Here is a 461373-nt window from a genome sequence, read left to right as displayed (position 1 = left end):
ACCAAGACGCTCACCATAAGGTGGGTTAGAAACAATCACACCATCAGTAAACTCGGTAGGACGCTTAAGTTTTGCAGCATCACCTACTTCGAATTCAATCAACTCTTCAACACCAGCACGACGAGCATTGTCACGCGCTGTTTTGATCATGCGTTCGTCATTGTCATAGCCATAGAACTTACATTCTACTTTCTTAACGCCACGACGGCCTTGAACGTTCGCTTCCGCTTTCACTTCAGCCCAAAGCTCTGGTTCGAAATCTTCTAGTGATTCAAAACACCACTTCTGGCGTTTAACACCTGGAGCCATATTTGCAGCCATCATAGCCGCTTCAATCACTAACGTACCTGAACCACACATAGGATCTAGGAAAGGCTTAGTCGCATCCCAACCACTACGAAGAAGAATAGCTGCAGCAAGTGTTTCACGCAGAGGTGCACGACCTGATTCTGGACGGTAACCACGTTGGTGAAGACCGCTGCCCACCATGTCAACACCAAGAATCGCTTTATCACGGTGTAGACGAACGTGAATGCGAATGTCTGGGTTCTCTTTGCTGATAGAGGGACGAGGTAGAGACTTCTTCTCGAAGCAATCAACAACGGCATCTTTTACTTTCATCGCACCGTATTGGCTATTGCGGATTTCGTTGTTCGTACCATTGAAGTCAACAACAAAACGCTTAGAGCTATGGAATTGATTTACCCAGTTAACCGCAGTGGTTGATAGGTACAAATCCATGTCGTCCATACAAGTGAATTCAGAAAGGACACGTACAAATCGAGAAGCCAAACGGCTCCACAAACAACAACGATAAATTTGCTCATTGGTGGCTTTGAATTTAACACCTGCTTGAACAGGTTTTGCGTTTGTAATCCCTAGTTGGGTTAGTTCTTCAACTAATAAATTCTCAAGGCCATTTGAGGTAACCGCTAGATATTGATTCATAGTGTTCTTTTATTGATAAAAATGAGCTCGATTATACCTGAATTTGTTACTAGAGCATCACACTAAACTCGTCTTTTCATTGAATCTTTCTTCTAACTGGCTAGCAAACGCACAGTGTTGAAGCGATCGCTTACCCACATCCCCTTAGAACATAAGACTTATCAAACCAACACGATTCATGAGCAAATCCCTGCCAAAGCGACAATGTGAATTTATATTCACCCCTAAATTGGTATATACCAAACGAAATTTAAGGGTGAAAGTTAGCTACAAAAGGACAAAAACAGGGAATAAAGATGGGCAAATTATACTTCTGAAGATAAAAACAGGCAGAAATTAAGGTGAAAAAATAGTCGTAAGTTCACTATTTAAATGGATAAGCAGTGATGTATTTATCAGGTTGAGGTTTTTTAGGCACAAAAAAATCGGCTAATGAGCCGATTTTGGGGAAGATTTGACAGGTTGATGCGTTGCGATGTGTGTGAGAAATGATGGACTAGATTGAAGGTTAACCGACCATCGCAATGTGCGTTTGATGAAGAATAGCGTTCGCGTCTATCATTCTATCGTGCATGACCTTAATTGAGTCGCCAAAGCGTAACCCTTTTGAAGGTGTAAGCAGAAACTCTTCTAGGTCGACAAATGCACATAGGCTCGCACACTCTCCCACTTCTAATACAATGAAATACCCTAAGCTATGCTCGTTATTCATTTGTACGATATCCCCTTCTTGAGGGTATTCGTGGCCAGCGCCCTGTGAGTCGAAGAACCAACTCTTAGGCTGTACAGGCTTGTGGAAGCGTTTTGCTGCCACGCAATAAAGCGCGAGTTCAGCTTGGCGAGGCTCTGACAGTTCTAAGCCAGAAATTTGTTCTTTGAAGGTTTGGTATGAAGATGCGTCATCAACGGTGAATTCATTATCTCTAAACGCGCAGTCCACCAGCTTATTGCGGACCAGATTCGTTTTGAAAATCATATCCTCTCCGAGGTTTAGCATTAATGAACATTGTTGCTCATCGTAATACCAACTCCATGTATCGCTAGGTTTAAGCATCATTTCGTCTCACACTGTTGAACCATTCCATTAGGTAAAACGCAAAATTACCTTCAATTACAGTAATTTTACTGAGCAATAGGCAAAAAAAAAGAGGAAATGAATTCCTCTTTCTTATCGCTTTTCTCTACAACTCAGTGAGTTACAGTGTCTCTTTTAGTAAGACGATGCCAGATTGTCGCTTTTCAAAAATAAAAGCAATTTCAGCTTATAGATTTTTAACGATGTCGCCAACTAGGCCTGGGCCTTTGTAGATGAAACCAGAGTAAACCTGTACAAGCTTAGCGCCCGCCATCATTTTCTCTTTTGCAGCAACATACGAGTCAACACCACCTACTCCAATGATCGGCAGTTTGTCACCCAGCTCTTCGTGAAGTTTACGAACTACTTCAGTGCTACGAGATTGAACTGGACGTCCACTTAGGCCACCCGCTTCATCGCAATGTTTCATGCCTTCAACGATTGAACGATCCAATGTTGTGTTTGTTGCGATCACACCATCGATCTTATTTTTGATCAATGATTCACAAATTTGGCGAATTTCGTCGTCGCTTAGATCCGGAGCAATCTTAAGAGCAAGAGGAACATATTTACCATGCTTCTCTTCCAGTTCAGATTGTTTCGTTTTAAGTTCAGACAATAGATCGTCTAGAGCTTCGCCGTATTGTAGAGAACGAAGTCCTGGAGTGTTTGGTGAAGAGATGTTCACAGCAATGTAACCAGCGTATTGATATACCTTCTCCATACAGATCAAGTAATCTTCGGCGCCCTTTTCAATTGGTGTGTCTTTATTCTTACCGATGTTAATGCCTAAGATGCCATCGTAGTTCGACTTCTTAACATTCTCAACAAGGTTATCGACACCTAGGTTGTTAAAACCCATGCGGTTGATGATACCTTCAGCTTCAACAAGACGGAATAAACGAGGTTTGTCGTTACCCGCTTGTGGACGTGGAGTCACTGTTCCTACTTCTACGAAACCAAAACCCATTGCGCCAAATGCATCGATACATTCGCCGTTTTTATCTAGGCCGGCAGCTAAGCCAACTGGGTTTTTAAAAGTAAGACCCATGCACTCTACAGGTCGGTGAGGTAATTGTTGGCGATACAAAAGATCAATAGGTGTGCCTGTGAAGCGCTTGAAATTTTGAATTGCAAGATCATGTGCCTTTTCGGCATCAAGTTGGAAAAAGCCAGTTCTGGCTAGACGGTAAAGCATTGTGCCTCCGATAGAAAAAAGCCCCGTGTAAACGGGGCGATATTATTTACTTATTTACCCAACTATTCAATCTATTACTGTCTGTAAGGGTAAGATAATCGAGTTTGCTAACGAATGAGGTTCATTATTAAGCAAACGTTATCGTTTTCTTCAGGTTATTAGCCCATTTCTAATCACAACCTTAGTACAGCCACCAGCTCACTTAACAACAAACAACGTGTGCGTCGAAATTGGTTCTTCAAAAATCGTTAGGCCTATTGTTTCCACTTTACCGAAACGAAAAAGGCAGACCTTGTGGCCTGCCCTTATAGTTTTTCGTCTTAATCTAGTGACTAATCTTTCGACATACAGTTTAGATTCAACAGCATCAATTCACGCAGTGCTACTGAGAACTTAGCAAACTCATGAACAGAACCCACTTTGAATTCGTTAAGGATGCTTTCCCAACGATGTAGAGAAACAGAGTTACTTTCCATCCAGTCATCAAGCGCTTTAATCACATCGATATCTGAAGCACAACCACAGTTAAGTACTTGGCCAGTTAACTGACGTTGCTGCCAATCCAGATCTTCTCTGAATGCTGCACGCGCCAGTGCTTGCCAGTTGTTGTCTACAGCTTGGCCATTGATTTGCTTCAAGAACCAGTGCAGTGACAAACGGTCGCCTAGGTTGAAGTAAAGCTTAGACGCTTGCTGTACTGTTTTACCTGTTTCACGAGCCACTGTGGATATATCCAGTGCAGAGTACAGGCTAGACAAACGAGCCACTGAATTAGCCAGCTCAGCGTTTACACCTTGGTCAATCCATAGTTGAGCCATTGCTTGATGCTCTTCTACTTCTGATGCTACTAGGTTTTCATCAAGCTTCTCAGTAATCGCAACGACATCACCTTGGTAAAGCTCAATCAATGCATTCACTGACTGTTTACCGGTACGGTTTCTTAGCAACCAGCGTGCTAGACGGCGAAGTGTACGACGTACATGGTAAAGCAATTCGTATTGAGCTTCAGAACTTGAGATGTTGTCCAGTTCACGAATGCTCTTCAATACCTTACCCAGACCGTAGATTTCACGTGATGCCGCGTAAGCATTCGCAATATCAACAATGTTAGCGCCCGTCTCTTCTTGCAAGCGAGTCACGAAGTTGCAGCCCATCTCGTTAACCATTTGGTTAGCAAGCGCAGTCGCAATGATCTCTGCACGAAGTGGATGGCTATCCATGTGCTGAGAGTAGTTACGGCGTAACTCTGTTGGGAAGTATTGCATCAGTTGTTGAGCATGGAACTCATCATTCGCAATATCATCACTCACAAGATCTTCTTTTAGAACCATTTTACCGTAAGCGATCAATACTGATAGTTCAGGTCTTGTTAGTGCTTGGCCCTGCTTCTCACGTTCTAGCAGCGTTTCGTCATCTGGGATGTATTCCAAACCGCGGTCTAAGTACCCTGCTTTTTCCATTGTGTGGATAAAGCGGATTTGCTCTTTCACTAAGCCAACACCTTGATGCTCAGTAACAGAGATAGACTCAGCTTGGCAGTAAGCGTCGTCTAGTACGATTTCGCCTACTTCGTCTTCCATAGATTCAAGAACTTGGTTACGTTGTTTAACTGTTAGATCACCATTAGACACCAAGCCATTCAAGAAGATCTTAATGTTAACTTCGTTATCCGAGCAATCTACACCACCAACGTTATCTACAAAGTCAGTATTAACTCTACCGCCCGTTAGAGCGTATTCAATACGACCCAATTGAGTCATACCCAAGTTACCGCCCTCACCAACAACCTTAGCTTTCAGATCACGGCCGTCGATACGTAGCACGTCATTTGCACGGTCACCCACATCGGTATGAGTCTCACTAGAAGACTTAACGTAAGTACCAATACCGCCGTTCCAAAGTAGATCAACCTTCATAGACAAGATCGCTTTGATCAAGTCATTTGGTGCCATTGATGCTTTCTTGGTGCCGAGTATTTTCTGAATTTCAGGTGTTAGAGAGATAGACTTCGCTCGACGAGAGAAGATGCCACCACCCTGAGAAATCAGGTCTTTATTGTAATCTTCCCAGCTTGAACGAGGCAGATTAAACAGACGGTCACGCTCTACCCAGCTTGATGCCGACTCTGGATTCGGGTCAATGAAGATGTGCATGTGGTTAAACGCAGCTTGTAAGCGAATGTGCTTAGATAGCAGCATACCGTTACCAAATACGTCACCCGCCATATCACCCACACCAATGGCAGTGAAGTCTGTGCTTTGACAGTTGATACCCATTTCGCGGAAGTGACGTTTAACCGATTCCCAGCCACCTTTTGCCGTGATACCCATGGCTTTGTGGTCGTAACCGTTAGATCCACCTGATGCAAACGCATCACCTAGCCAGAAGTTGTACTCTTCCGCTACTGAGTTCGCTAGATCTGAGAATGTCGCGGTGCCTTTATCGGCTGCAACAACCAAGTATGGGTCATCTTCATCGTGACGAACAACGCTGTTAGGTGGGATAACCTCACCTTCAATGATGTTGTCTGAAACGTCTAGCAATGCACGGATGAAGCGCTTGTAACAACGTTGGCCTTCAGAAAAGATCTCGTCTCGGCCAGACATCATGTGTTGACGCTTACAAACGAAACCACCTTTAGCACCAACAGGAACAATCACAGTGTTCTTCACTTGTTGTGCTTTAACTAGGCCTAGAATCTCAGTACGGAAATCCTCTTGACGGTCTGACCAACGTAAACCACCACGTGCTACTTTACCGCCACGTAGATGCACACCTTCAATGTCTGGTGCGTAAACGAAGATCTCAAACGCAGGAACCGGCGCTGGGATATCTGGAATCTCGCTTGGTCTCATTTTCAGAGCTAGCCAAGGTTTAGACTGCTTGTTCTCGTCTACTTGGTAGTAGTTAGTACGAAGCGTTGCAGTGATCATTTCCATGTAGCGACGAATGATACGATCGTCATCCAAGCTTTCTACATGATCCAACTGTTCAGTGATCTTCTTAATAAGATCTTGTTGGCCTTTTGCGCTGCCCTTCAGTTTCGGGTCAAAACGCTTGCCGAATAAGCTCACTAACCCTTTTGCTAAATCTGGGTAATGAGACAATGTGTCTTCAATGTATTGTTGGCTGAATGGGAAACCCACTTGACGCATGTAACGAGCATAAGCACGTAAGATTGAGATTTCACGGCCAGAAAGACCAGCGCCCAATACCAAACGGTTGAAACCATCGCTGTCTAACTCACCCGCCCAAATTGCCGCAAAAGCTTGTTGGAAAAGATCACGAGCTTCACGAAGATCAATTGTCTTGTCGCTCTTGTGCAGCATAGAGAAATCAAGGATCCAATATGTCACACCATTGGTTTTGCGCACTTCATATGGAGATTCACCGATAACGCGCAGGCCAAAGTTTTCAAGCATTGGCATTACATCAGAAAGGTGAATTGGCTCATCACTGTGGTAGAACAACTTCAAACGAACTGCTTTAGAGTCTGCCGCTTCTTCTTGCGGACGGTAGAAAAGCATACCCAGTTTGTTGTCTTCGCTTAGTGCTTCTAAACGCTCGATGTCCGCTACGGCTGAACCTGGCATCATGTCTTCTTTGTACGAACGTGGGAATGCACGCATGTACTCTTTCGACAATGGAAGCCCTTTGCTCTCACCGAAGTTTGCAATGATTGATTCAGACAAGCGGTCATCCCAAGTAGACGATACTTCCATTAAATTTTGCTCAATTGTTTTCACGTCCACATCCATGTTGTTGTTATCAACACGAACAATATAGTGCGTTCTCGCCAGTGGGCTTTCAGAGAAGTAAGTTGTGAATTCGACTTCTTCTTCACAACCAAAGTACTGCTTCAAGATGCGTTGTGTTTGGCGGCGAAGTTCAGTGTTGTAACGATCTTTTGTTACGTAAACCATACAGCTGAAGAAACGGCCAAACGGGTCTTTGCGAACGAACAGACGCAGAAGATCACGATCTTGCATTTGAACTACGCCTGTACCCACTTCAAGTAACTCTTCTTCTCGAGCTTGAAGCAGTTCATCACGTGGGTAGTTTTCAAGAATATTGTGCAGAGCTTTGTAAGAGTATGAACCCTCACGGTAACCACTCGCGTCTAAGATACGTTCTACTTTCTCGCGAACTAGAGGAATCGTTTCAACGGTTTGGTTATAAACAGCAGAAGTATAAAGACCAGTGAAGCGATGCTCACCAATTACCTTACCGTTCTTATCGAATTTCTTAATACCGATGTAGTCGTTGTAAGCTGGGCGGTGAATGCGTGAAGCCGTGTTGCCCTTCGTTACGATAAGTACATACGGTTTCTTCGCTTCTAAACGTGCCGAGTCCGAAAACTCAGACAGCTTAACGTTGCGTACACGATCTGAATTCGCGAACAAACCAAGGCCTTGCTCCTTAGTCGGTTGCAGTTCAGTATCACCATTTACAGACACAAGGTCGTATTCCTTGTAACCCATAAACGTAAAGTTGTGCTCGCCTAACCAACGAAGGAAAGCCAGAGTTTCATCGAAGCGTTGGCCGTCTACTGGAATGGTCTCTTTTTGCTGTTCAACTTGATTGGTCACTTCTTTAAGTTTTTCAACCATATTCAACCAATCGTTCACGACTAAGCTCGTGTCGGTAAAAATATCCAGCAGTTCCGTTTTAAGCGCTGTCATTTCAGCTTTGCTGCTAAGACGGTCAACTTCGATATGGAAAAGAGATTGGAATGCACCTTCGTTATTGCTAACACCGACAACACTGCCCTTATCTGAGCGAGAGATTTGTGTTGGGTTATGAAGCATAAGGTGAGAAGAAAGGTCGAGGCGAGTCAATGCCATTTTTACAGAATCAACGAGGAATGGGCTATCTGGTACCACTATCTCAACGATAGTGTGAGTAGACTGCCAACCTTGACGACTTACTGTCGGGTTAAAAACACGAACAGAGATTTCGTCGGCTTTCTTTTCATTGATGTGATGCCATAAGCTAACTACAGCACCATATAAATCGGATTCGTTTCTCTGAGTCAGATCGTCGTGAGAAACGTTACTAAACAAGTGTTGAGCAAGTTGAGTTACGAGAGGTCGATGAGCAAGGTCAAGTTTGTCTTGAATCAGCTTGTAAACTTTTTCAAGTAAAACTGGAACCACAGTTTCACGTGCGGTCATAGTCACACTCCACAATTAGAATTATATTTTATTATTAGGGGGATCACTTAATCTGGTGTTTGAAACGTGCCGTAGAGCGCTTTTCTACTAACGAGTTAAGCAAAGGTAATGCATTCATTTATTGTAAAAGCATTATTGAAAAATAGTTAATTGTTTTAGAGGTGGTAAGAGGTGAAATGTTTGATTATGTGATTAAGATTCCTTTTAACTCACTAGGCACGCCAAGGTTTACAGAGCTTCTAACTTAATAAACTTATTTTTTTGGTCAGTTGTCAGCCTAAACTGCCCTCTAACCCCTATTTGTGTAAGAAATGGTCTGAACCGAGTTGCAGGTAACTGTAAGCGCAAACCTGTTGTTGTTATCACTTGAACTTTACTTGCCGCACCAGAATAGCTGGCCAAAAACTGCTGATATGAGATGTTTAGTTGGAAAATATAGCGATTCATACGATACCTGCATAAATATACAGTGCCGGTATTTTTTGGCACTTAACGATGTCTGACGGTGAAACTGAGCTTAAAAACTTCTCTAGCTTATCGAAAATTCGATGAACCAGAAACAAAAAATCAGTGGCAGATATTCTCTACCACTGATGACCTTTCGTTGTAGCAAACAGCTTATCTTATTGAGCGTTTAACTTAAGCTTCTAGTGCTTTCGTTACTTTCTCAAACAAGTCTTTTGCTAGGTTGTCCATGTTCTTCAATGTCTCAAGTTCCTGTTTAATAAGAGCTTGGCGTTCATCATCGTACTTACGGAATTTAAGTAGTGGGTCAATCAAACGTGAAGCCACTTGCGGGTTGCTGCTGTTCAGTTCACGTAAGATCTCGCCAGCAAATGCATAGCCTTGACCAGACTTGTCGTGGAATTGAACCGGGTTCATGTTTAAGAATGAACCGACCAAGTTACGGGTACGGTTCGGGTTCTTCAAACTGAACGCTTGGTGCGACATCGACGCTTTGATCACTTCAAGTGCGTTTGAACTTGGGTTTGTACCTTGCAATGCAAACCACTTATCCATAACAAGACCATCGTGTTTCCACTTGTCACTGTAATCCGCCATCAAGGTTTCACGACATGGTAGTTGTGCACTATTTGCCGCGCCCATTGCTGCCATGGTGTCTGTCATGTTGTTTGCTTGCTGGTACATCGCAACAACCAAGTCATTACCCTGCTCAGTATGAGCTAAGTAACTTAGGCAAACTTTACGTAGAGTACGCTTACCAATCGAATCGTGATCGATCGTGTATTCCGTTAGCGCGTGGCTGTGATAAACCGCTGCTAACTCGTCTTCAAGTTCTGCAGCTAGTGTTACTTTCATTGAGTTAAGAACCGATGCGACCGCATCAATATCAACACGCTCGTACCAACCCGATACTTCATTGTGGCTTGGTAGAGAAAGCATTTCTGCAATAAACGCAGGCTCTAGTGAATCACTCAGCAGTACACCACGGAATGCATCAACAACAGAATCAGAAAGCTCAAACGCTTGACCCTGTTGAACTTTCTCAACGTTACTGCGGATGTACTTCGCTAATAGCATTTGACCCGCGTCCCAACGAGAGAATTCATTGCGAGCATTCACCATCAAGAAGATCAGTTCTTCATCTGAATAGTCGTATTCCAATTTCACTGGCGCAGAAAATTCACGAAGTAATGATGGGATCGGTTGCTCAGAAACGTTTTCAAACACGAACGTTTGCTCTGCTTCTTTCACATCTAATACATTATGAACTGGCTTACCGTTACATTGTAACTCAACAACTTCACCCGCAGCCGTGTATAACTCGATATCAAGAGGAATATGCAGAGCCTGCTTTTCCGTTTGCTCATGAGTTGGCGCTGTTACTTGGCGAGTTGTTAATGTGTATTGTTTCTTCTCTGCGTCGTACTTACTTTCAACAGACAGCGTCGGCGTGCCAGATTGGCTATACCATAAGCGGAACTGAGATAGGTCGACGCCCGATGCATCTTCCATTGCCGCGACGAAGTCTTCACATGTTGCAGCCGTGCCATCGTGACGTTCAAAGTAAAGCTTCATTCCTTTTTGGAAACCGTCTTCACCCAACAATGTGTGGATCATTCGGATCACTTCACTGCCCTTTTCGTACACAGTCAATGTGTAGAAGTTATTCATTTCTATCACTTTTTCTGGACGAATTGGGTGAGACATTGGACTTGCATCTTCAGCGAATTGTGGCCCGCGAATAATACGAACGTTGTTGATGCGGTTTACTGCGCGAGAGCCAAGATCAGATGAGAACTCTTGGTCGCGGAATACGGTTAAACCTTCTTTCAAGCTCAGCTGAAACCAATCGCGACATGTCACTCGGTTACCGGTCCAGTTATGGAAATATTCGTGACCGATTACCGCTTCGATGCCTAGGTAATCGGTATCCGTAGCAGTTTGGTCGTTCGCGAGAACAAACTTAGAGTTGAATACGTTCAGGCCTTTGTTTTCCATCGCACCCATGTTGAAGAAATCAACGGCTACGATCATGTAGATATCTAAGTCGTACTCTAAGTTGAAACGTTCTTCATCCCACTTCATTGAGTTAATCAAAGAAACCATCGCGTGGTTAGCTCTGTCTAGGTTACCTTTGTCGACAAAGATTTCTAGGTCAACTTTGCGACCCGATTGCGTGGTGTAAGCATCACGAAGTACGTCAAAGTCACCCGCAACCAAAGCAAATAGGTATGCTGGTTTTGGGTGTGGGTCTTGCCACTTCACCCAATGACGACCATTTTCAGCTTCACCTTCATCAACACGGTTACCATTACTTAATAAGAATGGATTTTCTGCTTTGTCCGCGATAACCGTTGTGGTGAATTTTGCCAAGACGTCTGGGCGATCCATGTAGTAAGTGATACGACGGAAACCTTCCGCTTCACATTGCGTACAGAAAGCGCCACCTGATTTGTACAGGCCTTCAAGTGCACTGTTCCCTTCAGGATCGACTTCAGTCACGATCGTTAATGTGAATTCTTGTGGTAAATTATTCAGTGTCAGTTGAGTTTCAGACTGTTCATATTGAGTCCACTCTTTACCTTCTACCAAAACAGAAACCAGCTTCAAGCCTTCACCATCAAGTACTAAGGTCGAGCTATCTTTCTCTTGCTTAACACTAGACACCGCCGTAATGATGGATGCTGAATCGTACAAATCGAAGGTAAGATCGATTTCAGAAATAGTGTGAGATGGTGATTGATAATCTTTACGATACTTGGCTTGAGGTGTATGTGCCATGACGGGTTCCTTTTGATCGTTATACGTAATTATTTGTTAACTGTATATATCTAAAGGTTGAGCGCCAAGAACACAAGGGGAATATTAAAAAAAGGAGGCATTGTAGGAAAATGCCTCCATGTTTTGCTATTTTATCAATCAAATCAGAAAGGAACGGCTAAGAAATGAACTGTGTGCCATATTTTCAACGAGCCGATTCTATGGCTAAACTCGTAGTTAACGTATGCGATTAAGCACCGCGAACATGTCTCCCTCTTCACCTTGAAGCGTCAAAACATCACTGTTCAATGTGTAACGAGTACCGTGTTCGCCGTTCTCATAAAGTAGTACTAATTGGTCGCCCTCGGTGTAATACACACCACGACGAATGACTTCCCCCCCTTCTTCATCGGACACTCGGAACATGAAGATAAAATCAGGTTGAAGCACCAAATCCATTTTTTGAATGTTACTCGCACGCAAATCGCTTCCAGACAATTCAGCGCTTGACCAAATTCCAGCTAGGGCGTTGGGCAAGGCTTTGGTGAACATAACACCGTTAAGATTCAGCATATTATGGTTACTGCTGTACGCGTAAACCTGAGGCTCAGAAGTATTCAAACCTAAAATAATGGTGTCTTCATTGGCGTTATACAAACCTTCCCAGTGATCCACACTGTAGTCTTTCTTTTGGATATCGATAGTGAATGAGTAATTTGAATCGAGAGTAAGCTTGATTGCTCTAAAGTTTTCAGTACCTTGCTCAGGATCTGGATTCATCAAATACCAATCACCAAGCAACAGAGGAAGGTCAAAATGAGATAGATTACTATCACTTTTTGATTGTTGGCTGCTCGAAGCGACCTCGCTCCCAAAAGCAACAAAACTTAAACAAGATAAAATTAGTAGAATCCATTTCATACGCGCCCCCTCATTTTCTTTAAGCTTAGGCACGTAATGATTAGAAAGCGAAAAAATATGATCCAAGTCACTAAATTTTAAGTGCGAAGTAACTTAAGTGTCATTATCCAACGCAAAATGGAACTAAATCACCCTGAATATTGAGTGTTCTTTGCGACAACCTCAATGGTTACAATCAGATATTCCTGTCAAATCATAGACACAAAAAAAGCGAGCCTAGGCTCGCTTTTGAATTGTGTATCTTTAAACAATCACCTTTTAACAGGCGTTTGCTCTATTTCTTGATCATATCCAGCATGATAGCAACAGACTCATCAAGATAAGCATCCGGGGCTTCATAGTCTTTAGGAATATCATCCAACGTCTTAAATGCCTCTAACTTAGCGGCTTTTTGACGTTGATTGATACGATCTAGACGAAGCGCATCCGCATCATCGCTCTCTTGCTGACGTACCTTTTCATTCAAAGAAAGGTCGTTATCGTCTTTATCTGCCTTATATTTTTCAATATCTTGCGCGATAAAGCCAAATTCCATATCTGTCGCAATACGAGCTTGGTGTTGAGCTGTTAAAGCAGCAATTTGCTCATCGTTACGCTGTAACACTGAGTAATTTGCTTTATCAATACTGTCCCAAGGTAGAGCATTGTCTTCAACACTTTCACCAGTATCTGCTGGGTCAATTGGCGTTGGGTAAGCAATATCAGGCACTACACCTTTGTTTTGCGTACTACCACCATTGATTCGGTAGAATTTCTGGATTGTGTATTGAACGTAGCCCAACTCTTTGTCGAACAAATCATAAATATGATTCAAAGAACGATGTTGTTGTACCGTACCTTTACCGAAAGAGTTTTCACCTAGGATGATTGCACGACCATAATCCTGCATCGCTGCTGCAAAGATCTCAGATGCCGAAGCACTGTAGCGATTCACCAATACCGTTAACGGACCTTGGTAACTGATTTCACCATCAGTATCGCTGTTCACTTTGACACGACCGTAGCTATCACGAACCTGAACAACAGGCCCCTCTTTGATAAACAAACCAGAGAGTTCGGTTGCTTCCGTTAGTGCACCACCACCGTTGTTTCGCAAATCAACAATAATACCTTCAACACCTTGCTCTTTAAGCTCAGTGATCAGTTTATCGGTATCTTTAGAAAGACCAACATAGAAACTAGGTACTTCTAGTACACCAATCTTCTTGCCATCTTTTTCAATAACTTCTGATTTAACAGCGCGGTCTTCTAAACGAATCTTATCGCGTACAATTGTGACAACGTGACTTTTTGCATCTTTACCGTCTGGCAAGATCTGTAGCTTAACTTTAGTCCCTTTCGGTCCTTTAATTAATTGCACTACATCGTCTAAACGCCAGCCGATAACATCAACAATCTCTTCGCCATCTTGACCAACGCCAACAATACGGTCGCCATCGCTCAATTGTTTGCTATTTGACGCAGGGCCACCAGCAACTAAAGATCGAATAACGGTGTAGTCGTCTGTCATCTGAAGTACAGCACCAATACCTTCTAGAGATAGATTCATCTCAGATTGGAATTGCTCTGCATTTCTTGGAGAAAGGTAACTGGTGTGAGGATCAACTTCACGCGCAAATGCGTTCATGTAGATTTGGAAAGCATCTTCGTTGTGCGATTGCGTAATACGCTTCATCGCATTGTTGTAACGCTTTTCCAAAACTTCTTGAATCTCTGGCCACTCTTTGCCAGTAAGTTTTAGATTCAACGCATCGTATTTAACGCGTTTTCTCCAAAGCTCATTCACTTCAGCGATATCTTTTGGCCATTCCGCTTCACTACGATTGAGCTCAATACTTTCATCGGTATCAAACTTAATCTCTGTATCTAGCAAAGACAAAGCATATTGAAAACGTTCAAAACGCTTCTGCATAGACAAATTATAAACATCGAATGCAATCTGGTTATTGCCTGCTTTCAGTTGATCATCAATTTGTGTAGATGACGCAGCGAAAGAGTCAATATCAGCTTGAGTGAAGATATTACGATTATAATCCAGCATCTCTAAGTAACGATTAAAGATAGCTTGAGAGAAATCATCGTTGAGATTGAAGTGTTTATAGTGAGAACGAGTAAATCGAGAAGTAACACGTTTACTAGCAGTTTCGTGTTGGACCTCAGGAGCGAGTAGAGGTAAATCGTCCTGATCTAATTTGGCTTCAAGAGCCTGAGCTGAAGCTGCTAGCCAAAAGCTAGCAGCAATCAGTGTCAATTTTGAACGGCATTTCATGCGTAGGAGTATCTCCTTTAAGCGCGCAAGTGCTCCGCTTTAACAACCATTTGTAGGCCGTTTGCTAACTGAACACGCACATCTTCCTTATTGATTTCAACAATGGTCGCAGCCATGTTTCCTTTACCCATGTTCACATTTACTTCTTTGCCAGCGATGAATTCGTCAGCGTTCAAAGCGCGTGTTTCTACAGGCTTTTCTACTTTTGGTGCTTTAGGCGCTTGACGACGAGGCTGTTGAGCTTTCTTCGCCTTAGGTTTCGCTTTGCCTTCTTCACGAGCTTTTTGTGCTTGTTCTTTACGACGAGCCTGAACTTTCGCTTTGCTTTCTGCAAGTGTAGCTTTAGCGTGTTCAACGTGCTCTTCTTCTAGTGTGCCACACGCGTTGCCGTCTAGGTCAACACGTTCTGCGCCAGCTTTTACGCCGTGCAGGTAACGCCATGATGATGTGTACTGTCTTAACGCTGCACGAAGCTGAGTCTTACTTACTTTTTCGTCTTCATTTAGACGTTCAGCAAGATCTTGAAAAATACCAATTTTAAGTGGCTTCGCTTCACCTTCTAGAGTAAAGCATTTAGGGAAACATTCAGCAATATATGCGATAACTTCTTTGCTGTTTTTTAACTTTTCAGTGTTTTCCATGTGGGTTCCTGGTTTTTGCGGTTTTCCGCGAGCATTAAGAAAATATTTTTACGTATTATAGAGAGATGCTTGGGAAAAACCACAGTAAGAGAATAATTTATGCCTTGTTCGCGTGCGAATTAAGCAGCTTTTCCACTTCTGCCATGAAAAATGTTAATCCGTCCTCGTCAATTTGAGAAAAACGACCAACATTTGGGCTATCGATATCAAGAACGCCCGCTATTTTTCCACCAATCGAGAACGGAATAACGATTTCTGAGTTACTTGCAGCGTCACAAGCGATGTGACCTTCGAACTCATGAACATCATGAATGCGCTGAACTGTATTCGTCGCAACCGCAGTTCCACACACACCACGCCCTACTGGAATTCGCACACAAGCAGGTTGACCTTGGAAAGGACCCAGTACAAGTTCGTCTTTTTCCTTAGCTTGGTCCTGCTTCATTAAATAGAAACCCGCCCAATTCAAGTCATCCAATTCCATGAATAATAATGAACTGATATTAGCAAGATTAGCAGTTAGATCGGTTTCTGATTCAATTAATGCAACGGCTTGTTTGGTTAAGCGTTGGTAATGTTCTATTTTCATATTAACTTCCAATTAAATTGAGACTTCCATTATCAAGAGAACGCAGTAGAATGCGGCCATCAAACTAAATAGGACTTATTCTCATTACAATGAACAATTCAGAAGACACTATTAGCCGTTCTTGGTTAATAACTCAAGTAAAAAAACACAAGTCCAAATTACTGTTTGCTAACATTATTGCCATATTTGCAACTCTCATTAGTGTCCCTATCCCGTTGCTCATGCCATTAATGGTTGATGAAGTATTACTTGATAAGCCCGCTTCAGGCTTAGAGATGATGAACCACCTACTTCCATCTTCATTACAGACACCGACTGGCTATATAGCACTAACTTTGTTGTTAGTGATTATCATGCGCTCCGTTAGCCAAGCACTGAACATTCTGCAAGGGCGTCAGTTTACGCTTGTATCCAAAACAATTACCTATCAGATGCGCAGCAAGATGATAGATAAGCTTGGCCGCATCAGTATTCGACAATACGAAACCAAAGGCAGCGGCGGTATTAACGCCCACCTAATAACAGACATAGAGACAATAGATAAGTTCATTGGCTCAACTCTTTCTAAATTTATCATCAGCTTCCTGACCGTGTTCGGGACAGCGATCGTGCTGTTGTGGCTAGAGTGGCGTTTAGGGTTGTTCATTTTACTGGTCAATCCTGTTGTGATTTATTTCTCCCGTAGACTAGGTAGCAGGGTCAAACACCTTAAGAAGTACGAAAACCAATCTTTCGAGCGCTTTCAAAACCGTTTGGTGGAAACCTTAGACGGCATTTACCAACTGCGTGCGGCGAATAAAGAACGCATTTTTCTCGACGAACTTAAGGTTCAAGCTAACCAAGTAAGAATCGATGCCGACAAATACGCTTGGCAATCTGAAGCTGCTGGCCGTGTTTCGTTTCTACTCTTCTTATTAGGTTTCGAGCTTTTCCGTGCCGTCGCTATGCTAATGGTGCTATTCAGTGACTTAACCATTGGTCAGATTTTCGCAGTATTTGGCTACTTGTGGTTCATGTTAGGCCCAGTTCAAGAGCTACTAGGGATTCAATTCTCTTGGTATAGCGCGAAAGCGGCACTGCAACGCATCAACGATCTTCTTCAGTTAGAAGAAGAGAAGCGCCCTATTAGTAAAGTGAACCCATTTACTGAAGATCAAGAAGTGACTGTCGACATCGAAGACGTTACATTCTCTTACACATTGGAAAACACTGTTTTAAATAGGCTATCGCTGCACATCCCTGCAGGTAAGAAAGTCGCTTTGGTCGGCGCAAGTGGCGGGGGTAAATCTACCTTAATCCAGTTGCTGATTGGGGTTTACCAAGCAGACTCGGGGTGCATTCGCTATAACGGTGAAACAACCGATGACATCAGCTTTGATGTAATACGCAATCAAATTGCCGTGGTTTTACAACAACCTATACTCTTTAACGATACATTAAGGCATAATCTGACCCTTGGTGCTGAATACGATGAAATGTCGTTGTGGCGTGCGCTTGAAGTCGCTCAAATGCAAGATGTCATCAAGCAACTGAGCAATGGCTTAGATACACAAATTGGTAGGAATGGCGTTCGACTGTCTGGTGGTCAACGACAACGCTTAGCAATAGCTCGTATGGTGCTGAGCAATCCTAAGTTTGTTATTCTTGATGAAGCGACATCTGCACTCGATACAGCAACAGAGTCAGCCCTGCATAAAGCGTTGAGCGAGTTTTTGAAAGATCGCACAACTTTGATAGTGGCTCATCGATTATCAGCGGTGAAACAAGCCGATCTAATCTATGTTTTAGAAGATGGACAAGTCACACAGACGGGAACACATGGTGAATTGGTTGAACAACAAGGACTCTATCAAACACTCTACGGCAGTGTGCAATCGCACGCCTGATGTTTGTGGCTCTGAGTCTTTAAATCGGGTTGCTAACCTAACTTACGTTTCAACTTGGGAGGTCGCGTGACCTCCCCATCCGTAACCAACCCTTTATCAACAAAACACCAATGCGACAGCAGCTCAGTGCGTCTTTGCCAGGGCTGCGAACTTCCCGTAGATAAAATGGACATCCCTTTAGGGAAATCTGCTTACTGCCCAAGATGCGGAACTCAGCTTTATAGAGGCGGGACTCCTAGCCTCTCTGGAAACCTAGCAATTGCAATTACCTGCTTATTGCTGTTTATCCCATCGCACTTTTTTGAATTCATCAGTATTCGCCTGATTGGTGTCATGATTCCCGCGACGTTACCATCCGGCGTCTTTACCTTAATGGGCGAAGGCTTTCCTCTACTTGGTTTGCTGATCCTGTTCTGCAGTTCGATCGCTCCGTTGCTCGTGTGTACGTCGGTACTCATCACTCATGCCTCATTGCGTTTTAAGATCTTCACACCCTTTCGTTATGCATTAGCCATTATCCAGACTCTCAAACATTGGATGATGTTGGATGTGTTTCTGGTAAGTTTGGCGGTCTCATGTTTCAAACTGCAAGATTACTCAGACATTTTCGTCGGCCCTGGTTTGATTGGCCTGATTCTTCTGCAGCTTTTCAGCGTATTACTAGTAAGCCGTATCAGTGTGCGTCGCTACTGGGAAGCTTGGGCAAAAGAATCTGAATACTCTTTTGCTGAAACTAAGAACGTACACTGTCACAACTGTCACCTATCTCAGCCTGACGGTCATACTTGTGTGCGTTGTCACCATGACTTATATCACCGTAAGCCCTACTCTATTCAGAAGACTTGGGCTCTGCTGTTTGCCGCATCGGTGGCCATTGTTCCCGCTAACGTTATTCCTATTTCTATCCTTATTACCAACGGTCAAAGGCTGGAAGACACCATCATTTCCGGTGTCGCTTCGCTAATTAATAGCGATATGTATGGCATCGCTGCGATCATTTTCATTGCCAGTATCGTCGTGCCCGTTGCGAAAATACTGGGCCTCGCGTACATCTTAATCTGTATCAAGATGAAGCGCGCCGTTTACCACAGGCAACGTATGACCATCTATTTCATCGTAAAATGGGTAGGAAAATGGTCGGTAATGGATCTGTTCGTTATTTCGATCATGATGACCTTGGTCGACCGAGGGCAAATTTTAAACTTTACACCAGGTTATGGTGCAGTCGCTTTTGGCGTCGTAGTTGTTCTCACGATGCTAGCAGCGGAAAGCTTAGATCCTAGGCTAATTTGGGATAACCACACCTCTAAAGATGAGTCAGTGAATGAACAACGATAACCAATCACAAACGTCATATTCACCAGAAGTAAGGAAAAACAAAGGCATCTCACCTTTGTGGATTCTGCCGATATTAACCGTCGCCTTAGCCGGTTGGTTGGTCATGAAATCGATACACGATGCTGGGCAACGTGTGCAGATATACTTCTCAGATGCCGCAGGTTTAGTCGCAGGTCGAACAACGATTCGTTACCAAGGCTTAGAGGTGGGTATGGTGCGTGACATCACTTTATCCAAAGATCTATCGAGTATCTATGTCGATGCTGACATCTACCCAGAAGCGAAGAAGCTACTCTCAAAAGGCACTCGTTTCTGGCTTGTAAAGCCGACAGCAAGTTTGTCGGGTATCTCAGGATTAGACGCACTTGTTTCAGGTAACTATATTGCTATCCACCCGAGCGAAACCAAACAAGACCCAGAAACCGTTTTCCAAGCCTTAGAATCATCCCCTTCTGACTTACTGGCTTCTGAAGGTTTGAATATTTCACTGACGACCAAAGATCTGGGCGGCGTGTCTGTTGGTTCTCAAATCGTTTACCGTAAAATCCCAATTGGTGAGGTTTACAACTACCAGTTAAACGACAACGCGAAATCCGTTACGATTCAAGCGTCAATTAAAGATGAGTACAGCCATATAATCACAGACCAAAGCCGTTTTTGGAATGTCAGCGGTTTAGGTGCAAGTATTGGTTTTTCCGGTGTTGATGTTCGCTTAGAGAGCCTAAGTGCATTGCTTGGCGGTTCAATTGCGGTCGACTCTCCGGGAGAAGGCCAACCGGTTGAGATGAATACTAAGTTCAAACTCTACCCAGATCTGAAAACAGCGGGTCGAGGTATCTCTATCAAGATCGCCGTACCAGATGACAACAAGATCAGTGCAACGGGTGCTCCGATCATGTATCGCGGCATCGAAATCGGTCAAATCACTGATTTATCGCTAAGTGAAGGGCGTGAAAACGTCGTCGCATCTGCCGCTATTCAACCGGCATTCAGTGACTTTTTAAATAGTGGCAGTAAATTCGTTCTAGAAGAAGCTGAACTGTCGCTTACTGGCATGAAAAACATTGCCAATTTAGTGACAGGTAACTTTTTAACCTTGGTACCGGGCGAAGGTGAAAAAGCACGTCGATTTACTGCGATCCGCAAAAATGAATTCAGTCAGGAACAAGAGAAATCCGTTGCGATTCGCTTAACGTCGAACAATTCGTTCGGTTTAGATGTCGGTACACAACTTCTCTACAAAGGCATTGCCGTTGGCTCTATCATCCATGTGGGATTAGTTGATGGTGTTGGTACGGGCTCTGATAAACACGAAGTCTTCATGGATGCACTTATCGACAACGAGTATGCGCACCTTATCAAAAGCCACAACCGTTTCTTTGTGACAGGCAGTGCGACTGCAGAGCTAACCGAATCAGGCTTGAGTGTTACGGTCCCACCAGCAAAACAGCTTCTTACAGGCTCGATTAGCTTTGTGAGTGAAGGCAAGTCTGAAGCTCGAACGGACTACCAACTTTTCCAAAGTAAGTCGTTAGCAGAAATTGCTAAGTTTAATCAGTCGGGTTCAAAGACACTTTCTTTGTTTGCGAGTGAGTTACCTTCAATTTCTAAAGGCAGCCCACTCCTCTACCGTAACCTACAAGTGGGTAGTATTTCTGATTTTCAGCTAGCAGACGGTGGCGTAAGAATCAAAGTCACAATCGAAAATCGTTACACGCACTTACTCAATAAGCACACTGTTTTCTGGAACCGTTCAGGCGTTGAAGTTGATGCATCGCTATCGGGTATCAGCATTAAAGCGGCACCCGTTAAAACCCTTATCCAAGGCGGTATTGCTTTTGACTCTATGCCGGGAATCGACAACAAACTCGGCGATGTATGGAAGCTATATAAAGATTCGAAATCCGCTCGAAAATTTGGCCGCGCGATTACCATCACCTCTTCTGGCGATCAAGAAGTCAGCAAAGGCATGGCGATCAAATATCAAGGTGTCACTGTTGGTGAGGTTACTTTGGTGATTCCGAACTTCAACAAGGGCGGTATTGAAATTACTGCGCGAATTTTACCTGAATACGTCGACAAAATTGCTGTGGCAAACAGCCACTTCTGGTTGGCAGAGCCTGAGATTGGACTTAACGGCATCAAAAACGTCTCTGCGCTGCTCTCTAAGCACATCAACGTAGATCCGGGCAAAGGTGAAAGAAACACGAAATTTGAGCTTAGTAAGGGACCTGTGCAGCCTGAAGGCAAGATATTCCAGCTACAAAGCGAAACGCGAGGCTCGGTATCTGAAGGCACGCCTATCCTATTCCGGGAGCTAGAAATCGGCAGTGTTATCGATGTTCAGCTGGGCGAGTTTGCTGACCGCATCATCTCTACGATTCAAATAGAACCTGATTACGCGTATCTAATCCGCGCAAACACCGTGTTCTGGAACGTGTCGGGCGTCGATGTCTCTATCGGCCTGTCTGGCGCAAACATCAAAGCCGGAACGGTAGACAGCTTGTTGAGAGGTGGTATTACATTCTCAACGCCACCGACAAATGAACTTCAGCCAGTGGCAAACGAAGATCAGTCTTTCTATCTCTACCCTAAAGCCGAAGATGAGTGGAAATCATGGAGAACCGCAATTCCTCGTCCATAGCGTGAACCCACTGACGTTTCCGGAAGATTAATTCTTCATCAAAATGCAGCCATTCGGCTGCATTTTTGTTGTTTGCTATAAATATGGTTTAGGACGGCCTCATTTTGCTTTAAACTCCCCGCATTAATGCAATAAATCGAGACACTCTTTTGCACGCTAACGTATATATTCCTGAAGAATTCCTAACGCACATCGAAGCAATCATGCCTAGTCATCTAGATATGGCTTCTTTTGTTGCGTCATGCCAAAAACCACTTCGTAAAAGCATTCGAGTCAATACATTGAAAATCAGTGTTGCAGACTTCCTAGTACGAGCAAAAGAGAAAGGCTGGGAACTGGAACCTGTACCTTGGTGTGAAACGGGCTTTTGGATTACAGCTGATGAAAGTGAAGCGCCACTAGGTAATACGGCAGAACACATGTCTGGTCTTTTCTACATCCAAGAAGCCAGCTCGATGATGCCACCTTCGGCACTTTTCCAAGGCGAAGCTGATTACCAAGCGGTGTTAGACACTGCGGCTGCACCCGGCTCTAAAACAACGCAAATCGCTGCGCTAATGAATAATCGCGGTGTATTGGTTGCCAATGAGTACGCTGCAAGCCGTGTGAAAGTCCTTCACGCTAACATCGAACGTTGTGGCGTTCGTAATGCCGCTCTAAGTAACTTTGACGGTCGAGTTTTCGGTGGTTGGTTACCAGAACAGTTTGATGCTGTGTTGTTAGACGCGCCCTGCTCTGGCGAAGGTACCATTCGTAAAGACGCCGATGCGATGAAGAACTGGACGTATCAATCTGTGGTCGACATTGCCGATACGCAAAAAGATCTGATTGAAAGTGCATTCCATGCTCTTAAACCTAATGGTGTGTTGGTTTACTCAACGTGTACGCTTAGCACCGAAGAGAACCAACAAGTGTGTCATCACTTAAAAGAGACCTTTGGTGATGCGGTTGAGTTTGAATCTCTTGAATCACTATTCGACAACGCAAAAGCAACCACGACAGAAGAAGGCTTTCTACACATCTTCCCTCAAGTTTATGACTCAGAAGGTTTCTTTGTTGCGCGTATCCGTAAACTAGCGTCTGTGGCTCCACCAGAAGTTAAAAAACGTATGGGTAAATTCCCATTTGAAAAAGCATCAAAGAAAACTCAGCAAGAAGTCGCTGAACAACTGATGAGTACTCTCGATATCGAATTGCCAAGCGATACTCAAGTTTGGATTCGCGACAAAGACGTTTGGCTATTCCCAGAAGCGCTAGAGCCGATGATCGGTGAGTTCCGTTTTTCTCGCATGGGAATCAAGATCGCCGAAACCCATAAAAAAGGTTACCGCTGGCAGCACCAAGTAGCAACAACGCTTGCAACTGGCAATGAAGCTAATGTTGTCGAGCTAAGTATTGAAGATGCTCGTGAATGGTTCATGGGACGTGATGTTCGCCCTGAAGGCTTGTCTGGCAAAGGTGAAGTACTAGTGAAGTACAATGGTGCAATCATCGGCCTTGGTAAGTGGGTTGGCAACCGAGTGAAGAACGGTTTACCACGCGAGCTAGTGCGCGATAAGAACCTATTCTAAAAGCTTTCTCCCTGTATACAGCTAGATAAACAAAAAGCCCAAACAACGTTAATTGTTTGGGCTTTTTCTATTCTATCGGCCATGTAACTCAGTGTGCGAGCGCTTGTAAATCAACAGCTAATTATATAAATATCAATTCAAGTCACTATTTCCAAAAAGAAAAATTGCACTCTAGAGAATCTAAACTAGACTTCAATCTAATAGTCAAAAGATTAAAACGATTAGCGTAGGCTCTTCGGAGCCCTTTCCCCTAAGCCCAAACAGGAAGGTTTGGGCTTTTTTTTTGACCGAGAGAATCGCTTATTTAACTAAGCTGATACCTTCTTTGTCGATAGTGATCTTGCCAGATTTGTACAAACCACCAATTGTCTTCTTGAACGTACCTTTGCTGGTTCTGAATGCAGAGAAAATAGCGTCAGGAGAAGACTTATCATTCAAAGGCAGGTAACCGCCTTTCTTCTCAAGCAGGTCAAGAACCTTAGTGCTTAGGTCATCCATCTTAGCGACACCAACTTTCTGAAGAGACAGATCAATCTTACCGTCTTCTTCACGAACGTTTTTAATGTAGCCTTTTAGTGTTTTACCAATGAACAGCTTACCGATGATGTCAGATGGGAAAATCATACCCCAGTGTTCACCGTTCACGATCGCTTTGTAACCAAGTTGGCTGCGCTCAGCGATAATGAGATCGACTTGCTCATTTTGCTTATAAGTCGCAGGCGTGTTGTCTAACCATTTGTTGAACTTCGTTGTACCAACGATACGGCTCGATGCTTTATCGATATACACATATACTAAGATTGACTGACCTTCGTTTAAACGGCCACGCTGCTCGCTGAAAGGAACAAGAAGGTCTTTACCTTTCACGCCCCAGCTCATGAATGCACCAGTGCTGTTAACACCTTCAACCGTCATCAAACCAAACTGGCCTACTTGAGCGATTGGTTTTTCAGTCGTTGCAGCGATCTGGTTGTCAGAATCAATGTATAAGAAAACATCTAGCTTTTGACCAATTTCAACACCTTCAGGAGTAAATCGTTTCGGCAGCAACACGGTTCCATAGTCGCTCGCGTCAAGGAATACACCGAAGTCTGCTTGTTTTACTACTTCTAAGTTGTTTATTTGACCAATATTAATCATCAAGATTGTCTCTACTTTAAATTTGGCGGAGATTATACGTGATCTCTGATATGCTTTCGCTAGTTTCATTCATATTTTTACATTCTAGGAGACATCGTTGATCACCGTTGATAAACAAGATGCGATAACACTTAAAATTAACCATGCCATGGCTAAGACAAAAAAGCTCGACATGGACGTTTATCTATTCATTCCCGGTGAACTTGGACTGACTCCTGAAGTGCTTTCTGAAAGTGCCTTTTTCTACAGCTCAATCACTCAAAAACGTGCCTACTACAGTGACAAAACACTTTTACCTTTGGTGCACAGTCGCTTAGCTAAGCGTGGACGATTGTCGATTACGCAGTATCGTGTCAGTTTGAGTTTGTTCGCCTATCAATATGTTATCGCGTTAGATAAAGCGGTAAGTAGCCTGAATAAGAATGATAGTGACGACGTAACGGCTGATGAAGTAGATGAAGTCATTGAACTGGCTTTAGATATCCTCAAGAAGCTTCGTCGTAGTATTCCCTATGAAGAAAACCTTAAGCGCTACTACGCCAACATTGATAACTATCTTTCATGGTACACAGAGCAAAAGTTCTTATCGCTGGTATCTCATATGCCACGTGGCAGCGAGTACTCCACAATTAAGGAGCGACTCTTAACGCTTTGTGATAAGGAAACCGCTCACCGCAAGCTCAACCGCTACAACTCAGCTAGGGTACGTGAAGACGTCACCCGTCTGAGTAACAAGATGCGACTGCTGCGACGTTTGATTGAACACCCTATCGTACTTAAAGAAAAGACGACATCAATGGGTAAGAACGTTAAGCGTGCCGTGAAAGGCATTGCGACCGGTTTGGTGATGGTTGTCGTGACTACTACTGTGATCTTGGCTCGTGATTTTCTTGGTGAGATTACCGCCTCCTTCATCGTGGCGATGTCATTCATCTATGCGTTGCGTGAAATCTTTAAAGATGACTTGAGAGACATCCTTTGGCGCTGGCTGCGTAAAGGCAAACCTAAATGGAAGCGTCGTTACTTCGACCCGACGACCAATAAATCTGTCGGTCATAAACTCGAGTGGTTGGACTACGCAAGCTTTTCTAAGCTAGCAGACCGTATTCAATCGATACGTAAGAAGCGTGTAGTCCAACGTGAAGAGCAAATCCTGCACTATCGTTCGCACACTGAGATGTCGACATCGACGTTCATGAGTGGTTATGAAGAGACTCGTGAAACGTTATCCATCAGCTTAAGAGCGCTGACACGATTGATGGATAAGGGTTCAAACAAGGTGTATCGCTTGAATGAAGGGCAAGTTAGCCGTGAATCGGTAGAAAAGCGCCACTTGCTCAACCTGATCATTAAAGAGAACAATCACGATAACGAACCGACTTATTACCGTTGGAAGATTGTAATGAACCGTTCAAAGATCGTCGACATCGAGCAAATCACTCAAGAATCTTAGCTTTGCTATGGTGTGCAGCACGGTATGTGGATAGTCAATTCACATACCGCTCTTACACTTATTCACTTATTCACTTATTCACTTATTCAAGCTTCCATCTACTTCCGAGCTATTTCCTAGACGGGACTTTCTTAATCGAAAGCGTTAGCGTGAACTCGGCCATTGGCTCGTCGCCATGCAAAGATGGGCAAGTCGCGATAATGGTTACAGGTTGGTTCACTCGCTCCCCAGTAGACATAGTTTCTTCCAGCATAGTGTTGATCAACTCTCCATCATTACAGGTGAAATGCACATCGCCTTCTGGACGCTTTAAGAAGTTGCCCGTCACCTCTTTAAATGCCAACGAAATCTTTTCACCTTGCTGCTGAGATTTACTCATCGCAAGAAAGCCACCCGCCACATCAGCACCCACAGCCAAAACGCCAAAATACATGCTATTGAGGTGGTTCTTCGTTCGTCTTTTAAGAGGGATTTTGACCTCAACATGTTGGTTATCCAGTGCGAGCAATTTTGGTCTGCATAACCAAATCAGAGGCACTTTGAAAAAACCAAACATACTCAAGTAGAAATTTGCTTTTTGTAGAGGGGTCAACATTCGGATTACCTAGTCAAATCAGTCATCAGACCAGTTAATCGATTAGCGATAGAGATGTCAAAAAAATGTTACAAAAAAGAGATGTCATCGCATAATGATATCTCTTTCATTCTCAAAGCTTTAGCGCTTCAAATAAACGGATATAGCCAGTTGATTTATTAAGACAACAAGCCGATTTATGCAGTCACGACCGTTTCTACGCCTTCAAGATCAGCTATGTAACCTTGTAGACGTGGGTAATCCACTAAGCCTTGAGTTACTAGCAACACTGGCTTCTTCGCGTTCAGGGTTGCTTTAACAATCATATCCAACAAGGTAATAACCGCTTCGTTTTGTGGATCAAAAGCGTGTTGCTGAGCTTCATTGTGTTTGTCTACGCCTAAAGTGAAAGATGCTAAGCTATCAACGTTTACCACTACACCATCGAAGTAATGCAGCAATCTTTCGCTCAGTAGCACTGCAGACGGCACATCGCATGAGAACAGTACTTTCAAACCGTTAAGGCCACGTGGTAACCCTTGCTCGGCGAGCAGGTCAATAATCTTAGCGGCATCGCTTAATGCTCGTACATACGGCACAACCACTTCGACGTTAATACCCTGCTCTCGCAACGTTTTAATAACCTGACACTCTAAAGCGAAAGCCTTGCTGTATTCTGGTGTCGCGTAACGAGCAACGCCACGAACGCCTAGTGCTGGGTTAATCTCTTCAGCTTCACAGTTCCCGCCAAGTAGCGAACGGAAGCCATAGCTGTCTGCACTACTTAATGCGATACGAACAGAAGTGTGATTTGGCTGAACGGCAGCTTGAATGGCAATCACTAAGGTCGAAACAAAATGCTCATCGACGGTTTTATCGCCAAGGATTGCATCTAAAGACGTTTTTTCAATATCAGTCAAAGTATCTAAGTGACTCTCGATACTTGGATGATAAAAGACACGATCCATCACCAATTCTGATAATGAAACGTATAAGTGGTTGGAATTATTATTATCGTTGTAAGAAGGCAGCACATCACCTAAGACAAGTTCTGGGTGCAAAGTGCTTTGATTTTCTTGAGTCATTGCTGCTCCAGCATTTTTATGTTGTGTTCAAACGAAAATACCGACAGCTGCCTGTTAATACAAGTGAAAATCCCTTATTTGACGCTGGCCTGCTGATAAAAATAAGAATATTAGCAATAACTGAGATAACTTTGACTCAATAGAGTTTATTCCTCTGTTCAATTCCGTTATCTTAACCACTTCGCAATAGAATAAAAAAGCTATCACATGCCATTAAAAACTGATGAGTTGAGAACCCAAGCTCTGGGTCCTATGCCAACTCCTGCCGAACTAGGCAATGCACACCCTATTACTGACGACGTTGCTGAGCGCATTAAAAATTCTCGCCGCCAAATCGAAGATATCCTAACTGGTCGTGATAACCGCCTGTTAGTTATCGTAGGCCCTTGCTCTGTTCACGATACAGATGCGGCACTTGATTATGCTGAGCGCCTAAGCAAAATTCAAGACCAGTACAAAGATGAACTGTTCGTGGTAATGAGAACCTACTTCGAGAAGCCTCGTACTGTTGTAGGTTGGAAGGGTTTGATTACCGATCCTAACCTTGATGGTTCATACGCACTTGAAACAGGCTTGAACAAAGCTCGTAAGCTTCTGCTCGATATCAACAAGCTTGGCCTAGCTACCGCGACTGAATTCCTTGATATGATCACAGGTCAGTACATTGCAGACCTTATCACTTGGGGTGCGATTGGCGCTCGTACAACTGAATCTCAGATTCACCGTGAAATGGCTTCTGCACTGTCTTGCCCAGTTGGCTTCAAGAACGCGACCAACGGCAACATCAAGATTGCTATCGATGCAATTCGTGCAGCACATGCTTCACACTACTTCTACTCTCCAGATAAGAACGGCCGCATGACGGTTTACCGTACTTCTGGCAACCCATACGGTCACGTTATTCTACGTGGTGGTGATAAAGGCCCTAACTTCGACGCTGAATCTGTAGATACTGCATGTAAGCAACTGGCTGAATTCGACCTACCTCAACGTTTGGTTGTAGACTTTAGCCACGCTAACTGTCAGAAACAGCACCGTAAGCAGTTAGAAGTTGCACAAGACATTTGTGAGCAAATTAAATCTAACAAGAACCAAATTGCAGGCATTATGGCAGAGAGCTTCATTATTGAAGGCAACCAGCCAATGACAGATATCAACAACTTAGAATATGGCAAGTCGATTACTGACCCATGCCTAAGCTGGGAAGATACTGCAACAATGCTAGACATGCTTGCAACAGCAATTAAAGATAGAAACTTAGCTTAAGGAAACAACACAATGCCATCATTTGACATTATCTCTGAAGTAGAAGCAGTAGAACTGCGTAACGCAGTAGACAACGCAAACCGTGAACTATCGACTCGTTTCGATTTCCGCGGCGTTGAAGCAAGCTTTGATTACAAAGATGAATCAGTAAAATTGACTGCTCAAGACGATTTTCAACTGAAGCAAATGCGCGATATCCTTCGCAGCAACCTAACGAAGCGTAATGTTGATCCTAACGCGATGGAAGCGAAAGCGGCAGACCAAACAGGTCGCACTTGGCACCAAACGGTTATCTTTAAGCAAGGCATTGAAACTGATGTCGCTAAGAAGATCGTTAAGCTAATCAAAGACAACAAAGTTAAAGTTCAAGCTTCTATCCAAGGTGACAAAGTTCGTGTTACTGGTAAGAAGCGTGATGACCTACAAGCTGTTATGGCCCTAGTTCGCAGCGGTGAACTTGGTCAACCTTTCCAGTTTGACAACTTCCGCGACTAATTATTGAGTTTGAGCGACCGCCTATTTGGGTTGCTCATTCATCTGCACAATGTCGTGTTTGAAATAGCAAAAAGCCACTTCTTTAAGGGAAGTGGCTTTTTATTTATCTGGTCCAGCTTTAGTTTTATTCCGAGCCTCTAGCCGATTTCAAACAACCAGAAAGCTCTCATTTCAACTAGAAGCAACTACCTCAACCGAGTACTTGGGCTGCTGACAATTTTAGATCTTTGCCGACCAACAGATTAAACTCTACGCTCGCTGGTGGAATAAACACACACACTCGTAATTTCTCTGCTCTTGCTTGCTCAAGCTTTGTTGATAGCTCTCCGCTGTTGGCGTAGCTCTCTCTTTCTGCATCTCGGCGGCACAGGTCGATAAATTCAAATGGACAATCGCTCGGTGAAAGTACGAGCTCTGCCTCCTGCATCAAACGTAAAGCCTTCATAGACAACAACTCGACATCTTGCTCGAATTCAATCCAAGTAACCTGCCCTTCGCTATCAATGCCTTCGGTTAGCGCTTGCTGGTAGTAAGACTCTAACTGCTCTCTGTCATTCACCTGCTCGATAAAGCTGGATGACAAGAATCGCTCCCAAAACTTACGACGCTCGTCGACGGTTGGGAATGACTCTTTGATTGAATTGCGTTTTGATGCACCGAAGTCTGCTATCAAACCTATGTTTTGTGGCAATACGGTTTCGAGTTTTTCTCTGATATTTCTCACTAAAACAGGTGATGCACCGCCACTAGAGATGGCAATTTGGATTCTGCCGCGATTTATCATCGAAGGTGTGATGAAGTCGCAGTAAGGAAGATCGTCAACCACATTGACTAAAATGCCCAGTTTTTTCGCATCATTATACACTTGGTGATTCAAACTTGGGTTGTCTGTTGTGGCCCAAACCTGTAAGTAATTTTTCGATATGATCTGTGACGAATAAAAGTTTTGAACCCAGTGAAGTTTGTTCTCGTCCACAAGCTGCTTTAAGTAAGGCGCTACCTTGGGAGACACCAAAGTCACATCCGCCCCAGCTCGTAGTAAGCTATCGACTTTACGGCAAGCAACCTCACCCCCACCAACCACTAAGATTGGCTTATTTTCTACATCCAAAAACATTGGGAAATAACGCATGTTCTTCCTTGAGACTACTTCAATAACTATTCAGCCATGCTACCAAATTTGGAGCATATTCATAACTATCGAAGTGTAATAAAAATATTTATTGACCAAATTTCAACATTTCTTAAGTTTAATATTTCACCATTGTGATGTTGATTCAGAATATTTATCTAGTCGATTATCAATATAAAAACCTAAATCTTGTTGCACCAACAGTGTGAACTGTTGCACTATTTACATTCACTTAACATTTGGTCATTCTAATTGTGTTCGGATTTGTGATTTCATTCAAAATTCTTTTTAAATTATACATTTGTGAAACTACGGATCCTTTCCTAACCTTATAAACAGTTGTTTAAATCGCACACAGTTTCATTTGCAAAATGCAACTCGTTTAATTTGAACAACAAGGTCATAGAAAACGCAACACATAGAGAAACTCAAACGAGCACGAGTATCAGGTGTCACCTGGTTAACAAGGAAGGATACAAATGACAAATAAACTAACACTTCTTGCTTCAGTAGTAGCTGCATCAACTGCGATGATGGCAACATCGGCATCAGCGGCAGAAAGCACTCTGGACAAAGTCACATCTCAAGGTTTTCTAACTTGTGGTGTAAGTACCGGTCTTCCAGGGTTCTCTAACCCTAACTCAAAAGGTGAATGGGAAGGAATTGATGTTGAGTATTGTCAAGCTCTTGCAGCGGCTGTACTCGGTGACAAGACTAAAGTTAAGTATGTACCTCTAACAGCAAAAGAGCGTTTTACTGCGCTTCAATCTGGCGAAATCGACGTACTATCTCGTAACACAACATGGACATTACATCGTGACACTGCTCTAGGTCTGAACTTCGTAGGCGTTAACTACTACGATGGTCAAGGCTTCATGGTTAAGAAAGAACTTGGCCTAACAAGTGCTCAAGAGCTTGATGGCGCTTCTGTATGTGTTCAATCAGGTACAACAACTGAACTTAACCTAGCCGATTACTTCCGTAACAGTGGCATGTCTTACAAGCCAGTGGTATTCGATACGGCAGCACAAACATCTAAAGGTTTCGACGCAGGTCGTTGTGACGTGCTAACGACTGACCAATCTGGTCTATACGCACTTCGTCTAAACCTAGCTGATCCTAAATCTGCAGAAGTACTTCCTGAAATCATCTCTAAAGAGCCTCTAGGCCCTGTTGTTCGTCAAGATGATGATAAATGGTTTAACGTTGCTAAGTGGACACTTTCAGCAATGATTAACGCGGAAGAATACGGCATCTCTTCTAAAAATGCAGACGAAATGCTTAAGTCAAAAGATCCAAACATCAAACGTATTCTTGGTGTAGACGGTCCTAAAGGTAAAGGCCTTGGCATTCGCGACGACTGGGGTTACCAAGTAATTAAGCAAGTTGGTAACTACGGTGAGAGTTTTGAGCGTACTGTTGGTACAGGTTCTCCACTTCAGATCTCTCGTGGTGTAAATGCATTATGGAATGCGGGCGGCTTTATGTACGCTCCACCAATCCGTTAATAAATTTTCAAGCATCAACTAGGGCGGAGTTTTCCGCCCTATTTATTAAATGGATTTGAGGTTATAGTAGTATGAAACCTAATGAAACTATTTCTCCAGCTCAGGCAAAGCCACAGCCCAAAAGTGCCAACTTATTTTACAACCCCACTTTTCGCTCCATCATTTTCCAAATTATCGCCGTCGGGGCGCTTTGTGCTTTCTTTTACACGATTGTAAATAATGCACTCACAAACTTAGATTCCCGTGGTATCACCACTGGTTTTGATTTTCTCTCCCAAGAAGCTGGTTTTGGTATCGGCTTAACACTGATTGAATACGACGAGACCTTCTCATACGGTCGTACATTCTTTATCGGTCTTCTCAATACCGCTTTAGTTTCAGTACTCGGCATTATGCTAGCTACAGTGCTGGGCTTTAGTATGGGTATCGCTAGACTCTCTTCAAACTGGCTAGTTAGCCGATTTGCAGCTGTCTACATTGAGATATTCCGAAATATCCCTCTTCTATTACAAATCTTTTTCTGGTATTTCGCCGTTCTACAAGCCTTGCCTTCTGCTCGTCAAAGTATGAGTCTAGGTGAAGCAATTTTCTTGAACGTACGTGGATTGTACTTCCCTGCTCCAGTCTTTGAGCAAGGCAGTAGCATTGTCATCGCATCATTGATTGTCGGTATTATCGCTACGTTTATTATCAACATCTGGGCGAAGAACAGACAGAAACTGACCGGCCAACAAACACCAATGTTGCGAATTGCCGCTGCGTTGATTTTAGGCTTACCGTTGGTAACTTACTTTGTTATGGGCATGCCTATCTCTGCAGATTACCCTGTGTTGAAAGGGTTTAACTTCAAGGGTGGTGTTACCATAATCCCTGAGCTTGCTGCATTGATGCTCGCTTTAAGTATCTACACAGCAGCGTTCATTGCTGAGATTGTTCGTTCAGGTATTAACGCGGTAAACCATGGGCAAACTGAGGCTGCGATGTCTCTAGGCATCCCACGTTCTAGAACTCTAAAGCTTGTCATTATTCCACAAGCATTAAGAATCATTATCCCACCACTAACCAGTCAGTATCTAAACCTGACCAAAAACTCATCACTTGCGATGGCCATTGGTTATCCTGATCTTGTCTCTGTATTTGCAGGAACAACACTGAACCAAACTGGACAAGCTATCGAAGTAATCGCGATGACAATGGGCGTCTACCTAACCTTGAGCCTATTAACGTCCGCTCTAATGAACATATACAACCGCAAAGTAGCGTTGGTGGAGAGATAAGATGAGTACACATCAATTTCAACCTGATCTTCCGCCTCCAGCGAATACCGTTGGGCCAGTCGGTTGGTTAAGAAAAAATCTATTTAATGGACCTGTTAACAGCGTCGTCACTGTGATTCTTGCTTACTTTGCTTTCACCCTATTATGGGCAATAGCGGATTGGGCATTCATCAGTGCCGACTGGATAGGAACCACACGCGATGCCTGTACTAGCGAAGGCGCTTGTTGGGTTTTTATCAGCGTTCGTTGGGACCAATTCATGTATGGCTTCTACCCAGAAGCTGAACTTTGGCGACCTCGCCTCTTCTACGCAACGTTGGCCATTTTTGTAGCCTTACTGGCTTATGAAAAAACACCTAAACGCACGTGGATTTGGTTGTTCTTCGTCAACATCTACCCATTTATCATTGCCGGCTTGCTATACGGTGGCGTCTTTGGGTTAGAAGTTGTTGATACCCATAAATGGGGCGGCCTATTGGTTACACTGGTCATCGCACTTGTTGGTATTGTAGTGTCACTCCCTATTGGTGTTGCACTTGCTCTTGGGCGTCGCTCAGAGATGCCGATCATTCGCAGTATGTGTACCGTATACATCGAAATTTGGCGTGGCGTACCGCTCATTACAGTTCTATTCATGGCTTCAGTAATGCTGCCACTCTTTTTATCAGAAGGGACAGAAACCGATAAGCTGATTCGAGCACTTGTTGGGGTAGTACTATTCAGTGCAGCCTACATGGCCGAAGTAATTCGTGGTGGTTTACAAGCAATACCAAAAGGCCAATACGAAGCAGCTGATGCTCTGGGGTTAAGCTACTGGAAAAAGACTGGGCTTATCATTCTACCTCAAGCTCTTAAAATCACGATTCCTTCAATTGTGAACACCTTCATTGGTTTGTTTAAAGATACCAGTCTTGTTTTGATCATTGGTATGTTTGATGTACTAGGGATTGGCCAAGCCGCGAATACCGACCCTGAATGGCTTGGGTATTCAACAGAAAGTTATGTATTTGTCGCGTTAGTGTTCTGGGTGTTTTGTTTTGGCATGTCGAGATATTCGATATGGCTAGAAAACAGACTTCACACCGGTCACAAACGATAATTAACAAGATCAAGGACGTATTATGACGCAGCAGACAGAAAACAACTCTCAAGGTCTTATGATCGAGTTGAAAGACATGAACAAGTGGTACGGTGAATTCCACGTACTTAAGAACATCAATCTAGAAGTGAAAAAAGGCGAGAAAATCGTTATCTGTGGCCCTTCAGGCTCTGGTAAATCAACGATGATCCGCTGCATAAACCGATTAGAAGAGCACCAAAAAGGTCATATCTTCGTTTCAGGTAATGAATTAACGGAAGATCTAAAGAACATTGAAGCCGTTCGCCGAGATGTCGGCATGTGTTTCCAGCACTTCAATCTGTTTCCACATCTGACGGTATTAGAGAACTGTACTCTGGCCCCTATTTGGGTCAAAAAGATGCCAAAAGAAGAAGCCGAAGCGATTGCAATGAAGTACCTAGAGCGAGTTAAAATCCCAGAGCAAGCGGACAAGTTCCCAGGTCAGCTTTCAGGTGGTCAACAGCAGCGTGTAGCTATCGCTCGCTCTTTGTGTATGAACCCTCAAGTGATGCTGTTTGATGAGCCAACGTCGGCGCTCGATCCAGAAATGGTTCGTGAGGTGTTAGACGTAATGGTTGAGCTTGCAGAAGAAGGCATGACGATGCTTTGTGTAACGCACGAGATGGGCTTTGCTAAAGAGGTCGCGGATCGCGTTATCTTCATGGATGCCGGTGAAATCATAGAAGAGAACAACCCTGTCGATTTCTTTGAAAACCCACAATCAGACAGAACGCAGAACTTCTTAAGCCAAATCTTACACCACTAATGTGTTATGATGCATAAACTACAGAGGCGGCTTAGGTCGCCTCTTTGTTTTCAGTGTTATAATTAGTTTTTCAAGATTATAAACAGCGATTCAGTGCGATTAAAATTGAACAACGAACCTTAACTGCACTTTAAGAAATACTTTGTTACACCTTCAGAAACACTTAACCGACTATTTTGATTATTATTTTACGTATACAAGAGGAATGAGAGACTTGATTTTTCGAACTTTCACCCCCATAAATGTACTAATAACTATTGAAGTCACCTTACGAGGAAGATTATGAACAGCCCTATGTTTTCACGCACAGCATCTCAAGAAAGTGCTCTGCAAACCAATAAAGTGTTGCGTAACACCTACGCATTACTGTCTATGACACTACTTTGGTCTGCTGTTGTAGCAGGCGTATCCATGGCGATGAACCTTCCTCGCCCGGGTCTTATTATCATGCTAGTTGGCTTCTACGGCCTACTTTTCCTAACAGAAAAGAACCGTGACAACAGCATGGGTCTAGTCTTCACATTCCTATTTACAGGTTTCTTAGGCTACACCATCGGTCCAATCTTAAACATGTACGTTGGCGCAGGCATGGGTGATGTCATCCTAACTGCACTTGGCGGTACAGCACTGGCGTTTATGGGCGCATCAGCTTACGCACTAACAACTAAGCGTGACCTGTCGTTCCTTAATGGCATGCTATTAGCTGGTTTCGTAGTACTACTTGTAGGTATGGTTGCAAACATCTTCCTACAAATGCCTCTACTATCATTGGCAATGAGCGGTATGTTCATCCTGTTCTCGACTGGTGTTATCTTGCTTACAACGCAAAACATCATTCGTGGCGGTGAAACAAACTACATCTCTGCAACGATCAGCTTGTACGTATCGATCTACAACATCTTCATCAGCCTACTAAGCATCCTAGGCATCATGGGCAGCGACGACTAATCGTTCCCATCATTGAAGAATATCTTGCCCAAGAGCTTATCTCTTGGGCTTTTTTTATCTATAAGTGCGATATTTCTTTAGATAGCTACAATTTCAGTTGAGAAAGACAAACTTGGTCATGTACCCTATCCGCATAGTTAATTGGATTCTGGATTAAACATGTTTGAATATAACGGCAAGCAAATCGAAACCGACGCTCAAGGCTACCTATTGGATTACACGCAATGGGAAGAAGGTATGATTGAAATTCTTGCTCAAGACGAGGCGATTGAACTTACAGATGCACACTTAGAAGTCGTACATTTTGTAAGGAGCTTTTACGAAGAGTTCAACACCTCACCAGCGGTTCGCATGCTCGTTAAAGCAATGGAAAAAGCCCACGGCCCAGAAAAAGGCAACAGTAAGTACCTTTTCAAGTTATTCAAAAAAGGCCCTGCAAAACAAGCGACCAAGCTCGCCGGTTTACCTAAACCAGCAAAGTGCTTGTAGAACCTAATCCGCTTTAGGCTATTAAGTTACGTTCGATATAAATACTGTAGTGCCATAACTACAGTATTTTAAACGCCCCTATGCGTACGTCCTGGCGCTCGCTATCTTTCACTTGATGCATCACTACGTTGTCTACTGTTGCGCTCGAAGGGCCAATATTGAGCCAAGCATGTAACTTCTCTATTTGTTGATTCTCTCCGACAGCTAACACTTCAACTCGACCATCATTTAAGTTCTTTGCATAACCTGAGAGCCCCATAGCTTGCGCCTGCCTACTGGTGTGGTAACGGAACCCAACACATTGAACTACGCCTGACACGACAAAAATATATTGTGAACTTTCCATAACGTTGCCTCATAAATTATATGAATGATATAGTCGAGCTTCTATTCATTCACCGCTTATTGGTGGACTTACTTCGAGTATAACGATTATGAAAGAAATCCCATTTCGTTGGATTGACAAATATCTCATTCACCTAAAAATCCAAGAAAAGTTCTATCTACTCTTCTTATTGCCTCTTCTCGCCCTGGTTATATTAACTCTCGTTTTAGATAGTGCCGCGGACTCTTTACTTGCTCATCTTTATCAAGAAGAAATGCTCTTGATGAAAGGGCTTATCGAAGCAGGTCAACTCAATAAAGATCAAGTTGCTCAGCTTGTCAGCAGTTCTGAAACCATCTCTTTGGGCTACGGTGCTGGTTCTGTTTCAGTAATGAATGGTGCATTCAGCCTAGTTGCTAACCATGACCAAAACCTTTGGTCTGCTCTCTCGACGACTCAGGTTTCTATCATCGCTGTAACCCTAACGCTTATCGCACTAGGTGTTTACTACATCATGACCTTTATTGGCGGCGCGATGTTCTCTATGAACAAAGCTCTGAACACGCTTGCGAATGGCGACTTAACTTGCCGCATGAACTACTTCTTAGTTCGTGACGAGTTCAGTGAAATCGCGATTACAATCGATAAAGTCGCGGAGCGTGAACAAAACATGGTTCTATCAATCCAAGAGTCTGTCGCTCTCATGCAGCAGATCAGCTCGGACTTGAACCAGTCAACACAACAAAGTTCAGACATCTCAGGTAACCAACAAGAACACCTGAATAGCTTGGCAAGTGCAACGGAACAAATGGCGGCTACGATTCGCGAAGTCGCTACCCTTGCTCATGAGTCTAGTTCACAAACGATGGACGCTCGCGGCGTTGCTCAGAGCGGTCAAGTCAAGGTTTCAAATACACTGGAGTCTATCTCTAGCCTATCTCAAGAGATCCAGTCCGCTTCACAAGCAGTAGAAGAACTGGATGCCAACGCGGCGCAGATCGATGAAGTAGTCACAACCATCAACGGTATTTCTGAACAGACTAACCTGTTAGCGTTGAACGCCGCTATCGAAGCCGCACGTGCTGGCGAGCAAGGTCGTGGATTTGCTGTTGTTGCCGATGAAGTTCGTGCCCTTGCCGGTCGTACTCAGCAAGCAACGGTTGAAATCCAAAGCATGATTGAATCATTACAACGTAACAGTCAATCACTGACCAAGCTGATGGAAGTCACGGTGAACAATGCTAACGAAGGCCAAACACTGATGTCAGAAGTGAACGTCGAGATCGGTTCATTAGCGGAAAAAAACCAGTCTATTTCAGATAGCAGCACTCAAATTGCTACCGCGGCTGAAGAACAAGGCGTAGTCGCTGACAACATTGCACAGAGTGTTGAAGAGATTCGTCATCAGTCAGACAGTATCTGCGAGATGATCAGTAAGAGTAATTCCAATGTTGACCAACTTCGTAAACAAAGCGATACGATGGAAGGTTTGCTGACCGGTCTTAAAGCTTAATACAGCTCTCCAACCACAATGTGTTGATTAATCATTACTAGGGCTGCTTTGGCAGCCCTTTCTTATTTGCTTTTCACCTGTACTTCCCCGACAATACCCCTCCTTCAAATTCAACAAACAGAGTAAATTATGACTCCTTCAATTCATCTAGCTAAAGGCCGAGATAAATCACTACGCCGCAAACACCCTTGGGTATTTTCACGCGGTATCGATAAGGTCGAAGGCGAACCAAAACAAGGTGAAACTGTAGACGTATATGCTCAAAATGGTCAGTGGCTTGCAAAAGCGGCTTACTCACCAGAATCTCAAATTCGAGCTCGTGTTTGGACATTTGAAAAAGAAGAGATCAACAAGGCGTTCTTCGTAAAACGAATTCAAGACGCACAGTCTTTACGTGAAGATATCATTGAGCGTGATGGCCTAACGGGCTACCGCCTAACGGCCGCAGAGTCTGATGGCTTGCCTGGTATCACAATCGACAAATATCAAGACTTCCTTGTTTGCCAACTGCTAAGTGCTGGCGCTGAATTTAACAAAAGCGTATTGGTAGAAGCGTTAATCGAGTGCTTCCCTGACTGCAACATCTACGAGCGTTCAGACGTGGCAGTTCGTAAAAAAGAGGGCCTAGAACAAGTTGTCGGCGTTCTTTATGGTGAAGAACCACCGAAGTCTATCGTGATTGAAGAAAACGGCGTTAAGATCAGCGTGAACATTATGGAAGGCCACAAAACGGGCTTCTACATGGACCAACGTGATAGCCGCAAAGAATCTATGAAGTACGTCAAAGGAAAAGATGTCCTTAACTGCTTCTCATACACAGGTGGTTTTGGCCTGTACGCGCTTAAAGGCGACGCGAAGCGTGTTATCAACGCTGACGTATCTCAACTAGCTCTTGATACAGCTAAATTCAACGCTGAACTTAACGAGTTTGATATCTCGAAAAAGCGCGCTGTATTCCTAAACGCTGACGTTTTCAAACTGCTTCGTGAATACCGTGACCAAGGCACTAAGTTTGACGTAGTGATCATGGATCCACCAAAGTTTGTTTCAAGCAAGAATAACCTAACTTCAGGCGCTAACGGCTACAAAGACGTTAACATGCTTGCGATGCAAATCCTGAAACCAGGTGGCACTCTACTCACCTACTCTTGCTCTGGCTTAATGGGTACTGATTTGTTCCAAAAAATCATTGCTGATGCAGCATTAGATGCAGGCCGCACTGTTAAGTTCGTAGAACGCTTCGAGCAAGCAGCCGACCACCTAACAGACACAGCCTACCCAGAAGGTTTCTACCTGAAAGGTTTTGCTTGTAAGGTTCTTTAAGCCTTGAGCTTTAGACTCTATTTTATATGACCCGTCCTGATATGGGTTGACACTTGATTGACTAAAACGCTCGATGTACTTCATCGGGCGTTTTGTATTTTAGAGCTGTGTGAGGCCTATATTCATTATAGATTTTTACTGATTCGGCGACCATTTTCTTTGCTTCATCTAAATCATTAGGCTTATTCAACAGATACTCCATCTTCAGTATTCCGTTGATCCTCTCTGCCAACGCATTCTGATAACAGTCATAGCCATCAGTCATTGAGCAAGATACATCATACTGTCGATGCAACTCTTGGTATTCAACAGAGCAGTACTGAACACCTCGATCTGAGTGATGTACAAGCTCACCTGTATTCTTCCGTTCTTTCAACGCGTTTAAAAAGGCCTGCTTGACCCTGCGAGCTTTCATATCATCACCTATGTGATAGCCCACGATTTTTCTTGAGTAAGCGTCCGTCACTAAACTGAGATAAGTACAACCACGCCGCGTTGTTAGATAAGTAATATCGGCAACCCATAATTGCTCTGGTCTTTCAGGTATTAAGCCTTCTTTGACACGATTCGGATGGCAGTAAAAGCGATGATTACTATTTGTGGTTCGATGATAAGCCCTTCGATTCTGCACTAATAATCGATTCATTCTCAGCAGAGAGAATAAGCGGTCTCGCCCGATTTTAATATCGTTCTGAGCAAGTAAATACTTGATCTTACGAGTCCCTATACGAGGGTGCATCATCCTTTGCTCTTTCACAAAACCGAGTACTGATTCATCTTTCTTTGTCTGATGAATTTCTGCAACACAGCGCTTGTAGAAAGCTTGTCGTGTAATACCTATGAAGTGACAAGCTTTAGTGACGGTCAACTTTCTGACCGTTTTTTCCTTAATAACTCGGCCTTGCGCTTCTTTGAGATTCGGACACCGAAATCTCGATCCATGACTTTTACAACCGCTTCAAAGAACTCTGCTTTGATCTGAGTCTCTTCTAATTGCTGCTCGAGTTCTTTGATTCGTTGCTCTGGGGTTTGAGTTGAGGAAGAGTTTGACATAGTCGCTCCTAACGCTCTCGATTGTTCTATTCCTTTAGACCAATCTAGTTGACCATGTTTGCGAAGCCAAACTAAAACGGTAGAGCGACCTTGGATCCCATAACGTTCTTGAGCTTGCTTATAAGTCATTTCGCCTTTTTCAACTTGGCTTACGACTGCCAATTTAAAGGCAAGAGAATAATCTCGTTGAGTACGTCTACTTGTTGTTTTCATGACACTCTCCAATTTCATGTTGGAAATGTGTCAACCATATTTAGGACGGTACAATATAACAAAACAGACACATTAAAAAGGGCCTTTTGGCCCTTTTTTTAGTCTGGTAAGTTGACGAATAACTGATTCACCAAATTACTCAGGTCACTACTTATTACACGACCATCACCTTGAGCGTTCACTGAATCAAACTGGTTCCCCGTGTTATCAAGAATGATAGTTTGTGTTTGACCGCTATTAGTTGCGTCTTCAGAGATAGTGATAACCAAATCTTTATCACCACCGCCGTTATCGACCTTCTCAATAGTGATATGTTCAAGAAGATCAGACATTGAGTTTTCCATTGGCAATAATTGAGAGATATCAAGATGGTCTTCACCTAGATCAAAGTCTGTAATTGTATCAACATCGTCTTGGAACGGTTGGTCAACCCATTGGAACAGGTCGGCACCATCATCTCCAACAAGGATATCGTTACCATGACCACCAATTATCGTGTCATTGCCAGAGCCGCCACGGACAGCGTCGTTACCAGTGCCACCATGTAGAACGTCATTGCCGGTTCCACCGAAGATAATGTCTTGACCTTCTTCACCATAGATCCTGTCGTTACCTCCACCACCATTTGCTACATCAAGGCCTGGAGGTGTGTCCTCAAAACCCTTCATTCCATTGTTTTCGTCACCATAGGTGAACTCTGAAACTTCTAACTTAGAAAACTGTTCTATTCTAGAATCGAAGTCATTTGGTAGCACATTAAGGTCTTGAGTTGGCGAAATACTATCTCCCATAAAGATAGTATCTGACCCCGAACCAAGGTTGACAAAATCAGCCCCAATCCCTACATCAATTTGTGCTCCACCGACGTCGTCATACTCTGATTGATGATAAGTAATGAGTGAATTTATTACTGCAGCTGAGCTTGGCCAGTTTAATGTATTGCCACCTTGGACTGTAACACTATCAATACCGCTCGTTGGGGAGTGGATTGTATTTTTAGCCTCAATGGTAACGGTACCAGGTTCTAAACTTAGCTGATTATCAGAATCTTTTGCAGAGTACGTAAACTCATCTTGTAGATCAGTAACGCCGACGACATCAACGTCAACTTCAGCAACGTTGAAACCCGCTCCTTTGCCTTTGTTCGAAGTATTAACGCCAACTAAACGAATCTCATCAAATACGGTATTGTTAGAGTTAATGACAGAGTAACCGTCATGTTTACTCGAAATGACAATCTGAATCGGTTCAATTACATCTACCTGCTTACCATCCCGGAAAAGGTAAGCGACAATTTGAGCATGTCCATTATTGAACAAGCCATCAAGACTAGCAAAAGACACTTTAGCTGAAGAAATATCCCCTTCGTTTGAGGCGATAGAAACATACTCACCAATCTGAGTTTCTTTACCAGTGCCGCTGTCATGAGTAGTACTAACAAATAGACCTTTCTGGTTATTGTTGTGATCGTACTTAATCGTTGCTCCGTCACCCGCAAATTGACCATTTTCAAATGTGCCGCCGGAGAGGGTTACACCATCAAGCTCTAGCTTATCTACACCATCATCTTTATTTTCGAGATTAAGACCATGCTCTTCAGCAAAGTTGCCAACCGTAAAGTCGCTGTTGAACGTCGTAGTGTTGGTACCGTCAGCAACATAGACAACTTTACCACTATCAAGAACTTCACTTCCAACTTCAAGCGGGCCTTCAACAATCTTTCCGTCATCATCAATTAGATAAAGCTTGCCATACTCTGGCAACTCTTCAATTCGTACTGACGTATTCTTATTGTCTCTATCATCTTCTTTATCAATCGCGTTAGGCGCAAAGTTAACATTCGCAACATTCGTATCCGAAGAAATAGTAAAGTCATTAGCAATTGGACGTTCATTAGTGTCGACAGGGCGTTCAAGGACTGTAATATTAATTGTTGCTTCAGACGCATTAGCCAGTTTACCACCAAGATCACCGTGCTCTCCGTGAACATCATCATCCTTGTTGGTGTCCGCCTCTGTCGCAGTTGCGATGACCTTAATGTCAAAGGTACTAGGGTCTAATACCTTGATCTGAAGTTCTGCTAGATCCCAACCAGTTACATCAATTTTAGCGTTTTTATTCGCTTCAGTGACAATATGCATATTCGCATCCTGCCCTGTACCGTCAATCAACACTGAACCAACAGGAAGACCATCCAACTCTACAGTTAAGGTCTCAGAACCATCTGTCGCATCTACCAGCGAAGCGCTAATCTCACTGAGCTTGATAAATGAATCTTCGTATCCATAGTTGTCGACCGCAGTAAATTGAATATTATCAATTATTGCGCCTGTAGAGTCGGCTTCGTCTGCTTCAAGAACAAGGCGATATTTACCTGAAAGCTCAACGGGCAACGTGAACGTTCCCTCTTGCCAACCACTACCTTGTCGCTCAGCAATAAAGTCATAAAGTGTTACCTTACTGCTCTCAATTGGATTGCCAGCATCATCTAGCTTAAAGAGCGATACCTCCATGTCGGAGTCCGAAGGATCAACATCGTCTCTCGCGGCAATATCGAATTTAAAATTGTAGAAGCGGCCAGCGACAAGATCCATATCGGTATAGAGGACTTTGTCGTCAACTTCACCTTCAATTTCCATAACTTGGTTCATTGACGAGCCTGACAGGTATGTGCCTTCAGTACCCACTTCAACATGTTGACCGGGATTAGAAGTACTCCACTCGCCAATAGTCGATACACCCTCGACGTTATTTATTTCAATATCACTATCCCAAGAGCCTGATGTTATCTGTACATCTTCAAAATCAATCGCAGCAACTTTCTCAAAGTCGCCGATGATTAGTGTAGGCCTGTCCGCATCAGGATGAACATCAACGTAAATACTGCCAGATTCTACAGTCTCTTCATCAGAATCTTTAGCTGTTACTGAAATATCAAAGTTAACATCACTATGCTCTGGTGCTTTCACTTTAACCGAATCAATATCATCGATATCAACCACGACAGTGCCACTGTTATCAACTGCAGATTCAACACCACCGACTAATACAGTTGCACCTTGTGGAATACCTGACAGCTCTATCGTGCTTACCGATGTTGCTGCGTCAACAACACTAATGTTTAGGTCAATAAACTGGTCTTCTAAACCTGCCACATTAATGAGGGATAATTCATCAGTGCCAGTCACAGAGATTGATGTTGTAGCCGTTTCAGACTGATTAACGCCGTCAGACACAGTGACTTCAACTAAGCGCGTTTCTTCATCAGGCGTGTCGCTACTGTTTACAAATCGAATAGATTTCAGGAACGTTTCAAACTCATCGGCAGAAACACTGCCTGATGGATGGGTAATTATCAGTGCGATTGCAGTGCCAACCACTGTTTTAGAGACACTGAATCCACTATTTTCAGCCCAGGTTAAGTTATCGCCATCTTTAGCATTGGTTAGAGTAACGCTCATCGATTTGATTGTATCTTTATCGTCAAAGATATCTGCGTCTATATCGGCGATAGCCGCTTCTCCTTCCTCAACGTATGCTGAGTTAAAGTCAATACCACCTGTATCAATCTTACTGACCTTAACAACAAAATCGTTGAAGTCATTATCATCGTTGCCTTGGCCTTTTTGGTCATCAAAGCTCAATACTAGATTTCCGTCACTATCAACCGTGGTTGAGATCTGATGGTCTTCGTCAGTCGATGTATAAACAGGAATACCAGCTTTAACAACACCATCGACAACTAATTGACCTTGATCATTCACTTTAAGGTCATAGAGTTTATCGCTATCAATCTTATTGAAGCCATTTGGAATTAAGAAAAACTCAAGGTTATCGATCGAAGACAACGGTGAATCTAACAAGGTACTCGGTGATAGACTTGGATCATTGCTATTAGAAACCAAAACGTGAAGCTGCTTCTCGCCTGATTCGTCGTTGATATAGTAACCAAAGACATTGCTGTAGCCAGCACCTTCACTTACAAACTCAATGTCGTATAGAGCACCATTTAGATCCACCATTGGCGCTTCGTTGTCGACAATTGTAGCAACACCAGTAACTGCGTCTTGCTGATAAGGAGCATTGCCAGAAATAGAGAACTTCTCACTATTATCTGCATGCGTATCTTGGTTAGTTACGACTTCAACTGTAAACGATTCATGCCCGTCAGGAACACTAACTACAAACTTGCCATTGATAACTTCAACGGTTTGAATCTGCTTATCAACACCTTGACCAAAAGTAACTACTACGCTAGATCCATTAAAGTCGCCCTCAATTGGTTGTCCATCTACACTCACGGCAGAGCCGTCATTTAGAGACATTTCAATTGTGGTTGTGGATTCGCTGCGATTTGAAAGCTCAACAACAAACGTTCCTGACTGGCCTTCTTCAATTTCAATGTCAGTGATGCTGTCAACAACAGGACGATCATTGTTACCAACTTGTGGTCCATCTGGGCCGTCTGGATCGGTACCATCATCCATAATAGTGGTTTCATCTGAAGCAGAGCCATTCGACACATAACCGGACTCGTCAGTAACAACTAGGTTAAAGTCTTCACCACCTTCAAATACCGGGTCATCTTTTGTCGCTACTTCAACAAAGATCTCAGTTTCACCATTAGGGATAGTAACGGTAGGTTTGCCATCCTTAATTACTACATCAAGTTCAACACGTTTAGGCTCCCCGGATTGTTGTGGCTCCAAGTAGTACGCAGTGTATAGTTCACCAATATCTTTGAAATCAGCCGTTTCCGCTGAAGTAGCGTCTCTATCAAGAGTAATTGCTAGCGATACGTCGATATTCTCTGAGGACGGATTATTTAAACTTACTGCGAAGACTGCATTCGAGCCTTCAGCTACGTCTGCAAAACTCTCAACCATTAGCTCAATTGTATCAACGTTTTCGATGATGCCAGTAGCAGATACACCATCGACTATTAAGCTGTAGTTTTCGACGAGCTCATGAACACCATCAATAAGAGTAGGGATAAGAACTGCAAAATCTTTAACGCCAATTGGGACAATCAGCTTTCCACTTTGCTGATCATATGTGACGCCATTAGTAAAACGAACCAGACTCAGGTCGAGATCTTTTTCGTCACCTGAATCATTCGCAGCATCCGTGTTCTTACCAAAAGTAACGTCCAACGCAGATTCAACAAGTGCACTTGAATCCAAAGTGACTTTAAAGCCAAGTTCATCACCTTCAACTACTGAGTCTGCTAGCAGGTCTACAGACGCAACACTAGAAGGAGTCTGTAGAGGGTTTACGATAACATTAACTTCAGCACTCGCGATTTGGCCATTATCATCAGTAATCTGATATTTAAACGTTGTTTCACCGACGAAGTCATCGCCAGTTAAATCAAAGTATACGATGCCATCTTTAATATACGCATTACCTTCCGTTTCACCGTATACATAGGTAATACGTAGATTGTCGCCATCTGAGTCTATATCGTTATTTAGAAGCTCAGAACCGATAATGCCAGCAAGCTTCGATGTTGGAATCTCAAGAATGCCGCCTTGATTCACTGCATATGCGCCTTCACTAGAGGCTTTAAAACCAGTTAGGAAGTAATCTGACGCATCATTATCATGCGTTGCTTGGTTGGAATACTCAGTTGCTTCAAACACCACAGTATCAAACGCGATTGGAGTACCATCAGGACCAAGCGGTGTTATTTCGTAAGTACCTCTATTGTTACCGTCTTCAGCAATAAACGTATCACCTGCAACCGCTACGCCATTGAGGTACGCTACCCAACTGCCTTGTTCATGGTTATCAGTGAAATCACCGTCATTACCTTCGTTTTTAAACAAGTTAGATACTGAAAATGTAAACTGAGTCGCAGGGCTATCTAAGTTGATTTCAAACTTCTCAGATTGCTGCTCTGCACGATCATATTCAATCTGTGCGCCCAATCCACCTACTTTGCCGGCAACACCAATCTTAATGCCGCTGTGTGCGAAGTCTTTATCTTGGCCATTGAAGCTAGCATTTAGCTCAGCGCCTTCGGCTGACCATGGAGAGTCGTTGTCTTCACTGAACTCACCCAGTTTAACTTCGAAGCCTTGCGGATCGTTATTCGCATTCAGGTCACCAGACTTATCGATAGTAACTGTCTTAACTTCACTTTCGTTACCATCACTGTCTACTGCTTTATATTCGAATGAATCTGACGCCTTAGCTTCAAGAGAAGTCAGCTCCCAGTTACCTGGTCCTTGTGTACTTGCTTCCACCGAAACAATCTCAGCACCTTCAGGAGCGACAATTGTGACATTTTGATTATTGTGGGTATCATCATAAAGGAAGGTTTGTTCTTCTGTGACACCATTACCATAATCAAAGGTGACTGTAATCTCAGCTCTTGATTGAACACTATCATCAGCATTTGGGGCAAACCAGCCACCCAAACCACTTAGACCAACCGTTACTGAGTCAGCTGGACGAGAAGAGAAATCAATGTTGATTGCCTCGTCTTGGTGAATACCGCGATTAGTCGATGCAATACCGAAACCCATATGGCCTTGCTGACTGTTGTTTTGAACTAAAGGCTTAGCGTCAACGTTATTTCGACCTTCCGAGGTAATGGTGACAACATCACCATTATCAAACTTCAGTTCGCGAGTATACGCATCTACTTCATCACCCCAGTTATAAAACTCTGCAGTGCTATGAGGGCCTTTATCTAATGTGGATGTATCATCAACACCTAAGAAGAAGCCTGTTGATTCTTGGTCATCTTCATAAACGATGTTGTTAGGATCTGCATACGTCTGCCCAACTACCACTTCAACCTTGTTATTACCATCGACATAGTAAAGAGTTCCTGAATCAGGCAGCTCTGTGATGATCACGCCGAGATTTGTACCTGCGTCATTATCGTTATCATCTTCGTCATCAGAAATATGGTCTGTACCATCACCTTCGATAGTTCCCATTCCGGTATCGAAAATAACTTGCGAAGAGCCATCTGCATTGAGAGAAATAGAGAAGTCTTCAGCTTTTGGCGGGTTATCATGGCTGTCGTCAATAGCTACATTTTTATCAGCGCTAGACGTATCTAGCTTCTCAAATACATCGGTACCATCTTGAGTTACGGATACAACACTAACGTTAAACTCTTGTCCGACTTCGTATTCGTTGTCTTGTTCAGTTTGAATCTCAAAGGTCGCTGTATTTGTATTTGCGTCTACGTTTACAGTTATAACTTCAACAATATCTTCATTGCTCGCGTTTGTGTAAGAGTACTGAAGAGTAACCACACTATCTTCAGGCACTTGTTCACTTAGCGTAATCGTAAATGGACTTGTCTTATCACCCTCAATAACTGAATCGGGACCAGTCAGGCCAACTGTAACGGTATCTTTGTCGTTTGTGTCTATCTCATCGACAATCTTAGCTGTATCTGAGTCCTGTTTGTCATTTTCAACAAACTCGCTAGTTGAGCTAGCTTTTAGAGTTACAGTCTCTTCACCCTCAAGCAATTTATCATCAAGAACCTTGACGAATACTTCTAAGCTATCCGAGCCGCTAGCAATAATAAGATCGGCAAGCTCCTGCTCTGAAAGCGCTTTATAATCTTGTCCATCTTGAACGTAGATCTTGTCTTCGTAATCCTGACCTTTTGTCGCAGTATCATCTGCATGTCCCAGAGTCAGGTCTAGAGCCACGTTTTCTGAAACTAGTTCATTTAAGTTGATTTCAAAAGATAGGAATGCTTCTTCTGCTTCTGTCACTGGTTGGCCTGCCGTAACTGTTAGCTCAGCAACAGGTAATACATCAACATTCACTACAACAGTATCTGTACCACCGTTACCGTCCGACACGGTAACAACAAATGAATCATCTCCATCAAACTCGTTGTTCGGAGTGTACTTCCACTCGCCGGTTTCAGGGTCGATCTCAACACTACCGTTTGTAGGTTGGCTCACCGTGTAAGTCAGGTCAGTGTCGTCAATATCTTTGGCTGTAACAGTACCTGTTATCACCTCGTCTTCTTTCGTTACGACGTCAATTGTTTCGTTGTCACCAAGAGGTGTGCCGTCCTTCTCTATGACTGGCGCGTCGTTAACTGGCTTAACGTTGATAGTAACTACTGCGGTATCAGTACCACCTTTACCATCTGAAATAGTGTATTCGAATGTAGTCACACCGTTAAAATTATCAGCAGGGTCAAAAACAACTTTTCCATCAACGATCTCAACCGTGCCGTGGCTAGAATCAGTCATAACAACAGAGGTTATTTCCAACTCATCCCCATCCACATCATAGTCGTTTGCAAGCAACTGACTATGAGGGATCTCTAGTGTTGTATCTTCATCAGTCGTTAGATCAACTAACACTTCTTGAAGCTTAATATTATCTAAATAAGTACCACTGTTGTCGCCAGTACCACCCACTTCAACGAAACTAATAGTGTTGTCACCCGCAGCACCAACTACCTCAAAGGTGTGCGTTTCCATTGTGTTACTGTCAGGAGTTATGGTCGCAATAACCACGCCATTCCATACAACTTGAATTTTAGCTGTGTGGTTGTCACCACGCGCTGCAATGTCTAGCGAGATTTGGTATGGTTTACCTTCATCTACGCCACCAACAGTTTGACTCAGTGTGACATTGTCACCTCGACCACCTTCGCCTTCCATATCAATAAAGCGATCACCGTCAGTTGACACTCCTTTATATCCATCTTCAACTACATCAAGTTTCCCTGAGTTTGCAGTGAACTCCCAGTTGTCCAGGCTACTCGCGCGGTCACCCCAACTTGGGCTAGATGCGCTAGTAAACGACTCAAAGCTACCATTTAGGATTAAGTCATCGCCCAAGCTGTGTTTATCATCCGTTGCAACAGGTGGATCATTCACAGGAGTGACATTGAGCGTCACAGTTGCATCATCGAAACCACCATTACCATCGGTGATTTGGTACTTAAATGTCGCTTCACCGTTGTAATCTTTATCTGGCGTGAATGTGATTATGCCGTTGACATAATCAACATCGAGTTTACCGTTAGTCGGAGATGTAATGGAATCAAGAACAATTGATAGATCGTCGCCATCGATGTCTGTATCGTTTGCTAGCAACTCAGCGAACGTAATTTCAATTGCTACTTCTTCTGGGGTGGTAAGAATAGGATCATTCACACCTGTGACAGTAATATTGTCTAAAAGAGCACCGTAGCTATCAGACTTACCCGCACCCGAAAAAGTCAAATCAGTACTGTCACCTTGAACATCAAATTCAGCAGTAACTTTATACCAACCATTTGAATCAGGGCCATCAATATGAACATTAGAAATATCAGAGCCTGAAACTGTTCCGTCAGCATGGACAGTGATAGTTTCACCACCAAAGGTGAACTTCATATCTGATGAAGAGTTACCATCACGACGTGGGTTGTAATCAAATTCAACCCGAGCACTATCTTGGCCAGACGTATTAATAGAAGTGGTAATAGAAGTGTTTTGATGCGCATCTAATTCAGCAATATATTCGCCATCAGACGCTTTATTCACGACGCTTTCATGCTGAATTTCAAGACCTTTTGTAGCATCCCAATCTTCTAATTGGTCACCATTAATGACTGTCCAGCCATTGGTGTTGGTCATGTTTTCAAATGATTCTGTGAACAGAATTGTTTCACTACCCGCTTTGTAAATGTCATCATTCGCTTTAGGGCCATCGTTGGTGCCGTTAATTGTGATAGTCACAGTTTCTGTGTCTGTACCACCGTTGCCATCGTCTACCGTCACGTCATAGCTGAAGGTGACCGTCTCGCCTTTCGCTAGGAAATCAACGTCACTGTTAGCAACTTCGTAGTCCCAGCCCGACTTGTCCGTCGTGAACTGAGCAATCAACGTGGCTTTTTGTGCGTCGGTTAATGTACCACCACTCCAAACAATGTCGTCGTTGTAACTATTCCTAACTGTGTAATCATCAGTTGCATCTTTATCTTCTACAGACAACTCGCCGCTGGTGCTCAATGTTGCAAGCGTGTCATTCTCAGTTACTGAACCGCTATTAACTGTCAACTCAGGCTTGTCGTTAGTGCCGTTAATTGTGATAGTCACAGTTTCTGTGTCTGTACCACCGTTGCCATCGTCTACCGTCACGTCATAGCTGAAGGTGACCGTCTCGCCTTTCGCTAGGAAATCAACGTCACTGTTAGCAACTTCGTAGTCCCAGCCCGACTTGTCCGTCGTGAACTGAGCAATCAACGTGGCTTTTTGTGCGTCGGTTAATGTACCACCACTCCAAACAATGTCGTCGTTGTAACTATTGCTAACTGTGTAATCATCAGTTGCATCTTTATCTTCTACAGACAACTCGCCGCTGGTGCTCAATGTTGCAAGCGTGTCATTCTCAGTTACTGAACCGCTATTAACTGTCAACTCAGGCTTGTCGTTAGTGCCGTTAATTGTGATAGTCACAGTTTCTGTGTCTGTACCACCGTTGCCATCGTCTACCGTCACGTCATAGCTGAAGGTGACCGTCTCGCCTTTCGCTAGGAAATCAACGTCACTGTTAGCAACTTCGTAGTCCCAGCCCGACTTGTCCGTCGTGAACTGAGCAATCAACGTGGCTTTTTGTGCGTCGGTTAATGTACCACCACTCCAAACAATGTCGTCGTTGTAACTATTGCTAACTGTGTAATCATCAGTTGCATCTTTATCTTCTACAGACAACTCGCCGCTGGTGCTCAATGTTGCAAGCGTGTCATTCTCAGTTACTGAACCGCTATTAACTGTCAACTCAGGCTTGTCGTTAGTGCCGTTAATTGTGATAGTCACAGTTTCTGTGTCTGTACCACCGTTGCCATCGTCTACCGTCACGTCATAGCTGAAGGTGACCGTCTCGCCTTTCGCTAGGAAATCAACGTCACTGTTAGCAACTTCGTAGTCCCAGCCCGACTTGTCCGTCGTGAACTGAGCAATCAACGTGGCTTTTTGTGCGTCGGTTAATGTACCACCACTCCAAACAATGTCGTCGTTGTAACTATTGCTAACTGTGTAATCATCAGTTGCATCTTTATCTTCTACAGACAACTCGCCGCTGGTGCTCAATGTTGCAAGCGTGTCATTCTCAGTTACTGAACCGCTATTAACTGTCAACTCAGGCTTGTCGTTAGTGCCGTTAATTGTGATAGTCACAGTTTCTGTGTCTGTACCACCGTTACCATCGTCTACCGTCACGTCATAGCTGAAGGTGACCGTCTCGCCTTTCGCTAGGAAATCAACGTCACTGTTAGCAACTTCGTAGTCCCAGCCCGACTTGTCCGTCGTGAACTGAGCAATCAACGTGGCTTTTTGTGCGTCGGTTAATGTACCACCACTCCAAACAATGTCGTCGTTGTAACTATTGCTAACTGTGTAATCATCAGTTGCATCTTTATCTTCTACAGACAACTCGCCGCTAGTGCTCAATGTTGCAAGCGTGTCATTCTCAGTTACTGAACCGCTATTAACTGTCAACTCAGGCTTGTCGTTAGTGCCGTTAATTGTGATAGTCACAGTTTCTGTGTCTGTACCGCCTTTGCCATCATCAACTGTCACGTCATAGCTAAAGATGACTGTTTCATTCGCATTTAGGAAGTCAACTTCAGAGTTCGCTACAGAATAATCCCAACTATCACCATCCACTTTAAAATGCTTAGTGATAGCATCAGTTTGATCTGCAGTCAGGGGACCTCCACTCCATTGAATATCGCCCTTGTAATTTGAAGTAATAGTATAGCCGCTGTCTGTTGCATCCTTATCGGTGAACGATAGCGAGCCGCTATCAGTCAGCAAACTCTCGGAGTCTTCTGTAACACTACCCTGAGTATCGACTGTCAACTCAGGCTTGTCGTTGGTGCCGTTAATTGTGATAGTCACAGTTTCTGTGTCTGTACCACCGTTACCATCGTCTACCGTCACGTCATAGCTGAAGGTGACCGTCTCGCCTTTCGCTAGGAAATCAACGTCACTGTTAGCAACTTCGTAGTCCCAGCCCGACTTATCCGTCGTGAACTGAGCAATCAACGTGGCTTTTTGTGCGTCTGTTAACGTACCACCACTCCAAACAATGTCGTCGTTGTAACTATTGCTAACTGTGTAATCATCAGTTGCATCTTTATCTTCTACAGACAACTCGCCGCTGGTGCTCAATGTTGCAAGCGTGTCATTCTCAGTTACTGAACCGCTATTAACTGTCAACTCAGGCTTGTCGTTAGTGCCGTTAATTGTGATAGTCACAGTTTCTGTGTCTGTACCACCGTTGCCATCGTCTACCGTCACGTCATAGCTGAAGGTGACCGTCTCGCCTTTCGCTAGGAAATCAACGTCACTGTTAGCAACTTCGTAGTCCCAGCCCGACTTGTCCGTCGTGAACTGAGCAATCAACGTGGCTTTTTGTGCGTCTGTTAACGTACCACCACTCCAAACAATGTCGTCGTTGTAACTATTGCTAACTGTGTAATCATCAGTTGCATCTTTATCTTCTACAGACAACTCGCCGCTAGTGCTCAATGTTGCAAGCGTGTCATTCTCAGTTACTGAACCGCTATTAACTGTCAACTCAGGCTTGTCGTTAGTGCCGTTAATTGTGATAGTCACAGTTTCTGTGTCTGTACCACCGTTGCCATCGTCTACCGTCACGTCATAGCTGAAGGTGACCGTCTCGCCTTTCGCTAGGAAATCAACGTCACTGTTAGCAACTTCGTAGTCCCAGCCCGACTTGTCCGTCGTGAACTGAGCAATCAACGTGGCTTTTTGTGCGTCTGTTAACGTACCACCACTCCAAACAATGTCGTCGTTGTAACTATTGCTAACTGTGTAATCATCAGTTGCATCTTTATCTTCTACAGACAACTCGCCGCTAGTGCTCAATGTTGCAAGCGTGTCATTCTCAGTTACTGAACCGCTATTAACTGTCAACTCAGGCTTGTCGTTAGTGCCGTTAATTGTGATAGTCACAGTTTCTGTATCTATACCGCCTTTACCGTCATCAACAATCACATCATAGCTAAATATCACTTTATCGCCGTCCGGCAAGAAATCGACATCACTGTTCGCAACAACATAGTCCCAGCTATCGCCATCAACGGTGAAGCCTTTTGTTATTGCGAGTATCTGCTCATCAGTTAATGTTCCACCATCCCACTCGATATCACCTTTGTACGTCGCATCAATATCATGGTCAGTATCTGTGATGTCTTTGTCAGTAAATGACAGTGCACCACTGTCTTTCAGCACTGAGTCGGTATCTTCAGTTACACTGCCTACCGTCACTGTCGTAAGTTCTGGCGCATCATTCTTACCGTTAAGCGAAATGGTCACTTTTTCTGTATCAGTGCCACCGCTCCCATCGTCCACAATGACGTCGTAGCTAAAGGTGACTGTTTCACCTTCTGCAAGGAAATCCACTTCACTGTTCGCTACCTCATAGCCCCAGCCTGATTTGTCAACGGAGAACTGAGCAATCAACGTCGCCTTCTGATCTTCCGTGAGAGTCCCTCCGCTCCAAACAATGTCGTTGTTGTAACTCTTGTCAACGGTGTAGTCATCCGTAGTGTCTACATCTTCAACGGAAAGAGTACCGCTATTGCTTAGCGTGGCACTCGCATCTTCAGTTAAGGAACCCGTAGTATCTACTGTCAGTTCAGGCGCATCATTCGTGCCTTTAATCACAACTTTAATGACTGCATTACCGGTAGTATCAACCGACTCTACTGGGAATTTAAGGACAAGTTTCTCACCCTTAGCCATGGACTGTACACTGTCATTATCAAGTTTGAATGACCAGCTACCATCGGGATTTAGGTTGAACACGCCGTAATCGGTCTTAACGTCAGGTTGTGCGACAACCAGTGCTTCGCCTGCATCAGCATCAGAAATATCAAGCTGACCACTCACTTCTGATTTCTTGTCTTCTGTTACGACACCACGTTGATTGTCAACGGTTGCTAAATCGTTCGTACCTTCAACAATAACGTTAACGGTCGCTTTCCCTGTTCCATCTAATGACTCAACAGCAAATGACAGTGGGACTTCTTCGCCCTCTGGCAGACTTTGTACCGCCGGCTTGGTGTTATCAATCGTGAAGCTCCAAGTACCGTCCGCGTTCACTTTGAACGTGCCGTACTCGTTTTCGATCGTCTGAGGTTTAAGCTCTGATTCACCTTCGTCTGCATCGCTGACCGTCAGTTTGCCTTCGGCTACCGTTGTCGGTGCATCCTCTTTAACACGACCGTCATCAACGTCACCCTGGCCTTCACCAACGGTGGCTGTGTCATTGGTGCCTTTCACAACCACTGTCACCGTACCTGTGCCAGTGCCGTCTACAGACGTTACATCAAATGAGAGCGGGATAGATTCACCATCAGATAATGATTGAATGGCTACACTGGTATTATCTATAGTGAATGACCAGTTTCCATCACGATCTACCGAGAACGTACCGTATTCATTTGTAATAGCGAAAGGTTGAACAAACGCTTCACTTTCATCGACATCGGCAATGGTTAAGGTGCCCGTAGCTACATCAGCAGTATCATCATCCTCTACAACATTACCGCTATCATCGCTCACTGTTGCTGGATCATTCACTGGCGTAACATCAATTGTGACAGTTAACGTGTCTGTCAGACCAGTTTCATCCGTCACGATAACTTGGAAGCTATCTGGGCCGTTATAGTTTGCATCTGGAGTGTATTGCCAAGAGCCATCTTCATTTAGGGTAAGGCTACCGTTAGAAGGGCCTGATTCAACTGAGAAGGTAAGAAGGTCATTATTTGCATCGGTCGCAGTTAACTGTCCGTTTAACAAAGTATCTTCTGGAACAGACGCACTTACTGCATCTTCAAGCGCGCTAAAAGAAAGGTCTACAAAAATTGGCTCTTGTTGTGCGAATCGGAATTGCTCTAGCAGGCTTAAGCTTTGAGTACGAGACATGCCCAGCGCTTCAAATCCCGTTGTTATAAATTCGGTTCCTGGGGTCGTTTCTTCACCGTCTCGTTCTACAGTCCCACTAGTTGCTAAGCTAGAACCATTTTGACCAGCAGCGGTAGCGAACTCATCTCCTAACTCTGTAGGGTCTTGGCCTTCTTCTAATGCGGCAAAGATATTTGCGATATCTTGGTCTAGTTCAACTTCACCATCTTCAGGTGAAAAACGCTTAACTGATACCTGAGGTTCATTAGGTGTATTTTGAGATTCAAGAGTTACATCTCCAGCCTGAAGAGGCTCTCCGTCTTCAAGTACTCTAACCGTGCCATCCACTGAAATAACAATGCGCTGACCCAATGCAAGTGCACCAGTCAAATTCAATGCTGTAATGTCCATATCAACCCCTAAAACCAATTTTCGCTTGCCACGTCAATTTTGTGACATCTTATTTATATAATTCTTTAAAATATAACATTTAACGTCACATCATTCCTAGTTATGAATCTAGTATTTAACAAACCGAGTGCCAAGGTAATGACGCTGATCACATCACACAATAATGAAAGTGCTCACACTATCAATATAAGTTATTGTGTTTGCGAAAAATAACACAGCTTAAAACGTAAAATTGACGCTCTTAAAATCATCATAAAGCGCACAGTAAGCTGTTAACAACTTTACAACCATTTACGGTAGCTTCTCGAGCGAACGTTATATTTTTGGCGGTTCATCTAAATTTCGTATCTAGCACATTAAAAAGCGTAGGTTTAGATGCAGTCCAATTTGGAGAGATGGAAATTGAATTACATTCAAACGACAACATTAGGGTTAGCTATAGCGCTAAGTTTGCCGACAACAGCACAAACCTTAGAGCAAGCCGTTGCGTTTACTTTAGAAAGTAACCCTGAAATCAAAAGTGCTTATAACGAATATATCAGTAAGCGTTATCTTAACGACGCTTCTGGTGGTGCTTATCGACCAAGTATAGACTTAGATGGTGGGATTGGTTATGAACATACTGATCTTGCAACCAACCAAAACACTACCGATCTGACTAGAAAAGAAGCAACGATCACCTTGACCCAGTTAATATGGGATGGCGCTAATACATCCAATGGTATCGACCGTACTGCGGCTGATGCAGAGTCCGTGCGCTATCAACTACTATCTAACGCGCAAGACATCGCTTTAGAAGTCACAAAGGTTTATCTTGATGCAGTGAAAGCCTATGAAGTGCTCTCTCTTTCGGAAAGTAACTTAGCGACGCACAAAGAGATATATAACGATATTCGTAAGCGCGTGGAATCAGGTATTGGTTCAACCGCAGATATGTCACAAGTTGAGGCTCGTATTGCGAAAGCGCACGGGAATTTGCTTGCTGCTCAAAACAACCTGTTTGATACACATACACAGTTTAAAAGAATTGTCGGTCAATCTCCGTTAGGGTTGACCTTCCCTCGCGCAGATGTGGGCGCGATTCCTTATACCGTTGATGGTGCGTTGGCAAAAGCGTTTAACCAGCACCCAGTCATCAAGATTGCACAAGCCGATGTTGACTCGGCGAAGTTCCAGTACAAACAATCCAAAAGCACCAACTACCCGACTGTTTCTTTTGAAGCCGCTCAAACTTGGCGTGATGACGCTGGTGGTACAGAAGGCAGCAGCGATGAGTTTTCTGCGATGGTTCGTTTAAGATACAACCTTTACAATGGTGGTTCGGATCAAGACCGCGCAGAAAGTGCAGCCTACCAACTCAACAAAGCCAAAGACCTTCGCGAAAGCACTTATCGCAATGTTGAGGAGAGTCTGCGTCTTTCATGGAGCGCACTTGATTTAACTGTTCAGCAAAAAGAGTTCCTATCTGACCACGTAGACTCGGCATCAGACACGGTAATCTCGTATGAGAAACAATACCGCATCGGTAAGCGTACCCTTCTCGACTTGCTTAACACCGAGAATGAATTATTCGAAGCTCGTAAAGGCTATTTAGATGCTAAGTATGACGAGCAATACGCAAAATATCGCGTAATGAACGCAACAGGTAACCTACTCATCGGTTTACGAGTTGAGATCCCAGAAGAATGGAATGAAAAGGTGGAATATTAATGAAGCTTACCAACACAGTATTATCGCTTTGCTTCGTGGTTGTATCTGCCAATGCTTTAGCTGAAAACAACGAGGAAGAATTTGAATATCGCGCTCTTCCGCCTGTTACTCAAATTTACGATCTTCAAGATGATGACAATGACGGTGTAATCAACGCGCGAGATTTATGTCCCGATACGCAAATTGGTGCCGAGATCGATAACGACGGTTGTGGTTCATATTTCGAGTCATCGGAAAAGAAAGAGCTGCATATACTCTTCGCTAATAATTCCACGGAAATAAACCCTGTCTTTCTAGGGCAGATACGCCAAATGGCTGCGTTTTTGAAGCGCTACGAAAGTACCAGTATTGAATTACAAGGTTATGCCAGCAAAGTAGGCAACGCGGCACACAACCTAAAGCTTTCGAAGGAACGTGCATCGCATGTAAGACGTGCGCTAATCAGCAACGGTATTCAGCCATCTAGAGTCAACATCGTCGGTCATGGTGATTCTGAATTCAGCAGCGATGACACTCAAATCAATCACGCACTGCATCGAAAAGTTGTTGCTTCCGTTGTTGGATTTAAGGGTAATATCAAAGAAGAATGGCACATCTTCACCAAAATTAAAAAGTAGGCTTACCCTGCTTATACCGTACTGAAACGTTATCTTAAGTTAACGTTTCAGTATGGTGATAATTCCTTGAATAGCATATACCTAAGCCGTCTATAATGTTAATCTTGCCACGTTATCAACATAGAGAATTAATCCATGAGCAAACTAACAGCTGATACTCAAGCAAATCTAGAACTTTTCGTTTCTGAAACACAAGAAACTAAACTGGTATGGGGCCTTCGCAACGAAGAAGGTTGGCTAGCATGTGACTCAAGTGAATTCGAAAACAGCGAAGTGATGCCATTCTGGTCTTCAAAAGAAGATGCTCAAACTCACAACGTTGAAGAGTGGGCTGACTTCGAAGTATTAGAAATTCCACTAGATATCTTTGTAGAAGATTGGTTACTGACTCTTGCTGAAGACGGCGTTCTTGTTGGTACTAACTGGAATGCAACATTAGAAGGCAAAGAACTTGAGCCTTCTGACCTAGCGAAATTATACATCTAATTTCCGATATCGGTCGCGCGAATCGTGCGACCGATATACCTCTGATTAGTATCAATAAATTAGAGACCTACCTCGCATAACCTCGTAGCCGCACCATTCAAAATTTGAAGCAACATCAAACTAATAATAGAATATCGTTCTTTATCTGATTGATCGTCTCTTGTGAATCACTTCGTTTTTGTTACCTTTCTACTATTCATTAGCTTTTGTTCTTATAGCCAAGTATCAACATCAGATCGTGACCACAATTCACCAGTCTATACCTCCAATCTAAGTTCTACTCCAAATGCTGATTGGAACGCGCTTTATCTCTCTACTTTAAACCACTCTCCTGAGCGCGCATTAAACATGCTGCAAACACGCTACATCGGCTCAACGGTTTATGGAGATAAGCTTTACCTTGCGTCTCTTCAGTATCAATACATGAGCCACCGAGATCAGCCGTTTTACGGAATTGCTTCAAACGACAGCGACTACCAAGCGATAGAAACAGCGTTTATTTCTGCTCTGATGAAAGACGGCAAAGGCCAATATGAACAAGCACAACAAGGCTTTCTAACACTTTTGGCGAAAATGCAATCTCGCAGTGATTTAACTGGTAAAGCCTTACTAAAGTACCAGCTATGCCGATCGCTTAACGAACAAGCTAAATATCATCAAGCAAACTATTACTGCTCTGCGCTTCAATCAGATTTACATGACATCGCTGACCCTGTATTGCCAAAATTTGGGACTTATCGAGTCATCGCCAACAATCACCATTTCCGCAGTGACTATCAAGCTTCACTAGACACCTACCTATCACTGATAAACGTATTTCCACAAGGACATGATATTTCAGGGGTTTACAACGATGTGGGTAACTTGCTCAAAGAATTAAAGCAATATGAAAAATCGGCGGAGTATCTAGATGAAGCTCTCATTCTCAGAGCAAACGCTTCAGATTTAATGAAAGCACAAGTGCATCACAGCCTTGCGGATCTCTACCTTAACCAAGAGCAAAGTGACCTAGCAATTCACCACTTTCAGACAGCAAGAACACTGTTGAGCGCAACGTCGCATAGCTACGGTATCGCACTAACAAATCTTGGCTTAGGAAAAGCATACACTCAAACGAAAGACTATGATGTGGCGAGAGCCTACCTAATCGAGTCTCTTTCAGCTTCGAGCGAACTGAGCAATGATGTCATTCGCATCAATGCTTACTTGGCGATCAGCGATATGTTCGAAGAACAGAAACTGCCAACTGAAGCGCTCAACTATGCTCAACAAGCGCTAGAAATAGCAGAACGAGTCAAAAGGCATAAATACATCGCGCAGTCACTTCTGCAGCTTTCAGATATTCATCAATCACTCGGCGATTACCAACAAGCTTTCTATTTCTACCAGCGATACTCATCAATACAAATGGAAGCTAGAGACATAGATAATAGACTCGCACTCGAAGCACTCGGCTTAACGCAAGCCAAATATGAGCAGGAACTGGAAAGCTCTTTCCTGACACATCAGGCGAAAATCGACCGCGTTCAAATTGAAAAAATGGAACATCAAAGATGGATGTACAACATCGTTGTTATTTTGTTGCTTTGTGCTGCAAGCTTTACGGTATTGGTAAACAAAACGGTTCGCGCAAAAGCAGCAATTGATGGCTTAACGAAAGCATATAGCCGAACTGAGATAATTCGAAGAATCAAAAGAGTGAAACGCTGTAAAGGGACGGACAAACAGCATGTGCTCGTACTGCTCGATCTCGATAAGTTTAAGAAGATTAACGATGAGCATGGGCACCCTACTGGTGACCGAGCCCTGGTCCATATTAGTGAGAAAATTAGAAAACACTTAGTGAATGGTGAATTGTTTGGTCGCTTAGGGGGAGAAGAATTTGTCATCATGTTAACCGATACCAAACCAGCAGAGGTACGAGAACGCGTTGAAGAGTTGCACTACGCCATTTCAAGTACTGTCTTCTTATCAGAAAGCAAAAAGTCACTTAATGTGACCGCGAGTTTTGCTTATCTAGCAACCTCAAACGCATTAAGTGACTTTGATGACTTGTATTCAGTGCTTGACCAAGCGCTCTATCAAGCCAAAAGCAACGGTCGAAACTGTATTATTGATGCATATAACGAACCGATTGATTTACCTGAGATTATTTATTCTCAGCCTGTTTGCGAACCAACTCAGCCATAATGCTTTCGCGACCACCGAGGTAATCGTTAAGGCCAACTTTACGTAGTTCACATGCCGGACAATCGCCACAGCCATCACCAACAATGCCGTTGTAACAAGTCAGTGTTTTGTTTCTAACAAGCTCAAGTGCTGAGTACTGGTCTGCTAACGCCCATGTCTCAGCCTTGTTTAACCACATTAGCGGTGTTTTGATATCAAGCTGCTTATCCATACCTTGTACAAGTGCAGAGTTCATCGCCTTCACAAAGTCATTACGGCAATCAGGGTAACCAGAAAAGTCTGTTTCACACACACCTGTAATCACGGTTTCAGCACCGATTTGGTAAGCGTAAATACCCGCTAGAGTTAGAAATAGAATATTACGACCAGGAACGAATGAGTTCGGCAGCCCATTCTCTTGCAGCTCATGAGACACAGGAATATCTTCACGAGTCAAAGAGCTGATAGCCAGTTCATTCAACAGAGTCACATCCATCACTTTATGCGCTTTCACACCAAGTTCTTTCGACAATGACTCCGCAACTTCAATCTCGAGTCTATGGCGCTGACCATAATCAAACGTAATCGCATGAACTTCATCATACTCTTTTAATGCCTGAACAAGACACGTTGTTGAGTCTTGACCACCACTGAATACTACCACTGCTTTTTTCATCTTAAATCCTTACGAGAACCTTCTACTAGCGACTTATCTTGCCCAGTAAAAATACAACCTATGCGATGCTCAAATATTTGTGAGTTTGTATTGATAAGCGCCAATTGCGCTCAATGCAGGTATCAATACAAAGCTGAGTAGCGCGGTCTTTTTGGCTGATTGGTTGCAGAGCGATAACAGTGTCGTTAGGAACAGCTGCTCGCTCCAATAAACCGTCAAGCTGTTCGATGTCTTTGCTTGTGCCTACTGGATGCTTAATTTCGTTAGCACGTTGTAAAGCGCTATCTAAAATTTCCAGTTTCGCTTTCATCGCCACCTTCGGTGACACCGTAACCCAAGTGCCCGATGTGGCTTTAACTTCTGATGTTCCGCTAGTCTCAATCTGACAGCGACAACCGTGCTGCTCAAATGCTTCAGTAAGAGGAACAAGATCATAAATGCATGGCTCACCACCAGTAATCACAATGTGCTTAGCAGTGTAACCTTGCTTGATATATTCATTCACGATTCCTTGAGCATCGATTGCTGACCAAGTAGGTGAATCTTCTGTCTTAACCATAATATCGCCAAGGCTGGTTTCATCTTCTGGCAACGCTTCCCAGGTCTGCTTGGTATCACACCAAGAACAGCCCACTGGGCAAATTTGCAGGCGAACAAAAACAGCGGGAACGCCAGTAAACACGCCCTCACCCTGAATGGTTTCAAACATTTCATTAATCTTGTACAACTTTCCCTCAGCTCAATCATTTGATGAAATTAATCAACCGCAGACCTTAAAGCACTTCCCCCTTTTGGTCAAACAAATGAGTACTGATAAATGAGTTGATCAAAGCCCTAGCCTGAACTTTCAAGTTCCCTTATCCTTTCGCCCATAGATTTCGTTAGCTTTTAATTTTTTAGTAAGGAACAACATGTACAAACTGATTGCTCTTGATATGGATGGCACACTACTCAACAGTGAAAAAGTGATTTCTCAAGAGAACAAAGACGCAATCGCCAAAGCACGAGCTGCAGGTGTGAAAGTGGTTCTCGCTTCTGGTCGCCCTTTAGAAGGTATGCAAAGCAAATTAGATGAGCTTTCGATTGACGGCGAAGATGACTTTGTACTCTTCTACAACGGCTCTATGGTTCAGAACGTATCGACAAAAGAGATCATTCACAGTGAGATCAGCAACGGTAAAGCCGCAAAAGAGATTGCTGCCCTCGCTGAACAGCTTGGTGGTTATGTCCATGCTTTCAGCAAGATCCACGGCTTAATCACACCTGAGAACAATGAGTACACTGGTATTGAAGCGCGTATTAATGGCTTAGATATTACCGAGTTCGACTTTTCTCAACTAGAAGACGACCACGAAATCATCAAAACTATGATTGTCGCTGAACCAAGCAAGCTGACTGAAATCATCGGCAAGTTGCCACAAGAGCTTAAGACTCAGTTTACTATCGTACAAAGTGCACCATTCTTCTTAGAGTTCCTAAACCCAAATTCAAATAAGGGTGTCGGTATTGAGGCGATAACTAAGCATTTGGGTATTAAAGCGGAAGAAGTCATCTGCATGGGTGATGCTGAAAACGATCACCATATGCTTGAATACGCAGGCCTTGGCATTGCAATGGAAAACGCAATGGAAGAAACCAAGAAACTGGCGGATCACATCACAGCGAGCAACGACGACCATGGTGTAGCGGTCGCGATTGAGAAGTTTATCTTCAACTCATAAACGCTCAACAGGTTCTAATAAGAATTACTTTTTGCTTGTTTCAGAAATGACAAAGGCTGTGCACTGCACAGCCTTTTTGATTTTGTGTTAGTCGAGTCGATTACTCTCTTTTCCATGGCAGACGAAATGCCACCACACCAAACAGAATCAATATTGGGAAACGTAACGTTTCAACAATAAATGAAGCAATACCACTGAAAGAGACGAAACTTCCAGCCCAGCTAATCAGCAGATTTCCCGCTAACAACATAGCCATCACTCCAAGAACGATCTTGAATGAGAACTGACCGACCAAAGGTTTCGAGTCTGTTAACGTCACTAGGCATGCAATCGTCATCAAAATCGCCACCCAGAATGAGAATGTTGGCAGTGGCCATATCACCGTGAGAACTATCGAAAGTAAGCACAATGCCCACCAAACACCTTTAGAACTCAATAAAGCACTAATATCAACATCCGGTTTCGCGTCTAATCTCACGATATGCCACGTCGTTAAAGCGCCTAATACGCCACCCATTAATACATCGCTAAAAAACGCACTGCCTGAATAAGACTTAAATAGCATGATCCACAGCAAGCCAGCGAGCACTATCAGAATAGCTTTTTGCTCTAAGAGGCGCTTTAGTTTCCAAAAAACTAACAAGGTTAAACTGACCCATAAGGCAGCCAGTAGACTTGGGAAGCTATACCCACTGCTCATCACCAGTTTCAATGTTGGCAAGTAAGCGTGTGGACGTGGAAAACCAAAACCTTGGTGCGCGATTAAAGTAAGTAGTGTCACCGAGATCAAAGTGAAGCCAAACTTCAACGCGAAGTTACGGCCAAAGTACCAAGCAATTAGCGGCAAGATCACAATGAAAACCCATGGCTTCGCCAACAAGTCAGTCAAAAGCACAGTATTCGCAAACATGCTTGGCATCTTATCGAACGTGTTTTGAAGTGACACAATCCAATTTAATTCAACTTGATGAACCTTAGGTGCCGCGCCCACCAGCTCAGTCACATACGTCACCGGTTGATCTGTCGCAGATAAAAACAGCTCGTTAATCTCAGACCACTGTTCTGGGTAGCGGTATTGGTGATCTTGTAATTCAGTAGGAGGAAGTAACATCGCTCGGCTGACTTCCACGCCATAATGAGGAGCAAACCAGATCGGCAGCTCAAAGCCACCTAACTCATTCCGAGCCTTGTAGCTGATCACTTCAGAGTCAGAAATACAATCAAACACGACGGCGCTGTCGGTATAACCCAGTACATCACCGACCGTTACCGACAAACCCGCCTCTTCCCACGTTTCACGTTGCGCCGCGACGGCTGGCGGCTCACCTGAAACAACAGTGCCTCCCGGTAGAGACAATTGACCTGTGATCAACTCATCAACCAACACGATTTGGTTATCAGCACGTACTACACACAAGGCGCCCGCGATATGATCGGGCAAAGTGTCGTTTGCCCAAGCGGAAGTAGTACTCAAAAGAGACAGTATGAAAACTAATAAATATCGAATAACCAACGAGTTTACCTAAAAAATAATAGAAGAATATTGAAGACTGCTGTTGCAGTTGAACTATTGTAATCAAAGCCACACAAAATCGCTGTCTACGTTTTGTGCAAAGCCTTCCTCATCCATTGAATGTGAGGTGTGAACCCCATTTTTTGATAGAAGTCCTTGGCAGGTGAGTTAAAGTCCCAAACTTCTACAAAGACTTGTTCAACCCCATAATCATCAAAAGTACTTTCAACTTTGTTAAACAACTTTTCAGCAATTGATTCTTTTCGATAATCAGGCAACACAAACAGTTCATCGACACTCCCCATCGGCACTGGTTTACTTACCGTTGAGATAAGCTCACAAAAATGCCCAGAGATAAAGCCAACAATGAGCTCACCTTTTAATGCCACATAAACCAAACATTCAGGATCATCCAAGTATCGTGCAATGCTTTTTTCCTGCTCAATCTCTTCTGCCGTTTTAAAGTGCTCTGGGCTAGCAAGGTGGTGATGATGGTGGAGATCGAACATTAACTCGTTAAGTTGTTCCAAATCCGCGTGCTTTGCGGCCCTTAAGGTGACATTCATGACTATTGCGCTTCTCAAACCAAATTAATATCTAAACTGAGTCTAGTTTACTTGGCGTGAGTATCTATACAAGTTATTGAATTAATTCATTGTTTGAAGTGTGTATTTTAGATACAAAAACGGCCACATTACGTGGCCATTCTGTTTGAATGATTTTGAATTAAACGAATATCGAAGCTGTGGCTTTTGCCGTGGCTGTGGCTTTTGCTGTAGTTTCAGCTTTATGCACCGTTATCTTCTTTCTCTTCTTTGAGATCAGCAAGCTGTTGCTCTAGTTCAATAAGCTTAATTTCAGCCTCAACTTCAGCAACTCGTTTTTCTGCATCGGTGCGATTGTCTTGCGCTAGACCATCAGCAGTAACTTGGGTTCGTTGTGCGTTTCTTGCATCATCTGTATCTTTCATTGAACCCGCAACGCCACCGGTCACGCCACCTAATGCAGCACCCTTTACGGCTAAACTCGCATCTCCAGTTAGAGCGCCTGCTGTCGCTCCTAATAAAGCACCACCTACAGCACCACGATTACGTGCGGCATTCTCATTTTCGTTATCCATTGCTGGTGATGCGCAACCAGAAAGAGTCACAATCAGTGTCGCTAAAAGAAAAGGTTTAGTGAATTTCATAGGAGTCTCGCTTAGTTCTTCGTTTGGAGTAGAGCCATCTTAAGCAGAACCGTTAATGAGATAAATAAAGCCACGTTTAGACGATACATCATGTTCAGCTATGTATTATTCAGCCATCGCATAACTGATTAATGATATATAGCTTTGAGCTCGCTTTATCCTCACCAACAAAAAAGGCGACCAATAAGGTCGCCTCAATCGTGCTTTCTCAATAATTCTTGTCTTTCACATATCTCTCTTAGCCTTTAGACCAAAAGTTTTGCATGTTTGCTACGCTAGGTGGTGGCCTAACACCGCAATCTCGATAATGATTTTTATCGCCGATCCCCAGTATCTTGCCATTTTCGTCATCAATCATCGCAGCAACTTTAACACCGTCTCCCACATGACGAGTTAACACGACAATTTCACCGGCTCTTTCAGATCTTACCGCGCCTAGGATTTGATATTCGTAGCGGCCTTTCCTTGAATTAACGATCATCTTCGAGTTAATAGGGTCGGCTTCATATCCCACACCAATATCAAAAACCGCTTGATAGAGATCGACGCCAGTCTTGGACACACATTTAAATACCTTGGGATGACTCAAAGGTTCTAACAACGCTCTACTCGCTTCATCCTTTGAAATACTGGCACTAGCAGCACCACTGACCAATAAAGCAATCAACAAAAAGTAAGCTCGCATAAAAAGACCTCAATATGTGGGATTCATAATGAGGTCATAGTAAACGCAATGGATAAGCGGATGAATAAAGTAGAGTTTAGGTAAACCATCACGCTAGCTTATGTATAAAGCAACAAGCTGAAGGTGAGATTACCTAAACTGCGACGTCTATTTGCCGAGCTTTTCAGCAATTTCAGTTAAGCTGGTAGGGTCGTCAATCGTCGAAGGCACCACATATTGTTCGCCTTCTGCGATCTGTCGGATAGTTCTGCGTAAGATCTTACCTGAACGTGTCTTGGGTAGTCTCTCAACAACCAAGGCTTGCTTAAAACAAGCGACCGCGCCGATCTCATTGCGAACCTTGCCAACCAACTCCGCTTGCAACTCAATGCCATCGACTTTTACGCCATCTTTTAACACAACTAGACCTAAAGGAAGTTGTCCTTTCAAGTCATCGTGAATACCGACTACCGCACATTCTGCAATGGCTGGGTGACCACCCACGATCTCTTCCATTTCTCCTGTCGACAGACGATGCCCCGCTACGTTTATCACGTCATCAATACGCCCCATGATAAACAGATACCCATCTTCATCGAGATAGCCGCCATCACCCGAAACGTAATAACCCGGGAATTGGCTCAGATAGCCAGATTCAAATCGATCATGATTACGCCAAACCGTTGGTAGACAGCCGGGTGGCAACGGGCGTTTAAGAGCCACAAACCCTTGTTGATTAGGTTGAGCGACTTCACCGAGTTCATTGAGAATCTCCACTTGGTAACCCGGAACAGGTTTAGTGGAAGAGCCCGCTTTCACTGGTAAAGATTCTAACCCTGTTGGATTGGCGGAAATGGCCCAACCTGTTTCTGTTTGCCACCAATGATCGATAACTGGTTTATTGGTATGAGACTCAACCCAATCCAATGTTGGAGGGTCCAAACGCTCTCCCGCCATAAAAATCGACTTGAGCGATGATAAGTCATACTTGGTGAGCAACTCGCCTTCAGGATCTTCTTTCTTAATGGCTCTAAATGCCGTTGGAGCAGAAAACAATACATCGACCTTGTACTCTTCACACACACGCCAGAAGGCGCCCGGATCTGGCGTTCGTACTGGCTTACCTTCAAACAAAATGGTTGTGCAACCATGAATCAATGGCGCATACACAATGTAGGAATGCCCCACTACCCAGCCGACATCAGAAGCCGCCCAAAACACACCATCTTGCGGCATATCGTAGATAGTGCTCATCGAGTATTTCATCGCGACCGCATGACCGCCATTGTCACGTACCACACCTTTTGGCTTACCCGTCGTCCCTGATGTATACAATATATATAGTGGGTCAACCGCTAGAACAGGCACACATACGTGAGGCAAAGCATCGTTAACCGCTTGTTGCCAAAGTACATCGCGTTCATTGTTCAATTCGGCTAGAGACTGCTCTCTTTGGAATACCACCACTTTCTCGGGCTTCCAACGACTGTCCATGATCGCTCGATCAACCATCGGCTTATATGGCAGGACTTTATTTATCTCCACACCGCAGGAGGCAGTAATCAACACCTTGGGCTCAGCATCTTCAATTCGAACGGCAAGCTCATGAGGGGCAAAACCACCAAACACCACCGAATGCACCGCGCCTAGTCGAGCACAAGCCAGCATGGCCATTGCCGCTTCAGGAATCATTGGCATATAGATAACCACACGATCGCCTTTGGTCACACCTTGCGTCGCTAACATACCTGCGACTTTAGCCACTTGGTTACGCAATTGATTGTAAGTGTACGAGGATTGAGTTCCAGTAACTGGAGAGTCGTAAATCAGCGCAGTATTATCACCTCGCCCATTTTCACAATGATAATCCAGCGCCAACCAGCAGGTGTTCATCACCCCATCAGGAAACCAACGCTCAATGCCATTATCGTCAGTTTGTAATATCGTTTTAGGTGACTCAAACCAATCAATTGCTTGTGATTGTGTTTCCCAAAACGAATTTGGGTCTTCCCTCGCCCATTGATACTCGGTGATGTAATCTGTTTTTCTAGTCATTCGATTCGTAGCAGACATAGTGCCTCCTCCATGATTTATCCATTTGTCCAAGCAACTAGCTTTTAGCAGTGTCACTTGGGTGCACTCTTTTCTCAGCGTAGTGTTCGTGAACATTTAACCGTTCACGACAATCGCTTTACTTGGGAAAAGGCACACGAATGGCACCTTCCATGATCACTCGGGCACTACGACTCATAATCGCCCTCTCAATTCTCCACCCACTTTCGCCTTGTATCGCTTTAGCACCCACTTTTAAGGTTCCTGACGGGTGGCCAAAGGTCACGAAATCTCGAGCCCCCTCACCAGCTGCCAAGTTAACTAAAGTCCCCGGGACGCTTGCTGCTGAAGCAATAGCAACCGCAGCCGTACCCATCATAGCGTGATGAAGTTGCCCCATAGACAAAGCACGCACAAGAAGGTCAGTATCTTCAACAGCAACCGATTTACCACTTGAGGCTCGGTACGCTTGAGGCTTAGCAACAAACGCAACTTTAGGTGTATGTTGGCGTGATTCTGCTTGCTCTAGGGAATCGATAAGCCCCATCGCGACTGCACCATGTGCTCGAATGGATTCAAACAGAGCCAAGGCTTTGGTATCACTGTTAATATCCGATTGAAGCTCTGTGCCTTGATAGCCCACAGCTTCAGCATCAACAAAAATGGTGGGTATCCCTGCATTAATGTAAGTTGCTTTGATGCAACCCAGATCTGGAACATCTAAAAAATCGACAACATTCCCTGTTGGGAACATAGAGCCACGAGCATCGGCTGGGTCTAGAAAATCGACTTGGATCTCCGCGGCAGGGAAAGTAACACCATCGAGCTCAAAGTCACCTAACTCTTGGACTTCTCCATCAGCGATAGGTACATGAACAATGATAGTTTTCTCTATGTTTACTTGCCATACTCGCACCTCGACCACACCGTTTTCTGGAATACGATTCGAATCGACGAGGCCACTATGAATAGCAAATGGGCCTACTGCAGCAGACAAATTGCCGCAGTTACCACTCCAATCAACGAACGGCTTGTCTATTGCTACTTGACCGAATAGGTAATCAACATCGTGATCGGCTTTACTGCTTTTCGAAACAATAACGGTTTTACTGGTACTGGATGTTGCGCCACCCATGCCGTCGGTTTGTTTGCCATAAGGATCTGGACTACCAATCACGCGCAGAAGTAATGCGTCTCGAGCTTCTCCGGCAAATTGCGCAGCTTCAGGTAAGTCACTTAAGTTGAAGAAAACGCCTTTGCTTGTTCCGCCCCGCATGTAGGTAGCCGGTACTTTTATCTGTTTAGTGTTCATCACAAGCTCCTACTGGGCGAGAAAGTCTTTGGCGAAACGTTGCAACACGCCACCAGCGCTGTACACATTCACTTCGTCTGCAGTGTCTAGTCGACAGGTTACTGGCACATCCAGCTTTTCACCGTTTTTACGTGTGATGACTAGAGCCAAATCAGAACCTGCTTCAATGTCGCCGTACACGTCGTAAAGCTCAGTGCCATCCAGCTCTAAGGTGTTGCGATTGGTCCCCGCTTTGAATTGCAGAGGCAGCACACCCATGCCAACCAAGTTGGTTCTGTGAATTCGTTCAAACCCTTCTGCCACAATCACTTCAACACCCGCTAATCGCACCCCTTTGGCTGCCCAGTCACGTGATGAACCTTGTCCGTAATCCGCGCCAGCAACGACAATCAAGGGTTGCTTGCGAGTCATGTAGGTTTCTATCGCTTCCCACATTCGCGTAACTTGCCCCTCGGGTTCAACTCTTGCTAATGAACCTTGCACGACTTTTCCAGCGTCCTTCACCATTTCGTTAAACAGCTTAGGGTTGGCGAATGTTGCTCGTTGCGCGGTTAAGTGATCACCTCGATGGGTCGCGTAAGAATTAAAGTCCTCTTCCGGCACTTCCATTTTTGTGAGGTATTCCCCCGCCGCACTCGAAGCGAGAATCGCATTTGATGGAGACAAGTGATCCGTAGTGATGTTGTCCCCCAGAATAGCCAAAGGCCTCATACCAGATAGGCTTCGTTTTCCCGCAAGAGCTCCTTCCCAATAAGGTGGTCTACGAATATAGGTACTTTGAGGTCGCCAGTCATAAAGCGGTTCTGTCGTTACCTGATCCTCGTCTGGCTGGAACATTTTCACGTAGATTTGTTGGAATTGCTGAGGCTTAACATGCTCACCGACAACAGCATCGATCTCCGCATCACTCGGCCATAAATCACTTAAGTAGATTGGTTTGCCGTTGCTGTCAGTGCCTAAGCTATCTTTCTCGATATCAAAGCGAATCGTGCCAGCCAACGCGTAAGCAACTACCAATGGCGGTGAGGCTAAAAACGCTTGTTTTGCATAAGGATGGATTCGACCATCAAAGTTTCGATTCCCCGATAACACAGCGGTTGAATACAGGTCGCGGTCGATGATCTCTTGTTGGATTTTAGGATCCAATGCCCCACTCATTCCGTTACAGGTAGTACATGCATAGCCGACGATACCGAAACCTAATTGTTCCAGCTCAGGAAGCAAACCTGCCGACTCGAGATAGAGCTTGGCAACTTTAGAACCCGGAGCAAATGACGTTTTCACCCACGGCTTACGAACTAATCCAAGCTGATTGGCTTTCTTTGCCACCAATGCTGCGGCTACTACGTTTCTTGGATTGCTGGTGTTGGTACAAGAAGTAATTGCCGCAATGATTACGGCACCATCGGGCATCTGCTCGTCGCTGTACTGCTTAGCATGCTGCTCTTTCCAAGATGTTTGACTAATACCTTGTTCAGCCAGCTCTCTGGTTGGCAAACGACGATGTGGGTTAGACGGCCCTGCAAGATTGCGCTCAACCTTCGATAAATCAAACTCTAATACAAGCTCATATTGAGCGGAGTCTAGCTCGTCAGCCCATAACCCGGTTTGCTTGGCGTAGCGTTCGACTAATTCAACCTGCTCAGGCTCACGGCCCGTAAGCTTCAAGTATTGAATGGTCTGTTCATCGATGTAGAACATGCCTGCCGTCGCACCGTACTCTGGCGTCATGTTGGAGATGGTTGCGCGGTCACCAGTTGTCAGTGCACGAGCCCCTTCACCAAAGAATTCCAAGTAACTCGAGACCACTCTCTGATTACGAAGAAACTCAGTAATCGCAAGCACAATATCCGTTGCGGTTATCCCTTCTTGTCGTTGACCCGTCAGTTTAACGCCTACAATATCAGGCAAACGCATCATTGACGGACGACCGAGCATCACTGTCTCAGCTTCCAAGCCGCCCACACCAATCGCAATAACGCCCAGAGCATCAACGTGCGGTGTATGGCTATCGGTACCAACACAGGTATCAGGGAAAGCGATACCTTCTTTAGATTGAATAACCGGAGACATTTTCTCCAAGTTAATCTGGTGCATGATCCCATTACCCGCAGGAATCACACTCACGTTTTTAAACGCGGTTTTACACCATTCGATAAAGTGAAAACGGTCTTCGTTTCTGCGCTCTTCAATCGCTCGGTTTTTATCAAGCGCTTGGCTATCAAAACCTGCGTGTTCCACTGCCAAAGAGTGATCAACAATCAACTGAGTTTCGACAACGGGATTCACCTTGGCAGGATCTCCGCCTTGGTCGGCAATCGCGTCTCTTAATCCAGCCAAATCAACCAGGGCTGTTTGACCAAGAATGTCATGACACACAACGCGCGCAGGATACCAAGGGAAATCTAGGTCGCTCTTACGGTCAATGATCTGTTTTAAGCTGTCTTCAAGGGTTTTAGGATCACAGCGTCTTACTAATTGCTCTGCCAATACTCTCGACGTATAGGGCAAGGTTTTATAACTGCCCGGAGATATCGCTTCTACCGCTTCGCAAGCGTCGAAATATTCTAAGCCCGTTCCCGGTAGAACCTTTCTGTACTTTCTATTTTCAAGGCTTGCATTTTCATCAAGGCTCTGGTTTTTCTCAACTTTCACATCAGACATACATCCACCATTATCTGTTAAATTCTATTCTTTGGTTCTCGAGGCCTTATCACATGAAGAGAAAAGTCACCTCGAGATATAAGTCGGTTCGATATAGAGGACTAACGTAAATGGATTGGTAGCCAGTCTTGATGCTCTGGCCCGGTGTAGTCTGCGCTTGGACGAATAATGCGATTGTTTTCTCTTTGTTCGAACACATGTGCTGTCCAACCCGTAAGGCGGCTCATCACGAAAATCGGAGTAAACAGTTTGGTTGGGATATCCATGAAGTGGTAAGCCGATGCATGGAAGAAGTCCGCATTACAGAACAGCCCTTTCTCGCGCTTCATTACAGCTTCAACACGCTCAGAAACGGCATAAAGCTGTTTATCTCCCACCTCTTGAGCAAGCTCTTTTGACCAACGCTTGATTAGAGCATTTCGAGGGTCGCTTTCACGATAAATGGCATGACCGAAGCCCATGATCTTGTCTTTGTTAGCAAGCATATTCATGATGTTCGTTTCCGCTTCATCAGCGGTTTGCCAATCTTGGATCATTTCCATCGCGGCTTCATTCGCACCGCCATGTAAAGGACCTCTCAATGTACCAATCGCTGCGGTGACACAAGAGTGGATATCTGACAGTGTTGATGCACACACACGAGCGGCAAAAGTAGAAGCATTAAACTCATGTTCCGCATACAAAGTTAGCGAGCAGTGCATGACCTCCTTGTGAAGTTCACTCGGTGCTTTATCCGTTAACATCTTCAAGAAGTAGCCCCCCAGACACGCTTCACTTTGATCTTCAGTGTCAATGCGCACGCCATCATGGCTAAAGCGATACCAGTAACAAATAATCGCAGGGAAAAGTGCGAGCATTCGTTCGGTCGCGGACAGTTGCTCAGAAAAATCAGACTCTTGCTCTAGATTACCTAACATTGAACAACCCGTTCTCATCACATCCATTGGATGAGCGTCTGCAGGGATAAGCTCTAGTGCTGCTTTCAAAGGTTGAGGCAAGCCACGCAAACCAATCAACAATGTTTTGTAATCGTCTAACTCTTTTTCAGTGGGCAAATGACCTCTTAGTAACAGATGCGCCACTTCTTCGAACTGAGCATGATTAGCAAGGTCGGTAATATCATAACCACGGTAGGTTAAACCAGTTCCTGATTTTCCTACCGTACATAGCGCCGTGGTTCCCGCACTCTGGCCACGTAGACCAGCACCACCGATTGCAGGTGTGCTGGCTGTTTTTTCGCTTTGTTGTTGGTTTTCTGTTGAAGCCTTATCGACAGCTGCTTTATCACTCAAAGATACAGACATGGTGAACTCCTTTTCTGTGTTAGTCGCCTGCACTCTTTGGTGCTGCCTGTTTATGTGTCCGATGATCTTTATCATCGGTACTGGATATGGCGACCAACCATTTCACGTTATTGGATTAAGTTGATTTTTGATTAATTGAAACCGGTTTACTCTTCGCTTGAAAACAACTGATCAAGCTTGTTCTCGTAGTCGTGGTAATTCAGGTGTTCGTAAAGCTCTTTACGAGTTTGCATTGAATCCAACAGAGCTTCTTGATTGCCTTCAACTAGCAAGTGCTTGTAAACATTCTCCGCCGCTTTATTCATCGCGCGGAATGCACTCAATGGGTAAAGCACCATGTCGACACTTGATTGGGCTAACTCGTTACAGTTGTAGAGTGGTGTTTGGCCAAATTCAGTGATGTTCGCAAGAATAGGCACGTGCTTACCCGTTGCTGATTTCAGCGCTGCCGAGAACTTCACGTATTGATCGAGTTGATTCATCGCCTCAGGGAAGATCATGTCTGCGCCCGCTTCAACACACGCAATCGCTCGCTCAATCGCGCTATCAATGCCTTCAACCGCCAATGCATCTGTACGCGCCATAATCACAAAGCTGTCATCGGTTCTAGCATCGGTTGCCGCTTTGACTCTATCGACCATCTCTTGTTGGCTCACAATCGCTTTATTTGGTCGATGACCACAGCGTTTTTGCGCGACTTGGTCTTCCATGTGTATCGCAGCTGCACCCGCTTTTTCCATCGCTCGAATGGTACGTGCAATATTGAATGCGCCACCAAATCCCGTATCGATATCCACCAGCAATGGCAGATCACATGCGTTAGTAATACGTTCAACATCGACCAACACATCGTTCAATGTGGTGATGCCTAAATCTGGCAAACCATAAGACGCATTGGCGATGCCTCCACCAGACAAATAGATCGCCTGATGCCCCAAGTTCTTTGCCATCATCGCGCAATACGGATTCACCGTACCGACAATCTGTAATGGGTCGTTGTCTTGCACAGCTTGACGGAATTTAGCTCCTGCTGATAACTTCATAATGACGCTCCCTGTTAATTGTTTATTTCTATCTAACTTTTATAACTACTGATGTTTAGCTCTCGCCAGCGAAGAACCGCTGGCAAATACCAGTCGCCAGTTAATCAAGATCTTTGGATTGAATTTGTTGTTCTATAAGTAATCTACTTCCCGAGATGTGTCTTCGCATTAGCATTTCTGCTAGCTCTTCATCACGGTTGCGAATCGCTTGTAGGATGTATTTATGTTCATCAAGCGCCTTTTTTGGACGAGACTGTGCTCTTGGCGATTGGTAGCGATACATGCGTAATAGGTGATAAAGCTCGTCACACAGCAACGAAATGAGTTTGCTGTTACGACTCGCTTTAATAATGCGGTAATGAAAATCGAAATCCCCATGTTGATGAAAGTAAGAAGAACCTTCGACTTCATCGATGTGTTTTGAGTGTGTCGACAATAACCCTTCAAGCCCGACAAGCTCTTCTTGTGTGATATGTCTCGCTGCGAGTCGAGCCGCCATGCCTTCCAATGCCTCTCGCACTGCGTACAACTCGAGTAGTTTGTCTGCCGAAAAGGTAATAACTCGAGCTCCTACATGAGGAATGCGTTCAATCAAGCCAAGCCCTTCAACACGCATTATCGCTTCACGTAGTGGACCTCGGCTTACCTCAAAGCGTTTAGCCAGTTCAGGTTCCGAGATCTTACTGCCCGGTGGTAATTCACCGTTAACAATCGCTTCAACGAGATACTCAGTGAGGTTTTCTGATTTAGTGTTCTCTTTATCGCTCACACGTGTCTTCGTGTTTGCACTTAAGCTGAGATCTTTTATCGCAGTATTCATATTCACGCTGCTCACTTCTGATTGCTGAACCTTAATTGTCAACAATTTCATAACATGAACATAAAATACACGATTAAATTGTCGACAATCAAGCCAATTGTCGACAATTTAGACTAAGGTAGTATTTTTTATAGACGATAAAAATTCACCAAAAAGGCACCAAAAACAACTTAACCAATTGTTATTTATAACGTTAAATAGATTAACAACCACTAGCCCGATAACTACCCTAAAATCATTTGAAATCGATGTGTCGACAACTTATAGCCGAACTTGTCAAACGCAGATCCCTTTGTGTCTATCCTCCTGCTCACCGATAAACAGATATAAAAAAGGCGCACTCATGTGTAATGCTTGTAAGTTAAGCATCGTTTAGCGTCTTCTTGGAGGCCTTGTCGCATAGCGACAAGGCCTCTTTTTTACTGCTCTTGGGTAACTTCGTTCTCGCCTCTCAGGTAAAACAAAGCTTTCTGACATATCCAGTATGTAGTTTATTACTTCTGGGATTCGTCCCGGTGCGACCGCTGGTAATAATTGAAGCTGTCCAACAAGGAATAATGAAGCCTGTTTAAAGCCGATTTGATAAGGCATCACTGACTTCTGATGATAGGCCATTTGACACATCATGAACCGCAGTAGATTGTAAGCAACCAGCATTCCCCAAAGCTCTTGATTCACTAACTCTGGCTTTTTGCTTCTTAACGTAAGTTGGTTCTGAAGCATGTATTGCTTCATCTCACGATACCCCAACTCTATTTCCCAACGATGGCTATATAGTTCGGCGATATCAGCACCAGGATATTTCATCGTGTCTATCATTGACGTTAATAGTCGGACTTCTTTTCCTTTAATCGTCTTTGTGATTAAACGAGCTTGGAGAGTTTTGGGGGCATCAACCCACTTCTTTTGAGCTTGAGGTGATAGCTTGAGCTCAACGAGCTCTTGTCCTCGGCCTACCTTCGATAACACAGTGTATTGAGCCCCTTTTCTTAATGGGAGCAGCCAATGTTTTTCATCGCCACTGGTTTGCCATTTATGCAGTAAGCCCAAGGCGTAAAATCCGCGGTCAAAAATAGTTAAGCTGTTTGAGGGAGATTGTTCAATAAGCGGGATCGTAAGGTCGACTTCACTTTTAGATACTGAGTCGAATGAAGCGCTGTTGAGTAAATGACTGGTCAGCTCCATATGGCAGACCATTCTCACTTGAGGGTAGTCAGATATCGTTGTTTTATTGCCTGTTCTACTAAAATGCTCATCATTACTTTTAGTGTCTGGTGTTCTCCACACAACACCATCTACAGCATGAAGTGTTAACCCATGCCAATCGGGATGAGGAGTCTTGCGGTGCCAAAGTCGTTGAGTGTGATTGAACACGGCTTCCATAACGTCGGAACCAAGTCGGTGACGTGCCTGTATGACAGCGCTAGGTGCGACGAATGGCTTCTTACCCGGTAGGAGAATATCAAGTTGCGAGACTACTTTATCCATCGATAAATGACGGTAAAGGGACATCCCTAAAACACTCCAAACCATCATTTCCATTGGTAACCTGCGCTTTCGAATAGTCGCAACCCCAGATTCTTGGAGGCACTGTTCGACGAGTTCCGGGGACAGCAGGTCTGATAACCCTGAGAGCTGTTCTGGAGAGAAGTTATGGACTTGATTAAGGGCTTGTCTAAGAAACATAAAAAATCCGAGTGTTAAAGAAACACTCGGATTTTGACATCCTTGGAGGATCGTTCAACCAGTCTTTTTTACTTAACTGATCGGCATTACGCACTCATGTGCGCCTTTCATTCATCGAACCCGTTCTAACAAGCCAACCTTTAATCAAGCTATCTGACGAGTAACTTCTAGGTATTTGTTGATATCAACGAAATCAATTTGTTCCGGTTTGAGATACTCTTCTGCATAACGCAGGTGAGTACCGCTGGTTAAGAACAATCTAAACAGTTCGATATCGAGATGCTCGTCCAACGCCATTTTGTACATGATGTCGACAGCAACACTGATTGGCTTCGCCTTCTTATAAGGCCTATCCGCAGCGGTCAACGCCTCAAAAATATCGGAGATCACCAGAATACGTTCTGGGATTGAAAGGTCATCACCAGTCAGTTTCCTTGGGTATCCCGTACCTTTGAGCGTTTCATGGTGCGTCGAAGCATAGCGTGGAACACGGCTTAGCTCTTTCGGGAATGGCAGATTCTCAAGCATCTTAATCGTGCCAAGCATGTGCTCGTTTATCTTGAATCTATCTTCAGCGGTCAACGTGCCGCGTGCAATACTCAGATTGTAGACTTCGCCTAGGTTGTATAAGTGCTCAGGTACATCCATTTTGATTTGATGTTTCGGGTCAAACTCTAACGGTCTATCTCTTTTCACTATATGCTCTGCTTTATCACTTAACAGTGGCTCTGTCGCAGGTAAGCTCGAACTCGGTTCTCGATTTAACGCCTCTACCGGCGATAAACCAAGTTGATCATCAAAGTTACGTGTCCAAGTCGTCTCAGCTATCGAGCGAATGCGAGCGACTTTGTCATCACTCATGAATTCACCACCAACGTTCGATGTCGCGATAAAAGCAAAGTCATCTTGTAGCTGTTGTTTGGTTGTCGCAAGCTCATCGGAAATTTGCTGCGTTGTTAGCGTACCTTCAAGTTGCTTTCTCAAAGCGGTGATTTCCGCATCACGCCAAAGTACTTCAAATCGAGTTCTCACCTCGTGAATTCGGTTGTAGTTCGCTTCTAGCTTCGTACCTTTATCGACGATGTGTTCAGGTGTCGTGATCTTGCCACAATCATGAAGCCAAGCCGCAATTCTGAATTCACGACGTTCATCATCATTTTTAAACTGAAAATCTTTGAAATGATCGGACTGTGATTTCTCAGCCGCGTCAGCCAACATCAAGCCGAGTTCTGGTACACGATTACAGTGCCCTGCCGTATAAGCGGATTTATCATCGATAGCTTGGGCGATAAGCTTGATAAACGACTCCACAAACGCCTCTTGTGTCTGTTCATGTTGTCTAATCTCTGCAGCCATGCCTTTCACTGCCACAGACAGCTCCCACACCTCTTTGATTCGCGTATTAAGCACAGACACATTGTCGTAATCACGCTGCCTAATTTTTTGCGTTTCAGCTTTGAGTTGACGGATCGGTCGAACAATAGGCGCACCAAAGATCCAAGCTACTGGCAAGGTTAGGCTCATAAGAAGCACCGTCACACCAATAGACGTAGCAACTCGTTTGTTTACCGCGCTGTAGATTTCCGCTTCCGGTATCGCAACGGCAAAATATTCAGAGTAGTGCTCGCCCGTTTCAATCTTTTTCAGATACAGACGCTTAGGTTCTCCATTAAGCACAATCTTAACCATTTCGCCTTCGGTAGTAGCCGTCGCAGTACGTTCATAAAGCTCAGTATAAGGAATGGTTGTGCCTGTATTGAGAGCATGATGATGGAACCATTTTTGTGACAACACTGCTTTCTGTTCGTCAGTGAGTGCGCGAATGGCTTGATTTAGGATTGGTAATAGCTGCTGATGTTTGTTTTGCAACACAATGTGGAATTGGTTTGGGTAATTAGCTTTGAGATCCAACAGCACTTCATTAACTTTCAATCTTGCATGGAAAAACTTATCCAATGAGAATTCCAACACAGGCTTAGCGTCGAGTACTGCAAAGCTCTCGCCACGATCAACAGCGTCAAATGCTAATTCCATGCTAGGAAACTCAACAAGCTCAATATTTGGGAAATCTTTTCTGAGTTGAGGAATCACCGACCACCCAGATAAAATCGCCACCTTTTTGCCACTGAGATCTCCATAATTTGAGACCATCTGTGCGTTTTCTCGCGTGACGACAGAGAAAGGCAACTCATAGATAGCATCCGTATATAAGCCTTTTACTCCGTTACTTGCGTAATTCTGAATAGAGTGCAAACCATCGATGCTACCCTCATGAAACTTACCTGTTAGCTCCGCCCATGAAAAACCATTAACAAACTCGAACTTAACGCCACTCATTTCGCTGATCATTTTCAGAAGATCAATCGCATAACCGTGTGGCTGTCCGGATACTGCAAAATCCATTGGCCCCCAATCGCTTTGGTTAGAGAGTAACAAAGGAGGCGTGTTCTCAATGACGGCTTGTTGCTGAGCAGACCAATCGATTTTACTTGTCTGAGGGAGTGCATGTTTCGTTTCAGTGTCTCGATTAGACGCAATGATATTGCCCGATTTAGAGTACAAAAAGGACTCAATTTGACTGTCTTCATCTAAACCTAACGCGCTCGCAGAAAGCTTGCTCGCTAACGAAGACAACACAATATCAATGCCGATTACATGTTGCGTGTCACCAACGGCCTTTGATTCAAAAGCTAAGGAGTAAGTTTGTCCTGTGATCTGAAGATGCTGGAAAAGATAAGGCTGTGTTTTCTCAACCGTCTCTGTATTCGCGGAAACATACCAAGGCCGTGTCGTTGGAAAGTAATTGCTCGGCTCAGTCTTTGAGTCTCTGAGGTTAAACTCAAGGTCGTAATACTTAGTCGTACGAATCCGCCCTTCTTCCCTGTCGCTTATCTCGATCACCACCCAGCGGTCTGAGCGATCGGCACCAATTTTTTCTCTAACAAAAGGAGAAGATTCCAGATTGATAATTTGGAAGAAGCGTTCGTTAGAAGAACCTATATAAATACTGTAAAAAAGAGGGTTATCTTTTATCGCTTCTGAGAGGATCCCACGCGACTCTTCACGAGAGATTTGATGACTAATAGAGCGATGCACTGAAGAGAGTAAACGAGCGGTATTTATCGCATCTGAATCGACGTTGCCGATATAGTCGCTTAAATCCTGAGATACCATGGTCAACTTCGACAAGGTATGTTCGGTTGCCATTTTCTTACTGAAGTAGTATTGAAGTGAAACCGCCACGATCGCCGTCAGCACCGTCGCAAGTAAAAACATCCCTCCAACGGTAAACCGCAACGAGATTTTTGTGTTTGCCATTATTCTATCCTTGAATAACCACTAGCCCAGAAATGTAACATGCTAGCAATATTTATATTATTACTACGGCATACTATCTCTAGCAACACATTATTCTATATATTATTCAACATCTCCCTATATCCCCCTCTACGTCGCAATATCATTGTATTTAAATGACATTTAACAATATAAATCAGCAGCCAATTACCATAATTAATTTAATGGTATTAGTTTTCATAAAATGGAAACACCTCACGCCTTTGTTGTCAGGCTTATTATATTATTTACTTTATGCTATAAATTTAGATATAAAATTTTAACATTAAGTCAGTTCGTTAGTATCGACATAACCTTATGTCAGAACATCTTCGAGCATTATCAGGCGAGCCTATGACGGATAATTTCTCCCCTTCTGCCAGCACTATTGTGGCAAAAGATTCTAAAAGCAACGAGCATGCAGTCAGCGATTTTGCTATTTCTGAGTACTTATCGAAGCCTTTTAAAATCGAACTAACCATCATCTCAAAAAACTTTGTCATCGATGATCAATTGGGGCAAAAGCTCTCTATTACCCGCTTCGTTAATGACACCGATAATTTGACCGCTACGCGAGTATTCAACGGTATTGTTACCCAGGTTCAATTACTGGGTATGGACGGTAACCTGCAGTACTCCAGTTACCGCGTCACTCTAAGGCCTTGGTTCTGGTTATTGAAGCACACCCACTCTTTCCGCGTTTACCAAAACCAATCAACGAAAGACATCGTTTCAGACGTGTTGACCCAAGCAGGCTTCAGTGGCTCATATAAGACGGGCACAATGCCTTCGTCTAAACGCGAATATTGCGTTCAATACGATGAAAGCGACTTTGATTTCGTAACCCGATTGCTCGCAGAAGAAGGCGTTCACTACTTTTTCCAACACAGCGATTCCGACCATTTAATGATGCTGCAAGATGCGCAGAGCCCCTTTCAAAAGTCGGATGCTAGCAAACTCGACATGATTGAGGTCCCATCAGGCAGCAATCCATTAATCAACAAATGGATGCCACAGGGGCAATTTCATGGTGCTAGCATTGAGCTAACCAGCTACGACTACTCACAAACCAAATTGGTGAGCAGCAAAGAGAAGAAATCTAGCCATAAGATCGCCAACAACACCAAGTTGACCAAGCAGTTTTACCCTAACCTCGGTATCACTGGTGGGATGGAAGATCTCGCTAGCAACCTAGTCAAAAGGCGAATCGAACAGCTCGAACAAAGTTATCAAACCGTTGAAGCCGAAGCTCAACACGATTCATTTGAATTAGGCACTTGGTTCTCATTATCTTCCCATTTAGACAAGTCTCAACTCGGCGATTATCTGGTCACAGAACTTCACATTCGATACAACACAGATAATCACTGTGAGACCCAACTTACCCTTCTCGATACATCAATTCCGAATTATCCGTCACCGAGAGACAAAGCCAAAATCCACGGTCTGCAAAGTGCGATTGTCGCAGGCAGTACGGCAGGTGAAATCAATCAAGACGATCAAGGCCGCGTGCGTATTCAATTTCATTGGGATACCGAAGCCTCTGGCGACAAAACAAGTTGCTATGTGCGTGTCGCTCAGATGATGGCAGGCAGCGGTTACGGTGCTCAGTTTATTCCAAGAGTCGGACAAGAGGTATTAGTCAGCTTCATTGATGGCGACCCTGACCAACCGATTATCACAGGAAGTGTTTATAACAGTAAAAATCCGCCACCTTATAAAGAGGCGAACGCCACAAAAACAGGCATTAGCACTAAATTAAGTGGCTTAGCGAATGAGCTCTATTTCGATGACAAGAAAGATAATGAGCTGTTGTACATGCACGCGACCAAAGACTTCACCAAAGAGGTCGAGAACAACCTGACGGAGACGATCAAAGGTGAGCTGATTCAGAAAACCACCAAGCAAGTGACCGTTTCAACAGAAGATAACTACACGCTTAGCTCGGATAAAGCGATCAGTGAAAAAGGCAAATCCATTTCACTTGAAGCCGATGACAAGATAGAGCTGACCGTTGGTTCAAGTAAGATCACCATGTCTTCATCTTCAATCAGTATCGAAGCCAGCAACATTAATATCAAAGCCAGCAGTGCACTCAACCTCGAAGGGATGAACGTGACCAGCAAGGCTACATCTGCAAACAAGATCTCCGGTGTGACGACAGCTTTAGAAGCAACCAGCTCCAACAGCATTAAGGGGCTCAGTGTCGCGATTAAAGCCGACACTACCCTCTCAGCAGAAGGTTCATTAAGTGCCGAGTTCAAATCCGGCCTAAAAGGCACTTTCGATGGTGGCGTGATGGGTGAGTTAAAAGGTGCGATTGTTAAAGTGAATTAGCGAATTTAAATCGCCAACACTTAAACCACGCCGCAGTACAAATTTAGGTAGAACGAAAACATGTATAAAAAGATTCCGTATCAGACAGGCCGACAGTTACTCGACAGGTTCTCAAGCTCTGATGAAGCTCAAGCGCTGATCGATGAAGAACTCAATATTGATGACTCCATTGAAGCGTTGTTGGAAAACGAGCTCTATTTCGATTTGGTTCAGTTTCTGGCTCACGGACTACCGGTTCGAGAAGCCATTTGGTGGGGCGCGCACACGCTCGATGCGAGAAATGATGTCTGGTCTGCCATGCAAAAACAATGTATTTCCACAGCCAAAGCTTGGGTCAAATCGCCATCAGAAGAGCAAAGGCGCAAGAGTGAACTATTCTCTAATAAGCTCAAATTAAATTGCGGGCCTTCTTGGTTAGCCCAAGCCGTATTTTGGAATGGTTCTGGCAGCATTGTGGCACCTGATTTACCCAATGTACTCCCAGACCCTTTTCTATATTCGAAAGCGGTAGCAGGCGCGATAAACCACTCCGCAGCACTGCCCAATTGGGATAAAACCGACGAGTACTATAAGAAATCTATTGGTATTGCTCTTGAGCTTGCCAAAGGCAGTAAGGCATAGGAGTTACTGATGACGTTAGCCGCACGATTAACTGACATGCACGTTTGCCCAATGCAGACACCCGCTGTTCCGCCGATCCCTCACGTAGGTGGGCCAATCAGTGGGCCCGGAGTACCAACAGTTCTCATTGGCAATATGCCAGCCGCGACGCTTGGGGACATGTGCGTATGTGTCGGGCCTCCAGATAGCATCATCAAAGGCAGTGCCACTGTGCTCATAATGAGTAAACCAGCAGCACGCATGGGAGATACAACCAGCCACGGCGGTACGATTGTTCTAGGTATGCCAACTGTGATGATTGGAGGCTAAATACCTTACTTTTCATAGGGTTTCAAAAAACCGTGACATCGGTCCACTTTCTTAGATGAAGTTCAAAGTTTTGAGTAAATATATATTTTGCATGAGACTTTTCACGAAAAAGCTCTAGAATTAATAAATGTTAACAAGTGTTTACGAAACATAAGGATTATGTATCAAACATGACACTTTGGTGCGATCAGGATAACAATAGATTTTTACAGGACGTATATGACAGAAATCGCTCGCCTACTTGTTCCAATCTCAGATGAAGAGCCTTCAGGCTCTTATTTGAAGTTAGATCGAAGTGCCTATCGCAGTTTGAGAAACGTTTACAATAGCGCTCAATCCTCATTTCGACAGTTGGTTGAAACGCCTGATGCATCGTCTGATCCCGCTATCGTCGATGCCAATACAGACAACTGGGCTGAATTAAGAAAGATTTCAGAGGAAACGCTGACTTCACAGTCTAAAGACTTAGAGATATTAGGTTGGTACATCACGAGCCAACTTTTTACTTCTCAACCATTTCATAACCTTGCTAATGCTATCCCGGCTTTAAACCTTTTCATCGACCAATTTTGGGATACGCTAAACCCTATGCTTCCGGAAGCAAAACTCAAAGCTTCTGACGATGCAGGGAAAGCAAAGGAAATCACTGAATTTAAAACTAAACCCCTACTTCAACTCGTTGGTGAGTCTGTTGATTCAAGCTCCGTTTATATTCCTTTTCAAATGCTTAATTTTTGCGCAGGCGTTACTTTTGGTGATTACCTCACTGCAGAGCGTAAAGGCAATATCGCAGAGCTAAAAGAATCAGCATTAGGCTCATTTGATGGAAGTGTTTCAGAAACACTCTATCTACTAGCGAGTATTTTTAATGAATTAGAGATTGCAGAGAAAAACTTAGCTGAAAAATGCCAAGCTGTTGGTGCGACCGTAATCAGCTTCAACTTCATTAAGACAAACGTACGTGACTTAATTAAAGCGATACATTTCCTTGTTGGAGAAAAATTCGCTCCTTGGCCGTTGGATGACAACTTTCACGTTATCCAAAACTCAACAGACGCACCTCAAGAAGGCGATTCGACACACTCGGCACTACAGCAAGCTAGTGCCCCCCAGAATGACTCGAGCCCAGCCATTGAAACAAGCCAAAATTCTGGGGAAACTAATCCGGTAAACCAAGGTAACGGAAGCGTGGCTAGTCACGGGCAAACCCAAGCACTAAACAGCCTTACCTCCCAAAACCAAACTCAAACGATTGTTCAAAACGTCTCGAGCATCAATGGCATTGTTAATCGCGATCATGCGTTTCAAGAAATTAGAAAAATCGCAGAGTACTTTAAAGAAACCGAACCTCATAGCCCAATTGCATTCTTACTCGAACGTTCAATTCGTTGGGGCTATATGAGCTTCCCTGAGTTACTCCAAGAAATGGTTGGCAATGAAAGTGTCATCGCCCAAATCAATCAAATGACAGGAATGGACAACCTAGACAAAACCGATTTGTCAGGAAAATCCGTTCCAGTAATGACTTCCGCTCCGGAGAGAACTCCGGTAGCAACACCGACTATTGAAGAGCCAGCGGCAGTATCGCCAGTTCCTGATAGTTCAAATAGTACGACAGATACAAACCAAACATCTGAACCGACTTCCAACTCATCATCGAGCAGCCTGCAAGATTTTGAGTGGTAAAGCACATTAATGCGTTGAGCAAGGAGAAAGTAATGGCTTCTATTTTTATGAGAATTGATGGTACGACACCAAAAGGTGCAGCAACGGTAGAAAAGATCGGGGGTAAAGATGGATTCTTTGCACTTGATAGCGTTTCTTGGAGTGCAGTACGTGGTGTTGGTATCGATGTAGGTAATGCAAACAATGCGGACCAAGGTATGGTTGCTCTTGGTGAAGTCAACATGACTCGTGGCTGTGATGGTGCAACACCTCATCTAACCACTTTCTTATATGCGCCGGGTCCAGAAGGTCGCACTGTTGAAATCGTTATGACAAAACCAAACCGTGAAGGTTCCGGTGCTGATCCATATCTGATTCTAACGCTTAAGATGGCTCGTATGTCTAGCTATAACATGTCTGGCACAGACGGTTCACTTCCAAGCGAATCTTTCAGCCTAACCTACACAGAAATTTCTAAGGCTTACTACATTGAAGCAGACGGCGGTAAGATCGAGAAAGGCCCTGAGGTTGGCTTCGATGCTACTACAGCTAAAGTTACTTCAACTGCTAAGTAATTAAACAAGGAGAGTTACCGTGGCACTAAATTCCCAACATAAACGCGTAAGTAAGAACCGCGTAAGTATTACCTATGACGTTGAGACTAATGGCGCTGTAGAAACCAAAGAGCTCCCTTTTGTTGTTGGGGTTATTGGTGACTACTCAGGCCATAAGCAAGACAAAGAAGAAGTGGAAGATCGTACCTTCTATAACGTTGATAAAGACAACTTCGACACTGTAATGAAGCGTGTTGGCCCTGAATTATCCCTAAAAGTAGACAATGTACTTGCCGGTGATGACAGCCAGTTTGAAGCGAGCCTTAAATTTGACTCGATGAAAGATTTCGAACCTGAGGCAATTATCGAACAGGTTGAACCGCTGAAAAAACTCGTCGAAACCCGTAATCAACTGAAGGTACTTCTTTCTAAAGCTGATCGTTCCCGCGATCTAGAAAAGCTGCTTAAAGAAGTTCTACAAAGTGCAGATACGATTAATGCTCTTTCTGATGAGCTTGGCATTAAAGAAGAAGGGGCTGAGTAATGAGTACTGAAACTGAGAATCAAGCGCAACCGGAAGCAGCGGAAGGCTCACTGAGTTTCCTAGACCGTGCGATTGAAGCAACCACTCAAACTCCTGCAGACACGACAAAAGAACTGTTTTCTGTACTTACAGAGCAAGCTCTTTCTGGCACCGTGACGTGGGATAAGAACGTTACAAAAACAATTGAAAACGCTATCTCTGAGATAGATAAAAAGCTATCTCAACAGTTATCTGAAGTCATGCAACAAAAAGACTTACAGAAGCTCGAAGGCTCTTGGCGTGGTCTACAAAAACTCGTTAAAGAGAGCGAACTTGGTCGTGATCTAAAGATCAAAATGGTCGATTACACTCAAGAAGAGCTGCTTGATCAATTTGAAGATGCACCAGCGATTGACCGTAGCCCATTATTCAATGCGGTTTATCAAGGTGAGTTCGGTACTGCGGGTGGTGAACCATACGGCACATTCATCGGTGATTACGAGTTCAGTGCGAAAGATGAAGATGTTGCTCTGCTTCGCTACATGGGTGAAGTTGCTGCAGCGTGTCACGCACCATTCGTTGCTGCAGCCAATGCTGAGATGTTCGAGTTTAATGACTTCCAAACATTCTCTGAAGGCAAGCCTGTTGCTGCGGGTTTCGACTCTCCGGCTTACGCTGCGTGGAATTCATTCCGTGAGAGTGATGATGCTCGCTACGTAACCCTAACACTGCCACGAACTCTTGCTCGCCTACCTTATGGTGACAAAGGTTTGAGTACTGATGTCTTCGCTTATGAAGAGCTTGGTACTGATATGGATGGTAATCCTAAGCCAACCAGCAATGATCAGTTAGTTTGGTCTAATGCAGCGTATGATCTGGGTCTTAAAATGACTCAAGCTTATACGGCTTCAGGTTGGTGTACGTCTATTCGTGGTCTGGATAACGGCGGTAAGGTCGAGAACCTTCCAAACCTAACGTACAAGTCTGAAGCGGGCGACCTACTTCAGCAGTGCCCAACAGAAGTTAACCTAACGGATGAGCGTGAGAAAGAGCTATCTGACCTTGGTTTCCTTCCTTTGGTTCACTACAAAAGCTCTAACTACGCTGTGTTCATCGGTGGTCAAACAACTCAGAAGCCTAAAACCTTCACGGACCCAGATGCAACGGCAAACGCGGCAATTTCAGCTCGCCTGCCTTACATCATGGCAAGTAGCCGTATCGCCCACTACCTGAAAGTAATGGGTCGCGACAAGTTAGGCTCGAATCTTGAAGCTCCGGATATCAAACGAGAGCTGCAACTATGGATCGACCAATACACCAATGCAGGTGCCATTGGTAATGAGCAACGTGCAAAAACCCCTCTTTGTGAATCTCGCATTGAAGTGGTCGAGCAACCTGGTAAGCCAGGCGCATACTCAGCTGTCGCTCATCTAAGACCTTGGTTACAACTTGAAGAACTGACGACCTCAGTTCGAATGGTTGCTAAGATTCCAGGCTAATATGGATTTGGCCGGAGCAATCCGGCCAAAAATTTTGTATGAAGTTAAATACAGAATGGCAAAACAAATTCAATCAATTAGATGACACAGATAATACCTTTATGAAAGAGGCTTTATCTCTGTTATCTGAGCTAGACAAACACTCCTTAAGCTCTAAATCCTCACTAATTTCATTGATATCTACACTTATATCAGCAATCGATTCCAAACTCAGTTTACAGCTTGATGAAGTCCTCCATGAACCAGAGTTTCAAAAACTGGAACGTAACTGGTTAAGCCTTCAGCAGCTTGTTTCCTTACCCGTCAGTTACCAAAGAGCGCATGTAAAACTGCTCGATATGAACTGGGCTGAGATCTCTAGCGACGTCAATCAAGCCTATTCCACCAAATCCAGTGACTTGTATAACAAGATCGGCAATAACGAACTGAATACCTTAGGTGGTCACCCTTTTGGTTGCATCACCTTTAGCCACCCTATCTCAATGGATATCGATTTTGATGCCGACTACGACGATCTGTTTACCGTAGAATTGTTAGGCAAATTAGGCGAAGCAACACTCTGCCCTATGTTGTTTTCTCCCGTAGCAACCTTCTTTGGTGAAAGCGGTGCCGATTGGTTATCTGATATCGAACGTATCAATAAGATCCTTTCCGGCCCCGACTTTAAAGCGTGGCAGGATTTACGCAGTAAGCCGAGCTCTCGCTTTATTGGCATGGCGCTACCACAAATCCGCCTGAGAGACGCATACAAGAATCGACGCGCTGGCTTCATTTACAACGAGCAAGGTCAAGGTGCTTGGGGATTAGCCAATATGGTACTGGCTACCACTATCATGCGAGAATTTCACCGCGTGAACTGGTTTGGCTTCCTAAAATCCCGTTGGAACGACAAGCTGCAAGGTGCCGTCGTTAACCTACCAACCAATCACTATTTCGACAGTCACCTGCAAAAACCAGTGACGGATATCAGCTTGTTCGGCCAACTGTCGAACTTCTACGCTCAAAGCGGCTTTATCCCACTCGCAAAAAGCCCTTTGACCGACAAGTTTTACTTCAATGGTAACAACTCAATTTGGCAGTGCGGACAAAACGACAATGACAAAGTACTCACGCAGATTCAAACCACACTGATGTCTTGCAGAATTGCTCATTACCTAAAAGTTCAAGTAAGAGAGATGATCGGCAGCTTCAACAACGCGACCGAGTGTGAACTGTTTTTGACCCATTGGATTGAAAAGTTCTCGAGTAACGTTTCATTTGCCAATGAGGAAACCTTATCCAAATACCCACTCAGCTTCGCCAAAGTGAGCGTGACGGAATCGAGTTCTCAAGCTGGCAGCTTCGCTTGTACTCTGCGTATTGTTCCTCAATACCAATTTGATTACTTCAGTGGTGAAGTTGTGCTGACCACCGACCTAAATGAGGTGGCGTAATGAGTTTTTGGAAGACCTTTATCAGTGATTCAAAGCCCTATCAGGATGCGGAGATTGAAGACATCAAGTTCCATCTCACCAAGCTCCTTGAAGCTGAAGCATCATTGACAGATATCGATAACCGACTGATAGAAGTCAATCGCTCGAACTTAAAGTTTGGTATCGAAGATATTCAATTGCTGAGTGCCACTCTAGAAAAAACACAGCTGACTCTGCGTATTGAAACGTGGATAAAAAGCTTTGAGCCACGACTCCATGACATCTCGGTAGAGCTTGGAGAGCGCAAAGAGGGTGAAAACTCACTATCGTTCAACATCATCGCCAAGGTTAAGACAAGTCATGGCGAACAAGACCTTATCTTTGACTCCAAAATCGCATTAAGTGACCTAACAACCTCATTAGAAGAAGATAACTATGACTGAACCTATTATGCGTTATTTCGAGCAAGAACTGGCTTTTGTGCGCCGTTCGTTAGGTCAGTTCGGTCAGGAATACCCGACGCACGCTGAGAAGCTCAATATTCATCAAGGTAAGATTGAAGACCCTAGCATGGCTCGTCTATTAGATGGTGTCGCACTATTAAATGCTAAAGTAGAAAAGAAACTATCAGAGCAGTTACCTGAGGTCATCGAAGGTATATTAGGAGTGCTCTATCCGTCTTATATACAAACCGTTCCTAGCGTTGCTTATCTTGAGTTAGTTGCTGAAGAAGGCCCTATTGAATCGAGTACTTTGCCAAAAGGTTCGCTGTTTTCGAGCACCAACACAAAAAACGAATGCCTATTTAGAACCGTCGATGAACTCAAAATAGCACCATTTAGCTTAGGCAACATCAAAGCGCTAAGCGCCCCGTTTAGCTTCAACAGACCCAAATCAGCTAATCAAAGCTCAGCGGTCGTTCAGATTTCACTGAACACTGGCGACCCCGAAGTACATTTCAGCCATTTAGAACTGAATGACCTCGACTTCTTCGTCAAAGGGTTTGAAAACAATGCGGACTCTCTAGTCGAGCTTCTTCTCAATAACACCTTAGCGATTTCTATCTCAGATAGCGAATGCGCTCAACATGTCACCATTGATAGCCACCAGCTTAAAAATCGAATCAGCGATCTCGAGTTTAAGTTTTTACCTGAGCATGGTAATCAATTCACGGGCTACCAACTGATTAACGAGTTTTTCTTTTTCAAAGAGAAGCGACAGTTCTTTAGGCTTAAGAACTTTGCGGATTACGCAGGCCAATTTGATGAGTCAGAAATCATCATTAACTTGTTCATGTCGTCATTGCCATCCGAATTTATCCGTCTATTCAATAAAGATGTTTTCAAGTTAAACGTAATGCCAGCAATTAACTTGTTTGAGCAGACAGGTGAACCTATTGCATACGATCACAGAACCCTTTCAGTTCCTGTGAATGCCGACGCGCACAGCGACAACAATATTGAAATCATCGAAATTCAGAAGGTGTACGAAATCACACCTAACGGTGAAATACCGTTAGTTCCTCTTTTTAAAGAGAAATACACCCACAATCAGCAATATGACTACTGGCAAAGTAAACACAATCACTTTGGTGAAATGAGCATCGCAATCTCGCTATCTAAAGCGCCAGAGGCTGAATTTAGTAAGCTGCTTGGCACTCACTTGTTGTGTACAAATGGCAAGCAAGCGTGTGGCGTAAACGGCACTCTGGAATGCCTAGAGAGTATTGATTTACCCGGTGATTTTTCGCCTATTTATCCGCCTTCGGCACCCATAACAAAGGAACTCGACCAAAATATCCATTGGGAATTCATTAGCTTACTGAACACCAACTTTTCATCACTGGTGCAGTCTAGTAATCCGGTTGCTGACCTCAAGCATATGTTGAGTTTGTGCAGCCGAGAACAAGTATCGAGCGCTGAAATTCAAATGATTCACTCGATCACGTTTAACTCTCAAGTGTCTGCGATTCGCGTTCTGGGCAAAAATGTATTCTCTCCAGGAACCGAGATTGAACTCACACTCGATGCAGCCTCGCCCTACTTGGCGTTTGCCGACGTGTTAAATCGCTTCTTCCAACAGTTTTGTAGTTTTGATCGATATATACAACTCAAGATCCGAATCTACGGACGAGATGGTGTCGTTAAAAAGTACCCTAAGATTCACGGTAGTCAATTGTGCTTATAACTCAGCGAATATCGGCAATGATGCGAGCTGAAAATAACCAGAGCTTAGACTGTAAGGGGGACATATGAAGCCTTTCATCGAAGACCTAGCCGCTCAGCCTGAAAAGTACGATTTCTCTCAGGCAATGAGGCTATTGGAGCAACTTCAGTCCCAAAGTAGCGCGCCGATACAGATCCAATTGAAATCGGAGGCGATGCCGACTGGCAACCCTCAAGAGATCCAATACTTCTCGTTAAAGGGGAACAAAGCCAAACTCAGATTGGCAAAACAAGCGCTCTCGGGCGTTAAAGGCGTGATACCTAATTACATATACGAAGAGTTGTTAGCCGCGATCCACAATGAAGATCATTCGTTGCAAGATTTTCTGGACGTATTTAATCAACGGCACTTTGAAATCACCTATCGAACAAATGCTCGACGTTGGCTGCTCGTTGAAAGTGAGCAAAATCCAAAGAAAACAGCATTATTGAATCACTTTGCTGCGCTTGGAAAAGAGCACAAAGAGTATCTCCAATATTCACTACTGCTAAGCCAGCAAAGCCGAAACCTGACGACTCTGAAAAAGATTTTAAATGACTTTTTCCCATATTCCATCGAGGTGGAATGCAAAGCATTTGAACAGCGTCTATTGCCGACCGACTCGTTAACTCGCATTGGTGTTAATCGAGATTTTAACAGTCGCTTAGGGCAAGGTTTTTTGGTCGGCAAAACTTGTTTAGCCCATTTCAACAACTTGAGTATTTTTGTTACCCCAAAGAACAGAAATGAGTTCCTCGAGATTCAAAAAGATGAACAATTTGCAAAAGCCGTGTTGTCTTTGACTCAGCACTATTTAAAAGACAGTACGCCTGTTGCCATTTATCTGAACGTCAAACGTTCATATTTAACCAAACCCCGTTTATCAAGCAAGGTTTCTATAGCCGCTCGTTTAGGTGAAATTGACTACCTTGCACCTGAGCGTAACCCCAATGAAACCGTAAAGATTTTGCTTTTGTAGTTCATAAATACGGAATGTGTAGATTTTAGAGATACAAGGAATTGACTATGACACAAGTAACTCTCACTAACTTAGTAGGAAAGCTATCTCCCGAACTGAAGCAAGCGTTGGAAGCGTCTGCGGGCGCGGCGATGAACCAAGGTGTTGGAGCGATAGAAACAGAACACTGGATCCTTCAGCTTATTTCCCAAAAAGATCCGAAGCTAATGGCGTTGTGCGAATCTCAAAAGCTGTCATTAGACGCCTTAGTGAATGAGCTTTCCAAGAAAATATCTATGCTTCCAAAAGGCAGCGAAGGTCAGCCGACACTAAGCCATGGCTTAACTGAATTAATCAAAGATGCTTGGATGATTGCATCGGTAAACTATGGTCATGGCGAAATCGTCAGCTTGCATCTAATTCAAGCGTTGATGCAACAGAACGTGTTAGGCGTCAGCACCCTGCAGCTAGAAACTCTGAGCAGTGTTTCACTCGAATCTCTACAAGGTCTGATAAAGAAAACCCCTATTGCCCGTAATTCTGCAACGCCCTCAGCCGGTGGCTCTGTCGATACCACACCCGCAGGTAACGACGCACTGAGCAAGTACACGGTTAATCTGACTCAACAAGCGATTGACGGCAATATCGATCCTATTTCTGGCCGTAATGCCGAAGTAAGAAAAGCGATTGATATCTTGTGTCGTAAACGCCAAAACAACCCAATTATGGTCGGTGAACCCGGCGTAGGTAAAACCGCTGTTGTTGAAGGCTTAGCGTTAAGAATTGCAGCCGACGAAGTTCCTAGTGCTCTACAAGGCGTGCAAATCCACTCTTTAGACCTTGGCTTACTGCAAGCTGGTGCGAGCGTTAAAGGTGAGTTTGAAAACCGCTTAAAAGACGTCATCAACGAAGTGAAAAGCTCAGAAGTACCCATCATCGTATTTATCGATGAAGCCCACACCCTTATTGGTGCAGGCGGCGCTGCCGGACAAAACGACGCGGCCAACCTTCTCAAACCAGCCTTGGCGCGTGGTGAGTTCAAAACCATCGCCGCGACAACTTGGGCGGAATACAAAAAGTACTTCGAAAAAGATCCTGCTCTAACACGCCGATTCCAAGTCGTGACCATTGAAGAGCCTAACGCAGAAGATGCGATGCAAATGCTGCGTGGTGTGGCGGCTTCATTACAAGCTCACCATGGCGCTTTTATTGCTGAATCCGCGATTGAAGCCGCGGTCAACTTATCGATCCGTTACCTGCCAAGTCGCCAACTGCCAGACAAAGCGATTAGCCTGCTTGATACTGCCAGTGCACGAATCGCACTGACACAAGGCGCGAAACCAGAAGTATTGGAAACGTTAGAGCAAACTATTCGTTACCAAGAAAACGAAAAGTCGGCGTTAGAAAAAGAAGATGCGTTGTTCTCAAATAGCGCTGAATTGATCAAAGAACTCACACAATCGATTGAAGAAAACCAACAAGCATTGGCAGCATATTACACACGCTGGGAGAAAGAGATTGAGTTAGTTGACCAAATCAAAGCGGTTCAACAAGAGATAACGGAAGAACAAGAGCAAGACGCTGTTGACGCTAACAAGCAAAAACAGCTCGACACCCTGCGTACTGAATTGGCCGATCTGCAAGGTGAAGAACCTCTTGTTTACGCCATGGTTGACGACAACACCATTGCTCAAGTGATTGCGAATTGGACCGGTATTCCTGTTGGCAACATGATGAGTGATGAAATCGCCAAGCTGCTGACCTTAGAAGACGAGCTTAATACTCGAGTTATTGGTCAAGATGTCGCAAAAAACGAGCTCGCAAAAGCGATTCGCATATCACGCGCTGGGTTAACCGATAATCGTAAACCGATTGGTGTGTTCCTGATGTGTGGCCCTAGTGGTGTGGGTAAAACTGAAACCGCCATGGCACTTGCGGAGCAACTGTACGGAGGTAGCAACGACCTTACCGTGATTAACATGACCGAGTTTAAAGAGGAGCATAAGATTTCGATGCTACTCGGCTCACCTGCTGGCTATGTCGGCTTTGGTGAAGGCGGTGTGTTAACGGAAGCTATCCGACGTAACCCATACTCAGTACTACTGTTGGATGAGATGGAGAAAGCACACCCTGGCGTGCATGACCTGTTCTATCAAATCTTCGATAAAGGCCATATCAAAGACAGTGAAGGCCGAACTGTCGATTTCAAAAACACCATCATCATCATGACGTCGAACGCAGCTGACCAAGCTATCTGTGATGTGTGCGCTAAAACCACAGACCGTATCGACAACGACGAGCTACTTGAATCGATTCGTCCGGACTTACAGCAATACTTCAAACCTGCTTTCTTAGGACGAACAACCATTGTCCCTTACTACCCGCTTAACGATGAAGAGTTAGCGAAAATCACTGAGATCTCGTTAAATCGAATCAAGAAGAAACTCGCAGAACAATATCAAGCTTCCTTTACTTGGGACGCAGACTTCATTCAATTCGTGGTTGACCGTAATACCGATCCAACGACAGGTGGCCGTGCAGTCGAGCAAATCATTAACCGCTCATTGATGCCGAGATTAGCTGAAGAGTGTATTGGTCGACTCAGCCGAAGCGAACCTATTACTCAAGTCACCGTTAGCGCGACCAACAATAGTGCTGACTTCGATTTATCGATTAAGTAGGTTTTAACTATGAACAGCAAAGCCAGCCAAACATTGATCAAACCTTCATTAATTAACCTGTCACTTCGGGTTAAGTTGATGCTTGCTATCATGGCGGTTTTGCTGTTTTCCATCACCTTAAATGCAACGCTGAACTATTTTAATTTCGAGAAAAGGCTCACTGAAACCTCCGACTCCATCTATGAAATAGTATTAGAAGAAACACATAACGATATCAACCAAGCGATCAGTTTAGGCTTGCCTCTCTCTGCAATATCAAACATACAAGGCATGCTGGATCGTCGATTGAAAATCGTTGACGGTATTACCGCCTTGGTTGTCGTCTCAAGCTCTGGCGAACGACTGTTTGGTACCGGAGAACAAAGCAACGAGAATAACCGTCAGCTATCGCTCGATATCACCAACTCTTTTGGATTAGTTGAGGGGCAAGTAAAGCTCTACTACTCCACAACTCTGTTAGAACAACAAAAAACCTTCTTACTCAAGCTCCAGTTCCTCTATTCGGCAATTTGGATACTACTCTCTTGCCTATTTGCCTTTGTCGCCTTGAAGTATCTATTGAAAGGTATTGTCGGCCGAGTAAAAGGCGCAACTGCAATATTTGAGTCCGCGACCGATTCGGATGAATTACTGCCAATGATTACCCAAGCTCACAAGGCGCTGCAATCCCCGAATTCATTGTCTAAGTTTGAGAAGTTGAAAAACAAACACTTTCCTGTGTTTATCATCTCTCTTGCTATCCTGTTGACGATCATTGCTAACCTAGGAGTTTCGTATCAATCTTTAGACAAGTTTTCACAGATTTACGAGGTTAAGCTCGAACAGAAGTCCAACCTGATTGGCGACTCTTTAAATCAAATGATTAAAGAGCTACTCGATAAAGGCGTTCCTGCCGATAAGCTACATGGTCTAGAAGACGAATTTGCGTTCTTCGTTGATCATCATAGCGAGATCCTATCGATTAACTTTGAAGGACAATCGGGTACTTCCTATCGTTATCCTGCGGAACAAATCGATCACCCTTCTATCCGCGAATCGACATTCTCACTCAACAACAGCCACACAATTCAACTGAATGTCACCACCGACAACAACTTGATCATTAACCTGCTTAAAGAAAGCGTCATGGACATGATTACCGTGTTGGTTGCCTCTTGCCTTGTGGTTGCAGAAATCATTCTGTTCATGTGTAACTTCATGATTATTTCGCCTTGGAATCAGGTAAAGAAAGTGTTCATGTTGGTCAACCGCGACATCGTGAATCACTTAGCCAAGATCTCTACGCGCGACGAAATTGGCAAGCTGCTCAACCTGACTAATCAAGCCATTACCAAGCTAAACCCTAATCAACCATCACAAGACATTGACAAGCAAGACTTTCGATTCATTCGCTTGCCCCTATTTTTATTGGTGTTCTCAGAAGCATCTTCACTCGCCTTCTTCCCTAGGTTTGTCTCTTCACTGGAAAACACAACCGGTTGGATCCCTGAAAACCTAGTTACGAGCTTACCCATTTCTCTGTTCATGTTGTGCTGGGCTATCTCACTGCCATTTGCAGGTTACTGGTCAGATAAAGTAGGCAGAAGGCATTCATTGATGACAGGTGGACTCATCACTTGTATTGGCTTAGTTGCTACTGCTTTCATTCAATCTCTCGAACTCTTGTTGGTAGCTAGAGCTTTTACCGCTGTAGGCTACGGTATCGTCTTTATTTCAGCACAAGGTTATGTATCAGATACCACTAACGACTCTAATCGCACCAAAGGAATGGCGACTTTCTTGTCATCATTCTTCTCTGGCTCTTTATGTGGCGCCGCTATTGGCGGGATCCTCGCCGAGAAACTTGGATACTCAGAAACATTTATGCTCGCAGGACTGTTGGCAACATTGAGTGTCTTGCTAGTCTATGTGTTCTTTGAAAAGTCGACTACCAGCAACGCGAGTAAACCCGTTCAGCTGAAAGACTTTAAGCTTCTGTTGAGTAATAAGTATTTTGCGCTAATTACGATATTCAGTGCGATACCGGCGAAGATCGTACTGACAGGCTTCCTCTACTACATCTGCCCTGTCTATCTGCAATTCCTAGGCGAAAGCAGCTCTGTTTCTGGACGGGTGATTATGGCGTATGGCCTCGCGATCATATTAATTTCACCATTAAGCGCGATATTAGTTGATAAGCTTAAAAACAAAATGGCCTTCATTTTTATCGGTGGTTTGCTTTCATCCCTTGCCTTGCTCAACTTCTACTTCTTCCAAGGCACATTAGGGCTGCTACTCATCGTGATCATTATTGGTATTGCACACGGCATCTGTGTTTCTCCACAAATACCTTTGGTCATCGACCTCCTGTCTGGTCAGGGCATCGAGAAGGGAAAAATCATCGGTATATTTAGACTTACAGAGCGTATCGGTAATATCGCGGGGCCAATGCTGGCTGGGGTTTGTTTGAGTATCTTCGGTTACGACCAAACCATTCTTATATTTGGCGCGTCGCTTCTCGCGAGTTCCTTTAGTTTAATTGTGTTTTTCTCGATATTCCTGAAATCTGATAAACAGAAGCTAGGGGTTCAATCATGAGATTTATAGTGTTCGTTCTTAGCTTTATTTTAATGTCGCCCCTCTCATTCGCTAAAAGTGATGAAAAACACGTCATTCTTTTATTATGGCGAGGAGTAACGGATGCTGAACAAGGCTTCATGGATTATTTATCCCAACATATTGATGTGAGATTTACCGTTCTTGATGCAAACCGAGATAAAGCTAAGCTCAAACAACATATAAGAGATCTAGAATATAAAGAAGCTGACCTCATTTATTCATTTGGTACAACTATCACATTGAATTTATTAGGAACTTACACAGAACCTAGTGAATTTAGAGTAAATAATACGACGCCGGTCGTATTCAGTATCGTGACCGACCCGGTGGGCTCTAAGTTAATCACTGATTTATCTTCAACAGACAGAAACTTTACTGGTGTATCGCACATCGTACCCCATGAAATACAGTTTAAAGCGATAGAAAAGCTCAATAACATTTCAAGCCTTGGGGTTATATATAACGCTGACGAAAATAATTCGATTATCACCGCAAATAAAATGATGGAGTTATCGGAAATTTATAACAAGCGTGTTATGTTGTACCCATTAAACATTGATAAAACCAAGTCAAATAGCGACTTAATTAACATCACGATAAACAATATGAAACGTGATGGTATCGATATGGCTTATTTACCCCCGGATTCATACATTATCACCCAAGGTGGGGAAGTCGTATCGGGGCTACATTCCGCAGGTATACCTACTTTTTCGGCGACCGAGAGCCCGATAAGAAAACATAAGGCCCTGTTTGGCATTGTTAGCCGTTACTACAATGTTGGTCAATTCGCTGGATACAAAGCGAAGAACATATTGAAAGGAACTCAAAAAGCTTCAGACATCCCAATAGAATCACTAAGCCAATATTCCTATATTGTTAATATCGAGGCTGCACACAAGCTCGACTATTACCCGCCAGTGTCTATTTTGAAGATTTCTGAAGTGATAGGACACTCTAATGACGTTAACTAGAGCCTCTACCATCAGACTATCGTTAGTCACCCTACTCATCTCGACGTTTTGGTCGATGAGTGTCTCTGCTCAAGTAAAAATTGGGCCATCTCGCCTAATGCTGACTACACAAGATTGGCCGCCTTACCAAAGCTACGAAAACGCGACAATGCAAGGAATTGCTTTGGACAAGGTTAAATGTGCCTTAGGTATCATGGGACAGCCTTACCAACTCACAATGACAACTTGGTCGGACGCACAACTGCGCGTGCATAGCGGTAGCCAACACGGCTTTTTCGTCGCCACTAAAACTTCTGAGCGTGATGAATACGCTACGCTCTCAGCACCCATCGCAAAACAGACGTTGAATTGGTATTTTGGCCCAGGAGTGGAGCCGAAGGTTGATGAATTGTCAAAATTAAACCTTAACTTTTCTGCCAAATTTGGCTCAAACAAATGGTTTTGGCTAAAACGTAATGGATTTAACGTCGTTAAGCAGCCACGAGATGCTAAAGTATTACTAAGACTTTTAAAACAAAGGGAAATTGATGTTGTTTTAGAAGATGAGTTGGTCTTTAAAAGAGAATTGAACAAAGCCTCTTTACCACTCGATTACTTCAATTCGACGAATTTGGATACCAAGGATATGGGGGTCTATTTTTCGAATCGATTCCTTAAAACCTATTCGGGTTTCTTAGACAGTTTTAATTCAGCCATATCCAAGTGCAAGGAGTAGCCATTGTCCATCAGTGTCCACATGATTTCTGTACCTGCTGAAGAGGTTGTTTCCTCTAGAGTGACGTATCTGCCCGAAAGTGGCGGAAGCTTAGGTCGTTCTCCGTCATGTGATATTGCGCTACCCGATCAGTCAAAGTGGATCTCTAGAACTCACTGTCAGCTCTACCCGACAGATCGTGGTTACGTGATTAAAGACATCAGTAACAACGGCGTATCGCTAAACGACAAGTCTTTGGCAAAAGAGAAAGAGTACGTCATTACCGACGGCGACATCATCAAACTTGGTGGCTACACACTGCTGGTTAGCTTATTGAGTGATCCAAAAGTCAACGCGGCCAATAACACCACACAGGATGACACTTTTATAGAACCTTTTAACTTAAAGCTTGATGACAGCGATACTGACTTTTTAGATGACTCACCAGAAGTTGCTACCGTTCAGAAGACCTCGAACTTCTCTTCTAAGAATGTTCTGAGTGACGACCCCTTCTCATCTGACCCATTTGAAGATTTGGACGATGACAAAGTCATACCGAATATTGAAGTAGACGAAATCTCTCACGCCGATAACAACATGCTCTCTTCTGCAGAGTTAGAATATCTGCCCGTCAATGTTGAGAACAATACGCGTATAGAAGAGTCGATCGACAAGCTCATCACGCTGACCGAAAAGAACCAACAATACTTAAAGAATCCTCAGCTTCAACAAAAAGCGCTGTTCGACGCCCTAGAACAAACCGTTGATCAGTTCTTAAATGAGTTCGCACCAAAGCAGCTTGAGAGCCAATTTAGTGAATATGTCAGTAGCGGCATTTTTACCAACAAAGATAAAAAGTATTGGAAAATTTACCGAAAGCATTTTCAACATCGTCAAGACAACGGGGATTTCAGACGTCAATTCAAAGCGTTGTTTATGGAGAACATGCAGAAGCAAAGTGAGGAAAGAGAATGAAACGCCTCATACTCTTATCGCTTTGTTTACTGATCACAGCATGTTCTTCATCGGACCCAGCTCCTGTTGTCACTCAATATTCGTTGACCGTTAAAGCTGATGCGACCGTCAACCAATACAACGACGACCAAGCGAACCCAGTTGTGGTTAGGCTTTACCAATTGACGGATCAACAACTGTTTAAGCAATTACCGTTTATTGATTTATACAACAATGACCTACAGTTATTGGCGGCAAACTTAGTTTCAAAACAGGTGTTACCGATAGTACTGCCTAACTCAGAGCAAAAGCTGACGTTAGACATCAACAAAAACACGCAATACATTGCAGCTCTGGTCGAATTCGCGGATTACCAGAATGGCACAACCAAGTCCGTTTTGATTATGCCTTCCGATCCAGAGCAAACCTTAGAGTTAACGATTACAGGGAAGAAAGCAGAGTTAGCCGTGATACAGCCTGACTCGAGCTGGTGGCAAATCTTTTAATAAAAAAGCCAATATATAAAAATAATAGAAAAGGATTTTACGTGGACGCTTTCAAAAAAGTAGTGTGGCAAGAAGGGATGTTTATTGCCCCTCAGCACTTTCAGCAGCAAGACCGCTATGTGCAAAACTACATTCGTCAGAACATTGAAACACTGGCTGGTTTTGCCCCTTTCTTTGGCATCACCGAGCTAGTGCTTAACCACGATCTCTTAAAGATCGGTAAGCTGTCTATACCGAGCTGTTCAGGTGTGTTCCCCGATGGAACCCAATTCAACCTCAAGCAAGAGATTGTTGTCGATATTCCGCAAGGCACCATTGAAACTATCGTCTACCTTGCTCTGCCAATCTCTTTGCAAGGCAATAATGACTACAGCGAAGATGGCCAAGAACAGAGTCGTTACATCACCCGTTCAATCAATGTATTCGATACTTCTACCTCCGAAAACGCCAGTGTCGAAGTCGACGTAGCTCAGCTCAATATCGGACTCAAATTCGCGGGAGAAGACACCTCTGGCTTTACCCTAATTCCAGTAGCTAAGATTTTAGAAATCAGCGACTCAGACGAAGTGATGCTTGATAGAGCCTTCATCCCTGCTTGCTTGCATTACGGCGCTTCAACCCTACTCAGTGAACGAGTCAAAGAGATCCACGCACTGGTAAGCAACCGAGCTCAAAACCTTTTAAAACGCATTGAAGCTGGCCAAGGTCAAAAAAGCCCTCAGTCTATGATGCAAGATTTTCTATGGCTGCAAACTCTCAACACCTGGCTACCGTGGTTTGAGTTGACCATCAGCAATACCAAGTACCCAACCCATGAACTGTATTCAAAACTAAAACAGTTTGAAGCTCAAGTCATGGCGTTAACACCAGCGATTCCAAGTGAATGTCAGCCTCTAAAATATGACAAGCTCTATGACAACTTTAACCCGTTGTTTTCGAGCCTACGAAACCTACTCACACTGGTTCAGCAAGATTCAGTCATCGAATTCAAATGGGATATTTCTCTGTTTGAGAAACGCCGTCTACTTCGCACCTTAATCAAAGACCCAAGCAGCGTTTATAACCGTCGCTTCGTTCTGAGTGTTAAATCCGACATCAGCAGTACAGAGCTTAATGAGCTGTTCCCTATTTCGGCTAAGTTAAGCAGTAACAATAAGATCGTAGATCTAGTAAGAAGCTCGCTTTCTGGTATCTCATTAACACCGCTTCCGATTGCACCAAGCGAGCTTAAGCCGATGCAAGGCGTCGCTTATTTCGAAGTGGATACTAAGGATCGCAATTGGTTAGACATGCTAGACACACGTGACGCGATTGCCCTACACGTTGATGCGCGCATTCCTGCTCTCGAAGTCGTTCTATACGCGTTGAGATAATGGCTATGGATTATTTAGACGAAGAAACACTGGTCATCGATAAAGCATCAAAAGGCTCTGCTAACACAGAGTCTGATCAGGCATTCTCTAAATTGGTTGCTGTACACTCCACCAGCACTCAAGAAGAGTTTCTGCGTCATTTTGATAAGGCAGAGAATCAACTGATCAACATCAGCAGTGATTTACTGACTAAAACACTCAAGATATCCACACTGTCTGAACCCGAAGATCTCACGGTCTTTCGTGAACAATTTATTCAAGGCATCAACGACATAAAAGCTCAAGCAACCGAGCTCACTTACCCTATCGCGGTGATCGATAAACTGTGCTTTTTATACGCTGTAGTCATTGATGAATTCATCATCTACACCGAATGGGGAGAAAAACGCGGTTGGGAAAATAAGACCCTGCTGAGCGAATTGTTTGGCATGCGTAACGGTGGCGAACTGTTCTTCTCCGTTGCAGAAAAAGCCGCAAGACAGCCCCACAAGCTAATAGACCTTTTAGAGATCATCTACCTATTTATCAATATTGGATTCAAAGGCCAATATCGTGAAGGCGGCGCTGAACAGTTAAAAGCGTTTGTTCATCAGTTAGAACAAACCATCAGCCAATATCGCTCGGCTAGCGGTGTGCATTGTCGTACTAAAGTAAAACTCCCAGAAGTAAGGAAACCAACTAGGCGTAAACGTTACTTCATCACCAGCCTGTTTTTCTTCTGCTTAATCGCCACCAGCATTGGCTTAACTGAATTTTGGTACACCAAGACCCACGAGCAAAGAGCGCGTGATTTCACATTCTTGCCAAGCTTTAGCGAACGTTACGTCTTATCGGGCGAAATCAAAGACATCGTATTCATCAGCGATGATAAAGACTTAGTAAATCCACCTCGTCACGCCAGCAAAGCGGACGCAATAGAAGCATCACAAACCAACGACTTTACGCCAAGTACAGCAAATTGGTTGGTTCAACTCGCTACCTTCTCAAGTAAGAAAAACGCCGAAGCTTTCATCAAGAACCTATCACCTTCAGCTTATGAGCCGATTATCTCTCCTTACAAGAAGTACTACCGAGTGATACTAAGAGCAAACACCTCAGAAGAAGCGAGAAGCACAAAGGCGTGGTATGTCGAAAACGACCAAATAAACGCCATTATCGTTCGCACTTCTGCACACGAGTTAAACAAGGAAGAGTCTAACTGATTATGCCGGATGCCAAATCAAACAAATCAGGCAATGTAAAAAAAACAGTAGGCATTTCTGCCCTAGCCTCTGTCGCCTTTTTTACCGTCGCTTCTAGCGTCATTCTGCTAACACCTCTCAACGCCTATTTGGTGTGGGCGCTGACCACTATCGCCATTATATCCACGCTTATCGGCTTCATTTGTTACTGGGTGCTGATCAAACGCAGCGCAAAATCACAAGAAGAGTCATTAGATAAAGAATTGATTCAAAAGCGACAAAAGCAACTAGCCAGTCATTTCAAGCGAATGATCAGTGGGCAAAAACGTAAAACTCGCTTAACCAGCCGTTACGACCAGCCAATCTATCTATTACTAAGTCAGAACCCGAATAAAGACAAAAGCATCATCACCCAAATGGGCTATGAAGCGTACAAGCTCGATGACTTCGGCAATGATATTGAATTCCCAATCCTGTTTTGGGTCAGTGAGCACTCGATTTTGGTTTCTATCAGTATGGGAGAAGACCAACACCCTGAGTACCTGAAAACACTGTGTCAGTCGTTAACTGCGTGGCGACCAAGACAAGCCGCCAATGGCTTATTGCTTACCTCCGATGTTTCCTCGTTATTAGAAAACAATGAGCAAATTACACAGCAAGCTGATGAGCTTAAATCGACCATTAAGACTTTTAATCAAGCATTTGGGGTCAGCTTACCGATTTATAATGTTGTCTCGAATATGGGTAGCATCAGCGACTTTTGTCAGTTCTTCTCAGCGTTTGATGAATCCAAAAGAGACGAAGTGTTTGGTGCCACCGCGCCTTACTCTAAACACGGTGGGATCGATGCAGACTGGTTTAACGATGAGTATGATCACTTAATCAGCGAGCTGATTGCTAATATGAGCAATGCGCTTGCCGGACAACTCAATCAAGATTATCGCAACTCCATAGCCAGTGCCCCTTTCCAGTTTGGATTATTAAAGCAGAATCTTTGGTTGTTCCTCAATCGTTTATACCGAGGAGAACAGCTTAGTGATGCTCTGCAATTCCGCGGTTTTTACTTCACACATGATGGGCAAAGTTCAGCGCAGTCAGACTTATTAGCGAGTGCTGTCTCTTACTCGGTCGGTCACGAGCATTATCAACAAAACGAGCAAATCCCGGTGAACCAAACCTTATTTGCTCAATACCTTATGACCCACGTGATCCTATCGGAACATGAGCTGGTTGGCGTAAACAAACGCAAAGAGAATACTCTGCTCGTTAACCAAGTCGTTTTCACCCTATCTTGGATTGCCTTGCTCGCCGCCGTGTTGCTGGTGATTAAGTTTGATTTTGATTTCCAGAATCAACGAGAAACCAGAGCAGATATCATGCTTGAGCGCTATAAAGAGGCGATATCAGCATCGCCTTATGACATCGAGAATATGGCTGACAATATCCCCAACCTATTCTCACTGCAGCGCATCTATAACCTCTACAAGCAGCCAGAACCTTGGTACAGCCTGCCGTTTATGCCAAATCCGAGCATCAAAGAGGAAGTCGAAGAGGCCTATTTCACTGAGCTACAACAAGTCCTTATTCCTTCAATGGAGAATACGCTAGAGAAAGACCTCTTTGTGTATGTAAACCTTGAGGATCAATCTCAGACGCTATCTCTGTTAAACAACTATCGTCTGTTGTTTAGCAAAGACAGAACCAATGTCCAAGAGCTCAAGAACTACTACATTCATACGCTCCAAGATCAAGGCGAAGCCGATAGCGTCAACATTGCTCAGCTTGATGTGCTACTCAATGACATCTTTGCTCGTAACCTGACGCCAGTAAAATCGAATCATGATTTAGAAAACCTCGCGAAGAAAGTCATCACGCAAACGGGCATTGAAACCCTGCTGTACGAACACATTCAGAGTTCTACGGCCTATGCTAAGCGCGTCGATATTCGCGGTGAGCTCGGCGACAATTTCGGCTCAGTGCTTCAGTTTTCACCGAGTTACGCTGGCTACTTGGTTCCGTATATCTTTACCCCGACGGGGTTTAACCAACTCGATTTATCGGTGAATTCCCCAACACTTAAATCCGCTTTACAGTCTTACGAAGGCGTTGCAGGAGCTTACCCTAGCGCACTAGAGCTGCATCGAATCAGTCGAGAGTTAAAGCAAACTTACCAGAATGATTACATTAACTATTGGCGTGATTTGGTTCGTAATGTCGAAGTCAAAGAAGTGGCTAATCCTACACAACTGAAAAGTGCATTAACGAGCCTGTCGGAAGCAAGCAATAACCCATTAGTCAGCTTGTACTCGACGATCGCTAAATACACCTATGTTGAGCTTGAAATCCCTGTAGAGGATGACAAGAAACAAGATCCGGCGAGTATGCCGATTCAAGACCCTGATAAAAAAGAATCCGCTCGTCAGATATCACTCAGCTTCCAAGCTTACAAAAAACAGGTATCGCCTAACGACCAAGGTAAGAAGCCAATCGACAACCTGCTTACTGCGTTTATCAACGCTAAAAAGTGGGGAGACAAATTTTACGAAACCAAAGAGCCGCAAAAGGTTGCCTTTGATACGCTGTCCGTCACTTTGCAAGCCGGTAACCCTATTGCGTCCCTATCGAGCCTATCCAACAGCCATTTAGCGGTCGCTGAAGAGCTGGTTAACAAGGTGGTACACCAAAGTAATGAAACGGTGATGTCACTGGCTCACGACTACTTAAACACAGCGTGGTCGAACGAAATTTATCAGCCTTATCAACAGCGCTTGGCCTCTTTTTATCCGTTCAATCGAAAGTCTAAAACGGATGTCAGCGTGGCGGATGTCAAAGCCTTCTTCGTTACGAATGGCATCGTCGATAAGTTCTCTCAAACTCGCCTTAATGGATTCGTTAAAGATAGCGACGAAGCGCCTTATTTACCGGGACTACTGCCGGGTACAGGCTTATCGATTACGCCAGAGGTTTGGACAATGATGGACAAAGCTGGCGATATAAAAAGTGCCCTATTCTTAGCTGACCCATCGAACATCCTGATCAATTTCCAATTAAAGGCAGTCGATATGACGCCAAACATCACGGAGTTTTCGATCATTTCTGATAAGCCAATCTTTACCTATCGTCATGGGCCGACGTTATGGAGCCAGCAATCGTGGCAAGGTGATGCGAAGTTTATCGAAAAGCTAGGTATTCAGCTTAGTGCACAGGACTCTACAATTGGCCAGAACACCGTAAAAGGCACATGGAGTTGGTTCCGCTTATTCGAACCAAACGTGAACTTTACATCTGCACAAGACACTCAGGTGGAGTTTGTTTACGGTGACAGCAAGGTGAAATTAACAATCAAGACTCAAGGTCAATCGAACCCGTTTGTTCCTGGCTTCTTCTCTGGATTCTCTCTGCCAAGTGGGATCTAATAACGCTTCCCCAACGAACTCGTCTTGCCTATCAAGGCGAGCTCAACCTTTTGAGGATAATGTCTCTTCAAACAGAGAAGACGTGAAAGGAGATGTGAAAGATGAAAAGCTTCTACAAGCGTTTAAAGCACATGGCTACACTAAGCTCACTCGCTTAAGTCTACGAGTTTTCAGAGCCCAACACCCTAGTTGGGGACTGGTGACCATTAAATATGCTCAAGAGCTAAAGCACCGCCACTTTTTAAAACAAGAGGCTGAGTTTCTGTATTCAAATACTAATTCCGACTCTAATAAAAAAGATACCTGGCCGAACTATTGTGATTACTTTTCTTGTCATCAGACTGACTGCCTAGTTCTTTCTCACTTGAGTGGTAACACACTGCAGGAAATTCAAAGCAACTCAAATATCAATGCCGGTATGCCCTCTCAATGGCTTAACACTTTAGAATCAGCCATCAACCGAATCCATACTCTTGATTATGTTCATGGAGATATTAAGCCATCCAATATCGTGCTCAGCCCACAAGCCCAACTCATCGACTTTGGCTCCGTCACTAAAATAGGGACTGAACGTACTGCGCTTCGCTTTGAAAGCTACACACCTCGATACGCGGTGCTTGATTCAGTGACAAGAAGGCTGGACGATTGGTTCGCGCTTGCAGTCATGCTGGAAGAACAGTTAGATGAAGCGAATCTACCCAGTCGCTATCAGGTTCTACTGAAGCAGCATAGATAAGCCCGACATTCGGCATCGCATGCTTTCCCCTATAACAAGCCCACGATAGATTTGGGAAGTAACTTGAACGACTAAGTAACTCTGAATGATTCAGTGTTAGCAAACGAGAACCTGATCTATTCAACCTTGATCGCACTACGACACAATCCATTTAGTTATTCTTTGTCAAATAACGGTTAACATATAAAATATCTATCAATAAAAGGGCGTACCATTATTTTCTTAGATTCCAGAATCAACAATTAACCCTCCTGAAATCATGCATTTCCGCCAAATTCCACTACGCTTTATTAATATAAAACATAGCAATCTGATTAAATTTTTTAGGGACGAAAAATGAATCAAATTACGACAGATAAACCGATCATTCTGGTTGTTGATGACATCCCGGACAACATTCATACCCTCTCAGGGATCCTGAACGACGACTTTAAAATTAAGGCTGCAACATCCGGAGAAAAAGCGCTAAAAATTGCTTCTACTCACCCAAAGCCTCATCTCATTCTTCTCGATATCATGATGCCTGTGATGGATGGTTATGAAGTATGCCGTCGACTTAAAAGTAACCCTGTCACTTCTGACATCCCAGTTATCTTTGTGACAGCTAAAACGGATGTGGTCGACGAACAGAAAGGCTTTGAACTCGGCGCTGTTGATTACATCACTAAACCAGTCAGCCCTCCTATCGTGAAAGCTCGCGTTGTCACACATATCTCCTTGTATGACCAAAACTTGGCACTGTCTCGCAAGGTAAGACAGAGAACGGAAGCTCTCGCCATGAGTCGATTGGAGATAATCCGCAAGCTCGGCCGCGCCGCTGAATACAAGGATAATGAAACCGGAATGCACGTTGTAAGAATGAGTTACTACTCAAAGATTCTGGCTCAGCAGTTAGACGTCAGTGAAGAGTGGGTGGAGTTGTTATTCCAAGCAGCTCCGATGCACGATATTGGCAAAATCGGTATTCCTGACTGCATATTAGGTAAACCTGGCAAGCTTGATGCGGATGAATGGGCAATCATGCAAACACACGTAACGATTGGCGGGGATATTATCGGAGACAACGACTCTAAATTGCTAAAACTCGCTCAAGAGATCGCTCTTTATCACCATGAGAAATGGGATGGCAGCGGCTACCCTCATAAGCTATCAGGCGAAGACATCCCTCTAAGTGCACGTATTGTTGCAATAGCAGATGTATTCGATGCCCTCACCAGCGAACGCCCATACAAGAAAGCTTGGCCGATTGAAAAAGCGATTGAGTTAATACAAGAGCAAGCTGGCCATCACTTTGATCCTAACTTGGTTCCTATTTTCATTAGTAAGCTCGATGAAATGCTCACTATCAAAGACTCTTTTACTGATGAACAAGAACACTAAGTTCGCTGGTACTTTATCAATACAGGCACTTTATGAATACTGTTTCAAGATTTGCTACTGATTCGAAATTAATCTTAACCTCCTTTCTGGTCGCAGCCATCGTGGTGTTTTCTGTCGCGGTAGGCGCTTGGATCAATCTCAACGATCGCTTCATCGGCGTTGAACAATACGCTTCCAGTACTCGCTTATTGACCTCACTCGATAAGCTTCGCGTTTATGAGTTGTCTTTTAGTAACGACTACAGCGAACAAGTCATCTCTAGCTTTGATCAAGAAGCAGAACAAACCGAGGTTCTAGCAAATGATTACGCCGACCAGTATGCAACGTCCCTTCCTATCAATTTACTCACGGAATATTTGGTTCAATTCAAGCAATATGTCGACATTGTTGAGTTGAACCAATCAACTCGAACGCTTATGGACGAGCGGTCCAATGCCGCAACAGACTTATTACGAGAGATGAGGGATCTACACAATCAAGCGATCAATCAAAACAATCAGAAAATTCGCGGTCTACGACTAAACAGCGAAGAACTGACCAACGTCGCACTAAAAACCAGTCAACTTGCCACTCTCGCCGTTAACATACAAAATCTTGAAAAAGAGTATTTACTCGACGGCGACCTAAAGACTCACTCGTTAGTCAAACTTGAGATGCAAAAGGCTTCACGGCTCATCTCAGAGTTGCAAGAGCAGATTTTGGATGACAAAGGACAACAACTTTTAGAGGTTGTAGATAAGGCAAAAAATCGCTATTACACCAACTTAGTTCAGCTGCAAGGCATACCAGCGTCTTCGAAAAAGTTAAGAGCATCCCTTATCAATCAAGTCACCCTAAGTGGCTCTGAATTCTCACGCTCAGTTAGCTTACTCTATCAAACCAAACAGAGCCAAGTCGCGGAACTGAGTCATCTCGTTTCTCAATCTCAAGCAGAACTCTCTTCCCAATTGCTCATAGGGCAAGACCTATTGGCGATTCGCACGCTACTAAGTCGTTCAAATCGATTCAACCGAGATTTTCTGCTCGCAAATTCAAAGGAGCAGGAGCTTATCGCCGACAAAGTGTCACATGTGATTAATGAGATGCAATCTAAATCTAGCAACGCGCAACGACTTATTACCCTGTATGCACCAAACGTAAAAATTACTGCCTTTGACGAGCATATCAGTGTCTATGAGTCGCAATTTATGGAGTTAGTCAGTTCACAGATGCGAGGCCACCAACTACTCAACGCGATGGATGAGAGCTTCTTAGAATTTCGAGGTTTCGTCTCTCAACGTCACCTTTCAGAAAGCGTCAATGTCAAAGACTCTTCTAGCGTGACGTTCCATTTAGCCATCGGTGGTGTGATTTTCTTCGTCATTATCTTGTTAATGGGCTTGCTCGCGAGTAAAGCACACTCAGCCTTAGAAGCATTCGCGCAAAGTCTAGCTGCAGCAAGAGATGAAGCCGATGCCGCAAACCAAGCAAAATCGGATTTCTTAGCCAACATGAGCCACGAAATTCGTACACCAATGAATGCCATCATCGGCATGAGTTATCTAGCATTAAAAACTGATTTAACCAAGGCGCAGCGTAACTACATCCATAAAGTGAAGCTCTCTTCCGATACCCTACTCGGTCTAATCAATGACATTCTCGATTTCTCGAAAATTGAAGCAGGAAAACTCGACATTGAGAAAGTGGACTTCCAACTTGAGAATGTACTCGACAATATTACTAACTTGGTTGGCTTACGAGCCTCAGAACGCGACCTAGAGCTGCTCATTCAAGTCGACAGAGACGTGCCGACTAACCTGATTGGGGATCCGTTAAGAATTGGGCAAATATTGATTAATCTAAGTAACAATGCTGTCAAGTTCACAGAGAAAGGCGAAGTGAAGATCGCTATCTCGGTTGCAGAAAGACAAGGCGATGACATCAAGTTGAACTTTGCCGTCTCAGACAGTGGGATTGGCATGACGCAAGAGCAAGCCGCCAAGTTATTCAACAAGTTCACTCAGGCTGATAGCTCAACCACACGAAAATACGGTGGTACGGGCTTGGGCCTCGCCATCAGTAAAGAACTGAGCCAACTGATGGGCGGCGATATTCATGTCTCAACGGAGCTTGGCAAAGGCTCGACCTTTTCATTTACGATTGCCACTCGCGTCAGTCATTCTATCCAGCAGCATCGTGTGGTGGTGCCTGCATCAATTAACGACTTGAAAGTGTTGGTTGTCGATGACAACTCCAGCGCACGCTTGATCATGGGTGACATTCTAGAGTCGTTGAAGCTAACACCAACACTAAGCTCATCGGTTGATGACGCTCTTGTTGAGTTACATACCGCCGACGCTCAGAACAAGCCATTTGATTTGGTTATCTCCGACTGGAAGATGCCTAAGCGAGATGGGGTAGACTTACTCGCAGAGCTCAACAGTGGGCAGCAACTAAACACAACGCCTAAGATCATGATGCTGACCGCTTACGACCGAGAAGAGCTTGCTGAAGCGATTGAACAAAGAGGCTTTGAAGTACCGAGTATTCTAGATAAACCAATCACCTCCTCTCACCTTTATGACTCTATTGTCTCACTCTATGGGCTCGACTCAGACCGTGTCTCACGCAGTGAACTTGAGCAACAAACTCAGTTAGCTAACGTCCAGCAACTAGCCGGAGCTAAGTTACTCTTAGTTGAAGACAATGAGATCAACCAAGAACTCGCGACTGAGCTATTAGAAGGACAGCAAATTCAGGTTTCGGTCGCTGAAAATGGCAAGCTCGCGATCGAGCTCTACCAACAAGCCATTGCAGACGGACAGCCGTTCGATGGTATTTTGATGGATTGCCAAATGCCAGTAATGGACGGCTATGAAGCAACAGAGTACATCCGTCAGCAGATCAACGATCAAGACATACCTATCATCGCGATGACAGCTAATGTCATGGAGCGAGACAAAGAAAAGGCGCTCGGTTGTGGCATGAGTGACATTATTGCTAAACCTATCGATGTCGGTTCAATGTTTGCCACTCTTGCGAATTGGGTATCACCTTCCCGTCCTGCTGCGTTTGTTGATCCAATATCACATCAAGCAGAATCAGTGAGCTCTATCTCTGACGAGTCAGAAAACAGCAGTGCCTTTAATACAGCACTCTCCAAAGTTGAAGGTCTAGACATTACGCTTGGTTTAATCAGAGCCAACAATAATCACCAATTGTATAGCAAGCTATTACATCGATTTGTCGAGGCCTATTCTGACAAAGATAAGCTTGAAAGCGAACTAGCAAGCGGCAGCGCACCACGTTATCTCCACACACTGAAAGGGGTGGCTGGCAATTTGGGGGCGAAACAACTGCACACGTTGTGTGAAAACCTAGAAGCACAACCAGACGACAACGATTTGAAAGACAATGTGATCGACACATCGCTTAAACTAAGCAAATCACTTACGAGAGCCTTGTCTCAAATTGAAGTATCGAAAGATTCAGTAGCGACCAATTCTACCAAGTCGGAAGAGAGCTCTGAACAGCAGCAACCATCGACTACTGATCAGCAACTCTACCGCCAATTATTGGAGGCGACGGCCAATGATGACACCGATGCGCTCACCATAATTCTTAACATTGAAGATGGCGCTAGGATTGGGTTATCCCCTTCAGAATTCAAACGACTCGAAGTTTCGTTGGAAGAGTTTGATTTTGACAAGGCAACTGAGATCTTAAAAGGATCGACCTTGTCTTATTAACCATCTGACAAATAAGGGAATTTGTTACAAACATTCGAGATTTTATAGAGAGCCTGACATGGCTCTCTTTTTTCACCTTCGCACAACACGCCACCGTGAACTTTATGAACAATATTAATCCAATGTTCTTTATTCTCAATATCGCCGCATTACAGACATTTCATTAACACACCGTTAACTTTAGCTTCATCTGCTAAGCAATATCCTACTCATCTGTTTAGTAGCTGGAAATAAAACATAAGTTTCTCTCCATTGAAGAGATCCCCTACATAAGGAACGTGAACCATGTTCAAGGCACTGAAACCTACTCTTGCGGCTTCTATCATCGCAGCAACCTTTTCTTTCAACACTTTTGCTGCTGACGTAGAAAAAATCCACTTCCTAATCCCTGGCGGCGCTGGTGGCGGTTGGGATATGACAGCTCGTGGTACGGGTGATGTATTGGTGAAATCAGACATCGTAGAAAATGTCTCTTTCCAAAACCTGTCTGGTGGCGGTGGCGGTAAAGCGATTGCTCACCTAATCGAAACGGCACAACGCCAAGAAGACACGCTAATGGTGAACTCAACGCCTATCGTTGTTCGTTCACTAACAGGTATCTTCCCTCAATCTTTCCGTGACCTAACTCCGGTAGCAGCAACCATTGCCGATTACGGTGCAATCGTCGCGTCTGCGGATTCTAAATACGACACTTGGGAAGACGTCGTTAAAGAGTTCGAAACCAACCCACGTAAAGTTAAGATTGCTGGCGGTTCAGCTCGTGGCAGCATGGACCACCTTGTGGTAGCTGCAGCGTTCAAAGGCGAAGGTTTTGATGCGAAGAAAGTGCGTTACATTGCCTACGATGCTGGTGGTAAAGCGATGGCGGCACTGCTTTCTGGCGAAACACAGCTGCTTTCAACTGGCCTTGGTGAAGTACTAGAGATGTCTAAGTCTGGCCAAGTAAAAGTGCTTGCTGTAACGGCTCCAAAGCGTCTTGACGCTGCGCCTAACATCCCAACACTGACTGAGTACGGCAACGAGACAGTATTTGCTAATTGGCGTGGGTTCTTCGCGGCACCAGGTACAAGCCAAGCAAAAATCGACGAGTGGAACGAAGCTCTTGGCAAAATGTATAAAACCGATGAGTGGCAAGTGGTTCGTGACCGTAACGGTTGGATCGACAACTACAAAGCTGACAAAGATTTTTACGCCTTCCTAGAAGACCAAGAAAAACAGATGGGCGATCTAATGCGTGAGCTTGGTTTCTTGAAGTAACCAACAACCAGAGAGGGTCTTTGTGCCCTCTTACTCTTTCCTGTTTCGCCGTACATGGGTTAACTAAAACTCCTTTGTTTATTCGTAGTGTATTGCTAAAGCTTGCTGATTCGTTGTAGAGGCAAGTGGCTTAACCAAGTCATGTAATTCGCTCACCTTTGGTTAGTGATCCCAGACATTCTTCATTAACTCGCTCATGTACGGCTTTTTTACTTTTTATACCACCCCAAATGGAGTTGGATATGTCGGACTTACCAACCAAATTTCTGAGTAAGGAATCTTTGCTTTCGAAGGATCGCATCGGAGCCATGATCTTTATGCTGGCGTGCTTGTGCTACGGTTACCAAACCACGCTGATTCCTTTGTTTCCCGGTGACGAGTACGAACCCTTCACAGCAAGAACCTTACCTACCCTGTTGACGTTTATCGGCATTGGCCTTTCGTTAATCCTGCTAATAACAGGACAACCGGATAAGAAAGTCACATGTGACACAACACCGCTGAACTGGAAACTGCTGATTGGCTTCTTGGTGTTAATGGCCCTGTATGGCGTTGGGTTGACTTATCTTGGCTTTGTTTTAGCAACCAGCTTCTTCTTACTTGCAGGCTTTTACCTGTTGGGTGAGCGCCGCAAAGCGGTTTTATTTGGCGCGTCGTTTCCTTTCGTTATCGCGTTCTTTCTTTTATTAACTCAAGGCTTAGATATCTACCTAGAGCCTGGTTTAATCTTCACTCTTTGGTAGGGATAACATTATGTTAGACGGAATTTTACAAGGACTTTCTACCGCTGTGATGCCAATGAACATCATGATGGTAATTGTGGGCTGTTTCGTTGGCACCTTCATCGGTATGCTACCGGGGTTAGGTCCAATTTCAGCAATCGCGTTGATGATCCCTATTACATACGGCCTAGACCCTTCTTCTGGCCTAATCTTGATGGCTGGTGTGTATTACGGCGCTGTATTTGGTGGCTCAACGTCATCCATCTTAATCAATGCTCCGGGTTGTTCTTCAACGGTAGTTACTGCGTTTGACGGCTACCCGATGGCTCAAAAAGGTCAAGCAGGTAAAGCACTTGCTCTCGCAGCTTACTCTTCTTTCACCGGCGGTACGCTTTCAGCAATCATGCTTTTGATTGCCGCTCCGGCTCTAGCAAGCGTGTCACTGAGCTTCCAGTCTTCAGACTACTTTGCATTGATGCTATTAGGTTTGTCCGCTGTAGCGGCGTTTGCAGGCCCAGGTCAGGTAATTAAAGCGTGGATGATGACTATTCTTGGTTTGATGCTATCAACCGTAGGTATCGACAAAGGGGTTGGCGTTGAACGTTTCACTTTTGGCCTAACGGATCTGATGGATGGCTTCAGCTTCCTATTATTAGCGATGGCAACATTCGCACTGGGTGAAACCTTGATGGGTATTCTTAAGCCAGAGCAAGATACCAGCGCAGAAGAAAGCCAAAAGATGTCTGATATTGGTAGCATGAAAGTGACCAAAGAAGAGTTCAAAGAAGTGGCGCCAGTTTCGATCCGCTCTTCTATTCTCGGGTTCTTTACCGGTGTTCTACCGGGCGCAGGTGCCACTATTGCAGCATTCCTAAGTTACGGTATGGAGCGTAGCCTAGCGCCAAAAGACAAGCAGAAAGAGTTCGGTAAAGGCAGTATCCGTGGTCTTGTTGCTCCTGAATCAGCAAATAACGCAGCTTCAAGCGGCTCATTCGTTCCGCTACTAACGCTGGGTATTCCGGGCTCTGGTACAACCGCGATTATGCTTGGTGCATTGATTGCCTACGGTATTCAGCCAGGCCCTCGCTTGTTCGTTGAACACCCAGATGTATTTTGGTCAGTCATCATCTCTATGTACTTTGGCAACATCGTACTGGTTATCTTGAACCTGCCTTTAATCCCTTATATTTCTAAACTGCTAGCGGTACCTAGAACGGTTCTACTGCCAATGATTATCTTCTTCTCAATCACTGGCGTGTACTTGGTGTCATTCAACACGATGGACGTATTTGTGATGCTACTGGTAGCGATGGCAGCGATAGCATTAAGGCTAGCCAACTTCCCATTGGCACCATTACTGTTAGGCTTCATATTGGGCGGCTTGATGGAAGAGAACTTAAGACGTGCATTGATGATCAGCGATGGTGAGCTGAACTTCTTATGGGAACGCCCTATTACGATGACCTTCACTATTCTGGCGGTACTGGTGCTGTCTAGCCCGATTCTAGTGAAACTATTTAAGAGTTTTAGAGCGAAGCCAGTAGAAGTATAAAGCTTTACCGAATCCACTAAACCTCAACGAAAGGAGCCATTGGCTCCTTTTTTCATTTAGAGCCTCAATTCAAACCAGCGGTTAAAGATGGTAGCAAACTCACAAACCTATCTTTACAACACACATCGCGCTGATATTCATAACAAATTCAAGTAAGGTAACCAGTTAGTTAACGTATTGGATTCTAAAACTATGGATTGGTTGATTCTGTTCTTATCAGGGGTGATTGGCGGTGTGCTTAACTCCATTGCGGGTGGCGGTAGCTTCATCACCTTCCCTGCTCTATTGTTTGCTGGGGTTCCACCAATAGCAGCCAACGCGACCAATACCTTTGCTTCGTGTGCTGGGTACATTAGCGGAGCCTACGCTCTGCGCCACGAAATTCAATCTGGTACTAAGCAGCTAAAACTGACTATAGTTTTATGTGTCATCGGCGGTGGTATCGGGGCATTTTTACTGCTGCACACACCAGAAGCTCTGTTTACTCAATCCGTTCCTTGGCTGCTGCTGTTTGCAGCTTTGCTATTCACGTTTGGTGGCACGCTCAATAAATGGCTTAAACAAGCGACAGCAAAACATAAGCACGCCACCAGCGCTGGCGCATTCTTTTCCGCTTTATTGCTTTTAATTGTCTGTATCTACGGTGGGTATTTTAATGCAGGTTTGGGCATTGTGACATTGAGCTATTTGGCGCTGGCTGGTTACACCAACATCAACGTGATGAATGGCATCAAACTGCTCGTGTCCGCGTGTGCTTCCCTCGCAGCGATCGTGTTTTTTATCGTCAATGGTTCGATTGATTGGCCGTCTGGCATGGCTGTATTATTGGGTACATTGGTTGGTGGTTATTATTCAGCAAAAATCTCTCGCCGCATCCCTCAACACTATGTTCGTACCACAGTGATCATCGCGAGCTTTTTGATCACCGCTTACTTTTTCTATGCTAGCTAGGTTTTATACTAAGTAGGTTCTATACCAACTAGATTCTATGTTAAGTGAGTTCTGTGCCAACTCGGTTTTAAGCTAACCAGACATTCGGTCAATAAGACTTGCAACTGGAAAGATAAAGCAAAGAAACTACACCCTTATCATATCGATTTCGCTATTTTATTGCTTATAAAATAGCCAAGCCAAAATGTGTGAGACGAGTCCTTCAATTAGCAAATTTGATAACAATTTAGACTGTTTTTTAGCCTTTATTTTGCCAAAGGTGGGATAATTCTCCTGTCGAAAGTGAGACTTCATTAGGAGGCGTTATGAACACTAAACTCGGTCATGTCATGTCATCAAGTCGACTCATTTGCTTTGTCGCTTTTCTTGCTGCCACATTCGCGTGGATTCTAAAAATGCCCGCTCTGTTTTCTGTGTCAGCGCTATTCTTACTGGTCAGTGCGATCGTTTATGTCACCGATATTTGGAAGAATCAAAGAAAGAACCGCGAAGCTTAGCCATTTACGGTTTAAATCGAACGAACTAAAAAAGGAGCTCATAGGCTCCTTTTGTGTTTTTCGCTTATCTAATTAGGCGTACTAATCGTCGACGCTTTCTTATTAACGACGGAAGTTACGACCGTTACCGCCGCGGCGCTCTTTAAATGCAGACGCAGCTTTAGCTTGAGAAGCGTGGATAGACTCAACCGTTAGTTCCATTGGCTCACGAGGCTCTAGCCCATGGCGGAATGTACGTGAACGCGGAGGCATCTGGTATTCAATGTCAGATGCTTTAGGCATGCGCTTGAAACGGTAAAGGTAGAAGTTTTCAACCTTTTCACGAGCCCATTCGGTTTTCTTCAGGTATTTAACTGCGCTTGCCACTGTAGGCTTAGTGTTAAAGCAGTTCATACGCATTGCCGCATCTAAAATTTCCCAACCATAGTGATCCACTAATTCAGTGATCATGGTTTCAAGCTTTAAGCCGTGTAGCGGGTTATTTTGTTGCAGTTCGATTCTTTCTTCTTCAGTCATAACATTACCTTTTTCAAGGCAACTAAAGGCCTTGAATTTACTCTAGAACACAGTCATCACTGACCATTTCTAGCTCAATCACTTGGGCATTACATCCATTGCCCTTATTTATGCCTTTATGATGGCATAAAGCATACTCGTTATCCTATTTATCTTTGAAATTAATTTCGAATTGGTCACTTAACACCCTACCTTAGCTCGCTATACAGTCTAAGCACATTCTGCAAACAAACCTTCACCCCAAAGGTTATGAAACTGGTTCAACTTAACAAAACCTACGGTAACCGTATGCAAAAACCATATATTTAGTGATGACATTAAAGTTTTTCAGTACGCAGTATTACATTTTAATAACACAGTGCTATGGTTTTATTGAATATCGAAACGGTAAAAAACCCGATTAAACAATGACATAATTATAATTAAAGGTTGGCTTGCCACATGTTTGACTACTCCCATTTCAGTAGAGCAGCGGCCCAAGACAAAGACATCGTCGCCATAGTCGATGATCTCTTCCAGCTAGCTCGTGAACACTACCCCATATTATCTCGGCTATCCGTGGTGCTGTGCAGTGAAAATAAAGCATCGAATTATTTTGTATCGGATTCACTGTGCCAAAACGCCAAGCATCACTACATCGAACAAGAGATCAAACCCAACTCTGCGTTGAGTCGTCTGGCTGAATCATTGGAAACAAGAATTGTTGATGACCTCTCTTTGATGAATCCGACTAAGCAAATCTCTCATCTACTCGAGCTTGGTCACCAAAGTAGCTACACCACTCCAATCCACTACCAAGAGAGTAACCTCGGGTTCGTTTTCATCAACGCATCATGCACTGACTTTTTTGCTAAGCAGACAATACAAAGTGACATCGCCTACCTCACTCAAGCGATTTCGAACCTGTTTGTGCAACTCTTCGAACGCCAGAGACATTTTCAGTCCTCATTAGCAATCGCCCTAAACATGGGACACGCTCGCGACCCTGAAACCAAAGAGCATCTGATTCGTATGGGAAAATACAGCGAGCAGCTCGCACGTACGCTTTCGCACAGTAACAATGAGATTACCCACCAATTCGTTCACCGCATTCGCTTGTATGCCCCGTTTCACGACATAGGTAAGTACCGAATTCCAGACAAAGTGCTCTTCAGTACTGAGCGTTTTTCGAAAGAAGAAAGAAACATCATGAACAATCACACGATATATGGCGAAGAGATGATTGATGACGTGGTTGCCCTTTCCCACCACAGCTCAATGTGCGGCGAAGAAGTTCAGTTCATCAAGAATATTGTACGTCACCATCATGAACGGTTTGATGGCTCGGGATTGCCAGATGCGCTCATTGGAGAAGCGATTCCACTGGAGGCAAGAATTGTCACGCTAGCAGATGTATTCGATGCTTTACTGAGTAAACGAGCTTATAAACACGCATGGTCAGCATCTAAGGTAATGGACTACATTGAAGCGCATACTGGGCTGATGTTTGATCCAGAGTGTGTGTCTGCGCTGAAGCAAAACCTTGATTACTTCATGTCGATACGAGAGCAATACAGTGATGTGCAAAGTCCACAAGCTGCGCTCGCTTAACGGGTTGTATTAAATTTTACTTTACGTGACTCTCTTGCAGAACCAACAAAAAAGGATGCCAATCGGCATCCTTTTGTTTCTAGTCTACAGCTGACAAGAACAACAAGGTTCTTAACTGATTCTAACTAACGATTATACGTCGTAAGTTGTAGAAGCAGTGTCGCCGCCTGTACCAGTCCAGTTTGTGTGGAAGAATTCACCACGTGGACGGTCAGTACGCTCGTAAGTGTGAGCTCCGAAGTAGTCACGTTGAGCTTGAAGCAGGTTCGCTGGTAGACGTGCAGTTGTGTAACCGTCTAGGAAAGATAGCGCAGAAATCGTACATGGCATTGGGATACCAGACTCTAGAGATTTCGCTGCTACTTTACGCCATGCCACTAGGCTGCCTTGTAGGATGTTTTTGAAGTACTCGTCAGAACCTAGGAACGCGATGTCTGGGTTTGCTTCGTACGCATCACGGATGTTGCCTAGGAATGCAGAACGGATGATACAACCACCACGCCACATTAGCGCTACGTTACCGTAGTTTAGGTCCCAGCCGTTTTCGTTCGACGCTTCACGCATTAGCATGAAACCTTGAGCGTAAGAGATGATCTTAGAAGCCAGTAGAGCTTGACGTAATGCATCAACCCACTCTTGCTTGTCACCTTCAACTGGAGTGATTGTCTTCTCAAACAAAGCTTCAGCTTCAACACGTTGGTCTTTAAGAGCAGACAGGCAACGAGAGAATACAGACTCAGAGATTAGAGTCAGTGGGATACCTAGGTCTAGTGCGTTGATACCCGTCCACTTACCCGTGCCTTTTTGGCCTGCAGTGTCTAGGATCTTCTCAACTAGCGCTTCACCGTCTTCATCTTTGTAGCCAAGGATGTCAGCAGTGATTTCAACTAGGTAGCTGTCTAGCTCAGTCTTGTTCCAGTCAGCGAATACTGCTTGCATCTCGTCAGCAGACATACCTAGGCCATCTTTCATGAACTGGTATGCTTCAGTGATAAGCTGCATGTCACCGTATTCGATGCCGTTGTGTACCATCTTAACGAAGTGACCAGCACCGTCGTTACCAACCCAGTCACAACAAGGCTCACCAGCGTCAGTTTTTGCAGAGATACCTTGGAAGATTGGCTTAACCGCTTCCCAAGCTTCAGCCGCGCCGCCTGGCATGATTGAAGGACCGAAACGAGCACCTTCTTCACCACCAGATACACCAGTGCCGATGAAGTGGATGCCTTTCTCACGACAATGCGCTACACGACGGTTAGTGTCTGGGTAGTTAGTGTTACCACCATCAATGATGATGTCGCCTTCGTCTAGAAGTGGGATTAGGTTTTCGATGAACGTGTCTACAACGTCACCAGCACGAACCATAAGCATCACTTTACGTGGCGCTTCTAGTTTCTCAACTAGCTCTTCTAGAGAGTAAGCACCAACAATGTTAGTACCTTTAGCTGGGCCTTCTAGGAACTCGTCTACTTTAGCAGCAGTACGGTTGTGAGCCACAACTTTGAAGCCGTGGTCGTTCATGTTTAGGATAAGGTTCTGACCCATTACTGCTAGGCCAATTACACCGATATCACCTTTCATTATTTTATCTCCTTGCGGCTATTCGCACTTATGCGATAGCACTTGCTGCATTTGAATCTAGGAACCACTCTGTTTCGCCAGTTTTAGACTGGATTTTCGCTGCCGGGTAAGGCAGTTCTGAAGCAGGAGTTGTATGAATTTCTTTAACGATCTCAACTTTACCTGCACCCAGTACTAGGTAGCTGATTCGTTTTGCTGCTTCTAAAACTTTCGCTGTTTTAGAAACACGGATTTGACCAGACTCAGGGTGAGAAGCTAATACAGATAGGTTCTCATCTTGGTAGTTGGTTGCACCCGGGAATAGTGAAGCTGTGTGGCCGTCTGCGCCAACACCAAGCAAAATCCAATCGAATACAGGCGTGCCGTTTTCTGTTGGGATTACGTCTGCCATCTCTTTTGCGAAACGCTCTGCTTCTGCTTTTGGTTCATCTTCACCACGGATGCGGTGGATGTTTTCAGCAGGAAGATTTACTTGAGTAAACAACAATGCGTTTGCTTCACCGAAGTTGCTTTCAGCGTCGTCTGGTGCAACGCAACGTTCGTCGCCCCACCAGAAGTGAAGGTTATTCCATTGAATACCTTCTGCGTATGGCGCCTGTGCTAAAAGCTTGAAAAGCATTTTTGGCGTGCTGCCACCAGACAGTGAAATGTGAACAGGTGTGCCCTGCTCGCTGTATGCTTTCATTTCATTTGCTAGGTTTTCAACAACCAGTTCAGGCGTTGCAAAGATCTTGTGATTGATCATAGTTCGCAGTAATCCGTGTCTGTTAAGTTCTTGCATGGGAAACGCCATGCGCGGCCATCACGTTGCAGAAGTTCATCTGCTTCCTGTGGGCCCCAAGTACCACAAGCATAGCCAAACAGTGCTTGAGGGTCTTGCTTGAAGTCTAAGATTGGTTGAACGTACTTCCAACATGCTTCTACCGCATCGGTACGTGCAAACAAAGTCGCATCACCGTTCAGTGCATCAAGAAGAAGACGCTCATAAGCCGTCAGCATCTGAGTTTCAGGCAAGTCAGAGTAAGAGAAGTTCATTTTCACTTCTTTTGCTTTGAAGCCTGCGCCTGGCTCTTTCAAACCAAAGCTCATCTGAATACCTTCATCCGGTTGGATACGGATAATCAGTTTGTTCTCTGGTGCATCTTGACCAAATACTGGGTGTGGCGTGTTCTTAAAGTGAATCACGATTTCAGTCACACGTGTTGGTAAGCGTTTACCTGTACGTACGTAGAAAGGAACACCATTCCAACGCCAGTTATTGATGTGAGCTTTCAAGCCGATATAAGTCTCGGTACGAGAATCATCCGCTACACCATGCTCTTCACGGTAACCTAGTAGGTGCTGACCACGAACATCTGATGCTGTGTACTGACCTAATACTAAGTCTTTACGCAGATCATCTTCTTCTAATGGTTTCAGACACTGAAGCACTTTAACCACTTCATCACGAATAGAATCAGCGTTAATTTGCGCAGGCGGCTCCATACCTACCATCGCTAGCACTTGCAGCAGGTGGTTTTGGAACATGTCGCGAACTGCGCCAGAACCGTCGTAGTATCCGCCACGCTCTTCAACGCCAAGGAACTCAGCACCTGTGATTTCAACGTAATCAATGAAGTTACGGTTCCACAGTGGTTCAAACATCGCGTTTGAGAAACGAAGCACTAGAAGGTTTTGAACCGTCTCTTTACCAAGGTAATGGTCGATACGGTAAATCTGGTGTTCTTGGAAGTGATGATGGATCTCTTCATCCAACGCTTGAGCTGATGCTAGATCGTAACCAAATGGCTTCTCGATAATCAGACGACGCCAGCCGTTCGATTCATCGTTAAGGCCATGCGCAGCAAGGTTTGCTGGGATAACACCGTATAGGCTTGGCGGGGTTGCCAAGTAGAACAGCGTGTTATGGTTTTCGAATTGGTAGTCTTGCTCAAGCTTGTCTAGACGTTGTGCTAAACGAGCGTAGTCGTCTACATCTGAAGTGTTGATCGCTTGGTAATGCAGATGTTCGATAAATGCATTCAGCGTCTCTGGTTCAGTTTTTTCCATTTCCTGAAGAGACTTCTTCAGCTTCTCACGGTAAGACTCATCGCTGTACTCAGTACGGCTCACTCCAAGAATCGCAAAGGATTCTGGTAGTTGATTGCTAGCATACAGGTGGTATAGAGCAGGAATTAACTTGCGGTAAGTTAGATCTCCCGACGCACCAAAAATAACGATGCTGCTGTTTTCAGGTATTACCATCATCTTTCCTATAAAAACAAGGTTTTTAGTATTCGCCAAAGGTATCAGCGACATACGAAAATAGATAATAGGTCTTAACTATTACATCAATAGTAAGCGCCTATTAAATTTGAGAATGCGTTTGGTAAACGAGGGTGAAAGCTATCACCTCTATTCGGGACAGTATTGTCTATGACTATTTGATTTACATCAACCACTGTGAAAGCAATCGATTAAATATTGACTCATTTCGAACAAATTCTAATCGATAGTTCCGTTCATTTGACCCGAGGGAGAAGCAAATCGGCATTCTCAAACAGTGTAGTCAAGAAAGAACGGTATCTGGTCGGTGGAGTAAGCAATAGGAAAGGGAGAGAAAGGTAAAACCAGCTTATTCAACTGGCTTTATATTTATTTTAATGGCGTCGTGTTTATCTTTGCGCTTTGTTGTAGCAGCGCTCCGGGCGACCTACCGTGCCGTAATTTAAGTCCGCGACTAACTCACCAGTGGTAATCAAAAATTCTAAATAGCGTCTGGCAGTGGTTCGGCTAGCACCAATTCGTTCGCCGGCTTCATCGGCGGTAATATTAACGGCATCAGCTTGTTGAAAAATGGCTCTGATCTTATCCAACGTTACGCCATCAATGCCTTTGGGTAAGGTTGATACTTTTCCAGAGTCCGCTTTGGCATTGGCTTGCAGCATCTTATCAACCAAACCTTGATTCAAATCCGACACACTTTCAAACTCTTGCTGTTGAGATTGATACTTTTTCAGGGCCGCTTCCAAACGAGGGAACATTACTGGTTTCAAGAGATAATCGACCACCCCACCACGCATTGCTTGCTGCAGCGTATCCACATCTCGAGCAGCAGTAATCAAGATAACATCGCAGCCTTGATTGCTCCCTCTTACGTGATTAAGAATATCGAGCCCACACCCGTCCGGCAGATACACATCCAATAACACCAAATCAGGTTTTAAGATGTCCAGTTGCATGAGCGCTTCAGACTGTGTGGTGGCAATGCCGACCACGTCAAAGCCACCCATCTGTTCTAAATAACGATGGTGTAGCTCTGCAATCGCAATATCATCTTCAATGACCATGACTCTCGTGATTGCGTTCATTTATGTTCTTCCTTTAACCATGCTTTTTCCGTCACGATGATCTTCACAAGATCGATTCGTGCTTAATAATTATTGTTCTTCTTTTGGCAGATAAACCGTCATTCGCGTGCCAAAATCGTGGTTGTCGACCATTTCAAGCTGCCCTTGATATCGGTCTGCCAGCTGCTTTATCAGATACAAACCCACACCACGATTTTGCTTCGCTTTGCTCGATACGCCTTTTTCGGTAAGTGCTTTGGTTGCCAACTCTTTCGGCAAACCGCACCCTTTGTCTTCTACTTCTACGATAATTTCATTACCAAAATCACTGATTGAAACTTCAATAACCCGACGCGCGGGTGCAATTTGACCCTCTTGCTTAATCGCCGTCATGGTGGCATCAAAGGCGTTATCAATCAGGTTGCCAAGGATTGTGACAACGTCATCCGCATTTAACCAGCTAGGCAATGCTTCAAGCCTTGAGCCTTCTTCTACTTTGAGCTCTAAACCAATTTCTCGCGCGCGCTCCGTTTTCCCAAGGAGCATACCTGCAATGAGTGGGTCTTTAACGGTTTCACGCAAGAACTCGATCAAGCTTTGATAGTGCGCGGTTTCTTGGCCAATCAACTGCTGTACTGAGTCCAACTCGCCCATCTGGATCAAGCCGCTAATGGTGTTGAGCTTGTTTTGATGCTCATGGGTTTGTGAACGCAGTAGATCTGCATACTCTTTGGTTTGTGAGAGCTGATCGGTTAAATCGTTGATTTCATCGCGTAATCGGAAACTCGATACCGCCCCGACCACTTCACCTGCCACTATAATCGGGCTACGGTTGGCAATAATTCGCTTATTGTTCAAATACAACTCTACATCGTGGTCGGTGTCGCCGGTTGATAGCAGCTGTTCTAAATCACTGCCTGGCAATACATCAGAAAGGCGCTGTTGATTGAGTGCTTTATCCCTGTCTATCGATAAAATATCGCAGGCACTCTTATTAATAGAACGCAAAATGCCGTGCTTATCGATGCTCAGAATGCCCTCTTTCACGGTACTCATGGTTACATCTAGCTCAACATACAACCGGCCTATCTCTTCAGGCTCAAAGCCCAAAATAGCGCGTTGAAAACGGCGAGATACATAACTCGAAATCAAAGCGTTGACCGCAACCACCAGCAACGCCATCACAATCAAAAAGGCTAAGTAAGGTTCGATTCGATCTTGTAAAGAATCCAATAAGTAACCAACTGACACCACCCCAATAATGGTCCCTTGGGTGTCTTTTACCGCGGATTTACCACGAACTGAGAAACCAAGCGACCCTTTGGCCGTCGACACATAAGACTCACCCAATACCAATGCTTTTTGGTTATCGCCACCACGCATGGGTTTACCGAGCCTGTCATCATAAGGGTGAATCAGGCGGATACCTTTATCATCTCCCACAACGATAAACGCCGCGCCAATGAGCTGAGTAAGGTTACGAAATTTAACTTGGGTTTCTTCAGACAGAACGTAGGGAACACCATTAGGGTCCAACGTTCCATTTTCTTGAATAATGCTGGTGACTAGTGGCGATTCAGATAGAAATTCAGCAACACCTAACGCTTTCAAACCCATCTCTTGTTCTTGAGATTGTTTGATGTAATAAAAACCAGCCGCTGCAAGAATCAAAAGTTCAACGAGGCCAGTGACCGTCATGATAATCAGTAACCTTTTACGGAAACTGATACTGCTCCATTTCATATTCCACCGTCCCTAGTGTTAGACGAACAATGTTAACACCAAGTTAATCGCATGACCTTTCTAGGGACGTGAATTTGTGACTGCTACTCAACTAAATAATTGAGCAGATTGTTAATTGATAATCCTTTACGTTGTTCATCTCGATTAATCGTTCATTTTTAGAACGGATTAGCTTAAAAACCAAAATAAACGAATAAATATTGAGCTAGATCACTAAGCTTTTAGGTGTTTTTTAGGTTGTTTAAAATAAATACAATTATAATGGTTGCATATGAAGAAGTTTATTGTTGCTAAGCCATAGGTCATGATTTTCAGACCGCACTTTGAATCGAAACTTCGATTAACAAAATAGCAACAACCCTTCGCTCGCTGGACGTATCTATAACTAAAAGTTGCAAGCTCGCCGTTACGAATGATGAACAAACGGATTAAGTATTCTCCCCTATTCATCCATCGCTAATTCACACTCGGCTAGCCAGACAACGAAGAGGTGACTGATAAAAGCATCACCCAATAATAAAACATTGATGAGCAGGAAGTATCGATCAGTGGCAACGTCCAATAGAAACAGGATAACAAACATAACGTATAAACATTGTTGAAAAGGAAACAAGGCAATGAAACGCGATAACTTTGGAATTTGTCTTACTAAGACTATGCTGTTCAAACACTTACAATCGACTTTTACTCACGTAAGAGCCTATGAGAAAGATGGCACCTCCCCACTCGATCTCAAGGTATTGTTAGCATTCCCGCAAATGTCAGGTAGAGATTTATTACAAACAATGCAAGGTTCAAGACAATTGGTATGGCGCGCCGATCACCATTGTCCTAGCTTTAAATAAGCCACTTCATTTTGTAAAAACACTTCTATACTGAACTTAAAGAGCACGCTTCTGCGTGCTTTTTAAGTTTCATTTATCTTCGATATTCACATCACTCAATCTTATTTACACTTGATTAACGAGTTATGAGAATTTCTATTCATATGAGACAATCTATTCAAGACAAATGACTATCGCCCTGTTAACATTAGAGTTAATACTCTAATTGGTATTTAATGCAGATGACCAAACCAAAATTCCGATACCTTGCGATCGCCAGTATGCTTCTCGGCACTATGGCTTCGCCAGGCTATGCAGCTCCGCTCACTTTTTCTGAAGCGTGGCAAATATTGCAAGAAAACAACAACTCACTTGCGGCTCAACAAGCCAATGTTGAACGTTATCAACACCTTCAGAACTCAACAAGCAGCCTCAATCTTCCTTCTATTACCTTAGGGGCTAACTACACGCACCTTGATAGTGATGTGACGATTAATGGTGAACAGTTTTCAGATAGCTTGAGTGGAGTAAACCCTGCTATATCCGCGATTTTGCGCCCTCTAGTTGGTGGCGTTACCTCAACGATTACCGAACAAGACATCTTTAGCTCTTCCATTCGCGCGGTGTGGCCTATCTTTACAGGTGGTCGAATTACCGCTGCGCAAAATGCCGCTGAAGGTAAAAGCGAAGAAGCGCAAAGCCAACTCTTAATGGAGAAGCAAGCTCGCTACGAAGACTTAAGTAAGTATTACTTCTCGGTGATCTTAGCGGAAGACGTCGTGAGAACGCGTCAAGCCGTTGAAGCAGGCTTAACTCAGCATCGTGATTTCGCCATCAAGCTTGAACAGCAAGGACAAATCGCACGAGTAGAACGCCTACAAGCCGATGCTTCTTTAGATAAAGCGATTGTTGAACGAGCGAAAGCTCAGAACGATCTTAAAATTGCGCAATTGGCGCTGACTCAGATCCTTGGTCAAAGTGAAAGTGTAGAACCCTCTGAACAACTGTTTATCAATAAGAACCTGCCTCATATGGACGTGTTCATTGACCAAACACTCATGACCTACCCCGGCCTTAAGATTCTTGATGCAAAAGAGAAACAAGCAAGCAGCTTAATTAAAGCCGAGAAAGGTAAATACTACCCAGAAGTATACCTGTACGGTGATTACAGCCTGTATGAAGATGACTCTTTAGCCAGTGAAATGAAACCCGATTGGTTGGTTGGCATTGGTGTGAATGTACCACTACTTGACACTTCAGGCCGTTCCGACAAAGTCGCCGCCGCTCACAGTGCCGTATCACAGGTTCAATTCCTTAAGTCACAAGCCAAGCAAGACTTAACCGTATTGGTACAAAAGACTTACCTTGAAGCAAACCAAGCAATTGAAGAGGTTCAAGGCCTCAACTCAAGCTTGTCTTTGGCTCAGGAAAACCTATTGCTTCGTAAAAAAGCCTTCACACAAGGGCTCTCTAACTCATTAGAAGTGGTTGATGCCGAGCTCTATCTTGCGAGTATTAAAACCCAGCAATCTGCTGCGCGATTCAAATACCTAATCTCTCTCAACAAGCTGTTAGCGCTAACCAGCGAAATGAATGCTTACTCAAGTTACTTAACCTCTTCTGTTCCGTCTGATTTCGACTCAAATACAGACACTGATAGCCAGTCAAAAGGATAATTCATGAAACCTATTAAGCCCCTTCTTCTATCTTTAGTTGGTATCGGCGTTATTGGCTGGGTCGGATACAGTTTCTACCAAGCTTATCAACCTCAACCTGTTAAGCTTCAAGGTCAAATCGATGCGCAACAATACAGCATCTCATCGAAAGTACCTGGCAGAATTGATGAAATATTCGTGCGTAAAGGCGATTCAGTTGAAAAAGGCGAATTGATCTTTTCTCTTCTTAGCCCTGAGATTGATGCGAAATTAGAACAAGCAAAGGCCGGTCAGAAAGCCGCTGGTGCGTTAGCACAAGAAGCAGAGAATGGCGCGCGTACTCAACAGATCCAAGCCGCTAAAGACCAGTGGTTAAAAGCCAAAGCAGCTGCCGACCTGATGGACAAAACCTACCAACGTGTAAACAACCTTTACAACGATGGTGTGGTTGCCGAACAAAAACGCGATGAAGCCAAAACACAGTGGCAAGCGGCGAAGTACACCGAAAGCGCTGCGTTCCAAATGTATCAATTAGCGCAAGAAGGTGCTCGTGATGAAACCAAAGTGGCCGCCGCTCAAAAAGCGTTAATGGCAGCGGGTGCGGTAGCAGAAGTTGAAGCTTACGCAAAAGACACACAGATCCACAGCTGGTTTAATGGCGAAGTCTCTCAGGTTCTATTAAGCAGTGGTGAACTCGCACCACAAGGCTTCCCTGTTGTGACTGTTATCGACACCAAGGATGCTTGGGCTGTGCTCAATGTTCGTGAAGACATGCTTAAGCATTTCGAGAAAGGCAGCCAGTTTGAGGCGTACCTGCCGGCTCTGGATAAATCATTAACTTTCCAAGTGACTCACATTGCCGTAATGGGTGATTTCGCAACTTGGCGTTCAACAGACGCAGCGCAAGGCTTCGACTTACGTACTTTTGAAGTAGAAGCGCACCCTGTCGATACGAGCGAAACACTGCGTATGGGCATGAGCCTAGTGGTTGAGCTTTAGGTGACGTATGTCTGCTAACTTTCGATCGATAGGTTCACAATCTAAAAGCTCGCAATCTAGAGGCTCGCAATCAACTGAGCATCATAGAGTGAAGAATACCTTGCTTAGGCAGTGGGCGATTGTCCGCAAAGACAAATGGTTGTTGTCTTGCCTAACTTGGATTCCTTTGCTGCTTGCTGCCAGTATCTGGCTGATTTTTTCACAAGGGATCGCTCGTGACTTACCGGTCGCAGTTGTCGACCTTGAGCACAGTCAAATCTCGCAACAGTTCACACGCCTTGTTGATGCGTCACCAACGCTGCAAGTCACTCAGAAATACAGCTCTGCGAGTGATGCGGCGAAAGCGATGATCGAACGCGATATCTATGGTTATGTTGTGATACCAAGGCACTTCGACCGAGACCTACTGCTCGGCTTGAATCCGCAAGTGTCTGTGTTCTATAACAGCCAATTTATCCTAATCGGTAAGCTGGTGAACTCGGCTCTGTTGCAAGCTCAAGGGACTTTTAACGCGCAACTTGAAGTCGTGAAACAGTTGTCACACGGTAATACCACGGTGCAATCCGCATTAGGCCAAGCAGTAACAGTGCAAAGCCAGATCACGCCACTGTTCAACAAGAACACCAGTTATTCTCAGTTTTTGGTGTCTGCGGTTATTCCTGCACTATGGCAGATCATGATTGTGGTGGGCACGATATTGGTTTTGACGGCAAACGTTAGAGCTCGTGGCCTTCACGCTTGGTTATCCAACGCCCCTATGAAGTCACTCGCATCGACATTAACGCCCTACCTTGTCTTGTTTTTGATGTTTGGTATCGCGTTTAGTTTTTGGTTCTATGTGCTCTTAGACTGGCCATTTAACGGCAGCTTTGTGGCATTAACCATTGCCCAACTGCTAACCGTCATCAGTTGTATCATCATGGGTTGTTTGTTTTTCTTCTTAACACTTGATCCTGCAAGGGCGATAAGTTTCGCTGGCGCATTTACGGCACCAAGTTTTGCGTTCATGGGTATTACCTTTCCAGTAACAGACATGAACACGGCAGCTCAAATTTGGAGAAGCTTATTGCCCGTGAGTCATTACATCGAAGTACAAACAGCACAGTCTAGTTATGGTGTGAGCGCAGCACAGTCTTTGATCAGCCTCTCTTCTATGTTGTGGTACGCGGTTCCTGCTTTGGTGGTGATGTTGTTAATTAAGAAACACTTGGCGCAATCAACTCTAACTGCACAAGCAGATCCATCTACAAAAGCAGGTCTATCAGCAAAAGCAGCTTTATCTGCAAAAACAACGCCGTCAACACAGCCAGAAGCATCAGCACAACAAGGAGTAAAACGATGAGCTTTACTCAACTGCTCAAACAAGAACTCTTAGCGGTATTACGCAATCCTGTCGTGCTTCTTACGGTATTTGGTGGTGTGGTCTTCTATTCATTCTTGTATCCATTGCCTTACGCGAACCAAGTTCCTCAACAACTGAAAGCCTCGGTTGTGAACTTGGATAAGAGTCAAAGCAGCTACCAATTAGAACGAATGGTCGATGCCACCTCTCAAATAGAATTGGTCCGTCGAGACTCCACCATCGCCGATGCAAAACAAGCCGTGCTTAACCAAGAGATTGGCGGATTCCTTGTCATTCCAGAAGACTTCTATAAGGACTTGCTGCTCGGTAAGAGCCCGACGCTTTCTTACGCTGGTGATGCTTCTTACTTCTTGGTCTACGGAACCATTGTTGAAGGGCTTGCCAAGGCCGGTGGCACGTTAGCTGCGCAAGTTAAGGTCAGTCATTTGTTAGTCGAAGGCGTGCCTTTAGAATCAGCAGCCAAAGGTTACAGTGCATTCAGCTTGAACCTGAAACCAACGTTTAATAGTCGCATGGGATACATCGATTACGTGGTTCCAGCCGTCTTTGTTTTGATCCTGCAACAAACTTTAGCCATGGCTTCTGGTTTAGTTGGAGCGACCCAAAATGCTCAATCAACGTTTGGCTACTGGAGCAAAACCTCTCCAGCGAAACTGATGCTTGCCCGCTGTTGTACCTTAGTCGGCATTTATTACTTGTTGTCGATGTACTACTTCGGCGCTAGCTTTTCGATGTATGGGATAAACCAGCTCGCCTCAACAACACAGATCTTAACCTTACTTCTGCCCTTCTTACTGGCCAGCTGTTTGATCGGGATTTTTATTGGTGAGTTAGTGCCACGAAGAGAGCTAGTCACGGTTGTAGTGTTAATCAGTTCAATGCCACTGATCTTCTCTTCAGGTTTTATCTGGCCGGTTGAAATGATGCCTGAATGGTTAGTTTTGTTATCACAGCTGTTCCCAAGCACACCGGCGATCCAAGGTTTCTTAGCACTTAATCAGATGGGTGCATCTTGGCAAGAAGTGGCGTCTCAATGGACATTACTATGGGGACAGGTTTTATTGTGGGGTTCGTTATTGGCACTTAAGCTCTACCACAAATCCAGCAAAGGCACGGTTGGCAATAGCAATAGTCATCGAGCCGTTTAGTTTTACGTTCTAGCGGAAAGTATTCATGCTTTCCGCTCATTAAAAAAGCTCTGATAAAGGGCTTTTTTAATATCCTCAGATCCGAATACACCTTCAGCCTTCGAATGTTTAAACACCGCCAAAACATATCGAATACTCGAACTCTCCTACGTTCCCTCTATGTCCCCCCTATGTCCCTAAAGCCCATCACTCTGAATTCTCCTTCACCCGTCCCTAAAACAACTACTGCATATACTTTTCTCAGCCTAAAAAGCACCGACTTATTCCCAAATGATGACAAAACCCGAACAATTGTAAATTTATTGTAAAAATTTCTTTGTTGGCATTATTTTTATGTATAGGATTATCAGTAGGGCTTGGTAGCCCGAATACCATAGTCTTATTGGTGCACATACCAAAAGGATATCCATATAAAGCAAGATCAGTACTTATATTTATTTCGTTTTTCGACCTAGCTACAGCCGTTTATGTTGCAGTCGAATGAAGTAGATAAACCACTGAAATATACAAATCAAATAGAAAACAAACACAACAGCAACAAACATAATTTATTAAAAAGACAGGGAAAACCATGAAAAACATACGTGAATTATTTTTTGGGTTTATATTATTGTTTAGTTCCAGTGCATTTGCAGAAGAAGGATCATTTAACCAAGCTATCAGCAACTTAAGTCAAAGTGTTGATGGATTTTTCAACGAATACACAGGTTGGTTCGTTGGGCTGATATTTAAAAGTGTACCGATTGGTGAAGCTAACTTCCCAGTGATTGTTGGCTGGCTGTTGCTCGCTGCGATCATATTCACTGTTTATTTTGGCTTTGTTCAATTTAAACGTGTCGGCATGGCGATAGACATTATCAAAGGTAAGTATACCGATCCTAACTCTAAAGAGGACGGCGAGGTTTCTCACTTTCAAGCGTTAACAACGGCGCTTTCTGGTACTGTCGGGCTTGGTAACATTGCCGGTGTCGGAGCTGCACTTGCGATTGGTGGCCCTGGCGCGACATTCTGGATGATCTTGTGTGGCCTTCTGGGTATGGCTTCTAAGTTCTGTGAGTGTACCTTAGGTGTTAAATACCGAACTATCCTACCTTCTGGTGTTGTTTCGGGTGGTCCAATGTACTACCTAAGCCAAGGTCTTGGTGAACGAGGTTTAGGCGGACTCGGCAAAGTGCTCGCTATTGGTTTCGCATTAATGTGTATTTTAGGCGCATTAGGCGGCGGTAACATGTTCCAAGCTAACCAAGCACACGCCATGTTAACTTACGCATTTGATGTACCAAGTGAATACGGTGTGATCACTGGCCTTGTACTTGCCTCTTTAGTTTTCTCTGTGATTGTTGGTGGTATGCCTTCTATCGCATCGGTAACGGAAAAAGTTGTTCCTTGGATGGCTGCTCTGTATATCGGTATGGCTCTGATTGTTATCGGTTCTAACCTTGATCAAGTTGGCCCTGCGTTCAGCGCAATCTTTACAGGTGCATTTACTGGTGAAGGTGTTGTTGGTGGATTCATTGGTGCTTTAATTCAAGGCTTGAAGCGTGCAACGTTCTCGAACGAAGCAGGTGTAGGTTCAGCAGCTATCGCTCACTCAGCGGTTAAAACAAAAGAACCAATCACCGAAGGTCTAGTATCACTATTAGAACCGTTCGTTGATACAGTAATCATTTGTACAATGACAGCATTGGTTATCACTATCGCTGGTTTAAACGTAGGTCCATTCGATGGTTCTGGTTTAACGGGTGTAACGCTGACTGCTGCATCGTTTACTGAAACGGCAGAAGTATTCAAATACACACTCGCTCTCGCAGTAATCATGTTTGCGTTTTCTACCATGATCTCTTGGTCGTACTACGGTCTTAAAGCTTGGACTTACCTATTTGGTGAAGGCAAAACAACGGAGCTGATTTTCAAAGTGATGTTCTGTGTGTTTGTTGTTATTGGTGCCACGATTCAATTTGGTGCGGTAATCGACTTCTCTGATGCGGCTATCTTTGCGATGTCTATCTTCAACATTCTTGGTCTGTACTTCTTGATGCCAGTTGTGAAGAAAGAACTGCAATCGTTCGTTGCTCGTGTGAAATCAGGCGAAATCAAAACATATGAGAAATAACGTTTAGTGGAATGAGGTTTTGCTCTAGTAGCTAAACTGGATTCTAAGAAACGACACAGCTCTAATAAACGAAACTGTTCTAAAAATTTTTGTAAGACCCTTTGCTTGAGAAAGCGAGAACAGGACTGCAACTTATCCAAAATCCCTACCAGCTTGGCTTGTGGGGATTTTTTATGTCTGAATGATTAGATTAATTGCTATCTTCAATGCCCAGCTCACCCTTTTCACTCTGTTCATCATCGTGTTCAACGTCGACACGACGAACTAATTCTTCTATTTCGATCATCTCTTTTTGCGCTATTGGCGAGCGACAATCATCGAAACAATAAGCTATGGTGCAGTTCTCACAAAGATTCTCTGGCATCAGTCCATCCCTTGTCGTCAAAGCAGCCAAATGCGAGCTAGCAATCGACTGCGTGTTCATCCTGAACACCACCATTATGCAGCGACTCTGATCTGAAAATATGTATGCAAAGTCATTTAATAGACAACAAGTAACATATCGTTGTGGATATACGTAACTATTCACAAATATCTAAGCAAACAATGAAAACACGCAAATAATCAATAATGAGAAAGCTCCGGATCTATGCTCTCGACAAACGCAAAACGCCCACATCAAGTGTGTGATGTGGGCGTTTCAATATTTAATGCAAAACTAACGTTAGGTTGGTAAAGCCTGCGGCTTATAGACCCATCTCTTCAGTGAGCGTTTTGATCTGCTTGAGGTCCATGGTGTGGACTTCAATCATTTGTCTGATATCACTCAGTCGAGAGTTAGCGTTATCTTGCTTCTCACACGCGTCAGATTTCGCATCCCATGATGTGCCATCTAAGTAAACATCACACGCTTTCTTAAGAGAGCCAAGGTTCTGCTCGAGTTGGTCTCTTTCTTTCTCAAGTTTTTCAAGTTCTTGAGAAATCTGTAATTCTTTTCGGAAAACTTCACGCGAACGCTCAAACAAAGTCGATTGCATGTCAGCTTGACGATTAAGTTTCTGGTTGTCTTGCTGAGTTTGCTCTAACGTTTGCTTCTGTTCATTTAGCTGTTGCTCTAACGAGTAGTTCGCCTTCTCTAAAACCGAAGACTGTTTCGCTAATTCTTGGAGTTCTTTTTGATGCTCCTCCGTTTGTTTCACTAGAGCAGCTTCTACTTTCGCATCGATTTCGGTATCAACTTTTGCCACTTTAGTTTCAACGGATGTCATCAACTGTGCTCTGCTGTCATGCAGTTCTTGATAACGAGTTTCGAGTACCTGATAAGTGGACTCCCACTTTGAAGCCGTAATTGTAGAACCAATTAAGCCACCCAGTGCTAAACCTATAACCGCAGCAATGCCGATATAGAGCTGACTGCGCTTATCGCGTTCTTCAATAACAACCACTTCATCTTGTTCGCTTTGTCCAGATTGCTGGTTCACTAGCGGGTACTCCCAAAAATTTGTTTAACGTTACGCGGTCACTGACACGAATGCCAATACTGATAGTGCAGGCTCAGTTAAACCTATCGCTCAAGCCAGAAGCACTTAAGCTCTGCTAACACATTCATCCCACCTGTTTACAGGCAGGGTTAACGAGTTAACTCCGAAATCATCAAGCTGGCAGTATACAAAAGGAAGCTGCTAACGATAACTATCACTACCCATTTTTGCAGTTTTTCGTTTGTCCGGTAACGAAATAATACAAATGCCAAAGCCAATAAAAAAACAATCGCTATTAGTCGAGTCATAACTCCTCCTTGTTTCTCTATTTTATACCATTTAAATAAGCAAGTTACGTCAGAGACTCGTTGTTTGATCATTTAGTTGAACAACATTTGTGCAAACAGATATTTTGTAGCTGACATCACATTTTATATGATCTAGGATACGCCTACAGATTACCTAATTACTTAGGTAATTGTTCCGATGAAGACTGCAGGAGAGTGGTTTTTAACTAAATATTAACATTTAGTTAGATTGACCCGCCGAAGAAGTAAATCTTTCAGGTGCTTTATGCTGGAGAAATCCAGAAAAGTGAGGACTGTCGTTGGAGGAACCTCTGGAGAGAACCGTTAGATCGGTCGCCGAAGGAGCAAGCTTAGTGCCCGTTACTTATCTATAAGTGATTCGCTAAGTGAAACTCTCAGGCAAAAGGACAGAGGAGTGGAAAGCAACAGCCTTAATTAACAAAAGAATTCTATCTAGAAATCCGTATGTATTAAGTAGTGCTCTCGATCCCTGTGATCTGCACTGCCTTCCCTCTTCTCCTTAAATTTTTAATTTATTAAGGGGAATCTATGAACCACCTACAAGCTACACTACAAACCATCAACCAATTCGTTTGGGGACCACCACTGCTTATTCTGCTAGTGGGTACAGGTATCTACTTTACTTTTCGCTTAGGCTTACTCCAGTTTAGACACCTCCCAACTGCACTGAAAATGGTGTTCAGCAAAGACAAATCCGGTACGGGTGACGTATCGAGTTTCGCCGCTTTGTGTACTGCACTTTCAGCAACCATTGGTACAGGTAACATCGTTGGTGTAGCGACCGCAATCAAGATTGGTGGCCCTGGCGCCCTTTTCTGGATGTGGCTTGCCGCTGTATTTGGTATGGCGACCAAATACGCAGAATGTTTACTTGCCGTTAAATACCGCAGAACCGATAGCAATGGCGAAATGGTTGGCGGCCCAATGTACTACCTGCAATACGGTGTCGGCTCACGAATCTTGGCGGTCATGTTCGCTGTCTTCGCGCTCGGTGTTGCTTGCTTTGGTATCGGTACCTTCCCACAAGTCAACGCTATCTTAGACGCAACTCAAATCTCATTTGGCGCTTCTCGTGAGATGTCTGCTGTCGTTCTTACGATATTGGTGGCGGTGGTAACCCTTGGTGGTATCCAATCTATCGCTAAAGTGGCAGGGAAAGTTGTTCCTACTATGGCGGTTATGTACGTCGTCGCGTGTTTAAGCGTTCTGATTTCAAATGCCGACCAACTACTGAATGCCATTACTCTTGTTGTTACTTCTGCGTTTACCAACACAGCAGCAACCGGTGGTTTCTTTGGCGCGAGCATCATGCTCGCTATCCAATCAGGTATCGCTCGTGGTGTGTTCTCGAACGAATCTGGCCTAGGTAGCGCACCAATGGCTGCAGCAGCGGCTAAAACAGACTCATGTGTGAAACAAGGACTTGTCTCTATGACAGGTACCTTCTTCGATACAATCATCATCTGTACGATGACAGGCTTGGCGCTTATCTTAACGGGTGCGTGGCAGACGGACCTTTCAGGCGCTGCGATGACCACTCATGCGTTCGCTGTTGGTTTGAATGCAGACACCCTTGGCCCTATGTTGGTTTCTGTTGGCTTAATCTTCTTTGCGTTTACAACAATTTTAGGTTGGAACTACTACGGTGAGCGCTGTGTTGTGTTCTTGCTAGGCACCAAAGCAGTATTGCCTTACAAGATCATCTTCATTGCGTTGGTGGCTTCTGGTGCATTCTTGAAGCTCGACATGATCTGGATAATAGCTGATATCGTGAACGGCCTAATGGCAATTCCGAACCTAATCGGGCTTATCTTACTGCGCCACGTTGTTATCGAAGAAACCAAGCTATTCTTCAAACCGTTAACTTCTTCAAAAGATTGTGAAGCAGTTAAAGCGTAACCTGAATTGATTGAATACCAAGCCCGCACTCAACTGCGGGCTTTTTTATTTTCATCACATAGCGAAACGTCTTAAATTATTATGCAGCACATATGCCCTTATAAATAACAAGAATATTAAATCGACTACTATGCGATTTAATAAAGCGAATAGAAGACTACTAAAAAGGACACTAATAAAACCAACACTTAATTAGATATTACTTATATTTAACAGATTGTGCGTTGGTGTCAGGAGCTTTGTCACAAACATATTAAATTTCTTTTTGTTTCAACGACACAAAAAACCAGAAGAATAAAACATGTGACTTTAATTCATATATTAGTCAGTTTATAGTCATCTACATTGTAGAGAGAATTATAATAAAAATAAAACGTTGGCTATATGATCAGATTCGACCCGATTAAAAACCGTATTTATAACGATGAACGTTCTATTAAAGTAGGATACCGTGAAACTCGAGTTCTGGAGTTATTACATAAAAACTCACCCGATATTGTTAACAAACAAGATATTATAGCTTCGCTTGGGGAAACGAGTTCATAGGGGATACGTCACTAGCGAAAAGTATAAGTTTACTGCGCCAAGGGTTCGTTAGATTAGGCATCAAAGAAACCCCAATCGTCACCGTTCCTAAGGTGGGCTATCGCCTTATCGATGAGTGCGTGGTAATCGACTCCCCCATCAATAATGCAGCCACAACTCCCCTTACTGATGCGAGCAACCTAATACCCGTCGGCAATAACGGTATTGCTATCGGTGCAGCCGTTGCAGTCGAACCTCAGCCTAACCCTAAACAAAGTTCGTCGGCTTACTTTCCTACTGCTGAAAACCGAAACAAGTTGTGCTACTTCACCACTGGTTGCTTACTGTTGGCATCAGCGTTATTGGCTTTTGCTAAGGTTAATGAGAGAAACCTCAGCGATATCAATCCCGTTAACCGGCTCAGTGAGCAATGGATAGGTCAAATACAAGTTTTCCAAGCCCCTGAAATGGCGATGACGCCAGATCTAGAAAGCATTCTCTATCAGTATCAATGTGATTGCGTGGCGTACATTAGCGAAGAAGCGGAATATTCAGAGCTCTCTATTCTCAACAAAGCCACACGCCAGTCCGTCAACATCTTTTACACGCCAACCCAACTAGATCAAGCCAGTACCGAACTGGCGTTATTCCTAGAAAGAGGTCAATTATGATGCCAATCGTTGCGCTCATTTCTGCATTCGTTTTATTGGTTGGCATATGGAGTATCCCTTCTCCCCAACCAAAAGAAGAGCATCGCTACCAACATAGCGTGGTGGACCTAATAGTGAATGACAATGTATTACGTACCGACGGATTAACGAAAATAAGTAACAACAAGGTGCTGCACCTGATGTCCGTTCAAGACGACAACATGCCCGACCCACTTGTTCTGCGATTCAGAGGAACAGCCCGCCCTTCTCAATCACTTTTCTTTTCTATTTCTGGCACCATCGACTTAGTCTCTGTGCAAAAAATAAATAAAACAATGAATGACAGCCGATTGTCGCCTTACCTGTTAATCAACAATGACCCATTAACGGTAAAGATTGATATCTTAAGTTCGAATGATTTATTCGCCATCATTAAAACGTGTAATACAGGCCGAACGCAACTTCTGGCCAAACGATAATTAGAGATAGTTTAACCACTAGCAACAAGTGCCCTATTATCAAGTAGCAAGATTTTCCGATATTACACATAAAAAACGGATGGTTATTTTCATTATTTTATCAGTAATACAATTATTACCGTCTTCCTTACTTTAAGTGTTTGCATTTTAAAACCGATAGAAAATCAAAATATTCAAGTTAGATTTTTACTCCTTATCACTCACTACTTGCCCACCTTAAAACTACGAGCATTGTGAATGGTTATATCTGTTCTTCTAATTAACCATTCATACAAGCGCCAAAAATAACGTCAAATAATTTTGACGTCTAAGCCCGAATAATGGGCCTTCATTTTTCTAAAAACGGTTTGAGCCCCATCAAACAATTTACGTTCAGTTGTATACTCTTTCACCGTAAAAACACTAATGACAATACAAGCCATTGAATTAAAGGGGTAATTTAATTCAACCCTTTTCAGTATCTATCTATTTATCAACATGAAAAAGTGAACTTGTCTTGTTAACTGCACGGCACACAAAACATTATCAAAATAGAAAAATTACAAATGAGGGAATTGTTAATGATCACAGTAAACAGAAGTCTCTTAGCAACCGCAGTGTTGTCTGTTCTATCAACCGGTGTAAACGCGAAGATTTACCCAGACCAAATAGTGTTTGACCAACTTGGTGAAGATGTATGTCGCTCTGGTTATCGTCCTATAGACCGTTATGAAGCCGAAGAGCAGAAGAGTGCTTTGGTCGCTCGTATGGGCACTTGGCAGATCACCGGGTTAAAAGGAAACTGGGTAATCATGGGGCCTGGTTATCATGGCGAAATTAAGCAATCAAGCAGTGGGTCAACGTTCTGTTACCCAAACAACGACCAATCTGAAATCCCTAACTATTCCGCCAAGTCGGTTCAGGAAGGCAGCGAAATCGATGTTCAGTATGAATTAGTAAACAACCGTAACGATTTTGTTCGCCCATTAAGCTATTTAGCTCACAACCTAGGTTACGCATGGGTTGGCGGTAATAACAGTCAGTATGTTGGCGAAGACATGACGATAAAGCGCTCTGGCGACAGCTGGGTAATACAAGGAAATAACAATGGTTCTTGTAGTGGCTATCGCTGTGATGAAAAAACCAAAATCACCGTCGACAATTTTGCCTACACCGTTAACGATGACAACTTTTGGCATGGTGATGTTGTCGAGTCGGATCGTGAATTAGTGAAGACGGTTTACGCGACGGCAAGAAACAACAGCAATATCGCGCAACAAGTGGTGGTCGACCTAAAAGTAGACGAATCAACAAACTGGTCGAAAACGAACAGCTATGGATTCTCACAAAGCGTTCAAACAGAAAATACCTTCAAGTGGCCTTTGGTTGGCGAAACTAAGCTCACCGTTAAGTTCGAGGCTAACCAAAGCTTCGCTGAAACAAATGGCAACTCCACTAGCGAACAAGTAACACTTCAAGCGCGACCTATGGTTCCAGCAAACTCAGAGCTACCGATTCGAGTTGAGCTGTATCGTTCAAGCATTTCTTACCCGTACCGATTCAACGCCGATATTAGCTACGATGTTGAATTCAACGGCTTCCTTCGTTGGGGTGGCAACGCGTGGCACTCCCATCCAGATAACCGCCCATACAAGGCTCATACCTTCACCATGGGTCGTGGCAGCAGTGAATCTGCCGACATTCGCTACCAATGGGATCACCGTTACATCCCAGGTGAAACAAAATGGTGGGATTGGGGCTGGGCGATTAAAGAAGCTGGCTTATCAAGCATGCAATACGCGACTGGCGGAAGCTTGCGCCCATTCCACTCTTACGTGTCTGGTGATTTCTACGCTGAATCTCAATTTGCAGGTACTATCGAAATTGGACAAGCAACACCAATTACTAACAATCTACGCAGCAAAAGAAGTACTGATTCCGTCAACGAATCTACTGAGCGCATTGGCGATATCGAAGTTACCACCAACTTTAACGCCGATGAGTTGAGTGACTTAGGTTTCGAAGGTGCTGAGATGAACATTAGCGTCGTTGAATAACTGCGCTGTTGAATAAGATCGGTACAAAGATCTACCAGTAATAAAGCACAAAGCCCACGACACATGAACTGACCCCCAATAGTTGGACACCAATTATTGGGGGTCTTTTTATGTCCAAATATAGCCGAGAGCTAAAATGTATCATTGCTAAGCAATACTTAGATGGCACGTCATCTCTCTACTTAGCAAAACAATATTCAATTTCTTCAAGGCAGATACGGTATTGGGCTCAAGTCTTTGCCATCCATGGTACTGATTCATTTTTACCAACTAATCATGCCGCGACTGCTCAAACAAAACGAAAAGCATTGAATTTAATGTGGACGAATGAATGGTCTCTCACGCACACTAGCGCTGTATTAAACCTCTCATCCCCTGGAATACTCTCTGTCTGGCTTAAACGATTTAATGAGCTCGGTATCAAGGGGCTCGAAATGCGCCAGAAAGGAAGACCCTCAATGAAACAGCAACCTCAACGTACCACTAAGCCTGATAATGAAATGACACTTGAGGAGCTAAAAGAGGAGTTGGTCTACTTACGAACCGAGAATGCCGTTCTAAAAAAGTTGGAAGAGTTGGAGCAGAAAAAAAACCGTCGAACAAAGAAAAAGCGGTCATAGCTCTAACTCTTAAAGGCAAGTACCCATTAAAGCACTTACTGCACACTCTACAGTTGGCAAAAAGTGTCTTTTATTATCAGGCTCAAACGAGCAAGCGCCAAAATAGCTACGAACGTGAGCTGCGGTTGATAAAGTCAATTTATCATGAACATAAGGGGCGATACGGCTACCGCCGTATTCACTTGGAACTAAAGAATCAGGGGTTCGTGCTTAATCACAAAACGGTTCAAAGGCTTATGGCTCAGCTCAACCTTAAATCGACGGTCAGGATTAAAAAGTATCGTTCATACCGAGGAGAGTCAGGAAAAGCTGCTCCCAACGTTCTTGAAAGAGATTTTAGTGCGACTCAACCCGATGAAAAGTGGGTAACTGATGTCACGGAGTTCAAAGTCAAAGAGCAGAAAGTATACTTATCTCCCGTTGTCGACTTGTTTACTCAGGAGGTGGTTGCTTATAGAGTGGCCAAAAATGCCTGCTTGCCGCTTGTCACAGATATGCTGACGGAAGCTATATCAACGCTTAAACCCAACTCAAAGCCAATTATACATAGCGATCAAGGTTGGCAATATCGCCATCGACAGTATCAGAAAAAGGTAGCGGAGAGTGGGTTAACGCAAAGCATGTCGAGAAAAGGTAACTGCTTGGATAATGCTGTTGCTGAAAACTTTTTTGCTTTACTCAAAACCGAGATGTATCACAACCAAAGCTTTGAAGATGCAGATGCTCTGATAGAGCAGATTAAAGAATACATCGAGTACTACAATACCAAACGTATAAAAGTGAAACTAAAAGGCCTGACTCCGATAGAATATCGAACTCAGGCCTTGAAAGCCGCTTAACAGAAATGTCCAACTTTACGGGGTCACTTCACACATCGTGGGCTTTCATATATTCATGTTCAACTGGAAACGGTGAACTACACAGGCTCTTCCATCAGAAGCTTAACACCTAGCCCAACCAGCACCATGCCCGTCACACCTTCCATCCACTTCATAAAACTCGCGTTCTTGAGCAAGTTTTTAGCGGAATTAAGAGCACCAGCCAAACCACACTGCCACACCATCGCAATCATAAAGTGTACCGAAGCCATCAACATAGATTGCAATAAAGGTGAACCTTCAGGGTTTACAAATTGAGGTAAAAAGGCCAAATAGAAAACTGCCGTTTTTGGGTTAAGAACGTTAGACAGAAAGCCTTCACGCAAAGAACGCTTTGCACTGTAAGCTTGTTGAGCTTGTTCTCCGACCTTCAAACCGCCACCGTTTTTCATCAAAGCTCGTAAACTGCTTAAGCCAAGCCAGATGAGGTAAACCGCACCCACCATCTTAACGGCTTGAAAGAGTTCAGCGGATTGGGCGAGGATTGCAGATATGCCCACAGCAGAGAAAAACGCGTGTACATACAAGCCGCTACAAATACCAAAGCTCGTCATACAACCGTCAGCTAAGCCAGAGCGGCTAGTATTGCGAATCACCAAAGCCGTATCTAAGCCCGGCGTTAGCGTTAAAATAGTGATGGCAATTAGAAATGCCTCAAAGTTCAAAATATCCATATCATTGTCATTCTTGTTCAGCGATCTATCATCAATACCGTGTATCTGAACAATTCGCAAGCAACAATTGCCACCAGCTATACAACTCACTGATTTTGTGCACAATAGAACAGTTTAATTTGTTAAGAAATAGTAAATTCAAGGCATCGTACCGCCTCATGCTTTTCTCGCTATATCTTCGACTGCGAAGGTCGGCGTCATTAAAAAGCAGAGCCATAATCAAAGTACACGAGAGATGAACCTTAACGCTGACACAGCCCTAAGGATCATTTAAAGAAACCAAATTAAGAGTAGTCAAATGAGCGCATTCAAAAAACTAGTCGAACACTCTCAAAAATGTTCACGCTTTCAACACCTAGCCTCTATTTGTGGTTGGGACCAAGCTTCAATGATGCCTGCCGGTGGTAACCAAGCTCGTAGTGAAGCGATGGCCGAGCTTTCGGTTCATATTCACGGGTTAATGACGCAACCACAACTTGGCGACTGGATTGCAGACGCTGAAAACGAAGCGCTAAATAACGAACAACAATCGTCACTTCGTGAAATAAAACGCCAATGGCAACAAGCTAACCTACTTCCAGAAAAGCTGGTTGAAGCAAAATCTCTAGCAGGTTCAAAATGTGAACATGCATGGCGCAGCCAACGTGGTAACAACGACTGGGTTGGATTCGAAAAGAACTGGCGTGAAGTGGTTGAGCTATCTCGTGAAGAAGCTCAGATCCGCGCAGATGCCGCTAACTTAACGCCTTATGATGCAATGCTGGATATCTATGAACCGGGCACCAGCTCTGCTTCACTTGATACCCTATTTGCAGACGTTAAAACTTGGCTTCCAGGTTTAATTGATGAAGTGATCGAGAAACAATCGAGCGAGCAATTTAACGCACCATCAGGCATCTATTCGACCGAGAAGCAAAAAGCACTTGGTTTAGAAGTCATGAAGCTGCTTCAGTTCGATTTCGAACATGGCCGATTGGATGAAAGTGTTCACCCATTCTGTGGTGGCGTCCCTTCAGACGTACGTATCACAACCCGATACGACGAAGCGGAATTCGTTCAAAGCTTAATGGGTATTGTGCATGAAACAGGACACGCACGTTACGAGCAAGGCTTACCAAAACACCTAGCAGGCCAACCGGCGGGCGAAGCGCGCTCTATGGGCATCCATGAATCTCAGTCTCTGTTCTTCGAGATGCAAGTCGGCCGCAGTGACCCGTTCATTGGACACTTAGCAAACTTGGCAGGGCAGCAATTTTCAGGTTCAGAGTTTGAGAAAGAGAACTTCCAGAAGATCTACACTCGCGTGAAGAAAGACTTCATCCGTGTCGATGCTGATGAACTCACCTACCCTGCACACGTTATCCTGCGCTACGAGATTGAGCGTGACTTGATCAACGGCAAGATTAAACACACCGACGTTCCAGAGTTATGGAATACCAAGATGCAGTCATACCTTGGCTTAAGCACTCAAGGCAATTTCACTAACGGTTGTATGCAAGATATCCACTGGACAGACGGCGCATTCGGTTACTTCCCATCTTACACATTAGGCGCGATGTACGCGGCTCAGTTCATGGCTTCAATGAAGAAGACGGTCGATGTGAACTCTGTGATTGAAAGCGGTGACCTGTCGCCTATCTTCACTTGGCTAGAATCGAACATTTGGAGTAAAGGCAGCCTGCTTACTACTGATGATTTGGTGAGAGGTGCAACAGGTGAAACCTTGAATGCGCAATACTTCAAAGATCATTTGAGAAGTCGTTATCTGTAGATAAAACGCCCAACCACATTGAAGTGTTCTACTTGCAGAGCTTGCTGTGTAAGTAGAACCAAGCTGAAAAAGCATAGTACAAGTATTACTCCCCTTAGGAACACAACGGCCTGATGCAAAGGTTCAAAATGCCAAAGGCAAACGTAGTTTATTCCTTGATCACACACCGAAAAGCAGCGCTCTCTAACTCAAAGGTGGACAGAAACAAGTCAGCGACTTTACTAAATTAGCAATTGACGAATAACCACAGGTATAGGCACTCGCTTAACTTAGTATCAAAAAACTGGTAGAAAATCAGAATTAAAAGGAGGATGCCTTTCTACTTCATTTTTTGTTTTACATTCCATAAAAAATGACATGGATTTGCAGTAACCTTTGATTTGTAGTCGTTACGCGATTTCATAGTATTCAATCCCGCTAGCCCAGTAAAAAGTAAACTTGCCCCACCAGTTAAAACACTTAGTGCCACACCAGCAACAGCGATACCAGCTTCGGTCAGGTGAGTGTTTCTTATGTGCTTCACTTGCGGTGCGATCTGGCGCATTTGAACTTCTAACAATTCATGTTGTGTATCTTCAATAATATTCTTAACACGTTGTGGGTCTGACTCATGCCTTGCTTCACGTAACCCTTTTTCCAGCTCAGCACGAAATGATTGGAATGCTTCCCCATCATTGTTTCTAATAGACATTAGATCGGCAGAAGACACTTTTTCCAAGAACGGCACATCCATTCGTAGGGCGCAATTCAAAGTATTGGAGTGGATATCTTTAGTGCCAACATTCATGTTAAGAAGATTGCTTTCAAATAGATGTTCAGTACCAAACATACAACAGAGGTCTTCTGATAAAGCGATGCGTTTTTTGAGTTCTATGAAGTGATTGCGTGCTGTTTGATTGACTGACTGGTTTACCCATGCATTAAATTCTGCTTTGCTAGGTGGAACTGAAGACTTTTTGTGTAAAAATGTATAGACATCATCTTTATCCGTGGATTCAACTTCAGTAGGGGTCAACAGGTATCCCATAGCAAAGCCTTTTTCCATACCTTCGAAGTGAACGCTGATATTCCTACATGGGTATAAGTCACGCATCACGAGCATTCGCCCATTGTCGTTTTGAACACTACGTACATCAGCACTTAATTTGTATTGTTCCAAAATACTTGGGGGTAAGCAGTCTTCAAATCCAACATCCGAGTAAACTAGTGGCAGTTCTGTTGGACGCTCTAACTCAAAGCTAACTGGGTACAACTTAACGTAACCACCCGCAACTAAGGGACGTAATTCAACAAGCTTAACCGCTGCTTTAGCTAGCTTTTGACGATCAATCTTTGAGATTGATGCCATGCCCATAAATGAGGTTAGTGCTTCCGTAGCGCTTGATCTGAAGTCCGTTAGCTCAAAGATAGGATCTTCCACAACGGCTTCTTCTAAGTACAGTGCAGCTTGTTTTAGATGCGAAGTACGTGACATCGTATCGGTTGCCATACAGCTCACAGTGCCATTATTAGCCCTAACGGTTTTCCGTATTTCTGGCAGCACTTTCAGGCAATATTCGCGATAATTTCGCAGTTCTTTCTCTAATTCTGAATCTGATACACCACTGTACATCCGTGTAACCAATGTGCTTTCTAAAAGTAGAGAATCATTCAGGTAATCATATGCGTAGCTTCCCATCAGTTCCTATCCAATTGACTAAAGACAAGCGTTATTTTATCTAGTAACAGCTACTAAGCAATTGATTTGGTAGTAGTAGCTACGGAAACCTAACTGTTCTGAGCTTGTGTGTCGTCTCATTAGTTCAGAAAACACAAAATATCTTTGTGTTGAAGAATCTTAAATCTTACCAAAATCACAATGGGGAAAAAATAAGCATAAAAAAGGGATTTAAATCACCGTTCATATTTATTTTCTACAGTTCCCCTCAATGCTCCCCTAGAAGTGACAACCAAGGCGAAATCCATTACAAAACAATAACTTACAAGGGTAGCGAGAATCCATCTTAAATTGCTTTGATACAGGCTTTCTGACCAAGCAATACTATTGTTGTTCAAGCCAAGAACAAAACTTCTGAAGAGTACCAGCGACATCATTGAATATGGCTTCATCTACGTAAACCCTTACCCAGTCAAACCAGTTATTTGTTACCGCAATGCCCGCAGCATCTACAAACGGCTTTGTTGCGTAATTCAATGGAACTAAATCAAGAACCTACGATCTGATCAGCTACCTCCACTCTATCTCGTAGTCCTATGCCTAAGCCTCGTTATAAAACAACCAACTGGAAGCAATACAACCGATCACTCATTAACCGTGGTTCTCTGACTTTTTGGATTGATGAAGAAGCAATAAGCGGATGGGCGCAAAGCAAACAGAATAAGCGCGGTAGGCCGCGTCGGTTCAGTGATTTAGCTATCACGACAGCACTCATGGTCAAACGAGTTTTTTCTATGCCATTGAGAGCGCTGCAAGGATTTATCGACTCGATATTTAGGTTAGCCCATGTACCGTTAAGTTGTCCGCATTACACCTGCATCAGTCGTAGAGCCAAGCAAGTTGAGGTTTCATTTAAGACTAAAACGAGAGGAGCGATACAGCACCTAGCCATTGATGCTACTGGCCTTAAGGTTTATGGCGAAGGTGAATGGAAAGTCAAAAAACATGGGACGGATGGCAAGCGTAGAGTCTGGCGAAAGCTGCATATTGCAGTCGATACCAACACTCATGAGATCATTGCCGCCGAGCTAAGTTTATCGACGGTTACAGATGGAGAAGTACTCCCGAACTTACTGAAACAAACACGCCGAAGTATCCTTGAGGTGTCTGGTGATGGCGCTTACGACACGAGAGCGTGTCACGCTGCTATTAAGATTAAGGGAGCTATTGCGCTTATTCCCCCAAGAGAAGGGGCTGCCTTCTGGGAGCGTGGTCACCCTCGAAATTTCGCCGTGGGTTGCCAGAAATTATACGACTCAAATAAGTATTGGAAAGAGCGGTATGGATACCACAAACGTTCACTCTCAGAAACAGCGATGTATCGAGTTAAACAGTTGCTAGGAGGGAAACTGAGCTTAAGAAATTACAATGCCCAGGTGGGTGAAACTTACGCGATGATAAAAGCGTTGAACAAGCTTACTGGGTTAGGTATGCCTGAAACTTGTCGTATTGACTAAGAAACAAGCGAAACGGGTTGGCTCTATCTCTAAATTTAATTACGCAACAAAGCCCCATAACGCTGCAAAATATCACCAATTGCAACATAAGTGCGTTTTTCGTGTGTTTTGTTCGAAAACCTTTGGATGTGAGCTTCTGATAATGAATCTTCGATTGAGCTTAGATTTACATCTCCCCTAAGTAACTCAAGGTTGTCATTAATCTTAATAGTTTGAACACTTTCAAGTGCAATTTCAGCAATATCACCATCTAACCTTGGCTTTAATAATTGTAATAGGCTTGTACCTTCTAACTCGTACTCTTCACCTGTTACTCGTTCTCTTTCGTCTAAATCCGCAATTACGGGAGCCAACATCAATTCAGTTAAATTTGATTGAGGATCAGCATCAACAGTTAGAACTTTTTTCCCATTCAAGGAAAGTAAGTGCGCAAGATTGAACGTGGTTGTTGTTTTTGACACTCCACCTTTGTGGTTGTAAAAAGTAATAATTTTTGTCATAAAAAACCTTAATTGTTTGTGGAGATATTGAAATATTTACCTAGTCGTATAACGCTTTGCTAAGCGGATAAATTTGGTTGGCTATAATCGCGAAGCGATGGCCAACTGTTTTTATTCCGTTTAAGCAACTTGTTAGCGCTACGTTATGACCAAATACGTTTTTGCTCATTTCCCCAACCGTCTGGGCTGATCAGTCCTTCATAATCATCGATACGTCTAAAGCGGAAAACAATCCTATCTTTTCCATTACGTTCTACAACTCTAAAGCCAGTTATAACGCCGCCACAAAATGATGGCTCTTTTTGACCAGAATGAAGGTAAATGTCTCCTCCCAATATCCGTTCAATGCTTTCATCAGAAACAACCCAATAACCGCTTTCCCATTCATTTGTACCCGCATCTACTAATTGAAAGTTTTCTAATCGTTCGACGAAATGTATTGATGACATATATATTCCTTAGTTGTAGTGCTAACAGTTATTAGACAAAAATTGCTGTATTTAAATGCATAATTTGATGTCTGATTATTATGCAACATATCTTAATCGACTTACTTGATTCATAACAATGACTTATGTTTACTAATTTGCGATTGAACAAGAAAATGTAGAATTTAGTTCTGTCTAACAAAGCCAAATGAATAAAACTTGATAACTGCTCTGGCTGATATTGTTAAAACAAGTTTACTATTGATAATAAAGACAATATTCAACTTCCAAAAACTCGGTTATTTACTCATTTGTAATTAAGATAAAAACAGAAAAATATCGAGATTAACTTAAAGAAATTTATTCTATCAATTCAAACAAAACGGATTTTAATAAATCACGCCCTATCATACGTTTACGATAAATAACAAACTTATATTTTATAAAAACAATTTGAACAATAAGACTTTTTGTAAACTTTGAATTACATACTGGCTTTGTTGCGTAATTAAATTTAGAGATAGAGCCAACCCGTTTCGCTTGTTTCTTAGTCAATACGACAAGTTTCAGGCATACCTAACCCAGTAAGCTTGTTCAACGCTTTTATCATCGCGTAAGTTTCACCCACCTGGGCATTGTAATTTCTTAAGCTCAGTTTCCCTCCTAGCAACTGTTTAACTCGATACATCGCTGTTTCTGAGAGTGAACGTTTGTGGTATCCATACCGCTCTTTCCAATACTTATTTGAGTCGTATAATTTCTGGCAACCCACGGCGAAATTTCGAGGGTGACCACGCTCCCAGAAGGCAGCCCCTTCTCTTGGGGGAATAAGCGCAATAGCTCCCTTAATCTTAATAGCAGCGTGACACGCTCTCGTGTCGTAAGCGCCATCACCAGACACCTCAAGGATACTTCGGCGTGTTTGTTTCAGTAAGTTCGGGAGTACTTCTCCATCTGTAACCGTCGATAAACTTAGCTCGGCGGCAATGATCTCATGAGTGTTGGTATCGACTGCAATATGCAGCTTTCGCCAGACTCTACGCTTGCCATCCGTCCCATGTTTTTTGACTTTCCATTCACCTTCGCCATAAACCTTAAGGCCAGTAGCATCAATGGCTAGGTGCTGTATCGCTCCTCTCGTTTTAGTCTTAAATGAAACCTCAACTTGCTTGGCTCTACGACTGATGCAGGTGTAATGCGGACAACTTAACGGTACATGGGCTAACCTAAATATCGAGTCGATAAATCCTTGCAGCGCTCTCAATGGCATAGAAAAAACTCGTTTGACCATGAGTGCTGTCGTGATAGCTAAATCACTGAACCGACGCGGCCTACCGCGCTTATTCTGTTTGCTTTGCGCCCATCCGCTTATTGCTTCTTCATCAATCCAAAAAGTCAGAGAACCACGGTTAATGAGTGATCGGTTGTATTGCTTCCAGTTGGTTGTTTTATAACGAGGCTTAGGCATAGGACTACGAGATAGAGTGGAGGTAGCTGATCAGATCGTAGGTTCTTGATTTAGTTCCATTGAATTACGCAACAAAGCCTTACATACTCTAAAATTCAATCTCCCTAAAAAACTTGTCATAAGCCGAAATGCTCTTCCAATCTTGATTCGCAACACATGGCATTACCGTGTTGCATATAGACTTCCTATAAAGCCGTTGGGAAGAAGGAGTTTATATTAAAATCAGGAACGAAAAATGAACCAACAACGTCAACTAAGCTGGAAAATAGCAGCTATTCTAGGTACATCTTTTGGCTTTAATGCACACGCTGCAGAAATGGTCAGGGTCGATGATGATGCATTACTCCAACAGAGCCTCATCGCGCAGTCGAAGAGTGTTGCCCCACTAGAATTAGGTTTTTCTGAAGTAAAACGGGTGGTATTGCCCAATGGAAAAACCAAAGTCCGCTATCAACAAACTCACCTAGGTTTACCCGTCTTTGACACTTCGGTTGTCGCTACCCTTTCCAAGAACCAACCCACTCAGGTGTTTGGCTCGATGGCACAAGGGATCAGTGGTGACTTATCCAGCATCGCGCCAAATCTGAATCAAGAACAAGCGATTGAAGCCGCACTCTCCGCTCACCGCACATTTACTGTCGGCAAAAAGTCGATTGAAAACAAAAAAGCAAAACTCATGGTGAGACTGGACGAGAATCAAACCGCGCAAGTGGTGTATCTGGTCGATTTCTTTATCGCTTCGTCTATGCCAGAGCGCCCTTTTTACTTTATTGATGCCATGACTGGTGATGTGCTCCAAAAATGGAATGGGTTAAACCACGCCAAAGCGTCCGGTACTGGCCCCGGTGGTAATATTAAAACCACTCGATATGAATATGGCAGTGACTTCCCTAGCTTTCCCATCGACAAAACAGGCACAACTTGTACGTTAGAAAACGATTCTGTTAAGACAGTCGATTTGAGGAACGGAACGTCTGGCAGCGCAGCCTACAGTTACAACTGTGCCGACGGCACCAACTACACCGATCATAAGTACATTAACGGTGCTTACTCGCCTCTTAACGATGCGCATTATTTTGGTAATGTCGTGTTTGATATGTACAAAGAGTGGATGAACACGTCGCCTTTAACTTTCCAGCTGACGATGCGCGTTCATTACGGTACCGATTATGAAAATGCCTTTTGGAATGGCTCATCCATGACATTTGGGGATGGCAAAAACACCTTTTATCCATTGGTCGATATTAACGTGAGTGCTCACGAAGTCAGCCACGGGTTCACAGAGCAAAACTCCGGCCTTGTGTACCGAAACAGGCTTTGTTGCGTAATTAAATTTAGAGATAGAGCCAACCCGTTTCGCTTGTTTCTTAGTCAATACGACAAGTTTCAGGCATACCTAACCCAGTAAGCTTGTTCAACGCTTTTATCATCGCGTAAGTTTCACCCACCTGGGCATTGTAATTTCTTAAGCTCAGTTTCCCTCCTAGCAACTGTTTAACTCGATACATCGCTGTTTCTGAGAGTGAACGTTTGTGGTATCCATACCGCTCTTTCCAATACTTATTTGAGTCGTATAATTTCTGGCAACCCACGGCGAAATTTCGAGGGTGACCACGCTCCCAGAAGGCAGCCCCTTCTCTTGGGGGAATAAGCGCAATAGCTCCCTTAATCTTAATAGCAGCGTGACACGCTCTCGTGTCGTAAGCGCCATCACCAGACACCTCAAGGATACTTCGGCGTGTTTGTTTCAGTAAGTTCGGGAGTACTTCTCCATCTGTAACCGTCGATAAACTTAGCTCGGCGGCAATGATCTCATGAGTGTTGGTATCGACTGCAATATGCAGCTTTCGCCAGACTCTACGCTTGCCATCCGTCCCATGTTTTTTGACTTTCCATTCACCTTCGCCATAAACCTTAAGGCCAGTAGCATCAATGGCTAGGTGCTGTATCGCTCCTCTCGTTTTAGTCTTAAATGAAACCTCAACTTGCTTGGCTCTACGACTGATGCAGGTGTAATGCGGACAACTTAACGGTACATGGGCTAACCTAAATATCGAGTCGATAAATCCTTGCAGCGCTCTCAATGGCATAGAAAAAACTCGTTTGACCATGAGTGCTGTCGTGATAGCTAAATCACTGAACCGACGCGGCCTACCGCGCTTATTCTGTTTGCTTTGCGCCCATCCGCTTATTGCTTCTTCATCAATCCAAAAAGTCAGAGAACCACGGTTAATGAGTGATCGGTTGTATTGCTTCCAGTTGGTTGTTTTATAACGAGGCTTAGGCATAGGACTACGAGATAGAGTGGAGGTAGCTGATCAGATCGTAGGTTCTTGATTTAGTTCCATTGAATTACGCAACAAAGCCACCGAAACATGTCGGGCGGTATGAATGAAGCTTTCTCCGATATTGCGGGCGAAGCGGCTGAATACTACCTGCGTGGTAACGTCGATTGGATTGTCGGCAGCGATATATTCAAATCTGAAGGTGGCTTGCGTTACTTTGATCAACCTTCAAAAGATGGCCGCTCGATTGATCACGCCTCTCAATACTACGATGGTTTGAACGTTCACTTATCTAGCGGTGTTTATAACCGCGCCTTTTACCTTTTAGCGAACAAATCGGGTTGGAATGTACGTAAAGGCTTTGAAATATTCACAGTCGCGAACCAACTGTATTGGACGGCAAACAGTACCTTTGATGCCGGTGCTTGTGGCGTAGCGAAAGCCGCAGCCGACATGGGCTATGTGGTTGCCGATGTTGAAGATGCTTTTAACACGGTAGGCGTGAATGCAAGTTGTGGTTCAACGCCTCCAACGGGCAATGTGCTGACGAAAGGCACACCAATTACGAACCTAAGCGGGAATCAATCCTCGGAAAGCTTCTACACGTTCACTGTTGATTCTGCATCAAGCGTGACGGTTTCAATGTCTGGTGGTTCCGGCGATGCCGACCTTTACGTGAAATCGGGTAGCAAGCCAACGACATCGAGTTACGACTGTCGCCCTTATCGCGCTGGAAACAATGAGCAATGCAGTGTCAGCGCGCAACCGGGTGTCACCTATCATGTGTTACTGCGCGGATACTCGAACTACTCTGGCCTAACATTGCGTTTAGATTGATTGTGTATAGATTGGGTTCGCACTTAGAACGAAGCGCGAAAGGTAACAATAAATGCAAAAGCCTACTCACATGAGTAGGCTTCATCGCTTATTAAAAGATTGGATTTTTCTAGAAACTTGGACGACCTATTAAGAAGCCAAATTGATCACGCAGACAATTTTAAGATCTCACTGGTAAACAGTTCTCTTAGCCATCGGTTTACGATGTCGTCATTACGGCTGCTGTGCCAATACACACTCAATGATGGCTTGGTGTATTCGAATGGCAGTTCAAACATCTTAATTTTTTCTTCATCGAAGTAGGCTTTCGCCACGCTTTTGGGGAAGGTAGCAACCCAATTACTGTTATAAATCGTGTCCGAAAAGTCAGCGATGGAATTGAGTTTTCTTGCCACTTTCCTCTCTGAAAATATTGGGCTGTGGAACTCGGAGAGCTGGTTCACTCGGTAGTTATCATGTGTAAGCGTTACATGTTTTTCTGAAAGGTATTGTTCTAAGGTGACTTGTTCTTCGATGTTAGCGTGGTTTTGGCTACACACAATACACAGCTCATCACTCCATACCTCTTGGCTTAATAAGGTTGGATGTGCGCTAGTTAAGTCGATAACAAGGTCGATCTTTTTCTCTCGAATGTCCGTCGCCATGTCTTCTTTAATGTTCACGATTTCAATAACGCAGTCTGGTGCTTCTTTCTGAATCCTATCCAAAACTTGCGGTAGCGTCACACTGCTTGAAATACTCATCGCAGCAATTCTGAAGGTATGATTGCACTCTTTGGGGTCGAAATCGTGAGTTTCAGGGAGTGAGTGTGAAACCAGCTTGTGTGCTTGCTTGAAGATTGGATACAGGTCGTTCGCGACCGGCGTAGGCTCGAGTGTGTATGATTTTCTAACGAAGAGCAGATCTCGGTATTCGTCTCTAAGCTGCTTTAGGTGAGCACTGAGACTGGGTTGAGATATATTGAGCCTTTCTGCTGCGTACGTCAGGTTTCCTTCTTCATATATCGCGATAAAGTAATATATGAGGTTGAGGTTAAATCGTTTCATTCGAGCTCTTCAGGCAGTCATGTAATTAAATAAACGATAAAAATAATATCGTTTAAATGACTGTGAATTATCGCTCCCCATTCCCATATTTTAGTTATGGTTATGACAGAACATTGTTAAAACGCCAAAACAAAATAACACGAACTAGTACGGTAGTATTTAAGGAACAAGATCAAAATATCGGTAACAGTCTGGTTTTTATAAAGATATAGGTTTTCCTGATATCTAGTATAGGCATGGCGTTATATTAGAAGACGCTTGAGTTTGACATAATTATCGGTTCCTAAATATACACATATAGAAATAGAGAATGATGAACCGATTTGTAAAACCGATAATAATCTCAATGAGCCTAGTGACTTTATTTGGCTGCGTAGGTAGTAACGCAGTAACAGGTAAACTAATGGAGTTTAACGTTAAAGCCGTTGATAACCGTTACGCTCGTGGTGGCCTAAACATGTTACTTGCCCCTGCTTACGGTATTACCGTTGCTGCCGATTACATCGTGTTTAACTCACTAGAGTTTTGGACGGGCAAGAACCCAATCAACAAGAAGCCTCACATCTTTGATACCAAAGTAGATACCTACATTGATGTTAATGACCAACTGGATGACAGCCTAACAGAAGCGCCTATCGACCCATTGGCAAAGCATGTGATTGACCACAGTGAAATGAAAGTACTTAACCAAGACGAAATCGCAATTGAGCTAACCTACAACGACGGTACTCGCGCGACTCTAACGGGTCAACGTTTCGGCGATGAAGTTCATTACTCTATTGATAACCAAGTGATTGCAAAAACAAGCTTGGAAGAGATGCAGATGTACATGGCATCGGCTGAGCAGTCGTAAGCAACGTAGAATTAACTGATACACCCCCAATCAATTCAGTTAGTCAGTAACTATAAAAAAGAGAGGTTAGCTTAGTCGCTAACCTCTCTTTTTTGTTTGTCGTTTTTATTTTGGTTTATGGCGAATAACCGCCACTAATAAGCAAAATAAGGAGAGAAACGTTTCACGTTTAGCTGACGAGTCATATTACTCAGCTGCGCTTCTCGTATGTCTTGAAACTGATCCAATCGCTGGTAAATAGTGAAATATCGATTGATGTTGGCGACGTATTTTACAGGCTCTTGGCTAATATTTTGTTTTGCGACCACTTCAACATGATTAAACCATTTATTTGGGTTATAACCTTGCTTGGCGGCAAGTACGCGCATTCGTCTGATCTTAGCTGGACCGGCATTATAAGCGGCTAAGCTAAAATGAATCTTGTCGATATCCGATATTTCCGGCAAATCGAAATATCGGTCATAGATAAAACGCAGATACTTGCTACCCGCATGAATATTGCTTTCTAAGTCGTAAACATTATCAATATCGACATACCAATCTTTTGCGGTTTTAGGCATCACTTGCATAATACCAACCGCACCACGATGCGATACTTTTGAGTTATCCAAGCCTGACTCTTGAAAAGCCATCGCTAGCAAAATGAACCAATCGATCTCGAACTTTTCCCCATAAACCATAAACAGCTTTTCTAGCTTATCCCGCTCCTCGTTTTGCATCGGGTTAGAGGCTCTATTCATCCATGACGTGCTTTCGAGATAACGATTGTCGATGACATTACCCAGCAATGTGCCCTGCTTTGAATCTTGCAAATATTGGTCGATTTTGGCTTTCAGTTGCGGGCTGTTTTTGCGAATCGCCCAAGCAATATCGCCATTGTGCCTAAAGGCAAGATTGCGATGAATTCTGATGTCTTGCTCTAAGTTTCCCCACAGTTCAAGCTTGTGGCTATCCACGATGGTTGCGGTAATTTGTCCGCGTTTAATCAAATCGAGCAATTCGAGATCTTGGAGGTTGTCACTTAACAAGTGGATATAGATGGGTGCTAAACCGTTCTTCTCTAGCTGTTTATTCACTGAGTGAACGCTGCTGATATAACTGGAGTTTTGCTTTAACCAGACCTCTTTACCCTGTAACTGGGTGATGTCGTTAATCAAAGGTGTAGAACGGCTTGTCACTAGTAATTCATCAATGTCGCTACGAATGGGAGTGCTGAAATCGACCAATTGCTCACGCTGTTTAGTCACTGTTAGGTTGGCGATGGCAACATCCCCCAGCCCCTGATTCAAAGCATTGAGTAGCTCACTCCGCTCAACCGGAATCACCTTAACGCGCAGTAAAGGGTCACGCAGTTTTAACTCTTGATCAAAGTAATAAATCTGCTCGGCAAGAATCCCTTTCGGCTTACCATTTTCAATATGATAGAACCCCATATCACCAGAGACTAAAACACGCACAACGCCTTTTTCACGCAACGCAGAGAAGTCACCCACATAGGATTCGAGTGCGTTGTCGGGTATTTCAAAACCAAGAGTCGATTTGGAAATAAGAGAAAGAAAAACCAACACCTTCGATAAACGTGAAGCGCCATTAAAATTCGTCATATTCAGTATTCCTAATACGTTTAAGCCAAAACCCTCAATAGTGCTAGGTGTTGCATTTGAGCTATCGGGCTAGAAGCGATTCAACGTAAAGGAACATTTCTTAACGTTGTTCGATTGCAATCTACGTTGATGGACAGAGTACGTTGATGTGTAAAGTGCGTTTGATGTTCAGAGCAATCTGGTGAGCGTTGTGGATCGTTTAAGCGCTGCTTTGATTCGTTACTTTTTATCAAGGGAGGCGAATTATACCGGAAACCATCAAGTCCGAAATAACGCAGTGGCTATAGTAGATATAGGGTGTTCCTATAGCTCTCCCCCTCTAACAGCGCCATCAGAAGTCACTCTTCGCAGTCTCTAATAAATCCCCAAATAGGCCATACATCACTAGGCTAGTTAATAATTTCGTCATTAAGTTATTGATTAGTTTATAAATTCAGATATATCAAGCCAGCACTATTTTAATGTTTTATAAATTGTTTAAATTGAGATCCTGTGCTGCACAACGAAGTAAAAATGGCTGGCTAACTTTTGAACACATTCACGTTACTGATAGGTTAATCCTTATAGAGCAAATACTCTATTAATGATAAAAATTAAAATAAGGATTATTTATGAGACCATCTATTTCTATCAGTATGGTGCTTGCAACGACAGTGGTTGGCTTCCAGTCTTTTGCGCAAAATATTGAGACAACGGATTCATTAGGTATTGCAGAAAGTAGCGCAGCGCAAAAGCAATCTTTGGCGTTGCAAATCAGTGCCCGCTACTCCGATCTTGAGCTTTCTTTAAAAGACCAAATAACAGAAAAGCAACTGTCTACACCGATAGACAAGCTTAACTCAGCCAAGCCCTACTCCGCGTTTTCAAGTCGGATGCAGAAAGCGGATCTTGGTTATCGCAAGATGAAAGGGATCAATAATTTCAGCGACTCTGTGTTAGAGATTCGCATGGCTGATGAAGCGATGATTGAAGCTTGGAAGAATGGTGAAAACCCGCTGTTTGCATTTGAACCATCGGGCGATGACTCGAATTGGCAATACATTGAAGCGTATGACGTGTACGGACAAGTTCATCAATTAGACGTGTACCAAATGCCAGACGTGCCAGTGTTTGTGGTTGATAGCAATGACGCGGAAGAGCTCAAAGCCGGCTTAATGGCAATGCAGGCTGAGATGCAGAAGCTGGGTACTACAACGCAAATCAATGCTGATATCGATACCAATGCCGACGGGATTAAAAGCAACGTCAGTAAGTCTCAAAAACCGTCTTTGATGAGCAAAACACATCGCTCAATGGCCTTGTCGGAACCTGAGCCGTTGAATACCACACAATTAACCAAAATTCGTTTAGCCGTCGACCAAGAGCCTTGGATTTCTGGGAAAGCGGAAATCTACGCTATCGTGACAGGTGTCGATTCAAGTCGTTTAGAGCCACAAATAGACCTCGTTGAGATGCCTTATCTGGATTACGACAAACAGACTTACTACCCAAATCAGACCGTTATCTTCTGGCCTCGCTACCGCTGGGGCGCTGCTGATATGATCTTAATGGAGCACGATGATGGAACAGATTATAAAGCGCTAGCAAAACTCTTGGTTCAAGCCGCAGAAGAGATACTGAAGATGATTCCTGATCCAGAAGTTCAGGGGTACGCGATCATCCCTCAGATCACTGGCAAGATTATCGATGTGATTCCTGATGGCGTATTAGTGAATGATGACGACTTCGTGGATGTGTACTACACCTTAATGCAAAACACGCCTTATGTAGATCGTCCGGGCGCAGGCGGGAATGCTGTCGCATCGTTTGCACCAGTCACTATTTCGCCAACAGAGTAAGTCGTTTCTTATTGAGTTAGGGCTTAATCGCTAGGCCCTAACTCTTCATTATCGAAGGTAAGTAAAACACAAGAGACCTACTCAGAACCTAATTACAAGGAGTAATCAAACACAATGATGTCTTCTAAAAGCGGACGAAACACATCTTTCAGCGCATCATGCTCAGGGTGCGGAAGGTAATTCTGACGGCTTTGTTCATCGGCGAACGTCATTAACACCGAGTGGGTATAACCTTGATTCTTGTTTTCAGGGCTGTCATTTAGCCCCCACTCGACTGAAGTCACCCCTTCAACTTTGCTTGGCATCGCTTCGAACAACATCTTTAGTTTTTGAACCTCTGAAGCCTCAGCGTTTTCTTTAAACTTAATCAGTAAAATATGACGAATCATTCCCGTTTCTTTTTGAGTCATTCCTTGTCCTTTCGAGTCGTTCGCTTACTGGTTTGTAATGCTTAACCAACACCCAATAGCGATCTAAAGTTAGAGAACAACAAAATGCCACACGTTACACAACATGCCAAGGCTAGATCGCTAGAGTTTATAAAATACTCCACAACCCAATAACGAAAAATGCTGCACCCAAGGGCGCAGCATTTCTTATGACAATGGTAAGTACGTTTTAACGTTAATCACGACGACCTGTAAGCTGGATCGTTTGGTCTTGATCGACGCTCTTGTGGAATTTTATTCCGCCATTAACAGCGTCATTTCTTCCTTCAAGCACAGGCTCAGATTCAACACGCTCAGCCTTTACTTGATTTCCTTCGCTTCTCGTCATATCGAGAGTACTCGCATAAGTACCGTCAGCCGCGAAAGCCGTGTTCATAGATAAAGCCATCAATCCAAGTGCGATTAACTTGTTCATACATCACCTCGTTGTATTTCTAATTCTTTGTTCGTTTGATATCTGTGTTTTTGTTGGGGTAACTCTAACAATCGAACATGAACCATTCGAGGAAAAGCAAGATTTACCAAATGGAAAATCAAGGGATTAGCGAAGTTTTGACGCTGTGCTGTCTTATCCGTTTTGCACTGCCACTATGATATTAGAGTCACATAATTTCTGTACGCCAACCGCACAGAGATTGCTGCCTATAAAAGGAATCATTTGGAGAAAATGTGGACATCAATCTAGATATTCAAAATATCCTCGTCATCAAGCGTATGTATGAACTTCGCAATGTTGGACTGGTGGCGGAGTCGCTAGGAAAAACCTCTGGGGCGATCAGCAAGAACCTCTCGAAGTTAAAGTTGCAGCTCGACGATCCACTGTTCATTCAAACCAAAAACGGGTTTGAACCCACGACTTTTGTTGAAACCAACATCGAAAATTTTGAGCAGATCCTAAGCAGTATCGAAGCGATAAAGCATCAAGTATTTTCGCCAGAGACTTACCAAGGCAATATCAAAATCTACGCGAATACTCTGTTCTGGGAACGCTTTGGTTCGAAGCTCTTATTTGCTCTGACTAAAGCGGCACCGCATGCTCGCTATTCATTTCTTAGATGGGGAAGCAACGCGAGGAACAGGCTCATCGACGGTGAGGAGTCCATTGCAGTTCACTACTTTGATGAAACCTTGCCACAGTCGATATCTCAAAAGGAGTTCGGGGAAGGAAAAGTGGTTTTCTTCGTGAGAAACGATCATCCAGCGCAAGACTTTGAATCACTGGCCAACTATCCAATTGCTCTATTTAAAACACCAGGATGGAATGACAATAAATATCCGGTCCTTGAGCGTCTTAGAAATATCGGTTTTCACGTAAACCCACGAGTGGAAGTCGACCACCCTGCGATGATTCACGATGTTATATTCAAATCCGACTATTTTGGTATCACTCTCAGTGGCAGCGTGCCAGAAGGCTGTCGCAGTATGGACTTGCCAGAACAATTGACCATAGATGTGAGCTATGTGATGAGCTGTCGCCGCTCGCAAAAAGACGCACCTTTGAATCAGTGGTTATTCCAAATGTTGAAATCTACCCTGAAAAACAAACAAGCGTAGTTCAACTTTTAGCGGGTTAACTGCTTAACTCCCCTACCATCCCAAAAAAGAAAAGGCTCCCGAGGGAGCCTTTGATTATGTTTCTAGTGACTATTCGCTTATGTTTTTATTTTAAAATGCTTCTTCGAGCGTTTGTTCATTCTTTTTTTCTGTCTGTTTTTCAACGGTTTCAACCTCTTTTAAGCGCGCGGTAAAGTGTCTCAACACCGGCGGTTCGTAGATAAAATCGAGCCCTTTCACTTGTCCTGCATTCTCTTTCACTTTTTCGAATGCTTCGATGATGAAGTCCATGTGTGTTTGTGTGTAGGTAGCGCGAGGAATAGTAAGGCGCAATAACTCTGCAGGGCATGGGTGTTGTTCGCCCGTGGCAGGATCGCGACCTTGCAATAAGGAGCCAATCTCAACAGCTCTAATACCTGCCACTTTATACAACTCGCACGCCAAAGCATGTGCTGGGAACTGACCCGCTGGAATGTGTGGAAGCAATTTACCCGCATCGACAAACGCAGCATGACCACCCGCTTGTTGGCACACGATACCTATCGCTTCTAAACCATCGACTAAGTACTGAACCTGACCAATACGATATTCCAACCAGTCTTGACGCATGCCGTCATACAGGCCAACCGCAAGGCGTTCCATCGCGCCACCTTCTAAGCCACCATAGGTTGGGAAGCCCTCTTGCACGACACACAAGGTTCGACACTCTGTGTACACATCCATGAAAGCATCGTCTTTAAAGCACAACAAGCCACCCATTTGGACCATGGCATCTTTCTTGGCAGACATAGCTAAGCCATCCGCGTATTTGTAAGACTCACGCGTGATCTGTTCGATTGTCCAATCTTGATAACCTGCTTCACGTTGTTGAATGAAGTAGGCATTTTCCGCGTAGCGCGCAGAGTCCATGATCACAGGAATATCGTATTTCTGTGCTATTTCATAAACAGCTTTTAGGTTGGCGATAGACACTGGCTGTCCACCAGCAGAGTTACAAGTAATGGTGCTCACAATGTAAGGAACATTGGCTGCGCCCGCTTCTAAGATCGCTTCTTCCAGCTTCACCACATCGAAGTTGCCTTTGAAATCCGCGTTCACCGAGGTATCGAACGCTTCTTTGGTATAAACGTTCTTCGCCACGCAGCAATTCACTTGGGTGTGACCTTGTGTTGTATCGAAGAAGTAGTTCGACAACGCGACCATTTTGCTTCGGTCGAGCCCTTTCTCCATTTCACGTTTCTTGATAAGAACCGGAATGTAGATCTGCTCTGCGCCGCGTCCTTGGTGTGTTGGAATCGTCAACTCGTAACCGAAGATATCCTTAACCGCATTCGACAATGCGTAGTAACTGCGGCTACCACTGTAAGCTTCATCACCCATTAACATCGCGGCTTGCATGCGCTGAGTAATAGAGCCGGTTCCGCTGTCTGTCAGTAAGTCGATAAACACATCATCACTGTCGAGCAAAAATGGGTTCATCCCCGCTTCGACAATGGCTTGTTCACGATAGGCGCGAGTTGTTCTTTTTACTGGCTCTACAACACGAATACGAAACGGTTCTGGTAGATGTTTGAAGTTTTCCATAATAATACCTTTCAAGGCTTTGTTGCGTAATTCAATGGAACTAAATCAAGAACCTACGATCTGATCAGCTACCTCCACTCTATCTCGTAGTCCTATGCCTAAGCCTCGTTATAAAACAACCAACTGGAAGCAATACAACCGATCACTCATTAACCGTGGTTCTCTGACTTTTTGGATTGATGAAGAAGCAATAAGCGGATGGGCGCAAAGCAAACAGAATAAGCGCGGTAGGCCGCGTCGGTTCAGTGATTTAGCTATCACGACAGCACTCATGGTCAAACGAGTTTTTTCTATGCCATTGAGAGCGCTGCAAGGATTTATCGACTCGATATTTAGGTTAGCCCATGTACCGTTAAGTTGTCCGCATTACACCTGCATCAGTCGTAGAGCCAAGCAAGTTGAGGTTTCATTTAAGACTAAAACGAGAGGAGCGATACAGCACCTAGCCATTGATGCTACTGGCCTTAAGGTTTATGGCGAAGGTGAATGGAAAGTCAAAAAACATGGGACGGATGGCAAGCGTAGAGTCTGGCGAAAGCTGCATATTGCAGTCGATACCAACACTCATGAGATCATTGCCGCCGAGCTAAGTTTATCGACGGTTACAGATGGAGAAGTACTCCCGAACTTACTGAAACAAACACGCCGAAGTATCCTTGAGGTGTCTGGTGATGGCGCTTACGACACGAGAGCGTGTCACGCTGCTATTAAGATTAAGGGAGCTATTGCGCTTATTCCCCCAAGAGAAGGGGCTGCCTTCTGGGAGCGTGGTCACCCTCGAAATTTCGCCGTGGGTTGCCAGAAATTATACGACTCAAATAAGTATTGGAAAGAGCGGTATGGATACCACAAACGTTCACTCTCAGAAACAGCGATGTATCGAGTTAAACAGTTGCTAGGAGGGAAACTGAGCTTAAGAAATTACAATGCCCAGGTGGGTGAAACTTACGCGATGATAAAAGCGTTGAACAAGCTTACTGGGTTAGGTATGCCTGAAACTTGTCGTATTGACTAAGAAACAAGCGAAACGGGTTGGCTCTATCTCTAAATTTAATTACGCAACAAAGCCACCTTTCAATACATTCCGATCAGGTCGAAATGTATTTTCTTTAGATGTCACGAATCCTCACCACTAAATTAATAGTTCCGTATAAAGACACACGGAAAATTAACAGTGAAAATAAACAAATTAAATAATGACTTATTAATCAAACCTAAACAGAGGCTAAGATTATTAGGGAGAACGACAAAACAACGAACACCTTGCACGAAATAATAAGTGCGACATTCATGCGTTCAAAGGTTATCAAAGCTGCTGATAGGTAAACAAAGCACGCTGCTTTGCTGGCGCGTGACGCCTAGAGGGTACTACTCTGAAGAAAGGTGGAACGAGAGCTGGTGATCTAAGGTATACCAAGCTAACAAGGTTAGCCAAGTTGTTGATTGCCATTTCAGATACATGTTCACAATATATCCCTACGTTGAAATCAAGATGATCCGAAATTTAAATATAGTGCAATTGTTTTATAAATAAAGCTTAGAGAAGTATAAATGTGATCAATATTTAGAATGGTAATTAAATACGATAGCGTGTTATATAAACTGTGAATCACAGCTGTTTATATACTATTAAACTAGTTCAGCGAGAACCTTAATAATATCGAATCTCTTTTAAACTCAATACCTCTCTAATAAGGGGCGAAGATGGCTGTTTTCTAAAAAAGCCATCTTCTAGGAATCCATCTTCTAGAGAGCTAAAAAGCCAAGCTCTAAAACTCGCCGACCTAGAAAAGATAAGTTCTGATGAGGCTCAAACCTCACCAGAACCGTATTCGCAGTGAATGACTTACTTCTTCTTAACAGCTTGCTTGAGGGCCATTTCAGCCAGTTTTGGTGTCGCCGCTTTCAATGCGCTGGGTGCCACCTTCTTACCCACTTTGACTGCTTTATTCAGTTGGCCTTTAACCGACGAGCCTCTTTTCATGGCCTCTAAACGTTGGCGGTTTCTCTGAACGTTATTTGCATCAGCGATACGCTCGATCAACGTCTGCCTTAAAGTATCTAAACCAAACTGTACCTTTTCTGGCGCAATCGCCAACGGCAAAGCAATGTCCGGCTGCAACAGTGTTTGATTGTATTCGAGCGCTTGAGCAATGATCTTCGCTTTGGCCGATGTTGGGTTCTCTAAGTCATACGGCGGCTGCCAGTCGTCTACAAGCTTTAATCGGTCTACCTGATTAACAACCAAGACAACTATCGGCTTCTTACGTGAGATGTTCTTAGGATCGTCATAGAAAGCATCAAATCTATCTTTCAACTGCTTATCCAAATCACGCGCAGACTGATTGGCTTTAAGCACCCATAGCACCACATCGGCTTGGGTCATCTCTTTCAGCATTAAGGCTTCGGTTTTAGGATTGCCATCAAGCCCTTGAAGATCGACCACGCGAACATCATTATCGTCGACAAACGCGTTGTACACCGTTGAAGTGTCCGTTGATGGCAGCACATCCACTTCTGCAACCAACTCTTGCTTAAGCGCATTGATAAGTGACGATTTACCAGAGCTGGTTTGCCCCACCAGCACGATTCGCACGGGTTCTAACTCTGGAGCAAAGCGTTGTTCGTCGAGTTCAGAAACATCAGACGCTTTCAGTGCTTCATCTTCAATGCTGAAACGTCCGCTGTAGAGGTCAATCGCCACCGCAGCGACTTCATCTAACAACGCTTGTTTAGCGGCGTATTGCATGTCATCAACCACACCCCTTGTCATCGATGCGGTCGCTTGTTCTCGTCCTAAATCGGAAATCACTTTTAGCGGGTTCAAATAGAGGTTTTTGAGGTGATTCCCCAAAATAGCGGCCTTAACGATCTTCTGCCCTAGCTCACCATATTTGTCATAGGCTTCGTAGCCCGCTTTGATGTAAGAAACCTTGAGATACTCAATGCCGGGTATATGCTCTCGCACTACCAATTTGTATCGTCGGCTTACCTCTTCGAACAGCTTTAGTCCTTCTGGAATCGAAAAATCGAGCGATTTCTTATCAAACTTTTTCGCAACGAATTCAAGTACCTCTAAACCGGTTTGGTCTAGGTTGCCCCACTCTATGTCGACCATTAATTGTTGGCGTACATGGTGTTTTGAATCATTCCAAATCGACAGTTCTTTTTGAGACCAATCAGTCGAAGCCTTAACCAATGCATCGTTGATATCAGCTTTGTTATGTTGTGATTCAGATTCAGAAACATCCTCACCAAGGTCGTTACTCTCTTTGTTTGAGAAGGGCTCCGTACTTGAAGATCGGCGTGAAGAGCGGCTAGAAATAAACAAAGGAATGGTGAACACCAAGGTACTGACTGCAATGGCAATCGACATTTCGAGTAGGTAACCGTATTTGATCGCCAAGAAGACACCAAAAACCATCATGATAATGCTTGGGAAGATCGCCGAAATCAGGGCAATGCCCCAGCGGCCGCTCGATAGCACCGCCAGTAATCGAAATAGGTTTCTAATTTTCTTCATAGCCCGACGCCGCCTTTCCTTTTTTCAGGGATTCTTTGTAGATCTTCTGCATCTCTTGTTCAGACACTTCTTCACCTTTGTTCTTATGATAGAAGTAAAAACACGCAGCGCGACCTAAACCATAAGAGGTGCCGAAACTCATTGCCGCTGCAGCCACCGCGCCTACCGTTTGACCATAAACTGGAATCAGCTTTATCAACTGTCGAGTGCCCAGCTTCATTCCATATTGCAAAGCAAAGCTACTTCCCAGCGTGCCTATCAATTCACTGAAGACTCGCTTGTTCCACTCGACCCCATATTGATTCGCCAAGCTATGAAGCATTTTGGCTTGAATCGCAGGTACCGATACCAAACCAACACCCGGAATCAAATCGCTCGCTGCCGCACTTCCTGCATACCAAAGCACTTCGTTTTCTACTTGATCAAAGTTGGCTTCTTCTTGCGTGGAATGCTCTTTGTCTTGCACCATCATTCCTATCACCGGAAGAATACTGGTCAGCTTTTCTAACAAGATGTCATAGTTGTAAATTGAACCACTGTTATTGCTCGAGTCATCCGTCTCGAAATCGACCGCGACCGATTCAAACTCTTTACCCCACGCCTTCTCTACTTGGTTAGTGTTGAACTGAATTTGCCTTGCTCGATCTGGTTCACTAGAAGACAACACCGCCGTATGAACCAGCAGCAAGTGTTTAATCTTCTTCTGTTTCTTAATCTGTTTTAGAGCCGTAAGCACAGCGGATTGTTCAGGCTCGTCGGCTTTCATCACAACGACTAACGCATTACCTGCCTGACCAATCTCTTCCAGATCCTCTTTCGCATCGTAATTCGCTTCACTTAAACCTCTGGTATCGAGAAAGCGCATCACAGGTTTGTCTTGCGGAAACTCATACGACATCGCCGTCATGGTACAAGGCGCAAACCCATTGCCCACTTCGACAGAAGAGTCGCCAGTCACCGCTTGAATAAACGATGACTTGCCCGCCCCCGTTTTGCCCAACAGCCACAATGTAGGAAGATGCTTGCGCTGATATTCATGGGCCTGAGTCAAGTCTGGGTTCTTGCTCGGATTAATGAAGTCTTTTATTTGATCAAACATGTTTAGAGTAACGCTCACTTGATGTTGAGATTCGAGTGGATGAAAAAGCAATACTGACTTATATAATCACAAATCATATTAAACTTATGTTTGTTCAGTCGCACCGGTTTACAATGCCTAAACGCTTGTTTTTATTTGCGCGCTCATTTTTATAGACGCTTTTTTATACGTGCGGGTATCATCGTATTAATTCAGGTACCTAACGAACATCAACAAACACAGAGAGCTCAAAGAGAAGTATGGAACAAATTTATTTAGCGGGCGGTTGCTTGTGGGGTGTACAAGAATTTATTAAGTACGTTCCTGGCGTTATCAGTACAGAAGCAGGCCGTGCAAATGGAAGCGCCCAGCCAACAGTGAACGCGACAACACAAGGCGACAGCACACAAAGCGATTACAATGGCTACGCAGAGTGCGTACAAATTGAATTTGATCCAAGCATCACATCAGTAACGATTTTGATGGAACACTTGTTTGAGATTATTGACCCTTACAGCGTGAATAAACAAGGTGTCGATGTCGGAGAGAAATACCGCACAGGCGTTTACAGCACTAATGCAGAACACTTAACCGAAGCTAAGCGCTATATCGCTTCACGAGATGATGCCGACCGTATCGCTGTTGAGGTGTTGCCATTGACCAATTATGTTGCCAGCGATGACATCCACCAGCATCACTTAAGTCACTTCCCTGAAGATCACCACTTATGCCATATCCCTTGGGATCTACTGCATAAGTATAAATCACAATAGTTACGACGTAAGATTGAGATGGTCACGACCTAAGATCGATAAAGCCTCAACAGACATTATCCGTTGAGGCTTTTTAAGTGTAAATGGTCAGGACAACTATCGTGAGTTGATTTGATAGCTCAAACCATTAAGCCATTAATCTTTAGCCATTAGCCATTAGCCATTAACTAATAAATTACTTAGTCGTATTCTCAAGTACGTAGTCCGGACCCGCTGTTTCAGCCGTCACGACCGCAAGTTTAGACACGTCTGCGCCTTCACCTTGGTAAGCGTTAATGCCGTTTTCTACAACGACTTTTGGTAATTCTACCGAGTAGCCTTCGATCAGTTCAGAATCCGTTACTTGACCTACGTAAGTTTCGTCTGTGTAGGTTGCGCCAACTAATGGGAAGTCTTGCGTTGCACGTACACTGACAAACTCAGGTGACTGCGAGTTATCAACCACGTTGTGTTTAAACGCCACATCAACACCAGCATAAATGCCTTCCACTTCTGCGTTGTTGAACAGACTTACACGGTGGCTTTGGTTGCCGTAAACAATGCCCCACTCAGTATCAACGAGAGAGTTGTTCTCGATCGTGATGTTTTTCGGTGTCCACTGCTTGTTAAGCTCTTTGCCTTTCACCGATTGATCTAGCTGCTCACCATTCGCTACGTCGATGATGCCCGTGTTAATAACAATGCCGCCACGTAGGTCTGCGTTGCCTTCAATCACACCATCACGACCACGAGTGTTGGCAATGTAGTTATTGCGAATCACATGATCTTCATCGTAGATACGAATGCCGCCCGTTAGACGCTTCTCGTTACCCAGAATCATGTTGTTCTCAACTGTGTTGCCTTTACCGTGGCGCAGTGAAATAAGAGCTGCACTTTGGAAGATCGTGTTGCCTGAGATCGTGTTGTCGCCCGACTTAATCGAGATAAGCTCACGCTCACCATCCATATCGATCATTAGGTTGTTCACGAACTTAGAACTTGAATCCCACTGTGAAGATTTAGAATCACCAATACGGATCGCTTCCCAGCTGTTGCCGTTGTAACGAATCGCTTCTTTGATGTCGAATTCGTTGAACTGGTTAGGCTTTTGATCCATGAAGATGTTATTTGCGATCAGGTGGTTGTCAGCTGTGTCATCTTTTTGTACACCAATCAAAGTGCCGCGTTTTTGCTTACCTTCGAAACGGTTGTTGATGACTTTGCCGTCTTTACCCCATAGAGAAACCCATAGGTACTTTGGATACTCAGAACGACGCTCGTCTGGCTCGTACGTGTAATCGTGGTTGAAGTAGTAGAATGTTGAGTTTTGTAGCGTATTGCCATTACCCATCATACGAACTGCGCCAAAGCGTTCGTTAGGACCGCCCTCAGTAAATACTAAGCCATCAAGCGTGATGTCATCGCCTTTCAGTTCGAACTGGATCAAGCCAGTGATCCACACAGAACCTGCTTGCTCAGCTTTGATGGTGATGTCATTCGCCGTAATAGTCACTTGACCTAAGTTCGCGTATTTACCGGCAGGGATCACCACTTCGTCGCCATCTTTTAGGTTTTCAAATTGTGCTTTAAGCGCAGCCACTTGATCTTCCGAAGCAACGGCTAAAGTGTCGCCATCGACCTCAGTTAAGCGGTCACTGCTCAATAGGTAACTACGGTCGATTTCGCTAACAGCAGGCGTAGCTTGTTCAGCGACACTGACTACGGGTGCTGTTTTTTCTTGTGTTGTACAGCCTGTTGCAAAAGCGAGTGTGAACGCGCTAATAATGCTTACCGATAATAGTTTTTTGTTCATCGTACATCTCACATTAAAGTTTGGATTATAAAAATGACGGCCACCCATTTAGGTGGCCGTGATGTTATTTAGGATGCGTATTAAATTAGCCTTCGGCTGGAGTTACTTCGTCTTGTTGCTCGACTTTGTCATCGACTGCTTTAACAAGTAACAGACCAACAGAGAACACAATCAAGCCACACAGAACGAATACCATGCGTCCCCACATTGGGTTTGGCAGTACGAACATAGTCATTACGCCCACACCCGCTACCGCGATAAGTGAACCCAACATACGACGTTGCTTGTTATCCAGTTTCTTCTGTTCATTACTTTCAGCAACTAGTGGTGTCGCTAGGTTGTTGAAGAACTTGTCTACGTCTTTCTCACGGTGCTCAGCAAGAGGCTTGTAGAACAGTGTTGAAAGAACAAAGAAGCCAGCAGTAAATATGATGTGACCGATAAGGCCGATAGCCACTTTCAGGTCAGCCCACTCACGGCCAGTTAGTTCATTTAGACCGAACCAGTTTTGGATCATGTCAGCAGTGATAACGAAACCAACGAAGTAAGAAACTACACCACCTACAACTAGCGTACCCCAACCTGCCCAATCCGGTGTTTTACGGATGAAGAAGCCACAGAATGCTGGAATTGTCATTGGGAAGCCGATCAATGCGCCCACGTACATCATGGTGTCGAAAAGGCTCAGACCTTTAAGAGAGTTGATGAACAGAGCAACCAAGATGATCGCGATGCCGAAGAAAGTAGACGTTAGCTTAGAAACAACCATTAGCTCTTTCTCTGTCGCTTTAGGGCGAAGAATCGGCTCGTAGAAGTTCTTAACGAAGATACCTGAGTTACGGTTTAGACCTGAATCCATTGAAGACATAGTCGCAGCAAACATAGCGGCAATCAGAAGACCAACCATACCTGCAGGCATGTATTCTTGAACAAAGTAAAGGTAAGCGAAGTCAGCGGCTTTGCTGCCAGCTTCTGGGTAAGCTGCTGCTAAATCAACACCTTGACCAGCCATGAACCAAGAAGGCATGAACCAGATGATTGGACCAAGCGTCATTAGTACACAAGCAAGCAGTGCTGCTTTACGTGCGTTGTTTGAATCTTTCGCAGCAAGGTAACGGTAAGAGTTAAGCATGTTGTTGGTAATGCTGAACTGCTTTAAGAAGATGAACACAGCCCAGATGCTGAAGATGCTCATGTAGTTAAGATTGTCACCCGTAATGAATGAATCTGTTGGGAAGTCGTTAACGATCTGCGTAACGCCGCCACCGTGGTAAATAGCAACCACAGCACACGTAACCGTTACCGCCATGATGATAACCATCTGCATAAAGTCAGATGCGATTACCGCCCAAGAGCCGCCCGTTACTGACATCACCAGTACAACCAGACCCGTTAGGACAATCGTCGTTGTCATATCAAAGCCGAAGATACCTGATGCGATGATCGCAAGGCCGTTCAACCAGATACCAGCAGAGATAACGCTGTTTGGCATGCCAGACCAAGTAAATACTTGCTCATTCACCTTACCAAAACGCATACGAATCGCTTCAATTACCGTCACAACGCGCAGTTGGCGGAACTTCGGAGCGAAGTAAAGGTAGTTCATTAGGTAACCGAATGCGTTCGCGATGAAGATAATCGCGACGGCAAAACCATCGGTAAAGGCTTTACCTGCTGCACCAGTAAATGTCCAAGCACTGAACTGGGTCATAAATGCGGTTGCACCTACCATCCACCACAGCATATTACCTCCCCCACGGAAGTAATCACTTGTCGTACTTGTAAACGTTCGGAACATCCACCCTATCGCAATTAAGAATAGGAAGTAGATGCCAACTATCAGGGTATTGAGTTCCATCGTTAGACCTTTTATTTATGTTTTTTTGTTGAGGTCACTATAGATAGATGGCAAACACATTTGTACTACAATAATCTAAATGCGTGACAGTGATCTTACAGTCTGACAGTCAATTAATCATACAAGTGATCGAGTTCAAAGTTGCACCACCTAGGAGCGCAATTCATCAAGTCAGTGCAGTTATCCGCACCAAATTTCGATCAAACCCCCGAAAAACATGAACCAAGTCTCTAAAAGTCGAAGAGTCAGCGTTAGAAACTATTATTCGTCACGATCAAAGCTCAAAGAAGATCAGCAAAAATATCGTTAGATATAATTTATAAACATGAATCAAACCAACACATTTGTAGTACAAATAGGATTGAAAATTTGCTTTTAAAAGTTCCCTATATTAGGCAGCCAATAATGAAAACTTGAAAACCACTATTAGATACTGACAGGGATACACGGAAGTGAAATGCTTTTAACACACCCGTTACACTTTCCCCGTCCAATAAAAAGGTGTCATTATGAAGAAATACGTTCCAATCTTAATTGCTCTTAGTACGGTATCTTCTATGAGCTATGCAGCAACACCACGTGAAGATGCTGTTGACTACTTACAGATGCGTAAAGGCGTGGCTTACCAAGTAAACCATTCAAAACCCTTCACTGGTCAATTTGAAGAGAAGTTCGATAACGGCCAAGTCGCGACCCAAGCTCAGTTTGCCGATGGCCTAGAACTTGGGTTAGAAACTAACTGGTATCCGAATGGCCAAGTCGCTTCTAAAGTGAATTACGTAAAAGGTGAACTGCAAGGCAAAGCCGAAACCTGGTATCCAAACGGACAGAAAAAAGCAGAACTCAATTATAAAGACAATGAACTATCAGGCACCGCCTCTCGCTGGTATCCCAATGGGGAACAAAGCCTGACAGCTGAATACAGCGACGGACAAAAAGATGGATTGGTAACGGACTACTACCCGAACGGCAATAAGGCCAGCCAAGCGAAGTTTGATGAAGGTGAAGTCGCGAACGGAAAACTTACTCGCTGGAATACTAACGGTGACAAGGTTGAAGAACTGACCTTTAAAGACCACAAAGTCACCTCTAAACAGGTGTGGATGCCTACAGAAAGCTAAGCATCAAAAACAGCTCTCACAGAGCTCTTTGATATAGTTAAACGCCTGCTGCTAAAGTCTGCAGCTACACGTCTTCAACTAAGCGACAAGAAAAAAGAAGAGAAACGAACATTCATGCGACTAAGCGTGATTGTTCGTGGCTTTTTGACTTGCTCTTTTCACGACCACTACCCCATCACTTTCTTCCAACTTTACCTTTCTCCTTTCACTGTTATTTACAGCACCCCATCTAGTGATAAAACAATCATCAATAGTCATTGAAAATAATAAATATTTAACTTGCGCATAACCTATCCATAAAATACTGTAAGCAAACGTTTCCGTTGCGAGTCAGATCTCAGTTATCCGCTCGTAAGCGACTTATCACGCAAATAAGAGAAACGAGATTCCAAAATACGTTGTTGAGTCATATTGTTTTGCTTTGGTGCCCGCCTATGAAAATTAAAACCTCCCTTTTTAGCCTTGCTTGTTTATCCATTGTCTCTTTATTGGTTGTCGTTTCATTTACTGAAATCGCCAATCTAAAGTTGATCAAACTAGAGAAAACCCTGATCAAGGTGAAGTCGCTTGAAGTTTCTATGCTTCAACTGAATCGAACAGAACTAGAGTTTCTGATCAGTCACGACAAAACCCTCAAGCCTGAATTCGCCAAAGAGTATTCACACTTCCAACAGTTGATGAATAGCTTCTCTGTTTTACTTGAAGAGTCAGACATAGCGGTGCCTGAGCTAGATAAGCTCAATCGAGAAGTGAAGCAATACAACAAAGATTTTTCCTTGATGGTCGATGCGATAGACCGCAACCCAGAAAAGGTCAGTGAACTGAAGTCAGAAATGAAAATGCTGTTTGAAGATATCATCTCTATATTCACTGGCGTTGAAGTCCGTTTAGAACAACAGGTCGAATCGATTCAACAAACCATTACCACGTTTATTGTGAGCTCAGTCATTGCCGTCACGGTATTACTGATGGCCTTATCTTTTGGGATCTCATCGCGTGTCGCAAAGAAGATAGCCTCATTAAACGCAACTATGTTGCTCGTCTCCCAACAACGTGACTTTACCGTCACAGCGGAAGACAGCGGCTCAGATGAAATTGCTGAGATTGCCAAGTCGTTTAACACCGTACTAAAAGACATTCGCCAACTTGTTGGTCAAGTGCAGGGGTCGATTCAGGAACTGGGCAACATTTCTAACCAGTTGCAACACGACGGTATCGAAGTGGAAGGCGCGTTGAATAAGCAGCAACAACAAACAGAGAATATTGCGACCGCGATAAACCAGATGGGCAGCAATATCCAAAATGTGGCTACCAATAGTGAAAACGCATCATCAAATGCACAAACCAGTTTCGCCACCGCGAATGATGGCCTGAACGACGTAGCCTTCACCAGAGACACAATCAATACTCTTTCAACCGATCTGGTGAGCGCAAGTGAAGAAGTGAATCGTCTTTCTGTTCATTCCGAGAAGATCAATACCGTGCTAGAGGTGATTAAAGACATTGCTGAACAAACCAACCTACTCGCTTTGAATGCCGCCATTGAAGCAGCGCGCGCTGGAGAACAAGGTCGTGGTTTTGCGGTCGTCGCGGATGAGGTAAGAACCTTGGCAGGCAGAACACAACTTTCAACCGAAGAGATCTCAACCATTATTCAAGGGGTCCAAGACCAAACCCAAATGGTGGTTAACACGATTCAAAATTGTTGTGAGAAAGGGAATACCAGTGTCGACTCTTGTGAGAAGGCACATTCTAGAATCACATCGGTTATCGCAGATATGGAAACCATTCTAAATAACAGTTTAGAGGTTTCCAATGCCATGAAGGAGCAAAGTGAGGTCACATCAGAGATCATCGAAAACGTAGACGCCATCAAACAGCTTACAATGACCAATGTGAAAAGTGCTTCAAAAAACGCAGTTTCTGCAACTTCAGTCGTAGAGCAAACAGACTCACTTGAACGTGCTGTCATCAACCTAAAAGCCTAGCTATTAAGCCGTGGTTTACACGCTTATTAAGCCTCAAACTACTCTCTACTCAAATTTCAGATAAAAAAACGCTCATGTTGCCTGTATCAACATGAGCGCAAGGGCAGATCTTCGACTACCATCTCCTACCTTTCTAAACGAAAGCAGAAGTTATAATTAGAATAGTTGGGAGCAATAATCAAAATGCTTTCGCAAGCACTTCAACGATTTCTTCTTTGTCGCTGATGAGAACAACGGGTAACTATTCGAACCCTGTTCATTCCTATCAAGTTCGTACTCATATAGCAGGCTATGTCACTGCCTTGCCTACTACATTTCAAACCTTCTCTGATTGAGCTTTAAATCACCTCAAGTAAATGCCTCATGTTCTTAAAGCGGTGGATTTAATCCATTTCGCTTCAAGACCACTCTTACTTATTCGGCTTCACACCGTCAGTTAATGCAATCTACACAGCAAAGTTATGTGTTGCTACAGAAAGTTAGTAAATAATAATGTATTACAAATAAAAATGATATCTAAAGGTTCAATTTTTTGCTGTAGCGCACATTTATTGACGAACAAAACCCTTAAAAATCATTATCAAAAGACGAATAAACCACTAAAAATCATAAACTTAACTACGCACATTGACTTTGTAACCCTTTGTAAATAGTGGTTTTATCCCTACAACACGATCCAATTCACAGATCATACGCCTTCAAATCGTTAGCATATTTGTATTATTTAAATGCAAAACAAATTTGAAATAACCAAGAAATAATTTCAAAAACAAAATGCATTGAAGACAAGAACTACTCTATTTGGCTTGTAATTATGGCCAATACTCAACCTATAAATATGGAACTAATACCATGAATAAAACTAAAATCGTGATTGCTGTGGCATCTGTACTCGCTGCTGGCTCTGTATCTGCTGCGTCTTTCGATATGAGACACGAATACAAGAGTCATACAGATCAACACGCTACTCGTGTAAAACTTGGCGATAGCATTGGCAACTTCCTTGTAGATATCGAAGCGAAATTCAAGGGAGAAGACGGTAAATTCATGGAAGATCTGAAGAACAATGGTTGGGAGCTTGGTCTAAATTACCGTCACGTACTTAACGATAACTGGACCATGACTTACGGTATGCCAATTGAAGGTCGTGAATCTGGCGTTACATACAAGCCTCAAGTTCGTGCAACATACAAAGTGGATAGCGTTGATGGCCTAAGCCTAAGTGCTCGTTACCGTTACGATATGAGACAGAACACTAGCACAACTGAGTACGAACTCGACGGTAATGGTGACATTGTCGGTGTTGAGAAAAACATTGAAAACCAACGTCGTCACCGTCTAACGGCAAACGTTAACTACTCAATGGAAAACTGGCGCTTTGGTCTAGAAGGTAACTACTACAAAGCGGATGGATATGACATCTACGACAACGACGATACCAACTACGAGTTGAACGCAAGTATTCGCCATATCATGGGTCAGTGGGCACCATACGTAGAGTTTGGTGATGTGAGCACTTCATCAACTAAAGCGACTCGTGAACTGCGTAGCCGTGTTGGTCTAACTTACAGCTTCTAATCGATAGCTACATGAATAATCTAAGATAATTACTGTCCTAATTTTCTAAGACCTAAACAAAAGCCAGCTTAATGAACTGACCCCCAATAGTTGGACACCAATTATTGGGGGTCTTTTTATGTCCAAATATAGCCGAGAGCTAAAATGTATCATTGCTAAGCAATACTTAGATGGCACGTCATCTCTCTACTTAGCAAAACAATATTCAATTTCTTCAAGGCAGATACGGTATTGGGCTCAAGTCTTTGCCATCCATGGTACTGATTCATTTTTACCAACTAATCATGCCGCGACTGCTCAAACAAAACGAAAAGCATTGAATTTAATGTGGACGAATGAATGGTCTCTCACGCACACTAGCGCTGTATTAAACCTCTCATCCCCTGGAATACTCTCTGTCTGGCTTAAACGATTTAATGAGCTCGGTATCAAGGGGCTCGAAATGCGCCAGAAAGGAAGACCCTCAATGAAACAGCAACCTCAACGTACCACTAAGCCTGATAATGAAATGACACTTGAGGAGCTAAAAGAGGAGTTGGTCTACTTACGAACCGAGAATGCCGTTCTAAAAAAGTTGGAAGAGTTGGAGCAGAAAAAAAACCGTCGAACAAAGAAAAAGCGGTCATAGCTCTAACTCTTAAAGGCAAGTACCCATTAAAGCACTTACTGCACACTCTACAGTTGGCAAAAAGTGTCTTTTATTATCAGGCTCAAACGAGCAAGCGCCAAAATAGCTACGAACGTGAGCTGCGGTTGATAAAGTCAATTTATCATGAACATAAGGGGCGATACGGCTACCGCCGTATTCACTTGGAACTAAAGAATCAGGGGTTCGTGCTTAATCACAAAACGGTTCAAAGGCTTATGGCTCAGCTCAACCTTAAATCGACGGTCAGGATTAAAAAGTATCGTTCATACCGAGGAGAGTCAGGAAAAGCTGCTCCCAACGTTCTTGAAAGAGATTTTAGTGCGACTCAACCCGATGAAAAGTGGGTAACTGATGTCACGGAGTTCAAAGTCAAAGAGCAGAAAGTATACTTATCTCCCGTTGTCGACTTGTTTACTCAGGAGGTGGTTGCTTATAGAGTGGCCAAAAATGCCTGCTTGCCGCTTGTCACAGATATGCTGACGGAAGCTATATCAACGCTTAAACCCAACTCAAAGCCAATTATACATAGCGATCAAGGTTGGCAATATCGCCATCGACAGTATCAGAAAAAGGTAGCGGAGAGTGGGTTAACGCAAAGCATGTCGAGAAAAGGTAACTGCTTGGATAATGCTGTTGCTGAAAACTTTTTTGCTTTACTCAAAACCGAGATGTATCACAACCAAAGCTTTGAAGATGCAGATGCTCTGATAGAGCAGATTAAAGAATACATCGAGTACTACAATACCAAACGTATAAAAGTGAAACTAAAAGGCCTGACTCCGATAGAATATCGAACTCAGGCCTTGAAAGCCGCTTAACAGAAATGTCCAACTTTACGGGGTCACTTCATAACCGCTGGCTTTTTTTCCTTTTAAATCGGTTCAATAAAATTAGAGCCGCGTACTTGCAGCTCTTTTTCCTAGTGACTGATCCGATAGAGAAAGGCAACGGTCACATCATCGTTAGGCACGACTCGCTTCTGCTGAGCCAAAAACAATTCTGCTGTCGAAACGGCGTCGGCTAATGCATTGTGGCTGTTGTACTCAGGAAGCCCGTACCTTGCTCGCGTCCCTGCCAAGGTTAAATCGACTTCTTCATGATTGCTGATCGCTTTTTCCATGCTTTTCTCAATACACAAGGTATCAAGCCAAAGCAGAGGAATCGCTCGTAAACCGTAGCAGCGAAGAAGGTATTGGCTAATGAACTTCTCTTCGACCACACAAGCGTGCGCGACAATGATCTTGCCTTTTGCTGCTTCGAAAAATGTCAGCATCGCATCATGAATAGACGCGCCCTCTTCCAACATTTGCGGCGTAATATGGTTGATAACAGCGGTTTCAGCGTTGATCTGCGAATCGTTATTCAGATAAATATGTTTGGCTGACGCTAAATCGATTCTCCCTTTAACCACATCGACCCACCCCATAGATAAGATAAGGTCTTGCTCGCTGTCTAAGCCCGTGGTTTCGAGATCTAAAATAATGTATTCGCTGTCTTTGGCCAAGTCCGTCATTTCAGGACAAGGCTGCTCTACGAGATCATGTAACGCCTCTGGCAACTTAACCGTTCCCAAATATTGCTTACGTTTACGTTTAATTCGCTCAAGCGGGTGAAAATAGTTTAACAAGGCTTTCATTAACGTGCTCCGAAACGAATTTTCGCCGCTTCTTGAAGGTCAGCAATGATCCTAAAGGCATCTTTCAAGTGTTTACGCTCAAAGCTACCAAAGCTATCTGGGTTGATGTTGTTGTCAGGCACATCCCCGTTCTTCAGCGCTTCAAGTTGATGACCAAAACGGAAAGAGAGAATGAACTGGTAAGCACCCAGAATGTTCTTGAATGCGTCGTCGCTCAGCATACCTTTTTCATTGGCAGCAGCGAAACGTTCGTCAGTCGCCGACAAATCGCACTCCACAGCAAGGCCATAGATACGCGCTAAGTCGATAATCAAGTTGATCGCGTACTTCTTCACGTTCAACGTTTTCTTATTCTCACCTGACTTCTCTAACACTAAGCTATTGAAAATACCAAGTGGTGGATTGGTATTAACCGCGTCTTTCACTAACGTGCTTAAAAACTCACGGTTACCGCGAATATTGCTATGCAGCTCATCGCGAAGAATGCCTTCGAACTCACTGTTGCCGTAGATAGTACGAATTTCTAGGAACACACTGATGTTAAGTAAGCGTTCATACTCTGGGTTAGCCACCCACTTCTTGTAGTAGTGCTTCCAAACACTGAGTGGCTGACACCATTTCGGCGTCGCGGCCATGAATTTACCTGGACATAATGGGTAGTGGCAGCTTGCTAGCCCATTGGTCACCATCATCGCTAGGTGTTTGAAGTAAATACGGTCACTGTCGGTTGCATCGTCAGCTAGAACAATCGCGCTGTCTTGGTCGGATAGCATGTGCACTTCATTACGCGCGTGCGATCCGGCTACGATCCAAGAGAAATCACACGGTGGTGGGCCTAATTTATCAATCGCTATTTGAATCAATCGACGAGTGTAGGCATCCATAATCATGGTCATTACCTTGCCGACGGTTTCAGGCGCCACTTTACCTTCCACCAGCGCTTCAAAAATAGCTTGTCGCTCTGAGGTGAACGAAGACATGGTTTTTACGCTGCCCGCGTATTTGATTTTCTCGATCAAGAATATCGCTTGCACACGGTGGTTTTGAACCAAATGAGACGTAGTGAGAAGACCAACGACCTTATTCTCTTTCACAACGGGCAAGTTACGGATATTGAATTGCATCATGATAGACGCAGCATGCAGTACTAAATCATCCGGTTTTACCGTAAGTGGAGAGTGCGTCATTACCTCTGAGATCAAGCTATCAGTACTCACGCCGTGGGCAATCACTCGCTTAGTCATGTCTCGGTCGGTGATCAAACCAACAATGGTTTCACCTTCATAGATCACCGCACACGGTGAGCGTTGATGAAGCATTTCAACCGCAACCGACTGGATGGTTTGCTCAGACTTAACAATCGCCACCTGCCCGCTTGCTACTTCTTCGACTTTACGAATGAATAGGCCTTTCTCTTTATTTGACCAAACCACATCCAGTGCCGACTTCAAGCGAACCTGCGCCTGTGAAGCAAAGTGTTCTGCGCAACTTGGAAAGGCTTTGAAGAGCGTTTGAAGTGCCGAGTGTGGAATCACATAAAGTAAGGTATTTTCGATTGCGACAGCTCTATAACCTTTTTCATCGTTGACTTCAGAATCTAAGAACGTAAAGCCGAACAAATCTTCACTGCCTAAACGAGCACGAAGCACACCATCCGATTTTCGTTGCTCCATAGAGCCCGTTCGAATGATATAGAGCGATTTTTCCTTCCCCGACTCACACAAATCGACCACATCTCCCTTACCGAGATAGGTAATTTGCACGTTAGAGGCAAGTTCGCGAAGTGCTTCTTTAGGGATCTTATCGAATGGGTCGATTTGACCTATGAATTGAAGAATATTTGGCAGTAGAGACTGGGGCATAATCACACTCACAATAATTTAATTAGTATTATTATATAACTTAAAATACTGGTTACTAGTGCTTTTAACGAAACAGCAAATAATAGATTAAATATTGGACACCAGTCAGGTTTTCATCAAATTTGGATGCAAAAAAAGCACGTATCAAACGTGCTTTTTAGAGGTCACTGCTGAAGTTAGCTTTTGAACAACCGTAATTTTAACTTTGACTATCCTAGTTTTACGAGAATGACCTATCGTCAATCGTGTAAAATTATCAAAGCTAAAATAACAGTAAAAACAATTAGCTAGCGACGGGTAATCTGTGGTTTGTTTCCAATAAGTGACTTGCTGACGCGTGGCGTGCTTTGTCACTATTACCTGCCATGATTGCTTCATAAATCTGGCGGTGTTCGTTAATACAAGTACTTCCCTCTTCAGAAGAGTGAGAAATAAAGTTAACAAACATAGTCGTTAAGATGTTACCAAATGGAAGGTAGAAGTCGTTACCTGTTGCATTGAAGATCAGGCTATGGAATTTCATATCAATATCTAGCCAACGCTCTTGATCAAGCGTTTCTTCGCTAGAAATTTCGACCATTTGTTGGAAAATACTAGACAGCTCAATACGTTGTTCTGCACTCGCGAACTGAGCAGCTAAAGCACACGCTTCTGGTTCAATTGCACGGCGTAAACCCAAAAACTGATGACAGAATTGATCTGTATCGGCCAAACCGTCCATCCATTCGATCAATTGTGGATCTAAGAAGTTCCAGAACGCGCGGTTAACAACGCGAGTACCAATCTTAGGACGAGATTCTAATAGACCTTTTGAAGTCAGAAGCTTAACCGCTTCTCTTAATGCTGTTCTACTGATACCAAATTGCTCACACAGAGCCATTTCACCAGGGATAATAGAACCTTGAGGCAAATTGCCCGACAAAATACCACGAGCGATTTCACGTGCAACTTGCACATGAAGGCTTCGCTTAGAGCCTGAAATAGAATTGAAAGAGCCAGCCATGTGTCTACTTACTTATTAGATATGTATTATTTAACCCGGACTATAGCACTGATTTATATCTTCACCAACACAGCATCAGAATAACGTGAGGTCACTACCAATAAAGGCTGGAGCAATATTTCACAAACCTGCTCATCTTTAGGTTTATAAAACCAATTCAACCCATTAATTCATACAAATAGTTCTCATTTACAATTTCAATGTATGCGTGAACTCACAAAACCACCGGCTTTGTTGCGTAATTAAATTTAGAGATAGAGCCAACCCGTTTCGCTTGTTTCTTAGTCAATACGACAAGTTTCAGGCATACCTAACCCAGTAAGCTTGTTCAACGCTTTTATCATCGCGTAAGTTTCACCCACCTGGGCATTGTAATTTCTTAAGCTCAGTTTCCCTCCTAGCAACTGTTTAACTCGATACATCGCTGTTTCTGAGAGTGAACGTTTGTGGTATCCATACCGCTCTTTCCAATACTTATTTGAGTCGTATAATTTCTGGCAACCCACGGCGAAATTTCGAGGGTGACCACGCTCCCAGAAGGCAGCCCCTTCTCTTGGGGGAATAAGCGCAATAGCTCCCTTAATCTTAATAGCAGCGTGACACGCTCTCGTGTCGTAAGCGCCATCACCAGACACCTCAAGGATACTTCGGCGTGTTTGTTTCAGTAAGTTCGGGAGTACTTCTCCATCTGTAACCGTCGATAAACTTAGCTCGGCGGCAATGATCTCATGAGTGTTGGTATCGACTGCAATATGCAGCTTTCGCCAGACTCTACGCTTGCCATCCGTCCCATGTTTTTTGACTTTCCATTCACCTTCGCCATAAACCTTAAGGCCAGTAGCATCAATGGCTAGGTGCTGTATCGCTCCTCTCGTTTTAGTCTTAAATGAAACCTCAACTTGCTTGGCTCTACGACTGATGCAGGTGTAATGCGGACAACTTAACGGTACATGGGCTAACCTAAATATCGAGTCGATAAATCCTTGCAGCGCTCTCAATGGCATAGAAAAAACTCGTTTGACCATGAGTGCTGTCGTGATAGCTAAATCACTGAACCGACGCGGCCTACCGCGCTTATTCTGTTTGCTTTGCGCCCATCCGCTTATTGCTTCTTCATCAATCCAAAAAGTCAGAGAACCACGGTTAATGAGTGATCGGTTGTATTGCTTCCAGTTGGTTGTTTTATAACGAGGCTTAGGCATAGGACTACGAGATAGAGTGGAGGTAGCTGATCAGATCGTAGGTTCTTGATTTAGTTCCATTGAATTACGCAACAAAGCCAAAACCACCCTTACTCTCACTATTTATGTCGGTAATAACCCGTTTTTAGATGAACACCCTTGAATATAGCAAGTGTTATTGTATGATTTATTGGTGTAAATAATCTACAATATAGGCGGCTCTGATGTTTAACGATTTAAAAGGCAAACGCATTCTAATTACTGGCTCTACTGCTGGTATGGGTTTAGCTACCGCACGTGTCTTTGCAAAATACGGCGCAAAAATCGGCATCAATAGTCGTGCTTTCAGCCCAAAAGTCGATGACGTTCTATCTGAACTTACCGCACTGGGTGGCGATGTTGCTTTTTTCCCTGCAAACCTAATGGACACATTAGAGTGCGAAAGGTTAGTCAAAGAGTTTACTGATCATTTTGGTGGCATGGACGTGTTGATTAACAACGCCGGTGGCCTTGGTGGTCGCGCCAATCTAGAAAATATCGATGATGAGTTTTATGAGCGCGTAATGGACCTTAATGTTCGCTCTGCACTGATGACAACTAAGTTCTCTATCCCGCACTTACGCGCCTCTGCTGCTGAGTCCGGGCAAACATCTTGTGTGATTAGCACGGGCTCTATTGCCGCTCGCGAAGGCGGTGGTGTTGGTGCAGGCATCTATGCCGCGTCTAAAGCTTGGTTGCACGACATTCACCGTAATTGGGTGAAAGAGTTCGCACAAGACAATATCCGTTTCAACATTGTTTCACCAGGCACTATCGATACCGCATTTCACGATGGCAAGAGCGACGATTTGAAAGCGACCATTGCTAACAACATTCCAATGGGACGCTTTGGCAATATTGATGAAGTTGCTCCTTCATTTGCTTTCTTTGCATCGCACGCTTGCAGCGGTTACATCACAGGTCAAATCCTAGATGTTAATGGCGGACAAATAACGCCTTAGTTAGCTGGTTTTTATAAGCTCACTCAGCGATTTAAGTTCGCCACACTATATAAGGTCAACAGACCCGAGTAGATGAGGGAAAACCTCACACTAAATTCGACGTATACACTGACACTAAACGCCAGATTCGTCTGGTTTTTGGTGTTTTCAAAGTTTCAATTTCAGGTGGTTTAAATGTCAATATTTACATTGGTGGAAGATTCAAGCCGCCGAATTCATGTTCAAGTGGCGAGACAAATTGCTCGCAAAATCTTGTCAGGCGAGTTAGAAGAAAATCAAAAGTTACCCAGCGAAATGGAGCTGTGCGATATCTTTGGAGTAAGCAGAACTGCCCTTCGAGAATCAACCAAGCTACTTTCGGCAAAAGGTTTAATCGAGTCGAAGCCAAAAGTGGGCACTCGTATCAAGCCGAGAACACAATGGCACTTCTTAGACCCGCAATTGCTGTACTGGATCCAAGATTTAGAAGATACCAAACCCTTCTTGTCTCAATTTTTAGGCTTAAGAAAAGCGATTGACCCGGAAGCGTGTGCACTCGCTGCAACCAATGCAACCGTTGAGCAACGCAAAGAGCTTTCGATTCTTTTCCAGAAGATGACTATCGCGGCAAATAACTTCGATTATGAAGAGTGGACGACCAACGATCACCTGTTTCACCAAACGATTTTCTTATCGACAGGTAATCAGTTTTACATTCCATTCGCCAATATTCTGTCGACTATCTTCAAGCAGTTTATCGACCACTCCGCTGAAGGCGGTCGCTTCTGTTTAGAAGAACACAAAGCGATTTACGACGCGATAATGTCAGGCGATGCCAAGCAAGCTCGAATTGCTTCTCAAGTCCTGCTAGACGATGAGAACCAAAAGCTATCTAGGGTTGAATTAGCCATCGCATAACCGAGATTAACCAAACTGACTTGTGTTTCAAAGACACAAGTCAGTCTTGTTTTAACACCCATTTTTTAACCATCAAATACCGTAGTGTTTTCTTCTTTAAACGCTCTACTCCGTCACCTCAGAGAAAGCTTACGGTTATACACATAAGGTGTTGTTTGTGTCTTCGCAATCGTACGTAAGGAAAAATTTCTCTCTCGCCTGGCCCCTAGCTTTAAACGCATTGTTGATGCAGTCGATGTTGATGATCGACACGTTGCTAGTTTCTCCGCTAGGTGAAATTCCTCTCGCCGCAATGGGCATTGCCACTACTATCATCGCGTTTGTGTTAGGTATCCAAATGGCCTTGGCGAACGGTACACAACTGGTTCTTAGTCGAGCTGTAGGTTCTGGTGTCTCTTCATCTCTATCTAAAGCATTTTGGGCGGGGTTATTTATCAACCTTGGCGTTGCGACACTGTTTTGGCTTCTGCTTACTTTTTTCGAACAACCTTTGATTCAAGCCTTAACCGATGACGCTTCTCTTCATTCAGAAATCAGCCACTATCTAGATATCTCGAAATACATTGTTATCTTTACCGCGTTAACGCAGGTGATCATCGCTTTGTTCAACGGCTTAGGAAGAACCAAAGTACCGTTTAAAGGTTACTTAATTGAATTGCCTATCAATGCTGTACTCTCGTATGTGCTGATTCATGGCTTCTCTAGTTTTGAAGGGATTGGAGTACAAGGTGCTGCGCTTGGCAGTGTTATTGCTATCACCGTTCGCCTTGTGTATCTGGTTCTATGTGTGCATTACGATTCATCTGTTTCATTGAAATTGGATACAGAAAAATCGGAGTTTCTTACCAACATTCGCCGCCACTTCATTGAAATATTCCCTGTAGCAGCGAACGTGACCATGCTGTCGATTGGCGCAACGATTTATCAATTGTTGTATTCGCAACTTAACATCAATGCTTACGTAGCAATTACTTTGGTGATGCCTTGGATTCGCGCCGGTACTCAATTCATTACTGCTTGGGCTCACTCTTCCGCGATTACCATCAGCCAAGCCATCGGCTCCAAGAAAATGGATGATCTGACCAAAAACGTTGATACCAGTATTGATGTTGCGGTGGGCATTTCGGTGGTTTGTGCAGTGATGTTTGCAGGTTTAAGTGTGGTAATTGCCGATGTGTACCCAGACTTAGATCCTTCTACGTACCAAGCATTGGCCGTGATTGCCCCACTCTACATCTTCTTGCCTATTGTTCGTGGTTACAACACGGTTCACGGGCATGTATTAAGGGCACTAGGCAAAACAACGGATGTGTTCAAAATTAACTTTACTGGACAATGGGTCGTTTCAATACCGTTATGTGCATTGATCATCTTTGGTTTAGATGGCTCAATCTTTTGGGCTTTTGCCATCCAACCCTTTGAAGAAATTGTCAAAGCGTTCCCTTTCCGTCACTTGGCTCGAAAGTCTCTTAAAGAGTTTGATGCCGACAAAGCTAAAGAGTTGATGTATGACTAAACTCGATATCGAGTTGCCGTCCTAAAATCTTTCTACGCTTTCTGATTACAACCTTGTCTTTTGACAAGGTTGTATTGTTTCGACTGCACCTTTCATTGGTATGCTTCAATACACTCTCGCTGATACCCAGCTCATCTTAAATCTCATAGAAAACAAAAAGACCACTCAACATTTGGTTAAGTGGTCTTCAAAAACATTCCTTAAGCACTGTGTCTAGCTAGCCTACTGGCTATGTACTATTTACCGTTCAACTTAAGCGCGGAGAAAGTCACACTGTTGTAATCGCCATTCTTTTTATCGACAGCGAAATCGCCAGTACCGCCACAACCTGGCCCCCATACAGGGTGAGAATCGCTCACACTACATTGGCCGTATGCGCCCGCTTTGTAATAGAAATCATCTTCAGCATAACCCGTTGGTGAGTCAAGCTCATCAATACCCTTGCTCAGGTCGATTTCATACTTAACCGTATCGTGACGCTCTGTTTCAAACGTTAGGTACATCATGGTGCCTTTCACTTCCACTTTGTAACTAAACTCTTCACCAAGAGCAATGCCCGCTTCACCCGGTTCCGCTGGGTTTTCCCAAGTGTTACCCCAAACAGGGTAAGCGATGTCGGCACGGTTAGGATCTTTTTTCTCTAGGTTACGCTCATAGTTCCAAAATACTGAACCCATTTCTTGGTCAGGAAACTTCTTATAGAAGATCTTTAGTGGTTCATTACCATGCCCGTAACCAGTTCCAGCTTTGATTAGCTCATTATGTTTTTTAGCGTGAATCTGACCAACAACCACCGAGTGAGCTGGGTACTTTTCTGGGTACTTAGCGTTAATCGCAACGTGATTCACTTTTAGTGTCGCTTCTAGTGTTCCGCCAACCGCACTGTACTCGCTTGCTGATGGATGGCTAGACAATGCCCATTGATTACCTTTGTCAGCAGTATCGATAGAGAAGTCAGCACCACGTGGCATCTGGCGTAACTCAGAACGCGCGTTTTTCGAGTTTTTCGTCGTAATCGCTTGGTTCTGCACTTCAAATACAAGGTTGCCGTCTTTATCAAGATGGAAAAAATCACTGTGTGAGTAGCTCATCATAGCTACCCCTTCTATTTCATCAACACGACCATCTTCATTAATATCCGAAGGAATCGTTATTTTCCAATTACGCATATCAAACTTATCCGCAGGTACTGGATAAGACACACCATTATTTGCAAACGACACAATAGGTACTGCTGATAGCAAAGCTATAGCAAGCATATTTTTTTTGAACATCCAAATTATCCTTAATAACAAACGAGTATTTGTAGACCCATTAATATTAAACTAGGCAGTACTACCCTAATCTGTAATAACAGGTTTATTTTTTATTGAATAAGCTAACTTGTAGAAATGGGCTTCGCTTTCACCATTCTTAAATTGGTTATAAACGCCAGCCTTATAATAACTCACCATATCTTTCCAATAGCTAATGTCGTGATTAACTACAGTGCTGTCGTTATGGTTGATGATTAACCTTTGGTTACCTACGTAAATATCAAATTTGTCCGAGCCTTTTTCAGCGATCGGGCCAAGCGGTAACTTTATATAAGCTTTCTTACATTCCGCTGAGCCTTTATTTCCGCTCTTGGAGCTGCAGTTAACCGCATTATTTTTTATGATTGCCCAATACCAATCGGTCTTACCGCTTCTATCTGCATCATAAACCACGCGAACCAACGGGTGAGGTATATATCCTTCTCCATGGGAACCCTGTTTGCCATCGTAATACGTACCCTTGTTATGCACTTGCAAGTACGTCATTTCATCTCGTTTCTTTTCGCTATTCTTAACCGAATCACGAGGGTTAATAGGCATAAACTCAGCGCTTAAATGGTGGTATTTACTGGGTTCATCGATTTTGAAGTTGTCGTTAACGCGGATCTCACTGCGGTTTTTATAGCCCGCCATTTTAAAGACTAACGCTTGAGTCGGTTCATCAAGATAAAAATGTTCAAACACCACCCCATCGAACTCACCTTTACTCGCATAGTCCTTTTTATTCCCGGGCTTCCCCTTGGGATCAGACATTTGCAGCTTAGAAACTTTCAAAATCTCTTTGAATTGAGAGGAATCAGCAGGGACTCCTAAATCGGACGCATACGCCCCTAACGAAAGTGAAGTTGCTGCGGCTAAGCATATTAAGTTTTTCATTTTTCTTACTCGACCAACCATTTGGTAAACGTACAGACCATGGAACCAACAAACTAACCAATGAAATAAAGACAGTTTAATTCCAGTTATCCAGGTCATGTTGTTACGACCACCGATAAAACATTTGTATTATTTTATCACATGCTTTTTGTATTTCTTGGACAAGTGGGGAAATTGAGAGACCAGTCATTATTGAGATTAAACACAGTATTAAAAGTGGGATACTCATAACACTTTGCTATATAACGAGTTCAAAAAGTTAAATTTGTTACCTATAGCGCCATGTTTTAACAACTCAGAGCATTTTTCGTTCGAATTATAGAAATTTTCGTGACTCACAACTGAATTAACAAACTAGTCAATACTCCATTTATTCGCATTGAGTACCAGCTCACGGTTTTTCATAAACTTAACATATAAGATTATTGTATGAGTTATTGGGTGGCTCACTAGGAATACCCTACCTTTACTTAATCTTAAATCTAAAAATACGAGAGTAATGATGAAAAAAATGAATATGGTTGCTATCGCAGTGGCAACAACTTTATTTGCAGGAATGGCATCAGCGACAACACTTGATTACCGCTATGAGTATCGTGCAGCGACTGATTATACAAAAACAGATGGTTCAACAGGCAGTGTTGATGCTCGTCACCAGCACCGTGTAAAACTAGGTCATAGCTTCAAACTGTCAGATAAGTGGAAGCACTCAACGGGCCTTGAAGTTAAATTCCATACTGACGACTCTTACTACGATGAAGATTCGGGTAGCGTAAAAAATGCCAACAGCCAAAGTTTCTACAATGGCAACTGGTACATTTACGGCATGGAAGTGGCTTTGTTGCGTAATTCAATGGAACTAAATCAAGAACCTACGATCTGATCAGCTACCTCCACTCTATCTCGTAGTCCTATGCCTAAGCCTCGTTATAAAACAACCAACTGGAAGCAATACAACCGATCACTCATTAACCGTGGTTCTCTGACTTTTTGGATTGATGAAGAAGCAATAAGCGGATGGGCGCAAAGCAAACAGAATAAGCGCGGTAGGCCGCGTCGGTTCAGTGATTTAGCTATCACGACAGCACTCATGGTCAAACGAGTTTTTTCTATGCCATTGAGAGCGCTGCAAGGATTTATCGACTCGATATTTAGGTTAGCCCATGTACCGTTAAGTTGTCCGCATTACACCTGCATCAGTCGTAGAGCCAAGCAAGTTGAGGTTTCATTTAAGACTAAAACGAGAGGAGCGATACAGCACCTAGCCATTGATGCTACTGGCCTTAAGGTTTATGGCGAAGGTGAATGGAAAGTCAAAAAACATGGGACGGATGGCAAGCGTAGAGTCTGGCGAAAGCTGCATATTGCAGTCGATACCAACACTCATGAGATCATTGCCGCCGAGCTAAGTTTATCGACGGTTACAGATGGAGAAGTACTCCCGAACTTACTGAAACAAACACGCCGAAGTATCCTTGAGGTGTCTGGTGATGGCGCTTACGACACGAGAGCGTGTCACGCTGCTATTAAGATTAAGGGAGCTATTGCGCTTATTCCCCCAAGAGAAGGGGCTGCCTTCTGGGAGCGTGGTCACCCTCGAAATTTCGCCGTGGGTTGCCAGAAATTATACGACTCAAATAAGTATTGGAAAGAGCGGTATGGATACCACAAACGTTCACTCTCAGAAACAGCGATGTATCGAGTTAAACAGTTGCTAGGAGGGAAACTGAGCTTAAGAAATTACAATGCCCAGGTGGGTGAAACTTACGCGATGATAAAAGCGTTGAACAAGCTTACTGGGTTAGGTATGCCTGAAACTTGTCGTATTGACTAAGAAACAAGCGAAACGGGTTGGCTCTATCTCTAAATTTAATTACGCAACAAAGCCCATGGAAGTCGAAAATACAGCAACTTATAAGGTCGACAATAACTGGTACCTACAAGTAGGTATGCCAATCGCTTGGGACTGGGATGAGCCAAATTACAACGATGGCGATTGGAAGATGAAGAAGGTTACGTTCAAGCCTCAGTTCCGTGTTGGCTATAAAGCAGACATGGGCCTAACAACCGCAATTCGTTACCGTCATGAATATGCTGATTTCCGTAACCACACACAATTTGGTGACAAAGACTCTGAAACTGGTGAACGTTTAGAATCAGCTCAAAAGTCTAAAGTCACACTAACGGGTTCTTACAAAGTAGAATCTCTGCCGAAGCTTGGCCTTTCTTACGAAGCAAACTATGTAAAATCTTTAGATAACGTACTTCTTTATAATAGTGATGACTGGGAATGGGATGCTGGCTTAAAGGTAAACTACAAGTTCGGTTCTTGGAAACCTTTTGCTGAGATCTGGTCGTCTGATATCAGTTCATCTTCAAAAGATCGTGAAGCTAAATACCGTGTTGGTATTGCTTACTCATTCTAATAAAAATAGTCAAAATATAGAATAGCCCTCTCCTCTTGTAACTTATTTGGGCATATTTTAATTACTTTATTTTAAATAATAGGATGTTCTAATCAGGATTAGCTTCATCCTAATAAATATTTAACGACTATTCATTATCTATTTCTTATGTGATTTACATATGGATTTAATATCATAAAGAGAATATTTTATGCAGATTTCTAAAGTCGCTACAGCTGTCGCTCTTTCGACAGGTTTATTATTCGGTTGTAACAGTGATGGTTTACCTATCCCGACGGATTCTGGTACTGGCTCAGTAACCGATCCAAACGCACCAACTTCAGCATTATTAAATGGTTATTGGGAGTTTTCTGATACAGCAGCATTCTCAGCTGCCTACTCTTCATCGAGTAGTGGTGATTTACCCAACGTTTATCGCTTTTCTGCAGATGGTGAAACACTTTATTACTACACTGACAATTCAGCTGATACCACACTTGGTGAATACGAACGATTTGAAACCACTTATGAAGAGACAATTGAAGATGAAACTTCAGGTCAAGTTGCGTTCACGCTATTCAATGATGACGGTACGGTAAGTTCTGTATCTGTAGATGGCGATTACTCCGCAGCTGACGGTGGTCTTGCTATTGACGGTAACATCCCTATTTCAGGTACCGACCACAGAGATAATACTGAAGTAACGGGCCCAGCGGACACCGCAGATCAAGCTTCAGGTGTTAACAATGCCGCTCAAATTTTAGATACGTTAACCGATGATACTGGTGAGCTAAGACTTAAGATCTTAAACACTAGCTCTACGGTAGGCAAAACGATTTCTTCAGGTAAGTTAACGATTGATCTAACCTACCAGGTTAATCCAGATAGCACTCAAGTTGATGAAGGTCAGAACAACTCTTATATTTCGCTTTATTCAACCAATGATGAGAACGATAAAGTAAGTAACGCTTATCATCACGGTGACATAGCGATCGGTGACGGTGTTATTCAATTCCGCGATGCTTCTGGTTCACTAACTGCGACTGGCGGTACCTTTGATGCAAACAGCACGTTTGATGCGACTGTCGAGGTAGTTTGGACGCCAACGTCACATACTTTTACCATCAATGGCGAAACCTATACTGGAGCGGTCTCATCAAACAGCTCAGGTGAAGTTCAAGTTATTGCTCTTCGCTTAGGTACAAACAGTGGTGTAACGCCATATGAGCTAATTGCTGACAACCTTAAAGTATACTCACTTGATGAGTCTACTGGAGAGTATGTTGAGGAGTTCAAAGACAACTTTAACGACTACTCTGCTGGGTATAACTTAAATAACAACCCATATAACAGCAGTACTTCTGAAGCTACGGTTATTAATTTAAGTGGTGAAGAGCCAGAAGACCCAGATCCATCTGAGCCTACCGACAACCAAGTTGCCGCAATTACCGACCAAGATACAGGTGACACCGGAGAATTGCGTTACAAGTTCGATTCCGGTATGACGACAGGTACACATAAAGTTTCTATGTACTATGACGCTGCTGAAACCGAGTCTGCGTATGTCTCTTTATTTGATACAGCTAACTCTACCAGCTCGTTGATCGGAGAATTCAAAATTGATGAAGGGAAAATCACACTCCGTGGTGAAAGCGCTCAAGTAACGACATTCACTCCAGGTACATGGATTGACCTTGAGATGTCTTGGGACACATCAAGCTTGAGCGCTGCTGGTACTTACACCGTTAAGGTCAATGGTACAGAGTACGGTCCTTATACATCACAAAACACCACTCCAGGTGTGGAAGTAACTGCGACAACCATTAAATTCTCATCAAACGGTGGAACAGCAGATACAACTTTATACGTCGACGACTACAAGGTTTATTCCGATACAGCAGGCGCGACTGAAATCTTTTCTGATGACTACGAGAACTACAGCATTGGCGCAGATTTAAGTGCATCGCCATACAACTCAAGTACATTCTCTGCGGTTGTTGCTGAAGATCCTCTGAACGACGAGTAGTAAGTTAAGTTAACCCAAAACTCTGTCAAAAGTGCCGTCCTAGTGACGGCATTTTTATTTCCATTCAACTTAACTAAATCGTTCATTTGGCAAATCTAACTCGCAAATGGCCCGCCTCTCTCCTTTAAGAGACTTGTCATTTCATACCAAATTCAACCTCGAAAGATCGCCAATCCCCCGCTTTGACTTCTCATTGTCATCAAGTATTTATGTTGCTTTGACACATATCACTTTTAACTAAGGTTAGAAATGGCCCTGTATAAATCATGTTGCAACTGATAACTCCTCCCTACATCGAGACCAAGAAAACTATCCAGTTTACATAAGGTTAGGATTTAACCACGTTCTAAAAACCAACCTTGAACACCTAGCCATGAGTGGTTGAAAATACTTCATGTGTAAATACAAGCTCGTACGAGCGACCAAGCTTATCGTTCCCAGTAACATTGCATGTAACCGCTATTTACTAAGATAGGCACGTGAGGCGAATGGGAAGCTGTGTTGAAGATTGAGCAAGGGATAGGGAGGCAAATTTAGAACTGAGCACCAAGGCCAACCACTAGCCCTTTACTTGAACTATTTGGCAGCCTGTTATTTACCTTACCCAAACGACAGTAACAAAAAAGCCTCCAAACCCTGAGGCTGGAGGCTATTGCGATAGCTTTAATATTAAGTGTTATTCGACCAGATTACTTTTTGTATTGATCGTGCGATACGTCTAGTTGGTAGAAAGTCGCTTGTGAGTAATCGTCTAGGTCGCCGCTGATGTTTTGGTTGTAAACACCGGCTTTGAAGTACATGTACTTGCCGCCTACGTCGTAGCCGCTGTTGCTCATATCAACCACTTGTACAACGTCGTCTTTGCCTTCACGCATTAGCGTTACTGTCATCGTGTTGCCTTTAACGTCAATGCGGTAGCTGAACACTTCGCCAAGTGCGATACCATCGTCACCCACTTCAGCCGTCATGTCGCCCACTAGAGGGTAGAAATCCTCTTTAGTTGCGTCTTGGCTTTCGTGTGCGAAGTAAACCGCACCCGTTGCTTGGTTTGGCAGTTTACGGTAGTACAAACGAATTGGTTCATCGTTTTGATCGTGAATCTGACCAATGATAAAGCGGCCTACTTCGTTCGCATTACCTGTCGTTGTTGCGTGATCGATTTTCAACGTTGCTTCTAAAACGCCATCAATACCAGCAGCAGCTTCTAGGTCAGACTCAGGTGCGCTTGAGAATACCCAGTTGTTCTTGTTAACACCTTTAGTGCTAATAGACTGGTCACCACGGCGCATCATTTCTCGAAGCTCTGTACGCGCATACTTAGTATTTTTAGAGGTACGAACACCTTTCACGTAAGACTTGAAGACTAGACCACCATCGTCAGCTGTGTAGAAGATCTCTGGGTGTTGGTAACCGTTTGCAAGGTTCCACTCAGAAACGTCATCAGGCTTACCATTTTTGTCATGGTCGAACGGTTGAGATAGGTACCAATGCGTCATGTCAAAGTTTTCGCTTGGCGCGTTACCTGCAACTGGTGTCGCTGGCAGGCCTGTCGGAACTGGCAGTGCACTGCGCGTATCACATTCAACTGTAGTATCACAAGGGTAAACCGCTGCTACACTGAAGTTACCAGAACGAAGATCTTTGCGCGCATCTTTGCGTGCTTTTTCCGCCGCTTTCATTTCAGCGATCATTGCCGCTTCTGCAGCGACCACGTCTGAAGTAATGATATGGCTAGCAGGACAAGCGTTAATGCTACAGTTAACCGCAGCTAACCCCGTTACACTGTTCCAACCGTTTTTGGTGTTACCGTGACCAACGTATCTTACGTAACGTGCTTGCACTGCTGGCTCGAATTGGAAACGCTCTAGGCCAATCGCTTTACCTGAGCTCAGTTGGTTTTCAAGTACCGTTGTCCAGCTTTCGCCATCAACACTTACTTGAATATCAAATTTAGATTGGCGCTCGTTACCTTTGCTGAAAGATGCTTGAACGGCATCAAATTCTTGCACTGAACCATAGTCTAGTGTTGCCCACTCGCCGTCACCCGCAGATGACCAACGTGTTGTAAGGTCTTGGTCAACGAGACGATCAGGGCCATTACCATCATGACTACTAGCGGTAACCGCAACTGGCGTCAGAAGCGCTTCACCAGTTTCTTTGTTATTTGGAAAATCAGCAGTAGGCGTGCTTGTGCTCGCACAACCAACCGCAAGTAGAATAGAAGAAGCGAGTAAGGTTTTTAGAGTGATTTGTTTCATATTTAATCCATTATTATATTACAAAGGCAGCGTTTGTAAGTGAAAACAAAATTGGCAAACACGAGCTATAAGGCGTTTATTCTCTCAGTATTTGCGACAACACAAAAATATTACGTAATCTTATAATACAAATAAAACACTTCGTTGAATAAATGAGACTGGGAACACTTTCCGCATTTTCCATACTTTAACTGGATCACACTTCCTATTGATAAAAGACAATATATAAAAATTTAGAATGCGAAATGGGCTATCAAGGGCGAAAAAACCGAGCGGTAATGGTAAGAATTTGCATCACTCGAGCAGAGTATTTGTCGTTAAGAACACATCATTCAAAAGTGTCGCAGCAGTTAAAAAAAAGACCACATTGTTAGGAATCAATATGGTCTTTAAAGCAGTCATTGTTGTTACTCAAACGTCAGCTAACTCAATAATGTTCGGCTCTAAGAGAACTAAAGCTCACATCAAACACTTCACCCGCATAGTCGCTATCAGGCTTAAATTGTGGGTAGATGCCCGCTTTGAAATAGAAAGCGATGTCTGTCGATGTCCAATCTGATGTTAACGAAACCGTGTCCCCATCTTTATCTGTGTAATCTTGTCCCCAAGGGATTAAATGAGAAACGGTGTTGGTTCCATCTAAATCATGAGTCGCCAAGTAGACACCATTTTGATTGGCACGAATCGTATATCGCCACTCTTCACTCGCCGAATAAGTACCTAACTCGACACTGAACGGGTCACAATGATTACAGTCTTGGTTGTTGCGCTCAAAATCAGAGTTCAGTATCACTCTTACTGGCTTACTCTCGCCTTCCCATAATAGTTTCACCAATGCTTGATTGATCTTCCAACCATGGATTTGTCCAAGTACCACTTTTGGATCTTGATTGTTGATGTTCGGGTAATCTTCAACTCGCAAGGTGGCGGTGAGCTGATGGTTAGTTTTATTGGTTCGTGTGTCGTTCAAATACCAACTTGTATCTTCATCGCCGGTGCTGCAGTCCGGTTGAGTACTGCTTTGATACAACTCCCTTAACTCAGAACGAATATAGTTAGAGTTTTGTGTACTAGTGCCATAACCCATATCTGCTCTAAAGTGCATTCTTCCTTCATCGGTATTGAAATAAGAAAGCCCAATATCGCTGTCGTAGACATCACTGTCGTTGGCGAGAAGGTCTTTGCTCGATTCACAGCGCTCAGGTTCTAGTTCAGCAGCACTGTCACCGCCACTTCCATACCAAGTTTCTTTGCTCGCAGGAATCGTCAACTTCCAATCGTTAATATCCCAATCGTTTGAGCCGTTGACTTGTGTTGTGGTGTATCGCAGTGCCTGAAAGTGAGCAGTGGCTTCACCATTTTCAAATTGATTATAGATACCCGCTTTAAAGTAACTCAGTAGGTGCTGCCAGTAGGTGATGTCTTCGTCGACTTTAACTTCATCGTTCACTTTGATCGAAAGGGTGTTTTCATAAACAGAAAGATCAAACTTGGTGAAGCTATCGAGATCCGCCTCTCCCAAATCGTAGCGATTATATGAAGTGGCATAACAATCTGAAGAGTCAGCGGCACTGCTACAGTCAATGGCATTATTTTTCATGACTGCCCAGTAGTGACCTGTGAGGCCATCTCGTTCTTGCTCCCAAACCACACGCAATAGCGGATGAGGGATATAACCCGTACCACTCTCGTCTGTGCCTTTGTTGTGGATCTGTAGTACGGTCACTTCATCATGATCAGCGGGGGAACTCGCCATTGAATGCTCAATATCAGGCAGACTTATTTCCGCATGTAGACTGCGTCTTACGCCAGCTTCATTGATATCGAAGTTTTCTCCCTCACGAACTTCAGAGCGCATCTTGTAGTTCGCCATTTTGAAGATCAGATTCTCCGTCTCTTCGTCAGCATAAAAATAATCACTGACATAACCATCGAAGTTACCATCTTTGACTTCAGAGGTTTTATTGCCCTCCTCCCCATTAGGATCAGATACCTGAAGATCTGAGCTGGAAAGGATGTTTTGATATTTGGCAATATCATAGGGAGCAACAACACCATAAGACGTTCCTGGGTTATTGCTATCAGAAGGATCACTACTGTCACTTGAGTCACTGGAACTGCTTCCACCGCAGCCATACGTAAGCGAAGCGAGTACTACGACGAAGATTGGCTTATTCACATTTATCTCACTTATCCATAAGAGTAGAGTGATAATGTATATTTGTACTATTTTATGTCAATTATCTATTTATCAGAATGTGAGATGCGGCAAATGAAGTGAAATGAACGGATATTGCGTAGAGTTAGAATCAAGAACAACGCAGAAAGGCCACTCTAAACTCGATAGTTATTGAGTGGCTTTCAAACCAAAAACCAAAATTAAGACATTGATTTTATAACGTATTAGAAAACAATTTAAACTTTAAAGCTGCTCATCAACTCACTAACGCTACCGTTAAGTGTTTTGATTTCTGCTGATTCAGTCAACTGATCTTGGCTTAACTTATTAAGCTCCTCAACAAAGCTTTCAATCTTATGCATGTTCTTAGCGATGCTTTGAATTAAAGCGTTTTGCTCAACAGACGAACCCGAAATGTCATTGTTAAAACGACTCACCGTTTCCATCTGTTCTGTTAGCTTCGCCAACATATTTACCGCTTGAACCACTTGAGCACGAGTCATTTCACAGTTGCTTTTGGTCAACTCAATCGATTTAACCAAACCATCTGATTTAGACTGCAAGCCAGACAGCGCTTCATCAATTTCAGAGGTACTGATTTGAGTTCGGTTGGCTAACGCACGGACTTCATCAGCAACTACCGCGAAACCTCGACCATGCTCACCCGCTCTCGCCGCTTCAATTGACGCATTCAATGCCAACAAATTAGTTTGTTCCGCAATTCCGCCAATCACAGACACAATAGACTGGATGCTCTGCGTTTCATTGGCCATTGAGCGAATGTCATCAGAAGTGGTGCAGACTTGCTTCTCAAGATCACTGATATAGGTTTCCGTAACGGTGTTAATCTGTTTCGTCTCATCACTGAACACAGCGGCCTCTCTTGCAGCTTCTGCCGCCGACTGAGAACTCTTCTCGACTTCGTTTGATGCTTCAGACAAGCCGTTAATTGCAGAGACCACTTGAACCGTTTCATCAGTGTGAACTTTCAGTACATCGCTGGTTTCTTTACAACCTTCACGAATACTCAGTACCTTAGTATCGAGATCCGAGTTCTTAAATTTGACGTCCTTAACCATCTCTTGCAGGCCAATGATGAACAAGTTGATGTCTTTGGCGATATGCCCTAAGTCATCATTCCCCTTCTCAGCAAGCCTTTGAGTAAGGTCTCCGTTACCTTGAGATAGATCGTGGACGATTTTTCTCAGTGACACGATTGGGCGGTAGAAGCGATTCAGAAGTAAAATCATCAATATCACCGAGCCAAGTACACATGCCACGATAAGGATACGCGCACTCGACATCACGCCATTCAACTGATCGAGCGCGAGTTCAGGGTCAATACTGGAGATCATGTACCACTCTTTTTGGCTGCCAATATCCACTTTCTTGGCCATCAAGATTCTCTGGTTACCATCAATAACACCCTCAATGAATTGATCCGGCTGTTCAATGGCACTGTTGAGTTTCATTTGAGTATCTGCAGAAGATATATTGCTTTGCGGAAGTACGTTTTCGATTGTCGAAGCGACCACCATCCCCTTCTCGTCGATGATAATGCCTTTGGCTTCGTAGATGCTGTCCAGCTGTTCAAGCTGAGTTTCCAAATCATCAAAACGTATGTCGGCCATGATGACACGATCTTGGTATGAGTAGGTCACACCGATCATAGGCACTTGAGTACTCTTAGTGAAAAACAGATCACTAAAAGATAAGCCTGATTTCAATTTAGCTTGTTGATACCAAGGTCGAGTGGTTGGATTGTACTTTTCTTTTATCCCAACGCCGTTAGGAAAAGACTCTGAAGGGCGAGAAGTATAAGAACGGCCGTCGTCAAAACCCACCACAATCTTGTCAATGCCACCGAGCTTTGCAGCATAATGCATCAGTGCTTCATTCGGCACTTGGTATGGGGATTTCATGAACTCTTGTGCAACAGAGTTAACGGTATCAATGGTGCGCTGAACGGTACTTTCTATTTGATTAATTTCTATCGTAAGCGAGTGATCAATCTCGTTATAAATCGTTTGGTTTACCTGTTCAGTGGCCAAGTTAAGCGTAAACCAGTTCGTAAATGCCAAAGCACTGGAACTTACGATCGCTACCATTAAAATCAATTTTCCTTTAAACCCTAGAGACAATTTTGAATTCATAAAACTCATCATCCATATCAACCTATGTCTATTATTTTTATCCGAATGAAATGGTTATTTTTTGCATTTTCGAAGATACGGGAAGTGAAACCTGTTCATGCCGAACCATCGTCACAACCATCAATTTAATTAATATTGTATGTTTAATTGACCAACCATTCTGTGAGCGATCTTGATATATTAAAACTGGCTAAAATCGCCCTGTGACATAGGTATCATTTATGAGTTTGGATTTAGTTCGAAGTTAAACATTGACGCATAACGCATTCAAATAGATCGATTTTTAGATAATTAACTCATCATTTCTCCGATAGCACTTTTTCGGAAACTCTTCTTCTTCCTCTCACCCAGCTGAGTAAAAAAGTGAGTCTCAACTCACACTTCTACCAACTAACCATTCACTAAAGGCATTCAATCTTAAAATTTATTTGTAATACAATAAGCCTTAAGTTATGGTGTATTTGAATCATAACTTAAGTTCTTTTTGGATGCTTTTGTTCAGTTCAAAGTGATAATTGAAGCAGCCGCTTTAAGGTCATTGAACGCGTTTAACGTAGAAACTGTCGGGGGATCTCGTTATTCGTTTTTTCACTTGCTATTGATCATTTGTTTTTCCAGACGGCTCGTCCGAACATGCCCATACAGTCACCAGCTGTGTGGGCTTTTTTTTACTTTCTTTTCAGGCCCGATGTTCGAGCGGTGTTAAGCCATCACCAACAATCCTGTAAGTGCGCTGGTTTAAGCTTGCGAGGAAAAGTGAGTGAGTTGGTGATAGAAGGCTTTGAATTTACAAACAGATATAGAAAAAATAGGAATTGAGGCAGTAAAATAGTCAAACAGAGTTTTGAGTAGAAGTAGAAGTAGAAGTAGAAGATTTTAACGAGGGAACAAAGGGTTGGGTATGGCAGATAAAAACGAACCTCGCTGAGGTATCGCCGCCTAAAAAGACAGGCAATACCCTAGCGAGGTCGTACGTCGATTACTTCTCTAGTTTAGCGAAGTAGTCGAAGATTACTGGTACGTCGTTGTTACCCATGCCTGCATCAACAGCAGCTTGTAGGCTTGTTGCAGTACCTTGAGCGATTAGAGACTCAGTACCTAGCTCTTCACAAAGAGCAAGGAAGTAACCAAGGTCTTTGTTTGCGTTAGCAACAGAGAAACCTAGCTTCTCTTCGCCGTCTACTGCGTAGAACTTACAGAATTGCATGAACGGAGAGTTAGATGGACCTGCAGACATGATGTCAAACAGTTGTTGGCCATCAACACCAGCGCGTTGAGCAACAGCGAAAGCTTGAGACATAGTCGCAACAGTCGTCATACCCATGAAGTTGTTTACAAGCTTAGTCACGTGACCAGAACCTAGAGCGCCTAGGTGGAATACGTTTTCGCCTTGCTCTTCAAGAACAGGTTTAACTTTGTTGAAAGTTTCCATGTCGCCAGCAGCCATGATGTTCAGAAGACCATCTTTAGCGTGTGCAGGAGTACGACCTAGAGGTGCGTCGATCATGCCCGCGCCTTTTTCAGCAAGAGCTGCGCCGATTTGCTTAGTAGAAGCAGGGATAGAAGTACCGAAGTCTACTAGTACTGCGCCTTCTTTGATGCCCGCTAGAACGCCATCTTCGCCGTAAACGATTTTTTCAACAACAGCAGAAGTTGTAAGACAAAACTGAACGATATCACTTGCAGCAGCTAGTTCTTTAGCAGAAGTGAATGCAGTTGCGTTGCCGCGATCTGTAACGCGAGCAACAGCTTCAGCGCTTAGATCCATTACGTTTACGTGGTAGCCGCGCTTTTGCAGGTTTTCAACCATGTTGCCGCCCATAAGACCTAGGCCAATGAAACCGATTACAGGTTTAGTCATGTTTAAACTCCAAATATAGTATTGTATGATTATATGCTCATTATAATAACTACGTCTTTCTCGTTACGCAATAGTTTTAGGGCATTGATTTAATGGTTAGACGTAAGTTGTGACGGGGGTTCACTTTACGAGAAAATATGGGTCACGCTTTGTACTTACAGGAACTATTTGCCACTTTAAAAACCGTCTATTGATGAAATAACATACGTTAAATGTCATACGATTAGTAAGCACAAGCTCCGCCATTACCTATGTATAGTTCACTATTCCCGTAATCAGCCAGTGATTAGACTGTTCACGCAGAAGTAAGTCATATCAGTTTTTAGGAAAAAGGGGGTGGCGCCCTATTCTTCTAACAAAGCGATACATGCGAGTCTCGTAAACGACTCATGCACATTTCATTAAGCATAGTGGCTAAATACATGCCCGATCTTTGTGTGTATCAGCTTCCAGGTTCAGCCCTTGAGCTACTGACTTGGCATCGAGAAGCGATTGCTCTCTGGGCCAATTAGTTTCGTTTCAACCTGCCGGGTTTCCAACTTTGCCAACTAATACAACTTATCCAACTTACTAACTAGCCAAACAAAAAAACTCCGAGCTTTCACTCGGAGTTTTTAATATCTAGCTTCTGTTGCTTCAGCGAATTACAGTTCGATTGAAACCGTTTCACCGTCAACATTTAGCATTAGCGTGTTGCCTTCAAGCTTGTGAGACACTTCAACTTGCTCGCCTTCGTTCTTATTAGGAACAAGAAGCGTCAGGATGTTGTGCTCTTTCGATGGCTTGAATTCCACTTCAACGTGACGGTGGATTTCAAGATCTTTGAACTCGTATGGGTCAACTTCGCCAAAACCTTCAACATTCTTAACTGACGTGATGTTGTCAGCAGACTCATTGATGAAGTTTACGTCTAGGTGCGCAACTTCGCCACGGATAGTGAAAGACTTGTCTGCCACTTCGTTTGCGAAAGTTGTGTGCATTAGCCAAGTCATGTCTTTCTCTTCAGAAAGCGTTGCCTTGTCTTGCATTACGAATACTTTACCTTGAACAAACCAGACCTTACGCTTGTAAGATTCAATTTCAGGAACGAAGTACTTGTAAGACGCTGTTGCATCACCTTCAACCATCTTCACATCAGATTCAGTGTCGAAATCAGAGATGTTGCCGCCCGCTTCGATACAGAAGCGATCTTGGTGGTTTTCGTAGCCTGTGTTCTTGTTCTCGCCATACTGACCTTTACCGCCAAATAGTGGAAGGTTTTTAGAGAACGTTTGACGACGCCATTTCGTGTGCATATCAACACCGAAACCACCGTAGTAGCCAGTGATTGACGCTAGCGTTTCACCGAATGCATGCAACGTGAATGCGTTTTGGTCACCGTGAGAGTGGCTGATTGAGCCAAACGGAGAACATTTGAATACCATGTGAATATGGTTATCACGTTCAGTCATCTTGTTGTGGAATGCAGCCCAACCCGTGATTGGGAATACTTTCAACAGTGGATCATTCGATGGTGCTTTCTCTTCAGGAGCATCCCAAAGGAAGTTAAAGCGAAGATCGTCGTAGCCGAAGTCCCACCAACCGAAGTTGTAGAATTTGGTGTGTGCTTCAGTATCACGGCCTTTCAGTTGGTTGTAGTACCAAACATACTCAGGCTTCTGGTTAACACCTGCGTAATGCTTGATGTTGTAAGCCAGTTTTAGACCCGGGAAATCACCGATTGAAGACTGGTCACAGAAGCTCGCGCGCTTAGAGTGAACAGGCATGCAGTAAAGCGGGAAATCACCTGTGTTTTCATAAAATGTTTTGTTGAACATGTCTACGCCACAGTATGCTTTCAATAGGTCGAATGCTTCGCCTAGGAATGCAGTTTGTGTGTTCCAGTAGTCCGGACCTTCAGCCCAACCGCCATCTACACCACCCCATGGTGGGTAGTGTACTGCGTAGTATTCTAGCGCGTATGCAATGTACTCGCCTGCTTTCGGGTGATCGTGGTAAAGCGCGATACACGTTGGGATGATAGCAGAAGAGATAGAACGAACACCGTGGCTGTTCAGTGGGTTGTTCAATAGATCAACCGTCACTTTCAGGTGGTGCATGATTTCGTCTAGACGCTCAATCAAAGCGTCTTGAACTTGCTGACGTTCTTCATCTGTGAAGTAGCCGTGTAGCCAGTCGTAACCCCAAGCCATAGCCGCGATAACACGGAAAGCCGCTTCATCGTTATAGCCTCGAGAAGTCACGCCTTCTGGATCGTACGTAGACAGTTTTAGAGTCCAAGCTTTTGCTTTAGCAATTAGCGCTTCGTCTTCTTTCACAACACCAGCAATTGCTAGGTTACGTGTCGCGTTCAATGCCATTTGGCAATCAACGTACATTTGACGCCAGTAAGGACGCCATAGAGAAGCTTTGCCTACCGTCTCAGCTGGGTACGCTTGAGGCTCTTCGAAAGGAGCGGTCTCAAGGAACTTAACTGTCGAGTTGTTGTAGAAGTCATCAAACATGCAGTGAGCTTCATTAGCTTTCACTTTCGCTTTGAATTCTTCTAACTGATCTGCTTGAACAAGAAGACGTGGACGCGCCTCGCTCAAGTTGTCTAGGAATGATAGGTCGAAGTCACGTTTCTGTACTTCGATAGGGAGTAGGTCTACAAGATTACCTGCTGAAGTATCATTCTCCAGCTTCATCTTCCTGATTGCATCAAGAGATTTTTGGTCGCTCATTCTAACTCACTTATTTTTCAAGTTGATTGAAAGGAATTAAGCAATAATATACATCTTATTGTAGGACAATTGAATCTATTTCGGTTCGATTGAACCATTTTGTACAGTTTTCGTGATTTAGGTCAGATATCTTCCACCTGACGGTTTTTCCGTTTCGCAGAGCAAAAAAAATGCGACGCCCTTTCGAGTCGTCGCATTCTATTATAATCGTTTTCTATGTATTAGCTTTCGGTTACTGCTTTCGCTTGCTTGCCGCCGTCATCGACCGCTTTAACCAATAGCACACCAACACCACCAACAATCACACCACAAAGGATGAAGACTAGGCGCCCCCACATTGGGTTAGTAAGTAGAGCCATTAGCATGATACCGACACCCGCTACCGCAATCAGTTTACCAAGCATTTCACGCTGTTTGTTATCCAGTACTTTCTGTTCTGCTGACTCCGCAACTAATGGAGTAGACAGGTTACCGAAGAACTTATCAACGTCTGCTTGACGCTTCTCAGTTAATGGCTTGTAGAACAGAGTTGATAGGATGAAGAAACCACCAGTCAGCGTAATATGAGCAATCAGACCGATAGCAACCTTAACATCAGACCATTCACGGCTTGTTAGCTCTTCTAGACCAAAGATTGAAGACACCATTTCAGCGTTAACAACGAAACCTACGTAGTAAGAAACAAAACCACCAACTACTAGCGTACCCCAACCAGCCCAGTCCGGTGTCTTCTTAATAAAGAAGCCAAGGAATGCAGGAATTGTCATTGGGAAGCCAATCAGTGCGCCGACATACATCATGGTATCGAACAGGCTCAAACCTTTAAGCGAGTTGATGAACTGTGCAATAAGGATGATTGCAATACCAAACACGGCAGAAGTAATCTTAGAAACCGTTACTAGCTCTTTTTCGCTAGCCGCACCTTTACGAACGATTGGTTCATAGAAATTCTTAACAAAGATACCTGAGTTACGGTTTAGACCAGAATCCATTGAAGACATTGTCGCTGCAAACATCGCCGCAACTAGAAGGCCAACCATACCTGCTGGCATGTACTCTTGTACGAAGTATAGGTAGGCAAAGTCACCCGCTTTCTTACCTGCATCTGGGTAAGCTGCTGCTAGGTCGACACCTTGACCTGCAATGTACCAAGAAGGCATGAACCAGATAAATACACCACAAAGCATTAGCACACACGCTAGTAGCGCCGCTTTCTTCGCGTTCTTTGAGTCTTTAGCCGCTAGGTAACGGCAAGAGTTAAGCATGTTGTTAGTAATAGAGAACTGCTTCACGAAGATGAAGAATGCCCAAATGCTGAAGATGCTTAAGTAGTTAATGTTATTACCAGAAAGGAAAGAACCGCCTTCCGCTACTGGGAAGTTATTCACGATTTCACCAACACCGCCACCTTGAACAACAGCAACAACAGCACATGTCACGGTTACTGCCATGATGATAACCATCTGCATAAAGTCAGATGCGATTACCGCCCATGAGCCACCCGTTACAGACATTGCCAATACAACCAAACCGGTAATCCAGATAGTTGCTGTCATGTCGAAACCGAAGATACCAGAAGCGATGATTGCTAGTGCGTTTAACCATACACCGGCAGAAACAACACTGTTTGGCATTGAAGACCAAGTGAACACTTGTTCGTTAGTCGCACCGAAACGCATACGAATTGCTTCGATTACCGTTACTACACGCAGTTGACGGAACTTTGGAGCAAAGTATGCGAAGTTCATGAAGTAACCAAATGCGTTGGCTACGAAGATGACCGCTACTGCAAAACCATCGTTATACGCTTTACCTGCCGCACCGGTGAATGTCCATGCACTAAACTGGGTCATAAAGGCGGTTGCACCAACCATCCACCACAACATGTTACCGCCCCCGCGGAAGTAGTCACTGGTGGTACTTGTAAATGTTCTAAACATCCAACCTATCGCAATCAAGAATAGGAAATAAATGCCGACAATAATCGTGTTGAGTTCCATCGTGTATCCTTTGTCCGTTGTATTTTGTTACGAGGACTATAGGAAATCTCAAACTTTATTTGTAGTACAATAATCCAAATAAGTGATGGCGATCTTATTTTGATTGATTAAGTTAATTATATATATGACATAGGATGGAATATGGCCAATCCATTAAGGAAATTACTGGCGTTTGAGGTAAAAACTCAAAAAACCAAGACTAAAGAACATCACATCTATTAAAATCAAAGACTTATAAGAAAGTGAGACTTTGCACACTTATTAACAAATACAACCAAACACATATAAATATAAAATTCTCAAAAATAATAAAAGCCAAATCTGAGCTAAATCACCCTCATTTATCACACAATAAACCAGTGTTTTTTATCTATTGAGAGTGGACAATTTCATTAGAATTCTACTTAAATTGATCAATATAGAAGAGGCATATCCAGTTCAAACGATGGTAGATTCAAAATATACAAAAATGAAAAATCATGGATGACGCATAATTATTTGGGGGGAGCTCGAGTGTCTAAAAACGAATATCGAGCGTAATATTATTTTTATTTTGATGGTAAAGAGAACGACCGCTAGGCGTATACAAGAAGGAACTGACTTAAGAAGGAGTTAAGCGAGGATGAACCAAAACAGTGCCACACATGGTGCAACACGCTTTCTAAAAACAAAAAAGGCATGCACTTGGCATACCTTTTTGACTGGTTCAAATGAAGTTGAAAACCGTGTTTAGCTTGCAGTGGCTAAACGGTGGTTAGCATCTTGCAAGTGAGCGGCTGACATTGTACGAGCTTTTTCACTATCGCCAGCCATAATCGCTTCATAGATTCTACGGTGTTCATTGATACATGTGCTGCCCTCTTCAGAAGAGTGCACGATGAAGTTAACGAACATGGTCGTCAGAATATTGCCAAATGGCAGGTAGAAATCGTTACCTGTCGCATTAAAGATCAAGCTATGGAAACGAGTATCGATGTCTGTCCAACGTTCTTGGTCAAACACTTCTGCGTCATCCACTTCAACCATCTTCTGGAAGATCTCTGAAAGCTCGATACGTTGCTCAGCAGTCGCAAATTTTGCAGCTAATGCACACGCTTCAGGTTCAATCGCACGGCGAAGGCCTAAAAACTGAGAACAGAATTGGTCTATGTCGGTTAGACCATCCATCCATTCAATCAGTTGAGGATCAAGAAAGTTCCAGTATGCGCGATCTACTACACGAGTACCGATTTTCGGGCGGGACTCTAACAGACCTTTAGAAGTCAGTAGTTTAACAGCTTCACGAAGTGCCGTACGGCTGATACCAAACTGTTCACACAGCGCCATTTCACCAGGAATAATAGAACCTTGTGGCAGTTCACCAGACAAGATTCCACGAGCGATTTCACGCGCTACTTGCACGTGCAGGCTGCGCTTCGAGCCCGAGATTGAATTAAAAGTGCTAACCATAAGTTCACTTATTTTATATGTTATGTTTATGTATTATTTAAGGATCACTATAACAGGATTTCAACCTAGCGCCAATTGAGTAAATTAGCAACGAGTCGCTCTCTATTAATTTACTCAATGAATCAAACACTTACAAAGCATCCAATTCCGCACAGCTAGAAACATTATGTTACACCATTCATAAATCCGTCATCAAAACGCATCGGTTCTGTCATCCTCGATTTCTATACTCCCTTCCCAAGACATCACTCAATTGGACTGAAATAATGAAACCGACAAAAACAAATCTCACGCTTAAGAGCGCTATTACTGCTGCGCTGATTTTTTCTGGTTCTGCATTAGCAATGGATACACGATACGAAGATCGCTCTGGCAACTTGGTTGCTGATGTTCCTCAAGATGAATCACAATGGGTTGACCCAAACACGCTAATTTTTGCTTATACGCCAGTTGAAGATCCTGCAGTATACGCTGATGTGTGGAGCGAGTTTTTGAGCCACCTTGAAAAAACAACGGAAAAGACGGTTCGTTTCTTCCCTGTTCAAAATAACGCTGCTCAAATTGAAGCAATGCGTTCAGGTCGCCTACATATCGCAGGTTTCAACACAGGTTCTACACCACTAGCGGTTAACTGTGCAGGCTTTGCCCCATTCACAATGATGGCTGCAGAAGATGGCTCTTTCGGTTATGAAATGGAAATCATCACTTACCCTGGTTCTGGCATTGAGAAAGTGGAAGACCTAAAAGATAAGAACCTAGCGTTCACATCACAAACGTCTAACTCTGGCTTCAAAGCACCTTCTGCGATTTTGGACGCTGAATACCAACTTCAACCTGACCGAGATTTCAAACCAGCATTCTCTGGCGCACACGACAACTCTATTTTGGGTGTGGCGCACAAAGATTACGATGCTGCAGCAGTTGCTAACTCAGTATTGAACCGCATGCTTTCACGCGATGTTCTGAAAGAAGACCAAATCAAGAGCATCTACAAATCTCAAACCTTCCCGACTACCGCTTACGGCACAGCGCACAACCTGACGCCAGAGCTGCAAGAGAAGATTCAAAAAGCGTTCTTCACTTTCGATTGGGAAGGCACAAAACTTCAAGAAGAATTTGAACGTAACGGCGAAGCGCAGTTCGTTCCTATTACTTACAAAGAGCACTGGGAAGTGATCCGCACTATCGATACGGCAAACAAAGTCTCTTACACGTGTAGCTAAGTTCAACCGAACTAAAAAGCCAATCACACACTGATAAAACTAACTGCAGGTGTCATCGCCTGCAGTTATTCACCACTCTTTCCGGTTTACTTTCCATGCCTGTCTCAGGCGAACTCTTAGTACACCGCTCTTATAGGAATTCTATGTCTACTCTTACCCTTAAAGGGCTTACCAAGCACTACTCCAGTTCTGATAAAGCCCTTACCAACGTTAGCTTGTCGGTCAATGCCGGTGAAGTGGTTGGTTTAATTGGTCCATCTGGTGCGGGTAAATCAACGCTTATCCGTTGTATTAATCGGCTCACCGAACCCACCAGCGGCGAAGTGATCTTTTCCAATACCAATCTAGAAACGCTGTCTAAGCGACAATTGAGACAATCACGCCGTGAAATCGGGATGATTTTCCAAGAGTACGCGCTGATTGAGCGTTTAACGGTGATGGAAAACGTACTTTCAGGGCGTTTGGGTTACGTGAATTTCTGGCAAAGCTTTACTCGTCGTTTCCCGGAATCGGATATCCAAGCCGCTTATGCCCTACTCGACCGTGTTGGATTGTTAGAACACGCTAATAAAAGGGCCGATGCTCTGTCGGGTGGTCAGCGTCAACGTGTTGGTATTGCACGCGCACTTGCGCAGAAACCGAGATTACTGTTGATTGATGAACCAACGGCCGCACTTGATCCACGTACTGCGCGCCAAATCATGCGACTGATCAGTGAGATTTGTTCAGAGCAACAGCTCCCTGCCATCATCAATATTCACGATGTTCAATTAGCAAAGCAGTTTGTTGACCGTGTTGTCGGCTTGAATGCAGGTTGCGTCGTGTTTGATGACAAACCAAACCTGCTCACTGAAGATGTTTTAACGCAGATCTACGGTGAAGAAGACTGGAGCCAACAAGCAGAAGAAGAGGCCGATGACCTCATCATCACAAGCCCTCGCCTGTCCGAGGCAACAATATGACTCAACCATATCCAAATCAAGTTCAGCAGCATTTAAAGTCAGGAAAACAGAATTCCAAACAATACCCGACACAGTGGACAAAGCCGCCACTGATTTCTAGCCCGTGGCTGCGCTGGAGCTTAATCATCATGGTCGCGGTTTACTTGTACCTTGCGACTCAATCGGTACACGTCAACTGGGCTCGAATTTACGAAGGCAGCGAACGCGGCTGGCAGTTCATTTTGGCTTTCATGAACCCAGATTTTGGTGGCCGTTGGAACAACATCTCACAAGGTTTGATTGAGAGTTTAACCATGACCCTCACATCTACTGTGGCGGGTGTCCTTCTTTCAATCCCATTCGGATTAGGCGCAGCGAAAAACCTTGCCCCTACGCCTGTTTACCTGTTCTGTCGTGCGTTTATTTCGGTTGCTCGTAGCTTACAAGAGATCATCGTTGCGATTCTGTGTGTCGCTCTATTTGGCTTTGGTACGTTTGCGGGCTTTGTCACGCTCACCTTCGCGACCATCGGCTTTCTCGCAAAACTGTTTGCCGATGAAATTGAAGCCATTGACCCAGCACCACTGACCGCAATGCGTGCAACGGGCGCGAGTTGGTTACAACAGGTGAATTACGCAATTCAAGCACAGGTGATGCCGCGCTTCATCGGACTTTCGATGTACCGACTCGACATCAACTTCCGTGAGTCTGCTGTGATTGGCATTGTTGGCGCAGGTGGTATCGGCGCAACGTTAAACACAGCAATGGACCGTTACGAATACAGCGCAGCAGCCGCTATTCTATTGATTATTATCGTGATTGTGATGTTGTGTGAGTACCTATCAACCATAATCCGTAAGCATGTGCAGTAAGGAACGACCAATGAGCACGCTAAATGAAACACCGACAAGCGCCATCAATCGTACCCAATGGCATCGCTACGACAGTAAACAGAGCCTCATGCTTTGGCTAGGCTGGCTTTGCTTTGTTGCTTTGACAGTATTCGCATGGCAAGTCATGAACAAAGATACGATTTGGTACTTTGTGACTGACTCACCGAATCAATTTGCTGATATATCTTCACGTATGTGGCCACCAAGATGGAGCTACTTAGAGTCTCTTTGGAGTCCGTTGTGGGACACCATTAACATCGCGACACTTGGCACACTGTTAGGGATCGTACTCGCGTTTCCAGTTGCGTTCTTAGCTGCACGTAATACAACGCCAAGCATGACGTTTATCAGACCTATCGCGCTGTTCATCATCGCGGCAAGTCGTTCAATTAACTCGCTAATTTGGGCTTTATTGTTGGTAGCAATCATCGGCCCAGGCTTGTTGGCCGGTATCATTGCGATAGCGCTACGTTCGATTGGTTTTGTAGCGAAGTTAATGTATGAAGCGATTGAAGAAGTGAATGCAACACAGATGTCTGCAATCCAATCGACCGGAGCTTCTCCGCTGCAGGTATTGAACTACGGCATTCTTCCGCAAGTGATGCCAAGTTTCATCGGCACGAGCTTGTTCCGCTGGGATATCAATATTCGTGAGTCTACGGTTTTAGGCTTGGTCGGCGCTGGCGGTATCGGCTTGAAATTACAAGAATCGATGGCGATGCTGGCATGGCCTCAAGTGACTGTGATTTTCTGTGCGATTCTAGTGACGGTCATCTTCTCTGAATGGTTGGCTGCCAAAGCAAGAAAAGCCCTTATCTAAATACTAAAAACAACGTCAAATAGACGGTTATTTAGGGCGTGTTGACCTTTCGAGCTGATTTTTGCAGCGAGTTGCTGGGTATTTATACAAGACAGAGGCTTCGATGTGTAGCTAGCCTACATGAGAAGCCGATATGATATGGCCCCTAAAAAGTAGACACAGGGGTTTAGTTGATTAGTTCAAAGTCCATGGGACTCACTCCACCTAGAGTCCCATGTCTTCTTACTGGATTATAATAGGTATCGATATAAATTCGACTCTGCATCGTCATTTCTTGTCGTGAAAGCTGATCTAAGTTGTTCATCCACTCTTTCTTATATTGCGCAAAGAAGCTTTCGGAACAAGCGTTGTCCCAACAGTTTCCTTTTCTCGACATGCTGACTTTAATCTTTCGTTTACGGTGCCAACGGATCGTCTCCAACGCTCGATACTGTATACCTTGATCGGAGTGAAACAAAAGCTCGTGACCTAAGGGCTGCCTTTGTTTCCAAGCCTTATTCAGGCTTCTTAGCACTAACTTTGCGTTATTAATGCGACTTGTCGACCAACCAATCACTTTGCGTGAAAACAAATCTAAGACGACGCACAGGTATTGCCAACCATCAGTACAGCGCACCTGAGTTATATCTGACACCCAAACTCGATCGGGTTTATCCACCTTAAATTGACGGGCAAGAATGTTATAGGCAGGTATAAGCGTATTTTGTCTTGGTGCTCGTCCATATCGCTTCTTGCTCGCGCAAGAGCGATAGCCCATATTCTGCAGAAGCCTCTGTACTCGCTTTTTATTACAAATAAAGCCGTTAGCGACCGCTGCTTCCCAAAGCTTTCGATAGCCTGGAATACAATACTGAGCTTTGCTTTCTCTCCTCAAGTAGTGACTTAAAGACTCATTGTCTGTCTCTCGCTTCGATGGTTTCCTTGTTAGCCACTTGTAATAACCCGCTTTAGAAACACCCAACCATTGGCATAGTCGTATGACAGGAAGCTTCACACTGGCCTTCTTAAGGATATACTCGAACCTTATTCTTTTTGGCTGTCGAAGAAAGCCTTCGCTTCCTTTAAGAAATCATTCTCCAGCTCTGCCATCTCAAGCTTCTTTTTCAATTGACGGATCTCTTTCTCCAGTTGTGCAAAGGATTTTTCGGGGCCGTGGTTAGGTATTGGGAGGGAGTTAGTCTTTTTCGATGTCATTTGGCATCTCCATTTAGAAAGTAGCACCGGCGATATTCCTAAGGATAGTGCTACTGACTTAACGGTATCAGAAGAATCGAGAGATCGCTGAACAGCTTCTCGTTTAAATTCGTCTGTATATTGTCTTTGTGATTTTACTTTCATGACACTCAATGCTCTGTATTAAGTGTCTACTTTTATGGGGTCACATCAATAACGTAGTAGAAATGGCCAGCAAACGCTGCCCGAAGGGTTCGAGCTGGGCGCCCCCGCAAAAAGCGTTTTACTCTTTGTTGAGGGGGATTTGCTTAGAATGACTAGGCGACTTCCCCCTCGCCTCGATTAAAACGCTTTTATCTCGAACAAAATTTAACCGCGAAAAGTCAACACGCCCTAGTCAATAAGATCAAAGCCTACTCAATGAGTAGGCTTTTCGTTTGTTGAAACGTAATAAACATTTTTCACCATCAGAACCGCACTTCGTTGACCACAGTCCCTACCCCTTCAATCGTGACACTCACTTGATCTTTGTCGGACAGAGCATAGGTTCTACCTGGCGTGCCCATGAAAATAAGATCGCCCGGTTTGAGGGTAAAATAGTGGCTCAAATAACTCACGACTTTTCGTGGCTTGTGAATCATAAACGAAGTATTTTCTTGTTGAACCACCTTGCCGTTAACAAGAGTGGTTAATTCAACATTGTTGTAATCAATGCCGCGCACAATTGTGTTGCCAACCGGGCCAAAACCATCGGAAGCTTTCGCTCGGAGCCATTGTAAATCGGCGCCTTGCCAACTTCTTTCCGTAATATCGTTGCCCACGGTGACACCAAAGATCGCTTGCTCGGCTTCTTCTTCAGTGGCTTGACTGAGCTCTTGCCCAATCACAACTACCAGCTCACCTTCAAAATGAACGTTTCTTGCTTTTGGTGGCACTTGAATCACTTCGCCCGTGAGAATCAAAGAAGAAGGAAGTTTAAGAAACATCGGCGGTGGTGCATCAGCAGGTGAAGCTAAGTGGCTAGCAAAGTTCATCCCGACGGCGAAGACTTTCTCTGGTTTTGTCGGCAGTAACACCTCAACCGACTCTAACGGGATCGAATTTTTTGCTACCGAATATTCTCCAAAGATATCGCCGCTGATCGGTAACACAACGTCATTGTCTAGCTTTCCATAGCTGACTTTGTCTTGGTATTGATAACGGACGAAATGCTCACTGCTCACCTCAACATTGTTATTTTCTGCCGCCAATGCGACGCCAGATATCGTAACTATTGCCAATAACCATTTCATCCTTGAATCCCTTCATTTTTAAATCCTAAATTATACTTTAGCCCACTCTGTAAGATTCGAAGGAAAAGGGAAGCTCCGTTGCCCCATCCTCTCTCCCACTTCTAATAAAAGCTGCACGCAAAAAAAACCGAGCAACTCGCAATGAGTTACTCGGTTTGACTTATTCCCGATGTATTCAGTCGTTGTTGGTATCAACGAACGATTTTGCAATCACGACTGAATTCAATGTGATGCTTCGTTCCCGCAAAGCACCACATCAACACAAGCCATCGTTAAACGGCATGTGTATTAATCATTTACAGTTGAGCAAATGATCCTTCCCACGAGTATGTCTCGCCCGCGAACTCAACAGTGTGAGTTGCTTGCTGCGTGTCTTCAGCTTGGTTTGAGATACCGTAGTGGTAAGTGTTACCAGAAGTAGTCTGAGTGCGAACAACAGTCCCGACACTGTTATGGCCCACAACAGATACTGATTTAACTAGACCACGAGCGCCTACAGAGGCTTCGATAGACTCGTTAAAGTAACCATGCGTTTCTAATACAGAAGCAAACACGTGGTTTTGACCAGACTGACGTAAGATGAACGCAGGCTCACTCTTAAGGTTGAAGTCTGGATCGTTAGCACCAGTGCGAGCAAAAATCACTTCGCTGCCCGCATTCGCGCTGGTTACTAGGCTGTAGTAGCTGCTGTCATGTAGCCAGCTTACTAAAGAACCTTCTTCGTTCACTTTGCCTGAAGCAACGTTCCATAAGTGCTGGTAACCGTTGTCTTCACCTAGCGGCTTAAGCGTTTTTTCCATGTTGTAATCAAAGTCAGTACGGATGATCTGGCCAGAGTGGTGAACTGGCAGGTCGTACTGGTGCTCAGCGTCAGCTTCGATGCGGTAAACATCAATCACTAGCGGCTTTTCGAACTCAGGAAGATCAGCAAGAATCACGCTGCGTTGCATGTCTACGCCAGTGTAGTACTCAGAAATCGTGCCGCTCATACCTTGTAGAGACTGGTCGTCTGCTACGAAGAAGTGCTTCTGACCAAACTTAGACTCAGCCAGTGCTGTGTTGAAGTTGTTCTGTGTTTTCTGATCAACCGTTACTGTGTTGTGAGCAACCGTCTGCTTACAATAAGACTTGTTCTCTGGGATGTAACGACCGCCAAACTTAGGCTCAACGTTTACCCAACGACCGAAGCCGTAATCGTGCAGCACTTCGTGGCCACGGTTGAATACGCTTAGGTGCAAGCCATCGTAGTGACCGTGGTCTAGCGCAGAGTGATACTGGTGGTCAGAACCGTGCTGACCAAACCAGATCAATGCCATTGTGTCGTCGTCTTGCTCATCACGGTGACGAAGGATGCTTACGCCGCCTTTTTCGCCTTCAGGGCCGTCCATTACAAACAGGCTACCCCAGTTAAATGCTTTGATGTCGTCTGCTGCATCAACCGCGTCAGACAGTGTTTTACCTGAAGCATGAACCCAAACGTTTTGTTGGTGATCAGCCATGCCAAGCAGAGTTTCTGTCTGCTCGTAACGGTGGTAACACACAGACGTTGCCATGATAACGCCTTCATCGTTGATAGAGATTGTCTTCGATGAATCGTTTAGAGCTGGCAATGTACCGTCTGGGAATGCTGTTTTGAATACAGAGTACGACGTTGTCTTGATCACTGAATCGTTGAATTCATAGATACCAACTTCAGGCTGACGACGTTCAATCGCTTCTGCAAACAGGTAGATTGGACGTAGCGAGAAGCGGTGGTAGTAAGGACCTTCCATGTAGTAGCCGTCTGGCGAGAACAGTTGGTCAAGTTGTGCTAAGAAACCGCCGCTTACTTTGTCTAGTTTCAGGCCGTAAAGCGCTTTGTCTACTGACTCTTGATCGTTGATTGCGTAACCACAGATACCTACCGCTGCCACTGCCCATAAGCCGTGGTTGTGTACGATATCGAAGTCGTGTGCGTAAGTCACAACGAACATTTCGATCATCTGCTTTAGAAGATCGTCTTCGATCAGACGCTTTTGCTCTTCAGAGATGGTGTGGTAAATACAGCTGTACGCACAAGAAGCGTAAAGCATCCACATGTTTTCGTTCAACGTTTGGTGGAACAGCTTACCCGGAGGGTTAGAGTCACGGCTTACGTTGCTTTCAAGTGTTGGATACACCGTCGCGTACGCTGTTAGCATATCAACGATGTAATCACGGTACTTTGTTTCCTCAGTGATAAGGAACAAACGGCCCGCTAGATCCATATGGATGTAGTTTTGTTTGTGACGGTTGTGCTCGTAACCGCCGCCTTCACCGTGACCAGGTACTTCAATGCCAACTTCCGCCATGTAAGCGTCAGTTTGTTTAATGTCGCGAGTCAGTGCGTTACCTAAAAGGCTATCCTTGCCAAGTTCTTTACGAAGCTCTGCTGCTTCATCAAAGTTAAGTAAAAGTGGTTGATAGCTCATTATTATTTCCCCTGCTCTGCTAATTCTGGGTTTAAAGTTGTTTCTACTGAGTAGAAGCCTGTCCAGCTGTATACTTTGCCGTTCAGCTCTACTTTGTGTTCAGTGCTGTCAGTCGCGCCAAGTTGGTTGCTGATCATCACTATCACGTTTGATTTCTCTGTGGTGATCTCAACTACCGAACCGATATTCGTGTGAGCCACTACTTTGATGTCTTTCACAACACCACGTGCATTAACTGATTGCTCGAATTCTTCGTTGAAGTAACCGTGCGTTTCAACAACAGAGGCAAACAATGTTGTTTCACCTTTGCTGCGTAGAATGAACGCAGGCTCTGAACGTAGGTTGAAGCTTGGGTCGTTAGCGCCAGTGCGAGTAAAGATAACTTCAGCATTGTCGTTAGACGTTGCACCTAGCCACGTGTAGTAAGTGTTGTTCTGTAGCCAGCTTACCTGTGCTGTGCCCTTCACTTCACCGCTTGCCACGTTCCATAGGTGTTGGTAACCGAAGTCTTCACCTAGAGTGTTCAGCTCTTTGTTTGCTTGGTATTCAAAGTTAGTGCGAACAATCTGACCTTGATATTGGTGTGAGTAGTCGTATTGATGCTCGCCTTCGCCGCCTTTCTCAGAATCTAAACGGTAAAGATCTAATAGTAGCGGAGATTCTAATTCTTCAAGGTTTAGCATGAACACGCTGCGTTGCATGTCAAAACCTTCGTAATGATCGTTAGCAAATGCGCTCATGCCATTGATTTGCTCGTCTTCTACTTTGAAGAAGTGTGGTAAGCCGTGTACTGCATCTGCGCGCTCAACGTCAAAGTTGTTCTGACATTTTTCATCAATCGTTACTGCGTTGTGTGCAATTGTTTGACGAGCGTAAGATTTGTTTTCGTCTAGGTAACGGCCGCCGAATTTAGGCTCAACGTTCACCCAACGACAGAAGCCGTATTCACGCAGTACTTCTTGACCACGGTTGAAGAAAGAAATACCCAGCGTATCAAAGTTGCCGTGACCCATACCGTGTTGGCCGTAGTTCATAACAAGTTGAGAAACGTCGCCTTTCTTATCCTGCATACGGATAAAGCCTTGCGCGCCGTTATGACCTTGAGGGCCTTCGTTCAACTCAACACTTGGCCAGAAAGGCATGCCGATTTCTTTCTCAGCAGAAGCTGCTTCGTAGGCTTTAGATAGCTCAAGACCACATGGATGCATCCATACTGCGTCTTGAATCTTCGCCATACCAAGAATGTTTTGGTCTACGCCGTTTTCAGAAGAGTAATGCTTGCTGTAAACACTTACTGCAACCTGAACACCCATGTCTGTGATGCCCATAGTACGAGAAGCATCATTCAGAGCTGGGAACTCACCGTTCGGGTAAGCCGTCGCCAGCATCGCTTGTACTGTGTTACCAATCACGCCGCCTTTGTAGTTGTAGATATCCACTTCAGGCATGTGACGGTGGATCACTTCAGCGAACACACACGTTGGGCGAATCGCGTAGCGGTGGTAGTAAGGCCCTTCGATGTAGTAGCCAGAAGGTGCAAACAGCTGAGAAACTTGCGCTAGGAAGCCGCCAGTGTCGTTACGGTCAATGCCGTACACTGACATTTCAAGGTACTCACGCTTACCTAAAGCAAGACCACAAATACCGACAGCTGCTACTGCCCAAATACCGTGATTGTGAATTCGGTCGAAGTCGTGTGCGTATTTAACCGTGAACATTTCTAGCATTGGTTCAAAAATGCGAGACTCAATATTGTCGCGTTGTTCTTGTGTCAGGGTTGAAGCAACACAAGAGTAAGCTAAGCTTGAGAACATTAACCAGCAGTGTTCGTTCAGGATTTGGTGGAACAAACGACCTGTAGGGTTAGTGTTTTTCTGTACGTGATAATCAAACGTTAGGTATTTGTCTGCGTACTCTTCTAGTAATTCTGTAACAAAGTCAGCGTACTTTTGCTCTTTAGTGATCAAGAACATGCGACCAGCTAGATTCATGTACGTGTAATTTTGCTTATGGCGGTTATGTTCGTAACCCCCGGCTTCACCATGACCTGGGACATCAATAGGTAAACGCATGAATGCTTCTAGATCTTTCGCGTTCGCTGCAATGGTTTTGCCCATTAAGCTAGAACGGCCCACTTCAAGATGAAGCTGCTCGATTTCTGCTTCAGTCAACAATACTGGTTTAGTCGTCATATTCTTTGTCACCCTCAATAAAGAGTTTATCTGCTTAAACTTTGATTAAATTTTCAAACCCCATATAAAGTAATACAATATGAGCTTTAATTATACCTATTCGTCGCTAAATGATGAGTAGAGTCACACAATTAGCTATAAGTCATTGATGTAGCTGACTAATGGTAAATATTGGCCATTTATTAAGTTGTTGATTTATTTACGCTATATAAAGTATCGCTTGATCAATATCACACAAATTTAGATATATTGTATTACAATTAGGCTCATTCCCTTATGATGGATGCAAGTTAAGTAACACTTAAAAGATTTAAACAGATTAGGAGATACACAATGAACTCTTTCTTTATCCTAGATGAAAACCCATGGGAAGAACTTGGTGGCGGCATTAAGCGTAAAATCGTTGCTTACACTGACGATCTAATGGCAGTACACCTATGTTTTGACAAGGGCGCGATTGGCCACCCTCATACTCACGAAATCCATGACCAAATCGGTTACGTAGTTCGTGGCAGCTTCGAAGCTGAGATTGAAGGCGAAAAGAGAGTCCTTAAAGAAGGCGATGCTTACTTCGCTCGTAAACACATGATGCACGGTGCTGTTGCACTAGAGCAAGACAGCATCCTTCTTGATATCTTCAACCCTGCGCGTGAAGATTTCCTAAAATAATAACTAGCGCAACCTCAGTTGCTAAGGTAAGCATATGAAATCATTAAACATCGCGGTCATTGGCGAGTGCATGGTTGAGCTACAAAAGAAACAAGACGGGCTTAAGCAAAGTTTCGGTGGCGATACACTAAATACTGCACTTTACTTGTCTCGCTTAACAAAAGAGCAAGATATCAACACGAGCTACGTAACAGCACTAGGCACTGACCCATTCAGTACCGACATGTTAGAAAAGTGGCAAGCGGAAGGTATCGACACTAGCTTAATTGCTCAGCTTGATCACAAACAACCAGGGCTTTACTACATCGAGACCGATGAAACTGGTGAACGCAGTTTCCACTACTGGCGTAATGATGCTGCAGCAAAGTTCATGTTTGACCAGGAAGACACGCCTGCTCTACTTGATAAGTTATTCTCTTTTGATGCGGTTTACCTAAGTGGTATTACGCTTGCTATCTTGACAGAGAATGGACGCACGCAGCTATTCAACTTCTTAGACAAATTTAAAGCGCAAGGCGGCCAAGTATTCTTCGACAATAACTTCCGTCCAAAACTTTGGGAAAGCCAACAAGAAGCGATCTCTTGGTACTTGAAGATGCTTAAGTACACAGACACGGCTCTACTGACGTTCGATGACGAGCAAGAGTTGTATGGCGACGAAAGCATTGAACAGTGTATTGCACGTACGTCTGAATCTGGTGTGAAAGAGATCATCATTAAACGTGGTGCTAAAGACTGCCTAGTGGTTGAGAGCCAAAGCGCTCAGTACGTTGCTCCAAACCCAGTAGACAACATTGTTGATACTACAGCGGCTGGCGACTCGTTCAGCGCGGGCTTCCTAGCTAAGCGCTTAAGCGGTGGCAATGCACGTGATGCAGCGTTAGCTGGTCATATTGTGGCAGGGACTGTGATTCAGCATCCAGGTGCTATCATTCCTCTAGAAGCGACGCCTGATCTGTCTCTATAATTACGCACTTTAACTATTAATCAAGGGTTTGCTTAGTTGAAAGCAAGCCCACATTTAACGTGAGAAAGAATTCATGACTACATTAAATGAACAACTAGCAAACCTAAAAGTAATTCCTGTAATCGCTATCAACCGTGCTGAAGACGCTATCCCTCTAGGTAAAGCACTTGTTGAAAACGGCATGCCATGTGCAGAAATCACGCTACGTACAGAATGTGCAATCGAAGCGATTCGCATCATGCGTAAAGAATTTCCAGACATGCTAATCGGTTCAGGTACTGTACTGACTAACGAGCAAGTTGACGCATCTATCGAAGCTGGCGTTGATTTCATCGTAAGCCCAGGTTTCAACCCGCGCACTGTTCAATACTGTATCGATAAGGGTGTTGCAATCGTACCGGGTGTTAACAACCCAAGCCTAGTTGAGCAAGCAATGGAAATGGGCCTTCGCACGTTGAAGTTCTTCCCTGCTGAGCCTTCTGGCGGTACTGGCATGCTTAAAGCACTAACAGCGGTTTACCCTGTTAAATTTATGCCTACTGGTGGCGTAAGCTTGAAGAATGTTGATGAATACCTATCGATCCCTTCTGTACTTGCGTGTGGCGGTACTTGGATGGTTCCAACTAACCTTATCGACGAAGGTAAGTGGGACGAGCTAGGCAAGCTGGTTCGTGACGCAGTTGATCACGTTAACGCTTAATCTATTTTAGATTTAGTGATGAAGCCTCACCTCGGTGGGGCTTTTTGTTATCTGGCGTTTATTGCGCTGACTAACCGTAAAACACGCTCAATCAACGTTCTGTTTCCCCACACCTTATCGCCTTTCTCTCTATGGATTCGCACAGCTCCGCGACTAAGACAGGCAATAACAAGTAATGTAAGCTTTCAATCGACTTCAGCACGCATCTAACGAAGCGTTACTGGTTCCCCCTGTCGCCTATCCAGCTTCTTATCCAGCAATGTTCCTTTTCGATACGTCATCAAGCATCTCTCATCGCATGCACTGAAGACCACAATAGACAAAGTGAGCCGCAAAATGTGTCTCGTCGCCCAGTTTAACGCCCACTCAGTGACAAAAATTCCAAATACGCACCTCTGTGGCACGAAAAAATGAATAAATAGCATAGAAAGGCTTCATAGCCGCAGATAAACAGAAAATAGCGAAGTGAAAACAATGAGCTACACTTGAAATCTCAATACGAAAATTTTCAGTATAGAGTTCCAAATTAACGTGAATGTCGTCGCACAACACACCAATTTGTAGCACATTTGTTACGGTTATAATTAAAATCTTATAGATACGGCAAAGTAAGCGCTTTTGCTTATATTGTAATACATATAAACATTTAACCCTCAATTTATTTTAGATCTCAAACAAAATGTACGCACATTTAAATTCAATTAAAACAAACACTTATATAGTCGTGCATTAGCACCAGAAAAATCAATGCGACCTAGATCATACTAAAGACATATTGTAGTACAAATAAACCTTGGGACGCGTTAATCTAAGCCCAGTTAATTATGATATTTAAAAGGCTGAAAAGATGACTATTGATACTTTTGTTGTTCTCGCCTACTTCTTCTTTTTAATCGCGATTGGTTGGATGTTCCGTAAGTTCACCACCTCTACAAGTGATTACTTCAGAGGGGGCGGCAAAATGTTGTGGTGGATGGTTGGTGCAACTGCCTTCATGACACAATTTTCAGCATGGACGTTTACAGGTGCCGCAGGACGCGCATTCAATGACGGTTTCGTTATTGTAATCCTATTCTTAGCCAATGCTTTTGGCTACTTCATGAACTATATGTACTTCGCTCCAAAGTTCCGCCAACTTCGTGTGGTAACGGCGATCGAAGCTATTCGTCAGCGCTTTGGTAAAACGTCTGAACAGTTCTTCACATGGGCAGGTATGCCGGACAGCCTTATCTCTGCAGGTATCTGGCTAAACGGTCTAGCGATCTTTGTAGCAGCGGTATTCAACATCCCAATGGAAGCTACCATTGTGGTTACGGGTATGGTTCTAGTATTGATGGCAGTAACGGGCGGCTCTTGGGCGGTTGTTGCTTCTGACTTCATGCAAATGCTTGTAATCATGGCCGTGACAATCACTTGTGCGGTAGCAGCTTACTTCCACGGTGGCGGCTTAACTAACATCGTTGCTAACTTCGACGGCGACTTCATGTTAGGTAACAACCTAAACTACATGAGCATCTTCATCCTTTGGGTTGTATTCATCTTCGTGAAGCAGTTCGGTGTAATGAACAACAGCATCAACGCTTACCGTTACCTATGTGCAAAAGACAGTGAAAACGCACGTAAAGCGGCAGGCCTAGCATGTATCCTTATGGTTGTTGGTCCACTAATTTGGTTCCTACCACCTTGGTACGTAAGTGCATTCATGCCTGAGTTCGCTGAGCAATACACATCAATGGGCGACAAAGCCGGTGATGCTGCTTACCTAGCATTCGTACAAAACTTAATGCCAGCAGGTATGGTTGGTCTTCTTATGTCAGCAATGTTCGCTGCAACGATGTCTTCTATGGATTCAGGTTTGAACCGTAACGCTGGTATCTTTGTAATGAACTTCTACAGCCCAATTCTTCGTCAAAATGCGACTCAGAAAGAGCTGGTTATTGTAAGTAAGCTAACGACTATCATGATGGGTATTATCATCATCGCGATTGGTCTATTCATTAACTCTCTGCGTCACTTAAGCTTGTTCGATATCGTAATGAACGTAGGTGCGTTGATTGGCTTCCCAATGCTTATCCCTGTACTACTAGGTATGTGGATTCGTAAGACACCTGACTGGGCTGGTTGGTCTACTCTAGTGGTTGGTGGTTTCGTTTCTTACATCTTCGGTATCTCTCTGCAAGCAGAAGACATCGAGAACCTATTTGGTCTAGAAACAGCGCTTACAGGCCGTGAATGGAGCGACTTGAAAGTCGGTCTTAGCTTAGCGGCTCACGTAGTGTTCACAGGTGGTTACTTCATCATGACTTCTCGCTTCTACAAAGGCCTATCGCCAGAGCGTGAGAAAGAAGTTGACCAACTATTCACTAACTGGAACACGCCGCTTGTAGCGGAAGGTGAAGAGCAACAAAACCTAGATACTAAACAGCGTTCAATGCTTGGTAAGCTTATCAGCACAGCAGGTTTCGGTATCCTAGCAATGGCTCTGATTCCAAACGAACCAACAGGACGCTTGTTGTTCCTACTATGTGGTTCGATGGTACTAACCGTTGGTATCCTACTGGTTAACGCATCTAAAGCTCCGGCTAAGATGAACAACGAGTCAGTAGCTAAATAACTAAATAGCTAAATAAGCAGCTAACAAGTTAAACCAAAATGAAGCCCATGTTATTCGATAACATGGGCTTTTTGTTTATCTTCGGTTTATCAAAATGGAATATGAAACGCATCTCGATCAATGCTCACATACCGTAGAAATACCTATCTCCTGCCCTCGTTTTATCTTCTTTTCCAACCTTTCCAATGGTTTGATCTCTTTCTCTGATTGTTTCTGTTACTTTGAATGACAACACAAACACAACAGACAATTACAATGAAAAAAACATCACTATTACTTGCTTCCATTGCTCTGGCACTTTCTGGTGTCGCACACGCTGACCAGCTAGAAGACATTCAAAAATCAGGCACGCTTCGTGTGGGTACTACTGGCGACTACAAGCCTTTCTCTTACTTCGATGGTAAAAGCTACTCTGGCTACGATATCGACGTTGCACAGCACATCGCGGAGCAATTAGGCGTCGAATTGAAGATTGTTCGTACCACATGGAAAGATCTACTGGCCGATCTAGACGACGATAAGTACGATATCGCGATGGGCGGCATTACGCGTAAAATGCAGCGTCAGTTAAACGCGGAACAAACTCAAGGTTACATGACCTTTGGTAAGTGCTTCTTGGTTGCGAAAGGCACCGCAGAACAGTACGACAGCATTGAGAAAGTGAACCTCTCTTCTGTTCGTGTGGGCGTGAACATTGGCGGTACTAACGAGATCTTTGCCGACGCAAACTTGCAAAATGCAAGCTTCACACGCTACGAGAACAACCTCGACGTACCGAAAGCAGTAGCAGAAGGCAAAGTTGATGTGATGGTGACAGAAACGCCTGAAGGTCTATTTTATCAAGTAACTGACGAACGTCTTGAAGCGGCACGCTGCGAAACTCCATTCACCAACAGTCAGTTCGGCTATCTGATTCCTAAAGGTGAACAACGTTTGTTGAACACGGTGAACTTCATTATGGATGAGATGAAATTGAAAGGTGTTGAAGAAGAGTTCCTGATCCACAACTCTCTTAAGTAACGTCTTTTTCAATTTATACAGTGACAAAAAAGAGGCCAGCAATGCTGGCCTCTTTCGTTATGGTTTAATGGTTCGCTTAACCGTGAGTTATCACATTTTGCTGTACTAGCGCATCTAGGATGTCTGAAGGCATGGTGCCACTTAAGGTTAGCTGTGGCGCAAGGTCTTCAACCACAATCACCTGTTCCGTAGTACCTAAGCCATCCGGGTTGATCGTAAGCTCAATGTCATCCCCGTCCACTTTCGCGTCTATCTGTTGTAGCAACGCGGTCATGTCTGGAGATGTATTTTTAAGCTCCGGCAACACTTCTCTCAAATCAATACTGTCCCCTTCCGACAAATCAAAGTCGGTAATCGTATCTTCAACACCATCTTCGATGTTAAGCCATACGAACGAGTCCATACCATCGCCACCAGTCAGAATGTCTGAGCCTCCGCCGCCAATCAAGGTGTCGTTACCGTCACCGCCAACAAGCGTATCGTCACCAGCTCCACCTACAAGTCGGTCATTTCCTGATCCGCCAGTGAGGTTAGTATCAAAGTTACTCGCTAAAAGTTGCACATCGTCTGTTTCAGAAGACAGATCGAGATCTATTGGGTTCGCAACTATATTGAGGTTTAGATCAATGTTTTGAGATATCGCAATATCGTTATTGTCCGTTTCTTCAGATACCGCCTCAACCTTCAACGTGTAATTACCCGGAGTTAACGGCTTACCAGCTGATGGTTGCTCGACGAGTCTGAGACTATCAATCGCATCAGCCGTCGCTATCCAAGTATCCCCCACCAGCGAAACCGTACCCGCATCACTGGTTACGTCAACGCCGTCCGGAATATCACTGAGCTTCAACGTCAACTCTTCAGTAATATCCGTCAATGCAGCGACAATTCCGACTAAAGCGACTCCACTATTAGCGACCACAGATGAGCTGGTCGTAATGTTTCTCACATAGTTGAATGCCGGGTCAATAGACAAGGTTGGCGCATTCGCCACCGGTGTCACCGCGATGTTATACACCACTGGCGCAGTTTCAATCGCGATACCTGAAGGGTTTCCGCTGTCTTTAGCGATGACTTCTAATCCAATACTATTGGTTGGAGACAAGCTCGCATCGAGGTAAACGCCATTTGGACTGGTTGGCGTATCAATCAGTGCGTTCAAATCGCTCAGTGTACCGACTAAGATGACCGAACCGGTGTTGTTGCCGTTAACCATCACGGTCGTCCCTGCCGGGAGTGCTACGTTCAATGTACCGTAATCCACCGTCAGTGTGACTGTCATTAGGTCATTCGAAAATGCATCCACATAATCGGGGTCACTGACATTGATACCACTCAATAGCTGACCGGCATCCTCGTCGACAAGACTGGTGACACTGTCACCATTAACAACAGGTATATCGTTGACACCTTGCACCACAGCACTGATTTCAGCACTATCCGTCAAGAAGTCATTGGCACCATTGGTGGTACCATCATCCTCTACGGTATAGGTGAACTTAACATCACCGTTATATTCATCCGCTGCAGTAAATACCCAATATGGTCCATTGATCGAGTTGTCATCCGCACCACCCACGTTTTCAAAGCGTTGTAATGTGCCTTGCCCTTGATCGATCACCAAGTTCGTCACGGTAATCGTGTCGTTCTCTGGATCGCTCGTTGCGCCAATCAAATCTTCCTCTTTGATGATTAGCTGACCTTCTTCAAGGATGGTGCCCAAGTCGATGTCCGTTGCCACTGGCTGATCATTCACTTCCGTTACCACAACGCTTATTTCAGCGGTATCCGTTAGGAAATCATTTACGCCGTTAGTTGTACCATCGTCTTCTACGGTATAAGTGAACTTAACATCACCGCTGTACTCGTTGGCTGCGGTAAACACCCAATATGGGCCTGTAATCGAAGCATCATCCGCTCCACCCACGTTTTCAAAACGTTGCAATGTGCCTTGACCCTGATCGAGTACCAAATTGGTCACCGTGATGTTATCTGCATCAGGATCGGTTGTCGCCGCGATCAAATCTTCCTCTTTGATGATCACTTGACCTTCTTCCACAATCGAGCCCAGATCAATATTTGTCGCGACAGGTTGGTCATTCACTTCTGTCACGACAAGGCTGATTTCAGCGCTATCGGTTTTAAAATCATCCACACCATTGGTTGTACCATCATCGATAATGGAGTAATTAAATTTAACGTCGCCGTTGAAATCACTGTCTGCAACGAACAGCCAGAACGGCCCTGTAATCGCAGCATTGTCTGCTCCACCAGCATTCTCAAAGCGCTGCAGTTGACCTTGCCCTTGAGTTAGAGTGACACCCGTTACGGTCAGATTATGATTCTCGATATCAGAGCTTGCCGCAATTAAGTCACCTTCCACAATCACGATTTGGCCGTCTTCCGCAATCGAGCCTAAATCAACATCTGTCGCGACAGGCGCATCATTCTCTTCCGTCACCTTAATGGTAAAGGTGGTTTGATTGGTTTGAGCCGTACTCGGATCTCCAGCGTCAATCAGACCGTTATTACCGCCGTCATCGAGGGTCGCATTGATCGTGACTAAACCACTCTGGTTGAGGTAGTTCTGGTCTGGATCTGGCTTGAACGTCACAGCTCCATTGGTCAATGCGGTATTGATGTCCGCTTCTTTACCCGTAATCACCAATGAGCCGTCAGGTTGTAGTACAAACGTCACATCAGGAGAACTTGTAAACTCAAATTCACCCTGTGCTCCCGGCAATGTTTGGTCAATTGCTAAGGTGAGTACATACGGCGCATCTGGGTTATCAAAATTAGCGTCGACGTCGTAAATGCTAAAGTTGTCCAATGCAATGCTATCTTCTTCCTTCGTTTCAATGTTGGTGACATTCACAAACGTCGGCTGGTCGTTGATCGGATCTATCACCAAATCAACATCGAAGCTGGTTGGTGTACCCAAATATTCGGTGTTATCAGCGTCAGTATCAACAGAGCGAACGGTAATCAGAAGCGGGCCATTGATGCCTAGTACATTACCCGTATCACTATTGTGTTCACCTGAATTGAATACGATCTTATCAAGTGACTGCGCAGCAACATCCAGTGTCCAGATCTGCGTAACTGGATCGTAACTAGCCAAGGTCGTGCCGTCTGGGTAGTAGATAGAGGCATCTTGAGGCACACCAGCAACTTCTACTCGAAGTGTCTCTGGCGCATTCTCGGTATAAGTACCGCTGCCCGTTGCCGATAGCTCTTTATCCAAAATCGTCGCATTGATTTCGATATCAATGTTTTGACCTTCGTTACCTGTCACAGAATCTGTCGGGTTAGTATCAACATCATCACCCACAGGTACCACATGCAGCTTAAAGCTTGGCAGATTTGATGCTGCGGTAGGCACACCTAATAAGGACTCTTGCGTAAATACGGCAACACCAAATTCAGCCGTACCACTGAAGTCTTTAGGCGGCAAAATCGAAATCTCGCTCAGGTCAAATGACAGTCCTGACGCTTGAGGCAGTTGAACACTCCACTCACCACCACCATTATTCTTCACCGTGTATGCCGAGCCAGCGTCTGCACGCATTTGGAAGCCATCAGGTACGTCTGTGAACTTAATCGACACAAACTGTTCTGATCCATCAAGGTCAGTCAGTGCAATCGATACAGGCCCTGTGCCCGACAAAGAAATGAGCTGGTCTTCAGTACCCGTAATCTCGATAACATCAGGATCGCTACCCGGTCCTGTTACGAGCACATCGTCCACGACTGGAACCACTTCAAAGCTAACATTGGTATTAAACGTATCAGTATCTGTTGCTGTACCTATTGGAGACGAGGCATCATTGTACGTAGCCGTATCGGTAATCGTGCCGCTGACATTCACTTGCACCTGATTAATGTCGTTACCTGTCGGGTAATTAGGTGCAGGGCGGAACAAGACGTTGTCCAGAGCGCCTGCATTAATTTCAGCTTCATTAAAGGTCACCGATGTGCCAAGCGACACACCTGCGCTGGTATAAAAAGCCCCGACACTCGTGTCATTCAAAGTCAGTGTGATAGAGGTGAATTTTTCGTCACCCCCTTCATCTCCGCTTACTTGATCAGTAATGGTCGAACTGAAATCCAGTTGGATATAGGTATCTTCGTAGCCGACTGGATCTTGCCCTGCTTGACCGTCGGTATCGACAGGGCTAAACGAATCGTCAAGCGAACCAACGACAGTCACGTCAATATCTGGGTTACCTTCAACATCAGGAGCAACTTTTATAACCACATCGGTCACCAAAGTTTTCTCATCCCCTGAGAGCATATCTTTAGTCACAATGGTGATTGGTAATCTAAAATCGCCAGAGTAGTCAGCTGGCAAGTTAAGAAGCAAACCAGAGAAGTCGGTAGAAACGCCCTGATCAACGGTAGTCTGGAATACATATTTCCCGTTAACAAAGTCGAGGTCGCTGCTTCCCGATAAACTAATTGGGAAGGTGACTTCGTTCGCCGCTCCTGGATTAATGGTCACACTGTCATCAATAATGATGGTCACTTGATCAGTTGAGTCGTCTTCACCCGAGAACGTAATTAAACCATTCAATGCCGTACCCAGATCTAACTGGGTGTCTTCAATCGCATCAACAACACTGTCTGGTGTCATATCAATATCGGCTGCGACCTTAGTGCTCCCTGCCACCACTTGAGGGAATGACAGAGTGACTTCCCCGTCCCTACGAGCGGCCGTAGATGACTCAACCTCAGCACCATCACCTCGGTCTATCACCGTGCTAAAGATGTCCATCTTGATGTCATTGAACCCTCCAGCCCCGCTGTTTCCTGAAGGAAGAACAAGGCCGTTCGGTGCACTTATGCTAAATATGTCTTCATTCGTTACAACCCAGCGCCCATCGCCTTCATAAGCAGCGCCAATAACGAGCAGTTGATTGAGTACAGCATCTGATAGAGCCGAGTCGTCCACATTTGTTAATTGAATAACTAACTGATCCACTTCTTCGATAGCGGACGAAGCATCTGTTTCTTGATATCGAATGACGAACTCATCCGTAACCGATGTATTATCGCTATTGGTAGTGAACTTAAGCACGCCAGTGTTGGCATCAGCAACTACGGTTGCTAGAGCTCCAGTACCCAGCACATCATCGACGATAAGCTTGTTGCTGGCGTCTTGCGGTTCAACGACTGGCGTTACGACAACATTAATCGTACCTGTAATCGTTGCGGTAGCGATGCCCTGACCAGGATCAGTCGCATCAACATACTCATGATCTCGCTCTTCAATCATGACAACGGTATTAAGCGTAAAGTCGGTGCTCGAATCTTGTTCAGGTGTGATCTGAATAAAATTGTTGTTCAGTGCTATCTGAGTAAACTCTTCTGCCGTTTGTCCACTCTTCGGCGTAATGGTTAAAGTGCCTGCTGAAGCATCGTAAACCCAAGTTACATCGCCATTAACCACAACACTTTCAACATCTGTCGGAATGGCACTGATCACAATAGAAGTGAAATGCTCATCATCATCAATATAGTCAGTACCCTCTGGGTGCCAATCAATACTGATCACCGTATCTTCATCGCCATTAGTGACTGTGCTGTACGTCGCCGAGGTATCGATTCTAGGTTCGACTAGCACTCGCACTTCTTGGTCAAACGTAAGCGTATGACCGTCATTCTCAGTCACGATCACTTTACCCTGAATGTGAATGTTCTCGGTTGAAGAATCGACGGGTCTGATGCGGATTCCTGAGGTTTTACCCGCGTCAGTGATGTTCGCTTCGTAGATAGGTTTAGACAGATCAGGGCTACCACCCGGACCAGTTTCGTAACCGACAAAGTTAAGGTCAATAATGGTACCGTCACCGTCTTCCAGAATAACGCCATCAGGAATACCCGAGAGGATAACGGTTATGGATTCTGAACCGTCGTCAGGTAATGGGGTTTGATCTACAGCTGCAGGATCAGGTCTTCTCTCTCCCGACAACACGGTGAAATCAAGCTCGGCGTAGCTATCTCCATTCTGGCTCTCTTGGATCGTGGTTTGCACACCACTTGCAGGGTCAGGATCGGTATCAGGTATTGCAGTCCATGCCGTTCCGCTAGTACCGCCGTAAGGAATATCTGCGACACCTTTAACTTCAACGTTAACCGTTTTAGTCCCTAGGATTTCTTCATCAACTTGAGCACCACTAGAGAGGTTCGCGGTGTCTTTAACCACACCGGTTACATCAAAAGTAAAATCGACATTACTGTGTTTAGTCGGAACGATCTCTACATTGGCTAAGTCGGAATACGCCACTTCTTGATAATCAATACCGTTAATAGTGATTGTAGGAACTGGGGTCGTAGTTCCAAGGAAATAAAGCACCGCACCTTCAGTGATATTGCTGATACGAACAAATAGCTCTTCGGAACCATCAGTATCCACTGAGCCGTTCATTGTGATGACTTCGTCTAGCGTGAAGTCATCTTTGTTAGCCAGAGGACCTAGGTAGTTAGGGTCATCAATATTGTCTTCGTTAATACGAATCCGGTTAACACTGAACGACCCAGGGTCCGCATCGGCAGTCACATCAATGATAATGTTTTGCTCAACAGAGCGAGCGGTCGTTTTGTCTAACCCGCCGTTAGCTGAATCATCGTATGGGTTAAGCGTCTCTTCAGTAATTGCCGTCGCTTTGAACTCAATTTGTCCAGAGAAGTTATCGATTGGGTTGACGACAGTGCTATTGATATCAGCAGATGCGATGATATAAACACCATTAACGGGCGTTAACACATTGCCATTTTGATCAAGTAACTCAAACTTCCCATCACCCTGAATCGCTTCAAGTTCATAGGTAATCGTCTCAGTATTACTGTTATCTTGCGATTCAGCATTCAGCTGCAACGTAACATTGTCTTCATCTTCATTCACTTGATACTGATAAGTACTGTTGGCGTCATCCCACGTTGCAATATCCGCTACCGCTTCAATCTCGATTCTGAAATTTGAGTTAACGGTGTGATCCGTATTGCCATTTTTCTCAATTTCTAGCTCATAACGAACTCGCCCACCAGTTTCATCCGAACTAGCGTGTTGGTCCGGAACAAAGAACAAGTTGTCTATCGTCGCAATAGTTTGTCTTGGTTCATTAGGATTTGGAGCAAAGCTTTGCTCGAGTTGAGGAGGACCAAATATAATGCTCCCATTTGGTTCAGGCATTAGCTCATGGTAAGAGGTACCGTCAAAGTAATAGAACGTACCTTGGTGACTATCACCTCCATTCGGGCTTTTTATCGTTAACTGACCTATAGATTCATTGTTATCTTGGTCGTATAGGTTAACTTGCAGTGCAACTTGTGCAGGCGCATTAGGCAGACCACTTTGGTTATCTTGAACATTCTCAAGATCTGGTTCATCACCCGTTGCATAAGGTATCGTTGAGTCTCTACCCGCATCCTCGAAGGTCGTCACTTTCAGAGCGATTCTTGTAGAGTCCCTATCAGTAATCGTTATATCTAACGGTGTTTCAGAGGTATCTAAATCGCCATCCGTCGCAATCACATTAATCGAGAAATCGATGGTGTCTAGGCCGTCATGATCGAGATAGCCGTTAGCTCTAAATTCAACCTCGCCATTTGAGTTGATACGCAAGCGCCCTAGCTCACGGGTGTCCACGCCACCACTACCATCATCGGTTTGTTCGTAAACTCGTACCTGTTGGCTACCGCTATTTAAATCGAAACTGCTGCTGTACGGCCCGCTGTTTCCTGTACGGAAAACAATATCTGCACCATTACTGGTAATGCCCTCAATTCGACTCAGTACCGCGCCATCCGCGCCGACATCCGTGGCATTAGCAAACATGTCAACTTTGGAATTACCATAGCCCTGGCCTTCAATTCGTGTGATCGATTGAGTTGTCACCAATGGAACATCATCAGTCACCGTGATTTTCAGATCGATCGCGTTTGATTGGTCTTGATCAAAATCTTCTGCAACAACAGAAAAGTTAAGGTCAATCGCGTTTTCATCCGCACCATCAGGGTGCTTAAGGGGTTTAAACAATTCAAACTGATAGCTGTTATCAGAGGTATCGAAAATAATCTCAAACACCGCTTCATTACTCGTTGTTGTTTGAGCAACGTAAGTAAATGTTGTGCCGCTTTGTGAAACAGCTAGCCACTCTAAACTTTCTCCATCAGAGGTTAAGCCAGCCAGCACCAAATCTTCATCAACCAGTTCATACTTCACAACACCATCAGCACCTTCATCAACCGTAAACAGTCCATTAATAATGGTGTCTTCAGATTGATCGGAACCAACACCAGTAAGATCGTCTTCATCGACAACCGTTTCACCGGTTGGCGCACTCATTACTGGCGCATCGTCTAGCACCTCGATTGGCAATACGTATTGGTTAGAATCATCGCCATCACCGTCAACTGCAACGACATCGAACGGTATTGTGAGTGTATCGAGGTTGCTCGGTGTCGTGGCGTGATTGAGAGGGCCAAGCAACGTAAACGTGTAAGCACCATCATCAGTCAGCACTAATGTAAAAATTGGCGTTCCGCCTGGGTCAGTTGCACCTTGGTAGGTGGTCGTGTTAGCAGCACCTGTGATCTCAGTGATCTTAATACCTTCATTGCCAGACGATAGCGTCGCTTCTAGAGTTGAGATATTGCGTAGTTCGTAAACCTCTACTTGGTCTGCACCTTCAGTGGTAACAAACGAACCTGTCGCCTGAGCAACAACAGAGCCTAAATCGTCTTCATCAACGACAAACGTACTTGCAACCGTCGTATCAGTGATGGTTGGCACATCATCAGTAATGGTCACTGTTAGCGGTTTCACCGCAGAGTCAGTGTTGTCTTTGTCGACAGCGATCACTGGCAAGGTGAATATTTGATCGTTATTACCCTGTACTGGCAGGTGATCTAACTCTTCCAGTAAGGTAAATGTGTACTCTCCTAGAACCAGACTGCTAAAGGTAATGGTGAAAATATCCGTTTGGACACCCCCACTTTCCACGAAACCAATATAGTTCCCACTGTTGGCAGGATCTTCTTTTAGCTGAACCACCAAACCATCTGCCTTCAGGTCGCCAGACGTGTTGAATTGAGTGGTATCAATACGGAAGTGGCTCACATCGTCACTTCCAGCTGTGAAAGTAATGGTTTCAGTTTGGCTAACAGGTAAACCCGGTGAAGAACCATCAATCAGATTTGCTTCTTCCAACGCGACAGTCGGTACGGTGTCGATAGTTGGTGGCGCGCCATCGGCAATAGTTAACGTCACGGTAGACGTCACGATATCGCCATCTTTATCTTCAGATGTCACCGTTATGGTCTTGACGATATCGCCACCAGAGTGGTCTAGATTGCGATTAGGTTCAAAACGCACATCACCTTCAAGCGTGATAAACAAAGAACCTTCTGCAAATACAAACTTTTGCTCTCCTGTATTGCTTTGTACCAGAGAGGATTCTGGCTGGCTGCCATAGGTAAACTTAGTGACTGTGGCACCATCTGCACTTTGTGCTGGCATCACATCAAACGTTGTTGTGGTCGGCGTCCCAGTGCTTGGTTCAGTGATGCTAAGCGCACCAGACTGCATTAACTGGACATCATCGGTGATGGTTACTGAAAGCGGTTTAGACGCTGAAATATCGCCATCAGTATCTTGCGCGTAAACAGAAAGATCAAAACTCAGATCGTTGTTTCCTAAGCCATCAACGTGATCCAAACGCTCAAGCAACGTAAAGGTATACTGGCTAGGATTAGTATCATCAAAGTCTAGGGTGAATATGATTTTCTCACCACCCGAACCATCCGTTGTAAACGCAATGTAGTCGCCAGAACCCGCAGGCTCCTCACGCAAGCTCAATTCAAGGCCATCAGACTTCAACACGCCGTTGGTATTGAACAGCCCAACTTCGACTACTATTTTTCCGATGTCATCACTGCTCGCTAGCGAGGTGATAGTCTGAGTCACACTGACAGGTGTTCCGCTAGGTGTCGAACCATCCGCAAGTAAGCTTTCCGACAAGCTGACACTTGGCACAACGTTGATTGTAGGTCCATCGCCATCAACAATCGTAAGCGTGACTGTTGATGAAAAGGTATCTTTATCAAAGTCAGAAGACGTAAACACAATCGACTTAACAATGTCGCCTGCAGAGTGGTCAAGATTACGATTTGGTTCAAACCTTACATCGCCATCCAAAGTGACAAACAGCGAACCTTCAGTGAAAACAAATTCCTGCTCACCACTGATGTTTTGATTCAAAGTAATCGCAGATCCACCGTCATAGGTGAACTGTGTAATGGTTGCCCCATCAGCACTTGGCGTAGGCAATACGTCAACGGTCAAGGTAGTTGGTGTGCCAGTATTTGGCTCTGTGATGGTTAACGTGCCATCTTGCATCTGTTGAAGGTCATCTTGAATGGTCACAACAACATCACGCTTAACTGAGTCATCACCATCAGTATCAACCGCATAAACAGGCAGGTTGAAGTTGAGGCTGTTATTAAGATCACCATCAAGGTGATCTAACGCCTCAATCAAAGTAAAGGTGAACTGCCCTTTATTAACGCTATCAAAGCTAATCGTGAAGACATCGGTTACATTACCTGCCCCATCATCGGTATAGCCAATGTAGTCACCTGGAGAAGACGGATCTTCTTTTAACTGAACAACAAGACCATTTGATTTCAGCACATCACCTGGGTTGAATTCGTTGGTTGCAATTCTAAAGTGGCTTAAGTCATCACTACCCACGGTGTAGGTAATGGTTTGTGTTGAACTCACCGCAGAACCACTCGGCGTTGAGCCATCTGCTAGGTTCACTTCCGATAAGTTCACGCTAGGAACAACATCGATAACTGGATTGATTCCGTCTTTGATCGTCAAAGTGACATCCGCGGTATCGGTATCGTTATCAAAGTCACTGGTCGTGACGACTATCGTTCTCACGATATCGCCAGATGAATGATCTAGATTTCTGCTTGGTTCAAAGCGCACCTCACCTTCAATCGTGATGTACAGTAAGCCATCGGTTACGGTAAAAACTTGTTCCGTAGACACAGTTGGGTCTAACGTAACAGCCGTGCCACCATCGTAGATAAACTGAGTCACTTTCGCGCCATCAGCACTCTGTGTCGGCATAACGTCGATTGTTGGCGTGGTTGGCGTACCTGCTGCTATATCAGCAAGTGAAGGCTCAGTGATACTTAACGCCCCATCTTGAACGCCTTGTACATCATCGGTGATCACCACGGTCATTGGCGACATTGCAGAATCATCACCATCGGTATCAACCGCTAAAACAGGGACATCAAAACTTAGAGTATTGTTTTGTAATCCATCTGCATGGTCTAACGCTTCAAGCAGTGTGAACGTGTATTGCCCTAGATTGGTTGTCGAGAAACTGATCGTGAAGACGTTGGTTTCTACGTTAGAACCGTCCTTGACGAAGCCAATGTAATTACCAGAATTCGCTGGCTGCTCTTTTATCTCAACCTCTAAGCCATTGGACTTTAAAGCTCCAGACGTGTTGAACTGTGCTGGGTCAATTCTGAAGTGACTCACATCGTCACTACCCTCTGAGTAGGTAATAACTTGAGTCATCGTCACTGGATTACCGGTTGGCGAAGAACCGTCAGCGAGATCCACTTCTGAGAGCGTAATTCCAGGGACTAAATCGATCGTTGGAAGATCACCATCGGTAATCTTCAATGTCACGGTAGATGAAACGATATCGCCATCAAGGTCAGTAGATGTAACAACAATCGTCTTGGTAATATCACCACTCGTGTGATCTTGATTTCGCACAGGCTCGAATCGTATCTCACCTTCTGTGGTAATAAATACAGAACCTTCAGTGAACACAAACTCTTGCTCGCCATTCACATTGAGATCAAGGCTTTCTGCAGTGTTTCCATCAAACACAAATGAAGTGATTTTTGCTCCATCTGCGCTCTGATTTGGCATCACGTCCAGAGTATTCGATGTTTCGACTGCTCCAGCAGGCTCACGACTGGTTATTGTGCCGCCTTGCATCAACTGCACATCATCACCAATAGTCACGCCAAGCTGAGAGACTAACGAATCGTCGCCGTCACTATCCACCGCATACACAGGCAGATCAAAACTCAGGTCGTTGTTGCCACGTGCATCTTGATGATCCAAGGCTTCGATTAAGGTAAAGGTGTATTCACCTAAGGTTGTCCCAGAAAAACTCAACGTAAATACTGTGGTTACCGCATTCGACGAGCTGGTTGTAAATCCGATGTAGTTGCCCGACCCTTGCGGATCTTCACGTAATTCAACAGCTAAACCATTCGATGTAAGTGCATCATTGGTATTGAACTCTGCTGGTTCAAGGCGGAAGCGGACCACATCATCACTTTGATTGGTGAAGGTGATGGTCTCGGTTTGACTAACCGCGCTACCACTCGGGTTCGAACCATCACTCAGATTAGTTTCTGATAAGCTAACTGTTGGAATAACATCAATAGTTGGAATATCACCATCGGTGATCGTTAACGTAACGGTTGACGTGACTGAGTCTTTGTCGAAATCGCTTGATGTCACCACTATCGACTTAACAATATCGCCGGCCGTATGGTCAAGATCTCGATTAGGCTCAAAGCGAACTTCACCTTCGAGGGTAATGTACAGTTTGCCTTCTGCGAAGATAAACTGCTGTTCGCCTGCAATATTTTGATCGAGGGTGTTTACGACGCCATCATAAGTGAACTGAGTGATGGTCGCGCCGTCAGCACTTTGGTCTGGCATAACATCAAAAGTGGCCGTGGTCGGTGTACCAGCCGCTAAATCAGCGACGGTCGGCTCAGTAATATTGAGCGCACCACCTTGCATGATTTGAACATCATCACCAATCGTTACATTAAGCTGCGATACAAGTGAATCATCACCATCACTGTCTACCGCATAAACAGGCAGATCAAAGCTCAAATCGTTCTTATCTAGGCCATCAACATGGTCTAGCGCTTCAAATAGAGTGAAAGTATATTCACCTAACGTGGTTGAAGAGAAACTAATGGTAAACACGGGGACTTCAGCGCTCGAACCGTTGGTAATAAAGCCTATGTAAGTGCCTGGATTAGCAGAATCTTCTTTTATCTCGACCGCAAACCCATTCGATTTCAGTGCACCACCGACATTAAACTCAGTTGGTTCAATGCGGAAACTCGTCACATCATCACTTTGGCTAGTGAAAGTAATCGTCTCGGTTTGACTTACTGCGCTACCGCTCGGGCTAGAGCCATCGCTAAGGTTAGTTTCAGATAGAGTAACGCTTGGCACGGCATCGATGGTTGGGATATCACCATCGGTAATCGTCAGCGTAACCGTTGCTGTCACTGGATCGTTATCGAAGTCACTAGAAGTCACCACAATCGACTTCACGATATCTTCGCTCGTTGTGTGGTCTAAATTACGATTTGGCTCAAAACGCACTTCACCTTGAAGAGTGATGAATAACTCACCTTCCGTGAAGCTAAACTTTTGCTCGCCATTATCAGTTTGATCAAGTGTTCGAAGTTGACCATCGTAGGTGAACTGAGTGATTGTCGCGCCGTCAGCACTTTGTGTTGGCATCACATCAATGGTATTGGTCGTTACAGCACCACCAGCCAAATCAGCAACATTCGGTTCAACGATATCTAATGTGCCGTTTTGCATGATTTGGACATCATCACCGATAGTCACATTGAGTTGAGACACCAGTGAATCATCACCATCTTTATCAACAGCGTAAACCGGCAGGTCAAAGCTTAGGTTGTTATTTCCTAGCCCATCAACGTGATCTAACGCTTCCAACAGTGTGAAGGTGTATTGACCAATATTGGTATCCGAGAAACTAATCGTGAACACGTTCGTTTCAACATTAGGCGCCGTCGTCACAAAGCCGATGTAGCCACCCGGCGTACTTGGGTCGACTTTCAACTCAACCGTCAGTCCATTCGATTTTAGAAGGCCGCCAATATTGAACTCAGTAGGTTCAATACGGAAACTCGTCACATCATCACTTTGATTGGTGAAGGTAATCGTCTCCGTTTGACTGACCGCACTGCCACTTGGAGCAGAACCATCACTCAGGTTGGATTCAGATAACGTAACACTTGGTACATTATCAATGGTTGGAATATCGCCATCGGTAATGGTCAGCGTAACCGTTGAAGAAACAAGATCGTTATCAGAATCACTTGAGGTCACCACTATCGATTTAACAATGTCTCCACTTGTGTGGTCCAGATTGCGATTAGGCTCGAAACGCACGTCGCCTTGTAGGGTGATATACAGCGAACCCTCAGCAACATCAAACTTCTGTTCACCTGTATCGCTTTGGTCAAGTGTTAGTACCACTCCACCATCGTAGGTAAACTGAGTAATGGTCGTTCCATCAGCGCCTTCTTCATCGAGAACATTAACCGTTGTAGTGGTCGGCGTGCCTGCCGCTAAATCCGCAACCGTTGGCTCTTCAATATTGAGTGAGCTATTGACCATCACTTGAACGTCATCGGTGATCGTCACCCCCAACGGAGACATCAGAGAATCGTCACCGTCGCTATCGACGGCGTAAACTGGCAAGTTGAATGTTAGGTCGTTATTGCCTTGAATCGGCGTGTGGTCAATCGCTTCGAGAAGCGTAAAGGTGTATTCACCCAAATTGGTACTGCTGAAATCAAGAGTGAAAACGGTAGTTTCAGTATTCGAAATATCAGTCGTGAAACCGATATAATTACCCGACCCCGCAGGTTCTTCTCTAAGCTCGATAACCAGACCATCGGACGTAAGAGAATCGCCAACGTTAAATTCACTAGGCTCTAAATGGAATTTCTCAACATCGTCACTTTGGTTGGTGAAAGTGATCGTCTCGGTTTGACTAACCGCGCTACCACTCGGGTTCGAACCATCACTCAGATTCGTTTCAGATAAGCTAACCGTTGGAATCACATCAATAGTTGGAATATCACCATCAGTGATCGTCAATGTAACCGTTGAAGTGACTGAATCTTTATCGAAGTCACTTGAGGTCACCACAATCGACTTCACGATATCTTCGCTCGTGGTATGGTCGAGATCGCGGTTAGGCTCGAAACGCATTTCGCCTTCAAGAGTGATATATAGCTCGCCTTCCGTAAAGCTAAATTGCTGTTCGCCTGAAATGCTTTGATCCAGTGTGTTTATGACACCGTCATAAGTGAACTGAGTGATGGTCGCGCCATCTGCACTTTGATCAGGCATCACATCAATGGTGTTGGTTGTTACAGTGCCGTCAGCAAGATTAGGCTCAACGATATCTAACGTACCGTCTTGCATGATTTGAACGTCATCACCGATAGTCACATTGAGTTGCGATACCAATGAATCGTCGCCATCGCTGTCTACCGCATAAACTGGAAGATCAAAGCTTAGATCGTTTTTATCTAGACCATCCACATGGTCTAGCGCTTCAAGTAAGGTAAAGGTGTATTCACCTAACGTAGTAGCAGAGAAACTAATGGTGAATACTGGGATTTCAGAGCCAGAACCGTTGGTAATAAAACCGATGTAAGTGCCCGGATTAGCAGAGTCTTCTTTTATCTCAACCGCAAACCCATTCGATTCCAGTGCCCCGCCCACATTGAATTCAGTTGGTTCAATACGAAATTTAGCTACATCATCACTACCAGCAGTAAAGGTAATCGTCTCGGTAGCGCTGACCGCACTTCCGCTTGGAGAAGATCCATCAGCAAGGTTGGTTTCTGAGAGAGTAACAGGCGGGATCAAATCAATGATTGGATCTTGGCCGTCAGTGATACTTAGCTCAAGCGTTGAGGTGTCAGTGTCTCCATCACCATCTTCAGCTAAAAATGAGAATTGTTTGAGAATGGTTTCACTGTTTGTGTGGTCAATATCGCGCGCAACTTCAAAACTAAAATCGCCATTTAGTGAAATGGTTACAACACCCTCAGTAAAACTGAATGTTTGAGCAGCATCTGGCAGCAAGCTCTGATCTAGTGAGTAATCAACACCATCATAGTTAAACGATTGAATTGTCGAACCATCTGCTCCTTCGAAATTGAACAGATTATACGAAACAATGGTATCGCCCGCTAAAGTCGGTTCCGTGACTGACTCAACCTTATCAACTAGCTCAACAACATCATCTGTGACATTGACGAGAATCTCTGCAGCTTCTGGTGTACTCGAACCGCCAGATAGTGCAGAGCGATCTCCATCCGCATCAACAGCATAAATAGGCAGAGCAAAGGTCAACAACGCGTCTTCAGTGCCTTGGTGAGAAAGCTCTTCATACAAAGTGAATTCGTAGTTACCCAGTGAAGGACTATCAATTTTAACATCAAAGACCGTAATTCTTGATCCATTGACCTCGACATAGCCTTCGTAAGTTCTTACACCATTAGTTTCATCAACCAACTCGAGTAGCACCGCCGCACCATTAGAAATCAAGGTGCCACCAACATTAAATTCCGTCGGCTCCAGTTCATAATGATCGATGATGTCGCTTTCGAAAATATCGGCAGTGATACTTCCACTCCCCGCTACAGGCGCGGTTCCCTCTTGTGAGCCACCAATGATGCCTGCTTCATCGACACTAATACTGTCGACATTGGTAATAACTGGGCTATCCCCATCAGAGATAACAATGTTGATGTTATTGGTTACAACATCTTGGTCGAAATCGGTAATCGTGATCGGTAAATCGAACGTCAGTGAATCGGTACCCACTTGTTCGATTGGATTAAATTGCTCGAATTTATAAGTACCATCAGTATCTAGTGAGATAGTAAGAACAACCTCACCTCGGCCTTGAATGGACAAAGTGATCGTTGTCCCATCATCAGATAGCCTTGCAAGCGTATTTTGATTATCGCTGAGTATTCCATCAAATTGGTCCAACGCACTCGCATCAAAAACGGCTGATTGAAGGTTATCACTGCCAATATTGGAGAATGTCCCTTCGATTGGAACATTGCTTGTTTCTACGTTAGTGATATTCACACTTTCAGCAGACGGATCGACCCCATCAACCACGGCAACTTGTGCATTGATTGGTGTTGCTAATGGGTTTCCCGCGGTGTCTTCACCTTGAATATCAAAAGTGATGTTAATTTGATCGCCTGTATAGGAAACCTGACCACCACCAATAGACGTTACGTGATCAATTGGTTGAGAAATCGTTGTGGTCAGTGAAAGCTCAGCGTTGTTTCCAACACTAACAACATCGATGTCGATGCGTAATACTTCATCGGTGCCTTGAACACCAATGATAGAGTTCGTCGCCGCATCATAAGTAAAGATAACGGGCTGACCACTTGAGGTAATATCACTGTTTAGCTCTGTGAGTAGAGAAGCGAGGGACAGTGCTTCTGGAGCGAAAGAATCAGGGGAGAGCGCTAGACTACCAGCAATAATCGTTTCGGTAGTTGTAATAGATTGGGGATAGGTATTATCAGAAATGGAGCCTTCAGTGAGCACTTCACTGATTGATTGACCGCCCGATGAACGAGTTATTGTTCTGAACTCTTCTCGGTCTTCATCAACCGTTTGTTCTGCTAGACCTGCGGTCTCAAAAAATGTCGATGGATGAGTTTCTGTGTAGTTGTAGTCAATCGTCACAAAGCCAGCGTTTGCTGAGCCTTGCCCGCCACCAGCGGCCGTTGCTTCTAAGATTTGGGTCGGATCGGCACCACCTAAAATGGCTTCTTGGATAGCAGCAAATTCATCATCAAAATCTCCTGCATCGGCTTGCTGTAAGTCAAAATTAACTTCTCCAGCAATCGGAGCATCAGCCCACACTAAATCTTGGTCAACACAGCCAATACAATTGCTGCCTACCTCAGTGACACCGTTTTGGGTGCCTAATACAAGCTCTGCTTGGTTGGCAGTAATAACAATCTCGTTTTCACGAATAATATCACCAGCTGAAATTTTTCGTGCGCTTCCGTCAGACTTAACTACGATGACTTCTCCACTCACTGCCTCAACAACTGCAGCTTGGCGCGAAACTTCAATACCCATATATCCCCCGTGGTCACAAAATGCTGTATTGCTCAACATCGTGAAAATGATAGTAATAACGGTTTCAGGCTTAAATTATATTCAGAACTTATTCTCTGCATTAACAATCAATTACGTAGGCTGATGTATATGATGAGTCTGTTCCGTTTCGCCTGTTTTTTTTATAGTTTACTTAACCTTAAGCCTAGTCTTCCTTATCCGAAATGTCATGTCTGTGCGAAGTGACTTCTTTTCACAAATCTAGGCATTCACTTTAGTTTGTTCATGGACTAAGCAAAAGTTTATAGGGTGTTGATTAATATGCAATAAAACGCACAATCTAATTACACCTCAAATTTTTATAAATATATACAGTAATAAAGTTGATAAATCATTAGGATTTATAGGCAATTAATAAGGTCAAGATATACCTAAACCCCAAAGAAGAACTAAATCCCATATTTGAGACAAGGTTCAGCACAAAGCTGATGACAAACTGTTCAAACACCATATATGGCGTCAATTACATATACAACTGCTAGAGTATTGAATGGGTATGCAGGGACAATGCGTAGAAGTTACAAATGGATATTTCGAGGAATCCAAAAAAAGCCCACTAAGTTAAACCTTAGTGGGCTTTAAAATCAGTATATAGCGTTATGCTGTTAGCAATGACACACTATTATTTAGCAAGGCGATTTGCAGTCCAGACGTAAAGTAGCTCGAGAGCAATCGTCGCACCAGCCAATGCTGTAATCTCGCTTTGGTCATACGCTGGAGAAACTTCTACAACGTCCATACCAACCATGTTGATACCTTGCAAGCCACGGATAATTTTCAGCACTTTGTCTGAATTCAAACCGCCGCATACCGGAGTACCTGTACCCGGAGCAAAGGCAGGATCCAGACAATCGATATCAAACGTTAGGTAAACTGGCTTATCACCGACAATGCCTTTCACTTGAGCAATGATCTCGTCCACGCTCATGTCGTTCGCTTGCATCGCGTTAATAACGTTAAAGCCGTGTCCTTCCTGCTTGTACTCTGTACGAATACCAATTTGCACTGAATGTTCAGGCGAAATTAAGCCTTCATTTGGCGCATGGTAGAACATAGTGCCGTGATCGTAACGACTGCCCTGACTGTAAGTGTCAGTGTGCGCGTCGAAGTGAATCAGAGCCATCTCACCGTACTTCTTACCGTATGCTCTAAGCAAAGGCAGTGTAATGAAGTGATCACCACCTAAACCTAACAGAGTTTTACCACTATTTAGAATCGCATCAGCAGCCGCTTCTAAACGTTGAGTTAAGTCTTCTGCATCACCGCAATCAAACACAAGGTCGCCAGCATCAATCACTGAGGTGTGTTCAAATACATTGAAGTCCCAAGGGAATTTTTTACCTTCCCACGCCAAGTTAACTGACGCACGGCGAATCGCATCCGGTCCCATACGCGCACCCGGACGACCAGACGTCGCCATATCTAGCGGCGCACCTAATACAACCACATCAGCATCGTTGTCGATTGGGTTTTGCACCAAAGGACGACGCATAAATGTCATCGCATTGGAGTACAGCGAGTAATCTGGTTTCGTAAATAGATCGTTCATTAAAAATCCTCAAGATAGGTGTAACCCATCAAGCCTTGCTCTAACTCTTCAAGTACGCTTTGCTGCTCTTGCGCTGGTACTTTCGCCGTTACCAATTCTTTGTAGTTCTGACGAATTAGGTCCATATCAATGTGAACGTAACGCATCATGTCTTCTACTGTGTCGCCTTCGTTGATGTAATCAATGTTCGCTTCTCCGCTCTCATCAACATTCACCACAACACTGTGCGTATCACCAAATAGGTTATGCATATCACCCAAGATCTCTTGGTACGCCCCTACTAGGAAGAAGCCCATCAGGTATGGTTCATCTGGGTTCCACGCGGGTACTGGCAATGTTGTTTCAATGCCTTGGCCGTCAACATACTGGTCAATCGTACCGTCAGAGTCACATGTGATATCCAGTACAACAGCGCGTCGCTCATCCGCATTGTCCAAACCACTTAAAGGCAATACAGGGAACACCTGATCGATACCCCAAGCATCTGGCAACGATTGGAACAACGAGAAGTTCACGAAAAACTTATCAGCCAAACGCTCGCTCAACTCATCCAAAATAGGACGGTGGTAACGGTTCTTAGTGCTCATTCGAGAGCTAAGTTCGTAGTTAATACGCAAAGACATCTGTTCCGCCCAAGCACGGTGCTGAAGGTTCAGCATGCCTGTCGCAAATTGGTTGTGTGCTTCTGCGATATCACTTTGCGTGTCGTTGTAGATCTCAATCAGCGCGCGGTCATCATTACCTGCATCTAACTCTAAGAAGTTCTTCCACATGTTGTTTAGCAACAGTGGTGCATCAGCTTCAGGCGCCGCCATGTCTTCCGGAGAATAGCTTTCTGTACCGATCACGTTAGTAACAAGCACAGCGTGATGCGCAGTCAACGAACGACCAGATTCAGAAATGATCACAGGTTGTGGCTGATTGTAGAGCTTACAGATATCCCCTACTGTCATCACAATATTGCGAGCGTACTCAAGCAAGCCATAATTCATTGAGTTTGAAGACTGGCTACGTGTGCCGTCGTAATCCACAGCCAAACCACCACCAACATCTAAGTACTTCAATTGAGCACCGATATCGCGCAGTTCACAGTAGAAACGAGCCGCTTCGCTCACACCATTTCGTACATCACGAATATTGGCCATTTGTGAACCAAGATGGAAATGCACTAACTCTAGAACATCAAGCTGATCTTCTGCTTTCAAGCGTTCAATAACGGTAAGCACTTGTGATGCAGACAAACCGAACTTCGACTTCTCACCACCACTTGCTTGCCATTTACCTGCGCCTTGAGAAGCAAGACGAATACGCAAACCTAAACGAGGTTTCACGCCAAGCGCTTTCGCTTCAGAAAGAACAAGATCAAGCTCTGACAGCTTCTCTAGAACGATGAATACTTTGTGGCCTAGTTTTTCGCCAATAAGCGCAAGACGGATGTATTCTCTGTCTTTATAACCATTACACACGATCACTGAGCTCGCTTTTTGAGCCAGCGCCAATACCGCTAATAGTTCAGGTTTACTGCCCGCCTCTAGACCTAGTTGCTTCTGCTCTAATTGAGCTTGGCTTGCTAAGATCTCGTCAACCACTTCTTTCTGTTGGTTAACTTTAATCGGGTAAACAAGTAGGTAACGGTTATCGTACTGATATTCGTCGATCGCTTGGTTGAATGCGTTACAGATATTGTGCACACGTTGATGCACTATTTGAGGAAAACGCACAAGAGCAGGCAAACCAATATTTCGCTGCTCTAACTGTTTTACGATCTGACTTAGCGGAACTTGATGATCGGTTTCGCTCGGTGAAACATACACCTCACCGTTATCATCAATTCCATAAAAACCTTGGCTCCAGTGCTTTACATTATACTCAGCACGGATGCGTTCCAAATTAACCGAATTTTCCAATTCTAGAGACCTCACACTATAGGGCCATCGACAGAAGATACCTCTTTGGAATAGCGAGGTATAACCCAACAAAAAGCGTTCAAAAACGATTTGTTGGCTGCATTAACCGATATTATTAAGAGCGAGTCCAACCATTGATATTTGTGGTGACGATTACGTTTTTTTATCGACAGATCGACTTAAAGTGACAGGTAAGGAATTACAAGGTTTTAGGGTAAAAAACAGGCTGAAGCGCATTAAATATAAAGCAATTTCTCACATTAAATTAGGGAGAAAAAATGTGCAGGAACCATAAGATTTTTAGTAAATTGAGTGAGGTTAAGTCAGAGTTGTGACAAATATAAGCACTTCACTATCTGAACTCTCGCTATCACCAACACAGCTTGTATCCTGTTACCTCATACCTATTGATGAGTGTTAAATCATGTCTGAAATGTACACGACCTACGCAAAGCAATACGACTCTGCTGCTCGCGATAATATTTATAATGCCCTATTAGAACGCCCATCAACCATAGCCTTACTAGACGATGTTCAAGGGCTCGACATTGTCGACCTTGGCTGTGGCTCAGGTATTTACGCACAATGGTTTATTGACCAAGGTGCAAACAAAGTCACGTGCACCGATCTATCTCAAGATATGGTCGACCTAGTGAACGGAAAACAGATCCCCAATGTGACCGCATACGCGCAAGATGCTGCGCTTGGTTTACCTAAAGAAGCTGATAACAGCGCTGATGTCATCGTGTGCCCATTAGTACTGCATTATATTGAAGATCTAAAACCTGTCTTTGATGACATTTATCGCGTTCTAAAACCGGGCGGCTACATCGTGTTTTCCACTCACCACCCATTTGCGGATTTCGAGTGCACCCTTTCAGGTAACTACTTTGAGCGCGAATTCATTCAAGAAGAGTGGAACACGGTCGACACACCCGTTCAGGTAAGCTTCTACCGCCGTTCATTAACCGAGCTTTGCCAAGCTGTCAGCCAATCTGGCTTGCTGATTTCACAAATCACTGAAGGGACAATCGACGAGAAGGCCAAGGCCATCTCTGAAGAAACGTACGAGCGCCTATCGAAAAACGTTAACTTCATCTTTATGCGTTGCGAAAAAGTGTCTACCTAGCCCGCAAGTAAATCGCGTGTGTCTTTGATTGCGTCAAAGGCACTTTTTATCTTCCTAACCATCTCAACTCAGCACCCGCTCAACTGAACAAAAAATAAACTTTTCTCGTCCATACCTTGTATTCGATTCGATCTTCTTGTAATTTTAACTGACCAACCAATCGGTCAGCTTTCGAATTTAGGGGATACTATGAGCCATAATCTAGACCTTGAACCAAACACGTCGAGCACCAACGACATGGATCAAATGTTCAACCGACAAAAAGATCACTACCGCAATAATGTTAACCCTACGCTTGAGCAGAGAAGAAAAGATCTCTCAGTACTAAAAGCGTTGTTAATACGCTATCAAGAGCAGTTGATTGAGGCAGTATCTGAAGATTATGGCCATCGAGCAAAGCACGACAGCTTGATTGCTGATATCACCCCTTCTCTTCACCAGATCAATTACAGCGTGAAGAACCTTAAGAAGTGGTTGAAGCCATCACGCCGTAAAGCTGGTTTGATGCTAACGCCAGCAAAGATCACGGTTCATTATCAACCTGTGGGCGTTGTGGGCATCATTGTTCCATGGAACTTCCCAGTCATGCTCTCTTTAGGGCCTCTGATCACAGCGTTAGCAGCGGGCAACACGGCGATGCTCAAGATGTCGGAGTTTACTCCAGCGACCAACCGAGTTTTAAAAGCGATGTTGGCCGAAGGCTTTAGTGAAGATCAGGTTGCGATTATCGAAGGTGAAGCTGACGTTTCCGCTAAATTTAGCCAACTGCCGTTTGACCATATCCTTTTCACAGGCTCAACCGCTGTGGGTAAACACGTTATGAGAGCAGCGGCTAACAACTTAACACCAGTTACCTTGGAATTAGGCGGCAAATCTCCAACCATCATTGCCCCTGACTTTGATGTGGCGGACGCTGTTGAACGTATCCTATTTGCCAAGAGCTTAAACGCTGGCCAAATATGTGTAGCGCCTGATTACATCTTATTGCCGCGAGAAAAAACGGACGAGTTCATCACAGCTTATAAGCGTTATTTCAAGAAGCTTTATAAAGCCGGTATTGAGAGCAAAGACTTAACCTCAGTGATCAACATGCGCCAATACAATCGCTTGAAAGGTGTCATTGAAGACGCACAAGCCAAAGGCGCGGTTATTCACACGGTAACCGAACAAGCACAGGACGATGTAAACCACAGAATGACGCCGCACCTTCTCACCGAAGTGAACGATGAGATGCTCGCGATGCAAGAAGAGCTGTTTGGTCCTGTTCTGCCTATCGTGCCTTATGATTCCATCGAAGAAGCAATCAGCTACATCACAGAGAGAGAACGCCCACTGGCTCTGTACTTAATGAGCCATAATAAAGAAACCCAAGACAAGTTTTTATCAGACACGCACTCTGGCGGCGTATGTATTAATGATTCTTTGGTGCATGTGGTTGCAGAAGACGCGCCGTTCGGTGGCATTGGCCCTTCAGGCATGGGACACTATCACGGCATTGAAGGCGTCAAGACCTTTAGCCATGCCAAAACCGTTCTAAGCAGAGGAAAAATCAACTTCACCAAGTTAATGCATCCTCCTTACAACAACCCAATCAAGAAACTGATGTTCAAAGTACTCAATAGATGATCACCAAAAGACAAAAAATCCTAGATGCTGCACTCCTGCTTTTCTCTCAACAAGGGCTAGAGGGCACATCTACCGGACAAATAGCGAAAACAGCCGGCGTGGCAAAAGCGACGTTGTTTCACCACTTCGAGAACAAATCTCTATTGATTGATGAGCTATTTCGCGAGCTGAAGCTAGAGCTATTCTCGACCCTTCAACCGCACACTGATGTGGCAGTAGAAGATCGCTACCAAGCCTTTAAGTTCATGTGGAGCACAGGGATTGAATGGGCATTAGAAAATCCGGTTGCGATGAAGTTCTTTACCAATGTTCATTTCGACCCAACGACTCAAACTCGTGAAGTCATTGTTTCGCAGATGTTTGCGTCACTCGATGACATCATTTTGAAAGGACAGCAAGCCGAAGAGTTGATGGTGTTAGACATTAATCTCGTGAGACACTTCATCCATAGCCACTTTTTGATCTGTGCGAACTGGCTTATTGATCAACAAGAGCCGCAGCCAGAGCAGTCAGAAAAGTACATCAACGACAGTTTTGATATGTGCTGGCGTGCTATTGGTGGTCAAGCTCAGTCGTCCTGTTAGCTAGATTATCAGCAAGCTATAAGTTAAATAGCCTGCCATTTAGCAGTGTCAGGTTTCATCTGACCCGTCCTGATATGGGTTGACACTTGATTGACTAAAACGCTCGATGTACTTCATCGGGCGTTTTGTATTTTAGAGCTGTGTGAGGCCTATATTCATTATAGATTTTTACTGATTCAGCGACCATTTTCTTTGCTTCATCTAAATCATTAGGCTTATTCAACAGATACTCCATCTTCAGTATTCCGTTGATCCTCTCTGCCAACGCATTCTGATAACAGTCATAGCCATCAGTCATTGAGCAAGATACACCATACTGTCGATGCAACTCTTGGTATTCAACAGAGCAGTACTGAACACCTCTATCTGAGTGATGGACAAGCTCACCTGTATTCTTCCGCCCTTTCAACGCGTTTAAAAAGGCCTGCTTGACCGTGCGAGCTTTCATATCATCACTTATGTGATAGCCCACGATTTTTCTTGAGTAAGCGTCCGTCACTAAACTGAGATAAGTACTACCACGCCGCGTTGCTAGATAAGTAATATCGGCAACCCATAATTGCTCTGGTCTTTCCGGGATTAAGCCTTCCTTAATTCGATTTGGATGGCAGTAAAAGCGATGATTACTGTTTGTAGTTCGATGATAAGCCCTTCGATTCTGTACTAATAATCGATTCATTCTCAGCAGAGAGAATAAGCGGTCTCGCCCGATTTCAATATCGTTCTGAGCAAGTAAATACTTGATCTTACGAGTCCCTATACGAGGGTGCATCATCCTTTGCTCCTTCACAAAACCGAGTACGGATTCATCTTTCTTTGTCTGATGAATTTCTGCAACACAGCGCTTGTAGAAAGCTTGTCGTGTAATACCTATGAAGTGGCAAGCTTTAGTGACGGTCAATCTTCTGACCGTTTTTTCCTTAATAACTCGGCCTTGCGCTTCTTTGAGATTCGGACTCCGAAATCTCGATCCATGACTTTTACAACCGCTTCAAAGAACTCAGCTTTGAGCTGAGTTTCTTCTAATTGCTGCTCGAGTTCTTTGATTCGTTGCTCTGGGGTTTGAGTTGAGGAAGAGTTTGACATAGTCGCTCCTAACGCTCTCGATTGTTCTATTCCTTTAGACCAATCTAGTTGACCATGTTTGCGAAGCCAAACTAAAACGGTAGAGCGACCTTGGATCCCATAACGTTCTTGAGCTTGCTTATAAGTCATTTCGCCTTTTTCAACTTGGCTTACGACTGCCAATTTAAAGGCAAGAGAATAATCTCGTTGAGTACGTCTACTTGTTGTTTTCATGACACTCTCCAATTTCATGTTGGAAATGTGTCAACCATATTTAGGACGGTACAATCGAATCAATAAAAGCGTCTCATCGGCGCTTTTATTATTTGGGTACATTTTAATCACTTCACCCTGTTGACTTTCTAAGCCCGTATTCAGTACCATTCCACCATCATTTCAAAAGAGAATAACGCCATAATGAAGTACTAACATCCTGACATCCGATTTATTTTTTAAAAATCATTTGGACACTCGGGGTTAGTGGGCGTTACTTCGTCATCTATTTTCGCGACAAATCAAGCTCTTAAAGATCCGTTTTTTGACAAGCTACATCTTTAAGATCAGCACCTTAAAGACAGAAATCAGATCAGCACTCTATTTCCTATCTTTGATTGGTACGCTACCTAAGTAACGTCTTTGGCGATCTATACATAGAATTCTGTGTAGGGTTCTATATAGAAAAAGCGCCTCACCCCTTTTACTCGTTTACACGTAAAGGGAGGTATTTCTATGCCTACTATATTAGCCAATAATCTCTCATTCCAACTCGATACTGGTGAGTGGTTATTCAAAGAGATCACCTTTAATTTGAGCACTCGCCTCACCGGCCTAGTCGGAAGAAATGGGGCTGGAAAATCATTGTTGCTTTCATTGCTCGTTGGACAAATACAGCCCACAACAGGCAGTGTTTCGCGCCAAGGTTCAATCGGCTTTTACTCTCAGTTACCATCAAAGCTACTGGATGTCAACATCACCATCGCTGACTTCTTAGGGCTCACCGAAAAGTTGGAAGCATTAAGCGCCATAGAACAAGGTAGCTGTGAATTGCAGCACTTCAATATCATTGGCGATGATTGGGATCTAGAGACACGTACCCAGCAGTTGCTAGGTGCATTAAAGATCACTAGTGATTTGAACACGCCCTGTTGCTCTTTGAGTGGTGGACAACTCGCCTTGCTACAGCTTCATCAGCTGTTCGTATCAAATAACGACATACTGATCCTCGATGAGCCTTCGAACCATTTGGATAACGATGGACGCAATTGGCTACTAGAACAATGCCAGTTGTTTGAAGGTAAGGTACTTGTCGTCAGCCATGATCGAAGCTTATTGAGACAAATGGAGGGGATCTACCACCTCAACAGCTTGGGTGTGCGTTTCTATAAAGGAAATTATGATGATTACTTCAAACAAGTGTCTAGCCAAAGCGAAGCGCTAGAGAAACAGATTGCGCATCATAAGTCTGAAAAGAAACGACTCGAGCGTCAAGCTCAAGCCAACAAGGAAAAGGCACAGCAGCGAGAATCTCAGGGAAACCGACTCAGAAAGTCAGGTAGCCAACCCAAGATCTTATTGGATGCGATGAAAGATAAAGCAGGACAAAGCCAAGCCGCGTCTGCGACAAGCCAAAGGAATCTCATTGACCAAAACCAACATAAACTTCAGTCGCTTAAAGAACAAAAGGAACGGCTGAAACCACAAGCTTTGTATCTACAACAAAGTAAAAGCAGTAAAAAGAGCTCTTTGTTAACCGTTGAAAACTGCCGCCTTATTTACGGCTCTGGTGCGCCAATCAGTTTCTCTTTATCACAAGGGGAACGGTGTTATCTAACCGGTGCTAACGGGTGTGGAAAGTCGACACTGTTAAAAGCGATTCACGGTCAACACGCCAATTATAAAGGCTCGATTAAGCGCTTGGGGGCGACCGTCTATTTAGATCAACACTTTGGACTGTTAGACACCAACGATACGATGTTCGATAGCTTAATGACGCACAGCTTTGGATTAGCAGAGAGCGACGCGCGAACCCTGCTAGCGGGAATTGGATTCAGGCGAGACTCGGTATATCGAAAAGTCGATCACCTCAGTGGTGGCGAGAAAATGAAGTTGGCGATGTTGATCGTCAGCCATAAACAGAATGCCCCACTTCTTCTACTTGATGAACCAGACAATCACTTGGACATAGACTCAAAGCAAATATTGGCTTCGGCTCTGCGTGAATACCAGGGTGCATTCATCTTGGTCAGTCATGATAGCGACTTTGTTGAGGAGGTCGGCGTTAGCCAAAACCATATACAGCTTTAACCTTCGTAAATTCGTTCACTTAGTTTAGTTGGGCGAGTATTCTTCCGGATACTCGCCTTTCTCGGTTGAGACAAGTAAACTACGCGCCTCGAACATCTATTCATAAGGCTAAGGTTTGCATACTCTAGAACAATTAAAATCAGGGCAACTTAAAGGTATTAAGCGCTTAAAACTATCAGAAGGTCTCACCGAGTTTCCTCTAGAAATCATAGAGCTTGCAGATTCTCTTGAGATCCTAGACCTTTCAGGTAATCAGCTGTCAGACCTACCAGCCGAGTTATCACAGCTAACTAACCTGCGTATTATCTTCGCGTCGAATAACCTGTTTACGCACCTGCCTGATGTTCTGGGGTCACTTCCTAAGCTCGAAATGGTTGGCTTCAAAACCAACCAAATCAAAACCGTTAGCGAGCAGTCTCTGCCGACTCAACTACGTTGGTTAATCCTGACCGACAATGAGATTGATATTCTGCCAAGCTCACTAGGTGAAAGACCACGACTACAGAAACTGGCATTGGCGGGTAACAAGATTCGCGTGTTACCAGAAAGCATGGAAAACCTATCCAACCTTGAACTGGTTCGCCTGTCTGCAAACCAACTGACTGAGTTCCCTGAATTCCTTATTAAGCTACCTAAACTGGCTTGGCTAGCCTTTGCGGGTAACCCGTTTTGCAAACACCCTAGCAGCTTAGATAGCGTGCCTACTGTAAGCTCGCAATGCTACTCACTGAATCAAGTACTTGGTCAGGGGGCGTCTGGCGTAATTTCACATGCTAACTGGGTGAACGGTGATTTTGATTTCCCACAGGAAGTCGCTGTAAAAGTATTTAAAGGTGAAGTAACAAGCGACGGTTACCCACACGATGAGCTCGAAGCGTGTTTGCAGGCTGGTCATCATAGCAACCTAGTGAAGTCGATAGCTCAAGTCGATGAACCAAACTATCTCGCATTAGTGATGGAGCTTATCCCAAGCAGCTATTACAACCTAGGTTTACCTCCTACTCTTGAAAGCTGTACTCGCGATACGTTCAATGAAGGCTTCGAGCTTTCAATTGCTCAGATTAATAGCATTACCGAACAGATGGTTGATGTGTTTGAACACCTTCATGCCAACAAGGTCTGTCATGGTGATCTATACGCTCACAACACTTTGGTTAATGAACAAGGTCAGATGATCTTTGGCGACTTTGGAGCGGCAACTATCTACGGCTACCTAACTGAAGAGCAGCAACAAGGCATTCGTCGTATCGAAGCTCGCGCATTAAAGTACTTTATTGAAGACCTACTGACGATTTGTGCAAAGCAAGATCAAGACAGCGAGCTTTATAGTCAACTAGCGAACTTCGAAGCTTAATAGCTTAATAGCTTAATAGCTTAATAGCTTAATAGCGGGTTGATTAGAAGTAATCGGTCGAATTGAAAACAACAAAGCCAACATCACTGTTGGCTTTGTTATTCTTGGAACATCACTGATTTTCAGGGCAAGCAAGGTCGGCTAAAAGGGATTAACGCTCAGCCTGCACCAATTTCAAATACGAGTGCAGCTCATCATTTTTATATTCCACCGCAGAGTGAATATTTATATCAGCACGAGCCACAACAGCAAACTGGTAGCGATTCTCACCCTTCAGAATCTCGACGTGTAACAAACCATCTTTTAGTTGCCACTGCCCTGTTGTTTCAAATCGGTCGAACAAACGATATTCAATCAAAGAACCGTCAGCATTGAAGTGCACTTCAGTGATGTAACCGCCGGGGCAGCTCTTCACCCAAACTCGATTCTCGATATCACTGACCGTAAAGTTACGCTTTGTGTCACGCCACGCTAGAAAGCCTTCGCTATCATAAAGAGCAATGTCGAGATCAGTTCTAGAGATTAACGGCTGCTCATTTTGCTCACGACAATAAAGTTGAAGCAGAATTTGCTGAACTGTTTCGCTCTGTAATTCACTCATTGTGACTTCCCTTTCTCATTGCTCTGCGTTAGACGCAGTATTGATCAACCAATTCTATTTAAAGCGGGCTACACAAGTTCGTAAGAAACCACATACAGTTGAGATATACCCGGATAGATATCTTGAATCACGTCTTTCAGTACTTGCAGCGTCATGTTCTCTTGTTGAGCATGGAACTCACCTAAGTCATCAAACAAAATTGGCTCAACGCTGATGATCTTAAGGTTACAGAACACACGCCCTTGCTCTAGCGTCGATACTTCCACAACACTGCCTGGCTGGTAGTCACGCTCAGATTCATCGCGAATAGTAATCGTCTTCTTGCCAGAAAGGATGTCAGTTTCAAAACGTTCGAAGAACGTCATAGTGGTCGGTGCGGTCATTTATCTCGGTCGCTTAACATTTAAAGGTTAGGTAGATGTTTATATACCAGAATGCGTGTTCAAGCGAATAAAAATTAGGTGCGAGATGCGAGATGCGAGATGCGAGATGCGAGATGCGAGATGCGAGATGCGAGATGCGAGATGCGAGATGCGAGATGCGAGATGCGAGAGAATATGGCAAAGCTAAATTACAGGCAATAAAAAAGGAGAACCGAAGTTCTCCTTTTCTTAAACCTTTAAGCTAACTCTAAATTATAGAGATGCTTTCGCTTTTTCAACTAGAACAGCAAATGCTGCTTTGTCGAATACTGCGATGTCAGCAAGAATCTTACGGTCGATCTCGATAGATGCTTTCTTAAGGCCATTGATGAAACGGCTGTAAGATAGACCATTTTGACGAGATGCCGCGTTGATACGTGCAATCCAAAGTTGACGGAATTGACGTTTCTTGTTGCGACGGTCACGGTAAGCGTATTGACCAGCTTTGGTAACTGCTTGGAAAGCTACGCGGTAAACACGTGAACGTGCTCCGTAGTAACCTTTAGCTTGTTTTAGAACTTTCTTATGACGTGCACGAGCTTGTACACCACGTTTTACGCGAGGCATTATGCTTCTCCTAAACTAAACGAATTTATAAACTAAAAAGAATTAAGCGTATGGCATCATACGTAGAACTTGAGCAACTTCACATTTAGGAAGGATCGAGTTCGGACGTAGCTGACGCTTGTTCTTAGTAGTACGCTTAGTCAGGATGTGACGTTTACCAGCGTGCTTAAACTTAATACCACCAGCAGTTTTCTGGAAACGCTTAGCAGCACCTTTGTTGGTTTTCATCTTAGGCATGATGAATAACTCCGCATTGTTGAGTTGTTAATAACATAGTAATTAGGGCGAATAAAACCCCGCAACCTGAGGCTGCAGGGTTCAATTACTTGCAAAGCCGTTAATTACTTCTTTTTAGGGGCCAACACCATGATCATCTGGCGACCTTCAATTCTCGTTGGGAAAGATTCGACAACTGCAAATTCTTCAGTATCCGCTTTCAAACGATTAAGAACGTCAACACCGATTTCTTGGTGAGCCATTTCGCGGCCACGGAAGCGAATTGTTACCTTCACTTTGTTGCCGTCTTCTAGGAAACCAGTCAGGTTGCGTAGTTTTACCTGATAGTCTCCAATATCAGTTCCAGGTCGGAATTTAATTTCCTTGATCTGAACCTGCTTTTGCTTCTTCTTCTGCTCTTTCGCAGCTTTGCTCTTCTCGAAGAGGAACTTACCGTAGTCCATCACACGACAAACTGGCGGCTCGGCGTTAGGGCTGATCTCTACAAGATCCATACCAGCTTCATTTGCAGCTTCCATCGCTTCAGCGATTGATACTACACCAACAGCTTCGCCGTCTGCGCCAGTTAGACGCACTTCACGAACGCCACGAATGTCACCGTTTAAACGGTGCTGGTTTTGTTTGGCCGGTTGTTGGCCACGTCTTCCGCCTTTAATAGCTATTCCTCCAGATTGAGCTTACGGCTTGAAACCTCGGCTTGGATGTATGAAATAAAGTCATCCACTTTAAATTTGCCAAGGTCCTTACCTTTACGTGTACGTACTGCAATTTCGCCGGCTTCCATTTCTTGGTCACCACACACAAGCATGAACGGTACACGTTTCAAAGTATGTTCGCGGATTTTAAAGCCAATCTTCTCATTTCTCAAGTCTGCTTTGACTCTAAATCCACTTTTTTGCAGTTTTTTCGTAATTTCTTGTACATATTCAGACTGTTTGTCTGTAATGCCCATTACAACTGCTTGTTCTGGCGCCAACCACGTTGGGAAGAAGCCAGCGTATTCTTCAATAAGAATACCGATGAAGCGTTCTAGTGAACCTAAAATCGCGCGGTGGATCATAACTGGCGTGTGACGCTCGTTATCTTCACCTACGTAAGTAGCACCTAAACGTTCTGGTAATGCAAAATCGAGCTGCACTGTACCACATTGCCAAGCGCGGTCCAAACAATCATGCAAAGTAAATTCAATCTTAGGTCCGTAGAACGCACCCTCGCCTTCTTGAATCTCGTATGCAATGTCCATTGCCTCTAGCGCTTGCTTAAGGTCAGCCTCTGCACGGTCCCACATTTCGTCTGAACCTACACGCTGTTCTGGACGAGTAGATAGCTTAACAACGATGCTTTCGAAGCCGAAAGTTGTGTAAGTATCGTAAACCATTTCAATACAAGCTTTAACTTCTTGTTGAACTTGGTCTTCAGTACAGAATACGTGAGCATCATCTTGAGTGAAGCCACGAACACGCATAATGCCGTGAAGTGCGCCAGACGGCTCGTTACGGTGACATGAGCCGAACTCAGCCATACGTAGCGGTAGATCACGGTAAGATTTCAAACCTTGGTTGAAGATTTGAACGTGACCAGGACAGTTCATTGGCTTGATAGCGTATTCACGGTTCTCTGAAGAAGTAGTGAACATCGCTTCAGCGTACTTATCCCAGTGACCAGAGCGTTCCCAAAGAACACGGTCCATCATTAATGGGCCTTTAACTTCTTGGTAATCGTACTCAGTCAGTTTTTGACGAATAAATACTTCTAGCTCACGGAAGATAGTCCAACCGTTGTGGTGCCAGAACACCATGCCTGGTGCTTCTTGCTGCATGTGGAATAGGTCAAGCGCTTTACCGATTTTACGGTGGTCACGTTTAGCCGCTTCTTCTAGACGCACAAGGTGAGCTTTAAGCGCCTTCTTGTCGTGGAATGCAGTACCGTAGATACGTTGAAGCATCTTGTTGTCACTGTTACCACGCCAGTAAGCACCCGCAACGTTAAGTAGAGTGAAGTGTTGACAGAAGCTCATGTTAGGCACGTGTGGACCACGACACATATCGATATATTCTTCGTGATGGTACAGGCCTGGACGATCGTCTTTAGAAACGTTCTCGTCCAAGATTTCAATCTTGTAAGTCTCGCCGCGAGCTTCGAATGCGTCGCGCGCTTCCTGCCAGCTAACTTTCTTCTTAACAACCTGGTACTTGGTCTTCGCTAGCTCTTTCATGCGCTTTTCGATCTTTTCTAGATCTTCTTGCGTTAGAGAATGCTCAAGGTCGATATCGTAGTAGAAACCGTTATCGATAGTAGGACCGATCGCCATTTTCGCTTCTGGAAAAAGCTGCTTAACCGCGTGGCCTAAAAGGTGAGCACAAGAGTGACGAACGATCTCAAGGCCATCAACTTCATCTTTAGCTGTGATGATTTCTAGGCTTGCATCGTTTTCGATAAGATCACAAGCATCAACACGCTCGCCGTCTACACGACCAGCAATGGTTGCTTTCGCAAGACCAGGACCGATTGATAGGGCAACATCTAGAGTTGATACAGGGTTGTCAAATTGACGCTGACTACCGTCAGGAAGAGTAATAATTGGCATTATTTGTCCTTTACAGTGGTGTTGCACACCAAGCAACACATGAAAATGTTTAATATATGTCTTTCAATCAACGGGTACGCTGATTGGGGATATATGCATAATAAATATACCCACATAGAAGCAAATACAGATGCCCCACTTGTGAGTAGCCGAACATTGTAACGAAATTATATGAAATGACAATGACAGAGCGAACCCGCAAGCTCTCCAACGGCTTCGTTTGGTGAGGTTAACCATGCTGTGGTGACTTACCTGCTCTTCTAATCCTCTTTAATTACCAAGCTGCATCAACTAAACAACTGCACCCTCCTGTTCCGAATTCGCTCATCCAACTTATCTCTTACAAACTAGTTATTTAGAACTAAGCTATATAGAAGCAACGGAATGCAGATGAGGTGCATATGGAGAAACGGGCTACTTGTATATCGCTCATACGACCTTTACCGCTAATAATAGCCGCCATGTTTTCTGCGCCAAACGCATGGGCCAACAAAGATTACGGCCCCTTAATCAGTTATACCCAAGCACCACTGCAGTCGGTTCGCCTCACCCCGTCGCTCCGTTCAGGCTTCCCTCTTGAAGAGAATAAGGTTGAAGTATTTACAGCCTTAACTGCCGCGAGTATCTGGGCCCACTCTCACGACTATCACTTAGACTATTATCAAAACCAACTTCAAACAGGCCTACGATGGCAATTGACCAAAGCATGGCAAGTTGAACTCAATTACCGCTGGTTATACGCCGCCAATAATCATCTCGACAAAATTACCATTAACTTTCACGACCTATTTAGCATCGACCAAGCGGGTCGAGATCAGAAAGACAGACACCAATTCGACATCTATGCACCAGACCATGGCGTCAATAATCGAGACTTCTCCGGCGACACATTAACTAGCGCTTTCACGCTCTACACCCAATATCAGATCATAGATATAGAAAACCACGGCTTATCTTTTGGCGTCTCGCTTTATCATAACAACGTCAGCCACGGTGCATTTAAGGGAAACAGCACCGAACAAAGCGCTCAACTCAACTATGCATACCAACTCGACATCAATACCTTCTATACCAGCTTAGGGTTAGCGAATCAGTCTAGTAGAGAAGCGGAGAATAGCTTTTCACATAAGAAGACGACATGGTCATGGATGGGCGGCTATCAACTCACGCTATTTGAAAACCATGAGTTGCACCTTGAATACCGTTGGTATGAAGGCGCAGAAGATGGTGACACTGAGTTTTCAGAAGCCGCGAATGAAATGATGTTTGGCTATCGCTATCTGATGCAACGCTCGGCAGTTGAGATATCCATAATCGAGAACGTCTTCAATATGGACAACTCCACCGATGTTGCTTTTCAATTGGCCTATCGGCACCAGTGGTAAACCCATTTCAAGACGGGACAGATAGTAGAAACAAGAAAGCCGAACGGTTAAGTTCGGCTTTAGAAATCGTATTGTCTCTATTAATAGACAGAGCGACAGCTAACAGAGAGGTAACTACGCACTCATGATTCTTGATACAGCGTTGCGGATGTCTGAGTCGGCCGCGTTAGCTGGCAAGCTGAATGAGATGTATTGGTCGCCACGGAAGCTCATTGAGCGGTCGATTTCTGCTAGGCAGTGAACCATTGAACCTTCAACGATGAATGACAACTCGATCTCTTTGTTATTCATAAAGCCACCGCTGCGAAATTCGATCTCTTGGTAACAGCCGGAGCGAGAAGCAAAGCTGTTGCCTTTCAAGAAGCCCTTCTCGACGTCTGCTTTCACCATTGCCATGCCCGATGCTTCCACACCTTGGATAATTTTAGCGACTGTTGGCAGTGGATGAACGGAAATGAAATCACGGTCTTTAGGATCAATCGCGAAGCCGATATCTAGGTTGGTTTCAACCCACACATGGCATTGGTTCATTTGTGCGTTCAAGGCGGTGACTGGCGTTTCATCATTTAACTTAAGACGGAATGGCACCAATTTGGTTTCACCTGGTTGGATCACGAAAGGCTCAACGGCTTGAATACGACCCAGTGAAAAAGTTTCGTAGCTGGTGCTGTCTTCCGTTTCGACTTTTACTTCTGTGTTGAGAACCAAGTTAATCAGGTCGATTTGTTGCTCAACGTCGCCACCAACAATGTGAACATTGCCAGACAACTCTCCACCTTGGAAAACTTCAATATTATCTAAGACAGTATCAACTTTTGCTGCACCGATGCCCAACGAGGCCTTTAATTTCTTAAACATATTATTTCCCTTTCTAATTATCTGATTTACGAATAGTTATTGCGTGACAATTTGCGACACTTGCCTCACAGAATCAAGCAATTTGCCCCATCTATGTTGAATAAGGTCACATTGCCCGAGGAAATGTTGAAATCGTTAAAAATTCCGTTACTCTATTTGTATAGTCAAATAAGGTTTCATTATGTCGAAAGCGCCGCTCTACCTTCAGATAAAACAGTTCATAGACGACAAAATTACCAATGGTCACTGGCCGGTGGGTTATCAAATCACCACCGAACTTGAACTCACCGAGCAGTTCAATGTGAGTAGAATGACAGTCAATAAAGCCATTCGCGATCTTGTGTCTGAAGGCAAGCTCATCAGGAAGCCAAGACTGGGTACATTTGTTTGTGAACCCGATGAAAAGGCGCAATCTCCGCTGCTTGATATCAACAACATCGCGCAAGAGATCAAAGACCGTGGCCAAACGTATACTAGCCAAGTTATCAAGCACGATAGTATCAAGGCTGATGAAAGCACGGCTACGCGGTTAGGTGTGATGATTAACGCAGAGGTCTTCTATAGTGAAATCATCCACTTTGCGGACAATGCGCCGATACAATTGGAAGCGCGTTGGGTGAATTCTCAAGCCGCTCCAAAATACCTAGAGCAAGACTTTTCAACCTCTACACCCAACGAATATCTTTCAAAAAGCTGCCCGTTAAGTGCTATCGAGCACACGGTTGAAGCCATTATTCCAGACTCTCAAATCAGAACGTCACTAAAGCTATCTGAATCAGAGCCTTGCCTTCTTTTGAATAGAAGAACATGGAGCAAAGAACGCCTCATCAGCTTTGCATTGCTCTACCATCCTGGCTCTAGGTACAAATTAAGCTCCAAGATACTTCTAGATTAAAGAACATCATCCTGATCGCCGATCACATTTTTGCAACATCAACTTGATTCGGGTCAGCGTTTAGCCTATTTATTTGTATATACATTTAATGTTTAGCAAAGATCTAGGTGATTATGAATTTGATCCTCAAAAACGCACGAGTGGTCTCCATGAGTTCGGGAGCCGACGGTTATCAGCCCTCTTCCCCTCAAGATATCGTTATCGAAGACGGTAAGATCGTGTCTATCTATTGTTCAAACCACGAGGCACATGCTTCTGAGGTAGAACAACCGAGCACTGATGGCTCTGCGGATTACATCACCTATGATTGCAAGAACAAACTTGTTACCCCGGGGCTGATTGATTGCCACACACATCTCGTATTTGCAGGTAATCGCGCCAACGAGTTTGAGCAGCGTTTGAATGGTGTCTCTTACACCGACATCGCCAAACAAGGCGGCGGGATTCTTGCGACAGTCACTGCAACACGCGCAGCACAAGAATCTGAACTGGTTGAAATGGCGCTACCTAGACTCGATGGCCTACTAAGAAGTGGCGTCACCAGCATCGAAGTAAAATCGGGCTATGGTTTAACACTTGAAGATGAGCTCAAGATGCTGCGTGCAGCCAAAGCGTTAGAGAATCATCGCCGCATTAAAATCACCACCACTCTCCTTGCAGCGCATGCTGTGCCACCTGAATATAAAGAACAACCGGACAGCTATATTGATCTGGTTTGCCAAGAGATCATTCCTAAAGCTGCAGAGCAAGGGCTCGCCGATGCCGTTGACGTGTTCTGCGAATCTATCGGCTTCAACCTAGAACAAACCGAACGCGTCTTTGCAGCTGCGAAAGCACATGGGCTGGCGATTAAAGGCCACACTGAACAACTTTCGAACATGGGTGGCAGCGCACTTGCAGCAAAATACGGCGCACTCTCTGTTGACCATGTTGAATACCTTGATGAAACCGGAGTAAAAGCACTGGCGGAATCGGGCACAATTGCGACCTTATTACCCGGTGCTTTCTACTTCTTGAAAGAGACTAAACAGCCGCCTATCGCCCTACTTCGTGAACACAAGATTCCAATGGCAATAGCGACCGACTTAAACCCCGGCACTTCACCCTTTGCTGATTTAACGCTGATGATGAACATGAGCTGCACCCTGTTTGGCACGACACCTGAAGAAGCATTGCGTGGTGTAACTTGTAGCGCTGCCGCTGCCATTGGTGAGTTACAAACCAAAGGAAAAGTCGAAATCGGTTATGCCGCAGATTTAGCTATCTGGAATATCGACCACCCTGCCGATCTAAGCTATCAAGTCGGTGTTCCTCATCTGCATAAACGCATTGTTAATGGCGAGGTGTGTCATGACTCAATCTAAATCCAACGGTATCCAAGAGAACGCAACTACCGTGCATAACTTTGTGTGGACCGGACGTAATGATCTTGAAGATGGCGCACTCGGTACTCGCGTTCATCACATTACCAAGCAAGTACAAAGTAGTGACTTAAGTAACGAGCTTCCTGGCGGCGCTATCGCCTTAGTTGGCTTTGCCAGCGATGCCGGTGTTGCAAGAAATAAAGGACGCGTGGGCGCGAAACAAGCACCTAACTTGATACGCCAAGCTCTGGCGAATATGGCTTGGCACAGTGACTCACGCATCGCCGATCTCGGTGATATCGAATGCAATGACGCTCAATTAGAAGTCAGCCAAAAACAGTGTGCATCTGTGATTGCCACTGCTCTATCAACTAACAAAGTGATTACCCTTGGCGGTGGTCACGAAGTGGCTTGGGCATCTTTTCAAGGTCTCGCTGAGCACCTGAATAACATTCAATCAGAACACAATCCTAAGATCGGCATCGTTAACTTTGATGCTCACTTTGATCTTCGTGAATTTGAAAGCGAAATCGCCGATGTTAAACCGAGCTCAGGCACGCCTTTTAACCAGATAAGTAATTACTGCCACATACATCAATGGCCGTTTCATTACGCTTGTCTTGGCGTTAGCGCCGCTAGTAATACCAAAGCGCTGTTTAACAAAGCTGACCAACTGGGCGTGTGGTATGAACACGACCGCGACATGACCCAAATAAACCAAGTCGCTCAACTGGTTAAGTTGCAAAAATTCATCGCTGAGTGTGATTACCTCTATCTTACTATCGACCTCGATGTTTTCCCCGCAGCTACTGCGCCGGGCGTCAGTGCACCAGCGGCAAGAGGCGTGAGCTATGAAGCACTCGCTCCTTTTCTAGAACAGATTTTCAAACACCGTGAAAAACTCATTATCGCGGACATTGCGGAATACAACCCAGACTACGACATCGATGGCCAAACGGCTCGATTGGCGGCTCGTTTGTGTTGGGATATTGCCTCTGCAATGGCCAGCGACTAATCCAGCTATAACTATAACTACAACTACAACTACAACTACAACGATATAACGTGAAACAGAAGGAATTCCAAAATGACGGAACACCACAACAGTGACCCTCGTCTCGACACGACTCGCGAAATTCGCGCACCTCATGGCACCACTTTACGCGCTAAATCTTGGTTAACAGAAGCACCACTGCGTATGCTGATGAATAACCTAGACCCTGATGTGGCAGAACACCCACATGCACTGGTTGTGTATGGCGGTATTGGTCGCGCTGCGCGTGATTGGAAATGTTATGACAAGATTGTGGAAGTATTAGAGCGTTTAGAAGACGACCAAACGTTACTTGTTCAATCAGGTAAACCTGTAGGCGTGTTCCCGACTCATAAAAACGCACCTCGCGTACTAATTGCTAACTCGAACCTTGTTCCACACTGGGCGAACTGGGAACACTTCAATGAGCTCGATAAAGAAGGCTTGATGATGTACGGCCAAATGACCGCCGGCAGCTGGATCTACATTGGTTCACAAGGCATCGTTCAAGGTACTTATGAAACATTTGTCGCGATTGCCAAGAAGCACTTCCAAGGTGAAGCAAACGGCAAGTGGGTTCTAACTGGCGGTCTTGGTGGCATGGGTGGTGCTCAACCTCTCGCGGCTACTATGGCTGGCTTCTCAATGATCGCCGTAGAATGTGATGAATCACGAATCGACTACCGCTTACGTACTGGCTATGTAGACAAAAAAGCCACCAGCTTAGATGAAGCGATGGCAATGATTAAAGAGTCAGACACGCCAATCTCTGTTGGCTTATTAGGTAATGCCGCAGACGTATTCCCAGAGCTTGTTGAACGCAATATCACACCTGATGTGGTGACTGACCAAACATCTGCCCACGATCCTCTGAACGGCTACTTGCCGCAAGGTTGGACGATGGAGAAAGCCGCACAAGAGCGCACCATTGATGAAGCAAAAGTGGTGAAAGCCGCGAAACAATCGATGGCGATTCAAGTACAAGCGATGCTAGACCTGCAATACCGTGGCGCTGCAACCGTAGATTACGGTAATAACATTCGCCAAATGGCACTGGAAGAAGGCGTAGAAAACGCGTTTGATTTCCCAGGTTTCGTTCCGGCTTATATTCGACCTTTATTCTGCGAAGGTATTGGTCCTTTCCGTTGGGCTGCGTTGTCTGGTGACCCAGAAGACATCTACAAAACAGACCAAAAAGTAAAAGAACTGATTCCAGACAACCCACATCTACATAACTGGCTAGATATGGCGCGTGAACGTATTCAGTTCCAAGGCCTGCCAGCTCGTATCTGTTGGGTTGGGTTGAAAGACCGTGAACGCTTAGGCCAAGCATTCAATGAAATGGTCAAAAATGGCGAACTGAAAGCACCGGTTGTTATCGGTCGTGACCACCTAGATTCAGGTTCAGTAGCAAGCCCGAACCGCGAAACAGAAGGCATGATGGATGGATCAGATGCAGTATCAGATTGGCCTCTATTGAATGCCCTTCTGAACACCGCGGGCGGCGCAACTTGGGTTTCTTTGCACCACGGTGGTGGCGTTGGTATGGGCTTCTCGCAACACTCAGGCATGGTGATTTGTTGTGACGGTAGTGAAGATGCATCACAGCGTATTGCTCGCGTACTTCATAATGACCCAGCAACCGGCGTTATGCGTCATGCTGATGCAGGTTACGATATTGCCAAGCAATGTGCCAAAGAGCAGAAGCTTGATTTACCTATGCTAAACGAAGAACTTCGTCGCCTTTAATGTCTGGAGAGAACATGTTGAACTTATTACTTAAACCAGGACTTCTTGGCCTATCTGAACTTCGTAAAATCAGCCGTAGCCCTGTGAACCTATCTCTGGATCCTGCAGCAATCCCTGATATTGAAGCGAGCATGCAGGTTGTCGAGCAAGTGATTGCTGAAGACCGCACTGTGTATGGCATCAACACGGGTTTTGGCTTACTAGCAAACACCAAGATTGCGCCTGAAGATCTCGAAGTTCTACAGAAAAGTATCGTGCTTTCTCACGCAGCAGGCATCGGCAAGTTCATGTCTGATGAAACCGTGCGTTTGATGATGGTATTGAAGATTAACAGCTTGTCTCGCGGTTACTCGGGTATCCGCCTCAAGGTGATTAATGCTCTTATCGATCTAGTGAACGCGCAGGTTTACCCATGTGTTCCACAGAAAGGATCAGTAGGCGCATCTGGAGATCTTGCTCCCCTCGCCCACATGAGTACCGTTCTGCTAGGTGAAGGCCAAGCACGCCACAACGGCAAAATCATCACTGGCTTAGAAGCAATGCAGATCGCAGGCTTGGAGCCAATCACACTTGCTCCGAAAGAAGGCTTAGCACTATTAAACGGCACACAAGCATCGACTGCATTCGCTTTAGAAGGTCTATTCGCAGCAGAAGACTTGTTCGCTTCTGCGACTGTGTGTGGTGCGATGTCTGTAGAAGCGGCACTGGGTAGTCGTCGCCCGTTTGACCCTCGAATTCATCGTGTTCGTGGTCATCGTGGTCAAATGGATGCAGCCCTTGCTTACCGCCATATGCTTGATCAAAAGAGTGAGATTGGTGAGTCACACACTTGCTGTGAAAAGGTTCAAGACCCTTACTCGCTGCGTTGTCAGCCTCAAGTGATGGGTGCCTGTTTACAGCAAATTCGTAATTCAGCAGAAACGTTAAACGTTGAAGCGAACTCGGTATCGGATAACCCACTGGTATTTGCTGAAGACGGCGACATTATTTCAGGTGGTAACTTCCACGCAGAACCTGTGGCAATGGCAGCCGATAACCTAGCACTTGCGATTGCGGAAATTGGCAGCCTTTCCGAACGAAGAATGGCACTGCTGATTGATAGCGCGCTAAGCAAGCTGCCACCTTTCTTGGTCGATAACGGCGGCGTGAACTCGGGCTTTATGATTGCTCAAGTAACGTCTGCTGCTCTGGCAAGCGAGAATAAAACACTGGCACACCCAGCTTCAGTAGACAGCCTTCCAACATCGGCAAACCAAGAAGATCATGTGTCTATGGCAACCTTTGCGGGTCGTCGACTGCGTGACATGGCAGAAAACACTCGTGGCATCTTGGCCGTTGAATACTTAGCAGCAGCACAAGGCTTGGACTTCCGAGCGCCAAACCTATCTTCACCTCGAGTAGAAGAAGCGAAACAGATTCTGCGTGAAAAAGTGAGCTTCTACGACAAAGACCGTTACTTCTCACCTGATATCGAGCAAGCGAACCTATTGCTCAAATTATCAGTGCACAATCACCTAATGCCTGAAGGTATTCTGTGTAGCTTTTAAGACAGAAACAATCTGAACAACACCCATTAGAGTGTTATATAAACAAGGGTTATTGATTAGCCCTTGTTGCATTGAGCCAAAGACCATATTCCCCTTAAAATCGTCACATACCATCCAACGTATTTATCTAATCGATTGATATATAAGCAAAGTTAACTGGATAGACCATTAGAGCGAAGTTAGTTAGCTATAATCCACCCCAGATTTGATGACTAATAGCGATACTATGTTTCTGACACCTTACTTTTCTACTGAAGACAATCAATTTCAATTCACTCGTGAACAAGCTAGCCACTTTGCTAAAAAAGTAGCCGCTGACTTCAACCCAATTCACGATGAAGACAACAAGCGCTTCTGCGTGCCTGGCGACCTTTTGTTTGCAGTTCTTCTGCAGAAAGAAGGCATCAGCCAAAAAATGCGTTTTGATTTTTCAGGTATGGTTGGTAACGGTATTGCGCTAAGCGTTGACAACAAATGTGAGAAAGAAAGCTCACTGGTTGACGAGAAAGGCAAAGAGTACCTACACATGTCTTGTGAAGGTGAAAAGAGCCACGACCAAGCATTCATCGAGCACGTAGTAACAAACTACGTTAAGTTCTCTGGCATGAACTTCCCACACATCATGGTTCCTCTTATGGAAGAACAACAAATGATGATCAACTGCCAACGTCCTCTTGTGATTTACGAGAGCATGGAAGTTGAATTTACTCGCCTAGACCTGTCTCACCCAGAAGTTGAATTCTCTGGCGCGACTTTTGATGTCGAAGGCAAACGTGGCATCGTGACTCTGAACTTCGATTTTAAAGAAGATGGCGAAGTAGTCGGTAAAGGCGTGAAGCGCATGGTAGCGAGCGGCCTTAAGCCATACGACCAAGCTTCTGTAGACGACCTAGTAAACCGCTTCAACGAGCGCAAAGAGATGTTTCTAGCTCAGTTCGCAGCCGCTGCTTAATCAGCATTATTATTTACACCACTCGATGTAAGTAAGCCCTAGAACAAGTTCAATAAAGCCCAGCTTGATAATCTCAAGCTGGGCTTTTTTATTTCGATTACTAAGCCATTAAGCCTGCTCTCAAATCATCACTAAATCCAGCGCCTAACCTTCTGTTTGTAATCAACATATTCTGCACCGAATAATTGTTCTAGTGCTCGCTCTTCGGGTTTGATTTGGAAGTAATTCATGTAGATTACGAAGCCAAAGCTGAGTAGCACACTGAAGATATTCTGGAAGAAGTAGCCAAAGCAAAACAGCAGGATGAACAACCCTAGGTACATTGGGTTTCGCGTGTAGCCAAAAATTCCACTGTCAACGACGGCTGATGCGGTTTCGACTTTGATCGGGTTAACGGTGGTTTTCTGTTTTCGAAATTCCAATATCCCTGATATTCCAATCACACCACTCAATGCGACCCCGATACCTAACACAACCATTCCATAAGGCAATGCCAGTGTCCCTTGGCTCAACTGCTGAGCGCAGAAGTATGATGCTACGAATACAATAATGAACAGTGCAACGGGTGGTACTTTTAATTCTAGAAATTTCATACTTTTCCTTATTAACATTCCTTTGTTAGTTTAGAAAAAAGCCCAGCAATTGCTGGGCTAAATGTATTAGAGAATTTTTGCTAGCGCCTGCAATGGGTGAGCAAGCTTCTCACCTTCAAAACGCTTCACTTGGCTACGGCAAGAATAGCCCGTCACCAAGCAACGATCTTTTGGTAAGTCCTGCATTTGAGGCTTCCAGCTTAAACCATATATGTCTTTCGACATTTGCAGCTTATCCACTTCGTGGCCGAAAGTTCCCGCCATACCACAACAGCCTACAGGAACGCTGGTTAACGCCGCACCAAAGTGTTTGAAGATAGTGCCCCACTCTTTTTCAGCGTTCGGCATTTTGGTTTTCTCAGTACAGTGAGCAAACAAATACCACATATCTTCACTTGCTGAGCGTGCTTCGAACTCACCTAGCGATGGCATTAACCATTCATGCACGGTAAGCACATCAAAGTCGCCGCGCTTGTCACCTAAGATCTCGACGTATTCATCGCGGTAACAAAGCACAAGAGCAGGGTCAACGCCGACCAGAGGAATACCAATATCCGCCACCATCGACAAGAAATCCGAAGTAGATTTCGCCTCACGTGCAAAACGATTTAAGAAGCCCTTGATGTGTAGCGCTTTACCATTCGGTTTGAACGGCAGCAATACCGGTGTTTTGCCAAGCTTTTGAGCCAGTGTGACGAAGTCTTCAATCACCTCAGCATCATAGAAGCTGGTAAACGGGTCTTGAACGATCAGCACATGCTGTTTCTTCTGTTCAGAAGACAAGCCTTCTAAATACTGTAAGTCGAAAAGTTGCAGCTCTTTACTTGCCAGACGATTTTTAAGCGTAGGCACCGACATCAATGGTGCATCAACATAACCAACCGTTTTAGCCGTTGCCGTTTGTATCCACTTTTGACCTAATGCAGCGTTCACTACTTTTGGCGCTTTCGCCATCAGCGGCAGCATGGTTTCAATGTTGGCAACTAAATAATCTTTTGCTGGGCGTTGGTAACGCGAGTAGTAGATGTTTAAGAATCGAGAACGGAAACTTGGAACATCAACTTTAATCGGACATTGACTCGCACACGCTTTACACGCCAAACAACCATTCATCGCCTCATGAACTTCATGCGAGAAATCGTACTCATGGCGTTTGTTCATCGTATTGCGAACACGCTCAATCATAGTCTTAACGGGTGTGTTGTCTTTCAACGCTTCTTGCTCAAGGTCGAGAATATCAACGCCTTGCTCAGTCAGTTGACGCAACCACTCTCTTACCAAGCCTGCGCGGCCTTTTGGTGAGTGACGTCGGTCAGCCGTGACTTTCATTGAAGGACACATTGGCGAGCTAGTATCGTAGTTGAAACACAAGCCGTTGCCGTTACATTCCATTGCTTGCTTGAAGCTATCACGAACTTGTACGTCGATCTGACGGTCGTAGAAACCACGCTTAGTATCGGTGACTTTCACCAATTCAGCGTCACTTTCTAAAGGCGTACAGATCTTGCCAGGGTTCATCTTGTTATGCGGGTCGAATGCTGCTTTAACACGTCTTAATTCGGTAAACAGCTCTTCACCAAAGAAGTCAGGTCCATACTCAGAACGGAAGCCTTTACCGTGTTCACCCCACATCAAGCCGCCGTATTTAGCCACCAGCTTAACCACTTCATCAGAGACTTCGTGCATCAAGGCTTCTTGCATCGGATCACACAGATCCAATGCCGGACGAACGTGTAATACGCCTGCATCCACGTGACCAAACATGCCGTAATTCAACTCTTTTGAATCGAGTAACACTCTAAATTCAGAGATAAAGTCCGCCAAGTTTTCTGGTGGTACACAAGTATCCTCAGCAAAAGCGACGGGCTTAGCTCGGCCTTTCGCCGCACCTAAAAGACCCACCGCTTTCTTACGCATGTTGTAGATTCGGCCAATGCTCGCCAAGTCGCTACACACTTGGAAACCAATCACGCCGGCTTCTTCACTTTCAACCATGGTTTCAAGGCGTGCAGTCAGCGCTTGGACTTGCTGTTCAACTTCCGCTTCATCTTGGCCTGCAAACTCAACCATGTTGATGCCAAGCATCTCTTTGTTAGGAACATCGGTCAGCAGGTCGCTCACGGTGTGCCAAACGATGTCTTGCTTCGCTAGGTTCAATACTCTTGAATCCACCGTTTCAACAGACAGTGCTTTCGCTTCTACCATGAACGGCGCATTACGCAACGCAGAATCAAACGTGTTGTATTTCACGTTAACCAGTGTGCGCGCTTTTGGAATCTTGGTTAGGTTTAACTTTGCTTCCGTGATGAATGCTAACGAGCCTTCAGCGCCACATAGAACGCGAGTTAGGTCAAAGCTATCGTCTTGTTCGCTTATCGCATTCTTTAGGTCGTAGCCTGTTAAGAAGCGATTCAGCGGAGGGAATTTATCTAAGATTTGAGCGCGCTTGTCTCGACAAACCGCCTCAGTCACGGCAAGTGCATGGTGAGCGAATTCACCCTCAACGGGTAAGCCGTGTGATAAATCAGATTCTAGACATGAACCATCTGCAAACACCGCTTGCAGCGACAATACATGGTCTGAGGTTTTGCCGTACTTCAACGATCCTTGACCCGAAGCATCGGTATTGATCATGCCGCCTAAAGTTGCTCGGTTACTGGTAGAAAGGTCTGGAGAGAAAAAGTAACCATAAGGGCGAACAGCGTCGTTCAATTGATCTTTAACGACACCAGACTGAACTCTTACCCAGCCTTCTTTCTCGTTAATCTCTAGAACCTTATTCATGTATCGCGACAGGTCAACCACGACACCTTTTGTTAAAGATTGTCCGTTGGTTCCCGTACCACCGCCACGAGGGGAAAAAGTCACGCGTTCGTAAGCGGATTTAGAAACCACTTTACCGATAAGCACAACGTCTTGCGTTGTTTTAGGAAGGATGACCGCCTGCGGCAATTGCTGATAGACACTATTATCAGTCGCCACAGCCAAACGGCTAGAATATTGAGATTCAATGTCGCCAGTAAAGCCCGCTGTTTTTAGTTCATCTAAAAAGCGTACGACAACTGGATCGACATCAGCATTGAGTTGAAGTCTTGGTAACATTTGCTTCCTGCCCCTACTTCGCTGATCCTATCAGCATTGGGTTATCTGAGATTTTTAATAATTTTCTTTGAATTTCGTCACTTTACTACTATTAAGATCATATAAAAAGGTGATCAAATCAGAATCTCAGTGCAAGAATGGAGAAATAGTCACTTTCGTCTTAATTCAGTAGCAATATACTGAGTAACATTTTGTTTAAGACATCTCCACGAGCACATCACAATGAAAAAAAACAAAACAGTCACAACTGAAGATATCCTTCTTAAACTATGCCAATCAGTCTCAAGCGTACTAACTTCAGCGACGGCTTCTCAGGTGTCCTATTCAGCCATGGTTCAAAAGATCAACAAGACGAGCCTAAAGCCAGACTTTGGTTGCTTCGTTTTGTTTGACGGCGGCTTTTCTGGTCTTGTTGTTATCAATTTTACGTCCAAAGCAGCGCTAGAGATCTACACCAATTACATGCGCAATATGGGCATGCCTGAAAACGAACTCGCTGTGCTTCATACTTCAGATGAAGTGGGCGATGTGTTGGGTGAGCTGATGAACCAATTAGTTGGCGACTTCACCAATAAAATCCGCAAAGAGCTGCAAACCAACATCACACAAAACCAACCGAAAATGCTGGCTCTGAACAAACAAGTTAACCTTTCTGTTGATACTAATCTCGATCGTCCACAAGCTCGTCGTGTTACCTTCTCTACCGCTAATAACAACATTTTCTACCTTGAGCTTGCGATGGATAAGACCGAATTCATTCAATTGGAAGAATTTGAAATCGCAGAAGACGAATGTCCAGATAGCATTCTTGAGGCGACTCAGAAAAAAATGCAAGAAGCGAACAAGCCAGCTCAAAGCTCAGGCAATGACTCTGCAGCAGATCTACTCGATGAACTGGGTATCTAGTTTACGAATGCTCTAGACACATTGAAAAAACGTGTCACTAACGCCATCAATACGCTTGATGGCGTTTTTGTTTTTACCGCCAAGTCGGCTCATGCAGTCCAATGTTCACCGCCTCACTTGTTCATCAAACCAGTTTTGCCTTTCTGTTACCCGCGAAAACATGTAAAATGTTGGACTTTTAAAAATTTGCGGTACTGATTAAATTGTCGATGGATAAGAAAAAAGCCCTAAAGAAAATTGCCAAGTGTCTTGAGCTTGGAAATTCTGCGAACGTCAATGAAGCGGCCAATGCGATAAAAATGGCGCATAACTTGATGCTGAAATATGGTCTCGAAAAAGACGATATTGAATTTATCAAGATGGGGAAAACTCAGTCCAGTCACCTGTTACCTGCAAATATCAGTTCTACATTGCTGCGTGTTATTCGCGGTATCAACACCAAATTTGGCGTAGAAGCCGTATTACTGAATCACAAAGGCCTCAAGCGTGTTGAGTTCATTGGTGAAGCCGATCGCGCGATCTTCGCAGCCTTCGCTTTCGATATCATTTATCGTGAACTGAATGAACATACCGGCCAATTCAGAAATAGCTTTGCTGGCTCTGGCACAGGGTCATTAGAAGTGACTCGCCGCGTAAACTCGTTTGTTTCAGGCTGGGTTGAAGGTGCACTTGAAAAGCTGCCAACCATTACCCCAGACGACGAATCAAACAACAAGATCAATAACTACATTGATAAAGAATTCAAAAATATCGACCGTGAAACGTTCAAGCAGCAACTGAGAGAAGCGATGAAAAACCTCACCGCCGATTATGAAGTTGGTTTGAAGAAAGGTCGTAAATTGTCTGTTAATCGACCAGTTGGCGGTACCCAGGCAGCTAAAAAGATAACTAAATCATAGAGCCACTTTACATTACTTCGACGTATTGATAAAAACCATCAATAAGATTTACAGGACTATGTTTGTCACTCGGATTCATTCGTTTGACAGAAGTACATGATGGAGAAAATACGTTGAAAAAAATCACACTAGCCCTAGCGCTTACTATCGCTTTAACGGGTTGTCAGGCAACTCAACGCCAAAACGCGACAACTGGCGAATCTGAGACTAACTCTGCAACTCAAGGCGCTCTAATTGGTGCACTCGCTGGTGCCGTTGCTGGTGCTGCTACTGGTGACTCTAAAGATCGTGGTAAACGTGCACTTATCGGCGCAGCAGGTGGTGCGGCTGTTGGTGGTGGTATTGGTTACTACTTTGACCGACAAGAAGCAGCCCTTCGTGAAGAGCTAATGAATTCAGGCGTTCAAGTTGAACGTGTCGGTGAGAACCAACTTCTACTTCGCCTAGAAAACGGCATCGGTTTTGATTCTGGCTCTTACGCTTTAGAATCAAGCATTCACAATACCCTTCGCGGCGTTGCTCGCATCCTCGTTGAATACCCAGACACTAGCCTAGTGATTGAAGGTCATACTGACAGCACTGGCAGCGAATCAACCAATCAAACCCTTTCTGAGCGTCGTGCCGAATCTGTTCGTGCATTCTTGATCTCTCAAGACGTTGCTGCAGGTCGTGCTATTGCTCGTGGTAACGGTGAGCGTTACCCTCTATGTGACAACAACACCTCTCAAGGTCGTGCTTGTAACCGTCGCGTAGAAATTCAAATCTTGCCGCTTAAGTAGCACGATTAAAGCCCAGTCCGTCTTTATCTCTTGAATTAACCTCTATATAGTTGTTTATCAGTTATGTTACTCATTTAACGTGATAATAATAACCAACAACCATAAAGCGTATTCATACTGACATATCGATTCTGGGCTTTTTTACGAGACTTATCTTTTGCTGATCCTATCCAACATTCTGTCATCATCACTTCTTAGAGCTCTATTTCTAGCCCTCATCTTTTCCACGATACAGCTGTCCACCACACGTTTCGTGCACGCAGCAAGCAGTGATGAATTTTCACTAGAATCACAACCTCAAGATCCAGTTTCTCAATACCAATTAGCTCAAGCTTATGAATCGGGTGTCGACGTTCCTGTTAGCACCAGTGATGCATTGTATTGGTACACGCAGTCAGCAGAGAATGGTAACCCAAACGCGCAATTTAGACTGGGTGAATGGTACTTGGCAGGAACAGGTGTTGAACAAAGTAACAAGCTTGCTTTGGAATTGTTTATTAAAGCAGCGTTGCAAGGTAACCAGCGCGCGCCTATTGAGGTCGCAAAACTCTACGAATCCTCGCTAGAACAAGACCTCCTTCAACCGTTAGATAAAGCGCAGCTATGGTATGAAGCAGCCTTAAAAAACAACCCGAATGCAGAAGATGGCTACAACCGCATTTTGGAAGCGCAATTCAACCAGCAACGTGCAAAGCAGATCTCTTCAATAGAACAGCTCGATGACAGCATCGACTCTGAAATAGACACCAGTCAGGGGTTATCTCAGCACGTTCAATCTAACCAAGCATCACGCTCTAACCTCTCCAGTTCTAACCTAACTAGCTCTGACTATATGATTGGTGCTGCGTTGGCCGTGTTGATTTCAATCGTCAGCATTATTGCGACGCTCGTTATCTCAAGAAGAAGACAAGCTCTAGAGTCGGGTGATTCGCGACAGCAACAACAATCACTTGAAGCGCAGCTTAGCTCGAAGGACCTGACGATTAAGCAGCAAAAACGTCAGTTGCACACTATGTTCCACGAATTGAAGAAGCAGAAAAGCAGCAAAGGTCTAAGTCATCTGCAGGTGGCTTGCGCGCTATTTGGCTACACGCCCAGCTCAATCCCTGACCAAAAAATCATCAAGATCCGATACAAACAGCTATCAAAGATCTACCATCCAGATGGTCACGGATGTGACGAAGAAATGAAACGTTTGAACAATGCGCTAAAAACCATTTTACAAAATGTTACAAAACCGTAAACAAACACACATCTTCATTTTTCAAGATCTCAAAGATATCGATTTTATTGGTGTTGCAATCGATCCCCCTCTCAAAAACGGGTAACAAACTATTAACTAATAGGTCTTACTTGTGTCATAATTTGCGCCGAAAATACACCTGACTTAAACAGGTGAGGAGAGAATATGTTCACAATAGAAGGCGTTTGTGATTGGTGCAAAAAGCCAAGCCTAGTTAAAAAGCACGACTACCTAGATGGTAAGTGTCATCATGCATGTAAAGAGTGCAATGATATTGCAACCATTGATGTTCGCCAGTTCAATATTGGTGAAATGGAAATGAGAGCAAAACTCTCCCAAGCGACATTGAGATAAGCAACACCGTGAAATATAAGAAAGCGCCTAAGGCGCTTTTTTTGTGCCTGCGATTTTAGATCTTCTCTCTTCTATACAGGTGTATACAGTACTTTTCTATCAAAACCACTGTATACACCTGTATAAAGCTCACATTTTTTCAACTTATGAGACAAAACAGCAAATTCATTCAAATTTAATTTATCTAACAATTTCAATGATTTAATTGTTTTTCATCCATAATTCCAAACGAAATCGTCCAATAATCCCGCAAAAAACGCTTGATCTTATAAGCAACTAAAACTACTGTATACACATACAGCATGTATATAAGGACAGCAAAATGATTCAAGCACACGTTAAAGCACAACACTCTAGCCCGCTAGTTCACTGCGCATTTACATCAGTTTCTCGTAAAAGCAAAAATTCAAACGAGGAAGCGTTGTTTGCAAGAATGGCGTTGCTGTCCAATCAACATCAGTGGTTACTGTTTACGGCTCAAACACCAAGACCGTCGGCTAAGCAGCTTAAGCAACATAATGTTTGCTGCGACCGCGTTATTCATATGAAAGCCTCTCATCAAATGACTGAAGTAGAGACTGTCGAGAAAGCCATTCGATCTAAGAATGCGAGTGCGATTGTTGCAAGTGCATCGATTGATCAGTTCAGTCAACAGTACCTAAGAACATTAGGATTACGCTTTCAATGTGAAGTCTTCTTTATGGATGCAAATTCAGAGCGTATTCACTAAGCCATATTGCTTAATAACATTTTGGCTCAAAACGTTGTCCACAAACATAGCTTAATCTTTTAGCTAACAAACTTAAGTTAACTTAACAAACAATTCGCCAAAACACAGTCCAAACATACTGCCTTCCCCTGCCATACAATTCGCCAATTTTTTAGCGGATTGTTAGGCGGGGGTTTTTATTTAAACAACAGATTTAGCAATCGTTTGCTTTTTCTCTGGAAGCAAATAGTAGATTGGGTATAATGCCCGTCTAATCATGTGCACACCGCACTTCTCTGTATGACGTTTGATAAAAGATAGGAATGTCTAAATGAGCCTTGCTGATCAAGTTCTTGCCGTAAATGATGACCTACCAATCCGTACTGATAAACCTGTCCACAGTGGCAAGGTTCGTTCGGTCTACTGGTTAACTGAAGAAGATAGCCAACGACTAATTAAAGAGAAAGGCTACGATGTAGCACCAGATGCGCCTTTAGCAATCATGGTGATCAGTGACCGTATCTCTGCATTTGATTGTATCTGGCGTGGTGAAGGGAATCTTAAAGGTGTTCCAGGTAAGGGAGCGGCTCTGAATGCTATCTCTAACCACTGGTTCAAATTGTTTAAAGACAACGGACTTGCTGACAGTCATATTCTTGATATCCCTCACCCGTTCGTATGGATTGTACAAAAAGCTCGCCCAGTCATGATCGAAGCGATTTGTCGTCAATACATCACAGGTTCAATGTGGCGTGCATACGCAAACGGCGAACGTGAGTTCTGTGGTATCGAGATGCCTGAAGGCCTTGAGAAAGACAAGAAGTTGCCTGAGCTACTGATCACGCCTTCAACAAAAGGGATTCTGAAAGGTATTCCTGGCGTTCCAGAAGCTGACGATGTGAACATCACTCGTAACAACATCGAAGATAACTTTGCAGCATTCAACTTTACTCAAGCAAGCGACATCGCTCATTACGAGAAGCTTCTTAAAGAAGGCTTCAACGTAATCAGCCAAGCGCTAGCAAAAGTAGACCAGACCTTTGTTGATACCAAATTTGAGTTTGGCTACGTCAACGATGCTCAAGGCAAAGAAAAGCTTATCTACATGGACGAAGTCGGTACTCCAGATTCATCTCGCATTTGGGATACTCAGGAATACAACAACGGCAACATCGTTGAGAATTCAAAAGAAGGCTTCCGTCAGTTCTTGCTTAACTACTTCCCTGATGCCGACATTCTTTTGAACAAAGAACGTATGCCAGAGCGTGAAGCACTAGCTCGTGACAATGAACTTCCACTGGATTCGCTAATGTCTTTGTCTCGTACTTACCTTGATATCGCAGCGAAAATCACAGGTGCGGAGATCGTACTGAGCGAAAATCCTAAGCAAGAGATCATTGATGTTCTGCGCGCTGACTATGGTCTAATCGACTAGTCGCTTAATTGCTTAATTGCTTAATATCAAAATAGAAAGCTCGAAAGCTAATAAGCTCCTAGACACAAGTTTTAGATACTAAAAGGGCCTCAATATTTGAGGCCCTTTTTACGTGTACGTTTTACTATTCCTGAGAGAGGTTATAGGCGAACTGAAGTTACAGCCTAATAGTGAACTCTTCTCCAGAATTACCCGCAATCACTAAATGACTGCGCGACTCAATATACTCGATCTGCTCTTCTTCAAGCGAATATGGCATCACCACTTTGAGCTCATTGATCCCTTCCAGCTTAGCAAGCTTGAGTAAGGTAACAATGTTCGACTCATCACTTTTACGCGTCGACATTGATTTCAATGCCATCTGCCATAAACGATCTTCAGGGCTTGCTAGCTCTTTAATGCTATCTCGCCAGACGGTACTGAACACTGGCGCAATTGTGGTGAGTGCTTCCAGAAAAGTCCATTTTTTACTGCATGAGGCGCCAAGAAATGTTGTGTAATCGAACTCTACACGCGTCTCTTCCTGTTTATCCATGATGTCCCCCGACACTTTGGCAACACAATATACTCAATATCTATCAACTCTTTCTTTATAGCAATAGGATATAGAAGAATAGTCTTTTATGACCTTTTGATTGGTTAAAAAGGCATATAAAAATCAAACTTGTAACAAAATAAGCACTGAAAAATCATATATGCACCTATTTGATTAATATTTTAGAGATAAAACTTATCCATCTATTTGATATCAATTATTCGGCTCGCTTTTTTGTACTGAATACGCCAGCCAGACCATGTCGGTAGCTCCCAACGTTTTGGCGATAACTTTCGACTACCCGATTGATAGTGGACGTAAATCAGCTTTCTTGCGGGCAAGTATTCGACATCGAGTTGCAAGTCGGCAAGGCTCAATGCAAACGGATATTTTTCCGAAAACTCTGAATAGAGCCAAGTTGGAATGCCATCAAACGGTATGTCTGCATGGTCGAACATTTCCAATTCGCTGACATCAGTAACACCTAGTACTTCAAGCTGCTCTATAAACCATAGCTCAAAGTTAATGCTCTCAATTTCTGGTGTGTATTGAGTTTGTTCATCGAGACCAAGTTTCACATACAGCTGCCAGTGTTTGATTTCTCGAGTGCGAACCTTTGCAAAACCCGGAAGCTGGTCTCCATTTAACACGAGGTCGACGATAGGCTTTAACGATAATTGTCCTTCAGCCGCGACGAGCTTGGTCGTAATCGTACGGCCTGCGTACACCAACGCCATCTCGGTAAAAACGCCATCGTCATTCACGACTGTTTCGCCTTGCTCCCACTCTCCTAGTTCAGCATCAATGATAAGCTCAAGAGGAATGGGGGCCGTGACCGTCGCTAAGGTCAGTGTCTGCTTAACGCCTCTTCCCGGCAAGCTGTGAGTATCCAACACCAACATCGCTTGTGCATTATCAGGGAAACGATTCTGACGACCGAGTACCACCTCTAATAATCCATTAGCAAAGGCTTCTTTCCTTTTAAGTCGGCGCACAAACACCAGTTCAGGATGCAGATTCACAATGGTCTTGAGCAGTTCAATGCGTTGGAAACGTGACCCGACTTCTAGCTGAGGAAGTTCAAATACCTCCCGCATTTGCTTAGCCAGTCCTTGAGCTTCATTCAGTGCCTGTTGGTCGATGTCTAAATGCGGATATTCGCGACCACGCACAATCTGAATCAACAGGCTTAAATCACACCCTTCCCTCTCTTGTTGCGCGAGCGCTTCAAGATGTTCTACATTGTTTGGTAACTGATACAAGCGAGCAGGAACGGACAACGCCGCAGTGAGATCGACCATCGCCTCTTTTAATGCTTTGGTTTTGATTCGAGTAACGATATCGGCATACAAAGCATCAATCGGCAACGGATACAACTTTTTGCCATGCTCGGTAATTTGATGGTTGGCGTTAATCGCTTCCATCGTCAGCAAGGTTTGAGTTGCACTGTTTAGTGATTTCTCTGGAATAGGATCAAGGAAGGACAAGCTCTCAAGCGGAGCGCCACAACATGCCGCGGCCAACATAGGTTCAGTCAGCTCTTCACGCTGTAATTCAGGCGGTGTGACTAACTCTAACGCCGCGTGCTCACCATATAGGCGAACGCAAACGCCGTCCATTACCCTACCCGCGCGGCCAGCTCGCTGTTTGGCACTCGCTCGTGATATGGATTTAAGCATCAGTGTGGTTCTGCCATTACGCTGAACGGTGCGTCTCTCTAATCCTGAATCTATCACCACCCCAATGTCAGGAATGGTTAATGAGGTTTCTGCAACGTTGGTCGCAAGGATGACCTTTCTCAAACCATTAACTTCAGTATTGATATTCCGGCCAGATAACGCTAAATCTCGCTCTTTATCACTGACCGAGGCATGCAATTTAACGACTTGGATATCTGGATTCTTTGCCAAGGCTTGTTCGCATTGCACGATCTCTTTTTTACCCGGCAGAAAAACCAACATATCGCCAGAAGAAGCGATCAGCTGATGATTCACTTCTTCCGCAATGCGCAGCTCTAGATGTCGAATATCAGGCAGTGTTCTGGATTCGTTCGCTCTGTGCCCAATCTCAACTTGATAAGTTCGCCCTTCACAGCTTATTCGATTCGCATCCAAATAATGAGCAAGGCGTTCACCCTCAATGGTTGCTGATGTGATCACCAAACGATGACTCGCTTTTTGTTTCAGAATCGCCACCAGCAGATCAATGTCCCAGCGTCTCTCGTGAAATTCATCTACCACAATCACATCAAAGTTAGCCAATCCATCTTCTGATAACCAGCGCAGCGCGATACCGGGCGTCACAAAAACAACGTTAGTTTGCTCGTTGTATTCCGATTCAAGCTTAATCGCATAGCCCACTTTACTACCCAACTTCTCGCCCGATTGCTGCGCGAGATATTTAGCCAGTGATGTACACGCGATGCGTCTTGGCTCCACCACCAGCACTCGCCCATGTTGAGAAGCCCAAAGCGGCAGGCGCGTAGATTTACCCGATCCGGTTTCAGCCTCTACGACAAGGTGAGAATTAACGATTTGTTCGTGGAATATGTTTTGATAAGCATCGATGGGAAGTAATGACATAAAATGGCGAGTCGCGAAAAAGTGTGAGCAAAGTATAACGAATTATCGTGTTGAAATTCGATAAGTGTGGGACAGAGGTAAGAATATCATTTTGTTTGCTCAGATCGCGGAGAAACTATTTACAATTGAATAACTAAACCGTTATCATTTTTCAGTTACCCTTTCTCCCATATTAGGCATCCAATGAACAACGATAAACGCCCTCTATATATCCCTTATGCTGGTCCTGCTCTACTAAGTACACCTCTTCTAAACAAAGGCAGCGCATTCTCTGCTGAAGAGCGCAGTTCTTTCAACCTTGAAGGTTTGTTACCGGAAACAACCGAAACAATCCAAGAGCAAGTAGGACGTGCATACAAACAATATTGTAACTTCGAAAGTGATATGGATAAGCATATCTACCTTCGTAACATCCAAGACACTAATGAAACGCTTTTTTATCGTTTAGTTCAAAACCACATCTCTGAAATGATGCCTATCATTTACACGCCAACAGTTGGCGCAGCATGTGAGAACTTCTCAAATATTTACCGTCGTGGCCGTGGTCTGTTTATCTCATACCCGAACCGCGATCGTATCGATGACCTACTGAATAATGCGACAAACCACAACGTTAAAGTTATCGTGGTTACGGATGGTGAGCGTATTCTTGGTTTGGGAGACCAAGGCATCGGTGGTATGGGTATTCCAATTGGTAAGCTAGCACTTTACACAGCTTGTGGCGGTATCAGCCCAGCTTACATGCTACCAATCGTGCTCGATGTGGGTACTAACAACCCTCAACGTCTTGCTGACCCAATGTACATGGGCTGGCGTCATCCTCGTATCACAGGTGCTGACTACGATGCATTCGTTGAAGAGTTCATCCAAGCGGTTCAACGCCGTTGGCCAGATGCATTAGTTCAGTTCGAAGATTTCGCACAAAAGAACGCAATGCCACTGCTTGAACGTTACAAAGATCGCATCTGTTGTTTCAACGATGATATCCAGGGCACAGCAGCCGTAACGGTTGGTTCTCTACTTGCAGCATGTAAAGCAGCAAACAGCAAACTGTCAGATCAGCGTATCACCTTCTTAGGTGCGGGTTCTGCGGGTTGTGGTATTGCTGAAGCTATCATTGCTCAAATGGTGTCTGAAGGTATCAGCGATGCGCAAGCTCGCTCTCAAGTTTACATGGTTGACCGTTGGGGTCTGCTACAGGAAGGCATGCAAAACCTGCTTGATTTCCAACAGCGTCTGGTTCAAACCAACGAAAACACCAAAGACTGGGAAAGCGACGGCACTGGTTTCTCTCTACTAGACGTTGTTCGCCACGCGAAACCAACCGTATTGGTTGGTGTATCTGGTGCTCCAGGTCTATTCAGCAAAGAAGTCATCAAAGAGATGAACCTACACTGTGAACGCCCTATCGTGTTCCCACTGTCGAACCCAACAAGCCGTGTTGAAGCAACGCCAAACGACATTATTCGTTGGACTGATGGCCAAGCACTTGTTGCGACAGGTAGCCCATTTGAGCCAGTCGTTCACAACGGTACCACTTACCCAATCGCTCAGTGTAACAACAGCTACATCTTCCCAGGTATTGGCCTTGGTGTATTGGCTGTGAATGCTTCACGCATCACTGACGAAATGCTAATGGAATCAAGCCGTGCACTTGCTACGTGTTCTCCACTAGCAATCAATGGCACAGGCGCTCTACTTCCACCATTGGAAGAGATCCACACGGTATCGAAGAAGATTGCTCTTGCTGTAGGTAAGAAGGCGATTGAACAGGGCGTTGCTCTAGAGATCACTGAAGATGCACTGCAACAAGCGATTGACCAGCACTTCTGGCAGCCAGTTTACCGTCGCTACAAGCGCACGGCATTCTAATAAAGAGCGTTAACTACTCTTCTAAGAGCCTCTGCAATTGCAGGGGCTTTTTTCTTTACACTGTCTTGTCTTTTTAACTGATTTTTCTCATTTTTATTTGGTATTATCGAGCACTCAAAAATTAATGCTCAGTGAAAGGACCATACCGAGAGTGAAATTTGATTCTCACATTATCCGTAGCTACATAAAAAAAGCTTACAAAAAACTGCAAGGTTTTCTGTTTGGCGCTTTCCTCGTGTTCTTAGTAGGCAGCGCTGCGGTTATTGCGATCGATTATTGGGTTTCATGGCAAGCGGAAGATCGCATCATCTACGATATAGATGAAGTGCCCGAGCTTGAGGTCGCCGTCGTACTTGGCACGAGCAAATATTTGGGTCGAACACTCAACGACTATTATAAGCACCGAATCGAAGCTGCGATTGAGCTGTTCGATCGTGAAAAAGTAGATCAATTTCTACTGAGTGGCGATAACGCTCATCGCTCTTACAATGAACCGTGGACGATGAAACGCGACTTGTTAAAAGCGGGCGTCCCCGAGGAACGCATCAATCTAGATTATGCGGGTTTCAGAACCTTAGACTCGATTGTTCGCGCCAAAAAGATATTCGATACCGATAACTTTCTGATCATCACTCAAAAATTCCACTGTGAAAGAGCGCTATTCATCGCCAATTCTTACGATATTCACGCGCAGTGTTTAGCCGTTTCAGGACCAACCCATCACTCGGGAAGCTCAATACGTTTGCGTGAAGTGTTTGCGCGTACCAAAGCATTCCTTGATCTGTATATTATGGGGACAACGCCAAAGTTCCTTGGACCTAAAGAGCCGATTCAACCGAGTCCAAAACCGGAATCATTTCCGATCCCAAACCCTATCACTGACCCCACTGTAGAGCCTGTTGTAGACCCAACAACAAGCCCGATTACAGACCCAGCAGAGACCGATGTGTAGAAAACTACACATTTTGAATTTGTTGCCTCACACTTCCCCATTGTTAAGCAAAAACACACCAACACTCCTTTATTAACTTGAGTAACATTCTTCCAACAAAGTCTGACCCTACATCAAGCTATATACCTCGAAAATAATAAGCACAACTCAATGAAGTCGTGCACCAATACAACGAGGATAAACAAAAGGAGCGTCTTATGACGGCACTTGTTACTACACTGAAACACTGGTTGTTTACCCGCAACAGCATGATATTAATTGGTAATTTCACGCTATTTGCAGTTTTGCTCAATACCCTGCCATTCGAAGCGCAAGTGAATACAGGTTTAAGTATTCTCGTGTTCGTTGCCATTCTATGGTTAACAGAAGCTATTCACGTCAGCATCACCGCTTTGCTCGTTCCCCTATTGGCTGTCTTGTTTGGTGTATTCAACACGCCCGCAGCGCTGGCTAACTTCTCAAACCCAATCATCTTCTTATTCATGGGTGGCTTCGCATTAGCAGCCGCACTGAACAAGCAAGAACTAGACAAAGCAATTGCTGACAAAGTACTGCTGATAGCAAAAGGCAGAATGTCAGTCGCTGTGTTCATGTTGTTCGGTGTGAGTGCAGGTCTATCGATGTGGATCTCAAACACGGCCACCACTGCAATGATGCTTCCTCTTGTTCTTGGCATCATGAACAAGGTTGACCAAAGTGAAGACCGCAACACCTACGTGTTCGTGCTACTGGGTATCGCTTACTGTGCTTCAATCGGTGGTATCGCAACCTTGGTTGGTAGCCCACCAAACGCAATTGCGGCGGCAGAAGTTGGCTTGAGCTTCACAGAGTGGATGGCACTTGGCCTACCTATCTCAATGATCTTACTTCCAATCGCGATGATTATTCTTTACGTGATGACTAAGCCAAAACTTGACCACAAATTCGAGCTAGACCATGCACCTGTTGAGTGGACAAACAGCAAGAAAATCACACTGTCTATCTTCCTTTTAACAGTAACGCTTTGGATATTCGGTAAACCAATCAACGCAATGATTGGCGGATTCTCTAAATTCGATAGCTTGGTAGCGATTGGCGCAATTGTATTGCTTGGCGCTTCTAGAGCGGTGGAATGGAAAGACGTTGAGAAGACAACGGACTGGGGTGTGCTTATCCTGTTCGGTGGTGGTATCTGTTTAAGTAACATTCTAAAAGCGACAGGAACCAGCGTATTCCTAGCACACTCACTAAGCGGATTTTTAGAAACAGCAGGCGTACTGCTTACGATTCTAGCCGTGGTAGCGTTCGTGGTATTCCTAACAGAATTTGCGAGTAACACAGCGAGTGCAGCATTGCTTGTCCCTGTATTTGCGACCATTGCTGAAGCGCTGGGTATGTCTCCGGTAATCTTATCTGCACTGATTGCGGTTGCAGCATCTTGTGCCTTCATGCTGCCAGTAGCGACACCACCTAACGCAATCGTGTTTGGCTCGGGTCACATCAAGCAGAAAGAGATGATGCGAATCGGTATGGTGTTGAACCTAGTTTGTATCCTAGTTCTGACTCTGTTCGCTTGGATCTTCTGGTAAACACTAACGTTCTATAAGCGCATGCTTAGAGGAATGCTCCCCTAAACTGGTTGAACTTCCCCCGGTTCAACCAGTACAAAAATGCCCGCTCAGTTTGAATCTATCAGTCAACTGAACGGGCACATAAAAACAAGAAACGCTTTTCCCTTTTGGTGGCCCCGCGCCACCTTTTTTGTTTTTGGCTATTGGCTATTGGCTAAAGCAAGCAACTCATCTCTCTTCAGAACAACAGCATTAAATTGCGCTTGGTACTAAACGCGTCCAACCTAGCAGCAACATCGAAGCACACAACACCCACACTAAGGTCGCTAACGAGAGCGTCGACACCAAGTTATAGCGATAACTGAACACGTACACTGCACCAAGATAAGCGGCGTATGGCACAAGCGAAAACAGGCCAAACAGTGCGGTAGTACGCAACTCGACCATGGTTTGTTCCGTGCCGACAATGTAGTGAGCAATCAGAGCAAAGGTCGGAAACAGCGGCACTAAACCAGAGATGTAGAAGCTCTTACTCTTCGACAACAGCGCAATCAACAAAACCGCCGCGGCACCCAGCAGACATTTAAAGAACAATGAGATCATTTTTATACTTTATCCAAGCAAACCAACAAAGGCTCTAGAGGGTAAACTCATCGAGCAGCCATAAAAACGCCACACGTCACATATGCACGTGTGGCTTATAAACTAATCAAAACAATTTTCAGATTAGTGACTCAAGATCACCTGATTTCGACCTGAATGCTTCGCTTGATATAAAGCTTCATCAGCGCGAGCAATGGTCTCTGTCACTCGCTCTTGCTTCATCTCGGCAGCACCAATACTGCATGTCAGTGGATCGCCATGAACCCAAAGGTGTTGGCTGACTAAAAGTCGAATTTTCTCGGCCTTTCTTTGTGCTTCGCCAAGATCAGTCTCAGGGCAAAAAACAATGAACTCTTCACCACCCCATCTCACCAACTTGTCGGTAGCGCTGATCGAACTGCCCACCACCATGCTGAACTCACGTAGAATATGGTCACCCATTTGGTGCCCGTACTTGTCATTCACGCTCTTGAAGTAGTCGATATCGAGATACAACATACCCAGCTTGCCATGCCCTTGCTTCACATACTGTGACTGCATTTTCAACCAATCACGAATCGCGTGGCGGTTTAGTATTCCGGTTAACTCATCACGATGGGCCATCTCTGAAAACTCAAAATTCTGTTCTCTCAGTGCGCGATTGACGTTCTTTAAGTGATGATGTCTTTTCTCTGCGATCACCATGCGTTTTCTTGAGCGGTTTAACTCCGACAGCAAGAATACGGTGCCCGTGCCCACCCACACAAACAGTAGGATCATGAACAAGCTTTCTGCGGTGATATACGAACCTTCGAACTCAATACTGCGGATGACGATTCTGTGGTGACCGAGTTTCGCCCCAGACGCAGTAGCAAACTCAACCATATTCACATTCGAAAATTCAGGGGCCGAATGCTCTAACGCAATGTCGTTATCAGCCAGCCACCATGTCATCACTTGCAGGTTTTTGATCGGAATCTCAATCACACCACCATCGATTCCTGGAGAAAATTCCATCCCGTTGTACTTATGTGTGTACTCGTTATCAGGCACCGAATAAGCAGGGTTGTAGTTACGTAGGTAGGTTCTCAAACGGCCACTAGAGTCAGCTTCCGCATGGTAATCAATGTTCACTCTAAAGGTGTGGTACTGAGAAAGGTCAAGACCCGCGGTGATGTCTCGGTTGATACGAATCGACAGCCCACAGTAAGGCCAAGGATACTCAGATTCTTTAAGTTCACAATCGAGAATGTACTGTCCATTTTCATAGGATAACTGGGACGTACTGACTCCCCTATCAACTTGATCGCTGGTCGCGATAAATTCATATTTGTCAGGGGTAATTGCCGTTATCACACGATTTCCGCTCACACGGTAATACTGCACAATGGCAAGTGTTGCGATAACTAAAAAGATAACAATCTTATGGATCCACTTCACGTCTAAGCTTCCGGCTTAAGGTCCCTATCGTTGGGATTTCATGATAAAAAACAACCTGAGTGGATTAGTGATATTGATGCCAATAATCCACTTAAAAGCGTTATATCACGCCTGAACAAAATGTCATACCATAATTTAAACTGAGTGTTTACCATCAATTATCCATCGCAATAATCGAGCAATATTGCGTATAAAAGCAGACTCTATTTGTTATACTCATCGCAAATCATCGTTAACCGTATCGCCTGTTCACAAGGCGAGCGAGTGGACGAAATAATAATCAAAATACTACGAGTAATGTCATGTCTTTATTAGCAAAAGGAACACTCAAGAAGATGAGTGCTTCCCTTGATGGTGCGGTTACTTACCGTTTACCTGTAGGTGAAGAGTTTGTAGAGCTAAACCCTCTGATTGGTAAAACCATCAACCTTACCCATACCGGCAATATTTTTTGTTGTTCGTGTGGTAAGAAAACCAAGAAAAGCTACTCTCAAGGCCACTGCTTTGTGTGCATGAAAAAGCTAGCAAGCTGCGACATGTGCATCATGAAACCAGAGACTTGCCACTACGATGAAGGCACTTGTCGTGAGCCTCAATGGGGCGAAGAGAACTGCATGGTTGATCATTTCGTTTACCTATCGAACACATCAAGCCTAAAGGTGGGTATCACTCGTCATACTCAAATCCCTACCCGTTGGATTGACCAAGGCGCGACTCAGGGTTTGCCTATCTTGAAGGTAAAAACACGTCAGATTTCTGGCCTGATCGAAGTTGAGTTAGCAAAGCACATTGCTGACAAAACCAACTGGCGCACGCTGCTTAAAGGCGACGGCGGCGATATGGAGTTGGTAGAAAAAGCCAAAGAACTGTTGCCATTGGTTGAGGATAAAATCCAAGAGATCAGAGCAAAGTTTGGTGACGATGCAATCGAGATTCTGAGCGAAAATATCACTTCACTGAGCTACCCAGTTGAGCAACACCCAGTGAAGATTGTGTCACACAACTTTGATAAGAACCCTGAGGTGACTGGCGTACTTCAAGGCATTAAAGGCCAATACCTTATCCTAGATACTGGTGTGATTAACATCCGTAAATTTGGTTCTTACGAAGTGGAAGTATCTGCATAATTTGTAGAACTTAAGCGTTTCTCATAGTGAGAAGCGTTCAGTGAATAGCCAAAAACTAAAATGCCCTCAAGTGATGACTTGAGGGCATTTTTCGTTGTCGATTCTATTGGCCATTGGATAACGGTTATAAGCGTTAAAGCGCAACCACATCTCCGTCTACACAATTCTTACCTTTGGCTTTCGCACGATAGAGAGACTGATCGGTTAAATTCACGAGTGCATCAATCGTGACACCGTCTTCACAGGCTCGGCTATCACTGATTCCGATACTGACACTCGAATTAAATCGAATCTGTTCATCGATTTTGAACTCGACTTGATGGAACTGTTGGCGAACTCCTTCTGACACCTCGTGTGCTGTTTCAAGAGACGCATTTGGGATAAATATAATGAACTCTTCACCACCCCAACGGCCTGCGACTCCACCGACTTTCTCGGCATTGCGCTTGGTAATATTAGCCAAAGCACAAATAACCTCATCACCAACCATATGACCGTAAGTGTCATTAATCGACTTAAAATCATCGATATCCAGCAGCATACATACAAGGTAGTTGTTAGAGGACATGTGCTCTCTCAACCACTCATAAATCGCTCTGCGGTTAAGTAAGTCGGTCATTTCATCGTAGTTCGCTTGGTGAACCAGTTGCTTTTCCAACATCACCTTTTGCGTCACATCTTCGAGCACAACCTGAACCGCTGGCTGACCTTTCCAAGTAATCGCATTGTCGTAAATATTGAAGAACCGATGAACGCCGTCAAAGCCAATGTTTTCAACCACGGTACTAGTACCTGACAACTCACCCGACACGATCGCGTGATAGTGCTTGCTGATACCATCGGTATTCTGTTTTGGTACCAGTTCAAGGATAGAGTCCAACTCTAATACTTGCTCGATGGAGGCAGCGCCTTGCATGTTGACCCAAGATTGATTAACCATCAGCGGTTTGAAATCTCGGTGAACTAAGATGCCCTGCCCAGATTGCATGATCATGTCGTGATACATCTTATCTTGCTCACGCACCGCATTTTGCAGCTGAATCGCAGGAGAAAGATCGATCACCGTGACTTGCAGTGCAGGTCTTCCCTGCCACTCCGTCACATGGTCGATAGAAAACACGGTGAACTCTCTGCCATTTCGATCAACATTGGTATAGGTGTGAACCTGAGGGTCGCGTTGACCACTGACCGTTTCAAGGTAATTTTGATAGGCGAGAACATGATAATCTTCTGAGATTAAATCTAGAAAGCTATCGATATTAGAAAGTAGTTCTTCGGGCGATTGGTATCCATAGATGCGAGCATAGTTAGCGTCAACACTAACTACATTCATATCTTGAATAGTTATTACACCGTACGTGGATTCGAAATTTATTGAAGACATTGCCAACTCCGCACTCTAGCTACACTTCATAAACTGGAGCATAACAACACATCCTGCCAACGCTTCCACAGAATCTATCACGCGTTAGGGACATTAATATGGTATCTAGTATATCGTACTGTTGCGGGCTTCTCTACAATTCAATCGCTAACACCAGTTATCAAAAGTAGACAAGTCTCTCAATCCTATTACGCGCGTCAAAAAACAAAAAAAGATAACGTATATCTATGTAAGTATTAGCTTTTCTGTTTTGGGCGTTAACTTAGGTAGCTAGCGCTAATCACAACTCTTTTCAAACCCGTTCATTATTCACTTTTATCTTGTTGGCTGTTCGCTTGAAACCTAGTCGATTATTCATTCCAATCCGAAAAATAAGCGACTAAGAAGTCGATCGCCAACCGTGCTCTCTGGGGTAAAAAACGGCGGTTTTGATATACGACCCAACTGCTGGTTCCTGCTCCCCAATACTCTTCAAGCACCGGGACAAGCTTTCCATTGGTTAGGTCGCCATTGAAACTACTTTTGGGTAGGTAGACAACACCAAGCCCCTCTTCACATGCTTTCAGTACTGCGCTCGAATTGTTACTGCGCCAGCGCCCGTGCACTCGCACTGCATTTAACGGTTTGCCCTCTTTCTCGAATAGCCACTGATCACTGTTAGCGATAATACAGCTGTGCATTTTTAACTGCTCAGGATGAGTGGGCGTACCAAATTGTTCTATATAGTCTTTACTGGCTGCGGCCGCCATCGGGCGATCGACGAGCTTTCTTGCCACCAAACCTGAATCGTCCAATCGACCATAACGAATCGCGAAGTCGATACCATCTTCGATGAAGTTAACCATCTTAGTATTGAAGTTCATTTCGATGGTGAGCTCAGGATGATCTTTGGCAAACTCCATCAACGCCGCCGCAACATAATTCTCGGCAAACGCACCTGCGGCACTCACACGCAAAGTACCGCTAAGCTGAGTTTGTTGAGAAGTCACTTGCTCGTTCGCTTGCTGAAGCCCTATTACTAAGTCTTTGCACTGCTGATAATAGGTGTGACCCGATTCGGTCAGGCTTACCATTCGTGTAGAGCGTGCAAGCAACGCCACACCCACTCTCTCTTCTAACCTTGAAACTTGGCGACTGACATGACTGGTACTGCAGCCCAGTTGTTTTGCTGCTGCAGAAAAGCCGTGACACTCGGCTACCGCAACAAACTCATTAATCCCTTCAAAGCTGTCCATACTTCACCTGTTTACATCTAACGAATTCACATCCGATTAATTCTCATTCGACTATTGCTATATAGCAATAATGTTTTGTCTATTCGGCATATTATCACTCAAATGGTTTACTACTAATATTACAGGTAACGAAACAGCGGTATCTCTATTAATAAAACCGGATGTCTGTCTTATAAACGCGGATGTCTCAACAACGACGCTGAACCCCAACAAACGTGCTCAAAGGGACGAATCATGAAAAAAATACTAATACCTGTAACTAACCACGCAACACTAGGCGATACAGACCAAGCGAACGGGACTTACGCGCCTGAACTGACTCATGCTCTCAAAGAGATCATTGCTGCGGGTTTTGAGTACGACATCGCTTCTATCAAGGGTGGTAAAGGCCCATTGTACGGAACCGATATTGAAGGGGATTCAGTAAACGCCGAGATCTTGGCTGATGATGATTTCCAGAACCGCATCAACAATACGATTCCGGTAAGCCAAATTAATGCAGAAAGCTACGATGCTATCTTCTACCCAGGTGGATTCGGTTTGCTTTCAGACCTAGCAACCAATGAGCAATTCGCTGCTATTGCGGCTAAGCATTACGAAGATGGTGGTGTGATTGCGTCAGTATGTCATGGCCCTGCGGCGCTCCTTCCGATTGTTCTGAGCAACGGCGAGAAGCTACTAAGCTCTAAATCGGTAACTGGTTTTACACGTGAAGAAGAGATCGACTTTGGCACCATCAACGACATTCCATTCCTACTGGAAGAGTCGCTTGCTCGCAGCGCTGCGCGTTTCAACAAGGTTCAACCTTGGCAAGAACTTGTGATTGTTGATGAGCGAGTGATTACAGGCCAAAACCCAACCAGCGCACACGCAGTAGGTGCAGCTCTGGTTAAGCAGCTGTCTTAGTAGACTTTACTAAACAGATATAAGTTCATGAAACAAAAAGAGCATACTTCCACCTCAATATTATTGAGAGAAGCATGCTCTTTTCTAATTCTGTCGCTATTAAGTGCTAGTGGCTTCTTGCTAATTACTTCTGCTAGTGGCTTCGCAAGATCCCTTCAAGCACATTAAACAGCAAGTCGATCTCTTCAATAGAGTTGTAATGCATACAACCAATACGCACCACGCCCTGCTCTTCAATACCCAACTGCTTCACCAACCCTAATGCGTAGAAGTGACCATTCCACACACAGATATTATGCTCACCTAACTTCTTAGCGATGAACTCTGGAGAATGGTTTTCAAAGGTAACCGCAAAGGTTGGCGTTCTTAGATTCGAGTCAAACTCTGTTTTCCCGTAAAGTTTTGCCCCTTCAAGATCAGACAAGCGTTTCAGGAAGTACTCACTCAGTTGGCTTTCATGCTTATTATAAAGCACGTAGCTTTGCTCTAAACGAGAACGCAATGAATCGGTTGGCTCACCAAACTGCGCCAAGTAATCTACTGCTGCAATCACACCGGCAAGGCCTTCAAAGCTTTGCGTACCTGTTTCAAAACGGCCTGGGCCAATGTTTGTCGCTGGCTCAACCTTGTAAGGCTTTAACGTGTGTAGCCATTGAGGTGCAATATAAGCAATGCCCACATGCGGGCCGAAGAACTTATAAGCTGAACACGCTAAGAAATCACAATTCAGTTGTTGAACATCAATCAAGTGGTGTGGCGCGTAATGCACGGCATCGACATAAACCTGCGCACCATGCTGATGTGCAAGTTCAATAACTTTCGCCATATCGACAATCGAGCCCGTCGTGTTCGAAGCAAACGTCACCGCGACAAGTTTGGTTTTCTCGTTCAGCAAAGACTCAAAGTGCGCCATGTCTAGGCTGCAATCTGATTCATCGACACGAACTTGGCGAACGATCGCGCCTTTGTCATCTGCCGCTTGCTGCCAGCTCGATACATTCGAATAATGATCTAACGCCGTGACGATAACTTCATCGCCCTCTTTCCAATCTCGGCTGATCGCTCGGCTCAGTTGGAAGGTCAGCGATGTCATGTTAGCGCCGAACACAACGTTGCCAGAAGACTCCGCATTAAGCAGTGCTTGCGCCGCTTCTCGCGCTTGCTGCATTAAGCTTGTGGTCTTTTGGCTAGAAAAATAGTGCCCGCCTAGGTTTGAATTGAAATGCCCTAGGTATTCGGTCATTGATGCTAAAACATTCTCAGGCACCTGAGATCCGCCCGGCCCATCAAAGAAAGTGACTGGCTTGCCATTATGATATTGGCCTAACGCGCTAAACTGTTGGCGCACATCATTAAGAGTGAAGGACATTGCGCGCATCCTTAGCCGTTAGAACAAACACATCCATGTAGCCCATCTCGCCGTGGTCTATGGTACGAATCGGTTGTGCATTGTGCCAGAGCTTACTATCAGCAAGCATTGCCACTTCACCATCGCCTAACACTTTTCTAAAGAATGGTGCTTCGTGGCTATCTTGATACAGCATCACTTCACCACCAACGATGTTGTGGCGAGTAACACCAATGATCGCGATGTGGTCAAAACCATCTTGGTGAACACCTTCCGGTGCAACCTGAGTTTCTTCAAAAATTGCAGCGATACGGATCTGATGGATTTCGATTTCTTGTCCGTCTTCAAGCCCGTTAGTTTCAATAAACAGTTCACACATCTCTTGCATGCCTTCGCTGCTTAGGATTTGTGCTTCAATCGGCTCGAACTGGCGAACAACGTCACCTTGAAAGTGATTAATGTCTTCAGACTGAACAAAGTTATGTTTGTCTAGCTCAACGACTTGTCCATTACTGAATTCAACCACTGAGTACCTTCTCAATCGGAACTGGCCATCCGCATGCTCTGTGCTTGGTAGCTTAGAGAATGAAGGTGACAACTCCTTAACCGCGTGGTTACTGAGGTGGGTAATATGTAGGGTATTTTCGTGAGCATGTAACATCATCGACTCCTTAATGATTGTTAATTAACTTTCGATATTTAACGTTTTATTTACATAAAGGATACTTGAAGATCTTGCCAAATCAACATTAAACAATCATTTATCCCGTCAGATTTAATAATTCAGACACTAAATCCAATCGAGAAATAAAAAGCAGTGTATAACACCAGAATAAAAGATGACCAACTCTTAAAACTAGCACACTCCACTAGCTAGTTATAAATACCTACAAATTTAAATTTAACGACATTATCAACTACCAAGCCAGGTTTCATATTGTGCCAGCCCTTGCCCTTTAATACGCCAGCCTCCTTGCCTGAGTTCAGGCATCACGCTCGCCATCATTCATTTCTATGCTTTTGCACAACGAAATACGACCTACCTATCAATTGGCAAGCTATTGATTATTTACACAACAAACTGAAATTGGTTAATTTATGAGTACGCCAGAAACCAAACGCCTTTGCTTGCGCGTCTGGAACAGGTCGAGTTCGGGGGGAACTCGGCCGCCCTCAAATGGTTTATTTCTTCTTGGGGTTGGGACTTCACTGGTCTTCAATTTTTGAAAGCGCTTGAAGTCGAATATTACGAACGGAGTTGACTTAGTGTTTTTTGACTGCCAGAACATAGTTAAGTGCTCACAAATGTTAGAGACTTTTCGCTAACACGTTTATGCCCCATTATGCGTTAGAGCTTTTACTCATTCACACCCTGTTAGTATATTCTCCACTACCCAATATAATCTGAACTGGTGATAAATCAGTTTTATAAACTTTGTCACACTTTGCTGATTAACCATGCCCCCTCTTAAGTTTTTGATTTGTAGTTAAATTAATATGATAATGACTTCGTTCAAAGGAAAGGTGCCGTAACAGTTTGTCAGCATGCATTTTGTTTAGTGTTTAAGATATTGTTTAATATTAGTTTGCTGTAAAATCCTAGCATATGGTGTGATAAGCGGCCTTAAAAGATAAAGGAATTCTAAATGAAAGTAGATAGATGGGAAGAATACCAAACTTTCTTTCAACTAATCATACTTAGGTATCTTGTTGTGTGGTTCTCATTAGTCCCAGTAATTGCGGGGATTATAAACCAACTCCCAACTCCTTTACCCATTACTCTAATGGGTGTTACGCATAATATTGAACTAACTCTTCCATTTCATTGGCAACTACTCTGGCTGTCTTCTCTATCTTTTGTGATAGCTTTGGGGTTGTTTAAGCTTTTTTGCCCCAAATTCGTCCAAAAATACAGTAGTTTTTCTGAGTACAGTTCATACAACAATCACCCAAGATGGCTAGCTTGGGAAGCTCATGGCTTATTAAAAAGCGCAAACATAAATCAAAAGAAAAAATTAGTTGAACGGCTAAGTAAAAAAAAGTATCTCACCAAGTTGGACGTTAATTTGGATAAAAACTTGTGTGATGAGCCTGAAGTTAACGAGAAGCAGACCGTAATTAAATTTAGAGTAGACGGTCAGTCCTATGAATTTGGAATGCCAATAGTACAGACTACACATGATGAGAGTTCTGAAAAGGATGTGTTCTATGAGCTATTCGGCAGATATTCGGAAAGCTACTATCCAGCTAGGTTCATAATAAAGATACTATTGATAATTAGTTTAGTGCTCTTTTTGTGGGTCCTAGGCCAACACATATGTAATGGTGCTGGTTTCGTTTGGGACTGGATACTAGAAGTGGCTTTGTTGCGTAATTCAATGGAACTAAATCAAGAACCTACGATCTGATCAGCTACCTCCACTCTATCTCGTAGTCCTATGCCTAAGCCTCGTTATAAAACAACCAACTGGAAGCAATACAACCGATCACTCATTAACCGTGGTTCTCTGACTTTTTGGATTGATGAAGAAGCAATAAGCGGATGGGCGCAAAGCAAACAGAATAAGCGCGGTAGGCCGCGTCGGTTCAGTGATTTAGCTATCACGACAGCACTCATGGTCAAACGAGTTTTTTCTATGCCATTGAGAGCGCTGCAAGGATTTATCGACTCGATATTTAGGTTAGCCCATGTACCGTTAAGTTGTCCGCATTACACCTGCATCAGTCGTAGAGCCAAGCAAGTTGAGGTTTCATTTAAGACTAAAACGAGAGGAGCGATACAGCACCTAGCCATTGATGCTACTGGCCTTAAGGTTTATGGCGAAGGTGAATGGAAAGTCAAAAAACATGGGACGGATGGCAAGCGTAGAGTCTGGCGAAAGCTGCATATTGCAGTCGATACCAACACTCATGAGATCATTGCCGCCGAGCTAAGTTTATCGACGGTTACAGATGGAGAAGTACTCCCGAACTTACTGAAACAAACACGCCGAAGTATCCTTGAGGTGTCTGGTGATGGCGCTTACGACACGAGAGCGTGTCACGCTGCTATTAAGATTAAGGGAGCTATTGCGCTTATTCCCCCAAGAGAAGGGGCTGCCTTCTGGGAGCGTGGTCACCCTCGAAATTTCGCCGTGGGTTGCCAGAAATTATACGACTCAAATAAGTATTGGAAAGAGCGGTATGGATACCACAAACGTTCACTCTCAGAAACAGCGATGTATCGAGTTAAACAGTTGCTAGGAGGGAAACTGAGCTTAAGAAATTACAATGCCCAGGTGGGTGAAACTTACGCGATGATAAAAGCGTTGAACAAGCTTACTGGGTTAGGTATGCCTGAAACTTGTCGTATTGACTAAGAAACAAGCGAAACGGGTTGGCTCTATCTCTAAATTTAATTACGCAACAAAGCCACTAGAAGTAAGGAACAAATGAAGTCATATAAATATTATGCGGGTCTAACTAGTCAAGTTGGATTCTGTGCTACTCCACTTCGATTAGACCCTTATAACCGATGTCAGTTTTCTTGTGAGTATTGTTTTGCATCAACAAGACAAGGCTTTGGCCGACGGGGAGAGTTGAAAATTGGTAACCCATCTTCTCTTCTAGATAGGCTAACTCGGGTATCTAACGGTAAAGTCAGTTCAGCTCTTGATGAACTAATAGAGCGTAGAGTTCCTTTCCAACTGGGTGGCATGTCTGATCCATTTACAAAGTTAGAATCTAGAGAAAAAGTCACATTAGAGTATTTAAAAATTCTAAAAGAGTTTAATTACCCAGTTATTGTAAGTACAAAAAGTGACGAAATAACCCGTGATGAATATTTAGAGGTAGTTTCTGGCTCAAACACTTATGTCAGATTTTCGACGACGATAGTCGATTTTGAACAAAGACATAGAATCGATAGAGGATGTGTAGCAATAGAGGACCTGGCAAAGTCCGCTAAGGTACTTGATAGTGAAGGTATTCCAGTTTGCTTTAGGTTTCAGCCAATAATTCCGGGACATGAGAAGTTCTTCAGTCACGTTCTAGATTTAGCCGCTTCGTCTAGTGTAAAACACATTTCTGCTGAGTATTTAAAGTGCCCTATAGATGCAAACAAAAAGTTTGGCAGTAAGTTAATCGACATATTGGAAGGGAACCCCATTGGTTATTATAAAAAACTTGGCGCATTAAAACAGGGGAGAGAATACATACTTCCAGCTAGCTATAGAGTGCCTAACTTAACAGAAATAGCAGCTCAAACTAGGTCTAAAGGTATGAGTTTTGGTTTTGCGGATAATGACTTGCTTCTACACTCGGATGGCAATGCATGCTGTGCTGCTTCAAACTTGTATTTAGAAAATGCTAATTATTTCACGGCTAACATCGTCTCATTAGCAAAATCAAAGTCTATAGGCGAAAAGTTATATTTTAAAGATTACCTATCTGGATGGGTCCCCAATAGTGCGATATCTACCTATCTGAATTCAAAGGCTCGACTTTCCATTATAGACACAGCCCAACCCGAATGGTTGAGCTATCTCCGAGAGATGTGGGCTGGAAAGTTAGGTGTTTACAATCCCGAGTATTTCGATGGTATTGAAAAAACAAATGAAGTGGATAACTATGATTTACCTGTTTTTGTTAGAACGGCTTCAAAATACTCTGATATACGTGATCTGAATAGTCAATATATTCAGTCGACTTCGAAATCATACAATATCTTGAATAAAAGAAAGCAGTTAAGTGAAGTGTCATTTCTTTAGATCGTTATGTAATACATGGCTCTATCATCGGGCTTTTTGGTCCCCTTGAAGAGTGAGTCTCATTATTTCTTATTATGCCAAAGACCTATATTTGTTTTTACTCTAACTTGTTTCTTCCCCTTGACGTGCTGGCGATTATAAGAGAACAACCCTCAGCAGGCTTTTTACTATAGATAATCTAATGAATTGTATAAAAGCCAGACTCGACCCATTCACCATTAGAAAGATCAAAAAGAGGGATAATTCCCTCTTTCCACAAGTTATTGCCTACATTGATGTCAGTATGTGCATTATCTGACTGATTGCATTGATAAAAGGTGCTAGTGTTATCTGCAACAAAAGCGTGATAAGAGGAAAAACTCCATTTTTAATCAAGGAAACTTCCTTCTTAATAAGCTGTTAGAGCTACATAAACTATATCGGCATGGAATTATGAATGAGTAGTCGAATCGAGAATCAACAAATAAGTGAAACGATACCAGTTCATGGATTGATATCTGGAGCTAGCATAGGAACTTGGCAGGCAGACTATCCATTGACAGCTTTAGATTTCGAGCATATCAAAAATGGTAAACCGGTAACATTTAATTGGGCTAATAGCATTTTGTTGGCTACTGTAGGTTTTGGTTTTAATATCTTGGGTAAAGGTGCAACAACTATAGCTGGAGTAGAACAACAGATTTACATTGGAGAATGGATTGCATTAGGGGCTTTGTTGCGTAATTAAATTTAGAGATAGAGCCAACCCGTTTCGCTTGTTTCTTAGTCAATACGACAAGTTTCAGGCATACCTAACCCAGTAAGCTTGTTCAACGCTTTTATCATCGCGTAAGTTTCACCCACCTGGGCATTGTAATTTCTTAAGCTCAGTTTCCCTCCTAGCAACTGTTTAACTCGATACATCGCTGTTTCTGAGAGTGAACGTTTGTGGTATCCATACCGCTCTTTCCAATACTTATTTGAGTCGTATAATTTCTGGCAACCCACGGCGAGATTTCGAGGGTGACCACGCTCCCAGAAGGCAGCCCCTTCTCTTGGGGGAATAAGCGCAATAGCTCCCTTAATCTTAATAGCAGCGTGACACGCTCTCGTGTCGTAAGCGCCATCACCAGACACCTCAAGGATACTTCGGCGTGTTTGTTTCAGTAAGTTCGGGAGTACTTCTCCATCTGTAACCGTCGATAAACTTAGCTCGGCGGCAATGATCTCATGAGTGTTGGTATCGACTGCAATATGCAGCTTTCGCCAGACTCTACGCTTGCCATCCGTCCCATGTTTTTTGACTTTCCATTCACCTTCGCCATAAACCTTAAGGCCAGTAGCATCAATGGCTAGGTGCTGTATCGCTCCTCTCGTTTTAGTCTTAAATGAAACCTCAACTTGCTTGGCTCTACGACTGATGCAGGTGTAATGCGGACAACTTAACGGTACATGGGCTAACCTAAATATCGAGTCGATAAATCCTTGCAGCGCTCTCAATGGCATAGAAAAAACTCGTTTGACCATGAGTGCTGTCGTGATAGCTAAATCACTGAACCGACGCGGCCTACCGCGCTTATTCTGTTTGCTTTGCGCCCATCCGCTTATTGCTTCTTCATCAATCCAAAAAGTCAGAGAACCACGGTTAATGAGTGATCGGTTGTATTGCTTCCAGTTGGTTGTTTTATAACGAGGCTTAGGCATAGGACTACGAGATAGAGTGGAGGTAGCTGATCAGATCGTAGGTTCTTGATTTAGTTCCATTGAATTACGCAACAAAGCCTGCATTAGGTGCAGGTGTCGCTATTTCCATCGTTCTATATTTAGTAGGTTTAGCTCTGCCCAACGACAGAAAACGAGTAATGAAAGAGATCAAAGAGCACTTCAATACGGCTCCAAAACAAAGACAAGTTGTATCGGGAGAAAACGAATGACTTATACAAGAAATAATCTCCCATCTTCATATCAGCCATACGAAAAGCTAACTATCTGTAGTAATTCATTAATAGGTGGTGGGCATTTGGTTGAATTAGCAGGAGCATTACCTTTAATTATTGGTTACGGGGAAAAACCACAGGTTTGGCTTCAAGCGATCAGTAATCCTGAAAAAATGGAGTTTGTGTCAATCGTTGAGAATTCAGTTTCAAAGTTTCCTGCTGTTGAGGTTAAAGAAATTGATGGTTCAATAATTATCACTATTCAAGGTAAGCAAGTATTGAAAGTTCGGAATGTATCAAATAGTGAAGCTGTTGTGGAAAATATGGATCTTAGACCAATAGGTTTAAATCTCTATGGTGATGCTAAGAATATGCATATGCCAAACGGTTCCTTTTCAGGAAATTCTATGTCTGGTGGCGGTGTTTTATTAGGCTTAGGTGGCTAGTAGCTCTAACAAGTCACTAAAGCAGGACTCGTAACTGTTGGCTCGGTTCTGCTTCGCTTCACATTTTAGCCAACAATTACTCGCCTCTTAGTGAGGCGTTAGCCTTTTTCTTCACATGGATTTCATTTGTGACGTCAGTTTTCAAATACACACAATATAGACCTGAGTTCTTTGATAATTTCTTTTTAAAATTATCTAGATTTGGTGAATTCAACGACCCATTTGAAATGGTTATGGGCAATTACCTAAGTTCTGTTGATAAAGAAGAACATGATTTAATAATGTCACTTTCTAGTACATTATCTGATGGGGCTGCGTATTACGATATGGCTTGGGACGCGCAAGTTGGTGTCAGGGCAAGCGTTGGAGTGTTATGTTTCGCTTCAGATGAAAGCAATCTTTTGATGTGGGCGCACTACGCTAACAATCATGAAGGTATATGTATAGAGCTTGATAAGACTGCTGAGTTTTTTACCGGGAAATATAAGAATGCCACCAATTTTTTTGGGGAAAAAATGTATGACCACTACCAAAATATAGGTGAATTACGAAAAGTTAAATATACACTTGAGCGTCCAACTTACATTGAGCCAAGCGAGCTTGAATACGATACCGAATCGTGGTTTGTTAAATCCCCAGAGTGGGAATACGAGCAAGAGCATCGTTTGTTATTGCCTATTGATTTAGCTACGGCTCCTCCGAAGTCAGATATGTATTTCTATGCTCTAGAGCCGCAAATGATAAAATCAATAGTATTAGGCTGCCAAATGCCTGTGGCTACAAAAAAAGAGGTTTATGAAAAGTGTAGAAACCTTGGCATAAAAGTTCGTGAAGCATATGTCCATTCTCATCAATTTAAACTTGATATTGTTGATTACGATGAAAAAAATTATAGTAAGTACATAAATATGTACAACTTAAATAGAAAGACTCGCTAATACAGAAGGCTAACTAATAAGGATTAAGGTGTTGCGCAGCTAACACTAAATCCCGAGTGTTGAACAAGCCCGAGCCTCTATATAAGTAAATTGTGCGATCTGCTCTAGGAGGGTAGCGGCTTTGATGCTTTTCTCAAGGCGAGTGCGGTCTTCGTAAGGCAGAGGTTTCGACACACCATCCGCTGCGTTCCGCACGTCAATTTCCTTTTGCCATATCTCTAGTTATTAATGAATTGCTAATGTTCGATTTGCCAAAACGCATTTTTGTCTAGAACCTACATAGGCTGGATTAGCCAAGCTTATCATTTTACCAATATATCCCTATAATACTTTTGAGGTCGCAATAAACAAGAGGCACGGTATGAGTAAAATTATCAGGGCAGCTTTTGATGGCAGTGCGAATGATAGTATAAGCGGTATGATTGCTAAAGCTATGGAACTTAGTCTGGAAGGTTCAGAGTATAAAAATGACGAATTTTATCTATCAGATGAAAACTATGAATTAGTCAATATTATTATTGGTCAACTAGATGGTCAAGCCCAAAAGCTAAGGGAGGTTTATCGTGAGATAGAGCTTTCAGCGCATGTTGAGAGCTACTTTGACAGCTTGACTATCGATGAGCTGTTTGTTGCTAATAGTTGTATCCGAGAGTTTGAAATGATTCTCAATGCAAAGTATTACGCAATGAGTGGTTGCGTTATCGTTTCAGGGGCGTCGGTGATGCAAATAATGAAACAGATTCGTATGTCAGCAGCTAAGTTACGTAGAGTTATTGGTGATCTGATGTCTGTCGAGCGTCAACTTCGAGTAGCTTCAACGAATAAATATGAAAGTAGCTTTGAGATGACTAGTGATAAAATCACCACGCTCAAATTAGCAACAGAAGCAGCGATTATCAGTCATAGCTGAGGTAGGTTTTGTTGGAAAGCCTCTCATTAATTATAATTTACGGCTTGTTGTTAGCTTTTCTCATAGTAGTGATCTTGTTTGAAGAGCACAAAAGGATTATCTGATCCGCCCTATCATCATTGGATATTAAATTAGGCCTCTCCATACCTACAGCTATCCGATTTTTTATAATTTAGCACAAAACCAAACTCGATTTTGTCCAATTGTGAGTTTCAGAGGCCGTAACTTCCCTAGTGCAAGCCAAAACATACAAGCTTCTTCAAGGTCGACTTCAAATCAACGTAAGGTAAGTTTGATTAGTAGAATGACACCTCATCTAGTTTACTAAACTCAGCTATAGCCCTCATTCCAAGACCCTAAAGCCTTTGCGTGCTTCCACTGTTCTTTCAGCTACGAAAACGTTTGTCTCGATTAAGTTCTAACCTATAACGATTAATTACACTTCAGCCCTTGTTTAACCTTTTATTGCCTCCATATTTTCCATACAATCCTAAGCGATTATAAATAAAAACAATTTCAATTTCGGAGTCCTCATGAGCGACGTAAAGCACTGTAATTTATTGATTCTTGGTTCTGGCCCTGCTGGCTATACAGCTGCAGTTTACGCTGCTCGTGCAAACCTAAACCCAGTACTGGTTACCGGTATGCAGCAAGGTGGTCAGCTTACAACCACAACAGAAGTGGAAAACTGGCCGGGTGATGCTGAAGGTTTAACGGGTCCAGCTCTAATGGATCGCATGAAAGAGCACGCGGAGCGCTTTGAAACAGAGATCCTGTTCGACCACATTAACGAAGTAGACCTTTCAAACCGCCCTTTCCGTCTTAAAGGCGATTCTGGTGAGTACACATGTGATGCGTTGATCATCTCAACGGGCGCATCTGCTAAGTACCTAGGTTTAGAGTCTGAAGAAGCATTCAAAGGCCGCGGCGTGTCTGCTTGTGCAACGTGTGATGGTTTCTTCTACCGCAACCAGAAAGTAGCGGTTGTGGGTGGTGGTAACACGGCTGTTGAAGAAGCACTTTACCTATCTAACATCGCGTCTGAAGTTCATCTAGTTCACCGTCGTGACACGTTCCGCGCTGAAAAGATTCTAGTGAAGCGTTTAATGGACAAAGTAGAGAACGGTAACATTGTTCTACACACTGATCGCACGCTAGACGAAGTTCTAGGCGACGACATGGGCGTAACTGGCGTTCGTATTAAAGATACTCAGTCTGACAAAACAGAAGACATCGAAGTAATGGGCGCATTCATTGCTATCGGTCACCAACCAAACACTGAAATCTTCAAAGGCCAAGTGGACATGAAAGATGACTACATCATCGTTCAGTCGGGCCTTGAAGGTAACGCGACACAAACCAGCATCCCAGGCGTGTTCGCTGCAGGTGATGTAATGGACCACAACTACCGCCAAGCAATTACTTCTGCAGGTACGGGTTGTATGGCTGCATTGGATGCTGAACGCTTCCTAGATGGCCTTAACGATAAGTAAATCTGAGATTGCAGATTTGGTTATCGGAGCTCTCGCCTCAGTAGATGCAGGGCATCATCACAATTTGTTGTAAATCCCTAGAGCCCAGCGGTATATCCACTGGGCTTTCTTTTGTATACTACCCGCCCTCAACAAATAATAATTATCATTAAGCCTTCATAATGGATAAGAAAAAACAACGCAGCTTGAACAAGTGGCTTAAGCAACAGAGTAAGTTAGCGAAACGCTGGCTTATGATTGCGATTAGCCTTGGCGTACTTTCAAGCGTGTTTTTAATTGCTCAAGCAGCTCTTCTCGCCTCTATTCTTCACCAGCTGATCATCGAGAATGTCGATAAATCTGAACTGGTTGGTCATTTCGCAGGCTTGGCATTATCGGTCGTTGGCCGTGCTGGCTGTACATGGGGACGTGAGATCGCAGGTTATCGCTGTGGTGAACAGATCCGTGTCTACATCAGGCAACTCATCCTTGATAAGTTACGTGAGTTAGGCCCTGCTTATATCAAAGGCAAACCTGCGGGTACATGGGCAACCCTATTACTAGAACAAGTAGAAGACATGCAAGACTTCTTCTCTCGTTACTTACCTCAGATGTCTTTATCGGTAATGATTCCATTCATTATTTTGGTTGTGGTGTTCCCAGTAAACTGGGCAGCAGGACTGATCTTCTTGATTACTGCTCCACTGGTACCAATGTTCATGGCACTTGTGGGGATGAAAGCAGCCGATGCAAACCGTAAAAACTTCAAAGCACTGCAACGTCTTTCTGGTCACTTTTACGACCGTTTGCAGTCAATGACAACCATCCGTCTATTTGATCGCACTAACGCTGAAACAGAGGTACTTAAAGGTGCATCTGAAGTGTTCAGAACGCGTACTATGGATGTGTTGAAAATCGCTTTCTTGTCTTCTGCTGTACTTGAGTTCTTCACGTCGATCTCTATCGCAATGACAGCGGTTTACTTTGGTTTCACCTACATTGGTGAGCTTAACTTCGGTCACTACGGCGCAGGCATTACGCTATTCGCAGGTTTGTTTATCCTTATCTTGGCGCCAGAGTTTTACCAACCTCTGCGTGACTTAGGTACTTTCTACCACGCGAAGCAACAAGCGGTTGGCGCTGCCGAAAGTATTGTCGAGTTCCTAGAAACAGACATCACTAAGGTTAAATCAGGCGACACTCAGCTCGACCCGGCTCAAGGCATCAATATTGAAGCTCAAGATCTCAAAGTATTAAGCCCTGAAGGTGTTCAACTGGTTGGCCCTATCTCGTTCGCACTGAATACTCGCCAATCAACTGCATTAGTTGGCCCAAGTGGTGCGGGTAAAACAAGTTTGATCAACGCTATTCTTGGTTTCATGCCTTATGAAGGAAGCTTGAAAATCAATGGCATTGAACTGCGTGACTTAGACTTGGCCTCTTGGCGTAAAACCATTAGTTGGGTTGGTCAAAACCCGTTGCTACTGCACGGCACAATTCGTGACAACGTCACTCTAGGTAAGCACGATATCACTGACCAAGTTGTCGAGAATGCACTTGAGCAGTCTTTTGCTAACGAATTCGTAAATGAGCACGGCTTGGATTACATGATTTCTGATCGCTCTGGCGGTCTGTCTGTGGGTCAATCTCAGCGTTTGGCTCTGGCTCGCGCAATGATTCAAGACGGTCAGTTCTGGTTGCTCGATGAACCCACTGCCAGCCTAGATACTCGTAGCGAACAGTTGGTAATGAAAGGCATCAATAGCAACATCGAAAGCCGCACTGCCCTGCTTGTAACACACCAACTTGCCCCGCTTAAATCGGTCGATAACATTCTGGTTATGCGCGATGGTGGTCTGGTTGAACAAGGTCATTACTCTCAGCTTTCGACTGCGGGTGGTTTATTTGAAGAGATGCTTAACGCGAACTTAGCTCAACAAGATAATAAGGGTAATTTAGATGCGTGATTTACTGCCTTACCTGAAACTCTATAAAAAGCATTGGTTTGGCCTATCGTTAGGCATGCTATTGGCTTTTGCTACTCTGTCGGCTTCTATCGGCTTGTTAACGCTATCAGGTTGGTTTATTTCAGCTTCTGCGGTTGCTGGCCTTACGATTGCACGTGAAACCTTCAACTACATGCTGCCGGGCGGTGGTGTACGTGGTTTGGCAATGAGCCGTACTGCGGGTCGTTGGGGTGAACGTGTTGTTAGCCACAATGCGACATTCAAACTGTTAACTGATCTGCGTATCTTCTTCTTCAAGAAGCTGGCTCCGCTGATCCCAGGTCGTATTTCAAACCTTCGTGATGCTGACCTACTGAACCGTTTGGTTGCTGATGTCGATGCCATGGACCACGTGTACTTGCGCTTAGTCAGCCCAGTGACGGTGGGTGTGTTCGGGATCTTCTTCCTGACTCTGTTCTTGATGTGGTTCGATAGCTCACTAGGTTTAATCTTAGGTTCTATCCTTCTTATCATGCTGTTGGTTTGGCCAATCTTGTTCTACAAATTGGGGAAACGTAACGGTGGTGAACTGACACAGAACAAAGCGGATCTTCGTGTCACTACGCTAGATTGGATTGAAGGCTACAGCGAACTGACTCTGTTCGGTGCTGAAGAGCGTTACCGTAATGCGATTCTAGAAACGCAACGCAAGCTGATGGCGAATCAGTTTGTGAACGCTAACCTAACCGGTATGGCGTCAGCAGCACTGATGCTGTTCAACGGTTTGACGCTGGTTCTTATGCTTTGGCTTGCGGCTGACGGTGTGGGTGGTAATGCACCAGACCCGTTCATCGCACTAATGGCATTCGCAACTATGGCAAGCTTCGAGCTATTAATGCCAATCGCAGGCGCGTTCCAGCATTTAGGTCAAACTCTGTCTTCTGCTCGTCGCTTGAACGAAGTTATTCTGTCGGAGCCTGAAGTTCAGTTTGCTGAAGAGAAGCTCGACATCAACAAGCCACTTGATATTACGTTCTCAAACGTGACGTTCAACTACCCTGACTCTGAGCGCAATGTTCTGAATGCTGTCGACCTGACAATCCCTGCAACGAACAAGGTTGCGATTGTGGGTCAAACGGGTTCTGGTAAATCGACTCTGATTCAGCTTCTGACTCGCTACTGGGATCCTAAGAAGGGTTACATCTCAATTGCGGGCATTGAACTGACTCAGTGGAATGAATCACAGCTTCGTGAATCAATCAGTGTGGTAAGCCAACGTGTCGACATTCTAAATGGTACTTTGCGTGACAACTTGTTGATTGCAAGACCAGAAGCAACCGATGATCACTTAGCGAATATCTTAAAAGACGTTGGCCTAGAAAAACTGCTTGAGAATAACGCGCTTGATAGCTGGTTAGGTGATGGTGGTCGTCAACTGTCTGGTGGTGAGAAGCGCCGTATTGGTATCGCACGTGCGATTCTTCATGATGCTCCTATCCTGCTTCTAGATGAGCCAACAGAAGGCTTAGATAAGCAAACAGAGCAAAGCATCATGACGCTGTTCGAGAAGCACTTCGAAGGCAAGACGGTTATCTTCATCACGCACCGTTTGATTGGTCTGGAATCGATGGATTCTATTGTTCTGATTGAACAAGGCGAGATCGTTGAAAACGGCTCTCACGAGAAGCTATTAAACGAAGAAGGACGTTACTTCCAACTTCGTCAGGCAATCTAGCTCCTTCATAAGTTATAAAGAAAACCATTCAAAGCCCGAGTTTATGCTCGGGCTTTTTGTTGTCTGAGATTCTAGTATCGAGCAGCTCAAACAAATAATCACCGCCAATCACTTATTGCTTATTTGTAAGCAATATTAATACATTACTTACAAAAGCTTACTAAGAGCAAATGCCATTTCTTGTAACATGCTGGCTTTATAGCTTGCAGATAACTTGGTCCCCTATGGTATACAAACTCACAATTCCAACTCTTGTTCTGACTACGATGCTAACTGCATGCGGCGGCAGCGACAGCAATAACACGAGCGCGTCAAAGAATGTAATCGATGCATCAAGCGCTAGCTCAGTGGTTAGTTTAGGAAGCAATTACTCACTGCAATTCAGCGTGAAATCGATTGCTGCGGGTACAGACAAAAACGTGAACATTGATATTACTCAGTATGGTAATAATCTAAAATCTAGCGGCAGCTTCGCACAAGTTCACGGCATTCCTAAGCGCAATTACAAAACCCAAAACGATGCTGATATTACCTTCTCAGTGACGGCAACCAACTCAGCGGGTAAAACGTTTAACGTTGAAAATTTCGATATTTACTACGAGAACTTTAACTCAACAAAGACACCTGAAAAGCTTGCTATCGCTGAGGTTGAAAATGACATAAACAACGTCATTCGATGGAAAAAAGTGGACACTGTGACCATCAATAAGCAATTCATTATTGATGCTACTGGTGACAAATTTAATATCGACCAAATGAGACCTATGAACCTCTATGTTCGTGTTGGCAACACTTTGAGCAATGGCATCCAATTTGTTCCATCCTTCGCTCAAAGCGCCTCAGAGAGATTCTCACGAGTGCCTACAGCTGACTGTTCTGTTATCTCAAATACAACAGGTGAGCTGCTTACAAATGGCATCAAGCAACGAACTTGCGTAGAAGCTCATGGTTATAAGATCCCGCTGTTGATCGAAGATAAATCTAAAAACAATTCTGAAGCAAAAGTCGCTCACGTTAAAAACATCATGCAGTACTACCTTGATAACTTCCCCGCTGAAGTGACTAAGGCAATTTACGACAGCAAAGCGACCATGGGATTCTTTTACGATGAAGATTGGTCTGACAGAGATGGCGGTGACTTCTTAGATGAAAATTACCGCTTCCAAGATCTGTTCGCGACTGAAACTACTGACACAACAACAGGCGAGAATAAACCGGATCTAGTCACTCAAAGAGACGCTGCGTTCGAAGAGATCATTCACTTTGTTCACGATTACGGTGTGATGAACCTAGCGGTGCAATCATCTTCGTCGAAATGGGGTGTGATGCAGAAAGAGTTAGATGAACTGAATGAGAAAGCGATTCTTTCAGGCTCATACTTTCCGAACGGTAAAGACTCTACGATTGTCGAAGCAGATTTAGACGCAGAGTCATACGACCAAGAGTACCTAGCCTATTCTTTGTATGCCTACTACGACCTGAACTATAAGGGTTACAACGCGCAAGAGTTAAGTTCAGCAACGTTCACAGAGCTACAAGCGAACGACCCTGCGATGGTGAAATTTATGGAGCAGTACTTCCCGACTCGTGCGGCCCTTAAAGCTAAGTTTCCAGGTTACCCGAATAACTAGTTTGGGTCACAACTCTAATTAGCACGCACAAAAAAGCCGAATGTGATATTCACATTCGGCTTTCAAATTATCAGTTAGCGCTTACAGCTTGAAGCGGCTGATTTCGCTTTCTAGCTCGTGAGACAGTTCAGAAAGCTGCGCAGCTTGCTCTGCAGCTTGGTGTGCTTCATCTGCTAGCTCGTTAGATACGTCACGGATTCCTTCAGTATTACGAGTAATCTCAGACGTTACTGACGCTTGCTCTTCTGCAGCAGAAGCAATCTGTGTTGCCATGTCGCTGATGCGTTCAACAGCTGCATGGATTTGCGTTAGGCTTGCAGCCGCTGAGTTCGCGTCATCAACACTGGTTTCAGCAAGAGTACGGCTATCGTTCATGATGTTAACCGCTTTGCCTGTTGTACCTTGTAGCAACTCAATCGTTTGTTGAATTTCTTGCGTTGAACCGTGTGTACGTTGGCTCAGAACTCGAACTTCATCCGCTACTACTGCGAAACCACGACCTTGCTCACCGGCACGTGCAGCTTCAATAGCGGCGTTAAGTGCAAGTAGGTTCGTTTGTTCTGCAATACCTTGAATGTTAGACAAGATAGCGTTGATGCTGTTGCCGTGCTCTTCAAGCTCTAGAATCACGTTGGTTGCGATTTGAACTTCTTGAGCAAGGTTTTGGATAGAGCTTTGAGTCTGTGTTACTTGACCAGTACCGTGCTCACATGCGCCAACCGCTTCAGATGAGTTCTGTGCAGTGTGGTCTGCGTTACCTGCGATCTCTTGTGTTGCTGCAGCCATTTCGTTAACGGCTGTTGCTACCATGTTGATCTCGTCTTGTTGCATTTGGATACGAGCACTACGTTCTTCAGCTTGAGAAGCCGTTTGACGCGCTTGGTTGCCCAGCGCAGCAGATACTTCGCTTAGCTTGATCACCATGGTGTGCATGTTGCCCACAAAACGGTTGAAGTTTGCAGCAAGCTGACCAATTTCATCGTCGCTCTTAGGCTCAAGACGTTGAGTAAGGTCGCCCTCACCTGAAGCAATTTCTTCAAGTGCTGCTGAAACACGGTTTAGGTCGCGGAATAGGAAGCTTACTAACCAAGACACGAGTACGATTACGATGAGCGTAATAATGACAGCAGTGATGATCAGTTGAGTAAGTAGCGTTGAGTGGTTCGCTTCTTCTGTTGCTTTGTCCATCTGAACCGCGAAGATCCAGTTAGTGTTAGGCACCTTCGTGAAGTAAAGCAGCTTGTCTGCGCCGCGCTCTTTGATGATCTCGATGCTCCCCGTACGCACTGCGTTTTCGATGATAGGCATAGAGATATCGTTTGAAAGCTGGCTTACTGGCTTCAAGCTTAGTGCTGAATCTGGGTGTGCTAGGAATGTGCCGTCAGAGGCATCAATGAGCATTGCGTAAGCGTTGTCACCAACATCAAGGCTGATTACATCGTTAACCAATTGGTCGATAAGTACGTCTGCACCAACAACACCAACAAGTTGGCCGTTGTGGCGAACAGGTTCTGCGATCGTTACTAGCAGTGCTTTGGTGATTGCATCTTGGTAAGCCGTAGTAATGATTTGCTTACCTGCAGCGTTTGCTTCTTGGTACCAAGGACGTTGACGAGGATCGTAATCTGCACGATTACGTTCAGGATGTGAACGGTACATTCCACCTTCTGGAGTACCTAAAAAGATATCGTCAAAGCCACCCGCTACACGAGCTTGTCTCAGGAAAGGGACAACATCACCTTCTCGTGAAAACTCATTAAATGCTGATGCGATGTCAGTACGGATATCAATCCAGTTTTTAATACCTTCAGATGCTGCTTCAGATACGCTTTCAGCTCGTAGGTATACGCCATTACGAGTCTGTTCAAATAATTGGTTTGCTGATAACCAAGTCAACGCTGTAGCCATAACGACAACAGCAGATAGGCTAGCACCTATCAACTTCTGCTTTAGTGTTAGTTTCATGTCAAAGTTTCACGAGTGGTGGGAAATCCCGCGCATACTACCCAATATCAGTATTAAATTCGAGCGATTTCACAATTTAATATCGGAATATAATTTTAATCAAACCATAAGCTTACCTAATGTCAATTCCTTGGCTTGTCGCCAAATTTAAGGCGGCATTATCTCTGCGGTTATTAGAATTTTTATCGCACTTTACACGCTAAAAATGGACAAAAAACATGGTAAAGAAGAAACAAAAAAGGCAGAAGAGTTTCCTCTTCTGCCTTCATATTATTTACCACTCTACTGCGTATAAATTGCTGTAGATTTCAGCTTAAAAAGCCTAGCGCTTTTCTGTACGCATACCCATTAGCAAGCTCACACACATCAGTAATAGAATGATGGTGAATGGCAATGCTGTAGAGATTGCACCCGCTTGTAGAGCTTGTACTGCTTCAGTACCACCAACCCACAATAGAGCAACAGCAATAGCACCTTCAAGGAACGCCCAGAACACACGTTGAGGCACAGGCGTATCAACTTTACCACCCGCGGTGATGCTGTCGATTACTAGAGAGCCTGAGTCAGACGATGTAATGAAGAATACTAGAACCAATACAACCGCAATGATTGAAAGCAGAGTACCGAACGGCAGTGCATCAAACATTTGGAACATTGCTAGTGATACATCCGTTAGGCCGTCTTGACCAAGAATACCAACGTTATTCACGATTTGGTCAATCGCCATGCCACCGAATACTGACATCCAAATGATAGTCACTGTAGTCGGTACAATCAGTACTGCTGTGATGAACTCACGAACGGTACGACCTTTAGAAACACGTGCGATAAACATACCTACGAATGGAGACCATGAGATCCACCAAGCCCAGTAGAATACAGTCCAACCGTGCATCCACGTTTCATCTTCACGACCGTGAGGGTTACTTAGCGGAATGATGTTTTCAATGTATGCCATCAATGTTGTTGGGATAGAACCTAAAGTCACCGCGTAGCCAATTAGAGCCACTAAGATAAGCAGTAGGAAAGCAACCAACATGTTGATGTTACTGATAACTTTAACGCCACCATCAATACCGCGAAGTACTGATACTACCGCCAATAAAGTCACCGCTGTAATCACAATAACTTGCAGACCTAAGCCCGCTTCAATGCCGAATACATGCTGAATACCACTTGCCGCTTGTTGTGCACCAAGACCTAACGATGTCGCCAGACCAAATAGCGTTGCAAGTACAGCAAGAATATCAACAATGTGACCTGCCCAGCCCCAAGCTCTATCACCTAAAATTGGGTAAAAGATAGAACGGATAGAAAGAGGCAGTCCCTTGTTGTAAGAGAAAAACGCAAGTGACAGTGCTACTACGCCATAAATAGCCCAAGGGTGTAGACCCCAGTGATACATGGTTGCACCCAATGCCAGTTTTGCAGCTTCTGGTGTGTTTGGTTCAACACCTAACGGAGTTTCAAACCAACCCGTGAAGTAAGCAGCAGGCTCAGCCACACTCCAGAACATCAAGCCGATACCCATACCTGCGGCAAACAGCATCGATAGCCAAGAGATGAATGAGTAATCTGCCGTCGCATCAACACCACCAAGGCGGATTTTGCCGTATGGAGAAACAATCAAGCCCAAGCAGAAAATTACGAAAATATTACCCGACCAGATGAAAAGCCAATCAAACGAATTGATAATCTGGCCTTTAACGCCATCTAGTGCAGCCTTTGCTGAAGCGGTATCTGTAATAAGAACACCGATCAGGAACAAAGCGATAAGTCCCGCACTGATACCAAATACTGGGTTATGAACATCAAAACCCCATTTTTGGACGTTATCTTGACCGACAGTGTAATCCGTACTGTCGATACTGTATTTATCTATACCTTTAGTCATTATCCCTCTCTACGGAATACTATTAGGGTCTATTGACCTCGTATTCCTTACTTACCTGCGACTTAATCACAAACTCGAACCTACGATCCAAGTAGTACAAGCTGTTGTCACAATAATTCAAATACTTGGATGTCTGAAGTTTAGCAGGTTAACTTGTTGTTTTCAGTAAACCAGAATCGGTTCGATGGAATTTCAAACAATATTCACGTAATTACTCAAGTTTATGACGAAAAAAAGGTCGACCCTGTCGACCTTTTTATCAAAAATACTTTTAACTCAAAGCATTTTGGTGCTTAACCAATTGATTTTCAGTTCGTAAACCTAGCAATAAGCTTAGGCACATAAGCAATAATATGAAGGCAAATGGTAGCGCCATTGATACCGTTCCAGCTTGCAGTGCTTGAATAGATTCCGTACCACCAACCCATAGTAGAACCGCTGCAATCGCGCCGCCCATCAACGCCCAAAATACACGTTGTGGAACCGGAGCATCCACTTTACCGCCAGAGGTAATGCTATCGATAACCAATGAGCCTGAATCAGACGAGGTGATAAAGAACACCATAATCAAACCAATCGATACCACTGACAGCACAGAGCTCATTGGCAGTGCATCGTAAGTGTGGAAAAGAGAAAGTGTAATATCTTGCAGACCATTCATACCAATCTCGCCCACCTTGTTCGCCACTTGATCAATCGCGATACCACCGAAAATAGCCATCCAGATAATGATTACAGTCGTTGGAATGAACAATACAGCAACGATGAATTCACGAATCGTACGACCTTTAGAGATACGAGCGATGAACATGCCGACGAATGGTGACCAAGACATCCACCACGCCCAGTAGAATACCGTCCAACCTTGCATCCACGTTTCATCATCACGACCATGAGGATTACTTAAAGGAATGAAGTTTTCAATGTAGCCCATTAGCGCGGTTGGGATTGCTTTAATGCCCGCCATGCCACCAGCGATGGTAACGAAGATAAGCAAGCCCAAAGCAACCAGCATGTTCACATTACTCAGAAGCTTTACGCCACCGTTGATACCACGAACCACTGACATTGTTGCTAAGAAAGTGACCACAGCGATAACAATCAGCTGCATGCCAATCCCGCCATCGGTACCAAATACATGGTTAATACCACTTGTTGCTTGTTGAGCACCTAAGCCCAGTGAAGTTGCAAGGCCAAATAGTGTTGCAAGTACAGCGACGATATCAACGATATGACCAAACCAACCCCAAGTTCTATCACCCAAAATAGGATAGAAAATAGAGCGGATTGATAGAGGTAAACCTTTATTGAAGGTGAAGAAAGCAAGCGCTAAAGCAACAACAGCGTAAATCGCCCAACCGTGTAGACCCCAGTTGTAGATGGTTGCACCAAGCGCCAACTTAGCCGCTTCAGGAGAGTATGCTTCAACACCTAATGGCGTTTCATACCAGCCAGTGAAGTAAGCCACTGGCTCAGCCACACCCCAGAACATTAAACCAATACCCATTCCCGCGGCGAATAACATCGACATCCAAGATAGGTTAGAGTGCTCTGCTTTGGCATCATTGCCACCAATACGTATCTTGCCATACGGGGAGACAATGAGGGCAAAACAGAAAATTACGAAGATGTTTGCTGCCCACATGAAGAAACCATCGAAGTTACCAATGACTTTCCATTTGATTCCATCAAGCGCCGCTTTTGCGGTTTCAGGGTCTGCGACTAGAAGTGCCAACAGGAAGATAATGATCGCCCCTGCACTGATTCCAAATACTGGGTTATGAACATCAAAACCCCATTTCTGAACGTTATCTTGTCCTACTGTATAATCGGTATTTTCAATACTATACCTATCTTTTACAGGCTCCATGCTTCCTCTCTAATTTGCAGCGCACAGTTTGCAACATTGCATTCGGCGCTTAAATTTCGAAAAGAAGAATATCAACCTGTCGCAAAAATACTAAAAAAACCTCCATAAAGGAGGCGTAAATTACACATTTAGTAATTAAATTACACATTTAACGTAATTTAGCGTAAGATCAGTCCACAAGCCCGGAGCTGACCGCATATTTTGCAAGCTCTGCCGTAGAGTGAATATCGAGCTTATGCTTAATATTTTGCCTATGGGTTTCTACCGTTCGATAGCTGATATTCAGCGCCTTCGCGACCTCTTTACTGCTCTCCCCTTTTGCGACTAATTTCAGCACAGCCTCTTCACGTCTGCTCAATGGATTCTTGACCGATGGCGTAGGAGTAATCGGCTGAGTAAACAAATTCTGCGTGACTTTTTCACAGAAATAGGTCGAGCCTTGATTGACCGTTTTGATTGCCTGCACCATTTTTTCAGCCGAAATCTCTTTCAACATGTAACCGACAGCCCCCGACTGCATCACCTTCATGATGTATTCACGGTTATTATGCATGGTCAGCATCAGTACCTTGGCTTCTGGGTCTTCTTCTTTGATCAGATGGGTGGCATCAATGCCATTCATGATAGGCATGCTGATATCCATCAACACGACATCAGGGCGCAGAGACTTAACCACCTCTACCGCTTCTAGCCCATTACTGGCGGTACCTATCACGCTAATATCTGGCTCGAGTTCCAATCTCGCCATAAAGCCATCCAGTACCACTTGGTGATCATCAGCAATCACAACTCGAATAACTTCACTCATTCATTAATCCCTCTAGTGTCAGTAACACTGTAATTTCCGTTCCGAGGCCAATCTCACTCATCAATTCAAAGTCACCACCGATGAACTCCACTCGCTCTCTCATGTTACGCAGCCCGATCCCTCGTTTTTCCATCGCTTTATAGGTGTTGAAACCGACACCGTTATCTTGAATCAATAGCTGCAGCACATTACCAATTTGCTGCGCGATAACCGTTACTTTGGTCGCTTGCGCGTGTTTCTCGATGTTATTCAGCGACTCTTGCACTACGCGATATAAGGTTGTCGCAGCCTCAGATTTCAGCTTGCCCTGTTGAGTGCTAAACAAGGTTTCTACTTCAATACCCGAGTGCGCCTGAAAATCTAATAACAGCGAAGACAGCGCCGCTTCTAAGCCTATGTCATCCAACGAACTTGGGCGAAGTTGATGCGAGATGTGCCTCACTTCCTCGATCGCTCGCATCAGTGAATGCTGCGACTTATTCAAATGTGCTTTGAGGTCTTCATTTTGTAGCTTATTACCGAGCAGTTCTAAGTGGCAACGACTCGACACTAATAATTGGTTAATACCATCATGTAGTTCACGTGCTAGATGCTTCTTCTCGTCTTCTTGGAACATCACCGTCTTATGCGCCAGTTCCTTTAGGTTGTTATCCGCAATCCGATGTTCATGCATGTTAATGGCCAAGGTCAGCACGATGATGACCGCGACCGTCACGCTCAAAATCACCACAATCGAAAAGAACGTGGTTTCAATATTATTATTAATCTCAGCCTGCATCGAAGCCACTTCTTGGTGTACATCTTCAATATACAAGCCGGTGCCAATCATCCAGTCCCATCGCTCTAACCAAGCAGCGTAGCTCAACTTAGACACCACCTCACCCGTCGACGGCTTTTGCCACAAATACTGGTGAAACCCACCTCCGGTTTGCGCCTCTCTTAACAGAGCCTCTATCAGAAAGTCGCCATCTTCATCTTGCAGTTGGAGTAGGTTTTGGCCTATCAATTCTGGCTGAATTGGATGAACCAAGTTGGTCCCGTGGCGATCGTATGCGAAGAAATACCCATCAGAGCCATATCTAAGTTTAGACAATATGGTTCGAACTTTTTTTTTGGCTTGGGCTTCTTGGATATTTGGATCGTTATAGACGTGTTCTATGGCGTCGAATGCGAGGTCAACCGTGTCTTTGAGGGCGTTTTCACGCGACTTGATTAGGCTGTCTCTAAAGATCTCGACTTCTTTAGCACCTAACGTCTTAGTCTGGTGCAGCGAGATCCAACTAATACTCGCCGTTACCAGCAGCAACGGGAGCAGCGTCAGCAAAATCAGCTTGGCTTTTAGAGGCATTCCTTTCCCTCACAAAAAACGGCTTAATGAACATCAATAAGCCGTTTTACTTTAGCAATTTATAGATAGCCGTTGAAACATATCATTCACATTCTTGGCTTCACTCACATTCCATAGAAAGATGGGAAAGCGAGAAGTGATCCAAGTACGAGGATTTGAATCAGAATGAACGGCATCACGCCTCGGTAGATGTCCTTAGTTGTCACACCTTTAGGTGCTACGCCTTTTAGATAGAACAGACTAAAACCAAATGGCGGCGTTAAGAATGAGGTTTGCAGGTTCATCGCAATAAGGATAGCGAACCAAGTCATATTGATGCCCATCAGTTCAGCAACAGGCGCAATGATCGGCACGATGATGAAACAGATCTCTACGAAGTCGATAAAGAAACCCAAAATCAAAATCACCAACATGGTAATGATCAGGAAGCCCCATTTCTCACCTGGCAGTTGTAGCATCCACTCTTCAACCAGATAGTCACCACCAGTGTAGGTAAACGCCATTGAGAATGCCGTTGCACCCAGCAAGATAGCAAATACCATCGCCGTTACTTTCACCGTCTCTTTCGACGCGTCATACACCATCGACCAACTAAACTGACCGTAAAGCAGTGCAAGTATCATCGCACCCGCGCCACCTAATGCCGCTGACTCTGTTGGCGTAGCAACACCTGCGAAGATAGAGCCGAGTACAACAATAATGAGTGCTAAAGGGGGAAGAATCGCTTTCAGTGCATTAAACACTTCTTGCTTACGGCTGATGGAGTCATCACGTTCAATCGGTTGAGCCGCTTCAGGGTGTAGCTTCGCGTATATCAAGATATAAACGATGTACGCGCCGACCAGCATCACGCCGGGCCAAATCGCCGCTTGGAACAAGTCGCCTACTGGAACACCTAGAACGTCACCCAATAGAATCAATACGATGGATGGTGGAATGATCTGCCCTAGCGTACCAGACGCACAAATAGTGCCGCAGGCTAAGCCTTTGTCGTAATTGTACTTGAGCATTACTGGTAACGAGATAAGACCCATCGCCACTACCGAAGCTCCTACTACGCCAGTAGAAGCAGCAAGCAGTGAACCTACCAGTACCGTCGAGATTGCGATACCACCACGCACACCACCAAACAGTCGCCCCATTGACTCAAGCAACTGCTCAGCAAGCTTAGTCTTTTGCAGAACAAGCCCCATGAAAACAAACAATGGAACGGCCATCAGCACCGTGTTTTCCATGATTGATTGAATTCGATATGGCATGAAGGCAAACATTTCGATGCCTTCAGCCCAAACACCAAAGATTAACGCGATACCACCAAAGGTGAACGCCACTGGGAAGCCAAGTAAAAGTGCAAACAAGGCTACGAAAAACATTACTATTCCAATCATGTTCAGCCTCTACTTATTCTTTGTGTGAGTATTGTTTGCATGGATAAGGTGCGGATTAAAAATCTTGTTCAGCGAATGCAGAATCAAACCAACGCCACTGAGTGCCATTAAGAAGAATGACAGCGGGATCATGGCTTTGATGATCCAGCGATATGGCAAACCACCCGGGTCACCTGAGGTTTCGCCGAGGTTATAGCTCTCTTTGGCCACATCAATACCAAACCAAGCAACCAGCAAACAGAAAGGCATCAGAAAGATAAGTGTGCCGAGCAGGTCAATAATCGCTTGCGCCTTGAAGCTCAGTTGCTCGTAGAACACATCCACTCGAACATGACCACCAGCCTTGATGGCATAAGGAACACCTAATAGGAAAACGGCTGAGAAGAGGTGCCATTCCATTTCTTGGAAAGCGATTGAGACATCATTGAAGGCATATCTCATGACAACGTCATACACAACGTTGGCGATAAGTAGAATAAACAACATACTGGAAAGCCATCCCAGTGCATCACCGATACGATTAAACACGCGTTCAATATAAATTAGACTTCGCATTCCCGACTCCATGGAATTTGAAAAGACATCTTGCAGTACAGCTAACCCAACTAAAAACAATTCAGTTTATAGCTAGCAATAGGCACGACGTAGAAAGGGTTCTTGAGCGTAATACAGGATTTATCCTGCTTAGTTATTATGTTTAAAATGAACCCGCCGCTTAATCACTCTTAGTTACCTAACAAGAAAAGCTTTGGGTTCATTTAACTTCAGTTCAACAACAGTCGATTATTTCGCTTGGCTATTTAGATAAGCTCTGTGTGAAATATCCGTCCATGAACGTACTTGCTCTAGGTAAGCTGCTTGTGAAGCTTGAATCTCTTTTGCCAATGCATCTTTCTCAGCGTGCTCAGCAAGAAGACGATCGTTCGCTTCTTTCAGTGCAGACATTACCTCTGGCGGGAAATCTTTTACTTGTACATCTGGGTACTCTGTCTTCATTGAAACCCAGTTCTTACCACTTTCGTGCGTAGCTTGTGTGTACATGTCGTAAGCCGCTGTACGCATGGCAACACGCAAGATCTCTTGTAGGTCTTCAGGAAGCTTGTTCCATGTACGCTTATTCACTAGGAATTGAAGCTCTGAACCCGGCTCATGCCAACCTGTGTAGTAGTAAGGCGCGATTTTGTGGAAACCCATACGTAGATCAAGTGATGGGCCTACCCACTCCAGTGCATCGATTGTGCGACGCTCCAAAGAGGTGTAAAGCTCACCTGGGGCAATGTTTGTCGGCTTAGCGCCTAGCTCTGCAAGAATCTCACCCGCAAAGCCAGGGATTCGCATTTTCAGACCTTGTAGATCTTCAACGCTGTTGATCTCTTTTTGAAACCACCCCCCCATCTGAATATCCGTGTTACCACCTGGGAACGACATCAAGTTATGTGGAGAGTAAACCTGCTCCATCAACTCCATACCGCCACCGTGATAGAACCACGCGTATTGTTCTGCTGGCGTCATACCGAAAGGCATAGAAGTGAAGTAAAGAGTGTTTGGAACTTTACCTTTCCAGTAGTAAGAGCCTGAGTGACCCATGTCGTATTGACCAGACTTAACCATGTCAAAAACGCCTAGAGGGGCTTTGTGTTTGTTTGCTGAATCGATTCTGATTTGCAGTCGACCATTCGACATCTTCTCAGCCATCGCCGCCATGTTTTTGGTTGCATCACCGAAAACGGGGAAGTTTGGTCCCCAAGTTTCCGCAAGTTTTAAACGGTAAACCTTATCAGCGGCTGTAGCACCAGTAGCGACCAAAGCTAAACAAGCCGCAGCAGTTACTGCAACGTTTTTAAAAACTCGTGTGAGGGAGTTAGAAATGAGACTCATGTTCACGTCCTTTGTTGGGTTAACACTCTTTCTATGAGCATTTTTTATGATTCAACATAAGAGTGCACCGTGATGAGGCAACAAGATATCAGGGAGAGCACGCACGACGGACATACACAAACTGCGTATTAGACCAAAGGATTACGTAGAACTACGTAGGAGATGATTGGGTAATGTCGATTTTAAAGGATTAAGCTCATTCATCAGAAAAATGCTTATTGATAAATACCTAAGTATTAATAATTAAATACTCTTAACAATTGATTGCCATTTCGTGATGAAGCTCTATTCATTGCTGTATTTTAGGGAAAGCAATCAAGGCTTTGCTCTCTTATTCTACCTAGCTAACGCCCTACTTTAGTGCTTGCTGATTCGAAGCTCAGACACGAGACAACAGTAATCAGTTAAGCCGTATATCGAATTGGAAGTGAGATTATAGAGCCTAGGTTTAGGCTTGAGTTTAGATTTGGGCTTGGGCTTGGGCTTGGGCTTGGGCTTGGCATAATGTGCCAGATACAAAAAAGCCTCGAAAATCGAGGCTTAAAAACTTAACGAAGCGAATGTAATCCCACAGGATTAGATAGCTTTGTAGATAACCTTGTTACCTGCTAGCTGCTCTTTCGCTACTAGGTTTTCTTCAAGAAGTTTTTTCAATGCGCCTGTTGCCCATGAAGCTGCTTTCGCGTCTTCTTGACCAGCTTCTAGGCCGATACCTTTAGGGTTAATGCCTTCAGCATTGCTAACAACGATGTCTAGAACTTGTTGTTGCTTAGGAGTCAGTGCTACTGCAACTTCTTTAGTTGCTGCTACTGCTTTCTCTACCGCTGGTTTTGCTGCTACAGTTTTTTCTGCTACAACTTTCTCTGCGACAGGCTTCGCTTTTTTCGGCGTTGCCACTGCTTTAACTACAGCCGCTTTAGTGCGTTTCTGCAGTTTAGCCTGCACCTTACGCTTATGAGCAAGTCTCATTGAATATTTCTCCAGTTCACTGCTCTTTTCGCAGTGGTGAAAATTTGAAGCGCGATTTATACCAAAAAACAGGAGCTATTTGTAGAGTGAAGCGTCGAAAGTCGACGAAAAATACCGATATTGTCTACTAGCGTCTATTATTTAAACATCGACTTATCAATTCAGGGTCATATACACTGGTTATCCATCCAGACAAAAATATGAAAACTTGGTGTTGCCTATGGACGCTCGTCACCTTAGTAATTTCTCTTTGCCTTCATTCACTCGCTCATACCGTATCCTCGCGGTTATTTTAGGCTTCATTTGCTTGATCGTTGCGCTTTACAGTGACAATCCAAAGTTACTGATCGTGGGTGCTTTTTGCAGTATTGCTCTTCTGGGAACCGGCTACTATTTGATGCTGCGCAGCCAAGTGATGTTCACACTCACCCCGACTCATTTTCAACAGCACTTTTACAAAGGGGGTTGGGTTTTAAAATGGAGTAACATCCAAAAAATTGGTCTTTGTACCTATGAACAAGATGGTTGGCATCAGCCCCTGCCGTGGGTCGGAATTAAGGTAAAAGATTACTCGCCCTACCTCGATTCGATTTGTCCTAAAATCACGTGTGAATTATTGCTCAGCCAACGAGCACTTTTGTACTTAGGAGCCAAGCAAGCAGGCAAAGAGTCCAACTTTGAGGATATGGTTCTCGACTCATCGCATTACCATGCGCGTTGTACTGAAAGTGGCTGTGTCGAACTAAGCCAATATAAAGAGTCACAGAATACCGACGACGTTAATTTCAACGATAACCAATCACAAAACAACCTTGATTCACCGAATGAAACAAACAATCAAAACGCGGTGATTAAAGACTATTCTGGCTTACAGGCGATGCTTGCTAACAGAATGAAGTATCAAAGGGGTTTCCACGGTTATGACATTTTCATATCAACCCATGATTTGAATATGAGTGGAGAAGAGTTTGTGGGGCTGGCTCGACGCTACTTGGCTGCCGCTGAACGCCTGTCTGATTAAGGTTTACCAGTAAGTTCACACGCAACAAAAAAGCTTAGCTTTCAGGACAAAAACTAAGCTTCATTTTCAATCAATCGACACAAATAATCGGTCGGACAATCAAAGATTTAATTAGTACAGAGGCATTTCATCTGCGACGAACGGGTTTGATGCACGCTCGCGACCGAATGTCGATTCAGGACCATGGCCCGGAACGAATGTTACGTCACTGCCTAGTGGCCAAAGCTTAGTCTTGATTGAAGAGATAAGCGTATTGAAATCACCTTGTGGGAAGTCAGTACGGCCAATTGCGCCATTGAACAACACATCACCCACAAATGCTAAACGAGCTTGCTCGCTGAACAGTACAACGTGACCTGGCGTGTGGCCCGGTGTGTGAATCACATCGATAACTTGATTACCAAAAGTGACTTTGTCGCCCTCTTCTAACCAAGTGTTTGGTTCAAAAGCTTTACACAGTGGGAAACCAAACATCTGACTTTGATTCTCTAGACCTTGTAGCCAGAAGTTGTCTGCCTTATGTGGGCCAACAATATTCACCTTCAAGATCTCAGCAAGTGGTACCGTACCGCCAACATGATCTAAGTGACCGTGCGTCAGTACCAAGTTCACAACCTTAACACCGAGCTCTTCAATGATAGCCGCGAGTTGTTGAACATCACCGCCCGGATCGACAACGATGCCTTCCATGGTTTCATCACACCACACAATCGAGCAGTTCTGAGAGAAAGAGGTAACAGGTACAACTTGATACTTAAGAGACATATACAAACCTTAAAGAGCGAATCTGGTGAACAACTCGAATATCGCTATGTTATTGGTAACAAACCCAACAATAACAAACTAAACAGCAACAAACTGAGCAGCAATAAACCGAGTTATTGGAACAAACTGAAATTTGGGCAAACTATGACATTGGATGTCTACTTTGACAAGTGCCTACCGTATCACTCAATAGCTCAGCTTAGCTCTACCAGCTGCGGACTGGACCAGTATCGATATGGATAAAGTTGCTACGCGCATAATAACCGACACCACCCGCGTTCAAGCTTTTCGCTACGTCTCTCAGCTCTTTAAGGTCAACGCCATTGATACGGAAATCGATCGCTTTACCTAGCATGTGGTAACTCTTCTTTGCGACACCACTCGACTTAGAACGAAGGGCTTCATTAGTCGCCGGAGAACGATAACCAGAGATCACCTGAACTTCTTTTTGAATACCCAACACGTTTTGAATCTGAGTGATCTGATCAAACAGGTTCTTATCCATTGGGTGGATTTCATTGCGACGGAAATCGCGACACAGTTTGCTAAGGCGTGCCATCTCGTCACCAACATAGTTAGTGCCATCGAAATAACAAGTCTCTAATCGTTCACCAGTGTGAAGATTGTTCATGCTAATCGTTCTTGGTTGATCCGGGTATGAAGCAAAAGCGATAGAAGGAGTAAGAGAGGCGACAACAGCAGTACCACCAGCGTAAGTCAGAAACTGACGGCGTGAAAATAAACTTTGAGACATACAGCAAAAAAACCAATTAGATCGAACGAAAAATGCACGATACATAATGGAATTTGCTGCGTCAACGTACAAAAACCGCGCAAAACGTTAGTATTTGTAACCTTTACACGGTTAGTTATTGATACTCATTATAATTTTATCAATAGAAGCTTGGTTGTCATTTTTCGGTCAAGATCACCTTTATTGGTCATGTTTTAATCAACCACCCTCTTTATCATATTGGTAGATATCGCCGCGGTATTGTATACCTCCTTCTTCAAACAACACGGTTTGATAGATGATGTGCACTGGAATTCGCTTCTTGAGACGAACCTTGGTATTCGGGGCAAGGTTGCTATTTTGGTTCGGTACCTTCCTTACCTTGGTCGCAAACAACAACTCAGCCAGTTCTTCTGCATGCTCAACACGTATGCAACCTGAGCTATAAGCTCGGAAGTCGTCATTAAACAGACCTTTACTTGGTGTATCGTGCAGATAGATCGCGCGCTTATTGGGAGTGTTGAACTTATACAAGCCTAGTGCGTTGCGTGAGCCTGCCTGCTGACGCATTCGATATGGGAAAGAATTGAAGTTGATGGTCTGCCAATCTATCTCGGTGGTGTCGACGGTTTCCATTGAACGCCAACCGTCAATCACTTGGAAGTTGTTCGTTTCAAGATAGCTTTCGTCGGCTTTTACTTTGGGCAGGATGTCTTTGACCATGATTTTCCATGGCACGTTCCAAGTCGGGTTTAGAATGACCGAATCTAGGTTTATCTCTAAAAGCGGCGTTTTTCGCGATTTTCTGCCTACCACGACTTTAGACTCAAACACCTCTTCGCCATCTTCCCAATACTTCATATCAAAGCTAGGCACGTTGACCACGATAAGAGAGTCTCTGTCTCTTGGCCACAAACGAACGCGTTCTGCATTCAGAGCCAAAGAACTCAACCGATCATCAAAACCCATGTTGATCCATTTGATCGTGTCTGGCCCGATGATCCCATCATCCGTAAGACCGTGCATGCGTTGGAAAGATTTAATCGCCTTTTGCAGATCTCGATCGAACTCAGGGAAATCGACCGCGATCATCGAGGTATCAACGCCGACCAATGCAATACGCTCAACCAAAGTCGCTTTGTCCGAGAGCGAGTCTCCCAAGCGTTTCAATCCTTTCTGTCTGTATCGTTCTATATTGAGTTCAGACGCGGTTTCCAACACGGAATAGGTCGCCTTAAATTGGTCAAAATCCCCGACAGGCGGCGCGTAAGACAACACCATCTCCAATAAGTAATCATTAGCAACGCTGCTTTTCAGTCTCATCAGAATATGCGGCGAAGGTGGCGGCAACTTAGAATGCAGCTTACCCGAGAAGTACCATTCTTTACCGGCAAGCGGCGCGTTTTCAACGTAGCTTAGGTAATAGATAAAGGTATCGGTGAGTAAGATGTCTAACTCTTGCCATTGACGACGAGATTGATACTGGCGGATTTGCTTGAGTTGTCGTTCAAAAAGCGGTGCCATTTGCGCTTGTTCAAGAAGCGACAATTGGAACTCAAACGCTTTAACCAGCTCAGGAGAATCCCAAAGGATAGGCAGAGAAGTGTCTTGATAGATACTCTGTGTGAGCTCTGGATATATAAGCATGTAAGAGAGTTCTGAATCAGCCGGAATGAAGCGGCTCTCGTCAGAACTCGTATAGCTCCATGCATGCACAGAGACTAAAACTAGTAATCCACAGAAGTATTTCGCGAACATGCTTAACTCCATCATCAATCATCCCATAAGTATGGCAAAGATATAGGAGTAAGCATGTTATTTTTAAGCGGCTTTATAAATCAGATAGAACTCCAATGGTTATCCCACTGGACCGATGATTGCAGAGTTGATTTCTCATAAGGCTTGCGCTGGCTAACCACACTGCCCGCCCCAGAGCTGAGTCGAAACTCTCCATCAAGTAACACAGCACCAGAGGCATCCGACAGTGCAGACAGCTCGACTAATTCTTTGCTCTCTTTAGACCAAATACCGTAGCAATTCCCTCTTGGCGAGGTCGCGATAATCCAATCATCTGACGCCGCAATACTTGCGATGTAGTGATTGAATCTTGCCCATTGCTCAGGCTCTGCGTTCAGTGATTCAAACTGCCCACCTTTGGTATGCATCGCCAAAAGCGAAGGATACTCGTCTGGCTCACCACGATATTGCTGACCACAAAGCACAGTTTCAGCACCATCATGGGCTAAGTGTCGAATACTCAGCTTCTTGTCTAGCAGTTCAACCTGATCAAGTAACACGCCTTCAGGAGAAACATAACTCAAACTAGGCAGCATTGAATCGAGGTTTTTCGGTGTTCTGCCATCAGTATGAACGCCACCAACACCAATCGCGAGATTACCATCAGGCATGATGATCACTTCATGTGGGCCGATACCGAAACCAGTGAACTCTTCGACCTTACGATAGCCTTGCGCGACATCGTAAACGCCAATCACGCCTTGGCTGGTGTCCGTTTTACCTTCAGTGGCATACAGTAACTTACCATCCAATGAGTAAACGCCATGACCATAGAAGTGGCGGTTGTTACCTTTCACTGTCATTTTGATCTGCTGACCACTTTTATAGTCAAACACCATAAAATAGTCACCAGGACGACGAGCAAAAACCACCGCATGCGATGAGGTTGGGCAAATAGCAACGCCATGTCCACGATCTGGGATTGGTAGTTGACTCATTGGCATTCCAAATTCGTCAGCCACAACCGCTGAATATTGACCTCGCCCATTCAGCGCACAACCAATCAGTTGGGGATCGTTCGACGCACTCGCCTCATCCTTTCGAGTCGCACAGCCAAACGGAAGCAATGGAACAGCTGCACAACCTAGTGCAGCCTTGAGTAGCGATCTTCGCGTATTATCAGTCACCATCGGTAGCATTAAATCCTATTACCACGCCAAGCTCTATCGCTACTTCTTCATGAATCAGGTACTTCAAACGTTCTAGTTTGTTGTATTGAGTCAGCACATCTCGGTAGCCTTCTTTACTCTGCAGTAACTCAAACAAGCTTGAGTCTGTAGGCCAAGTATCTAAGGTTAGAGTGAACTGGGCTGCAACACGATCGGCAAGGTCATTTAAGCCCTTTTCTCTCAATAAACCATCAAGACCATTACCATCAGCTAAGTACAATTTCTCTAGCGCCGCTACGTTCGCTTTCAACTGAGTCATTGAGGTTTGAGCGCGCCAAGATTCCGAGAAATATGGGCGTGGATGACCAATTTTAGCCATTGGGCGACTCAGCTTTTTCATGCTGTAATCAAGTTGGTTAGTCAGTAAAGCGATGTATTCAGATTCCCAACGCATCTCGTCTAACGCTAACCAAGGGTTAACCTGCCAAGCCTCAGCAATAGAGGCCGATTTCATCGCCAAGTTTTGTGCAATAGCTTGTGAAGATAGACAGCCAGACGCTTTATCTTGCAGTAGTGGAGATTGCTCGTCGTACAGAGACCACTCGAGCGCACCTAGTCCTTGAACCGTCACACTCTGTTGAGCAATTTCATCTTGAGACCAAGCTTTATCTTGCTGAGTCAGCTGACGCATTTTTAGGCCGGTAGTGTTCTTTTTGTCTGGCCAGAATTGAACATTCCAGCTCTCTTCTAATGCCGCTGTTGGGCCTCTCTCTTGTCCTTGCAGTGCCATCCAACTGTTCATAGTGAGCTGCCACTGATTTTTCAAAGTATCTAACTCAACATCATTAGTTTGGCAGTACCCTTGCATCAAGACTTCCAGCTCGTTGGCTTGCTTGGCGAATAGGACGGCAGAATCAAACTCCTGCTGATAAACACTGCGACTAATATGATTGGTTGTGTCTGCTTGATAAGAGACACCGTTAACCTCAGATGGAGCGGCTTGCTCACCCGATGATTGACAGCCTGCTATGACTAATACCGATAAAGGCATTAACAAAAATTTACGTGCCATGCTGTTACCTTACTTCCTAGTTTTTCTTTTAATTATATGAGTTCAATAAATATGAAACGACCGCTGACCTCGTATTGCTACAAGTTCAGCGGTAGTCAGTCTTTTGTTAGCGGCTTTCTTAAGTAACTAAGCCGTTGGCTTAACTGAATTCAAGACAGCCTATAATGAGTCCAAAAACGCTAGTAGTGCTTCGCGTTCACTGCTACTCAAAGCTAATACTTTTTGTTTTGCCATTTCAGCTTCGCCACCATGCCAAAGTACTGCTTCCATAACGTTTCTTGCGCGACCGTCATGAAGTAAGAACGTATGACCATTCACTTCTTTGGTATAACCTAATCCCCAAAGTGGTGTGGTACGCCACTCTTGGCCGTTGGCAAGATATTCTGGGCGATTGTCGGCTAAACCTTCACCCATATCATGCAAAAGCATATCGGTGTATGGGCTAATCAACTGTTTCGAAAGAGCAGGCAGACCTTCACGCTCTGCTGTGCGAATTTCAGCTTGGTGACAGCTTTGACAACCAATCTCTTTGAACAGCTTTTTACCTTGAACAACCGTTGGGTTATCGACATTACGACGAATAGGTACCGCGAGATGCTGCGAATAAAACTCAACAAAATCTAAGATGTTGTCGCTGACTTCAGGCTCGCCACCATTTGGAAAATCATCACAAGTTGATTGCGCTGATGTGCAGTTTTCATTCGGGAATAAGCTGCTTGTCAGGCCTAAGTCACCGTTAAATGCCGCCGCGTTTTGCTGCATTAAGTTTGGCTGCCCGGCTTTCCAACCAAAACGACCTAGCGCCATTTCATTGGTTTGAACATCAAGAACATAGTTAGCTTTACCCGACACACCTTGCTTGTCAGCCAATTGCTGCTCTGCAAATCCTAGAATCGTTTCTTTTGGAATACTCTCAAGCAGACCAAGGCCAATCATTGGCGGCGCGACTCGAGCTGAGAATTCTGTTTTAGGGTGCATTTCACCGAAAGCAAGATCGGTGATCTTTAAAGTGGGTTTACGCAGAGTAACGACTGTGCCGTCTTTGAATTCAACAGGAACATCCGTGTAGCTAATGTTCACTTTGCCCTCTGGTTTTACCCCTTGAAGTGCAAAATCTTGTAGCTGGCCGCCGTACGTCGGCTCAGGAATACCACCATCTCGAATGAAGGCTTGCCTCTGTTCTGGCGTTTCCGCTGGAATGCTTAAGCGAACCAACATTGAAACCGCATTCTCATCGCCTTTTTCTGGCGCGTGACCTCGGCCATCTTTGATATGACAGTTTTGGCAGCCGTTGGTGTTAAACAGTGGGCCAAGACCATCACGAGCATCGGTTGATGAAGGTGCGGGTACCCAAGGGTTTCTAAAAAAGCTGTTACCTACGCTGAAATCTAAGCGTTTACTCATGGGTAGGTTAGCAGCAGGAAGAGAAAAAGCGTTCGCTCCCTCTTTCTTCACGGTCGTTTTGCCACCAGAGTAGGTTTCATGGGCGTGTAGCGGAGATAAGAAAAACAGTGCGGTTAATAGTGAGGCTGAGAGATACGACTTCATACATTGCCTTGCTGTGCTTTTGATTTTAGTTTTTATGTGGGAGTGACTTTTTTGAGTAGCAAACAATTAAGGGCCCAATGAGAGCCCTTATATTTATGTTCGGCTCGGGTTCTTAGAACTCGTGATCCGCTGTGTCTGGGTTTAGGCTATCAATGCCAATCACACCCGCAGCACGCTCAATAGCCGCTGTTTGAGATACTAGCGCAACAATTGTTTTATTAACTAGCGCGTTACCCGCAGCATTGTCAGCAGCGATTAGCTGATCGAAGTGCTGGTTGTTTTTCTCTGCAGACGTTACTAGTTCGCCTACTTGTGCACGCGCTAAGTCAAACTGCTTTTGAATCTCTTTCGCAGCTTGCTCATCTTTTTGCTCTACTAGGTCGAACAGGCTTGGACCTGAAAGCAGAGTACCATCTTCACGCTTGTATAGACCCGTGTAAACGTTGTAGATGCCTTGCTCGTTGTAGTAGTGAGAGTTGTGCGTGTTATCAGAGAAACAATCGTGCTCGTCTTCAGTAGAGTTTGCTTCTAGTGCAACCTTCATACGCTCACCCGCTAGCTCACCTAGAGACAGTGAACCCATGCCGAATAGCATTTTACGAAGACCATTTTCACTTGATTCAGAAAGAAGCTCTTGGCGGTAGTTGCCTTTCTCACCTTCAGCCCACTGCTTTTCCATCCACTCTAGGTCTTGAATAAGTAGCTCAGCAGATGCTTTTAGGTATGCGCCACGACGGTCACAGTTACCGTTAGTACACTCATCGCCAACAACGAAATCAGTGTAAGCACGCTCACCTGCACCGCTGTTTGTGCCGTTTAAATCCTGGCCCCAAAGTAGGAATTCAATCGCGTGGTAGCCAGACGCTACGTTCGCTTCAGAACCGCCGATCTCGTTCAAGTCTGCGATTAACTCTGGAGTAATGTTGGTTGCATCAACGGTAGTCTGACCAATTTGGAAAGTCTTGTTAGCCACGATGTTTGCGCTAGCGCCTTCGTTACCAAGTTCATATTGGTAATCAGTCGAAACGTAATCAATCAGGCCTTCATCTAGTGGCCATGCGTTCAGTTGGCCTTCCCAATCATCAACAACAGCGTTGCCGAAGCGGAATACTTCTGACTGTTGGTATGGTACGCGAGACTCAAGCCAAGCTTGTTTTACTTGTTCGAAGTTGCTAGCAGAAGGAGAAGCTAAGAAGGTATCAATAGAAGAGTTCAACGCTTTTGCTGTAATTACTGAATCTGCAAACACTGCATGCGCAATATCTGCGTAATGTTCTACAACTTGATCTTGAGTTACTGCTGCGAAAGAAGAAGCAGAGGCAAAAATGAGTGACGAAGTTACGGCTTTTGTCACTAAAGATTTAATGGTCATGAAGCATCCTTGTTGAGCTTTAAATTATTATTCGTAGTAATAGTGCAAACCATTATCATTTACACTACGGATTAAAATAATACAAACTTACAATTTTATTGCAAGATAAATACAAAAAAACCTCACATTTGTGAGGTCTTTGAACATTTTTGTGTTATGCGCAACAAAGGAGGCTAATCAGATATCCAGGTTATGCTTACCGTGTGAGACTTTCGCCTTCAGATAGCTTTCATTACCCGACTTGATATGAGCAGAGGTATTCACCACTTCTTCAATCTCAATACCAAAGGATTTTAGCTCATTGATCTTCTTAGGGTTGTTGGTGACTAAGCGGATTTTTGTAGTCCCTAAAGCGCGTAGCATTTCAGCAGCTTCAGTAAAATCGCGTAGGTCATCGCCAAAACCTAGGTGGTTGTTGGCTTCATAGGTGTTCATGCCTTCGCTTTGCAGACGGTACGCATCAATTTTGTTGTACAAACCAATACCACGACCTTCTTGACGAAGATAAAGGATCACGCCACCCGTCTCACCCATAATTCTAATGGTTTCGTCTAGCTGTTCGCCACAGTCACATCGAGAAGAATGGAAAACATCACCAGTAAGACACTCAGAGTGCATACGAACAAGAGGTATGTCTTGCGTTTTATCTGCTGATTTAAATATCACAGCAACATGCTCTTTATCTGTTTTCAATCCATGAAAAGACAGAAGTTCAGCATCAATACTGCTTGTTACCCCTACTTTGAAATCTATTCTGGCACGTACTTCCGCCATAGCTATACTCACTTGAAAATTCGATGTATTTAACAACACTACATGATATGTCTAGGCAATATTTTGTAGTGGACTATCTAATGATAGACACTATGAGGCTGTTAACAATTTTTTTCAAGGTCGACCTCGTACAAATTGTTATAATATAACAATTATTTTTCAAGTAAGAAAAAACCCCACATTGGGATGACCAACATGGGGTTATAAATTAATCAGTTGCGGCTAAAACTGCATTTTTACTGAACGCTCAACTTACTTGAGTTTGCTTCCAGATGACAAGTTGCACCCAAGCATTCTCTAATTCAGTTAGCTCTTCTTGCGTAAGCGTAGAAATGCTCGACTTAGCACTGTATCTCTCTGCCCATTTATCTGACTGGACACGAGTATGGAACTCTTTCTTTAAATTTGAGATTACGTTATCCACAGATACATCCTTATATAGCAGTGCTTAGCCTTTATAATCGGTTAATGTTACAAAATACAGGTCAATTGGTAAACAGTAATACACAATTTTTATGAGCTCTTCCTAACACTTTTTACTGATAAATATATAAATAAGAGAAATAATAGGCTCGGTAGCAACCAAAGTAATAGATTTGAAACCTTCATTGCCGGTTTATAAAGTACAAATTCACCAAATCTTTCCGTCATATATTGAGTAATTTCACTATTACTCTTCTCTGCTTTCACCATATTGAACACAACAAGACGTAAGTCTTTTGCTATCGGTGAATTGGATTCAATCAGATTTTGGTTTTGACATTGTGGGCAGCGTAACGTTTTCGCCAAGCTAATAGCGCGTTGCTGTTGCTCTGGGTTTTCAAACTCAAACAGTTCAACTTGAATACTCGTCTCTTTATTACTGGCAGTAAAAAGATCTTCGGCCATAGTCGGAAGGCTAATCACTAAAAGAGCTGACAGCATAAACAACGTTTGTATTAGAGACTTCATCATCCATTCACACCATCAAAATACATCGCAAGCTCATCTTTCCATACCATTTCATTAATCACGCCCAATAGCTTCTTAATGATCTGGCCGTCAGCATCGACCAAATACGTTTCAGGCGTGCCAATTACGCCCAACTCCAACGCTAACTTGCCTTGAGGGTCACTGATCACGGTTGAGTACGGGTTGCCGTCGTTCGATAACACGTTAATCGCAGCCCCGGAGTTATCTCGATAATTAAGCCCGACGATTGGAATGCCTTTATCGTGAAGTTGAAGCAAAAATGAATGTTCGGTTTTACATATCCCGCACCAAGAAGCCCACACATTAACCAGTTGATAAGGGTGCTGCGTGACATCAGCGAGCGTAATTTTCTGCTGACCACTGACGCCTTCACTATTTACTAACGCACTCGATGTAAATTCTGGAAATGCCCTTTGTTGTTCAGACACAATGGTCGACTGCTGCTTATTATCAAGCGCAAAGACAAACCCCAGCACCACAATCAATGCTAAGGCAATTAGACTAATTAGCTTGTTACGAACGCTGATATGCATACTGAGACGCCTTAACGATTTTCTTTTTACGATGAGTCAATGAGAGTAAAGCGCCGATAATGGAGAACAGCCCACCAAACCAGATCCAGCGCGCATACGCCTTATACTGAACACGAAATGCGTAAGCGGTGGAATCGACTTTCTCGCCCATGGTGATATAAACATCACCATGCCAGAACCACTTCATTGCGGGTTCACTCATGTTCATGACTCGAACTTGGTAATGTCTTCTTTCCGGCGAAATAGAGAAGCGCTGCTCGCCAGACTCTAGGTTGAGTATCGCCTTCTCTGCGGTAAAGTTTGAAGCGACATACAGCTCAGTATCACGATGAGAAAGCGTCCAATCCATGAATTCGACTTCTACGCCTGGGCTTAACTTATAGCTGCGCTCAAACGAGTGGTAGCTATTCATGGCAGCACCGACCGCTAACACCGAAACCCCAACATGAGCAAAGGTCATCACCCAGACTTTGCGTTGGAACTTGGAACTGCGTGTTACCACCAAGCCATACACATGAGTGAGTAAAACCCAAAATGCGAGTGACCATGTCATTAGTGCCATCACTTGAATCTTCTCTACTTGCAAAGCGTAACAGGCAAACCCGAGACCAATAGATACTAGAGCGATCAACGTAATAACGCCTTTCGATGCTTGAGGCTTAATACTCAGCAATGGGGCAAGGCCGACGACAGCCAACGCAAGCAAAGCCAAAGGTGCAATCAAGAGATTAAAGTAAGGCGCACCGACCGAGATGTTTCCTAGTCCAAGCAACTCAAAGACCATAGGATAAAACGTGCCGAACACCACGACAGCAGTCGCCAGAACAAAAATAAGCACCGCAACTAAGCTCAAAAAGCTTTTGCTGGCGAAGCTAGTAATCGGATTAGATTCAAAAGACTCTCCTCTGACGATGAGCAGAGAAAATGAACTCACCAGTACCAGAACTAATATAAGAAGCAGTGCGATACCTTTGGTTGGGTCGACGGCAAAAGCGTGTACCGATGTGAGTACACCAGAACGAACAATAAAGGTGCCTAAGATACTCAAACAAAACGTAATGAAAGCGAGACTGAGAGACCATTTCAGTAACTGTTGTTTGCCCTTAGCAACGCCTAGACTGTGCAGTAAAGCGGTCGAAGTAAGCCACGGCAACAAGCTGGCATTCTCAACCGGATCCCAGAACCACCAGCCGCCCCAACCTAATTCGTAATACGCCCACCAAGAGCCAAGAATGATCCCTGCGGTTAAAAAGATCCAAGCGACTAGACACCAACTTCGACAATGGGCAACCCAGTCAAACTCAATAGGATCAATCAGCAAAGCGGCAACGGCAAATGCCAACACCACAGAAAATCCGACATAGCCAAGGTAAAGCAATGGAGGGTGAAAAATCAGCCCGACATCTTGCAGCATTGGGTTAAGGTCACGCCCTTCTAGCGGCAATGTCGAGTTCATTTCAAATGGATTTGATGCGAATAAGGTGAACCAAGCAAATATCGCGAGCAGTAGATTCATTACCCACAACACACGGCTTTGGTATTCGTTCGAATAGTGTTTTTGTAAGGCGATAACACCAGACCAGACGCTGATCGTCAGTACCCAAAATAACAAGGAACCTTCATGACCTGCCCATACGGCTGCGAGCTTAAAAAATGAGGGTAATTGAGTATTTGAATGCTCAGCGACGTATAAGATAGAGAAGTCATTACTGACAAAGGCATAGCCAAGCAACGCGACAGAAGTGAGAGAAAACAGCGCGCTTGAAAGAGAGAAACTGCGGATTAAACCTAGATTTTGCGTCCGTTTATTTAGCATTTGGTAAAACGAATGCACACCAATAATGCTGCTGAGTACAGCAACCAACACCAAACTAAACAGCCCCAAAGAACCGACCATATCACCTCAATAAGGCTCTACCTGAGCAGAGCCGATCTAAACACGCATCTCATGTTTATTAAGAACATGTTCATTAATAAGCAGATATTTAGTATCCAACATCTGCTCACTAATAAACTTGAGCGAAATTAAGCTATCGTTAACTGCCCTGCGTAAAGGACAAAAGTTCGCAGCATTAATACGCCCATTAGGCTTAGTGAAGTCACCGAGAAAATATATACCGAACTATGGCGGATTGAGGTTGGTGTAACGGCATTCAGCAACAACGGTAAAACCATTCCAACACCGATAACGCCATACCAGAACCAACTCGCCCAGAAACCACTGCCGATGGCGTTCCATACGGCTTGCTCACTTTGACCACCCGCGAAGATAAGCCCAGTAAAGAAAGTAATCAGAACAAACAGCTCAAACATCACGACCGGACGTTCGAACCCGTGGATCCATGAAATGCTCGGGCTATGAGGTGATTCTTTAAAGACCAACACACCAAATAAAATACACGCCGCCGCTCCCGAAGATAAGCTCGAGAATAAGAACAAAATCGGCAGCACGGGGTTATTCAATAGTGGGAAGGTATTTAAAGCCGACAACAAGAATCCGGTATAAGCGGCAAGCATTAGAGCAAGAACAGCTAAGAATATTTCCAAAGCATTCTCAAACACTTCTAATTTGCCAATCCAATTACCGACAAAATCAAGTCGCCCTTTTAGCCATGCTTGATCATTCAAGAACACGACGATTTGATCTCTAAATATAATGCCGATCCAAAGAAATAAGATCACCATATACACTTGGAATAAGATCACACCCATCGACATCACAGACGTTGGATTATAGAAGATCATGATCTTCCAAAATGATAACGGTTTTGTCAGGTGGAAAACCAAGATCAAGAGACCTGAAATGATCCCAAATGGCGCAAGAAAAGCGGTCGCCTTTAACACACCATTATGAGCAGGATCGCCTTCAATGACCTTACGTTTTAGATAAATGGAGATCATTACGGCACCCGCCGACATCCCCGCGAGAAATAGATAGATAGCTATAATCCAGTCCCATACCACGGTACCAGACTGAAAAGCTGTGTCCCATGCACTCATAATCAGATCTCCCCTTTTTGGTGTGGCACTTTATAGAGTTTTGGCTGAGTACCGAGGTAAGCTTTATCTCGGTAAACCACCTCAGATTTAAGCACCTGATTTATCTCACTCTTAGGGTCATTGAGGTCACCAAATACTAGCGCATTGGTCGGGCAAGATTCGACACAAGCCGGTAACTTCCCTTGTGCAAGATTGGTATCACGGCAGAAGTTACATTTATCTGCGGATTTGTTCTCTGGATGGAAAAAGCGCACTTGATATGGGCAAGCTAATAAGCAATAACCACAACCGACACACTTCTCTTGATGAACATCGACAATGCCGGTTTTTTCATCTTTGTAGGCCGCCCCTGTTGGGCAAACCATCACGCAGGGCGCGTTATCACAATGTAGGCAAGAGTTACGAGTAAAACGGTAATCAACATTTGGATATTCGCCTTGGGGTTCGCTCTTAATAATCTCTAAGCGCGATACGCCTTCAGGCACTTTGTTCACTTCACGACAAGCTTCTGTACAAGCGGTACAACCAATACACGCGGTCTCGTCATGAATCATTCCATAACGCTTAGCCCCATCCTCTTGAACATTGGCCAAGGTTTTACGACTTGTCACCGCCGCCGTTCCCGCAACACCTGTGGTAAAAATAACGGCACCTGCGCCAGCTAAAAAGTTTCTTCTTGAGCAGCTCATAGATTACTCCCCTTCTTTCTTCTGGTTGAAGTCTGAATGGCAATCCACACACAGCTTGATGGTTTGCTTCTTATCTAAGCCCAACACCTTTGCTTCCGTCGCATGAACATCATGGCAGTTTGAACACGTTAAGTTTTGCGCGTGAACATCGTGGGTCCAGCTCGCTTCGCGCAGATCATCAGGCTTGTGACAATCTATACATTGACTATTGGCATCTAAAATTAAGCTAGGATCTAGGTAAACCTTGTCGGTCCCTGGTTGTGATTGAGCCTCACGATACTTCACCACTTTAGGCGCGCCTTCGCGGTGGTCGGGGCTAATAGAACTATGACAGTCGGTACAATTTACTTCACGGCCAAGCAAAGCGTGTGCACTTTCACCATGTGAACCCAATACCGTTTCTTTTGAATCTTTATGGCACTGAACACACTTGTAGTCTTTGTCACGGATTAATTCGACTTCATGTCTTGTTGATTCCCCTACTGGCGTAACAGCAGGCTCAGCAACAGCATGAATGGAATAACCATAGAGGCAGAATGCTAGAAGGGATTTAAGCATTATGACTATGGCCAATTTAATATTGCCCATTTTATCCTTTCCTTATACCGGCATTATTTAACTCTCAACTAAATAATATTCCGGTTAAACAAAAGTACCCTTAAACGATATTATTACCGTTTAAATGATATCAATTCTTATTTTGGATAAGCCACAACGCTTTCTATAGTTAGAATATACCTCTAATTAGGTAATACGAAATTTCGATAGGTTAATCTGTGAACACAATCACCCTATTTATATCATGGTAAATTTAGGTAATTGATTGTTATATATGATAATAATTCTCAGTTAAATTCTAATTAATCTAACCACCGATACCACTTTAGGGTTATATAAACTTCAACGTGACTAAGGTCACTGCCATTAATTGATCTGGGACAATCTATATCCAACACGTAACAAAATGTGTTTATTTATGAATTAATATAAACAGGAATTCTCCAGTTCTTAATTTGAATAGCAAACTCACAACGCTTGGTATAAAAATCAGTATATTGGAGATATCACTGTGAAAAAGCATTGGATACGTAATTCGGTCACAGCACTATTAATGGTTAGCGCGTCATTAGCATGCGCGACCAGTTTTGCTGCGTCTGAACAAAAAGAAATTGGCGATCCTCGTAACGATCAGTTCGAGCAAAACCACCCAGATCAATATCATTCACGGAGACAAACTTCAGAAAGCGAAACGATTGAAGACGCACTAAAAGAAGATCCAAACATGGTTATCATGTGGGCTGGCTACGGCTTCGCAAAAGATTACAACAAAGCGCGTGGTCACTTTTATGCGATTGATGACGTAAGACAAACGCTCCGTACTGGCGGCCCAACGGACGAAAGCTCAGGTCCTATGCCAATGGCGTGTTGGAGTTGTAAAAGCCCAGACGTAGCACGCGTTATCGAAGAGCGTGGTGAAGACGGTTATTTTGAAGGTAAATGGGCACGTCTTGGCAACGAGATTGTGAACCCTATTGGCTGCGCAGACTGTCACGATACCCAAAGCGAAGGCTTTAAAAATGGTGAGCCGGCACTGAAGGTGACACGTCCTTATGTTGAACGTGCATTTGAAGCGATTGGTAAAAAGTTTGATGAGCAAAGCCGTTTAGACCAACAAGCTTCTGTTTGTGCTCAGTGCCACGTGGAATACTACTTCACAGGACCAACCAAAGGCGTGAAGTTCCCTTGGGACCAAGGCACAACGGTTGGCGATATGGAACGCTACTATGATGCAATCAACTTTAAAGATTGGACGCATAAAGTATCGAAAGCACCCATGCTGAAAGCACAGCACCCAGGCTTCGAAACATGGCGCGAAGGCATCCACGGTAAGAACAAAGTCGTTTGTGCTGACTGTCATATGCCGAAAGTAACCAAAGAAGATGGCACCGTTTATACCGACCATAAAGTGGGTAACCCATTCGACCGCTTCGAAGATACGTGTGCAAACTGTCATACTCAATCTAAAGAAACCATGCGTAACATCGTTTCAAGCCGTAAAGCGCAAGTGCTGAACATGAAGCTGACTGCTGAGAAACAAATCGTAGCCGCTCACTTTGAAGCAGGCGCGGCATGGGAAGCGGGTGCAACCGAGCAAGAGATGGAACCTATCCTACTGGATATTCGTCATGCTCAATGGCGCTGGGACTACGCTATTGCGTCTCATGGTGTTCATATGCACGCCCCTGAAATCGCTCTAGAAGTGCTAGGTACTGCCGTTGACCGCGCAGCCGATGCTCGTACTAAGATTGTTCGTCTACTGGCGAAGAAAGGCATCACTGATCCAATCGAGATTCCAGACATCTCGACCAAAGAAGCGGCTCAAAAAGCGCTTGGAATGGACATGGATAAGATGAACGCTGAGAAACAACACTTCTTAGACACGGTTGTTCCTAAATGGGAAGAGCAAGCTGAAAAGCGTGAAGCCAACTACGAATACTAGTTTCTTCAATTAGACCATTACGTAAAAACCAGTCACACTATTATTGTGTGGCTGGTTTTTTAGGTTTGGGGCAATAAACATCAATATCTCCTCCCCAATTCACTCGCCAATTCAAGGAATAGATAATGAAAACCTTACTTTCACTTTCAACATTATGTATCACACTACTCTGTTCAGGCGTTTACGCTTCTGAGCGTGCTGAGACTGGGTGGGAATTAATAGAGAAAGGTGCATTAGTGGTTGATGTCAGAACAGCTGCAGAGTTCGAACAAGGGCATCTAGACAACGCCATCAACTACCCTCTTTCTGAAGTGGCTACTCACTTCGCCAAGATAGATAAAGACCAGCCGATCGTTTTGTATTGCCGCAGTGGTAATCGCTCAGGACAAGCTTATCAATTCTTGCGAGCTCAAGGGTTTACTCAAATCCATAACGCAGGTGGGTTGATTGAAATGCAGGAAAGTAAATAAGTAAAGATTAATGATTATACCAAGCTTAACGGATCATCTGTTTGGCTTGGTTGATCGAATGAATAATCGAAACGCGATCAATCCCCTTTTGATTGGAATCGAGGATTTGAGTCCACGCATCAATCGCTTGTTGATAGCGCATGCTAATGAAGTGATCGGTCGCAATCAGCATCAATGCCGTACGATCATTGGGATCAAGCTGCATTGAGTGATCCAATAACGCATTCACGTCATCATTCATCGCTTGAGAGCTAAGGTAATAAAGTGCGGTTGCTTTAGCAGCATAGAGGCCAGAAGGTGCTTGAGGGTCTAAGCGAATCGCGTAGTCGTAGCAAGTGAACGCTGCATCAAATTCCCCTTTCTGCATATACACACCACCAAGCTTAAACCACAAGTCGGATTGATTCGGATCTTGTTTGAGGCTTTGCTGAAGCTCATCTTCGAAATCTGTTGCCGTGTAACTATTGTTATCATCTAAAGGAAGTTGAGGTACCTCTTGTTTCAGTTGGGACCAAACAAGCACGCTCAAAGCGACCGCAGTAATCGAAATCACTACATTGCTTTTTAAGTGACCGCTGTTTTTGTTCGCCGCAATAACGACCACAATCAAAAACAGGCTCATTAGTACCAACGCAACCAACAACCAGATGTCCATTTCACACTCCTTTCTATTCACTTCCTACTCTATCGTTTTCATCTCTCCTCTATATTGATCAAGGTTTAGCTATCGATATTTTAGCGATCACGACTCAGCAATAAAGTCACACCAAGCTTCACAAATAACAGGTAATAAAAAACCGAGCACTTAGGCTCGGTTTTTTCAATGGTAAGCTTAATTACTTAGCGTAACCGAGATTACTCAGTGTCTTGCTCGCTATCACTTTCAGAGTCAGAAGCATCTGATGCTTGCTCTTCACTTGATTCAGCAACTTCAGCGTTGATAGTTTCAGCACCAGCTTCTTCAGCTTCGCCTTCTACAATCTCAGCTTCTTCTACTTCGTCGATACGTTGTAGACCTACAACATTCTCGTCTTCAGCAGTACGAATCAGTGTTACACCTTGAGTGTTACGACCAACTTGGCTAACTTCCGCTACGCGAGTACGTACTAGCGTACCTGCGTCGGTGATCATCATCATTTCATCGCCTTCTTCAACTTGAACAGCGCCAACAACTGGGCCATTACGTTCAGAGACTTTGATAGATACTACACCTTGCGTTGCACGGCCTTTCGTTGGGTATTCAGCTAGCTCAGTACGCTTACCGTAACCATTTTCAGTCACAGTTAGGATATCGCCTTCGTTAGAAGGAACAATCAGTGAAACCACTTGATCGTCTTCTGGAAGCTTCATACCACGAACACCAGAGGCAGTACGGCCCATTGCACGTACTTTGTCCTCGTTAAAGCGAACAACTTTGCCCGACTTAGAGAACAGCATGATGTCGCTATCACCGTTAGTGATATCAACGCCAATCAGTGAATCGTCGTCACGTAGGTTAACTGCGATTAGGCCGTTGGCACGTACGTTTGCGAATTGATCCAGTGATGTCTTCTTAACTGTACCGTCACCCGTTGCCATGAAGATGAATTTCTCGTTAGAGAACTCAGAAACAGGCAGGATAGCCGTAATGCGTTCACCTTCTTCTAGAGGAAGAATGTTCACGATAGGCTTACCACGAGCAGTACGACTTGCTAATGGTAGTTGGTAAACTTTCAGACGGTATGTCTTACCACGAGTAGAGAAACATAGGATGTTATCGTGAGTATTAGCAACAAGCAGACGCTCAATGTAATCCTCATCTTTCATCTTAGTTGCACTCTTACCTTTACCACCACGACGTTGAGATTCGTAGTCGCTTAGGATTTGGTACTTAACGTAACCGGCGTTAGAAAGCGTTACTACAACGTCTTCTTGAGCAATCAGCTCTTCCATGTCGATGTCATGAACTGCCGCTGTGATTTCTGTACGACGCTCGTCGCCATAGATTTCACGTACCGCTTCAAGTTCTTCACGGATAACTTCCATCAAACGCTCAGTGCTTGCAAGAATGTGCATTAGCTCAGCGATTTCTTCTAGAAGTGCTTTGTACTCGTCTAGAATCTTCTCGTGCTCAAGGCCAGTTAGGCGGTGAAGACGAAGTTCTAGAATAGCTTGTGCTTGTGTTTCCGTTAGGAAGTATTGGCCATCGCGGATGCCGTATTGGTCTTCCAACCAATCAGGACGAGCCGCATCAGTACCAGCACGCTCAAGCATTGAAGCAACGTTACCAAGATCCCAACCGCGTGCAACTAAGCCAGCTTTTGCTTCAGCTGGTGTTGGAGCGTTACGGATAAGCTCAATGATTTCGTCAATGTTAGCAAGTGCTAGAGACAGTGCTTCAAGGATGTGTGCACGATCGCGCGCTTTCTTCAATTCGAAGATAGTACGACGTGTCACAACTTCGCGACGGTGGTCTACGAAGCACTTAAGCATGTCTTTGATGTTGAACAACTGCGGTTGACCGTTGTTCAACGCAACCATGTTGATACCGAAAGTCGTTTGCAGTTGAGTTTGAGCGTATAGGTTGTTTAGAACCACTTCGCCTACTGCATCACGCTTACATTCAATAACAATACGCATACCATCTTTATCAGATTCGTCACGCAGTGCACTGATGCCTTCTACTTTCTTATCTTTAACCAGTTCAGCAATCTTCTCGATCAAACGAGCTTTGTTTACTTGGTAAGGGATCTCAGTAACGATAATGGTTTCTTTACCATTCTTCTCTACTTCGATATCCGCTTTTGAACGCATGTAAACCTTACCGCGGCCAGTCTTATAAGCATCAACGATGCCTTTGCGACCACTGATAAGTGCTGCTGTTGGGAAGTCAGGACCAGGAATGTAGTCCATTAGCTCATCAATAGTGATCTCTTCATTATTGATGTAAGCCAAACAGCCATCAACAACTTCACCAAGGTTATGTGGTGGAATGTTGGTAGCCATACCTACTGCGATACCAGAAGCACCGTTTACCAATAGGTTAGGAATTTTTGTAGGAAGTACTGCTGGAATTTGTTCTGTACCATCGTAGTTCGGTACGTAATCCACAGTTTCCTTATCAAGGTCAGCCAGTAGCTCGTGAGCAATTTTCGCCATACGAACTTCGGTATAACGCATTGCAGCCGCGGAGTCGCCATCGATAGAACCAAAGTTACCTTGGCCATCAACTAGCATGTAACGCAGTGAGAACGGTTGAGCCATACGAACAATTGTATCGTATACAGCACTATCACCATGCGGGTGGTATTTACCGATTACATCACCTACTACACGAGCAGACTTTTTATATGGTTTGTTCCAATCATTACCTAGTACATTCATCGCGAATAAAACGCGGCGGTGTACTGGTTTTAGGCCATCACGCACATCTGGAAGGGCACGACCAACGATGACGGACATCGCGTAGTCTAGGTATGAACCTCTAAGCTCATCTTCAATATTTACGGGCGTGATCTCTTTCGCTAGATCGCTCATAGAGCCATTTTCCCTCTATAGTCAGATCGTATTTTTGAATACGTATAAGACCGAAAAATATAACACAAATTTACCTACGGAGGCATCACTTTCCCTCTCCTTTTACCATCTTGTGACCCTTGTAGCCAATCAATTGATGAGAAATTGCACCTCCGCATCATATCTTGCTGAAACATGGTCACTTTACATCCAATAAACTAGCAAAATTGTAGATCTTCTGGTCAGCGCGAAAAGGCAAGTTATAATGCCTGCAATTTCATGGATGCATTATTTAACTTGGAAATGCCGATTATGACTAAATCACAGAACGTAGACCCAGCAGAAATCAAGAAATTCGAAGACATGGCGTCACGCTGGTGGGATCTAGAAGGCGAATTTAAGCCGCTACATCAAATCAACCCACTGCGCCTAAATTACGTATTAGAGAAGACTGAAGGCCTGTTTGGCAAGAAAGTCCTCGATGTTGGCTGCGGCGGCGGTATTCTTGCAGAAAGCATGGCGGTTGAAGGTGCGATAGTAACAGGCCTAGACATGGGTAAAGAACCGCTAGAAGTTGCGCGCCTTCACGCATTGGAAACTGGCACTAAGCTCGATTACATCCAGAGCACTATCGAAGACCACGCAGAACAGAACCCACAGACGTACGATGTGGTAACGTGCATGGAAATGCTTGAACACGTTCCTGACCCGCAATCTGTTATCACTGCCTGTTCAAAATTGGTAAAACCGGGCGGCCACGTTTTCTTTTCTACATTGAACCGTAACTTCAAATCTTACTTGTTTGCGATTGTTGGTGCAGAGAAGCTATTGAAGATCGTTCCAGAAGGCACTCATGAACACGAGAAGTTCATTCGCCCTGCTGAACTTATCAAGATGGTCGATAACACTCCGCTGCAAGAATTAGGCATTACAGGCCTGCACTATAACCCGCTGACGAACACTTACCGTTTAGGCCAAAAAGTCGATGTGAACTACATCGTTCACACACAAAACTTTGGCTAAAAAATATCGGTAGCCCTACCGTAAAACCTTTTGTAAAAAAGACGAATGAAAAGAGTTGCAATTACCATAACTTTGCGACTTTTTTCAGTCTAAATTTCGTGCGCCAGCTTCCATTTTGACCACCTCGATTTAAATTTAATCGCCCAAAATCCATCGCCTATTTTGCCCAAAGATCAAGGGATTTTTTTTTATGGGCGTGCAAAAATAAAGCATCATTAAAAGCCGACTTTTATACAATCAAGTCACATCTAACCTCATCAGTTAGTGGTCACTTACAGTTTTTTTTCAATCCACCACTTATCCACAAGCAACCCCATTTCTTTACCTTGAAAAATATCAGTTGTAGCACTATCTTGTAACCCAACAAACAAATGACCCCTATATGTTGTGTTTGAACTACAATGTATGGGTAGACCAAGATCACAAAGCCGAAACGTAATTTACAAAAATTACACAGAAATACACAAAAACACGGCCTTGTTCAGTTTTGTTAGGGAAATTAAGCAGAATGAACCAACAACTTACTGTTACCAAGCGTAACGGGCGCAAAGAAACGATCGATCTAGAGAAGATCCATCGCGTGATTACATGGGCAGCTGAAGGCTTGCACAATGTTTCTGTATCACAAGTAGAATTGAAAGCTCACATTCAGTTTTACGATGGCATCACCACTACTGACATTCATGAAACTATCATCAAGTCAGCAGCGGATTTAATCTCTGAAGAGACTCCTGATTACCAATATCTAGCAGCACGTCTGTCTGTATTCCACCTACGTAAAAAAGCGTACGGCGAATACGAGCCGCCTGCACTGTATGACCACGTTGCAAAACTGGTTGATATGGGTAAATACGATAGCCACCTTATGGAAGACTACACGAAAGCTGAATTCGAAGAGCTTGACGAGTACATCGACCACAAACGTGACTTAGACTTCTCTTACGCAGCGGTTAAGCAGCTCGAAGGTAAATACTTCGTGCAAAACCGTGTAACGAAAGAAATCTACGAGAGTGCTCAGTTCCTTTACATTTTAGTTGCTGCGTGTCTATTCGCTAAATACCCGAAATCGACTCGTCTTGACTACATCAAACGTTTTTACGACGCATCGTCTACGTTTAAGATTTCTCTACCTACACCGATCATGTCTGGTGTACGTACGCCTACTCGTCAATTCAGTTCTTGTGTACTGATCGAGTGTGGTGACAGCCTTGATTCAATCAACGCGACAGCAAGCTCAATTGTTCGTTACGTATCTCAACGTGCTGGTATTGGTATCAACGCAGGTCGTATCCGTGCGCTTGGTTCTGAAATCCGTAACGGTGAAGCGTTCCACACCGGCTGTATCCCTTTCTACAAATACTTCCAAACAGCAGTAAAGTGTTGTTCTCAAGGTGGTGTTCGTGGTGGTGCAGCAACTGTGTTCTACCCACTATGGCACGGTGAAGTTCAGTCTCTATTAGTACTGAAAAACAACCGCGGCGTTGAAGAGAACCGTGTTCGTCACATGGATTACGGCGTACAGCTGAACAAGCTTATGTACTCTCGCCTAGTTCAAGGTGGCAACATCAGCCTGTTCTCACCTTCAGACGTACCAGGCCTTTACGATGCGTTCTTCGAAAACCAAGACCGTTTTGAAGAGCTATACGTTAAGTACGAAAACGATCCTTCAGTGAAGCGTGAAACGGTTAAAGCCGTTGAGCTGTTCTCTCTGCTAATGCAAGAGCGTGCTTCTACTGGTCGTATCTACATTCAGAACGTTGACCACTGTAATACACACAGCCCGTTTGATTCTGAAGTAGCACCTGTTCGTCAATCGAACCTATGTCTAGAAATCGCGCTTCCTACTAAGCCACTTTCTAACGTAGAAGATGACGAAGGCGAAATTGCACTGTGTACGCTTTCAGCATTCAACCTTGGCGCAATCAATGAACTGGACGACCTAGCAGAGCTTTCTGAACTGGTTGTTCGTGCTCTAGATGCACTGCTTGATTACCAAGATTACCCGCTTCCAGCTGCATACAAGTCGACAATGAACCGTCGTACTTTAGGTGTGGGTGTAATCAACTACGCATACTACCTAGCGAAGAATGGTGTTAAGTACTCTGATGGCAGTGCAAATGGCCTGACTCACCGTACTTTTGAAGCAATTCAATACCACTTGCTAAAAGCATCTGTTGAACTAGCGAAAGAGCAAGGTCGTTGCCCATCTTTCCACGAGACCAACTACGCGAAAGGCCTACTACCAATCGATACTTACAAAAAAGATATCGACTTAGTATGTGAAGAGCCACTGCACTACGATTGGGATTCTCTACGTGAAGAGATCATGGAGCACGGTCTGCGTAACTCTACGCTAACAGCGCTTATGCCTTCTGAGACTTCGTCTCAAATCTCGAACGCGACTAACGGTATCGAGCCACCACGTGGTTACGTATCAGTGAAAGCATCGAAAGACGGCATCCTTAAGCAAGTGGTTCCAGATTTCCTAAATCTTAAAGAGAACTACGAGCTACTTTGGAACATTGGTTCTAACGACGGTTACCTACACCTAGTGGGTATCATGCAAAAATTCGTTGACCAAGCTATCTCTGCAAACACTAACTATGATCCAAGTGTTTACGACAGCGGTAAAGTACCAATGAAGAAGCTGCTTCAAGACCTACTAACAGCGTACAAGTACGGTGTTAAGACGCTTTATTACCATAACACTCGTGATGGTGCTAAAGACGACCAAGGCGATGCAGTTCAAGTGCCGGAAGAAGATTGTGAAGGCGGCGGTTGTAAGATCTAAACCGTAATAAACATTAAGACCCCAGAGAAGAGTTATCTTCTCTGGGTTTAAAGCATTAACAGGGTCCGTTTTATTACGGGTCTTTAAAGGATTTGAGGCATTTATGGCTTACAGTACTTTTTCTCAGCAAAAAAATGACCAACTAAAAGAACCAATGTTCTTGGGTCAGTCGGTAAACGTTGCACGTTACGACCAACAAAAATTCGAAATCTTCGAAAAGCTTATCGAGAAGCAGCTTTCTTTCTTCTGGCGTCCTGAAGAAGTAGACGTGTCTAGCGACCGTATCGACTACAACAAACTTCCTGAGCATGAAAAGCACATCTTCATCTCTAACTTGAAGTACCAAACGCTTCTAGATTCAATCCAAGGCCGCAGCCCTAACGTTGCCCTACTTCCATTGGTATCTCTACCAGAAGTAGAAACTTGGATTGAGACTTGGTCTTTCTCTGAAACGATTCACTCTCGTTCTTACACGCACATCATCCGTAACATCGTGAATGATCCAGGCGTAGTATTCGACGACATCGTTGAAAACGAAGAGATTCTAAAGCGTGCTAAAGACATCGCTTTCTACTACGACGACCTAATCAAGCTGACGGCTGACTACCACCGCTACGGTGAAGGCAACCACAACATCAACGGCGAAGATGTTAAGGTTTCACTTCACGACCTGAAGAAGAAACTTTACCTATGTCTAATGTCTGTAAACGCACTAGAAGCGATTCGTTTCTACGTAAGTTTCGCATGTTCATTTGCATTCGCTGAGCGTGAGCTAATGGAAGGTAACGCGAAGATCATCAAGCTAATCGCTCGTGATGAAGCACTTCACCTTACTGGTACACAGCACATGATCAACTTGCTACGTAACGGTCAAGATGATTTCGAATTCATGCAGATCGCTGAAGAGTGTAAGCAAGAGTGTTTCGACCTATTCAAAGAAGCGGCTGAGCAAGAGAAAGAGTGGGCAGAATACCTATTCAAAGATGGCTCTATGATTGGTCTAAACAAAGACATTCTTTGCCAATACGTTGAGTACATTACCAACATCCGCATGCAAGCTGTTGGCCTAGGTACGGCTTACCCAGCAGCAACATCAAACCCAATCCCATGGATCAACGCTTGGTTGTCTTCAGATAACGTTCAAGTTGCTCCACAAGAAGCTGAAATCAGTTCTTACCTAGTTGGCCAAATCGACAACGAAGTAAAAGCTGACGACTTTGAAGGGTTTGAGCTGTAATGCCAACAATCAAAATCAACAAACTGACTTCAATTGAATCTAACCCTTCAAACACTCTATTGGAAACAATGGAACAAGCGGGGTTAGAGCCAGAATACAACTGCCGAGATGGTCACTGTGGCGCTTGCCGCTGCACGTTGGATTCTGGTGAGGTCGAGTACGTTGGTTTTGCTATGGCTTACACTCAAGGTAATGAGATATTGCCTTGTATCTGTAAAGCAAAGACTGAGCTATCGCTGAGTAACGTTATTCATAGAAACAAGCAAAAACGCGCATAAGCCAACTGGCTTTAGGGCGCTTTGTTCGAATATCGTCAATAAGAATTAAAAAGGGTCCGCTTCTTTTAAGAATGCGGACCCTTTTCTATTTATGTCTTTAGGCATCTAAAACGACTCGTCTATCACTCAACCAAATCTTCCTGTTGGCTTGTGTCATACAAAGCCAAACGTTTATTGCTGAGTCAGGTTAAGAGTCACAGAGCCAATATAACAAGCGCTTCGGCACTCTCCACAGCCGTTACATTTATCTTTGTCCACTGTAGGCAACTCTCCCACTTCGATGTGTATCGCACCTGATGAACACGCAGCTTGGCATGCTGAACAGTCCATTTGCATGTAATTATTGCAGCTATCAGCAAAGCTCGGCTTGAGGTCGATATAAGGCGTGACCGTTTGATGAAGAGCGCCAGTCAGGCACACTTCCGTGCATTTGTTGCACATAGAACAACTGTTGTAATCCAAATTCAGTAGCGCACTGCCCTCTAGCATCTCAATAACGCTATTCGGACACGCTTGCTCACACAGTCCACAACCGTCACAAAGACGCTCAAACAGCACCTCATCGACGGCTCTTGGCGGTCTTGCATGCAAGCGCTGTGATATCTCTTCATAATTCGCGGCTGCTTTAACCGGTTTAGAAAGTCGAGTTAAGAAACCGCGTCTATTTGAATTTATTTGTTCAGACATTAGTCGATATATAACTTTTTAGTAGTAACGTTTAAATTATATTCAGATGTTAAGTACTTAAGCCAATCTATTACATCAACCGATAGCTTTTTATAAAAAGATAGCTCTGATGTTTTATTTAGTTTTTCTAAATAAACAGAAGACCAAGTTAATAAGTGGCCTTCGAGTAATTCACCAGCTGAATTAATATTATTATTTTCTAACAAATACGCATGAGCGAATAACATTAAACCAAATTGATCTTCCGGCTCTCTTAACCCAGTGTCTAATTCAATCTGATTCAATTCTAAAAATTGGCGATACTCAACCGTAGAAGCGCCGAACACAACGCGGTCTTTATCTAGGTACACAGAACCCCAAGGCGGAGCTGGCATGTCTCCAACGCCTTCAAACAGGCGGCTGAACTCTTCTGCGAGCGCCTCTTCGTCTTCACTTCTCAATGCCTGCAAGCATTCTTCAGAGAGCACTTCGCTCTCAACCAAAGCTTCAACAATGGTGATTAACTGTTCTTTACTTGTCGCTTGATAAAATAGCGAACCCAATAATTTATGCGTATCGATAATCATTATTATTTATACCGTTATAGGTTTAAAGATAATTATATAAATAAGACGATTTAATTCTTTGATCTATTTTATACATTCGATTCATAAGATTTAAATTTCGCTCTTATTTGATGCCAATCAATCAACAACCCGAAATAAAAACATAAAGAACAAACTACCTATAAAGTGCTAGCTATCAATAGCAAAAGGCATCTTAGAATGACGAATAAGAAAGAATCTGGGGTAATGAATCTTACTCGAAGAGGGGCTTTGTTGCGTAATTCAATGGAACTAAATCAAGAACCTACGATCTGATCAGCTACCTCCACTCTATCTCGTAGTCCTATGCCTAAGCCTCGTTATAAAACAACCAACTGGAAGCAATACAACCGATCACTCATTAACCGTGGTTCTCTGACTTTTTGGATTGATGAAGAAGCAATAAGCGGATGGGCGCAAAGCAAACAGAATAAGCGCGGTAGGCCGCGTCGGTTCAGTGATTTAGCTATCACGACAGCACTCATGGTCAAACGAGTTTTTTCTATGCCATTGAGAGCGCTGCAAGGATTTATCGACTCGATATTTAGGTTAGCCCATGTACCGTTAAGTTGTCCGCATTACACCTGCATCAGTCGTAGAGCCAAGCAAGTTGAGGTTTCATTTAAGACTAAAACGAGAGGAGCGATACAGCACCTAGCCATTGATGCTACTGGCCTTAAGGTTTATGGCGAAGGTGAATGGAAAGTCAAAAAACATGGGACGGATGGCAAGCGTAGAGTCTGGCGAAAGCTGCATATTGCAGTCGATACCAACACTCATGAGATCATTGCCGCCGAGCTAAGTTTATCGACGGTTACAGATGGAGAAGTACTCCCGAACTTACTGAAACAAACACGCCGAAGTATCCTTGAGGTGTCTGGTGATGGCGCTTACGACACGAGAGCGTGTCACGCTGCTATTAAGATTAAGGGAGCTATTGCGCTTATTCCCCCAAGAGAAGGGGCTGCCTTCTGGGAGCGTGGTCACCCTCGAAATTTCGCCGTGGGTTGCCAGAAATTATACGACTCAAATAAGTATTGGAAAGAGCGGTATGGATACCACAAACGTTCACTCTCAGAAACAGCGATGTATCGAGTTAAACAGTTGCTAGGAGGGAAACTGAGCTTAAGAAATTACAATGCCCAGGTGGGTGAAACTTACGCGATGATAAAAGCGTTGAACAAGCTTACTGGGTTAGGTATGCCTGAAACTTGTCGTATTGACTAAGAAACAAGCGAAACGGGTTGGCTCTATCTCTAAATTTAATTACGCAACAAAGCCTCGAAGAGGCTTCATGAAAGCTTCTTCTGCGGTAGGTAGCGCAGCCGCACTCGCGGGCGGTATCGCTTTACCTTTCAAATCCAAACCAGTAGCGGCTGCGGTTGCTGAGAATGTGGATGAGAAAATCGTATGGAGTGCATGTACAGTAAACTGTGGTTCTCGCTGCCCACTGCGTATGCATGTACAAAACGGTGAAATCAAATACGTAGAAACAGACAACACAGGTACTGACGAATACGGTCATCACCAAGTGCGTGCGTGTCTACGTGGTCGCTCGATGCGCCGCCGTGTTTACAACCCAGATCGCCTAAAATACCCAATGAAACGTGTGGGTAAACGTGGTGAAGGTAAGTTTAAGCGTATTAGCTGGGAAGAGGCTTACGATGAAGTCGCTGGCACCATGCAACGCCTTATCAAAGACTACGGTAACGACACTATCTACCTAAACTACGGTACAGGTACGCTTGGCGGTACGGTGACTAAATCTTGGCCACCAGCTCAAACGCTGATTGCTCGCCTAATGAACCTAAGTGGTGGTTACCTAAACCATTACGGTGACTACTCAACCGCGCAAATCGCGAAAGGCTTGAGCTACACCTACGGTGGTTGGGCAAACAACAACTCTTTCTCTGACCTAGAGAACACTAAGCTTAACATCCAATTTGGTAACAACCCTGCCGAGACACGTATGTCTGGCGGCGGTCTGATCCACCACTACGTAGAAAGCAAAAACAAATCGAACGCAAGAACGATCATCATCGACCCTCGCTACACCGATACTGCCGGTGGTCGTGAAGATCAATGGATCCCAATTCGTCCTTCTACAGATGCGGCATTGGTAGCGGGTCTTGCACACGTGATGATCACTGAAGACCTTGTCGACCAACCGTTCCTAGACAAATACTGTGTCGGTTACGATGAGAAGACCCTTCCTGCATCAGCGCCTAAAAACAGCGACTACAAATCTTACATCCTAGGTTTAGGTGAAGATGGCGTAGAGAAGACACCAGAATGGGCTTCTAAGATCACCGGTATTCCCGTTGATACTATCGTCAAGCTTGGCCGTGAAATGGGCACAGCAAAACCGTGCGCAATCCACCAAGGCTGGGGCCTGCAACGTACTGCGAACGGTGAGCTAGCTTGTCGTGCAATCGCAATGCTGTCACTGCTCACCGGTTCTGTGGGTGTATCAGGTGGTTCTACAGGTGCTCGTGAGAGTGACATCAACATTCCGTTTGTGCGCTTCCCTACTGTGCCAAACCCAGTTGAAACGTCTATTTCAATGTTCATGTGGACAGACGCGATTTACCGTCACCATGAAATGACCGACATCACTGATGGTGTTCGCGGTGCAGAGCGCCTTAAAAACCCAATCAAGATGATCTGGAACTATGCAGGTAACTGCATCATTAACCAACACTCAGACATCAACAAGACTCACGCGATTCTTCAAGATGAAAGTGCGTGTGAAATGATTGTCGTGGTTGATAACCATATGACTTCTTCTGCGAAATACGCCGATATCATCCTGCCAGACTTAACAACGTCTGAGCAAGACGACTGGTGTATGGACGGTAAAGCGGCGAACATGCCTTACTTCATCTACGCGCAGAAAGCGATTGAGCCTCAGTTTGAAGCCAAATCTATCTACGAGATGTGTACTCAGCTTGCGAAACGCATGGGCGTAGAAAAAGAGTTCACCGAAGGCCGTACTCAAGAGCAATGGATTGAGCACCTTTACGCAGAAACTCGTAAGAACGATCCAACACTGCCAACCTTCGAAGAGATGAAAGAGCTTGGTATCTACAAACGTAGCTACGACCACCACTACATCGCTTACGAAGACTTCCGCAAAGATCCTGAAGCGAATCCACTGACAACCCCAAGTGGCAAGATTGAGATCTACTCAGAGCAACTGGCTGATATCGCGAAGACTTGGAAGCTGAAAGAAGACGAAGTGATTCACCCACTTCCGATTTACGCGGACTCTTTTGAAGGTCATAACGATCCACTAGCAGAGAAGTACCCACTTCAGCTAACCGGTTTCCACTACAAGGCTCGTACTCACTCAACTTACGGCAACGTTGCAGAAATCAAAGCAGCCGCACCGCAAGAGTTGTGGATCAACCCAATCGATGCAAAAGAACGTGGTATTGAAAGCGGCGACATGGTGAGTATTTTCAACGACCGTGGCGAAGTACACATTCCAGCGAAAGTGACACCAAGGATTCTTCCTCGAGTTGTCGCACTAGGCGAAGGTGCATGGTACGCACCAGATGGTCAGAAGATCGACCATGCAGGCTCTATCAACGTGCTGACCACTCAGCGCCCGAGCCCACTTGCTAAGGGTAACCCTCAGCATACAAACCTAGTTCAAATCAAAGCGCTAAAGAAAGCATAAGGTAGGTTGGAATGAAACAATACGGCTTTTACATTGATTCAAGTAAATGCACGGGTTGTAAAACCTGTCAGCTTGCTTGTAAAGATTATAACGATCTAGACATCAAAACGAACTACCGTCGCGTATACGAATACGCCGGTGGTGGCTTCACTCAAGATGGCGATACCTGGGTTCAGAAAGATGTCTTTTCTTACTACCTATCTATCGCTTGTAACCACTGTACTAACCCAGCGTGTGTGAAAGTGTGTCCTTCGGGCGCGATGCACAAACGTGATGAAGACGGTTTGGTTGTGGTTGATGAGAGCGTATGTATTGGTTGTCAGCACTGTAGCAATGCGTGTCCTTACGGCGCACCACAATACAATGCTAAGAAAGGTCACATGACGAAATGCGATGGTTGTTACCAACGTGTTTCTGAAGGCAAACAGCCTATCTGTGTTGAGTCTTGCCCACTTCGTGCATTGGAGTTTGGTGAAATCAATACACTTCGCGAGAAGTACGGCTCTGGTGCGGATGTGGCGCCATTGCCATCTTCAACAGAAACGCTACCAAACATCGTGATTAAGCTGAACAAAAACGCGAAGCCGACTGGCGATACCAGTGGTCACTTAGCAAACCCGAAAGAGGTGTAAGATGATTTTTCATGAGTGGTCTTTAATCTTCTTTACGGTGCTGGCGCAAACTGCGGTTGGTGGTTACTTACTGATTGGCGCACGTGCACTGGTGCTGGGTCATAGCGAAGAGAAGCTGAACAGCTACAAGGTTCCAATGTTCATCCTATGGGCACTGATGGGTCTTGGCTTCATGTTCTCGACAACGCACCTTGGCTCTCCACTGCGCGCGTTTAACGCTTTTAATCAGCTAGGTTCGGCTTGGTTGTCTAACGAAGTGTTCTTCGGTGCGGCATTCTTCGCTGTCGGTGGCCTGCAATGGCTATTGTCTGTGCTTAAGAAAGGTGGCGTAGCTATCCAGAAAGCACTGATGGTTGGCGCTATGGTGTTGGGTGTTATCTTCATGTACGCGATGATCAATGTATACATGATCAACACAGTACCTACGTGGGACAACATCTACACACCACTGAGCTTCATCATGACGATGGTTGTGGGTGGCTTGCTGTTATCTCAGTTCGTGATTGTATTCGCAAACGACAGCCGCTTTACGGTTGACCGTAACATCACCATGCTGGCTGTTATCGCTGTTGCTATCAGCTTGCTTGTGACAGTAGGAAAACTGAACCTAATCGGTGACATCCAAACTTCAGCGGCCAAAGCGTCTGAGTTAGTCGATGGTTTAGGTAGCTATGTGATTCTTCAAGTGGCACTGCTAATGGCAAGCTTGTTGATTTGGATTCTACCTATGCTGAACAAAGCAAAAGTGAACCCAGTTAACCTTGGCTTAGCACTAGTATTGTTCTTGGCTTCAGAGTTAATCGGCCGTGGTTTGTTCTACAGCCTACATATGACAAGCGGTTTGTAATCGAGTTCTTACAGACATGAGTTGCGTGTAAACATCGCTGCTTGTTTGGTTATCTAGAAGGCTAGATAAACAAAAGGCCCAACACCTATTTAGATGTTGGGCCTTTTTATTGCGTTTTTTTCTAGCGTTTTTAATACAGACTTAGCGAGTTCGCTTACATCGTTAGCTTACATAACTACTTAATGATAGCCGTTGGAATAAACATGTCTTTCAATCGCTTAACCGAAGAGTAAGTACCAAACATCGGTTTGTTGTCTAGATGCCTTCTCAGCATATCGGCGGCAACGGTCTTAATCACGTTACGTTGATCTTCACGGGAGTACTGACGATAAAACTCAAGTACCTGACCCCACTCGCCTGCTTCAGTCGACAGTGCAACGCTGAATGTGTTGCCTTCTAGCTTACCAGTCACCAACGCCAATTCAGTCCCGCACTTCTCTCTTGTTGCTCCAGCCAGAGCAAAGGTTGCCGCTAATGGATCGCTTTTTTCAAGTTCGCTCTCTTTTGGCTCAGCCATCACCCACGAGTGTCCGAAGCAATCTTCTATCTGCTCATTCAATTGCAGCCAAGCTGACAGTGAACCTTTGGTCGACACTTCAGACACAGATAACGTCTTCTTTTTTTCCGCCATGATGTGTCCAATATGGTCAATCATCGGCTCATCGACACTCACGACATTACTCTCTAGCAGCTTGTAAACCATTTGCAGAAGCTTAACGCGAGTTTCTAAGTCTGCCTTAGGACCAAACAGTTTGACCTCAATAAACGGCAGATAAGAGCGGTAACCAAGTTCATAACCTTCTGGCAGCTTTAATTGGTCCAAAACATCAGAGATACCGGATTCAGACAAACCAAACGTAAACAGTCGACTGCATTCAGAGGCAACCACTTGAGGGTAGGTGCGCGACAAGTCAGGAAGAATCTCAAACGTCACCATACGTTTGAACTCACTCGGTACACCCGGCGTGAAATAGAAAGTCGCATCGTTAATTTTCAGTTTGAAGCCACAAGCCGTCCCCACCGGGTTATCGACAATCTCTGAGCTCGCAGGTAACAAAGCTTGTTTAAGGTTGCTGTCAGGCATCGGCATGCCACGTCCAGAGAACATCTCTTCCATACGAGCAAGCCATTCAGGGAACATGACGAGTTTCTGCTCGGAAGCAGCTGCAGCAGCTGCAGCACTCATATCATCGGTTGTCGGGCCTAAACCACCATTAACGATAACCACATCATAGTTAAAGCTCAGCATCAGCAGTTCTTCAACAAGAGCATTCATTTGATCACCCACAGTTGAGCGCTTAGCAAGCGCAAAACCATGCTGATAAAACTCAGCAGACATCCAAGCTGCGTTTGTATCTACAATGTCTCCATGAAGAACTTCTTCACCTGTGCTTAACATTGCGATTTTCGTCATATTTCTATCCCTTGTTGTCATAAAAAGACACTGCATTATTTACAAACTGGTCTATGGTTGAATTTGGAGCAATTCGCCTTTTCACTAATATTAATAATGTTAAACCTAAGGTTTTCTTAGGAAAAGCTATAAATTATTAGTTCCCTAAATCAGGCATTTAATAGATAATTGTGACCCTGATCAATTCCAAACTTTCTCATGGAGACCCTTGTGGCCAAATCACCGTTACTAGCAAAGGTTACTGCCGCATTTTCAATGCTAATGTCAGTTAACTCGGTTGCAAGCCAATACGACTTCGACCAGCCAATCAACCTTTCTTACTCGGATGAATGTGCTCAAGATTACTGTTTTAATGACAACTTGTACACCTACAAGCCTAGTACCAATTACGCACTGAGCGAATCGAGTGATGAGTACGACTTCACGATCCAAAAACCAAAACACATGTTGGTGAGCCAGGAGAAAGATTGGGATTACCTAATGGGTCAAACCTACACCATTCTTGGCTTAAGTGTCGCGACAGTGGGTCTAATGACTCTACTCCCTGAAAGTATTACTAAGTGGGATGATGACCAACGTGATATCAGTTCATTAGGTAAAAAGTGGAAAGATAACGTTTCTGAAGGCCCAGTATGGGACCGTGACGAACACTTCCTAAACTACGTAATGCACCCATATTTTGGTGGTGTTTACTACACCGCAGCTCGACACGCAGGTTACGACGAGTTTGAGTCATTCTTATACTCTTGGACTATGTCGACGTTCTTCTGGGAATACGGCGTAGAAGCGTTTGCTGAAGTACCTTCATGGCAAGATCTCTTCATCACACCTTTCTTCGGTGCGGTTGTCGGTGAAATGATGCTAGAAGCAGAGCAAGATATCATTGCTTCAGGTGGCGAAGTGATGGGCTCTCAAACCATGGGTGATGTGTCGCTATTCTTCCTTAACCCTGTTGGACACATTCACTACTGGGTAAGTGACGCATGGGGCGGTGATGCAGAAGTGAACCTGAATACTAACCCTTGGTGGGATAACCAAGACGCAGCACGTTTTGCTTACGATGCTGGCGCACCATATGACTCTCAGTTTGTTGGTATGAACTTCAAAGTAACGTTCTAATTCGTCTCTAGGACTACTCAATATAAGTTGCTGAATCATCAATCACAGTGACAACTCTTCTAAAAAGCGGCTCTCTAGCCGCTTTTTTTTGTGCCCTACTCTTCATTCTCTTTTTTTGCATCGAAGCTTAGTTTCAAAAATTGACCTAGGTCAAACATTGTTCGATGTAACCTTCTACACTGAAATTAAAGAACTTTATCGCGTGATATCAAACATTTAATTAGCAAAGAATAATTGAAACCTTGGGGGCTGATATGAACAGTACATTTATCGTAAACTTTATCGGAAAAGCATCACCAGCAACAATCAAACAGCTTGCTGCGGTTACTCACGAAAACGACGGCAAATGGCTCATCAGTAAAGTGAACTTTATTGAAGACCAAGTTGCGGGCGTACTAAAGGTTCAACTTCCAGCCATCAACGAATCGATTGTCAAAGAAGCGTTTAGCGCCAATCCGGATCTCATCGTGCAGTTTGTCGATTCCGATCATACGCACAATGCTCAAGACACAATCCATCACCTAAGACTCGATTCTAACGACCGAGCAGGTATCGTCAACGAAGTGACTCATGTATTGGATAGACAAGGGATCAGCATTCTCGATATGGACTGTCACCGCGTCTTTATCGCTGGTGGCGGCGGTGTTAGCTCAAGCCTATTCACATCAAAAATCGCCGTTAAACTGCCAATCGAAGTACAGATCGATGATGTGGTCAATGAACTCGAAACGCTCAGTGAAGATACTCGAGTGATGATTGAAAGCTAAATAAACAAAATTGAAGAACAAAAAAGAGCAGCTCATTGGCTGCTCTTTTTATTGCTCTGAACTTGTGATTCAGTTACTTAACTGACCATTGTGATAATGAGCGTTTGAAGTCTTCATAACCGAATTCATTTAGCTTCTGAACTTCACCACTGCTACGCTCGCAGTAGATTGATGGCATTTTCAGACCATTGAACCAGTTAAGTTTCACCATGGTATAGCCTGCACTGTCTAACAAATGCAGCTTTTGACCAATCTTAAGTGGCTCATCAAAGCTCGCTTCGCAGAACTGATCGCCCGCAAGACATGAACAAGAACCAATCACGTAGTCATGGCTGCCTGTTTCTGAGGCTTCCAATACCGATGCTGGCTCATTGTAGATAAGCGTGTCAAGGCGGTGAGCCTCGGTAGCTGAATCGACAATTGCTGTTTTCTTCACGTTCTCAACGATATCAACCACGGTCACAACTAGGTCGGTTGTTTTAGTGATGATCGCTTCACCCGGCTCAAGGTACATCTGCACGCCGTGTTTCTCAGAGAAGGCTTTCAGCGCAAGACCAAGCTTTTCAATGTCATAGCCAGGCCATGTAAAGAACACACCACCGCCCATGCTCACCCAGTCCAACTTATCTAAGTGCTCGCCAAACTGTTCTGAGATTGAATCAAGCAGGCCGATAAAGGCATCGACGTCTTTGTTCTCACAGTTCATGTGGAACATCACACCATTAATCTCATCGAAAATTTCTGGTTTGATGTGGTCAGCTTGCACGCCCAAACGCGAGAATTGACGCGCTGGGTTTGCCAAGTCTTGCCCTGCGTAGCTCACGCCCGGATTTAAACGTAAACCCAGTGAAGCTTTACCTTCAACAATATGACGGTAAGCAGCAAGTTGGCTCTGAGAGTTGAAGATCATCTTGTCGCAGATGTCAGCAACCTCTCTCACGTCATCTTCACTGTAGCCCACACTGTAAGCATGAGTTTCACCGCCAAAAGTTTCGTGACCTAATTTCACTTCATAAGGGCCAGAACTAGTAGTACCGTCTAGGTACGGTTTGATGATGTCAAACACGCCCCAAGTCGAGAAGCACTTAAGCGCAAGTACCAATTTCACACCTGAAATCTCTTTCAGTTGCTTGGCTTTTTCTAAGTTCGCAATCAACTTGTCTTCGTTGATCATGAAATATGGGGTTTTTAGTTCTTCTTTCTTAAACGTCATTTTTGTAAACACTCAAGCAGCATCTATAGATGGAAAGGTAAATTAACAATTTTGGTGTGATTTATTTTGATTTTGTCCTGTCCGAGCGCAGTGAGTTACAAAATCAAAATAAATGATACCAAAGCTTCAAGGCCATCATCATCGAAAAGGGAACAATCCATGTCCCCTTTAATTAGCAATCAAAACAAGAAATCAGTTCTTATTTTTTCAGCTCATGAATCACTGGAAGACCTTGGCCTGCTTCAAGCTCTTGAACATGCCAATCTAGACCAATTTCCGGCATAGTTGCTAGGAACGGATCTGGGTTTAGCTGTTCCATGTTGAACACGCCTTTATCAGCCCATTCGCCACGGAAGAACTGAAGTGCAGCGGTAATCGCTGGAACACCAGTTGTGTAAGAGATCGCTTGGTGCTCTACGTCTTCGTAAGCCACTTCGTGGTCTGCGTTATTGTAGATGAATACGCTACGCTCTTTACCATCTTTCTTACCTTGAACCCAAGTACCGATACACGTTAAACCAGTGTAACCCGGAGCTAGAGATGTTGGATCCGGTAGTAGTGCTTTAAGAACATGCAGAGGCTGAACCACAGTACCATCGTGCAGTGTTAGCGGATCTGGGCTAAGAAGACCGATATCACGCATGCAGTTGAAGTAGTTCAAGTATGCATCACCAAAGCCCATCCAAAATTCGATACGCTTAGCTGGGATGAACTCTTTCATTGAACGAACTTCATCGTGCGCCATTGAGTAAACTTTGTGAGAACCACAGTTCGGGAATTCAAACTCAAGCATACGAGAGTGACAAGGTACTTGTTTCCACTCTTCATTTTCCCAGTAGAAAGAGTCGCCTTGGATCTCAAGCATGTTGGTTTCTGGGTCAAAGTTAGTCGCAAACTTCTTGCCGTGGTCGCCAGCATTCACGTCCATTACGTCAATTGAGTCAATCTCATCAAACAAGTGCTTAACCGCGTACGCAGCAAAGATTGATACCACACCTGGATCGAAACCAGCACCAAGAATACCTGTGATACCCGCTTCAGCGAACTTCTCACGGTAGCCCCACTGCCAATCGTAAGCTTGTGGTACTTGTTGGCCTTCAGAACATAGGTCAACCGCTACCGATGTATCTAAGTAAGAAACTTTAGATTGGTAACACGCTTCCATGATTGCCATGTTTACCCAAGGAGGACCAGCGTTGATCACTAGATCCGGCTGAACTTCTTTAATCAAAGCAACAAGCGCATCAACATCATCAGCGTCTACTGAACGTGCTTCTAGTTTCTTAGTTGAATCTTTAAGGTTGTTTTTTCCCTTGATAGATTCGATGATTTTTTCACACTTCGCGATTGTGCGAGAAGCGATTGTGATATCACCCAGAACTTCGTTATTTTGTGCTGCTTTGTGTGCAACAACCCAACCAACGCCGCCTGCACCAATTTGTAGAATAGCCATAGTTTTAATTACCCTTGTTGTTCTGCTAGCTCAATAGCTAAAGTTTGAATTTTGTTTATTAGAGATTTGAAATCTGATGTCGTTAAGCACGGATTCAAGATAGTGAATTTCAGCGCGCTTTTACCGTCGACGACCGTTTCGCCAAGCACGGCAACACCACGAGTCAGTGCTTCCAGTCTTAACGTTTGATTCAGTTTGTCTAAATCTAGCTCACCGTTTTCTAATTTCCCATTGCGAGGCACCGATCGGAACAGCACAGTAGACAGTGACGGCTCAGCAAGCAGTTCAAAATCGTCTTGGTTTTGAATTAGGTTTGCAATTTGAAGCGTCTGCTCTAGAAGATGATCGTACATATCACCCAGCTGCTTTGGCCCAACGCTTTGCATCGTCATGAAGACTTTCAATGCATCAAAACGCTTGGTGGTCGCGATAGACTTGTCGACAAGATTTGGCAGCTCATCGTGCTCGCGATTCAAGTAGTCTGCGTGATGCAGTAGGAACTTAAAGTTCGCTTTGTCTTTCAGCAACACAGCACCACAGCTGATTGTTTGGAAGAACAACTTGTGGAAATCAACGCTCACTGAATCCGCTTTCTCGATGCCTTTCAGGCGAGCTTTATGGCTACTTAAAATAAGCGCGCCACCGTAAGCACTGTCGACATGGAACCAAAGATCTTGTTGGTTTGCGATGTCAGCAATCGCTTCAAGGTCATCAATTGCACCGTGATCGGTTGTACCCGCAGTACCGACAACAGCAAAAGGAATCAACCCTTGTGCTTTAAGCGCTTTCACTTCTGCATCTAACAAGTCAGGCTTGATAGTGCCGTTTGCATTGGTGTCAACACAGCACACTGCCGCTTCGCCTAGCCCTAGTAGAGAGGCTGACTTCTGAACCGTGAAGTGAGATTTCTTTGAACATAAGATACGCAGCTTGCTCGCGTATTCTGGTAAGCCAAGCTTTTGGATTGAGTGGCCATTGTGCTTATCGGCAACCCAGTCTCTCGCAAGCAATAAACCCATTAGGTTACTTTGCGTGCCACCACTGGTGAAAACACCGTCTGCTTGTGCGCCAAGTTGGTATTTGTCGCACATCCAATCCACAACGCGCTGCTCAACATAAGTCGCAGCAGACGCTTGGTCCCATGAATCCATTGATTGATTCAAAGCCGCAATAATCGATTCCGCGGCTACCGAAGCCATAAGAGGCGGGGTGTGAAGGTGTGCAATACAGTCTGGGTGTTGCACGAAGATAGAGTTGGCTGCGACTAAGTCAGCCGTGCTATCTACAACATCAACCAAAGCGTGTTGATTGTTATCGAGGTCGACAGCATTGATGGCTGCTTCTAGCACTTTTGGATCTAAACCCGAATAAGGGGTTTCAACCTGTTCAAAAACCGCTTTCATCGCTTGAGTGGTTTGGTTCATCACGTTAGCAAATTCGTCGCTACCGCCTAAACCTGTCTGGATGAAATGCTTGTTCCATTCTTGGTTTGCTTGTTCGCTTGAAGCTGGGTCTTGTTGTAGACCACCGCCTGCTGCGATGATCGCTTCTTCCATGACGCGCAATGCAAAGTCGATCTGCTCAAAAGAGATAATCATTGGAGGAAGGAAACGAATGACCGAACCATCACGACCACCCTTTTCAACCATCAAGCCGCGCTCTAGTGCTGCTCGTTGAATCGCTAGAGTTAACTCGCCGTCTGATTGTGGTTCGCCAAACTTGTTAAGCTCACCATTTGGTTGTTTGATCTCAGCGCCGAGCATCAGGCCTTTACCGCGAACTTCAGCAATACAGCCAACGCGTGATTGAATCTTCTCAAGCCCATGACGTAAGTATTGGCCTGCGATGTTCGCGTGCTCAACTAAACCATCTCGCTCGATGATTTCCAGTGCCTTAGCGCCGGACACCATTGCTAATTGGTTACCACGGAATGTACCGGTGTGCTCACCCGCTTTCCATGTATCGATACTTTTATCGAACACAAGCAGCGACATAGGCAATCCGCCACCAATCGCTTTAGACAAGCATAAGATATCAGGGTTAACGCCTGACTCTTCAAACGCAAATCGATGACCCGTTTTACCCACACCACACTGAATTTCATCAAAAATCAGTAGTATACCGTGCTCGTCACAGATGCGACGTAGGCCTTGTAACCAAGATGCTGGAGCAGGAATCACACCGCCCTCACCTTGCACAGGTTCAACGATCATCGCTGCTGGTTTCATGATGCCAGACTCGTCATCGTTCAACATACGCTCGATGTAACGAATGCTGGCGTTGGCACCCGCTTCACCACCAATGCCAAACGGGCAGCGGAGGTTGTATGGGAAAGGCATGAAATGTACGTCAGACATCAAGCCGCTACGACGTTCTTTAGTACCGAGGTTACCCATCATGCCCATGGTGCCGTTGGTCATACCATGGTAAGCACCACGGAAAGCAAACATGGTGTTGCGACCTGTGGTTTGCTTAGCAAGCTTGATCGCAGCTTCCACAGCGTCAGCACCCGATGGGCCACAGAATTGAAGAACCGAGTTATTTGAAAAGTCTTGAGGAAGAAAAGCTTTAACTCGCTTGATAAACGTCTCTTTTGCTTGAGTCGTGATATCAAGTGTTTGGTATGGCAAACCAGAATCGAGCTGGTCTTTCAGTGCTTGGTTAATCTCAGGGTGATTGTAACCCAGAGAAAGTGTACCTGCACCGGCTAAGCAATCGAGAAAGAGTTGGCCACGAGTATCTTCAACTAAAGCGCCACATGCTCGTTTAATAGCAATAGGCAGGCGTCTTGGGTAAGAGCGAACATCCGACTCATGCTGTTCTTGCTCTAGCAAAATAGCGTCAGGTGTTAGGTCGTACGTTCCCTCTAAGATAGGAACCATAGTTGAAAATGAATTTGCGATAGTATTGATATCGACTTCAAAGGCGGTAGTCATAAAAGTCCCCTTGAATGTGTTCATACTCACCTCCATCAGACGCAATTACCCACCACCTCTCGTTAAATTTGGAGAGAGTTCATCGTGAAGTACGCGTATTGTCTAGAAATGAGATATAGCTGTACGCTCGCATAAGTCAAATGACGAATACGAAATTAAGCCGTCTTAAGACAGCGATAAATTGTTAGCGTGAGCTCAAGGTTCAGTAATGCTACTGTTTTGAAGAATTGGACATTTTTGCAGGATCGGACAGCTATGAGGAGCTGGTCCCTTTGGAAATGCAGAGCTGATTAGCAATGTTGTAATTAGTGTGTTCAATGTTGGGTTTCCCATTAACATGGCGAACTGCGCCATAAGTATCCCGTCTATCAGCTAAAGGACTAGCCAATACCTACCCTACGTAATGTCCCAATCAGCAAGAATGGTCACTACGCGTATCCCCCAGAAGCAATCGTTGCTCTTCTTGAACATTGTTCATTCCGAGATTGCGCGGGAAAGTAACATAAAGTGAAATGAACGACCAATAGTTTTTAATAATAGCTTGATAAATAGCAGGTGCGGCTAAGCAATTGCTGTAAATATCGTCAACACTATCGTTTTGGAAAGAGATCCCCGGTTCATTCGTTCCTCATGCCCGAGGATGACGACACAAGTATATAGGCAGTGTTAGTGATGGCTTTGAGGCTGTGGCGCCTTTACGTCATTCCCTAGAATGAGGAACGAGTGCATAGGGAGTCCCGATCAACATGTCGACGTATGGCTTTATTAAAGAAATTACCTGATGCAATAGATTAAACACAAGTTAATCAGTAAGCGGTAAGAGATCCCCGGTTCGCTCGTTCCTCACGCCCGAGGATGACGACGTGGGATTATAAACGTTGCTAGATAAGCTTTGAGCCATGGTACCTTTCCGTCATTCCCTAGTACGAGGAACGAGTTCATAGGAAATATCACACTGAAACCAACAGAGTTCACTACACAATAAAGGAATGAAAAGTTAATTACCGGCCCACATTTACGTCATTCCCTAGTACGAGGAACGAGTTCATAGGGAATCTCACCCTGAAACCAACAGAGTTCACTACACAGATAAAGGAATCGAAAGTTAATCACCTGTCCGCGTTTCCGTCATTCCCTAGCACGAGGCACGAGTTCATAGGGAAGCTCACGTTGAAACCAACAAAGTTCACTACACAGATAAAGGAATCGAAAGTTAATCACCTGTCCGCGTTTCCGTCATTCCCTAGCACGAGGCACGAGTTCATAGGGAATCTCGCTTTTAAAAACTAACTTACTTAAACGAACTTGATTGCGAAATTTTGAGGCAAAATAGAAATGAATTTTTAGCGCGGATTCGAACAACAAGAGTTCTTAAACGTAAAAGCTAAACGCCAGAAACCAAAAAGCCCGAACATTTCTGTTCGGGCTTCTTAATTTGGAGCGATACATCGGGTTCGAACCGATGACCTCAACCTTGGCAAGGTTGCGCTCTACCAACTGAGCTAGTATCGCATTTGCTTTATCGAGATAAAGACTTTAATAGATGGTGCCCCGGGCCGGACTTGAACCGGCACAGCGCGAACGCCGAGGGATTTTAAATCCCTTGTGTCTACCAATTCCACCACCAGGGCACGCAATTCTTTATTGCGATGCCGATTACTGAAAAGTAAAACACCATCTTAATGCTGACGCCAATCAACATTACAAAATTTGGAGCGATACATCGGGTTCGAACCGATGACCTCAACCTTGGCAAGGTTGCGCTCTACCAACTGAGCTAGTATCGCATTTTCATTCAACTTCTTTCTAGAAGAAAGAGAGAATGGAGGCGCCTCCCGGAGTCGAACCGAGGTCCACGGATTTGCAATCCGCTGCATAGCCACTCTGCCAAGGCGCCTTAGTAACTCCAATCGAATCGCTCATTGCCATCCTCTTGGGTACGGGATGCATTCTACGGATTCAGACGATTGAGTCAATAATATTTTTGTATTTTTAATTCGTTTGAATAGATTTCATACGAAACAGGCCAAATAGCTGACTTTATGTTCAAAACACACTGTGAGCGGGTTATTCAAAGGAGATCTATATCACATTAGATATCCACTATTGATAACTTAACCTTAGGTTAAAGATCAAAAAAGCGAGCCTCAGCTCGCTTCTTCATCAATGATGTTTTTCGTCTAACAAATCGTCTTTGGCAGCCATCAAGTATTGTGCCATTGACCAATAAGTAAGAACGGTAGCGACATACAGTGCAATGTAACCTACCCATACCATCCAATCGTCGTATCTCCAGATAAGCACCCAAAGAGCGAACATCTGAGAAACCGTTTTTACTTTACCAACCCAAGATACCGCAACACTTGCGCGTTTGCCGATTTCAGCCATCCACTCACGAAGCGCTGAAATAATGATCTCACGAGCAATCATGGTCACCGCTGGGATAGTTATCCAAATCGAGTGGTAATGCTCTGTAATCAGGATAAGAGCCGTAGCGACCAACACTTTGTCAGCCACAGGGTCAATGAAGGCACCGAAGCGAGACGTTTGCCCTAACTTACGAGCTAGCATGCCATCTAGCCAATCAGTGAAACCGGCTACCCAAAACACCATCGCAGCAGCGAAAGGAGCCCATTGATAAGGTAGATAGAAAACGACAACGAATACTGGGATCAAAAATAGTCTCAGTAAGGACAAAATGTTAGGTATATTCAAACGCATATTATTGGGCTCTTATTAATTGCGCTTTAATGGTGCGGGATTTTTACTATTGTTTCAATGCTTGATAAATGTTTTCTGCCAAAGAATGACTAATGCCCGGCACTTTGGCTATTTCTTCGACAGTTGCACGCTTAAGTTCTTGTAAGCCACCCATATATTTCAGCAAAGCTTGACGACGTTTAGGCCCTACCCCTTCAATTCCTTCCAAAGCACTGGTTCTGCGCGTTTTACCACGTTTCGCCCTGTGCCCTGCAATCGCATGATTATGGCTTTCATCACGAATATGTTGGATAAGGTGCAGTGCTGGCGCATCGCTAGGTAAGTTAAACTCTTCACCTTCAAGGGTTACTAAGGTTTCTAAACCCGGTTTACGCGTTACCCCTTTCGCAATACCCATCATTCTTGGTCTAAACGGCCAATCCCCCCAATATTGAGAAATGATCTCATGAGCACGGTTTAGCTGACCTTTACCACCATCGATAAAGATGATGTCTGGGATCTTGTCGACATCGAGTTGCTTCGAATAACGTCTCTCAAGCGCCTGAGCCATCGCTGCGTAATCATCACCACCTGTAATGCCGGTGATGTTGTAACGACGGTACTCCGGTTTCACCGGGCCTTCTTGATTGAATACCACACACGATGCAATAGTGCTTTCACCCATGGTATGACTGATATCGAAACATTCCATGCGCTTGATAGCATCCATCGACAGCACTTCTTGAAGCTCTTTGAAGCGCTGATTAATCGTCATCTTGTGATTAATCTTGGTGGTAATAGCCGTCAATGCATTGGTATTCGACAATTTAAGGTAACGACCTCGAGTACCAGAAGGGTTGGTATTGAAGTGAATCTTACGCCCCGCCACTTCACACAAGGCTTCTTGAATCGGTGTGACATCTTCCATCAAATCGGCATTGAGAATCAAACGGGTTGGGATGGTTCTCGCTTCATTATGCGCAAGATAGTATTGGCTTAAAAAGCTCGAAAAGACCTCTTCTCGCACCGTATTGTTTGGAATTTTAGGGAAATGGCTTCTACTGCCTAAAACCTTGCCTTGGCGAATCATCAAGATATGAATACACGCTACGCCATTCTCTTGAGCAAAGCCCAACACGTCCATATCTTCCATTGAATCGTCAGATACGTATTGTTGTTCTTGCACACGTCGAATCGCTTGGATTTGGTCACGGAAAGCGGCAGCTTGTTCAAAACGAAGCTCACGGCTTGCTGTGTCCATTTTGTCGATGAGCGTCTCAAGGACTAGCTTATCCTTCCCTTGCAGGAATAGACGAACGTAGTCGATAAGTTCACTGTACTCTTCATCAGAGATGATTGAGCTGACACAAGGCGCAGCACAACGACCAATCTGATACATCAAACACGGGCGCGTTCTATTGGCATAAACCGTATCTTCACACTGGCGGGCAGGGAAAATCTTTTGGATTAGGTGTAGCGTCTCACGCACAGCGCCGGAATCAGGGTAAGGACCAAAATATTCGCCCTTTTTCTTCTTAGCACCACGGTGCATCGACAAACGAGGATGCTTGTGACCGCTAATAAAAATATAAGGGTACGACTTATCATCACGCAAAAGTACGTTGTATTTAGGCAAGTACTGCTTGATGTAGTTGTGCTCAAGAATGAGCGCTTCTGTTTCCGTGTGCGTTACAGTGACATCGATCTTGTCAATATTACTGACTAGAGCGCGTGTTTTTTCACTGTCGACTTTTTTACGGAAATAACTGGAAAGGCGTTTTTTGAGGTTCTTAGCTTTACCGACGTAAATAACGACAGCCTCGGCGTTATACATTCGATAAACGCCGGGCTGCTCTGTTACTGTCTTGAGGAATGAGACTGAGTCAAACAAGTTGGTCACTATACGATCTCAGTGTTAAAGGGTCTCAGTGTCTAACATTCCATGTCTAATCGCTAAATGCGTCAGCTCTACATCGCCACTGATATCCAGCTTACTGAACAAGCGGTAGCGGTAACTGTTGACTGTTTTAGGACTTAGATTGAGTTGTTCTGAAATATCCGTCACTTTCTGACCTTTAGTAATCATCATCATGATTTGAAGTTCACGTTCAGATAAGTCTGCGAATGGATTTTCAGACGCAGGCGAGAATTGGCTCAAAGCCATCTGCTGCGCAATTTCTGGTGAAATGTATCGTTGGCCACTATTAACCACTCGAATTGCATTTACCATTTCATCCGGACCTGCCCCTTTAGTAAGGTAACCAGCAGCTCCAGCTTGCATCACTTTAGTTGGAAACGGATTTTCCGTATGAACAGTTAAAACGATGATTTTAACATCAGGGTTGAAACGCAAGATCTTCTTGGTTGCTTCTAAGCCACCAATACCAGGCATATTCATATCCATCAAAATAACGTCAGTATTGTTAGTACGACACCATTTTGCAGCATCTTCACCGCTTTCAGCTTCCCCTGCTACGTTCATTCCACGGACGTCTTCAATAATACGTCGTATCCCTGTGCGAACCAGCTCGTGATCATCTACAAGGAAAACATTTATCAAACTTGTATCTCCACACTATTAATTGGCTCTGCAACCACTGTGTCATTTCATCTGTTTGAAACAATTGAACAAAGGAACAGTGGATCGCAGCATTGAGTACATCTTAACTTAATTACTAAAAAAAAGCTCTGTTGAATATGTGCTGAAACACGAACTTTAGCAAGTACTTATTAACAAATAAGCTAACTAAAACAACAAGCTTTTTCTAAAAATCAACCAGTTAAAACAACACCCAATAAAATTACATAAGATAAAGATATTTTCAATACCATTGAATAACCATTCGCGACAATTTCACTTATTTGCTTATAGAGTCCCGTTATTCGCCTCTACTAACTAGAATTTAGTTAGTATTTTTACTGCCTGTTGTGCGCAGAGGGTCGCTAGGTGGTAGTATTCGATTCCCCATTTCAATAGGTTACTACATTGGATATTCAGCAAGGCTTTGTACTCACAAGACAAGCAAGAGATTTTTCAGGGCGCACACAAATCGACTTGTGGTTAAGCACCCCTCAAGGCCCTACTCTGCTGACGATTCAAAATGAAAAACCGGTATTTTTTGTTGCTCAATCTGACGTTGAAGCATGTCAGGCAATCGCAGCGAAAGAGTCGATCGATTGCCAATTTAAGCCTCTAGAATTAGCCACATTCGAGCAAACACCTCTCGCCGCGTGTTACACCTCACTGTCGAGAAGCAGCTTTGGTTTAGCGCAAGCCTTTCACAACGAAGAAATCCAAACCTTTGAAAGCGATATTCGACTCGCCGATCGATTCTTAATGGAACGGTTTATCAAGGGAAGTATTGAGTTCACCGGATCTGCTGTGCAAAAAAATCAGCACCGTCGAGTCTCAAACGCAAAATGCCGAGCAGGTGATTACTTACCCAGTCTATCTGTGGTCTCGCTTGATATTGAGTGTTCGGAAAAAGGCGTGCTTTATTCAATTGGCCTAGACAGCCTAATGGACAGCCGAGTGATCATGGTCGGCGAAGCACAACAAGCTGAAACCAATATCCAATGGGTTGCCAACGAGAAAGCGCTACTCGAAGCAATGATAGCTTGGTTCTCTGAATTTGATCCTGACATCATCATTGGTTGGAACGTTATCGACTTCGATTTTAGGCTACTGCACAAACGTTCAGAATGGAACGAAGTGAAGCTCAACATCGGCAGAGACAACCAACCGAGCTTTTTCCGCAGTTCCGCTCAAAATCAACAAGGTTTTATCACGATTCCAGGGCGCGTTGTCTTGGATGGTATCGATATGCTCAAGACAGCGACCTACCACTTCCGTTCTTGGTCGCTTGAGTCGGTATCACAAGAACTGCTTGGTGAAGGCAAAGACATCCATAACGTTCACGACCGTATGGATGAGATAAACCGAATGTTTAAGTTTGATAAACCTTCACTCGCCAAGTATAACCTTCAAGACTGCGTGCTAGTAAATCGTATCTTCGAACACACTCACCTACTCGACTTCGCAATTGAGCGCTCGCGATTAACCGGTGTCGAACTGGACCGCGTTGGTGGCTCGGTTGCTGCCTTTACTAACTTATATCTGCCTCAAATCCACAGAGCGGGTTATGTCGCACCGAACTTAGAGCCAGAGAATTGGATCGCGAGCCCCGGCGGCTACGTGATGGATTCAATTCCCAATCTGTACGACTCGGTTTTGGTACTCGATTTTAAGAGCCTGTATCCATCGATCATTCGCTCGTTTCTGATTGACCCTATGGGACTTATTGAAGGGCTGAAGCTGGAACTAGGTCCAGCAGAAGACCAAGCCGTTGATGGCTTTCGAGGTGGGCAATTCCACCGCTCTAAACACTTCTTGCCCGAGATGATCGAAAACCTCTGGGCTGCACGTGATGTGGCGAAGAAGAACAACGAGAAAGCGTTCTCTCAGGCGATTAAGATCATCATGAACTCATTCTATGGTGTGTTAGGTTCGTCTGGTTGTCGTTTCTTCGATACCCGGTTAGCGTCTTCAATTACCATGCGCGGGCATGAGATCATGAAGCAGACTAAAGTTCTGATCGAAGACAAAGGCTATCAAGTAATTTACGGCGATACCGATTCAACCTTCGTGTCTCTGAACGGCAGTTATGATCAGCAAAAAGCAGACGAAATCGGGAATAGACTGGTCGCTTACATCAACGATTGGTGGACGAATCACTTAAAAGAGACCCACAACCTAACCTCAATACTTGAACTTGAATACGAGACTCACTATCGCAAGTTTCTAATGCCGACCATTAGAGGTTCAGAAACGGGCTCGAAGAAACGTTATGCCGGATTAATCACTCAAGGCGATAAAGAGAAGATCATATTTAAAGGGCTTGAGAGTGCACGCACCGATTGGACACCTCTCGCACAGCAATTCCAACAAACCTTGTATGAGATGGTGTTTCACGACCAAGATCCGACCGACTATGTCAGACAGTTTGTTGATGAAACCTCTGCTGGCAAGCATGATGATTTATTGGTGTATCAAAAGCGCTTACGCCGCAAATTACACGAATACCAAAAGAACATTCCGCCACAGGTTCGCGCAGCTCGTATGGCCGATGAGATCAATGCTCAGTTAGGACGCCCTCTTCAATACCAAAACAAAGGACGTATTGAGTATTTGATTACTCTGAGTGGTCCTGAGCCCAAGGAGTATTTAAAGAGTGGTATCGATTATCAGCATTACATCGACAAGCAGATTAAACCGGTCGCAGAGGCAATCCTGCCCTTCATCGGTTTAGATTTTGAAAGAGTCAGTGGGCAGCAGTTGGGTTTGTTCTAGCACTATATTCAATATGCTCTTTAAACGAAAAAAGCAGAGACATGCTCTTCAGCACGCTCTGCTTTTTAGTATCTGTCGGTAGACAATAAGTCTCTATCCGATTCTGAACTCGGTTTTCTGATACTGCTTAATCAACCACTCACCAAAACCATCAAGAATACCGATCACCGAACGCTTAGGGATTGGTCTACCAGAAAGTAAAATGCCCAACCTTTGGATTTCAACTTCTCGATCTGGGTGATACTTCAAAAATTGCTGGCCGCACTCTATTGGGTCATCGAACCAATATTTATCGCGGTACATCACCAAAGAGTAACTCGCTCGTAGAAGCTTCTTGGCGATAATCACCTGCGCTGCGACTTGTTGTTCTGGCGTTGTTGCTCGTGCGATCTTGTTGCGATACACCGCTAACCAGTTTTCAGCATCCATGTTCCAGTGCTTAGCGATTTCCCAACTTGTTTCAAAATCACCATAGCAGTCTGATAAGTCTTCACCATGCACACACACGGCTAAGTGTTTGAGCATAAAACCCCAAGTGAAGATATTGTCGAAATCGACTATCTCACTCACTAAGGTGGTTTTGATCGCAACTTGAGTGACCTGCGGGAAGCTCTTTTGGAAACGCCATTTGATGGTGTTCAACAAAGTGGTTCGTTGGTCAGGAAACGGTCGATGGGTCACCACAACCACATCTAGATTGGAGCGACCGACAACAGCTTGCTTACGTGCCACACTGCCATAAATATAAATACTGTGCAGATTAGATCCTAACCCACCTTTTAGAAAGGTAATCAGATCGTTAACCACAGGTTGAAATTCAGGTTGAAAAGGCTGTGTTGGGTCAATAACAGGTAGCTGCATAGGTCGTTTCGGTAAATAAAATAATGATTTAACTATAACTCTATGATCGCCTAGGTGACTTTATGATTCAAGCTATTCCTATTTATAGCATCTCCGAGATATAATCAGCGGATAGACCCACTAAGGACAAACACAAAATGCCTAGAGCAAGTGAAATTAAAAAAGGTTTTGCGATCGACGTTGATGGTAAAACAATACTAGTTAAAGATATCGAAGTAACAACACCGGGTGGCCGTGGCGGTCAAAAGATTTACCGCTTCCGTGGTAGCGATGTAGCAACTGGCGTTAAAACTGAAGTTCGCCACAAGGCTGACGAAATCGTTGAAACTATCGACGTAACTAAGCGTGCAGTAATGTTCTCTTACGTTGACGGCAACGAGTACATCTTCATGGATAACGAAGATTACACACAATTCATCTTCAACGGTGAAACAATCGAAGACGAACTACTGTTCATCAACGAAGAAACTCAAGGCATGTACGCGATTCTTATCGACGGCAATGCAGCAACACTTGAGCTACCAACTTCAGTTGAGCTTGTTATCGAAGAAACTGACCCTTCAATCAAAGGTGCATCAGCGTCTGCTCGTACTAAGCCAGCTCGTCTGTCTACAGGCCTTACTGTTCAAGTTCCTGAGTACATCGCAACTGGCGACAAAGTTGTTGTGAACACAGCTGAACGTAAATACATGAACCGCGCAAGCTAAGATACTTATTATGACCGAAGCTAACGACCTAATGTCTTACGACGATGCAATTGATACTGCATACGACATCTTTCTTGAGATGGCACCTGATAATCTTGAACCTGCAGACGTGATTCTATTCACAGCTCAGTTTGAAGATCGTGGCGCTGCAGAACTTGTTGAAACTGGCGATGATTGGGTTGAACATGTTGGCTTTGAAGTCGACAAAGAAATCTACGCTGAAGTGCGCATTGGTCTTGTGAATGAAGCTGATGACGTTCTAGACGACGTATTTGCTCGCATGCTAATCAGCCGTGACCCAGAACATAAGTTCTGTCACATGCTGTGGAAACGCGACTAATACCGCTGTTGACGCTCATCTGCATGAGTAAACAAGTATTCATGTAAACGAGTTAAAAGTTAGCCGAGCCGATTGCTCGGCTATTTTTATCGCGCTATTTTCCATCGTGATTACTCACTTTCATCATCAACTTTAGATTCACTGATTATGACCAAAGCAAAAACAGACACACAATCAAAAGGCTATGCCTGCATTGGCCTAGTTAACCCAAAGACGCCTGAAAACGTAGGCTCTGTTATGCGAGCTGCTGGCTGCTACGGCGCCAACTCTGTGTTTTACACTGGCACACGCTACGACCATGCGCGAAAATTCCATACCGACACCAAAGAAAAGCACCTAGCCCTGCCTTTGATTGGTGTTGAAGAGCTGAAAGATATTATTCCAGTAGGCTGCGTACCGGTTGCTGTTGATCTGATTGAGGGCGCTAAGCCTCTACCTGATTACAAGCACCCACCACGCGCGTTTTATATTTTTGGCCCAGAAGACGGCACGCTAAAGAAAGAGATCACAGATTTCTGTCGTGAGACGATTTACGTTCCGACTAACGGCTGCATGAATCTAGCGGCATCAGTGAATGTTGTGCTTTACGACCGACTGGCGAAAGGCGATAACTTCTCGAATCATAAGTAAATAGAACGAGATAAGAAAAGATTTATAGGTGCGCGTAAACGAGATAAGAGATGCGAAGAGCATGCTTACTGCCGATTATGGCAGTATGTTTTCGATACTCGGTTACTCGCATCTTTTATTTCTTCTAGACGTAAAAAACCTGCTCAATGAGCAGGTTTTTTAGTATTCAGTGCTTTTAGCTAATGAAGCTTTAAGCTTAAGAACTGTAGTAACTACTTGAGTAATTACTGACGTGTTCTTGGCTTAGCTGGTTTAGCCGGACGACCGTTGTTCAGTTTAGGCTTACTTTTGTTAGCCTGAGGCTTGCCTTTGTTTGCAGCTGGAGCGCTACGACCTGAATCAGGTGTTGTAGTACCGCGAGTTGCAGGCTTCTTGCGCTTAGTTTGGTTGCTACGGCCTTTTGGTGCGTTTGCACGCTCTTCGTGACGCTTAACAGCACGACGAATTTTTTGGCTACGAGAACGCTCACGCTTACGAGAAGTGTTTGAAGGATCAAGATCCAACAGTGTCTCTTTCTCAGGCTTAAGCTCAACAAGCTCACGCAGGTAGTTAACTTCTTGAAGATCTAGCTCTTTCCAACCGCCACGAGGCAGTTTCTTATCAAGGTAGATATCACCGTAACGTACACGTTTCAGGCGGCTTACTGTCGTTTCTTGAGATTCCCAAAGACGACGAACCTCACGGTTACGACCTTCGTTAATCGCTACGTAGAAAGTATGGTTCATACCTTCACCACCAGCGTAAACCACATCTTCAAAACGAGCCATGCCGTCTTCTAGTTGTACGCCACGAGTAACGTTTTTAACTTTTTGCTCAGTCACTTCACCGAATACACGTACTAGGTACTCACGTTCAACCTGACGGCTTGGGTGCATTAGACGGTTTGCAAGCTCACCATCAGTAGTGAAAAGCAAAAGGCCTGATGTGTTTGCATCAAGACGACCAACTGAAATCCAACGAGAACCACGGATCTTAGGTAGACGATCGAAAACAGTACGGCGGCCTTCAGGATCATGACGAGTACAAAGCTCACCTTCAGGTTTGTAGTAAGCAAGTACACGACAAACCACTTCTTCAGAAGCCTTGCCTGAAACAGTATGGCCATCGATACGGATCACTGAGTTCTCGTCTTCAAGACGCTCGCCCAGTTTCGCAACTTGACCGTTAACACTTACACGACCAGATTTGATTAAACCTTCTAGTTCACGACGAGAACCGTGACCAGCTCGCGCTAAAACCTTCTGTAATTTTTCGCTCATTTACTCTTTTCTACCTAATTGTCGTCTTCACAGACGTCGAATGAATTTTTCGCGACCAAATCGCGGTCGCGTATTATCGCAAATAACCTGCCAAAAAGCACTTGTTATTTACTGTGGCAGGTTTGCTGTATCGTTACAGACTGTTAATCAGTAAAGCGATTATTCAAACGGCGCAGGATCGCCCGCACCACGACGTAGAACCACGGCATCATCGTCACTGAAGTCAATAACCGTCGTCGGTTGCTCACCTAAGTAACCGCCATTCAAAATGACATCAACCGCATGTTCTAGGCTGTCACGAATTTCTTCTGGATCCGACTCCGTAGTCTCGTTACCCGGCAGAATCAGAGACGTCGACATCAATGGTTCACCCATCGCTTCCAACAGGTCGAGTGCAATCTTGTTGTCTGGGACACGAATACCAATCGTTTTACGCTTGGCGTTCATCAAACGCTTTGGCACTTCTTTGGTTGCTTTAAAGATAAACGTGTAAGCACCTGGTGTATGTGCTTTCAGTAGACGGAAAGCCACGTTATCGACGCGTGCATACAGTGATAACTCAGAAAGATCACGACATAACAACGTGAAGTTATGCTTGTCATCGATGCGACGAATTTTACAGATACGTTCAAGTGCTTGTTTGTTTTCAAGCTGACAGCCCAGCGCATAACCGGAATCTGTTGGATAAACCACAACGCCGCCATTGCGAATAATCGCAACCGCTTGAGTAATTAAGCGTGCTTGTGGGTTATCTGGGTGTACATAAAAAAACTGGCTCATTGTTGATCCTCGTTATCGAATCTCTCGACTCTATCATCAGAAGGAGCTGGCTCACCTAAAGACTATTCAGATGGTGAAACCGTTTGAAACTCCCAATCTTTCCATACTTCTTCGACCCCAGAAGGTAGCCAGAGATTACGTCCAAGTTCCATCCACGGAGATGGGTAATGGAAATCACTGCCTTGGGAGGCTAATAGTTTGTATTGTATAGCATAATCCGCGAGTGTGCGTCTTTCTTGTTGCGCTTGCTGAGGTTGAGCAACTTCCATCGCATCCCCTTTCGCTTCAACAAATGCCGCTAGCAGGCGCTTAACCCACTTGGCTGTAAGTCCATATCGCCCAGGGTGAGCGAGTACGGCTTGTCCACCAGCAGCATGGATAGCCGTGACAGCATCACTCATTGAACACCACGTAGGCGGCACATAACCTGGGTTATTGCGAGTAAGAAACTTTTTAAACACCTGCTGCATGGTTTTTGCGTAGCCGTTATCGACTAACCACTTAGCAAAGTGAGCGCGAGTAATAGGCGCATCACCCGCAATCAATTTAACTTCTTCTAGCACCCCTTCACGAGTCGCTTTCTCAAGACGTTGAGCAATCATCTCTGCACGTCCAATACGATGTTGCTTCTGTTGCTCAATGAGCGCTTTAAGCTCTGGTGACTCAGGATCAACGTTTAACCCAACAATATGGATATCTTTGTTTTGCCAAACAGTCGAAATCTCAATGCCGTTGATCAGCTGAATAGGAAGGTTGTTATCAGCAATATAGTTGCGTGCTTCAGCAAGCCCATCAGTCGTGTCATGATCTGTAATCGCTAGCGCTTCGATGTTAAAGCCAAGCGCTCGGTCAATTAGCTCAGGTGGAGTAAGTCGGCCATCTGAGGCTGTTGTATGACTATGTAGATCAATTCTCATATATTCTTTTTCATTGTTTTCAATTTTTATCGTTATATTTGTGTCAACACACTTGACCTGCAAGCGCAAAACTAGTTAACTAGTACACAAATACGAAGTATCACATTTGATAGGTTCACCATGTTACAAGAATTTAACCAAAACCATAAAGATAAAGTTTTAGAACTTTCTTCAGTAGAAGCAAGTTCAGAGCTTAATTGGTGGCGCACTTGGACAAGTTCTTGGTGGGCTAACGTGTACTTCTAGTTAAACAGTTTGTTTATAAAAAAGTTATCACTAAGCCCGCTTTAATAGCGGGCTTTTTAATTTGTCGAACATCTCACATTCAACTGACTAACAAATCATCGAATTGACCATATTCTAGATTGGGTGAAAGGTATCTTTATGCGACTATGTACGGCAGGAAATTTAAAGAATCATAAAGGAGGTCTTGTGAACAAGGCCATTGAAATCAAAAAGCTGGGAACCATTGAGGTCATCAATTCTTCAGTTCCTTACTCGCAAGATCCAACCAGCGTTTTTCATACTTTGTGTGAAAACAAAACTGATAGTCTTTTGTTGGAATCTGCCGAGATTGAATCTAAACAGAACCTGACAAGCCTACTCCTTATCGACTCTGCTGTTCGCATCGTATGTCGCGGACATGAAGTAACCTTTCAAGCATTGACTGAAAACGGTCAAGCGCTTATCGAACATCTCACTCAAAACGTGAAAGCAGAAATTAAATCTGACCTTACTGATAACGTTTTGACGCTGACTTTTATCGAGCCAAGCAACGAATTAGACGAAGACTCACGCTTAAGAGAAGCGTCTTCATTCGATGCTCTACGTTTAGTTCAGCACAGCTTTGAGCAAGACGCTGATAACAAACACGCGCTATTCATGGCGGGTCTATTCGCTTACGACATCGTGGCAAACTTTGAGCCACTCGGTGATGCTGAAGCAACCAACAATTGTCCTGACTTTGTATTCTACGTAGCTGAAACACTATTACGTTTCGATCACCAAGAGAACGAAGGCCTGCTTCACGCGAGCTTGTTCGCTCAAGATGACAGCATCAAAGCGCAATTGACTGACCGTCTAGCCAACATTCAAACTCAGTGTCAGTCCCTGAAAGCCATCACTGAAGTAACGCCACTCGACAACGTTGAAGCAGTACCTAGCGTTTCAGATGAAGACTTCTGCCAAACGGTTCGTGATTTAAAAGAGTACGTAGTTAAAGGCGATGTATTCCAAGTAGTACCTTCACGCCGCTTCACTCTACCTTGCCCTGCTCCATTGGCGGCTTATAAAGAACTCAAACAAAGTAACCCAAGCCCTTACATGTTCTACATGCAAGACGAGCTGTTTACTCTGTTCGGTGCTTCTCCAGAAAGCGCGCTGAAATACGAGACAGAAACCAACCAAATCGAGATCTACCCAATTGCTGGTACTCGTCGTCGTGGTAAGCGCCCTGACGGTCAAATCGATTTCGACCTAGACAGCCGTATCGAGCTTGAACTGCGTACCGACAAGAAAGAAAACGCCGAGCACATGATGCTAGTCGACCTAGCACGTAACGATGTTGCGCGTATTGCCGAAGCTGGCACTCGCCACGTAGCAGACTTGCTAAAAGTTGACCGCTACAGCCATGTAATGCACTTAGTTTCTCGTGTTGTTGGTCAGCTCCGTGAAGACTTAGATGCTCTACACGCTTACCAAGCTTGTATGAACATGGGTACGCTAACGGGCGCACCAAAAATCCGCGCAATGCAGCTTATTCGTGACGTAGAAAAAACGCGCCGTGGTAGCTACGGTGGTGCAGTCGGTTATCTAACCGGTGAAGGGACTCTAGATACTTGTATCGTAATTCGCTCTGCTTACGTTGAAGATGGCGTGGCACAAGTACAAGCTGGCGCTGGTGTGGTTTTCGATTCAGACCCACAAGCAGAAGCCGATGAAACTCGCGGCAAGGCACAAGCGGTTATCTCTGCGATTCAAGCTGCACATACTAAAAACCTAACAAATAAGAAGGAGTCGTAATCATGGCTGATATTGTATTCATCGATAACTTCGACTCATTCACATACAACCTTGTAGACCAATTTCGTTCATTAGGTCACAGCGTAAAGATTTACCGTAACAACATTCCAGCAAAGGTTGTTGAAGCGGCGATCAACGAACTAGACAACCCTGTTGCACTGCTTTCGCCAGGCCCTGGCGCTCCAGCAGATGCGGGTTGTATGCCAGAGCTGATTCAGCTTCTAAAAGGTAAAGTGCCAATGATTGGTATTTGCTTAGGCCACCAAGCAATTGTTGAAGCCTATGGCGGCACCGTTGCAGGCGCTGGCGAAATCATTCATGGTAAGGTGTCGATGATGGAACACCAAAACCATGCGACTTACCAAGGCTTACCTTCGCCACTGGCTATCGCTCGCTACCACTCTTTAGTGGCCACGCATGTATCTGATAGCTTAACGGTGACAGCTGAAGTCGATGATTTGGTGATGTCAGTGGTTCAAGAACAAGACAAGGTGTGTGGATTCCAATTCCACCCTGAATCAATTATGACGACCTACGGTGCAACGCTTCTAGCAAACGCTATCGAATGGGCTCTTGAGAAAAAGACGATATAGGAAACGATCATGGAACAGATTAATAAACTTTACGAACAGCAGTCTCTTACTCAAGAAGAAAGCCAACAGTTATTTGATGTGATCATCAAGGGTGAACTAGACCCAATCTTGATGGCTTCAGCGCTGACAGCGCTAAAAATCAAAGGCGAAACGCCCGATGAAATCGCTGGCGCAGCGAAAGCACTGCTTGCGAATGCAAACCCGTTCCCGCGCCCTGATTACGATTTCGCAGACATCGTGGGTACAGGTGGCGACGGTCACAACACCATTAATATCTCGACGACTTCTGCATTTGTTGCCGCAGCGTGTGGCTTAAAAGTCGCGAAGCACGGTAACCGTAGTGTATCGAGTAAATCAGGTTCTTCTGACCTATTGGATTCGTTCGGTATCAACCTAGCAATGACAGCTGAAGATACACGTACGGCTGTTGATGAGCTTGGCGTAGCATTCCTATTTGCTCCGCAGTATCACGTCGGTGTACGTCACGCGATGCCTGTTCGTCAAACAATGAAAACACGCACTATCTTCAACATCCTTGGCCCACTGATTAACCCTGCTCGCCCTAACATCGAGCTAATGGGTGTTTACAGCAAAGAGTTGGTTCGCCCTATCGCAGAAACCATGCTGCAAATGGGCATGAAGCGTGCTGCAGTTGTTCACGGTAGCGGCCTAGATGAAGTGGCGATTCATGGCGAGACCATCGTTGCTGAAATTAAAGATGGCGAGATTCACGAGTACACAGTTACTCCGGCTGACTTTGGTTTGAACACTCACCCTCTTGAAGCGATCAAGGGCGGCGAGCCAGAAGAGAACAAAGCCATCACAACCGATATCCTGACGGGTAAAGGCACTGACGCTCAAGTTGGCGCAGTGGCAGTCAACGTTGCTCTACTGATGCGTCTATTTGGTCACGAAGATCTAAAAGCCAACGCACAGCAAGCAATTGACGCAATGAACTCTGGCAAAGCGTACGAGCTTGTACAAAAGCTTGCTGCACACGCTTAACGAACGACCAATTGAGACAAAGAACATGACACAGACTACCGATAAACTGTCGACCCACGTTTCAGTCAAAGAAGCTGAAATGGCAGAAGTATTAGCAAAAATCGTTCGTGACAAATACCAATGGGTTGAAGCGCGTAAGCAGACTCAACCATTAGACGACTTTAAAGCGTCACTAACTGCCACAGACCGCAGCTTTTATGATGCTCTGAGCGGAGAACAAACGGTTTTCATCACTGAATGTAAAAAGGCCTCTCCGTCAAAAGGTTTAATCCGTGACGAGTTTGACCTCGACTATATTGCGTCGGTTTACAACAACCACGCAAACGCGATTTCTGTGCTGACAGACGAGAAGTACTTCCAAGGTGACTTTGAGTTTTTACCTAAGGTTCGCAGCATTGCTAAGCAGCCTATCCTGTGTAAAGACTTCATGGTTGATACCTACCAAGTGTACCTAGCTCGTCACTACTCAGCTGACGCAATTTTGCTAATGCTATCGGTATTAGATGACGAAGAGTACAAAGCGTTGGCGGAAGTCGCTCACTCACTCAACATGGGTGTATTGACCGAAGTCAGCAACGAAGAAGAACTTCACCGCGCAGTCGCTCTAAACGCTAAGGTGATCGGCATTAACAACCGTAACTTACGTGACCTTTCGACTGATTTAAACCGTACTAAAGAGTTGGCACCATTGATTCGCGAACTGGCTCCAAACGCAGTCGTGATTTCAGAGTCTGGCATCTACACACATCAACAAGTTCGTGACCTTTCAACGTTTGCAGATGGCTTCCTAATCGGCAGCTCTCTCATGGCAGAGAAGAACCTTGAGCTTGCGGTGCGTAAAGTAACGCTGGGTGAAAACAAGGTGTGCGGATTAACTCACTCTGATGATGCAGCGAAGGCTTATCAAGCTGGTGCGGTATTCGGTGGTCTGATTTTCGTTGAAGCATCTAAGCGTCATGTGGATATCGAAGCTGCTCGTTTGACTATGAGCGGCGCGCCTTTGAACTACGTGGGTGTGTTCCAAAACCATAGCGTTACTGACGTTGCGAAAACGGTTTCTGAGCTAGGTTTATTTGCGGTGCAATTGCACGGTGATGAATCTCAAGCGTTTGTCGATGAACTAAAACAGTCACTGCCTGAAAGCGTTGAGATTTGGAAAGCTTACGGTGTTGCTTCCGATTCAGAGAGCTCGCTACCAGAATTACTGGAAAGCAACGTGACTCGTCACCTGCTAGATACTAAAGTGGGTTCTCAAACAGGTGGTACAGGCCAAGTGTTCGATTGGAGCCTAATCAACAACCAAAGCGCAATCATGTTGGCAGGTGGTCTAACCCCAGAAAATGCTAACCAAGCGGCTAAGTTAGGCTGCTTAGGACTAGACCTAAACTCTGGCGTTGAATCCGCCCCAGGTAAAAAAGACGCAGACAAACTGCAGCGTGCTTTTGCAGCGATTCGTAATTACTAGTCCAAACTCGGCGCTAGAAATTAGAAAGCAAAAACTAAAAACATATTTGTGAGCTTTGCCTTTTGCGAAGCTCAAACAAGATTAAATGACTTGGTGTGAATACACATCAGTAGAATTGAAGGAATAACACAATGGCTAAACTCGATGCCTACTTTGGTGAATACGGTGGTCAATACGTACCGCAGATCCTAGTGCCAGCACTAGACCAACTTGAACAAGCATTTATCGATGCACAAGCCGATCCTGAGTTCCGTAGCGAATTCATGACGCTTCTTCAAGAGTACGCTGGTCGTCCAACGGCGCTAACGCTAGCACGCAACCTAACAAAAGGTACAAAAACCAAACTGTACCTAAAGCGTGAAGATCTACTTCACGGCGGTGCTCACAAGACAAACCAAGTTCTTGGTCAAGCATTGCTAGCAAAACGTATGGGTAAGCAGGAAATCATCGCTGAAACTGGCGCAGGCCAACACGGTGTGGCAACGGCTCTAGCGTGTGCTCTATTAGGTCTTAAGTGTCGTGTTTACATGGGTGCTAAAGACGTTGAACGTCAAAGCCCGAACGTGTTCCGTATGAAGCTAATGGGCGCAGAGGTTATCCCTGTTCATTCTGGCTCTTCAACGCTAAAAGATGCTTGTAACGAAGCTCTACGTGACTGGTCTGCAACTTATGAAGACGCGCACTACCTACTGGGTACTGCAGCGGGTCCTCACCCATTCCCAACGATTGTTCGTGATTTCCAACGCATGATTGGTGAAGAAACGAAGAACCAGATTCTAGCGCGTGAAGGTCGCCTTCCTGATGCAGTTATCGCTTGTGTCGGCGGTGGTTCTAACGCTATCGGTATGTTCGCTGACTTCATTGAAGAAGAGTCTGTTCGCCTGATCGGTGTAGAGCCTGCTGGTAAAGGTATTGATACCGACCAACACGGCGCGCCGCTTAAACACGGTAAAACTGGTATCTTCTTCGGTATGAAAGCACCACTGATGCAAGATGAAAACGGCCAAGTAGAAGAGTCTTACTCTGTATCTGCAGGTCTAGACTTCCCATCAGTTGGTCCTCAACACGCGCACCTAAATGCTATTGGCCGTGCTGAATACGACAACGTGACCGATGACGAAGCACTAGAAGCTTTCCAAGCTATCGCACGTAACGAAGGTATCATCGCTGCACTAGAGTCGTCTCATGCTTTGGCTCATGCAATCAAAATGGCTCATGACGATCCAGAGAAAGAACAGCTATTAGTCGTTAACTTATCTGGCCGTGGTGACAAAGACATTTTCTCTGTACACGACATTCTTAAAGAGAAAGGAGCATTATAATGGATCGCTATCAATCACTCTTCACTCGCTTAGCTGAAAAGAATCAGGGCGCATTCGTACCATTCGTAACAGTTGGCGATCCTAACCCTGAGCAATCGCTTAAGATCATGGAAACTTTGGTTGAAGCGGGTGCAGACGCACTTGAGCTTGGTATCCCATTCTCTGATCCTCTTGCTGATGGTCCAACAATCCAAGGTGCGAACATTCGTGCTTTAGATTCTAAAGTAACGCCAGATGTGTGTTTTGATCTTATTGGTCAAATCCGTGCTAAATACCCAGAGCTGCCAATCGGCCTACTGATGTACGCAAACTTGGTTTACGCACGTGGTATCGAGAACTTCTACGAGCGTTGTGCGAATGCAGGTATCGATTCAGTACTGATTGCTGATGTACCAACCAACGAGAGCGGCGAGTTTGTTGCTGCAGCTAAAAAGTTTGGTATTCACCCAATCTTTATTGCTCCACCAACAGCAAGTGATGAGACGCTTCAATCGGTTTCTGAGCTAGGTGGTGGTTACACTTACCTACTTTCTCGTGCTGGCGTAACGGGTGCAGAAACAAAAGCAAACATGCCTGTGACTGCCCTACTTGATCGTTTGAACAAGTTTGATGCGCCACCAGCCCTGCTTGGTTTCGGTATCTCAGCTCCTGAACAAGTGAAAGAAGCAATTGTAGCTGGCGCTGCTGGTGCTATCTCTGGCTCAGCGGTTGTGAAAATCATTGAAAACAACGTTGAACAACCAGAAGCAATGCTTAAAGCACTTGCTGAGTTTGTTACGCCAATGAAAGCGGCAACGCAGAAGTAATCTACGGCCGGTAAATCGACCCAACGATTCAAATATCAAAAGGCTCCACAGTTGTGGAGCCTTTTTTATTGCTTTTCATTTGAGCCAATCACTCATCGGCTTTCATCGCTTTCTTAATCGCTGCCTCATTGAGCGTCGCTTTGATCGGATCGGTTATCTTCTCCACTAAATCGATGGGCATTGGGAAAATGATGGTGGAGGTTCTTTCATTAGCCACCTCGGTTAGCGTTTGCATATATCGCAATTGAATGGCGTTAGGCGCTTGGTTCAGCACTTCGGCCGCTTCGCGTAATTTGGTCGATGCTTCTAACTCACCCGTCGCATGTATCACCTTGGCTCGACGAGAACGTTCCGCCTCAGCTTGTTTAGCAAGCGCTCGCACCATACTGTCATCAAGGTCGACATGCTTAATCTCAACATTGGCAATCTTAATCCCCCAGTTATCGGTGTGTTGATCCAGTATCGATTGCAAATCTCTATTAAGTTCTTCTCGCTCAGACAACAGCTCGTCCAACTCATGTTGACCTAGAACAGAACGTAACGTTGTTTGTGAAAGTTGGCTGGTGGCCTCAAGATAGTTCTCAACGTTGTTGATCGCCATCTTCGGATCGAGCACTCGAAAATAGACCACAGCATTGACCTTCACAGACACATTATCTCTGGTGATCAAATCTTGTGTTGGCACATCCAAAACGATAGTTCGTAGATCCACTCTCACAATTTGTTGGATGAAAGGAATGATGATAATCAAGCCCGGCCCTTTAACGCCATAAAAGCGCCCAAGGAAGAACACCACTGCCCGCTCGTACTCGCGCAGAACTCTGAACATGCTGGCTATCAACAAGATAACGAGCACGATGACAATACCTATAGTGTGTATAAACATAACCGCCCCCTAATGGTAACGATAGTTAAGCAATAAATAATTCAATCAAGTGTATCCCTGTATTCCACGCTAACACTCCGCGCTAACTCAGCCTCGGTGGTACCTCATCGGGTAGCGCCTCAACATCCAACAGCAACCCAGTCAGCTTGGTCACTCTGATAAGCTGCCCAGCTTGCAGTTCACTGGCGCATTGAGCTTGCCACATTTCACCTTCAACTAGCACTCGGCCAGCACCCGGGAAACCGCTGACAACTTTACCGGTCTCACCAACCACCGCTTCCATCCCTGTAGTCACAGGCTTGTTTCTCACTCGGACTAACATAGAGATAGTTACGACAATAAAGGCAACAGAGAACAAACTGATCCCGATAATTAACGGCAATGCGATTTGATAACCAGGCACTTCGGTGTCCATCAGCATGATTGAACCGAGCGTAAACGCAGCAACTCCACCCAAACCAAAAATACCAAAGCTAGGGCTAAAGGCCTCTGCGACCATTAAGGCTATTCCCAACAGGATTAAGGCAAGACCGGCATAACTCACCGGCAGCATTTGTAAGGAGTACATTGCTAACAACAAACAGATGCCACCCAAGACACCCGGTAAGCCGACTCCAGGGTTATAGAACTCCAGTAACAAGCCATAGATGCCAATGAGCATGAGGATGTAAGCGACGTTTGGATTAGTAATCACCGAAAGCAAACTAAAGCGCCAGTCTTGTTCACGCTCGACAAAAGCCACCTCACTAAGTTGAACTTCCTGATTGATACCGTTGATGATGATGGTGCGTCCGTTACTCAGCTCAACCAATTGCTGAAGGTCGCTAGCAATAAAATCGATCACATTAAGTGTTAGCGCGTTCTCTGAGTCCAAACTCGCCGCTTCTCTTACCGCCTTTTCAGCCCACTCTTCATTGCGATTGTGTAGCTTAGCCAAACTGACAATGTAGGCTGCAGCATCATTGATGACTTTCTTCTCCATCGCAGTGCTGGCTTTTACTTGGTCTGAGTTCTCTTGTTTTGTTTCGTCTTGCTCACTCGCTGACGTGTTGTCATCTTTATTAGCATCGTCTTGAGGAGATAGTGGATTAGTCGGCGCTTTGCCACCACCAAGAGAGACAGGCGTGGCTGCGCCCAAATTAGTTCCAGGCGCCATAGAGGCGATGTGGCTAGCAAGTAGAATGTAGGTTCCCGCACTCGCCGCACGTGAGCCAGCAGGCCCAACCCAAGTTGCTATCGGAATCGGTGAGGTGGTGATGGATCGGATAATATCTCGCATCGACGTATCTAACCCGCCGGGCGTGTTCATTTTCAAAATAATGAGCTTCGCTTGCTCATCGTGAGCTTGTTCTATTTCTCTAGTGAGGTAGTCACTGGTCGCAGGACCTATTCCTCCATTCACCTCAATCACCCAGACATCATCGGCCTGAGCAAACACAGAGCTGAACAACAGAAGAAACGCAAACAAGTACTTTAATATAAAAGTCATAGCCCCTCTCCTTACAACTGAGATGCTAGATAGACGTTTTATTTAAAGCGCAGAGGTAACATCTTGGTAATAAATAGATACCTTAAGCATAGTTCAGGCTAAATTTCACACAACACGCGTCTTTGAATTAGCTCAAATATCAAGACCAAAAAACACCCAAAAATGAAAACCAAATGTTAACAAAGCAAGTCAAATACCAACGCCTCAAATCATTCACGAAACCCCAAACAGAAAGACTTTTATAAACACTGCAAATATCAGAGCAATAAAAAACAAAAGCAAACGATTGCATCGGTATGGAAAAACAACAAATGACATAAAACCACCTACTTTTCGAGGGCTTTCATCTCTGCTCATATTGATAAATGTAAAGGATACGTGTAAAACTTCTCGCGAAATATTAATCCAATGGTACATCGTACATTGGTGAGTAGTTCTGGGATTTTTATATTTAGTAGCACAGAGGTTATGGAAGTGTTAAAAGAAAAGAGTTTACTAAGCAACATCGGCGTTCAAGTCGTTATTGCAATGATCATCGGTACCCTAGTCGGTGCGATGATGGGTGACAGCGCAACTATGTTCGCTCCACTGGGTGCTATCTTCATCAATTTGATCAAGATGCTGGTTATCCCTCTAGTCGCAGTTGCCCTAATTTCAGGTGCTGCTGGTCTAGGCAACAGCTCATCAGCAGGAAAAGTGGGCGTGACCACTCTAGGTTACTTTGCACTAACGTCTGCACTTGCTGTAGCACTAGCGCTAGTAATGGGTGAAATATTCGAACCAGGTCGTGGTATCGATGTTTCTGGCGTTGAAGGCATGTTCTCTTCTGAATACGCTGCAAAAGGCGAACTTCCAACGTTTTGGGCAACCATCACGGGCATGATCCCGACCAACGTTTTCCAATCACTGAATGAAGCAAACATTCTTCAAATTCTAGTTTTCTGCTTATTCTTTGGTATTGCGATTTCTAAACAAGCGAAAGAGAAACGTGACCCTATCATCAATGGCGTAAACGCGATTGTTGACGCTATGGTTTGGATGATCAACAAGGTTATGATCATTGCACCACTTGGCGTATTCGGCCTAATGGCAGAAGCTGTGGGTACGTTCGGTTTTGGCGCACTTATGGTTGTGTTCAAACTGTTCGTTGTCTACATCGCTGCAATTCTGATCTTCGGCTTTGTTGCTTACCCGCTAATGATTCAAATCTTCACTAAGACTTCAGCTAAGAAGTTCCTAGTTGCGATGAAGAAGCCTCAAGCGGTTGCACTATCAACAGCATCTTCAATGGCGACACTGCCAGTAACAATGGAAACGGTAGAGAAAGAACTTGGCGTTCGTAACTCTACGGCTTCATTCGTTCTGCCTCTTGGTGCGACGATCAACATGTCTGGTAACGCGATTTACTACGGCCTAGTTGCTATCTTCTTCGCACAGCTGTTCAACATCGACCTGTCTATGGGTGCTTACGTTGCTATCATCGTAACGTCTACACTAGGTGCGGTTGGCCAAGCGGGTGTTCCAGGTCCTTCTTTCCTAGTGGTTGCGGTTCTTCTAGCGGCTGGTATCCCTATCGAAGGTCTACCTCTGTTGTTCGCTCTAGACCGTATCTTCGACATGATCCGTACTGCTCTGAACATCACTGGTGATGCAGCATGTGCAGTTATCGTTGATTCTCTAATCGAAGACGAAGCGAAAGAAGCTGAGCTACAAAAACAGCAAGCGTAATATTAAGCGCTAAGTTGGTGGTGACTTGAATTGACACCACCAGCATAAACTAGAAAACCCGAGAGCCTTACAGCTGAACTGACCCCCAATAGTTGGACACCAATTATTGGGGGTCTTTTTATGTCCAAATATAGCCGAGAGCTAAAATGTATCATTGCTAAGCAATACTTAGATGGCACGTCATCTCTCTACTTAGCAAAACAATATTCAATTTCTTCAAGGCAGATACGGTATTGGGCTCAAGTCTTTGCCATCCATGGTACTGATTCATTTTTACCAACTAATCATGCCGCGACTGCTCAAACAAAACGAAAAGCATTGAATTTAATGTGGACGAATGAATGGTCTCTCACGCACACTAGCGCTGTATTAAACCTCTCATCCCCTGGAATACTCTCTGTCTGGCTTAAACGATTTAATGAGCTCGGTATCAAGGGGCTCGAAATGCGCCAGAAAGGAAGACCCTCAATGAAACAGCAACCTCAACGTACCACTAAGCCTGATAATGAAATGACACTTGAGGAGCTAAAAGAGGAGTTGGTCTACTTACGAACCGAGAATGCCGTTCTAAAAAAGTTGGAAGAGTTGGAGCAGAAAAAAAACCGTCGAACAAAGAAAAAGCGGTCATAGCTCTAACTCTTAAAGGCAAGTACCCATTAAAGCACTTACTGCACACTCTACAGTTGGCAAAAAGTGTCTTTTATTATCAGGCTCAAACGAGCAAGCGCCAAAATAGCTACGAACGTGAGCTGCGGTTGATAAAGTCAATTTATCATGAACATAAGGGGCGATACGGCTACCGCCGTATTCACTTGGAACTAAAGAATCAGGGGTTCGTGCTTAATCACAAAACGGTTCAAAGGCTTATGGCTCAGCTCAACCTTAAATCGACGGTCAGGATTAAAAAGTATCGTTCATACCGAGGAGAGTCAGGAAAAGCTGCTCCCAACGTTCTTGAAAGAGATTTTAGTGCGACTCAACCCGATGAAAAGTGGGTAACTGATGTCACGGAGTTCAAAGTCAAAGAGCAGAAAGTATACTTATCTCCCGTTGTCGACTTGTTTACTCAGGAGGTGGTTGCTTATAGAGTGGCCAAAAATGCCTGCTTGCCGCTTGTCACAGATATGCTGACGGAAGCTATATCAACGCTTAAACCCAACTCAAAGCCAATTATACATAGCGATCAAGGTTGGCAATATCGCCATCGACAGTATCAGAAAAAGGTAGCGGAGAGTGGGTTAACGCAAAGCATGTCGAGAAAAGGTAACTGCTTGGATAATGCTGTTGCTGAAAACTTTTTTGCTTTACTCAAAACCGAGATGTATCACAACCAAAGCTTTGAAGATGCAGATGCTCTGATAGAGCAGATTAAAGAATACATCGAGTACTACAATACCAAACGTATAAAAGTGAAACTAAAAGGCCTGACTCCGATAGAATATCGAACTCAGGCCTTGAAAGCCGCTTAACAGAAATGTCCAACTTTACGGGGTCACTTCAAGCCCTCGGATTTTTGTTTTTGAGGTTCTAATTTTTAGGCGTTAGACGAATTACAAATCAGCGCCATAGATATCAAACGTAAAGTACTTAGCAGCGATCTTGTCGTAAGTACCGTTTGCTCTGATCTCTTCAATCGCGGCATTGAATTGTTTCGCCAGTTTTGAATCCTGCTTTCTTAGTGCTAACGCCGTACCCTCGCCAATGTAGGCTTTGTCGGTTACTGCTTTACCTTTGAATTCAAAACCCTCACCTTCTTTCTTATCTAAGAAAGCCAATGACAGTTGATCTGAGTTGCCGAAGGTTAGATCTAAACGACCATTTTGCAGATCCAGATACACTTCATCTTGCCCTGTGTAACGCTTAATGTTGGCAACACTACCAAACTTGTCGGTTACGTAGCGATCGTGAATCGTACCTTGCTGAACACCTATGGTTTTACCCGCTAAGCCTGCCTCATCAGCGCTGAATTCTGCGCTTTTAGCAGCAACAAATACGGCTGGTGTTTGGTAGTACTTATCAGTAAACAAGATCTTACGCTTACGCTCTTCGGTGATACGCATCGACGCCATGATCACATCTGACTTTCTTGCCAATAAGCTTGGAATTAACGAGTCCCAGCTTTGTGAAACCCAAGTACAATCGAGTTTGGCTTGCTCACACAAAGCATCAGCTATCTCAATATCAAACCCGACAGGCACACCATCACTGTTTTTATAGTTGAATGGCGGATACGTAAAGTCTGACGCCAAACAGATTTCTTTCGCCTGTACCGTTGTACCAAGTAAAGCGGCCGCACAAGCGAGTCCTAGTATTATCTTTTTCATCATTGCCATCCTAGATATGATCTTTATCGAGTTGAGATTGAATTTCTTTATGTTGAGCTTGTTGAATTTGTTTGCCTTGTTGACTCTGTTCTAATTCGGTTTGGTAACGTGTTAGTGACGTTATCACTTCTAGCATGCTCTCTTGGCTACCAATACTGATTCGAACACAGTTACGCAAAGCCGGTTCATGGTTTTGATTCCTTGTCACAATGCCATCCTTCGCCAAGACACTGAATACTTGGTGCCCAGCTTTTTGACGTAGCAAAATGAAGTTTGTAGATGAAGGGTAAACAGACTCGATGAAATCAAACTGCGTTAACTCACAAGCAAACCAATTACGTAGCTCAACCAGCTTCTGCGTCGCGTCTTGCATCACTGAGACTCGTTCATTAGACAAAGCGTCTAACACGATTTGCGATGAGCAATCTGGCATCGGATAAGGTGGAATCAACTTCGCGACATACTGCATCACATTTCGACTCGCTAAGATAAAACCACAGCGAACCGCAGCCAATCCAAATGCCTTAGACAAGGTGCGAATCACAACCAAATGTGGATAACGTTGAATAAGGCTAACGGCTGACGTTTGTGGTTCAAACTCGATATACGCTTCATCGACGACCACTAGCGACTTTCCAATCGTGCCTTCCAGTACCTGAATCAAATCCGATTTAGGAATCACATTACCCGTTGGGTTGTTTGGTGAGCAAAGAAACACGATATTCGCCAGTTCTGCCTTATTCACAATATCAGCAACATTAAGGCTGAAGTCTTCCTGCAATGGAGAGTCCAAGGTATTAATCGCCAATGCATCAGCGCAAAACTCATACATCGCATACGTGGGAGAGCAGATAAGTATGTTATCGCTCGCCGGTTTACAGAATGTTCTGATCAGCAAATCAATCGCTTCATCTGCACCACGAACGGCAACAGTCGCAGCATCGGTGCCACAGTAATCTTGGTAAGCCTTAGCAATATCTTGTGGTAAGAAGTCTGGGTATCGGTTGTGGCTTGCTTCTCCGAGAAACAGCGAGCTTTCCAATTCATTGGCGTTTAGCCAGACACGTCCATCACCACCAATTCTTCTTGCCGATTGATAAGGTATTAATTTTTTTACAGCCTGAGGCACTAAGCTATCAATAAAAGATGTCAAGAAGCTATCCCTTTCACAAAATCACAATGTCTTCATCATTGCCTTCATATTCAAAAAATGTGATTTATACACATATTGAATCACAAATGATGATTAAGTATTTACATTCAAACAGAACACTATTGATAAATGAATCGAAATAATCACATAATAGCCATGATAAAAAGTCATAGGTAAAGATATGAATCGCACGCTTCCTTCAACCAAAACCTTGCTCGCGTTTTTGTCTACGGCAAGGCATCTCAATTTTACACGCGCGGCACATGAGCTCAATGTTACGCAAGGTGCAGTGAGTCGTCAGGTATTGTCGTTTGAAGAAAGCCTTGGCTGTGATCTCTTCTACCGCCATGCTCGCGGGCTGTCTTTAACGCCGAAAGGAGAAGAACTGGTTCCCCTGATACAAGGGACGATTCATCAGCTGCAATCGGCTCTAAATCAGGTCGCGAGTTCTCCATCCAAGATCAAACTCAACGCACCAAGCTGTATTACCTCTTGGCTACTACCTAAGTTGATGTCTTTTCAGCAAGCCTATCCCGAAATTGATGTCGAACTCACGTCGACCATCAAGCACGTCTTCGAACCAAGCTTTGATCCGTTTGATGCCGTAATCACCTATGGTAAGAAGCCAAACCAGCAATCTATTATTAGCCAATTATTGTTCAACGAGCAGCTAGCGCCCGTTTGCCAAGCACAAAGCATTACGCAGAGCCATCTTGTCAACGACGCGTCGACCATCATCAAGCCACACAAGCTTGCCCAATACACTTGGCTACACGCCAACAATGAGCAGAGTGATTGGCGTCTTTGGTTAGAACACATAGGCAGCCACGACCTTTCAAGCAAGAACAACCAACAATTCGCGACACTCGATCAAGCGATGAACGCCGCCATTCAAGGGTTTGGTATTGCCATAGGCGACATCACGCTGGCCAAGCAAGATATTGATTTGGGTAGATTGGTGAAAGTGAGTGAAGGCAGTGTCTTCTCTGGAAATGGTTACTTCTTGCTGCAACCCAAGAATCGACAAAATACATCCTTATCTACACTGGTTGATTGGCTCGTCGATTAGCGGCAATCACCGTTGAAAGGCTCACACTATAAGCGGCAGGAGAGCGTCATAATGAGAATTTTACCGTTCTCAAAATGAAACTATTTGAGGTCTGTTACGTATTGATTGTCAGAGAATAGAACGTACCTTCCTTTAACTATTTGAAAAGAAGTTCAATTCTATTTAGCCGGGAATTTGTTCTGTTCAGTTGGAGAAAATGGCATTCGAATTGCTTTGTCATAGATAACCCAACCAATATACAGCAGGTTGCAACAGTTTCACTGCAGCTTGTCACGGAGGATAGGCTATGACCTTACAAAGACATACGTATTACGGCTTGATTCACCACGGAATTAAAACCCTATTAATGGACAGAATTGGCCACTTCACAGAACGTGAATATCACGAGTATCTCGACTTAACGACCGGTAAATCAACGTGTTTTGCCATGAGCGAACAAGAACTCGAAAACACATTAGACAGCTTGAAAAGCGAAGGTTACCTTGAAGACATCAAGAAGCTAATACCTCGCTATCAAACCTCGTCAATGCGATAACCGGCTTCAACTCTTTAAACACGTTGAGTGGTTAGATTGAATTAATTGGCACCCAATTGTCTCGGGCTATTTAGCATCGAGACAGTTTTCGTTAGACTGTCAACAACTCAACTAACTGGATAGTCAGTGTCTCATGAAACAAATTCTTGATTTCATTCCTCTCATTATTTTCTTTGCGCTTTATAAGATGTACGACATCTATACTGCGACCGGCGCTTTGATCGTTGCCTCTGCAGTTCAAATTATTTTGACTTATTTCATCTACAAGAAAGTCGAAAAAATGCAGGTCATCACCTTTCTAATGGTTGCCGTATTTGGCGGCATGACCATCTTCTTGCACGACGACAACTTCATTAAATGGAAAGTCACCATCGTTTACGCACTGTTTGCGATTGGCCTGACGGTCAGTCACATCATGGGCAAATCAGCGATTAAAGGTATGTTAGGCAAAGAGATCACACTACCTGATGCTGTATGGGGCAAGATCAACTGGGCATGGACTCTTTTCTTTACCCTGTGTGCCGTTCTCAACGTTTACGTTGCTTTCAGCCTACCGTTGGATGTTTGGGTTAACTTCAAAGTGTTTGGTTTGCTCATCGCTACCTTGCTCTTCACTTTACTTACGGGTGTATACATCTATAAGCATCTACCAAAAGATCAGCAGAAAGAGTTAACGGATAAAAATACCGACGAGAAATAACCCTTAGGGATGAGTCCTCATACCCTATTTGATACAATTATTATCAATATGCGATTGGCCAATGATACTCGTGATCATTGGCCGCTGATTATTTGTGTTCGGTGAAGACGTTAAAAATTCGACCACCGCGAGTCTCGTAAACACATCTATTTTTATATAAAACAATCAATACCATTAAGAGTACGACAATGACTATTCAATCAACTTTGAACCCGATTGGTTCTTTACTTCTTCGCACATTAGCGATGCCTTCTGATACAAATGCAGCAGGACAGATTTTCGGTGGTTGGATAATGTCTCAGCTTGACCTTGCTGGCGGCATACTGGCAAAAGAGATCTCTAACGGCAAGATAGTTACAGTTTCAGTATCGAGTATCGAGTTCAAACAGCCGGTTTCAGTGGGTGATGTTGTATGTGTTTATGGTGACTGCACTAAGATTGGTCGCAGCTCGATGAATATCGACCTAGAAGTATGGGTTAAACCTGTACTTGATCACGGTATCGGTGACCGCTACAAGGTGTGTGGCGCGACATTCAACTACGTTGCGGTTGATGAAAGTGGTAAGCCTCGCCCAATCAACAAATAACACCTTTTATTAAGCGTGTGGCATCGATGGTCTTTAGTTTTTATAAATGAAATTACTAGGGCGTGTTGATCTTTCGAGCTGATTTTTGCAACGAGTTGCTGGGTATTTATACAAGGCAGAGGCGTCGATGTGTAGCTAGCCTACATGAGAAGCCGATAACGTAGTAGAAATGACCAGCAAACGCTGCCCGAAGGGTTCGAGCTGGGCGCCCCCGCAAAAAGCGTTTTACTTTTTGTTGAGGGAAATTTGCTTAGAATGACTAGGCGACTTCCCCCTCGCCGCGATTAAAACGCTTTTGACTAGGCGTCCCCATCCGAACAAAATTTAACCACGAAAGGTCAACACGCCCTAACGACCATACAACTCTCTCGCACCAATTCACAATTTCTTATCATTAGCCCTTCCAATACCAATTAGTTCGCGTAAATTAGCAAGATAGCGAATTTAAACGCCCCAAATTTAGTGAAGTAAAATAAGGATATCTCAATATGTGGTACGTGATTTTTTCTCAAGACGTCGAAAATTCATTAGAAAAACGCCTAAGTGTTCGCCCACAACATCTAGAACGCCTACAAACACTTCACGATGAAGGCCGACTGTTAACAGCGGGTCCAATGCCAGCTATTGATTCAGATAACCCTGGCGAAGCGGGCTTTACAGGTTCAACTGTGATTGCTGAATTTAACTCTTTGGAAGATGCACAAGCATGGGCAGACGCTGACCCGTACATTGATGCTGGCGTTTACCAAAATGTGATTGTAAAACCATTCAAGAAAGTATTTTAACGTGAAAAAATGGATTATTGGCTCACTGGCTTTAGCTCTGCTTGCAGGCTGTGCTTCAAGTGAGCAAGACGAACAAAGACAGCTAGAGATGATGGCGCAGCACCGAGCTGGCGTTTTATCTGCAGGCCTGCCGATTGAGTATGGCCCACTGTCGGTCATGCGCGTGCTAGCAAAAAACACGGTTATCGAAATCATGATGATCTACAACCAAGATGCAAAAGGTGCTAAGCCTTTAAACCAAGTTGTAGACATGAGTGTGAATAGCTACTGCACCAACTCTGAAGTGAGAGCAAACCTCGATATGGGCTTGGCTTACAACATCAAGATTCGCAACACACGCGGACAGCTGATGGTTGAGAAGTTGATCAGCAAAGAGACGTGTCAGAGCAGCAGCTAGATTCGATCGAACAAGTATAAAACCAGAAGGCCTCGCATTTGCGAGGCCTTTGTTTGATGAAGCAATCAAAATCCTAGACTGAATTATGCCTCCGCTGATTCCCACTCTTTACGCAGTGCTTTAGTTGCCGAAACTAAGTTAGTCAGCGCCGCTTCCGTCTCTGCCCAATTACGCGTCTTCAGCCCGCAATCAGGGTTTGCCCACAAACGTTCCGCTGGAATTTTCTCTGCCGCTTTCTTAAGTAAATCAACAATCCACTCTTCTGATGGGATGTTTGGCGAGTGAATGTCGTAAACGCCAGGTCCAATCGCATTCGGGTAGTTGAACTCTTCAAACGCTTTCAGCAGTTCCATATTCGAGCGAGAAGTCTCAATGGTAATCACATCGGCATCTAGCGCGGCTACTGAATCAATGATCTCGTTGAACTCGCTGTAACACATATGGGTATGGATCTGAGTTTCAGGTTTAGCACTCGCCGCTGAGATCTTAAAGGCATCGACCGCCCACTCTAGGTATTCTGCGTGGTCACGCTTTTTCAGTGGCAAACCTTCACGAATCGCTGGTTCATCGATTTGAATAATGTTGATGCCGGCGTCTTGCAAATCAGACACTTCATCTCGCAATGCAAACGCCAGTTGATTAGTGATCTCTTTGCGTGAAATGTCTTCACGTGGGAATGTCCAACATAAGATGGTAACAGGGCCTGTCAGCATCCCTTTCATCTGCTTCGAAGTCAGAGATTGGGCATAGGTCGACCATTCCACCGTCATTGGTTTTTCTCGTTCAATATCCGCGACCACAATCGCCGGCTTCACGCAGCGTGAGCCATAGCTTTGTACCCAACCAAACTTAGTGGTTTGGAAGCCTGCTAGGTTTTCTGCAAAGTACTCCACCATGTCGTTACGTTCAGCTTCACCATGAACCAGCACATCCAAATCTAGCGCTTCTTGACGTTTAACGGCATCCGCAATATGGCCTTTCAATGCGGTTGTGTATTCAGCTTCACTCAGTTTGCCAGTGCGGTAAGCGCTACGTTGAACACGGATCTCGCCTGTCTGTGGGAACGAACCAATGGTTGTGGTTGGCAATAACGGTAAACCCAACACCTCAGACTGATGAGCGGCACGCTCTGCGTATGGAGCAGTGCGCTCTGCTAGTGCTTTGGTAATCGTGCTAAGACGAGCTTGTACCTGAGGCTTGTTCACATGAGTCGCGCTCTTGCGTGCAACAATAGGTTGGCTGTAAGTCTCACACGCTAAAATGGCATTTTGGTCGCCGTCTAACGCCGCACCCAATAAGCTCACCTCTGTCACTTTCTGTTTTGCAAAGGCAAACCAACTCTTCACTTCTTCGCTAAGCGTCTCTTCTAACTCAAGGTCAACCGGGCTATGCAGCAGTGAACATGAACTTGCGACCCATAGTTTATCACCTAGCTTTTCTTTCACGGGTTGCAGCAACTCAAGCTGCGCGGCTAAGTCAGCTCGCCAAACATTGCGTCCATTGATTGCACCTGCAGAAAGCACCCAATCTTCAGGTAGCTTATTCACCACTTGATCAAGTTGCTGCGGTGCGGCAGCCAAGTCGATGTGTAAGCCGTTGACGGGCAGTTCTACAATTTTATCTAACGTGTCAGTCACAGAATCAAAGTACGTAGTAAGGAGTAGCTTCACATCGCCTTGAATCACCTGATAAGCCAATTTGAATGAATCTGCCCACTTAGTTTCAAGTTCCAGAGAAAGGATAGGTTCATCGATTTGAACCCACTCAACACCCAACTTGGCCAGTTTTGCCAGAATCGCTTGGTAAGCTGTAAGCAAACGTGGAAGCAAGGTTAAACGGTCAAAGCCCTCTTCCACTTCTTTGCCGAGATATAAGTAAGATAATGGGCCTAGAAGAACTGGCTTCACTTTATGCCCCGCTTTAATCGCTTCACTCACTTCGTCAAACAGTTGTGGCCAGCTCACTTCAAAGGTGTCGTCTTTACTGAACTCAGGAACAATGTAGTGATAGTTAGTGTTGAACCACTTGGTCATATCTGATGCTGCTGCACCATCTTTAGCGCTTTCAGTTCCGTGTTGACCGCCACAACAGGTGGATTGTGTTTGAGATTGACCACGACCAACTCGAAATAAAGTATCTAAGTCTGGAAAGGCTTTTTCGTCTTCGCTACCACCAGCGTGTCGCTTAGGTACATGGCCTAGAAGTAACGTCGTAGTTAGAACATGGTCGTACCATGCGAAGTCACCCGCAGTTGCAAAGCTTAGATTCGCGTCGGCTTGTACATTCCAGTTACGATTTCTCAATTCGCTGCCGAGCTGCTTGAGCTCAGATTGATCAATCTCACCGCGCCAATACTTCTCTAATGTGAATTTAAGTTCGCGTTTTTCACCGATACGTGGGTAGCCAAGAATATGCGTTGTTGTCGTCATGAGCCTGTTCCTTATTCAATATTTGTTAGTTTCTGTTCAGACTGCCTGTCATGGTTTTTACTTTCACAAAAAGGCGTCTGGATGGCTAAACTATCCACCTAATCTGAACGATGAACAACGTCCAAATATTCATCTTGTTTATTAAAAATATTCATCTTGAACGGAACGAAGATGAACAAACCAAATCCATCTGGACATCTAGACGTTTACAAATGATAAAAAAACCCGTAGGGTGATTATTAAGAAATATTGAATTGGCTTAGGGAATATGAGGAATACTCATGATAGAGCTTAAACACCTTCGAACATTAACTACCTTAAGAGACAGCGGCTCACTGACAGCGACTGCAACCTCTCTTCACCTGACTCAGTCGGCACTTTCACACCAATTGAAAGACCTAGAGGCACGTATTGGTGGTCAACTTTTCCTGCGTAAAACTAGGCCAGTGAAATTCACCTCTGAGGGTGAGATCTTGCTTAAGCTCGCAGATGAGATACAGCCAAGAATCGCTAAAGCAGAGAATGAGTTGGCGAGCCTGAAAGAGGATGTGAATGGTCGATTGCACATGGCGATTGAGTGTCACTCATGCTTCCAATGGCTAATGCCCGCTTTGAAGGAATATCAAGTTGCATGGCCAAGCGTGACCTTAGATTTCTCGTCAGGTTTTGGTTTTGAACCGCTACCGGCATTAATGGCTGGTGAACTCGACTTGGTGATCACCTCAGATATACAGCCTCGTTCTGAAGTTCATTATGAACCGCTTTTCGATTTTGAGATGCGCCTTATCACCGCGATCAACTCGCCTTTGGCCGATAAAGCGAGCATTGATCCGCAAGATCTTAGCGATCTCACTATGCTCTCCTATCCTGTTCAAAAACAACGTTTAGACGTCGTGAAACACTTTTTGCAACCTGCTGGTGTGGAACCTAAGAAGTGGAAACAAGCAGACAACACCTTGATGTTGGTGCAAATGGTATCAGCGGGTTTAGGGGTCGCGGCATTACCAAACTGGGCGATCAGTGAGTTCTCAAGACAAGGTTTGATAGCCAGCAAGCCGTTAGGTAAAGGGCTTTCAAGAAGACTATTTGCAGCGGTAAGAAACTCAGAAAAAGACAAACGTTACCTACAGGCTTTCTTTAGCACAGCAAGACAGCAGAGTAAGAGTCACTTAGATGGTATCGAGGTCGTTTAAGAGGTTCATTATTGGGCTAGCTTAAGCCATTGTTAAATCGGATAGACAAACGCCAGAAACAAAAAAAGTCACAGATAATCTGTGACTTTTTAGTTTCAGTACCGATAATTTTCGATATCTGTTGATTCGCGAAAATAGCCTATCTTGGATAAGACTTAAACTGGTTAGTCAATGGGTCGTATTGATAGCCAAGCATATCGAGCTTGCCCACGACACTTTCTATATCCATTTCATACATACTGATCAGCTCTTCAAAGCTATCGCACTCTAGGCGAAGTTTTTCATTCACGATTCCCAGCAAGATAATGCTATCGAAACCTTTGACGTTGCTTAAATCCATCTCGTACTCCTTACGAACACACCGACTAGAATTAAGTTTAGAACGCTTACCAACGCCATGCTAAAAAACTGATCACACTTCTTAAAGAGAATGCGTGATTAATGAGCGTACGTAATTAATGAAAGTGCGCGGTTAAAGTGCCCAAACTGGCGTTAAACCGACAGCCGCAGCCAATAACATCAGTAACGAAATCGTCAGTTGCAGTTTTTCAGGGGTTTTAACGAACAGTAAATGCCAACACCAAACCACGATAGCGGAGATTAACAAAGCAAAGCTGAACAGTAGCGTTGAAATCACAGGCTCTAGTTGAGCTTCAGACAGAGAATAAACACTCACGACTGTCGCCAAAACCACCAACATCCCCGTCAGCACACCAACAACGGGCAGAACTCGGTGAAATGCCTGTAAGCGCGTTCTTGCAATCGTCAGTAGCAAATGACCAAACGCTGAGCCTAACAGTGCCACTAGCAATACAGTAGTGATGATACCAACGGTAGTTGCTTGTTCCGTCGCTTGAATAGCCACGTAAGACAATGCCAAACCACAAGCTAAGTACATCACCCAAATAGGACCAGAATCACGTGTCTTCTTGGTTTGAACTTGAGAATAGAAATAAAAGATCGCAAACACGACCAGAAAGGCTTCAATTTTTACTGAGGCAACGGCAAGCCACAGCACGCCAATCGCAGGTAACATCTTGTGGATACGACCACGCTGTCCCGGACAAATATCCCCTTTCACCAAGATAAGGGTTAAGATCAGTTGGGCTCCTAAAAGCATCGGAGCAAATTGTACTAATAACGTTTCGACCATTGTGGATCTACTTCTTCAGACTTATTTTTGCGAATAATATCAAAAACTGCTGCGAACACTAATCAAAATCACAAATTAGCGACGTTATTCAAGGCTTCAACTATGCTGTTGTATGGCTCTTTTGTCGCCATTTACCGTAAAAAGACGAAAGACACCAGAACTAACAGGGGCATGTTCTACTGGCTAGTCTAGGCTCATGCCGCTATAATTCCCGCCTCAAAAATCAGAGGTTGAAATATGTACAGCGATATCACTCCTATTCACGAACACAAAAAATACTGGGCCGAGTGCTACGGAACTGCACCCTTTTTGCCTACCAGTAGAAAGGAGATGGATGCTCTTGGATGGGATAGCTGTGACATTATTATTGTAACTGGTGACGCGTATGTCGATCACCCGAGCTTTGGTATGGCTATCATCGGCCGTCTGCTTGAAGCTCAAGGTTTCCGCGTGGGCATTATTGCTCAACCAAAGTGGGACAATAAAGACGCCTTCATGAAGCTAGGTAAACCTAACCTATTCTTCGGCATCACAGCGGGTAACATGGACTCCATGATCAACCGCTACACCTCTGATCGCAAATTACGTCACGATGATGCTTACACACCAAACAATGAAGGTGGCAAGCGTCCTGATCGTGCAACTCTGGTTTATTCTCAACGTTGTCGTGAAGCTTACAAAGGCACGCCAATCGTGCTTGGTGGTATTGAAGCGAGCTTGCGTCGTGTGGCTCACTACGATTACTGGTCAGATAAAGTTCGCCGCTCTGTATTGTTTGATGCAAAAGCTGACATTCTTCTTTTTGGTAACGCTGAGCGTGCACTGGTTGAAGTAGCACACCGCATTGCCGATGGTGAGGATATGTCTACGCTGACCAATATCCGCGGTACTGCTATCAATCTTCCTGCGGCCCCTGAAGGCTTCAAGATCATTGACTCTTCTCGTATCGAAAAACCGAACAAAGCGTATGTTCCGGTGAACCCGTACGAAGTTGAAACCCAGTGTGATACCAAGAAAGACGAAAAAGAAGAAGTAAAAGCGCAACCTATTACTATTCGCCCTTCTCGTCACGATGCAAAAACTACAGCGGTTCGTATCCCAGGTTACGAAAAGCTAAACAATGACCGTATTCTTTACGCTCACGCTAGCCGTATCCTGCACCTCGAGACAAACCCGTACTCAGGTCGTGCTCTGATTCAACGTCACGGTGATCGCGAACTTTGGGTTAACCAAGCGCCAATTCCATTGACCACAGAAGAAATGGACTACGTATTTGGCCTTGCTTACAAGCGTGTTCCGCACCCGATGTACGGCAAAGCGAAAATCCCAGCATACGACATGATCAAAACCTCGGTTAACATCATGCGTGGTTGTTTTGGTGGTTGTTCTTTCTGTTCAATCACAGAGCACGAAGGTCGTATCATTCAGAACCGTTCGAAAGAATCTATCTTGGATGAAATCGAAGACATTAAAGATAAAGTGCCGGGCTTCACAGGTACTATTTCAGATTTGGGCGGCCCTACGGCGAACATGTACCGTTTAGGTTGTTCAGATCCAAAAGCTGAAATTAACTGTCGTCGTCCATCATGTGTGTTCCCGAAAATCTGTGAAAAGCTAAACACAGACCATCAACACACCATTGACCTGTACCGCTCTGCGAGAAAAGTACCGGGCGTTAAGAAGATCATGATCGCTTCTGGTGTACGTTACGACTTAGCGATTGAATCTCCAGAATACGTTCGTGAGCTTGTGACTCACCACGTTGGTGGTTACTTGAAGATTGCTCCAGAGCATACTGAAAAAGGCCCACTGGATCTGATGATGAAACCGGGCATGGGCACTTACGATCGTTTCAAAGAGATGTTCGAGAAGTACAGCGCTGAAGCCGGTAAAAAACAGTACCTAATTCCTTACTTCATCTCTGCTCACCCGGGCACAGAAGATGAAGACATGCTTAACCTTGCAATGTGGCTGAAAAAGCACAATTACGAGTGTGACCAAGTACAGAACTTCTACCCATCGCCAATGTGTAATGCAACGTCGATGTACTACTCAGAGACCAATCCTCTGAAACGCGTGAAATATAAGAAGCGTGAAGATGTTCCAGTACCGAAAGGTGATCGTCAACGTCGTCTGCATAAAGCACTGCTTCGTTACCACGACCCTGAAAACTGGAAAATCATCCGTGAAGCGCTGATCAGCATGGGTAAACAGCACCTAATTGGTGACAAAGCAAACTGCCTAGTACCAGCAGAAGACTTTGATGCACAAACACCTGCACAACGTCGTAAGTCTGGTCGTCACGGTTCACAGCGCTTTGCGACTAAGCACAGTAAGTCTCAGCCAGGTCTTGGTGGCGAAAGCCCACGTAACCACTCTGGTAAAAAACCGGGTGGCAAGAAGCCGACTGGTAACAGCAACGGTAACCAAGGTAATGCTAACCAAGGTGGCGGTAATGGCAATGGTCGTAAACCAGCTACGGGCTTCATTAAGAAAGGACCTGGTGGTCAGCAATCACAAGGTAATGGCGGCGGAAACGGCAAACCAAACCGCAATAAATCGGGCAATGGTCAAGGTGGCAAACCTGCGGCTAACGGCAAGAACCGCCAGCGCGCAGCACAACGCTAATATCGCGAACCGATTGACTTCGCTATCGTAAAAACACAAAGCGCAGCTATTATAGCTGCGCTTTTTTGTGTCTGCTACTAGGGAGCTTAACGGGTGAAGACCCAATACTGACTAAACAAATAGTTCGTGACCATGCCCACCAAGATACCAACCGCCATTGCGATAAACACAGCCCCAGTAAATGCAGGCAGCAATTCAGTCATCAACTTAAAGCACAGCAAATTAGGAATCGCCGATATCGATGCTGAAAACATGAACTTTTGCCACTGAATCAGCTTTTCTGACCAACTCCCCTGACCTTTGAACTCAAAGGTCAGCACTCGATTACCAAACCAAGTTGTCGTTGCAGCAACGATGAAAGAGCCAATTCGAGCACTCATCAACGGCAGTCCAATAACGTAATGCAGCAACGCAAACACAGAGCAATCAACAACAAATCCCCCAACGCCGACCACCGCAAATCGAACCATCTTGTGGTGAGACTGTAACCTCTGATTGTGTGTTTGAAGCTTATTATTGAACATTCTTAGCCTTGAGTTAACGCTGGACATCACTTTCACTTCGAATATGACTCAACGATAAATTTGGTTTAATGTTTTGGCTATGACAACTGAATAAAGCACGCTTTATTTTCACCGTCGGCTCTAAAATACAGGTTAACGCGTTGTCTTTAATCTTGGTTTCCACTTCAGATCTTTTACCAATCAGATAGAACTTATCAATGCCATCTAGCTGCTCGATATCGAGAAGTTTTTTCGCTTGACCATGACTGTAAAATTGCCCAGAGAATGGTCGTTTACCTACATAAAAGCTCGGCGCTTCATCCGTAATCTGCTCAAAAATAATGCGGTCACTTTTCTCGTTCGCTTTACCTAAATTCAAGTAGACCATCGCAATCATTAACAGCACAGGTAGCACCAAAGCCACACTCGAAAACCACTTCTTATCTTTTTCAATTATGAGTATAGCAACCAACAAGCCAAGGGCCGGAATACCCGGCAACACATACGCAGGAAGAATATTACCCGCCATAGTGAAAAGAATTAGAGGAGAGACTAACCAACACACAAGGAATGAAAATAACCCATTATGTTCAGCGTTAACTTCTGCGATTTTCTTACGACGAGCAAAAGTCAAAATAGGCAACACAATCGACCACGGCGCAGCCGCTTGAATCCAGAAAACCCAAATCATTCCTCTTGTTTCATTATGGGCCGAACCATAAAGATCCCCTTCCCAACCACTCACAACAAAACGCTTAAAGTGCTCGCCAACAATAAAGTAATCGATAAAGCCCGGTGTTGCCATTTCAGCCATGATGTACCAAGGCAAGGCAATCGCCAGCATCACACCTAAGCCAGACAACAGTGGAAAGCGTTGCCATAACACTTTGAAAGCGCCAAAGAAGCCATGTTGCAATACTAACCAAGGGAAAACAGCGATACCCATGATCACAATCGCTACCGGCCCTTTTGCCAGCAAGCCTAGTGCTAAACCAATGAAACCGACATAGCCCCAAGATCGATTAGTCTTCGCACTGCCTTCTCCCTGTGAACCCTCTCCTCCTAACCAACATAGATAAAAACCTAACATGGCAATGGTCATCGCTAACGTTAACGCCATGTCGGTCATCACAGCACCCGCCGCAATAGAGAAAATCCCACATGTCGCCAATACCACAGACGCCACCAAGGCACTTTGTCCGGTACGCTTGGCCATGTACGCAACTAACAGAATCGTCGCGAAACCTGCTAGCCAGTGTGGTGCACGCACAGCAAACTCACTCAAACCAAACAGCTCAATCCCCGCCGCACTCATCCATGTGAACAACGGTGGTTTACCCCAGAAAGGGATGCCGTAATCAAATTGAGGGGTTAACCAATTGCCGGTTTCTACCATCAAGCGAGCCATTTCACCGTAGCGCGCTTCCGTAGTGTCCATTAAAGGGTATGTCGCCAGAGATAAGAGCCTTAGAACCAATGCAAAAGCCAACAAATACCATAGGTGCGTTCGGTTCAGGCTCATGCTGACTCCTCTAATTTAAAATGTGTTTTTAATGCTGGGGTATCGACCACCGATTGAATCAGATACAAAGGACGGTTCTTGGTTTCGATGAAAATACGACCTATGTATTCCCCCATTAAGCCAATACTCAGAAGTTGAATACCGCCAAGGGCAAGTTGGACCACCATCATGGATGGGTAACCCGTAATAGGCTCACCAAAAATCATGGTTTTGAACACGATGAAGACGCCATACACAAAAGCGGTAAGCGCCACTAATCCACCAACGGCCGTCGCAATACGCAGTGGGCGGATAGAAAATGATGTGATGCCATCCATCGCCAATCCGATGAGTTTCAGGTAGTTCCATTTCGTCTCGCCACAGAAGCGAGCATCGCGCTTAAACTGAATCGTTGCTTGTCTAAAACCTGGCCATGAAAAGATGCCTTTCATGTAACGGTTACGTTCAGGCAGTTGGTTGATATGGTCGACAACCTCTCGGCTTAACAGTCGAAAATCACCCACATTTTCTGGAACATCAATCTTCGCCGCCACATTCATGACTTTGTAAAAGCTTGCTGCTGAAAACTTCTTAAACCACGTTTCACCATCACGTTGGCTACGCTGCATATTGACGACGTCATAACCTTCGCGCCATTTGGCAATCATTTGCGGAATCAGCTCGGGCGGATCTTGCAGATCGGCGTCAAGTAAGATCACGGCTTGTCCTCGGCAGTGTTCGAGGCCAGCACTCATCGCGGACTCTTTACCAAAGTTGCGGCTTAAACCGATCACAGAAATTGAGCTATTGATTGAAGTAAATGAACTCACCAAATCCAAGCTGTTGTCTTTGCTGCCATCATCGACATAAACGATTTCACTGGTGATGGGTAAGCTATCCAGCACCTTGGTTAAGCGAGAATGAAACTCTTCTAACACCTCTTGTTCATCGTAAAACGGCACAATGATCGACAGTGAAACGGCAGGATTGATCTGCGATGTGGAGACTTTAGGTCGGCTAATATGAAGTTCAGACATAATACGTTCTTCTATTTTTTAATCTGAATCCAATCTACCCCCTCATAAGTGAAAGTTATGTTATTGACATATTTTTCACGCTCACTCAGGATAATGTTACCGTCTATTTCTGTATGAGAATCAAAATGAAACGAGTTCTATTAGTCGAAGATAACCGAGAAATTGCAGGCGTATTATTTGATTATTTTGAGTGCATTGGGATGGAGCTCGATTACGCGGACAACGGTGAGCTTGGCTTGCAACTCGCGATGGATAACTCTTTTGATATCATCATATTAGATCTGATGCTACCGAGAATGGACGGCCTAACGGTTTGTAACAAGCTAAGAGACCAAGGCAACACAACCCCGATCCTGATGCTTACCGCGCTTGATAGCCGTGAAGACATGTTGAAAGGGTTTGAACACGGTGCCGATGATTACCTAACCAAGCCTTTCGATTTGGATATTTTAGAAGCGAGAATGAACGCATTGGTTCGTCGTTACCGCGGAAAAGTGGCGTCTTCTAAATTGCAGTTTGATGAACTCACTATCGACCAAAAAACGCGTAAAGCTTACCGCCAAGATAAGTTGCTTGCACTCAATCCAACCACTTACACCATCCTTGAGATGTTGTGCCAAAAAGCACCTGAAGTGGTTACTCGCGAAGATATCTCCTACAAACTCTGGGAAGAAGACGAACCCAACAATGACGTGTTGCGCAGTCACATCTATCAATTACGTAACCAACTCGACAAGCCCTTTGATACTCAGATGCTAATTACCGTCCCTAAAGTTGGATTCCGTCTGGAGTCATCGAATTGATTTTAAATGTTCTCACGAGCACCAAAACCCTAACCGGCCGCTTAGCGGTTTTCTTTGGGTTAATGGCCGTGATTGTATCGGCCTTTGTCTATTTAGTTTTTATTGCTGCACTCTACATGTCAGAAGATCGCGTCGGTGAAAGACGCATCCTGATTGACCGTAACTATGCAGTTGGTTTATTCCAAGCAGGCGAAAGCGGTGAGTTAAGAATTGATGACCTGACGATTGCTTACAACGACCCTTCATTGATACCTGCAGAATACCTCAAGTACATTAAAGACAAAGAAAGCTTTGTTGGCGAGGTGGGTGAAGAGCCTGAATCACGAATGGTGTATGTGGGAGAGTATTCTGATGAGGGAGAAACCCATCCGATAATCCTACTTTCCGAGATTGACCGTGTCGAAATTGATGTTTACGAATTGGTGTATGCGACCACTTTTGTACTGACTCTGCTCTCTATTCTAATTTTTAGCTTTGGTGCTCTGCTCTATCGATTATCTAAACGGCTAATTGAACCCTTCAATTCTATTTCCGAACAACTGGAATCGAATAAGCTTAACCTCAATGAAGAATTTAGTGTCAATGACGACGCCGCGGTTGAGTTTCGTCAGCTCACTAACCAACTCAATCAGTATCGAAGAGAAATCAATTCCTTACTCAAGCGTGAACAGGCGTTTGCTCGTTACTCAAGTCACGAATTGAGAACACCGTTAACGGTCGCTCGTGGCGCAAATAAATTGCTACTAAGAAGCGAAACCACCGAGTTTCAATCTCGCCAGATTGAGCGCATTGATGAAGCCATTGTTCAGATGTCGGAGATGGTCGATGCCCTACTAGGCCTGGTGCGTTACGAAAGAAACAGTGACGATGCGCCACTGCGACTGTTTAGCCAACAAGAGTTAGAGGCTATCGTCTCAAAAAACTCAGCACAGGCGGATGAGAAAGACGTCGAAATTTCCATGCACGTTCAATCCGAACCGACCATTCAAGCCACCAGCGCGATAATGAATATGTTGGTCGGCAACTTGTTAAGAAATGCCATTGCAGCGACCAATAGTGGCACCGTAACAGTCACTCTGTCCCAAGAGAGTGTTGTGATTGAAGATCAAGGCGAAGGCCTCCAAGAACAGTACAATCCAAATGGGCATGGGTTAGGTTTATTGATTGTCGAGGACTTATGCCAACGCTTCCAATGGGGCTTTGAGTTGGCCAATCGCAGTTGTGGTGGATGTACCGCTAAAATCACCTTTCAAACCGATCTATCCACATCAATCTCAGAGCAAACGCATTCGTAGTTCGGGGCTCAATATCGAACGAAAACTTGATTTAGTTGGTTTACAGCAGTCCCTAGCTACTAGATACTCGTCAGTCTTATTTGAACTATAAATGCTGGCTCTTGAGTCAGCATTTTGTCTAAGTGCGATGAAACTAAATAATAGCCCTGTAACTCAACATCAATACAACGAGCACACCTTTTTCTTAAAGCGTGACGATCAGCTTCACTCCCACTTTTGCGGCAACAAAGCCAGAAAGTTCATGAAGCTATTGGAAGACGATAGCCCAAACACCACCACTCTAATAAGCTATGGCTCCGCTCAAGCTAACTCCTTGTTCTCACTCGCCGCACTTGCGAAAATCAAAGGCTGGACGCTTGAGTTTTACGTTGACCACCTGCCTCAATGGCTACAAGAACGCCCACTCGGCAACTACCGTGGCGCTATCGATCTTGGGGCTAAGGTTATTTCAGTCAAAGAAACAGGCACTGAGCTTCATCCACAAGAGTATATTGAGCAAGTAAGACAACCTGACTCACAATGCATTGTATTACCAGAAGGTGGACGCTCTCAGCTTTCTGAATACGGCGTGAAGCAACTGGCGATTGAAATACTCAGCTGGACGCGTTTCGAAAACCAACACGATTTTGTGGTGGCACTCCCCGCAGGGACAGGCAGCACAGCTCTCTATCTTCATAAGCATTTAAAACTGCACAATATCCCGGTGTTAACCTGTGCATGTGTTGGCGGCAGTGATTACTTAACACAGCAGTTCAATGAACTCGGCGAAACCGATCACCCGCAGATCTTACCGCTTAAAGCCAAACACCACTTTGGTAAGTTGTACCAACAGGACTATCAAACTTGGTTGGATCTACAAGAACAGACTGATATTGAATTCGACCTGCTCTATGACCCATTGATGTGGCAATGCTTAGAGCAATGGCAAGAAGAGAACCCAACCAAAACTGTCATCTATATCCATCAAGGCGGTATCTTAGGTAATGAGTCGATGTTGCCGCGCTACCAGCGAAAATATCCAGATATGTGCCGTAGCACGACCAACGCTTCTTGGTAATTGCATTCCCTCGCACCTAGATCTGGATATACAAATTTCCGAAATCTGAGAACTCTGTTAAACAGCCATCACAATTCATACGTGATGGTTGTTTTAGCATTTCCCCTTCATTTTTCACCTCTACTCTTACACTTCAAATTAGATGCAGAAATCTGGCGAGAATCAGCGCGTTATCTATACTTTCGATTGGAACGTCAATTGTCATCGAAAGGAATTACGCATGCGAAAACTTACTACGCTCGGCCTGTTTTCAGTTTTACTGCCCTTCTCTGCGATATCAGGAGAAAACGTCACTTACCAAGTCGATGGAATGGATTACGAAGGTTATTGGAGTGAAGCCAGTGACCAAGCGCCTTTGGTACTGCTAATACACGATTGGGATGGCTTAACCGATTACGAAAAGAAACGTTCTGAGATGCTCAACGAGCTCGGTTACAACGTGTTCGCCATCGACCTATTTGGTAAAGGCATTCGCCCGACCGAAGTGAAAGATAAAAAGCAACACACAGGCGATCTGTATAAAGACAGAGAAAAAATGCGTGCGCTACTCAGCGCGGGAGCAATGGAAGCGAAAAGGCTTGGTGGTAACTTAGATAACAACGTGATGATGGGTTACTGTTTTGGTGGCGCAGCCGTTTTAGAAGCCGCTCGTGCGGGTATCCCATCGAAAGCTTATGTCACCTTCCATGGCGGTTTATCAACACCGAAAGGACAAGACTACTCCCAGACCAAAGCTCCTGTTGTCGTGTTCCATGGCACAGCTGACGCCATGATCTCAATGGAAGACTTCGGCAGCCTCGCTGCTCAGCTTGAAACAACCAAGGTTCCGCATGAAATGATCACCTACAGTGGTGCGCCGCATGCCTTTACCGTATTCGGCTCAAACAACTATCAACAAGAAGCTGACCAAAAATCCTGGGATAGATTTACCCATGTGCTAGAAACCACCACCAGATAATCTTCTCCCTCAGAACCCACAACCCCATTCGAAAACTTAAGAATGGGGTTGTTTAATTATCACTGCATCATCTCGCTACAAATAGCGGTGGATACTTAAGTCATCAGTTTTGATATCACTAGCTGAGCCACTGACCACGCTTGCCAAGATCTTTCCTGAGCCACATGCCATTGTCCAACCTAATGTCCCATGTCCAGTATTTGTAAATAGGTTCTTGATAGGCGTCTTTCCTATGATAGGCGTACCATCTGGTGTCATTGGTCGTAACCCAGTCCAGTATTCGGCTTTAGAAAAGTCCCCCGCTTGTGGGAAAAGATCTTTAATCACCATATCAATCGTGGCTTTGCGTTTTTCAGGGATAAGGTAATTAAACCCCGCAAGTTCTGCTGTCCCTGCAATGCGAATACGATCATCAAATCGCGTCATCGCTACCTTGTAAGTTTCATCCATCACAGTCGAGGTTGGTGACTTATCTGCATTCACGATCGGTAGTGTTAACGAATACCCTTTCACTGGGTAAACCGGTATCGACAAATCGACTTGCTTCAGCAATTCTCGAGAATAACTTCCTGAAGCAACCACGTAAGCATCCGCTTTGAACTCGCCTTGAGTCGTGGTAATACTCTCAATGGTTTGATTCTGATGATTGAGCTTGACCACTTCAGTATCAAACACGAACTGAACGCCGATTTGCTTGGCTTTCTCAGTCAGGGTTAAACAGAACTGATGACAATCACCGGTTTCATCGTGTGGTAAATACAGGCCGCCCACCAGCTTATCTTTCACGTCTGCTAAGCCCGACTCCACTGCCAGACACTGTTCAACATCAAACAGCGAATGTTTGATTCCACTCTCTGTTAATAGCTTCATATCCTGCTGAATAGCGTCCAATTGCTTTTCGCTTCGAAACACTTGTAGCGTGCCTTTCTGCCTACCTTCATAAGCCAGTTGTTCACTGGTTCTTAGGTGAGTCAGGCAATCTCGGCTGTAGTTAGCGACTCGCAACATCCGCGATTTATTCTGTGCGTACTTGGCTTCATTACAGTTGGCGAGCATCTTAGTCGCCCAAGACATTAACTCTGGAGAAAGAGAAGGCTTCACTTTAAGTGGCGCATGTTCTTGGGTAAGCCATTTCATCGCTTTCAAAGGGATGCCCGGCGCCGCCCATGGTGATGAATAACCGTAAGAAATTTGCCCGGCATTCGCAAAACTGGTTTCTTTGCCACTGCTATCTTGACGATCAATAACCGTGACCGAGTGACCTTCTTTTGCCAAGTACCATGCGCTGGTCAATCCAATAACACCACTGCCAATTACAATAACTTCCATTCTCTTCCCCTAATGCCCGACAAAGCCAAACCTGTCGAACACAGCTGTCAGTCTAAAACTCGTTTCGTTAATGATTTGTAACTTATTCCGCTCGTGTTGACTTAACAATAGATAGCGCGTTGACAAAAAATCAATTCGACTTAAAAACGAATTCGGCAGTTTGGAAGTGTGATATTGGCGGTATTTGAAAGCTTAGATCGGAGTCGCTAGGTAAATCGATTAAGCCTAGATATTGTAAGCGTCATGACTCAAGAAAGTGGCGTTCTCGAGCAAGAAATCCAACAAGGTTTCGGCTTGTAGCGTGAGTGCACGGCCTTTCAAAGATTGAACCTTAACCGTCGCCTTCGATAGCATCTCCAACTCGGTCGCAACCACTTCTATCTGCCCTGACTTAATCTCATCGATCACAGTGAGCTTAGGCATAAAAGTTACACCCAACCCTGCTGAAACGAAGTTAGTCAGTGCCGTGACTGAGTTAGTTTGAAGTTTTGGCTGCAAGGTAAGATGGGAAATTTGTTCAGCCTGCTTTACCAGCCTCCCCATACCGGTCGAGTTATCGATCAAGGCGAGAGAAGCGTCTTGAATATCTTGCATTACCACTGGTGCTTCTTTCATCGTAAGGAAATGCCCCTTAGGAGCAATCAATTCGAGCGGATGGCTGCGTTCAACGTGGGAGTGCAGTTTAGGGTGCGGTGCAGAGGCATAAGTTATCGCAAAGTCTATCTGCTGATCTTCCAACATCTTGACTGCATCCAATGCCCCAGCAATCTCAATAGAAAGATTAATATCAGGATAACGAGTCATGAAGGTTTGCATCGGCTTTGACACCAAGTTGGTAATAAACCCTTCACCGATGGCAATGCTGACATTACCTCCTTTGAGGTTTTTAAGCTTGGTTAGTCGAGCAAGTACAGCGGCCTCTCCACGAACAATTGAACGGTAGTAATTCAACAGTTCATTACCCGCTTCGGTTAACAGTGATTGGCGGTTGTTGCGCTCCCATACTTTCATTTCCGCTTGCGCTTCTAACTGTGTCAGCATTCTACTCATTGCCGCAGGATCAACGTTCATCATCTTCGATGCCTTACGTAACGACCCGTATTTTGATAACGCGTTTAAGTACTCGAGAGCGCGGATATTAAAGTGGTGCATTCAACTTCCTTGTGATTCGACTGACACTTAATCAAGCGTCTCACAATTTTCTCATTTGCCCATCTAGGAATTGAGTTATCGACACAACAAGTTTGCAAGTTGTGGGCTGAGTCACCAACAGAAGTATTTAAAAAAGGCTAACAAGCCATCTGAAGAAGCGAACACTTCTCTTGTGATAAAACAAAAAAACAGCTCAATTCAACGAAGAAATGAGCTGTGTTTGATGTTAATCATCGGCAGTTAAAACCGCCAACCGAGTGCTATTTTAATGCAAGTAACTTGTCTACAAACTCTGAGAAACCGTACCCGCCCGGCTTGCTCATCACCACTGATGGATGATGCTCAAGTCGCGCCCAGTAATGCTGGATGTTTGCCACACCGACACTGTTCGGCAAAATTTCAAACATATATTGGTCGTTCATCGAGTCACCGACATAGCAACTACGCTCAAGTATCTCTTGGTCAGATAACCCCTTCTCCTTAAGAAAAGCGGTCGATGTCGCTTTCTTAGAGTGCTCACCATACCAAGCATTGATGTGAATAGAGCTTGCTGTCGCATGTGCACCTAACGCGTGAATCTTAGAGACAATCTCTTCGATAATGGCATCGTCGACTTTAGGACGGTTTTGACCGATATCGATTGCAACCTCACACAGGCGGTAAGACTGATCCAGCGTTAAACTGAGCTCTGGGTAATCGCCCAAAATAGCCAATACTTGTTCTTTCAGCTTACTCTGATTGGCACTGATTTCTGGTAAAGGAACATCAGAACGCAATGTCAGATAGCCATTTTTCTTTTCCATAATAAACGCGCCGTTCTCACCGAGAACCGCATCAACAGGCCACAACTGAGCAATGTGATCACACCAACCTGCACAAGCGCCCGTTACCGCAACCACTTTTTTTCCCGAATCACGAAGCTTGCTTAAAGCGATCAAGGTTTCAGGCGGCAGTTGACCTTGCCACGTTAAGGTGTCATCCACATCGGTTAACACCCAATCTATTTTTTTCCAATTTTGGTTCAATTCATTCGATACCGAATTCATTTCTACACCTCTAAATAATCAATCACTAAACAGTGTTAAAGCAAATTCGGTAAAAACATCACTAAGCTTTTGAGTTGAAGAAAATAGCTCTTAATTAGCGCTACATACCAACAAAGAAACTGATCACTAGCGCGTTGATCAAATCAACAAAGAAACCACATACTAATGGCACCACAATGAACGCTTGTGGGCTTGCGCCATAGCGATGAGTGACTGCGGTCATGTTCACAATTGCTGTTGCGGTCGAGCCTAGAGTGATACCACCGAAGCCTGAACATATCACCACAGAGTCGTAGTTTCTTCCCATCAAGTAATAAACGACAAACACAGTAAACAACAGGGAAAGCAAGATCTGGATACTCATGACCACAGAGATGTAGCCAAACAACCCATCAAGATCCCAGATGCGAAGTCCCATCAATGCCATGGTTAAGAACATGCCTAAGCAGATATCAGAGATCATCGCTAAACCTTTTCGACCTTGAGCGATTTTCTCTTGTGTACGACGCTTCTTAAACAGTGCTCGACCGACGTTTCCGATTAGGATACCTGCGATTAAACAGCTAACGAATAATGGCAGTTTTAGGCCCATTGAGTCGATAACTTCACTCAAACTGTAACCCAGCATCAGTGTTAAGTTAAGAATCAACCATGCCCATAGAACGCCGTAGTGGCTTAGCTCTGTTTTTGTTTCACTCTCTTGGAATGCACCAACCGTGACCTCTTCTTCATTAGAAGGGCTCACTTTGTGTTTATTGAGTAGGTAGTTGGCTATCGGGCCACCAATCACACACGCTGCAATTAAACCAACCGTGTTTGAAGCGACACCAAGTTCGAGCGCGTTAGCAATACCAAACTCTTCCACAAACATTGGCGCCCACGCTAACGTTGTGCCTACGCCGCCTATTAAACTAACAGAGCCGGACAGCAAGCCTGCTTTCGCATCCATTCCAAAGCCAGAAGCGACTGCCATTCCGACTACGTTTTGCAACACGATAAAAATGGCAGCAAGACACAGTAGGATGAACAACGGTCGCCCGCCTTTAATCAGCGTTTTAATATCCGCTTGGAGCCCGATGCCAGCAAAAAAGTAGAGAAGCAAAAAGTCTCTGACATCTAGGCTAAAAGTGATTTGGATTTCAAAAATATAGTAAAGCGCCGCTACGGTCGCTGCGCAGACAAAGCCACCAATCACAGGCTCTGGCAGTGAATACTTTCTTAATACTTCAGATCGCTCAATCAAACCTTTACCGATAAACAGTAACGAAATCGCGATCGTAAAAGAGAGCATTGGAGAAACTAGGGTTTCTGTCATGAGGTTATGGATTCCTAATAGTTAGATTATTCATAATATTGCGTACTATTAATAATCTAGGTTCATGCCAAAAAATCAAGCGATTATCGATGATAAAAACACCTAATATGGTGGGTTCTGCGACGGTATTAATAGAGGTAATAACTATAAAGAAATGATTAAAGGTACGGATACTAGGGAGATATACAGATGAGGTGGAATATAGGGGCTCTAAAACGAGAAAACCCCAGCATTTCTGCTAGGGTTTTGAATAGTGGTGGAAGGATGGGGATTTGAACCCCAGATACGCTATAAACGTATACTCGCTTTCCAGGCGAGCGCCTTAAGCCACTCAGCCATCCTTCCACAAATTATGTGTTGAGCATGTCACTCAACGAGGCGCTACTTTATTGATTCTGCTTGCTTTGGTCAAGGGGCATTCTCAAAAAAAGTGGCTTTTTCGGTTTGTTCGATTACAAATTAACTCATTAGATCAAAAACAAACCAAATTTCATTCTTTCGCTGCACTTACGCTTGTTGCTTTTCTTAAGCTTGTTGATAGTAGCCTGGAACTCGAAACCATTTACGACACATATCTAGGAAGTAGCCGTAAAGTACGCCCATACCGCACGAGATAACTGCATTACTGGTGACAGCCGTAACGATTTGGTCGCCTGAAGCACCCACTGCCAACAAAATACCCGCATACACAGGAGACTGGAATAACACGTATGCCATCAAATCAGACAAGTTTTTCATCAATGAGCTTTCTGAAAGCTTTGCACCATTGCGCAAGAACCAATCACGAAAAACGCCATAAGGCCAAGCGATAGCAATGTTTACCGGAATAGATAACGTTCGAGAAGCAAGAGATTGCTCAAACGTCATACCAGAAATAAACACTTCTACGATCATGCCAGAAATAAAACAGAAAACGACCATAGCAAATGTATCCGCAGCTGCGTTTCGAATACAAAATGGACCACGAGACTTCATTGACGACAAACCTAAAATATATCACTGCTTAATTAGTGATTTAGTAACATATAAACAAGGCACATTTGCACCTCACCAGATAATGTCGCTATTAAATCACAAGATTAGCAGTCATACATTCCAAATTAAAAATCAAGTTGTAAATTAACAACCAAAAACCACTTTAAAAGCAGTCACTTCCACCAAAAAATCCAACCAAGGTCAAATATTGGACAATCCGTTATTTACTTACCGTAATTAAACAACATTTAAGCCATCGGTAGATTTACAGTAATGATATTAATGACATCTTGTGTAGGTGGTGATCCTAAAGCAACCTGCTCTAACGCTTTATTGACTTGTTCAGTAAGTTCCGCGTTGTTCATCGGTTCAACATGGACACGTAGGCTCTCTAATGCAAATTGAATCAGTTCTAGGTTGTTGTCTTCTAGCGCCACATACAGCGTCACTAACAGCTCTTCAGTGTTATCTTTGTTGCGAAGATCTGGTTTAGGCAGTGACTCGCTTTTACTTTTCGAATCGTGTGGTTTTACGTCTTGGCTTTCGAGCTCATCCGCTTTTACTTCATGGTATTGGTAAAGCTTATTTGAATAGCGGAACAAAGCATCATCCAGTTCACGCTCATCAATCGGCTTAGCAATAATATAATCCACACCCGCCCCCAGCATACGCTCGCGAGTCTCTTTAAAGACATCAGCCGTACAACCAAACACCAATACCGATGACACGTCGCCTATCAAAGCACGAATCGCAGTGGTTGATTCAACGCCGTCCATCACAGGCATATGGTTATCCATGAGTACCAAATCAAAGCGCTCGGCAACCACGGCTTGTATTGCAAGTTCACCGTTTTCGACGCTCTTACAGGTAAAGCCTTTACTGCTCATGAAGGTTTCAATGATCACCGTGTTAGTTCGGTTGTCCTCGACGATCAGTACTTTTAAGCCTGAGTAGTCTAACTTCTTATGTGGCAAGCTCTCGATTTCGCCTGGCTGGCATGGCTGAATCTTCAAGCGAACATCAAAGCTCGTGCCTATCCCTTCTTCACTGGTGACGGTAATACTGCCATCCATCAACTGGGCAATTTTCTTCACAATCGCGAGGCCAAGACCAGTACCGCCAAAACGCCTTGTGGTCGAAGACTCCGCTTGTTCAAACGGTTTAAAAATACGCTTCTGAGCTTCTTTAGAGATACCAATCCCTGTATCACGAACTCGAATGCTCAGATAGGTGTCACTCCCCTCAACCACTTCTTTAAGGTACACCTCAACAAAGCCTCTGGAGGTGAACTTCACCGCGTTGTTCAATAGATTAAACAAGATTTGGCGAAGGCGAGCTTTATCTGAGAAGTACCAACGACCCGAAGGCACCTCAGAGTACACTTTGAATTGAAGCCCTTTCTCGGAAGACAATGTGTAGTAAACACTGTTAATACTGCCGATGATCGAATCAAGCGGGAAACGCGTTTCATCAAGATCCAACCTGCCCTGCTCGATCTTCGAGAAGTCTAAGATCTCGTTGAGTAGAGTCATCATATGATCGCCGGACTCATACAAGCTCTTAAGGTGCTTCTCTTGTTCAGAATTTAGAGGCGTTTTCAATAGGATCTGAGCGGTTCCCAATACCCCATTCATAGGCGTGCGAATTTCATGTGACAGGGTCGCAAGGAAAGCGGTTTTTGCATTGGTTGACGCCTGAGCTTTAACCTTTTCCGCTTCGAGATAAATGGTCTTTTCGTTGAAGGTTTTAATCAAATGGCCGATTTCGTCATCACTCGAGTAATCTACATCAATGATTTCGCCCGCTTTGGAGCTATCAACCTGCGCAGCAATCCTTGTGATTGGACTAATCAAATAACGGTTCAATAAGTAATACCCCGCCATGACACAAAGTAGCAATAGCGGAACAATACCGCCTTCAATGCTCATCACCTGACGAAACACTTCGTCTGCTACTCGTGATTTGGAGTTCACCACATCCACTTGCCAGCCAAAATCACCAAATTGATTGCTACTGATGTAAATGCCTTCAACGAGATTAAAGTTATGCGAAACCAACACTTGGTTAAGCTTATCTCTGAGCGTAATGCCAAGGTTGTATTCTTCGGCGTGGTTCTTGATAAAACCAAGCAGCTCTTCGAGCGAGAGATCCACCGTGGCAACACCGGCAAAAGAACCGTCGTAATAATAAGGGGAAGACGCCGTAATCATTCGAACGTGTGTGTATGGGTCGATATACACATCGCTCCAAGAGATCGTTCCTTGTTTTTGGTTGACGACAGAGGTGTACCAATACTCTTCTTGATAAGGGGCATTTTTGGGGTTGTTGTAAGAATATATCTGATCGATTCTTCCATCGTCGGCTTTATTAAAAAAGTAACTGTTGAGAAGCTTTTTAGAATCGAGCGCATAAGGTTCAGGCCAAATACCGGCACTGACAATCGTATCGTCGCTCGCCGCCAGCATGGACTTAAAGAGTGGAATAACATCATCACCGTTGCGATGCGCTTGAGCAAACCCAACGAGACTGTCTACAAAGCCTTGAGAGCTGCTGAGTGGCTCTGTAATCAAAGCGGATAACAATTGCGTACGCAAGTCGAGGTTTTGTTGTAATTTGGCGCGCACAGGGGATTCTACGACGTAATACGTCACACTACCGACAATGGCAATAAACATCGCAAGGTATAATCCAAGCGCTACCATACTTTTTTTCTTTAAAGACGACCGTATCTGCATAATTCTTTTATTGTTTTCTTTTCTGTTAAACCTAGTGTTTATCATCCATGACATCAAGCCTTTTTAGATTGAAGCTTGATTGGCACAAGTTCATTGGTACTATAAGCGCAAATATGTTCCCTTTTACGGTACCTCACTTTGACTTTACAAGATATTCTTGCGCTTCCAGAGTTGGAAGGAAAGCTAATCACAGAACACAAAACAATGGGCTTTGTCACTGCAATGGCAGCGGCACCGAATGTGTTAACCCCGCATGAGTGGCTACCGTTCTTATGGGGTGGCGAAGAAGTCGCACCTTTTACGGATGGTGAACAGCTAGAAAGCTACATTGAAGTTATCATCGAGCTTTGGAATAAAACCCGCCCTGAACTGATTGAAGGGACTTGGGTTTGGCCTGAAGCTTGTCAATTAGACGACGAAGAAGTGGTGAACACTGCCGCTCGTGATTTTTGTGAAGGCTTGCTTCAAGGCTGGCAGATTGCTCGTGACGATTGGGAAACACTAATGCCTGAAGAGAGCGAAGATAACGCACTCGTTGGCGGTGTCCTGCTGTCACTGAGCATGCTTTACGATCCAGAAACTTCAATTGCTACGCTTGCAGAGCAAGGCATCGAAGGCCTAGAGCAGTTCGAAGAGATCTTTAACGCTGTTCCTGTGATGCTTTGCGGACTAACGCAGCGTGGCATTGCACTGGCTGAAGCTCAATAACAGCTAGTTTTATACATGCCAAAAAGGCCTCATTATGAGGCCTTTTTTAGTTTCTAGACGAGATGAAAATAGTCGCTTTAGAAGCCTTTCCAATCGAAGTCATCAATTCGCTCGTCGGCAATATAAAACAGCTTGGTGCCACTGCTGACCACTTGGTCTAATTCTGGGTTGAGTTCAATACCACTCCCCGTATCAATGGCGATCAGTGTTGCTTGATACTTCTCTTTAAACACAGAGAAAATAGGTGCGACGGTGACAGGCTCAGCGTCTTCAGGGAAGTACGTTGAATACTGTGTCATACCTCTTGTTGAGCTCAATAACTCTTGATGAAGCGCACTTGATCCTGGGTCTACTGCAGCCTTTGCTAGCATCTCAGCACCTACCGCTGGAATACATTCTGAGTTAGGGCAATGCTTGTGCAACAAATCGCTCAGCGCTTCATCTTTAAAGTAAACAAGAAGGTGTGCCTTAGGATTTCGGTTGGCACAGTAAAGCGCCGCAGATAACGTAATATCGTCTTCTGGGTTATCAATCAGGATGCAACTTGCCGACTCAATGCCTGTTTTCTCCATCTCTTTGCCATCGGTGTAGCTGTTTACTTTGACGAAATTGATTTCACCGGGTAACGGGTTCTCGATATCTGAACGCGTACATAACACGATTGGTCGTTTACCCGTTTCTTCGTGTTGTAGCATGCGGATGAGATGAATGGTTCTTTGCTCATTCCACCCCAACATCAAAATGTGGTTGTCCACTCTAACTCTCCTTTTTCCTAGCAAGCCCGCTCGCCAATATTCAACACCTTCTGTCGCCACTTTACCGAGTAACGCGGCAAAAAGGCTCAACCCGCCTGGAATCACAAATAGAATAACGATCCACTGCCCCGCTACCGTGGTTGGGGATAAATCACCATAACCAACTGTAGAAGCCGTCACCACCAAATAGTAAGCGAATACGGTAACCGAACTGGTTAAATCTGTTTCACCCGCCAAATACAGCATCGACCACGATAAAGCGATGTAGCCAAGAAAAGTGAACAGTAAGTTTTTGCCGTTCAAAACAAAGATGTTTGCTTTGATCCAGCGTTTGAGTTGTAACCAGATTATCATTCGAGCCTCTAATCCTTCGATCTTACTTACATGCTAGAAAAAATACCTGATATCAACAAGATGTATCATCAGAAAAAGATACATGACCACAAGATTGATATTGGCGGCCTATACGCAGGTACAAAAAAACCAGCACTATTGGCTGGTTTTTTGGGTTAGATAAAAGAACGACTTACGCGTTACCTTTTACCTGCACATTTAACTGCTCTGCAAAATCTAGCATGCGGTTCAATGGAATAAGAGACTTAACGCGTAATTCGTCAGAAACGAAGATCTCGTGTTGCTCACCACCATTCTCAAGCGCGTTTTCAATCGCTTCAAGGCCGTTCATTGCCATCCAAGGACAGTGTGCGCAGCTACGACACGTTGCACCAGCACCCGCTGTAGGCGCTTCAATTAGCTCTTTTTCAGGAACCAATTGCTGCATCTTGAAGAAGATGCCTTTGTCTGTCGCAACAATCATCTGTGGATGAGGCAGCTCTTTTGCTTTCTTGATCAGTTGGCTTGTTGAGCCTACAGCGTCAGCCAGTTCAACCACACTTGCTGGTGATTCTGGGTGAACCAAGATAGCCGCTTCTGGGTATACCGATTTCATTTTCTTCAGAGCATCAGCTGAGAACTCATCATGAACGATACACTCACCTTGCCAAAGCAACATGTCAGCGCCAGTTTGATTTGCGATGTAAGAACCTAGGTGACGGTCTGGACCCCAAATAATGGGTTTGCCTTCAGCGTCTAAGCTTTCAACGATTTCTAAAGCGATGCTCGACGTCACTACCCAGTCTGCACGAGCTTTAACAGCTGCAGAGGTATTCGCGTATACAACCACGGTGTGGTCAGGGTGAGCATCACAAAATTCTGTAAATTTGTCAGCTGGACAGCCAAGGTCAAGCGAACATTCAGCTTCAAGTGTTGGCATTAGAATGCGTTTTTCAGGAGTAAGAATCTTTGCAGACTCACCCATGAAACGAACACCAGCGATGATCAAAGTGCTTGCTGAGTGACGGTTACCGAACTTAGCCATTTCTAATGAATCGCCAACGAAACCACCAGTTTCTTCTGCCAGAGCCTGAATTTCAGGATCGGTGTAGTAGTGTGCAATTAGAACTGCATCTTTTTCTTGAAGTAGTTTTTTGATGTTTGCGATGTGGGCCTGTTTCTGAGCATCGCTCAATGGAACTGGCTTAGGCGGAAACGGGTAAACTGTATCGATTTTATCTAGTATATGACTCATTGCTCTTGCTCTACGCAACTTCTTCCGAGAATTAGAGTATTCTACACAGGACAGCGATTGGGATCAAAAAGGATTGGTTGCAAGCGGTGGCTAGCTAATGCTTAAAACGCATAAACAAGGCGATGCGTTGGCATCACTAACAAGATGAGTAAACACTAATCGGAAGTGAACAAGTATAAAAAAGAGGCGCCTAAGCACCCCTATTTGTTTATAAGTGGGTTTTGGCCACTTTAGCCGAAGCACTGTTTGGGTACTCGGTTACGACTTGTTGGTAATATTTCTTAGCTTGCGTCGCGTTGTTGTTGCGCGCAGCTATGTCACCAAGCTTAACCAGTGCATCTGCTCGCTTGTTTGAGTCTTTGTAAGACACAACAGCAGCGAAGCTCTTCACCGCTTCTTTATCTTGCTTCTTAGCGAAATAAAGCTGACCTAACCAGTAATGTGAGTTAGGTGTGAAGGTAGAATCTGGGAAGTCTTTTTGAAACTTTTGGAATGCAGCGATAGCACCCGTGTAGTCTCGTTGCTTTAGAATCATATCTACAGCATTTTGATAAGCAGTTTGCTCATCCACATCAGTACTGAACGTACCAGAAGCGTCTTTAGAGCCTTCGCTCGCCGCCACTGCTACCGTTGCTGTTCCTGCTGCTTTCACCTCGCCTCTTACGCGGTCCAGTTCAATGAACAGTTCACGCTGACGCTCTAGCATTTGCTTCATATCGTAGCTGTTTCGTTCCAGCTCACCACGAAGTTCACTGATCTCCAGTGCCATGTCGTCGATTTGCTGTTGCATTTGAAGCTGAACGAGATTGCGATTTTGAAGCAGGCGCTCTAAACGCTCAATATCTGATTCGTTAGATGCTGATCGAGAGGAAGATGATGAATTGGTTGCGGTGCTATTGAGATCGGATACTGGAGCTGGTGCAGCGAACGCGGTGTTCGCTGCACTTGCCAGTAACGAAAGCAAAATGACTCGCTTTGTGTTACTGAACATGAGGCAATTCCTCAATTATATAGTCTACTAAAATTAGTAAACTAGTACTGCGCGACGGTTTTTAGCGTACACATCTTCAGATTGACCTAGAAGAAGTGGCTTCTCTTCACCGTAGCTTACGATAGAGATTTGGTCAGCTTGAACACCTAGAGCTTGTAGGTATTTCGCTACAGCTTGTGCACGACGCTCGCCAAGTGCGATGTTGTACTCAGGAGTACCGCGCTCATCAGCGTGACCTTCGATAGTAACGTTCATGTCAACGTTCTTAACTAGGTATGCTGCGTGAGCTGCTAGCATTTCTTCGTAATCGCCAGCGATAGTAGAGTTATCGAATGCGAAGTAGATTGTTTGAGTTTCACGTAGCGCTTGCTCTTTAAGCTCTTGCTCAGACAGTTGACCGTTAGCGTCAATTGGCGTTACAACAGTTGTGTCTACGTTGCCTTCTGAACCTGAAGTTGTTTGGTTGCTTTCTGTACCAGATGTTGCAGATGTTGCTTCATCAGTTGAGCTACATGCCGTTACTGCCATCACTGGTAGTGCAATCATCAAGCCTTTAAGAACTTTGTTAAGTTGCATCTTTTTTTCCTTACGTTATCAAACTTAGTTTCTACAGCGACTAAGAGTGCTATAGATAGTTAAATGCCACAATAGTTAACACTATCAATAGCTAAAAGAATGTATCAAATTAACTAGAGAAACGGTGACCACGCAGGCGCTCTTACACGTCCGTTAGTTGCCGGTAATCTAGCTTTAAAACGGCCATCGATAGAAACCATCGATAGTACATTTGTTTTGTTGTAAATAGAGCTATAGATAACCATACCTCCATTCGGTGCAATACTTGGAGACTCATCTAACAATGTTTTTGTTAGTACCTGAACTGCACCGGTTTCCAAATCTTGCTTAGCCAAGTTAAAGCCTGAGTTACTGCGATTCACCATAATAAGGAATCGACCATCAGGGGTGATCTGGCCACCTAAGTTTTGGCTACCTTGCCAAGTAATACGAGAAGTCGAATTATTGGACAAATTTACATTATAAATCTGTGGTTTACCACCACGATCCGATGTGAAAATAAGAGACTTGCCATCTGGGTGCCAGAATGGTTCAGTATTATTAGAACGGCCGCGGGTAATTTGAGTCAGCTTACGGCTAGCAAGGTCAAGTGTGTACACCTGAAGGCTGCCTGTTTTCGACAATACCAATGCCAATGTTTTTCCATCTGGCGAGAATCTTGGCGCACCATTATGACGAGGGTATGACGTCACCTTCTCACGTTCACCAGTGTAAATATTCATGATGAATATTTCCGCTTGGCCATTTTGGAAACTCACATAAGCAAGCTTTTTACCGTCTGGTGACCATGCAGGTGACATCAGAGGTTGCTTAGAACGAAGGACTAAACGCTCGTTAAAGCCATCGTAGTCAGCAACACGAAGTTGATATGGGTACTTGTCTTTGTCGTTTACAACTACGTAAGAGATACGAGTTAAGAACGCGCCTTTCTCACCGGTTAGCTCTTCATACACTAAGTCCGAGATACGGTGTGCATACTCTCTCAAGCGTTTACCAGGCACTGTCGCTTTCTTGTTGAACAACACGTGATCTTTAGAAAGTACCAATTGGCCTTCATCGCTTAGTGCGCGGCTTTGTCCTTTAGTCAGTTGACCACGAACAATGTCGATCAGTTGGTAGTTCACCACATACTGCCCTTCGGCATTTTTAGTGATGCTACCGGTTAGCAGTGAATCAACACCTAGGTTAGTCCAAGCATCAAAATTCACCTCACCTTCGCTGTAAGGTGTTTGAGGCATTTTGCTTGTTGCAACTGGGCTGAATTTACCACTGCGTTGTAAGTCAGAAGCGATAACCGCTGATACATCGTGCGGCAATGGCTCTGAGCCTTCCCAACGGAAAGGTACAATAGCGATAGGTCTTGCAGAGTTAATACCGTCTGTAATAACCAGCTCCAGCGCTGCATGTGCAAACTGGCTGTTTGTAGCTATTAAGAAAACAAAACTCAGTAATAGTTTCTTTAACACAAGTTCGTCCTTTTACTCTGGTGATACAGTTAAGTTAATGTCTTTCAGTGAGTTCACAATGTCTGGGTCTTTAGGCAACGGATAAGATTGCACTTGTGCCACCGCACGCTTGGTTGCTGCACATAAACGGCTATCGCCATCTAAGATACTCAAGCTACCCAATATCGCATTAGAGCCGGTTGGAATAAGCTTAAGGTTCACTCGACATGAGCGTCCTCGATAGCTGTCTTCTAACAACAGGTTCTGTTGAATCAGTTGGGTATAGATAGCACCGTAACGTTGCGCCTCATCACTAATAAATTGTTGTCTTGCTGAAGAGTTTTGAGTCGCTTCCGTTTCAAGGCCAGCAAAGATATCGTTCAATGCGGCTTCTTGCTGTTTACGCTCTTTTTCTGCTTTTGCTGCAGCTTCTTTTGCCTTACGGGCTTTCTCTGCTGCGGCTGCCGCTTCTTTCTCTTTCGCTATGCGCTGCTTTTCAGCGCGTTCAGCGGCTTCTTTCTCTTTACGAGCTTTGTCTGCTGCCTCTTTCGTGGCTTTTTCTTTTGCCACGCGTTCTTGTTCAGCTTTTGCGATTGCCGCTTCTTTGGCTTTACGCTCGTTCTCGGCTTTCACTAACGCCGCTTCTTTTAGCTTACGGTCAGCTTCTGCTTTAGCGGCTTTCTTTTGCTCTTGCTGTAAACGCGCTTCTTCAGCTTTGCGTTGTTTCTCTTTCTCAACTCGACGCTTTTCAGCTTCACGAGTTGCTTTAGCTTCTTTCGCTTGCTGTTCTTTTAGCTTGCGAATATTTTCTTCTTCAGCTTTACGATTCTTTTCAAGTCGTTCGCTTTCACGTCTCAGTTTGTCTAGACGCTCTTGCTCTTTCTTGCTCGCCGCTTCTCTTTGTTGACGAATCTGTTGAGCTTGCTGACGAACCAACTGAGGATCAATCACCACAGCTTGAACCATCTGACCTGTCGGCTTAGGTTCTGACATCGTGAAATCCGCTCCCCAAATGAGCGCAACGAATAAAATGACGTGCAGCCCAAGAGAAATAAGAAGCGGTGATCTGAAATTATTGGATTTTTTATTATTCGCTTTCATGAATGCTACGGAGCTATTCCCTTATATCCGTTAAAAGGCCAACCTTTGGCACACCTGCACGGCTTAATTCATCAAGTAATAAAACCACTTCAGCGTATGGCGTTGCGGCATCACCACCAACCGCCACTGGAGAGTTTGGCTTCAAAGACAACTCAGCTTTCACTCGGACGATAATATCTTCCATAGATAAGCCACGCTGTACTTCTTCATCATTAACGCTCAAGCCAAGTTCACCGTCTTTGTTCACTTCAACGATGATAAAACTTGCGTTGTCGTCACCAAGTAGGTCTTGTGCCGATTTAGCCGTTGAAGCCTGAGGCAATTCAACGTCAACGCCTTGAGTAACAAACGGCGAAGTCACCATAAAAATGATCAGCAAAACAAGCATAACGTCGATGTAAGGTACAACGTTAATCTCTGCTGTCATTTTGCGTTTTTTAGGTTGGTATCCAGCCATCTATTATTCCCTGCCAGCCATCGCTTGACGGTGAAGAATACTGTGGAACTCTTCAGAGAAAGTCGCGTAGTTGTGCTCTAACTTGCCTACTCGGCTGCTGAAGCGGTTGTACGCCATTACCGCTGGAATCGCAGCAAATAGACCCATTGCTGTTGCGATCAGTGCTTCTGCAATACCAGGGGCAACCATTGCGAGCGTCGCCTGCTTCACTTCACCTAACGCGATGAATGAGTGCATGATGCCCCAAACCGTACCAAATAGGCCGATGTATGGACTGATAGAACCAACAGTCGCCAAGAAAGGTAAGTTAGTTTCTAGTTCATCGACTTCGCGAGCAACGGCAACGCGCATCGCACGGCCAGTGCCTTCCATGATGAAGTCAGGTGATGTTGCATTCGATTTACGAAGGCGAGCGAACTCAGTAAAGCCTGCGTAGAATATTTCTTCAGTACCAGAAAGCTCGTCTTTACGTTTGTTGCTCTCTTGGTACAGTTTTGCAAGATCAACGCCTGACCAAAATTTGTCTTCAAACACTTCTGTTTGTTTAGAAGCTTGAGATAACACTTTACTTCTTTTTATGATCATCGCCCAAGAAACAACAGACATGCCCATAAGAGTCAGCATGACCATCTTAACTAGTAAACTAGCTTCTAAAATTAGGCCTAAGATTGAGATTTCAGCAGTCACTATTCGTTAGCTCCGTAAGAATAAATGTTGGCATTGCCTTTGGTTTCATTTTTTGATTGTCGATACATGCTACCTTAACCATTGCTTTACACAATGCTTTGCCATCAGGATTTACGATCTCTTGACAGAAGACCAAGGTAGCTCGCTTCAACTCGTAAATATTTGTAATGACTTGTAAAGAATCATCAAGACGCGCGCCTTGAATAAAATCAATGTCCATATGTCGGACTACAAAACCGATGTTTTGTTCTAACAATACTTGCTGAGAAACGCCAATTGAGCGCAGCATCTCAGTTCGAGCGCGTTCGAAAAACTTAAGATAGTTTGAATGGTATACAACGCCACCCGCATCGGTGTCTTCGTAATACACTGTCACTGGCCACGTAAATGGCTTAGATAATCCCTGCAATTTGCTACCACAATCCCAAACGATAAAGATCTCACTATAACCTAACTCCTTATCATTAATAGTATATCGCTGTGAATTTTTTGATTTGAGAGACGAAAAAAAAGGCCATCTGTATAAGATGACCTCTTTTTGGCTAAAAACCCAACAAGTATAAAGGTTCACGTTGTTATGAACCTAAATCCTTTGCCTTTTATAGAAGGCGCAGCGTCGTTAGGTAGAGCAAAATTGTGAGTGAAACGTATGGGCTAAACAGTAGCTGCCACATCCAAGCTCTTGGCTTAAATCCGATACCGTAAACCATGCTTGAGCATACTGCCCAAATGAACATTGGCCCGATGATCGCGTTAAAGCCACCGATGCTTGTCGCATACGCTTCAGGATCCCACATAACTAAACCCACATGCATGAAACCCAATACTAGGGATAAGGCTCTAAGCAGAGTCTTATCCATTGGTTGATGCAGCTTAGCAATTTGCTCTGCGAGATTACTCACTGTCTTTGTCCATCATTTCTGAATGCTCTAGCCATAGAGCATTGATGATGCCGAATGCACATGCTAGAAGTACACCCAAAATCCATGCGAAATACCACATAAAATTTCTCCTAAGTTATTTAACTTCTAGCTTAGTAAGCTGAAACGTCGTTATCTTCGATGTGTTTCTTATCTAGACGACCGAACATTTTGTAGTATGTCCAAGTTGTGTAGCCAAGAATCACAGGAACCATTACCGCCGCAACGACAGTCATAAGACCAAGCGTTAGCTCACTTGCTGTTGAATCCCACATAGTCAAGCTTTGGTTAGGGTTCAGGCTTGATGGCATTACGAATGGGAACATTGCAAAACCAGCCGTTAAAATAACACCAGCGTTAGATAGGCTTGAGAACAAGAATGCGAAACCACCACGCTCAAAGCGAGATGCAATCACAGCAAGCAGTGGCATTGCTACACCAAGGATCGGCGCAGCCCACATTGCTGGATAAGTTTCGAAGTTTGTCATCCAAGCACCCACTTGAAGTGATACTTCTTTGTTTAGTGGGTTTGAGTCAGCAAACGTATCGATAGTGCTCGTAATTACATAGCCTTCGATAGATTGAACCCAGAAACCACCAATAACGAATAGAGCAATAGCAATTAGGCCAGTGATCTGAGCAACGTTACGAGCACGAGCGTGCAGCTCTTCTGTTGTCTTCATTTGAAGCCATGTTGCACCTTGCATCACGAACAACATCAGAGCCAACACACCACAAAGCAATGCAAATGGGTTAAGCAGAGCGAAGAACGTACCATGGTACTTAGACATCATAAATTCGTTCAGTTCAAATGGAACACCTTGTAGTAGGTTACCAAATGCCACACCGAAAATGATTGGTGGTACTGCGCCACTAAAGCAAAGTGCGTAGTCCCAAGTTTTGCGCCATTTTGGATCTTCGATCTTTGAACGGTAGTCAAGAGCAAGTGGACGTAACCAAAGTGCAGCTAGCGTTACGTACATTGCGAAGTAAAAACCAGAGAAAGACGTCGCGTAAACCAGTGGCCATGCAGCAAACAATGCACCACCCGCAGTGATAAGCCAAACTTGGTTACCATCCCAGTGAGGGGCAATCGTGTTTAGCATAATACGACGTTCAGTGTCGCTCTTACCGATAACAGGTGACAGAGCGGCAACACCCATATCAAAGCCATCAGTTACGGCGAAACCAACCAGTAGAACACCGATCAATACCCACCAAATAAGTCGTAAGCTTTCGTAATCAAACATAATATTCCCTCACTTATACTTCAACTGAACGGCTAACTTTGTCTTCAACAGAGTTATCGTTTTGTTCGAAGTGGTAACGGCCTGTCTTCAAGCTACTTGGACCTTTACGTGCGAATTTCAGCATTAGGTAAACTTCAGCAATCAAGAACACTGTGTAAAGTGCCAGGATAGCGAATAGAGAAGTCCAAAGCTGTCCAATAGTCAGTGCTGATGCAGCCACGTTAACCGGTAGGATTTCACCAACCGCCCATGGTTGACGACCAAACTCAGCAACGAACCAACCTGCTTCAATCGCAATCCAAGGAAGTGGGATTGAGAATAGCGCAGCTTTAAGTACCCATGGTTTCTGTTCGATTTTCTGACGACACGTTTGAACAAACGCAGCACCGAATACAAACAGCATGATGAAGCCACAAGCAACCATCAGACGGAATGACCAGAATAGAGGCCAAACTGTTGGGATAGAATCATCCGCAGCCATTTGGATTTGGTCTTCTGTTGCATCAACAACGTCGTCTGTGTAGCGCTTAAGAAGTAGACCGTAACCTAGGTCACCTTTCACTTCGTCGAACGCAGCCATGTTTTCTTCAGACTTATCGCCTGCACGTAGCTTTTCAAGCAGCTCGTACGCGTACATACCAGTACGGATACGATCAACGTGGTCATCACGTAGGTCACGTAGGCCCGTTACTTCAGTATCAAGCGAACGCGTTGCGATGATACCCATTACGTAAGGAATTTTAATTGCGTAGTCAGTATCCATTGTTTCTTGGTTTGGAATACCAAAAACAGTAAATGCGGCTGGTGCTTCTTCAGTGTGCCACTCTGCTTCAATAGCTGCTAGCTTCACTTTTTGAACTTCACCAAGCTCGTAACCAGATTCATCACCTAGCACGATTACTGACAGGATCGCCGCCATACCGAAAGATGCTGCAATCGCGAAAGAGCGACGAGCAAAGGCAAGGTCACGACCTTTAAGAATGTAGTATGAGCTGATACCAAGGACGAACATTGCACCCGTTGTGTAACCAGACGCTACTGTGTGTACGAATTTAACCTGTGCTACTGGGTTTAGTACAACTTCAGCGAAGCTCACCATTTCCATACGCATAGTTTCAAAGTTAAATTCCGCACCCACTGGGTTTTGCATCCAGCCGTTAGCTACCAAGATCCAAAGCGCAGAGAAGTTAGAACCAAGTGCTACTAACCAAGTTACCGCTAAGTGTTGACGCTTCGACAATCTGTCCCAACCGAAGAAGAAAAGACCAACAAAAGTAGACTCTAGGAAGAATGCAACAAGCGCTTCGATAGCCAGCGGAGCACCAAAGATGTCGCCAACATAGTGAGAATAGTAAGACCAGTTAGTACCGAACTGGAACTCCATGGTTAAGCCTGTCGCTACACCAAGAGCAAAGTTAATACCAAACAATTTACCCCAGAACTTAGTCATGTCCTTGTAAATTTGCTTGCCAGTCATTACATAAACTGACTCCATAATGGCAAGTAGAAATGCCATACCTAGTGTCAGTGGAACAAATAGGAAGTGATACATCGCTGTAAATGCAAACTGCAATCGCGACAGATCAACAACATCAATCATGGTAACTCCTTTGTGTCGGCTGAATGACACTTGTGTGATTAATCACCGCAAAAATCCATGTTAAAACAATTTGTGTAATTGTTATTACAAATTGAAATTTGTAGCAAAAACGTACCGTTATAGTTAGATTATTGTTAAGCATGAGCTAATATAGCTGGCGCTAATATTACTGGTAAAATCAGTATGTTTCAAAAGGTTTATAGGAGAACCTTGCGTTGATTTGTATCAATTTTATTCGAGCAAATTAGAGTTATTTTTGAACAATCATGATTAAAATCACACCAATTTAGCCTCAGTTAATAACAGCGCATGATATCTGTGACAAAAGCTCAGCACCGCCTCAACATACGAATTACAACTACCTATAAAGTATTAACAAAAAATATGACAACTTATTTCATTTTTTGTTAGCCAAATCAAACCTGCAATCAAAGTTTTCATTTTTGATGACCGCTATTCAGTCTTTTTATCGACTCGCTCAAAGAGTTGTTATTCAGTAAAAAGCAAAAAATCCCAGCGCTTATGCAACTGGGATCTTTAAAAATGAATAATTTAACGATTAGACGGCTTATCTATTCCGAAGTGTAAATAAGCCCTATCGGTCGCGATTCGACCTCTTGGCGTTCTTTGTAGGTAACCTTGTTGAATCAAGTAAGGTTCTAACACATCTTCAATGGTATCTCTCTCTTCACCAATCGCGGCAGCCATGTTGTCGATACCAACCGGACCACCACCAAACTTCTCCATAATCGCCAGCAGAAGCTTTCTATCCATGTAGTCGAAACCTTTAGCATCGACATCCAACATGTTTAGCGCTTTGTCAGCAACCTCTGGACAAATATGTCCGTCCCCTTTTACTTCCGCATAATCACGAACACGGCGCAGTAGACGGTTAGCAATACGTGGCGTACCACGAGCTCGGCGAGCAACTTCTAGCGCCCCTTCGGACTCCATAGAAAGACCAAGGCAATCTGCACTGCGCTGAACGATGTTTTGTAGGTCTTCAACCTTGTAGTACTCAAGACGCTGAGTAATACCGAAACGGTCACGTAACGGCGATGTCAGTGAGCCAGCACGAGTGGTTGCGCCAATCAAAGTAAAAGGAGGAAGGTCGATCTTGATAGATCGTGCCGCTGGGCCTTCACCAATCATGATATCTAATTGGTAGTCTTCCATTGCTGGATACAACACCTCTTCAACCACAGGGCTTAAACGGTGAATCTCATCAATGAACAGGACATCATTTTCTTCAAGATTTGTCAGCAGCGCCGCTAGGTCACCCGCTTTTTCTAGAACAGGGCCCGAAGTCGTACGAATGTTGACATCCATCTCATTGGCAACAATGTTCGCCAACGTGGTTTTACCTAAGCCTGGAGGACCAAATATCAACAGGTGGTCGAGCGCCTCGTTACGCAATTGTGCCGCTTTGATGAAAATCTCCATCTGGCCGCGAACGTGATCCTGACCTTGATAGTCAGCAAGTGCTTTCGGGCGTATTGCACGATCAATGACATCTTCATCTTTGAATACTGGGTTGTCCGGTGCAATAAGGCGATCGGCTTCAATCATAAATTCTGCTATTCCTAACTATGCTCTTGTTGACTCTGCGCTTCTTGACTCTGTGTAAAGGCAAAGTGAATGAGTCTATTTTGTCGAACAAGTATATCGGGTATTAAACCATCGATTTCAGAGCTTCGCGAATCAACTGTTCGCTGGTCATGCCATCTTTAGCCACTTGAGAAACCACCTTAGAAGCTTGAGTCGGCTTGTAGCCTAATGCAAGTAGTGCACTTACCGCTTCTTCTTCCGCGTCGTGAACGGCTGGCATAGAATCAATCGGAGCTGCATCTGTCGCTGGAGTAAATAGGTCACCCGCGCCCCACCCTTTCAGGCGGTCTTTCATTTCAACAACCAGACGTTCAGCGGTTTTCTTACCCACACCCGGAAGTTTAACCAGCGTCGAGATGTCTTCACGCTCAACACTCTGCACAAATTGACTGGCTGTCATGCCAGAAAGAATGCCAAGGCCAAGCTTAGGACCCACACCGTTTGCTTTGATCACTTCACGGAACAGCGCACGCTCTTTAACCGTGTTAAAACCATAAAGTAGCTGCGCATCTTCACGTACAACAAAGTGCGTGTAGATGATTGCCTCTTCGCCCACATTTGGTAATTCATAAAAACAGCTCATTGGCATTTGAACTTCATAGCCAACGCCACTCACTTCGATTAGTAATTCTGGTGGCTGTTTTTCTATTAATGTACCGCGTAGACGTCCGATCACAATTCACTCTCTTGATGGAATATAATTTGAGGGACAGAATATAAAAGAACTGGATGCTTATCCAGTTCTTTGTGTTTATTAGGATGATTTATTTAAGCTTACTTAGCTTGGGAAACCACGCTGTTTAAGCTTTCGACCAGTTCTTTTACTGAGGTGACATGCCCGGTCAGTTCAGAACCATAATTAGCGACTAAACCTGACACGGATTTAGTTTCTGCAACGCTCTGTGCCACTTCTGAACTCGCGAGATCGAGTTCTTTCAATGAGCTCATCTGCATCGCCATAATATTAGTCAGTTGGTTAACGTCGGTCGAGATGGTTTGAACCTCGGAGATAATGCCGTTCATTTCATTGGCCGTGGTTTCAATGATGGCTCTTCCATGTTCCACTTCTTCTTTACTTCGGTCTAATAAGGTTCGAATTTCTATCGCGGAGTGGCTACTTTTCGCCGATAGCTCTCTCACTTGGTCTGCAACTACCGCAAAACCTCGCCCTTGCTCTCCGGCGCGTGCTGCTTCTATTGCTGCGTTAAGAGCTAATAAGTTGGTTTGCTCAGCAACCGAGGTAATCAAATCAGCGACTTTCATGATCTCTTGATTACTTTGAATGATCTGGCTGATTGCACTGGTTGAGGCTTCTAGTGATTCTGAACTCTTCTGCGCTTTGGTTCCGACCGCTTCACTGCGCTCTTTCAGTTCACCCACGAATGAATTGGATTCTTCGATGCCTTGAGTCATTTGATGCAGTTGTTGGCTCATCTGTTCTGCTGCACTCGCCTGAGATTCGCAATTGATGTTCAACACTTCAACTTGAGCATGCAGATCTTGAGACTGCTGATCTAAATGGACAGATACGCCCTGTAAGCTTTCAGAGTTTGAGTTCGCTTGGTCAAGGACAATAGAAAGTCGACCTTCACTTTGCGTCGCTTGATTGGCAATCTGTTGGCTTTCCGAAATCGCATCTTCTGCCATTTCAATCGCCACCTCTTTTTGCTTAGCGGTAAAGGCTTGAGCAATGCAAATCACCACCAGCGGCATGATCACACCAGACCACGTTTCAACCACTATCGCTTCCGGAGTAAGTACTAACTGCGGAAATTCAAAGCCATCAAGATGAGCTGAAGTCATCACCAGTGAAACGCCAATCACTAACCCACTCCATACAAGGGCGACAATCCGAGTTCCTGACAGGAAAAAAGCAACCACTAACAACGGCACCCAATAAGCCTGAGTAGACTCAACCACGCCACCGCTTTGGTAGATGATATTCAGGGCGTGCACCGCCATGCCGACAAAGCCAAAGTTCAATGCCAAGCTAGGCTTTCGGGTAATGCGTAATAAAAGCGCTGAAACTAATTCAAAGGCGATAAGAAATACGGAAGTGGCAACCAGTAATTGCTCTTCATGCTTGGTCCACTTGATGAGGCTGTAGACACCCACGAAGAATGCGATAAAAGTGAAGAGTAATAAGATATCGGCTTGTCTGACTTCGTTGCTATTCCATCCATTACTTTTGGGTAGAAACAGCGCGCGCCACAGCTTGATTGGGTTCATCAGTGATCATCCTTGATTAACTTGTAAGACCTCCGACCAATGTTAATGACATGTTAAATGATACGCAATGTTATTATCTGGGTTCTGTTCGAAAGATCTCATTTCATCAAGGATTTAGGTGAGTATTGTTTTGATATGAGCCAAACGAAGCGTCAGGCTCAAGTAATGCAAGCTTTCAGAAAATAGAGGGATGAGATTAACGGTAACGCCCTTTTCTCGCGCCTGTCGCTTTACCAGCAAGAGCTACCAAGGTTTTATTGGTGTTGGCGTGAGTGATCGCTACGCCTAGAGCATCGGCAGCATCGGCCTGTGGTTTAGCGGGTAACTTAAGCATGCTCATCACCATGTTCTGAACCATAGACTTATCTGCACCACCATTACCTGTCACTGCTTGTTTGATTAGGCGAGCCGCATATTCATGAACGGGCAGATCAGCATTTACCGCTGCCACTATCGCACTGCCACGAGCTTGTCCCAGCTTAAGTGCAGAATCCGCATTCTTCGCCATGAAGACCTGCTCTATCGCAAACACATCCGGCTGAAACTGAGTGATGATTTCGCTCACACCTGCGTAGATTTGTTTGAGTCGGCCCGGCAATTCTTTTTCAGAGGTGCGGATACAACCGCTACCTAAGTAATATAGATGGCGACCATTTTGACGAATCACGCCATAGCCGGTAATACGCGAGCCAGGGTCAATCCCTAAGATAATAGACATAACTTCAATACTGATTATTTATACATGCTTTATGAGCTTAGTATATCGAACGCAAAAAAAAATGCCCGTCAAATTAACGGGCATTTTCTAATTTACTGGCAAGTCTCGGCTAATTAATTAAGAGCTCTCTATCAAGTAGGAGCTCTTCATCAACAAGAAAAGATAACAGGCTTACGCTTGCTCTTTTTTCTCTGCCAATTTAACTGCGATTGCTAGCTCTTCCAGTGATGCTGGGTTCGCTAGGCTTGGCGCGTCTGTTAGTAGACATGCTGCAGCTGTTGTTTTCGGGAATGCGATAACGTCACGGATGTTCTCAGTACCACAAAGCAGCATTGCTAGACGGTCAAGACCGAATGCTAGACCTGCGTGAGGTGGCGTACCGTACTTAAGTGCTTCAAGTAGGAAGCCGAACTTCTCTTGTTGCTCTTGTGCTTCGATACCTAGGATACCAAATACCGCTGTTTGCATTTCTGCGTTGTGAATACGTACAGAACCGCCGCCTACTTCGTAGCCGTTGATTACCATGTCGTATGCATCAGAGTTTGCTGCTGCTGGGTTCGCTTTTAGCTCTTCCGCGTTCACACTTAGTGGTGATGTGAATGGGTGGTGCATTGCGTGTAGGTTACCTTCGCCGTCTTCTTCGAACATTGGGAAGTCAACAACCCACAGTGGAGCCCATGCAGATGTGTCTGTTAGCTCTAGATCCGTACCTAGTTTAAGACGAAGTGCGCCCATTGCTTCAGCAACGATGCCCGCTTTGTCTGCGCCGAACAGAATGATATCGCCAGATTCAGCTTGAGTGCGATCTAGAATACCGTTGATTACGTCTTCGCTTAGGAACTTAGCAACTGGAGATTGAATACCTTCCATGCCTGCAGCACGGTCGTTAACCTTCATCCAAGCTAAGCCTTTCGCGCCGTAGATGTTTACGTGTTCAGCGTAACCGTCGATTTGCTTACGAGTTAGCTTAGCACCACCTGGTACACGGATAACCGCTACGCGACCTTTTTCGTCGTTAGCTGGGCCAGAGAATACTTTGAACTCAACGTCTTTAACCAAGTCAGCAACGTCAACTAGCTCTAGTGGGTTACGTAGGTCTGGCTTATCAGAACCGAAACGACGAATCGCTTCAGAGAAAGGCATTACTGGGAATTGACCTAGTTCAACATCTAGAAGTTCTTTCCACATATCGTGAACAAGCTTCTCAGTCACGTTACGTACTTCTTGAGAAGTCATGAAAGATGTTTCGATATCGATTTGAGTAAATTCAGGCTGACGGTCAGCACGTAAATCTTCATCACGGAAACATTTAACGATTTGGTAGTAACGGTCAAAACCAGACATCATCAGCAGTTGCTTGAACAGCTGAGGAGATTGAGGAAGTGCGTAGAAGCTACCTTTGTGAACACGGCTTGGTACTAGGTAGTCACGAGCACCTTCTGGTGTCGCTTTTGTTAGTACTGGCGTTTCGATGTCTAGGAATAGGTTCTCATCTAGGAAACGACGAACGAAGCTAGAAGCACGTGCACGAAGCTTGATACGGTCGCTCATTTCTGGACGACGAAGATCGATGTAACGGTACTTAAGACGCTGCTCTTCAGAGTTCGTTTGGTTGAAGTCTAGTGGAAGCGCTTCTGAACGGTTGATGATCTCTAGACCAGTCGCGTAAAGTTCTACTTCACCAGTAGCCATGTCTTTATTTACTTGGCTGTCCGGACGAACACGTACTTCACCAGTAAACTTGATACAGAATTCATTACGCAGTTGGTTAGCGATCGGGAAGATATCTTTCATATCTGGATCGACAACAACCTGAACGATGCCTTCACGATCACGCATATCAATAAAGATAAGACCGCCTAAATCACGGCGACGGTTTACCCAGCCGCACAGTTCTACAGTTTGTCCCGCCAGGGACTTGTTCAGGTTACCACAGTAATGGGTACGCATAATGAATTTCCCAATCTCTTAATAATTTACTAATTTCCAAGCTGTAGGTATCAGAATAGCCCTACAGAGCAAAGGATCATTTATACGCGGAAACTCGCTTAAAATCGACCTTCCGCATTCGAATTTATTGTGTTTTATCTGGCTTTGCTGCTTTTTAGCCCATCAAGTGCGCAAAGATTCATCAAAACCGAAAAAATTGCGATAATTATATCTCGAAAGTACCTTAATCAGCAAAACTCTCGTAAAGTAGATTTTCGTTTCAACCCAAAAACTTTTTGTAATGACTGATGGCGTGACGGATAACGGTGTAATAGATGGATGATCGTGTAATAACAACAGAAACTTTACCTCTAAGACTTGGATTAACCATGTGGTCTCACTCTGAGTGGCAAAGTCAGTTCTATGGCAAGGGAACCAAGCCTGCCGAACGCCTAGAAAAGTACACGCAAGTTTTTCATACTGTTGAGGGCAACACGACCTTTTACGCTACGCCAAGTGTGTCTACCGTTCATAATTGGAAAGCCGCCAGTCACGATGATTTCAAGTTCACCTTCAAATTGCCCAAATTCATCACCCACCAGCAGCAACTCAGACACTGCCAAGCAGAGCTCAAAGAGTTCTTGATGACCATGTCGCCACTGCACGACCGCATTGGCCAATGGACGATTCAACTGCCACATAGCTTTGAACCCAGCATGCTGCCTGCCCTACAAAAGTTTTGCACCTTATTCCCAAAAGATATGCTGCTCGGCGTCGAAGTTCGACACTTGGGTTTCTTTGACAAGGGCGATGCGGAAAAACGCTTCAACCAATGGCTGGTTGAGGAAGGCATCAATCGCATCATTATGGACAGCCGCCCCGTTTTCTCTGCGCCACCCACCACAGAAGCGGTGATCGATGCGCATCAGAAAAAACCGCGTGTTCCTGTTCATGCAATTGCGACCGCCAATAACCCAATGATTCGATTTATTGGTCACCCAGACCAAGAACCTAACATTGAGTTTTTTAAGCCTTGGTTTGCCAAAATCCCAAACTGGATCAATGAAGGCAAGCAGCCCTATTTAATGATCCACACCCCAGACAATAACCACGCACCTGAACTTGCGACTGCTATTTATAAGCGGCTACAAAAGCAAGTGTCTGAAAATACGTCATTATTACTGCCCGATCTGGCTCAGTTTCCGGCTCAAAAAGGCAATCATCAAATCTCGATGTTTTAACCCATCATCTATGAGTAGCTACGAACCTTGAGCTAAATCTCAGTTTTCGTGACAGTGGCGCTTTTTTTACGTAAAATACGTCCCCTTTTATTTGGTACGAATTTTGTGCCAATTACGCTGACTGTCGAGAGAAAATGCCATGAGCAACACAGACAATATCTTTTCCGCTCCTATTGATAAAATTGGAGACTTCACCTTTGATGCAAGGGTTGCTGAAGTATTTCCGGATATGATTCAACGTTCGGTGCCTGGCTATAGTAATATCATCTCTGCAATCGGCATGCTGGCTGAGCGCTTTGTAAAGCCACATTCAAATATTTATGACCTTGGCTGCTCGCTTGGTGCTGCGACACTTTCAATGCGTCGTCACATTCAGCAAGAAGGCTGCACGATTTTCGCTATCGATAATTCAGAAGCCATGGTTGAGCGCTGCAAATTGCACGTTAATGCTTACCGCAGTGACACGCCGGTAGAAGTGATTGAAGCCGACATCCGTGAAGTCGAAATCAAAGACGCTTCTGTTGTAGTGCTTAACTTTACGCTGCAATTTCTTTCTCCAGATGATCGATACGCTCTGCTTGAGAAAATTCACGCTGGCCTGCGCCCAGGCGGGATCTTAATCCTGTCAGAAAAATACGTATTCGAAGATGAAAGCTCAAATGAACTGCTTATCGACCTGCACCATGATTTCAAACGTGCTAACGGGTACAGCGAGCTAGAAGTAAGTCAGAAGCGCAGCGCAATTGAAAACGTGATGCGCCCAGATTCGATCCCTGTTCACAGAGAGCGATTTGATAAGATTGGCTTCTCAAGCAGCGAAGTCTGGTTCCAATGTTTCAACTTTGGTTCAATGTTCGCGGTAAAGTAAACATTTTCGATTACGTAACCGTCGCGACACCGTTAGCACGTACTAAAATGTCATCCTCAAGAGCGAGGAACGAGCGAGTTGGGGATCTCTTATCAAACACGATAAACGAGACTCCCTAGCATGTTGGTCCATACTCTCAATCGAGTGACAAATTTAATTTCTACACCACCAACTCAGTGAAAACCTATGTTTAATTTTGCCAATTTTTATCAACTTATTGCCCAAGATACTCGCCTTCAGCCGTGGCTAAATGTCCTGCCACAGCAACTGACCGATTGGCAAAATGCAGAGCACGGTGATTTTGACCGCTGGTTACGTGCACTAAACAAGATTCCACAAGGTGTGCCAGACCAAGTTGATCTGAAAAATTCAGTGACGATTAGCAGCTCAACACCGTTTCACACGGGCGAGCTTAAAAAGTTAGAAAGCCTATTAAAGACGTTCCACCCATGGAGAAAAGGACCTTACACGGTTCACGATATTCATATCGATACTGAATGGCGCAGTGATTGGAAATGGGATCGTGTGCTTCCACATATCTCTCCATTGAAAAACCGTTCGGTTCTCGATGTAGGTTGTGGCAATGGTTACCACATGTGGCGCATGCTGGGTGAAGGTGCCCGCTTAACGGTTGGTATCGATCCTTCTCACCTGTTCTTGGTTCAGTTTGAAGCAATTCGTAAGTTGATGGGCGATGACCAACGAGCTCACCTATTACCTCTAGGTATTGAGCAGCTGCCAAAGCTAGAAGCCTACGACACGGTATTCAGCATGGGCGTGCTTTACCATCGTCGTTCACCACTGGACCACTTGATTCAACTAAAAGACCAATTGGTGTCTGGCGGTGAACTGGTTCTTGAAACCTTGGTTATCGAAGGCGACGAAAATGCGGTACTGGTTCCTGTTGACCGTTACGCGCAAATGAGAAACGTCTACTTCTTCCCTTCAGCTCGCGCACTGAAACGCTGGCTAGAACAAGTTGGTTTTGAAGACGTACGAATCGTTGACGAAAATGTCACGACAATTGGTGAACAACGCACCACAGAATGGATGACACACAACTCTCTTCCAGATTACCTAGATCCGAACGATCCAAGTAAAACGGTTGAAGGTCACCCTGCACCGAGACGTGCGATTCTGGTAGCAACAAAGCCATAGATTTACTGCCCACAAAGCAGTGGCATATTGAGTAAATAAAACACAAGCCTATTAAGGCAGCAAAACAATGGCTTGCATGGTCAAAAAGCCACCGTCAATCTCACGGTGAACTTTGCTTCCTGAGCTCACGAATTGAACAAAAATTGACTTATGTTTAATAAGTGAGCTATTTCAAATAGCAATAATTGGCGTAGCGCTCACATTGCGATTCAATATGACCAGACTCTTACAATAGGATGCTTCACGCATCCTTTTTTGTGGGCTAAACTTCTAAATAGTCTAAACTATTCTCTAATTCTCAAAGGTTTTTTTATGTTTAAGCGATTATCGCCTATTGTGGCGGTTGGTTTGCTCTCTGGCTGTACTCTTACAAATGGTGCTACCTATCACCAAGAAACTCTCGACGCTATTTCCCGCTCAGAGACAAACATCGCAAATAAGGTTCAAAATCTTGAACTGCAACTAAGCAATCAAAGTGATTATATTGAAAGCTTAGAAGACGAAATTACTACCCTTTCTAGTCAATTAGATACCCATCTAACGAACATGGAACACAAGGTTATCGAAGAGCTAGAGGAAGAAGAACCTGTCGCTGTTGCCGTTGCTCCTATCGCTCCTACATCACAACCGACTATCCTTGGCGGCATCGAAAAAGTGTCTATCGACTCGATCTCCCAAAGTTTTGATGCTCGTGTTGATACTGGCGCAACCACCTCTTCTTTAAACGCTGTCGATATCAAAGAATTCGAACGTAACGGCAAGAACTGGGTTAAATTTCACCTAGACGACAAAGCCCAAGCTGAAGAAGACCAGAAATGGATTGAAGCGCCTGTTGTACGTTATGTAAAAATCCGTCAATCAACCAATGATCAAACAGAACGTCGAGCTGTGATCGAATTATGGGTGAAAGTTGGAAAAATCCATGAAAAAGCGCAATTTACATTGGCGGATCGCTCTCAAATGAGTCACCCTGTATTACTAGGGCGCGAATTTATCAAAGACATAGCGCTAGTAGATGTAAGTAAAAAGTACGTACAAACGGAAGTTAAATAACAATAGTAGGGTAAGCTATGACGTCAAGAATTCCATTTTATATCTCTATATTCCTGCTTATCGTGGCAGGTATAACACTGAGTATGTTCAGACATACGACCTACGGTGTACCTTGGACTCCAGGGGAAACCAGACAGGTTTGGGACGTTGAAGCTCGCATCGAGTTCAACGCAGTAGGCAAAGAAGCAAAAGTTTCCTTAGCGGCTCCTCATACTCAGTCTAACTACACACTTATCGGCGAATCGGCTTCATCGCCGGGTTACGGTATCTCTTACTTGAATACCGAATCAGGTCGCCGCGCAGAGTGGTCTATTCGATACGCAGATGGCCCTCAAACCATCTACTACAAAACACAATTCCTAGTCGACAACCAAGCAAAAGTTGATGCTATCGCACCAGAAGGTGAAGTCTCGCAACCAAGCTTCGACGGCCCTGAAGAAGCGGCTTCTCTTGCATTGATTGATAGAGCGACAAAACGTTCTGCAGACAATATCACTTTTACCCGTGAGCTCATCAAAACACTTAATGATCCAGACAGCCAAAACTCAGCGCTGATTCTGAACAACATGACCAAAGTGGAAGCGACACACAAGCTACTTTCAGCGGCGAAAATACACAACAAAGTGGTCGGTGTTATCGAGCTAGAAGATGGTCGTCGTCGTCAGTCGATTCAAAACATGATTCAGATCTGGGATAACGACGAGTGGATTCTGTTCTCTCCTGAATCAAGCGAACAACAAGTTCAACCAAACCTACTCATCTGGGACGAATCAAACGTTTCTCTACTGGATGTTGTTGGCGGTCAGAATAGTAAAGTTCACTTCTCTATGATTGCTCAAGAGGTTTCACCAACGGAAGCAACCAATAGTAAAGTCTCTGCTGATCAACTATTAAACCTTTCAATTCACAGCCTACCGCTAGAAGAGCAAGCGATGTTTAAAACCATCATGCTGATTCCTATCGGTGCTCTGATTGTTGTGTTCCTACGTGTCATCATCGGTTTGAAAACGTCTGGTACGTTCATGCCAGTACTGATTGCGGTAGCCTTTGTACAAACACAACTGGTAACGGGTATTGTTGGCTTCCTACTTATTGTAGGTACGGGTCTGATTATTCGAAGTTACTTGTCCAAACTCAACTTGCTCTTGGTAGCCAGGATATCCGCCGTAATCATCACGGTAATCATGATTATCTCTGTGTTTACTGTGGTCGCGTTTAAAGTGGGTCTGACTGAAGGTCTATCCATTACATTCTTCCCAATGATTATCCTATCTTGGACTATCGAACGTATGTCTATCCTATGGGAAGAAGAAGGCGCGAAAGAAGTAATGCTGCAAGGTGGTGGCTCTCTATTCACTGCAGTTCTTGTTTACTTAGGCATGACTAACCCGTTCATTCAGCACTTAACGTTTAACTTTATTGGTTTACAACTTGTTATTCTAGCGACCATCTTGCTACTAGGTAACTACACAGGATACCGTCTAACCGAGCTTCGTCGCTTTAAACCGCTAGCGGAGGACTAAGTTATGTTTGATCAGTTTACTTCACCGTTTAGGTTGAAAGACAAAGGCATAATGGGAATGAACAAGCGTAACCATAGTTATATTGGTCGCTACAATGATCGTTCCAAGTATCCACTCGTTGATGACAAGCTTAAGACTAAAATCATTGCTGAACAGGCTGGTGCTACTGTACCAAAACTGATTGGCGTGATTGGTCATCAAGCTGAAGTAAAAACAATCCACAAGATGGTAAAAGAGTGGCCGGGTTTCGTAATCAAGCCAGCTCAAGGCAGTGGTGGTAAAGGTATCCTTGTTGTGACTTCTCACAAGGACGGCGTTTACACCAAGCCATCAGGTTCGACTATCAATGAAGAAGACGTAGAGCGCCACATCAGTAACGCTCTCGCGGGTCTTTTCTCACTCGGTGGTAAGAACGATGTTGCTGTAGTTGAAAACCTCATCAAGTTTGACGAGTGTTTTGACGGCTTCAGTTACGAGGGTGTACCAGATGTACGAATCATTGTATTCAAGGGCTACCCTGTAATGGCGATGATGCGTCTATCGACTTCAGCTTCTGATGGTAAAGCTAACTTGCACCAAGGTGCTGTGGGTGTAGGTATTTGTATCGCTACGGGTAAAGCTGTTCGTGCGGTTCAATTTGACCACCCAGTGACTCACCACCCAGATACGGGGAAAGAGTTGGCGCTACTACAAGTGCCGCATTGGGAAAAGCTGCTGACACTTGCATCAAGTGCTTGGGAAATGACAGGCCTTGGCTACATGGGTACGGACATGGTTTTAGACCAAGAAGAAGGCCCAATGGTACTGGAGCTAAACGCTCGTCCTGGATTAGCAATACAGATTGCAAACGGCGCAGGTTTATTACCTCGCTTGCATCATATTGAAAACCTGGGTACACCAGCTGAATACCCAAAACCAGCAGAGCGCGTTGCCTATGCTGCTAAGCAATTTGGTGTTCACGGCAGCGAAATTGTTCCAAACTAAGCTCATCTATATTAAAAGCGAAACGACTCAGTAAGTAATTCATACTGAAGCTAGCTCGATAAAAAAGCCGCATAACTCTGAGAGTTACGCGGTTTTTTAATGTCTGCCGTCTTTTACCTAGTTAATATGACTAAGCCTCTGTTACTTCACTTTCAGGCTCACGAATAGGATCAATACGCACAGCCGCCACCTTAAACTCAGGGATCTTCGCGTGTGGATCAGTCGCTGTGGTAGTCAAGCGGTTAACCGGCGATTCAACAAAATGGAATGGAATAAACACCACACCCTTTTGCATTCGTTTAGTGACAAACGCCGCGATTTCGATTTCACCACGACGTGTTGAGACCTTGAGCATCTGACCATTCGAGATACCTAACGCCTCAGCATCATGAACACTCACCATGGCACGCGGTCCTGCTAAGTTATCCAACCCTTTGGTTTTACGAGTCATGGTTCCGGTGTGGAACTGTTCTAGAATGCGGCCTGTCGTTAATACTAACGGGTATTCCGCATCCGGTAATTCAGCAGCGTATCTAAACGGAATCGCCTCCATTTGACCACGCCCACGCGTAAATTGAGTCTGGTGCATGATACGTGTGCCATCAGGGTTGTTCTTATTACTTGGCCATTGCACGCCGTTGACCGTAATGTTCTCCCAACGTAAACCGCCATACTGTGGCGTGACACGAGCTATCTCATTGGTGATATCAGCAACCGAGTCATATTCCCAATTGCCGCCCATCGCATTAGCCAACATTTGGATAATCACCCAGTCTTCTTTCGCTTCACCTGGAGGCAATACCGCCGGGTTAATACGCTGAACACGACGCTCGGTATTAGTAAAATGACCAGACTTCTCAGCAAACGAGCAAGACGGCAGCACCACATCGGCATACTGCGCGGTTTCGGTTAAGAAAATATCTTGAACCACGAGGAAATCTAACGCTTCAAGACCTTCAATCACATGCGCTTGGTTCGGGTCACTCAGCACTGGGTTCTCGCCCATTACGTACAGGCCACGAACATCTCGATGACACGCACCATCAATAATCTCGGTCAGCGTTAAGCCTGTTTCAGCCGGTAAGTCAGAAACGCCCCACTCCATCGCGAATTTTTGACGAACCATTGGGTTGTACACTTTCTGATAACCCGGAAGATTGTTTGGCAATGCACCCATGTCGCATGCACCCTGAACATTGGATTGACCACGTAATGGGTTGATACCGCCGCCTTCAATTCCGATATTGCCACACAAGAGCTGCAGGTTAGCGATTGATCGAACGTTATCGTGACCAGTGGTATGTTGCGTAATGCCCATCGAGTAGTACACCGCTGTGCGCTCTGCAGTACCAATCAATCGTGCCATTGCGAAGATGTCTTCCGCTTTAACGCCAGTTACCAGCTCCACTTTGTCTAGCGAATAGCTTGGTGACATCACCTCTTGGAGCAAGGTATCAAAGCCATCCACACGATCTTCGATATACTCTTGGTCGTACCAACCGTGTTTGATGATCTGCTGCATCACACCATTGATCAGCATTACATCGGTACCCGGTCGGTGCGCTAAGTAAAGCTCAGCATGGTCAGCAATATCAATCCGTTTTGGATCGGCAACGATTAGTCTTGCTCCACCATGTCTCACCGCTTGCTTGATATGCGAGCCAATAATTGGGTGTGCTGAAGTCGTGTCTGAGCCAATAATAAAGATCACATCTGAGTGCTTGATGCTTGGAATATCATTGGTCATCGCCCCGCTGCCCAACGAAGCCTCTAAACCAGTAACAGTCGATGCGTGACAAAGGCGTGCACAGTGATCGACGTTATTGGTGCCGAGTTCACGACGTATGAATTTTTGGAAGGCATAGTTATCTTCATTGGTGGTTTTCGCCGACGAGAAACCCGCTAAAGCGTTACTGCCAAAGCCTTGCTTAATCGCAGTAAACTTCTCGGCAATGAGCTTAACGGCTTCATCCCAGCTAGCAGGTTGCAACCAGCCATCTTTACGAATTAATGGTGTGGTTAAACGCGCATCGCTGCCCACAAAATCGAAGCCGAACCGCCCCTTAACACACAACATGCCTTCATTTACCGGAGAGTCACCGCCTTCGATATAGCGGATTTTGTTTTTCTGCTCATCGATATGCATGGTTAGCTTACAGCCGACACCGCAATAGGTGCAGATGGTGTCGACTTTCTTGAGTAGATCTGTGTCTCCCTGCTTTCTATCACGAGCATCGACCATTGCACCTGTTGGACACGCCTGAATACACGATCCGCATTGAACGCAGTTTGAGTCGCCCATTAAGGTCTTATCTGCCCCAAAGTTAGGACGACATTCAGGTCTTGATGCAGGCTTGCCATCTGATTGATTCATGAAGCTTAGAACGCCATGAACATTCTGTTCTCGACACGCTTGGATACACTGGCCACAACTAATACAGCGGTTGGCGTCAAAGATAATGAACTCAGAACTGTCATCGACCGAAAATTTTTGTCTTGTTAACCCGACCTTCGCTTCTTCAGCACGAATCGCCTGCCAACTCTCATTCGAAGCCACATCGATTTTGTATTCTGGATGTGTCTGCGTTGCTTGGTATTCGGTCGAGTAGTCTCGTAGGTCGCAATCTGTATTAGCTTGGCAGCCACACTCTAGACATCTTGCTGCTTCCGCTATTGCATCAGCATTATCAAACCCTGTTTCTACTTCATCGAAGCTTTGTTCACGCTGCTCGGGCGTTAATTCAGGCATGATCTTACGAGCCATGCGTTGTATCGACTGATATTGCTCAGGATCCACCGCTTTGAGCTGTTTGTGCTTTCTTGAGTTAAACGGTTTAGCCGGAATATTGTCCATATCACCATGGAAGAAGCGATCGATCGCTTGTGCAGCAATACGCCCATCACCCACCGCTTCGACTGCAGTTGCAGGGCCGCGTCGGAAATCACCAATACTGAAAATATTTCCGGTTCCGGTGTGCATGGTTTGTGGATCAGCATCTGCGGTATTCCAACGAGTAAGAGGAATATCAATTGCTTCATTGTCCATAAAGCTCAGATCAGGCTTTTGCGACACGGCAGCAATAACCGTATCAAACGCTTCAACAAAGAACTCGCCAGTTGGTTTAGGGCTGCGACGACCTGAAGCATCAGCCGGCCCCAAAGCCATTCGTTCTAATCGTATTTCTGATACATGGCCATCATCATCGGCTATGTTTTCTGCAGGGTTGGTTAAGAAGTGGAACTTCACACCTTCATGTTCAGCTTCTTCGATTTCGTAATCTTCTGCTGGCATCTCATCTCGAGTACGACGATAAATCAGCGTAGTATCCGCGCCATCACGAACCGCTGTTCGAGCACAGTCAATCGCGGTATTACCGCCACCGATCACGGCAACCTTTTTACCAGTGACATACTGCTGATCGGTCACGTAATCTTTCAGATAATCGACACCCAAATAACAACCGCCGAGTTCACTCCCCGGGTAATTCATCTCGACCGCTTGCGATGCGCCAACCGCTAAACAAACCGCATCAAAATCGTTACTTAAATCAGACAGTGTAAAATCAACACCGAGTTTTTTACCGCACTCAACCACCATTCCGTTGCGACACATCAACTCGATTTCTTTGTCTAGAATCGACTTAGGTAAGCGATATTCAGGTATACCGTAACGCAGCCAACCACCCGCTTGCGGCATCGACTCATAGACACTGACATCATACCCTTCGTTAGATAGGTAATAACCCGCAGTAAGACCGCCGGGGCCACTACCGACGATTGCAATGCTCTTGCCTTTATTCGGTTTCTTAGCTGGCATGTAGCTCTCTTGAGCCGCTAAATCTGCATCGGCAGCGTGTCGTTTGAGTTGGCGAATCGCGATGGATTCATCGACCAAGTTACGACGACATTCGGTTTCACAGAAAGCAGGACACACACGACCAATTGAAAGCGGCATTGGCAATGTCTTTTTGATCACTTCAATCGCTTTGATGTGATCATTTTGAGCAATATGGTGCAGGTAAGATTGGATGTCGACCCCAGCAGGACAGGCTGTTTGGCATGGCGCTTCACAGTCAGCGTAGTGATCGGTCATAATGCGATTCAACGCTTCTTGTCGATGGTTCGTTAACTGTTTTGACTGAGTGGTAATATTCAGCCCATTAGACACTTCAAGCTCACAAGAGCGAGTAACACCAACGCCATCAACTTCCACAACACACAAATCACACGGCACTTTATCCGTTGTTTTGTTCAAACCACATAAAGATGGGATCTCCAAACCACATGTTTTTGCCGCTTCAAGAACGGTTTGCCCTTGCTCGACGATTCGATATTTCCCATCAATAACGATTTGAATCATACCTAAGTCCTACCTTTACCTTTCGCACACGCGAGTTATCAATAATTAAAATTTAAGTAATACAATATTATTAATATTATTAAATCTATGTCATTACCATACATTATTTGTGGTTTTGTGCGTGTGACCTCAAACAAGTTCCATTGATAATAACCATAAGATATGAGTGGTCTTATCAGTATCGAAGAGAGGATTAAGCGGGAGGAGTTCTGCTGTAGAAGTCAGAAGTAAGGAATTAGATTCAAGGTACAAAAAAGCCCCTATTGATGAAGTGACCCCGTAAAGTTGGACATTTCTGTTAAGCGGCTTTCAAGGCCTGAGTTCGATATTCTATCGGAGTCAGGCCTTTTAGTTTCACTTTTATACGTTTGGTATTGTAGTACTCGATGTATTCTTTAATCTGCTCTATCAGAGCATCTGCATCTTCAAAGCTTTGGTTGTGATACATCTCGGTTTTGAGTAAAGCAAAAAAGTTTTCAGCAACAGCATTATCCAAGCAGTTACCTTTTCTCGACATGCTTTGCGTTAACCCACTCTCCGCTACCTTTTTCTGATACTGTCGATGGCGATATTGCCAACCTTGATCGCTATGTATAATTGGCTTTGAGTTGGGTTTAAGCGTTGATATAGCTTCCGTCAGCATATCTGTGACAAGCGGCAAGCAGGCATTTTTGGCCACTCTATAAGCAACCACCTCCTGAGTAAACAAGTCGACAACGGGAGATAAGTATACTTTCTGCTCTTTGACTTTGAACTCCGTGACATCAGTTACCCACTTTTCATCGGGTTGAGTCGCACTAAAATCTCTTTCAAGAACGTTGGGAGCAGCTTTTCCTGACTCTCCTCGGTATGAACGATACTTTTTAATCCTGACCGTCGATTTAAGGTTGAGCTGAGCCATAAGCCTTTGAACCGTTTTGTGATTAAGCACGAACCCCTGATTCTTTAGTTCCAAGTGAATACGGCGGTAGCCGTATCGCCCCTTATGTTCATGATAAATTGACTTTATCAACCGCAGCTCACGTTCGTAGCTATTTTGGCGCTTGCTCGTTTGAGCCTGATAATAAAAGACACTTTTTGCCAACTGTAGAGTGTGCAGTAAGTGCTTTAATGGGTACTTGCCTTTAAGAGTTAGAGCTATGACCGCTTTTTCTTTGTTCGACGGTTTTTTTTCTGCTCCAACTCTTCCAACTTTTTTAGAACGGCATTCTCGGTTCGTAAGTAGACCAACTCCTCTTTTAGCTCCTCAAGTGTCATTTCATTATCAGGCTTAGTGGTACGTTGAGGTTGCTGTTTCATTGAGGGTCTTCCTTTCTGGCGCATTTCGAGCCCCTTGATACCGAGCTCATTAAATCGTTTAAGCCAGACAGAGAGTATTCCAGGGGATGAGAGGTTTAATACAGCGCTAGTGTGCGTGAGAGACCATTCATTCGTCCACATTAAATTCAATGCTTTTCGTTTTGTTTGAGCAGTCGCGGCATGATTAGTTGGTAAAAATGAATCAGTACCATGGATGGCAAAGACTTGAGCCCAATACCGTATCTGCCTTGAAGAAATTGAATATTGTTTTGCTAAGTAGAGAGATGACGTGCCATCTAAGTATTGCTTAGCAATGATACATTTTAGCTCTCGGCTATATTTGGACATAAAAAGACCCCCAATAATTGGTGTCCAACTATTGGGGGTCAGTTCATGATTAGGGGCTTTGAACAAATATCATTGAGTCGCTTTCGAGCTTATAGCTGCGCGATCAAGGCTATAACTCGGCTATCAAGGTTATTGCTCAGTTTCTTCGATAAGCTCTTGAACTGGAGATGCGGGTTTGTTTTGAGCAAAACCACGCAGGCCAACAACATGTACGTGTTCGTGATCTTTAAAGACTTTACGAACCAGTTTGTAGGTTGTGCCTTTCTCTGGGCTGATATTCTCTGGTGCTGCAATCAGAAGTTGCATACCTAAACGGTCACACAGTTCGAACAAGGTAGAGATGGATTTCGCATCCAGACGAGCTGCTTCATCAAGGAACAACAAACGACATGGAACGATGTCTTTACTACGAAGTCGACGAGACTCTTCTTCCCAGCTCTGAACAACCATCAGTAGGATAGACTGACCGGTACCGATCGCTTCACCCGTAGAAAGTGCGCCAGATTCTGCTTGTAACCAACCGTCTGAACCACGGTTAACCTCAACACTTAGCTCTAGGTAGTTACGGTAATCGAGTAGCTCTTCACCCAGAACTTGCGGAGAACGTTGACCCATATCGATATGTGGGTTCACACGTTGGAACAACTTCGCCATCGCTTCTGAGAAGGTAAAGCGCGTTGATTCAAACAAGTCTTTGTGTTGCTCTTGCTGAGTCGCTAAGCCTGATAGCAAGATCTCGTGACTTTCACGAATCTTAACGTTCAGACGTACGCCCTTAACCTGACCAAAGTAGATGTTAGACAGACCTTGGTTCAGCATTCGAATACGGTTCTGCTCGCGCTGAATCGTTTTCTTGATGATGCTTGCTACCGACTCAGAGCTGATCGCTAGGCGGTTTTCACGTTGAGTCAATTCTTCTGTTAGTCGAGCTAGCTCAACTTCCATCTCTTCGATTGCTTCAACCGGATCATCCGTATGAATGATGTCTTGGCGAATACGCTCACGAAGGTGTTGGTAAACCGCAATGTAGAACAGAACCTTACGCTCTGGATGTGCGTTGTCTTCCGATAGACGCAGCGAGTCACGTAGGTCGTCATTGTCAGCCACAGCCAGACGTAGCGCACCCAGTGATTTATCCGACATAGAGCGAAGCTCGCCCGCTGTTAGGTAAGCCAGTTCACGCTTATGAAGACGACGTTCAACATCATTTTCACGAGCTAAGCGAAGTACTGAACACCAGCCTGCTTTTGCTGCAACAACGAAAGTACGAAGCTCGGTGTACTCTTTTTGAACTTTCTTAAGACGCTTAGCTAGAGCTTTCATCTCAAGTTCAGTTGACGTAATCGTACGCTCGTATTCACTCTTACGGCTGCGAGATGTGTGCAGACGCTCTTGAAGCTCGTCACGACGACGTACAGCACGCTCTTCAGCGCCTTCATCAGCGTTTACGCCAAATTCTTGTAGCTCTTGTTTGAACTCTTGAACCGTCTCTTGCTTCGCTTGATGTGAGCTCTTCAGTGCCGCCAATACTTGGTTGTATTGGTTCATCTGTTCACGAGCTTGCTTCAAGCCATCACGGCCTTTGGTTCTTGCTTGTTCAGCTTGAACCAACTTCGCTTTCAGTTGCTCGCTCAGTTCACTGCTCTTGTTAAGCAAATCAACAGAATCCGCGTAAGCAAAGTAGTGACGACGCTCAATCAAATCAGACAGTGCGAATACTTTGCCTTTTAGCGTTTGTAGCGCGTTGTCTGCTTGACGATATTCAGCTTCCAAAGCTTCGAACTGCTCTGGGTCAGCGTCTAGTGCAGATACGATTTGCTCTAGAGAAGTAAGCGATTTGCCGTGCGTATTCAAGTAAGACTTAGCTTCACTTAAACGCTCTAGTTGCGCTTCTAATTCAGCTAAACGCTCAGCCAATGTTTCGTCTTCTAAAATACGAACCATTGGCGCTAATTTGTCTAGTGCACCAAGTGCCTGCTTGCTTTGTAGAAGCTGGCTACGTTGTTGTTGCTCTTTAGAGTTAAGCTCAGCCAGAGAACGAACAATTTGATTACGCTTATCACGAATCACAGCAAGTGCTTGTTCTGGGTCTGCGTTAAACGCAACGTGCAGGTGCTTCGCAACAAAACTGTTGAATGCTTGGTATAGGCGATTCAGCTTTTGAGAGTCAAACGCTGCTTTCGCGTGGTTCTCAACAACAACGTCACGCTCTTCGCGCAATTTCTCTAGGCGTTGTTCACGAGCCGCACGGCCAAACAGTGGGATCTCAGGGAAACGTGAGTAACGCATTTGGCGATCGTTCAGCTGAACACACACTGCGCCTTCAAGCTCATCGGCATTGAACGAACTGTCATCAAACGCGTCGACATCGCCTTCTAGGATGTAAAGGTCTTCTGGACAATCATCAAGATCCACCAGCTTCTCTTTAATACCATCAAGATCAGAAACCACAATTGCGTGACGAGCTGGGCCGTACATAGCACTGAAGTAAGGCGCATCGCCAATCGTGATGTCATCGTAGATCTCAGAAAGCAATACGCCACCAAGCGTATCCGCCAGGCCTTTCAGGCGAGGATCGTTAGAACCACCTGGCGAAGCTAAACGCTCAATCTCTTGCTCAAGTTCAGCTCGGCGCGTAGCCAACTGATCTTTTGCTACCGCTTGAGACTTTTCGTCTTCAAGTACTTGCTGCATTTGAGTCATCACCGCTTGGCTATCTTCCAGCTCAGCGTCGGTTTGATCTCTTAGTGCTTCAAGCGCATCGTTTGCCGTGATCCACGCTGGAGCAATGGACTCAAGTTTTTGAATCTCTTGGTCGTGGTTTTGTTGCACACGACGTTGCTCACTCTTCGCTTCACGCAGCTCTTCTTGAGAGTACTCAAGAGACTCGATTTGCATCGCGTGACGTTCACGTTCTTCATCGAAAACCGCTTCGTCAGTCAGTGAGATGTTGTGTTGCTTTTGGTATTCAGTCGCAAGCTCTTTTGCTTGACGCTGCTGAGCCACATCACGAGCCATATCGCGGTGCTGAGCACGCCACTGTTGTTCATTTTCAACAACGTGTTTTGCGTTACGGCCTTTCTCTAACGCTTGTTTAGCGCTGTGAGAGGCTTCTTTACGCTCAACGTCACCCACAATACTTTTAACAAGAGCGAGCGCTTTGTCGAACTGCGCAGAAGCAGCAGAAGACATGTCTAGTTTGTGCTTGGTTGACAGTAGCGTTTGAGTGCTTGATTCTTCTTGTGCTTTTAGCTCAGAAACCAGAGTTAGTGCGCTTTCTGCCGTAATAGATTCATCACCAAGCAACTGCTTAGTTTTCTCTAATGCTTGAACCGCTTGCTGGTATTGAAGTGCACGAGTCTGCTGAACATCCAACGCTTGTTGGTAGTCAGCAAGCTGAGTTTTCAGGCTATCCACTTCTTCTTCAGTAATGGTTGCCTGCTCTTCAGCAAGAAGTACTCGCTCTTGAGCTTCTTCAACCACCATCATCTGTTCTTCTAGACGCTCATTAAGCTCTTCTAGATCTTCGCTGTAGCGAGCAATTTTCTCTTGCTGACGAAGTGCAGTTTGAACTAATTGCAGATGATCCGAAGCCGCTTGGTAATCTTGCTCTAGTGCTGATTCTTGATCGACAAGTAACTCTAGTTCTTCTTGAACGCGGTTCAACAAGTTGTTTTGATCAAGCAAGGTTTCGCGAGAACCGAACAGTTCACCACGGAACTTCATGGTTTGATCTAACTTGTTACGACGATCGTTTGCATGGCGCATGTAGTCCGCAGCCACGTAGTTCGTAGATTCAGTGATCAAGTGCTTAAACAAATCACGATCCGACTGAGTCGTTTTGATCGCTTCTAGCGTCATGCGGTTTTCGCGTAGTGCTGATTCCATGTCTTGGAATGCTTTCTTCACGCCACCATTTTGCGGCAGAAGGTAATCACGCAGAGAACGCGTAATCGCACTAGAAATACCACCGTAAAGTGATGCTTCAATTAAGCGGTAGAACTTAGAACGGTCGCTGCTGTTACGCAGTTTCTTCGGTACCACACCGTATTCAAACATTTGCGAGTGGTAATCAACAATCGAAGAGAAGGCCTTAAAATGCGCGCCTTCGTATTGTGCAACCGCCGCTTTCACGTCGTTCAACTGGCATACGCGAGCGTGGCTGTCTGAAACGTTTTGAATCAACACATCCGTTGGTTTCACATGGCTTGGAAGGCCTTGGATAACGAACGGTTTAATGTCGACTTTCTTATCACGACCCGCGACTTGCTGCAGTTTTACTGCAAACAATAGGCGTTGGTTACGAGAGTTCACAACATCTAGCGCGGCATAACATGCGCCTGGCTGAAGCTTACCGTAAAGGCCTTTATCACGTGACGACTGCGAGCTACCCGCTTCCGTTGTGTTACGGAAATGCAGAAGGCTTTGGTCAGGGATCAGTGCTGTGATGAATGCCGCCATTGTGGTCGACTTACCCGCACCGTTACCGCCAGAAAGCGTTGTAACCAATCCATCAATATCAAAAGTACGCGCAAAGAAGCCGTTCCAGTTGACCATGGTTAATGATTGATACTTACCTCTTTCAATCATGCTTCACCTTCTACTTTTGTTTGTTCGCCGTCGTTTGACTCAAGGTCAAAGTTAGCTTGATCGTTAAAAATGTCTTGTTGACCGTTTTCGTCTACGTCTGCATCTACTTCTGATGTGGCTTCCGCTTGTTCTTCATTTAACAAGCTACCTTGGTTAGGCTCTTGGGTATGCACCACAGCTTCACCATCACGGATAAGACGTAATTGCGCTTCTTTCATGTCGTCGCCTACACGAACGTCAGCGCCAAAACGGAATACCGCTTCGCTGATACGGAACTTGCCGGTTTCACCAATCGCAATCAACATACCGATACGGCGTAAACGACGTAGAGAAGTACGTACTTTTTCGAAGAGTTTTTCTTTATCTAGGTCAGAACCAGACGCACGGTTGGTTGCTAGCTTCATGAGTTTTTTCTCATCCGCTAACGACATCAACTCATCAAACAGTTCTTGGTTGGTGAAGATACCTTCATGAGCCAGACGTTCTGGGCTTAGGTATAAGAAACACAACACTTTGCCAACCAACATGTCGAGCTCAGACAACACACTTCTGCCAATCAGAGACGTAGAACGCGGACGCAAGTAAAAGAAACCTTCCGGCGCTTTTACCAATTCCGTATTGTAGCGTTGATAGAAATGCTGAAGCTCAACTTCAAAATCAGACAGCAACGCGTGGTTATCTAGATCTTCTGTTGAAACATGCTTACCTGAACGCAGCATGCTATCTAGCGCAGGGAACAGTGGGTTCGCTATCGCTTTTACCAGTTTCTCTGGCATGTAATCATCAGTACTTGTTAATGACATTTGCTTGTACCTTTGCACCGAAATCGTTGATTGCCTGCCAATCTGGCTGAATAGCCTGATAGTCAGACTCTGAGTAACCTAAGCGCACGGCTTGGTCGACAACAATTCTGGCTAAATCAAAATGGTGTGTGCGAGGGTGTGCAGCGAGGTAATCGCGTAGCACAAGGCCAAGATCAATTGGCGCACCTTGCTGTTTGTGAGCTTTTAACATCTCTGCAATTCGATCTGAAAGCAGGTCATTCACTTGCTCAAATTCTTCGTACTCTACGTCGATTGGTGCTTGTCCCATCACTTCATCATCACGAAGCACAAGCGCTTCATCACGAAGATCCGTCAGCTTCTCAGCATCGGCGTAGGTCAATAACCAAGGCGCATCAAAGTAGTCAGTGACTGACTGACGCAAGCGCTGGCTAAAGGCACGGTTTTTATCCATATCAATCGCGGTACGGATGAACTTGTGAACATGGCGGTCGTAGCCGATCCATAAATCGATGGCTTGTTGGCCCCAACTGGTTATTCGGTCTAACTTCATCTGCAAGCCGAACAGGGTTTCGCCAACGAACTCGAGTTCATCGTCACCGTAGACAATTTCTTGAATATCGAGGATCTGTGTTTGCAGTTCATCACCCGCCGCTTGCAAGGTGTCTTGCAACTCTTTTAGCGTGGAAGAGGTTTCTGAAAGCAAGGTTTCACAGTTGTTAATCGCCTCTCGCCAATCCTTGTTTAAAAGGTCGGCAATTTGCTGCTTAACGGTTTGCTGCTGCTCATCCATAACACGTTGGTTAAGATCAATCTGATCGAAAATTTCACCAACAGAATACTTGAGCACGCCGTAAACATTCTTTCTCCAATGTCCTGGCGTTCCGCCTTTTTGTGCTGCTTCAATGGCTTTTGCCATCTCGTCCGCAACCATAGAAAGCTGGATAGACAGTTTCAACTTAGAGAACTGACGGTGACGTAAATAATAATCTGAAATACCAATCGCTAATGGTGATAAGCGATAAATACTCGCACCATCGGTAATTTCGCTGGTAAAGCGGCTAATCAACTTCTGTTTAACTAACTCGTTGATGGCATTGTTGGCACGAAACGCGGACGCTTCGCCAGTATCTTCAAACAGTCGAGTGACGATGGTAAATGCATCGTGCAGTTCACCCTCGCCCAACTCTTCATCGAACCTTTCATTGCTTAGTACTGCGATAGCAATCAAAAATGCTAAGCGCTCTGGTGGCAAGTTTAATGAAAAATCATGCTGCTTGACCCAGCCCACCAACTCATCAATTGGCTGCTCTTCGGCAGTTTGAGTCATTTCACTCATTGTGGTTCCTGTTACTGTTCTTCGTCATATCGAATGTATTAGATATGACGCCTATTTCTTTATGACGCGGGCTTCTTACGATTGCATAGCGCATGTTGTGGCTTCTTTTACCACATTCACCGCTGTTATTGCGCAGGTTTTTGAGCCCAAACGTGAATATAACGGCCTAGTGACAGATATGGCTCTTGGCGACATAGCTGTTTTTCCAGTTCCAATACATCTTCAAATTGGTAATCGCCCATGTACTCCATATTACCTATGTAGTCACTGAAAGAGCGAATGCCTGATTTACCACAGATTTCTAGACCAGCGTCTTCTATCCATTGATAAACCTCTTCCGGCTTCAAGCCTTTTTGTGGTTGCAGCTTAAACCGTTTTCGATGTGGCATCCCATTCAATACATGAGGAATGTTGCCACAAATCACATTTTTCAGGACTAATCCGTGGTGGTTGTAAAACATTATCGAGGCAACACCACCCGGTTTAACTTGTTCAAGCAATAAATCAAGCGCCTCTTTAGGATCGGCTAACCATTCCATTACGGCATGAAACATCACAAAATCGACTTTCTCATCGAGATGTTCTGCAACTTTTTGTACCGGTGAATGAATAAATCGATATTGCTCTAGCAAACCCGCTTCGCTGATACTTTCTTCTGCGAGCTTCAGCATTTCAGAAGATAGATCACACAGAGAAACGTTATGCCCAAGCGACGCAATTTTTTGCGACATCTGCGCAAGTCCGCCTCCAGCATCAAGCACATGCAGCGGCGAAGCTGATTGCTCAAATTTGCTCAAAGCTTGTTCTAAATCTTCCCATACGATGATCTGACGGATCTCTCCTTTGTCAGAGCCGTAAATATTTTTTGCAAATTTGTGGGCAATATCGTCGAAATTACGGTCTTCAGTCACGGCTACTTGAGTTATTATGTCCTATCGTGCCTGCTATTCTGTCACAGGAATTTCAGGAATAAAGAGGCGATGTCTCTTTTTACTACTAAGTGATGTTTTTTCGGACTATTCGGATATGTTTGAGCTGAAAAAAGTAGTGTCTTCGCTATTGATGCCACTGCCAGCAATGTTAATTCTCGCTTTTCTGGGTTTAGCCCTAGTGATGTTTACTACCAAAAGGAAGACTGGTTGCCTAATCACCCTTTCAGCCCTATGTGGTATTTTCCTAATCGCTTTCCAACCAGTTTCTAGTCAACTTTTAATGCCAATGGAAAGGCAACACACCGCATTTTTACCTGTCGATGAAACCGTCGATTACGTGATGGTTCTCGGAAGTGGTCACGTCGTAGACGACCAAATTCCACCGACATCAGAACTTAGCCGCACCGGCCTGATGCGTTTAAGTGAAGGGATTCGTATTCTACGTCTTTACCCTGGTGCAAAACTCATTTTGTCTGGCTATGGCGCAGGCACTGAAGTAAGTAACGCAAGAATGATGGCTAAAGTTGCATTAGCACTTGGCGTAGCAAAGCCCGACATCATTCTGCTTGAAACAGCAAAAGACACCTGGGAAGAAGCCCGCCAAGCCGCTGCGTTCGTTAAGAATAAAAGAATGGTGTTGGTGACTTCAGCGAGCCATATGACTCGCGCACTGAACGAATTCAATTCAGCTGGCATGAAACCACTACCTGCACCAACCAACTACCTTGCACAAGAAGGTATTGTTGAGCCTTGGAACAAGTACATGCCAAAAGCTCTTTACCTTGAGCAGACTGAGCGTTACTGGCACGAAACCATGGGATTGGTTTGGCAAAGCCTGCGTGATTGGCTAGATACAAGCAATGACATTGTCGAAGAGCCGGTTATTCCAGAAGCTTCCAGCTTAGTTGAAGATGACGGTGAGGTTTCTGCGGCTCAGCCTCAGTAAACCCACTGAATCTTTAAACTCATA

345 protein-coding genes, 5 tRNA genes, 5 pseudogenes, 1 riboswitch and 1 other annotated feature (1 of these 357 only partly in view) are annotated in these 461373 nt (G+C 44.4%); of the genes and pseudogenes, 176 read left to right on the top strand and 179 right to left on the bottom strand.

Features of this window, described 5'->3' with window-relative positions; translation table 11 throughout:
- The 10 genes from rlmKL to OCV20_RS07700 form a co-directional block, all read right to left on the bottom strand.
- Positions 1–948: the beginning of a bifunctional 23S rRNA (guanine(2069)-N(7))-methyltransferase RlmK/23S rRNA (guanine(2445)-N(2))-methyltransferase RlmL gene (gene rlmKL / locus OCV20_RS07745; protein ID WP_048610935.1), read on the bottom strand. Its footprint begins 1173 nt before the window's first position; the window shows 948 of its 2121 coding nt (coding positions 1–948); the start codon lies at positions 946–948; its stop codon lies beyond the left edge, outside the window.
- A 508-nt stretch (positions 949–1456) separates the two neighbouring features.
- Positions 1457–2005 (bottom strand): cell division protein ZapC, encoded by a 549-nt coding sequence (locus OCV20_RS07740; RefSeq protein ID WP_017059680.1) that lies wholly within the window; start codon positions 2003–2005, stop codon positions 1457–1459.
- Between the two features lie 205 nt (positions 2006–2210).
- Positions 2211–3221: a quinone-dependent dihydroorotate dehydrogenase gene (gene pyrD / locus OCV20_RS07735; protein WP_017063847.1), complete on the bottom strand. Its 1011-nt coding sequence runs from the start codon at positions 3219–3221 to the stop codon at positions 2211–2213.
- A gap of 332 nt (positions 3222–3553) precedes the next feature.
- The gene (locus tag OCV20_RS07730) at positions 3554–8395 is read right to left on the bottom strand and encodes an NAD-glutamate dehydrogenase (RefSeq protein ID WP_086775762.1); all 4842 of its coding nucleotides are present in this window, start codon (positions 8393–8395) and stop codon (positions 3554–3556) included.
- A 228-nt stretch (positions 8396–8623) separates the two neighbouring features.
- Positions 8624–8842, bottom strand: a complete 219-nt coding sequence (locus tag OCV20_RS07725) for a DUF2835 domain-containing protein (RefSeq protein ID WP_004733645.1) — start codon at positions 8840–8842, stop codon at positions 8624–8626.
- Positions 8843–9034: 192 nt separating this feature from the next.
- Positions 9035–11641, bottom strand: coding sequence for an aminopeptidase N (gene pepN / locus OCV20_RS07720; protein ID WP_086775763.1), 2607 nt, complete (start codon positions 11639–11641; stop codon positions 9035–9037).
- Between the two features lie 216 nt (positions 11642–11857).
- Positions 11858–12541: a hypothetical protein gene (locus OCV20_RS07715; protein ID WP_019823244.1), complete on the bottom strand. Its 684-nt coding sequence runs from the start codon at positions 12539–12541 to the stop codon at positions 11858–11860.
- Positions 12542–12815: 274 nt separating this feature from the next.
- Entirely contained in the window at positions 12816–14810 is a 1995-nt protein-coding gene (gene prc / locus OCV20_RS07710) for a carboxy terminal-processing peptidase (RefSeq protein ID WP_048612134.1), read from the bottom strand.
- 17 nt (positions 14811–14827) lie between these two features.
- Positions 14828–15451 carry an RNA chaperone ProQ gene (gene proQ, locus OCV20_RS07705; protein ID WP_017057223.1) on the bottom strand — a complete coding sequence of 208 codons (624 nt, stop codon included), beginning with the start codon at positions 15449–15451 and terminating at the stop codon, positions 14828–14830.
- Positions 15452–15548: 97 nt separating this feature from the next.
- Complete coding sequence (locus tag OCV20_RS07700; RefSeq protein WP_017630025.1) at positions 15549–16040, bottom strand: GAF domain-containing protein; 492 nt, start codon at positions 16038–16040, stop codon at positions 15549–15551.
- A gap of 89 nt (positions 16041–16129) precedes the next feature.
- On the opposite strand from OCV20_RS07700, the gene OCV20_RS07695 reads away from it, so the two are divergent.
- The 4 genes from OCV20_RS07695 to rsmF all read left to right on the top strand — a co-directional run bounded on the left by OCV20_RS07695 (position 16130) and on the right by rsmF (position 23479).
- Entirely contained in the window at positions 16130–17926 is a 1797-nt protein-coding gene (locus OCV20_RS07695) for an ABC transporter ATP-binding protein (protein WP_086775764.1), read from the top strand.
- Positions 17927–17980: 54 nt separating this feature from the next.
- Positions 17981–19264, top strand: coding sequence for a paraquat-inducible protein A (locus tag OCV20_RS07690; RefSeq protein WP_086775765.1), 1284 nt, complete (start codon positions 17981–17983; stop codon positions 19262–19264).
- Complete coding sequence (locus OCV20_RS07685; RefSeq protein ID WP_086775766.1) at positions 19251–21908, top strand: MlaD family protein; 2658 nt, start codon at positions 19251–19253, stop codon at positions 21906–21908. The genes OCV20_RS07690 and OCV20_RS07685 overlap by 14 nt, the downstream gene beginning before the upstream one ends.
- A 149-nt stretch (positions 21909–22057) precedes the next feature.
- On the top strand, positions 22058–23479 hold the full coding sequence (gene rsmF, locus OCV20_RS07680; protein WP_086775767.1) for a 16S rRNA (cytosine(1407)-C(5))-methyltransferase RsmF: 1422 nt from the start codon (positions 22058–22060) through the stop codon (positions 23477–23479).
- Positions 23480–23779: 300 nt separating this feature from the next.
- Here the strand turns inward: rsmF and OCV20_RS07675 are convergent, their stop codons facing one another.
- Positions 23780–24688: a CvfB family protein gene (locus OCV20_RS07675; protein WP_197275897.1), complete on the bottom strand. Its 909-nt coding sequence runs from the start codon at positions 24686–24688 to the stop codon at positions 23780–23782.
- 28 nt (positions 24689–24716) lie between these two features.
- On the opposite strand from OCV20_RS07675, the gene OCV20_RS07670 reads away from it, so the two are divergent.
- Complete coding sequence (locus tag OCV20_RS07670) at positions 24717–26072, top strand: hypothetical protein (protein ID WP_048612139.1); 1356 nt, start codon at positions 24717–24719, stop codon at positions 26070–26072.
- Positions 26073–26181: 109 nt separating this feature from the next.
- Here OCV20_RS07670 and OCV20_RS07665 read toward each other — a convergent pair whose 3' ends face one another.
- On the bottom strand, positions 26182–26667 hold the full coding sequence (locus tag OCV20_RS07665) for a PaaI family thioesterase (RefSeq protein WP_048612140.1): 486 nt from the start codon (positions 26665–26667) through the stop codon (positions 26182–26184).
- A 176-nt stretch (positions 26668–26843) separates the two neighbouring features.
- A complete protein-coding gene (locus OCV20_RS07660) occupies positions 26844–27731 on the bottom strand; it encodes a putative PEP-binding protein (RefSeq protein WP_048612141.1) in 888 nt (295 codons plus the stop codon).
- 207 nt (positions 27732–27938) lie between these two features.
- On the opposite strand from OCV20_RS07660, the gene OCV20_RS07655 reads away from it, so the two are divergent.
- Both OCV20_RS07655 and OCV20_RS07650 read left to right on the top strand, forming a co-directional pair.
- Positions 27939–28997, top strand: coding sequence for a 3-deoxy-7-phosphoheptulonate synthase (locus OCV20_RS07655; RefSeq protein WP_017059698.1), 1059 nt, complete (start codon positions 27939–27941; stop codon positions 28995–28997).
- Positions 28998–29009: 12 nt separating this feature from the next.
- Positions 29010–29492 (top strand): YajQ family cyclic di-GMP-binding protein, encoded by a 483-nt coding sequence (locus OCV20_RS07650; RefSeq protein ID WP_004733632.1) that lies wholly within the window; start codon positions 29010–29012, stop codon positions 29490–29492.
- 190 nt (positions 29493–29682) lie between these two features.
- On the opposite strand, the gene OCV20_RS07645 is transcribed toward OCV20_RS07650, so the two are convergent.
- Positions 29683–30624 carry a precorrin-2 dehydrogenase/sirohydrochlorin ferrochelatase family protein gene (locus OCV20_RS07645; protein WP_086775768.1) on the bottom strand — a complete coding sequence of 314 codons (942 nt, stop codon included), beginning with the start codon at positions 30622–30624 and terminating at the stop codon, positions 29683–29685.
- Positions 30625–31103: 479 nt separating this feature from the next.
- On the opposite strand from OCV20_RS07645, the gene OCV20_RS07640 reads away from it, so the two are divergent.
- The 6 genes from OCV20_RS07640 to OCV20_RS07615 all read left to right on the top strand — a co-directional run bounded on the left by OCV20_RS07640 (position 31104) and on the right by OCV20_RS07615 (position 36732).
- On the top strand, positions 31104–32132 hold the full coding sequence (locus OCV20_RS07640) for an amino acid ABC transporter substrate-binding protein (protein WP_048610904.1): 1029 nt from the start codon (positions 31104–31106) through the stop codon (positions 32130–32132).
- 71 nt (positions 32133–32203) lie between these two features.
- On the top strand, positions 32204–33409 hold the full coding sequence (locus tag OCV20_RS07635) for an amino acid ABC transporter permease (protein WP_061038970.1): 1206 nt from the start codon (positions 32204–32206) through the stop codon (positions 33407–33409).
- A gap of 1 nt (position 33410) precedes the next feature.
- Entirely contained in the window at positions 33411–34508 is a 1098-nt protein-coding gene (locus OCV20_RS07630; protein ID WP_017066317.1) for an amino acid ABC transporter permease, read from the top strand.
- A gap of 22 nt (positions 34509–34530) precedes the next feature.
- Positions 34531–35295, top strand: a complete 765-nt coding sequence (locus tag OCV20_RS07625) for an amino acid ABC transporter ATP-binding protein (RefSeq protein WP_017059704.1) — start codon at positions 34531–34533, stop codon at positions 35293–35295.
- A 282-nt stretch (positions 35296–35577) separates the two neighbouring features.
- Positions 35578–36243, top strand: a complete 666-nt coding sequence (locus OCV20_RS07620; RefSeq protein ID WP_017057206.1) for a Bax inhibitor-1/YccA family protein — start codon at positions 35578–35580, stop codon at positions 36241–36243.
- Between the two features lie 159 nt (positions 36244–36402).
- Positions 36403–36732 carry a TusE/DsrC/DsvC family sulfur relay protein gene (locus tag OCV20_RS07615; RefSeq protein WP_017057205.1) on the top strand — a complete coding sequence of 110 codons (330 nt, stop codon included), beginning with the start codon at positions 36403–36405 and terminating at the stop codon, positions 36730–36732.
- A 58-nt stretch (positions 36733–36790) separates the two neighbouring features.
- Here the strand turns inward: OCV20_RS07615 and yccX are convergent, their stop codons facing one another.
- Complete coding sequence (gene yccX, locus OCV20_RS07610) at positions 36791–37078, bottom strand: acylphosphatase (protein WP_086775769.1); 288 nt, start codon at positions 37076–37078, stop codon at positions 36791–36793.
- A gap of 88 nt (positions 37079–37166) precedes the next feature.
- Here yccX and OCV20_RS07605 point away from each other — a divergent pair, with 88 nt between their 5' ends.
- Both OCV20_RS07605 and OCV20_RS07600 read left to right on the top strand, forming a co-directional pair.
- Positions 37167–38570 (top strand): methyl-accepting chemotaxis protein, encoded by a 1404-nt coding sequence (locus OCV20_RS07605; protein ID WP_086775770.1) that lies wholly within the window; start codon positions 37167–37169, stop codon positions 38568–38570.
- Positions 38571–38699: 129 nt separating this feature from the next.
- The gene (locus OCV20_RS07600) at positions 38700–39893 is read left to right on the top strand and encodes a class I SAM-dependent methyltransferase (RefSeq protein ID WP_086775771.1); all 1194 of its coding nucleotides are present in this window, start codon (positions 38700–38702) and stop codon (positions 39891–39893) included.
- A 61-nt stretch (positions 39894–39954) separates the two neighbouring features.
- Here OCV20_RS07600 and OCV20_RS07595 read toward each other — a convergent pair.
- Together OCV20_RS07595 and OCV20_RS07585 are read right to left on the bottom strand one after the other, a co-directional pair.
- Positions 39955–41159 (bottom strand): IS3 family transposase gene (locus OCV20_RS07595; protein WP_261881436.1). Its coding sequence is split into 2 segments (ribosomal slippage): positions 39955–40772 and positions 40772–41159, totalling 1206 coding nucleotides; the frame shifts between segments, so codons are not numbered across the junction.
- A 98-nt stretch (positions 41160–41257) separates the two neighbouring features.
- Entirely contained in the window at positions 41258–56491 is a 15234-nt protein-coding gene (locus tag OCV20_RS07585; protein ID WP_276540047.1) for a VCBS domain-containing protein, read from the bottom strand.
- A gap of 402 nt (positions 56492–56893) precedes the next feature.
- Here OCV20_RS07585 and OCV20_RS07580 point away from each other — a divergent pair, with 402 nt between their 5' ends.
- The 4 genes from OCV20_RS07580 (at position 56894) to OCV20_RS07565 (ending at position 61494) form a co-directional block, all read left to right on the top strand.
- Entirely contained in the window at positions 56894–58201 is a 1308-nt protein-coding gene (locus tag OCV20_RS07580) for a TolC family outer membrane protein (RefSeq protein ID WP_086775861.1), read from the top strand.
- On the top strand, positions 58201–58818 hold the full coding sequence (locus OCV20_RS07575; RefSeq protein WP_086775860.1) for an OmpA family protein: 618 nt from the start codon (positions 58201–58203) through the stop codon (positions 58816–58818). The genes OCV20_RS07580 and OCV20_RS07575 overlap by 1 nt, the downstream gene beginning before the upstream one ends.
- Before the next feature lie 135 nt (positions 58819–58953).
- Positions 58954–59304: a DUF2750 domain-containing protein gene (locus OCV20_RS07570; protein WP_017062305.1), complete on the top strand. Its 351-nt coding sequence runs from the start codon at positions 58954–58956 to the stop codon at positions 59302–59304.
- Positions 59305–59466: 162 nt separating this feature from the next.
- Positions 59467–61494: a diguanylate cyclase gene (locus tag OCV20_RS07565; protein ID WP_086775859.1), complete on the top strand. Its 2028-nt coding sequence runs from the start codon at positions 59467–59469 to the stop codon at positions 61492–61494.
- Here OCV20_RS07565 and queC read toward each other — a convergent pair.
- Entirely contained in the window at positions 61454–62149 is a 696-nt protein-coding gene (gene queC, locus OCV20_RS07560; RefSeq protein WP_086775858.1) for a 7-cyano-7-deazaguanine synthase QueC, read from the bottom strand. The two genes, OCV20_RS07565 and queC, sit on opposite strands and share 41 nt — an antisense overlap.
- Before the next feature lie 58 nt (positions 62150–62207).
- A complete protein-coding gene (gene queE / locus OCV20_RS07555) occupies positions 62208–62876 on the bottom strand; it encodes a 7-carboxy-7-deazaguanine synthase QueE (RefSeq protein WP_331250774.1) in 669 nt (222 codons plus the stop codon).
- Between the two features lie 184 nt (positions 62877–63060).
- Here queE and OCV20_RS07550 point away from each other — a divergent pair, with 184 nt between their 5' ends.
- Complete coding sequence (locus tag OCV20_RS07550) at positions 63061–63870, top strand: Cof-type HAD-IIB family hydrolase (RefSeq protein WP_086775856.1); 810 nt, start codon at positions 63061–63063, stop codon at positions 63868–63870.
- 100 nt (positions 63871–63970) lie between these two features.
- Here OCV20_RS07550 and OCV20_RS07545 read toward each other — a convergent pair whose 3' ends face one another.
- The 12 genes from OCV20_RS07545 to OCV20_RS07490 all read right to left on the bottom strand — a co-directional run bounded on the left by OCV20_RS07545 (position 63971) and on the right by OCV20_RS07490 (position 81435).
- On the bottom strand, positions 63971–65383 hold the full coding sequence (locus OCV20_RS07545; protein ID WP_086775855.1) for a bifunctional NUDIX hydrolase/phosphatase PAP2 family protein: 1413 nt from the start codon (positions 65381–65383) through the stop codon (positions 63971–63973).
- 86 nt (positions 65384–65469) lie between these two features.
- Positions 65470–65949: a GNAT family N-acetyltransferase gene (locus OCV20_RS07540; protein ID WP_009846623.1), complete on the bottom strand. Its 480-nt coding sequence runs from the start codon at positions 65947–65949 to the stop codon at positions 65470–65472.
- Between the two features lie 221 nt (positions 65950–66170).
- On the bottom strand, positions 66171–66572 hold the full coding sequence (locus OCV20_RS07535) for a glycine zipper domain-containing protein (RefSeq protein WP_017062298.1): 402 nt from the start codon (positions 66570–66572) through the stop codon (positions 66171–66173).
- A 238-nt stretch (positions 66573–66810) separates the two neighbouring features.
- Positions 66811–67257 carry a hypothetical protein gene (locus OCV20_RS07530; RefSeq protein ID WP_050648228.1) on the bottom strand — a complete coding sequence of 149 codons (447 nt, stop codon included), beginning with the start codon at positions 67255–67257 and terminating at the stop codon, positions 66811–66813.
- Positions 67258–67404: 147 nt separating this feature from the next.
- Positions 67405–69309: a propionyl-CoA synthetase gene (locus OCV20_RS07525; protein ID WP_086775854.1), complete on the bottom strand. Its 1905-nt coding sequence runs from the start codon at positions 69307–69309 to the stop codon at positions 67405–67407.
- Positions 69310–69427: 118 nt separating this feature from the next.
- Positions 69428–70600 (bottom strand): 2-methylaconitate cis-trans isomerase PrpF, encoded by a 1173-nt coding sequence (gene prpF / locus OCV20_RS07520; RefSeq protein ID WP_086775853.1) that lies wholly within the window; start codon positions 70598–70600, stop codon positions 69428–69430.
- Positions 70601–70609: 9 nt separating this feature from the next.
- A complete protein-coding gene (acnD, locus tag OCV20_RS07515) occupies positions 70610–73264 on the bottom strand; it encodes a Fe/S-dependent 2-methylisocitrate dehydratase AcnD (protein ID WP_086775852.1) in 2655 nt (884 codons plus the stop codon).
- Positions 73265–73365: 101 nt separating this feature from the next.
- Complete coding sequence (prpC, locus tag OCV20_RS07510) at positions 73366–74568, bottom strand: bifunctional 2-methylcitrate synthase/citrate synthase (RefSeq protein ID WP_086775851.1); 1203 nt, start codon at positions 74566–74568, stop codon at positions 73366–73368.
- A gap of 146 nt (positions 74569–74714) precedes the next feature.
- Complete coding sequence (prpB, locus tag OCV20_RS07505) at positions 74715–75611, bottom strand: methylisocitrate lyase (protein ID WP_048616363.1); 897 nt, start codon at positions 75609–75611, stop codon at positions 74715–74717.
- Between the two features lie 100 nt (positions 75612–75711).
- On the bottom strand, positions 75712–76431 hold the full coding sequence (locus OCV20_RS07500) for a GntR family transcriptional regulator (RefSeq protein ID WP_086775862.1): 720 nt from the start codon (positions 76429–76431) through the stop codon (positions 75712–75714).
- Positions 76432–76803: 372 nt separating this feature from the next.
- The gene (locus tag OCV20_RS07495; protein ID WP_086775497.1) at positions 76804–78117 is read right to left on the bottom strand and encodes an IS4 family transposase; all 1314 of its coding nucleotides are present in this window, start codon (positions 78115–78117) and stop codon (positions 76804–76806) included.
- A 144-nt stretch (positions 78118–78261) separates the two neighbouring features.
- Positions 78262–81435, bottom strand: a complete 3174-nt coding sequence (locus tag OCV20_RS07490) for an HD domain-containing phosphohydrolase (RefSeq protein ID WP_086774613.1) — start codon at positions 81433–81435, stop codon at positions 78262–78264.
- A 372-nt stretch (positions 81436–81807) separates the two neighbouring features.
- On the opposite strand from OCV20_RS07490, the gene OCV20_RS07485 reads away from it, so the two are divergent.
- The 28 genes from OCV20_RS07485 to OCV20_RS07350 all read left to right on the top strand — a co-directional run bounded on the left by OCV20_RS07485 (position 81808) and on the right by OCV20_RS07350 (position 118736).
- A complete protein-coding gene (locus tag OCV20_RS07485) occupies positions 81808–83790 on the top strand; it encodes a type VI secretion system Vgr family protein (RefSeq protein WP_086774612.1) in 1983 nt (660 codons plus the stop codon).
- Positions 83791–83850: 60 nt separating this feature from the next.
- Positions 83851–84411, top strand: coding sequence for a DUF6931 family protein (locus OCV20_RS07480; protein WP_048606891.1), 561 nt, complete (start codon positions 83851–83853; stop codon positions 84409–84411).
- Positions 84412–84420: 9 nt separating this feature from the next.
- Positions 84421–84720 carry a PAAR domain-containing protein gene (locus tag OCV20_RS07475; protein ID WP_017110734.1) on the top strand — a complete coding sequence of 100 codons (300 nt, stop codon included), beginning with the start codon at positions 84421–84423 and terminating at the stop codon, positions 84718–84720.
- A gap of 219 nt (positions 84721–84939) precedes the next feature.
- Complete coding sequence (locus tag OCV20_RS07470; RefSeq protein WP_086774611.1) at positions 84940–86406, top strand: type VI secretion system protein TssA; 1467 nt, start codon at positions 84940–84942, stop codon at positions 86404–86406.
- 32 nt (positions 86407–86438) lie between these two features.
- Positions 86439–86960 carry an Hcp family type VI secretion system effector gene (locus tag OCV20_RS07465; RefSeq protein WP_017110736.1) on the top strand — a complete coding sequence of 174 codons (522 nt, stop codon included), beginning with the start codon at positions 86439–86441 and terminating at the stop codon, positions 86958–86960.
- A 19-nt stretch (positions 86961–86979) separates the two neighbouring features.
- On the top strand, positions 86980–87483 hold the full coding sequence (tssB, locus tag OCV20_RS07460) for a type VI secretion system contractile sheath small subunit (RefSeq protein WP_009846607.1): 504 nt from the start codon (positions 86980–86982) through the stop codon (positions 87481–87483).
- Positions 87483–88961: a type VI secretion system contractile sheath large subunit gene (gene tssC, locus OCV20_RS07455; RefSeq protein WP_048606898.1), complete on the top strand. Its 1479-nt coding sequence runs from the start codon at positions 87483–87485 to the stop codon at positions 88959–88961. The genes tssB and tssC overlap by 1 nt, the downstream gene beginning before the upstream one ends.
- 38 nt (positions 88962–88999) lie before the next feature.
- Positions 89000–90394, top strand: a complete 1395-nt coding sequence (locus OCV20_RS07450; protein ID WP_086774610.1) for a type VI secretion system contractile sheath domain-containing protein — start codon at positions 89000–89002, stop codon at positions 90392–90394.
- Positions 90394–90816: a type VI secretion system baseplate subunit TssE gene (gene tssE / locus OCV20_RS07445; protein WP_050633453.1), complete on the top strand. Its 423-nt coding sequence runs from the start codon at positions 90394–90396 to the stop codon at positions 90814–90816. Before OCV20_RS07450 ends, tssE begins: the two co-directional genes overlap by 1 nt.
- A complete protein-coding gene (tssF, locus tag OCV20_RS07440) occupies positions 90809–92560 on the top strand; it encodes a type VI secretion system baseplate subunit TssF (protein ID WP_086774609.1) in 1752 nt (583 codons plus the stop codon). Before tssE ends, tssF begins: the two co-directional genes overlap by 8 nt.
- 64 nt (positions 92561–92624) lie before the next feature.
- A complete protein-coding gene (locus tag OCV20_RS07435) occupies positions 92625–93557 on the top strand; it encodes a type VI secretion system baseplate subunit TssG (protein WP_086774608.1) in 933 nt (310 codons plus the stop codon).
- 47 nt (positions 93558–93604) lie between these two features.
- The gene (tssH, locus tag OCV20_RS07430; protein ID WP_086774607.1) at positions 93605–96217 is read left to right on the top strand and encodes a type VI secretion system ATPase TssH; all 2613 of its coding nucleotides are present in this window, start codon (positions 93605–93607) and stop codon (positions 96215–96217) included.
- Positions 96218–96226: 9 nt separating this feature from the next.
- Positions 96227–98794, top strand: coding sequence for an MFS transporter (locus OCV20_RS07425; protein WP_086774606.1), 2568 nt, complete (start codon positions 96227–96229; stop codon positions 98792–98794).
- Complete coding sequence (locus OCV20_RS07420; protein ID WP_086774605.1) at positions 98791–99789, top strand: ABC transporter substrate-binding protein; 999 nt, start codon at positions 98791–98793, stop codon at positions 99787–99789. The genes OCV20_RS07425 and OCV20_RS07420 overlap by 4 nt, the downstream gene beginning before the upstream one ends.
- Positions 99776–100504 carry a type 2 periplasmic-binding domain-containing protein gene (locus OCV20_RS07415; RefSeq protein WP_048616380.1) on the top strand — a complete coding sequence of 243 codons (729 nt, stop codon included), beginning with the start codon at positions 99776–99778 and terminating at the stop codon, positions 100502–100504. The genes OCV20_RS07420 and OCV20_RS07415 overlap by 14 nt, the downstream gene beginning before the upstream one ends.
- Before the next feature lie 3 nt (positions 100505–100507).
- Entirely contained in the window at positions 100508–101458 is a 951-nt protein-coding gene (locus OCV20_RS07410) for an FHA domain-containing protein (RefSeq protein ID WP_086774604.1), read from the top strand.
- The gene (gene tssJ, locus OCV20_RS07405) at positions 101455–101943 is read left to right on the top strand and encodes a type VI secretion system lipoprotein TssJ (protein ID WP_050648245.1); all 489 of its coding nucleotides are present in this window, start codon (positions 101455–101457) and stop codon (positions 101941–101943) included. Before OCV20_RS07410 ends, tssJ begins: the two co-directional genes overlap by 4 nt.
- Positions 101944–101984: 41 nt before the next feature.
- Positions 101985–103316, top strand: coding sequence for a type VI secretion system baseplate subunit TssK (gene tssK, locus OCV20_RS07400; protein ID WP_086774603.1), 1332 nt, complete (start codon positions 101985–101987; stop codon positions 103314–103316).
- A 5-nt stretch (positions 103317–103321) separates the two neighbouring features.
- Positions 103322–104518, top strand: a complete 1197-nt coding sequence (gene icmH, locus OCV20_RS07395) for a type IVB secretion system protein IcmH/DotU (protein ID WP_162926793.1) — start codon at positions 103322–103324, stop codon at positions 104516–104518.
- A gap of 2 nt (positions 104519–104520) precedes the next feature.
- Positions 104521–107913 carry a type VI secretion system membrane subunit TssM gene (tssM, locus tag OCV20_RS07390; protein ID WP_086774601.1) on the top strand — a complete coding sequence of 1131 codons (3393 nt, stop codon included), beginning with the start codon at positions 104521–104523 and terminating at the stop codon, positions 107911–107913.
- A gap of 94 nt (positions 107914–108007) precedes the next feature.
- Positions 108008–108649 carry a protein kinase domain-containing protein gene (locus OCV20_RS07385; RefSeq protein ID WP_238382814.1) on the top strand — a complete coding sequence of 214 codons (642 nt, stop codon included), beginning with the start codon at positions 108008–108010 and terminating at the stop codon, positions 108647–108649.
- Positions 108650–108985: 336 nt separating this feature from the next.
- Positions 108986–110029 (top strand): response regulator, encoded by a 1044-nt coding sequence (locus tag OCV20_RS07380; RefSeq protein ID WP_050654068.1) that lies wholly within the window; start codon positions 108986–108988, stop codon positions 110027–110029.
- A 32-nt stretch (positions 110030–110061) separates the two neighbouring features.
- Positions 110062–113757, top strand: a complete 3696-nt coding sequence (locus OCV20_RS07375) for a response regulator (RefSeq protein WP_086774599.1) — start codon at positions 110062–110064, stop codon at positions 113755–113757.
- 285 nt (positions 113758–114042) lie between these two features.
- The gene (locus OCV20_RS07370) at positions 114043–115014 is read left to right on the top strand and encodes a tripartite tricarboxylate transporter substrate binding protein (RefSeq protein ID WP_048615086.1); all 972 of its coding nucleotides are present in this window, start codon (positions 114043–114045) and stop codon (positions 115012–115014) included.
- 242 nt (positions 115015–115256) lie between these two features.
- Positions 115257–115757 carry a tripartite tricarboxylate transporter TctB family protein gene (locus tag OCV20_RS07365; RefSeq protein WP_041472791.1) on the top strand — a complete coding sequence of 167 codons (501 nt, stop codon included), beginning with the start codon at positions 115257–115259 and terminating at the stop codon, positions 115755–115757.
- Positions 115758–115767: 10 nt separating this feature from the next.
- The gene (locus OCV20_RS07360; protein ID WP_012603793.1) at positions 115768–117288 is read left to right on the top strand and encodes a tripartite tricarboxylate transporter permease; all 1521 of its coding nucleotides are present in this window, start codon (positions 115768–115770) and stop codon (positions 117286–117288) included.
- Between the two features lie 192 nt (positions 117289–117480).
- A complete protein-coding gene (locus OCV20_RS07355; protein ID WP_086774598.1) occupies positions 117481–118239 on the top strand; it encodes a sulfite exporter TauE/SafE family protein in 759 nt (252 codons plus the stop codon).
- A 305-nt stretch (positions 118240–118544) separates the two neighbouring features.
- On the top strand, positions 118545–118736 hold the full coding sequence (locus tag OCV20_RS07350; RefSeq protein WP_086774597.1) for a hypothetical protein: 192 nt from the start codon (positions 118545–118547) through the stop codon (positions 118734–118736).
- Positions 118737–118838: 102 nt separating this feature from the next.
- Here the strand turns inward: OCV20_RS07350 and OCV20_RS07345 are convergent, their stop codons facing one another.
- The gene (locus tag OCV20_RS07345; protein WP_010438513.1) at positions 118839–119252 is read right to left on the bottom strand and encodes a VF530 family protein; all 414 of its coding nucleotides are present in this window, start codon (positions 119250–119252) and stop codon (positions 118839–118841) included.
- A gap of 429 nt (positions 119253–119681) precedes the next feature.
- Between OCV20_RS07345 and OCV20_RS07340 the strand changes: the two genes are divergently transcribed.
- On the top strand, positions 119682–120842 hold the full coding sequence (locus OCV20_RS07340; RefSeq protein WP_086774596.1) for an HD-GYP domain-containing protein: 1161 nt from the start codon (positions 119682–119684) through the stop codon (positions 120840–120842).
- A 132-nt stretch (positions 120843–120974) separates the two neighbouring features.
- Here OCV20_RS07340 and gnd read toward each other — a convergent pair whose 3' ends face one another.
- The 5 genes from gnd to OCV20_RS07315 all read right to left on the bottom strand — a co-directional run bounded on the left by gnd (position 120975) and on the right by OCV20_RS07315 (position 127495).
- On the bottom strand, positions 120975–122423 hold the full coding sequence (gene gnd, locus OCV20_RS07335) for a decarboxylating NADP(+)-dependent phosphogluconate dehydrogenase (RefSeq protein WP_017059712.1): 1449 nt from the start codon (positions 122421–122423) through the stop codon (positions 120975–120977).
- A gap of 28 nt (positions 122424–122451) precedes the next feature.
- The gene (gene pgl / locus OCV20_RS07330) at positions 122452–123168 is read right to left on the bottom strand and encodes a 6-phosphogluconolactonase (RefSeq protein WP_048606936.1); all 717 of its coding nucleotides are present in this window, start codon (positions 123166–123168) and stop codon (positions 122452–122454) included.
- Positions 123165–124667: a glucose-6-phosphate dehydrogenase gene (zwf, locus tag OCV20_RS07325; RefSeq protein ID WP_048606938.1), complete on the bottom strand. Its 1503-nt coding sequence runs from the start codon at positions 124665–124667 to the stop codon at positions 123165–123167. The genes pgl and zwf overlap by 4 nt, the downstream gene beginning before the upstream one ends.
- Before the next feature lie 410 nt (positions 124668–125077).
- Complete coding sequence (locus tag OCV20_RS07320) at positions 125078–125773, bottom strand: response regulator (RefSeq protein ID WP_017063807.1); 696 nt, start codon at positions 125771–125773, stop codon at positions 125078–125080.
- Between the two features lie 69 nt (positions 125774–125842).
- On the bottom strand, positions 125843–127495 hold the full coding sequence (locus tag OCV20_RS07315) for an ATP-binding protein (protein ID WP_050644681.1): 1653 nt from the start codon (positions 127493–127495) through the stop codon (positions 125843–125845).
- A gap of 617 nt (positions 127496–128112) precedes the next feature.
- On the opposite strand from OCV20_RS07315, the gene OCV20_RS07310 reads away from it, so the two are divergent.
- The 6 genes from OCV20_RS07310 (at position 128113) to OCV20_RS07285 (ending at position 135597) form a co-directional block, all read left to right on the top strand.
- The gene (locus OCV20_RS07310) at positions 128113–128340 is read left to right on the top strand and encodes a hypothetical protein (protein ID WP_009846577.1); all 228 of its coding nucleotides are present in this window, start codon (positions 128113–128115) and stop codon (positions 128338–128340) included.
- Positions 128341–128555: 215 nt separating this feature from the next.
- A complete protein-coding gene (locus OCV20_RS07305; RefSeq protein WP_086774594.1) occupies positions 128556–129995 on the top strand; it encodes a TolC family protein in 1440 nt (479 codons plus the stop codon).
- A gap of 3 nt (positions 129996–129998) precedes the next feature.
- Positions 129999–130973: an HlyD family secretion protein gene (locus OCV20_RS07300; RefSeq protein WP_019820704.1), complete on the top strand. Its 975-nt coding sequence runs from the start codon at positions 129999–130001 to the stop codon at positions 130971–130973.
- Positions 130974–130980: 7 nt separating this feature from the next.
- Entirely contained in the window at positions 130981–132315 is a 1335-nt protein-coding gene (locus tag OCV20_RS07295; protein ID WP_086774593.1) for an ABC transporter permease, read from the top strand.
- Positions 132312–133484: an ABC transporter permease gene (locus OCV20_RS07290; protein ID WP_065583585.1), complete on the top strand. Its 1173-nt coding sequence runs from the start codon at positions 132312–132314 to the stop codon at positions 133482–133484. The genes OCV20_RS07295 and OCV20_RS07290 overlap by 4 nt, the downstream gene beginning before the upstream one ends.
- A gap of 571 nt (positions 133485–134055) precedes the next feature.
- The gene (locus tag OCV20_RS07285) at positions 134056–135597 is read left to right on the top strand and encodes an alanine/glycine:cation symporter family protein (RefSeq protein WP_017059723.1); all 1542 of its coding nucleotides are present in this window, start codon (positions 134056–134058) and stop codon (positions 135595–135597) included.
- 686 nt (positions 135598–136283) lie between these two features.
- Here OCV20_RS07285 and OCV20_RS07280 read toward each other — a convergent pair.
- Positions 136284–137018, bottom strand: a complete 735-nt coding sequence (locus tag OCV20_RS07280) for a chromosome partitioning protein ParA (protein WP_086774592.1) — start codon at positions 137016–137018, stop codon at positions 136284–136286.
- Positions 137019–137627: 609 nt separating this feature from the next.
- A riboswitch (glycine riboswitch) is annotated at positions 137628–137747 on the top strand.
- A gap of 128 nt (positions 137748–137875) precedes the next feature.
- Here OCV20_RS07280 and OCV20_RS07275 point away from each other — a divergent pair.
- The 6 genes and pseudogenes from OCV20_RS07275 to OCV20_RS07250 all read left to right on the top strand — a co-directional run bounded on the left by OCV20_RS07275 (position 137876) and on the right by OCV20_RS07250 (position 144395).
- The gene (locus tag OCV20_RS07275; RefSeq protein WP_048606947.1) at positions 137876–139246 is read left to right on the top strand and encodes an alanine/glycine:cation symporter family protein; all 1371 of its coding nucleotides are present in this window, start codon (positions 137876–137878) and stop codon (positions 139244–139246) included.
- Positions 139247–139630: 384 nt separating this feature from the next.
- Positions 139631–140442: pseudogene (locus OCV20_RS07270) on the top strand (winged helix-turn-helix domain-containing protein).
- The gene (locus OCV20_RS07265; RefSeq protein WP_048616408.1) at positions 140439–140900 is read left to right on the top strand and encodes a hypothetical protein; all 462 of its coding nucleotides are present in this window, start codon (positions 140439–140441) and stop codon (positions 140898–140900) included. The pseudogene OCV20_RS07270 and the gene OCV20_RS07265 overlap by 4 nt, the downstream one beginning before the upstream one ends.
- A gap of 560 nt (positions 140901–141460) precedes the next feature.
- Positions 141461–142936 (top strand): aerolysin family beta-barrel pore-forming toxin, encoded by a 1476-nt coding sequence (locus OCV20_RS07260; RefSeq protein ID WP_050712006.1) that lies wholly within the window; start codon positions 141461–141463, stop codon positions 142934–142936.
- A 110-nt stretch (positions 142937–143046) separates the two neighbouring features.
- Positions 143047–143556 (top strand): helix-turn-helix domain-containing protein, encoded by a 510-nt coding sequence (locus OCV20_RS07255; protein ID WP_086774936.1) that lies wholly within the window; start codon positions 143047–143049, stop codon positions 143554–143556.
- The gene (locus OCV20_RS07250; RefSeq protein WP_108721729.1) at positions 143553–144395 is read left to right on the top strand and encodes an IS3 family transposase; all 843 of its coding nucleotides are present in this window, start codon (positions 143553–143555) and stop codon (positions 144393–144395) included. Before OCV20_RS07255 ends, OCV20_RS07250 begins: the two co-directional genes overlap by 4 nt.
- A gap of 77 nt (positions 144396–144472) precedes the next feature.
- On the opposite strand, the gene OCV20_RS07245 is transcribed toward OCV20_RS07250, so the two are convergent.
- Entirely contained in the window at positions 144473–145108 is a 636-nt protein-coding gene (locus OCV20_RS07245; protein WP_017058961.1) for a LysE family translocator, read from the bottom strand.
- 298 nt (positions 145109–145406) lie between these two features.
- On the opposite strand from OCV20_RS07245, the gene OCV20_RS07240 reads away from it, so the two are divergent.
- A complete protein-coding gene (locus tag OCV20_RS07240) occupies positions 145407–146879 on the top strand; it encodes a carboxypeptidase M32 (protein ID WP_086774908.1) in 1473 nt (490 codons plus the stop codon).
- 319 nt (positions 146880–147198) lie between these two features.
- On the opposite strand, the gene OCV20_RS07235 is transcribed toward OCV20_RS07240, so the two are convergent.
- Together OCV20_RS07235 and OCV20_RS07230 are read right to left on the bottom strand one after the other, a co-directional pair.
- The gene (locus tag OCV20_RS07235) at positions 147199–148491 is read right to left on the bottom strand and encodes a hypothetical protein (protein WP_261881435.1); all 1293 of its coding nucleotides are present in this window, start codon (positions 148489–148491) and stop codon (positions 147199–147201) included.
- A gap of 429 nt (positions 148492–148920) precedes the next feature.
- On the bottom strand, positions 148921–149073 hold the full coding sequence (locus OCV20_RS07230) for a hypothetical protein (RefSeq protein WP_261881434.1): 153 nt from the start codon (positions 149071–149073) through the stop codon (positions 148921–148923).
- Positions 149074–149132: 59 nt separating this feature from the next.
- On the opposite strand from OCV20_RS07230, the gene OCV20_RS07225 reads away from it, so the two are divergent.
- Positions 149133–150053, top strand: a complete 921-nt coding sequence (locus OCV20_RS07225) for an IS5 family transposase (protein WP_086773621.1) — start codon at positions 149133–149135, stop codon at positions 150051–150053.
- Positions 150054–150088: 35 nt separating this feature from the next.
- On the opposite strand, the gene OCV20_RS07220 is transcribed toward OCV20_RS07225, so the two are convergent.
- The 3 genes from OCV20_RS07220 to OCV20_RS07210 all read right to left on the bottom strand — a co-directional run bounded on the left by OCV20_RS07220 (position 150089) and on the right by OCV20_RS07210 (position 152449).
- A complete protein-coding gene (locus OCV20_RS07220) occupies positions 150089–150553 on the bottom strand; it encodes a ParA family protein (protein ID WP_086774934.1) in 465 nt (154 codons plus the stop codon).
- 143 nt (positions 150554–150696) lie between these two features.
- Positions 150697–151002 carry a hypothetical protein gene (locus OCV20_RS07215; protein WP_086774933.1) on the bottom strand — a complete coding sequence of 102 codons (306 nt, stop codon included), beginning with the start codon at positions 151000–151002 and terminating at the stop codon, positions 150697–150699.
- A 526-nt stretch (positions 151003–151528) separates the two neighbouring features.
- On the bottom strand, positions 151529–152449 hold the full coding sequence (locus tag OCV20_RS07210; RefSeq protein WP_086773621.1) for an IS5 family transposase: 921 nt from the start codon (positions 152447–152449) through the stop codon (positions 151529–151531).
- 235 nt (positions 152450–152684) lie between these two features.
- On the opposite strand from OCV20_RS07210, the pseudogene OCV20_RS07205 reads away from it, so the two are divergent.
- Positions 152685–153761 (top strand): annotated as a pseudogene (locus OCV20_RS07205) (M4 family metallopeptidase); the annotation flags it as partial.
- A gap of 55 nt (positions 153762–153816) precedes the next feature.
- Here the strand turns inward: OCV20_RS07205 and OCV20_RS07200 are convergent.
- Positions 153817–154737: an IS5 family transposase gene (locus tag OCV20_RS07200; protein WP_086773621.1), complete on the bottom strand. Its 921-nt coding sequence runs from the start codon at positions 154735–154737 to the stop codon at positions 153817–153819.
- A gap of 78 nt (positions 154738–154815) precedes the next feature.
- Between OCV20_RS07200 and OCV20_RS07195 the strand changes: the two are divergent.
- Positions 154816–155571: pseudogene (locus OCV20_RS07195) on the top strand (M4 family metallopeptidase); the annotation flags it as partial.
- Positions 155572–155717: 146 nt separating this feature from the next.
- Here OCV20_RS07195 and OCV20_RS07190 read toward each other — a convergent pair.
- Positions 155718–156617, bottom strand: a complete 900-nt coding sequence (locus tag OCV20_RS07190) for a LysR family transcriptional regulator (protein ID WP_086774536.1) — start codon at positions 156615–156617, stop codon at positions 155718–155720.
- A gap of 310 nt (positions 156618–156927) precedes the next feature.
- Between OCV20_RS07190 and OCV20_RS07185 the strand changes: the two genes are divergently transcribed.
- Entirely contained in the window at positions 156928–157470 is a 543-nt protein-coding gene (locus OCV20_RS07185) for a DUF3332 family protein (RefSeq protein ID WP_048616456.1), read from the top strand.
- 134 nt (positions 157471–157604) lie between these two features.
- Here OCV20_RS07185 and OCV20_RS07180 read toward each other — a convergent pair whose 3' ends face one another.
- Complete coding sequence (locus OCV20_RS07180) at positions 157605–159074, bottom strand: MltF family protein (RefSeq protein WP_331250768.1); 1470 nt, start codon at positions 159072–159074, stop codon at positions 157605–157607.
- Between the two features lie 611 nt (positions 159075–159685).
- Here OCV20_RS07180 and OCV20_RS07175 point away from each other — a divergent pair.
- Positions 159686–160912, top strand: a complete 1227-nt coding sequence (locus OCV20_RS07175) for a DUF3103 domain-containing protein (RefSeq protein WP_086774535.1) — start codon at positions 159686–159688, stop codon at positions 160910–160912.
- Positions 160913–161004: 92 nt separating this feature from the next.
- On the opposite strand, the gene OCV20_RS07170 is transcribed toward OCV20_RS07175, so the two are convergent.
- Both OCV20_RS07170 and OCV20_RS07165 read right to left on the bottom strand, forming a co-directional pair.
- Entirely contained in the window at positions 161005–161322 is a 318-nt protein-coding gene (locus OCV20_RS07170; protein ID WP_086774534.1) for a Dabb family protein, read from the bottom strand.
- A gap of 214 nt (positions 161323–161536) precedes the next feature.
- Positions 161537–161776: a VPA0252 family protein gene (locus OCV20_RS07165; protein WP_086774533.1), complete on the bottom strand. Its 240-nt coding sequence runs from the start codon at positions 161774–161776 to the stop codon at positions 161537–161539.
- A 254-nt stretch (positions 161777–162030) separates the two neighbouring features.
- On the opposite strand from OCV20_RS07165, the gene OCV20_RS07160 reads away from it, so the two are divergent.
- On the top strand, positions 162031–162915 hold the full coding sequence (locus OCV20_RS07160) for a LysR family transcriptional regulator (RefSeq protein WP_050644740.1): 885 nt from the start codon (positions 162031–162033) through the stop codon (positions 162913–162915).
- 111 nt (positions 162916–163026) lie between these two features.
- Here the strand turns inward: OCV20_RS07160 and tnaA are convergent, their stop codons facing one another.
- Positions 163027–164499: a tryptophanase gene (gene tnaA, locus OCV20_RS07155; protein WP_086774537.1), complete on the bottom strand. Its 1473-nt coding sequence runs from the start codon at positions 164497–164499 to the stop codon at positions 163027–163029.
- Between the two features lie 94 nt (positions 164500–164593).
- Between tnaA and OCV20_RS07150 the strand changes: the two genes are divergently transcribed.
- Complete coding sequence (locus OCV20_RS07150; RefSeq protein ID WP_086773621.1) at positions 164594–165514, top strand: IS5 family transposase; 921 nt, start codon at positions 164594–164596, stop codon at positions 165512–165514.
- Positions 165515–166345: 831 nt separating this feature from the next.
- Here OCV20_RS07150 and OCV20_RS07145 read toward each other — a convergent pair.
- Together OCV20_RS07145 and OCV20_RS07140 are read right to left on the bottom strand one after the other, a co-directional pair.
- The gene (locus OCV20_RS07145; RefSeq protein ID WP_086775942.1) at positions 166346–168022 is read right to left on the bottom strand and encodes a GTPase family protein; all 1677 of its coding nucleotides are present in this window, start codon (positions 168020–168022) and stop codon (positions 166346–166348) included.
- Positions 168009–169121 (bottom strand): YcjF family protein, encoded by a 1113-nt coding sequence (locus tag OCV20_RS07140; RefSeq protein WP_086775941.1) that lies wholly within the window; start codon positions 169119–169121, stop codon positions 168009–168011. Before OCV20_RS07140 ends, OCV20_RS07145 begins: the two co-directional genes overlap by 14 nt.
- Before the next feature lie 239 nt (positions 169122–169360).
- On the opposite strand from OCV20_RS07140, the gene OCV20_RS07135 reads away from it, so the two are divergent.
- Positions 169361–169873, top strand: coding sequence for a peptide-methionine (S)-S-oxide reductase (locus OCV20_RS07135; protein ID WP_086775940.1), 513 nt, complete (start codon positions 169361–169363; stop codon positions 169871–169873).
- 175 nt (positions 169874–170048) lie between these two features.
- Here OCV20_RS07135 and OCV20_RS07130 read toward each other — a convergent pair whose 3' ends face one another.
- A complete protein-coding gene (locus OCV20_RS07130; RefSeq protein WP_086775939.1) occupies positions 170049–171665 on the bottom strand; it encodes a polysaccharide lyase 6 family protein in 1617 nt (538 codons plus the stop codon).
- 85 nt (positions 171666–171750) lie between these two features.
- Positions 171751–173523, bottom strand: a complete 1773-nt coding sequence (locus tag OCV20_RS07125; RefSeq protein WP_017061461.1) for a sodium:solute symporter family transporter — start codon at positions 173521–173523, stop codon at positions 171751–171753.
- Between the two features lie 509 nt (positions 173524–174032).
- On the opposite strand from OCV20_RS07125, the gene OCV20_RS07120 reads away from it, so the two are divergent.
- From OCV20_RS07120 to OCV20_RS07100, 5 genes are all read left to right on the top strand, one after another.
- Positions 174033–174644, top strand: coding sequence for a toxin-antitoxin system YwqK family antitoxin (locus tag OCV20_RS07120; protein ID WP_017061462.1), 612 nt, complete (start codon positions 174033–174035; stop codon positions 174642–174644).
- Between the two features lie 434 nt (positions 174645–175078).
- On the top strand, positions 175079–176632 hold the full coding sequence (locus OCV20_RS07115; protein ID WP_086775938.1) for a methyl-accepting chemotaxis protein: 1554 nt from the start codon (positions 175079–175081) through the stop codon (positions 176630–176632).
- A gap of 852 nt (positions 176633–177484) precedes the next feature.
- Positions 177485–178210: an oligogalacturonate-specific porin KdgM family protein gene (locus OCV20_RS07110; protein ID WP_048607040.1), complete on the top strand. Its 726-nt coding sequence runs from the start codon at positions 177485–177487 to the stop codon at positions 178208–178210.
- Between the two features lie 118 nt (positions 178211–178328).
- Positions 178329–178838 carry a helix-turn-helix domain-containing protein gene (locus OCV20_RS07105; protein ID WP_086774936.1) on the top strand — a complete coding sequence of 170 codons (510 nt, stop codon included), beginning with the start codon at positions 178329–178331 and terminating at the stop codon, positions 178836–178838.
- Positions 178835–179677 carry an IS3 family transposase gene (locus OCV20_RS07100; RefSeq protein WP_108721729.1) on the top strand — a complete coding sequence of 281 codons (843 nt, stop codon included), beginning with the start codon at positions 178835–178837 and terminating at the stop codon, positions 179675–179677. Before OCV20_RS07105 ends, OCV20_RS07100 begins: the two co-directional genes overlap by 4 nt.
- Before the next feature lie 101 nt (positions 179678–179778).
- Here the strand turns inward: OCV20_RS07100 and OCV20_RS07095 are convergent, their stop codons facing one another.
- The 4 genes from OCV20_RS07095 to OCV20_RS07080 form a co-directional block, all read right to left on the bottom strand.
- Positions 179779–180495, bottom strand: a complete 717-nt coding sequence (locus OCV20_RS07095; RefSeq protein ID WP_086775209.1) for a 3'-5' exonuclease — start codon at positions 180493–180495, stop codon at positions 179779–179781.
- Positions 180495–182357, bottom strand: a complete 1863-nt coding sequence (locus OCV20_RS07090; protein WP_050621193.1) for a DUF294 nucleotidyltransferase-like domain-containing protein — start codon at positions 182355–182357, stop codon at positions 180495–180497. The genes OCV20_RS07095 and OCV20_RS07090 overlap by 1 nt, the downstream gene beginning before the upstream one ends.
- Positions 182358–182640: 283 nt before the next feature.
- Complete coding sequence (locus OCV20_RS07085) at positions 182641–183360, bottom strand: FadR/GntR family transcriptional regulator (RefSeq protein WP_050621194.1); 720 nt, start codon at positions 183358–183360, stop codon at positions 182641–182643.
- Positions 183361–183641: 281 nt separating this feature from the next.
- The gene (locus OCV20_RS07080) at positions 183642–184562 is read right to left on the bottom strand and encodes an IS5 family transposase (protein WP_086773621.1); all 921 of its coding nucleotides are present in this window, start codon (positions 184560–184562) and stop codon (positions 183642–183644) included.
- 203 nt (positions 184563–184765) lie between these two features.
- Here OCV20_RS07080 and OCV20_RS07075 point away from each other — a divergent pair, with 203 nt between their 5' ends.
- The 3 genes from OCV20_RS07075 (at position 184766) to OCV20_RS07065 (ending at position 187955) form a co-directional block, all read left to right on the top strand.
- Entirely contained in the window at positions 184766–185542 is a 777-nt protein-coding gene (locus OCV20_RS07075) for an SDR family NAD(P)-dependent oxidoreductase (protein ID WP_086775956.1), read from the top strand.
- A 174-nt stretch (positions 185543–185716) separates the two neighbouring features.
- A complete protein-coding gene (locus OCV20_RS07070; protein WP_048613964.1) occupies positions 185717–186439 on the top strand; it encodes a FadR/GntR family transcriptional regulator in 723 nt (240 codons plus the stop codon).
- 148 nt (positions 186440–186587) lie between these two features.
- Positions 186588–187955: an MATE family efflux transporter gene (locus OCV20_RS07065; protein WP_086775957.1), complete on the top strand. Its 1368-nt coding sequence runs from the start codon at positions 186588–186590 to the stop codon at positions 187953–187955.
- A gap of 236 nt (positions 187956–188191) precedes the next feature.
- Here OCV20_RS07065 and OCV20_RS07060 read toward each other — a convergent pair whose 3' ends face one another.
- Together OCV20_RS07060 and OCV20_RS07055 are read right to left on the bottom strand one after the other, a co-directional pair.
- Complete coding sequence (locus tag OCV20_RS07060; RefSeq protein WP_059020510.1) at positions 188192–189229, bottom strand: polysaccharide lyase family 7 protein; 1038 nt, start codon at positions 189227–189229, stop codon at positions 188192–188194.
- A 66-nt stretch (positions 189230–189295) separates the two neighbouring features.
- Positions 189296–190147: a polysaccharide lyase family 7 protein gene (locus OCV20_RS07055; protein ID WP_261881433.1), complete on the bottom strand. Its 852-nt coding sequence runs from the start codon at positions 190145–190147 to the stop codon at positions 189296–189298.
- Between the two features lie 502 nt (positions 190148–190649).
- On the opposite strand from OCV20_RS07055, the pseudogene OCV20_RS07050 reads away from it, so the two are divergent.
- From OCV20_RS07050 to OCV20_RS07035, 4 genes and pseudogenes are all read left to right on the top strand, one after another.
- Positions 190650–190982 (top strand): annotated as a pseudogene (locus OCV20_RS07050) (oligogalacturonate-specific porin KdgM family protein); the annotation flags it as partial.
- Positions 190983–191060: 78 nt separating this feature from the next.
- Entirely contained in the window at positions 191061–191981 is a 921-nt protein-coding gene (locus tag OCV20_RS07045; protein ID WP_086773621.1) for an IS5 family transposase, read from the top strand.
- Between the two features lie 55 nt (positions 191982–192036).
- Positions 192037–192573 (top strand): annotated as a pseudogene (locus OCV20_RS07040) (oligogalacturonate-specific porin KdgM family protein); the annotation flags it as partial.
- Between the two features lie 190 nt (positions 192574–192763).
- Entirely contained in the window at positions 192764–194578 is a 1815-nt protein-coding gene (locus OCV20_RS07035) for a hypothetical protein (protein ID WP_086774898.1), read from the top strand.
- 689 nt (positions 194579–195267) lie between these two features.
- On the opposite strand, the gene OCV20_RS07030 is transcribed toward OCV20_RS07035, so the two are convergent.
- The 4 genes from OCV20_RS07030 to OCV20_RS07015 all read right to left on the bottom strand — a co-directional run bounded on the left by OCV20_RS07030 (position 195268) and on the right by OCV20_RS07015 (position 203029).
- Positions 195268–196836: a polysaccharide lyase family 7 protein gene (locus tag OCV20_RS07030; RefSeq protein ID WP_086774899.1), complete on the bottom strand. Its 1569-nt coding sequence runs from the start codon at positions 196834–196836 to the stop codon at positions 195268–195270.
- Between the two features lie 427 nt (positions 196837–197263).
- A complete protein-coding gene (locus OCV20_RS07025) occupies positions 197264–199015 on the bottom strand; it encodes a polysaccharide lyase family 7 protein (protein ID WP_086774900.1) in 1752 nt (583 codons plus the stop codon).
- A 236-nt stretch (positions 199016–199251) separates the two neighbouring features.
- A complete protein-coding gene (locus OCV20_RS07020; protein WP_086774901.1) occupies positions 199252–201123 on the bottom strand; it encodes a methyl-accepting chemotaxis protein in 1872 nt (623 codons plus the stop codon).
- A gap of 1024 nt (positions 201124–202147) precedes the next feature.
- Positions 202148–203029 (bottom strand): NAD(P)-dependent oxidoreductase, encoded by an 882-nt coding sequence (locus OCV20_RS07015; RefSeq protein WP_048607064.1) that lies wholly within the window; start codon positions 203027–203029, stop codon positions 202148–202150.
- A gap of 389 nt (positions 203030–203418) precedes the next feature.
- On the opposite strand from OCV20_RS07015, the gene OCV20_RS07010 reads away from it, so the two are divergent.
- Positions 203419–203541, top strand: a complete 123-nt coding sequence (locus OCV20_RS07010; RefSeq protein ID WP_261881432.1) for a hypothetical protein — start codon at positions 203419–203421, stop codon at positions 203539–203541.
- Positions 203542–203673: 132 nt separating this feature from the next.
- Here the strand turns inward: OCV20_RS07010 and OCV20_RS07005 are convergent, their stop codons facing one another.
- The 3 genes from OCV20_RS07005 to OCV20_RS06995 all read right to left on the bottom strand — a co-directional run bounded on the left by OCV20_RS07005 (position 203674) and on the right by OCV20_RS06995 (position 209201).
- Positions 203674–205752: a DUF4962 domain-containing protein gene (locus OCV20_RS07005; RefSeq protein ID WP_086774902.1), complete on the bottom strand. Its 2079-nt coding sequence runs from the start codon at positions 205750–205752 to the stop codon at positions 203674–203676.
- Positions 205753–205973: 221 nt separating this feature from the next.
- Entirely contained in the window at positions 205974–207752 is a 1779-nt protein-coding gene (locus tag OCV20_RS07000; protein ID WP_086774903.1) for a sodium:solute symporter family transporter, read from the bottom strand.
- 729 nt (positions 207753–208481) lie between these two features.
- Positions 208482–209201, bottom strand: coding sequence for a FadR/GntR family transcriptional regulator (locus OCV20_RS06995; protein WP_048613948.1), 720 nt, complete (start codon positions 209199–209201; stop codon positions 208482–208484).
- Positions 209202–209467: 266 nt separating this feature from the next.
- On the opposite strand from OCV20_RS06995, the gene phnD reads away from it, so the two are divergent.
- From phnD to phnE (OCV20_RS06975), 4 genes are all read left to right on the top strand, one after another.
- Entirely contained in the window at positions 209468–210424 is a 957-nt protein-coding gene (gene phnD / locus OCV20_RS06990; protein WP_086774904.1) for a phosphate/phosphite/phosphonate ABC transporter substrate-binding protein, read from the top strand.
- A 143-nt stretch (positions 210425–210567) separates the two neighbouring features.
- A complete protein-coding gene (phnC, locus tag OCV20_RS06985; RefSeq protein WP_086774905.1) occupies positions 210568–211386 on the top strand; it encodes a phosphonate ABC transporter ATP-binding protein in 819 nt (272 codons plus the stop codon).
- Positions 211383–212237, top strand: coding sequence for a phosphonate ABC transporter, permease protein PhnE (gene phnE, locus OCV20_RS06980; protein WP_048616505.1), 855 nt, complete (start codon positions 211383–211385; stop codon positions 212235–212237). The genes phnC and phnE (OCV20_RS06980) overlap by 4 nt, the downstream gene beginning before the upstream one ends.
- A gap of 10 nt (positions 212238–212247) precedes the next feature.
- Positions 212248–213078: a phosphonate ABC transporter, permease protein PhnE gene (gene phnE / locus OCV20_RS06975; RefSeq protein ID WP_086774906.1), complete on the top strand. Its 831-nt coding sequence runs from the start codon at positions 212248–212250 to the stop codon at positions 213076–213078.
- A 166-nt stretch (positions 213079–213244) separates the two neighbouring features.
- Here phnE (OCV20_RS06975) and OCV20_RS06970 read toward each other — a convergent pair.
- From OCV20_RS06970 to OCV20_RS06955, 4 genes are all read right to left on the bottom strand, one after another.
- Positions 213245–214416, bottom strand: a protein-coding gene (locus OCV20_RS06970) for an IS3 family transposase (RefSeq protein ID WP_108721736.1) whose coding sequence is annotated in 2 segments (ribosomal slippage) — positions 213245–214134 and positions 214134–214416 — 1173 coding nt in all. Because the reading frame shifts where the segments join, the coding sequence is not laid out codon by codon here.
- A 302-nt stretch (positions 214417–214718) separates the two neighbouring features.
- Positions 214719–215543, bottom strand: coding sequence for a fumarylacetoacetate hydrolase family protein (locus OCV20_RS06965; protein ID WP_048616509.1), 825 nt, complete (start codon positions 215541–215543; stop codon positions 214719–214721).
- A gap of 296 nt (positions 215544–215839) precedes the next feature.
- The gene (locus OCV20_RS06960) at positions 215840–217993 is read right to left on the bottom strand and encodes a heparinase II/III domain-containing protein (RefSeq protein WP_086775426.1); all 2154 of its coding nucleotides are present in this window, start codon (positions 217991–217993) and stop codon (positions 215840–215842) included.
- A gap of 2 nt (positions 217994–217995) precedes the next feature.
- A complete protein-coding gene (locus OCV20_RS06955) occupies positions 217996–220185 on the bottom strand; it encodes a heparinase II/III domain-containing protein (RefSeq protein ID WP_086775425.1) in 2190 nt (729 codons plus the stop codon).
- A 333-nt stretch (positions 220186–220518) separates the two neighbouring features.
- Between OCV20_RS06955 and OCV20_RS06950 the strand changes: the two genes are divergently transcribed.
- The 5 genes from OCV20_RS06950 (at position 220519) to OCV20_RS06930 (ending at position 226155) form a co-directional block, all read left to right on the top strand.
- Positions 220519–220854: a cupin domain-containing protein gene (locus OCV20_RS06950; RefSeq protein WP_048607082.1), complete on the top strand. Its 336-nt coding sequence runs from the start codon at positions 220519–220521 to the stop codon at positions 220852–220854.
- A 34-nt stretch (positions 220855–220888) separates the two neighbouring features.
- Positions 220889–221821 carry a 2-dehydro-3-deoxygluconokinase gene (gene kdgK, locus OCV20_RS06945; RefSeq protein WP_017061485.1) on the top strand — a complete coding sequence of 311 codons (933 nt, stop codon included), beginning with the start codon at positions 220889–220891 and terminating at the stop codon, positions 221819–221821.
- Positions 221822–221894: 73 nt separating this feature from the next.
- On the top strand, positions 221895–222521 hold the full coding sequence (locus OCV20_RS06940; RefSeq protein WP_017069898.1) for a bifunctional 4-hydroxy-2-oxoglutarate aldolase/2-dehydro-3-deoxy-phosphogluconate aldolase: 627 nt from the start codon (positions 221895–221897) through the stop codon (positions 222519–222521).
- 847 nt (positions 222522–223368) lie between these two features.
- A complete protein-coding gene (locus OCV20_RS06935) occupies positions 223369–225135 on the top strand; it encodes a sodium:solute symporter family transporter (protein WP_086775424.1) in 1767 nt (588 codons plus the stop codon).
- A 255-nt stretch (positions 225136–225390) separates the two neighbouring features.
- Entirely contained in the window at positions 225391–226155 is a 765-nt protein-coding gene (locus tag OCV20_RS06930; protein WP_017067326.1) for a transporter substrate-binding domain-containing protein, read from the top strand.
- 76 nt (positions 226156–226231) lie between these two features.
- On the opposite strand, the gene OCV20_RS06925 is transcribed toward OCV20_RS06930, so the two are convergent.
- The 3 genes from OCV20_RS06925 to speA form a co-directional block, all read right to left on the bottom strand.
- The gene (locus OCV20_RS06925) at positions 226232–244183 is read right to left on the bottom strand and encodes a retention module-containing protein (RefSeq protein WP_086775423.1); all 17952 of its coding nucleotides are present in this window, start codon (positions 244181–244183) and stop codon (positions 226232–226234) included.
- A gap of 661 nt (positions 244184–244844) precedes the next feature.
- Positions 244845–245771, bottom strand: coding sequence for an agmatinase (speB, locus tag OCV20_RS06920; RefSeq protein WP_017105806.1), 927 nt, complete (start codon positions 245769–245771; stop codon positions 244845–244847).
- On the bottom strand, positions 245771–247660 hold the full coding sequence (gene speA / locus OCV20_RS06915) for an arginine decarboxylase (RefSeq protein ID WP_181360316.1): 1890 nt from the start codon (positions 247658–247660) through the stop codon (positions 245771–245773). Before speA ends, speB begins: the two co-directional genes overlap by 1 nt.
- 442 nt (positions 247661–248102) lie before the next feature.
- Here speA and OCV20_RS06910 point away from each other — a divergent pair, with 442 nt between their 5' ends.
- The 3 genes from OCV20_RS06910 to OCV20_RS06900 all read left to right on the top strand — a co-directional run bounded on the left by OCV20_RS06910 (position 248103) and on the right by OCV20_RS06900 (position 251017).
- Positions 248103–248807: a class I SAM-dependent methyltransferase gene (locus OCV20_RS06910; protein ID WP_086775422.1), complete on the top strand. Its 705-nt coding sequence runs from the start codon at positions 248103–248105 to the stop codon at positions 248805–248807.
- Between the two features lie 189 nt (positions 248808–248996).
- On the top strand, positions 248997–250433 hold the full coding sequence (locus OCV20_RS06905; RefSeq protein ID WP_086775421.1) for a coniferyl aldehyde dehydrogenase: 1437 nt from the start codon (positions 248997–248999) through the stop codon (positions 250431–250433).
- Positions 250430–251017 carry a TetR/AcrR family transcriptional regulator gene (locus OCV20_RS06900; RefSeq protein ID WP_086775420.1) on the top strand — a complete coding sequence of 196 codons (588 nt, stop codon included), beginning with the start codon at positions 250430–250432 and terminating at the stop codon, positions 251015–251017. The genes OCV20_RS06905 and OCV20_RS06900 overlap by 4 nt, the downstream gene beginning before the upstream one ends.
- 94 nt (positions 251018–251111) lie before the next feature.
- Here OCV20_RS06900 and OCV20_RS06895 read toward each other — a convergent pair.
- Positions 251112–252316 (bottom strand): IS3 family transposase gene (locus OCV20_RS06895; RefSeq protein WP_157372747.1). Its coding sequence is split into 2 segments (ribosomal slippage): positions 251112–251929 and positions 251929–252316, totalling 1206 coding nucleotides; the frame shifts between segments, so codons are not numbered across the junction.
- Positions 252317–252811: 495 nt separating this feature from the next.
- Here OCV20_RS06895 and OCV20_RS06890 point away from each other — a divergent pair.
- A complete protein-coding gene (locus OCV20_RS06890) occupies positions 252812–254386 on the top strand; it encodes an ABC-F family ATP-binding cassette domain-containing protein (protein ID WP_086775865.1) in 1575 nt (524 codons plus the stop codon).
- Between the two features lie 115 nt (positions 254387–254501).
- Positions 254502–255740, top strand: a complete 1239-nt coding sequence (locus OCV20_RS06885; protein ID WP_086775864.1) for a leucine-rich repeat-containing protein kinase family protein — start codon at positions 254502–254504, stop codon at positions 255738–255740.
- A gap of 151 nt (positions 255741–255891) precedes the next feature.
- On the opposite strand, the gene OCV20_RS06880 is transcribed toward OCV20_RS06885, so the two are convergent.
- The 6 genes from OCV20_RS06880 to thrS all read right to left on the bottom strand — a co-directional run bounded on the left by OCV20_RS06880 (position 255892) and on the right by thrS (position 260154).
- Positions 255892–256341, bottom strand: a complete 450-nt coding sequence (locus OCV20_RS06880; RefSeq protein ID WP_086775863.1) for a hypothetical protein — start codon at positions 256339–256341, stop codon at positions 255892–255894.
- 68 nt (positions 256342–256409) lie between these two features.
- On the bottom strand, positions 256410–256724 hold the full coding sequence (yqfB, locus tag OCV20_RS06875; protein ID WP_004733516.1) for a N(4)-acetylcytidine aminohydrolase: 315 nt from the start codon (positions 256722–256724) through the stop codon (positions 256410–256412).
- Positions 256725–256976: 252 nt separating this feature from the next.
- Positions 256977–257330: a 50S ribosomal protein L20 gene (gene rplT / locus OCV20_RS06870; protein WP_004733517.1), complete on the bottom strand. Its 354-nt coding sequence runs from the start codon at positions 257328–257330 to the stop codon at positions 256977–256979.
- 42 nt (positions 257331–257372) lie between these two features.
- On the bottom strand, positions 257373–257567 hold the full coding sequence (rpmI, locus tag OCV20_RS06865; protein WP_004738430.1) for a 50S ribosomal protein L35: 195 nt from the start codon (positions 257565–257567) through the stop codon (positions 257373–257375).
- A 104-nt stretch (positions 257568–257671) separates the two neighbouring features.
- Positions 257672–258142, bottom strand: a complete 471-nt coding sequence (gene infC / locus OCV20_RS06860) for a translation initiation factor IF-3 (protein WP_017063602.1) — start codon at positions 258140–258142, stop codon at positions 257672–257674.
- Between the two features lie 83 nt (positions 258143–258225).
- Entirely contained in the window at positions 258226–260154 is a 1929-nt protein-coding gene (gene thrS, locus OCV20_RS06855) for a threonine--tRNA ligase (protein ID WP_016768282.1), read from the bottom strand.
- A gap of 461 nt (positions 260155–260615) precedes the next feature.
- Between thrS and OCV20_RS06850 the strand changes: the two genes are divergently transcribed.
- Positions 260616–261539 carry a DUF3187 family protein gene (locus tag OCV20_RS06850; RefSeq protein WP_086774834.1) on the top strand — a complete coding sequence of 308 codons (924 nt, stop codon included), beginning with the start codon at positions 260616–260618 and terminating at the stop codon, positions 261537–261539.
- A 114-nt stretch (positions 261540–261653) separates the two neighbouring features.
- Here the strand turns inward: OCV20_RS06850 and OCV20_RS06845 are convergent, their stop codons facing one another.
- Entirely contained in the window at positions 261654–262397 is a 744-nt protein-coding gene (locus OCV20_RS06845) for a sporulation protein (protein ID WP_016789246.1), read from the bottom strand.
- 181 nt (positions 262398–262578) lie between these two features.
- Between OCV20_RS06845 and hutC the strand changes: the two genes are divergently transcribed.
- The 6 genes from hutC to OCV20_RS06815 all read left to right on the top strand — a co-directional run bounded on the left by hutC (position 262579) and on the right by OCV20_RS06815 (position 269937).
- Positions 262579–263292: a histidine utilization repressor gene (gene hutC / locus OCV20_RS06840; RefSeq protein WP_050711984.1), complete on the top strand. Its 714-nt coding sequence runs from the start codon at positions 262579–262581 to the stop codon at positions 263290–263292.
- Positions 263293–263405: 113 nt separating this feature from the next.
- On the top strand, positions 263406–264656 hold the full coding sequence (gene hutI, locus OCV20_RS06835) for an imidazolonepropionase (protein ID WP_086774835.1): 1251 nt from the start codon (positions 263406–263408) through the stop codon (positions 264654–264656).
- The gene (gene hutG, locus OCV20_RS06830) at positions 264643–265671 is read left to right on the top strand and encodes a formimidoylglutamase (RefSeq protein WP_086774836.1); all 1029 of its coding nucleotides are present in this window, start codon (positions 264643–264645) and stop codon (positions 265669–265671) included. The genes hutI and hutG overlap by 14 nt, the downstream gene beginning before the upstream one ends.
- A gap of 72 nt (positions 265672–265743) precedes the next feature.
- A complete protein-coding gene (hutU, locus tag OCV20_RS06825; protein WP_048615115.1) occupies positions 265744–267438 on the top strand; it encodes a urocanate hydratase in 1695 nt (564 codons plus the stop codon).
- A 14-nt stretch (positions 267439–267452) separates the two neighbouring features.
- Complete coding sequence (gene hutH, locus OCV20_RS06820; protein ID WP_048607477.1) at positions 267453–268985, top strand: histidine ammonia-lyase; 1533 nt, start codon at positions 267453–267455, stop codon at positions 268983–268985.
- 226 nt (positions 268986–269211) lie between these two features.
- Entirely contained in the window at positions 269212–269937 is a 726-nt protein-coding gene (locus OCV20_RS06815) for a DUF3581 domain-containing protein (protein ID WP_010438254.1), read from the top strand.
- A 131-nt stretch (positions 269938–270068) separates the two neighbouring features.
- Here the strand turns inward: OCV20_RS06815 and OCV20_RS06810 are convergent, their stop codons facing one another.
- Complete coding sequence (locus tag OCV20_RS06810; RefSeq protein WP_048607122.1) at positions 270069–270530, bottom strand: methyltransferase family protein; 462 nt, start codon at positions 270528–270530, stop codon at positions 270069–270071.
- A gap of 66 nt (positions 270531–270596) precedes the next feature.
- Positions 270597–273632 (bottom strand): D-2-hydroxyglutarate dehydrogenase YdiJ, encoded by a 3036-nt coding sequence (gene ydiJ, locus OCV20_RS06805; RefSeq protein ID WP_086774837.1) that lies wholly within the window; start codon positions 273630–273632, stop codon positions 270597–270599.
- Positions 273633–273854: 222 nt separating this feature from the next.
- Between ydiJ and OCV20_RS06800 the strand changes: the two genes are divergently transcribed.
- The 7 genes from OCV20_RS06800 (at position 273855) to OCV20_RS06770 (ending at position 279957) form a co-directional block, all read left to right on the top strand.
- Positions 273855–274538, top strand: a complete 684-nt coding sequence (locus OCV20_RS06800) for a DUF3334 family protein (protein ID WP_017059770.1) — start codon at positions 273855–273857, stop codon at positions 274536–274538.
- 209 nt (positions 274539–274747) lie between these two features.
- Positions 274748–275437, top strand: a complete 690-nt coding sequence (locus tag OCV20_RS06795) for a DUF2786 domain-containing protein (protein WP_017059769.1) — start codon at positions 274748–274750, stop codon at positions 275435–275437.
- A 113-nt stretch (positions 275438–275550) separates the two neighbouring features.
- The gene (locus OCV20_RS06790) at positions 275551–276216 is read left to right on the top strand and encodes a YiaD family glycine zipper/OmpA-like lipoprotein (protein WP_086774838.1); all 666 of its coding nucleotides are present in this window, start codon (positions 275551–275553) and stop codon (positions 276214–276216) included.
- A 157-nt stretch (positions 276217–276373) separates the two neighbouring features.
- On the top strand, positions 276374–277459 hold the full coding sequence (locus tag OCV20_RS06785) for a tetratricopeptide repeat protein (RefSeq protein WP_086774839.1): 1086 nt from the start codon (positions 276374–276376) through the stop codon (positions 277457–277459).
- A 165-nt stretch (positions 277460–277624) separates the two neighbouring features.
- On the top strand, positions 277625–277813 hold the full coding sequence (locus OCV20_RS06780; protein WP_004733419.1) for a hypothetical protein: 189 nt from the start codon (positions 277625–277627) through the stop codon (positions 277811–277813).
- Positions 277814–278135: 322 nt separating this feature from the next.
- Positions 278136–278543: a SulA-like leucine-rich domain-containing protein gene (locus tag OCV20_RS06775; RefSeq protein ID WP_017055178.1), complete on the top strand. Its 408-nt coding sequence runs from the start codon at positions 278136–278138 to the stop codon at positions 278541–278543.
- Positions 278544–278853: 310 nt separating this feature from the next.
- On the top strand, positions 278854–279957 hold the full coding sequence (locus tag OCV20_RS06770) for a phosphoribosylaminoimidazolesuccinocarboxamide synthase (RefSeq protein ID WP_017055177.1): 1104 nt from the start codon (positions 278854–278856) through the stop codon (positions 279955–279957).
- A 157-nt stretch (positions 279958–280114) separates the two neighbouring features.
- On the opposite strand, the gene OCV20_RS06765 is transcribed toward OCV20_RS06770, so the two are convergent.
- Both OCV20_RS06765 and OCV20_RS06760 read right to left on the bottom strand, forming a co-directional pair.
- Positions 280115–280492 carry a hypothetical protein gene (locus OCV20_RS06765; RefSeq protein WP_019821854.1) on the bottom strand — a complete coding sequence of 126 codons (378 nt, stop codon included), beginning with the start codon at positions 280490–280492 and terminating at the stop codon, positions 280115–280117.
- A gap of 203 nt (positions 280493–280695) precedes the next feature.
- Positions 280696–283074 (bottom strand): helicase-related protein, encoded by a 2379-nt coding sequence (locus OCV20_RS06760; RefSeq protein WP_086774840.1) that lies wholly within the window; start codon positions 283072–283074, stop codon positions 280696–280698.
- A 183-nt stretch (positions 283075–283257) separates the two neighbouring features.
- Here OCV20_RS06760 and OCV20_RS06755 point away from each other — a divergent pair, with 183 nt between their 5' ends.
- The 3 genes from OCV20_RS06755 to OCV20_RS06745 all read left to right on the top strand — a co-directional run bounded on the left by OCV20_RS06755 (position 283258) and on the right by OCV20_RS06745 (position 287466).
- On the top strand, positions 283258–284946 hold the full coding sequence (locus OCV20_RS06755; protein ID WP_048613210.1) for an NAD-dependent malic enzyme: 1689 nt from the start codon (positions 283258–283260) through the stop codon (positions 284944–284946).
- A 151-nt stretch (positions 284947–285097) separates the two neighbouring features.
- Positions 285098–285898 (top strand): SanA/YdcF family protein, encoded by an 801-nt coding sequence (locus OCV20_RS06750; protein WP_086774841.1) that lies wholly within the window; start codon positions 285098–285100, stop codon positions 285896–285898.
- 197 nt (positions 285899–286095) lie between these two features.
- The gene (locus OCV20_RS06745) at positions 286096–287466 is read left to right on the top strand and encodes an SLC13 family permease (RefSeq protein WP_048607137.1); all 1371 of its coding nucleotides are present in this window, start codon (positions 286096–286098) and stop codon (positions 287464–287466) included.
- Between the two features lie 234 nt (positions 287467–287700).
- Here OCV20_RS06745 and OCV20_RS06740 read toward each other — a convergent pair whose 3' ends face one another.
- Together OCV20_RS06740 and OCV20_RS06735 are read right to left on the bottom strand one after the other, a co-directional pair.
- The gene (locus OCV20_RS06740) at positions 287701–288051 is read right to left on the bottom strand and encodes a GlpM family protein (RefSeq protein WP_048607138.1); all 351 of its coding nucleotides are present in this window, start codon (positions 288049–288051) and stop codon (positions 287701–287703) included.
- 123 nt (positions 288052–288174) lie between these two features.
- Positions 288175–289470 (bottom strand): GGDEF domain-containing protein, encoded by a 1296-nt coding sequence (locus tag OCV20_RS06735; RefSeq protein WP_086774842.1) that lies wholly within the window; start codon positions 289468–289470, stop codon positions 288175–288177.
- A 302-nt stretch (positions 289471–289772) separates the two neighbouring features.
- Here OCV20_RS06735 and OCV20_RS06730 point away from each other — a divergent pair, with 302 nt between their 5' ends.
- A complete protein-coding gene (locus OCV20_RS06730) occupies positions 289773–290597 on the top strand; it encodes a DUF2797 domain-containing protein (protein WP_086774843.1) in 825 nt (274 codons plus the stop codon).
- A gap of 133 nt (positions 290598–290730) precedes the next feature.
- On the opposite strand, the gene OCV20_RS06725 is transcribed toward OCV20_RS06730, so the two are convergent.
- Positions 290731–291981: a sensor domain-containing diguanylate cyclase gene (locus OCV20_RS06725; protein WP_050052968.1), complete on the bottom strand. Its 1251-nt coding sequence runs from the start codon at positions 291979–291981 to the stop codon at positions 290731–290733.
- Positions 291982–292331: 350 nt separating this feature from the next.
- Positions 292332–293216 (bottom strand): LysR family transcriptional regulator, encoded by an 885-nt coding sequence (locus OCV20_RS06720; RefSeq protein ID WP_086774844.1) that lies wholly within the window; start codon positions 293214–293216, stop codon positions 292332–292334.
- A 234-nt stretch (positions 293217–293450) separates the two neighbouring features.
- On the opposite strand from OCV20_RS06720, the gene OCV20_RS06715 reads away from it, so the two are divergent.
- Positions 293451–294122, top strand: a complete 672-nt coding sequence (locus OCV20_RS06715) for a type 1 glutamine amidotransferase domain-containing protein (protein ID WP_086774845.1) — start codon at positions 293451–293453, stop codon at positions 294120–294122.
- A 133-nt stretch (positions 294123–294255) separates the two neighbouring features.
- On the opposite strand, the gene OCV20_RS06710 is transcribed toward OCV20_RS06715, so the two are convergent.
- Positions 294256–295491, bottom strand: a complete 1236-nt coding sequence (locus tag OCV20_RS06710) for a cysteine desulfurase-like protein (RefSeq protein WP_086774846.1) — start codon at positions 295489–295491, stop codon at positions 294256–294258.
- A complete protein-coding gene (locus OCV20_RS06705; RefSeq protein WP_048607150.1) occupies positions 295475–296131 on the bottom strand; it encodes a 2OG-Fe dioxygenase family protein in 657 nt (218 codons plus the stop codon). The genes OCV20_RS06710 and OCV20_RS06705 overlap by 17 nt, the downstream gene beginning before the upstream one ends.
- 985 nt (positions 296132–297116) lie before the next feature.
- Between OCV20_RS06705 and OCV20_RS06700 the strand changes: the two genes are divergently transcribed.
- The 4 genes from OCV20_RS06700 to OCV20_RS06685 all read left to right on the top strand — a co-directional run bounded on the left by OCV20_RS06700 (position 297117) and on the right by OCV20_RS06685 (position 300945).
- On the top strand, positions 297117–297878 hold the full coding sequence (locus OCV20_RS06700; RefSeq protein ID WP_261881431.1) for a hypothetical protein: 762 nt from the start codon (positions 297117–297119) through the stop codon (positions 297876–297878).
- A gap of 30 nt (positions 297879–297908) precedes the next feature.
- Positions 297909–298829, top strand: coding sequence for an IS5 family transposase (locus OCV20_RS06695; RefSeq protein WP_086773621.1), 921 nt, complete (start codon positions 297909–297911; stop codon positions 298827–298829).
- Positions 298830–298901: 72 nt separating this feature from the next.
- Positions 298902–300218 (top strand): radical SAM family protein, encoded by a 1317-nt coding sequence (locus tag OCV20_RS06690; protein WP_086775890.1) that lies wholly within the window; start codon positions 298902–298904, stop codon positions 300216–300218.
- A gap of 436 nt (positions 300219–300654) precedes the next feature.
- The gene (locus OCV20_RS06685) at positions 300655–300945 is read left to right on the top strand and encodes a hypothetical protein (RefSeq protein WP_086775891.1); all 291 of its coding nucleotides are present in this window, start codon (positions 300655–300657) and stop codon (positions 300943–300945) included.
- A 35-nt stretch (positions 300946–300980) separates the two neighbouring features.
- Here OCV20_RS06685 and OCV20_RS06680 read toward each other — a convergent pair whose 3' ends face one another.
- Positions 300981–301901 (bottom strand): IS5 family transposase, encoded by a 921-nt coding sequence (locus OCV20_RS06680; RefSeq protein WP_261881408.1) that lies wholly within the window; start codon positions 301899–301901, stop codon positions 300981–300983.
- Between the two features lie 59 nt (positions 301902–301960).
- Here OCV20_RS06680 and OCV20_RS06675 point away from each other — a divergent pair, with 59 nt between their 5' ends.
- The 3 genes from OCV20_RS06675 (at position 301961) to OCV20_RS06665 (ending at position 303518) form a co-directional block, all read left to right on the top strand.
- Entirely contained in the window at positions 301961–302131 is a 171-nt protein-coding gene (locus OCV20_RS06675) for a hypothetical protein (RefSeq protein WP_261881430.1), read from the top strand.
- Positions 302128–302580 (top strand): hypothetical protein, encoded by a 453-nt coding sequence (locus OCV20_RS06670; RefSeq protein WP_108721728.1) that lies wholly within the window; start codon positions 302128–302130, stop codon positions 302578–302580. Before OCV20_RS06675 ends, OCV20_RS06670 begins: the two co-directional genes overlap by 4 nt.
- 128 nt (positions 302581–302708) lie before the next feature.
- Positions 302709–303518 carry a DUF2971 domain-containing protein gene (locus tag OCV20_RS06665; RefSeq protein WP_086774876.1) on the top strand — a complete coding sequence of 270 codons (810 nt, stop codon included), beginning with the start codon at positions 302709–302711 and terminating at the stop codon, positions 303516–303518.
- Between the two features lie 45 nt (positions 303519–303563).
- On the opposite strand, the gene OCV20_RS06660 is transcribed toward OCV20_RS06665, so the two are convergent.
- A complete protein-coding gene (locus tag OCV20_RS06660) occupies positions 303564–303713 on the bottom strand; it encodes a hypothetical protein (RefSeq protein ID WP_157896351.1) in 150 nt (49 codons plus the stop codon).
- Positions 303714–303879: 166 nt separating this feature from the next.
- Between OCV20_RS06660 and OCV20_RS06655 the strand changes: the two genes are divergently transcribed.
- The 5 genes from OCV20_RS06655 (at position 303880) to OCV20_RS06635 (ending at position 311212) form a co-directional block, all read left to right on the top strand.
- The gene (locus OCV20_RS06655) at positions 303880–304428 is read left to right on the top strand and encodes a hypothetical protein (RefSeq protein ID WP_086774877.1); all 549 of its coding nucleotides are present in this window, start codon (positions 303880–303882) and stop codon (positions 304426–304428) included.
- A gap of 533 nt (positions 304429–304961) precedes the next feature.
- Positions 304962–305921, top strand: a complete 960-nt coding sequence (gene trxB, locus OCV20_RS06650; protein WP_050052961.1) for a thioredoxin-disulfide reductase — start codon at positions 304962–304964, stop codon at positions 305919–305921.
- 161 nt (positions 305922–306082) lie between these two features.
- The gene (gene cydD / locus OCV20_RS06645; protein WP_048613625.1) at positions 306083–307867 is read left to right on the top strand and encodes a heme ABC transporter permease/ATP-binding protein CydD; all 1785 of its coding nucleotides are present in this window, start codon (positions 306083–306085) and stop codon (positions 307865–307867) included.
- The gene (gene cydC / locus OCV20_RS06640) at positions 307860–309581 is read left to right on the top strand and encodes a heme ABC transporter ATP-binding protein/permease CydC (RefSeq protein WP_050652177.1); all 1722 of its coding nucleotides are present in this window, start codon (positions 307860–307862) and stop codon (positions 309579–309581) included. Before cydD ends, cydC begins: the two co-directional genes overlap by 8 nt.
- Positions 309582–309805: 224 nt before the next feature.
- Positions 309806–311212: a hypothetical protein gene (locus tag OCV20_RS06635; protein WP_086774878.1), complete on the top strand. Its 1407-nt coding sequence runs from the start codon at positions 309806–309808 to the stop codon at positions 311210–311212.
- A gap of 81 nt (positions 311213–311293) precedes the next feature.
- Here the strand turns inward: OCV20_RS06635 and OCV20_RS06630 are convergent, their stop codons facing one another.
- From OCV20_RS06630 to OCV20_RS06590, 9 genes are all read right to left on the bottom strand, one after another.
- Complete coding sequence (locus tag OCV20_RS06630; RefSeq protein ID WP_048613181.1) at positions 311294–313177, bottom strand: methyl-accepting chemotaxis protein; 1884 nt, start codon at positions 313175–313177, stop codon at positions 311294–311296.
- Positions 313178–313499: 322 nt separating this feature from the next.
- Entirely contained in the window at positions 313500–315071 is a 1572-nt protein-coding gene (locus OCV20_RS06625) for a BCCT family transporter (protein WP_048607163.1), read from the bottom strand.
- A gap of 271 nt (positions 315072–315342) precedes the next feature.
- Positions 315343–316941, bottom strand: a complete 1599-nt coding sequence (locus OCV20_RS06620) for a BCCT family transporter (protein WP_048607166.1) — start codon at positions 316939–316941, stop codon at positions 315343–315345.
- Positions 316942–317110: 169 nt separating this feature from the next.
- Entirely contained in the window at positions 317111–317749 is a 639-nt protein-coding gene (locus tag OCV20_RS06615) for a response regulator transcription factor (RefSeq protein WP_017060961.1), read from the bottom strand.
- On the bottom strand, positions 317742–319097 hold the full coding sequence (locus OCV20_RS06610) for a cache domain-containing protein (RefSeq protein ID WP_086774879.1): 1356 nt from the start codon (positions 319095–319097) through the stop codon (positions 317742–317744). Before OCV20_RS06610 ends, OCV20_RS06615 begins: the two co-directional genes overlap by 8 nt.
- Positions 319098–319201: 104 nt before the next feature.
- The gene (locus OCV20_RS06605) at positions 319202–320485 is read right to left on the bottom strand and encodes a TRAP transporter large permease (RefSeq protein ID WP_019821215.1); all 1284 of its coding nucleotides are present in this window, start codon (positions 320483–320485) and stop codon (positions 319202–319204) included.
- 9 nt (positions 320486–320494) lie between these two features.
- Positions 320495–321040 (bottom strand): TRAP transporter small permease subunit, encoded by a 546-nt coding sequence (locus tag OCV20_RS06600; RefSeq protein WP_029405356.1) that lies wholly within the window; start codon positions 321038–321040, stop codon positions 320495–320497.
- 228 nt (positions 321041–321268) lie between these two features.
- Positions 321269–322363 carry a TRAP transporter substrate-binding protein gene (locus OCV20_RS06595; protein WP_050052955.1) on the bottom strand — a complete coding sequence of 365 codons (1095 nt, stop codon included), beginning with the start codon at positions 322361–322363 and terminating at the stop codon, positions 321269–321271.
- Positions 322364–322939: 576 nt separating this feature from the next.
- Positions 322940–323332 (bottom strand): hypothetical protein, encoded by a 393-nt coding sequence (locus tag OCV20_RS06590; RefSeq protein ID WP_017060956.1) that lies wholly within the window; start codon positions 323330–323332, stop codon positions 322940–322942.
- 220 nt (positions 323333–323552) lie between these two features.
- Here OCV20_RS06590 and OCV20_RS06585 point away from each other — a divergent pair, with 220 nt between their 5' ends.
- Positions 323553–324353, top strand: coding sequence for a DUF2982 domain-containing protein (locus OCV20_RS06585; RefSeq protein ID WP_086774880.1), 801 nt, complete (start codon positions 323553–323555; stop codon positions 324351–324353).
- A 111-nt stretch (positions 324354–324464) separates the two neighbouring features.
- Here OCV20_RS06585 and OCV20_RS06580 read toward each other — a convergent pair whose 3' ends face one another.
- The 15 genes from OCV20_RS06580 to nrfB all read right to left on the bottom strand — a co-directional run bounded on the left by OCV20_RS06580 (position 324465) and on the right by nrfB (position 339305).
- Positions 324465–325118 carry an MBL fold metallo-hydrolase gene (locus OCV20_RS06580; protein WP_050643845.1) on the bottom strand — a complete coding sequence of 218 codons (654 nt, stop codon included), beginning with the start codon at positions 325116–325118 and terminating at the stop codon, positions 324465–324467.
- Positions 325119–325323: 205 nt separating this feature from the next.
- Positions 325324–325872 (bottom strand): peptidoglycan L,D-endopeptidase MepK, encoded by a 549-nt coding sequence (gene mepK, locus OCV20_RS06575; RefSeq protein WP_086774881.1) that lies wholly within the window; start codon positions 325870–325872, stop codon positions 325324–325326.
- A 198-nt stretch (positions 325873–326070) separates the two neighbouring features.
- On the bottom strand, positions 326071–327609 hold the full coding sequence (locus OCV20_RS06570) for a L,D-transpeptidase family protein (RefSeq protein WP_050621241.1): 1539 nt from the start codon (positions 327607–327609) through the stop codon (positions 326071–326073).
- Positions 327610–327689: 80 nt separating this feature from the next.
- Positions 327690–328778, bottom strand: coding sequence for a DUF1513 domain-containing protein (locus OCV20_RS06565; protein WP_086774882.1), 1089 nt, complete (start codon positions 328776–328778; stop codon positions 327690–327692).
- Positions 328768–329829, bottom strand: a complete 1062-nt coding sequence (locus tag OCV20_RS06560; protein WP_086774883.1) for an imelysin family protein — start codon at positions 329827–329829, stop codon at positions 328768–328770. Before OCV20_RS06560 ends, OCV20_RS06565 begins: the two co-directional genes overlap by 11 nt.
- 159 nt (positions 329830–329988) lie before the next feature.
- Positions 329989–331377, bottom strand: a complete 1389-nt coding sequence (locus tag OCV20_RS06555) for a di-heme oxidoreductase family protein (RefSeq protein ID WP_086774884.1) — start codon at positions 331375–331377, stop codon at positions 329989–329991.
- Positions 331378–331489: 112 nt separating this feature from the next.
- Positions 331490–332749 carry an imelysin family protein gene (locus OCV20_RS06550; protein ID WP_086774885.1) on the bottom strand — a complete coding sequence of 420 codons (1260 nt, stop codon included), beginning with the start codon at positions 332747–332749 and terminating at the stop codon, positions 331490–331492.
- A gap of 177 nt (positions 332750–332926) precedes the next feature.
- The gene (locus OCV20_RS06545; RefSeq protein ID WP_009848836.1) at positions 332927–333523 is read right to left on the bottom strand and encodes a GTP cyclohydrolase II; all 597 of its coding nucleotides are present in this window, start codon (positions 333521–333523) and stop codon (positions 332927–332929) included.
- A gap of 247 nt (positions 333524–333770) precedes the next feature.
- The gene (locus OCV20_RS06540) at positions 333771–333947 is read right to left on the bottom strand and encodes a hypothetical protein (protein WP_017632056.1); all 177 of its coding nucleotides are present in this window, start codon (positions 333945–333947) and stop codon (positions 333771–333773) included.
- A gap of 89 nt (positions 333948–334036) precedes the next feature.
- Positions 334037–334477, bottom strand: coding sequence for a heme lyase NrfEFG subunit NrfF (gene nrfF, locus OCV20_RS06535; protein WP_086774886.1), 441 nt, complete (start codon positions 334475–334477; stop codon positions 334037–334039).
- The gene (locus tag OCV20_RS06530) at positions 334474–335028 is read right to left on the bottom strand and encodes a DsbE family thiol:disulfide interchange protein (protein ID WP_086774887.1); all 555 of its coding nucleotides are present in this window, start codon (positions 335026–335028) and stop codon (positions 334474–334476) included. The genes nrfF and OCV20_RS06530 overlap by 4 nt, the downstream gene beginning before the upstream one ends.
- Positions 335009–336925, bottom strand: a complete 1917-nt coding sequence (locus OCV20_RS06525; RefSeq protein ID WP_086774888.1) for a heme lyase CcmF/NrfE family subunit — start codon at positions 336923–336925, stop codon at positions 335009–335011. The genes OCV20_RS06530 and OCV20_RS06525 overlap by 20 nt, the downstream gene beginning before the upstream one ends.
- A 128-nt stretch (positions 336926–337053) precedes the next feature.
- A complete protein-coding gene (gene nrfD / locus OCV20_RS06520; protein WP_048607198.1) occupies positions 337054–338028 on the bottom strand; it encodes a cytochrome c nitrite reductase subunit NrfD in 975 nt (324 codons plus the stop codon).
- Between the two features lie 2 nt (positions 338029–338030).
- The gene (nrfC, locus tag OCV20_RS06515; protein ID WP_086774889.1) at positions 338031–338717 is read right to left on the bottom strand and encodes a cytochrome c nitrite reductase Fe-S protein; all 687 of its coding nucleotides are present in this window, start codon (positions 338715–338717) and stop codon (positions 338031–338033) included.
- Positions 338718–338720: 3 nt separating this feature from the next.
- Positions 338721–339305 carry a cytochrome c nitrite reductase pentaheme subunit gene (gene nrfB, locus OCV20_RS06510; protein WP_019822323.1) on the bottom strand — a complete coding sequence of 195 codons (585 nt, stop codon included), beginning with the start codon at positions 339303–339305 and terminating at the stop codon, positions 338721–338723.
- 481 nt (positions 339306–339786) lie between these two features.
- Here nrfB and nrfA point away from each other — a divergent pair, with 481 nt between their 5' ends.
- Together nrfA and OCV20_RS06500 are read left to right on the top strand one after the other, a co-directional pair.
- The gene (gene nrfA / locus OCV20_RS06505; protein ID WP_202910140.1) at positions 339787–341217 is read left to right on the top strand and encodes an ammonia-forming nitrite reductase cytochrome c552 subunit; all 1431 of its coding nucleotides are present in this window, start codon (positions 339787–339789) and stop codon (positions 341215–341217) included.
- A 125-nt stretch (positions 341218–341342) separates the two neighbouring features.
- Complete coding sequence (locus OCV20_RS06500; RefSeq protein WP_086774891.1) at positions 341343–341687, top strand: rhodanese-like domain-containing protein; 345 nt, start codon at positions 341343–341345, stop codon at positions 341685–341687.
- Between the two features lie 25 nt (positions 341688–341712).
- Here the strand turns inward: OCV20_RS06500 and OCV20_RS06495 are convergent, their stop codons facing one another.
- Entirely contained in the window at positions 341713–342342 is a 630-nt protein-coding gene (locus OCV20_RS06495; RefSeq protein WP_086774892.1) for a TPR domain-containing protein, read from the bottom strand.
- 200 nt (positions 342343–342542) lie between these two features.
- Positions 342543–345203, bottom strand: coding sequence for a DNA topoisomerase (ATP-hydrolyzing) subunit A (gene gyrA, locus OCV20_RS06490; protein ID WP_048613586.1), 2661 nt, complete (start codon positions 345201–345203; stop codon positions 342543–342545).
- Between the two features lie 258 nt (positions 345204–345461).
- Between gyrA and ubiG the strand changes: the two genes are divergently transcribed.
- The 4 genes from ubiG to yfaE all read left to right on the top strand — a co-directional run bounded on the left by ubiG (position 345462) and on the right by yfaE (position 350511).
- Positions 345462–346205 (top strand): bifunctional 2-polyprenyl-6-hydroxyphenol methylase/3-demethylubiquinol 3-O-methyltransferase UbiG, encoded by a 744-nt coding sequence (gene ubiG, locus OCV20_RS06485; protein ID WP_172379706.1) that lies wholly within the window; start codon positions 345462–345464, stop codon positions 346203–346205.
- A 508-nt stretch (positions 346206–346713) separates the two neighbouring features.
- A complete protein-coding gene (gene nrdA / locus OCV20_RS06480; RefSeq protein ID WP_017060992.1) occupies positions 346714–348996 on the top strand; it encodes a class 1a ribonucleoside-diphosphate reductase subunit alpha in 2283 nt (760 codons plus the stop codon).
- 103 nt (positions 348997–349099) lie between these two features.
- Positions 349100–350233, top strand: coding sequence for a class Ia ribonucleoside-diphosphate reductase subunit beta (nrdB, locus tag OCV20_RS06475; RefSeq protein ID WP_059020625.1), 1134 nt, complete (start codon positions 349100–349102; stop codon positions 350231–350233).
- Positions 350233–350511 (top strand): class I ribonucleotide reductase maintenance protein YfaE, encoded by a 279-nt coding sequence (gene yfaE, locus OCV20_RS06470; RefSeq protein ID WP_010438115.1) that lies wholly within the window; start codon positions 350233–350235, stop codon positions 350509–350511. Before nrdB ends, yfaE begins: the two co-directional genes overlap by 1 nt.
- Positions 350512–350682: 171 nt before the next feature.
- Here the strand turns inward: yfaE and napF are convergent, their stop codons facing one another.
- Together napF and OCV20_RS06460 are read right to left on the bottom strand one after the other, a co-directional pair.
- Positions 350683–351198, bottom strand: a complete 516-nt coding sequence (napF, locus tag OCV20_RS06465) for a ferredoxin-type protein NapF (protein WP_086774893.1) — start codon at positions 351196–351198, stop codon at positions 350683–350685.
- Positions 351198–351764, bottom strand: a complete 567-nt coding sequence (locus tag OCV20_RS06460; protein WP_086774894.1) for a molecular chaperone TorD family protein — start codon at positions 351762–351764, stop codon at positions 351198–351200. The genes napF and OCV20_RS06460 overlap by 1 nt, the downstream gene beginning before the upstream one ends.
- Before the next feature lie 324 nt (positions 351765–352088).
- Between OCV20_RS06460 and OCV20_RS06455 the strand changes: the two genes are divergently transcribed.
- The 4 genes from OCV20_RS06455 (at position 352089) to OCV20_RS06440 (ending at position 356943) form a co-directional block, all read left to right on the top strand.
- Positions 352089–353009 (top strand): IS5 family transposase, encoded by a 921-nt coding sequence (locus tag OCV20_RS06455; RefSeq protein WP_086773621.1) that lies wholly within the window; start codon positions 352089–352091, stop codon positions 353007–353009.
- A 67-nt stretch (positions 353010–353076) separates the two neighbouring features.
- Positions 353077–355464, top strand: coding sequence for a DmsA/YnfE/YnfF family dimethyl sulfoxide reductase (locus tag OCV20_RS06450; RefSeq protein ID WP_086773675.1), 2388 nt, complete (start codon positions 353077–353079; stop codon positions 355462–355464).
- A gap of 11 nt (positions 355465–355475) precedes the next feature.
- Complete coding sequence (locus OCV20_RS06445) at positions 355476–356096, top strand: DMSO/selenate family reductase complex B subunit (protein WP_004733360.1); 621 nt, start codon at positions 355476–355478, stop codon at positions 356094–356096.
- A gap of 1 nt (position 356097) precedes the next feature.
- The gene (locus OCV20_RS06440) at positions 356098–356943 is read left to right on the top strand and encodes a dimethyl sulfoxide reductase anchor subunit family protein (RefSeq protein WP_086773674.1); all 846 of its coding nucleotides are present in this window, start codon (positions 356098–356100) and stop codon (positions 356941–356943) included.
- Positions 356944–357118: 175 nt separating this feature from the next.
- Here the strand turns inward: OCV20_RS06440 and OCV20_RS06435 are convergent, their stop codons facing one another.
- Positions 357119–358357: a CinA family nicotinamide mononucleotide deamidase-related protein gene (locus tag OCV20_RS06435; protein ID WP_086773673.1), complete on the bottom strand. Its 1239-nt coding sequence runs from the start codon at positions 358355–358357 to the stop codon at positions 357119–357121.
- 210 nt (positions 358358–358567) lie between these two features.
- Here OCV20_RS06435 and OCV20_RS06430 point away from each other — a divergent pair, with 210 nt between their 5' ends.
- Together OCV20_RS06430 and OCV20_RS06425 are read left to right on the top strand one after the other, a co-directional pair.
- On the top strand, positions 358568–359476 hold the full coding sequence (locus OCV20_RS06430; RefSeq protein WP_086773672.1) for a DUF3943 domain-containing protein: 909 nt from the start codon (positions 358568–358570) through the stop codon (positions 359474–359476).
- Positions 359477–359730: 254 nt separating this feature from the next.
- Entirely contained in the window at positions 359731–360243 is a 513-nt protein-coding gene (locus OCV20_RS06425; RefSeq protein ID WP_050646057.1) for a glycine cleavage system transcriptional repressor, read from the top strand.
- 73 nt (positions 360244–360316) lie between these two features.
- Here the strand turns inward: OCV20_RS06425 and nspC are convergent, their stop codons facing one another.
- The 10 genes from nspC to uvrY all read right to left on the bottom strand — a co-directional run bounded on the left by nspC (position 360317) and on the right by uvrY (position 371105).
- Complete coding sequence (gene nspC, locus OCV20_RS06420) at positions 360317–361456, bottom strand: carboxynorspermidine decarboxylase (RefSeq protein ID WP_017063550.1); 1140 nt, start codon at positions 361454–361456, stop codon at positions 360317–360319.
- 199 nt (positions 361457–361655) lie between these two features.
- Positions 361656–362909: a carboxynorspermidine synthase gene (locus OCV20_RS06415; protein WP_017061002.1), complete on the bottom strand. Its 1254-nt coding sequence runs from the start codon at positions 362907–362909 to the stop codon at positions 361656–361658.
- An 8-nt stretch (positions 362910–362917) separates the two neighbouring features.
- Positions 362918–365869 (bottom strand): pyridoxal phosphate-dependent class III aminotransferase, encoded by a 2952-nt coding sequence (locus OCV20_RS06410; RefSeq protein ID WP_202910121.1) that lies wholly within the window; start codon positions 365867–365869, stop codon positions 362918–362920.
- Positions 365870–367281: 1412 nt separating this feature from the next.
- Positions 367282–367357: transfer RNA gene (locus tag OCV20_RS06405), tRNA-Gly, on the bottom strand.
- 32 nt (positions 367358–367389) lie between these two features.
- A tRNA-Leu gene (locus OCV20_RS06400) sits at positions 367390–367476 on the bottom strand.
- 80 nt (positions 367477–367556) lie between these two features.
- Positions 367557–367632, bottom strand: a tRNA-Gly gene (locus OCV20_RS06395).
- A 36-nt stretch (positions 367633–367668) separates the two neighbouring features.
- Positions 367669–367742, bottom strand: a tRNA-Cys gene (locus OCV20_RS06390).
- Between the two features lie 266 nt (positions 367743–368008).
- Positions 368009–368566 carry a CDP-diacylglycerol--glycerol-3-phosphate 3-phosphatidyltransferase gene (gene pgsA / locus OCV20_RS06385; protein WP_017061490.1) on the bottom strand — a complete coding sequence of 186 codons (558 nt, stop codon included), beginning with the start codon at positions 368564–368566 and terminating at the stop codon, positions 368009–368011.
- A gap of 46 nt (positions 368567–368612) precedes the next feature.
- Positions 368613–370445, bottom strand: coding sequence for an excinuclease ABC subunit UvrC (gene uvrC, locus OCV20_RS06380; protein WP_086773671.1), 1833 nt, complete (start codon positions 370443–370445; stop codon positions 368613–368615).
- A 15-nt stretch (positions 370446–370460) separates the two neighbouring features.
- Positions 370461–371105 (bottom strand): UvrY/SirA/GacA family response regulator transcription factor, encoded by a 645-nt coding sequence (gene uvrY, locus OCV20_RS06375; protein ID WP_004729778.1) that lies wholly within the window; start codon positions 371103–371105, stop codon positions 370461–370463.
- A gap of 426 nt (positions 371106–371531) precedes the next feature.
- On the opposite strand from uvrY, the gene OCV20_RS06370 reads away from it, so the two are divergent.
- Complete coding sequence (locus OCV20_RS06370; protein ID WP_086773670.1) at positions 371532–373895, top strand: DNA polymerase II; 2364 nt, start codon at positions 371532–371534, stop codon at positions 373893–373895.
- A gap of 93 nt (positions 373896–373988) precedes the next feature.
- On the opposite strand, the gene OCV20_RS06365 is transcribed toward OCV20_RS06370, so the two are convergent.
- Positions 373989–374756 carry a nucleotidyltransferase family protein gene (locus OCV20_RS06365; RefSeq protein ID WP_050651474.1) on the bottom strand — a complete coding sequence of 256 codons (768 nt, stop codon included), beginning with the start codon at positions 374754–374756 and terminating at the stop codon, positions 373989–373991.
- A 137-nt stretch (positions 374757–374893) separates the two neighbouring features.
- On the opposite strand from OCV20_RS06365, the gene efpL reads away from it, so the two are divergent.
- The 3 genes from efpL to OCV20_RS06350 all read left to right on the top strand — a co-directional run bounded on the left by efpL (position 374894) and on the right by OCV20_RS06350 (position 376433).
- Positions 374894–375463, top strand: coding sequence for an elongation factor P-like protein EfpL (gene efpL, locus OCV20_RS06360; protein WP_048607233.1), 570 nt, complete (start codon positions 374894–374896; stop codon positions 375461–375463).
- A 10-nt stretch (positions 375464–375473) separates the two neighbouring features.
- Positions 375474–375803: an HI1450 family dsDNA-mimic protein gene (locus OCV20_RS06355; RefSeq protein WP_004741258.1), complete on the top strand. Its 330-nt coding sequence runs from the start codon at positions 375474–375476 to the stop codon at positions 375801–375803.
- A gap of 147 nt (positions 375804–375950) precedes the next feature.
- Positions 375951–376433, top strand: a complete 483-nt coding sequence (locus tag OCV20_RS06350; protein WP_017061495.1) for an RNA methyltransferase — start codon at positions 375951–375953, stop codon at positions 376431–376433.
- A gap of 224 nt (positions 376434–376657) precedes the next feature.
- Here the strand turns inward: OCV20_RS06350 and rluB are convergent, their stop codons facing one another.
- The 3 genes from rluB to rnm form a co-directional block, all read right to left on the bottom strand.
- On the bottom strand, positions 376658–377692 hold the full coding sequence (gene rluB, locus OCV20_RS06345; RefSeq protein WP_017055112.1) for a 23S rRNA pseudouridine(2605) synthase RluB: 1035 nt from the start codon (positions 377690–377692) through the stop codon (positions 376658–376660).
- 159 nt (positions 377693–377851) lie between these two features.
- Entirely contained in the window at positions 377852–378472 is a 621-nt protein-coding gene (locus tag OCV20_RS06340; protein ID WP_009848751.1) for an L-threonylcarbamoyladenylate synthase, read from the bottom strand.
- A gap of 62 nt (positions 378473–378534) precedes the next feature.
- Positions 378535–379389 (bottom strand): RNase RNM, encoded by an 855-nt coding sequence (rnm, locus tag OCV20_RS06335; protein ID WP_017069983.1) that lies wholly within the window; start codon positions 379387–379389, stop codon positions 378535–378537.
- 120 nt (positions 379390–379509) lie between these two features.
- Between rnm and trpL2 the strand changes: the two genes are divergently transcribed.
- The 7 genes from trpL2 to trpA all read left to right on the top strand — a co-directional run bounded on the left by trpL2 (position 379510) and on the right by trpA (position 386602).
- A complete protein-coding gene (gene trpL2, locus OCV20_RS06330) occupies positions 379510–379635 on the top strand; it encodes a tryptophan operon leader peptide (protein ID WP_009848753.1) in 126 nt (41 codons plus the stop codon).
- Positions 379582–379696, top strand: a sequence feature (Trp leader region). Its footprint overlaps the gene before it by 54 nt.
- Positions 379697–379821: 125 nt before the next feature.
- Positions 379822–381411, top strand: coding sequence for an anthranilate synthase component 1 (locus OCV20_RS06325; RefSeq protein ID WP_086773669.1), 1590 nt, complete (start codon positions 379822–379824; stop codon positions 381409–381411).
- 2 nt (positions 381412–381413) lie between these two features.
- Positions 381414–382004 carry an aminodeoxychorismate/anthranilate synthase component II gene (locus OCV20_RS06320; protein ID WP_010438041.1) on the top strand — a complete coding sequence of 197 codons (591 nt, stop codon included), beginning with the start codon at positions 381414–381416 and terminating at the stop codon, positions 382002–382004.
- Positions 382005–382013: 9 nt separating this feature from the next.
- Entirely contained in the window at positions 382014–383009 is a 996-nt protein-coding gene (gene trpD, locus OCV20_RS06315) for an anthranilate phosphoribosyltransferase (RefSeq protein WP_048607239.1), read from the top strand.
- Between the two features lie 25 nt (positions 383010–383034).
- Entirely contained in the window at positions 383035–384474 is a 1440-nt protein-coding gene (trpCF, locus tag OCV20_RS06310; RefSeq protein ID WP_086773668.1) for a bifunctional indole-3-glycerol-phosphate synthase TrpC/phosphoribosylanthranilate isomerase TrpF, read from the top strand.
- A gap of 131 nt (positions 384475–384605) precedes the next feature.
- Positions 384606–385796, top strand: a complete 1191-nt coding sequence (gene trpB, locus OCV20_RS06305; protein WP_048613233.1) for a tryptophan synthase subunit beta — start codon at positions 384606–384608, stop codon at positions 385794–385796.
- Positions 385796–386602, top strand: a complete 807-nt coding sequence (gene trpA / locus OCV20_RS06300) for a tryptophan synthase subunit alpha (RefSeq protein ID WP_048607245.1) — start codon at positions 385796–385798, stop codon at positions 386600–386602. Before trpB ends, trpA begins: the two co-directional genes overlap by 1 nt.
- Before the next feature lie 88 nt (positions 386603–386690).
- Here the strand turns inward: trpA and OCV20_RS06295 are convergent, their stop codons facing one another.
- Together OCV20_RS06295 and OCV20_RS06290 are read right to left on the bottom strand one after the other, a co-directional pair.
- Positions 386691–387488, bottom strand: a complete 798-nt coding sequence (locus OCV20_RS06295) for a slipin family protein (RefSeq protein ID WP_048613235.1) — start codon at positions 387486–387488, stop codon at positions 386691–386693.
- An 82-nt stretch (positions 387489–387570) separates the two neighbouring features.
- The gene (locus OCV20_RS06290) at positions 387571–388977 is read right to left on the bottom strand and encodes an NfeD family protein (protein WP_086773667.1); all 1407 of its coding nucleotides are present in this window, start codon (positions 388975–388977) and stop codon (positions 387571–387573) included.
- Between the two features lie 408 nt (positions 388978–389385).
- On the opposite strand from OCV20_RS06290, the gene OCV20_RS06285 reads away from it, so the two are divergent.
- The 3 genes from OCV20_RS06285 to OCV20_RS06275 all read left to right on the top strand — a co-directional run bounded on the left by OCV20_RS06285 (position 389386) and on the right by OCV20_RS06275 (position 392174).
- Positions 389386–390705 (top strand): dicarboxylate/amino acid:cation symporter, encoded by a 1320-nt coding sequence (locus tag OCV20_RS06285; protein WP_321163247.1) that lies wholly within the window; start codon positions 389386–389388, stop codon positions 390703–390705.
- 120 nt (positions 390706–390825) lie between these two features.
- Positions 390826–391335, top strand: coding sequence for a helix-turn-helix domain-containing protein (locus OCV20_RS06280; RefSeq protein ID WP_086774936.1), 510 nt, complete (start codon positions 390826–390828; stop codon positions 391333–391335).
- A complete protein-coding gene (locus OCV20_RS06275) occupies positions 391332–392174 on the top strand; it encodes an IS3 family transposase (RefSeq protein WP_108721729.1) in 843 nt (280 codons plus the stop codon). The genes OCV20_RS06280 and OCV20_RS06275 overlap by 4 nt, the downstream gene beginning before the upstream one ends.
- 81 nt (positions 392175–392255) lie before the next feature.
- Here the strand turns inward: OCV20_RS06275 and OCV20_RS06270 are convergent, their stop codons facing one another.
- Positions 392256–393029, bottom strand: coding sequence for an ABC transporter substrate-binding protein (locus OCV20_RS06270; RefSeq protein ID WP_086775352.1), 774 nt, complete (start codon positions 393027–393029; stop codon positions 392256–392258).
- Positions 393030–393039: 10 nt separating this feature from the next.
- On the bottom strand, positions 393040–394182 hold the full coding sequence (gene hisC, locus OCV20_RS06265) for a histidinol-phosphate transaminase (protein WP_086775350.1): 1143 nt from the start codon (positions 394180–394182) through the stop codon (positions 393040–393042).
- Positions 394183–394363: 181 nt separating this feature from the next.
- Between hisC and OCV20_RS06260 the strand changes: the two genes are divergently transcribed.
- From OCV20_RS06260 to OCV20_RS06235, 6 genes are all read left to right on the top strand, one after another.
- Complete coding sequence (locus tag OCV20_RS06260) at positions 394364–395251, top strand: LysR substrate-binding domain-containing protein (protein ID WP_050649112.1); 888 nt, start codon at positions 394364–394366, stop codon at positions 395249–395251.
- A gap of 286 nt (positions 395252–395537) precedes the next feature.
- Entirely contained in the window at positions 395538–395786 is a 249-nt protein-coding gene (locus OCV20_RS06255; protein ID WP_017069991.1) for a hypothetical protein, read from the top strand.
- A gap of 133 nt (positions 395787–395919) precedes the next feature.
- Positions 395920–396486 (top strand): septation protein A, encoded by a 567-nt coding sequence (locus OCV20_RS06250; RefSeq protein WP_086775349.1) that lies wholly within the window; start codon positions 395920–395922, stop codon positions 396484–396486.
- A gap of 188 nt (positions 396487–396674) precedes the next feature.
- Positions 396675–397073 (top strand): acyl-CoA thioester hydrolase YciA, encoded by a 399-nt coding sequence (yciA, locus tag OCV20_RS06245; protein ID WP_017061510.1) that lies wholly within the window; start codon positions 396675–396677, stop codon positions 397071–397073.
- Between the two features lie 488 nt (positions 397074–397561).
- The gene (locus tag OCV20_RS06240) at positions 397562–397858 is read left to right on the top strand and encodes a YciI family protein (RefSeq protein ID WP_004741234.1); all 297 of its coding nucleotides are present in this window, start codon (positions 397562–397564) and stop codon (positions 397856–397858) included.
- 1 nt (position 397859) lies between these two features.
- Complete coding sequence (locus OCV20_RS06235) at positions 397860–398255, top strand: GspS/AspS pilotin family protein (protein ID WP_017062026.1); 396 nt, start codon at positions 397860–397862, stop codon at positions 398253–398255.
- Between the two features lie 83 nt (positions 398256–398338).
- Here the strand turns inward: OCV20_RS06235 and metE are convergent, their stop codons facing one another.
- Positions 398339–400684: a 5-methyltetrahydropteroyltriglutamate--homocysteine S-methyltransferase gene (metE, locus tag OCV20_RS06230; protein WP_086775348.1), complete on the bottom strand. Its 2346-nt coding sequence runs from the start codon at positions 400682–400684 to the stop codon at positions 398339–398341.
- Positions 400685–400965: 281 nt separating this feature from the next.
- Between metE and OCV20_RS06225 the strand changes: the two genes are divergently transcribed.
- Complete coding sequence (locus OCV20_RS06225) at positions 400966–401877, top strand: LysR substrate-binding domain-containing protein (RefSeq protein ID WP_050621806.1); 912 nt, start codon at positions 400966–400968, stop codon at positions 401875–401877.
- A gap of 139 nt (positions 401878–402016) precedes the next feature.
- Here the strand turns inward: OCV20_RS06225 and OCV20_RS06220 are convergent, their stop codons facing one another.
- Positions 402017–402217, bottom strand: a complete 201-nt coding sequence (locus OCV20_RS06220) for a DUF4250 domain-containing protein (RefSeq protein WP_004736508.1) — start codon at positions 402215–402217, stop codon at positions 402017–402019.
- A 132-nt stretch (positions 402218–402349) separates the two neighbouring features.
- Positions 402350–403030 (bottom strand): hypothetical protein, encoded by a 681-nt coding sequence (locus OCV20_RS06215; protein WP_017069996.1) that lies wholly within the window; start codon positions 403028–403030, stop codon positions 402350–402352.
- Between the two features lie 330 nt (positions 403031–403360).
- Between OCV20_RS06215 and OCV20_RS06210 the strand changes: the two genes are divergently transcribed.
- Positions 403361–405658: a YgiQ family radical SAM protein gene (locus OCV20_RS06210; protein ID WP_238382893.1), complete on the top strand. Its 2298-nt coding sequence runs from the start codon at positions 403361–403363 to the stop codon at positions 405656–405658.
- A gap of 86 nt (positions 405659–405744) precedes the next feature.
- On the opposite strand, the gene OCV20_RS06205 is transcribed toward OCV20_RS06210, so the two are convergent.
- Genes OCV20_RS06205 through OCV20_RS06195 form a run of 3 tightly spaced genes read right to left on the bottom strand, consistent with a single transcriptional unit; the run spans position 405745 to position 408699 of the window.
- Positions 405745–406209, bottom strand: a complete 465-nt coding sequence (locus tag OCV20_RS06205; RefSeq protein ID WP_050621808.1) for a GtrA family protein — start codon at positions 406207–406209, stop codon at positions 405745–405747.
- Entirely contained in the window at positions 406196–407683 is a 1488-nt protein-coding gene (locus OCV20_RS06200; protein WP_086775346.1) for an ArnT family glycosyltransferase, read from the bottom strand. Before OCV20_RS06200 ends, OCV20_RS06205 begins: the two co-directional genes overlap by 14 nt.
- Entirely contained in the window at positions 407680–408699 is a 1020-nt protein-coding gene (locus OCV20_RS06195) for a glycosyltransferase family 2 protein (RefSeq protein ID WP_086775345.1), read from the bottom strand. Before OCV20_RS06195 ends, OCV20_RS06200 begins: the two co-directional genes overlap by 4 nt.
- Before the next feature lie 125 nt (positions 408700–408824).
- On the opposite strand from OCV20_RS06195, the gene OCV20_RS06190 reads away from it, so the two are divergent.
- The 4 genes from OCV20_RS06190 (at position 408825) to OCV20_RS06175 (ending at position 412812) form a co-directional block, all read left to right on the top strand.
- Complete coding sequence (locus OCV20_RS06190) at positions 408825–409502, top strand: response regulator transcription factor (protein ID WP_048612779.1); 678 nt, start codon at positions 408825–408827, stop codon at positions 409500–409502.
- Positions 409499–410797 (top strand): sensor histidine kinase, encoded by a 1299-nt coding sequence (locus OCV20_RS06185; RefSeq protein WP_086775344.1) that lies wholly within the window; start codon positions 409499–409501, stop codon positions 410795–410797. Before OCV20_RS06190 ends, OCV20_RS06185 begins: the two co-directional genes overlap by 4 nt.
- A gap of 127 nt (positions 410798–410924) precedes the next feature.
- Positions 410925–411854, top strand: a complete 930-nt coding sequence (locus tag OCV20_RS06180) for a pyridoxal-phosphate dependent enzyme (RefSeq protein ID WP_086775351.1) — start codon at positions 410925–410927, stop codon at positions 411852–411854.
- Positions 411855–412074: 220 nt separating this feature from the next.
- Positions 412075–412812, top strand: coding sequence for a dienelactone hydrolase family protein (locus OCV20_RS06175; RefSeq protein WP_048616317.1), 738 nt, complete (start codon positions 412075–412077; stop codon positions 412810–412812).
- Between the two features lie 75 nt (positions 412813–412887).
- Here OCV20_RS06175 and OCV20_RS06170 read toward each other — a convergent pair whose 3' ends face one another.
- The 7 genes from OCV20_RS06170 to OCV20_RS06140 all read right to left on the bottom strand — a co-directional run bounded on the left by OCV20_RS06170 (position 412888) and on the right by OCV20_RS06140 (position 421364).
- Entirely contained in the window at positions 412888–414141 is a 1254-nt protein-coding gene (locus OCV20_RS06170) for a D-amino acid dehydrogenase (RefSeq protein WP_086775343.1), read from the bottom strand.
- A gap of 225 nt (positions 414142–414366) precedes the next feature.
- A complete protein-coding gene (locus OCV20_RS06165) occupies positions 414367–415293 on the bottom strand; it encodes a LysR family transcriptional regulator (protein ID WP_017062039.1) in 927 nt (308 codons plus the stop codon).
- A gap of 260 nt (positions 415294–415553) precedes the next feature.
- A complete protein-coding gene (locus OCV20_RS06160) occupies positions 415554–416339 on the bottom strand; it encodes an HAD-IIB family hydrolase (RefSeq protein ID WP_050621815.1) in 786 nt (261 codons plus the stop codon).
- A gap of 100 nt (positions 416340–416439) precedes the next feature.
- Positions 416440–417654 (bottom strand): sodium/glutamate symporter, encoded by a 1215-nt coding sequence (gene gltS / locus OCV20_RS06155; protein ID WP_048612760.1) that lies wholly within the window; start codon positions 417652–417654, stop codon positions 416440–416442.
- Between the two features lie 254 nt (positions 417655–417908).
- Positions 417909–417999, bottom strand: a tRNA-Ser gene (locus tag OCV20_RS06150).
- A 180-nt stretch (positions 418000–418179) separates the two neighbouring features.
- Positions 418180–418629, bottom strand: coding sequence for an L-alanine exporter AlaE (locus OCV20_RS06145; RefSeq protein ID WP_017062062.1), 450 nt, complete (start codon positions 418627–418629; stop codon positions 418180–418182).
- Positions 418630–418877: 248 nt separating this feature from the next.
- Positions 418878–421364 (bottom strand): hybrid sensor histidine kinase/response regulator, encoded by a 2487-nt coding sequence (locus OCV20_RS06140; RefSeq protein ID WP_462366746.1) that lies wholly within the window; start codon positions 421362–421364, stop codon positions 418878–418880.
- A 138-nt stretch (positions 421365–421502) separates the two neighbouring features.
- Between OCV20_RS06140 and OCV20_RS06135 the strand changes: the two genes are divergently transcribed.
- Positions 421503–422072 (top strand): UPF0149 family protein, encoded by a 570-nt coding sequence (locus tag OCV20_RS06135; protein ID WP_017062064.1) that lies wholly within the window; start codon positions 421503–421505, stop codon positions 422070–422072.
- A gap of 77 nt (positions 422073–422149) precedes the next feature.
- On the opposite strand, the gene OCV20_RS06130 is transcribed toward OCV20_RS06135, so the two are convergent.
- Positions 422150–423181, bottom strand: coding sequence for a potassium channel family protein (locus OCV20_RS06130; RefSeq protein WP_019821052.1), 1032 nt, complete (start codon positions 423179–423181; stop codon positions 422150–422152).
- A gap of 30 nt (positions 423182–423211) precedes the next feature.
- On the opposite strand from OCV20_RS06130, the gene OCV20_RS06125 reads away from it, so the two are divergent.
- Entirely contained in the window at positions 423212–423340 is a 129-nt protein-coding gene (locus OCV20_RS06125) for a hypothetical protein (RefSeq protein WP_261881429.1), read from the top strand.
- Positions 423341–423353: 13 nt separating this feature from the next.
- Here the strand turns inward: OCV20_RS06125 and nadA are convergent, their stop codons facing one another.
- From nadA to aspS, 17 genes are all read right to left on the bottom strand, one after another.
- Positions 423354–424415: a quinolinate synthase NadA gene (gene nadA / locus OCV20_RS06120; RefSeq protein WP_017062067.1), complete on the bottom strand. Its 1062-nt coding sequence runs from the start codon at positions 424413–424415 to the stop codon at positions 423354–423356.
- A gap of 208 nt (positions 424416–424623) precedes the next feature.
- On the bottom strand, positions 424624–425406 hold the full coding sequence (ybgF, locus tag OCV20_RS06115; protein ID WP_048612755.1) for a tol-pal system protein YbgF: 783 nt from the start codon (positions 425404–425406) through the stop codon (positions 424624–424626).
- 33 nt (positions 425407–425439) lie between these two features.
- Positions 425440–425982, bottom strand: coding sequence for a peptidoglycan-associated lipoprotein Pal (gene pal / locus OCV20_RS06110; protein ID WP_017062069.1), 543 nt, complete (start codon positions 425980–425982; stop codon positions 425440–425442).
- Between the two features lie 113 nt (positions 425983–426095).
- Positions 426096–427448 (bottom strand): Tol-Pal system beta propeller repeat protein TolB, encoded by a 1353-nt coding sequence (gene tolB / locus OCV20_RS06105; RefSeq protein WP_050643802.1) that lies wholly within the window; start codon positions 427446–427448, stop codon positions 426096–426098.
- 12 nt (positions 427449–427460) lie between these two features.
- Positions 427461–428528, bottom strand: a complete 1068-nt coding sequence (tolA, locus tag OCV20_RS06100) for a cell envelope integrity protein TolA (RefSeq protein WP_086775341.1) — start codon at positions 428526–428528, stop codon at positions 427461–427463.
- Between the two features lie 13 nt (positions 428529–428541).
- The gene (gene tolR, locus OCV20_RS06095) at positions 428542–428985 is read right to left on the bottom strand and encodes a protein TolR (protein WP_017062072.1); all 444 of its coding nucleotides are present in this window, start codon (positions 428983–428985) and stop codon (positions 428542–428544) included.
- Positions 428986–428988: 3 nt separating this feature from the next.
- On the bottom strand, positions 428989–429672 hold the full coding sequence (gene tolQ, locus OCV20_RS06090) for a protein TolQ (protein WP_017062073.1): 684 nt from the start codon (positions 429670–429672) through the stop codon (positions 428989–428991).
- Positions 429662–430105 (bottom strand): tol-pal system-associated acyl-CoA thioesterase, encoded by a 444-nt coding sequence (ybgC, locus tag OCV20_RS06085; protein WP_331250770.1) that lies wholly within the window; start codon positions 430103–430105, stop codon positions 429662–429664. The genes tolQ and ybgC overlap by 11 nt, the downstream gene beginning before the upstream one ends.
- Before the next feature lie 166 nt (positions 430106–430271).
- Positions 430272–430574, bottom strand: coding sequence for a cyd operon protein YbgE (gene ybgE, locus OCV20_RS06080; RefSeq protein WP_017067532.1), 303 nt, complete (start codon positions 430572–430574; stop codon positions 430272–430274).
- Complete coding sequence (cydX, locus tag OCV20_RS06075) at positions 430567–430674, bottom strand: cytochrome bd-I oxidase subunit CydX (RefSeq protein ID WP_000270284.1); 108 nt, start codon at positions 430672–430674, stop codon at positions 430567–430569. The genes ybgE and cydX overlap by 8 nt, the downstream gene beginning before the upstream one ends.
- Positions 430675–430705: 31 nt before the next feature.
- A complete protein-coding gene (gene cydB, locus OCV20_RS06070) occupies positions 430706–431842 on the bottom strand; it encodes a cytochrome d ubiquinol oxidase subunit II (protein WP_019821033.1) in 1137 nt (378 codons plus the stop codon).
- A gap of 13 nt (positions 431843–431855) precedes the next feature.
- Complete coding sequence (gene cydA / locus OCV20_RS06065; protein WP_048616295.1) at positions 431856–433442, bottom strand: cytochrome ubiquinol oxidase subunit I; 1587 nt, start codon at positions 433440–433442, stop codon at positions 431856–431858.
- A 552-nt stretch (positions 433443–433994) separates the two neighbouring features.
- Positions 433995–435011 carry a Holliday junction branch migration DNA helicase RuvB gene (gene ruvB, locus OCV20_RS06060; RefSeq protein ID WP_017062078.1) on the bottom strand — a complete coding sequence of 339 codons (1017 nt, stop codon included), beginning with the start codon at positions 435009–435011 and terminating at the stop codon, positions 433995–433997.
- A 103-nt stretch (positions 435012–435114) separates the two neighbouring features.
- The gene (gene ruvA, locus OCV20_RS06055) at positions 435115–435726 is read right to left on the bottom strand and encodes a Holliday junction branch migration protein RuvA (RefSeq protein ID WP_050621822.1); all 612 of its coding nucleotides are present in this window, start codon (positions 435724–435726) and stop codon (positions 435115–435117) included.
- Positions 435727–435824: 98 nt separating this feature from the next.
- Entirely contained in the window at positions 435825–437279 is a 1455-nt protein-coding gene (locus tag OCV20_RS06050) for a methyl-accepting chemotaxis protein (RefSeq protein ID WP_086775340.1), read from the bottom strand.
- A 196-nt stretch (positions 437280–437475) separates the two neighbouring features.
- Complete coding sequence (ruvC, locus tag OCV20_RS06045) at positions 437476–437997, bottom strand: crossover junction endodeoxyribonuclease RuvC (RefSeq protein ID WP_004736470.1); 522 nt, start codon at positions 437995–437997, stop codon at positions 437476–437478.
- A 171-nt stretch (positions 437998–438168) separates the two neighbouring features.
- Positions 438169–439947, bottom strand: coding sequence for an aspartate--tRNA ligase (gene aspS / locus OCV20_RS06040; RefSeq protein ID WP_086775339.1), 1779 nt, complete (start codon positions 439945–439947; stop codon positions 438169–438171).
- A gap of 314 nt (positions 439948–440261) precedes the next feature.
- Between aspS and OCV20_RS06035 the strand changes: the two genes are divergently transcribed.
- The 6 genes from OCV20_RS06035 (at position 440262) to OCV20_RS06010 (ending at position 446753) form a co-directional block, all read left to right on the top strand.
- Entirely contained in the window at positions 440262–441167 is a 906-nt protein-coding gene (locus OCV20_RS06035; protein WP_086775338.1) for a DUF72 domain-containing protein, read from the top strand.
- 139 nt (positions 441168–441306) lie between these two features.
- Positions 441307–442035 (top strand): carboxy-S-adenosyl-L-methionine synthase CmoA, encoded by a 729-nt coding sequence (cmoA, locus tag OCV20_RS06030; protein ID WP_086775337.1) that lies wholly within the window; start codon positions 441307–441309, stop codon positions 442033–442035.
- A 186-nt stretch (positions 442036–442221) separates the two neighbouring features.
- Positions 442222–443193, top strand: coding sequence for a tRNA 5-methoxyuridine(34)/uridine 5-oxyacetic acid(34) synthase CmoB (gene cmoB, locus OCV20_RS06025; RefSeq protein ID WP_086775336.1), 972 nt, complete (start codon positions 442222–442224; stop codon positions 443191–443193).
- Between the two features lie 312 nt (positions 443194–443505).
- Positions 443506–444246 (top strand): ATP-dependent zinc protease family protein, encoded by a 741-nt coding sequence (locus tag OCV20_RS06020; protein ID WP_086775335.1) that lies wholly within the window; start codon positions 443506–443508, stop codon positions 444244–444246.
- A 17-nt stretch (positions 444247–444263) separates the two neighbouring features.
- Positions 444264–445769: an inactive transglutaminase family protein gene (locus OCV20_RS06015; RefSeq protein ID WP_048612747.1), complete on the top strand. Its 1506-nt coding sequence runs from the start codon at positions 444264–444266 to the stop codon at positions 445767–445769.
- Between the two features lie 3 nt (positions 445770–445772).
- On the top strand, positions 445773–446753 hold the full coding sequence (locus OCV20_RS06010) for an alpha-L-glutamate ligase-like protein (RefSeq protein ID WP_029235462.1): 981 nt from the start codon (positions 445773–445775) through the stop codon (positions 446751–446753).
- A gap of 130 nt (positions 446754–446883) precedes the next feature.
- Here OCV20_RS06010 and fdhF read toward each other — a convergent pair whose 3' ends face one another.
- The 7 genes from fdhF to cmoM form a co-directional block, all read right to left on the bottom strand.
- Positions 446884–451113 carry a formate dehydrogenase subunit alpha gene (gene fdhF / locus OCV20_RS06005; protein ID WP_086775334.1) on the bottom strand — a complete coding sequence of 1410 codons (4230 nt, stop codon included), beginning with the start codon at positions 451111–451113 and terminating at the stop codon, positions 446884–446886.
- 298 nt (positions 451114–451411) lie between these two features.
- On the bottom strand, positions 451412–452254 hold the full coding sequence (locus OCV20_RS06000) for an IS3 family transposase (RefSeq protein ID WP_108721729.1): 843 nt from the start codon (positions 452252–452254) through the stop codon (positions 451412–451414).
- A complete protein-coding gene (locus OCV20_RS05995; RefSeq protein WP_086774936.1) occupies positions 452251–452760 on the bottom strand; it encodes a helix-turn-helix domain-containing protein in 510 nt (169 codons plus the stop codon). Before OCV20_RS05995 ends, OCV20_RS06000 begins: the two co-directional genes overlap by 4 nt.
- 129 nt (positions 452761–452889) lie before the next feature.
- A complete protein-coding gene (mukB, locus tag OCV20_RS05990) occupies positions 452890–457350 on the bottom strand; it encodes a chromosome partition protein MukB (RefSeq protein WP_086775878.1) in 4461 nt (1486 codons plus the stop codon).
- The gene (mukE, locus tag OCV20_RS05985; RefSeq protein ID WP_086775877.1) at positions 457347–458153 is read right to left on the bottom strand and encodes a chromosome partition protein MukE; all 807 of its coding nucleotides are present in this window, start codon (positions 458151–458153) and stop codon (positions 457347–457349) included. Before mukE ends, mukB begins: the two co-directional genes overlap by 4 nt.
- Positions 458134–459471 carry a chromosome partition protein MukF gene (mukF, locus tag OCV20_RS05980; RefSeq protein ID WP_017055049.1) on the bottom strand — a complete coding sequence of 446 codons (1338 nt, stop codon included), beginning with the start codon at positions 459469–459471 and terminating at the stop codon, positions 458134–458136. Before mukF ends, mukE begins: the two co-directional genes overlap by 20 nt.
- 125 nt (positions 459472–459596) lie before the next feature.
- On the bottom strand, positions 459597–460382 hold the full coding sequence (cmoM, locus tag OCV20_RS05975; RefSeq protein WP_017063509.1) for a tRNA uridine 5-oxyacetic acid(34) methyltransferase CmoM: 786 nt from the start codon (positions 460380–460382) through the stop codon (positions 459597–459599).
- A gap of 115 nt (positions 460383–460497) precedes the next feature.
- On the opposite strand from cmoM, the gene elyC reads away from it, so the two are divergent.
- Positions 460498–461349 (top strand): envelope biogenesis factor ElyC, encoded by an 852-nt coding sequence (gene elyC, locus OCV20_RS05970; RefSeq protein WP_048616269.1) that lies wholly within the window; start codon positions 460498–460500, stop codon positions 461347–461349.
- Positions 461350–461373 lie beyond the last annotated feature (24 nt).

Source organism: Vibrio coralliirubri (assembly GCF_024347375.1).
In the GTDB taxonomy this organism is placed as follows: domain Bacteria; phylum Pseudomonadota; class Gammaproteobacteria; order Enterobacterales; family Vibrionaceae; genus Vibrio; species Vibrio coralliirubri.
Note: the sequence above shows the minus strand (reverse complement) of the source record. Positions and strands in the feature narration are given on the sequence as shown.

Bases quoted from the DNA above. Each gene is read 5' to 3' on its own strand.
- OCV20_RS07525 (WP_086775854.1), bottom strand. From the start codon at position 69,309: ATGTCTGCTACGAATCGAATGACTAGAAAAACAGATTACATCACCGAG.
- hutU (WP_048615115.1), top strand. From the start codon at position 265,744: ATGACGGAACACCACAACAGTGACCCTCGTCTCGACACGACTCGCGAA.
- tssC (WP_048606898.1), top strand. From the start codon at position 87,483: ATGAGTACTGAAACTGAGAATCAAGCGCAACCGGAAGCAGCGGAAGGC.
- OCV20_RS07005 (WP_086774902.1), bottom strand. From the start codon at position 205,752: ATGAGCGACCAAAAATCTCTTGATGCAATCAGGAAGATGAAGCTGGAG.
- nrfD (WP_048607198.1), bottom strand. From the start codon at position 338,028: ATGAGTGCATGGGACACAGCTTTTCAGTCTGGTACCGTGGTATGGGAC.
- OCV20_RS06755 (WP_048613210.1), top strand. From the start codon at position 283,258: ATGAACAACGATAAACGCCCTCTATATATCCCTTATGCTGGTCCTGCT.
- trpA (WP_048607245.1), top strand. From the start codon at position 385,796: ATGGATCGCTATCAATCACTCTTCACTCGCTTAGCTGAAAAGAATCAG.
- OCV20_RS06500 (WP_086774891.1), top strand. From the start codon at position 341,343: ATGAAAACCTTACTTTCACTTTCAACATTATGTATCACACTACTCTGT.
- OCV20_RS07465 (WP_017110736.1), top strand. From the start codon at position 86,439: ATGGCTTCTATTTTTATGAGAATTGATGGTACGACACCAAAAGGTGCA.
- OCV20_RS06935 (WP_086775424.1), top strand. From the start codon at position 223,369: ATGACTATTGATACTTTTGTTGTTCTCGCCTACTTCTTCTTTTTAATC.
- OCV20_RS06800 (WP_017059770.1), top strand. From the start codon at position 273,855: ATGAAAAAAAACAAAACAGTCACAACTGAAGATATCCTTCTTAAACTA.
- OCV20_RS07275 (WP_048606947.1), top strand. From the start codon at position 137,876: ATGAACCACCTACAAGCTACACTACAAACCATCAACCAATTCGTTTGG.
- OCV20_RS06210 (WP_238382893.1), top strand. From the start codon at position 403,361: ATGGATGCTCTTGGATGGGATAGCTGTGACATTATTATTGTAACTGGT.
- OCV20_RS06145 (WP_017062062.1), bottom strand. From the start codon at position 418,629: ATGAAGTCTCGTGGTCCATTTTGTATTCGAAACGCAGCTGCGGATACA.
- proQ (WP_017057223.1), bottom strand. From the start codon at position 15,451: ATGGAAAACACTGAAAAGTTAAAAAACAGCAAAGAAGTTATCGCATAT.
- OCV20_RS07360 (WP_012603793.1), top strand. From the start codon at position 115,768: ATGTTAGACGGAATTTTACAAGGACTTTCTACCGCTGTGATGCCAATG.
- OCV20_RS07470 (WP_086774611.1), top strand. From the start codon at position 84,940: ATGACAGAAATCGCTCGCCTACTTGTTCCAATCTCAGATGAAGAGCCT.
- speB (WP_017105806.1), bottom strand. From the start codon at position 245,771: ATGAACGATCTATTTACGAAACCAGATTACTCGCTGTACTCCAATGCG.
- OCV20_RS06595 (WP_050052955.1), bottom strand. From the start codon at position 322,363: ATGAGTCTCATTTCTAACTCCCTCACACGAGTTTTTAAAAACGTTGCA.
- OCV20_RS06955 (WP_086775425.1), bottom strand. From the start codon at position 220,185: ATGACGACTAAACCAGTATTGTTGACTGAAGCAGAAATCGAGCAGCTT.
- OCV20_RS06125 (WP_261881429.1), top strand. From the start codon at position 423,212: ATGCTAGAAAAAATACCTGATATCAACAAGATGTATCATCAGAAAAAG.
- OCV20_RS06940 (WP_017069898.1), top strand. From the start codon at position 221,895: ATGACTACATTAAATGAACAACTAGCAAACCTAAAAGTAATTCCTGTA.
- OCV20_RS07145 (WP_086775942.1), bottom strand. From the start codon at position 168,022: ATGAAGAAAATTAGAAACCTATTTCGATTACTGGCGGTGCTATCGAGC.
- cydD (WP_048613625.1), top strand. From the start codon at position 306,083: ATGGATAAGAAAAAACAACGCAGCTTGAACAAGTGGCTTAAGCAACAG.
- ruvB (WP_017062078.1), bottom strand. From the start codon at position 435,011: ATGATTGAAGCCGATCGCCTTATTGCACCGGACAACCCAGTATTCAAA.
- pyrD (WP_017063847.1), bottom strand. From the start codon at position 3,221: ATGCTTTACCGTCTAGCCAGAACTGGCTTTTTCCAACTTGATGCCGAA.
- OCV20_RS07350 (WP_086774597.1), top strand. From the start codon at position 118,545: ATGAACACTAAACTCGGTCATGTCATGTCATCAAGTCGACTCATTTGC.
- OCV20_RS07180 (WP_331250768.1), bottom strand. From the start codon at position 159,074: ATGACGAATTTTAATGGCGCTTCACGTTTATCGAAGGTGTTGGTTTTT.
- nrfB (WP_019822323.1), bottom strand. From the start codon at position 339,305: ATGGGCAATATTAAATTGGCCATAGTCATAATGCTTAAATCCCTTCTA.
- phnD (WP_086774904.1), top strand. From the start codon at position 209,468: ATGAAACCGACAAAAACAAATCTCACGCTTAAGAGCGCTATTACTGCT.
- OCV20_RS06255 (WP_017069991.1), top strand. From the start codon at position 395,538: ATGACCTTACAAAGACATACGTATTACGGCTTGATTCACCACGGAATT.
- OCV20_RS07345 (WP_010438513.1), bottom strand. From the start codon at position 119,252: ATGACTGAAGAAGAAAGAATCGAACTGCAACAAAATAACCCGCTACAC.
- pepN (WP_086775763.1), bottom strand. From the start codon at position 11,641: ATGGCACATACACCTCAAGCCAAGTATCGTAAAGATTATCAATCACCA.
- nrdA (WP_017060992.1), top strand. From the start codon at position 346,714: ATGAACCAACAACTTACTGTTACCAAGCGTAACGGGCGCAAAGAAACG.
- trpL2 (WP_009848753.1), top strand. From the start codon at position 379,510: ATGTTACAAGAATTTAACCAAAACCATAAAGATAAAGTTTTAGAACTT.
- OCV20_RS06270 (WP_086775352.1), bottom strand. From the start codon at position 393,029: ATGAAAAAGATAATACTAGGACTCGCTTGTGCGGCCGCTTTACTTGGT.
- OCV20_RS06165 (WP_017062039.1), bottom strand. From the start codon at position 415,293: ATGCACCACTTTAATATCCGCGCTCTCGAGTACTTAAACGCGTTATCA.
- OCV20_RS06850 (WP_086774834.1), top strand. From the start codon at position 260,616: ATGTTTTCTGCGCCAAACGCATGGGCCAACAAAGATTACGGCCCCTTA.
- OCV20_RS06900 (WP_086775420.1), top strand. From the start codon at position 250,430: ATGATCACCAAAAGACAAAAAATCCTAGATGCTGCACTCCTGCTTTTC.
- OCV20_RS07650 (WP_004733632.1), top strand. From the start codon at position 29,010: ATGCCATCATTTGACATTATCTCTGAAGTAGAAGCAGTAGAACTGCGT.
- phnC (WP_086774905.1), top strand. From the start codon at position 210,568: ATGTCTACTCTTACCCTTAAAGGGCTTACCAAGCACTACTCCAGTTCT.
- OCV20_RS06670 (WP_108721728.1), top strand. From the start codon at position 302,128: ATGACTTATACAAGAAATAATCTCCCATCTTCATATCAGCCATACGAA.
- cmoB (WP_086775336.1), top strand. From the start codon at position 442,222: ATGTTTAATTTTGCCAATTTTTATCAACTTATTGCCCAAGATACTCGC.
- pgsA (WP_017061490.1), bottom strand. From the start codon at position 368,566: ATGCGTTTGAATATACCTAACATTTTGTCCTTACTGAGACTATTTTTG.
- OCV20_RS07295 (WP_086774593.1), top strand. From the start codon at position 130,981: ATGTCTGCTAACTTTCGATCGATAGGTTCACAATCTAAAAGCTCGCAA.
- OCV20_RS06695 (WP_086773621.1), top strand. From the start codon at position 297,909: ATGCCTAAGCCTCGTTATAAAACAACCAACTGGAAGCAATACAACCGA.
- OCV20_RS07115 (WP_086775938.1), top strand. From the start codon at position 175,079: ATGAAAATTAAAACCTCCCTTTTTAGCCTTGCTTGTTTATCCATTGTC.
- OCV20_RS06910 (WP_086775422.1), top strand. From the start codon at position 248,103: ATGTCTGAAATGTACACGACCTACGCAAAGCAATACGACTCTGCTGCT.
- OCV20_RS06160 (WP_050621815.1), bottom strand. From the start codon at position 416,339: ATGAATTCGGTATCGAATGAATTGAACCAAAATTGGAAAAAAATAGAT.
- OCV20_RS07260 (WP_050712006.1), top strand. From the start codon at position 141,461: ATGATCACAGTAAACAGAAGTCTCTTAGCAACCGCAGTGTTGTCTGTT.
- efpL (WP_048607233.1), top strand. From the start codon at position 374,894: ATGCCTAGAGCAAGTGAAATTAAAAAAGGTTTTGCGATCGACGTTGAT.
- OCV20_RS07150 (WP_086773621.1), top strand. From the start codon at position 164,594: ATGCCTAAGCCTCGTTATAAAACAACCAACTGGAAGCAATACAACCGA.
- tnaA (WP_086774537.1), bottom strand. From the start codon at position 164,499: ATGGAAAACTTCAAACATCTACCAGAACCGTTTCGTATTCGTGTTGTA.
- tolR (WP_017062072.1), bottom strand. From the start codon at position 428,985: ATGGCTGGATACCAACCTAAAAAACGCAAAATGACAGCAGAGATTAAC.
- OCV20_RS07485 (WP_086774612.1), top strand. From the start codon at position 81,808: ATGACGGATAATTTCTCCCCTTCTGCCAGCACTATTGTGGCAAAAGAT.
- OCV20_RS06630 (WP_048613181.1), bottom strand. From the start codon at position 313,177: ATGAAACTAACACTAAAGCAGAAGTTGATAGGTGCTAGCCTATCTGCT.
- OCV20_RS06035 (WP_086775338.1), top strand. From the start codon at position 440,262: ATGGATGATCGTGTAATAACAACAGAAACTTTACCTCTAAGACTTGGA.
- OCV20_RS06130 (WP_019821052.1), bottom strand. From the start codon at position 423,181: ATGATAATCTGGTTACAACTCAAACGCTGGATCAAAGCAAACATCTTT.
- OCV20_RS07010 (WP_261881432.1), top strand. From the start codon at position 203,419: ATGCACATTTCATTAAGCATAGTGGCTAAATACATGCCCGATCTTTGT.
- trpB (WP_048613233.1), top strand. From the start codon at position 384,606: ATGGCTAAACTCGATGCCTACTTTGGTGAATACGGTGGTCAATACGTA.
- OCV20_RS06450 (WP_086773675.1), top strand. From the start codon at position 353,077: ATGAAAGCTTCTTCTGCGGTAGGTAGCGCAGCCGCACTCGCGGGCGGT.
- OCV20_RS06410 (WP_202910121.1), bottom strand. From the start codon at position 365,869: ATGAACACATTCAAGGGGACTTTTATGACTACCGCCTTTGAAGTCGAT.
- OCV20_RS07200 (WP_086773621.1), bottom strand. From the start codon at position 154,737: ATGCCTAAGCCTCGTTATAAAACAACCAACTGGAAGCAATACAACCGA.
- phnE (WP_048616505.1), top strand. From the start codon at position 211,383: ATGACTCAACCATATCCAAATCAAGTTCAGCAGCATTTAAAGTCAGGA.
- OCV20_RS07255 (WP_086774936.1), top strand. From the start codon at position 143,047: ATGTCCAAATATAGCCGAGAGCTAAAATGTATCATTGCTAAGCAATAC.
- OCV20_RS06555 (WP_086774884.1), bottom strand. From the start codon at position 331,377: ATGAAGTCGTATCTCTCAGCCTCACTATTAACCGCACTGTTTTTCTTA.
- OCV20_RS06810 (WP_048607122.1), bottom strand. From the start codon at position 270,530: ATGAAATTTCTAGAATTAAAAGTACCACCCGTTGCACTGTTCATTATT.
- OCV20_RS07415 (WP_048616380.1), top strand. From the start codon at position 99,776: ATGACGTTAACTAGAGCCTCTACCATCAGACTATCGTTAGTCACCCTA.
- OCV20_RS06250 (WP_086775349.1), top strand. From the start codon at position 395,920: ATGAAACAAATTCTTGATTTCATTCCTCTCATTATTTTCTTTGCGCTT.
- OCV20_RS06690 (WP_086775890.1), top strand. From the start codon at position 298,902: ATGAAGTCATATAAATATTATGCGGGTCTAACTAGTCAAGTTGGATTC.
- OCV20_RS06415 (WP_017061002.1), bottom strand. From the start codon at position 362,909: ATGGCTATTCTACAAATTGGTGCAGGCGGCGTTGGTTGGGTTGTTGCA.
- OCV20_RS07075 (WP_086775956.1), top strand. From the start codon at position 184,766: ATGTTTAACGATTTAAAAGGCAAACGCATTCTAATTACTGGCTCTACT.
- OCV20_RS06680 (WP_261881408.1), bottom strand. From the start codon at position 301,901: ATGCCTAAGCCTCGTTATAAAACAACCAACTGGAAGCAATACAACCGA.
- kdgK (WP_017061485.1), top strand. From the start codon at position 220,889: ATGAAATCATTAAACATCGCGGTCATTGGCGAGTGCATGGTTGAGCTA.
- OCV20_RS07685 (WP_086775766.1), top strand. From the start codon at position 19,251: ATGAACAACGATAACCAATCACAAACGTCATATTCACCAGAAGTAAGG.
- tssM (WP_086774601.1), top strand. From the start codon at position 104,521: ATGCCGGATGCCAAATCAAACAAATCAGGCAATGTAAAAAAAACAGTA.
- OCV20_RS07110 (WP_048607040.1), top strand. From the start codon at position 177,485: ATGAATAAAACTAAAATCGTGATTGCTGTGGCATCTGTACTCGCTGCT.
- OCV20_RS06580 (WP_050643845.1), bottom strand. From the start codon at position 325,118: ATGTCTCTTAAGTATCAAGTTGTACCTGTTACCTCTTTCTCTCAGAAC.
- OCV20_RS07080 (WP_086773621.1), bottom strand. From the start codon at position 184,562: ATGCCTAAGCCTCGTTATAAAACAACCAACTGGAAGCAATACAACCGA.
- OCV20_RS07055 (WP_261881433.1), bottom strand. From the start codon at position 190,147: ATGAAAAACTTAATATGCTTAGCCGCAGCAACTTCACTTTCGTTAGGG.
- nrdB (WP_059020625.1), top strand. From the start codon at position 349,100: ATGGCTTACAGTACTTTTTCTCAGCAAAAAAATGACCAACTAAAAGAA.
- OCV20_RS06600 (WP_029405356.1), bottom strand. From the start codon at position 321,040: ATGCGAAGTCTAATTTATATTGAACGCGTGTTTAATCGTATCGGTGAT.
- OCV20_RS07475 (WP_017110734.1), top strand. From the start codon at position 84,421: ATGACGTTAGCCGCACGATTAACTGACATGCACGTTTGCCCAATGCAG.
- OCV20_RS07450 (WP_086774610.1), top strand. From the start codon at position 89,000: ATGAAGTTAAATACAGAATGGCAAAACAAATTCAATCAATTAGATGAC.
- OCV20_RS06995 (WP_048613948.1), bottom strand. From the start codon at position 209,201: ATGGTTAGCACTTTTAATTCAATCTCGGGCTCGAAGCGCAGCCTGCAC.
- OCV20_RS06760 (WP_086774840.1), bottom strand. From the start codon at position 283,074: ATGTCATTACTTCCCATCGATGCTTATCAAAACATATTCCACGAACAA.
- prpB (WP_048616363.1), bottom strand. From the start codon at position 75,611: ATGAAGTTATCAGCAGGAGCTAAATTCCGTCAAGCTGTGCAAGACAAC.
- OCV20_RS06930 (WP_017067326.1), top strand. From the start codon at position 225,391: ATGAAAAAAACATCACTATTACTTGCTTCCATTGCTCTGGCACTTTCT.
- aspS (WP_086775339.1), bottom strand. From the start codon at position 439,947: ATGCGTACCCATTACTGTGGTAACCTGAACAAGTCCCTGGCGGGACAA.
- OCV20_RS07120 (WP_017061462.1), top strand. From the start codon at position 174,033: ATGAAGAAATACGTTCCAATCTTAATTGCTCTTAGTACGGTATCTTCT.
- OCV20_RS07285 (WP_017059723.1), top strand. From the start codon at position 134,056: ATGAAAAACATACGTGAATTATTTTTTGGGTTTATATTATTGTTTAGT.
- OCV20_RS07540 (WP_009846623.1), bottom strand. From the start codon at position 65,949: ATGAATGTCACCTTAAGGGCCGCAAAGCACGCGGATTTGGAACAACTT.
- OCV20_RS06445 (WP_004733360.1), top strand. From the start codon at position 355,476: ATGAAACAATACGGCTTTTACATTGATTCAAGTAAATGCACGGGTTGT.
- OCV20_RS07380 (WP_050654068.1), top strand. From the start codon at position 108,986: ATGAATCAAATTACGACAGATAAACCGATCATTCTGGTTGTTGATGAC.
- OCV20_RS07000 (WP_086774903.1), bottom strand. From the start codon at position 207,752: ATGGAACTCAACACGATTATTGTCGGCATTTATTTCCTATTCTTGATT.
- OCV20_RS06285 (WP_321163247.1), top strand. From the start codon at position 389,386: ATGGTACATCGTACATTGGTGAGTAGTTCTGGGATTTTTATATTTAGT.
- elyC (WP_048616269.1), top strand. From the start codon at position 460,498: ATGTTTGAGCTGAAAAAAGTAGTGTCTTCGCTATTGATGCCACTGCCA.
- OCV20_RS07035 (WP_086774898.1), top strand. From the start codon at position 192,764: ATGCAGATTTCTAAAGTCGCTACAGCTGTCGCTCTTTCGACAGGTTTA.
- OCV20_RS07620 (WP_017057206.1), top strand. From the start codon at position 35,578: ATGAACAGCCCTATGTTTTCACGCACAGCATCTCAAGAAAGTGCTCTG.
- queC (WP_086775858.1), bottom strand. From the start codon at position 62,149: ATGAAAAAAGCAGTGGTAGTATTCAGTGGTGGTCAAGACTCAACAACG.
- OCV20_RS07175 (WP_086774535.1), top strand. From the start codon at position 159,686: ATGAGACCATCTATTTCTATCAGTATGGTGCTTGCAACGACAGTGGTT.
- OCV20_RS06620 (WP_048607166.1), bottom strand. From the start codon at position 316,941: ATGGAGCCTGTAAAAGATAGGTATAGTATTGAAAATACCGATTATACA.
- OCV20_RS07310 (WP_009846577.1), top strand. From the start codon at position 128,113: ATGAAACGCGATAACTTTGGAATTTGTCTTACTAAGACTATGCTGTTC.
- OCV20_RS07355 (WP_086774598.1), top strand. From the start codon at position 117,481: ATGGATTGGTTGATTCTGTTCTTATCAGGGGTGATTGGCGGTGTGCTT.
- OCV20_RS07630 (WP_017066317.1), top strand. From the start codon at position 33,411: ATGAGTACACATCAATTTCAACCTGATCTTCCGCCTCCAGCGAATACC.
- OCV20_RS07290 (WP_065583585.1), top strand. From the start codon at position 132,312: ATGAGCTTTACTCAACTGCTCAAACAAGAACTCTTAGCGGTATTACGC.
- OCV20_RS06195 (WP_086775345.1), bottom strand. From the start codon at position 408,699: ATGTCTGAACTTCATATTAGCCGACCTAAAGTCTCCACATCGCAGATC.
- OCV20_RS06365 (WP_050651474.1), bottom strand. From the start codon at position 374,756: ATGCAGCTACCTGTTATTGACCCAACACAGCCTTTTCAACCTGAATTT.
- tssE (WP_050633453.1), top strand. From the start codon at position 90,394: ATGAGTTTTTGGAAGACCTTTATCAGTGATTCAAAGCCCTATCAGGAT.
- OCV20_RS06440 (WP_086773674.1), top strand. From the start codon at position 356,098: ATGATTTTTCATGAGTGGTCTTTAATCTTCTTTACGGTGCTGGCGCAA.
- mepK (WP_086774881.1), bottom strand. From the start codon at position 325,872: ATGTCTCAAAGTTTATTTTCACGCCGTCAGTTTCTGACTTACGCTGGT.
- OCV20_RS06295 (WP_048613235.1), bottom strand. From the start codon at position 387,488: ATGTTTATACACACTATAGGTATTGTCATCGTGCTCGTTATCTTGTTG.
- OCV20_RS06530 (WP_086774887.1), bottom strand. From the start codon at position 335,028: ATGCATATCAGCGTTCGTAACAAGCTAATTAGTCTAATTGCCTTAGCA.
- zwf (WP_048606938.1), bottom strand. From the start codon at position 124,667: ATGGTAATACCTGAAAACAGCAGCATCGTTATTTTTGGTGCGTCGGGA.
- OCV20_RS07585 (WP_276540047.1), bottom strand. From the start codon at position 56,491: ATGGACATTACAGCATTGAATTTGACTGGTGCACTTGCATTGGGTCAG.
- yfaE (WP_010438115.1), top strand. From the start codon at position 350,233: ATGCCAACAATCAAAATCAACAAACTGACTTCAATTGAATCTAACCCT.
- OCV20_RS06560 (WP_086774883.1), bottom strand. From the start codon at position 329,829: ATGGCACGTAAATTTTTGTTAATGCCTTTATCGGTATTAGTCATAGCA.
- OCV20_RS06020 (WP_086775335.1), top strand. From the start codon at position 443,506: ATGTTTAAGCGATTATCGCCTATTGTGGCGGTTGGTTTGCTCTCTGGC.
- OCV20_RS06770 (WP_017055177.1), top strand. From the start codon at position 278,854: ATGAGCCTTGCTGATCAAGTTCTTGCCGTAAATGATGACCTACCAATC.
- OCV20_RS06965 (WP_048616509.1), bottom strand. From the start codon at position 215,543: ATGAAATGGTTATTGGCAATAGTTACGATATCTGGCGTCGCATTGGCG.
- OCV20_RS07365 (WP_041472791.1), top strand. From the start codon at position 115,257: ATGTCGGACTTACCAACCAAATTTCTGAGTAAGGAATCTTTGCTTTCG.
- OCV20_RS07695 (WP_086775764.1), top strand. From the start codon at position 16,130: ATGAACAATTCAGAAGACACTATTAGCCGTTCTTGGTTAATAACTCAA.
- OCV20_RS07220 (WP_086774934.1), bottom strand. From the start codon at position 150,553: ATGACAAAAATTATTACTTTTTACAACCACAAAGGTGGAGTGTCAAAA.
- OCV20_RS06585 (WP_086774880.1), top strand. From the start codon at position 323,553: ATGGACGCTCGTCACCTTAGTAATTTCTCTTTGCCTTCATTCACTCGC.
- OCV20_RS06425 (WP_050646057.1), top strand. From the start codon at position 359,731: ATGAACAGTACATTTATCGTAAACTTTATCGGAAAAGCATCACCAGCA.
- OCV20_RS07500 (WP_086775862.1), bottom strand. From the start codon at position 76,431: ATGAATACTGCGATAAAAGATCTCAGCTTAAGTGCAAACACGAAGACA.
- ruvC (WP_004736470.1), bottom strand. From the start codon at position 437,997: ATGTCTATTATCTTAGGGATTGACCCTGGCTCGCGTATTACCGGCTAT.
- OCV20_RS07105 (WP_086774936.1), top strand. From the start codon at position 178,329: ATGTCCAAATATAGCCGAGAGCTAAAATGTATCATTGCTAAGCAATAC.
- OCV20_RS06705 (WP_048607150.1), bottom strand. From the start codon at position 296,131: ATGTTACATGCTCACGAAAATACCCTACATATTACCCACCTCAGTAAC.
- metE (WP_086775348.1), bottom strand. From the start codon at position 400,684: ATGACGACAACAACGCATATTCTTGGCTACCCACGTATCGGTGAAAAA.
- OCV20_RS06715 (WP_086774845.1), top strand. From the start codon at position 293,451: ATGAAAAAAATACTAATACCTGTAACTAACCACGCAACACTAGGCGAT.
- OCV20_RS07550 (WP_086775856.1), top strand. From the start codon at position 63,061: ATGTACAAACTGATTGCTCTTGATATGGATGGCACACTACTCAACAGT.
- OCV20_RS07625 (WP_017059704.1), top strand. From the start codon at position 34,531: ATGACGCAGCAGACAGAAAACAACTCTCAAGGTCTTATGATCGAGTTG.
- OCV20_RS06545 (WP_009848836.1), bottom strand. From the start codon at position 333,523: ATGGCGGAAGTACGTGCCAGAATAGATTTCAAAGTAGGGGTAACAAGC.
- OCV20_RS07655 (WP_017059698.1), top strand. From the start codon at position 27,939: ATGCCATTAAAAACTGATGAGTTGAGAACCCAAGCTCTGGGTCCTATG.
- OCV20_RS07085 (WP_050621194.1), bottom strand. From the start codon at position 183,360: ATGGCTGGCTCTTTCAATTCTATTTCAGGCTCTAAGCGAAGCCTTCAT.
- OCV20_RS06140 (WP_462366746.1), bottom strand. From the start codon at position 421,364: ATGCAGATACGGTCGTCTTTAAAGAAAAAAAGTATGGTAGCGCTTGGA.
- OCV20_RS06775 (WP_017055178.1), top strand. From the start codon at position 278,136: ATGATTCAAGCACACGTTAAAGCACAACACTCTAGCCCGCTAGTTCAC.
- OCV20_RS06015 (WP_048612747.1), top strand. From the start codon at position 444,264: ATGACGTCAAGAATTCCATTTTATATCTCTATATTCCTGCTTATCGTG.
- nrfF (WP_086774886.1), bottom strand. From the start codon at position 334,477: ATGATGAAGTCTCTAATACAAACGTTGTTTATGCTGTCAGCTCTTTTA.
- OCV20_RS07015 (WP_048607064.1), bottom strand. From the start codon at position 203,029: ATGACTAAACCTGTAATCGGTTTCATTGGCCTAGGTCTTATGGGCGGC.
- nadA (WP_017062067.1), bottom strand. From the start codon at position 424,415: ATGAGTCATATACTAGATAAAATCGATACAGTTTACCCGTTTCCGCCT.
- OCV20_RS06795 (WP_017059769.1), top strand. From the start codon at position 274,748: ATGGATAAGAAAAAAGCCCTAAAGAAAATTGCCAAGTGTCTTGAGCTT.
- OCV20_RS07140 (WP_086775941.1), bottom strand. From the start codon at position 169,121: ATGTTTGATCAAATAAAAGACTTCATTAATCCGAGCAAGAACCCAGAC.
- OCV20_RS07425 (WP_086774606.1), top strand. From the start codon at position 96,227: ATGAACAGCAAAGCCAGCCAAACATTGATCAAACCTTCATTAATTAAC.
- trpCF (WP_086773668.1), top strand. From the start codon at position 383,035: ATGACACAGACTACCGATAAACTGTCGACCCACGTTTCAGTCAAAGAA.
- OCV20_RS06780 (WP_004733419.1), top strand. From the start codon at position 277,625: ATGTTCACAATAGAAGGCGTTTGTGATTGGTGCAAAAAGCCAAGCCTA.
- prpF (WP_086775853.1), bottom strand. From the start codon at position 70,600: ATGAACACTAAACAGATAAAAGTACCGGCTACCTACATGCGGGGCGGA.
- OCV20_RS07715 (WP_019823244.1), bottom strand. From the start codon at position 12,541: ATGAAATGGATTCTACTAATTTTATCTTGTTTAAGTTTTGTTGCTTTT.
- OCV20_RS06605 (WP_019821215.1), bottom strand. From the start codon at position 320,485: ATGATTGGAATAGTAATGTTTTTCGTAGCCTTGTTTGCACTTTTACTT.
- OCV20_RS06215 (WP_017069996.1), bottom strand. From the start codon at position 403,030: ATGGTCGAAACGTTATTAGTACAATTTGCTCCGATGCTTTTAGGAGCC.
- OCV20_RS06845 (WP_016789246.1), bottom strand. From the start codon at position 262,397: ATGTTTAAGAAATTAAAGGCCTCGTTGGGCATCGGTGCAGCAAAAGTT.
- OCV20_RS06010 (WP_029235462.1), top strand. From the start codon at position 445,773: ATGTTTGATCAGTTTACTTCACCGTTTAGGTTGAAAGACAAAGGCATA.
- cydX (WP_000270284.1), bottom strand. From the start codon at position 430,674: ATGTGGTATTTCGCATGGATTTTGGGTGTACTTCTAGCATGTGCATTC.
- OCV20_RS06815 (WP_010438254.1), top strand. From the start codon at position 269,212: ATGTTTCTGACACCTTACTTTTCTACTGAAGACAATCAATTTCAATTC.
- thrS (WP_016768282.1), bottom strand. From the start codon at position 260,154: ATGCCAATTATTACTCTTCCTGACGGTAGTCAGCGTCAATTTGACAAC.
- OCV20_RS07575 (WP_086775860.1), top strand. From the start codon at position 58,201: ATGAAGCTTACCAACACAGTATTATCGCTTTGCTTCGTGGTTGTATCT.
- mukE (WP_086775877.1), bottom strand. From the start codon at position 458,153: ATGTCATTAACAAGTACTGATGATTACATGCCAGAGAAACTGGTAAAA.
- ubiG (WP_172379706.1), top strand. From the start codon at position 345,462: ATGGATGCATTATTTAACTTGGAAATGCCGATTATGACTAAATCACAG.
- acnD (WP_086775852.1), bottom strand. From the start codon at position 73,264: ATGTCTGATGTGAAAGTTGAGAAAAACCAGAGCCTTGATGAAAATGCA.
- OCV20_RS06050 (WP_086775340.1), bottom strand. From the start codon at position 437,279: ATGAACCCAATCAAGCTGTGGCGCGCGCTGTTTCTACCCAAAAGTAAT.
- OCV20_RS07640 (WP_048610904.1), top strand. From the start codon at position 31,104: ATGACAAATAAACTAACACTTCTTGCTTCAGTAGTAGCTGCATCAACT.
- hutG (WP_086774836.1), top strand. From the start codon at position 264,643: ATGACTCAATCTAAATCCAACGGTATCCAAGAGAACGCAACTACCGTG.
- OCV20_RS07210 (WP_086773621.1), bottom strand. From the start codon at position 152,449: ATGCCTAAGCCTCGTTATAAAACAACCAACTGGAAGCAATACAACCGA.
- nspC (WP_017063550.1), bottom strand. From the start codon at position 361,456: ATGACGTTTAAGAAAGAAGAACTAAAAACCCCATATTTCATGATCAAC.
- OCV20_RS07730 (WP_086775762.1), bottom strand. From the start codon at position 8,395: ATGACCGCACGTGAAACTGTGGTTCCAGTTTTACTTGAAAAAGTTTAC.
- OCV20_RS07300 (WP_019820704.1), top strand. From the start codon at position 129,999: ATGAAACCTATTAAGCCCCTTCTTCTATCTTTAGTTGGTATCGGCGTT.
- OCV20_RS07645 (WP_086775768.1), bottom strand. From the start codon at position 30,624: ATGCGTTATTTCCCAATGTTTTTGGATGTAGAAAATAAGCCAATCTTA.
- tssH (WP_086774607.1), top strand. From the start codon at position 93,605: ATGACACAAGTAACTCTCACTAACTTAGTAGGAAAGCTATCTCCCGAA.
- OCV20_RS06635 (WP_086774878.1), top strand. From the start codon at position 309,806: ATGGTATACAAACTCACAATTCCAACTCTTGTTCTGACTACGATGCTA.
- OCV20_RS06190 (WP_048612779.1), top strand. From the start codon at position 408,825: ATGAAACGAGTTCTATTAGTCGAAGATAACCGAGAAATTGCAGGCGTA.
- ybgF (WP_048612755.1), bottom strand. From the start codon at position 425,406: ATGTTCAGTAACACAAAGCGAGTCATTTTGCTTTCGTTACTGGCAAGT.
- OCV20_RS06720 (WP_086774844.1), bottom strand. From the start codon at position 293,216: ATGGACAGCTTTGAAGGGATTAATGAGTTTGTTGCGGTAGCCGAGTGT.
- OCV20_RS06565 (WP_086774882.1), bottom strand. From the start codon at position 328,778: ATGGTGACTGATAATACGCGAAGATCGCTACTCAAGGCTGCACTAGGT.
- pal (WP_017062069.1), bottom strand. From the start codon at position 425,982: ATGCAACTTAACAAAGTTCTTAAAGGCTTGATGATTGCACTACCAGTG.
- OCV20_RS06320 (WP_010438041.1), top strand. From the start codon at position 381,414: ATGGCTGATATTGTATTCATCGATAACTTCGACTCATTCACATACAAC.
- OCV20_RS07165 (WP_086774533.1), bottom strand. From the start codon at position 161,776: ATGAACAAGTTAATCGCACTTGGATTGATGGCTTTATCTATGAACACG.
- OCV20_RS07725 (WP_004733645.1), bottom strand. From the start codon at position 8,842: ATGAATCGCTATATTTTCCAACTAAACATCTCATATCAGCAGTTTTTG.
- yccX (WP_086775769.1), bottom strand. From the start codon at position 37,078: ATGGAAAGTTCACAATATATTTTTGTCGTGTCAGGCGTAGTTCAATGT.
- OCV20_RS07020 (WP_086774901.1), bottom strand. From the start codon at position 201,123: ATGGTAGCGATCGTAAGTTCCAGTGCTTTGGCATTTACGAACTGGTTT.
- rnm (WP_017069983.1), bottom strand. From the start codon at position 379,389: ATGAGAATTGATCTACATAGTCATACAACAGCCTCAGATGGCCGACTT.
- OCV20_RS06745 (WP_048607137.1), top strand. From the start codon at position 286,096: ATGACGGCACTTGTTACTACACTGAAACACTGGTTGTTTACCCGCAAC.
- OCV20_RS07215 (WP_086774933.1), bottom strand. From the start codon at position 151,002: ATGTCATCAATACATTTCGTCGAACGATTAGAAAACTTTCAATTAGTA.
- OCV20_RS06240 (WP_004741234.1), top strand. From the start codon at position 397,562: ATGTGGTACGTGATTTTTTCTCAAGACGTCGAAAATTCATTAGAAAAA.
- OCV20_RS06350 (WP_017061495.1), top strand. From the start codon at position 375,951: ATGACCAAAGCAAAAACAGACACACAATCAAAAGGCTATGCCTGCATT.
- nrfC (WP_086774889.1), bottom strand. From the start codon at position 338,717: ATGAGCTGCTCAAGAAGAAACTTTTTAGCTGGCGCAGGTGCCGTTATT.
- OCV20_RS06655 (WP_086774877.1), top strand. From the start codon at position 303,880: ATGAGTAAAATTATCAGGGCAGCTTTTGATGGCAGTGCGAATGATAGT.
- OCV20_RS07480 (WP_048606891.1), top strand. From the start codon at position 83,851: ATGTATAAAAAGATTCCGTATCAGACAGGCCGACAGTTACTCGACAGG.
- OCV20_RS06550 (WP_086774885.1), bottom strand. From the start codon at position 332,749: ATGACCATTAAATCTTTAGTGACAAAAGCCGTAACTTCGTCACTCATT.
- phnE (WP_086774906.1), top strand. From the start codon at position 212,248: ATGAGCACGCTAAATGAAACACCGACAAGCGCCATCAATCGTACCCAA.
- OCV20_RS06180 (WP_086775351.1), top strand. From the start codon at position 410,925: ATGAAACTAAATAATAGCCCTGTAACTCAACATCAATACAACGAGCAC.
- OCV20_RS07130 (WP_086775939.1), bottom strand. From the start codon at position 171,665: ATGAACAAAAAACTATTATCGGTAAGCATTATTAGCGCGTTCACACTC.
- yciA (WP_017061510.1), top strand. From the start codon at position 396,675: ATGACTATTCAATCAACTTTGAACCCGATTGGTTCTTTACTTCTTCGC.
- OCV20_RS07740 (WP_017059680.1), bottom strand. From the start codon at position 2,005: ATGATGCTTAAACCTAGCGATACATGGAGTTGGTATTACGATGAGCAA.
- OCV20_RS07420 (WP_086774605.1), top strand. From the start codon at position 98,791: ATGAGATTTATAGTGTTCGTTCTTAGCTTTATTTTAATGTCGCCCCTC.
- OCV20_RS07090 (WP_050621193.1), bottom strand. From the start codon at position 182,357: ATGCCCCAGTCTCTACTGCCAAATATTCTTCAATTCATAGGTCAAATC.
- OCV20_RS07190 (WP_086774536.1), bottom strand. From the start codon at position 156,617: ATGAAACGATTTAACCTCAACCTCATATATTACTTTATCGCGATATAT.
- OCV20_RS06460 (WP_086774894.1), bottom strand. From the start codon at position 351,764: ATGATTATCGATACGCATAAATTATTGGGTTCGCTATTTTATCAAGCG.
- OCV20_RS07605 (WP_086775770.1), top strand. From the start codon at position 37,167: ATGAAAGAAATCCCATTTCGTTGGATTGACAAATATCTCATTCACCTA.
- OCV20_RS07635 (WP_061038970.1), top strand. From the start codon at position 32,204: ATGAAACCTAATGAAACTATTTCTCCAGCTCAGGCAAAGCCACAGCCC.
- trpD (WP_048607239.1), top strand. From the start codon at position 382,014: ATGGAACAGATTAATAAACTTTACGAACAGCAGTCTCTTACTCAAGAA.
- OCV20_RS07185 (WP_048616456.1), top strand. From the start codon at position 156,928: ATGATGAACCGATTTGTAAAACCGATAATAATCTCAATGAGCCTAGTG.
- OCV20_RS06495 (WP_086774892.1), bottom strand. From the start codon at position 342,342: ATGGACATCTGGTTGTTGGTTGCGTTGGTACTAATGAGCCTGTTTTTG.
- OCV20_RS06455 (WP_086773621.1), top strand. From the start codon at position 352,089: ATGCCTAAGCCTCGTTATAAAACAACCAACTGGAAGCAATACAACCGA.
- OCV20_RS07315 (WP_050644681.1), bottom strand. From the start codon at position 127,495: ATGAAATGGAGCAGTATCAGTTTCCGTAAAAGGTTACTGATTATCATG.
- OCV20_RS06960 (WP_086775426.1), bottom strand. From the start codon at position 217,993: ATGAGCTATCAACCACTTTTACTTAACTTTGATGAAGCAGCAGAGCTT.
- OCV20_RS05995 (WP_086774936.1), bottom strand. From the start codon at position 452,760: ATGTCCAAATATAGCCGAGAGCTAAAATGTATCATTGCTAAGCAATAC.
- OCV20_RS07675 (WP_197275897.1), bottom strand. From the start codon at position 24,688: ATGAAACTAGCGAAAGCATATCAGAGATCACGTATAATCTCCGCCAAA.
- OCV20_RS07570 (WP_017062305.1), top strand. From the start codon at position 58,954: ATGAGCAAACTAACAGCTGATACTCAAGCAAATCTAGAACTTTTCGTT.
- OCV20_RS07225 (WP_086773621.1), top strand. From the start codon at position 149,133: ATGCCTAAGCCTCGTTATAAAACAACCAACTGGAAGCAATACAACCGA.
- tssJ (WP_050648245.1), top strand. From the start codon at position 101,455: ATGAAACGCCTCATACTCTTATCGCTTTGTTTACTGATCACAGCATGT.
- OCV20_RS06290 (WP_086773667.1), bottom strand. From the start codon at position 388,977: ATGACTTTTATATTAAAGTACTTGTTTGCGTTTCTTCTGTTGTTCAGC.
- OCV20_RS07245 (WP_017058961.1), bottom strand. From the start codon at position 145,108: ATGGATATTTTGAACTTTGAGGCATTTCTAATTGCCATCACTATTTTA.
- OCV20_RS06710 (WP_086774846.1), bottom strand. From the start codon at position 295,491: ATGTCCTTCACTCTTAATGATGTGCGCCAACAGTTTAGCGCGTTAGGC.
- cmoA (WP_086775337.1), top strand. From the start codon at position 441,307: ATGAGCAACACAGACAATATCTTTTCCGCTCCTATTGATAAAATTGGA.
- prc (WP_048612134.1), bottom strand. From the start codon at position 14,810: ATGAAATGCCGTTCAAAATTGACACTGATTGCTGCTAGCTTTTGGCTA.
- OCV20_RS06725 (WP_050052968.1), bottom strand. From the start codon at position 291,981: ATGTCTTCAATAAATTTCGAATCCACGTACGGTGTAATAACTATTCAA.
- OCV20_RS07660 (WP_048612141.1), bottom strand. From the start codon at position 27,731: ATGACTCAAGAAAATCAAAGCACTTTGCACCCAGAACTTGTCTTAGGT.
- OCV20_RS06685 (WP_086775891.1), top strand. From the start codon at position 300,655: ATGAGTAGTCGAATCGAGAATCAACAAATAAGTGAAACGATACCAGTT.
- OCV20_RS07375 (WP_086774599.1), top strand. From the start codon at position 110,062: ATGAATACTGTTTCAAGATTTGCTACTGATTCGAAATTAATCTTAACC.
- cydB (WP_019821033.1), bottom strand. From the start codon at position 431,842: ATGTTTGATTACGAAAGCTTACGACTTATTTGGTGGGTATTGATCGGT.
- OCV20_RS07235 (WP_261881435.1), bottom strand. From the start codon at position 148,491: ATGTACAGTGGTGTATCAGATTCAGAATTAGAGAAAGAACTGCGAAAT.
- rplT (WP_004733517.1), bottom strand. From the start codon at position 257,330: ATGCCTCGCGTAAAACGTGGTGTACAAGCTCGTGCACGTCATAAGAAA.
- OCV20_RS06730 (WP_086774843.1), top strand. From the start codon at position 289,773: ATGTCTTTATTAGCAAAAGGAACACTCAAGAAGATGAGTGCTTCCCTT.
- trxB (WP_050052961.1), top strand. From the start codon at position 304,962: ATGAGCGACGTAAAGCACTGTAATTTATTGATTCTTGGTTCTGGCCCT.
- OCV20_RS06700 (WP_261881431.1), top strand. From the start codon at position 297,117: ATGAAAGTAGATAGATGGGAAGAATACCAAACTTTCTTTCAACTAATC.
- OCV20_RS06205 (WP_050621808.1), bottom strand. From the start codon at position 406,209: ATGTCCAGCGTTAACTCAAGGCTAAGAATGTTCAATAATAAGCTTCAA.
- OCV20_RS07135 (WP_086775940.1), top strand. From the start codon at position 169,361: ATGGAACAAATTTATTTAGCGGGCGGTTGCTTGTGGGGTGTACAAGAA.
- cydC (WP_050652177.1), top strand. From the start codon at position 307,860: ATGCGTGATTTACTGCCTTACCTGAAACTCTATAAAAAGCATTGGTTT.
- OCV20_RS06435 (WP_086773673.1), bottom strand. From the start codon at position 358,357: ATGACGAAAATCGCAATGTTAAGCACAGGTGAAGAAGTTCTTCATGGA.
- OCV20_RS06925 (WP_086775423.1), bottom strand. From the start codon at position 244,183: ATGGGTATTGAAGTTTCGCGCCAAGCTGCAGTTGTTGAGGCAGTGAGT.
- rluB (WP_017055112.1), bottom strand. From the start codon at position 377,692: ATGAGCGAAAAATTACAGAAGGTTTTAGCGCGAGCTGGTCACGGTTCT.
- OCV20_RS06905 (WP_086775421.1), top strand. From the start codon at position 248,997: ATGAGCCATAATCTAGACCTTGAACCAAACACGTCGAGCACCAACGAC.
- gltS (WP_048612760.1), bottom strand. From the start codon at position 417,654: ATGACAGAAACCCTAGTTTCTCCAATGCTCTCTTTTACGATCGCGATT.
- icmH (WP_162926793.1), top strand. From the start codon at position 103,322: ATGGATTATTTAGACGAAGAAACACTGGTCATCGATAAAGCATCAAAA.
- mukB (WP_086775878.1), bottom strand. From the start codon at position 457,350: ATGATTGAAAGAGGTAAGTATCAATCATTAACCATGGTCAACTGGAAC.
- OCV20_RS06260 (WP_050649112.1), top strand. From the start codon at position 394,364: ATGAATCGCACGCTTCCTTCAACCAAAACCTTGCTCGCGTTTTTGTCT.
- OCV20_RS07320 (WP_017063807.1), bottom strand. From the start codon at position 125,773: ATGAACGCAATCACGAGAGTCATGGTCATTGAAGATGATATTGCGATT.
- OCV20_RS06280 (WP_086774936.1), top strand. From the start codon at position 390,826: ATGTCCAAATATAGCCGAGAGCTAAAATGTATCATTGCTAAGCAATAC.
- OCV20_RS07615 (WP_017057205.1), top strand. From the start codon at position 36,403: ATGTTTGAATATAACGGCAAGCAAATCGAAACCGACGCTCAAGGCTAC.
- OCV20_RS06170 (WP_086775343.1), bottom strand. From the start codon at position 414,141: ATGGAAGTTATTGTAATTGGCAGTGGTGTTATTGGATTGACCAGCGCA.
- cydA (WP_048616295.1), bottom strand. From the start codon at position 433,442: ATGATTGATGTTGTTGATCTGTCGCGATTGCAGTTTGCATTTACAGCG.
- gyrA (WP_048613586.1), bottom strand. From the start codon at position 345,203: ATGAGCGATCTAGCGAAAGAGATCACGCCCGTAAATATTGAAGATGAG.
- napF (WP_086774893.1), bottom strand. From the start codon at position 351,198: ATGTCTGAACAAATAAATTCAAATAGACGCGGTTTCTTAACTCGACTT.
- rpmI (WP_004738430.1), bottom strand. From the start codon at position 257,567: ATGCCTAAGATGAAAACCAACAAAGGTGCTGCTAAGCGTTTCCAGAAA.
- OCV20_RS06615 (WP_017060961.1), bottom strand. From the start codon at position 317,749: ATGAGTGAAGTTATTCGAGTTGTGATTGCTGATGATCACCAAGTGGTA.
- OCV20_RS07070 (WP_048613964.1), top strand. From the start codon at position 185,717: ATGTCAATATTTACATTGGTGGAAGATTCAAGCCGCCGAATTCATGTT.
- OCV20_RS06340 (WP_009848751.1), bottom strand. From the start codon at position 378,472: ATGAGCCAGTTTTTTTATGTACACCCAGATAACCCACAAGCACGCTTA.
- OCV20_RS06950 (WP_048607082.1), top strand. From the start codon at position 220,519: ATGAACTCTTTCTTTATCCTAGATGAAAACCCATGGGAAGAACTTGGT.
- OCV20_RS06200 (WP_086775346.1), bottom strand. From the start codon at position 407,683: ATGAGCCTGAACCGAACGCACCTATGGTATTTGTTGGCTTTTGCATTG.
- OCV20_RS07600 (WP_086775771.1), top strand. From the start codon at position 38,700: ATGACTCCTTCAATTCATCTAGCTAAAGGCCGAGATAAATCACTACGC.
- OCV20_RS07045 (WP_086773621.1), top strand. From the start codon at position 191,061: ATGCCTAAGCCTCGTTATAAAACAACCAACTGGAAGCAATACAACCGA.
- gnd (WP_017059712.1), bottom strand. From the start codon at position 122,423: ATGAAAGGTGATATCGGTGTAATTGGCCTAGCAGTAATGGGTCAGAAC.
- OCV20_RS06590 (WP_017060956.1), bottom strand. From the start codon at position 323,332: ATGAGACTTGCTCATAAGCGTAAGGTGCAGGCTAAACTGCAGAAACGC.
- OCV20_RS07060 (WP_059020510.1), bottom strand. From the start codon at position 189,229: ATGTTCAAAAAAAATATGCTTGCTATAGCTTTGCTATCAGCAGTACCT.
- OCV20_RS06570 (WP_050621241.1), bottom strand. From the start codon at position 327,609: ATGTTCGCGAAATACTTCTGTGGATTACTAGTTTTAGTCTCTGTGCAT.
- OCV20_RS07265 (WP_048616408.1), top strand. From the start codon at position 140,439: ATGATGCCAATCGTTGCGCTCATTTCTGCATTCGTTTTATTGGTTGGC.
- ydiJ (WP_086774837.1), bottom strand. From the start codon at position 273,632: ATGTTACCAAGACTTCAACTCAATGCTGATGTCGATCCAGTTGTCGTA.
- OCV20_RS06220 (WP_004736508.1), bottom strand. From the start codon at position 402,217: ATGGATTTAAGCAACGTCAAAGGTTTCGATAGCATTATCTTGCTGGGA.
- OCV20_RS07240 (WP_086774908.1), top strand. From the start codon at position 145,407: ATGAGCGCATTCAAAAAACTAGTCGAACACTCTCAAAAATGTTCACGC.
- OCV20_RS07170 (WP_086774534.1), bottom strand. From the start codon at position 161,322: ATGACTCAAAAAGAAACGGGAATGATTCGTCATATTTTACTGATTAAG.
- OCV20_RS06740 (WP_048607138.1), bottom strand. From the start codon at position 288,051: ATGATCTCATTGTTCTTTAAATGTCTGCTGGGTGCCGCGGCGGTTTTG.
- OCV20_RS06625 (WP_048607163.1), bottom strand. From the start codon at position 315,071: ATGACTAAAGGTATAGATAAATACAGTATCGACAGTACGGATTACACT.
- tolA (WP_086775341.1), bottom strand. From the start codon at position 428,528: ATGAAAGCGAATAATAAAAAATCCAATAATTTCAGATCACCGCTTCTT.
- OCV20_RS07495 (WP_086775497.1), bottom strand. From the start codon at position 78,117: ATGTTTCTTAGACAAGCCCTTAATCAAGTCCATAACTTCTCTCCAGAA.
- OCV20_RS07665 (WP_048612140.1), bottom strand. From the start codon at position 26,667: ATGTTGACCCCTCTACAAAAAGCAAATTTCTACTTGAGTATGTTTGGT.
- OCV20_RS06890 (WP_086775865.1), top strand. From the start codon at position 252,812: ATGCCTACTATATTAGCCAATAATCTCTCATTCCAACTCGATACTGGT.
- yqfB (WP_004733516.1), bottom strand. From the start codon at position 256,724: ATGACCGCACCGACCACTATGACGTTCTTCGAACGTTTTGAAACTGAC.
- OCV20_RS07095 (WP_086775209.1), bottom strand. From the start codon at position 180,495: ATGAAAGCCTTGTTAAACTATTTTCACCCGCTTGAGCGAATTAAACGT.
- OCV20_RS07700 (WP_017630025.1), bottom strand. From the start codon at position 16,040: ATGAAAATAGAACATTACCAACGCTTAACCAAACAAGCCGTTGCATTA.
- OCV20_RS06880 (WP_086775863.1), bottom strand. From the start codon at position 256,341: ATGAGTGAATTACAGAGCGAAACAGTTCAGCAAATTCTGCTTCAACTT.
- tssF (WP_086774609.1), top strand. From the start codon at position 90,809: ATGACTGAACCTATTATGCGTTATTTCGAGCAAGAACTGGCTTTTGTG.
- hutH (WP_048607477.1), top strand. From the start codon at position 267,453: ATGTTGAACTTATTACTTAAACCAGGACTTCTTGGCCTATCTGAACTT.
- OCV20_RS07530 (WP_050648228.1), bottom strand. From the start codon at position 67,257: ATGCGAGCTTACTTTTTGTTGATTGCTTTATTGGTCAGTGGTGCTGCT.
- OCV20_RS07125 (WP_017061461.1), bottom strand. From the start codon at position 173,523: ATGGAACTCAATACCCTGATAGTTGGCATCTACTTCCTATTCTTAATT.
- prpC (WP_086775851.1), bottom strand. From the start codon at position 74,568: ATGTCTGTATCTTTGAGTGATAAAGCAGCTGTCGATAAGGCTTCAACA.
- OCV20_RS07490 (WP_086774613.1), bottom strand. From the start codon at position 81,435: ATGGCAAACACAAAAATCTCGTTGCGGTTTACCGTTGGAGGGATGTTT.
- OCV20_RS07535 (WP_017062298.1), bottom strand. From the start codon at position 66,572: ATGAAATTCACTAAACCTTTTCTTTTAGCGACACTGATTGTGACTCTT.
- OCV20_RS07305 (WP_086774594.1), top strand. From the start codon at position 128,556: ATGCAGATGACCAAACCAAAATTCCGATACCTTGCGATCGCCAGTATG.
- OCV20_RS07435 (WP_086774608.1), top strand. From the start codon at position 92,625: ATGAAGCCTTTCATCGAAGACCTAGCCGCTCAGCCTGAAAAGTACGAT.
- OCV20_RS06355 (WP_004741258.1), top strand. From the start codon at position 375,474: ATGACCGAAGCTAACGACCTAATGTCTTACGACGATGCAATTGATACT.
- OCV20_RS06610 (WP_086774879.1), bottom strand. From the start codon at position 319,097: ATGCCTCTAAAAGCCAAGCTGATTTTGCTGACGCTGCTCCCGTTGCTG.
- OCV20_RS07370 (WP_048615086.1), top strand. From the start codon at position 114,043: ATGTTCAAGGCACTGAAACCTACTCTTGCGGCTTCTATCATCGCAGCA.
- OCV20_RS07030 (WP_086774899.1), bottom strand. From the start codon at position 196,836: ATGAAACAAATCACTCTAAAAACCTTACTCGCTTCTTCTATTCTACTT.
- mukF (WP_017055049.1), bottom strand. From the start codon at position 459,471: ATGAGTGAAATGACTCAAACTGCCGAAGAGCAGCCAATTGATGAGTTG.
- hutC (WP_050711984.1), top strand. From the start codon at position 262,579: ATGTCGAAAGCGCCGCTCTACCTTCAGATAAAACAGTTCATAGACGAC.
- pgl (WP_048606936.1), bottom strand. From the start codon at position 123,168: ATGATCAATCACAAGATCTTTGCAACGCCTGAACTGGTTGTTGAAAAC.
- OCV20_RS06225 (WP_050621806.1), top strand. From the start codon at position 400,966: ATGATAGAGCTTAAACACCTTCGAACATTAACTACCTTAAGAGACAGC.
- OCV20_RS06765 (WP_019821854.1), bottom strand. From the start codon at position 280,492: ATGGATAAACAGGAAGAGACGCGTGTAGAGTTCGATTACACAACATTT.
- OCV20_RS06525 (WP_086774888.1), bottom strand. From the start codon at position 336,925: ATGGTCGGTTCTTTGGGGCTGTTTAGTTTGGTGTTGGTTGCTGTACTC.
- OCV20_RS06175 (WP_048616317.1), top strand. From the start codon at position 412,075: ATGCGAAAACTTACTACGCTCGGCCTGTTTTCAGTTTTACTGCCCTTC.
- fdhF (WP_086775334.1), bottom strand. From the start codon at position 451,113: ATGATTCAAATCGTTATTGATGGGAAATATCGAATCGTCGAGCAAGGG.
- hutI (WP_086774835.1), top strand. From the start codon at position 263,406: ATGAATTTGATCCTCAAAAACGCACGAGTGGTCTCCATGAGTTCGGGA.